This window comes from Arthrobacter sp. cf158 (assembly GCF_900106835.1).
Taxonomy (GTDB): domain Bacteria; phylum Actinomycetota; class Actinomycetes; order Actinomycetales; family Micrococcaceae; genus Arthrobacter.
In genome coordinates this window covers 78,019-410,539 of sequence record NZ_FNNR01000005.1, presented here as the reverse complement: position 1 = coordinate 410,539, position 332,521 = coordinate 78,019, and the positions used below count along the sequence as shown (strand labels likewise).

286 protein-coding genes, 5 tRNA genes, 8 pseudogenes and 1 riboswitch are annotated in these 332,521 nt (G+C 60.2%); of the genes and pseudogenes, 142 read left to right on the top strand and 157 right to left on the bottom strand.

The genetic code is table 11. The features are described from left to right. A partial coding sequence (locus BLW08_RS12895; protein ID WP_139244896.1) for a DUF4192 family protein occupies nucleotides 1–302 on the top strand: 302 nt, incomplete at its 5' end. A gap of 154 nt (nucleotides 303–456) precedes the next feature. Here the strand turns inward: BLW08_RS12895 and BLW08_RS12890 are convergent. Together BLW08_RS12890 and BLW08_RS12885 are read right to left on the bottom strand one after the other, a co-directional pair. Beyond that, complete coding sequence (locus BLW08_RS12890; protein ID WP_302846905.1) at nucleotides 457–1,263, bottom strand: amino acid ABC transporter ATP-binding protein; 807 nt, start codon at nucleotides 1,261–1,263, stop codon at nucleotides 457–459. Next, the gene (locus BLW08_RS12885) at nucleotides 1,263–1,979 is read right to left on the bottom strand and encodes an amino acid ABC transporter permease (protein WP_091325558.1); all 717 of its coding nucleotides are present in this window, start codon (nucleotides 1,977–1,979) and stop codon (nucleotides 1,263–1,265) included. Before BLW08_RS12885 ends, BLW08_RS12890 begins: the two co-directional genes overlap by 1 nt. 274 nt (nucleotides 1,980–2,253) lie before the next feature. Here BLW08_RS12885 and BLW08_RS12880 point away from each other — a divergent pair, with 274 nt between their 5' ends. From BLW08_RS12880 to speB (BLW08_RS12865), 4 genes are all read left to right on the top strand, one after another. Next, the gene (locus BLW08_RS12880; RefSeq protein ID WP_091325557.1) at nucleotides 2,254–3,246 is read left to right on the top strand and encodes an Lrp/AsnC family transcriptional regulator; all 993 of its coding nucleotides are present in this window, start codon (nucleotides 2,254–2,256) and stop codon (nucleotides 3,244–3,246) included. 646 nt (nucleotides 3,247–3,892) lie between these two features. Next, a complete protein-coding gene (locus BLW08_RS12875; protein WP_091325555.1) occupies nucleotides 3,893–4,753 on the top strand; it encodes a transporter substrate-binding domain-containing protein in 861 nt (286 codons plus the stop codon). 49 nt (nucleotides 4,754–4,802) lie between these two features. After that, the gene (locus BLW08_RS12870) at nucleotides 4,803–6,125 is read left to right on the top strand and encodes an aminotransferase family protein (protein WP_091325552.1); all 1,323 of its coding nucleotides are present in this window, start codon (nucleotides 4,803–4,805) and stop codon (nucleotides 6,123–6,125) included. A 2-nt stretch (nucleotides 6,126–6,127) separates the two neighbouring features. Further along, a complete protein-coding gene (speB, locus tag BLW08_RS12865; protein ID WP_091325547.1) occupies nucleotides 6,128–7,219 on the top strand; it encodes an agmatinase in 1,092 nt (363 codons plus the stop codon). A gap of 596 nt (nucleotides 7,220–7,815) precedes the next feature. On the opposite strand, the gene BLW08_RS12860 is transcribed toward speB (BLW08_RS12865), so the two are convergent. From BLW08_RS12860 to BLW08_RS12820, 9 genes are read right to left on the bottom strand one after another with little or no spacing between them, the layout of a single operon-like run. Beyond that, complete coding sequence (locus tag BLW08_RS12860; protein WP_091325545.1) at nucleotides 7,816–8,511, bottom strand: SDR family NAD(P)-dependent oxidoreductase; 696 nt, start codon at nucleotides 8,509–8,511, stop codon at nucleotides 7,816–7,818. Further along, nucleotides 8,501–9,763, bottom strand: coding sequence for a sialidase family protein (locus tag BLW08_RS12855; protein WP_091325541.1), 1,263 nt, complete (start codon nucleotides 9,761–9,763; stop codon nucleotides 8,501–8,503). Before BLW08_RS12855 ends, BLW08_RS12860 begins: the two co-directional genes overlap by 11 nt. Before the next feature lie 4 nt (nucleotides 9,764–9,767). Beyond that, the gene (locus BLW08_RS12850; protein WP_091325540.1) at nucleotides 9,768–10,571 is read right to left on the bottom strand and encodes an HpcH/HpaI aldolase family protein; all 804 of its coding nucleotides are present in this window, start codon (nucleotides 10,569–10,571) and stop codon (nucleotides 9,768–9,770) included. A 43-nt stretch (nucleotides 10,572–10,614) separates the two neighbouring features. Then, on the bottom strand, nucleotides 10,615–11,604 hold the full coding sequence (locus BLW08_RS12845; protein ID WP_091325539.1) for an aldo/keto reductase: 990 nt from the start codon (nucleotides 11,602–11,604) through the stop codon (nucleotides 10,615–10,617). Nucleotides 11,605–11,640: 36 nt separating this feature from the next. Further along, a complete protein-coding gene (locus BLW08_RS12840; RefSeq protein WP_091325538.1) occupies nucleotides 11,641–12,471 on the bottom strand; it encodes an ATP-binding cassette domain-containing protein in 831 nt (276 codons plus the stop codon). Next, the gene (locus tag BLW08_RS12835) at nucleotides 12,464–13,387 is read right to left on the bottom strand and encodes an ABC transporter ATP-binding protein (RefSeq protein ID WP_091325536.1); all 924 of its coding nucleotides are present in this window, start codon (nucleotides 13,385–13,387) and stop codon (nucleotides 12,464–12,466) included. Before BLW08_RS12835 ends, BLW08_RS12840 begins: the two co-directional genes overlap by 8 nt. Nucleotide 13,388: 1 nt before the next feature. Beyond that, nucleotides 13,389–14,327 carry an ABC transporter permease gene (locus BLW08_RS12830; RefSeq protein WP_091325535.1) on the bottom strand — a complete coding sequence of 313 codons (939 nt, stop codon included), beginning with the start codon at nucleotides 14,325–14,327 and terminating at the stop codon, nucleotides 13,389–13,391. Beyond that, nucleotides 14,324–15,259 carry an ABC transporter permease gene (locus BLW08_RS12825; RefSeq protein WP_091325533.1) on the bottom strand — a complete coding sequence of 312 codons (936 nt, stop codon included), beginning with the start codon at nucleotides 15,257–15,259 and terminating at the stop codon, nucleotides 14,324–14,326. The genes BLW08_RS12830 and BLW08_RS12825 overlap by 4 nt, the downstream gene beginning before the upstream one ends. Nucleotides 15,260–15,262: 3 nt before the next feature. Next, a complete protein-coding gene (locus tag BLW08_RS12820; RefSeq protein WP_091325531.1) occupies nucleotides 15,263–16,837 on the bottom strand; it encodes an ABC transporter substrate-binding protein in 1,575 nt (524 codons plus the stop codon). Nucleotides 16,838–17,030: 193 nt separating this feature from the next. Here BLW08_RS12820 and pdxA point away from each other — a divergent pair, with 193 nt between their 5' ends. Both pdxA and BLW08_RS12810 read left to right on the top strand, forming a co-directional pair. Then, complete coding sequence (gene pdxA, locus BLW08_RS12815; protein WP_091325529.1) at nucleotides 17,031–19,412, top strand: 4-hydroxythreonine-4-phosphate dehydrogenase PdxA; 2,382 nt, start codon at nucleotides 17,031–17,033, stop codon at nucleotides 19,410–19,412. 94 nt (nucleotides 19,413–19,506) lie between these two features. Beyond that, on the top strand, nucleotides 19,507–20,298 hold the full coding sequence (locus BLW08_RS12810; protein ID WP_091325524.1) for a DeoR/GlpR family DNA-binding transcription regulator: 792 nt from the start codon (nucleotides 19,507–19,509) through the stop codon (nucleotides 20,296–20,298). A gap of 235 nt (nucleotides 20,299–20,533) precedes the next feature. Here BLW08_RS12810 and BLW08_RS12805 read toward each other — a convergent pair whose 3' ends face one another. From BLW08_RS12805 to BLW08_RS12745, 13 genes are all read right to left on the bottom strand, one after another. Beyond that, nucleotides 20,534–21,310: an amino acid ABC transporter ATP-binding protein gene (locus tag BLW08_RS12805; protein ID WP_091325522.1), complete on the bottom strand. Its 777-nt coding sequence runs from the start codon at nucleotides 21,308–21,310 to the stop codon at nucleotides 20,534–20,536. Continuing rightward, on the bottom strand, nucleotides 21,307–22,053 hold the full coding sequence (locus BLW08_RS12800; protein ID WP_091325518.1) for an amino acid ABC transporter permease: 747 nt from the start codon (nucleotides 22,051–22,053) through the stop codon (nucleotides 21,307–21,309). The genes BLW08_RS12805 and BLW08_RS12800 overlap by 4 nt, the downstream gene beginning before the upstream one ends. Before the next feature lie 55 nt (nucleotides 22,054–22,108). Continuing rightward, nucleotides 22,109–22,942: a transporter substrate-binding domain-containing protein gene (locus BLW08_RS12795; protein ID WP_175538693.1), complete on the bottom strand. Its 834-nt coding sequence runs from the start codon at nucleotides 22,940–22,942 to the stop codon at nucleotides 22,109–22,111. Between the two features lie 501 nt (nucleotides 22,943–23,443). Continuing rightward, on the bottom strand, nucleotides 23,444–24,925 hold the full coding sequence (locus BLW08_RS12790; protein ID WP_091325513.1) for an APC family permease: 1,482 nt from the start codon (nucleotides 24,923–24,925) through the stop codon (nucleotides 23,444–23,446). 811 nt (nucleotides 24,926–25,736) lie between these two features. Beyond that, complete coding sequence (locus BLW08_RS12785) at nucleotides 25,737–26,051, bottom strand: putative quinol monooxygenase (RefSeq protein WP_091325512.1); 315 nt, start codon at nucleotides 26,049–26,051, stop codon at nucleotides 25,737–25,739. A 118-nt stretch (nucleotides 26,052–26,169) separates the two neighbouring features. Continuing rightward, entirely contained in the window at nucleotides 26,170–26,607 is a 438-nt protein-coding gene (locus tag BLW08_RS12780) for a carboxymuconolactone decarboxylase family protein (protein ID WP_091325510.1), read from the bottom strand. A 102-nt stretch (nucleotides 26,608–26,709) separates the two neighbouring features. Then, entirely contained in the window at nucleotides 26,710–27,462 is a 753-nt protein-coding gene (locus BLW08_RS12775; protein WP_091325509.1) for an SDR family oxidoreductase, read from the bottom strand. A gap of 156 nt (nucleotides 27,463–27,618) precedes the next feature. After that, nucleotides 27,619–28,506: an alpha/beta fold hydrolase gene (locus BLW08_RS12770; protein ID WP_091325507.1), complete on the bottom strand. Its 888-nt coding sequence runs from the start codon at nucleotides 28,504–28,506 to the stop codon at nucleotides 27,619–27,621. Further along, entirely contained in the window at nucleotides 28,493–28,876 is a 384-nt protein-coding gene (locus BLW08_RS12765) for a hypothetical protein (protein WP_091325505.1), read from the bottom strand. The genes BLW08_RS12770 and BLW08_RS12765 overlap by 14 nt, the downstream gene beginning before the upstream one ends. A 164-nt stretch (nucleotides 28,877–29,040) precedes the next feature. Then, nucleotides 29,041–29,715, bottom strand: coding sequence for a GntR family transcriptional regulator (locus BLW08_RS12760; protein ID WP_091325503.1), 675 nt, complete (start codon nucleotides 29,713–29,715; stop codon nucleotides 29,041–29,043). 709 nt (nucleotides 29,716–30,424) lie between these two features. Further along, nucleotides 30,425–31,429, bottom strand: a complete 1,005-nt coding sequence (locus BLW08_RS12755; protein ID WP_091325501.1) for an Lrp/AsnC family transcriptional regulator — start codon at nucleotides 31,427–31,429, stop codon at nucleotides 30,425–30,427. A gap of 177 nt (nucleotides 31,430–31,606) precedes the next feature. Further along, nucleotides 31,607–31,972, bottom strand: a complete 366-nt coding sequence (locus tag BLW08_RS12750) for a DMT family transporter (RefSeq protein WP_091325499.1) — start codon at nucleotides 31,970–31,972, stop codon at nucleotides 31,607–31,609. Further along, complete coding sequence (locus BLW08_RS12745; protein ID WP_091325494.1) at nucleotides 31,972–32,286, bottom strand: DMT family transporter; 315 nt, start codon at nucleotides 32,284–32,286, stop codon at nucleotides 31,972–31,974. Before BLW08_RS12745 ends, BLW08_RS12750 begins: the two co-directional genes overlap by 1 nt. A 96-nt stretch (nucleotides 32,287–32,382) precedes the next feature. Here BLW08_RS12745 and BLW08_RS12740 point away from each other — a divergent pair, with 96 nt between their 5' ends. Next, a complete protein-coding gene (locus tag BLW08_RS12740; protein ID WP_091325492.1) occupies nucleotides 32,383–32,967 on the top strand; it encodes a TetR/AcrR family transcriptional regulator in 585 nt (194 codons plus the stop codon). A 30-nt stretch (nucleotides 32,968–32,997) separates the two neighbouring features. On the opposite strand, the gene BLW08_RS23870 is transcribed toward BLW08_RS12740, so the two are convergent. From BLW08_RS23870 to BLW08_RS12700, 9 genes are all read right to left on the bottom strand, one after another. Beyond that, nucleotides 32,998–33,147 (bottom strand): hypothetical protein, encoded by a 150-nt coding sequence (locus BLW08_RS23870; RefSeq protein ID WP_175538692.1) that lies wholly within the window; start codon nucleotides 33,145–33,147, stop codon nucleotides 32,998–33,000. 172 nt (nucleotides 33,148–33,319) lie between these two features. Continuing rightward, complete coding sequence (locus BLW08_RS12735; RefSeq protein WP_091325491.1) at nucleotides 33,320–34,126, bottom strand: maleylpyruvate isomerase family mycothiol-dependent enzyme; 807 nt, start codon at nucleotides 34,124–34,126, stop codon at nucleotides 33,320–33,322. Beyond that, nucleotides 34,123–35,697, bottom strand: coding sequence for a purine-cytosine permease family protein (locus BLW08_RS12730; RefSeq protein WP_091325487.1), 1,575 nt, complete (start codon nucleotides 35,695–35,697; stop codon nucleotides 34,123–34,125). Before BLW08_RS12730 ends, BLW08_RS12735 begins: the two co-directional genes overlap by 4 nt. After that, nucleotides 35,697–36,095 carry a YybH family protein gene (locus tag BLW08_RS12725; RefSeq protein ID WP_091325485.1) on the bottom strand — a complete coding sequence of 133 codons (399 nt, stop codon included), beginning with the start codon at nucleotides 36,093–36,095 and terminating at the stop codon, nucleotides 35,697–35,699. Before BLW08_RS12725 ends, BLW08_RS12730 begins: the two co-directional genes overlap by 1 nt. A 590-nt stretch (nucleotides 36,096–36,685) precedes the next feature. Beyond that, nucleotides 36,686–36,985 (bottom strand): hypothetical protein, encoded by a 300-nt coding sequence (locus BLW08_RS12720; RefSeq protein WP_091325484.1) that lies wholly within the window; start codon nucleotides 36,983–36,985, stop codon nucleotides 36,686–36,688. A gap of 26 nt (nucleotides 36,986–37,011) precedes the next feature. Continuing rightward, a complete protein-coding gene (locus tag BLW08_RS12715; protein ID WP_091325482.1) occupies nucleotides 37,012–38,241 on the bottom strand; it encodes a cytochrome P450 in 1,230 nt (409 codons plus the stop codon). Between the two features lie 19 nt (nucleotides 38,242–38,260). Further along, complete coding sequence (locus tag BLW08_RS12710) at nucleotides 38,261–39,229, bottom strand: PDR/VanB family oxidoreductase (protein ID WP_091325480.1); 969 nt, start codon at nucleotides 39,227–39,229, stop codon at nucleotides 38,261–38,263. 214 nt (nucleotides 39,230–39,443) lie between these two features. Continuing rightward, nucleotides 39,444–40,913 carry an APC family permease gene (locus tag BLW08_RS12705; RefSeq protein ID WP_139244895.1) on the bottom strand — a complete coding sequence of 490 codons (1,470 nt, stop codon included), beginning with the start codon at nucleotides 40,911–40,913 and terminating at the stop codon, nucleotides 39,444–39,446. Nucleotides 40,914–41,002: 89 nt separating this feature from the next. Further along, nucleotides 41,003–41,764, bottom strand: coding sequence for a gamma-glutamyl-gamma-aminobutyrate hydrolase family protein (locus BLW08_RS12700; protein ID WP_175538691.1), 762 nt, complete (start codon nucleotides 41,762–41,764; stop codon nucleotides 41,003–41,005). A 118-nt stretch (nucleotides 41,765–41,882) separates the two neighbouring features. Here BLW08_RS12700 and BLW08_RS12695 point away from each other — a divergent pair, with 118 nt between their 5' ends. The 3 genes from BLW08_RS12695 to BLW08_RS12685 are packed head-to-tail and all read left to right on the top strand — an operon-like array spanning nucleotide 41,883 to nucleotide 45,965. Continuing rightward, nucleotides 41,883–43,178: a glutamine synthetase family protein gene (locus BLW08_RS12695; RefSeq protein WP_175538690.1), complete on the top strand. Its 1,296-nt coding sequence runs from the start codon at nucleotides 41,883–41,885 to the stop codon at nucleotides 43,176–43,178. Nucleotides 43,179–43,187: 9 nt separating this feature from the next. Further along, the gene (locus BLW08_RS12690) at nucleotides 43,188–44,432 is read left to right on the top strand and encodes a cytochrome P450 (protein ID WP_091325476.1); all 1,245 of its coding nucleotides are present in this window, start codon (nucleotides 43,188–43,190) and stop codon (nucleotides 44,430–44,432) included. 30 nt (nucleotides 44,433–44,462) lie between these two features. Beyond that, complete coding sequence (locus tag BLW08_RS12685) at nucleotides 44,463–45,965, top strand: aldehyde dehydrogenase family protein (protein WP_091325474.1); 1,503 nt, start codon at nucleotides 44,463–44,465, stop codon at nucleotides 45,963–45,965. 86 nt (nucleotides 45,966–46,051) lie between these two features. Here BLW08_RS12685 and BLW08_RS12680 read toward each other — a convergent pair whose 3' ends face one another. Further along, on the bottom strand, nucleotides 46,052–46,705 hold the full coding sequence (locus BLW08_RS12680; RefSeq protein ID WP_091325472.1) for a GntR family transcriptional regulator: 654 nt from the start codon (nucleotides 46,703–46,705) through the stop codon (nucleotides 46,052–46,054). 115 nt (nucleotides 46,706–46,820) lie between these two features. Here BLW08_RS12680 and BLW08_RS12675 point away from each other — a divergent pair, with 115 nt between their 5' ends. From BLW08_RS12675 to BLW08_RS12570, 22 genes and pseudogenes are all read left to right on the top strand, one after another. Then, nucleotides 46,821–47,621 carry an SDR family oxidoreductase gene (locus BLW08_RS12675; protein WP_175538689.1) on the top strand — a complete coding sequence of 267 codons (801 nt, stop codon included), beginning with the start codon at nucleotides 46,821–46,823 and terminating at the stop codon, nucleotides 47,619–47,621. A gap of 39 nt (nucleotides 47,622–47,660) precedes the next feature. Continuing rightward, complete coding sequence (locus BLW08_RS12670) at nucleotides 47,661–48,146, top strand: HtaA domain-containing protein (RefSeq protein ID WP_091325468.1); 486 nt, start codon at nucleotides 47,661–47,663, stop codon at nucleotides 48,144–48,146. Next, entirely contained in the window at nucleotides 48,146–49,450 is a 1,305-nt protein-coding gene (locus tag BLW08_RS12665) for an FAD-dependent oxidoreductase (protein WP_091325465.1), read from the top strand. The genes BLW08_RS12670 and BLW08_RS12665 overlap by 1 nt, the downstream gene beginning before the upstream one ends. Next, nucleotides 49,447–49,911, top strand: a complete 465-nt coding sequence (locus tag BLW08_RS12660) for a flavodoxin domain-containing protein (protein WP_091325463.1) — start codon at nucleotides 49,447–49,449, stop codon at nucleotides 49,909–49,911. Before BLW08_RS12665 ends, BLW08_RS12660 begins: the two co-directional genes overlap by 4 nt. Before the next feature lie 94 nt (nucleotides 49,912–50,005). Next, nucleotides 50,006–50,308: a hypothetical protein gene (locus BLW08_RS12655; protein ID WP_091325461.1), complete on the top strand. Its 303-nt coding sequence runs from the start codon at nucleotides 50,006–50,008 to the stop codon at nucleotides 50,306–50,308. Then, nucleotides 50,305–51,564 (top strand): pyridoxal phosphate-dependent aminotransferase, encoded by a 1,260-nt coding sequence (locus BLW08_RS12650; RefSeq protein WP_091325459.1) that lies wholly within the window; start codon nucleotides 50,305–50,307, stop codon nucleotides 51,562–51,564. The genes BLW08_RS12655 and BLW08_RS12650 overlap by 4 nt, the downstream gene beginning before the upstream one ends. A gap of 104 nt (nucleotides 51,565–51,668) precedes the next feature. Continuing rightward, the gene (gene speB / locus BLW08_RS12645; protein ID WP_091325457.1) at nucleotides 51,669–52,670 is read left to right on the top strand and encodes an agmatinase; all 1,002 of its coding nucleotides are present in this window, start codon (nucleotides 51,669–51,671) and stop codon (nucleotides 52,668–52,670) included. A gap of 24 nt (nucleotides 52,671–52,694) precedes the next feature. Then, nucleotides 52,695–53,522 carry an HpcH/HpaI aldolase/citrate lyase family protein gene (locus BLW08_RS12640; RefSeq protein ID WP_175538688.1) on the top strand — a complete coding sequence of 276 codons (828 nt, stop codon included), beginning with the start codon at nucleotides 52,695–52,697 and terminating at the stop codon, nucleotides 53,520–53,522. After that, the gene (locus tag BLW08_RS12635; RefSeq protein WP_091325453.1) at nucleotides 53,519–54,517 is read left to right on the top strand and encodes a hotdog family protein; all 999 of its coding nucleotides are present in this window, start codon (nucleotides 53,519–53,521) and stop codon (nucleotides 54,515–54,517) included. Before BLW08_RS12640 ends, BLW08_RS12635 begins: the two co-directional genes overlap by 4 nt. Continuing rightward, nucleotides 54,514–55,710 carry a CaiB/BaiF CoA transferase family protein gene (locus BLW08_RS12630; RefSeq protein ID WP_175538687.1) on the top strand — a complete coding sequence of 399 codons (1,197 nt, stop codon included), beginning with the start codon at nucleotides 54,514–54,516 and terminating at the stop codon, nucleotides 55,708–55,710. The genes BLW08_RS12635 and BLW08_RS12630 overlap by 4 nt, the downstream gene beginning before the upstream one ends. Further along, nucleotides 55,707–56,516 (top strand): maleylpyruvate isomerase N-terminal domain-containing protein, encoded by an 810-nt coding sequence (locus BLW08_RS12625; RefSeq protein WP_091325450.1) that lies wholly within the window; start codon nucleotides 55,707–55,709, stop codon nucleotides 56,514–56,516. The genes BLW08_RS12630 and BLW08_RS12625 overlap by 4 nt, the downstream gene beginning before the upstream one ends. Nucleotides 56,517–56,548: 32 nt before the next feature. Continuing rightward, on the top strand, nucleotides 56,549–57,346 hold the full coding sequence (locus BLW08_RS12620) for an SDR family oxidoreductase (RefSeq protein ID WP_091325449.1): 798 nt from the start codon (nucleotides 56,549–56,551) through the stop codon (nucleotides 57,344–57,346). Nucleotides 57,347–57,388: 42 nt separating this feature from the next. Further along, nucleotides 57,389–58,834, top strand: coding sequence for an NAD-dependent succinate-semialdehyde dehydrogenase (locus BLW08_RS12615; protein WP_091325446.1), 1,446 nt, complete (start codon nucleotides 57,389–57,391; stop codon nucleotides 58,832–58,834). A gap of 23 nt (nucleotides 58,835–58,857) precedes the next feature. Then, nucleotides 58,858–60,225 carry a 4-aminobutyrate--2-oxoglutarate transaminase gene (gabT, locus tag BLW08_RS12610; RefSeq protein WP_091325444.1) on the top strand — a complete coding sequence of 456 codons (1,368 nt, stop codon included), beginning with the start codon at nucleotides 58,858–58,860 and terminating at the stop codon, nucleotides 60,223–60,225. Further along, a complete protein-coding gene (locus BLW08_RS12605; protein WP_091325441.1) occupies nucleotides 60,222–61,715 on the top strand; it encodes an aldehyde dehydrogenase family protein in 1,494 nt (497 codons plus the stop codon). Before gabT ends, BLW08_RS12605 begins: the two co-directional genes overlap by 4 nt. A 110-nt stretch (nucleotides 61,716–61,825) precedes the next feature. Further along, on the top strand, nucleotides 61,826–62,809 hold the full coding sequence (locus BLW08_RS12600; protein WP_091325439.1) for an Lrp/AsnC family transcriptional regulator: 984 nt from the start codon (nucleotides 61,826–61,828) through the stop codon (nucleotides 62,807–62,809). Between the two features lie 774 nt (nucleotides 62,810–63,583). Next, nucleotides 63,584–65,020, top strand: coding sequence for an APC family permease (locus BLW08_RS12595; RefSeq protein ID WP_254779847.1), 1,437 nt, complete (start codon nucleotides 63,584–63,586; stop codon nucleotides 65,018–65,020). A gap of 579 nt (nucleotides 65,021–65,599) precedes the next feature. Continuing rightward, nucleotides 65,600–66,472 carry an IS110 family transposase gene (locus BLW08_RS12590; RefSeq protein WP_254779846.1) on the top strand — a complete coding sequence of 291 codons (873 nt, stop codon included), beginning with the start codon at nucleotides 65,600–65,602 and terminating at the stop codon, nucleotides 66,470–66,472. Between the two features lie 221 nt (nucleotides 66,473–66,693). After that, nucleotides 66,694–67,962: an MFS transporter gene (locus BLW08_RS12585; RefSeq protein ID WP_091325436.1), complete on the top strand. Its 1,269-nt coding sequence runs from the start codon at nucleotides 66,694–66,696 to the stop codon at nucleotides 67,960–67,962. A 39-nt stretch (nucleotides 67,963–68,001) separates the two neighbouring features. Further along, on the top strand, nucleotides 68,002–70,284 hold the full coding sequence (locus BLW08_RS12580) for an alpha-L-rhamnosidase (RefSeq protein ID WP_091325434.1): 2,283 nt from the start codon (nucleotides 68,002–68,004) through the stop codon (nucleotides 70,282–70,284). A gap of 171 nt (nucleotides 70,285–70,455) precedes the next feature. After that, a complete protein-coding gene (locus BLW08_RS12575) occupies nucleotides 70,456–71,460 on the top strand; it encodes a LacI family DNA-binding transcriptional regulator (RefSeq protein ID WP_175538685.1) in 1,005 nt (334 codons plus the stop codon). 34 nt (nucleotides 71,461–71,494) lie between these two features. After that, a pseudogene (locus BLW08_RS12570) lies at nucleotides 71,495–71,816 on the top strand (L-serine ammonia-lyase, iron-sulfur-dependent, subunit alpha); the annotation flags it as partial. Nucleotides 71,817–73,181: 1,365 nt separating this feature from the next. Here the strand turns inward: BLW08_RS12570 and BLW08_RS12560 are convergent. Beyond that, on the bottom strand, nucleotides 73,182–74,675 hold the full coding sequence (locus BLW08_RS12560; RefSeq protein WP_139244894.1) for an ABC transporter substrate-binding protein: 1,494 nt from the start codon (nucleotides 74,673–74,675) through the stop codon (nucleotides 73,182–73,184). Nucleotides 74,676–75,252: 577 nt separating this feature from the next. Between BLW08_RS12560 and BLW08_RS12555 the strand changes: the two genes are divergently transcribed. After that, nucleotides 75,253–77,481: a N,N-dimethylformamidase beta subunit family domain-containing protein gene (locus tag BLW08_RS12555; protein WP_139244893.1), complete on the top strand. Its 2,229-nt coding sequence runs from the start codon at nucleotides 75,253–75,255 to the stop codon at nucleotides 77,479–77,481. Between the two features lie 129 nt (nucleotides 77,482–77,610). Here BLW08_RS12555 and BLW08_RS12550 read toward each other — a convergent pair whose 3' ends face one another. The 8 genes from BLW08_RS12550 to BLW08_RS12515 all read right to left on the bottom strand — a co-directional run bounded on the left by BLW08_RS12550 (nucleotide 77,611) and on the right by BLW08_RS12515 (nucleotide 86,636). Continuing rightward, on the bottom strand, nucleotides 77,611–78,525 hold the full coding sequence (locus BLW08_RS12550; protein ID WP_091325424.1) for an acyl-CoA thioesterase: 915 nt from the start codon (nucleotides 78,523–78,525) through the stop codon (nucleotides 77,611–77,613). 195 nt (nucleotides 78,526–78,720) lie between these two features. Beyond that, the gene (locus tag BLW08_RS12545) at nucleotides 78,721–79,857 is read right to left on the bottom strand and encodes a serine hydrolase domain-containing protein (RefSeq protein ID WP_091325422.1); all 1,137 of its coding nucleotides are present in this window, start codon (nucleotides 79,855–79,857) and stop codon (nucleotides 78,721–78,723) included. 98 nt (nucleotides 79,858–79,955) lie between these two features. Continuing rightward, the gene (locus BLW08_RS12540) at nucleotides 79,956–80,783 is read right to left on the bottom strand and encodes an ABC transporter ATP-binding protein (RefSeq protein WP_217639236.1); all 828 of its coding nucleotides are present in this window, start codon (nucleotides 80,781–80,783) and stop codon (nucleotides 79,956–79,958) included. Beyond that, on the bottom strand, nucleotides 80,780–81,763 hold the full coding sequence (locus tag BLW08_RS12535; RefSeq protein ID WP_091325420.1) for an ABC transporter ATP-binding protein: 984 nt from the start codon (nucleotides 81,761–81,763) through the stop codon (nucleotides 80,780–80,782). Before BLW08_RS12535 ends, BLW08_RS12540 begins: the two co-directional genes overlap by 4 nt. Then, complete coding sequence (locus tag BLW08_RS12530) at nucleotides 81,760–82,647, bottom strand: ABC transporter permease (RefSeq protein WP_091325418.1); 888 nt, start codon at nucleotides 82,645–82,647, stop codon at nucleotides 81,760–81,762. The genes BLW08_RS12535 and BLW08_RS12530 overlap by 4 nt, the downstream gene beginning before the upstream one ends. Beyond that, nucleotides 82,647–83,597, bottom strand: coding sequence for an ABC transporter permease (locus BLW08_RS12525; RefSeq protein ID WP_091325417.1), 951 nt, complete (start codon nucleotides 83,595–83,597; stop codon nucleotides 82,647–82,649). Before BLW08_RS12525 ends, BLW08_RS12530 begins: the two co-directional genes overlap by 1 nt. 60 nt (nucleotides 83,598–83,657) lie before the next feature. After that, nucleotides 83,658–85,148: an ABC transporter substrate-binding protein gene (locus tag BLW08_RS12520; RefSeq protein ID WP_175538684.1), complete on the bottom strand. Its 1,491-nt coding sequence runs from the start codon at nucleotides 85,146–85,148 to the stop codon at nucleotides 83,658–83,660. A 561-nt stretch (nucleotides 85,149–85,709) separates the two neighbouring features. Continuing rightward, nucleotides 85,710–86,636: a LysR family transcriptional regulator gene (locus BLW08_RS12515; protein ID WP_217639235.1), complete on the bottom strand. Its 927-nt coding sequence runs from the start codon at nucleotides 86,634–86,636 to the stop codon at nucleotides 85,710–85,712. A 248-nt stretch (nucleotides 86,637–86,884) separates the two neighbouring features. Between BLW08_RS12515 and hisD the strand changes: the two genes are divergently transcribed. The 7 genes from hisD to BLW08_RS24275 all read left to right on the top strand — a co-directional run bounded on the left by hisD (nucleotide 86,885) and on the right by BLW08_RS24275 (nucleotide 93,946). Next, nucleotides 86,885–88,204, top strand: coding sequence for a histidinol dehydrogenase (hisD, locus tag BLW08_RS12510; RefSeq protein ID WP_091325411.1), 1,320 nt, complete (start codon nucleotides 86,885–86,887; stop codon nucleotides 88,202–88,204). A 118-nt stretch (nucleotides 88,205–88,322) separates the two neighbouring features. Then, a complete protein-coding gene (locus BLW08_RS12505) occupies nucleotides 88,323–88,574 on the top strand; it encodes a hypothetical protein (RefSeq protein ID WP_091325409.1) in 252 nt (83 codons plus the stop codon). 169 nt (nucleotides 88,575–88,743) lie between these two features. Beyond that, on the top strand, nucleotides 88,744–89,046 hold the full coding sequence (locus tag BLW08_RS12500; protein ID WP_175538683.1) for a hypothetical protein: 303 nt from the start codon (nucleotides 88,744–88,746) through the stop codon (nucleotides 89,044–89,046). 181 nt (nucleotides 89,047–89,227) lie between these two features. Then, nucleotides 89,228–90,907: a thiamine pyrophosphate-dependent enzyme gene (locus tag BLW08_RS12495; RefSeq protein WP_091325408.1), complete on the top strand. Its 1,680-nt coding sequence runs from the start codon at nucleotides 89,228–89,230 to the stop codon at nucleotides 90,905–90,907. A gap of 56 nt (nucleotides 90,908–90,963) precedes the next feature. After that, nucleotides 90,964–92,445, top strand: coding sequence for an NAD-dependent succinate-semialdehyde dehydrogenase (locus BLW08_RS12490; RefSeq protein WP_091325406.1), 1,482 nt, complete (start codon nucleotides 90,964–90,966; stop codon nucleotides 92,443–92,445). 655 nt (nucleotides 92,446–93,100) lie between these two features. Then, entirely contained in the window at nucleotides 93,101–93,415 is a 315-nt protein-coding gene (locus BLW08_RS23675; protein ID WP_139244892.1) for a hypothetical protein, read from the top strand. A gap of 396 nt (nucleotides 93,416–93,811) precedes the next feature. Then, entirely contained in the window at nucleotides 93,812–93,946 is a 135-nt protein-coding gene (locus BLW08_RS24275; protein ID WP_302846904.1) for a hypothetical protein, read from the top strand. On the opposite strand, the gene BLW08_RS24370 is transcribed toward BLW08_RS24275, so the two are convergent. The 4 genes from BLW08_RS24370 to BLW08_RS12480 all read right to left on the bottom strand — a co-directional run bounded on the left by BLW08_RS24370 (nucleotide 93,909) and on the right by BLW08_RS12480 (nucleotide 96,157). After that, a complete protein-coding gene (locus tag BLW08_RS24370) occupies nucleotides 93,909–94,133 on the bottom strand; it encodes an ANTAR domain-containing protein (RefSeq protein ID WP_368086880.1) in 225 nt (74 codons plus the stop codon). The genes BLW08_RS24275 and BLW08_RS24370 overlap by 38 nt on opposite strands. 2 nt (nucleotides 94,134–94,135) lie before the next feature. Beyond that, on the bottom strand, nucleotides 94,136–94,546 hold the full coding sequence (locus BLW08_RS24365; RefSeq protein WP_368086879.1) for a GAF domain-containing protein: 411 nt from the start codon (nucleotides 94,544–94,546) through the stop codon (nucleotides 94,136–94,138). Nucleotides 94,547–94,564: 18 nt separating this feature from the next. Continuing rightward, nucleotides 94,565–94,720: a hypothetical protein gene (locus BLW08_RS24360; protein ID WP_368086878.1), complete on the bottom strand. Its 156-nt coding sequence runs from the start codon at nucleotides 94,718–94,720 to the stop codon at nucleotides 94,565–94,567. Between the two features lie 1,182 nt (nucleotides 94,721–95,902). Next, a complete protein-coding gene (locus BLW08_RS12480; RefSeq protein ID WP_091325405.1) occupies nucleotides 95,903–96,157 on the bottom strand; it encodes a hypothetical protein in 255 nt (84 codons plus the stop codon). 354 nt (nucleotides 96,158–96,511) lie between these two features. On the opposite strand from BLW08_RS12480, the gene BLW08_RS12475 reads away from it, so the two are divergent. Then, a complete protein-coding gene (locus BLW08_RS12475) occupies nucleotides 96,512–97,456 on the top strand; it encodes a hypothetical protein (protein ID WP_091325403.1) in 945 nt (314 codons plus the stop codon). Nucleotides 97,457–97,458: 2 nt separating this feature from the next. Here BLW08_RS12475 and BLW08_RS12470 read toward each other — a convergent pair whose 3' ends face one another. The 6 genes from BLW08_RS12470 to BLW08_RS12445 form a co-directional block, all read right to left on the bottom strand. Further along, the gene (locus tag BLW08_RS12470) at nucleotides 97,459–97,959 is read right to left on the bottom strand and encodes a hypothetical protein (protein ID WP_091325401.1); all 501 of its coding nucleotides are present in this window, start codon (nucleotides 97,957–97,959) and stop codon (nucleotides 97,459–97,461) included. Between the two features lie 582 nt (nucleotides 97,960–98,541). Then, nucleotides 98,542–99,534 carry a hypothetical protein gene (locus BLW08_RS12465; protein WP_091325400.1) on the bottom strand — a complete coding sequence of 331 codons (993 nt, stop codon included), beginning with the start codon at nucleotides 99,532–99,534 and terminating at the stop codon, nucleotides 98,542–98,544. A gap of 914 nt (nucleotides 99,535–100,448) precedes the next feature. Continuing rightward, nucleotides 100,449–101,123, bottom strand: a complete 675-nt coding sequence (locus tag BLW08_RS12460; RefSeq protein WP_091325398.1) for a hypothetical protein — start codon at nucleotides 101,121–101,123, stop codon at nucleotides 100,449–100,451. Nucleotides 101,124–101,258: 135 nt separating this feature from the next. After that, on the bottom strand, nucleotides 101,259–101,840 hold the full coding sequence (locus tag BLW08_RS12455; protein ID WP_091325397.1) for a hypothetical protein: 582 nt from the start codon (nucleotides 101,838–101,840) through the stop codon (nucleotides 101,259–101,261). A gap of 894 nt (nucleotides 101,841–102,734) precedes the next feature. Beyond that, entirely contained in the window at nucleotides 102,735–103,277 is a 543-nt protein-coding gene (locus BLW08_RS12450; RefSeq protein WP_091325395.1) for an SLATT domain-containing protein, read from the bottom strand. Between the two features lie 603 nt (nucleotides 103,278–103,880). Further along, on the bottom strand, nucleotides 103,881–105,047 hold the full coding sequence (locus BLW08_RS12445) for a nucleotidyltransferase domain-containing protein (protein ID WP_091325394.1): 1,167 nt from the start codon (nucleotides 105,045–105,047) through the stop codon (nucleotides 103,881–103,883). A gap of 1,104 nt (nucleotides 105,048–106,151) precedes the next feature. Here BLW08_RS12445 and BLW08_RS12440 point away from each other — a divergent pair. Continuing rightward, the gene (locus tag BLW08_RS12440) at nucleotides 106,152–107,183 is read left to right on the top strand and encodes a DUF4192 domain-containing protein (RefSeq protein ID WP_091325392.1); all 1,032 of its coding nucleotides are present in this window, start codon (nucleotides 106,152–106,154) and stop codon (nucleotides 107,181–107,183) included. A 272-nt stretch (nucleotides 107,184–107,455) separates the two neighbouring features. Here BLW08_RS12440 and BLW08_RS12435 read toward each other — a convergent pair. From BLW08_RS12435 to BLW08_RS12425, 3 genes and pseudogenes are all read right to left on the bottom strand, one after another. Next, nucleotides 107,456–108,966 (bottom strand): annotated as a pseudogene (locus tag BLW08_RS12435) (carboxyl transferase domain-containing protein). Nucleotide 108,967: 1 nt separating this feature from the next. After that, nucleotides 108,968–110,109 (bottom strand): annotated as a pseudogene (locus tag BLW08_RS12430) (CaiB/BaiF CoA transferase family protein). 172 nt (nucleotides 110,110–110,281) lie between these two features. Continuing rightward, entirely contained in the window at nucleotides 110,282–111,160 is an 879-nt protein-coding gene (locus tag BLW08_RS12425; RefSeq protein ID WP_091325390.1) for a fumarylacetoacetate hydrolase family protein, read from the bottom strand. A 77-nt stretch (nucleotides 111,161–111,237) separates the two neighbouring features. On the opposite strand from BLW08_RS12425, the gene BLW08_RS12420 reads away from it, so the two are divergent. The 15 genes and pseudogenes from BLW08_RS12420 to BLW08_RS12350 all read left to right on the top strand — a co-directional run bounded on the left by BLW08_RS12420 (nucleotide 111,238) and on the right by BLW08_RS12350 (nucleotide 128,929). Then, on the top strand, nucleotides 111,238–111,987 hold the full coding sequence (locus BLW08_RS12420; protein ID WP_091325389.1) for a FadR/GntR family transcriptional regulator: 750 nt from the start codon (nucleotides 111,238–111,240) through the stop codon (nucleotides 111,985–111,987). A gap of 31 nt (nucleotides 111,988–112,018) precedes the next feature. Continuing rightward, nucleotides 112,019–113,278 carry a DUF3500 domain-containing protein gene (locus BLW08_RS12415; protein WP_217639234.1) on the top strand — a complete coding sequence of 420 codons (1,260 nt, stop codon included), beginning with the start codon at nucleotides 112,019–112,021 and terminating at the stop codon, nucleotides 113,276–113,278. After that, nucleotides 113,275–113,676 (top strand): nuclear transport factor 2 family protein, encoded by a 402-nt coding sequence (locus BLW08_RS12410; RefSeq protein ID WP_091325385.1) that lies wholly within the window; start codon nucleotides 113,275–113,277, stop codon nucleotides 113,674–113,676. The genes BLW08_RS12415 and BLW08_RS12410 overlap by 4 nt, the downstream gene beginning before the upstream one ends. Nucleotides 113,677–113,704: 28 nt before the next feature. Then, nucleotides 113,705–114,469, top strand: coding sequence for an IclR family transcriptional regulator (locus tag BLW08_RS12405; protein ID WP_091325383.1), 765 nt, complete (start codon nucleotides 113,705–113,707; stop codon nucleotides 114,467–114,469). A gap of 396 nt (nucleotides 114,470–114,865) precedes the next feature. Then, entirely contained in the window at nucleotides 114,866–116,479 is a 1,614-nt protein-coding gene (locus BLW08_RS12400) for a bifunctional 3-(3-hydroxy-phenyl)propionate/3-hydroxycinnamic acid hydroxylase MhpA (RefSeq protein ID WP_091325382.1), read from the top strand. A gap of 960 nt (nucleotides 116,480–117,439) precedes the next feature. Then, nucleotides 117,440–118,387, top strand: coding sequence for a LysR family transcriptional regulator (locus BLW08_RS12390; protein ID WP_175538682.1), 948 nt, complete (start codon nucleotides 117,440–117,442; stop codon nucleotides 118,385–118,387). 184 nt (nucleotides 118,388–118,571) lie between these two features. Further along, nucleotides 118,572–119,450: an EthD domain-containing protein gene (locus BLW08_RS12385; RefSeq protein ID WP_091325379.1), complete on the top strand. Its 879-nt coding sequence runs from the start codon at nucleotides 118,572–118,574 to the stop codon at nucleotides 119,448–119,450. Beyond that, the gene (locus BLW08_RS12380; protein WP_091325377.1) at nucleotides 119,447–121,162 is read left to right on the top strand and encodes a CocE/NonD family hydrolase; all 1,716 of its coding nucleotides are present in this window, start codon (nucleotides 119,447–119,449) and stop codon (nucleotides 121,160–121,162) included. Before BLW08_RS12385 ends, BLW08_RS12380 begins: the two co-directional genes overlap by 4 nt. A gap of 414 nt (nucleotides 121,163–121,576) precedes the next feature. Further along, entirely contained in the window at nucleotides 121,577–122,812 is a 1,236-nt protein-coding gene (locus BLW08_RS12375; protein ID WP_175538681.1) for a substrate-binding domain-containing protein, read from the top strand. A gap of 5 nt (nucleotides 122,813–122,817) precedes the next feature. After that, a complete protein-coding gene (locus BLW08_RS12370) occupies nucleotides 122,818–124,410 on the top strand; it encodes a sugar ABC transporter ATP-binding protein (RefSeq protein WP_091325374.1) in 1,593 nt (530 codons plus the stop codon). Next, nucleotides 124,407–125,384: an ABC transporter permease gene (locus tag BLW08_RS12365; RefSeq protein ID WP_091325372.1), complete on the top strand. Its 978-nt coding sequence runs from the start codon at nucleotides 124,407–124,409 to the stop codon at nucleotides 125,382–125,384. Before BLW08_RS12370 ends, BLW08_RS12365 begins: the two co-directional genes overlap by 4 nt. After that, a complete protein-coding gene (locus tag BLW08_RS12360) occupies nucleotides 125,381–126,403 on the top strand; it encodes an ABC transporter permease (protein ID WP_091325371.1) in 1,023 nt (340 codons plus the stop codon). Before BLW08_RS12365 ends, BLW08_RS12360 begins: the two co-directional genes overlap by 4 nt. Before the next feature lie 153 nt (nucleotides 126,404–126,556). Continuing rightward, nucleotides 126,557–128,080, top strand: coding sequence for a carboxylesterase/lipase family protein (locus tag BLW08_RS12355; protein WP_091325369.1), 1,524 nt, complete (start codon nucleotides 126,557–126,559; stop codon nucleotides 128,078–128,080). 189 nt (nucleotides 128,081–128,269) lie between these two features. Beyond that, nucleotides 128,270–128,545: an aldehyde dehydrogenase family protein gene (locus BLW08_RS24355; protein ID WP_368086882.1), complete on the top strand. Its 276-nt coding sequence runs from the start codon at nucleotides 128,270–128,272 to the stop codon at nucleotides 128,543–128,545. After that, nucleotides 128,490–128,929: pseudogene (locus tag BLW08_RS12350) on the top strand (aldehyde dehydrogenase family protein). The gene BLW08_RS24355 and the pseudogene BLW08_RS12350 overlap by 56 nt, the downstream one beginning before the upstream one ends. A 292-nt stretch (nucleotides 128,930–129,221) precedes the next feature. On the opposite strand, the gene BLW08_RS12345 reads toward BLW08_RS12350, so the two are convergent. The 4 genes from BLW08_RS12345 to BLW08_RS12330 form a co-directional block, all read right to left on the bottom strand. Further along, nucleotides 129,222–129,587, bottom strand: coding sequence for a hypothetical protein (locus BLW08_RS12345; protein WP_091325367.1), 366 nt, complete (start codon nucleotides 129,585–129,587; stop codon nucleotides 129,222–129,224). Next, complete coding sequence (locus tag BLW08_RS12340; RefSeq protein ID WP_091325365.1) at nucleotides 129,584–130,525, bottom strand: DODA-type extradiol aromatic ring-opening family dioxygenase; 942 nt, start codon at nucleotides 130,523–130,525, stop codon at nucleotides 129,584–129,586. Before BLW08_RS12340 ends, BLW08_RS12345 begins: the two co-directional genes overlap by 4 nt. Nucleotides 130,526–130,601: 76 nt before the next feature. Beyond that, entirely contained in the window at nucleotides 130,602–131,432 is an 831-nt protein-coding gene (locus BLW08_RS12335; protein ID WP_091325363.1) for a citryl-CoA lyase, read from the bottom strand. Then, a complete protein-coding gene (locus tag BLW08_RS12330) occupies nucleotides 131,429–132,643 on the bottom strand; it encodes a CaiB/BaiF CoA transferase family protein (protein WP_254779845.1) in 1,215 nt (404 codons plus the stop codon). Before BLW08_RS12330 ends, BLW08_RS12335 begins: the two co-directional genes overlap by 4 nt. Before the next feature lie 128 nt (nucleotides 132,644–132,771). On the opposite strand from BLW08_RS12330, the gene BLW08_RS12325 reads away from it, so the two are divergent. The 5 genes from BLW08_RS12325 (at nucleotide 132,772) to BLW08_RS24350 (ending at nucleotide 136,490) form a co-directional block, all read left to right on the top strand. Beyond that, nucleotides 132,772–133,575, top strand: a complete 804-nt coding sequence (locus BLW08_RS12325) for an IclR family transcriptional regulator domain-containing protein (protein ID WP_090820925.1) — start codon at nucleotides 132,772–132,774, stop codon at nucleotides 133,573–133,575. A 155-nt stretch (nucleotides 133,576–133,730) separates the two neighbouring features. Beyond that, nucleotides 133,731–135,359: a bifunctional 3-(3-hydroxy-phenyl)propionate/3-hydroxycinnamic acid hydroxylase MhpA gene (locus tag BLW08_RS12320; protein WP_091325362.1), complete on the top strand. Its 1,629-nt coding sequence runs from the start codon at nucleotides 133,731–133,733 to the stop codon at nucleotides 135,357–135,359. Next, nucleotides 135,356–135,772: a nuclear transport factor 2 family protein gene (locus tag BLW08_RS12315; RefSeq protein WP_090820921.1), complete on the top strand. Its 417-nt coding sequence runs from the start codon at nucleotides 135,356–135,358 to the stop codon at nucleotides 135,770–135,772. Before BLW08_RS12320 ends, BLW08_RS12315 begins: the two co-directional genes overlap by 4 nt. A 50-nt stretch (nucleotides 135,773–135,822) precedes the next feature. After that, the gene (locus tag BLW08_RS23865; RefSeq protein WP_175538680.1) at nucleotides 135,823–136,038 is read left to right on the top strand and encodes a hypothetical protein; all 216 of its coding nucleotides are present in this window, start codon (nucleotides 135,823–135,825) and stop codon (nucleotides 136,036–136,038) included. After that, the gene (locus BLW08_RS24350) at nucleotides 136,008–136,490 is read left to right on the top strand and encodes an MFS transporter (protein ID WP_175538679.1); all 483 of its coding nucleotides are present in this window, start codon (nucleotides 136,008–136,010) and stop codon (nucleotides 136,488–136,490) included. The genes BLW08_RS23865 and BLW08_RS24350 overlap by 31 nt, the downstream gene beginning before the upstream one ends. A gap of 253 nt (nucleotides 136,491–136,743) precedes the next feature. Here the strand turns inward: BLW08_RS24350 and BLW08_RS12305 are convergent, their stop codons facing one another. The 12 genes from BLW08_RS12305 to BLW08_RS12250 all read right to left on the bottom strand — a co-directional run bounded on the left by BLW08_RS12305 (nucleotide 136,744) and on the right by BLW08_RS12250 (nucleotide 149,890). Then, on the bottom strand, nucleotides 136,744–137,346 hold the full coding sequence (locus tag BLW08_RS12305) for a TetR/AcrR family transcriptional regulator (RefSeq protein ID WP_091325358.1): 603 nt from the start codon (nucleotides 137,344–137,346) through the stop codon (nucleotides 136,744–136,746). A 42-nt stretch (nucleotides 137,347–137,388) separates the two neighbouring features. Beyond that, complete coding sequence (locus BLW08_RS12300; RefSeq protein ID WP_091325356.1) at nucleotides 137,389–139,677, bottom strand: beta-glucosidase family protein; 2,289 nt, start codon at nucleotides 139,675–139,677, stop codon at nucleotides 137,389–137,391. Further along, entirely contained in the window at nucleotides 139,674–140,981 is a 1,308-nt protein-coding gene (locus BLW08_RS12295; RefSeq protein ID WP_090820915.1) for an MFS transporter, read from the bottom strand. The genes BLW08_RS12300 and BLW08_RS12295 overlap by 4 nt, the downstream gene beginning before the upstream one ends. 293 nt (nucleotides 140,982–141,274) lie before the next feature. Further along, a complete protein-coding gene (locus BLW08_RS12290) occupies nucleotides 141,275–141,733 on the bottom strand; it encodes a VOC family protein (protein ID WP_091325354.1) in 459 nt (152 codons plus the stop codon). A 113-nt stretch (nucleotides 141,734–141,846) separates the two neighbouring features. Continuing rightward, on the bottom strand, nucleotides 141,847–142,824 hold the full coding sequence (locus BLW08_RS12285; protein ID WP_175538678.1) for a LacI family DNA-binding transcriptional regulator: 978 nt from the start codon (nucleotides 142,822–142,824) through the stop codon (nucleotides 141,847–141,849). Between the two features lie 70 nt (nucleotides 142,825–142,894). After that, entirely contained in the window at nucleotides 142,895–144,109 is a 1,215-nt protein-coding gene (locus BLW08_RS12280; RefSeq protein ID WP_091325351.1) for a thiolase family protein, read from the bottom strand. 15 nt (nucleotides 144,110–144,124) lie between these two features. Continuing rightward, the gene (gene fabG / locus BLW08_RS12275) at nucleotides 144,125–144,868 is read right to left on the bottom strand and encodes a 3-oxoacyl-ACP reductase FabG (protein ID WP_091325349.1); all 744 of its coding nucleotides are present in this window, start codon (nucleotides 144,866–144,868) and stop codon (nucleotides 144,125–144,127) included. A gap of 28 nt (nucleotides 144,869–144,896) precedes the next feature. Beyond that, nucleotides 144,897–145,901, bottom strand: coding sequence for a cyclase family protein (locus BLW08_RS12270; RefSeq protein ID WP_091325347.1), 1,005 nt, complete (start codon nucleotides 145,899–145,901; stop codon nucleotides 144,897–144,899). Next, nucleotides 145,898–146,968, bottom strand: a complete 1,071-nt coding sequence (locus tag BLW08_RS12265) for a zinc-dependent alcohol dehydrogenase (RefSeq protein ID WP_254779843.1) — start codon at nucleotides 146,966–146,968, stop codon at nucleotides 145,898–145,900. The genes BLW08_RS12270 and BLW08_RS12265 overlap by 4 nt, the downstream gene beginning before the upstream one ends. Then, nucleotides 146,965–148,071, bottom strand: a complete 1,107-nt coding sequence (locus BLW08_RS12260; protein ID WP_091325343.1) for a mandelate racemase/muconate lactonizing enzyme family protein — start codon at nucleotides 148,069–148,071, stop codon at nucleotides 146,965–146,967. The genes BLW08_RS12265 and BLW08_RS12260 overlap by 4 nt, the downstream gene beginning before the upstream one ends. A 23-nt stretch (nucleotides 148,072–148,094) precedes the next feature. After that, complete coding sequence (locus BLW08_RS12255; RefSeq protein ID WP_091325342.1) at nucleotides 148,095–148,874, bottom strand: CoA-transferase subunit beta; 780 nt, start codon at nucleotides 148,872–148,874, stop codon at nucleotides 148,095–148,097. Continuing rightward, complete coding sequence (locus BLW08_RS12250) at nucleotides 148,871–149,890, bottom strand: CoA transferase subunit A (RefSeq protein WP_254779842.1); 1,020 nt, start codon at nucleotides 149,888–149,890, stop codon at nucleotides 148,871–148,873. The genes BLW08_RS12255 and BLW08_RS12250 overlap by 4 nt, the downstream gene beginning before the upstream one ends. Nucleotides 149,891–150,059: 169 nt before the next feature. Between BLW08_RS12250 and BLW08_RS12245 the strand changes: the two genes are divergently transcribed. The 12 genes from BLW08_RS12245 to BLW08_RS12190 all read left to right on the top strand — a co-directional run bounded on the left by BLW08_RS12245 (nucleotide 150,060) and on the right by BLW08_RS12190 (nucleotide 162,638). After that, a complete protein-coding gene (locus BLW08_RS12245) occupies nucleotides 150,060–150,971 on the top strand; it encodes a LysR family transcriptional regulator (RefSeq protein WP_091325340.1) in 912 nt (303 codons plus the stop codon). Nucleotides 150,972–151,087: 116 nt separating this feature from the next. Beyond that, the gene (locus BLW08_RS12240) at nucleotides 151,088–152,671 is read left to right on the top strand and encodes an Nramp family divalent metal transporter (protein ID WP_217639233.1); all 1,584 of its coding nucleotides are present in this window, start codon (nucleotides 151,088–151,090) and stop codon (nucleotides 152,669–152,671) included. A 45-nt stretch (nucleotides 152,672–152,716) separates the two neighbouring features. Further along, entirely contained in the window at nucleotides 152,717–153,598 is an 882-nt protein-coding gene (locus tag BLW08_RS12235; RefSeq protein ID WP_090820893.1) for an NAD(P)-dependent oxidoreductase, read from the top strand. Continuing rightward, nucleotides 153,585–154,397 (top strand): alpha/beta fold hydrolase, encoded by an 813-nt coding sequence (locus BLW08_RS12230; RefSeq protein ID WP_175538677.1) that lies wholly within the window; start codon nucleotides 153,585–153,587, stop codon nucleotides 154,395–154,397. Before BLW08_RS12235 ends, BLW08_RS12230 begins: the two co-directional genes overlap by 14 nt. Before the next feature lie 52 nt (nucleotides 154,398–154,449). Continuing rightward, nucleotides 154,450–155,055, top strand: coding sequence for a cysteine hydrolase family protein (locus BLW08_RS12225; RefSeq protein WP_175538676.1), 606 nt, complete (start codon nucleotides 154,450–154,452; stop codon nucleotides 155,053–155,055). Nucleotides 155,056–155,229: 174 nt separating this feature from the next. Beyond that, nucleotides 155,230–156,018, top strand: a complete 789-nt coding sequence (locus BLW08_RS12220; RefSeq protein ID WP_091325336.1) for an SDR family oxidoreductase — start codon at nucleotides 155,230–155,232, stop codon at nucleotides 156,016–156,018. Between the two features lie 177 nt (nucleotides 156,019–156,195). After that, nucleotides 156,196–157,470, top strand: a complete 1,275-nt coding sequence (locus BLW08_RS12215) for a CaiB/BaiF CoA transferase family protein (protein WP_254779841.1) — start codon at nucleotides 156,196–156,198, stop codon at nucleotides 157,468–157,470. A 33-nt stretch (nucleotides 157,471–157,503) separates the two neighbouring features. After that, nucleotides 157,504–158,721, top strand: coding sequence for an acyl-CoA dehydrogenase family protein (locus BLW08_RS12210; RefSeq protein WP_091325335.1), 1,218 nt, complete (start codon nucleotides 157,504–157,506; stop codon nucleotides 158,719–158,721). A gap of 47 nt (nucleotides 158,722–158,768) precedes the next feature. After that, nucleotides 158,769–159,995: an acetyl-CoA C-acyltransferase gene (locus tag BLW08_RS12205; protein ID WP_091325333.1), complete on the top strand. Its 1,227-nt coding sequence runs from the start codon at nucleotides 158,769–158,771 to the stop codon at nucleotides 159,993–159,995. Further along, the gene (locus BLW08_RS12200; RefSeq protein WP_091325332.1) at nucleotides 159,995–160,798 is read left to right on the top strand and encodes an enoyl-CoA hydratase/isomerase family protein; all 804 of its coding nucleotides are present in this window, start codon (nucleotides 159,995–159,997) and stop codon (nucleotides 160,796–160,798) included. Before BLW08_RS12205 ends, BLW08_RS12200 begins: the two co-directional genes overlap by 1 nt. After that, entirely contained in the window at nucleotides 160,795–161,661 is an 867-nt protein-coding gene (locus BLW08_RS12195; RefSeq protein ID WP_091325330.1) for a 3-hydroxyacyl-CoA dehydrogenase family protein, read from the top strand. The genes BLW08_RS12200 and BLW08_RS12195 overlap by 4 nt, the downstream gene beginning before the upstream one ends. Before the next feature lie 77 nt (nucleotides 161,662–161,738). Beyond that, nucleotides 161,739–162,638: a LysR family transcriptional regulator gene (locus BLW08_RS12190; RefSeq protein WP_090820877.1), complete on the top strand. Its 900-nt coding sequence runs from the start codon at nucleotides 161,739–161,741 to the stop codon at nucleotides 162,636–162,638. Between the two features lie 16 nt (nucleotides 162,639–162,654). Here BLW08_RS12190 and BLW08_RS12185 read toward each other — a convergent pair whose 3' ends face one another. Further along, entirely contained in the window at nucleotides 162,655–164,379 is a 1,725-nt protein-coding gene (locus tag BLW08_RS12185) for a helix-turn-helix domain-containing protein (protein ID WP_091325329.1), read from the bottom strand. Nucleotides 164,380–164,573: 194 nt separating this feature from the next. Here BLW08_RS12185 and BLW08_RS12180 point away from each other — a divergent pair, with 194 nt between their 5' ends. From BLW08_RS12180 to BLW08_RS12165, 4 genes are all read left to right on the top strand, one after another. Then, on the top strand, nucleotides 164,574–166,208 hold the full coding sequence (locus tag BLW08_RS12180; protein ID WP_091325328.1) for a flavin-containing monooxygenase: 1,635 nt from the start codon (nucleotides 164,574–164,576) through the stop codon (nucleotides 166,206–166,208). Nucleotides 166,209–166,279: 71 nt separating this feature from the next. Then, complete coding sequence (locus tag BLW08_RS12175) at nucleotides 166,280–167,650, top strand: NAD-dependent succinate-semialdehyde dehydrogenase (RefSeq protein ID WP_091325326.1); 1,371 nt, start codon at nucleotides 166,280–166,282, stop codon at nucleotides 167,648–167,650. Between the two features lie 25 nt (nucleotides 167,651–167,675). Next, entirely contained in the window at nucleotides 167,676–168,725 is a 1,050-nt protein-coding gene (locus tag BLW08_RS12170) for a 2,3-butanediol dehydrogenase (RefSeq protein WP_090820869.1), read from the top strand. A gap of 88 nt (nucleotides 168,726–168,813) precedes the next feature. Continuing rightward, nucleotides 168,814–169,488: an alpha/beta hydrolase gene (locus BLW08_RS12165; protein ID WP_254779840.1), complete on the top strand. Its 675-nt coding sequence runs from the start codon at nucleotides 168,814–168,816 to the stop codon at nucleotides 169,486–169,488. Nucleotides 169,489–169,577: 89 nt separating this feature from the next. Here the strand turns inward: BLW08_RS12165 and BLW08_RS12160 are convergent, their stop codons facing one another. Continuing rightward, the gene (locus tag BLW08_RS12160; protein WP_091325324.1) at nucleotides 169,578–170,678 is read right to left on the bottom strand and encodes an NAD(P)-dependent alcohol dehydrogenase; all 1,101 of its coding nucleotides are present in this window, start codon (nucleotides 170,676–170,678) and stop codon (nucleotides 169,578–169,580) included. A 44-nt stretch (nucleotides 170,679–170,722) separates the two neighbouring features. Beyond that, nucleotides 170,723–171,022 carry a putative antibiotic biosynthesis monooxygenase gene (locus tag BLW08_RS12155; protein ID WP_217639240.1) on the bottom strand — a complete coding sequence of 100 codons (300 nt, stop codon included), beginning with the start codon at nucleotides 171,020–171,022 and terminating at the stop codon, nucleotides 170,723–170,725. An 84-nt stretch (nucleotides 171,023–171,106) separates the two neighbouring features. Between BLW08_RS12155 and BLW08_RS12150 the strand changes: the two genes are divergently transcribed. Both BLW08_RS12150 and BLW08_RS12145 read left to right on the top strand, forming a co-directional pair. Beyond that, the gene (locus BLW08_RS12150) at nucleotides 171,107–171,676 is read left to right on the top strand and encodes a TetR/AcrR family transcriptional regulator (RefSeq protein WP_091325323.1); all 570 of its coding nucleotides are present in this window, start codon (nucleotides 171,107–171,109) and stop codon (nucleotides 171,674–171,676) included. A gap of 118 nt (nucleotides 171,677–171,794) precedes the next feature. Beyond that, the gene (locus BLW08_RS12145; RefSeq protein ID WP_254779839.1) at nucleotides 171,795–172,478 is read left to right on the top strand and encodes an NADPH-dependent F420 reductase; all 684 of its coding nucleotides are present in this window, start codon (nucleotides 171,795–171,797) and stop codon (nucleotides 172,476–172,478) included. A 95-nt stretch (nucleotides 172,479–172,573) separates the two neighbouring features. Here the strand turns inward: BLW08_RS12145 and BLW08_RS12140 are convergent, their stop codons facing one another. Next, nucleotides 172,574–172,924: an IclR family transcriptional regulator domain-containing protein gene (locus tag BLW08_RS12140; protein ID WP_091325319.1), complete on the bottom strand. Its 351-nt coding sequence runs from the start codon at nucleotides 172,922–172,924 to the stop codon at nucleotides 172,574–172,576. A 588-nt stretch (nucleotides 172,925–173,512) separates the two neighbouring features. Between BLW08_RS12140 and BLW08_RS12130 the strand changes: the two are divergent. From BLW08_RS12130 to BLW08_RS23670, 5 genes and pseudogenes are all read left to right on the top strand, one after another. Beyond that, nucleotides 173,513–173,923 (top strand): annotated as a pseudogene (locus BLW08_RS12130) (urocanate hydratase); the annotation flags it as partial. A gap of 4 nt (nucleotides 173,924–173,927) precedes the next feature. After that, nucleotides 173,928–174,461 carry an aromatic amino acid lyase gene (locus BLW08_RS12125; RefSeq protein WP_091325315.1) on the top strand — a complete coding sequence of 178 codons (534 nt, stop codon included), beginning with the start codon at nucleotides 173,928–173,930 and terminating at the stop codon, nucleotides 174,459–174,461. Between the two features lie 81 nt (nucleotides 174,462–174,542). Next, complete coding sequence (locus BLW08_RS12120) at nucleotides 174,543–175,253, top strand: hypothetical protein (RefSeq protein ID WP_091325313.1); 711 nt, start codon at nucleotides 174,543–174,545, stop codon at nucleotides 175,251–175,253. Nucleotides 175,254–175,444: 191 nt separating this feature from the next. Then, nucleotides 175,445–175,693 carry a hypothetical protein gene (locus BLW08_RS12115; RefSeq protein WP_139244890.1) on the top strand — a complete coding sequence of 83 codons (249 nt, stop codon included), beginning with the start codon at nucleotides 175,445–175,447 and terminating at the stop codon, nucleotides 175,691–175,693. A 446-nt stretch (nucleotides 175,694–176,139) separates the two neighbouring features. Continuing rightward, nucleotides 176,140–177,219, top strand: coding sequence for a hypothetical protein (locus tag BLW08_RS23670; protein ID WP_139244889.1), 1,080 nt, complete (start codon nucleotides 176,140–176,142; stop codon nucleotides 177,217–177,219). Here BLW08_RS23670 and BLW08_RS23665 read toward each other — a convergent pair. Both BLW08_RS23665 and BLW08_RS24345 read right to left on the bottom strand, forming a co-directional pair. Continuing rightward, entirely contained in the window at nucleotides 177,138–178,124 is a 987-nt protein-coding gene (locus tag BLW08_RS23665) for an NAD-glutamate dehydrogenase domain-containing protein (RefSeq protein ID WP_139244888.1), read from the bottom strand. The genes BLW08_RS23670 and BLW08_RS23665 overlap by 82 nt on opposite strands. 246 nt (nucleotides 178,125–178,370) lie before the next feature. Next, a pseudogene (locus BLW08_RS24345) lies at nucleotides 178,371–178,889 on the bottom strand (NAD-glutamate dehydrogenase domain-containing protein); the annotation flags it as partial. 1,178 nt (nucleotides 178,890–180,067) lie between these two features. On the opposite strand from BLW08_RS24345, the pseudogene BLW08_RS24340 reads away from it, so the two are divergent. Beyond that, nucleotides 180,068–180,880 (top strand): annotated as a pseudogene (locus tag BLW08_RS24340) (flavin reductase); the annotation flags it as partial. A gap of 235 nt (nucleotides 180,881–181,115) precedes the next feature. After that, nucleotides 181,116–182,450, top strand: coding sequence for a hypothetical protein (locus BLW08_RS23860; protein WP_217639232.1), 1,335 nt, complete (start codon nucleotides 181,116–181,118; stop codon nucleotides 182,448–182,450). A gap of 534 nt (nucleotides 182,451–182,984) precedes the next feature. Here the strand turns inward: BLW08_RS23860 and BLW08_RS12095 are convergent. The 8 genes from BLW08_RS12095 to BLW08_RS12060 form a co-directional block, all read right to left on the bottom strand. Next, a complete protein-coding gene (locus BLW08_RS12095) occupies nucleotides 182,985–183,878 on the bottom strand; it encodes a triose-phosphate isomerase family protein (RefSeq protein ID WP_254779838.1) in 894 nt (297 codons plus the stop codon). Further along, nucleotides 183,862–184,332, bottom strand: a complete 471-nt coding sequence (locus BLW08_RS12090; RefSeq protein WP_091325305.1) for a ribose-5-phosphate isomerase — start codon at nucleotides 184,330–184,332, stop codon at nucleotides 183,862–183,864. The genes BLW08_RS12095 and BLW08_RS12090 overlap by 17 nt, the downstream gene beginning before the upstream one ends. Beyond that, nucleotides 184,329–186,086, bottom strand: a complete 1,758-nt coding sequence (locus BLW08_RS12085; protein ID WP_091325304.1) for a dihydroxyacetone kinase family protein — start codon at nucleotides 186,084–186,086, stop codon at nucleotides 184,329–184,331. The genes BLW08_RS12090 and BLW08_RS12085 overlap by 4 nt, the downstream gene beginning before the upstream one ends. A 186-nt stretch (nucleotides 186,087–186,272) precedes the next feature. After that, nucleotides 186,273–187,352: a substrate-binding domain-containing protein gene (locus BLW08_RS12080; protein ID WP_091325303.1), complete on the bottom strand. Its 1,080-nt coding sequence runs from the start codon at nucleotides 187,350–187,352 to the stop codon at nucleotides 186,273–186,275. 47 nt (nucleotides 187,353–187,399) lie between these two features. Continuing rightward, nucleotides 187,400–188,326: an ABC transporter permease gene (locus BLW08_RS12075; protein WP_175538674.1), complete on the bottom strand. Its 927-nt coding sequence runs from the start codon at nucleotides 188,324–188,326 to the stop codon at nucleotides 187,400–187,402. An 83-nt stretch (nucleotides 188,327–188,409) separates the two neighbouring features. Further along, the gene (locus tag BLW08_RS12070; protein WP_175538673.1) at nucleotides 188,410–189,867 is read right to left on the bottom strand and encodes a sugar ABC transporter ATP-binding protein; all 1,458 of its coding nucleotides are present in this window, start codon (nucleotides 189,865–189,867) and stop codon (nucleotides 188,410–188,412) included. A 64-nt stretch (nucleotides 189,868–189,931) separates the two neighbouring features. Continuing rightward, nucleotides 189,932–190,939, bottom strand: coding sequence for a Gfo/Idh/MocA family protein (locus BLW08_RS12065; protein WP_091325297.1), 1,008 nt, complete (start codon nucleotides 190,937–190,939; stop codon nucleotides 189,932–189,934). A gap of 189 nt (nucleotides 190,940–191,128) precedes the next feature. Continuing rightward, nucleotides 191,129–191,824, bottom strand: a complete 696-nt coding sequence (locus tag BLW08_RS12060) for an AraC family transcriptional regulator (RefSeq protein WP_175538672.1) — start codon at nucleotides 191,822–191,824, stop codon at nucleotides 191,129–191,131. A gap of 334 nt (nucleotides 191,825–192,158) precedes the next feature. Here BLW08_RS12060 and BLW08_RS24335 point away from each other — a divergent pair. From BLW08_RS24335 to BLW08_RS12040, 5 genes and pseudogenes are all read left to right on the top strand, one after another. After that, nucleotides 192,159–192,323: pseudogene (locus BLW08_RS24335) on the top strand (LacI family DNA-binding transcriptional regulator); the annotation flags it as partial. A 27-nt stretch (nucleotides 192,324–192,350) separates the two neighbouring features. After that, the gene (locus BLW08_RS12055; protein ID WP_254779837.1) at nucleotides 192,351–193,133 is read left to right on the top strand and encodes a substrate-binding domain-containing protein; all 783 of its coding nucleotides are present in this window, start codon (nucleotides 192,351–192,353) and stop codon (nucleotides 193,131–193,133) included. 324 nt (nucleotides 193,134–193,457) lie between these two features. Then, nucleotides 193,458–194,606, top strand: coding sequence for a Gfo/Idh/MocA family protein (locus BLW08_RS12050; protein WP_139244887.1), 1,149 nt, complete (start codon nucleotides 193,458–193,460; stop codon nucleotides 194,604–194,606). Then, a complete protein-coding gene (locus BLW08_RS12045; RefSeq protein ID WP_091325291.1) occupies nucleotides 194,606–195,577 on the top strand; it encodes a sugar phosphate isomerase/epimerase family protein in 972 nt (323 codons plus the stop codon). Before BLW08_RS12050 ends, BLW08_RS12045 begins: the two co-directional genes overlap by 1 nt. A gap of 7 nt (nucleotides 195,578–195,584) precedes the next feature. Further along, nucleotides 195,585–196,700 (top strand): serine hydrolase domain-containing protein, encoded by a 1,116-nt coding sequence (locus BLW08_RS12040; protein WP_139244886.1) that lies wholly within the window; start codon nucleotides 195,585–195,587, stop codon nucleotides 196,698–196,700. A 294-nt stretch (nucleotides 196,701–196,994) separates the two neighbouring features. Here BLW08_RS12040 and BLW08_RS12035 read toward each other — a convergent pair whose 3' ends face one another. The 4 genes from BLW08_RS12035 to BLW08_RS12020 are packed head-to-tail and all read right to left on the bottom strand — an operon-like array spanning nucleotide 196,995 to nucleotide 202,689. Then, nucleotides 196,995–198,239 (bottom strand): fumarylacetoacetate hydrolase family protein, encoded by a 1,245-nt coding sequence (locus tag BLW08_RS12035; protein ID WP_091325288.1) that lies wholly within the window; start codon nucleotides 198,237–198,239, stop codon nucleotides 196,995–196,997. Next, nucleotides 198,236–199,117, bottom strand: a complete 882-nt coding sequence (locus BLW08_RS12030) for a hypothetical protein (RefSeq protein WP_091325286.1) — start codon at nucleotides 199,115–199,117, stop codon at nucleotides 198,236–198,238. The genes BLW08_RS12035 and BLW08_RS12030 overlap by 4 nt, the downstream gene beginning before the upstream one ends. Continuing rightward, the gene (locus BLW08_RS12025; RefSeq protein ID WP_091325284.1) at nucleotides 199,110–200,318 is read right to left on the bottom strand and encodes a homogentisate 1,2-dioxygenase; all 1,209 of its coding nucleotides are present in this window, start codon (nucleotides 200,316–200,318) and stop codon (nucleotides 199,110–199,112) included. Before BLW08_RS12025 ends, BLW08_RS12030 begins: the two co-directional genes overlap by 8 nt. Before the next feature lie 34 nt (nucleotides 200,319–200,352). Further along, nucleotides 200,353–202,689, bottom strand: a complete 2,337-nt coding sequence (locus tag BLW08_RS12020; protein ID WP_091325282.1) for a cytochrome P450/oxidoreductase — start codon at nucleotides 202,687–202,689, stop codon at nucleotides 200,353–200,355. A gap of 174 nt (nucleotides 202,690–202,863) precedes the next feature. On the opposite strand from BLW08_RS12020, the gene BLW08_RS12015 reads away from it, so the two are divergent. The 3 genes from BLW08_RS12015 to BLW08_RS24325 all read left to right on the top strand — a co-directional run bounded on the left by BLW08_RS12015 (nucleotide 202,864) and on the right by BLW08_RS24325 (nucleotide 204,668). After that, nucleotides 202,864–203,538, top strand: a complete 675-nt coding sequence (locus BLW08_RS12015; RefSeq protein WP_091325280.1) for an IclR family transcriptional regulator — start codon at nucleotides 202,864–202,866, stop codon at nucleotides 203,536–203,538. 608 nt (nucleotides 203,539–204,146) lie between these two features. After that, on the top strand, nucleotides 204,147–204,476 hold the full coding sequence (locus BLW08_RS24330) for an alpha/beta hydrolase fold domain-containing protein (protein WP_091325278.1): 330 nt from the start codon (nucleotides 204,147–204,149) through the stop codon (nucleotides 204,474–204,476). A 30-nt stretch (nucleotides 204,477–204,506) separates the two neighbouring features. Further along, nucleotides 204,507–204,668 carry an alpha/beta hydrolase gene (locus BLW08_RS24325; protein WP_175538669.1) on the top strand — a complete coding sequence of 54 codons (162 nt, stop codon included), beginning with the start codon at nucleotides 204,507–204,509 and terminating at the stop codon, nucleotides 204,666–204,668. 81 nt (nucleotides 204,669–204,749) lie between these two features. Here BLW08_RS24325 and BLW08_RS12000 read toward each other — a convergent pair whose 3' ends face one another. The 4 genes from BLW08_RS12000 to BLW08_RS11985 form a co-directional block, all read right to left on the bottom strand. Continuing rightward, nucleotides 204,750–205,850: an NAD(P)-dependent alcohol dehydrogenase gene (locus BLW08_RS12000; protein ID WP_091325275.1), complete on the bottom strand. Its 1,101-nt coding sequence runs from the start codon at nucleotides 205,848–205,850 to the stop codon at nucleotides 204,750–204,752. A gap of 30 nt (nucleotides 205,851–205,880) precedes the next feature. Beyond that, the gene (locus BLW08_RS11995) at nucleotides 205,881–207,332 is read right to left on the bottom strand and encodes an aldehyde dehydrogenase (protein ID WP_091325274.1); all 1,452 of its coding nucleotides are present in this window, start codon (nucleotides 207,330–207,332) and stop codon (nucleotides 205,881–205,883) included. A gap of 80 nt (nucleotides 207,333–207,412) precedes the next feature. Continuing rightward, a complete protein-coding gene (locus tag BLW08_RS11990; RefSeq protein WP_091325272.1) occupies nucleotides 207,413–208,591 on the bottom strand; it encodes an MBL fold metallo-hydrolase in 1,179 nt (392 codons plus the stop codon). A 64-nt stretch (nucleotides 208,592–208,655) separates the two neighbouring features. Then, nucleotides 208,656–210,011 (bottom strand): MFS transporter, encoded by a 1,356-nt coding sequence (locus BLW08_RS11985; RefSeq protein WP_091325271.1) that lies wholly within the window; start codon nucleotides 210,009–210,011, stop codon nucleotides 208,656–208,658. Nucleotides 210,012–210,265: 254 nt separating this feature from the next. On the opposite strand from BLW08_RS11985, the gene BLW08_RS11980 reads away from it, so the two are divergent. The 12 genes from BLW08_RS11980 to BLW08_RS11925 all read left to right on the top strand — a co-directional run bounded on the left by BLW08_RS11980 (nucleotide 210,266) and on the right by BLW08_RS11925 (nucleotide 223,975). Next, nucleotides 210,266–211,114: a PaaX family transcriptional regulator gene (locus tag BLW08_RS11980; RefSeq protein ID WP_091325269.1), complete on the top strand. Its 849-nt coding sequence runs from the start codon at nucleotides 210,266–210,268 to the stop codon at nucleotides 211,112–211,114. A 94-nt stretch (nucleotides 211,115–211,208) separates the two neighbouring features. Then, nucleotides 211,209–212,783: an FAD-dependent monooxygenase gene (locus BLW08_RS11975; protein WP_091325268.1), complete on the top strand. Its 1,575-nt coding sequence runs from the start codon at nucleotides 211,209–211,211 to the stop codon at nucleotides 212,781–212,783. Next, nucleotides 212,776–214,809, top strand: coding sequence for an acetate--CoA ligase family protein (locus BLW08_RS11970; protein WP_091325266.1), 2,034 nt, complete (start codon nucleotides 212,776–212,778; stop codon nucleotides 214,807–214,809). The genes BLW08_RS11975 and BLW08_RS11970 overlap by 8 nt, the downstream gene beginning before the upstream one ends. Next, nucleotides 214,810–216,483 carry a (2,3-dihydroxybenzoyl)adenylate synthase gene (locus BLW08_RS11965; RefSeq protein WP_091325264.1) on the top strand — a complete coding sequence of 558 codons (1,674 nt, stop codon included), beginning with the start codon at nucleotides 214,810–214,812 and terminating at the stop codon, nucleotides 216,481–216,483. 11 nt (nucleotides 216,484–216,494) lie between these two features. Further along, on the top strand, nucleotides 216,495–217,628 hold the full coding sequence (locus BLW08_RS11960; protein ID WP_091325262.1) for a cupin domain-containing protein: 1,134 nt from the start codon (nucleotides 216,495–216,497) through the stop codon (nucleotides 217,626–217,628). Beyond that, nucleotides 217,625–218,467, top strand: a complete 843-nt coding sequence (locus BLW08_RS11955) for a fumarylacetoacetate hydrolase family protein (protein ID WP_091325261.1) — start codon at nucleotides 217,625–217,627, stop codon at nucleotides 218,465–218,467. Before BLW08_RS11960 ends, BLW08_RS11955 begins: the two co-directional genes overlap by 4 nt. Continuing rightward, nucleotides 218,467–219,243 (top strand): maleylpyruvate isomerase family mycothiol-dependent enzyme, encoded by a 777-nt coding sequence (locus BLW08_RS11950; protein WP_091325259.1) that lies wholly within the window; start codon nucleotides 218,467–218,469, stop codon nucleotides 219,241–219,243. The genes BLW08_RS11955 and BLW08_RS11950 overlap by 1 nt, the downstream gene beginning before the upstream one ends. Nucleotides 219,244–219,265: 22 nt before the next feature. Continuing rightward, nucleotides 219,266–219,847 carry an adenylate kinase gene (locus BLW08_RS11945; protein ID WP_175538695.1) on the top strand — a complete coding sequence of 194 codons (582 nt, stop codon included), beginning with the start codon at nucleotides 219,266–219,268 and terminating at the stop codon, nucleotides 219,845–219,847. 253 nt (nucleotides 219,848–220,100) lie between these two features. Continuing rightward, a complete protein-coding gene (locus BLW08_RS11940; protein WP_024820697.1) occupies nucleotides 220,101–220,835 on the top strand; it encodes a DUF5058 family protein in 735 nt (244 codons plus the stop codon). A gap of 23 nt (nucleotides 220,836–220,858) precedes the next feature. After that, nucleotides 220,859–221,608, top strand: a complete 750-nt coding sequence (locus BLW08_RS11935) for a hypothetical protein (protein WP_091325255.1) — start codon at nucleotides 220,859–220,861, stop codon at nucleotides 221,606–221,608. 87 nt (nucleotides 221,609–221,695) lie between these two features. After that, nucleotides 221,696–222,886, top strand: a complete 1,191-nt coding sequence (locus BLW08_RS11930) for an amidohydrolase (protein WP_254779850.1) — start codon at nucleotides 221,696–221,698, stop codon at nucleotides 222,884–222,886. A gap of 90 nt (nucleotides 222,887–222,976) precedes the next feature. Then, nucleotides 222,977–223,975 (top strand): Lrp/AsnC family transcriptional regulator, encoded by a 999-nt coding sequence (locus BLW08_RS11925; RefSeq protein ID WP_091325252.1) that lies wholly within the window; start codon nucleotides 222,977–222,979, stop codon nucleotides 223,973–223,975. A gap of 38 nt (nucleotides 223,976–224,013) precedes the next feature. On the opposite strand, the gene BLW08_RS11920 is transcribed toward BLW08_RS11925, so the two are convergent. From BLW08_RS11920 to BLW08_RS11890, 7 genes are all read right to left on the bottom strand, one after another. Then, nucleotides 224,014–225,180 carry a serine hydrolase domain-containing protein gene (locus BLW08_RS11920; protein WP_254779835.1) on the bottom strand — a complete coding sequence of 389 codons (1,167 nt, stop codon included), beginning with the start codon at nucleotides 225,178–225,180 and terminating at the stop codon, nucleotides 224,014–224,016. Between the two features lie 34 nt (nucleotides 225,181–225,214). After that, nucleotides 225,215–226,186, bottom strand: coding sequence for an alpha/beta hydrolase (locus BLW08_RS11915; protein ID WP_091325250.1), 972 nt, complete (start codon nucleotides 226,184–226,186; stop codon nucleotides 225,215–225,217). Nucleotides 226,187–226,195: 9 nt separating this feature from the next. Continuing rightward, entirely contained in the window at nucleotides 226,196–228,676 is a 2,481-nt protein-coding gene (locus BLW08_RS11910) for a beta-glucosidase family protein (RefSeq protein ID WP_091325249.1), read from the bottom strand. 49 nt (nucleotides 228,677–228,725) lie between these two features. Then, a complete protein-coding gene (locus BLW08_RS11905; protein WP_091325247.1) occupies nucleotides 228,726–229,586 on the bottom strand; it encodes an ATP-binding cassette domain-containing protein in 861 nt (286 codons plus the stop codon). Further along, nucleotides 229,583–231,400, bottom strand: coding sequence for a dipeptide/oligopeptide/nickel ABC transporter permease/ATP-binding protein (locus tag BLW08_RS11900; RefSeq protein ID WP_091325245.1), 1,818 nt, complete (start codon nucleotides 231,398–231,400; stop codon nucleotides 229,583–229,585). Before BLW08_RS11900 ends, BLW08_RS11905 begins: the two co-directional genes overlap by 4 nt. After that, a complete protein-coding gene (locus BLW08_RS11895) occupies nucleotides 231,397–232,338 on the bottom strand; it encodes an ABC transporter permease (RefSeq protein WP_091325244.1) in 942 nt (313 codons plus the stop codon). Before BLW08_RS11895 ends, BLW08_RS11900 begins: the two co-directional genes overlap by 4 nt. A 70-nt stretch (nucleotides 232,339–232,408) precedes the next feature. Then, complete coding sequence (locus BLW08_RS11890; RefSeq protein WP_254779834.1) at nucleotides 232,409–233,908, bottom strand: ABC transporter substrate-binding protein; 1,500 nt, start codon at nucleotides 233,906–233,908, stop codon at nucleotides 232,409–232,411. Between the two features lie 199 nt (nucleotides 233,909–234,107). On the opposite strand from BLW08_RS11890, the gene BLW08_RS11885 reads away from it, so the two are divergent. Then, on the top strand, nucleotides 234,108–234,740 hold the full coding sequence (locus BLW08_RS11885) for a TetR/AcrR family transcriptional regulator (RefSeq protein WP_091325240.1): 633 nt from the start codon (nucleotides 234,108–234,110) through the stop codon (nucleotides 234,738–234,740). 29 nt (nucleotides 234,741–234,769) lie between these two features. Here BLW08_RS11885 and BLW08_RS11880 read toward each other — a convergent pair whose 3' ends face one another. The 3 genes from BLW08_RS11880 to BLW08_RS11870 are packed head-to-tail and all read right to left on the bottom strand — an operon-like array spanning nucleotide 234,770 to nucleotide 237,762. Then, nucleotides 234,770–235,423: a LamG domain-containing protein gene (locus BLW08_RS11880; protein ID WP_091325238.1), complete on the bottom strand. Its 654-nt coding sequence runs from the start codon at nucleotides 235,421–235,423 to the stop codon at nucleotides 234,770–234,772. Continuing rightward, nucleotides 235,416–236,414 (bottom strand): zinc-binding alcohol dehydrogenase family protein, encoded by a 999-nt coding sequence (locus BLW08_RS11875; protein WP_091325237.1) that lies wholly within the window; start codon nucleotides 236,412–236,414, stop codon nucleotides 235,416–235,418. Before BLW08_RS11875 ends, BLW08_RS11880 begins: the two co-directional genes overlap by 8 nt. Next, entirely contained in the window at nucleotides 236,407–237,762 is a 1,356-nt protein-coding gene (locus tag BLW08_RS11870) for an MFS transporter (protein WP_091325235.1), read from the bottom strand. The genes BLW08_RS11875 and BLW08_RS11870 overlap by 8 nt, the downstream gene beginning before the upstream one ends. A gap of 108 nt (nucleotides 237,763–237,870) precedes the next feature. Here BLW08_RS11870 and BLW08_RS11865 point away from each other — a divergent pair, with 108 nt between their 5' ends. From BLW08_RS11865 to BLW08_RS11830, 8 genes are all read left to right on the top strand, one after another. Then, complete coding sequence (locus tag BLW08_RS11865; RefSeq protein ID WP_091325570.1) at nucleotides 237,871–238,401, top strand: PadR family transcriptional regulator; 531 nt, start codon at nucleotides 237,871–237,873, stop codon at nucleotides 238,399–238,401. A 588-nt stretch (nucleotides 238,402–238,989) separates the two neighbouring features. Then, nucleotides 238,990–240,771, top strand: coding sequence for an FAD-dependent monooxygenase (locus BLW08_RS11860; protein WP_091325233.1), 1,782 nt, complete (start codon nucleotides 238,990–238,992; stop codon nucleotides 240,769–240,771). Between the two features lie 113 nt (nucleotides 240,772–240,884). Continuing rightward, nucleotides 240,885–242,012, top strand: coding sequence for an LLM class flavin-dependent oxidoreductase (locus tag BLW08_RS11855; protein WP_217639231.1), 1,128 nt, complete (start codon nucleotides 240,885–240,887; stop codon nucleotides 242,010–242,012). 132 nt (nucleotides 242,013–242,144) lie between these two features. Beyond that, nucleotides 242,145–243,137: a VOC family protein gene (locus tag BLW08_RS11850; RefSeq protein ID WP_091325231.1), complete on the top strand. Its 993-nt coding sequence runs from the start codon at nucleotides 242,145–242,147 to the stop codon at nucleotides 243,135–243,137. Between the two features lie 49 nt (nucleotides 243,138–243,186). Next, the gene (locus tag BLW08_RS11845) at nucleotides 243,187–243,936 is read left to right on the top strand and encodes a 3-oxoacid CoA-transferase subunit A (RefSeq protein ID WP_091325229.1); all 750 of its coding nucleotides are present in this window, start codon (nucleotides 243,187–243,189) and stop codon (nucleotides 243,934–243,936) included. Continuing rightward, nucleotides 243,930–244,571: a 3-oxoacid CoA-transferase subunit B gene (locus BLW08_RS11840; protein ID WP_091325228.1), complete on the top strand. Its 642-nt coding sequence runs from the start codon at nucleotides 243,930–243,932 to the stop codon at nucleotides 244,569–244,571. Before BLW08_RS11845 ends, BLW08_RS11840 begins: the two co-directional genes overlap by 7 nt. A 101-nt stretch (nucleotides 244,572–244,672) precedes the next feature. Next, nucleotides 244,673–245,161 (top strand): NUDIX domain-containing protein, encoded by a 489-nt coding sequence (locus BLW08_RS11835; protein WP_175538668.1) that lies wholly within the window; start codon nucleotides 244,673–244,675, stop codon nucleotides 245,159–245,161. Nucleotides 245,162–245,285: 124 nt separating this feature from the next. Next, nucleotides 245,286–246,209, top strand: coding sequence for a LysR family transcriptional regulator (locus tag BLW08_RS11830; protein ID WP_091325225.1), 924 nt, complete (start codon nucleotides 245,286–245,288; stop codon nucleotides 246,207–246,209). Between the two features lie 25 nt (nucleotides 246,210–246,234). Here BLW08_RS11830 and BLW08_RS11825 read toward each other — a convergent pair whose 3' ends face one another. Further along, the gene (locus BLW08_RS11825) at nucleotides 246,235–247,245 is read right to left on the bottom strand and encodes an NADP-dependent oxidoreductase (protein WP_091325223.1); all 1,011 of its coding nucleotides are present in this window, start codon (nucleotides 247,243–247,245) and stop codon (nucleotides 246,235–246,237) included. A 266-nt stretch (nucleotides 247,246–247,511) separates the two neighbouring features. Between BLW08_RS11825 and BLW08_RS11820 the strand changes: the two genes are divergently transcribed. The 8 genes from BLW08_RS11820 (at nucleotide 247,512) to BLW08_RS11785 (ending at nucleotide 254,334) form a co-directional block, all read left to right on the top strand. Beyond that, nucleotides 247,512–248,057, top strand: a complete 546-nt coding sequence (locus BLW08_RS11820; protein WP_254779833.1) for a flavin reductase family protein — start codon at nucleotides 247,512–247,514, stop codon at nucleotides 248,055–248,057. Between the two features lie 99 nt (nucleotides 248,058–248,156). Then, nucleotides 248,157–249,299 (top strand): LLM class flavin-dependent oxidoreductase, encoded by a 1,143-nt coding sequence (locus BLW08_RS11815; RefSeq protein ID WP_091325222.1) that lies wholly within the window; start codon nucleotides 248,157–248,159, stop codon nucleotides 249,297–249,299. 146 nt (nucleotides 249,300–249,445) lie between these two features. Next, nucleotides 249,446–250,207: an alpha/beta fold hydrolase gene (locus tag BLW08_RS11810; RefSeq protein ID WP_217639230.1), complete on the top strand. Its 762-nt coding sequence runs from the start codon at nucleotides 249,446–249,448 to the stop codon at nucleotides 250,205–250,207. 87 nt (nucleotides 250,208–250,294) lie between these two features. Continuing rightward, on the top strand, nucleotides 250,295–251,098 hold the full coding sequence (locus BLW08_RS11805) for a 2-keto-4-pentenoate hydratase (protein WP_254779832.1): 804 nt from the start codon (nucleotides 250,295–250,297) through the stop codon (nucleotides 251,096–251,098). 9 nt (nucleotides 251,099–251,107) lie between these two features. After that, nucleotides 251,108–252,046: an acetaldehyde dehydrogenase (acetylating) gene (locus BLW08_RS11800; RefSeq protein WP_091325216.1), complete on the top strand. Its 939-nt coding sequence runs from the start codon at nucleotides 251,108–251,110 to the stop codon at nucleotides 252,044–252,046. Nucleotides 252,047–252,048: 2 nt separating this feature from the next. Further along, entirely contained in the window at nucleotides 252,049–253,080 is a 1,032-nt protein-coding gene (gene dmpG / locus BLW08_RS11795) for a 4-hydroxy-2-oxovalerate aldolase (protein ID WP_091325214.1), read from the top strand. Between the two features lie 392 nt (nucleotides 253,081–253,472). After that, complete coding sequence (locus BLW08_RS11790) at nucleotides 253,473–253,874, top strand: SDR family oxidoreductase (RefSeq protein ID WP_175538667.1); 402 nt, start codon at nucleotides 253,473–253,475, stop codon at nucleotides 253,872–253,874. Further along, nucleotides 253,867–254,334 carry an acyl-CoA thioesterase gene (locus BLW08_RS11785; RefSeq protein WP_091325211.1) on the top strand — a complete coding sequence of 156 codons (468 nt, stop codon included), beginning with the start codon at nucleotides 253,867–253,869 and terminating at the stop codon, nucleotides 254,332–254,334. The genes BLW08_RS11790 and BLW08_RS11785 overlap by 8 nt, the downstream gene beginning before the upstream one ends. On the opposite strand, the gene BLW08_RS24320 is transcribed toward BLW08_RS11785, so the two are convergent. Then, on the bottom strand, nucleotides 254,286–254,402 hold the full coding sequence (locus BLW08_RS24320; protein ID WP_175538666.1) for a hypothetical protein: 117 nt from the start codon (nucleotides 254,400–254,402) through the stop codon (nucleotides 254,286–254,288). The two genes, BLW08_RS11785 and BLW08_RS24320, sit on opposite strands and share 49 nt — an antisense overlap. A gap of 1,217 nt (nucleotides 254,403–255,619) precedes the next feature. Between BLW08_RS24320 and mobF the strand changes: the two genes are divergently transcribed. Next, nucleotides 255,620–259,189 (top strand): MobF family relaxase, encoded by a 3,570-nt coding sequence (gene mobF / locus BLW08_RS11775; protein WP_091325210.1) that lies wholly within the window; start codon nucleotides 255,620–255,622, stop codon nucleotides 259,187–259,189. A 988-nt stretch (nucleotides 259,190–260,177) separates the two neighbouring features. On the opposite strand, the gene BLW08_RS11760 is transcribed toward mobF, so the two are convergent. From BLW08_RS11760 to BLW08_RS11720, 9 genes are all read right to left on the bottom strand, one after another. Next, nucleotides 260,178–260,684, bottom strand: coding sequence for a single-stranded DNA-binding protein (locus BLW08_RS11760; protein ID WP_091325206.1), 507 nt, complete (start codon nucleotides 260,682–260,684; stop codon nucleotides 260,178–260,180). A 52-nt stretch (nucleotides 260,685–260,736) separates the two neighbouring features. Continuing rightward, nucleotides 260,737–261,894 carry an ArdC-like ssDNA-binding domain-containing protein gene (locus tag BLW08_RS11755; RefSeq protein ID WP_091325205.1) on the bottom strand — a complete coding sequence of 386 codons (1,158 nt, stop codon included), beginning with the start codon at nucleotides 261,892–261,894 and terminating at the stop codon, nucleotides 260,737–260,739. Nucleotides 261,895–261,979: 85 nt separating this feature from the next. Further along, nucleotides 261,980–262,480, bottom strand: coding sequence for a hypothetical protein (locus tag BLW08_RS11750; RefSeq protein ID WP_139244884.1), 501 nt, complete (start codon nucleotides 262,478–262,480; stop codon nucleotides 261,980–261,982). After that, nucleotides 262,461–264,278, bottom strand: coding sequence for a type IV secretory system conjugative DNA transfer family protein (locus BLW08_RS11745; RefSeq protein WP_091325203.1), 1,818 nt, complete (start codon nucleotides 264,276–264,278; stop codon nucleotides 262,461–262,463). The genes BLW08_RS11750 and BLW08_RS11745 overlap by 20 nt, the downstream gene beginning before the upstream one ends. Continuing rightward, the gene (locus BLW08_RS11740; RefSeq protein ID WP_091325200.1) at nucleotides 264,275–265,735 is read right to left on the bottom strand and encodes a hypothetical protein; all 1,461 of its coding nucleotides are present in this window, start codon (nucleotides 265,733–265,735) and stop codon (nucleotides 264,275–264,277) included. The genes BLW08_RS11745 and BLW08_RS11740 overlap by 4 nt, the downstream gene beginning before the upstream one ends. Next, nucleotides 265,732–267,222: an SCO6880 family protein gene (locus tag BLW08_RS11735; RefSeq protein ID WP_091325199.1), complete on the bottom strand. Its 1,491-nt coding sequence runs from the start codon at nucleotides 267,220–267,222 to the stop codon at nucleotides 265,732–265,734. The genes BLW08_RS11740 and BLW08_RS11735 overlap by 4 nt, the downstream gene beginning before the upstream one ends. After that, nucleotides 267,215–268,630, bottom strand: coding sequence for a type IV secretion system protein (locus BLW08_RS11730; RefSeq protein WP_091325197.1), 1,416 nt, complete (start codon nucleotides 268,628–268,630; stop codon nucleotides 267,215–267,217). The genes BLW08_RS11735 and BLW08_RS11730 overlap by 8 nt, the downstream gene beginning before the upstream one ends. A gap of 12 nt (nucleotides 268,631–268,642) precedes the next feature. Beyond that, nucleotides 268,643–268,957 (bottom strand): hypothetical protein, encoded by a 315-nt coding sequence (locus BLW08_RS11725; protein WP_091551245.1) that lies wholly within the window; start codon nucleotides 268,955–268,957, stop codon nucleotides 268,643–268,645. A 298-nt stretch (nucleotides 268,958–269,255) separates the two neighbouring features. Next, entirely contained in the window at nucleotides 269,256–271,499 is a 2,244-nt protein-coding gene (locus tag BLW08_RS11720) for a KAP family P-loop NTPase fold protein (protein WP_139244883.1), read from the bottom strand. A 131-nt stretch (nucleotides 271,500–271,630) separates the two neighbouring features. Between BLW08_RS11720 and BLW08_RS11715 the strand changes: the two genes are divergently transcribed. From BLW08_RS11715 to BLW08_RS11680, 6 genes are all read left to right on the top strand, one after another. Next, nucleotides 271,631–271,888 carry a hypothetical protein gene (locus BLW08_RS11715; RefSeq protein ID WP_217639229.1) on the top strand — a complete coding sequence of 86 codons (258 nt, stop codon included), beginning with the start codon at nucleotides 271,631–271,633 and terminating at the stop codon, nucleotides 271,886–271,888. 11 nt (nucleotides 271,889–271,899) lie between these two features. Beyond that, nucleotides 271,900–272,997, top strand: coding sequence for a HigA family addiction module antitoxin (locus BLW08_RS11710; RefSeq protein ID WP_091325191.1), 1,098 nt, complete (start codon nucleotides 271,900–271,902; stop codon nucleotides 272,995–272,997). A gap of 793 nt (nucleotides 272,998–273,790) precedes the next feature. Next, nucleotides 273,791–274,444 (top strand): hypothetical protein, encoded by a 654-nt coding sequence (locus BLW08_RS11705; RefSeq protein WP_091325189.1) that lies wholly within the window; start codon nucleotides 273,791–273,793, stop codon nucleotides 274,442–274,444. A 1,170-nt stretch (nucleotides 274,445–275,614) separates the two neighbouring features. Then, complete coding sequence (locus BLW08_RS23645) at nucleotides 275,615–276,034, top strand: hypothetical protein (RefSeq protein WP_139244882.1); 420 nt, start codon at nucleotides 275,615–275,617, stop codon at nucleotides 276,032–276,034. A 165-nt stretch (nucleotides 276,035–276,199) separates the two neighbouring features. Then, nucleotides 276,200–276,904 carry a transglutaminase domain-containing protein gene (locus BLW08_RS11685; RefSeq protein ID WP_368086881.1) on the top strand — a complete coding sequence of 235 codons (705 nt, stop codon included), beginning with the start codon at nucleotides 276,200–276,202 and terminating at the stop codon, nucleotides 276,902–276,904. A 40-nt stretch (nucleotides 276,905–276,944) separates the two neighbouring features. Continuing rightward, on the top strand, nucleotides 276,945–277,202 hold the full coding sequence (locus BLW08_RS11680) for a hypothetical protein (RefSeq protein WP_091325182.1): 258 nt from the start codon (nucleotides 276,945–276,947) through the stop codon (nucleotides 277,200–277,202). A 536-nt stretch (nucleotides 277,203–277,738) separates the two neighbouring features. Here BLW08_RS11680 and BLW08_RS11670 read toward each other — a convergent pair. The 5 genes from BLW08_RS11670 to BLW08_RS11650 all read right to left on the bottom strand — a co-directional run bounded on the left by BLW08_RS11670 (nucleotide 277,739) and on the right by BLW08_RS11650 (nucleotide 284,925). Further along, nucleotides 277,739–278,626 (bottom strand): hypothetical protein, encoded by an 888-nt coding sequence (locus BLW08_RS11670; RefSeq protein WP_091325180.1) that lies wholly within the window; start codon nucleotides 278,624–278,626, stop codon nucleotides 277,739–277,741. Continuing rightward, nucleotides 278,623–281,724: an FtsK/SpoIIIE domain-containing protein gene (locus tag BLW08_RS11665; protein WP_091325178.1), complete on the bottom strand. Its 3,102-nt coding sequence runs from the start codon at nucleotides 281,722–281,724 to the stop codon at nucleotides 278,623–278,625. Before BLW08_RS11665 ends, BLW08_RS11670 begins: the two co-directional genes overlap by 4 nt. Nucleotides 281,725–281,730: 6 nt before the next feature. Next, entirely contained in the window at nucleotides 281,731–282,699 is a 969-nt protein-coding gene (locus BLW08_RS11660) for a protein kinase family protein (RefSeq protein ID WP_139244881.1), read from the bottom strand. A gap of 47 nt (nucleotides 282,700–282,746) precedes the next feature. After that, nucleotides 282,747–283,535, bottom strand: coding sequence for a protein phosphatase 2C domain-containing protein (locus BLW08_RS23855; RefSeq protein ID WP_175538664.1), 789 nt, complete (start codon nucleotides 283,533–283,535; stop codon nucleotides 282,747–282,749). 658 nt (nucleotides 283,536–284,193) lie between these two features. Further along, nucleotides 284,194–284,925: a vWA domain-containing protein gene (locus tag BLW08_RS11650; protein ID WP_175538663.1), complete on the bottom strand. Its 732-nt coding sequence runs from the start codon at nucleotides 284,923–284,925 to the stop codon at nucleotides 284,194–284,196. 893 nt (nucleotides 284,926–285,818) lie between these two features. Between BLW08_RS11650 and BLW08_RS11645 the strand changes: the two genes are divergently transcribed. Beyond that, nucleotides 285,819–286,859, top strand: coding sequence for a hypothetical protein (locus BLW08_RS11645; RefSeq protein ID WP_091325171.1), 1,041 nt, complete (start codon nucleotides 285,819–285,821; stop codon nucleotides 286,857–286,859). Nucleotides 286,860–287,114: 255 nt separating this feature from the next. Then, on the top strand, nucleotides 287,115–287,240 hold the full coding sequence (locus tag BLW08_RS24270) for a hypothetical protein (RefSeq protein ID WP_302846903.1): 126 nt from the start codon (nucleotides 287,115–287,117) through the stop codon (nucleotides 287,238–287,240). Nucleotides 287,241–287,465: 225 nt separating this feature from the next. Here BLW08_RS24270 and BLW08_RS11640 read toward each other — a convergent pair whose 3' ends face one another. Both BLW08_RS11640 and BLW08_RS11635 read right to left on the bottom strand, forming a co-directional pair. Further along, nucleotides 287,466–288,266: a C40 family peptidase gene (locus tag BLW08_RS11640; RefSeq protein ID WP_139244880.1), complete on the bottom strand. Its 801-nt coding sequence runs from the start codon at nucleotides 288,264–288,266 to the stop codon at nucleotides 287,466–287,468. Between the two features lie 1,072 nt (nucleotides 288,267–289,338). Next, nucleotides 289,339–290,238, bottom strand: coding sequence for a sigma factor (locus tag BLW08_RS11635; RefSeq protein ID WP_091325168.1), 900 nt, complete (start codon nucleotides 290,236–290,238; stop codon nucleotides 289,339–289,341). Between the two features lie 182 nt (nucleotides 290,239–290,420). Here BLW08_RS11635 and BLW08_RS11630 point away from each other — a divergent pair, with 182 nt between their 5' ends. Continuing rightward, nucleotides 290,421–290,744, top strand: a complete 324-nt coding sequence (locus tag BLW08_RS11630; RefSeq protein ID WP_091325166.1) for an ArsR/SmtB family transcription factor — start codon at nucleotides 290,421–290,423, stop codon at nucleotides 290,742–290,744. On the opposite strand, the gene BLW08_RS11625 is transcribed toward BLW08_RS11630, so the two are convergent. Next, nucleotides 290,698–291,204, bottom strand: coding sequence for a hypothetical protein (locus tag BLW08_RS11625; RefSeq protein WP_175538662.1), 507 nt, complete (start codon nucleotides 291,202–291,204; stop codon nucleotides 290,698–290,700). The two genes, BLW08_RS11630 and BLW08_RS11625, sit on opposite strands and share 47 nt — an antisense overlap. 174 nt (nucleotides 291,205–291,378) lie before the next feature. On the opposite strand from BLW08_RS11625, the gene BLW08_RS24315 reads away from it, so the two are divergent. Further along, nucleotides 291,379–291,663 carry a winged helix-turn-helix domain-containing protein gene (locus tag BLW08_RS24315; RefSeq protein ID WP_091325164.1) on the top strand — a complete coding sequence of 95 codons (285 nt, stop codon included), beginning with the start codon at nucleotides 291,379–291,381 and terminating at the stop codon, nucleotides 291,661–291,663. Here the strand turns inward: BLW08_RS24315 and BLW08_RS11615 are convergent. The 7 genes from BLW08_RS11615 to BLW08_RS11585 all read right to left on the bottom strand — a co-directional run bounded on the left by BLW08_RS11615 (nucleotide 291,632) and on the right by BLW08_RS11585 (nucleotide 300,991). After that, nucleotides 291,632–292,528, bottom strand: coding sequence for an alpha/beta hydrolase family protein (locus tag BLW08_RS11615; protein ID WP_175538660.1), 897 nt, complete (start codon nucleotides 292,526–292,528; stop codon nucleotides 291,632–291,634). The two genes, BLW08_RS24315 and BLW08_RS11615, sit on opposite strands and share 32 nt — an antisense overlap. A 298-nt stretch (nucleotides 292,529–292,826) precedes the next feature. Next, on the bottom strand, nucleotides 292,827–293,285 hold the full coding sequence (locus BLW08_RS11610; RefSeq protein WP_091325161.1) for a hypothetical protein: 459 nt from the start codon (nucleotides 293,283–293,285) through the stop codon (nucleotides 292,827–292,829). After that, nucleotides 293,282–294,298 (bottom strand): hypothetical protein, encoded by a 1,017-nt coding sequence (locus BLW08_RS11605; RefSeq protein ID WP_091325159.1) that lies wholly within the window; start codon nucleotides 294,296–294,298, stop codon nucleotides 293,282–293,284. Before BLW08_RS11605 ends, BLW08_RS11610 begins: the two co-directional genes overlap by 4 nt. Next, on the bottom strand, nucleotides 294,295–294,786 hold the full coding sequence (locus tag BLW08_RS11600) for a hypothetical protein (RefSeq protein WP_139244879.1): 492 nt from the start codon (nucleotides 294,784–294,786) through the stop codon (nucleotides 294,295–294,297). The genes BLW08_RS11605 and BLW08_RS11600 overlap by 4 nt, the downstream gene beginning before the upstream one ends. Before the next feature lie 722 nt (nucleotides 294,787–295,508). Beyond that, complete coding sequence (locus BLW08_RS11595) at nucleotides 295,509–299,165, bottom strand: YobI family P-loop NTPase (protein ID WP_139244878.1); 3,657 nt, start codon at nucleotides 299,163–299,165, stop codon at nucleotides 295,509–295,511. Nucleotides 299,166–299,692: 527 nt separating this feature from the next. Next, nucleotides 299,693–300,823 (bottom strand): tyrosine-type recombinase/integrase, encoded by a 1,131-nt coding sequence (locus BLW08_RS11590; protein WP_091325153.1) that lies wholly within the window; start codon nucleotides 300,821–300,823, stop codon nucleotides 299,693–299,695. Nucleotides 300,824–300,909: 86 nt separating this feature from the next. After that, a tRNA-Leu gene (locus BLW08_RS11585) sits at nucleotides 300,910–300,991 on the bottom strand. A 198-nt stretch (nucleotides 300,992–301,189) separates the two neighbouring features. Between BLW08_RS11585 and BLW08_RS11580 the strand changes: the two genes are divergently transcribed. Beyond that, complete coding sequence (locus BLW08_RS11580; protein ID WP_011774540.1) at nucleotides 301,190–301,795, top strand: ANTAR domain-containing response regulator; 606 nt, start codon at nucleotides 301,190–301,192, stop codon at nucleotides 301,793–301,795. Nucleotides 301,796–301,922: 127 nt separating this feature from the next. Here the strand turns inward: BLW08_RS11580 and pyk are convergent, their stop codons facing one another. From pyk to hisI, 11 genes are all read right to left on the bottom strand, one after another. Continuing rightward, the gene (pyk, locus tag BLW08_RS11575; RefSeq protein WP_090825322.1) at nucleotides 301,923–303,416 is read right to left on the bottom strand and encodes a pyruvate kinase; all 1,494 of its coding nucleotides are present in this window, start codon (nucleotides 303,414–303,416) and stop codon (nucleotides 301,923–301,925) included. Between the two features lie 54 nt (nucleotides 303,417–303,470). Then, nucleotides 303,471–304,928: a glutamate synthase subunit beta gene (locus BLW08_RS11570; protein WP_090825324.1), complete on the bottom strand. Its 1,458-nt coding sequence runs from the start codon at nucleotides 304,926–304,928 to the stop codon at nucleotides 303,471–303,473. Further along, nucleotides 304,921–309,534: a glutamate synthase large subunit gene (gltB, locus tag BLW08_RS11565; RefSeq protein ID WP_090825326.1), complete on the bottom strand. Its 4,614-nt coding sequence runs from the start codon at nucleotides 309,532–309,534 to the stop codon at nucleotides 304,921–304,923. Before gltB ends, BLW08_RS11570 begins: the two co-directional genes overlap by 8 nt. Nucleotides 309,535–309,793: 259 nt before the next feature. Next, nucleotides 309,794–310,948, bottom strand: coding sequence for a prolipoprotein diacylglyceryl transferase (lgt, locus tag BLW08_RS11560; RefSeq protein ID WP_091325151.1), 1,155 nt, complete (start codon nucleotides 310,946–310,948; stop codon nucleotides 309,794–309,796). A 21-nt stretch (nucleotides 310,949–310,969) separates the two neighbouring features. After that, the gene (trpA, locus tag BLW08_RS11555; protein WP_090825330.1) at nucleotides 310,970–311,782 is read right to left on the bottom strand and encodes a tryptophan synthase subunit alpha; all 813 of its coding nucleotides are present in this window, start codon (nucleotides 311,780–311,782) and stop codon (nucleotides 310,970–310,972) included. Further along, nucleotides 311,782–313,158: a tryptophan synthase subunit beta gene (gene trpB / locus BLW08_RS11550; RefSeq protein WP_091325149.1), complete on the bottom strand. Its 1,377-nt coding sequence runs from the start codon at nucleotides 313,156–313,158 to the stop codon at nucleotides 311,782–311,784. The genes trpA and trpB overlap by 1 nt, the downstream gene beginning before the upstream one ends. Nucleotides 313,159–313,272: 114 nt before the next feature. After that, on the bottom strand, nucleotides 313,273–314,091 hold the full coding sequence (trpC, locus tag BLW08_RS11545; protein WP_175538659.1) for an indole-3-glycerol phosphate synthase TrpC: 819 nt from the start codon (nucleotides 314,089–314,091) through the stop codon (nucleotides 313,273–313,275). Nucleotides 314,092–314,093: 2 nt separating this feature from the next. Then, nucleotides 314,094–314,366 (bottom strand): HGxxPAAW family protein, encoded by a 273-nt coding sequence (locus tag BLW08_RS11540; RefSeq protein ID WP_090825336.1) that lies wholly within the window; start codon nucleotides 314,364–314,366, stop codon nucleotides 314,094–314,096. Nucleotides 314,367–314,499: 133 nt separating this feature from the next. After that, nucleotides 314,500–315,105: a Trp biosynthesis-associated membrane protein gene (locus BLW08_RS11535; protein ID WP_090825338.1), complete on the bottom strand. Its 606-nt coding sequence runs from the start codon at nucleotides 315,103–315,105 to the stop codon at nucleotides 314,500–314,502. Beyond that, a complete protein-coding gene (locus BLW08_RS11530; protein WP_091325147.1) occupies nucleotides 315,102–316,685 on the bottom strand; it encodes an anthranilate synthase component I in 1,584 nt (527 codons plus the stop codon). Before BLW08_RS11530 ends, BLW08_RS11535 begins: the two co-directional genes overlap by 4 nt. 57 nt (nucleotides 316,686–316,742) lie before the next feature. Continuing rightward, nucleotides 316,743–317,159, bottom strand: coding sequence for a phosphoribosyl-AMP cyclohydrolase (hisI, locus tag BLW08_RS11525; RefSeq protein WP_090825342.1), 417 nt, complete (start codon nucleotides 317,157–317,159; stop codon nucleotides 316,743–316,745). 89 nt (nucleotides 317,160–317,248) lie between these two features. On the opposite strand from hisI, the gene BLW08_RS11520 reads away from it, so the two are divergent. After that, on the top strand, nucleotides 317,249–317,893 hold the full coding sequence (locus BLW08_RS11520) for a TIGR03085 family metal-binding protein (protein WP_090825344.1): 645 nt from the start codon (nucleotides 317,249–317,251) through the stop codon (nucleotides 317,891–317,893). Nucleotides 317,894–317,950: 57 nt separating this feature from the next. On the opposite strand, the gene hisF is transcribed toward BLW08_RS11520, so the two are convergent. The 15 genes from hisF to BLW08_RS24135 form a co-directional block, all read right to left on the bottom strand. Further along, on the bottom strand, nucleotides 317,951–318,727 hold the full coding sequence (hisF, locus tag BLW08_RS11515; RefSeq protein WP_090825346.1) for an imidazole glycerol phosphate synthase subunit HisF: 777 nt from the start codon (nucleotides 318,725–318,727) through the stop codon (nucleotides 317,951–317,953). Nucleotides 318,728–318,773: 46 nt separating this feature from the next. Then, nucleotides 318,774–319,634, bottom strand: a complete 861-nt coding sequence (gene hisG, locus BLW08_RS11510) for an ATP phosphoribosyltransferase (protein WP_090825348.1) — start codon at nucleotides 319,632–319,634, stop codon at nucleotides 318,774–318,776. Between the two features lie 85 nt (nucleotides 319,635–319,719). Then, a complete protein-coding gene (locus tag BLW08_RS11505) occupies nucleotides 319,720–319,983 on the bottom strand; it encodes a phosphoribosyl-ATP diphosphatase (RefSeq protein WP_090825350.1) in 264 nt (87 codons plus the stop codon). Between the two features lie 107 nt (nucleotides 319,984–320,090). Next, a complete protein-coding gene (ribH, locus tag BLW08_RS11500) occupies nucleotides 320,091–320,576 on the bottom strand; it encodes a 6,7-dimethyl-8-ribityllumazine synthase (protein ID WP_090825352.1) in 486 nt (161 codons plus the stop codon). A gap of 18 nt (nucleotides 320,577–320,594) precedes the next feature. Then, nucleotides 320,595–321,299, bottom strand: coding sequence for a GTP cyclohydrolase II (ribA, locus tag BLW08_RS11495; protein ID WP_090825354.1), 705 nt, complete (start codon nucleotides 321,297–321,299; stop codon nucleotides 320,595–320,597). Further along, a complete protein-coding gene (gene ribB, locus BLW08_RS11490; protein ID WP_091325145.1) occupies nucleotides 321,296–321,988 on the bottom strand; it encodes a 3,4-dihydroxy-2-butanone-4-phosphate synthase in 693 nt (230 codons plus the stop codon). Before ribB ends, ribA begins: the two co-directional genes overlap by 4 nt. Further along, nucleotides 321,985–322,614: a riboflavin synthase gene (locus BLW08_RS11485; RefSeq protein ID WP_091325143.1), complete on the bottom strand. Its 630-nt coding sequence runs from the start codon at nucleotides 322,612–322,614 to the stop codon at nucleotides 321,985–321,987. The genes ribB and BLW08_RS11485 overlap by 4 nt, the downstream gene beginning before the upstream one ends. After that, entirely contained in the window at nucleotides 322,614–323,729 is a 1,116-nt protein-coding gene (gene ribD, locus BLW08_RS11480) for a bifunctional diaminohydroxyphosphoribosylaminopyrimidine deaminase/5-amino-6-(5-phosphoribosylamino)uracil reductase RibD (protein ID WP_091325142.1), read from the bottom strand. Before ribD ends, BLW08_RS11485 begins: the two co-directional genes overlap by 1 nt. Continuing rightward, nucleotides 323,726–324,433 carry a nicotinamide riboside transporter PnuC gene (pnuC, locus tag BLW08_RS11475; RefSeq protein ID WP_090825362.1) on the bottom strand — a complete coding sequence of 236 codons (708 nt, stop codon included), beginning with the start codon at nucleotides 324,431–324,433 and terminating at the stop codon, nucleotides 323,726–323,728. The genes ribD and pnuC overlap by 4 nt, the downstream gene beginning before the upstream one ends. A gap of 89 nt (nucleotides 324,434–324,522) precedes the next feature. Continuing rightward, a riboswitch (FMN riboswitch) is annotated at nucleotides 324,523–324,677 on the bottom strand. A 77-nt stretch (nucleotides 324,678–324,754) separates the two neighbouring features. Then, nucleotides 324,755–325,429, bottom strand: a complete 675-nt coding sequence (gene rpe / locus BLW08_RS11470) for a ribulose-phosphate 3-epimerase (protein WP_090825364.1) — start codon at nucleotides 325,427–325,429, stop codon at nucleotides 324,755–324,757. Between the two features lie 83 nt (nucleotides 325,430–325,512). Further along, a complete protein-coding gene (locus BLW08_RS11465; RefSeq protein ID WP_091325140.1) occupies nucleotides 325,513–327,081 on the bottom strand; it encodes an RsmB/NOP family class I SAM-dependent RNA methyltransferase in 1,569 nt (522 codons plus the stop codon). Then, nucleotides 327,078–327,998 carry a methionyl-tRNA formyltransferase gene (gene fmt / locus BLW08_RS11460; protein WP_090825368.1) on the bottom strand — a complete coding sequence of 307 codons (921 nt, stop codon included), beginning with the start codon at nucleotides 327,996–327,998 and terminating at the stop codon, nucleotides 327,078–327,080. Before fmt ends, BLW08_RS11465 begins: the two co-directional genes overlap by 4 nt. Continuing rightward, nucleotides 327,995–328,567, bottom strand: a complete 573-nt coding sequence (gene def / locus BLW08_RS11455; protein ID WP_090825370.1) for a peptide deformylase — start codon at nucleotides 328,565–328,567, stop codon at nucleotides 327,995–327,997. The genes fmt and def overlap by 4 nt, the downstream gene beginning before the upstream one ends. Before the next feature lie 50 nt (nucleotides 328,568–328,617). Continuing rightward, nucleotides 328,618–329,520, bottom strand: coding sequence for a cytochrome (locus BLW08_RS11450; protein ID WP_091325138.1), 903 nt, complete (start codon nucleotides 329,518–329,520; stop codon nucleotides 328,618–328,620). Nucleotides 329,521–329,532: 12 nt separating this feature from the next. Next, a complete protein-coding gene (locus BLW08_RS24135) occupies nucleotides 329,533–329,721 on the bottom strand; it encodes a hypothetical protein (protein ID WP_254779831.1) in 189 nt (62 codons plus the stop codon). Nucleotides 329,722–329,866: 145 nt separating this feature from the next. Between BLW08_RS24135 and BLW08_RS11445 the strand changes: the two genes are divergently transcribed. After that, a complete protein-coding gene (locus BLW08_RS11445) occupies nucleotides 329,867–331,633 on the top strand; it encodes an FG-GAP-like repeat-containing protein (protein WP_254779830.1) in 1,767 nt (588 codons plus the stop codon). A gap of 230 nt (nucleotides 331,634–331,863) precedes the next feature. Here BLW08_RS11445 and BLW08_RS11440 read toward each other — a convergent pair. After that, nucleotides 331,864–331,938 (bottom strand) — tRNA-Val (locus tag BLW08_RS11440). A gap of 259 nt (nucleotides 331,939–332,197) precedes the next feature. On the opposite strand from BLW08_RS11440, the gene BLW08_RS11435 reads away from it, so the two are divergent. The 3 genes from BLW08_RS11435 to BLW08_RS11425 all read left to right on the top strand — a co-directional run bounded on the left by BLW08_RS11435 (nucleotide 332,198) and on the right by BLW08_RS11425 (nucleotide 332,501). Further along, nucleotides 332,198–332,270 (top strand) — tRNA-Gly (locus BLW08_RS11435). 46 nt (nucleotides 332,271–332,316) lie between these two features. Next, nucleotides 332,317–332,387, top strand: a tRNA-Cys gene (locus BLW08_RS11430). A gap of 39 nt (nucleotides 332,388–332,426) precedes the next feature. After that, nucleotides 332,427–332,501 (top strand) — tRNA-Val (locus BLW08_RS11425). The last annotated feature ends 20 nt before the right edge of the window (nucleotides 332,502–332,521 follow it).

The window sequence follows — 332,521 nt, the reverse complement described above, 5'->3', positions numbered from 1 at the left end:
TGTTCGCTTTAACCGAAACGGCGCCTCAATGGTCACGGATCGAATGGGCCCAACAACTACTCATCCACGCCTACACCAGAACCAGCCCCCAACACGCAGCACCCATCCTCACCACCATCGGATACATCAACTGGTGGGAAGGCCGAGGATCCAAAGCACACCAATACATGCAACTCGCTCTCGACACAGACCCCGGCTACCGCTTCGCACGCCTAACCGATCAAATGCTCGGAGCCGGAATCATCGCCGGCTGGAACACCAACAAAAACACCGCCTACAAAACCCGACTCGACATGCCATAAGTTACTGTGTCCGAGTCCGGAAAGTTTCAATGACGTTGGCCAGTCGCGCCCAAAGAAGAACTTATTCCCAAAACGGGCCTGGGAAGCAGCTGCAATGGGGCCGTGTCCAGCCATCGTTCGCGACTTTTCCTGCGGACCCCGCGGCGGAACGCGGCTACGAGACGTGGGTGAGGAATTGGCGCGTGCGTTCGTGCTGGGGGTTCTCAAACAGTGACAGTGGGGCGGACTGTTCGAGGATTAGGCCAGCGTCAAAGAAGGCGATTTCATCTGCTACTTTTCTTGCAAAGGCGATCTCGTGTGTAACGATGACCATCGTCATCCCTTCTGCGGCCAGCGATTCCATGACCCTAAGGACTTCGGAAACCAATTCAGGGTCCAACGCCGAAGTTGGTTCGTCGAAGAGCAAAGCACGGGGCTGCTGAACCACTGCTCGGGCTATCGCAACTCTCTGCTGTTGCCCTCCTGAAAGCTCTGACGGGTAGTGGGAGCCGTGGTTTTGCAGGCCAACGCGGGCCAAAGTTTCCATGGCCCTTTCTTCTGCTTCTTTTTTGTGCCTTTTTGTCACTACCACCTGCGCCAGCATCACGTTCTCGAGGGCTGTCAGGTGTGGAAACAGATTGAACTTCTGGAAAACCATACCTACCGGCCGCCTTTGCCGAGACAGAATCCGCTCGGGGGCAGGGCGGCTGGAACCGTTCTGGTGAGCGCGAGCCCCTACGAGGTCGCCATCTAGGTGGATGCTCCCGCCGTCGGCGTGTTCCAGCAGTGCCAGAAGCCGCAGCAGCGTGGATTTGCCCGATCCCGACGGGCCGATAATGGCCTTCACCTGACCCTGGTGGATGTCATAGTCCACTCCACGGAGCACTTCGTCGTGCCCATAGCGTTTGATGATGCCTCTGGCGCTAATGACGGGTAGTTGCATTTTTCCCTCCACTGGGCTCTTGGTTGTCGTCGAGTGCATCACTGGGCCACCTTGATCCGGGCTGCGCGGGCGGGGAGCTTTCTGCTCCATCGGTACTTGATTTCGACGTTACGCTGCACGAACATCAGGATGCTTACAATGATCAGGTAGTAAATCACTGCTGCTGAATACATCTCGGCGTAGCGGAACGTTTGGGCGATTCGAGCTTCGGCCGTTGCCAAAAGCTCAGTTAGAGAAATAACACTGGCCAGGGATGTGAACTTGACCATTCCTATGAACTCGTTGCCTGTGGGTGGGAGCGCCACTCGAATCACCTGCGGCAATGTTACTTTCAGCATGACCTGAGCAGGTGTCATACCTAGCGCCCGGCCGGCAAGCGCCTGACCGGAGTCAACACTGTTGAGAGCAGAGCGCAAGATCTCGGCCATGTAGGCAGCTTCTGTCAGGCTGAGTCCAATGAGTGCAGCTATGAAGGGGGTAAACCATTCACCCCTTAGGGGCGTAATGACTTGTGGGAGAGCGTTCCAGATAACGAGCAGGATGATCAGGGTAGGGATGGCACGAAAAAACCAAACATAGGCGCCGGACAAGGATCGGACCACTGGATGGCTGGACATCCGGACCAAGGCCAATAGGAAGCCGAGCAGGACGGCGAGCAGTTGCGCCAAGATAGCCAGGACAAGGCTGATTCCTGCTCCAGCTGCAAACTCGCTTGAGAAGAGAGCACTAAGGAAAAGATTGAAATCGAAACTCATAATTTGGTTCCTGAGGTGGGAAGTGAGAGGGTTTCGGCGACCGACCCCCGGCCTTGCATGAAGCTATCTGCGGACGGGATTTATTCAAATGCTGCGATCTAGATCACTATAAGTTCATTATCAACAGTCTGGCAACTGTTATTTGCAGAATCGACTGCTCCTCGTAGGCTAGGAGTGCACGGCTAGCGCGACTGAACGGACAGGCTGCGCGCCCGGTATCGTTAGTCAGGCCCAACCTGCGGTGGCGCAGCTTCTCAGATAGGATCTAGCGGCAATGACGCAACTATTAGCCCAGAGCGGCCCCGATGACTTAGATCTCGCTGTCATCAGCGCCCTACAAGAGGACGGTCGCGTCTCCTATGCTGACTTGGCATCCCGGACCGGGGTAACCCCTGACGTGGCAAGAGGCCGAGTCTTGAAGCTAAAGGAGCTCAACGCGTTCCGTGTCATGGGCGTTAGCACGATGGAACGCATGGAGTGGGGCTTCTTCGCAAACATAGGCCTGAACATAAGCGGTCCTGTCGGACCTGTCGCCGACCAGCTCATTGCGCTGCCCCAGATCGCCTTCTTGGTTGAGACGGCTGGTGGCTTCGACCTCATTGCAGAGGTTAACGCACGTGACAGGGCTGACTTCTTGGAACTTCTCGACTCCCAGGTGAGGTCAATTCCGGAGATCACGACCACGGAAACGTTTATCAACCTTACGTTCAGCAAGTTCGAGATCCACAGCCGAAAACCGGCACGCTCTCAACGCAACATTCCAATATCACGTCCAAATTGGGGCGTCACCACGGTTGCGACTCCGCCGATGGTGAGTCCGGGTCGGCTCACCGATGAAGACAACATCATCATTGATGCCCTGACCAATGACGGGCGCATATCATACCGGGACCTGGCAGAGATGGCAGGAATGAGCTACGCAACTGCGCGGCGGCGCGCAATGGCGTTGATAAATTCCGGCGTGGTGGAAATCGTAACCGTCATCAATCGCGAGGCCCTTGGCTTAGGCGTTTTCGCTCATGTCGGGTTGAGATGGGCGGGCAACGCAGCTGAGGCAATTCAACAGCTGTCAGAGTTTCCCGAGGTTGAAATGCTCAGTCATTGCTTGGGCCGTTTTGATGCGATAGCAGTGATCGGATGCCCGGACGTCGATTCCCAACTTGACGTCGTCGGGCGCCGGATCCGTGAGGTCTCCCCGCTCCTCAGCCTAGAGGTGTATCCCTGGCTCAAGATGCTCAAAGTTGGTACGGACGTCCGTTTCGGCTAACCCCTCCAGAAAACACAATGGCCCTGGGCAGCTGGCCCAGCGTTTTGACGTCGTAACAGCAATCGCGGGGCAGGGCTGCGGTCGCAGGCTTGAACCCTGGTCGTGACCTTCAAGGCTGGTATTTAGTCGATCTGTGCAGCCAAGGGCAGCCAGGGCAGCCAAGGTGAACCGATCGCTTGGTCAGAACTGACATGCGCCGTCGCATCACCTGATGGGCCGACGCTCCGGCCCTTGAATGCGCTGCGGCAGTTCGAGAGTTCCCCTCCCTAGCGGGTGTTATCACCGTCTAGGGTCCGGCCGTCCCGCCATGCCGTCGGCCGACACTGCGGCGTGCTCTCTCGGCAGGCTATCGCCTGGCTCAGCGGACCGCGTCTGCTTCAGGAGAAATGGCCGACTCCCGCGCCTTGGCAACTCCCGCAGATCCGAGGTGAGCTGGCCCGCTCCCGGGCGACCTCGCAAAGCCCTCACCATTACGGGCGAGCCGTAGCCAACAGGTCGCTGACACCGGCTTACAGTCAGAGCCTTGACGATTATTCCACGGGCTCTATGCGTTCAAAATGATCATTACCTATTGCCAAACCTCATATTTTGAATGTAAGTTGTCACACACGTTCTGTTTCTGCAGTTTTCTAAAAAGGACTGACTGATGGTACCTGCTTCACGGATTACGGCTTTTACGACTGGCGCCGCCGCTCTGGCGGTGGTTCTTGCGGGTTGTGGCAGCGCATCGACAAGCACTCAGAACACTGCGGGAGCGCCGGAAGGTCTGACAACACCCGGACAGTTGACCGTGTGCTCTGACCTGACCTACCCGCCTATGGATTACTTCGAGAACGGGACGACCGGCAAGGAAATAGGTTTCGACATGGATGCGGCCCGGGCAGTGGCGAAAGAATGGGGAGTTGAGCTCAAAGTGTTGAACACCGCTTTCGCAAGCACCATCCCCGCCATGGAAGCAGGACGGTGCGACGTTGCCTGGAGCGGACTTTTCATAAATGACGACAGGCTGGCAGCAGCTGATGCTGTTCCGTATTTGGCATCTTCGGTATCGATCGCCGTTCCCGCTGGTAACCCAAAAAACATCAAGTCGCTCGACGATTTGGCTGGCCTCCGGGCAGCAGTATCCGCCGGCGGTGCAGTGAGCAAGCAGCTTCGCGCCGCTTCAGAGGACTTGGTCAAAAAGGGGCTAAGTCCGGCCAAGATCAGTGAGTATCCGGGAGGAAGCGAGTACGCAGCGCTCATCTCCGGCAAGGAAGACGTCGCCGTGGACCTTGACATTGCGGTCAGACTCGCAGCTGAGAAGAGCGGGAGTTTGGAAGAGATTTCCGGCGCCTTCCCAGGAACAACAAATTTCGGTGTCTACGTCAAAAAGGGCAGCAGCATGGGACCTGCAATCCTGACGGCCTGGTCCAGCGTCGTTAGTTCCGGTGAGGCGGCCAGGATCGCCAAAAAATACAACATCAGCGAGACCAACGTCGTCACGCCCACAAGCGTCTTGTCCCGCTGATCTTAGAACTCTGGTGAACACCCCAACCATCTGAAAGAACAAGATCACAATGATTCAAGCGAGCCATGAGGCCAACGCCTTCGAAAGCGCTCACTGGCGTCCGTTTTCGCCAATCCTCGGCGGCAGCACCGAAACTGTGATTATCGATCACGCAGACGGTGTGACGGTGACCGACGAAGACGGCCGCAGCTACACCGATGCAACTGCAGGCATCTGGTATGCGCACGTCGGCTTCGGCCGAGCAACCATCGCCGATGCGATGCGGAAGCAATCCGTGAAACTACACGCCTACTCGACCTTCGGTGACTACAGCAACGGACCGATCGAACAACTTTCTGCCGAGCTGGACGAAATTGCACCAGTGCCCGGGTCGAAAATCCTATTCTCGAATGGTGGCAGCGACACAGTGGAAACGGCAATCAAGTTGTCCCGCCGATACTGGTTCGAACACGGTCTGCCGCAAAAACAAGGGATCGTTTCGAGACGCGGCTCCTACCACGGAATGCATGTCACGAGCACCGGAGTTTCGGGAATCGACTCCAACAAGGCTGGTTTTGGAGACTTGGGTCCCGGCTCCCACCAGATCGACAGGGACGATGCCGAGGCCCTGCAAAGGGTCATAGACACCGTGGGCTCGGACCAACTCGCGGCCTTTATCGTGGAGCCCATCGTAGGAGCAGGTGGAGTTCACTTCCCGACACCCGGTTACCTCCAGCGAACAGCTGAAATCTGCGCAGAGAACGACATCCTCTTCATCGCGGACGAAGTGACCACAGGCTTCGGTCGAGCGGGTCACTGGTTCGCCAGTACCCGCTTCGGCGTTGTTCCCGATATCCTCCTTGTTGCCAAGGCCATCACGAGCGGATACTTCCCTCTCGGAGCAGTAATCGCTACACCCAGAGTAGCTGCGCCTTTTTCCAATTCCAGAGAACGGTACCTCGCTCACGGCTACACATTCAGCGGTCACCCGACTGGTGCCGCCGCGGCGCTCGAAAACCTGCGAATTATCCGGGACGAGTCCCTTCTTCTTCGGGGGCAGGAGCTCGAAAGGCTAATGGCCAAGTTCCACTCACTCGAGTCGTGCTCCGTCGTTTCGGCAGTCCGCACGGGCGAGGGCTTCCTCGCGGGAATCCAACTCGACCCGCAGGCCCTGGCTGCAGATAGCCATTTAGGGCAGAAAGCAGTCCGTGCTATCCGAGCCCGAGGCGTCCTTACCCGCGTGAGCGCGGTCGGGTCTCTGCAGATATCGCCAGCGCTGGTATCCACCCCCTCCGATCTGGACACCATCCTCAATGCATTCACTGAGGCTCTTCACACGCTCGAACCTGGACTCCCTACGCACGCAGTCCTCGCCCGGAATAAAGGACGGTAACAATGACCACGAACGAAAATACAGTCAGCAACGGACTCACAGCCACCACCTCAACGGCCCCCGGCGTAACTAACCCACATGCGCTTCCGAGATATGCGGGCTTTGCCACGTTTGCGCGCCTTCCCCGAGCCGAAGACCTGGACCGAGCGCCGGACATTGCCATTGTTGGAGTTCCTTTCGATTCAGGAACCACCTACCGTCCCGGAGCTCGGCTCGGCCCTGCCGCTATCCGTCAGGCAAGCCGAATTCTCCGACCCTACAACCCGCACCAGAACGTTTATCCATGGTCGGACGCAGTTGTAGCCGACGCCGGAGATTTCGGATGTACCCCGTTCAGTACCCAGGAAGCAGTTACACAAATCGAGGCGCAAGCCCGAACCATGATCACGCAATCGACGCGAGTGGTAGCCATCGGCGGAGACCACACGATTGCCCTACCACTTCTGCGGGCCACGGCCGCAGTGCATGGTCCAGTGGCACTCGTACACTTTGACGCTCATCTAGACACCTGGGACGTGATTTTTGGCGAGAGCATCCACCACGGGTCTCCCTTCCGACGGGCTCAGGAAGAGGGGTTACTGCTGAAAGAACCCCTCGTCCACGTCGGCATCCGAAACTCGCTGCAGTCACGTCATGACTTGGACGCGGACCGCGACCTTGGGTTCCGTATTGTTTCTACCGAAGAGATATCGCGGGCGGGTACGCAGGCCATCGTTGACGATCTCCACCTCCGACTGAAGGGCCTGCCGGTTTACCTATCCCTGGATATTGACGTCATTGACCCTTCTCACGCACCCGGGACTGGCACACCGGAACCCGGCGGGCTCTCCTCACGCGAGACTCTCGAAATAATTCGAGGACTGAGCGGGCTCAACATCGTCGGCGCCGACGTCGTCGAGGTCTCTCCCCCCTTTGACCACGCAGAACTCACGTCACTATCCGCCTCCCAGATCGTTTACGAGTTCATCAGCCTCATTGAAAGCCGCAATCGCGATACCCGAAACGACAGCGCTTACGCATCATCGTCGTTGCTCGTAGATGAACAAACAGAGTCAGGCTCCTCAGACGCTAACCGCGGCGCATTCGTCCACTAAGTCCTGCTGGAGAACAAGGGCCTGGTCCTTGCCGGGCTGGGACACCTCCTGGCCATTGACCAGGACATACTCCCGCGTTGGGCCGGGTGAACCCGGCCCAAGGTCAAGGGGTCATCTACCGAACTGCTGGGACCGACCTCCAAGGACCAGCGTTGAGTGGTCGCTTGCCTCTTGGGAAAAATCCCCCCGAAACTCAAAGGGAGGGACAGTGCATCGACGCTATATGCTGCCATGGCCGCATTTAGCGTCGGCGCCTTCTTCTGGAAACAAAGCTTCCTTCAATGAGGCCCGTGTCCAGGAAGACGCCAACTGTGGTGACGAGCCGACCAAGCTCAAGCGCACAGAATGCGCTATCTATCCTCACCGGCACCACATCAACTGTTGGGATGGCCAAGGTTCCAAAGCACACCAATACATGCGACTCGCCCTCGACACACACCTAGTTACGGCTTCGCACGACTCTCTGACCACTTACTCAGAGTCGGCATCATCGCCGCTTGGACAACCAACAAAAGCAGCGACTGCAAACCCGGTTCGATATGCCGTAAGCCCGACTGTCCCTCGCTTGGAAAATGTCGATCACCCCACGACTGTGCCTAGAGCGAGGCACCACCGCAGATCACGTAGTTCTGGCCCGTGATCGACTTGCCATGCGGGCCCAGGAGGAAGGCGGCCAAGGCGGCTACATCCTCCGGGTCTACCAAAGCACCCAACGCGGGCATCCGCACCGGGGTGGCAGCTCGACCGGGGTCGTTCAGCATGGGGGTATCAGTGGGACCCGGAGACAGCACGTTCACTGTGATGCTACGCGGCGCCAGCTCTTGCGCCCACGTCCTGGCCAATCCCATCAGAGCTGCCTTGGTTGCCGCGTACTGGCTCTTTCCCGGTGACCCCGTCGAGGTGCGGCTTCCCAGCAGTACGATCCGACCGCCGTTGGGCATTAAGGGCACCAGTGCATTGGCAAGCACAGAGGCCGCACTCACGTGCACGGCGAACATCCCGGAGAGCGCGGCCGGGTCCAGTTCCCCCAAGGCCGCGGTCCGTTGGAACCCGGCGGCGTGCACCAGGGCTTCCACCGGCCGTAAGTCGCTGACTGCAGAAGCCAACGAATCAGGGTCGGAAAGGTCCGCTTGGAGCCACTCAAACTTTCCCTCCAGCGAGGTCGGGGTCCGGCTCAACCCGGTCACAGACCATCCGTCTGCCAGCAGGCGGCGGGTGATGGCCATGCCGATTCCCGAGCTGCAGCCTGTGACTACCGCGTGCTGCCCGGGCAACACTGGCTCAACCGTCATTGATCGCCCCGTCGTCCAGGCCACCTGGCGTTTGCGTGCCCTCGTAGGCCCATTGCGGGTCTACCCGGACGTATTTGATGGCCTGCCGGAAGTACGTGTACGCGATGTTGAGCGCACCGTCCGGGCCTTGGTGGATGGACGGGTAGGAGTACTCGCGGTTGAGTCCGTCACGGGAGTTGTTGGACAGGCAGTACCCGTCCCCCACGTCCAGGTTGCGGCGGATGGGCCAGGTGCGCCCGGAGTCTTCGGAGATGGCCAGGGTCATGGGAGACCGCGGGGTTCCCCAGAAGGCCTTCCGCGAACCGTCGTCCTCCACTGCAGCAGCGTCCGGCTCGGCGAGTTGGCCCTGTTCCTCGGCCAGGCCGTCGTCGTCGATTTCGTCGTACAGCGACAAGCGCCGCTCGGTGGATGCGCCTGCCCGGCTGTGGTTGTACACCAGGGCCAGGCGGCCGTCCGCGAGGGCTGTGAATTGGATGGAGGAGTTGTTGTTGGGCAGTTCTGTGGGGACTGGCTCGCTCCAGGTGGTCCCGTCGTCGGTGGAACGGGACTCATAGATGGAGTCGGCCCAGCGGCTGCGGAAGAGCGACAGCAGCGAGCCATCCGCCAGGGGTTGGATGTTCATGTGGACGCAGCCCTGGCTCCCGGGCAGGATGCTCTCGGTCCACGTGGTGCCGGCGTCGTCGGAGATCATCACGGCACTGTCGTCGCTGTTGCCTACCCATTTCTCGCCCGGTGTAGTGATGCACCGGAAGATGGGGATGATCAAGCGGCCGGATGGAAGGGCTACGGGCAGCTGGCGAACGAACACTCCGCCGGTTTGATTGGCGGCGAACAGCACTTCAACGGGTCCCCAGGTGCGGCCGCTGTCCGTGGAAATACGACGCCGGACCTCAGCTGTGTCCTGGTTGCCCGCCTTTTGGGCGGTGTACAGCAGCCAGAGCGCACCATCAGTGTTGGTAAACAGGATGGGGTTCTGCTCCGAACGGGTGGAGTCGTCCGAGAGCTGCGCCGGTTGGGACCAGTGGCTGCTGCCCGGTTCCAGGGCGGAGAACCAGATGGAGATATCCGGCACGCCTTCCTGGGTGCCGCCGAACCACACGCAACCCAACCGGCCGTCCGGCAGGGTGAGCAGGTTGGCGGCGTGGCTCTGAACCGTGGGCGCAGGCAGGTAGGCGAAATCGGCGCCGTCGGCCCGCTTGACAGCGCCGTCCGGAGTGACGGTGCTGTACGCGTCGGTGGTGGTGTTCTGCATGGGATTAGCTCTCTTTGGTTCCGGTGGCGCGGGCGGCGTCAGAGCGCGCGGCGTCCAGGTGGGACTTCGCGATTTGTTCCAGGTGCGTCAGGTCCGAGGCGATGGTGGTGAAGGTGTAGCCCTGTGCCAGCCGCTGCGCAGCCACCGTGCCTGCGGGTGTGTGGATACCGGCGGCGATGCCTGCGGAGGCGGCCGCTTCTGCAATGGTCTCCAGTGCGGCGTTGAATTCAGTTTCGACGGCGGGGTCCCCTGGGAAGGCGCCGCCCACGGCGATGGCCAGATCCGACGGTCCAACGTAGATGCCGTCCAGGCCAGGGGTGGCGCAGATTTCCTTGACGTTTGCCAGACCTTCCGGGGTCTCGATCATGGCGAAGACCATGGTGGTTTCGTTTGCTTCGGCGGGCTTGGGGCCGATCCGCAGTGCAGAGCGCATGGGACCGTAGGAGCGGCCACCCAGCGGCGGGTACTTGGCTGCCGCCACGGCGGCAGCGGCGTCTGCGGCGCTGTTGACAAGCGGGACGATGACGCCCACGGCGCCGGCGTCGAGCGCCTTGCCGATCGCTGTGAAGTCGTTGGCTTCCACCCGGACCATACCCACGGCGGTGTGTCCGGCGTCGATGGCCATCAGTCCGTTGAGCACGCCCGAGTAGCCGAGCAAGCCATGCTGCGCGTCCAGAGCCACGTAGTCGTAGCCGAGCCGGCCGATGCGTTCGGTGGCCACGGGCGCGTCCAGCACAGCCCAATAGCCCACCGCCTGCTCACGGGTGCGGATCTTGCGGGCGAATTCGAGGGCCAGTTCGGAAGTCATCAGAGTCCTTCAGTCAGATTCGGTTCAGTAGGTGTGGAGTGAGTCATCGGTTGTAAGCCGGCATGGGGCCGCGCAGCGAGGTTCCCACGGCATCGCAGGCCTCCACGACGTCGGCTGGCAGCGGTCCGTTTGCCACGGCGGCGATGTTGGCGCGGAGCTGCTCTACCTTGGACCCGCCCAACAGCATGGACCCCACGCCCTTGCGGTAGGCAAGCCAGCGCAGCGACAACTCGGCCAACGTGATGCCGGCATCATTGGCGATGCGGGACAGTTCCCCGATCGCATCGAACAGTTGTTTGTCCCAGTACCGCTGCGTGTACATTGCAGCGAGCTTCGAGTCGCCGTAGCGACCCTCAGTGGGCTTGGCGTCGAAGCTGTGCTTACCGGTGAGCAGGCCGCCGCCCAATGGGTTGTAGACCATGGTGTGCACGTTGTGGGTCGCGGCAAATTCGAGGTACTCCTCCTCCAGCCGGCGGGCCACCAGGTTGTACAGCTGCTGTGCGACGACAGGCTGCGGGGCTCCCACTTCGCGTGCCGTGTGGATAACGTCGGCGATCTGCCAGGCGGCGAAGTTGGATACGCCGAGAGCCCCGATTTTGCCCTCGGCAAAGAGCTCGGCCACCGTGGATAGGGTCTCAGATAGTGGCGTGGCCCGGTCCGGCTGGTGCAAGTAGAAGAGGTCAATGCTGTCCACACCCAAACGACGCAAGCTTCCCTCCACGCTGGCCCGCAGCCCAGCAGGCGACAACGGAGTATTGGAGCCATGGTCCCCGTGCGGCATGCCGGCTTTGGAAGCCAGTACGACGTCGTCGCGCTTTCCCTTCAAAAGCCGTGCCAGCATCTCTTCGGTGACGCCCCCAACATAGGCGTTGGCAGTGTCGATGGTGGTGATGCCGGCGGCAAGCGCTTCCTCCACCATCCGCCCGGCGGTGGCTTCATCGACGGTGTCGCCGAATGTCATGGTCCCCAGGACCAGCCGGGAAATGGGAAGTTTCAGGCCATTCACTTGGGTGCCGTAGGGCTGTGTGCTCATGCGTTGATTCCTCATGGTTGCGTCGTTCAAGGGGGTTTAGGCCTGGTTGGACAGGGCCAAGGACCGGACCAGGTGTCGCGGTTTCAGGCCCGTCATGGTGGAGGGGTCCAGGGCGGCGCGGCGAAGCTTGCGCGTGTAGGCCTCCTTCGGGGCGGTCAGGACGGACTCAGTGGAGCCGTGTTCCACCAGCCTGCCCTTCTGCATCACCATGACGCTATCGCTGATCTCCTGAACCACGCCAAGGTTGTGCGAGATGAAAACGTAGGTGATGCCGGTTTCGTCCTGGATGGACTTCAGCAGCCGCAGCACCTGCGCCTGAACGGACACATCCAGGGCGCTGGTGGCCTCGTCGCAGACCAGAAGTTCGGGCTTGGACGCAAGGGCACGGGCGATCCCGATGCGCTGGCGCTGGCCGCCGGAGAATTCGCCCGGGTGTTTGTCCAATGAGCGGACGGGCAGGCCCACTTGGTCGATCAGTTTCGCTGCTGCCTGTTGTCGTTCGGCCCTGGACCGGACACCCTGCAACTTCAGCGGCTCGGCGACGATCTCCTGCGCGGTCATGTGCGGGTCCAGCGAGCCATAGGGGTCCTGGAACACCATCTGGAACCTGGAGCGCATGGGCCGCAACTTCGCCTCACTCATGGACGCGATGTCCGTGCCGTCCAGGTCGATTCGCCCGCTGGTGGGAGCCACCAGGCGCATCAGTGCCTTGGCAATGGTGGACTTGCCGCAGCCGGATTCACCTACGACGGCGATCGTCTTGCCTTTGTCTACGGAGAAGGACACATCATCTACGGCACGGAAGGTCCCACCGGGTACGTGGTAATCCACCACCAGGTTTTCGACGGCGAGGAATGGCTTACTCATGGGTTGCTCCGGTCTGGGTCAGGGCTTGGCTGCTGCCGGCGGAGGCGGCCTGCGTGGGGCGGGATCCGGGGGGTGTCTCGTCCCACGGACCCAGCACGGGCACGGCGGCCAGCAGTTTGCGGGTGTACTCGGTGGCGGGGTGGTCCACGATCTGCTGGACTTCGCCCGACTCCACAAACGCGCCGTCCTTCATCACGTGGATGCGGTCCGAAATCAGCCGGGCCACGCCGAGGTCGTGCGTGATCATCAGGATGCCGATGCCGCGCTGCTCCTGGAGTTCCAGCAGCAGGTCCAGGATGCCTCCCTGCACAGTCACATCCAGGGCCGACGTCGGCTCGTCCGCCACCAGGAGTTGCGGCTCGCTGGCCAGTGCGATGGCGATCAGCACACGCTGCAGCATGCCGCCGGAGAGCTGGTGCGGGTATTTCTTAAGCTGCTTCTCCGGTGTTGGAATGTGCACCTGCTCCAACAGCCGGACGGCGCGGGCCTGCAGCGCACCCTTGTCCTTTGCGGACGCGGCCCCTGAGATCCGGATGGCTTCGAACAGCTGGCTGCCGATCGAATGCACCGGGCTCAGCGCAGTCATGGGGTCCTGCGGGATCAGGGCGAGGGTCTTGCCTCGGACCTTGTTAATCGCCTTGGGGTCGGCGGTGATGTCGACGCCGTCAATCAGCACTGTGCCGGACAGTACGGCCAGGTCCTCGGGCAGCAGGCGGAGGACGCCCATCGCCGTCGTCGACTTCCCGGAGCCTGACTCGCCGATGATGGTGACCGTCTCGCCCCGGTGAATGCTGAAGCTGACGGAGTCCACGGCACGGACGATTCCGGCCTCGGTGATCAGCTCCACCTGGAAATCGCGGACTTCCAGCAGCGGCTGCTCTTTGAACGCGGGCTGCGATGCGGGTTGTGCAGTCATGTCAGGCACCCTTCTTCTTGCGGCGGGGACGGTCGCGAAGGCCGTCACCCAGCAGGTTCACGCCAACCACCATGAGCACGATCACCAGGCCGGGCAGGGTGACCATCCACCAGGAGGTGGTGATGTAGTCCTGGCCATCGGAGATGATGCGGCCCCACGTTGCGAACGGCCGCTGCGGACCGGCGCCGAGGAAGCTGAGGGCTGATTCGAGCAGCACAGCTTGGGCCAGCAGGAGCAGGACCACCAGGGTTGCCTGCTTGATGACATTGGGAATGATGTGCTGGATAAGGATCTGGACCCGATGCAATCCCAGGATCCGGGCCGCCGAGACGTACGGCTTTTCGCGTTCCACCAGCACCATGGAGCGGGTAAGTCGGGCCACTTCCGGCCATTGGGCGATAGCGATCACGAACGTGATGACCGGGATGGAGGGGCCGAACAAGGCAACCACCAGCAACAGCATCATGAGCAGCGGCAACGACATCTGGGCCTCGAGGACACGCGAGACAACCGTGTCCACCCAGCCACCGAAGTAGCCGGCGGCCGCGCCGAGGATGATGCCGATGGCGCCGGAGACCAGCACGGCAAGCACGCCGATTGTCAGCGAGACCTGGCCGCCGTGCAGGACGCGGGAAAGGAGGTCTCGGCCCAGCTGGTCAGTGCCGAACAGGTGCCCGTCCGTGAGCGGCGGGAGGCGCCGTGCGGAGAGGTCCTGGAAGTTGGCGTCAGGCAGCGGGAGCTCCTGGGCCAGAATGATGGGGATCATCACCAGCAGCGTGCAGATGGTTCCCACTATGAGCTTCCACTTGGCAGCGTTGCGACGGCGGGTGGCGCCCGCCTTGGCGATGTCCGCTTTGGTGACTGCGCTGGGACTGGGCTGCCGGGCCGGTTGCCCTGCGGGGCTTCCGGGTCCAGCGGGGGTTGCGGTGTCGAGGCTCATGCTGTTGCCGCCTTTCCAAGACGAACGCGGGGATCAAGAAGCGGGTAGGCGAGGTCAATGAGTAGCTGGACACCGACCGCGAGCAACGCGGTGAGCAGGACCGTGGCCTGGATCAGGGGGTAATCGCGGGTTTCGAGTGCCCGAACGATCAGGGAGCCGACGCCTGGCCAGGCGAACACCACCTCCACCACCACCACGCCGTTGAGCATCGCGGCGAAGCGGGTGCCAAGGGCGGTGAAGACGGGGATAGCGGAGTTGCCCATGGCGTAGCGCCACGTCAGCATCGAGTTCCTGACGCCTCGGGAGCGGGCCACAGTAAGATACGGGGCGGCAAAGTTGGCGGTCATTTCGCGCCGGACCATGCGGGAGATCAGAGCTATCTGCAGGATGGCGATGGTGATGGTGGGCAGGACCAGCCCACCCCAGGTAGCGAAGCCGGAGGCCGGGAAGATGGGGATCAGCACGGCGAAGCCGGTGAGGAGCATGATGCCTGTCCAAAAGTCGGGCATGGATTGCCCGGCGATGGTGAGGACGTTGACGCCGAACTCGCGTCCGGTGTCCGGACGGCGGGACATCCATACGCCCAGTGGGATGGCGACGACGGCGGTGAGGAGGATGGCTGCGGTGGCGAGGGTCAGCGTGTAGGGCATACGCTCGGCCACCACCACCATGGCGGGTGCCTGGAAGGAGTAGGACTGTCCCAGGTTGCCGGTGAACAATTGCTGCAGGAAGATCCAGTACTGCTCCAGCACGGGCTTGTTGAGGCCGAACTGTTCCCGGACGGCGTCGAGCTGTTCGGTGGTGGCCAGCGGTCCGGCATAGGAGACCGCGGGATCGCCCGGGGCCATGCGGATCAGGATGAACACGGTGGACACCGTGAGGAACACTGTCAGCAGGCCCTGTCCCAGGCGTTTCAGGATGTAGTTCGTCATGGCTTATGCCTCCAGCCGTGCATCGACGAGCGGGTAGGAGTTGGTGGGCGCCAGGTTGACGCCGGACACCCGGTCGCGCTGGGCGAGCACGGATTTGGGCACGAAGGCCCAGGCGCAAGGCCACGTGTCCCAGATGGCTTGCTGCGCCTGGGCCAGCAGTTCCTGCCGCTTGGTGGGGTCAACTTCGGAGGAAGCGGCTTGGATCTTGGCCTGCACTTCGGGGAAGACGTAGCCCTGGTACGTATCGCGGGTGGCTTCCTTTTCAGGGGTTCCGGCGTACATGCCCTGCATCATGGTGATGGCCAAGCCCGTGGGGCTGCTGAAGCCGTTGCCCAGCAAGTCCCAGTCACCCTGCTTGCCCTGGCGCCACGCGAGGATATTGCCACCGGGCTCGAACTGTTGCAGCTCCGTCTTCACTCCGATGTTGCCGAACATCTCCACCAGGGCTTCCATCACGGAGGTGTCGGAGGCGAACTCGCCGGTTTCCCAGATGATCTTCAAAGTCAGGTCCTCGACGCCGAGTTCGGCGAGCCGTGCTTTGGCCTTCTCGGGATCGTAGGTGTACGTGCCGGTCTTGTGATAGCCGGTCAGGCTGCCCGGAGTGACGCCTTCGGCCGCGCTGACGGAGTCCACCAGAACATCTTTGACCAGCGCCTCACCGTCAATCGCCCAGCTGAGGGCTTCTCGGACACGGACGTCGGCCAAGGGGTGGCCAGCGGGCTTGCGGAAGTTGTAGAAGATCTGGTTCAGGCGGAGGCTCGATGCTTCCTTGAGCTGGACGCCGGGTAGTCCGGCAAGCTGTTCGCGCGAATCCGGGGTGATGGAATCGATGATGTCCACTTCGCCGCTGCGCAAGGCGATGACGCGGCTGGATTCCTCGGGAAGGAAGCGGACTTCGACGTTCTCAATCCCGGGTTTGGGACCCCAGTAGTTCTCGTTGCGGGCCAGGCTGTAAGTACCGGCGCCACGGTTGAACTTGGTAACAACGTAGGGTCCGGTGCCCACGCCGTCCTGCAGTTCCTCCGGCTTGTTCTGCGCCGCAGGGGTTATCAGGATCATGCTCATGAGCGAGTCCAGGATGGGAACAGGCTTCTTGGACACCATCTTGAAGGTACGCTCATCCACCGGTACCACCTGGGGGAATTCGGGGAAGAATCCGGCCACGAACGAGCCCTGTACCTGCTGGTACATCTTCAGTGCGGTGGCTACGTCCTCAATCTTGACCGGGCTGCCATCCGAGTATCGGATACCCTCCCGGAGGGTGACGGTCCACTCAGTGGGGGCGGTCATCTCGAAGCGCTCGGCCAGGACCAGGATGGGCTCGGTTTCGGGGCCGATCGCGGTGAGGCCCTGGCGGACCGAGCGCTGCACAGTGACGGCGGCGTCGAACTGATTGAGCTTATTGTCCAGGCTGACCAGGGACCGGTTGAGGGCCAATGTCAGGGTACTGGGTCCTGGCAGGCCCGTGGGTCCGGCGCAGCCGGCGAGGCTGCCAGTTCCCAGCAGAAACCCTGCGGCCGCACCGAACTGGATCAGGCGGCGCCGGGAAATCTCACGTCCTTGAGGAAGAACGGTCATCGTTGACCTCTCGGTAGATCGGGGGGACGGCTGCCGGCCTGATGGCTGCGCCGAATGTTGTGTCCATCACTTTGCCACCCATGCGCAATTTGCGCAACCCTTCTAGCGCGATTCGCGCAACCGTGTCAGAATGTTGAAAAGCTTCCCGCTGAACGGCGGGGTTCCAACCGACAAATGACGAGAGAGGAGCAACGTGGCTTCTGTATATGTGCAGGCCGACGATTTCTCCGGCGCCGCCGAGGTTGGCTACTGCTTTGTCCAGCACGGCTTCTCCGCGCAAGTCCTGCTGGGAACATACGACGGCGGTTCCTCCTGCGCTGTGCCCGCCACCGACGTCGTGGTCACCGACACGCACTCCCGCGCACTTCCCGGGCCCACCGCCGAAGCGCTAACCAGGGATGCCTTCTCCAGTCCCGCAGCATCCGGGGCGCAGGTTGCCTTCAAGAAAATCGACTCACTGTGGCGCGGGAACATCCGCGCCGAGGTGGCTGCATTGACTGCCTTGGGTTTCCACGCCGTTATAGCAGGCGCTCTCCCCCAGTTGCAGCGTTCAGTCCAGAACGGAGAACCCCTGGTGGCCGGCGTTGCCTTGGCGGAGACGAACCTGTGGCAGGCCGAGCTCTTGGAACCTCCGGCTGATATTCCCTCGCTGCTCCGTCCGGGCAACCCTGCGTCTGTGCAGGCCCTGGATCTGGCCGCGGTCCGCTCGGGAATGCTGCTCCAGAAAATGTCCGCCGTGCTGGAATCCAGTCAGCCCTCCATAACCGTGGCCGACGGCGAAACGCTCGGCGACCTCCAGAATGTGGTTGATGCGCTACTGCATCTGGGCTTCCAAGCTGGCAACCGCCGCATCGTCCTGGTTGGCACAGGCGGGACCGCCGACGTCCTTGCGCAGAGGTTCGCTACGCAACGATCCGCTGCCCAACATGCGCAGAACGCGCAATCCGAAGCACGAGCGGACCAATTCACCACCCCACCGCAGCAAGGCGCCAGGCCGGTGCTCGCCGTCGTCGGCTCCGCATCCCCAACAGCGCAGGCGCAACTGGCGCAGCTGGAAACGTACAACTTCACCGTCGTGAGGCTGAAGCCGCAGCGGGCCGATGCGCTGGGGGCCTATCAAACGCAGCTCGACGAAGTACAGCACCTCCTGACGGCAGGTGCCAACGTGGCCGTCACCGTAGCAGGAGGGAAAGTGTACCCATCCGCCGCCGCCGGCATTGTCCAGGACCTGTCCACCTTCGCTGCCCAAGCATCGCGAGGAACAACGGCCGACCTGATCCTCACCGGCGGCGAGACGGCCCGGGAAGTCCTGGACGCCGTCGGCCTTCACCGGCTGGTGCCGGTCACGTCCGTGCAGCACGGAGCGGTGCTCAGCTGCGCCGACGACGGAACGCTGGTGGGAACCAAACCCGGCAGCTTCGGCGACGACCATGCCCTCTTACAGCTCTACAACGAAATCAGGGAGCGCCGCGGCCAATCGACGCAGGCTCCCACCACCGCTTCCCCCCGCACGACTTCCGAACCAACTGGAGCAGAAATGACAAGCACCGCAGGTATCAAGACCGAGCAGAACGAACTCCCCTACGTAGCCGTGACCATGGGCGACGGCGCTGGGGTGGGGCCGGAGGTGGTGGTGGCCGCCGTGCTGGATCCACAGAGCAACGCCGAGTGCCGTCCCGTGGTGATCGGCGACGCGCTGCGCCTTCGCCAGGCCGCGGACGTCCTGGGCATCGAGGCGGACATCCAGAGCATCACGAACGTGGAGGACGCGGTGTTCACGCCAGGCCGCGTGAACGTGATAGATCTGGCCCTGCTGCCTGAAGACCTGCCATGGGGGCAGCTCTCCCCCGTGGCCGGGCACGGCGCGTACGAGTACATCCGGGTGGCCAGCGAGCTTGCGATGGCAGGCAAGGTGCAGGCCATCTGCACGGCGCCGCTGAACAAGGAGGCACTCCACTCGGCGGGCCACATCTACCCCGGGCACACTGAACTGCTGGCGCACCTTACCGGGACGGAAGAAGTATCCATGATGCTCTCCACTCCCAAGATCCGGGTGATCCACGTGACCACGCACATCGGTCTGATGGACGCCGTCCGCAAGATCAACCCGGACCTGGTGGAGCGCACCATCCGCCGCGGCCACGAGGCACTGGTCCGGTCCGGAATCCCTAACCCGAAGATAGGCGTCTGCGCCATCAACCCGCACGCCGGCGAGAACGGACTGTTCGGACAGGGCGAGGAAGCGGAGAAGATCGAACCCGGAGTTAAAGCCGCACAAGCGGCCGGCATCAACGCGGTGGGCCCGCTGCCCGCAGACACCCTGTTCTTCCTGGCCGGGCGCGGCGACTACGACCTCGTCGTTGCCATGTACCACGACCAAGGACACGGCCCGGTGAAGGTGCTGGGGATTGAAGCCGGCGTGAACATCACCGTGGGCCTGCCGGTGATCCGCACGTCCGTGGATCACGGCACCGCGTTCGACATCGCCGGCAAGGCCATCGCCGATCCGCGGTCCATGGTGGAGGCGCTGCACCAGGCTGCCGAGATGGCCACCCGCCCCGCCCTGGACGGATAGGTCTTGTAGTGATGGAAGCGGGCGGCGGTGCGGCGGGCACTTGCCCGCGGGCGGAACTAGCATGGTAACCACGGCCACGGGAAGGAGACCGGGAATGCTCAGCGCAAACGCGCGGCGCGAGGAAATCTACCACCTCGCCGTCACCACCGGCCTTGCCTCGGTGGAGGAACTCTCCGCCCGGTTCGAGGTAACTGCCTCAACCATCCGCCGCGACTTGGCGCTCTTGAACGGGCAAGGCCGGCTGGCCCGCACCTACGGCGGCGCCATGGCATTGGGAGCCCACCCCGAGGCGTCGCTACGGCAACGAACCGGCGAGGCCTTTGAGCAGAAGCATGCCATCGCCCGTTGGGCCGCAGCATTGATCATCCCCGGAGAAAGTATCCTCCTCGACGCCGGCTCCACCGTTGGCGCGCTCGCCCATGAACTGCAAAAGTTCGAGAAGCTGTCCGTGACCACACCGGGTCTGAACATCATGCAGGAACTCGCCGAATCCGAAGGCATTGAGGTGGACTGCCTCGGCGGCCGCCTCCGGAATGTGAGCCAGAGCTTCGTAGGCCCACTCGCTGAAGCGGCCTTGGAACGGATGAGCTTCGACCGGGTGTTCCTCGGCGCGGACGCCGTCACCGCCGAGGACGGCATCTGTGAAGCGGACCATGCCCAGACGCGCCTTAAGGAACTCATGGCCCGCCGCGGCAACGACGTCTACGTCCTCGCCGACTCGTCCAAGCTCGGCCTCCGGCCCTTCCACGCGTGGGCACGACTCGCGCTCCCCTGGACCCTGGTCACCGATGACGGCGCCGACCCGGAACAAGTGCGGAAATTTCTCGCAGCCGGCATCAAGGTTGAGCAGGCAAATGCCTCGAACTTTGCGACAACCGGTGACTAGGTGCCAGGCCGGAGCGTTCTAGCCCATAGTGCACATGACCGGACGTCCAACCAGTTCATGTCCGAGCGCGCCCCTGTGACGAACCTTGTAAGTAAATAGGATCCCCTCGTGACTCGCTGGCCACGAGGGGATCGCCATTTTCATGCTGGCGCTTTTTGCAGGTTCTGTTGTTGCGGTGAACCTGGTTGTGCCATTCGACCAATGTGGAGGTACGCCTAGCCTGCACAAAACACTTTCATCGGACGTGGCTGAGGAAGCTTCGCGTCCGCTCGTGCGCGGGTGATCCAAAGAAGGTCTCGGGATCGGCCTGCTCTATGATGCTGCCACGGTCAAACATCAAGACTTCATCCGCGACCCGCTTAGCGAAGCCGATCTCGTGGGTAACGACGATCATTGTCATGCCATCTGCTGCGAGGCTTTCCATCACTTTGAGTACCTCACCGACCAGTTCTACATCCAGCGCTGAAGTTGGTTCGTCAAACAGCAACACCGACGGGTTCAGTACCAAAGCGCGTGCAATCGCTACTCGCTGTTGTTGTCCACCTGAAAGTTCACGCGGATATTTATGGCTCCGGTTCCCGAGACCGACTCGGTTAAGCATCTCCGCAGCGGCTTCCAGCGCCTCGTGTTTCCGCACCTTCTGCACGATGGTCAGCGCGAGGGCCACGTTGTGCAGCGCATCCATATGGGGGAAGAGATTGAATTGTTGGAAGACCATTCCTACGTCGCGACGTTGGTGAGCGAGCTGCCGCTCCGATGCGGCTGTATCCTTTCCCGCACGATCGGCGACTCCGAGGCGGCGGCCAGCTAATACGATCTCCCCACGGTCGGCCCGCTCCAAAAGAGCGATCAGGCGGAGCATAGTGCTCTTCCCAGACCCCGACGCACCGAGGATGGCCTTCACCTCTCCCGCCTTGATCGAGAAGTTGACCCCCTTGAGAATTTCGTTCGCACCATAGCTCTTGGCTAGATCTGAAACACTGAGCAGTGGCTCGATTGTTGAAGGGATCATGCCTTCGTTCCTTTCAAGTCGAGGGTAACGGTCCCTGGTTCGGGCTGCGAAGCGGACGGCAAATCTTTCGACGTCCAAAGGAATTTTCGCTCCAGCTGCGACTGCACGACCGTCACGACCGTCACGATAACCAGGTAGTAGATAGCTGCCGCCGCGTAAAATTCTGCGTAACGGAACGTTGTGGATACACCGCTTTGTGCTGTGGTCAGCAACTCACGCAGTGAGATCACGCTCGCCAGGCTCGTGTACTTAATGGTGTTGATTAGTTCGCTGCCCGTCGGGGGAATAGCTATGCGAATTGCTTGTGGGATCACCACGCGAATCATGGTTTGGACAGGTGTCAGCCCGAGCGCTCTCGCAGCCAAAGGCTGACCCGCGTCCACGCTGAGTAAAGCAGAGCGGATAATTTCTGCCATGTAGGCCGCTTGAACCAAGGTGAGCGAGATTAATGCGGCGACAAACGGGCTGTAGGCTTCCGAGCGGAGGGCCGGAATCAGCTGCGGCGCAGCATTCCATGCCAGTAGCAGAATTAGCAGAGTGGGCAGGCCACGAAAGACCCCCACATAGACGCCGGACAGCGTTACCAGCCAGCGTTTACCAGAGCTACGAGCCAAGGCAATGAGAAAACCGAGTACGGTGCCAAGCACCATGGCGAGAACCGCCAGCAGAATCGCAAGGACCGCGCCACTAACATAATTTAGCGACGTCAGAGCGTTCCAAAAGATGGAAAAGTCAAAGTTCATGCGGGGTATTGCCCTTCTCGTGCGGACGCGGTCGTCATACGGTCACAACCCCTCATTACTTTTTGCTTGACAGGTTGCTGGAGAGGTCGATCTTGTTGGGCTCAAGTCCGTACCGCTCTGCAAGGGCCGCGAGGGTGCCCTTTTCGTGCAGTGCCTTGAGTGCGTCCCGGAAAGAGCCGGTGAGAGCGCCGTCTTTGCGGAGGTATGCGCCGAAGACCTCATCAGGGTCAAATGCACTGGTGACTGCTTCCAAGGTGCCGTTGCTCTTACTCACAAGGGATGCGATGGCGATGTCAGTGTCGATTACCGCGTCCGCCTTTCCCGAGATGACAGCTCCCGCCGCAAGAGGGGTTCCAGGGTATTCGTCAATCTTGATCAGCGGCTTACCCTCGGAAGCCAGCTGCTCGTTCACGGTTTTGAGCTTCGCTACCATCCGGCTTCCCGCCAGTACCGCCACGGTGCGGCTTGAGTAGTCCTCGGGATTTTCCAGGCTATTTTTTCCGCTTTGAATGGCGAATGCGTAGCCGGTCAGCATATAAGGCACGGCGTCCGCTACCTCCCGGCGCGCGTCGCTGACAGACAGGCCGGAGATGACCAAATCACATCGTTGTGCATCCAGCCCCGGAATGAGTCCATCAAAGGCGGTGTTCACAACCTTGGTTTGAACTCCCCAGCTGTCACCAACGGCCCGCGCGAGATCGACGTCGAAGCCCACGATCTCGCCGCCGGTTCCTCCTTCGAAGTATTCCATCGGGTGATACTCGGGGTAGGTGCAAGTAGTTAGGGTGCCCGGTTGAATCAGCCCTTGGGGACCGGCTTCAGTTTTTTCCGAGGCAGTTCCCGCACAGCCGGCGAGTGCTAACGCCAGAGAAGCGATAGCGGTGAGCATGAGTGCGTTGCGCTTTAAGGGGGTCATCATTGACCTTCCTGAGAGATGAGGAGTGGAGAGCGACAGAGAACATTTACCGCCGTGAGGGAAACCGGCGGGGCTCGTTTCAGCAGACGATTTTTCTGCTGGCCGAGGGCTGGGTGTTCATCTGTCGTGGAGAGTGGTGATTACGCCCTTCGACGCTTTGCCGACGCACCGCCCGTGTTATGCCCTTGATATTTGAACCGGAGCGTAGCGGGTCTTTCGCCGGTGAGCAGATAGTCGAACAAGGCAAATGTCATATGCGAAATAGAACTTCGGGACCCATGATCTGAATACCGTAATACGATATTACCGTAGCATGGATCCCGAAGCTGGCGCTATAGCCATTTCTTTTCTTCAAGTCCGGCGCTAACCCTGGCCGAGCTGGCCGGTCTGGTACCTCACACATGCGGTACCTGACGGCGTGCTCCCCCGCACCAAACGACGAATCACCAGCGGCGCTCCGGGGTGAAGAGATAATCAGGAATCAGATGCTGCCCCAGCTGCTGCGCTCTCGGCCGTTTGGGATGCGTGATTGTCTCGGCTACCCGGATCGATGATCGGGAGATTCGCAATCGTCGAGCGCCTGGGAATCCAGACGATGAGGCCGAGTGAAAGCACAGCTACCAGCCCTATGATGACCGAGTAGTTCTGCCACCAATCCAGTTCCGGCGTGCGCGGCCACGCAATGTTAATCAGCTCCAGAACCACCCAAATAGCGGCCAACGGCACGACTACTTTGCCCGCAGTTCCCAGTGAGAAAGGTCCTGGCGTCCAGTAGCTCTTGTGGCGTGTCAATGCGTGCGCTACGAGTGGTAGGGCGAAAGATATAAAGAAACCTGCTGTCGAGAAGCTCACTAAGGTTGCGTATACGGGTCCTGTGGTCGCGGCCACAAGGATGAGCATCGTCAGAATGGCCGTAACCACGATGGCGCTATTAGGGTTCGACGTGCGCGGTGACAGGCGCTTGATCCACTTGGATGCCGGAAAAGCGTTATCTCGAGCGAAAGCCCACATGACCCGCGACGAAGCCATTTGCGTTGCCAGCATGCAGGCCACGAAGCCGATGATGATCAGCAGGAATAGCAGCACGACGGCTTGTTCCCCGAGTGCCGACCCGACGATGTAGGCTGCAGGGTCAACCTCCTCGCCACTGAGTACGCGCCCAAGGTCCGGTATCGCGATGATGAGGGCGAGTGCTGACACAACCACAACAGTTCCAACGCTCAGAATCGCGGCAATGATCGCCTTCGGCACATTGCGCCGCGGATCCTCTACCTCTTCGGCGATGTCTCCAGCACTTTCGAAGCCAACGAAGCCCCAGCCGACGAAGGCCGCAGCCGCCGCGATACCTGCGAAAGTGACGCCCGGCATGGTGACGTCGGCACCCTGGAGGAGGACACTGAAGGGCTGCTCTTGAAAGAAGAGGAAGAGCGTGATTGCCAAGGCGACGCTACCGACGACCTCCGCGATGATGGCCAGGAAAACGACGGCTTTGATTGCTTTCGGACCGATCAGGTTTAGCACCATGATTACTGCCAGCGTGCCCAGCGCGACCAATATCTGTGTGAACAAGTCAAAGGGTTGGAGCCCTAGCACCAGAGGCAGGAACTGTGAAGTGATGAACGAACCACCCGCGCAGGCGATGGCCAGTGTCCACATGTAGATCCAGCCGGTAAACCAGCCATAGTGGTTGCCGACGAGGCGGCGAGCCCATTGATACAGGGACCCTTCAATGGGCCAGCGGGAGGCCAACTCAGCGAACACAAAGGCGACAATGATCTGACCTGCAAACACAATCAGGAAAGACCACCAGCCTGATGGGCCGGCCGCGCCAAGCACCAGCGCGAACACTCCATAGAGCGCCACGATCGGCGACACGAAGACGAAGGAAAACATAAAAGCACTTCGGAAGGTGAATGCCTTCTTAAGTGTGAGTGCGGGACTGTGCGTAGTGGTCATGGGTTCTCACATTTGATCCAGGCCGCCTTGCCGGAGTCAGGCTCCATGCTGGCGACATCGCTTACGGAACACAACCGGAGTCCAGTTATGTGTGTCAAGTCACACCATAATCCGAAAAATACACAACCCGCTAGTCCCTTTGGAGAAAAATCTTTGGATCGATGCTTCTGAATTCGAAAGATATCCACGTAGATTTTGGATTCTTGTAACACTAGGGGAAGGGAGCGGGGGCCGTCGGACTGTGACTCGCTGAAAGCGGCGCTGTGCACCTATCTGCAGTGCGCGGGTGCAGGCCGCCCGGGACACGGCTTAAAGTTTTTCGGGTTGACGAAGGCCTCCCGGTGTGGAGTTGAGCTGTCCAAGAAACAACTCACACCAGAAGGCCTTCTTATTCCACGCGGGGGCCACCGCTACCTGGGCCGGGTGAAGGCGGCAAGAATTCCAGGACCTCCACAGCGCGCAGCGGCTACATCCGCCAGCAAACCCCAAAAAAAGGCGCCACTTAGGTCAGCACTGACGCGGATGCCCGTTGCCACTAGCCTGAAATCCACCACGACGAGTAAGACGCCGGCGCCGACGTCGGAATTTCCGCGAGACGCCTTCTTCTAAAGGCGCCAGACAAACGGAAGATCGAAGGCTTCCCCCGGACAGTCAGCGACGGCTGGGGCCTGCGCGAAGTGCTACGGCAGCCAAAATACGCGCAGAGATGCTCAACCCGGTTAAATCCTCGACTGAAGTCGCACAGGCCCCACCCCGTTCTCGGCAACAGACCACCCATCGACCGGTTAATCCATCTCCCCGGCCAACGCAACTAAGGAGCTTCAGCCGGTTCTACCGGGTTGAGGTAAGTCGAAACAGAACGCGATTCCAGTTCGGGGATGACGTATACAGCGCCAATGTTGAGAAAGTGCGGAGTCTGGCGATGAAGTTCAAAAGCTTCGGCGCTCTGGTAGCTCTCCAGTATGACGATGCTCCTTGAATCTTCAACTCCGCCGAAGAACTCATACGAGAGGTTGCCTGGTTCTTTTCGGGTTTCGGCAGCAATGTTCTGCAGATGTTTGAGGATATTCTCCGTTGTTCCGGGTTTCGTCCGGTATTGGGCAACGACGTTGAAGGTGGTGGCCATGATTTCTCCTTGGGAGTTGTGGGCAAATCCGGAATGGCGGTGAAGCGGCCTTGCGCCAAGTGAGTGTGTACCAACCCTGCGGGCCGCTCAATTGTGACCCTTCGGCCGCTCGGCCTACTTAGTCGGCGCCGTTACCACCCTCATGGACTAAAACGGTGGGTTCCAAGCCGTCGGCGCCGACTGTTTCGCGCCACGCCTCAAGTCCCGCTTGGAATGCGACGATGCCGGCTTCAGGAAGGGAAATTTCAATTGCCTCCAGAATCTCCGCAGGACTTACGCCGAGGTCGAGGGCCACGCGGATATGACTTTGGATGTGGCTCTTTGAGGCTCGCATGACTGTGAGGCTCACGATGAAGATGAGTTCTTTCGTCTTGCGATCCAAAGTCCGCTGGTCCAGGTAGGCGGCCGAAACCAAGTGGTTTGCGGCCTGGAGGACGGGAAAATCATGCATGGCCATCACCTTGTGGTAATCGAGGACGTAGCCTCTCTTCTGTGCCATGTCGTCGATGTACGTCTGGGCTTCAGCGTTCTGTTCCTTGACCGAATCGATTGCCATGAGTAGTACCTTTCTGTTGTGCTGCACGGACTTAGGTGAGCAGCGGGTAAGTTCTGGGTTCTTGATAAAGCTATGAATAAACAGGAGGTGTTTGAGGGGCGTTCACCAAATCGACGTCCCTCCATCAATTGTTAGGACTGAGCCCGTGACGAAGCTTGATTCCTTGGCCGCGAGCCAGACTATGGCTTCAGCGATTTCATTCGGGTCGCCCATGCGGCGCATGGGCGAACGGCTGTTGAGTTCGTTGAGGAGCGTGCCCGGTTCGTCCGATTCCTTAATCATCTTGTCGAAATAAGGTGAGTTCACCGTGCCGGGAGCAACAGCATTCACTCGAATACCTTGATCCACGTGATCCAACGCCATTGCCCGTGTCAGAGCCGAGACGCCCCCCTTAGAGGCCACATAGGCAGCACGATCACGGATACCGACGCTGGCGGTGTAAGAGGACGTGTTAACGATTCGTCCGTCTCCGGTTTTTGCGAGCTCAGGGATGGCATATTTTGAGCAGAGGTAGACGCCCTTGAGGTTTACCGCCATCAGACGATCCCAGTCGTCTTCTTCGATTTCCGGCACATTCCCAGGAGCGCCAAAGCCTGCGTTGTTGCAGAGCACATCCAGATTGCCAAACGTATCGACGACCACGGTGACCATCTTTTGAACCATCCCTGAGTCGCTGACATCAACGACGACCGGTATGGCTGAATGTCCGGCCTCCTCCGCGACTGCCGCTGCTGCAGATTCGTTATTGTCGGCCACGGCCACGTTTGCACCGAGTTCCGCGAACCTGAGCGCGGCCGCGCGGCCAATCCCGCTTCCCGCGCCGGTGACAATGACCGTCTGGTCCTTGAAGTTCATCTTTGATTCCTTGCATTTTGAGACTTAGTACCCTGCCAGGGCCAGGTGACGTTATGAGCAGTTATCTGCTTAGGCAGGAGTGATCTTGAACAGGCTGGATCAAGGGTCATCTTGAAGCCGCAAGGGTCGTCGACCCGGCGGGCTTGGATCTCCTGGTCAAGCCTGGGCGCCTGTTCCCTCGTGCAAACCTGCTTCATTCATGATTTCCCCAAGAACCGGGGTCAGGAATGTGCGGAACAGAGGATAGTTCTCTGCCATGGGAAAGTGCCCGATGCCCTTCATCCGTCCACCCCGGGCTCCGGGGATAACCGCGAGGGCTTCTTCGGTGTCCTCCGGCGTGCAAGCGTGGTCGTACTCGCCGGTCAGAAGGTAGACGGGGCAACGGGCCGTATCTATAGTGGAGGCCGTCTCCCTCAGGTCGAAGTCCTTGGCGTAAAAATAGGTGTCCCCTCTATAGATCCCGGGGCCGCCTTGGCTGTAGATCCACCAGACCTCCCGTCGGGACTCCTCCGGACTGTGGGGAGCCATTAGGCTATGGGTCCATGTGGGAACGACCTGCTGTGCATTAAGGTCAGGGCGCAGGGGCCAGTCGTGGAACCGCCCTTCAACTTTCAGTGCTCCCGATAGCCCGAGAACTGCCCGCCACCGATCCGGACTCCGGCGAGCCAGCTCAATTGCCAGCGAGCCTGCCATTGAGCAACCGATGACGATGGGCGTATCCAAATCAAGGGCCGCGCAGAAGTCCTCGACGACCGATGCATAGGTGTCGGTAGTCAGCAAGTATTCGTCCTTCCACCAGTCGGCTGGTGGAAGGGACTTACCATGCCAGGGAAGGTCAAATACAACGACTCGAAACCTCGAGGTTATCTCCTCATCGGCCAGCATATGGCGGAACTGGCGGGAATCTGCTCCGGCCGTGTGTAGGCCCAGGATCACCGGGCCAGCGCCGGCTTCTTCGTAGTAGACCCTGTACTTTACGTTTCTAGAAGTGAACCTGACGTAACCGCCACGGATTGGTTCAAGGTAAACGTCAGGCTTTGGCATCTTTTTTTCCAATCTCAACGAGGCGGGTAATGACGCGCAGGTGACGCAGGAGAATGTCGTGGCCATCAACTACCTCCAGCCCCTGTGGCGCCTTAAGGAGGGCTAAAAGGTCATGTCGGCGCGGCGCTGCATTTGCATCGGAGAGTTCGGCCCAAGCAGCAGCGCCTCCCGCGATGTGTAATAGGTCTTCCCCCGTGGGGTCGGCGCTTGCGAATGACAGGGTCCCCGCTGCATAAAGGAAATCTGCATGCTCGCCGTCTTCTAGTTCAAAACGGAGCATAAACCGGGACATCCGGCCGATGTGGCGGTTTTCCCTATCCGCGTTGACCGCCAATACCCAGGAAGCGCCCCAAATGTCGGTGATACTCAATGCTGCCTCCTCCGGGCGATGACTCCGATGTCACCGCTCAACTAGAGTTATATTACCGTATTACGGTACGACGATTCAAATGGATATGTAAGTTTCAGTACCCTCATCTCGGCGGGGCGACCATGGTGGCTGATCCGCCCGTTCGATGGCGGAACAGGCGGCCGCTACTTAGCGATAGCGCGCTTCATTTCCCGAAGGGCCGCGTTTGCGGCACTGCGCACATGATCTTCGCAGGCAATTCTCGCCTCGTCCGGGTCGCGGTCAAGCGCAGCGGCGGCCGTGATCCTGGATATCTCGGCTACCGTATGGGGCCCGCGGTTCTCGGAGGAGAGGGAGTACATTCGCAATACCTGAGTGCGAGCGTTTACGAGGTTAAGAAGCTTGGAGATTTCATCGTTGCCAGCACCGTCGAGCAGGACCGCGTAGTACTGATCCTTGACCTCAAGTTTGCGGTCAGGATCATCAGAACCCATCGCCATTTTAACGTCACTCAAGCACTCGACGAGCTTGCTGCACTGTTCTTCTGTTGCGCGCTCAGCGAAGAGACTTCCGGCCAGCGACTCCAGGGCTCGTCGAACTTCGTATAGATTTTCCGCTTCTTTGATGGTCAGCGTTGCAACTTCCGGGCCTCTGTTGGGGACTATTATTACGAGCCCCTCGGCTTCGAGTTGCCTCAACACCTCTCGAATAACCGTCCGGCTGACGGCAAATTTGTCACACAGCACCGACTCCACCAGTCTCTGACCAGGAGCGAACTCGCCGGACACGATGGCGCGACGGAGTGCACCTACCACCTCTTGCCTCAACGGAGCAGCGGTCCTTTTGACGGCGGAATTCATTCTGGATCTCCCTTTTAGGGTTCAAGTCGCGGCAACTGCTGCCCGATTCGGAGCTCGTACTCTAGGTATATTACGGTAGTACCCCCGCCATGCTGGGCACACCATGCACTTACAGCTCAATGACGGCAGCCGCTCACGGATCCGGATGGGAAGCTCGTGACTTACAACTCCGGCAGCAACCCTGGGCAGGCGGGAAGGGGTGCCGCGCCACTGCCAACCGCAGCCAAGACAGCCCGCCCTCCTACGGTTTGAGGACTAATCCTGAACGTCTGGGAAGACTGTATCTTCGAACCTCGGCAGCTTTTCCTGCGTAGTTTCTTTGGGCTGCGGGTCTCGAACGCCTACAACCCGTTCAGCGAAGCTGGCCCTTCTCATCATGGTCATGTCCCAATCTCAATCGCGGTGGTCGCTTTTGGACGGGTCGCCTAGTCATCTGCGGAGCCCTTCAAGCGATAATACATATCATACTCCGTATACCGTATTCCGTACACATGTAAGTTGCATGACCATCCCCACCACGTCGAACGATCCGCGGGTCTACCAGGACGCGATGCTCCATGCACCCCGCGATGTCGGCGGCGGGAATTCGGGTCATGAAAACGGGCAGCTGGAAGATCGCCTATTCGGCCATGACCCAGCTCCCGCGTGGCGCCGGCGAACGAAGGCCAAGCAGGCGCACCTTAACGGATGCAATCTTCGCCCGTTCCAGCTAGTGCATTGCCCCCCAAGAAAACGGGAGCTTTTCGATGTCCAGATAGACGTAGCTCTCACTGGAAACGACGCCTTCCGTGGAACCCAGAGTGTCTTCGACGAACGCCAATAATGCCTGTTTATCCTCGCAGGTGACCTCGATAATCAGATCGTGGGAGCCCGCCGTCAACAGGATCATTCCTACCTCAGGATGCTGCTGCAGCTCGACAGCCACCCGCCCGGGGCGCCCTGTTGTTCTGATCCCGATACTCGCCTGAACGTAACGGTAAGGCGCGGCATCACCCAGCAGTGTATTGATATGCAGTACGCCGGATTCCACGAGCTGGAGCACCTTGCGTCGAGTGCTCGAATAGGGCACTCCGGCCTTCTTCGCGAGCGCTGAGTAGGACGCGCGGCCATCCTCCCGGAGGGCTTCAATGAGCGAATGATCCACCTCGTCCAGCACAACTGGCGCCGCGGCGGCACCTCCGTCGGTACCCGCCTTGACGTCCGAACCTGCCAGGAAGACGCTTTGACGGTATGCGTACTTGGCAACGCTCAGATACATGAATGACTCGCATCGGACAACTCCGGGGATCTCGCGAACTTCGTCGAGCACATCCAGAAGTTCCGCATCATCCCTGCAATCAATCTCCGCCAGGAGGTCAAACTTACCCCCAGTGCAGACAACGAAGCTCGTCGACGGCAACTGAGCAAGCCGTTGAGCGACCGATCGCGCTGCCGCGCCTACGTTCACGCCAACCATCGCCGAACTGCTGTAGCCGAGCAGTTGCGGAGCGACGCTGGCAACGATCCGGACGACGCCGGTCCGCTCCAATCGGGCGACGCGCAGTCGTGTACTCTCCCCCGAGAGGCCGACTGATTCGCTGAGCTCTTGGAAGGTTGCCCGTCCGTCGATTTGAAGGAGCCTGACGAGTTCGTGGTCGATCGGATCCAGGGTCACAACCTTCCTGCCTGTTCCGGGAACGGAAGCAGCGGCGCTCCCGGCGTGGGATCTCGTCATGTCAGGTCCTCGGATTGAAGGGTACTTGGGTCTTCTTTTGACGCCTCTTGGTCAGCGGCACGGTGACGATCCCAGAGTATATGAAGACAGATAACTGCTCTTTTGGGGTTTCCTTCGGGTCCTCTGCATAGCACAGCGGAAACGGTCTGAAGCAATTGCAGGAAGCCCCCAATCATCTTAATCTCGCCGCGCCAGCGCACTTCGGCGAGGTGACTGGGAAGGCTTTGGCGACTTCACGAGTTTCAAACCCACGACGCAGCCGACAATGCCAGCAAGAAAGAGTACCCTGAGAACCGTCAACTCTTCGGCCCCAGTGATCAGGCTCCAGGCCACAGTCAACGCGGCCCCAGCGCCAGTCCAGACCGCGTAAGCAGTGCTGATCGGAATTTGCCGCGCCGCATAACCGAGGCCGAGCATGCTGAGAAGCAAAGCGACGGCGAAAATGGTGGTAGCAGTGGGATCGGTGAATCCCATACTGGCACCCAATGCTGTGGCCCATATGGCCTCCAGGACGGCACTGACAAGCAGGATTACCCACGGCATCAGCTGATCACCTTCAATCCTGCAACACATCCAACGAGACCGACCAACAGGGCCGCGCGCGGCCATGTCAGGACCTCGGAGCCTGTTAGAACTGCTATCAGAACGGTCAGCACCGCGCCAATCCCAACCCACACGGCGTAAGCCGTTCCTACGGGGAGACTGAGCATGGCGTACGCCAAGCCAGCCATGCTGAGCGCCATGGTCACCGCGAAGATGATCGTGGGCTTTCGCCGCTTAAAACCATCTGAAGCACCCAACGCAGTTGCCCATACTGCCTCCAGCACGCCGGACACGAGAAGTACTACCCAAGCCATGTCATCAGTTCCTTATCCGCCGCCACCGCAGCATTTGGTACGACTGTACGGTTTCATTTTTACCACATTTCGCACAGTTGTGCGAGTATGGGGGCTATGGCAAAGAACCTCGATGTGGACAGCCGCCGGCAGCAGGTTTCTGAAGCTGCGTGGCGTGTTTTAGTGGACCAAGGATTAGCGGGATTGTCGGTACGAAACGTGGCCGCCGAAGCGGGCCTACCCCCGAGCTCGCTGCGGTACACCTTCCCAACCCAGACCAGCGTCCGCGTGCACGCTCTTGAATTGGTTCTGTCCAGAACTCTCGAGCGGATTGCCGCAGTCGAAGCCGGGCAGCAGAGCGAAGTTTGGGGCAGATCAATCGTTCATGAATTACTCCCGCTTGATGCGGAACGCCGCATGGAGATGGAAGTCTTTCTGGCACTCGGAACAGCGGCGATGACCGATCCCGATCTCCGGCCCACCCACATGCAAACGCACAACGCCGTGCGGAGGATCTGTGAGACAGTCGTGAGCATTCTGCATCAAGGAACCGCAGAATCTGCCCGTTTTGAGACGGACCGCTTGCATGCCCTGATTGATGGACTTGCCTTGCACATCATTCGGCAGGAACCAAGCTCGGATTTCACTTGGGCCACCAGGACGCTGGATGAGCACTTGGCCGGCATCCAGTCGCGGTCGTAGGCCCAACCCACGGACGGGCGGGTGGATCCGTCAGTCTCCAGGGGCGGACGGTTTCGCGTTTTGTGCAACGGCTCTTTCCGTGAACAGATTCCGGGAGGCGAGGCGCTGCACCATGAACTCAGAAAGATCGGAAAGAGCGTTCATCAAGGCGCCAAGGGCGCGGGCGTATGTTCCTGTCATTTTGATCCTTGCTGGTGGCTGCGACGCATACCGTTTGCTATCTGCCTACTCATAATGAGGGGCCGAGAACTTCAGTGCGGGATTGCGTTTGGAGACTGCTCTTGCGTTACCAGGCATGAAACGGCGCCGGACCTGCAATGCGGTCCGGCGCCGTCGCCTGCGAACCCACGTGCTAGAACACGTGGATTGATTCCACGACTCGCTGGCCCAGTTCACGGTCCCCGCTGAGGGTGACCATGCGGGCACGTTCGGTCTCAGTGGCGCGCTTCGTTCCCCACCTGATGAAGTCGTCGGCATCACTCGTGATGATCGCCGCTGGTTGCACCACGCGGTCATCCGGAGCAACCGCGGGTTTGCCCGGCTCGGGCGAAATGAGCCAGTCCCCTCCCCCGACCCCCGTAAGGCTAAGGCGCACCGGTGCCGTCACCGACACGCCCAGACGCTCCGGCGACATTTGCGGCAGGCCTGCCAGAAGCCACGCCAGCGAAGACTTGACAATATCCTCGTCAGGTTCGACGGTCGCGGCCTCGACCGGCCCATGTGGTGCGATGATGTCGTGCCGCAGGTGACAGTAGTGGTCGAAAACCAGCGAGTCGACGAGCAGGTGAGCCGGGTATACACCGGCATTGTCCATGTCGACCTCGGACTCACTGGCCGGCGGTACTTGGAGTTGTGCGAGTTCATCGATGGTTGAGTCAATCATCGACCGGTACTCTGCAAGAGTTTCTTCTGGGGTCTGACCTCGGAAGGCTGCAACTCCGACGTCGTTCGAAGCTTCGATGTCCCCGGCAACGGGAGCCGGGAGCGAGTCCGGCGAGACTACTTCCCGCAGCGTGCAATTGAGGTGTATGAGGATGTCCTGGACGCTCCATCCAGCGCAAGCGCTCGGACGCGCCCAGTCGTCAAGGGTGAGGGACTGACCGAGGTTTAGTACTTCCTCTCTCAGGGTCTTAATGGCTTGAATACCGTACTGGGTCATTGTGATGCTTTCTGTTGCAGGAGGGTGTCCGAAGTCGGTGTCGCATTGGATTCGGTGGAGGACATGGGTTTTTGTGAAGACGACGGCCCGTTCATGGGGCCGAACACTTCGTATGGCTCAGGGAACGTTTTCAGCACCGTCAGGTACAGAAGACACGCCAGGCCTGCCGCGACCGGGATACTGATGTCGATTCCGGCGACTATTGGGCTCAGCCAGCCCACAAACTGGCCCGGTACATTTACGAACAGCAGCCCGGCAACTGCCGAGACAGCCCAGACAGCAACTGCCCGCCAGTTCCATCCGTCGTTGAACCAGTAGATTCCGCCCTTGAGGCGCCGGTTGAACACTTGGAGGGCGTCCTGGTCATACCACCCTTTCCGCTTGACGAAGCCGATGATCATGATCACCATCCAGGGAGCGGTGCAGGTAACGATGAGGATGGCAAAGGTAGAGATGCTTTGGACGACGTTCAGAACAAACTTTCCGAAGAAGATGAACGCCAAGGACGAAACTCCGATGAGGATGGTCGATTGAATCCTGGACAGGCGGGGCACGATGCTCGCGAAGTCCAAGCCCGTACCATAGAGCAGTCCGGTTCCCGTGGACATGCCCCCGATGATCGCCAGGATGCTGATGGGGATGCAGTACCAGATCGGAGAGACGTTCAGGAGCCCGCCAACGTAATCTCCGGCCTCAAAGAACGGCTGTGCCGACGAGGCGATGATGCTCGTGGTTGCCAGGCCGAAGATGAAGGGAAGCAGCGTGGCCAAATTTGCCAGAATCACCGACACCATGAGCTTGCTGCGTGATGTTTCCTTTGGGATGTACCGCGTCCAGTCCCCCAGGAACGTGGCAAAGGAAACAGGGTTTGACATGACCACCAGGCCCGCGCCGATCGCGGCGGCCCAAAATGCTGGATCAACCGAGGCAACTCCATTGATGCCAAACGCGCCAGAGTATCCAAAGTCGAACTTGTCCCAGAAGGCAAAGATGCCGGCCAGGAACATAGCGGTTGCGCCGATGATCGCCACTTTGTTGACCCAAAGCATGAACCGGAAACCATAAATGCAGACAACGAGCATTAGTACAGCAAGGACGCTGTACACAGCCCCAAGCGCCCATGGACTGCTGGGAACATCGAAGAATTCGTGGGCCGCACCAATGATGACGTCGCCGGAGGTCCAAACGGAGATCGAATAGAACGCAACTGCCACGAGCAAGGCAAGGCAAGACCCGATAATGCGCCCGTGTGCCCCAAAGTGGCCCGACGAGGAGACCGCGTTGTTACTGCCGCTGACGGGGCCGAACAGGGCCATCGGTGCAACGATGAGCGACCCAAGCAGGACGCCGGCAACGGTCACCCACAGCGCATCTACGAAGGACAGGCCAAGCAGGATGGGGACCGACCCCAGAATGACCGTCACGAAGGTGTTCGCCCCACCGAAGATCAGGCGGAATAGATCGAACGGAGTTGCCGTGCGCTCATGGTCGGGAATCGGTTCTACGCCATGATGCTCGACTTCGAGAATCCCGGGGGCGGCCAGAACAGGAGGTGGAGTTGTGTCCTTCATTAGTTCTGTGTCGGATCCAGGGAGAGGTGCTCATGCAGGCAGGAGACCGTGCCATCCTGGTTCTTCGCAAAAACGATTGTTTCCCGCTCGAAGGCCGTGGACAGCGACCCCTTGTCGTCCAGATCCGTTTCCACATCGTGCGTGAGCAGGGCCACCGCCCCATGAATCTGGATCCGGCGGTTGGTGCTCTTGCAGCTGGTGATCCTCAGGCCCTCTTCCATCCAACCTTCCCAGATTGATTGGTATGCCGCCCGTGTTTCCAGTCGACTTCCTTCCCCATGGAAGAGAAATGTCGCGTGCTCGTCGAAACACGCAAAGTAGTCCTCGGTACGGCTGTTCGAGAACGCCTCGACCATCTTGGCTGCCGCTTCGATTACTTCTGCCTCAGTGATTTCCATGTCGTGGTTCCTTGACTCTTAGGGCTGTTGCCTGTTGCTGGGAGTTGTGCGTGACGTGGGCCACAAGCACACACTTAGCGTAGCAGCGAATTATCCAAAAAGTAAACCCTAGAGATGGAAATTAACCACAGGGGTCTTGATTTCGTGGAATATATCCGCGACAGTTGTACCCGGCTAGCACTCGGCCCTGAGGCGTAGCAACCGGACTTAAAAGGAAAGGCCACCACCTTGCCGTGCGGCTCTGGTGGTGGCCTTTCTCAAAGTGTTCAGCCGGTGCGGACTCCTGCATGTCGGGTGCTGCGTAGTGCGCCGGATCCTATGACAGCGCGCGCTGGGAAAGTGCTGCGATGTCGGCGACGACTAGACCAAGCCGCTGCGTGCGGCTGGCGTGTTTTCTGCGCCTCTGACTGCTTTGCACTTGTGGCCTGGGGCGCGGCTCGGCCTTTCGTTCACTGGCGGTCCTGGCGGAGCTTGGCGGCCGCCGGTCATCGGACGAGCCAAGTGGATCGAGGAACAGCGGCATTGAGGTTGCACTGAAGGGCACTGGCTCTGGACGTAACTGATCTGTCTCCAAGGGCGGGCTTCGCTGACTAGTCCTGGCAGTCCGGCCAGAGGACCCGTGAGGCATACGTGAGTGGCGTTTTGTTTTGCATATGCGGAGTCCATGCAGCGTCCTGTGCGAACTTTCCTGTCGGATCCTCTACGGCAAGGCGCCATTGGATGTTTCGGCCGTTGGCACCCGGCATGATGGCGCCCTGCCAGATGTAGCGGGCTGAGAGATCGTGCAGGGGCTCCGGGACCCACCACCCGGTGCGGGGGCAGTGGACTCCGGTGCCCACCGAACTCCGGGCGGCAGCTCTGAGGTCGTTCATGGCTTTGATGCTTTTCATGTCCATCTCCTTTGATGGAAGAGTTTTTAGGCGCGGCCGGTGGTGCAGGGAAGGTGGGCCAGCCCGTTGACGAAATTGGAGTGCAGCCGGACGGGTTCGCCGTTGACCGCTACGTTGGGAAGTGTCTGGAAGAGTTCCTTGAAGAAGATACTGATCTCCAGGCGCGCCAGCTGGGCGCCAAGGCAGAAGTGTGGTCCGCCCCCGCCAAAGGCAACGTGTGGAACTTCAGATTCACGGGAGAAGTCCAGTTTCTCCGCCTCCGGAAACACCGACTCGTCCCGGTTTCCGGAGGTGTACCACAGGAGGACTTTGTCGCCCTTGCGAATCGTTTGGCCGTAGAGCTCGATGTCCCTTGTGGCGGTTCTGCGGAAATGCATGACCGGGGTTACCCAGCGAACGATTTCCTCAACGGCGCGAGGCGCGAGTGCGTCGTAATCTTCCTGCCACGCCTTGCGTTGCTCCGGGTACTGGGACATTGCATAAAAGCCCTGCCCGATGCTTGTTGCCGTCGTTTCAATGCCGGCCGTCAGGAGCAGTGCCAGGAAGATTCCGACCTCTTCGTTGCTAAGGCGCTCGCCGTTGACTTCTGCGTCCACGAGCTTACGAAGCAGGCTGGCATCGTCCGATGCAGCCACTTCGACCCTCGCCGCCAAACCCTTGGCGTATTCGACGATTTGAGTCATGGTTTTGTACGACTCTGCAGTGCCGTTTCCGGCCAGCGCGATGCCGGTGAGACGGATCAGTTCGGGCCTGTCTTCAGCGGGGACACCCATCAGGTCACAGACGATCTGAGCCGGGAAATCCGCGACGAGGTCTTCCATGAAATCGAAGTCCTCCCGGTCCTTGATCCTGGCGATGCAAGTCCGGGCATGCTCAAGGATCTGCGGAGCAAGCTGGGCTAGGGTGCGTGGGGTGAAGACCCTGCTCACGATCGCCCGATGCTTGGCGTGGTCCTCCCCCGTCATGTTCAGCATGCCGCCGTAGGTGCGCACCATCTCGGCCGGCATGTCAATAAGTTCGGTTCCCTGCCCGGATGAGTAGGTGTCCTGGTCCTTGCTTGCCGCGGAGACGTCTTCGTGACGGACAAGGGACCAGAAGCCTCGGCCGCCTTCCGGGAACCATTCACTAGACGGTTCTTCATGCCAGGAAAGGGGGTGGTTTTCCCGAAGGATTCTTAGCTCATCTTCGGCTGGTCCGTTGGTCCACAAGGACGGGTCGGCGAGGGTGAAGCCTGGAGTTTGAAGAGTGCTGTTCATGCTGGCTGTCCTTAGGGAGCTAGATGTCGAGGGTGAGCTTAGGGGTCTTGGAACGGCCGACGCAGATCATCATGGTGTCGTTGCAGGCGCGCTCTTCTTCAGTGAGGAGCTGATCGCGGTGCAAGGGAATGCCGGCAAGGACTCCGGTTTCGCAAGAGCCGCAGTAGCCCTGCTCGCAGGAGAAGGGCACACCCGGAACCACACTTCGTACCACGTCAATCAGTTTTTGGTTCGCTGCCACAGTGAGGGTCTTGCCGGTGGTTGCCAGCTCCACTTCGAATGCGGTGTCACCGTCGGTGTCGGCCGCTACCGCGTTAGGGTCAGCGCCGAAGCGCTCAAAGTGAAAAAACTCATCGCCCAGAATTGCTTTGGTGTTCTCTTCGACAACCCGGAGCATGGGTTCAGGGCCGCAGGTGTAGACGTGGGCGCCGTCAGAGGTTTCGATCGCCCCTTTGATGTCCGGGATTCCTTTGGTGTCGGCAGGAACGAGTTCAACGTCTCCACCTACCAGCTCGGCAATCTCGGGCAGGTAGGCCATGGTCTCCAGGCTCCGGCCACCGTAGATCAATCGCCATTTCAGGCCCGCCGCAGAAACTTTCCGTGCCATCGCCAGCATCGGGGTGATGCCGATCCCTCCTGCGATGAACAGGTATGACTGGTGGTCCCCCAGTGGGAAATGGTTCCGGGGGCCCTTAATGGTCAAGATGGCACCGGCATCCACGGCTTCATGGACCTCGCGGGAGCCTCCCCTGCCCTTTTCATCCAGCAGTACCGAAACCTTGTACGACGAAAGCTGGCTAGGGTCTCCGCAGAGGGAATACTGACGGACGGCGCCTGAGGGCAGGATGAGGTCAACGTGCGCACCAGGCTCCCACTGCGGGAGATCGTTTCCGTCTTCGGAGGCCAGTTCCAGCTCCACGACACCGGCCGCAAGCGTTGTCTTGGCCGCGACCGTGACTTTGTGTTCCTGGGTTTGGGGAAGGTTCATTGCTTTTAGTCCTTCTGGAGTTAAACCCCGTGATCGGGTGATTTAGATAACAATAACTCATGTAGGTTGAGGATGCAATGAAAGAAAATCAAGAATTATTTGGATACTGTGATCATGAGCATTGGAGGCTTGGCCTTGACGCGAACGAAGCGCAGGGCCACCGCTTCGGCATAACTGAAGTGGTGGCCCTGTGGTCACTGACGGGGGTGTATTTTTACTGATCGTTTGGTCGAACGCCTGCGCCTACGGACTCCCAAACCGCTGGCGACGAACGCTTCAGCGTTACCCCGTAAATGACCCCGGCTATGGCTGCCGCGGCAAAGGACAATGGCACAAGGGCAGCCACCATTCCGACGTCAACTCCGAGCAGGAGGGGAAAGTTGACAAGGATCAGGCAAAGGATTCCAGCCAAGCCAAGGAACGCCAGTAGAGGACTCACCACAGCCGTCCACTTGTTCTCAAGGTTCTTTCGGCGCCTGAAGTAGCCCAACACAGCGAGGGAGCAGGCGGCCTGAAGCGCAATGAAGCCGACAGCGGATCCCGCAGCACCCCAAGTAAAGACTCCGAGGTATGGGTCGACAGACGCGAGGGCAAACGCGCCCAATACCGAAGCCGCCACAACTCCGACCAGAATGCTCGCCCGGTATGGGGATTGGGTGCGGTGGTGGGACCGGCCCAGCCAGAAGGGCAGGACCCGCTCGCGGCCGAGGGCGTAAAGATAACGGGACGTCGCGTTGTGGAACGAAACAACAGTAGCCAGGGAGCTGGTGACAACCAGCATCTCCATGATGGTCAAGGCCGTGGAGCCCAGATACTGGCTCGTGGAATCGAATACGAGTGTGCCCGGCGAGCCGCCCGCGATGTCCACGACGGCGTCGGAACCGAAGGCGAGAATGACGATCCACGTAATCCCCGCATAGAACAAGGACGACAGGATGATGGCCGCGAAAGTTGCCCTCCTCACGGAGTGGGGACTTTTGGCTTCTTCGGCGTAAATGGCCGTCTGCTCAAAGCCAATGTACGAAGAGTAAGCGAAAGCCAACCCGACCCCGACACCGGCAATGGCCAGCCCCTGTGGGTTGAAAGCAGAAAATTCGATGCCACGGGCTCCGCCTTGGGCAAGGACCACCACGGCAAGGACCAGGAGAACGGACACTTCAGCGATCAAGAGGATTCCCAGGACTTTCGCGCCAACGGAAATCTCCCGATGCCCAAGGGCCATTGCGGCACCAATGGCCAGAAGGCAGCATCCGTACCACGGTAGGGAAATTCCGATAAGGGTCTCCAGAAGGCCACTCAGTGCGTAGCCAAAAAAGGCGGCCAGTGTTACCAGCGAAGCTATGTACGCCAGTATGGATACGAAGGCTGCTCCGACTCCTGCTGTCGGCCCAAGACCGTTTGCTATGTACGCGTACAGGGCCCCCGGATTTGGAAGGCGCCGCGACATGGCGACGTAGCCGACCGCGAAAAGCAGCAGGATCGCACCGATCAGCAGGTAGATCAGCGGAGCACTGATACCTGCACCGAATCCGATGATCAGCGGGGTTATGGCAATGACGCAGGTAAGGGGCGCGGCAGCGGCGATGACGAAGAAAGTAATTCCTGCCGCACCGACGGATCCTGCGCGGAGGCGATCCGAGGACTCCGGTTTAAGTTCAGCCGGCTCGGGGGTGTGAACGACCATGGTCAGACCCTTCTTGAATTTGTTGGGGGAGGTGTTGGGTGGCCGGACGGCCGCCCAAGGAGTGCTCACCGGAAATGCCGGTGGCCACACTAGGGGGCAGAAGATTCCAGAACGACGGAGCCCTGCGTCCGAAACTGCATGGCGGCATCAACAAGCCATCGAAAAAGTGCAGATCCGTCCTGGGACTTCTCCGGGTGCCACTGCACTCCGATCAGAGGCCATTGACCATCGGAGGATTCGATACCTTCAACGACGCCATCCTCGGCATTGGCGACAACGACGAGTTGCCTGGCCACCCGCGCTAATGATTGATGATGGATCGAATTGACGGTGGTTTCCGTTCCATAGAGGCCGGACAGTAAACGGGACTGATCACTTATGGAAATGCGGTGGTAGGCAACGGGCAGTCCGGCCGCGGCAGGGTCCGGGTCCTGATGCGGCACAGCCGTTGAGGGAATGTCCTGGTTCAACGTGCCACCCAATGCCACGTTGACAATCTGCATCCCCCGGCAGATTGCGAGAGTCGGAATTTCACGCGACCGGGCTGCCGCAGCCAGTGCAAGCTCGAAGGCATCTGCGGCTGGATCTGTGCGACGGCTCAGTCCGTCATTCTGCTCCCCGTATGCAGCTGGGTCCACGTCCTCTCCCCCGACCAGGACAAGTCCATCGGCCAGCTTCAAGAGACGGCCGGCATCCTCGGGGTCGGAGTGTGGCAGGAGGATAGCGTTTCCACCTTCTGCCTGGATGGCGGCTATGTATTCCGCGCCGACACTTTCGAGGGCGAACGTCCCGTAGGGGGCGATACTTACTTTTCGCTTCCAGGTGGAAAATGCAATTGTGGGCTTGCTCACTTGTTGGTCAATGGATAGCATACGGTATACGGTATCCGCACGGTTCGAAGCGGTCAAGCATTTTGAAAGCCTCGACTCCGGGTCAACGAAGACCACCAGACAAGGAATGGATTTACCAATGGCGAACATACAACTTCCCACCGGCACTCACACCGTTGAACTCGTTTTCGCAGACGCCTTCGGCGTTCTACGAGGCAAAAGGGTTCCGGCAAGCCAGTGGGACAAGGTGGCCGAGACAGGAGTGGCAGCATCATCAGCAGCCCTCATTTGGGGCGCTCGATGCGAACTACGAGATGACTCCCCGGCCGGCGGCATGGCCGAAGGCTTTCCCGACATGAAGCTGATCCCCCGGGGAGAGAGTCTCCGCAGGGTGCCATGGAAGCCCGGCGTCGTGCAGATCGGTTGTGACATCTACACCATGGACGGAGCGCGGCACCCACTCTGCGCCCGCAACGCACTTGTGAACGTCGTCCACTCATTTGCTGATCTGGGGTACCAGGTAAAAGCTGCGATAGAAATGGAGTTCTACCTGCTGAACCCCGAAACTGCACACCCTCGCGGAACAGACGTCAATTGCTATGGGATCGCGGACCCCCAAGGTTATGGCCCCGTCCTGGAGGACATCCAGACTCTGGTTGAGGAGTACGGCATAGCCGTGGAGGCTTGGAACTATGAGTATGCACCTGGTCAGTTTGAGGTCAATGTCCGGTACGACGATGCTCTGAAAGCCGCTGAGGACGGGGTTCTGCTCAAGAACGCGGTAAAAGAGATCGCGCTCAAACACGGTCTCGTTGCCACATTTATGGGCAAGCCATTCGGGCATCTCGCCGGAAGCGGGATGCACGTGCATCAGTCACTCTGGAAAGACGGAACCAATGCCTTCGCCAGTGACGACAGCCGGCACCTCAGCGACCTTGGCAGGCACTACCTCGGCGGTCTGCAAAAACATATCCGCGACCTCACCCTGTTCGGCTCCCCTTCTCTTAATGACTTCAAGAGGCGTCAGGAGGGATCATTCTGCCCAACACGAGCAACATGGGGCGATGACAACCGGACCGTTGCCATCCGCGTTATCACCGCAGACTCCTGCCGAATTGAGCAAAGAGACGCCGCCGCCTCAGCCAATCCCTACCTGGTTCTGGCGGCGCAACTGGCCGCGGGCCGGGAAGGAATCGCCAAAGGGATCGAACCTCCGGCCAAGTGCGAGGGCAACTCCTACACAGATGCCCAAGCCGAAATGCTGCCGCAGAGCGCAGTCGAAGCAGCCGACCTGCTCCAGGGTTCCGAATTTGCCCACCGCGCATTCCCGCCCCTGCTGACCGATACCTTCGTCGACACGGCCCGTTGGGAATACCGTCAGCTCGCCGGGCATGTCAGCGACTTCGAACGCGCCCGCTTCGTCGGCGTGATTTAGGAGCACACCATGGGCTACACACACGATGCACTATCCGACCTTGTCTTCGAAGAAGCGGTCCCGTACGAGTACTTTGATACCGCGCGTCGGGATGACCCGGTGCGTTGGGTCGAAGAGGACGGCGGACCCGGCTATTGGTCCGTTACGCGCTACGCTGACGTCCTAGCGGTAACACGGAACTTCAAGGAGTTCTCGTCAGAAGCCGGGGGAACGACCCGGGAGGACATAGCGCCCGCGGACCTGCTCGCCCGTCAGACGTTGATCGACACAGATCCGCCGGCACATACCCGGATGCGCCGCCTCCTGGCACCACGATTTACACCCGGCAGTGTGCACAAAGAATGGCTCGGGTTCGTCGAAACCACCGTCATGACCATGTTGGACCGGGCGTTCGCAAGGAAACAGTTCGACTACGTGGCCGAGGTGGCCTCCACCATACCTATTGCTGTCCTGGGTGAACTGCTCGGTGTTCCTGACGAAGACCGGGCATATCTCATGGGCCTCGGCGATGAAATGATTGCCGGGAGCGACCCGGACCATGCTCCCCGAACAGCCGACTCACCGGAGAACGCAGCGGAATACAGCGCCTATCCGTTCTCCAGCCCCGCAGGCAGGGATCTTTGGGAATACGCGGACGACCTCAGGCAGCGCAGAAAGGACAACCTCGGTCACGACATCTTCTCTCTCCTCATGACAGGAACCATCGGAGACAGAAAACTCAGCACCCGGGAACTGGACAACTTCTTTTCGCTCCTGGTCGTCGCGGGCAACGAGACAACCAGAATGGCCCTGTCCCACGGTTTGCTCGCTTTCGCAGAGCACCCTGAGCAATTCAACCTCCTTCAAAAGGATGCTTCCCTGTTGCCTACCGCCGTTGAAGAAGTCCTTCGCTGGGCTACGCCCATCCATCATTTCCGCAGGACAGCCCTCGTTGACACCGAAATCGCCGGAACAAAAATCAGCGCCGGAGACAAAATCCTTATCTGGTACGCCTCAGCCAACCGCGACGAAACGGTCTTCGAGGACCCGTACTCGTTCGACATAACCCGCAAGCCAAACCCCCACATTGCATTCGGTGGCGGTGGCCCCCATATCTGCCTGGGCAACAGCCTGGCCCGACTTGAACTGCAGATCGTATTCCGCGAACTTGCCAGGCGGGTGCACACGATCGAGATCGATGGGCCTGTTCGACGGCTTCGATCCAACCTGACGCATGGAATCAAAGAACTGCCCGTCAGCCTGACATACGCCTGAACCTTCAAACCACCAACGTCAAGGAAACCCATGTCATCAACAACCACGGCGCAGACTCTACGCTCCGTTTCTCCTGCCACGCAGAAATTCCTGGAAAACACTCAAGGCCTCAGGATCGGTGCCGGCACGGACCGTGAAGCCGAGCAGGGCGCAACGTTTGCTTCCATTGACCCGACGACCGAAACCATCCTGGGATCCATTGCCTCGGGATCAAGCAAAGACGTAGACGCTGCCGTTGCCGCCGCGTCGGCTGCGCTAGGCTCCGCGAGCTGGGGTGGCGCAAGCGCCGCCACACGGGCCAAGTACCTTTTCGACCTCGCCGACGCAGTCGAGGATCACGTCGACCAGCTGTCCGAACTTGAAACCCTCGACATGGGAAAACCCATCTCCCAGTCTCGGGAAGACGTGCTGGCAGTGGCCACCGTGTTCCGGTACTACGGCGGTTGGCCCACCAAACTGGAAGGCTCCGTCAATCCAGTCCGGCAACCTTATCTGGGCCTCACGCAGCTCGAGCCCTTGGGGGTCTGCGGCGCCATCACGCCATGGAACTTCCCGATCGTCATGGCTTCCCACAAGATCGGGCCCGCCCTGGCCGCAGGCAACACGATTGTCCTCAAACCAGCGGAAGTGAGCAGTTATTCGACTCTCTACCTGGCGGACCTTGCCCGTGCAGTTGGCCTGCCAGCCGGCGTCCTCAACATCGTCACGGGTCCGGGCCGGTCTGTCGGGCAAGCCTTGGTAGAGCATCCGGACGTCGCCAAGATCTCGTTCACGGGCTCAACTCCTGTGGGCCGGGGGATCTTGGAGGCCGGGAGTCGCCACATGAAGAAGGTCAATGTGGAGCTCGGCGGCAAAACGGCCAACATCGTATTCCCGGACGCCGACATTGACGCTGTGGTGCGAGGGTCCGCGGAAGCCATGTGGGAAAACGCAGGTCAAGTCTGCGTCGCGCCCACAAGGATGTTCGTTCACGATGACATTTACGACGAAGTCGTTAGGCTTATGGGACAGCAGACCGCTGCGCTACAGATCGGTGACCCGCTGAATCCGGCCACCGATATCGGACCGGTCGTTTCATCCCGTCAGTACGGCTCCGTGAAGGAATACATTGACATCGCCCTCAACGAAGGTGCGAGGCTCACCACTGGAGGCCGACTCCCGGAACGTACGGGGTACTTCGTGGAACCCACTATCTTTGCCGATGTCAATAACAACATGCGCATCGCGCGTGAAGAAGTCTTCGGCCCGGTGCTCTCCATCCTGCCCTTCAATTCCGAGGAAGAAGTTGTACAGATGGCGAACGAATCGGCCTACGACCTGTCCGCGGCCATATGGACCCGAGACATCTCGAGGGCGCTCACGCTAAGCCGCCGGATCCACGCCGGAACCGTTTGGGTGAACACCAGTGGCCGCCTCGATCCCGCCCAAAGCTTCGGCGGCTACAGCAAATCCGGAAACAGCCGGGAGCTTGGTCGCGAAAGCGTGATGTCCTACACCCGTTCTAAGGCCGTGATGCTGGATCTATCCGTCTGAGAACCTGGTCCAGCCTGAATAGTGGCTGGGCTGGCCCGCTTTCCCGCGGGCCAGCCCAGCCCCTCGCCCCCATGGTCACCACGCTTTTAGGCGGGCGCATGAACAGCGTGCAAACTCCGCCCGGCCACAATGTGTTCGTTAGCGACCCGGAAAGCCAAGTCCGGATCCCCCGACTCCGCCGCCTCGACAATGCTCCGGTGGCTCTCGGCGAAGTTGAGCGACTCCCCGCTTTCGAGAATGTCTCCCCACACCCGCCCCGCGATACCCGTCTGCCAGATCATGTCGAACATGCTCAACAGATACTCGTTCTCCAATGCTTCAACTGTGGCACGGTGAATCGCCTTATTGACCAGAAAGACTTCCATTGCCGTCGTCTGTGGCGCCACTGAGAGCTCGTCGAACGTCGTCCGCACATACTTGGACGCGTCCCCGCCACGCCGGGCAACTTCAGCCAAAACAAAAGGCTCAATGGCCGTCCGTGCCGCGTACTGCTTGTCCAGCTCAGCATCCGAAAGCTCGCGGACCACATACCCCCGCCGGCCGTGAGGTTCTATGACGCGTTCCATCTCCAGCCGCAGCAACGCTTCGCGCACGGGGGTCCGGCTGATGCCCAGCCGCTCCGCCAAATCATCCATCAACAAGCGCGTCCCCGGGCCAAGGTCCCCGGTAAGAACGCCCTCGGCGATCTGTGCATAGGCCGCATCCGCGAGTGTCGCGCGCGCCAGTTCGATCTTCTTCATGACTTACCTCCAAGAAGTTAGCCTATCGTCATTTTCGTCGCCCGAATTTGCGTATACGGTATTTGTTAATACTACTCCGCATCTCACAGATCCGCTTCTCACAGAAAGATCCGCCATGCCAGCCAAGTCCCGCACCATTGCCATAACCGGGGGATCCTCCGGAATAGGATCGGCCCTCGCCACCCAGTTGCTGGACGGGGGGGCATCGGTTGTTGTTCTGGACCGAAACCCCCCTAACCGTGACGTGGCGTTCATTCAAATGGACCTCGCCTCAACGGCGTCCATCCACGAAGCTGTTGCGCAGCTGCCATCCGGGCTGCACGCGTTGGTCAACGCCGCGGGAGTCTCCGGGGCAAGTGGGGCAGAGATGGCCCTGGCGGTGAACTTCATCGGACTTCGCCAGTTCACCGAAGCGGCCGCCCCGCGACTTCGTCCGGACTCTTGCATCGCTACAGTGGCGTCAACCGCTGGTTACGAGTGGCGCGACAGGCTGGCCGCAGTGAAAACCCTCCTTGCCTGCAGATCGATAGAGCAAGCATCTGACTCGGTTGCACCCTTCCTCCCCTCCGGGCGGGAAGCCTACGAAGCCTACAACCTCTCCAAGGCTGCCGCTATCGTCTGGAGCGCAACAACGTCCCGTCACTTCGGTCCTGGTATCCGGACAGTGTCAGTAAGCCCCGGCCCGGTGGAAACCCCGCTTCTCGGCGAGTTCTACGCAAGCATGGGCTCTGCCCAATTGGACCCCCTCAAGGAGTTCGCCGGCCGTCACGGCAGGCCCGAGGAGGTGGCTTCTGCGATTTCGTTCCTCATCTCACCTGAAGCCTCCTGGATCTCCGGGACAGATGTGGTGGTTGACGGCGGGGCAGAAGGCGCGTTACTTGGCACCAGCCTCGCGTCGGGCTCCGCAACAACCTAAACCCTTGTTCGGGTTTCGTATTTGGTATACGGTATTCCCATGAAACTTCAGTTTGACCCATCAACGATCGACGCGCTCCAATGGCGCATCGACGATCGGTTTGACCATTACGTCCGCAACCTCACTGGGGACGGCGAAGTCGTTCTGACAGGAGGCGCAGCGGTCGATGATGATGGCCAGTACCTGTTTCCTGCCGTCGCCGGCAAAGGTGGATCGTCCACCGCTTGCTTCTCAGGCTCTGTGGAGTACAAGGCCTATATGGGCGTGCTGAGCCTGCGAATATCGGCTCCGCGAATAACTGTTGGCGAGCATGACCTCAGACTCTCGGTGCAAGATATTGCCTCTCAGGGCGCTGACGTGGAGCTGGCAACAGCCCCTCTTGTCGGCCGCGCTCCCGGCATGGATCCCATCGAATTTCGGCTTACTGAGGCAGGTTCGGAGATGTTCTTCGGTAAGTACCCGCCAGGCTGGCTGCTGGCCCCGGCGAAGCTCAAAGTTCGAAAAAGCAAAGTGGTGGTCCTCTAATGCAACCGAACCCAGCCATCGCAATCGTAGGAAGCGGCCCGGCCGGTTGCTACCTGGCACAGACGCTTCGGCGAAGTATGCCGGACGCTGAGATCACCATGTTCGACCGGCTGGCTTCGCCCTTCGGGCTGGTCCGCTACGGTGTTGCCCCAGACCACCAGGGCACCAAATCAATACAAGCGCAATTTGCCCGGCTTTTTGAACGGGACAATGTCAGGTTTGCCGGCAATGTCGAGGTGGGCTCAAAGCTAAGCCTGGATGCTCTGCGGGATACCCACCATGTGGTTGTCCTCGCCACCGGGCTCGCCCGAGACCGAGCCCTGAGGGTGCCGGGAGAAAGCCTATCGGGGGTTTACGGGGCCGGGCAATTCACCAGGACCATGAACACCCACCCCCATGAAAATCCCACGCTGCCACTGCTTGGAGACACTGTAGCCATCATTGGCGGCGGAAACGTTTCCTTGGACGTTGTCCGGTTGCTGATCAAGTCGCCAGCCGATTTCGACGGGAGCGATGTCAATGACCCCGCAGTTGAAGCGTATGCCGAATCGCCCGTCAGGGAAATCGATTTGATTTGCCGCTCCTCAGCAGACGCCGCCCCCTTCGACCCCAGCATGCTTGCAGAGCTGGGCAGGATCCCTGGTGTGCAGTTCGCCAGCGAAGGTCAAACCTTGTCCGGAGCCAACACCAGCAGCGCAACTCAATCCGCACTGGAAGGCCTCCGCTCATCCGAGCCCGACGGCCCACCACGCGTCCGCGTACGGATCCACTTCAATTCGACTACTACACGCATCGCCGGAAAGGACCGCGTGGAAGGCGTGGAGATACGCCTGCCGGATGGTTCACTGCACGTCATCGAGGCCCGATCGGTGATCACTGCGGTGGGTTTCGACTTCGACCCTTCCGATCCCCTGCTCGGAGAAATGGGCGCCAATAGCGATACAGGCCTCCTTGCGGAAGGCCTGTACCGGACCGGTTGGGCGAAACGCGGCTCACGGGGAACCATTCCCGAGAACCGTCAGTGCGCGAAGGCCGTCGCAGCCGAAATCCTCAAATATCTGGCAGCAACCCAGTCCTCTGCGCCAAAGGCGGGCTACTCCGGGTTGCCCGACGCGACCCTCCGGCACGTGATTGATTTCGAGGGCTGGCTCAGGGTGGACGCCGCTGAACGTGCCGCGGCGCCTCCGAACCGGAGCAGGAAGAAATTTGCGGACCATTCGTGGATGGTCGCTACGGCCCACGAAAACATCGATGGGCAAACAACATCTGCGGCCCAGCGCCGCCACGTAAAGGAGCAATCGTGAAGATTTCAATTCTGTTCGGCACCGAGTCCGGCAACAGCGAAATGGCGGCAGAGGATCTTGCCGCCTCCCTGGCTGATACTTACGAGACCGAAATCCGCGACCTCGCGGAGGTCTCCCCCGAAGACCTCCGCGAGGATGCGCTGTACGTGTTCGTCTGCTCGACATACGGAGAGGGCGAACTGCCTAACTCGGCATTGCCGTTCTACACCGCGCTCAGCCAAACGCGGCCCGATCTGACCGGCGTCCACTACGCCATCTTCGGGCTCGGTGACTCGTTCTATACAGAGACCTTCGGACACGGCTCACTAAAGCTCGACGCCCAGCTTAAAGATCTGGGCGCGCACCGCGCCGGCGATTTCGGACGTCACGACGCATCCACGTGGGAACCCGTCGGCGAAGTCGCCGTCGCTTGGTTCGAGGACGTATTGAGTTCCCTCCAGGTCAATAGCAACGCCGCTTGAACAGAACTCAGGTCAAATTCCGCATTGTTATATATTTTTCAAGATTTTGACGATACTCTTGATCAACAATCATGATCTTGAGAGGATATGAAGCATGGTCGCTCCACTTGAACTTCGGATACCCGCGGCTGCATCGCTCCCGCCAGGCTCCCTTTTGGCCCGCCTAATGCGCGTGGATGAGTGGTCCGCGGCCGTCGGCGGGGAGGTCTACGTAGCCAAGGGTGGGCAAGTCGTAAGGGTGGGTGCACTCGAAATGGTCGCGGCTGACGAGTCTGTAGCGTGGATCGCGCAGTCAGGGGCCGAAGCCCGGCAGATGTTCACGAGGGCCGAGGGGCACGATCTTTGGATTGCACCCTTTCAGCTGCAACAGGGAACGACAGCGGGGTGGCAGCGATGAAGCAGGTCCTTCAGTCAAGCAAACTAGCCGGGATCCGGTATGAGCTGCGGGGAAGGGTGCCCCGCGCAGCAAAGGAGCTCGAATCCCTTGGCCACCGCATCCTGAACATGAACCTCGGCGATCCCGCTCCTTACGGGTTCGCCGTGCCCGAGCCAATCGTTCGTGACGTCATCCACAATCTTGGACGCGCCCAAGGCTACAGCGACTCCAAGGGCCTGTTTTCCGCCCGGACGGCCGTCGCTCAGCATTACCAAAACAGAGGGCTTCTGGATGTCCAGGTGGAAGATGTCTTCATCGGCAACGGGGTCAGCGAACTCATTCCCATGGCCCTGCAGGCTCTGCTGGAAGACGGGGATGAAGTGCTGGTCCCCTCCCCCGATTTTCCTGTATGGACCGCAGCCGTCGGTTTGGCTGACGGCGTAGTCAGGCACTATCTCTGCGATCCGGACAACGACTGGATGCCGAGTCTTGACGATATCCGACGGAAAATCACACCCAGGACACGCGCGGTCGTCGTCATTAACCCCAACAACCCCACGGGAGCGGTCTACCCCGAGGCGATTCTTCGCGGCATTGCAGATCTGGCCCGCCAGCACGGTTTGGTGATTTTTGCCGACGAAATCTACGAGAAGGTCCTGTTTGAGGACTCGCACATTCACACTGCTGCGATCGCTCCAGACCTCTGCTGCATCACCTTCAGCGGGCTGTCCAAGGCCTACCGCGTCCCCGGATACCGCGCCGGCTGGCTGGTGATCACCGGTCCTCGCTCGGCCAGCGCATCATACCGCGAAGGACTGGAACTCCTCGCCTCACTCCGCCTCTGCGCCAACGTACCGGCGCAGCACGCAATCCAAACCGCATTGGGCGGATACCAGAGCATTGACGACCTAGTACGGCCCGGCGGGCGGCTGCGGTTGCAGCGGGACTACGCCCACAAAGTCCTTAACGAAATTCCCGGACTGGAATGCGTCCAGGCTGGCGGCGCACTCTACCTGTTCGTCCGCATCGACACAGACATGTACCCGTTCGCCAGCGATGAAGACTTCTCATACGAGCTCTTGCATGACCAAAAGCTCCTGGTAACCCACGGCAGCGCCTTCAATTGGTTCGGATCCCAGTATTTCCGTTTCGCCTTTCTGCCCTCACTGGCAGAGATCGAGGACGCCGCCATCAGGCTCAGGACTTTCCTGCGCTCGAGGTCATTGTCGCCCCTGCGTGAGCAACCAAAAAAACCCGAACCAATCGACTCAAAATGATCAAAAAGCAAGAAAAATAGTGATGTCTTGACAGATATCCAACCCTTCTGCCTAATATTCGATAACCAAAGTTTTAGTTCGACCCCGCAATGGAGCATCCCCGAATGAGCGAATCTTTTCCAACCGTGCCCCGGATTACAACCGGTAAAGTTGTAGGCCAACCAGACTTCACGCGCCTGCCGCGGTTCTCTGCGCCCACAACGTTTGCTGCACTGCCGACCCCGGGTGAAGTGTCAGATCTCGATGTCGCCATCGTTGGCGTTCCGTACGATTCCGGCGTCAGCTACAGGCCGGGAACCCGCTTCGGACCAGAACACATCCGCAACGCTTCCAAGCTTCTTCGCCCGTATAACCCCGAAGCGGACTCATGGCCGTTCCAGAGCCAGCAGATTGCAGACTTGGGTGACATCGGAGTCAACCCCTACAACATCGACGAGGCCATCACCTCCATTGAACGATCGATGCGCAGCGTGCTGGAACGCGCACCGAAATTGCTCGTCCTTGGTGGGGACCACAGCATCGCCCTCCCTACATTGCGCGCCCTCCACGCCGTTCACGGGCCAATTGCAGTGGTGCATTTCGACGCTCACCTGGACACCTGGGACACATACTTCAACACTCCTGTTCTCCATGGGACCCCGTTCCGCCGGGCCTCAGAAGAAGGACTTCTGGACCAGGAAGCCTGCATGCACATCGGAACCCGTGGCGGCCTCTACGCACCCGGCGACATGGATGATGACAGGGCTTTGGGGTTCGCTACCGTCCGTTGCGAGGAAATCGAATTCGCCGGCCTTCACGGTGCCATCGAGAAGCTCAAAGCTCGCGTCGGCCAACGACCGGTCTATGTCAGCGTGGATATCGACGTCCTCGATCCCGCCTTCGCTCCGGGCACGGGAACCCCCGAATCCGGCGGTATGACCAGCCGGGAGTTGCTCACCATGCTCAGGTCCATGAAGTCCCTGAACGTTGTTGGCGGCGACATCGTCGAAGTTTCCCCTGCGTACGACCACGCCGACATCACCGGCATAGCAGCGGCACATGTCGGCTACGAGATCCTTTCGGCCATTTCACCTGCCGTGGATCTTTCGGCACTGCGCACCCGCTAGCCCCTCAAAAGAAGGAACATGCACATGACCTATGCACGCAGCGTCCTATCGGTGCCCGGATCATCCCAACGCTTCCTCGACAAAGCCGGCAGCTCAGCTGCTGATGTTGTCATGATCGACTGGGAAGACGGCGTCGGGAACGATGACAAGGGTACAGCGAGGGAACTCACGAACGGCTTTCTCCACGCCCAAGACCCGTCCGCCGGACCCGTGTGGGTTCGCGTCAATGCCACCTATACGGAACATTTCGACCACGACGCAGCGGCCGTCAACCAATGGGCCAATCGTCCCAGCGCAGTGGTGCTTCCCATGGCCACGCTCGAATCGGCAAAGACAGCTCTTGCCCGCCTGGACGGGGTGCCGCTGGTCGCCATGATCGAAACGGCCGTAAGTCTTGAGCAGGCCCCCCACATCGCCAGCCTGGACCGCATCGTCGGCCTGATGTTCGGCGAGTACGATTTTCTGGCCACAATGGCGGCCTCCGGCGCCTCTCGGATGAGTGACACCGGATGGGCCAAGTCCCGTATTATCAACGCCGCTGCCGCCGCTGGCCGATGGTCGATCGCCGGACCCAACGCGGACTTCAGTGACGCCGCAGCTCTTCAGGAGCAGTCACGCCGCGAAGCAAGCCTCGGTTTTGCCGGTAAGCTCTGCATCCACCCCAACCAGATCGGCACAGTCAATGAGGAATTCGGGCCGGCACCTGAATATGTGAGCTGGGCCAAGGACCTCCTTGAAGAAATCGAAAGAGGCAATCACGGGGGCGCGTTCCGGTTCCGCGGCCAGATGGTCGACGCACCAGTGATCGATCGTGCGCGGGCCGCCGTGCGCCTGGCAGGAGCAACCCGATGAGCATCCATGAACCTTTTGGAGAAGAACTCGTACTCGGCGTACCGCTGCCCACTGCACCGGCCATCACTCTTACCGGGGGATTGGCCGCTCAGTACCAGGCCATCACCGGCGACCCCCTGCGTTTGCCCCTCAGTGCGCCATTGTCCGAGCAGGTCACCGGAGGAGACCGCCTAGTCAACCCCGCCTTGGTATTGCAGGTCGCCATCGGTCAATCGACTGTGGCTACCCGCCGCGTCATAGCCAACCTTTTCTACCGCAACGTCCGGCTCCTGCGTCAGGTCCCTGTCGGGACAACCCTAGAAACAACTGTCACGCCCAAGGCTGCAAAACTCGCCCGCCCTGGCGCTGGCGGCGAACGTGCCAAGGTACTCCTGGGCATGACCACCCGTGACCAGTCCGGGAATATCGTCGCGGATTTCGAGCGCCTGGCGCTGATTCCCGTGCAGGACCGCAGCGCCATCGATGAAACCGGCGACATCGGTACGGCCGAAGACCGGCTGAGCCTGGGAGACTACCTGCAGCTCGTCCCCGGGGGTTGGGACCTGTCCGGTCTTCCTGCACCGGCTCTGGTTGCCCAAGGGATCGAAGTTAAGGATCCGCTACGGGAACCAGTGACAGAAGCCCAGACTCTTGTTCGGATCACGCAGAACCTTGCTGCAGCACACCGGGACGTTGCCCGCGGTCAACAGGGCCGCAGACTGGTTTACGGTGGCCACACCGTCGGCCTTGCCCAAGCCTCACTGAGCCGCATCGACCCCGGCATCGCCACCGTGCTGGGCTGGCACTCCTGCGACCACCTAGCGCCCGTGTTCGAAGAGGACCTGCTGAGCTTCTCGGCTGTCCTGGAAGACGTGACCCCGCATAAACAAGGAAACGTCACCGCCTACCGCATTACCGCCACGGCCCACCGGCCGGGTTCCGAGCCCGTTGACGTGCTCTCATGGATCCCCGTCGTGTGGACCGCCTCCAAGACCGATCCCGAAGGAAAGCCATGACCGAAACTCCCCGCCTCCTTGAAGGCATCCGCGTTCTGTCGCTGGAGCAATACATCGCTGGCCCTTACTGCACCTCGATCCTCGCCGACGCCGGTGCCGAAGTCATCAAGATTGAACGCCCCGGTTCCGGAGACCCGCGGCGCAGCTACGAACCCCGCAAAGGAAGCGACGACGACTACATCAGCGGAGGTTTTGCCTCCTACAACCGCGGCAAGAAGTCGATCACGCTGAACTTGGACTCCCCTGAGGACAAGGAACAATTCGCCGTATTGCTCAAGACCGCGGACGTCCTGGTATCCAACCTCCGTCCCGGCGCCCTCGCCCGCCAAGGATTCAGCAGCGAGCAACTGCGCGCCCAGTATCCCCGGCTCGTCATCTGCGAAATCACAGGTTTCGGCGCATCCGGGGGTCCATACGCCAAATGGCCTGCCTTCGACTCGGTGATCCAGGCCATGAGTGGACTCAGCAGCCTCATTGGTCCCTCGGCTGATGCTCCTCCCGGCCTGGCACCCATGTCCACCATGGACCTTCTCGCTGGGATTTGGGGTGCGCTGGGCATCCTGACAGGCCTCGCCGGCCGCGCGACCTCCGGTCAAGGCTGCCATGTCGATACTGCAATGTACGACGTCGGAGCCGCTCTCCTCGAGCGCCCCCTGACCTTGCACGAATTCACCGGAGCCGTGCCCACCCGCGGCGCGGACGAGTTCAGCCCGGTCGGGGCCTTCCGTGCCGCGGATGGTGGATGGATCTCTATCGTCATCCCCACCGACGATATGTGGCAGCGGTGCTGCAAAGCCATGGAACGCCCCGAGCTGGCCAGCGATCCGGACCTGGACACCGTCCTAAAGCGTGCCGGAAATATGAAAACCCATATCGTGCCCGCCTTGGAAGCATGGGCTGCGGAGGGCAAACTCTCACGCGAAGAAGCAACCGCAAAACTTCGGGACGCAGGCCAGCCAGCCGGTGCCGTGCAAACCATCGAAGATGTCCGCAACTGCCCGCAGTTAGCGCATCGGAATCTTTTTACCCCACTGGAAGACACCCGCGCTTCCCATCGCGACGGTGCACCGCTGATGCTCCCCCGATCCCCGTTGGTCTTCGACGGCAAATCCGCACGGCCCGGCCCGGTCCCGGACCTGGGGCAGCACAACGGCGAACTGCTGCACTCCCTCGTCAAAGGCGCTCTGACATGAGCACCCAGGCTATCCCGGCCCTGGAACGACTGGGATCCTTCGCCCTGGAAATGGCCGCTCGCCTCAAGAACGAGCACTGGAGCCTGCCCAGCGCATGCCCGGGCTGGTCCGTTCATGATGTCTTCATTCACTTAACATCCACCCTCCGAGAAGTGGTGGAGCCTGAATCGCTGCCTTCTCCGGTCAGTGGCGACCTTGAAGCCACCAATGACAAACACGTCGAACACTTCCGCGCGCAGTCACCGCAGCAGACAGTCATGGACTACAAGGCGTTGCTGCCATTGGCCCTGCCCGCCCTGCGGCATATGCAGACCCCCGCAGCCCGGGACCTCCTGGTTGATTTTGACAACGCCGGTAAGTACCCAGCCCACCTCATCGCAGACTCTCTGGTGTTCGACCACTACTGCCACCTCCGCCACGATCTGATCGAACCCCGCGGTCCCCTGGAAATCCCACAGATCGCCCCCCTCAGAGAATTCCTCGAACCATCCATAAAGTGGCTCATGGCCGGGCTGCCGCAAATGTCCCCCTCCACCTTGGCAAGCCAACTTGCAGAACCCGTCCGGTTGTTCCTCAGCGGGGAGGGTGGCAGCTCGTGGATATTGCGCCGGTCCGCGGACGGAGCTGTCAGCGCCGAGCACACTGATAAACACGAAACCGCAGCGGCCACCATCATTTCCGATGCCGATGCCTTCATCCTTTGGGCTACCGGACGCGTCGGCCTCCCTGAGGCGGCAAACCTGCTGGCCATCCGCGGCAATCGTGAACTCGGCCGCCGAGTACAACAACACATCCACGTCTACTGAACAGCCGACAGGCATCACTCCTAGGAGAAAACATGACTCCCCGCACCGTAGTAATCACCGGAGCATCCTCCGGCATCGGCTTGGCAACCGCTCAGAAATTCCTCGACAACAATGACAACGTCATCGTCCTGGACCGCAACGCCTGTCCGCTGGACGTTCAAACCATCACCGTTAACCTGGCCGATTCGGCTTCAATTGCTGCAGCTGTCGACGCCCTGCCCGACGCCATCGACATCCTGTGCAACGTCGCTGGGGTTGCCGGCACGGCCGGATCCCGCACCGTGTTGTCCGTGAACTTCCTCGGTATCCGTGAACTGATCGAGAAGGCGGCCCCGAAAATCACCCCCGGTGGGTCGGTAGTCAACGTCGCCTCTACCTCCGGGTGGTACTGGCGGGACCACCTCGAAGAAGTAACCTCCCTCATCCAAGCCCCCGACGTCGAATCTGCCCTCAAAGCCCTCAACCTCTCCGAAGATGACGGCTACCTTGCGTACAACCGCGCCAAGGAAGCAGCGGTGGTGTGGACCATTCTGGCAGCGCAAAAATACTTTGGACGCTTCCGGGTCAACTCGGTCAGCCCCGGCCCGGTACAGACACCGCTGCTGGATTCCTTCTACGAATCCATGGGCGCCGAAGAGCTCGACCCGATCGTCCAACGCTCCGGCCGGCCGGGAACGCCCACGGAAATCGCCAACGTCGCCTGGTTCCTGACCACGCCCGAGTCGCACTGGATCAACGGTACCGATCTCGTTGCTGACTTCGGTGCCGAAGCATTCCTGGCAATTCAGGACAAGGCCCCACGTCTGGCGGCCGACCACCAGCCTGTCTAAGCGACAGACCACCCAGATTCCCAGAGCGTAATAGGAAAAACCATGACAGAATCTTTTACCGGCCCCAGCGGCCTGTTCATCGACGGCGGATTCCGCCGCGCCTCCGACGGCGCCGTTTTCCCGGTGGAGGATCCAGCCACCGGCAAAACCATCGTCGACGTCGCAAACGGCTCCATCAGTGACGGCCTCGCAGCCGCAGAAGCGGCGCAGAAGGCGCTAAAACCGTGGGGAGCCTTGACGCCTCGCCAGCGCGCCGAGGTGCTCCGGTCCGCCTTCGAGGTCCTCACAGCTCACCGCGAAGAAATCGCGAGCCTGATCGTCGCCGAAAACGGTAAGGCGCGTGCCGACGCTCTCGCCGAAGCAGACTACGCTGCCGAGTTCTTCCGCTGGTTTAGCGAAGAGGCAGTACGGCTCCCTGGCTCTCTCCGTGAGTCCCCCACCGGAAACCGGCGCATCATGGAGATTTCCCAGCCTGTCGGCGTCGTTCTGGCGATTACCCCGTGGAACCTGCCCGCCGCCATGATCACCCGCAAGGTTGCCCCCGCGTTGGCGGCAGGCTGTACCGTCGTCGTCAAACCCTCCAACCAGACACCCCTGACGGCTCTGAGAATCGCCGAGTTACTGACTCAGGCTGGAGTGCCCAACGGCGCGCTCAACATCGTCCCGACCCGCAGGGACAAGGAAGTCGTTGCAGCTTTGATCGACTCCAGCCCGGTTCAAATGCTCTCCTTCACCGGTTCCACTCAAGTGGGTCGCCAACTGCTTAATCAGGCCAGCGGACGGGTGCTCAACACTGGTATGGAGCTGGGCGGCAACGCGCCCTTCATCATCTTTGAGGACGCCGACGTCGACAAAGCCGTCGAAGCTGCAATGACTGCAAAAATGCGCCACAACGCCGAAGCCTGCACCGCAGCCAACCGCTTCTACGTTCATGACGCCATCCGTGAGGAATTCACCAACAAATTCGTCAAGGCCATGGAAGCCCTGCGCCTTGGCCCGGGCAGCGACGCCTCCACTGAAGTCGGACCTCTCGCCAGCAAGGCCGCCTTGGAAGGCCTGAGAGAAGCCGTGGCGTCTGCCATCGAGGCCGGAGCCGAGCGTGCCACCAGTACAGAGGTGCCGGCCGGCCCCGGCTACTACTTCGCTCCCACCGTGCTGACCAACGTAGCGCCCGACGCCGACATCTTGAACCACGAGCTCTTCGGCCCCGTCGCCCCAGTAGTGGGCTTCTCCGATGAAGACCACGTGGTCACCATGGCCAACGCGACGGACATGGGACTCGGTTCCTACGTCTTCAGCGCCGACCTGGCCAGGGCGCTGCGCGTCGCCGAACGAGTCCATGCCGGCATGGTGGGCGTGAACACCGGCATCTTCTCGGACCCCGCTGCACCCTTCGGCGGTGTAAAGCAAAGCGGCATCGGCCGTGAAGGCGGGCATCACGGAATTCACGAATTCCTCGAAACCAAGTACATCGCCGTCCAGTGGTAACAGAAAACGTCAGGAGAACCCCCATGAACAGCATCACCGGCGGCCCCGCCATCTCGCAGCAACGGATTGTGCGCACCCAGATTCCGGGCCCCAATTCCCTCAAGCTCCAAAACCGACGTGCCGAGGCCGTCACCTCGGCGATCCCCTCCGTGCTGCCCATTTATGTCACAGCAGCTGGTGGCGGAATCCTGGTCGACGCCGATGGGAACCAGCTGATCGATCTGGCCTCAGGGGTGGGAGTGTCCACTGTCGGCAACGCCAACCCCAAAGTCGTCGAGGCGGTCACCCGGCAAATCAACGCATTCACGCACACCGCATTCTTCGTTACTCCCTACGAGGGGTACGTCGAGGTGTGCGAGAAACTCAACAGCATCACACCTGGCACACACGCCAAACGGACTGCCCTGTTCAATTCCGGCTCCGAAGCTGTGGAGAACGCCGTTAAAGTCGCTAGGAAGGCTACTGGCCGGCAAGCAATTGTCGTGCTTGAGCACGCCTACCACGGACGCACCAACCTGACCTTGGCCATGACAGCGAAAGCCGCACCCTTCAAACTTGGTTTCGGGCCCCTCGCCAGCGAAATTTACCGAGTGCCGGCGTCCTACCCTTACCGGGACGGCCTCTCCGGGGAAGAGGCGGCAACCCTGGTCATCAATGCCATAGAATCCCGCATCGGTGCTACCGAAGTGGCGGCAATCGTGGTGGAACCCATCCAAGGCGAGGGCGGATTTATTGTTCCCGCGCCCGGTTACCTCACCGCACTCCAGTCGTACGCGCATACCAACGGCATTCTGATCATCGCCGACGAAGTACAAAGCGGCACCGGCCGCACCGGCGACTGGTTCGCCTCAGAACATGAGCAGATTGTTCCCGACCTCATGGCTATCGGTAAGGGCGTGGGAGGCGGACTACCCCTGTCAGCGGTCACCGGCCGCGCCGAACTCATGGACGCCGTCCAACCTGGCGGCCTCGGCGGAACTTACAGCGGCAATCCAGCAGCCTGCGCCTCGGCTTTGGCGGCAATCGCGGAAATCACCGATAACGGGCTCCTTGAAGCTGCCAGGAAAATCGGTGAGACAGCAATCAGCAGGTTCGCCACGGCGCAAAAGCTCCCCGGTTCGCCCATCGGGGACATCCGCGGACGCGGTGCCATGATAGCCATCGAACTCGTCCTCCCTGGAACAAAGACACCTGCGCCGGACCTGGCCCGGGCGGCGGCACGGCTCTGCCACGAACAAGGCGTTCTCGTCCTCGTCACTGGAACGCACGGCAACGTCATTCGACTGTTGCCGCCCTTGGTGATCGGGCAAGACCTCCTCCAAGACGGGCTGGACGTTCTTATCGAGGCACTTTCCATTGCAACGGCACAGACCCTTGGAGAAAACAAATGACCCACATCACTGACGCGGCGCACCTTGCAGAGTCCGCGTCCAGCCAAGCTATATTCGACTACCCCGTCCAGAGCTTCATCAACGGGGAAACGTATGCATCGACGGGCGGGACTTATCTCAACATCATCGATCCGGGCACCGGGCAAGTCATTGGTGAACTCGCCGATTCGGGTGCCGGCGACGTTGACGCAGCCGTCGCTGCCGCGCGCGCGGCCTTCAAAGACGGCCGTTGGTCCGAAGTCGATCCCGAAGAACGTGAGCGTATTCTCTTCCGGCTTGCCGACCTAGTGGAGCGTGATGCCGAGATCCTCAGTGAAATTGAGGCCCGAGACACCGGAAAGCCCTTGGCCGAAGCACGACTGGACATCGCCGAAGCTGCATCCGTACTGCGCTACTTCGCCGGTTGGTGCACTAAAGCGTCCGGGACCGTTGTCCCCGCACCGCGAGAGTATTTCGCAACCACCACCCGCGAACCACTGGGCGTCTGTGCGGCCATCACCCCATGGAACTACCCACTGCCCATCCTCACCTACAAGGTTGGTCCGGCCTTGGCCTTCGGCAACACGGTAGTCGCCAAACCATCCGAGCTCGCCTCGGCGTCCAGCGTCCTTCTGGCACACCTTGCCTACGAAGCCGGCGTGCCTGCTGGAGTATTCAACGTGGTGACTGGAGGGAGAACGGCCGGAGAAGCTCTCTCCGCCTCCACGGATGTCGACAAGATTGCGTTCACAGGCTCGACCGCAACCGGCAAGGCCATACTCCGGGCAGCTGCAGAGACCCTGACACCTGCAACCGTGGAGCTGGGCGGCAAGAGCGCCCAAGTCATTTTTGAGGACGCTGATCTTGAAGCTGCCGTTGAGGGTGTCGCGGCCGGAATCTGGACCAACGCAGGACAAATCTGCATCGCCGGCAGCCGAGTTCTGGTTCAGGAAAGCATTAAGGAAAAATTCCTCAAAGCCCTGACCGAGCGCACCGGCAAGCTCTCACTCGGACACTCCATGGATCCAGGAGCCGACATCGGGCCAGTGATCTCAGAAGGTCAACTGAAGAAAATCAAATCCTTCCTCACCGAAGCTCAACAAGCGGGCGCATCGGTCTCGACCAGTAGTACGACCGTTCCCGATCACGGCTTCTTCCTGGCTCCGACAATCGTCTCTGGCATCCCCGCAGGTCACCCGCTGGCGAGCCAGGAGGTCTTTGGCCCGGTGCTAGCCATCGATACGTTCACGGATGAGCAGGACGCCGTGGAGAAGGCTAACTCCACAGAATACGGACTCGCAGCTGGGCTGTGGACCAAGGACGTCTCCCGGGTTCACCGCATCACTCGGAAGCTGGAAGCCGGTACCGTCTGGGCCAACACCTACGGCGTCTTCCACCCCACCCTCCCCTTCGGAGGTATGAAGGCATCCGGATTCGGGCGTGAACTCGGTCCCCAAGCCGTGGAGCACTACACCCACTCCAAAACATCAGTCCTTCATTTGGCCCCCTAGGCGCCTACGCGAGTACCAAGCAAGGTGGCATTTGAGAAAATGCCACCTTGCCGGTGCTTAACTTGATATATTTTCAGGAGCACCAGCGCCCAAACTCAAGGAGATGATCGGTGACGACCGAAACAGCCCGAATCGGAGCAGCAGCACAGCATCCATCGGTGACGCTCGACCCCGTTGACCTGGCCTTGATCGATCTGCTTCGTGAGGACGGCCGAGCCACTTTCTCCGATATGGGCAACGAGGTCAGCCTCTCAGGGGAAGCCATTCGGCATCGAATTGACAGGCTTGAACGCGGCGGCGTCATCAAGGTAGTCGGTAGCGTATCTCCAGAGGTTCTCGGTTATAGGACGTTCGCTGGTGTCGCCATTAATGTCAGTACGTCTGCCCGGGAAGTGGCCGAACACCTTGCAGCGTTCCCGGCTACAGACTTTGTCGTCTCCACCGCCGGGGACTTCGATATCCTCGTCGAAGTCGTATGCAAAGACGACGACGAACTGCTGCAGGTCCTCGATGAGATCCGGGCCGTTCACGGCGTTCAAAGCTGCCAGACCTTCCTCTACCTCTCTTTTGAAAAGTACGGATACGACACTTCAGGTGGCTTGGGAGGCGGCCGCAGACTGAACATGAGTTCACAGCAGGAAGCGCTCACACTCGACCAGGCAGACATGTCGATTATTCAGGCCCTTCGAGAGGACGGCCGCGCTTCATACACCGACCTCGCCGCCGTTTCAGGGCTGACCTACCCCAGCGCCCGGCGACGGGTACTACGACTGCTGGACACGGGCGTTCTGCACATCAACACCATGGTGAACCGCCTGCTGTCACAAGGCCAAGTACAAGCGGGGATTGGCGTCACCGTGTCAGGCGACATCCGCGCGGCAGCCAAGGATCTCGCAGAGCACCCCGAAGTGGGCATGATCATCACTACCAGCGGTCGGCACGATCTCATGCTCGAAGTGACCTGCAGGGACAAAGCAGACCTTGCAGACTTTGTCGGATCCCGCCTGCGGTCTATCCAATCAGTAGTAGGAACACACACCTACACCTATCTTCATATCCACAAGCTGCCCTACACCTGGTCCGGCCTTACCTAAGCCGTACGCCCCGCACGAGACCAAACTTGTCAGACAGCTAGATAGCCCCTCCTTCGGGAGCGTTCTCCTGGTTGGCTACCCCCATGCCACACAGTGGCACCAGACTCCGGGATTCGTGTCCGGACGGCAAGCAGGACACTGCCAAAAGGCTGCCAGGGCCTCAGCGAGCCCGAAAGTCGGTCATAGGCAAAGAAGCCGTCATGCTGATTTCAGTGTTGACCTCAGGCTAGATCAGGGCCGTTTGCGCTCAGGATTAGGGCCAGCATTGCCGATACCGCTCATGGCGCGTGTCCAAACGCGCCTCCCGAAGATCGGTATAGCGGGCAATGCGCCGCTCGACCGCGCGCTTGGCATGCCTGTATGCATTCCGGGGATGCGCGCGCGGGCGCTGATACCCATGAAAGTCTATGGCGCTTCCAGGGAGCTGAGCCCCTTCCATCGAGGCACGGATGCCAGCCAGGCTACGGAAGCGCGACCACTAGCTAATCGTAACGATGCGAGCAATCATCAGGCAGACGCAAGCACATATGATCAATAATCCATCTATTTCTTGAGCTTATGAAAAAAACCCTTGTGATTGGTGTCATAACCGAGTACGGTAGCTGAAGCAAGATCCCCTCTGCGCCTCAAATCCGGCTTCCCTTGGAGCGGTCACCGTAGACTGCTGGCCATAGCGGCCTCCGGATACAGAAATACTGAAAGGCCCCCCAAATGTCCCACCCATCACCACGTGCTACCCCGGCTGGAAGCGCAACGCTTAAACGTCAGTTCAGGATGCGCGATGCATTCACCCTGGCATTCGTCTTTATCTCCCCCATCGTTGCCCTCTACGCCGTTTTCGGCTTGGTCATGCAGGCTGCCGGGCCGGCAGGATGGTGGGCGTTCGCCATCGTTCTCGTTCTCCAGCTCCTTATTGCGTTGAGCCTTGGCGTATTGGTTTCCCGGTGGCCGTTCCAAGGTGGCAGTTACCAGTGGGCCCGGCGTCTCGTCGGGGAAAACTACGGTTGGGCGGCGGGCTGGGCCTACATCTGGACTATTGTCATCGTGATAGCGAGCAATGCTTATGCCATTGCGAGTTTCATACCGCCTCTGTTGAGCATCCCTGAGTTCACCCTGCCCGAACACATTCTCGTGGCTCTCGGTATTCTCGTTCTGACGACCGGGCTCAACCTGATAGGTCCGGTCGTATTGAAGATTCTCACTCGGCTCAGCTTGGCCGCTGAAGTTATCGGATCGATCGTTCTGGCAACTGTGCTGCTCATTTGGCACCGCGAGCAACCTTTCGACATCCTCTTCACCTCAGGCGGAGCGGCCGACGGCGACTATCTCTGGGGCGGATTTATCCTTGCGATCGGATTCGTAGGCTTCGGGTTCGCGGGATTTGAGACTGTCTGCAGCATGGCCGAAGAAATCGAGAATCCCGAGAAGAACCTGCCTAAGGCGATTGTCGGCGCCCTTGCCACCATCGGAATCGTCGTTCTTTACTCCTCACTTGCGCTGGTCCTGTCAACCCCTGACTTTGGGGCTGTGATTGCAGGAGCCATCGTCGACCCTGCCGCCAACAACATCACCGAAGCGCTCGGCCCTGGTATCGCCCAACCATTCTTTGCCCTGGTTATCATTGGTTTCGCGGCCTCCATGCTTACCGCCCAAACCAGCATTTCACGCGTTATCTGGTCCTTTTCGCGAGATGGCGTCTTGCCTGCCTCCAAGTTCTTGTCCAAGCTCTCGAACAAGCACCGCACACCGAACCGTGCGATCATCGTGGTTGGCCTGCTCGCTGTTGTGATCACACTCCTGGCCTTCTCCGAGCAGGTCTACGCAACGCTCATCGCAGCCGCGGCCGGCGGCTTCTTCGTAACCATGGGGCTCGTAGTGGTCGCATTGCTTGTACGGATCGTGAGCAAGAAATGGCACCACGGACCGTTCACCTTGGGCGCCTTCACCCTCCCAGTGGTCATCGGCGCAGCGGGTTGGATCATCTTCGAGATCATCAATCTCGCATGGCCTCGCAACCCTGGCGACGAACTGCCCTGGTATGTCTCATGGTCAGTACCGATCGGTCTGGCTGGCATCGCCCTTGTCGGCCTCTTGGTATGGCTCTCAGTCCGGGACAGAATCCGCAACGTCAACCAAGATCTGCACGAACACCATGAGATCGCAGGGGAAGAAGATTCCCAGACCACGGGGTACATCGCAGCCCCCAAGTAGTCATTGCTTTCCAGGCTGTTGAACATTCGATGATGCAACAGTTATAGGAACGACATACGCCAGGCGGGAACGGCGTTCGCAAAGCAGATCGTTCCGGAGGGAAGGGCACTACCCTCCAGAGTGGTCACCGCGTCGGCGGCTCCTCACAGCGGGGCCGCCGACGTACTTTAACTACCCACAGGGTGCTGGCTTGCAGAGTGACTTGCTGCTAAGCCAAATCGAACTCTGGCTAGGCCTATTCTCGAGCCCCAACAAATGTTCCTCAGTTGAAACTGCTGTGTAATCAACCGCCGGGAGGTTGTGGCGGACATGTAGAAGGTCAGATCCAGTAGACCGAGCCGTATCGAACACAGCTGTCATTCTGAGGCGCTTGATGTCGCCAAATCGAGCACCACTCCGCAGCATTGAATGCAGCCGGCGAAGGGGTCTTCTACAAGCCCCTGCCTCAGGATGAGGCGCGGCTGCGTGATCTGTTCACCGGCAGCAGCAGCTAGGCAGGGTGCTCGTGATTGTCGACCAGCCCAACACCATCGCCGCTCTTCCGATAGCCATGGCCAGGGACTGCGGCTGTGCCGGTACATGCCCGGTCTGACGTTACGTAAAGCCGCTGACCTGCCGCAAAAGTCCAAGACGGACGCGCGGGATGCATTCATCATCGCTGCGACGGCTCGTGGACCGCCACACACGCTGCGGGCCGTTGACCGGGACAGCGAGGTGCTCGCAGCGCCGAAGGTGCTCTCCGGATTCGACGCTGATCCTACCTATGAGTGCACCAAGGCGGTCAACCGGCCGTGGTCGCTGCTGCTTCAGCTTTCCCCACCCCGTAATGCGACTTCCCGGGGACAGCCAATGACCCGGTCTTTGATCGTGGAGCCGTTCATCAAATACGCCGGACCGACCGACCTGCGGGCCGCCGGGCGATCCAACGTGTTGCGCAAGGATCCGGTGAGCCTGGTTGATGCCACATTCACGGCGCTGGGCGAGCAGACAGTCACCGTGAATGGCACCGAAGCCGCCGAATTGGTCAGCGCCCGCGTCGCGGGGCAGATCAAGGAGCTCAAACACCAGCCAGCCATTGTGGCCAAGGAAGTCGAGAAGCTTCTCGATGCCTTCCCTCTTTCCCAGGACCTGATGTGCATGCCGGGAGTCTGCATCAAGACCAGAGCGACGATACTCCTGACCATCGGCGATGCCGGCACCTTCACTCCTCCCGGGCATCTCGCCGCATACGCAGCCATCGAGCCCGGCACACGGCGCTCCGGCCCCTCGAACGCCGTGAATTCCCAGCACGTGGTGCAGCAGGTTCATAAACCAACGGAATGTTTCGGGTACTGCCTGCTTCGCGTTCGAGGGTGCAAATGCAATCTACGATGCGCGGGCGGCGACCAGCTCCTTCGAATCGAGACGGGCATACCCACGCCGTCACTGACACAAGGTTATCAGGTCATCTAGCAAGACGCTGCGCTTTAGTGTATCGATACACTAAAAACGATGTTGAAATTTACCTTGATTTAAAGGGTTTTCAGTGCCTACAGTAATCCAAGCGAAGGTGATGAGTGTATCGGTTCACTGAGTATTCAAGTGCCACTGGCCGCAGTACCGACCTCCACTGATAGCTACCTTGTTCGCACCTTGGACGTTTGGCGTCCCGTATATCCACTCGAAGGCGAGTCATGTCACAAAAAGTTCAAATTCCCCGAAGAGTATGGTTCCGCTCTGGCGTAGCGGGCATGGCGTCGTACCTGGACGCTGCAGCAATCGTGTCCACAGGAACCGCGCTCGTTCTTTACCAAGAACCCTTCGGATTGACGCCGGGCGCCATTGGATTGCTCTCGTCGCTCCTCACACTGTCGATTGCCGCCGGAGCACTAGTCGGTGGCAACCTAGGTGACAGATTCGGCCGCCGCAAAGTCTTCACAGCAACAATGATCTTGCTGGTTCTCGGCGCTACTCTCCTGGCAGCGGCTCCGGCTGCGGAGTTCCTGTACGTCGGAGTGGTGGCATTGGGATTTGCCGCTGGCGCCGACTTGCCGGTTTCGCTTGCTCTGATTTCTGAAGAGGCACCGGAGGGTGCTCGTGGAAAGCTCGTGGCGTTCAGTCAAGTCTTCTGGTATCTGGGCTTGATCGCGGCACAGTCGGTCGGAATTCTCGCCGGAGGACTTGGCGAGTTTGGTGCGCGGATCCTCTACGGTCATGTCGTCGTCGTCGGCATCATAGTACTCGTTCTACGCCTCCGGGTTCCTGAATCCCGCCAATGGATGGAAGCAAAAAACCGCGTACGAAAAGACCCGAGCGATGGGGTCAAATTCTCGACATTCAAGCAGCTGTTCAAGAAGCCCCTTCTCATCTCCTTTGTTGCCTTGGCCCTGTTTTACTCGACCATGAACGTTGCGGCCAACACCAAGGGCCAATTCGGCGTTTACATGTATGTGAAGGTCGCCGGAACCACTGTGCAGACTGCCTCCGCTATTATGCTTAGCCTGCTGCTGGTCAGCACTACCTTTGCAATTATCTTCATGCGTCTGGTCGACGGACCCCACCGCATGCGTTGGTTTGCCTTGGGCATTGCGTTTACCGCTGCCCAATTCACTATTCCTGCAGTCTTCGGTATCACCGTCTGGACACTGGCGCTGGGCTACGCCTTCGGGACCATGGGAATGGCATTCGCGTTCGAAGGCATCTTCAAGGTCTGGACTCAGGAGTCATTTCCTACCCTCATGCGCAGCACTGCTCAGGGCGCCATTCTCGCTATCGCACGCGTTATTGCCGCAGCGGTGGCGCTCTGGACTCCTACGCTCCTCGCCGCTGGTCCAAACATACTCTTTGCAACCCTGGCGGTACTTGCCCTGGGTGCTGGCGCGATCGGCGTCTGGATACATCGCCTTCCCAAACCCGGGGCTGAAACGACAGCACCCCGGCCCGCATCAGAATTGACCCGCTAAACCACTTATCAACGTACCTCCAAGAAAGGCACAATCTGGATGAGGACCTCAAATGCCCAGATGATCGCGGCCAAGGACGACTTCGCAGGCGCCCCCCTTTTTCGTAAAGAATTTCGGTTGGTGCAAGGGCACGGCGGCCCAGTTCGGGCTGATCTTCGAGCAACGGCTTTCGGCATCTTCGAGGCCTGGGTTAACGGAAAACCGGCAGGAGAGGACGTCCTCAGTCCGGGTTGGAGCTCCTACGAGTGGCGCCTCAAGTACCGAAGCTACGATGTTCTACCCCTGCTTGAAGAGACCAGCGTCATCGGGGCCTCAATCGGCAATGGCTGGTACCGTGGCCGCCTCGGTATAAATGGTGTAGACAACAACTACGGCGACGAGCTCGGTTTCTGGGCGCACTTAGACATCGAGTACGACGACGGATTCGTCCAAACGGTGACTACCGACGACACGTGGCTTGCTGGGCCCTCGGCTACTCTCTCAAATGACCTCTATGACGGTCAATTAATAGACGCCCGGCGCCAAGACCCTTCCTGGATGCTCCCGGGCTATCAGAACACAAAGTGGACAACAGTACACACACTGGACCTCGACCCAAGCCGGCTCGTGGCACCCTTGGGCCCGTCGACAGTGAGACACGAGGTCCTGCCCCCAATCCATATCTGGCCCAGGCCTCATGGCAAGCACCTCATCGATTTCGGTCAGAATCTGGTGGGCTGGGTGAGATTCCATGTTCGGGGCTCTCGGGGCGACACCATTACTATTCGCTATGCCGAAGAAATCGAACATGGTGAACTCGCAACGCGCCCGCTTCGCAGCGCCAAAGCAACGGACGCCGTGATCCTCTCGGGCGGTGACGATTTTTTCGAGCCAACCCTTACCTTCCATGGGTTCCGCTACATCGAAGTCGAGGGGTGGCCCGGTGAGCTATCCAAGGAATCGCTGGAAGCCGTAGTCGTCCATAGTGCACTTGAACGGACGGGAACGTTCGAATGCTCTAACGAACTCATCAACAAATTGCACCGGAATGTCGTTTGGGGACTCAAAGGGAACTTTCTGGATCTGCCCACTGACTGCCCCCAACGCGACGAACGTCTCGGATGGACAGGAGACATCGCTGTTTTTGGACCCACCGCAGCCTATCTCTATGACGTGAAGGATTTCCTCGGCGATTGGCTCCAAGACCTCGCCAAAGAACAGCAAGCGCAAGGTGGCCTCGTGCCATTCGTAGTACCGGACATCTTCAAATTCGGCCGCCTAAAGATCAGCCTTCCCACGTCCGCGGCTTCCACAGCTGTTTGGAGCGATGCGGCTGTGTGGCTGCCCTGGACTCTTTGGGAAGCCTACGGCGACAAGGGCGTCCTTGTCCGACAGTACGACTCAATGAGTTCCCACACCCGCTACGTCGAACAGTTGTTATCAAGCAACGGACTGTGGGATCAAGGCTTCCAATTCGGCGACTGGCTCGACCCCGACGCGCCGCCGCAGAAACCGGCAGCCGCCAAGGCCGATCCAGGCGTTGTGGCCACCATCTGCCTCTATCGGACAGCTACGCTGATGGCCAAGACTGCAGAGCTGCTCGACCACACAGACGACGCTGCGCATTTCGGTAAACTAGCTGCCCGCACTCAGCAGGCTTTTGCCGAGAACTATCTCGAGTCCGACGGCCGCATTGCCAGCGACAGCACCACCGCATATACCTTGGCGATAACCTTCGACATCCTTCCGGATGACTCGGCACGCCGCTCTGCCGGTGAACGCCTCTCGGAACTTGTTCGGGCAAACAACTACCGAATTTCCACTGGTTTCGCAGGAACCCCCTACATCACCTGGGCGCTATCTGAATCTGGCTTCATCGAGGACGCCTACAAACTGCTGCTCGAAGAGCAATGCCCTTCCTGGCTCTACCCCGTGACCATGGGTGCGACCACGATCTGGGAGCGATGGGATTCAAAACTGCCGGACGGGTCGATCAACCCTGGCACTATGACCAGCTTCAATCACTACGCTTTCGGCTCGGTCGCGGACTGGCTGCACCAAGTCGTTGGTGGAATCAGCCCCGCAGCTCCTGGCTACGCCAAGGTACGCATCGCTCCGAAGCCAGGTCCGGGCATTCAGTACGCAAAGTCTTCCCTGAAAACCCCCAACGGGCCGATAAGCGTCGAATGGAACGTTGCCGACGACCTGATGAAACTATCCCTGGACCTTCCAGCGGATCTGACAGCGGAGGTCGAACTCCCATCATGTCCTTCGTTCACCATCACCGGGGGCCACCATGAGTTCTCTACCGCATTGCCTGCAAAGGCATTGAGTTCCGTCTAAATCCCTAGGCAAATGAGAGTATAGAGAGGTCCGCCCGGTCGCCTGATGATTGTCAGGCAACCGGCGGCCCCTCAGCCAACACGCCTCGGGCGTGCTCAAATAGAAGTGAATTCGAGGAGCCGGCCCGGAAGGCGATATCAGCCCGGCAATCTGAGAAACAATAGGGAGAACATGGGTAAGGTCGCCATAGGGCACGTGGCAGAGGCCGCCGGTGTGTCCAAAACCACAATTTCCAATTATTTCAATGCGCCAGAGAAGATATCGCCGGCAGTTCGTGCGCGAATCGGTGTTGCTATAGAAACTTTGGGCTACGTGAGAAGCGACGCTGCACGTCAACTCCGGGCAGGACGAAGTACGGTGATCGGCTACGTTGTTTTTGAAGTTGGCAATACGTACTTCTCAGACATCGCCCAAGCAGTAGAACAACGTGCGGCCGAGGCCGGTCTTCACGTCCTCATCGCCAACAACGCGGCTGACCGGAAACGCGAACGCGCCTATCTCGACCTATTCGCCGCCCAACAGGTGCGCGGTGTCATAGTTGCCCCGCTGGACAACATCGAACCCCAGCTCGAGACCTTACGGAAAAGGGGGATTCCATCCGTAATGACAGGTCGAAAAGCTGAAACATCATCCCAGCCATCAGTCTCTGTCGACGATGCCTTAGGCGGGTATCTCGCCGCTAAGCACCTCATTGGCAGAGGATGCAAATCGCTGGCGTTCGTTGGTGGACCTCTTGACCTTCAGCAGATCCACGAGCGCCTACAGGGCGCCGCCAAGGCCGTTGGGGAAGCTGAGGACGTTGTACTTGAAATTCACACAGTCGAGGAGAGGACCGTGGCAGCGGGAAGGACAGCTGCTGCCCAACTAGTAAACCGACCCGCTGCGAAGATTCCCGACGGTATTTTCGCAGCCAACGATTTTCTCGGCATTGGCCTTATTGATGGAATCCACAAGTCAACTAGGCTGCGTGTCCCCAACGACATCGCTGTAATCGGCTTTGACGACCTGGATGTGGCCGCCTCTGGAGCGGTTCCGCTCACAACAATGCACACCCCACCTTTCGACTACGGACGAGCCATTGTCGAACTACTGCTCTCCGAACTCGGAGAACTGCCAGCACCAGAAACAAGGCATATCGTCTTTGAGCCCACGCTTATTCAGAGGGCCTCTAGCTGAGTTTCTGCCCCACGGAACCATGCTGCATTTACGGCTCGCCGCCGCAGGCCTCGCTGAATTACTCGGAGGTACCCCCCCAACAAGTCGAAAATGCTGCAGAAATTGCCATGGAACGCAACCTTGGCCTGACCTGCGACCCCATCGGCGGCCTGGTACAAGTCCCCTGCATTGAACTCAACGCCATAGCCGCAAACAAAGCGATCAACGCAGCCCGCATGGCACTCCGCGGTGACGGGCAGCATCACGTCACTCTCGATCAAGTCATCGAAACCATGCGACAAACAGGCATGGATATGAGCGACAAGTATAAGGAAACCGCAATGGGCGGATTGGCCGTAAACGTTCCCCTCTGCTGATGCGGTACCCGCGTCACCCCATGGCTCGCCCCTAAAGAGCTTGGAGGGCGTCACTCTGATGCCGTGACTAAACTTCCGGTGGTGGGACATACTGTCGATCTTTCGAGATCAGCCACGAGTATCGCTTCGACTTGTTACACATCATCTGGACGAGCGGGTTCGCCGCCAGTGCCCAGTCAGTCCAATACGGCGTGGATGAAGGCCTTGCCAGGGTTGTGAATCAGACGTCGGGGTTTAGTTGCGCTGATCTGACCCGAGCGCATCTTCAACTCCTGATGTACAAAGCCGAAATAGCCGGGTTCTTCAATGGCAATGTCTTACTACTGACTCCAACTACTTCCAGCCCTTCCTTCACGACCGGCACGACAACCCCGAAAACGTGAACGGAGTTACGGCCAACTATCTGGACGGGGCTTGGTTCACTAATGCCCTCAACCTCAGTGAACGTCCACCGGTCGCACTCCCCCATGGCTCTACCCCCGCAGGACTGTCCATGCAAATCCAGCTCGTGTTGCAACACGACCCCGAGGTAAGGCTGATCTCCGCCGCTCCCGGACCGAATAATCCTTTGGGATGCCACAGCTTGCAGAAGCATGCAGCCCGCTCCAGGTTAGGAAGCGGACGAGCACGCGGAACCAGCGGGCATAGTCTTTTGGCCCTCCCGCCGCTTCTCGGGCGAGAACATTAGATTAAAGCTGCAGCGGGTGGTTCCGAGCCATCTTCCCGAGAAGCGTTGGAAGCAGGCAAACCAGATACCTAGCGCGCCAAGACGTGCCCTGCCTATATGGGGACGTGCAGGTGTCCGTGCTGAAGAACGTATGCGCCTGTTGATTCCGCCATGCACAAGTACCGACCAGAGAGCGCGCTTTGGCAGCTCGACGGAAGCGCCTACCCTTCCGGGCGGTTGGGTTGCACAGGCACCTCGAACCCTCGAAGATGTCACCGCACACGGTACCGTTGAGTCGCTGGAACCAGCAGAGACCATACTTCTTCTGCCCTGAAGGCTCAACATTTCACGGCGGAACCCGACCCTTCCATGAAGGACACGGAGGGTGACACGTCCGGACTCGCCATTCTGAACCGCTGTTGATCATAGAAAGGGCACGTCCTGGTGCCTTTGGTAGTGTTTCTGCGCGTTACGGGCAAGTTCGTGCGCAAATGGCGCGGTCAGCAAGCCGACCGCGCCATTTCACACCGTTGTAGCCTAGCCTCCTATGCCATGAGCCTCGAGTGAAGTCCGGACTGCGACCTTCGAATCCGGTCAGCTTGGACCCTTGTCGCCACTGAACATGTCGATCTGTCTCGCAATGAAGACCGGGTTCTCGGGGCCATGGTTAGAAGTGGAGACCGTCTATGCCAGCACCGTTACCCTACGATGTAGGCGAATGAAGGGCTGATGTCGAAGATGTTCGAAGGAACACGGCTCGCAGACGAGGACAGGTTGGCTGCAATCGGCACAAGCGAAAGGTCTTGCTCGAACAACGTGTTGATCTGGTCGACCACCTCGGCGCGGGCCTCGTCACGAGTGGTGCCAAGTTGATCGAGCAGTTCATTCATCTTTGGTGACGAGTAGCCGGTGTAGAAGCCCTGGAGGGCCGGGCCGAGCTGGAAGGGAAGAAGTGCGTCAGGGAAGTCGCCGTTTTCATACGTGAAGGCCACGAGAATGTCGAAATCCGCATCATTCGATCGCTGAACCATGGCGGCCGTTTCCATCTTGTTGATGTTCATGGTTATGCCAATTTCCTTGAGGTTCTGCTGGAGAACCACTGCAATGTCGTTCGATGGTTCGTCGGTGGAGTCGACGATGAGCTGCAGTGTGCAGCCCGTCTCGCACTTCGTGCCCGCTAGGTAGCGCTTGGCACTGTCCAATTCGGGTGTCGCTGGGAGGAACGGGCGGCTGTATTGGGAGGACGGGGCAAACAGGCCCAACGCGGGTACGTTCATCCCGGCCCATGCAACCTTGTTGATCTGCTCGCGGTTAATCGCGCGGGCAATGGCTTGGCGGATGTTGACATCGCCGAGCACGCCCAGCTCGTTCAGTGACAGTGTCTGAATCCCGTTCACGCCCACGGTAGTGCGCGCTTCCAAAGGCGCAGAGAGCTGACTAAGCACCTTGGGAGAGACGCCATCTGCGAAGTCGATCTCGCCTCCCTGAACTTGGGCGAGGCGTGCAGCAGAGTCGGCGATTTTCTTGAACGTTATACTCTTCGCTGTGGGCTTCGTGCCGGCGTAATTGGGATTCGCCGTGAGTTTGATTTCACTTGGGTTTACGGTCTCGATGCCAAACTTCCCGGCTGTTGGCACGGGTGTTTCGTAGAGCTTCTCCCCCCTGGCCTCGATCACCTCGGAGGGGATGATCGCGGCCTGCGGAGTAGCGAGAATCCACGGAAGAGAGGGATAGGCCCTCTTGAGGTTGAACATGACGGTGAGGTCATCCTTGGCAGTCACCGACTTGATGGGCGCAAACTTGTAGGCAAAGGCGTTGGTGGCGTCCGCGAGATGGTGTTCGAACGACGCGACGATGTCCGCAGACGTTAGGTCGGTCCCGTCGGAGAACTTCAGGCCGGGACGCAGGGTAATGGTGAAGTCCGTCTCCGTCTCTTTGATCGCATCTGCAAGGCCGTTGGATGTGCCCTTACCGTCGTCGTTGAGAGTAGTCAGCGTGCCCGACGCGAGACCCATGATCGATATGTCTTGTCGAGAGTACGCCTGTCCTGGGTCCAAGACCTGAGGAACCGAGGCCACTCCGACTGTGAGGGAGTCGAAATTTGCCGACGGCTCACTGCCACTACAGCCCACGAGTAAACTCGCCATTCCGGCCACCGCGATCCAACTTGCTATTGTCCGCTTCGTATTCAAGGTATGTCCTTCGTCTTCTTTGATGATTGCTGGCGCACTCGCCGCTCTAGGTGATGTGTCGAAGGTCCCCGGCGTACCCCGCAGTTGCTGTAGCGCTGCTGGCAGCCATACCCTTCAAATCCGACGCCACCTGCACTGCGTTGGCTGGTGCGGTGGTGTCTTACGCATGATGCGCTGGTGGGTGAGCGCTCAAGTATCCAGCAGTCGACAGATCTGCACTGCCCCCATGCCCCCGCCAGTTCAGGTGTGTCGATGATTGGTGTTTCGAGCAGCATACGTCCGGCTTTAGTACGTGCACAACCCTGTACCGCACGTTACTTCTCACAGGATTATCCTGTGGATTTGTGTATCGGTTCTTGGCGTCTTCCGGCGGCTCGTCAGCGCCCGCCCGGAGTCGTTGATAACTTATCCTTTAAGGCTTAGCCAAAGGGTTGCCCTATGCCTCCTGCGGTGATCATAGGGGCTTGTGGACCGAATTGAGCTTGCATAAAGTCGATTCATCCTCCGTGGGCAGACCCAGGCGGGTCCTGCCTGGCCCATCATTATCCGGAACAACAAGTCCAAAGCAAGGAACACTGTGTCACACGCTCTCCGCAGCTATACGAACACCCTCAGCTACCGTGCCGGCGATGCCGTCTCCTTATACTGTGACGGCGAAGCGCAGGACGTGCGGGTATCACTTAAACGACTTGTGCATTCGAGCGATGCCACGACGGACTTGGCAGTCGCGTGGGATGCGGAAGGAACGTATCAAGTTCGCAAGCAAAGGACTTGCCTCGGCTCATTCGCGACTGCGCCTATTGGGACGCTCACTGGAGCTGAGCTCACGGTGGGCCTGTTCTTCTGGTTGGCCTCCGGCCGGTTGGAGGGCACGCGCACGCTATGGAGCATCACATCGCCGGAGGGCGGGACGGCATCCGCGCAACTCAACGGCCAGATGTTGTCGGTCACCGTGGGTGAGAAAACAACAGACCTGGACGTGACTGTGCGCCCCTATGTCTGGTATTTCCTTGGCGTGGTGGTGGAGGACGGCGTGGCATCAATTGAGCTCATCTCGACCGACCTGTTGCGTGGCGACTCAGCCTCATCCACCTTTGCGTCGGGAGCGCCGTTCCATTCCAGCGCCGCGCTGACCGCAACTCTTGCGGGGAGAAACCCGCAAGGCATTGCAATGGATTCGGGCCTGGTACGGGGCCACGCCGTGGACCTCTTTACCGGCAAGATTGGGGGGTTCTTCGTCTCAAGCGCAGCGCTTGACTCCAGTACATTACAGGACATCGCATCTGGAGCTATCGGAGCGTCGGATGCTGGTGGCCCCGATGTGATAGCGCGTTGGGACTTCTCCCCGTTCAGTGCTGGCGACGATCCCAACGTCATCATCGACCGCGCGAGCGGATCATTGGTCCCCCTCGTAAACTTGCCCACGCAAGGCGTTACCGGGCGCTTCTTTGATGGAAGCGAAACTGACTACCGACACAATCCATCGCACTATGCGGCAGTGCACTTCCATTCCTCCGACATGTCGGATGCCGGCTGGGATCCCCTGCTGACCGCGAAGCTCCCTTCCGACCTCCCCAGCGGTGTCTACGCAATAGAGATTGCCGGGCCGACGTCCACCGACCTGATGCCGCTCTTCGTGACCCCGGCGGTCGGGGACATCACCGGCCGCAAAGTGGCCGTGGTGTTACCGACGTTCTGCTACCTCGCCTACGGTAACGAAGGCATGTACGCCTCGGGTGACCCGTCCACGTGGACAAACTCCGGGCTGGTTAAGGTATCGGCGGAGGATGCCGCACGCGTGGGCGACTCCACCTACGGCCTGTCTCTGTACGACTTTCACCCGGACGGAAGCGCCGTAGCCTACTCCTCCACCCGGCGCCCGATCGTGAACATGCGCCGCGGCTACAAGATGTGGCTGTTCGAGGCTGGGCGCGGCTTCTCTGCCGACATGTACCTCGTGGAGTGGCTCGAGAGCCGCGGGATCGAATACGACATCCTCACCGACTATGAGGTACACGCCGGAGGAGCCAGTGCGCTTAAGCCGTACTCCGCGGTGATCTCCGGCATGCACCCCGAATACACCACAGCCGAGCAACTGGATGCCTTCCAGACCTACCGGGATTCCGGCGGTGGATTGATGTATCTCGGCGGTAACGGCTGGTACTGGGTAACAGGTGTCTACTCTTCTGCCGGCCTTACAGTCGAGATCCGACGCGGGCACGCGGGACCGCTCGTCTGGATGGCATCGTACCCCGGCGAAGTCACTCTCATGTCCGGTAAACAGCCTGGTGGCCTTTGGAGGCACCGGGGCAGGGCCCCGCAAAAGATCTTCGGAGTCGGTATGGCTGCGCAGGGATGGAGCAAGTCTTACCCTTACTACCGCAGCACGGCAGCAGCGTCCGACCCCTCGGCCGCCTGGATCCTGGAAGGTGTAGAGGAAGACCCCATCGGCGACTACGGCGCCTTGATGGGCGGCGCGGCCGGTGACGAGATCGATCGCGCCGACTTGTTCCTGGGAACTCCGTATCACGCCACCCTCGTCGCCAGTTCCCGCGGCCACGACAACTACTATCAACGCGTTCCGGAAGAAACCGGCGCTACACAGCCCAGCCCCAACTCGCCGGGTGGCGAGGACGATCCTGAAGTGCACTCAGACATCATCTACTTCCGCACGCCGGGCGGAGGCGAGGTGTTTTCTGCGGGGTCAATGGCCTGGTCCGGTGCCCTCAACCACAACGGAGGAGACAACGGTGTCTCACGGATGACCGAAAATGTCCTACGGCGGTTTCTCGCAAACCGTTCGTAGTCGACCCCATCTCATCGACAACGGCCTGCTCAACAGGTGGGTGGCAGTTGCCGATTGGCCGCAGGGACCAGGTCCGATCGAATCCTGGTCCCTGCGGATCACGCGCTGCTTGCAGTCGTGAATGCGCCTTTAGTGTGTGCTCCCTGAGGCCCGAAGAAGTTCATCGCCAATCTTGGTGAGCTCACTGCGGTGGCTGATAATTTCGCGGGCGTGCGCTGCGAGGCGGCGGTCTTCGGACGTGCGTTCCTCGATCGATGCTGGGCGAGGTTGGTCATTTGGAGCTGAGAAGATCATCATGCATCGGGTGGTGAGCGACGCCTTGTCAGGCGTTCTGGGCGGCGCTGACCGGACAAGGATGCTGATGTGGATGTCCGTTCCGGAGACGAGAATTGCTCTTGCATCGACTTCCACGATGTCGCCAATTCGTATCGGGCGGTGGAAGTGGATGCCGCCCGAGTACCTGGCCCTGACGTGTTCAGCGCCCAGGAGGACGGCGCAGGTAGCGGCCGCTTCGTGGATCCAACGCATAACGGTGCCGCCGTGAGCGTTGCCTGCCCAGTTGGCGGTGTTGTCTCCGGCCACGAAGCGGAGCGTGCTGCGTGGAGCAGTTCCTTGGCCGGAGTAGCGTTCGGCCAACATGGCGTCTTTGATGCGTGTGCGCACGGGGATACGTTCCAGAGCCAGTTTTTGGCGCGCGGCATCGTCGATGCTGCGGGGCTCCCAGGCCCTGACGGGGTGCGGTTTGCCGTGTTCGTCGACGGCCACAAGCACCAGGATGCAGTGCATGGCACGGTTGAATTCAGTGTCATGCAGGCCTCTGGCGTGCACGGAGACAAGGACGTGGACGCTGGAGGTTCCGGTGTGGATCACTTTGGCGCCGACTTCCACGACGGCGCCAGGGCCGATGGTTCCGTCATAGTGGACGTTGCCGACGTATGCAGTGACGCAATAACTGGTGCTCCACGCGGCGGCGCAGGCGTAGCCTGCACGGTCGATCCATTCGAGGACTCTTCCGGCTTGGACGTGTTTTCCCGTGTGGTCCATGTCCTGGGGTGAGGTCAGGAAGCGCAGGGTGAGCCTGTCGTTGGTGAATGCTTGCAGGCTGGGTGGGGTGTTGACGTTGATGGTCCTGTCCGTTCTAGTGCGTGAAGTTAGCGGGGCGGAAGCAGTATGGGTGCGGAAATGCGAAAGCGCTGTTCAGGCAAATTACTCCCGACAGCGCCTTCACATCCGAGTCCTCTACTTTGCAGCGACCGCGGCCATCATCTCGACGAGGGGAGCAAAGAACTCGAGGTCCTCGGCCGTTCTGTCTTCCAGCACGCTGAAATACACGACGGCGGTATCTGTTTCGTGATTCACGAGCAGGTACTGTCCTCCCCAACCGCCGTGGCCAACGAATGTACCGTTCGTGCTCATTTGGCGGTTGTAGCGAATGTATCCGCTGGCTGTCGGCCATGAGGGCCCGCTCGTGTCGCTGCGCGTCTCTGCCATGAATGTGGCATCACCCACCCGGCGGCCATCGACTCCTTCGCCGCCGCGGGCGAACAGCAGCCCATATCGGGCGAGATCGCGGGCGGTGAGCGAGGCCCCGCCCGCGAGCACTGGTACACCTGCCCGGTCGCAGCTGATGTGCAGGCATCCTTCAAGACCTGCGGCTTCCACGATCTCGATGAGCCAGTCCCTCAGGGGCCGGCCACTGACCCGTTCTACAATCCAGGCCAGGACCTCGGTGTTGGCCGATTTATAGTCCAGGTCGCCTGCGTGATTCGTCAGGTCATTTCCCGTGACACCGCAGAGGAAGGAGCGGATCGTGTTTTCTTCCTGGCCTTCGCGCGGAGGGCGCCAGCCGATGGCGGCGTCGAGGTCGAAGACCGAGGCGTTGGGATCGCTCCAGTCCTCGGTGTAGTCGTTGACGACATTCATATTGGCGACATCTTTCACTGTCGCCGTAGCGTAACCGGAGCCGATCTCTGGTAGATAAGTCCCTACCGTCTCATTGAGGTCGACGAGTCCCTCTGCGACCACGCGGCCCAGCATCAGGTTGAGCGTTGTCTTGGTGATTGACTGGATGGAGTGGGGTTTTTCCGGGCCGAAATCCGGAGCGTAGGCCTCGTAGAGGACCCGATCGCCGCGCACTACAGCGAAAGCAGAGAAGTGTGGGACGGCCAGAAACCGTGCAACTCCGGACTGCTCGCCGATGGTCCAGTCTGTTTCTTTTCTCAGAGGCAGGAACCCGGGAGCGCGCAAGGTCATTCCGTAGCGAGTTGTGGTGTGCAGGTTATGCCAACCCTGTCGACGATGGTCGGAAACCTCCCATCGCGGCTTGTCATCGTAGGTGATGGCGAGATCCGGGTTGGGAATAGAGTCGAGTGTCATAAAGACAGGCCTTTCATTGTTTTATCGCGTGAGAGCATGCCCGCGCATCGGCGGTTTCTACTGTCAGCCATTGCTTGAATACGTTGCCGTGCTGCCCCCTAGAGGACCGAGTCGATCAGGCTCCGTGTATATGGGTGGGCCGGGGAATTGAGCAGGCCATCGGTTGCCCCTTGTTCAACGACTTCGCCGTGTCGCATGACAATCGCGGAGTCGGTGAGGTAGCTGACGACATTGAGGTCGTGGGAGATCAGGACCAGGCCGATGCCTTGTTCTTGCCGCAGGTCACTCAACAGGTTGAGAATCTGGGCTTGAACTGAGACGTCAAGGGCAGAGGTTGGCTCGTCAGCGACGATGACCGACGGATTGGCCGCCAGCGCCCGGGCGATCCCCACTCGCTGGCATTGGCCACCGCTCATTTCCCCAGGGCGTTTGTCAATGGCCAGACCGGTCAGTCCCACCCGCTGAAGCATCTCGCGCGCGTGTTCAGATGCTTCAGCCTTTGCCGCTCCGCTGCAGGCCTCGTAGACCTCGGAGACTGTCCTCAAAGCCGTCATCCGGGGATTAAGAGCGGTGTAGGGATTCTGGAACACCATCTGCACCGCGAGGCGGAGCGGGTCGCGTCGGCGGACCGAACTCCACGGCCGTCCGCCCACCGTGATGGTGCCGGTGGTGGGTGTCAACATGCCAACGAGAAGGCTGGCCAGGGTGCTTTTACCTGATCCGCTTTCGCCGACGATTCCGATCGCAGCGCCTTCCGGGACTGCCAAGCTAACGTTTTTGACGACAGCCGGACCGGATCCGTAGGCGAAGGTGACGTCGGATGCGACAAGAACCCCTCCCGCTGCAGGTACCGTGCGATTGATGCTGCCTTCAGGCTCCATCGGATTCACTTCCACCAGGTCTTGGTCACTGATTATATGTTTCATGCTGCTCCAGCACTCTCAAGTGCTCCGATTTCGTGGACGCGGCGGCAAGCGACAAACTGTCCGGAGTCAGTTGCTTCCAGTGTCGGGACTGCTTCGTTGCATGCGGGTTGTGCATATTTGCACCGCGGCGCGAAACGGCATCCGCTCGGCCAGGCATCCGGGCTGGCCGGCGCTCCTGGTATGCCGACCAGCCGACCGGTGCGTCCGATAGTCGGGCGGGCTTCCAGCAATGCTTTCGTGTAGGGATGCCGGGGGTGCTGCAGGATCGTCTCAGTGGGTCCGTGCTCGACGACCATGCCTGAGTACATCACAGCAACGGTCTCCGTGGCGGCTGAGACGACACCGAGGTCATGGCTGACCAAGATCATTGCCATGTCCTCCTCGCGGGTCAGTTGTCCGAGAAGCTCCACGATCTCCTTCTGGACGGAAACATCCAGAGCCGTTGTCGGTTCGTCTGCGATGAGCAATTTCGGCCGACCTGCGATAGCCAGAGCGATCATGACCCGTTGCCGCATTCCTCCTGAGAGTTGATGAGGATACTGCCGCAAGATGCGCTCGGGGTCGCGGAGTCCGACCCGCTCGAGCAGTTGCGCTGCCCGGTTTTTGGGCCCAAGTCCGTCGTCGGCGTCGAGCGCTTTGATGGTCTCGATGAGATGGGCGCCGATGCGCATTAGAGGGTTAAGAGCTGAAAGCGAGTTCTGCGGTACGAGCGATACCGTTCGCCCGTACAGGTCCGCGTAGGCCTTTGGCTTCGTTAGGTCGCGCCCATCGAGCGTCAGAGTGCCATGTGTGATGCTTCCACCGATCGCTGGCAGGGATCCAGCGATGGCCCGACAGGTCAGGCTTTTTCCCGAACCCGTCTCACCCACGATTCCGACGGCGCTGCCTTTGTTAACGGCTAAATCGACGCTCGAAACGAGTTGGCGGCCATCGATCTCTATGGCGACATTCGAGGCTTGTAGAAGAAGTGTTTGGGTCATGTCAAACGTGCCCTTCGCGTATTTGAAATGAGCGAATCAACAACCATCATTACCCCGGTACCAAGAACCAGCACCACGCCGACGGTTGACAAAGAGATCCACCAAGCTTGAGATAGAACGCCCCGGCCTTCGTACATGATGCTGCCCCACTCCGGGGTTGGGGGTTGGATGCCGGCGCCTAGGAAGGGCAGGGCAGCGATGAGTGCCACGATGCCGAGTGTGTCGGCGACAGCGAATGTGGCCGTTGTAGGCGAGACCGATGGCAGAAGGTGCCGTACCACAATGCGTGGACGTGAGTAGCCGAGCAGACCCGTGGCCGCGATAAAGTCCTCCTGCCGCAAGACGTGCGTACGAGCTCGTGCAAGGCGCGCATAGGTGGTCCAATTTACGAGCCAGGTGGCAGCCAGCACCGACGCTGCACCTGGCGGTAACGGTGGAATCTGGGCTTCAGGCCCCAAGATGAGCACGATCAAGAGGACCACGATCATGAAGGGGAAAGCGATCAGGCCGTCCGTGAACCGCATTGCAACAACGTCAAGTGTCCGGCTGCGACTCGCCCCGATAACCGTGCCAATCACAGTTCCCGTGACGAGGGGCACTATCACTCCCAACGCCGCCAAGGCCAGGTCGAGTCGGCCAGCGGTAAACACCCGGATAAAGACATCGCGCCCTACCGTATCCGTGCCGAAGGGATGTTGGGCGGACGGAGGCTGGAGCGGAGCGGCGACAAGCGCGTTCGGGTCCGTAGTGTTCACGATCGGTATCACCACGCACGCGAGAATCACAGCGGCGATCAGTCCGATGCCGACCCGCAACTCGAGTCGTCGTGGGCGGCGGCGGCGGGCAGGGACGAGGCCGGGGGCCTCGGCTGCTACTACGGCCATTAGTGGCTCCTTCTAAGGCGGGGATCGGCAGCGATGTTGGCGAGGTCTGCGAGCAGGTTGAACACGACGATGGATAGCGCTGTGATGAGCGCGATTCCCTGCACGACGGGAAGGTCTCTGGAGCCCATCGCCTCGAGCAGTTTCGCTCCAAGGCCAGGCAGTGCGAAGACGGACTCTACGATCACGGCGCCGCTGACAAGAAATCCAGCGTTGAGACCGACCAGCGGGATGACGGGGAGAATCGCGTTTGGAAGGATGTGACGCAGAACGATACGGGAGCGTGGGACGCCCCTCGTGCGCGCTGCCTGCACAAATGGTTCACCGATTGTGTCCAGCGCGGCCTGCCGCACTGCCCGAGCAATCAGGGAACCGAGGTAGATGGTAAGTGCCAGTGCCGGAAGCCAAATGTATCGAGCATTTCCCGGCCAAGAGCCTGCCCACCCGCCAGCGGGGGCGAGTTTGAGCTGAACGGAGACGACGTAGAGCAGAATCAAGCCTGCCATGAAACCTGGCAGTGCCAGCAGGACAGTCATTACCAACCGGCCGGCGAGATCCGCTTCGGGGCGGCGGACCAACGCAAGCCATAGCCCTACGCCCACGCCGCTAACGATTGAGAAGACGAGGGCTACGGCCGCAAGACTGGCCGTGACCGCTAAGGCAGGAAGGATGAGTGAGAGGACATCCTGGCCGCGGACGGCGAAAGAGGTGCCCAAGTCCCCTTGGAATAATTTGGCCACTGACTCGCCAAGCTGTTGAATCATCGGCAGGTCGAGGCCAAGTTCACCGCGCAGGGCACTGACCGCCTCCGGCGATGCCCGGGAGCCAAGAATGGCCCTTGCTGGGTCGCCAGGAATGAGCCTCACCAGCGCGCCGGTGCCGACCGTTACGAATAACGCGACCAGGACAATCTGAAGGACTCTCCCCAACAGGATACGTAATACGGCAATCATTTTCTTATCTCCACCCCGTGCGAGATCTCAGTGTTGAATCGACGAACGGGTTCGGGTCGGCTATCGAACATGGTAAAAGAGGGTCGAGTCGAGGCCGAAGCGCTCCGAAGGTATCCTGCTGGCGGAGTTGACCATGTAGTCGGCAATCGGGGCCAGTGGCAAATCCTCCTCAAACAAGGTATTGACCTGATCGAGCGTTGAGTCCGCCTCGGACCCACTAGCGGTTTTGAGTTTTTCGAGAAGCTGAGTCATCTCCGGGTTGTTGTAACCCGTGCGCAGTGCTTGGATAGTCGGCCCGAGCGTGAACTGAAGAGAGATAGCTGGATAATCTCCCTGTTCGAAGTTCCCCGTCGCGAGCAGATCGTAATTTCCCTCGTCTGCATTTTTGGACAAGACGGCCGGCTCGACGTTCTCTATGCTTACTTCGATACCGACGGCCTTCAGGTTTTGTTGAACCACCACGGCAATGTCAGCATCGCCAGCGTTCGTAAATCGCAATGAACAACTGTTCTCGCATTTGGTCCCTGCTAGGAGCAACTTTGCGGCTGCGACGTTCGCTTTCTCTTGAAGGAAGGGGCGGTTGTGCGGCGAAGAGCTCGCAAACAGACCCAGTCCGAGCCGATTTCGGTCGGCAAAGACAATTTGGTTGATCTGCTCACGGTCGATCGCCGTCGAGACCGCCTTCCTGATGCGCGGGTCGCTGAGAATACTGTTGTCCCTGTTGTTCATTGCCAGAAACGTCTGCCCATTTGCAGCGAAGGCAGTGCGGGCTTCAACCGGCCCGGATAACTGGGCAAGCTGTTTGGGAGCGATTTCTTCGGCGTAATCGAGCTGACCGCTTTGAACCTGGGCAAGCCGCGACACTGGGTCGGCTACCTTCTGGAATATCAAAGTCTTCGTCTCTGGTTGCTGCGCGGGATAATTTGGATTGGCCTCAAGGATGATCTCGTCCTGGTTGGACGTCTGGATCTTGTATCGTCCTGAGCTCGGCAGCGGTTCCCCCCTGTAGAGGTCAGCTCCCCGCTCCTCTATGTCTTTAGCCGGAACAATGATCGACCCGGGAAGTGAGAGGGCGTACTCCAGCGCAGGATACGGATAATTGAGGTCGAAAGCGACCGTCAAGTCATCAATCGCCGTCACTTTCTCAATCGGGGCATACGTGTAGTCGTAGCCGTTGGTCTTGTCCGCCAAATAGTGTCCGAATGACGCCGCAACGTCAGCCGCAGTTAGCGGGCTTCCGTCGGAGAACTTCAGGCCGGCCCGGAGCTTGACCACATACTGCTCATCGCCGGGAGTCACACTTTCGGCCAACCCCATGCTGACTGCTTTGCCGTCAGAGTTCAGGTTGGTCAAAGTCCCTCCGAAGAGGTTCGTAATGGCCACCTGGCCAATGGAAAAGTTTTGACCTGGGTCAAGGGTGGTCAGGACCGCTGATACACCGATCCGGATGGTGTCGTCGTCGCCGTTGCTGGATGCAGCGTTCGTTGGGCCGCTGCATCCAGTGACCGCCAGCATGCCGCTGAATGCCACGAGCGCCGCGGCCACCTTCACGGGAGACTGCGAGTACTTCCGGCTGGCCCTCTTCCGTGGTTGAAGGCGCATCATTCCGGTCCTTCGGTCGTATTTGCGGGCATGATCGGCTCCTTTGCCTTCACGTTGAGTTGCCTAATGCTTATGAGGATGATCCGCCGCTAGCGGAACCCAGTGGGTGTGGAGTCGCGAGGCGATTCAACAACCACGCGGCCGCTGGCTCCAGGCCAGCAATGCGTGGGCTATCTGGGTGCCGGTCGGGCCGGAGTCTGGTTCGAGAGCCGCTGTGGTTGTTCGGCGCACATGACCTAAGCACAGTCAGGCTGTGAGGAATTCCGGGCGCTGAGCGCCAACGTCGGTAGCAGTCCAGCTTGGGGGCTACAGCGACCGTTGGCGAATATTGCATGTCATTCAGCGTAGAGCGACGAATCACCCCCCACAAGCCCAGTGGATACGATAGAAGCTACAGGTCTTTCCTATGGCTTACTGCAAACAGAATGTCGCGCTGACGACTTCGCGGGCAGTTCCGTCAAGTACTTTTGCGACTGGCACTGCATCGCGGCTCCAGCAGCCGTTCAGTACTTAGTGCGCGGTCGGGATCCTCTGTTCCGGGCGGACTTTCGCCATGAGAGTGCCTTCCGCCAGTTGTGCGATTTTCCGAGTAGCCGGAGAAAGATACGACGATTCGCGTTGCACAAGAGCAAGCGTGTCGTAGAGGGGCTCGGCAAAAGGAACCGTTTTGATGTTCTTCGGAAAGCCAGGGCCCTCAGCTATGGTTCTGCAAACTATCGTCCCCGCAGCTCCTGTGGAGACGAGGCTGAGCGCCGTCTCAACGTGCTCGACTTCGATATCAGGCACAATCTTCAGCCCCCGCAACTGCGCCCGCTCCTGAATCTGCTTCCGCGTAGGGTCGCTCCAGCCCGCGTATGCGTCATAGAGAACGACCTTGGACTCGGCGAATTCCTCGATCGTCATCGGTCCCAGACGCGGACTGCGCGTCGTTGATGCATAAACCACCTCATCCCGGAACAGCGGCTTGACCACCAGGCCGCGGTCCGGGACGGGTAGAACGACCAGGCCGGCCTCGATTTCCCCGTTCAGCACGGACTCTGCAACGAGGGCGGAATTCAAACCAACCAAGCGGACCTTTACCGCAGGGTAGCGCTTGTGGAACCGCTGAACCAGATCCGAAAGGTCATAATATCCGGCGTTGCGCAGCACCCCGAAGGTACAAACCCCGCCGTCCAGGGAGGAGATGGAACGAAGTGCCTGAATTCCGTTATCGAAGGATGTCACAGCTTGCTGCGCGTGCTCGCGTAATTCGACCGCTGCGTTGGTGGGTTGCAGGCGCCTGCCTCCACGCGTGAATAGGCTAAGTCCTACTTCCTGTTCCAACCGGGCGATGAGTTCGGAAACGGACGCCTGGCTGGTATCGAGAAGGTTTGCCGCGGCCGTGAATGATCCGAGGTCGTAGGCGGCTAAAAAGGCTTTGAGCTGGGTAAGAGTCACAGGAATATCCTATGGCTCCAGATAAATATTCGGGTTGGATCCGAGGGTTTTTTTCTGCGGACGCCGAACTTTGCCCTGCCGAACACGTGCGCGTCGAGGACCTGGGTCCGCCGTCGTTGAGCCCGAATTTTCAGGGTTTTTCGCCATCGCTACAGCATCACAACCCGGCCGATCATCGGATGATCCGATGATTTCTATAGCATCTTATCGGGTTGTGCGATGCCTGGCCCATCTCTAGCGTTATTGGTATGCAAATCAACGAAGCCGACAAGGCATTCATCAACGGACACTTCGAAGTCATCAAGGCACCCGAGGTCGGAGGCGTGCCGGCACAGCGGCTTCCGGCTGTGATCGAAACAGTCTCCACGATGTTGACTGACATCGAAAAGAACGGCATCGACGCCGTCATAAAGTACTCACAGAAACTCGATGGCTGGGCTGGGAACGACATCGAAATCAGCCAAGCCCAGCTCGCCAAGACCGGCGATGAACTCACCCCCGAACTGCGCGAAGCTCTTGCCGCAGGCGCTGAGAGGACCCGTCTCTTCGCGGTCGAACAGCGCGAACACCTGACAGACTTCGAAACGGAGATTCTTCCCGGCGTCTTTGCGGGCCAGCGCTACACCCCCGTCCCCCGGGTAGGCGCCTACTTGCCCGCGGGCCAGTTCCCCATCCTCGCCAGCGCCTTCATGACGGTCGGCGTGGCCAAGGCCGCGGGTGTACCGACCGTGATCGCCTGCACGCCCCCAACGAGCCCCACAGGTGGACACCCGGCCGTCCTTCACGCCGCATACCTCTCCGGTGTAGACCGCGCCTTCGCTGTCGGCGGTGTCCAGGCGTTGGCCGCAATGGCTTTCGGCCTTCTCGGTGAGCAGCCCGCAGACATCCTCGTGGGCGCTGGCAACGCGTATGTTACCGAGGCCAAGAGGCAGCTCTTCGGTCGCGTCGGCATTGACCTTCTTGCCGGTCCTTCTGAAGTGGCCGTCATCGCCGACGAGACCGCAGATCCCGAACTGGTCGCAGCTGACCTCTTGGGCCAAGCCGAGCATGGTGTCCTCTCGCCCGCTTCGCTCGTCACCACCAACCGCACATTCGGCGAAGAAGTTATCCGGCACATCGAAAAGCAGCTCGAAACCCTGGCCACGCGGAACATCGCCGGACCGGCTTGGCGTGATTACGGCACCGTGTACGTAGCGGAAGACCGAGAGACCGCTGCCGAAATCATGGACATGTTGGCACCAGAGCACTTGGAAATTCAGACCTCCGATGACGCTTGGTACCACGACAATCTGAAGAACTACGGCTCCATCTTCCTGGGCCCCTGGTCGACTGTGGCCTACTCCGACAAGGGTATTGCCGGTACCAACCACGTCCTCCCGACCGGTCGCGGCGCCAAGTCTTCTGCTGGACTTTCCGTCTCCCGGTTCCTCAAGCCGCTGACCTTCCAGCGCGTCGAAAAGGAAGCAACTCCCCGCCTGGCGAACTACGTGGCCACCATCTCCGCATTCGAAGGCATGGAAGCGCACCGCGCCACAGCCACCCTGCGTCTGGACCGTTTCAACCGCTAGCAACATCCGCCTTCAGACAAGGTTGCCTGTAGGCGAATCTGGGGCTCTGGACAGCGTCCGGAGCCCCAGGCTCACCATTCGACTAAACAGAACCACCACTGACAACAAGGAAGAGACCATGAAGAAGAGGAATCCCGCCAGGGCCGCGGGACTGCACTGGACAAGGAGCAATACTGGTAGCCACTGCCCCAAGACCGGATGGTGGGTTCCGTCCGGCCAGGTGGGAGCAGAGCCACAATTCCTGACGGAAGGCAGCATTATGCCCACCCACGACGGTATTCGGGTCTCATGGGAGACGGACCGGATCCAGGTTGCCAATCGCCAGCGTTACGAACTCTGCGTTCCGGGGGCATACCTTGACTTGCTCTGATGCAAACGGCTCCACCCAGCGGCAATTCCGTTCGAGGCCGCAGCAAGAGTCCGGAGAAAGCTCCACCTGCGAGGACGGCTGCTTCTTCTGCGCAGGACCCGAGACAGACTAGCAGCAACGCCGCGCGCTTCCAGGACCATCCATTCTCCTCCCAGCAAGCTGAAAGCCCATGCATAGATGTGACCACTGGCCGAGCCTGATCGGCTTAAGAATAGAAATCCGGCACCACGGCAACCCCGTCCGGGACGGACTGGTGGAAGCCGCGACCACTGACGCGACCACAGATTCCTCCATACTCTGGCTGCATGCCGAAGGAGTCGATGGACGGACTCTTTACTTGGCCGACGAGGGCTACGAAGCGTGGGTCGAGCCGGCAACCCTCCCCAACGACGTTTATATGCAGTTGATCTGCCACCGCGGATCAGTCGGCGAAGGCCTCGAGAACGATTTGAGCGCCACGTCCGCCCAATAGCAGTTACCCGATGACTCAGAACATCGCGAAACCCAATCAGAACATTCAAGCAGCCCCAAGACGACACGAAGACACAGAGGCCATGACAACGAAGTCTGCTCACCCCACACCTTCCATTTCCAGTGCCGAGGTCACAGACCTTGGGACATCGGAAAGCGGAGGCAGCACACCAACGACGCCTATGGCCGACCTCCGCCGTTCATTCGCTCCGGAAACAGATCCACGTCCGGCAACGGCCTCAGCGGGACATGTCATCGTCCAGTCCTTGGCTTCGCATGGAGTTAAACGCACTTATGTGGTGCCTGGAGAATCCTTCCTGGAAGTACTCGACGGGCTGCACCAATCAGACATCGAAACGATCGTCTGCCGCCATGAAGGCGGCGCAGCCTATATGGCAGAGGCCGATGGAAAGATGACGCAGGTTCCGGGCATCGCCATGGTGACCAGAGGTCCAGGTGCAGCAAATGCCCACGTAGGGCTGCATACAGCTTGGCAGGACTCGACGCCGATGGTCCTTTTCGTGGGTCTTATTCCCTTCACCCACAGGGATAGGGAAGCGTTTCAAGAGTTCGATATCAAGGCTTGGTTTGATACAGGTGCTAAACGGGTCATGGTCCTCGACCACCCTGAAAGAGCATCGGAAATCGTAGCCGAAGCGATGTTTGCCGCTACGAACGGCAGGCCAGGCCCAGTGGTCGTGGGCCTGCCCGAAGACATCATTCGAGAGCACGTCCCCAACACCATTCATCCACCCATCCCTGTTGCGACCGGCGGAATGACCGTGGCCGACTCTGCGGCCATCGCCGAAGCCCTGGCAGCCTCATCGAAACCGCTTTTTGTCACCGGTGGCAACGACTGGACCCAGCATGGCGCCGATCAACTGACGCAATGGCTGGAAAAGCACCACATTCCCGCGGCCGCCGAATGGCGCACAGAAGGCACTGTTCCTTTTGACTCGCCCTCTTATGTTGGACCTATCGGCTACGGCCGTCCACGACCTACGTACGATCTCCTGGACGAAACGGATCTGTTGATCTTTGTCGGGACAGTTCCTGGCGATGTCATCACCGACGGCTTCGTTTGCCGGCAGGACTGGACCAAGAAGAACTTCCTCGTCACCATTGACCCGTCCCTACGTGGCCGCTCCGGTCCGGTCTCCTACCAAATCGTCGCAAAACCAGATGTCTTTGTGCGCGACCTGACCAAGATTGACCTTCCCGTCAAAGAGGAATGGAAGTTCTGGACAGCCCGGATGCGGGGCGAGCAGGAAAAATTCGCAACGCTGCCACCCGCAACGCCGTCGGATGGTAAGGCAAGTATGGACACATTAATGGCCAACCTCGTTCCGGCTCTCGCTGATGACGCCATGGTGACATTCGGCGCGGGTGAACACACCAACTGGGCGCACCGCTACTTCCCCACCCGCCGCTACGCCTCCATGATCAGTGCCCGCAACGGTTCCATGGGCTACTCGATACCGTCAGCTATCGCGGCCTCACTGGCTCATCCAGAGCGTCGCGTTGTCACGATTGCCGGTGACGGCGAGTTCCTGATGAACGGACAAGAACTCGCCACCGCCGCGCAGTACGGCGCCACGCCCTTAGTGGTCGTCATGGATAACCAGGAATACGGCACCATTCGCACCCATCAGGAGCGTCACTACCCTGACCGTGTCTCGGGAACCCAACTCAAGAACCCGGACTTCGCACTCATGGCCCAGGCATTCGGCGGGTATGGAGTAAGAGTTGAACAGGATGCGGATGTGCCGCAAGCCCTTCAGAGCGCTCTGAAGGCCATCGATGAGGACAAAGTCTTCGCGCTGATCCACATCATTGTCGAACAGCGGGTCAAGGCCTACTGACTCTCCGCCCCCGGCGCTCCCGCCGTCGGCATGATGGCCTACGAATGGAAGAATAAATGTCTATCTCCGCTTTGATTGAACTTGAACTACTCGATTCCGTCCCTACCGGCCTGCTGATCAACGGTCAGTGGCGCCCGGCCGGTTCCGGAAAGACCTTTGATGTTGAGGACCCGGCAACGGGCAAAGTCCTCCTCAGCATTTCCGACGCCGGTGCTGAAGACGGCGCTGCCGCCCTCGACGCCGCTGCTGCCGCCCAGGCTGATTGGGCCCGCACCGCGCCGCGCGAACGCGGCGAGATCCTGCGCCGTGCCTTTGAGCTGGTCACCGAGCGCGCCGAAGACTTCGCACTGCTGATGACCCTGGAAATGGGTAAGCCCCTGGCCGAAGCCCGCGGCGAAGTGACCTACGGTGCCGAGTTCCTGCGCTGGTTCTCCGAGGAAGCCGTCCGCGTTTCGGGCCGTTACTCCGCAGCTCCGGATGGCAAGAACCGCCTCCTGGTGCAGAAGAAGCCGGTGGGTCCCTGCCTGCTGATCACCCCGTGGAACTTCCCGCTGGCCATGGCCACCCGTAAGGTAGCCCCCGCCGTCGCCGCCGGTTGCACCATGGTTCTCAAGCCCGCCAAGCTGACCCCGTTGACCAGCCTGCTGTTCGCCCAGGTTATGCAGGAAGCCGGCCTGCCCGCCGGTGTACTGAACGTCATCCAGTCCTCCACCGCGGGCGCCGTGACGGGGCCGTTGATCAAGGATGACCGTCTCCGCAAGATCTCGTTCACCGGTTCCACCCCGGTGGGCCAGGCTCTGATCCGTGAAGCGGCGGGCAAGGTCCTGCGCACCTCCATGGAACTCGGTGGTAACGCCCCGTTCGTGGTCTTCGAAGACGCTGACCTGGACAAGGCTGTTGAGGGCGCCATCGCGGCGAAGATGCGCAACATGGGCGAGGCCTGCACCGCTGCGAACCGCTTCATTGTGCACGAGTCCATCGCTGATTCCTTCGCGGAGAAGTTCGCTGCCAAGATCGGTGCACTGACCACTGCCCGTGGCACGGAGCCGGAGTCCAAGGTTGGGCCGCTGATCGACGGGAAGGCCCGCGATGGCGTGCACGCCTTGGTCACTGAAGCCGTGGAGGGTGGCGCGACCGCCGTTACCGGTGGTGCGCACGTGGATGGCCCCGGCTACTTCTACCAGCCCACCGTGCTGAAGAACGTTGCCGCCGACGCCCGCATTCTGCGGGAAGAAATCTTCGGACCGGTAGCGCCGATAATCACCTTCTCCACGGAAGACGAGGCCGTTCGCCTGGCCAACACCACCGAGTACGGCCTGGTTGCCTACGTCTTCACCAAGGACCTCAACCGTGGCCTGCGCATCAGCGAACGTCTTGAGACCGGCATGCTGGGCCTGAACGCCGGTGTGATCTCCAACGCGGCCGCACCGTTCGGTGGCGTCAAGCAGTCCGGCCTGGGCCGCGAAGGCGGTTCCGAAGGCATCGAAGAGTACCTCTACACCCAGTACGTAGGTATCGCGGACCCATACGCCGACTAGGCGGCAATCAGACCACCAGGGCCTTCCGTCCTCGCAACGCGGAAGGCCCTGGTATCCACATCAAAGGGATTTGCAGGTGAACGAGTCGAATGTTTGACCGAACTCAGGAAACACAAGAATCCCTGCCCCTTTTCTACGACCCCCTTGCCGGATCGAAGCATTCGGCCACGACGAGGGCACGGAAGAACCGAGGACAAAAGAAGAGTGAGTTGCATCGACGGGCAGCCGCTGTGGCGGCCGTATCCCGCGATCTGGAACTACTTGCAACTCGGTCAAGTAAAAGTGGTAGGCAGCACCGATAAACACCTACGTTGGCCAGACATCGCATTCCTTATCCGTTGGCCCCAGCACTGGACCGATGAATGAGACATTGGCCCCGTGCGAACGCGTCAGCTCGACTCCACGTTGATTACGGCCCTTCAGTCACTCCACGTTGGGGCAGAGCACGTGCCAACACCTTCGGCAGAATTCGCCGGAGGCTAGCCGCTTATAGGTATGACCCTTGACACCAGTCAGCATCCTACGACGAAAGCACCCCGCGCACTCGATCCATATGATCGCGATTCCCGCTATCGGCGACTTGACCGGCGCGGATATCCGAACCGCGGACAGCGCAATTGAAGCACACCCCGATCGATCCCTATCAGGAGGACTTGTGTCCCACAATTCGCTTTCTTTGGTAACCAGCGCTGTCTTCTCGATAACGGACAACGACATTTCGCCTCTAGCTTCCCTTGAAGTCACTGTGGAGGAGCCCGGAAGCCGGGACGAAAAGCTCAACCATGCGGTAGACACACTCATGCCCGCCGCTTTGGAACGCAAGCAGGGCATCCTCGTCATACAACGCGATTACGGAAAGTACGTCGTCCGCGTCGATCAAGACGTGCCATGCGGCGTGACTCAGGAGTCCCCGTCATCACGTCTTGCAAACCGAACTCACGAGCAAGACACCTCTGCGCCAACAGTATGAAATACACCTCCAACCTGACGTCAGAGGGGGCACCTGCAAGCGTCAAGTGAAAATTCGGAAAACGATTTGACAACACGCCTTTGCGGAAGCCTCAGATATGAGCCTGACGCATACTGCTCTGGGCCGCGTTGAGTACGCGGAGAGACTCCGGCGACCACCCTGGATACCCACAAGTGCCAATACAGGGGGGCTCAGGGTTGCACTTACCGACCCCCATCGGGTTCGCCGGGTCTGGTCCTCACGAGTGCGATTTGGGATTATCAGGGTGTCTTTTAGAAGCAAGGGCACGACGACTACTAGCGGTGTTGGGCCGCTGGTCAGGGGCAACCCTGCGGAGAATCCTCGCGTGAGAGCGCTTAAGCTGATTCAGCAGCACGTCGTCACCCTAGACGACCTATGGATGCAGTATGGGCCAACGGCGGCAGTGCCATGGAATTCGAGTCGGATGCTTTCCTTAACGGCGCCTTCGAGCTGTGCCCGTTCGACAACACCGTCATCGCTTGGGCGTTGGAGGACCTGAACGTCGCATAGCCCAGGCTGCGTGTGTCCTTTGGGCCAAGCAGGATCTGTCCTGGAAGTGGGCCGTGATGTGCCCGCTGCTACCGGTGCGGGCTTTAATGATGCCGTCAGCGACGTCGTGAACCTTCTGGTTGCGGTGCCGGGAGGCCGTCGTGAGGAATTTGAAGGCCTCTTCCTGGGTGCAGTGGCTTTGCTCCATGATCATTCCGCATGCCAGATCGATCGGCGTCCGGAGCTCCATCGCGGCCTTGAGGTCTTGCGCGAGCAGGTCGGCGGCAATGACACGCAGGCGAGCCGCAAAGCCTGGCCTGCCATGTCGCCGAAGACCACGGCCTCGCCGATGGCCTCTTCGGTGAAGAGTCCTGTCGCGGGGGCGAAGAACTTCAGGGCTGCTGAGGCGTCCTTGCCCAAGTCCAGCGGAAGACCGAGCACGCTGCGGGCACCGGCGGCAGCAAGGGTCCCGGCATACGCCGGCCAGCGAGTGTCCGTGTGGGTGTCCGCCAGCAGCACCGGTTGCAACGTCTCCAGGGATTCCAAGCAGGGCCCGTACCCGAGTGCCTGTTCCACGCCGTCGAGCAGGATCGCTTCGTCGCTGTTGCCGGCAATGGTCACGGCCCGTTTGCGCCGCCATTAAGTCACGGCGCATTCAACGCGTGCTCGAGTGGCACGGCTCAGGGTCGTTGCCGCGTACCGGGTCACGCCGTCCACGAAACCCTTGATATCGGTCGTGCCGGGGATCAGTTGATGAAGCCGCTGGAAGTCTCCGTTCTGCTCATCAGTTTCCACAGCACCATCCTAGGAAGCCCCGTGAGAGAGCAACAGACAGCAACCACCCGAGAACGCCGACGGCAGACACCACCTGCTATACGCCTTCTGGTAAGGCGACATAGCGACCCTCACCGGCAAACTGGTCGGCTCCGATATGCCCGGCCGACTCTCGGCTGAACCAACAAACCTCCATTTGTAGTACCGCTGGAGTACCGCGTGGACTACGCGGCTGAAACCGACCCCACAGCACTCGGTCGGCTTAGCGATCGAGTTCCCACGCGGAGTGGCCCTGCACGTGCAGTGCGCTTCCGAGCCGGCGTCATGTCGCTATGGCCACGCAGATGCAATGAGTAGATATAGGACGAAGGAGGGACAACGCGATGGCTGTGATCAGTCTCGATAAAGGAGATTTAAGTGTGGACACTGTCCACACCCCTTTTGGATGGACAAAGACGGCGAGACGCCGGTCCGTGCCGAGTGCCGGTGAACCGGATCTCGAAAAATCCTCTCAGAATTTTACTGAAAGTCATGTCATCGGCACATGCGAGGACCATGAAGCAGTGAACGGCCAAACAGGGACCGCCACAACACCCAGAAAGGAGGGCTGAATGACCCCACAACCCAACCAGCGGAGCGCTCACCAGCCAGGGCACTGATCCCGCTCCCCACCCAAACTGAACAGGCCGCACCCGGTGGCCAGGCTAAAGCCGGGACTCCCAATCAGAGGGACTTGTCAAGAAATGTACACACATTAAAGCAAAAACCCCCTCTGACGAGGGGGTTTGCCGTGCCCGAGGTGGGACTCGAAAGCGATTCCGGGCCTTGTCATTGCTGGGAAGTGGCGGAAACATGCGGAATCCGGGGCAATCCGGCGGCTGTACGGGCCAGTCCGAGGCCGGAGGTGTGGACATTGTCCACACCTCCTTTTTGCCCCTGTCGGCGGTCGTCGGGTCGCCGTCCATGGCTGAGGAAACGAAATGGAGAACGCAGCAGACGACGGACAATCCTCGGTAGTCCGAAGTGCCTGCGAGCACTGACAAAGACCTGTTCATCCGATTTCCTCCTCCGACACGTTCATGGCGGCTCAACCCAGGCAACGACATGACATGCTCAAGCCCTAACTCCAACCCGTCGCTCGTCGAGCGGCAGAGGTGATGAACGGACTGCCCGGGTTTCGTTGGCCCTCGGGGTTGATAGTTTTTAGGCGGCTGGAAGGCCTGTTTCGATGGTCTCAAACCCTATGGGCGTGCCTGACTTGAGCTGGAAGCGCAGGTTTGCGTTGAACACGGCTGTTGTCAGCGTCTCAACGATGGAGAAGGGCATTGGGACGAACGTGTCAGTTGTGCCCTTGTAGGCCTTTTTGTAGCGCTCGTTGTCGTAAAGCTTGTTGTCTCGGTCCCACTTGTCGTGGAAGTTGGTCTTGGCGTACTTCCACGAGTCGTCAAAGCGCTTCATCGCCTTTTTCAAGTCTTCATCTTCGCTGCTGCTGGTTGCCTTGTGGTTGCTTTTGCTTTTCCGCCTACCACGTGAAGTCTGCAATTGCCCTATCTAGTTACTATCCTGAAGGTAACACAGAGCGAATTGTTTTAAAGCCAATTTTAATCAACAATGCGGCACCGTACCGTCGAGTTCTTCGAGCCTGAAAAACTTCACTGGGCCGTCCAACTTTCCTGGCTAATGCTTCTTGGTTGTAGACTTCTTACTTCGTGACTGCCCTGCCATACCTGCCCCTATTTAGACACAAACAGCAATAGATTAAAAGAGACGTGTTAGGCTTTTCAGCGCTCCCAGCGAATCCCAAGAGGATAAATGCTCGCCCAAATACTGCCCGGCTTCCGTGATTTCCGCACTCCCCTGATGACGGGGGTCCTGTGGCTCACGGCGTTATGGGTCTTTCTCGGAACGCCGATCCCAAAGAAGGACGACAAGGACGGCATCTTTGGCCTCCTTAATCAGGTGTCAGATTACCTATCGCCCACCCTTGTGCTGGGAGTGGTCAGCTTTAGCGCATATGTGCTGGGCGTTCTGCTCATGCCTGACATCCGACGCAAACTGAGGCGTGGCTCTGTCCGAATCCACTGGTTCAAGGCTGGACTCGCGAAGTTCTACGATAAGCGAAAGATCAAGTGGATTCGTCGGTTGATGTGGAGGGGTAATCTCCACCTTCGCCAACCTGAGCACCCTCGACGGGGCGGCCACACCAGGAGAAGCGAGGAGTTGCTGGAGTTCCTCGCTATCGATGCCGTATATACCGCAGGCAAGCAGGGTCACAGCTTGGTTCCTATCCGCAAGCACTACGACTTCCTCGATCCCGAGCGCGAACCTGGTGACGACAACGAGGTCTTGATCGAGCACATCAAAAGAGACCTGTTGGAAGAAGCAACAGATATAGCCGCCGCTCTGCAAGCCGGTAATGAGCGTGTCTTCAACAACTACGACCGAGCTAGATCCGAAGCTGAGTTTAGGTTCTGCATTCACCTCCCCTTGTTCTTCATAGCGGTCGGAACCGCCGTGAACATGTGGAACAGTGACTTCGTGCTTGCCCTTCTAATCGGCATCACTGGCCTTGTCGTAAGCACCGTTCTTTTCGTCAAGGGCATTCACAAGATGAACGAAGCAACAGAAATTGGGGCAGAGGCCATCAAAGCCGGCGTGGTTCCAAGCAAAGCACTGGAGCGCGTACCCGGCTGGAACAAGAAGAATGAGCCTAAGACCGAAGCCAAGGCTCCCGATGCAGTAGCAGCTAGCGGCTAGGACTAGCTTTCAACCGCTAGCCCGTTCTCTTGCTCGTAAGCCAAGAGCGAGAGGTTGTCGAGTGTTTTGCTTGGATTGTTCAAGATTCCAGGACTACGGTCCAGCACCGAAAGTTCAGTGACAGTGAGCTTCCGAACCGAGCAGATAGGTTCGCCTTTGGCATCTTTGTACTTGACGATCAGCCATTCATCCATCTGCAGTGCCACGTTCTCAACATCCTTGACCGACTCCATCAGCTGGTACGCGGTGTTGGCGTTGATCGCACTTATCTCGGCACGCTGCTTATTGACCGTAAAGTCCTTGGCCCACCGATCAGCAATAACCGCTGCTTCTCCCAGCTTGTTCTTGGCTGCCTGCTGAGCAATCTGGCCATCGTCGCCATCTAGCCATGCCTTGAGCCGCAGCCGTAGCGATCCTCTGTCGACGTTTTCTATCTTCGTCCGACCGTAGCCAGCATCAGCCAGGACAACTTCCAGCGCCTGGATAGCTTTGAAAGCAGTCACGGCATCATCAGTGTCTAGGTAGACCCGGACGATAATCGGCTCTGGTGCAGGAGACTTAGTGAAGCCGTGAGCGAGCTGGTTCCTCAGGGCACGCGAGACTCTAGTGGCAGCGCTAAAAGCAGCCGCTTCAATCTGAACAGACTCATTGACGGTTGAACTCGGGTTTCTCTTTGCACCCCTGTCAGTGACGTACCTGCCGGACTTGGCTGACCGCGACACGGATGATCCTAGCAAGAGGGTCTTCGAACATATGTTCTAATTAAAGCTATGAAGGTAAAGGCTGCGAACAACCACGGTGCTGACAGCATCATCGGAGACGATCTCTCCGCTGATGTCCGACGTACGCTTTGATAGGCATCCCATCTTTTTCACCCCCTCCAAGGGTTAGGTGCGAGTGATCACGGGAATATGATCACTTCTGCACCGTATTATGAGGGAATGCTATTTATTGCTAATGGGATAATTGGTAAAATAGGAGGTGAATGAAATAGATTGATCTTATTGCCTACCTAAAGATGTCCACATGTTCTAGTGGCGTCCCTCTATTTTTGTTCGGCAACACCTAAAGTATCTCTCGACTATTTAGGATTCGGCTGGCCAGAAGCGAGGGTGCTTATAGGACCAAGCACACAGCACATTTGGGCGCTGAGGGTCGATGTCATCGGGTGAAAGCTCTGCTGTGACTCTTATAGTTTTCTGTGCATTCAGAACTTCGAATTCAATCTCATAGGTAAATGATTGGCCGGCCTGCAACTTCATGGCGGTCACTTCATCAAATGCTGGGAACTCCAGTTCGAAAGACACCGCCTTTGGTACGTCGAGTGCAACACCGTCCACCACCGGACCCACGAGGTACCGTCCAGAAGCGGGATTAGTAACCAATCCGCGAGCCGGACGAATACGCAGCGGAGAAGTTGACCCATCAGCGATCAGACTTGCGCTCATGCCATGTGAGGGCAGCGTCACCGGCTCACTACTGTTGTGCTCGAAGTAGATTCGAATCTCCCCGCTGGGCTTGAAGTCCACCACTTGCTGCCAGTCTATTGTCGTCTCAACTCTCTGCAGCTTGAATGACGCCTTTAACATCACCGTTGACGGGACGCTAACAGCCGGAATCAACAGGCGCAGCAGTTCATCGCGCTTGGCGCTCCGAGTCCCGGTTCCCTCTCGCATCGGAACTTCAAGTTTGGGACTGTCACCGACCTTGACGACATAGGGTGCTCTATCGGAAGCGAACGCCAATGCCACGACCTGTTCACCATCGGAATTGATGACCACTGGCATATGCCGAATCAACTCCGGTCCGGTCTGATCAAACTGAGGGCCAATCTGATTCCACCAATCCAACACGTCTGTCCCTGAAACATCAAAAATTTGCCCAGAATCTTCGTCGATTCCAATGATGTAGATGACTGGGTCGCCACCAGCGCGGTTGAGGCTACCTGCTAGTTGGCGCGCTTTGTTCTCTTGGGGCCAACTGCGCTTGCATTCTATGAAGTCGTGCTCGACTTGTTGCCCCTTGCGAATTTGCTCAACAGCAGTCAAGACTCTGGTCTCAAGATCGATAGCGCGCATGACTCAACGCTATCGAACACCCCCGACAGAAGCGCACTCAGAGCTTGACCAAGACTGGGGTATGTCATAGGTTTGACGCTTCGTCCAGGAACAGCACTCCCCGGTGCGCGCCAAGTGTCTGCTTTGCCGCCGTCGTAGTCCGCAGCAGGGACCGGCCCATCGGATGTGCGTGCACTACCCGTGCCCTCGTTCCCAGCTCTCACGCCACTAGGAAATCTGGTTGAGTTCTCGAGGAAACGTCTGAGCTGCTCTGCGCAGGGGTTGCACCGATCCAGTGCTCGCTACCAGCGATGCGGAGCTGTGCAACATGAAGACTTCCGAAAAGTCAGGCTTTGTCAACAGTCAGGGGCCATATAGGCCCCTGACCTGCGGCAACACAGTGCCCGAGGTGGGACTCGAAGGGGATTCAAGGCCATGGAAACACTGGGAAGTGGCGGAAACATGCATCCAGGCCAGTCCGGCGGCGGTAGGGCCAGTCCCAGGCGGAAAGTGTGGACATTGTCCACACTTCATTTTGCTCAACCCAGCATCAAAATCGGAGACTTAACGCGTCCCTGCGCACTCATAGTGTGCGCAGGGAAATCTGCACTGCCGTCGATCCTGCAGATTGCATACTGGATGGCATCTCCCGGTCCAAGTGAGGCCACGACCTCCAGGGCTGACCCCTCCGGCCGGCAGAACAACCCAAAACCCGACGGCACTCTGCACTCCAGAACGATGAATAACTCGACACGGTGCGAGCACCTTCTTCATCAAGTGCATGGCCGAGACGGCACCAAAGAACATGACCCAGGCCTACCGGCCAGCCCGACGACAGAACATCCGTAAACGGCGTAAAGACTGCGGGAGTAGACGAGCTGCTAAGACTCCCTGCCAGCTCTTAACCGGCAACGGCCCCTTGAGCGCCTGCGGGGTTAGCGACGCGCTGTTGCGACGCCAGCAGCTTTCTGTCGCATCGCAGTCTTTGTCGTCGTAACGACTAGCCCCGCAAGGTCTTTGGCGGTGGAGAAATAGAGGTCAGCTACTTCACGTCCAAGCGGCGGGCTATCGGGGTTTTGAGAACTGTAGATTCGGATCAGCCGCTGAGCGGCTCTAGCCATATCATCATTGAATATGCCTGCTGCTTCTAGCTCCAGGACAGCTGCGCCATACACATCGTTCGCAGGAAAGCTGCTGTTCACCGGATCGATTCCCAAAGCCTTGGCGCACTCAATGACGGTCTGGATATAGGCGATGAAAGTCCAACTAACGATGCGTTCAGCTGACGCTTCAGGCGCGGACAACAGTTTTTCCACCTTGCTGAAAAAATCGTTGTATTCGATCTCAAGATGAACTTGTGCTTCACGCAATGCGTCATCTTCCACGCTGTCGGCGGGAGGAGAACCCGCCCGATCCTCAGCCCTCTGAACATCGGCTTGGGCCTTGCTCAAATCGACCCGCACCTTCACACCCAAAGCATCCAGTTCCCCATTTGTGAGTCGGCCAAGTACTCCTCTCAGGTGTCCCCGGAAAACGAAGACAATGGTGATCGCCGTGGCCGGCCAGGCGAGAACCTTCAGATACTCGAGAACGAGATGGGCAATTTCCAAGGTGTTGTCCCCTCGACGGCGTCGTGCTACCCAAAGTTGATGGGAGTCAAAACCATCCTAGGCTCATCCCGTCGTACGCTTTGGACCGGAGCCCACGGTAACCACCCTACATGTCTGGTTGGACGCTTTATTTAACTAGCGCTTCCAAAAGAGACTTATCAGCGACCGACCAATGTCCCGAAACACTGAGAAGATGCCCTGAAAAACCGGGACGAAAGTTCGGCCAAGATAGCGAAAACCCTCGAAGAAGACCAGCAGAACGGCTGGAATTGGAGCCATTAAGAGCCTGTCCGAGTCAACGTTGAGAGACTTCCACCACGGGGGCTGCTCGGCATCAGACGCTGGCTCAAGTTTGCCCGCGAACCGCGTCCAGCTGATTCCTTGTGCATCACGAAACGTGGTTCGAAGCGCGACGGGACTAGCAAACTTAGTAAAATCGGTAGACTTCTTTCCGAAAGCTCCTGGCGCAAGAGGTCCGAGCTCATAATCGGCAACCACTTGGCCGCTTTCAGCTTCTACTATTTCCATAACTGTCTTCTCTACAACCTGATTTGTTGAGTTTTTGTAGAACAGCTCGCACCTGCCGGATGCCATATCTATCCAGAACGCCACATTGTTGGCCTGACTCTGCAGCTCGATCCGTTCCGCGGCAATGTCACGCCCACGTTCAAGACGGTAAGCCCGCGCGGCGTAAATGGCGGCGGCCACGGCGGCCACAACTGCACACCATGTCGGGAAATCACCCCAGTCTTGGCCTAACCAAGTGAGTCCATCGGGCCGCGATGCGGTTTGTACGATGATGTTTGGGCCGTCGCAACGAAGAGTTCCGCCCAAGTAAGGGGGTGGCGCCGGAACGCAAGTTAGCATGAGGAATCGATCCTAGATCTTGGGCGGTTACTTGGAGGCGCAACGGCATTAGCTGCAGGCAAGTCCTTCCCCATATCGTCGCGCACAGGAGTAGCCCGGGTCTAATCCAAAGCCAACGCGCTTCTGCCGAGGTCAAAGGTCAGTGGGGCCCGCTGGCAGGATCGAGGTGCATAGGCCTGTCGCAGGCTTCAGTTGTGTGGCGGCTGCTGAAGTTCAAGAGCACCTGACTTGGCGCTGTTTGGACATTGGAAGTACGCAGCCCACATCGGGCAGATAACTTCGGCGGGCCCCTCATTGACAGATCCTCCGTAGCTACAAGTCCAGCCCAGAAGCGCGACGTATGGTCCCCTATCGCCAAACTATTCGGCTTCGAAATGCGAGGACGACGAGCGAGTGAACTCGCAATGCTTCGGCGGACTTGGCAGGGACCGCAACCTGCACCGGGACACTCCCCATTCATTCGTAGTTATGCGACGCCGACCGAGACCTACCCTGTAGCCCTCGGTCGACCGTGGCGACTGACAAGAAGTCCCGCACAGCTGCAGCTGTTGTCACCGTGTGAAACTAGTGCGGGCTATCCGGGAGCCAGGCAAACCCCGGAGCCAGCCAGGGGGTGATGTCCTCCCGGCCACGTCAAGCTTCGGGTGGGCATAGTGCGGACGAAGCTTCGATCAACCGCTATTGATCGGTGCTTGGCCAAAAGGAATCCGGCCAGCGGTTTCGCTCCGTGCAGGTTTCTTGCGGCTAGCGCCGACAGGTGTTCTTGCGAAGGTTTCGGGGCAGGAACTTGTCGATTTCCTCGTCGGAAAACGTGAGATCTTCCTGCTCTTTCAGTGCTCGCTGAGCCAAACGATACGCTTTTGAGCTCGTATCTGGAGCTGTGAAATACACTTCCTGCGCCCGGATACTTAGCTCCTCTCTCCGGAGACTAATCTCCTTGGCACTCAAAGCGTGCCCCTTTACATCCGCTAACAAGTGGACATAGCTGTCGCGGATCCTGAGTAGGGATTTGGCAGCTTCCCGATGCTCCACAGCTTCCTGCCTCGGATTGAAGCTGAGTTGATACAGAGTGTATCCGGCTGTCAGCGTGGCAAACGCCAAGGCCACATACAGAAACGCCCGGTTCTCACTTTGGAGGCTTGTCAGCACTCCGCCGAAAGTTAGGGCGTTGAAGATGATATTAACCCACTGGGAGACAAACGCTTTACGGCTACATTCTTCCCGGGCCTTCTCGTGAGTCTTATGCGTGTAGGCTACTCGTCCAAATTCTTCACGAATCAAGTCCATGTTCGGATCCAGTCTCCTGCCGGAGAAACCTCTACCCACCAAAGTCCACCCAATCCTAAGTAGTACGTTCCCACGCCGGGCCCGGAGAGCATCTCCGAGTAGGAGCGCAAGCTGGGCCCGGCGGGGTTTAGCAACGCAAATGACACTGTTTGACCGTTTAGGCTTTACGCATATTGTTAGGCACAGGGTGCAAGAGCTCTAACTGTGCGTCCTGGGATGCGGCACCCGGCCCGTCCCCGAACCATAACCCCGTGCCTTTCCATATCTCGTAGTGGAACAACCATTCCGAAGCCCAAGGCAAGATCGTGTCCACCAAGTGCATCCTTGAGGTCCATTGTCCCGGCTTATTGAGGCACAGCGAACCGTCGTCCCATATATGGGGAAGTACGCCTTGAGCATTTGGTTCCAGTGGTGGGTCTACTACGTTCACAACAGGGTTATGTCCGACTTTGAGGGAGATCTCGATGATGTATTCACGTGACAACTCTGAAGGCTTCAGTCGTCCCCTCCAAACCAGGCTGTTAGGACCAAGCCACACCGAGCCGTCGGGGTAAATGCTCCTGAGTCCCAACGCTTGTTGGCCGAGGTTCAAACGGCCGGGGCTCACATCCCGCCTCCGTGGAATATGTGCGGCCGGACCGGTCGTGTAGCGGTCGCTGCACCGGCAATTGCCAGTGCTCCTGTGCCACTCTCTGCGCGCAGGAATCCCGATTGGCGAGCATCAACGAGCGGGGTGCTTAGCGCACGGGCTCCGGCCAATGCTGCATTCTCGCCGAGTACCATCCGTACCCCCTTGAGGACATTATCGTTGCCGCTACGAGCAGCGATTGCGTTGACGTCGCGGGAAACCGCTTCTGCCCACTCGAACATCGCGGCAGCGCGCCAGCGCTCGTTGGCCCAGCAGTCCGCGAAATTCTCTTCCGGCATCACGGGATTGGCGACCACGTGCTTTCCATTGATCATTTGAATGTGTTCGACAAAGCTGCCGGAGATGCCTTGCAAGACCTCGAAGAGATTCTCGCCCCTCTGGTAGGCGCGCGCGGCAAGGGTGGTGATGACAATTGACGAAGGCCGCTGTTCCAAGCGGCCGGTGAAGTAGATATCCCGGTGCCGTTTGAGTACTTGCACAGCTAGTTGCAGCGTTGTCTTGCGTGTCCAGGCCGGAACCGCATCTACATCGACACCACGTTTCGCCAGAAGTATTTCCTTCAGCATCACCTCTTCGCGGGTCACTTGCCGAAACCACGAAGCGTAACCGCGGGGATCAGAACGTTGCCAAGCCCTTACGTCGTGATCTGTGATAAGGATGCCGTCGTCCGACCCTCGCTCTGGCGACGTATCAGGAACTGCGGGAAGGATGTCCATGTGCGTGCCGGGGTATTTGAGCGTCCAGCACCGCTCGCTTTCCGCCAGCGAGGCTTTGGGCTGTGACGCCGCAACGAACTTCCGGAGGCCCGCGCCGGTGTCTTCCTTCAGATCGGATTGAGTGGTCGAAGCGGCCTGAATTCCGCGCAGGACGACAAGGTCGATGTCGACGTCGTCATTGCGGTGGAACTTTCGGGTCATGGTGCCGAGGGCGAATGAACCTTGTACGTACACCCGATTGTTGGCAGGTGAATCGGCCCAGTGCTTGTCCAGGATCTCCCCGACGCTTTCATAACGGGAGGTAATCTGAACCCTCTCGTTCTCGGTGATGTCTAGCGTGGAAATGCTGGCACCCAGGACCTCTTCGAGGTCTCGAAACCCTGTTTGTTCAAGTGAAATTGTCATACCACTCCTGAGAGATAGGTGTGACCGCCGACCCTCCTCACGACTCGCCGAACATTTCTTGAGCAAGTCTTGAGGATGTAGGCTCTTCTCATCCCGGTCGCAAGGGAACGAAAACAGCCTCAGTCGGTAGCCCCTAACCTCAAGGTGGGATTACCCTGAGGCTTTTTCGTGCCGCTAGGACACACTTAGACACTACATGTAGTGCAAGCGTCTCGCCGGAACCCCAAGATGATGTATTACAACTATGTCATTCAATCCACCACTCGTCCACAGGGCAGGTTCCTAAAAATGTCCGTAATTCCGCCGAAGTCAGAGATGAAATCCACACCCTGTGGACTACTTAGCCACATTTAATCACCAGCGTGTCGCCGGGATACGGCGCGTCGTGACACGTCGCCGACGGCGCCGTGATGTGGCGGTTGTACTTACTGGCTAAACCGCCGCGCCCCTTGAAGCGTCCCATCGCTTCTTGGCTCCAGGAAGTTCATTCCGCGAAGCTACCCCGCCTCGGGCGCTAGTCCTTCCCGAGTACCGCCATCGTGAATCCGGGCAATGGCACCGACGCCTCGATGCACGGTTGTCGGTGGAGTGTCCGCATGACGCTACCGCCCCAACCGCACGCAGTCGCACACCCAAACATCCGACAGACCGCAACAGCTCTGTGACCGCTCGATCGTACAGAACGGACTCCGGCCGGATATTGCAGAGATAGCCCGCCTTCGCCTGTCGTGCCTGTGCAAAAGGGTCTGAGCTGCGGTCCATGGACTGGCTGAGGTTTAATGGTCCGTCACGGAGGATTCCGATAACGGCGCATATGTCGGGACTGGAAGCACCCCCGGCCGACCCGGTGCTGCGATCCCTCCAAGCGATGGCACACACCGAAGAATATGGCAGCTCACGTCATGGCGCCGCGCATCAGCCTGCCCATGAATAGGCAGAAGCAACAATGCTGTTTGTCATTCTGATATCCCGATCATCGCTGGACGGTACTCCGCCTAGCAAGGGCACTGACGCGGCGGACCCGGTCTCCTGAGTTGCACTTCGGCCCCTATCAGAACGGCCCACAAGACCAAAAACGCAACGCATGTGCAAAGGAAAAGGGCAATGAATGCGCTTACCATCAAAGACCCGGCAGACCTGCTCAGCTTCATCGGGCACACCCTAGGGTTCTGGCCCGAGGAGAGCCTGGTCTGCATCACCCTGGATAAAGGCAAGGTCGGCGCCACCCTGCGCATCGACCTACCCCGCCAACCGGGAACAGAACTCCCCTATGCCAGGACTGTCAGCAGTTATCTCACCAGTGACACCACCGCGACGAGCATCGTCTTCGCCCTCTACACCTCCCAGCACTGCCAAACAGGGCAACCGAAACCGCATGCAGCGACCATCGCCGCACTCACCGGAGTCCTCGCCGAAAACGGCATCACCATCCGCGACGGCATCTTCGTTAGCGACGACACCTACTCCCCCTACGACAGTGAACCCGGACAAGACATCAGCCTGCCCATCAGCACTACCGAGTACAGCCGCGTCAACGCCGAATTCATCTACCGCGGCAGCACCATCCAACCCACCAACCAAATCGTCCTTCCAACGCCGACCCGCGAAGCAGACCACGCCACCGCCGTCGAAAACCGCATGACCACCATCCGCACCCAGACGCCCCATCAAGCTGCCCAACAAGCCAGCCAACTCTGGATGGGCATGCTCGACAGTAACGACTTCCCCACCGACGAAGACTGCACCACCCTCATCGCAAACTTCCAATTCCCCCACATCCGCGACCGACTCATGGCCGACATCCCCGGCATCAACGAACCACCCCAACACATCCTCTTCGCCCAAACTGACACCGCGCCTCAATGGTCACGGATCGAATGGGCCCAACAACTCCTCCTCCACGCCTACACCAGAACCAGCCCCCAACACGCAGCACCCATCCTCACCACCATCGGCTACATCAACTGGTGGGAAGGACGAGGATCCAAAGCACACCAATACATGCAACTCGCCCTCGACACCGACCCCGGCTACCGCTTCGCACGCCTCACCGACCAAATGCTCGGAGCTGGCATCATCGCCGGCTGGAACACCAACAAAAACACCGCCTACAAAACCAGACTCGACATGCCCTAACCGCTCGGGTGCATGCCCGATCAGCTTTATCGAATCTGTTTTGTTAGCGAGTTGCTCGGTGTGACGGGCGCCCGTTGCCAGGCCCTGCTACACCCGCGCCCGGGTACTCCCCACACAGAAGAAGCAACGGGTGTCTTTCTCAGTAACGTGTGAGAACCCGGAGGCCGTGCTGGTGCGGCGGGGGTCGGCGAACACCGATTATGCCCCATCCTCAGCTGCGCGCCAGCGTCCGTCGGCGGCTCATGACGCAGCCAAGGCGGCCCCAATGCCAGTCAGAAAACACCCAGGTTACTGTATTTCCGTCCGCGGGCTGCCACCAGTTTCGAGATGGGGACGCCAGCCACGGACGCGAGCTCGTATTCGATCGCATGCGCCATCCGTGTGCAGAATTCACGGGGTTCCAGTGCAGCGTCGCGTTCGTCCACGATGTGGTCCACCAGGCCGCTGGCGTAGAGGGATGCCACGTTCACGCCCTGTACCTCCGCCATGTCAGGAGCGAAAGCTGTGGTGCGATGTACGATTGCGCTGGCTCCTTCGGGCGGGAGCGGCGAGAGCCAGCTGTGCTGCGCCGCTATTGTGCGGTCCGCAGGCAGCAGCGCTAACGCCCCTCCCCCAGTGCCCTGTCGCAGCAGGACCGAGACGGACGGTGATTCCAGTCCGATCAGGTCATACAGCGACCGCGCGATCTCGCCGGCCAATCCGCCCTCCTCGGCCTCCTGGGACAGTGCGGCGCCGGCGGTGTGGATGACCGTGAGAAGTGGCAGGCGCAGTTCCTCGGCGAGCTTCATGCCGCGCCGCGCCTCCCGGAGGGAGCCTGGGCCCATGCCGGGTGCGTCCTTCCTCAGAGGGCGCGAGTGGCCCAGGACTATGCAGGACTAGGTGCCGAACCGGGCCAAGGCCAGCAGCAGACCGGGGTCCTTCTCCCCTTGCCCGGTTCCACTTAGGGGCAGCGCGTCGGTGGCGCCGTACTTGAGGAGCTGTCGGAGATCGGGCCGCCGCGGCTGGCGGGTGATTCCGATGGAGGTCCAAGCGTCTACCTCGGCGGGGCTGAGGGACAGGGTGGAGGGAGCGGCCAGCGATGGGACGGGGTACCGGTGGGGCATGAGGATGCGCAGTGCCCGGTTCACCAGGTCAGCCAGGGAGGCGGTGTTCACCACGCCATCGATCAGCCCCTTGTTGAACAGGTTCTCTGTAACCTGCACGTTCTGCGGGAACGGTACGGAGTGGAGCGCTTCGTACACGTGGGGGCCAAGAAATCCCAATAGAGCGCCTGGTCGGCAACGTTGATGTGCCCCAGGGATCCCCAAGATCCCATGACGCCCCCTGTGGTGGGGTGACGGAGATAGACAAGGTACGGAAGCCCTGCCTTCCGGTGCGCGCGGACTGCGCCAGTGATCTTCACCATGGAGAGGAACGCGAGCGTCCCTTCCTGCATCCGCGTTCCCCCTGAGGCGGGGCCGGCCAGCAGAGGCAACCCCTCCGCGGTGGCGCGCTCCACGGCGGCAACAATCCTCTGCGCCGCCGCATGGCCGATTGAACCGGCCAGGAAGGAGAATTCACTGACAACCAACGCCACTTGTCGGCCACGGATGAGCCCCGCGCCGGTGATCACAGACTCGTCGACGCCGCTGCGCTCACGCGCCCGGGCCAGGTCGCGGGCATACTCTGCGGATACCACGGGTTGCTCCGGCTCAGTATCCCAAGAGAAGAAGGAGCCCTCGTCCACGACTGCGTCCAGCAGTTCGGCGGCAGTCAGGTGGCACATTTTTTCTGTTGTGGCCATGCTAATTCGCCTCCGACGCCGCGGCGGCAGCCGTATCTACGGGAACGAGGCCCAGCCATTGCCGGATCGCCGGCCCGTCTTCATTGAGCAGCGGTGGCGCGTCGTGTGCGGTCAGGGTGGTTTCGGCAGCGTCTCCGGGTGCGAAGAACCTCAGCGGCGGGCCGGGCAGGCTGACCTTGCCCAGCAACGGGTGAATAACGTCCACCACAAGGCCCTGGGAGGCAACCTGTTCCCAGGCGTACACCTCGTCCAGCGAGCGGACCTTCCCGGCCGGGATCCCGGCGTCGTTAAGCTTTTGGAGGAGTTCCGTGGCGCCGTAGCCGGAAAAGACGCGTTCGACGGCGGCGATCACCCCGGCCCGATTCCGCACCCTTTCGGCGTTGCTGGCAAAGCCGGGCGCGGCGAGCTCTCCAGGTCGAATGCATCCGCGAAGGAGGCCCACAACTTTTCGCTGCCCACACTGATCTGGACGCCGCTGTCCTTGCAGGCGAAGAGGCCGTAGGGCGCGATGGACGGGTGGTGGTTGCCCTGGGCCTGTGGCACTTCGCCCGCCACGGTAGTGCGGGTGCCTTGGAACGCATGGACACCGATCAGTGACGCCAGCAGCGAGGTGCGCACCACCTTGCCCTGGCCGGTCCGGTCCCGTTCCACCAGCGCTGCCAGGACCCCGATGGCCCCGTTCATCCCGGCCAGCAGGTCGGCGATGGGGACGCCGACGCGCTGCGGGTCGTCCGGCCCGGGACCGGTGAGGGACATCAGGCCGGCCTCGCCCTGGAGAATCTGGTCGTAGCCGCTGCGTTGCGATTCCGGCCCGTCGTGGCCGAAGCCGGTGATGGAGAGGATCACCAAGCGCGGATTAAGCGCATGCATGGCTGCCGGGGAGAACCCCAGCCGGCCCATGACGCCTGGACGGAAGTTTTCGATGACAACGTCGGCGCGTTCCAGCAGCCCGCGGAGCACAGCCTTGCCCTCCCCGCTCTTGAGGTCCAGACTGATGGACTCCTTGTTGCGGTTGCAGGACATAAAGTAGGTGGACTGCAAGTCATCCTCGGGGCCCACAAACGGCGGGCCCCAGCCCCGGGTGTCGTCTCCGGTACCCGGGTTCTCCACCTTGATGACCCGGGCGCCCAGATCGGCCAGCATCATGCCGGCGTGCGGTCCGGCCAGGGCCCGGCTCAGATCGATAACCGTGTGGCCGGACAGAGGGTTTAGTGGGTTGTCAGTTCTGTTCATTCCGCGGCACCTTTGCCGATGCGCAGGCTAGAGGCCCGGCCTGACGCAGGGACTGTGACAGACGGCAGGATGAGCCGGACCCTCACTGCAGTACTCCCTGGACCTCGCGGGTGGCGGCGTGGCGGGCTTCGTTGCCAACTATGGAGTTGCGCAACGTGCCCATTTTCTCGACCTCGACTTCGACGGTGTCCCCGGGCTGGAGGAGCCATTGGGGGGTGCGTGCGTAGCCAACACCGGAGGGCGTTCCGGTGGCGAGCAGGTCCCCGGGGCGAAGGGTGAAGGTCTTGGAAATGTGCGCCAGAGTTTCACCTACGGTGTAGACCATCTCAGTAGTATTCGCGTCCTGCACCGTCTCGCCGTTGACACGGGTTTGGACCCGCAGACCGTCGCGCAGGTCACCGACCTCGCCGGCTTGGACCATGGGTCCAACCGGACCGGAAAGGTCAGCGTTTTTCCCCAGGATCCACTGTGAAGTGAGTTTCTGGGCCCGGCGGCCCGTGAGATCGTTGAAGACCGAATAGCCGATAACAGCGTTCAACGCTTCTTCCGGGGAAGCGTCCACGAGCGTCCCACCGACCCAGGCAACGATCTCGCCTTCCCAGTCCAGACCATCCTCCCCGGACGGAACCGGAACTGCGGCACCGTCCACGGTGAGGGACTGCGTCCACCGTGCGAACAAGGTCGGGTGTTCGGGAAGTTCCTGGTCCTTAAAGGAGCCCTCAGCGACGTGCTTGAGGTAGTTCAGGCCTATACAGATCACCCGGGCTCCTGGCAGAACCGGCGGGACGAACTCCACTGAACTTGCCGGTAGGGCCTCCCCCGATGCTTCTGATGCGAGGTGATGGGCAGGTGCGGCCCAGAACTGCTCAAGCCCGGCCAAGACGGAGACGGACTGCCCGTCCCGGGAAAGCGCAGCGACTTCCACCGGACCAGCATTGCGGCGGATACCGACGATTTTCATAAGTATTCCCTTCGTGCTCCGACAGCCATTGGCGGAAAGAGCTAAAACATTCGCACCTTTTGTGCTTCAATAGGAGCATGACACAGAACTCCAGCGCCGTACAGCCCGCCGTTCAGGATTCCGGGACACCTCAGAACGCCGCAGCTTCAGGATTGAATCTGGCCGCACCGCGTTCACGGGCTGAACATCTTGCTGCCGCATTGGAGGAGAGGGTCCGCGCCCAGGGTCTTGAGCCAGGGGCCCTTGTGGGGACCCTGCCGTCGTTGCGTGAAGAAACCGGCTATGCCCGGGCGACGGTCAGCGAAGCGGTCCGGCTTCTGCGGGAGCGCGGAGTGCTGGAGATCCGCCCGGGCCGTACCGGGGGTCTATTCGTGGCCGAAACGAGCCCCGTTGTCCGATTGCGCCGCACGCTCCTGACGGTCGGGGACCAGCCATCTGCCGTGATGGATGCCATTGAACTGCGGGACCACCTCGAAGAGCTCATCGACGTCGGGGCTGCCCGATGCCGTACCGACGCGGACCTCGCCGAGCTGCGCCTTCTCGTGGGCAATATGGAATCCTCGACGGACTGGGACGAGTTCATGCGGGCGAACTGGGCGCTGCACGAAAGAATCGCCGCTATCTGCCCGAACGCAATGGCCCGGGCAGTATACATCGGCACGCTCGGGCATTTATCGTCGTCGGCTTCATCACGCTTCGATGAGGACGAAGCCGCAGCAGCTGCCTACAGAGCTGACCGCCTGAGGGTTCATGCCGAACTTGTGGAAGCGATCGCCAGCGGCGAACTCGCGGCTGTCCGGCAAGCGGTCGCCGACCACAACCACTGACCCGGTTATACGAGCACGAAGGAGTGCGCCCTTGAGCACAGCAGAATTCCGCCAGTTCCTTTTCCCGAAAGGACATCCCCGCATTGAAGACGTGAAGGGCCTTGATGCCTACGCCTACCGCCAGGAGGCCCGCAAGGCCGGAACCTTCACCGGTGGACTGGTTGAGGGCTGGACACCTCTTTATTTGAATGAATTCCGTGGAGTCACCGAGGACGGCACTTTGCGGGAGGGCCTCTACCCGTTTGTACCGGCACTGCCCGGTGAGGAGGCTCCCGTTATCGCCATGGTCGAGGCAGCGGAGGCCCTGCTGGCTGCGGTTTCGGCTGAGGACCGGGACAAGCTCACCTACCCGGTGGATGCCGTGGAGTGGCAAACCTGGGCCAACCCCGAATTCATGCAGTTCGATACGGGCCTCAGGCTCGAGTTCCAGCCCCAGGACGTCCGTGAAATAGCTTTGACGCTTGTAAAGGCATCCCTAAGCCCGGAAGGCTATGAGCTCGCACACGGCATGATGCTGATCAACGGTTTCCTGGGAGAAGTCGTGGGACTCCAAAGTGTCCTGAATGAGTTCAGCTACAATTTCGCCTTGTACGGGACCCCCCACCACAGCGCACCATGGGGCTGGCAGCTATACGGGCACCACTGCGCTGTGAATTGCCTTGTCATTGATGGACGCATGTCCCTCAGCCCGGTCTTCTTCGGAGCAGAGCCAAACGAGATCGACGAAGGACCCCACGCCGGCACTGCCGCTTTCGAAGACCGGATCCAGCTTGGCACCAACCTCATGGCAGCGCTGCCGGCCGACCAACTGGCCGCCGCGACGGTCTACCAGCAGATAGTCGACCCGGCCATGCCGGAGGGACGGGTTCATCCCGGTGACGAAAGGCACCTGGCCGGCGCGTTCCAGGACAACCGGGTCATCCCCTTTGAAGGGATCCGGGTGGCGGACATGCCCGCCGAAGCACAACAAATCGTCCTTTCAATCGTCGAAAAATTCGTCCTCCCCTTACCTGAAGGCCCCCGTGCGGCACGGATGCGCGAGGTCAAAGGACACCTGAACGAAACCTGGTTCTCCTGGATCGGCGGGCACAAGCCCGGCGATGTCTTCTACTACCGGATCCAGTCCCCAGTTGTCATTGCCGAACTTGACCATCACTGCGGAGTGTTTCTCGACTACCGCACGCCCAAGCAATTCCATGTCCACACTGTTCTGCGGACCCCACACGGCAACGACTATGGCCGGTCCTGGGTCCGTCAATGGCAGGCAGCACATTCGGAGGTAGCCCGATGAGCATTCAAGGCGCCGAAGCCAGACACCAAATCGCAAATCTCCTGCACACGTACGTCGCCATCGCAGACCGCAAGGACGTAGACGGTGCGGTGGTCATGTTGGGAAACAGCCACGTCCAGTTTCCCACTGCCACTTCCACGAATGCGGAAGGAGCGCGTGAACTGTTCACACGGTTGTGGAGCAGTCCCGAGGGGCACCGGCACGACGTGAGCAACCTGATCGTCAACCCCGGACCTGAGGAGGGACAGTGGCGTGCCTCTGCCCATTACCTGCGATGGCTACTTACGGGCGGTACACCATTTGTGCACACCCTTGGACAGTACGAGCTCCTGGTGAACAGCGGGGATTGGTCTGTTCGGCACTTGACCGTAAGCCGCATTTGGACAGCCGGATCCTAAGAGGCAATGATGTTCCGGTGATGAAGCCGTGACGACCCTTTCCCGTGTCAGCCTGGTCCTGGACACCCTCGCCGAAAGCCGGGGGCGTCTTAGCCTGTCAGAACTCGCTGCCCGCACAGGCCTTCCCCGATCATCCGTGCACCGGACCATCCAGCACCTGGAGGAAGAGCTTTACGTTGTCCGAACACCAGGCCGCCCCGGATACGCTCTGGGCCCGGGCGTGCTGAAATTCGGCATGGCCGGCCATCTTCACCTGCTAAGCGCCAACCGCGGACAGCTTGTCGCCTTGGCGAGGGCAACAAACGAGAACGCCGAGTTGGCCATCTTCAGTGGCCGCGAAGTTGTCATCGTCGACCAGGTAGCCTCCCCTGAGCGCCTCAAGGGTGTCACCAAGGTCGGCAGGAGCTTCTCACTTCACGCCAGCTGCGTCGGCAAGGCCCTTCTGGCGGCCCTTCCACCGGCCCGGGCCGAGGACCTCCTCCCCCAGGAACTCGAACAATTCACGGACACCACCGTCACTAACAGGCTGGAGCTTCAGAGCGAAGTGCAGCTCGTTCAACGTGTCGGCGTGGCCGTGGACATTGAAGAGCATGATCTGGGCATCTGTGCGCTCGCCACAGCAATGACCGGCCCAACCGGTGCACTGCAGGCCATAGCTGTCGTTATGCCGACAAGCCGCTTCGCGGCCAAAGGCCCCGCAGCCCTGGAGGCCCTGAAGGAACTGAATCCGGTCATTGACCTACCAGGCGCCAGGGAGCATTTGGAGCGCAAGAAGCGGGTCGGACTCGGTTGAGTCCGGCCCGCCAACTTATGGTGTTTCCTCTGGACTTTTTACGAGGGCCACAGGACACCCATGCCCCGTTTTCTGCGACGCAGAGCGGCGGTAGGATCCGCGCGAAGAACGCGAAGAACCTGAGCTGGTCGTAGGCGTGCTGGAGGGGGTTGGGAGCGGCCGCTGAGGCGAACGGGGCCCCGCCTGGACGCATCTCCTTCGTCGGCGTTCCATGGCATTAATGGAGGACCAGAGTGTGAGCTGAACCACACGGCGGCCCTGAAATCAGCAAGGGTGCCGCCTCAGGCAATTACCGTCCCGCGAATTGGGACACTCTGTGAGTCGAATCACTTTGAATTCCTTACGTTGGATGCAGTGATGCCTCGAAGTGGAGGCGCGGGATCGAAAGGTATGTCAATGAACACCATCGGCGGCTCAGACCTGCAGAGTGCAGACGTAACCATCGTCGGTTTCGGGCCAGTGGGGAAACTGCTCGCGCTCCAGCTTGGACGCCGGGGGCACCGGGTGCTGGTCGTCGACCGCAAGGAAACCGGATATCCGCTTCCTCGCGCCGTGACGCATTGCTCGGATTTTGCGCGGATCCTGCAATCCGTCGGGCTCGCCCCCGACAGCATCCCTGAGGTAACCCAGCCCTATGACGACATGTACATCTGGCGGAACGGTCAAGGGCAAACTCTTGTCGAGGTTGATTGGAGCGGGCGCGGAGAATCCGGTTGGTACAACACCTACTTCTTCAACCAGCCTGCGCTGGAGGACCGTCTGGACGCGCTGGTCAAGGAACTGCCCACGGTCACCGTCCTCCGTGGTTGGGAAGCCGGGGACATATCCCAAGACAAGGACAGCGTCCGCGTCAAACTGACCCGGACCAGCGACGGGGAACACGTTACCGCCGTGTCCGGCTGGCTTATAGGTGCCGACGGAGCCAACAGTGCGGTGCGCCAGCATACCGGGATTGAATGGCATGACGAGGGTTTCTTCTACGACTGGCTCGTAGTTGACGTCAAGCCCGGACCTGGCCTCAATTTTCCCCACGTCGCCTCTCAGTTGTGCGATACCTCCCGCCCGGCGACGATGGTACCCGGAGGGCCCGGGCGGCGCCGCTGGGAGTTCATGCGCCTCCCGGGGGAAACCCGGGAAGAACTCAACCGCACGGAGAAGGCCTGGGAACTACTGGCCCCTCACGGCGTCACGGCGGAGAACGCGAAGCTCGAACGGCACTCGGTGTACACCTTCCAGGCATGCTGGGCAACCGAGTGGCGCCGAGGGCGAATTCTCCTTGCCGGCGACGCAGCCCACCTCATGCCCCCATTCGCCGGTCAGGGGCTGGGAGCTGGCGTCCGCGATGCCATGAATCTGGCGTGGAAGCTGGCTGCAGTCGTCGACGGCCTCGCTGACGACTCTTTGCTGGACACATACGGCCCGGAGCGTTCCCAGCACGCCACCGCCTTCGTGAAGTTCTCAATAAGTCTTGGTCAGGTCATTTGCCTTACCGAGCCGGGGGAAGCAGCGGCGCGCGACGGGCGCATGATCGCTGAATGGGAAACCACCCGGAAAGCACCTGCCCCACCCCGCCCCGGGCTAGGTCTTGGCCTGCACACCGGCCCGCACGGTGGAGAACTCGCCATTCAGGGGCGCGTGACCGGGTCCGGCAAGACGAGCATGCTATTGGATGACCTACTGGGCGGCCCAGGCGTACTTCTCACGAAGCGCAGCTCCATGCTCACGGGCATCTCCTTGGAAGACCAGAGGCGCCTCGGGCTCATCGGGATCCGCCTGGCCAGCTTCGAAGCAGACAGTGTTGTCTCTGACGGCGTGGAGATCATCAATGACATCGATGGAACCTACCACCAATGGCTGGACACCCTCAGCACACCCGAGTCCCCCGTCGACGTCGTACTGATCAGGCCGGACTTCCATCTGTACGGGACAGCCACCGGCGCTAGAACCAAGGAGCTCACCTCGGGTTTCCTGGAAGGACTTCGCTCCCGGCATCTCACCGCCGCCTTTTAGGAGTGATGGATGCGCCGCGTACTGTGCTGGAGCGCTCTGCCCTGTATGGGGTGAAAAAGTCGCCAAGACGGGTTCCGCGTCTGCCGGGCGGGGCAGTATGAAGGGCGTCCTGGCCGACGGAAATCGCCACGGCAACTGCCCCGCCGCCACCAGGAATAGTGTGACGCCGTCCTACAGCCTGCCTTACCTGCACTCTGGCTGACCACCCGGATGGGGCGTGCCTCACTGGACGAGCTGCCTGTCGCCGGCGAACGTCACTGCTATGAAGTTCGGGTTAGGCATTGCCTTGGTCCTGCCAGGAACGCCACCCTCTGCCGCGACCCAGGCCCGCCCGCCGAAATAGACGATAGCTTGGCGCAGCAAGAGTTTAGAGGTCCGGTGCCGGCAACGCACGAGATCTCCGCGGAGGTCCTTGCGGGAACGGTCCAGAACCCGCGCGGCTTCCCGGCCCGCTGAGGGAATTCTTACCCCGAGACCTCACCCGTCCAAGGGCAGCGGGCCTGCCTCGTAACGACCCTGACCGGCGAGGGCAGGGAGAGAATCCAGGCACGCATCGCTCCTTGGTCCGGAGTCATCCGGTGCAGATGTTTTTCGCCGGCCGGCGCGTCCAACGCGCAAAGACAACAGGTCGGGCACGGACACCCAAGCCAACGCTTGTACGGTCGAATATGGCTGCACGCTCCGAATTTCCACTGTGGCTCTACCCGTCCACCAAGTGTGGCATGCTCCCCACGCCTTGCTTTGGAATGGAGGTTCCAGCCCCCAAACCCACACTTTCCGGGCCCTTCCGACAGGGGCCATCAGCACCGGAAACTGGATCCGGTCGAGCCCGGATTGGCCGCTCATTACGAAAGGCCGGAGACGAAAATGAAAAAGCAGCCGGCCTGCAGGCCTATAGGTCTGGCGGGCCAGCTCAAATGTTCCTATTCTTAAGAAAAGTTTAACGTTTCAGGAGTGGCCGTGGCTGAACCAAGCACCATCGCCCTGCGTGCTTTTGTCGCAGTGGCGGAGCACCTGCATTTCACGCGTGCGGCGCAGTCACTTCACATGACGACTCCTGCGTTGAGTCAGCAGGTCCATCGATTGGAGTCCCTGCTCGGGGCCCCGCTTTTCGTCAGGTCTTCCCGGCGCGTTGAACTCAGCGTGCAGGGAACTGAACTGTTGCCCCTGGCCAAAGAGGCTATTGACGCAGTCGACCGAATTCAGTACTGGTCCAACAAGCGCCTGGAAAAAGTACTCAGCGTAGGCTTTGTGCACGTGGGAGCACCGGACAGGCTGGCCGGCATCTTCACGGAGGTGCCCGAGCGTTTGGATGGCGCCCGCTTGGAGTTCCGCCATATCGACCGGGACACCATCCTTGGTGCGTTGCGTGACGGCAGCATCGACGTTGCCTTCAGCTGGGGCCCCAACTGGTTTGACGGGGTAACCACAAGGACCCTCTCAACGGCTCCCCGCGCAGTCCTCTTCAGCGCAAACACTTCTCGCGATCTTATCCGGTCAAGCCACGATCAAATTTCCATAACTCAGCTGAGCAGTATGCCGTTCCTCGTTCCGGCCTCCGCAGATGAGCGGTACACCAGTTGGGCCTTGGCGGATCCTCGTCCCGACGGCAGCCGACCTAAGCGCGGACCTCGTGTGCACAATCTGGACGAGGCATTGGCGATGGTGGTCACCGGATTGGGTGTCTGCCTCGTCCCGGAACCTGTGGCTCAGGCTATTCAACACCCTGGGGTGTTCTGGGCAACGGTGAATGACATTCCTGCGGTGACATTCAACGTATGCACCTGGCAGCGCCCCGCCTCCTCGCTGGGGGATCGCTTTGCCAGGCTGGTGAGCGCGGAATTTGCCCAAGACAGTACCGAACCTGATGCCCTCGATGCGGGCTTACCGCGTCCAGCTGCACCCTAGCCAGCAGACGTCTAAGCTCCTGCTCCAGGGCAACATCGGCATGCTCCGGGTAGTCAAACAGGAACTATTAACACGTAGTTAATGATCGCGGCCGATTTCGACATGGACGAAATGTAACTGGTGTCACATGCTTTAGGTAGACCAGAATTCCTGAAGGGCTCTGGGACCACCTAGGTAAGGATCAATGATGATCAACTTTTGGCTTGCTTCCCGCCCAAAGCCGGGTGCGGACCGCGACATGTTCGACTTTGAGTGGGGCGTAATTCATGTCGCCCTCATGCTGACCACCCCGAGCGTGATGGCGGGTTTCACGAAATACTCCCAACACCGTGCCGTCGACGATGTACCGGATAGCTGTTTCCCTTATGGGCGGCATGAAAAGGGCTGGTATTCCATTGCGAACCATGTGATGCCGGATGTTCATGCTTTGGAGGCGATTTTCGGAGGAGAGGACTACCCTCGCCGGATGCAGCCGCACTCGTTCGGTGACAAGGAGTTCGTTATCGAACTTACCTCCGTAGTTTCCGATCAATCATTTGGTCCCGGAATGAAGCCGGGCCATGGGGTGAAAGTCGTCAATTTCGTCGCTCCGGCAGAGGGCATCGATCGTGACACGTTCGAGCGCGTGGGCCGCGGTGAGTACTCGGCGCGTATAGCTGAACTTGCCGGCGAGGGCGAAGACCTCCGCCGTTACGTGCAAAACACTCAGCTGCCCCTAGACGCAGCGATGTTCAAAGGCACCCTGTTTGAAGCGGGTGGTGTGCAGACCTACTCCGGAATCGAAGAGCTTTGGTTTCCCGACCGGGAGGCGGCACGCCGTTTCAGGGAGCGCCGGGAATCGGACCAGAAGTGCAGGGAACTCGAAAGCAGCATTATTGATGCGGGGCGCAGTTTCTCCATGACGGTGGTAGAGCGAGTGGTGTGGGATTACACCGACCCGGATGCTCTCCCGCGCCCTGCGGTGGAGACGCCCGGCAGTGTCGAGGCGGGAACGCTCGCCACGGAGCGCAATTGGGGGCAGTGGAATACAGAGATCTCTGCCCAGGACGGAGTACTGGCATGACAGAAGCAACTACCGCACGCACAGGCCCGGTTTGCTCGGCGGAGGAACAAGCCCAAACAGACGCACGTCTCGGGCGCAGCTACCGCCCGGGCCGGGAGCCCTCCCAGCCTCTGCCCGGCGCCGAGCCTCATCCGGGTTTCGGCTACCGGCGGGAGGAGCACGGCAACATGCTTATCGAACGTGATGTGGCCATTCCAACCCGAAGAGGAACCGTTTACGCCGATGTCTTCCGGCCGCGCAACGCAACCCAGGTTCCGGTGATCGTGGGCTACGCACCTTTCGGTAAGCACCCCCACCTCGACATCGAAACGCTCTGGGCCGGGTCCGGCATCCCGTTCGAGACGCTTTCGGATTTTGTGCCCTGGGAACAGTTTGACCCCGTTCCCTGGACGGAATGGGGCTATGCCATCGCCATCGTCGATGGCGTGGGCAACTGGTACTCCGAGGGGGACGCTACCTACTTCACGCCTGAAGAAGCTTGGGCGGGTCATGACATTGTCGAGTGGCTCGCCCAGTGCGACTGGTCAACGGGCAAGGTGGGCTGGGGTGGAGTGTCGTACTTCGCCATGACAGCCTGGTCTGTCGCGGCAACAAAGCCGCCCCACCTAGCTGCTATTTTGCCCTGGGATGCTGCCAGCGACTGTTACCGTGAGGCCTTCCTGCACGCTGGCATCCCTTCTTTCCCTTTCATCCACGGCTGGATGCAGCTCACCGGCACCGGCCAGCAACGCGTCGAGGACATGGAAGCAGGGATGCGCGACCACCCAACCTTCGATGAGTACTGGCAGTGCAGGGTCGCGGACTGGCAAGCCGTGGACGTACCCACTTACGCCGTGACCGAATTCCCCAACAACCTTCATCTTCGGGGAACAGTCGAGGCTTGGAAAGGCATTAGTTCTCCGGACAAGTTCCTCGAGATACGCGGAGATAAGGAATGGGAGGGCTTTTACCAGCCCGAGTCCGTCCAACGCCAAAGGGAGTTCTTCGACCGCTACCTCAAAAACGTCGACAACGGCGTCAGCGAGTGGCCGCGGGTCCGCATTGGCGTGCGCACCCGCGAGGACCAGTGGACCTTCCGGGACGAAACCGATTGGCCCCTGCCCGACGTCACGTACGAGACCTTGTGGCTGGATGCGGACGCAGGGACATTGAACACCCAACGACCGGAAATAGCCGCCGCCGTATCGTATGCGTCAACTGACGACAGCGGAGCCGCTACATTCGATATCCGTTTCGACGAGCGTGTTGAGATGACCGGCAACGCCAAGCTCAGGCTGTGGATTTCAACTGACCTCAGCAACGACGCCGACCTATTCGTTGGAGTTGAAAAACTCGATCAGCACGGGAAACGGGTACCCTTCACGTTCTCCCAAATGTACGACGACGGGCCGATGGGCTTCGGTTGGCTGCGGGCCTCCCACCGCGCACTGGATGAGGAGCGGTCCACGCCGGAGCGACCCTGGCACTCGCACGCCCGGCGGGACTGGCTTGTCCACGGCAAACCGGTGCCGGTGGACATCGAGATCTGGCCTAACAGCGTCCTTTTCGAACCCGGAGAGAGCCTCCGCGTTATTGTCAAGGGAACGCCCGTACAACGCTACAGCGGAAGGTTCGAAATCGTCTTCGCGCCCCTGCACAACTCCGGCAACCACACAATCCACACAGGCGGAGAGTTCGACAGCCACCTCTACCTCCCCGTCATCAAGCGCTGATCGGCCTTCCATCACCTCCTGGAGGGCGGAGACCGCCGCCCTCCAGGAAAACATACAGAAACATTTGACCGTGATCCTCGCCAACAGGCAGCGGGATATCACCCCAGAACTCCAAAATTCTGTTCCACGACGACAACCCGTCGACCCGCAGACCTTTGACGTGTCTTTCGAACGGAAACACGGCGAATAACCCGCCTCATTCCCGGGTAGTAACCCGAGTGAACCGGCACCCTCGCAGATCTGGTCATCACCAGCATGGGTAGGTCGACGCATCACCCTGTCCGACCAGAGCCACGGAACGCAAGGTCGCCCTCACAGCTTCTATTCAGCCGTCTCAGGAGCGACCCGATATCAGAGAACCAACCGAAGACGTCAGACCCACCCAAAATTATTTTGCGAATCAAAGGAGATTTGATGAATACCACGATCATGAAGCGCAGGGCTGGTACTCCTGCGCTGGTAGGAATACTCACCCTCGGGGCTATTTTGTCGGGCTGCGCGGCCGCAGATCCCGTAGGGCAAGCGCCGTCAGCGATTGAAACGGCCGGCGACGGGCAATGCGGAAGCATCCCGACAACGCCGCTGAATGATCCCGAAGGGCTCATATCAAAGATGGACGCTGCCGCCAAGGCGGCCTACACCGGATTCTCGGGAGCCCTCAAGCCCAGTTTCTGGAGCAACTGGAAGCCGGCCACGCCTCCGCCATATGACGTTGCCATCGTCTACTCGACCGAAGCCGTGCCGTACCAGGCGACCCTTCTGAAGACTGTAAAGGAGGCCCTGGGGAAAGACCCACTCATTGGGAAAGTCACTGTGTCATTTGCCGAGAACAACCTTCCGACGCAGTTGCAGCAGTTCCAGGCGGCCATCCAGGCCGCTCCGGACCTCATCCTCTATCAGCCGCTGGCACCTGATCCTTTCGTGCCACTGAGTGAGCAGGCAGCCGCAGCAGGAATTCCTTCGCTCACCATGCAGTCAGTTGTTCCCTCCGACAAGGTCATCAACATCTCCCCCAACTCGTTCCTTCTCGGAGCCCGGCCAGCGGCGGAAGTAGCAAAACTGATGGGAGGCAAGGGAACCATGCTGGGAGTGCGAGGGGTCAAAGGCGTCTCAATCGAAACGGAGACCTTCGAAGGAATCAAGCAAGTCATCGGACTGTGCCCCGAAATCACCCTCGACGACTCCGTGGTGGGCGCCTACAACCCCACAACCGCAAAGACGGAAGTGCTGAAGTGGCTAAGCACCCATCAGACTGACGTTGGCGGCGTGGTCCACGCAGCCATCATGGGCAACGGAGTCATCAGCGCCTTCGAACAGGCAGGCCGGCCGATGCCGCCCATGGCCGATGCCGCGGCGAGCGAAGGAAGCCTCGCCTACTGGCAGAAAAACGCACCCGAAGGTTATCGGGGGGCTGCAACCGGGCAGGGCCCCCAGGCCATGGGTGGTGTAATCGCTGATATTGCTCTCCGGGTCTTGAATGGAGACGGCGTAAAGGTCAACACCGTCCTGCTTGAGCCGGCTCTTGTCACGGACAAAAACCTGGATGACTGGGCCGTCAGCGGCGCGGAAGTGTCCTCTGGCAAGTCCGCCGAACCGCCGGCCGGCACCTTTCCGCCAGCGGGTTATATTGACCAGTTTTTTGCGAAGTGAACGCAATGATGCTCGCGGGGCCTGACAGGGACAGCAGCATGGGTTTGCAGCCGGTGAGCGAGGAAAACACGCCAGCGACGTCGGTGACCCCGGTACTGCGCGTTGAGAAGGTAGCCAAGTCGTACGGCCATACCCGCGCCCTCACGGCTTGCGACATGGAACTATTTTCCGGCGAAATCCTCGCCGTCATGGGCGAAAACGGCTCGGGGAAAAGCACGCTCGTGAAGATTTTGACCGGAGTTCAAAATCTCGACGAGGGAACACTCTCTATGGACGGCCGACGGCTGCGCCCCTTCTCCAACCCGGTGGACGGGATAAGCGCAGGTATCGTCGCAGTGTTTCAGGAAGTACCCATCATTGAAAACCAGACCGTATTGGACAACATATGGGTTGGTTACGACGGAGTGTTCAGAAACAGGCTTCGAAAGGCTGAGAAGCGTCACATTGCAGACAAGGTGCTCAAGGTACTCTTGGGCCGACAGTTGGACCTTGACCAGCACACCGAATCCCTGTCTTTGTCCGATCAGCAGGCGTGTTGCATTGCCCGCGCACTCGTCAAGAAGCCGAAGATACTCATTCTCGACGAGTCGACATCGGCACTTGATATCGCCACTCGGGATCGTCTTTTCAAGACCTGCAGCGAGCTAACCGGCGAAGGCACCAGCATCATCTTCATTTCTCATCGTATGGACGAAGTAATGGCGATTGCCGACCGGGTCACAGTGCTGAGGTCGGGCAGAACAGTCGGCCACTTCACCCGCGGTGAAGCAACCCCTGAAGTCCTTGTCAGTTCAATGACCGGAAAAACATTTGCCCAGGCCGAAGAATCGGTTGACGTACGAACGCCAGGACTGGATGGAAAAGTCCAGCTGGAGACGCAGGACCTCAAACTGTCGGCAGAGTCAAAAGGCATCAATTTCCATTTGAGGAAGGGCGAAGTCGTCGCCCTGGCGGGGCTCGAGGGCCACGGCCAGGACCACTTCCTCAGGGCCCTCTGGGCCTTGGAACCTGTGGCCGGCGCCGTCGTCGCCTACACCAAGAATCAGGCCCAAAAGATCACTTCGCCCGCAGATGCCGTGAGGGCTTCCATTGTTTACGTTCCTCGCGACCGCCGGACGGAGGGCATCTTTCCCAATCAATCCATTGGAGACAACTTCTCTATAGCAACTATGTCGCAGGACGTGCAGTTTGGTGTAGTAAAGCCGTCTCGGTCCTTAACACGATTGAAGGCCTTCAAAGAGACGCTGAAGATCAAAATGAGCAGCGACCGAGACCCCATAACAACACTCAGCGGAGGCAACCAGCAAAAAGTTGTCCTTGCCCGATGGCTGGCTTCGGAGCCGGACGTAGTTCTTCTCAACGACCCAACCAGAGGAGTTGACCTCGGCGCGAAACGAGACATTTACGCTCTCATGAGGCGAATGACTCAGCAAGGAGTGTCATTCATAGTTCTTTCCACAGAAGTGGATGAAATCCTGGAGATTGCAGATCGCACTTTGGTTTTCAGAGAAAATAACGTCTTCGTAGAGCTTGATCGGACGATGACCACCAGAGAGAAACTGGTTTCGAGTTTCTTCGGACATGAGGATTCCCAGTGACAAGGACCAATAAAATATTGAGGTTATGGCAACGCCCCTACGCCATTGCCGCGATACTGACAATAGCTCTGCTTGCAGCGAATCTCATCGTCAATCCCGCGGCCTTCTCGCCCCAGTACATGCCACAGACCATTGCTGCATTCGCACCCTTTGCCTTGGCTGCCATGGCGTCAACACCTGCCATACTCGGGGGCGGCGGCGGCATAGACATATCCGTGGGCCCAGTCATGTCGCTGGTCAACATAGTCATCGTTACTCTACTGCTGCCAAGCCAATTGCTGGACGGACCAGTTATGGGAGTTACTGCCGCGCTGGTTCTCGGCCTTGGCATAGGGGCGCTTAACGGTGTCCTGGTCGCAGTGCTCAGGTATCAGCCCATCATCGCCACCCTTTGTGCCATGTTGATCCTCATCGGTATCAATATTCGTCTCGCCCCTTCTCCCATGCAGGCCGGTGACAACTGGACAGACGCAGTCAGCAGCTCCTGGGGCCCTGTCCCCGTCGCGGCGGTCCTCATTCTTGCTCCACTTGCGCTTTGGTCGCTCTTGGGCAAGACGGCCTGGATGACAAACCTCTACTCGGTGGGAGGAAGCGACACCGCAGCCTTCACCGCTGGCGTAAATGTCACGGCCGTGCGGGTCGTTGCATACGCGACAGGCGGGCTCTTCGCGGGAATCGGAGGTATAGCGCTGACGGGAATCCTACGCTCGGGCGACAGTACCGTGGGCATGCAGTACACGCTGATCGCAATCACCGCCGTCGTGCTGGGCGGGACTTCCATGACCGGCGGCCGGGGTGGCATGGGAGGTTCCCTCGCGGCGGCAGCGGCCATTTTCCTGTTTCAGATACTGCTCTCCGCCATGCGAGTGCCAACGCCCTGGCTGAACTTAACATACGGAGCAATGCTCATTGGAGCCATCATCGTGACAGTCCGGACCTCAACGGCCAACAAGACCAAAGGAAAAGTGGCATGAGCTCCCCCACCAACGCCGTATCAACGGACACCCCACGGGCGAAGTCCGGAAGGATCCGTGACATTCTTACCCGGGGCAAAGGCCGCGTGCCGATGCTGCAACTCGTTATGCTCACGACGCTGATAATCCTGGGTGCTTCGCTCATACCCGGGTTTACCCGCTTGAACAGCGTCTACTCCATGTTGATAATCGCTAGTTTTCTTGGACTCGCAGCACTGGGACAAACTCTTGTCGTTCTTTTGGGGGGCCTTGACCTTTCAGTGCCAGCGTTCATTGTGCTGAGCGCAATGCTAACTTCCGAACTATACGGCACCTATGGCTGGCCCTTCCCTGCCATTGCGGCATTCATAGTTCTCGTGTCGCTTGTGGTCGGCGGAATCAGTGGCTATATTTCCCACAAGTATCGCGTCCAACCGCTTATTGTCACTCTGGGAGTTGGAACAGTAGTGACCGGGGCGACACTTATTTGGATCGGTGGAAAGCAGCCAGGCTCCGCACCCGCCTTTCTTTCAAATTTTGTATCCCCCGTCGGCACAACCTTTGGTCTCAAAATACCCCCTGCTGTGGTTCTCTGGTGCCTACTTGCAGTAGGCATCGGGTTAATTCTGCGGCACACAAAGTTTGGGAAATCTCTCTACGCGACAGGATCGAGTATCCGGGCTGCAGAATTAGCCCTCGTCCCCACCCGCAGAATCTGGGTGTCAGCATTCTCCCTCAGCGCCCTTTCCGCCGCCGTCGTAGGGGCCCTCCTTGCAGGCTTCAGCGGAAGCGCGGATCTCACAATGGGTGACCCCTACCTGTTCCAGAGCCTGACAGCAGTAATAGTCGGAGGCACTGCCTTTGGCGCCCGGGGAGACTATTGGCATACCTTCATCGGCGCGTTGCTTCTAACGGTACTGTCGACCATTCTCATTGGGGTGGGGTTTTCCAGTTCAGATCAGACGATTATCTACGGGATCCTGATTCTCGTCGTAGTCGCTGGGTACAGCAGGGACCGGGCCCTCCGCGACAGGGTTTAATCGGGCGACAGGGTTTAATCGGCAAGTTCTGATGCCAACCACAACTCTTTCTCCTAGTGCAGACACCACGAGGTAATCACGAACCCCAGACGTCAGACCTTGTCGCCGCTTCGCAGGCCCTTCTTCACGTCATGAAATCATGAAAGAGATGCCATGCTCAACCCAGTTGCAACTCAATTAGGTCCAGTCCAAGGCCGTGAAAATAGCGGCGTCCGCAGTTGGCTTGGCATCCCCTACGCCGCCCCACCTTGGGGCCAGCAACGCTTTACACCGCCCCAGCCACGCACGCCATGGAGCACTGTTCGTGATGCCTGCTCCTACGGGCCCCCGGCACCCCAAGGTTTGCAGCTGCCAGGCTCGGATATCGCGCCGTCGACTGATCCCGCACCAGACTGTCTGACCCTCAACGTGTGGGCCCCAACTCCAACGCCAGAACGGTTGCCGGTCATGGTGTGGTTCCACGGCGGAGCGTACCTCGCAGGTGCAGGGTCAGAAAAGGCCTACAACGGAGCGTCACTGGTCCAAGAAGGCGTCGTCTTGGTCACCGTGAACTACCGCATGGGCGTGGACGGCTTCGGACAGATCGAGGGCACCGTCTCCAACCGCGGGATTCTCGACCAGATCGCGGCCTTGGAATGGGTACGGGACAACATTGCCGGCTTCGGAGGTGATCCGCAAAAGGTCACGATCTTCGGACAATCCGCGGGAGCTGGCTGTGTCCTGGCCATGCTCGCCATGCCATGCGCCCGCGGCCTGTTCCACCGTGCCATCGCCCAAAGTATTCCGCGCATGTTCCTCACCCAAACGCTCGCGCACTCGGTCACCCAGGCCATTGCCGCCGCAGCTGGCATAGAAGGAACAGCAGATTCGAGCTCCCTGGAAAAGTTGAGTCCTCAAGCGCTGGCAGACGCAACGCGGCAGGTCATGAGCACTATGGGAGAACGCGCAGACCAATGGGGACCTCTTGCCCACTCTCCGTCGCCCTTTGGGCCGATCATGGATGGGGACACCTTGCCCGAGGACCCCTGGACGGCGCTGCGAGGTGGGGCCGCCCGTGATATCCCGCTGATCACCGGCCACACCCGCGATGAATACCGTATCTTCACCGCCCAACAGAAGCGGTTTAACATCTCAAGCGATGAAGCGGATACCGCTCTGCACATCTTCGCACCCAACGGAGACGCCGACAGCTACCGCGCCATCATGCCGAAGGCAGAACCCGGGGAGGTATACGAAAAAGTCATCACCGACTACCTGTTCCTTGCCCCAACAATGCAGGCTGCAATCGCCGCCACTGATGCTGGGGGACACGTTTTCGTCTACGAACTGTGCATCGACCCGGTTGGGGGCATTGGCTCACCGCACGCCATCGACTTGCCCTTGACCTTCGATACCCTTGACACCGGATTAGGAGCGCTGATACCTGAGCCAACTGACTCAGTGCTCGAATCAGGCGCCCGAATGCGCAAGGCATGGACCGGCTTCGCCGCAACTGGAAACCCAGGATGGCCACAATGGGGGCCCGAACTGACCACCCAGATTTGGGGTGCAGACAACCCTGTGGCAAGTTACCCCGAATCCGAAAGGCTTGAGCTGTCTCTGAAAGACAGCTGCGGTGCCCTCGAGCTATTTGCCATACCAAAATCTGGGCCGGTGAATCCGGCCCTTTCTCGCTAAACGTCACCTGAGATTCGCTGATTGGACGCCCCAGCCTGCGCTACTGCCGCCGCGGTGAGTGTCACCGGGTGAGTGTCCTGGCTGAACCGGCTTGACCGTGCCGACGTCTCCTGATGCGTGGCCGGCCTGTTAGGGGACAGAATCAATCCTGACTGAAATCCGGGAACCGGCCTTCCGCGCCGGGCAGCCCTGCAAGGTGAGCCAAAAAAGACAAGAAACAATGAAGTCGCCTATGGCGCCGAATTCCTGCGATGGTTCTCCGAAGAAACTGTCCGTGATTACGGCCGCTATCTCGCCGCGCCGAAGGGCAAGAACAAAATTCTGGTCCAGCACAAACCCGCGGGCCCGTGCCTGCTGATCACACCATCGAATTTCCCGCTCGCCATGGCTACCCGCAAGGTAGCCCCTGGTGAGTGCCGCCGTCGGGGCCGGAGCCACCACCGTCACCGGCGGCGCGCCGGTTGACGGTCCCGGCTACTTCTACCAGCCCACCATCCTGGCTAACGTCCCCAACGATGCCGCCATCCTCCGTCAGGAGATCTTCGGCCCCGTCGCCGCGGTCACCACGTTCAGCACCGAAGAGGACGCCATCCGGCTGGCCAACGCCAGCGATTACGGCGCGGCGTCCTACCTTCACAACCGGGACACAACAAGCTGTTGCACGTGGCCGAACAGATCGAGTTCGGCATGGTTGGCTTCAACGCCGGCGTGAACTCCAATGCCGCGGCACCGTTCGGCGGGGTCAAGCAGTCAGGCCTCGGCCGCAAAGGGCGGCTCCAAAGGGGTCGCCGAGTACACCACCACCCAATACATCGGCATCACCGACCCCTACACGAGCTAACGTGCTGAATCGAGGTACCGGCCAACCTGTATGGACCTTGAGACCTCCCCGACCGGGAAGTGCAGGGGCCGCCTACTAATTGCCATGTAGTAGTCGGAACGCGACCTCCGTCGAACTGGCGGGTACGGCCCGAGGGTGGGTTGAAGCGGAGGATAGGTTCCAGTTACGGTCAATGAGGCACCAGGTTCGCCTCGTCACGTCCTAGCCTGGGCCCTTCGCCGCCTGGCGAAGGGCCCATCTTCAGAACCGGTCAGAGTGATCCATATCAAATAGACCACCGGATCGGCATCCACCCGTTCCTTAGAGGGCTACGGACGGGTAGTCCTTACCCAGCCAGTGGTCCAGCTTCCTGGCAAATTCCCTTTGGAAGGAAAGAGGCCCATGTTCTCTGGTGTAGTCCTCTTCAAAGACGGCGACAAAGAGTGTCAGCGAAAGGAAGAAGTGGGCGCCGTTTTCGAACAGCCAAACGTAGTCCTGGTTGATCAGCGCCTGGCGTTCCTCGTCAGTGAAGGACACCCATGAGGTTTTCTCGACATCATTGAGCCATATGCCGACGTCTTTTTCCCAGTCCGCGAGTGCTCTGGCGGGATCTTCCTTGTAGCGTGCTACCCATCGGGGGTCGCGGTCCACCGTGTACAGGAATTTGTTGACGTAGTACTTGCTCACGCTGTGACACCTACTTTGGCAGTGACGGGTCCGGCGGTGCCACCGGATACGGCGGCTGACTGCTCGGCCGCGGCGGCCTGTCTCCCGTTCTTGTTCGGGTACCACGTCATGAACATTTCCCTGGTGTGATACAAATCCAGCTGGTCCACGTAGTCGGCGTTTTCGGGGCCGGCGATACCCATCATCAGGATCAGGTCCATAAAGCCGTGGGTGGCGTTGCCAGCCCCGGACATGGATTCATGCGTGACGTTTTCCAGGATGGCATCAATGTTGCCGGTGGAGAGCCATTCAATGGCCTGGCGGTCAAATTCCGGGTCGGGCCCGTGCTCGCCGAACTGCCGGGGCCCGCCAAGTTCCAGGCTTAGATGGCCGGTTCCGATCGCCGCGATGTTCTTGTCCGTCGGGTATTCATCGATCACCTGGCGGATGGCTCGGCCAAGGTCCCAGAACCGTTTTGGTGAGGGCAGCGGTGGAGCGAAGATATTGGTGTAGATCGGAACCACCGGCAGGTCAGCGTCCGGGCGTACGGTGATGATCGGACAGATGATGGAATGGTCAATTTTTAGTTCGTGGCTGAACGAGAAGTCGAAGCCACGGTCCAGTAGGCCCTGATGCATGAAATTGGAGAAGGCAACATCCCCCTCGAGCACGTACTTCGGGATGCCAAACTCGCGCTCCTCGTTGTAAAAGGTGGCGTCGTATTTATTCTGTTTGCCAATCATGAAGGTCGGGTAATTGTCCAGAAAGAACTGGTGGAAGTGGTCCGCGCCGACCATGACAAGGATGTCCGGTTCGGCCGCGGTGAGCGTTTCCCGGTAGGCCTCGACTTTGCGTTTCCACTCGTCGGCCTGAGGGATGCGTTCTTCCGGGGGCGCGGTGGTGGCTTTGAGGTAGAACGGGTGGTGGGTGCTGGCCAGTACGGCTGTCAGTTCAGCCATTGCATCTCCTTTGATTGCGGCCGGCGTGCTCCGGGAGCGGCCGGGATCGGCTACGGGCCGTGACGGCCCTTTTGGTTTAAATGTCTTCCAGTGCTGCGGGTGACTGCGGGTCGACATAGACGGCGTTCCGGTCCACTGCCATGTAGATCTCGTTTGCTATGGGGTTGCGCCGTTCCTCGGCTATCTGCCCGAGCAACCCTGCAGCGCGGGCGAGGAGGGCGAAACCTCGGAGCAGTTCGGGTGGCAGGCCGAGGTCGGCCAGGGCGGCACCGCAGACGCCAGCGCCGTTGAGCGGCAATGTGCGGCCAAGGGCCTTTTCGCTCATCCGGCCAATGGCTTCGAACAGGCGCAGATGTGGCCCGCGCAGGCCTTCCTCCTCGGCGATGCCGATCAGCACCGGCGTCCGGGGGTCGCCCTCCTTGTGGTTCGGGTGGCCCAGTCCGGGGACGAATTTGCCGGCAGCACGCTGGGCGGTGATGGCACCCAGTGCGAGGTCATCCCAACCCGCATCGGTGTCCGGGAGGTTCTCCTTGTGGGCTGCGAGGGTCGTGGCGAGGAACTGGCCGCAGTCTTCGGTGACACCGAGGAACCGGGAGCCGCCGCCGAGCAGGCCGGCGGCCATGGCTCCCTGGAGGGAATCGGGGGCGCTCAGGTAGGTGAGCCGGGCGGCGATGGCTGTGGGCGTGAAACCGTGGTCGGCAAGTGCCACTAGAACGGATTCAAAGACACGCAGCTCGCCAGTGGTGGGGCGGCGCATGGCGACGAGCCAGAAGGCGAGTTCGCCGAAGCTGGCTTTGCCCATCAGGTCCGCGGCGAGGTCCTGGCCCAAGAGGCGGATTTCTGTGGCGGAAGAGGTTCCCAGTGAAGTCGGGAACTGCAGCTTTTCCTGCTCGAGGGTGGGATTCATGATTCTCCAGGGGTTGAAGCGGTCGGGACGGCGGCGGCAGCAAGCCAGGCACGGATCTCATCGGTGTGTTCGCCTAGCTCCGGCGGTGCCAGATCGTACCGTGCCGGGGTTGCAGAGAACGTAATAGGGTTGCGCACGCCCGGGACGGTTTTGGCGCCGGCGCCCACCTGGACCACGGGCTGCAGCCCGAGATTCTGGGCGTATTCAACGCCTTGTTTGATGGTGTTGATAGGTCCGTTGGGAACGCCGGCTTTGTTCAGCTTCCCGAACCATTCTTCGGCGGTCCGGGTCTTCAGCCGTTCCACCAGCAGGGGGCGGAGTTCTTCGCGGAGCCGTGTACGGTCGGCGTTGTCGGCAAACCGCTCATCGTCGGCGAGTTCGGGCACGTCCAGTACGGCGCAGAGCTTACGGAACTGTGCGTTGTTCCCGGCGGTGATGATCAGGTCATCGTCCTTGGTTGGCAATGCTTCGTAGGGGAACAGGCTCGGGTGGGCGTTGCCCATCCTGAAGGGCGTGACGCCCCCAGCAACATAGGCGGAGGTTTGATTGACAAGCCCGCTCATGGCCGAGGCCATAAGGCTCGTCTCTATATTTTGACCCTCGCCGGTGCGGTCGCGGTGGTGCAGGGCGGCGAGGATGCCGATGGTCGAATGCAGCCCTGCCATGACGTCGAAGACGCTGATGCCGGCGCGGTAGGGTTCCCCATTTGGGTCACCGGTGAGGCTCATGAGCCCGGACATCGCTTGGACGATCAGGTCATAACCAGGAAGGTCGGCGCCTTCGGCCGTGCCAAATCCGCTAATAGAGCAGTAAATGACGGCCTTGTTGCGTTCCCTGACCGAGCCGTAGTCCAGTCCGAACCGTTTAAGTCCGCCGGGCTTGAAATTTTCGATGACGACGTCGGCGCGGGCGGCGAGCTCCTTGGCCGCGGCGAGGTCGTCCGCTTCCTTCAGGTTCAGCACGACGGATTTTTTGTTGCGGTTGATGGCCGAGTAGTAGGTCGACACTCCGTCGGGCCGGACCGGGGGCACCCACGAGCGGGTGTCATCCCCGCCCGGGCTTTCGACTTTGATGACTTCGGCGCCCATGTCAGCCAGGAGCATGGTGGCATAGGGCCCGGCCAGAACGCGGGAGAAGTCGGCGATGATGATCCCGTCCAGGGGGCGGGCCGTCCGGGCTTTGGCGGCCTCCAGATGGGAGTGGCTAGTCACAGTGGTTCCTTTCGGCTTCAAACTCACCGTCCGTCTAGCGGACAACCGTCCGAAGATGTGAGATATTTATAGAATGAGCTTTTGGCGCGGATGTGTCAAGGCTCACCAAAAGCAAAAGGAGGTGCGCGATGGCGCAACGGGGAACAGGTCCAGACTTCATAGAGGCTTTGGCGCGCGGCTTGGATGTCCTGCGGTGCTTTTCAACAGACCAGCCGCATATGAGCCTGAGTCAGGTGGCACAGGCCGCGGACCTGGCACGCCCCACGGCCAGAAGAATCCTTCTCACCCTGGAAGAGCTCGACTATGTCAGGGCAACCAATGGCGCCTTCACCCTGACACCTAAGGTCTTGGAGCTTGGAATGGCCTACATCGGGGCACTCGGGCTCTGGGACATGGCCCGGCCCCATTTGGAAGATCTTGTGGGAAAGACCGGCGAGTCCTCCTCCATGGCTCAGCTCGATGGCTCCGACATCATTTATGTAGCCCGGGTCGCCGTGCCCAAACTGATCGCACTCAGGGTTGACGTAGGGACAAGATTCCCAGCGATGCTGACCTCCCAGGGAAAAATTCTCCTCGCCGCCCTCGCCCCTCAGGACGCACTGCGGGTCTTGTCTCAGCCTTCCCGATCAAGCGTACCGGCACCAAGCCAGCTGGATGAGAAACGCATCCTGCAGATTCTTGCAGACGTCCGCCATCGGGGGTGGGCGCTGGCGGACGAGGAACTGGCCCCGGGTGTCCGCTCCATCTCCGTAGGAGTGCGCGACGGCGAAAATGCGGTTCGCGCATCGATGAACATTACAGTCCAGGCTCAGGAAACGAGCGTGGAAAAGCTGACCTCCGAGTACCTGCCCATGCTGCAGGAGGCGGCCGCAGCCGTCGGGAAGGACTGGGCGCGCTGGCAGTCCCGACCGGCAAAGTCCCTGAAACCCTAAGGCCTGAACCAAATTACTCAGCCCCCACCGCGTGACTCTTGACACGCCTCTTCGCCTTCTGTCACCATCGTTTCAATAAAACGTACACGTGTCCGCCAAGCGGACAGTAAGCCTTTCCTCTGGGAAACAGCGATGGAAGCGGAGAGCAAACACCCATGAGCCACTCACCGGGCAAAGACGCCCAAACTACGGCAGCTCAAGACGAGCACTTCGATGTAGTCATCGTCGGTTACGGACCCGTCGGGCGACTGCTCGCCCTGCAACTGGGCCGTCGCGGTCACCGCGTGGCCGTGATCGAACGCCAGGAAGGGGTCTACCCGCTCCCCCGGGCCGTACACTTCGACGACGAAATCGGCCGCATCTTCCAGTCTGTAGGAGCCGGGCCGGACATCATGGCCGAGGTTGTAGAGCCCTACGACGATTTCTACGAATGGCGCAACGCCAATCAAGAGACACTCTTGCACTTGGACTGGCGCGGAGCCGGTCCCTCCGGCTGGAATGTCAGCAATTTTTTCTACCAGCCCGGAATGGAAAACTTCCTCGACGCCAAGGTCATGGCCCTTCCCTCGGTGACCATTCTGCGCGGATGGGAAGCTATCACCCACACCGAAACTGAAGACAGGGTCCTGCTGCAGATCCGCAACGCCGCCGACGAACGCCGCGAGCTCAACGCCCGTTACGTCGTCGGCGCCGACGGCGCCAACAGTAAGGTCAGGGACTGGATCGGCACACCGATGACCGACCTTGGATACTTCCACGACTGGCTCGTCGTAGACCTCATCCCTCTGACGCCGCTGCAGATCAGCCCTCCCGCGTCCCAATTCTGCGACCCCGATCGGCCCACCACCGTCGTCCCGGGCGGCCCCGGGCGCCGACGCTTTGAATTCATGCGCCTCGAACACGAGACTAAGGACGAACTGAACAACGAAAGACGGGCGTGGGAACTCCTGCGGCCGTGGGGCGTCACCCCCGAGACCGCCAAAATGGAACGCCACACCGTCTACACTTTCCAGGCACGCTGGTGCGACGAGTGGCGCCGCGGCCGCCTGCTCCTGGCCGGAGACTCCGCGCACCTGATGCCACCCTTCGCCGGGCAAGGCATGTGCTCGGGTCTGCGCGATGTTGCCAACCTCGAATGGAAGCTCGACCTGATCCTGCGGGACCTGGCGCCCGATTCACTGCTGGACAGCTACGGCCCGGAACGCTCCGAACATGTCCGCCACTTCATCGACCGGTCCATGCAGCTCGGAGAAGTCATCTGCCTGACCGATCCCGGCGCCGTTGCCACGCGGGACGCAGCGATGGCAAAGGACATCGCCGACGGCGCCTCGATTCCTCCCCGCCCGCTGCCCAAACTCGGTGATGGCCTGCACCGTGCCGACGCCGGCGGTGGCACGCTCTCCATCCAGGCCCCTGTCCAGGCCAGGGCCGGACAGACGCTCTTCGATGACGTCTTCGTTCCCTCCGGAACACTGCTGCTCAAAGATGCCGACGTCCGCGCCCACCTGCCTTCAGATGCCGCCAGCGGACTGACAGGCCTCGGATTCCAGATCATCGAGTTTGGCCAGGAGCCCTCGGATACGACAGCAGTGGACGCTACCGGAGCCTATGGCCAGTGGTTCGATGCCCTCGGCGCCGATGCCGTGCTCGTCCGCCCCGACTTCTACATCTACGGCGTCGCCGGGGTTGATGGTCTTCAGACGCTGGTCCGCGACTTCCTCTCGGATCTGGGCACGCCGATCGAGGCCGTTGAGACGTCCGGTCTCAGCGCTGCCGCACTATGACCACGTTCCCGACCTCCGGCAGCGCCCCGGAGCTGCCGGAGATACGCTACACCATCGAAGAATGCCTGGCCCGCTACACCCGGGCCATAGACAATCAGGACCCGGAAACAGCCGCAACGCTGCTGGCCAACGCCGTACTGCACTTCAAAAACAACCCCCCGTTGCAGGAACGCCGAAAGATCGCAGCATTCTTCGCCACCATGTTTCCAAACCCGTCGCGCACCCGCCACCTGGTCAGCAACCTGACGATCGAGCCGGGTACGAAGCGCATCGAATACAACGCCATTTACCAACGATGGTCCGTGGCTGATCCCACGGCTCCCGTCTGTGAGGCGCTCGGTCACTACGCCGGCAGCTTCACTCCCGTTGCGGCCGGACTTATCTGGTCGGAGCACCGGGTGATCACACGTTAACCCTCCAAGGCACAACGACGTTCCATCCCTTCCTGTTCAAGGACCCCACCATGACAAGTCCAGCAACCGGGCAGCCCCAAACCGGCCGCTCCGCTCGGCCATACCTTTCCAATTCCACCATCGTCCCCCTCTGCATGTTCGTCACGGTCGTGGAAGGCTGCAACCTCATCGTCTTCGGGGCCGTCGTCCCCTCCAGGATCCAGACCTTGGAATCGACGAACAGACCACCGGCACAGTGGGCGGCGTCGTCTATCTCGGTGCATTGACCGGAGTGCTGCTCGGAACCAGCCTCGCTGACCGCTTTGGCCGCCACAAAGTCATGGCCGCTGCCGCCACCGTTTTCTCAATCGGGGCTGTAATGGCCTCCATGGCTCCCAACCCCGAACTCCTCGGACTCGCCCGGTTCATCACCGGCATCGGCGTCGGCGGAGCGATCACCACCGCCATGACGCCGGCCCGCAATCACGCCCCTCACGCCAGGGCCAGCCGTCCCAGAAATTCACCACACTGTTCGAAAACCGCGGCTCAATCCTGGAACTTTTCGTTTCTCCCTCACCGACGCAGCAGTATTCGGCTCATTCATCGCCGCCTGCGCAGCAGATCGGTTCGGATCCGCCGGGGTCACCATCATCTGTGCAACACTGACCCTGACCGGGCTCTTCGGCGTATTGGCCGGACCGAGATCACTTCCCATGGTTCTGCTTTTTGTCGCCCTTAGCTTCGTAAGGGGCCCAACAAGCTCGGCGCACCAGCGCATGAACGCCGATACCGAGCGTTCCGTGGGTTCAACCCAATGCTCCTCCTGTGTCAGCCCGATGTAAAACCTCTTCCCAATAAGCCGGTTCCGGGCCGGGGCTGGCTTCCCCAACAAGTCAATGCCAGCAACCGTGGGAGCCGTAGCCTCCCCAAAGCATGTGTCAGCCATGACAAGGAAGTTCGTCAAGTCCTCACGGGCGACCGTTGAGCCCGCCTTATTCATGCTGCCCAGCCATTTTCGTGGCCAGATCTTGCGCTGCAAGCGTGGCGACCAGCACGATGGCTTTCCTGCGACGGTCAGTACGTCCAGACCCTGCCCCGGCCATCAATAGATCCACCTGCGACAAGACAGCCCCCGCACTGCACAGAGTCAGGATGGTGACAAGCAAGTCAGTGGCGTCATGATCAAGAATACCCGGGAGCGCCCGGCGCATCTCCCTGATGAGTCGGGGTGTTTGTTCCCTGCAAATGGCCTCGCGACCTGCCGGCACCCCCTCTTCCAGGCCTACCCAGAACAAAAGCTTGGCTGTGCCGGGTTCCGCTGCATGGAAGTCAAACAGGCGACCCGCGAAATCGCCCACTGCCGCTACGCCGCTGCCCTCGATACTGAGGCCCATGAAGAATCGGTTCAATTCAGCCGTTATCACCGCACCGTAGAGCGCATCCTTGTTGCCAAAGTATTGGTAGATGCGCTCCTTGCTGATGCCGGCTGCCTTTGCGATGTGGTCCATGCGGGCCCCGGCCAGTCCCTTGGCGCTGAACTCCGAGACGGCGGCGTCCAGCAATTGGGTTTTTGTTCGTTCTGTATCCCACGCCACTTATGATGGATCCCTTTCCTTGAGTCGATACCGCGGGCGGAACTACTGGTTCTGCCGGCTGATGAAATCTTGGAGATCTCCTGGTTCCAGAGGGATGCCCGGGAACTCAACGATGGTCGCAAGGGGCATAGCCAGAACGTTGGCACGGCCTGCTTCTTCGCCGAGAAGGTCACCGATCCTGCCTCGGAAGCCGCCGCGGCTCTCGGCCAATGCCCTGAGCTGCGGCCCGATGACGGCGTGATCCATGAAGTCCCCAAACGTGGACCACTGATTGAGCGGAACCACAATCGCTTTGCCCGGCAAGGCAACGTCCGCGGCCAATTTGAGGTCCCTTGACGATGAACCGATGTGAACCGTAGCCAGTCCGCCCTCGTATGCCCAGCCTCCTACGCCACTGTGCCAGTGCTCCAAATCGGCCCGGCGGACGGGGATCCGAACAACGTCGGAAGCGCCGCCGTCGAGCTTGATTTTCTTCCAGCCCCTCAGCTCACGAGGCGGAGTCTGCACACCACAGCAATGATCCGTCACATAAACCTGTACTACCTCGGAGCCGGAACGGATACCAGTGTTGGTGACCAGCGCCTCCACCTCAAAGGCGACGGGATCTTCGAGCGGGCGGACACTGACAGCAAGGTCTGCATAACTGAAGGTAGTGTAGGAAAGTCCATGGCCAAACGGATAATCCACGGCGAGATCCCTCGCATCGTGATAGCGATAGCCCACGTGAATCCCCTCGCCATAGACGACTTCCCCTGCCTCTCCCGGGAACGAAAGGAAGGACGCAGTGTCTTCAAGGCGCACCGGAATGGTCTCGGCCAGGCGTCCACCGGGCTCGGCATCTCCCAAGAGGACATCCGCAATGCTGTCCCCGTGAGCTTGTCCGGTCAGCCAAAATTCCACGATCGCATTGACTGACGAGCGCCAGGCCGCCGTGGTGACAACGGCGCCGTTGCTGAGGCTGGCAATCTTGGGAACGTCCATGGGCCCCAGACTGCGGAGAAGTTCCAGCTGGTCTTCCGGGAGATCTATCGACGTACGGTCAACGCCCTCGGATTCGTAGGCGCCGGGCAAGCCAAGGAACAACAGAACCACATCGGCGCCGCGGGCCGCATTGACAGCCTCCTGGACCAACTCGGCCGATGCGGCGCCGGCGTCCAAGTGATATCCAGGCACGAAATCTACCACCCAGCCGCCGGACTCCAATCGGCCCGTCAGCGCGTCGAGTGCAGACACTACGCGCGAAGCGTTCACCCGCGAACTGCCGGCACCCTGATATCTGGGCGTGCGGGCGAGTTCGCCGATGATTGCCACCCGCCGCGGCGTTGAGACGTCCAACGGCAGCGTTCCGTCGTTGGTCAGCAAGACAGCGGACTCAGCAGCAGCATGCCTTACAAGCTCGTGATGCGCATCGTGGTCGAGTGCCAGGTTTGGGCTGTCTTGCGTGGTCCGGGCGGCGAGGCGAAGGAGCCGTTCCGCACTTCGCTCAAGCACGACCGGCGGGATCAGGCCGTTCTTCAGGGCGCCGCTGACACGCGCGTCTTCCGGTCTGCCCGGCATGCGGAGCTCCAACCCGGCGTTGACGGCGGCTACAGGATCGTGCACAGCGCCCCAGTCGGACACCACAACTCCGTCATAGCCCCACTCTCCGCGCAGCAGGTCCGTGAGCAGCCAGCGATTCTCCGAGGCATAAACCCCGTTGATGCGGTTGTACGAGCTCATCATGGACCATGGTTGAGACTCCCGCAGGGCTACCTGGAATGCCCTGAGGTAAACCTCGCGAAGGGTACGTTCATCCACCTCGGCACTGATCCGAAGACGGTCAGTTTCCTGGTTGTTTACGGCGAAATGCTTCAGGCAGGCAGCCACATTCTGGCTTTGGAGACCTCGCACTGCCGCAGCTGCAAGGCTGCCGGCCAGGAGCGGATCTTCGGAGTAGTACTCAAAGTTCCTGCCGCACAACGGGCTGCGCTTGATATTTAGTCCGGGACCGAGAACCACATCAACGCCAGCGGCCCTGGCCTCGTGTCCCAAAGCCGCACCGATGGCCTCAACCAGTGCGGGGTCCCAAGATGATGCGAGGGTAACTGCCGGCGGAAAACATGTGGCGGGGGCACTTCGTTCCAGCCCGAGATGATCGGGGTTCTCGTCGTTCTGGACGCGGAGGCCGTGCGGACCGTCCGCAAACCGCAGCGAGCGCAGTCCGATGTCCGGCACTTCCTTGGTGGTCCAGTAATCCGCACCTGTGGTCAGTGCTGCGGCTCGAGCGTGGGAGACGCCCGATGATGACGGGTCGCTCCGGGCAATGGATGCTTGAGGGATTACGTCGGTCATCGGGTGCCTCGAATAAATTGAATGAGAACTGCCCCCGCAAACGCGAGTCCCGCGGCTATGAGGTAGAGGGATGTGTAGTTGCCACTTTTACCGTCAGCGTTGATGAGCAGCAGCGCCGGCGCCAGCACCGGGGCGACAGTTTGGGGGATGGTGCTGGAGAGATTGAATACTCCCATCCCCTTGCCCGCTGCGGTTCCGCTGTCCGGGAGGACCTCCGCAATAAGCGCCAAATCGACGCCGAGATAGAGGCCGTTGCCCAACCCGGCAATGACCATTCCGACGAGGAACATCTCCACGGTGCTTGACATCGCGACGATCACCATGGCGATCACGAACAACAGGGACGCAGCAATGACAAAGGGCTTCCTGCGACCGATACGGTCAGACAACCATCCGCCGCCGATACTGGATACCGCAATGGCAAGGGCCAGCACGAACATGGCAAGCGTCAGTACGGGCGCAACTGTAGCTGTGGTGTACCCCAAATGGTCGATGAGGAAATACGTCTTGTAGGTGGTCAGCAGGTACAGGGCAATCCAAGCGAAGAATCGGCCGAACCAGGCGAAACCGAAATCGGGGTGTTTCAGAGGGTTGATCCAGAAGGAACTGAGCACCGTGCGCGCGGTCTCCCTGACACGCTCTCCCCGGGCTTTGGGGACCTCACGAAGGGTAAGTGCGAAGGGAAGGACCATAAGGGCACCCACTAGCGTGGGCCAGATGAACATGGAAGCGCCGGATGTGCCCACTAACTGGATGAGAAAAGTTCCGCCCACCACTCCCATCTGTCCCGTCATGCCCATGAACCCGGAAACGCGGCCGCGCAGCGCTACCGGAACCCGTTCCGGAAGAACGGACATGATGGCCGCCAGCGCTGCATTGAACGCGCACTGCGCAGCGGCCCAACCTACGGCAACCCACAAGATGGACGGGGCGAAGCCGATCGCCAGGAGTGCCAGCGCACCGCAGGTGAACCCCACAATGAGGAACGGGCGGCGCTGTCCCCAGCGGGACGTCGAACGATCACTCAAGGCACCGAAGATGGGATTGGATATCAGCGCGGCACCCGCACCGACCGCGGAAACAAGGGCAAAGGACCCTGCTTTGCCTTCGGGGTCGATTTGCCCAACCCGCAGGGCGATGGTCACGGAGGCTGGAGTCACCAGCGCCAGGTAGACGCCGATCAGGGCCGCTATATATTTGGCGATGAACCACTTGCCGACCTGTTGGCCAGTAAGCCTGATGTTTCTTTCAGGTGCACCTTCTTCGGCTGATTGAAGAACTGCCCTTGTTTCCGTATGGGTCATTACTACTCCGTTGTAAATATGCCCGGACGGCACGCTCAATGGAAACTCTCGTCCGAGTGGTTGCGCCGGCGTGCGCCGCCCTGTGAACTGAACTGCGCTCGAGCCGGTGTGCTTTCCGTGGGTGTTAGCGGCCTGCGACGGCGAGGGCCATCACGGGTGTCCAGTCAGTAAGCTTCGCACCATTACTGATTCGATTAAGTAAAGCGAAATCAGAAGCCTGCGTGATTCACAGTCCGCTTTTGCCAAAGTCGCCCCACCTGCGCTCCCGTAGCGCAGGTGGGGCAGGGAGCCAACTACTTCTCGGTGTCCTTAACCTGATGGATCTCAATCATGTTTCCGGCCGGATCGGTCAGGAAGATCTGGTGCCAACCCTCCACGGACCAGATTCCCCAGTCATCGAAGGGAATGTTGTGTTCCGTCAGCCGGGCCTTGATCGCCTCAATGTCATCAGTGCGGAAGGCGAAGTGGCCACCTACCAGCGGGTTGACAGTATGCCCTTCCTGGAGAGCAAGGTAAGCCTGACGCCGGGTGGCGTGCACCTGCAGCTCTTCGGGATCGCCGGCCTCGAAGAAGCGTGCCCCCTCTTCCCATTCGGCGTCGCCGTCCGTCTGTCCGGATTCAGCGGCATGGGTAGTCGCGATCATCTTCGGCGATGGCAGCAGGGGAAGGCCGAGGGCATCGCGGTAGAAGTCGCTAAGTGTGTGCATGTCATCCGAGGTGACATTGACGTGATGAAGGCGAAGGTAAGCCATGGGAAATTCCTTTCGAATCGTTCATCCAGTATCTGACCAGCCATGTATCGGCGTCCAATATTTATTCGAGGATGAGTTATGCAAAATCAATATAAAAGCGGGCCGTTCAAAGCCTAGGCAGACTCACGGATTATCATCGAAAGCACGTCCGGCTTGGCGTCGTTGACCATCTCCTCGCCGCCGATGGCGGATGCAACCCGGTCCGCCAGATAGCGTCCGAAGAGGGTGTGGTTCTGCCTGACCGTGGTCAGGGGTGGCTCGGCAAACTGAGCGAACGGTTCATCGTCCACCCCAACAACGGCCAGGTCAAAGGGAACGTTCTTCCCGAGCCGTCGCATACCAGCCAGGACCGCTGCAGCAATCTGATCGTTGTACGTGGCCATTCCGGTGACATAGGCAGCAGTTTCAGACATGCCTTTCAAGGCACTGACAGACCCATCAACGCTGAGGTCAAAGCCCAGCTCCACGGGCTCGCCGAGCTCCAAACGATGGCAGGCATTCCTGAATCCATGCCATCGCTCAGCGCTTAGCGTCCCCAACTTGGGATCCAGAACGCGTGCATAGGCAAGGTGCCTATGACCCCGCCCTGCCAAGTATTCTGCCTGCATCGCACCGATGAGCTCCTGCCTGATCCCAAATTCTGCAGTAGCAGCGGCCACCACCACAGTGCCGGATTCTCTGATGAGCAGCTCATCTCCAGCGTCCATTGCCTCAACAGTCATGAGCGCCGCTGGTGCGAGTTCCCGCCACAGGGAAATCAGGGAGCGTCCGGGGCTGGGTCGCTGAAGCAGCAGGGACAGCCCATGCAGCGCGAGCCCTTCTGTGACCTGCTCGATAACCCTCGACAGCGCGTGGCTTAGCGGCCAATCCGGAAGTACAAACAAGACCGTGTCATTGCGACCTATCCGGAGCGCCCGGGCCGCCGCAAGCGACGTATAGTCCAGTTCGCGGACCGCTTCCAGAACCCGCAGCCGAGTGTGTTCCGGAATCGACTGGTTTGGCGTCTGGTTGAGCACGTAACTCACGGTGGTCTTGGAAACTCCCGCAGCCTTTGCGACGTCGGACGCGGTCACCCTCTGTGCACGTGGCACTTTGCTCCCTCCTGCGGTCATGGTCCATGCCTTTAGAAATCTACTCCCCGCCCCACCTCCGTGCCGACGATTACTGCTCCACGCCGGCGGTGACGTTTTCGAGCACCACGGCCAGGCCTTGGCCCACGCCGATGCAGATCGCTGCCACGCCCCAGCGCTGCCCTGAAGCCTGCAGGGAACGGGCCAGCGTGCCCAGGATGCGGGTACCGGAAGCACCCAGCGGGTGACCCATCGCGATCGCGCCACCGTGCTGGTTCACGATCCCGGGGTCAATCCCCCACGCGTCAAGGCACGCCAGCGACTGCGCGGCGAACGCCTCGTTAAGTTCGACGGCGCCCACCTGGTCCCAGCCGATACCCGCCTTCGCGAGGGCCTTATTCGCGGCCTCCACCGGGGCGAACCCGAAGAACTGGGGATCATTGCCGTGCGCACCGCGGCCCGCGATCCGGGCCAGGGGTTCAAGACCAAGGATGGACGAAGCAGCCTCTGAGCCGATCCACGCCGCCGAAGCACCATCAGACAAAGGCGAGGCATTCCCGGCGGTGACCGTACCGCCGTCGGGCCCTGAGGACTCAGGCCGGAACACGGTCTTCAGACCGGCCAGCTTCTCCGCCGATGATCCGGCACGGATGCCCTCATCACGGACCAGATCGGTGCCCGGAACCGCTGTCACCAGGTTGTCGTAGAAGCCTTCATTCCACGCAGCATCCGCCAAATTGTGCGAATCAGCAGCGAACTGGTCCTGCCGCTCACGGGTGATCCCGTACTTCTCGCGCAGCCGCTCGGTGGCTTCGCCCAGGGAAATGGTCCAGTCCTTGTTCATGGCCGGGTTCACCAAACGCCAGCCCAGGGTGGTGGACGCCAAGGTCATGTCGCCGGCCGGGTAGGGCTTGGAGGTCTTCGGCAGCACCCACGGCGCACGGGACATGGATTCCGCGCCGCCCACCAGCATCAACTCGGCATCACCGGCATTAATCTGGCGCGAAGCGATGATCGCCGCGTCCAACGAGGACCCGCACAGCCGGTTCACCGAGGTGCCGGGAATGGAGACCGGCAGGCCAGCCAGGAGCGTGGCCATGCGGGCCACGTTGCGGTTTTCCTCGCCGGCACCGTTGGCGTTGCCGAACACCACCTCGTCAATCCGCTCAACATCAAGCCCCGGAGCACGCTTAACGGACTCACGGACCACATGGGCGGCAAGGTCATCGGGACGGACAGCGGCAAGGCCGGAGCCGAACTTGCCAAAGGGCGTGCGCACGGCGTCGTACACAAAAGCCTGATTCATGGGTTTTCCTTCGTCCTAGATGTTTCGTCCGCCGGCGATTTCCAGCACCGTACCGGTCAAGTAGCTGGACATGTCACTGGCCAGGAACAGGATCACAGACGCCACTTCTTCCGGTTCGCCAAAACGGCCCAGAGGAACCTCGGCCAACCTGGACTCGAGGACTTCAGGTTTCATGGAGTCGATAAGTGCTGTGCGAATGATGCCCGGCTGCACGGCGTTTACCCTTACTCCGGCAAAACCGACCTCTTTTGCCGCAGATTTGGTCAGGCCAACGATGCCAGCCTTGGCGGCGCTGTAGTTGGTCTGCCCGGGGTTGCCTACTTTGCCGGAAATGGACGAGACGTTGATGATGGAGCCGCCGTCGGGTTGATCCCGCATGATGTTCGCAGCAGCGCGGGTCCCCAACCAAGCCCCTTTCAGGTGGACTGAAATGACGGCGTCGAAATCATCCTCGGACATCTTCCGCATGGTGGCGTCACGCGTAAATCCGGCGTTGTTCACCCACACGTCGAGGCCTCCGAAGGCGTCGCGGGCCTCTGCGGCGAGACGATCGACGTCGTCCGTTGAGGTGACATTGCAACCGATGCCCACGGCGCGGTCGCCAATGCCCAGGCTGGCTGCGGCTTTGGCGGCCTGTTGGGCGTCGAGATCGCCAATAACAACATTGGCGCCTTCCCTGGCGAAAGCGACAGCAGTCGCCAGCCCCAGTCCGTTGGCGCCACCGGTGATGACAGCCGTTCGTTGCTTAAGCAATTCCATGATTTCTTCCTGATCGGGTAGACGATGCCTAGCGGATAGCCATCGCGTTGGAGGGAGAGCCGACGCCTCCGGGCAGTCGCAGCGGGTTTGCCACCACCATGCAGTCGTAGCGCTTGTCGTCGTGGCAGGCCTGCGCCAGCTCATCCAGATACCAGAGTTCACCAATGGCAAGGCCAAGGAGTGGAATAAGAATGCGATGCAGCATGCCGGTATGGGAGGAAGCCGCCAGTTTCCCGTCAATCTCAGCTTGGACGGTCAGTTTGGACCCGGAGGCCGGCCACGCTTCCAGTGCAACATTGTCAGCGGCGGCAAGGGCAACTTGGTGGTCCCAGAGCCATTCAGCTGTGGCGTGGCTGGGTTCCAGCCCGACGGATACCAGCGGAGCACCGTCGTCCAAGGCGTTTAAGCGTTGCTGCTCCAGACGGTGACCGACCCAACCAAAGCGCACCATGAGGATGTCGCCGGACATCAGGCTGACGCCCTGGTGCTCGGCAGTGGCGTCCAAAACGTTGACCGGAATAGCCCGGGGTTGGCTGAAGTCAAGGGGATCGCCTGTGTGTTCCAGATACCGGGCAACGTCCAGTAGGACTCCCCTGCCGGCTATGCCATGCTCGGCAAACCGTTGGATGCCCAGGGTTGGATCCCCAGCGATGAGCTTGTTGGCGTCCGCGTCATTGTAAAAACCGTAGTCAGGGTTTCCAAAGTGCCTCAGCCCGTCAATCTGACTGGTGGCTTGGGGAAAGAGGTTGTCGATGCGGTCGTCCCGATGAAACTCGTTGAGTCCGAAGACATTGTGTTCCAAGGAGCCCCGATGAGAGATCAGTGGCTTTGGGAAAGCATCAAGCGGGAGATCCAGTGAATGCGTATTGCCCGAGGCCACCAATCCGGCAGCTTGTTTCCTAAGCTCCGGGGTCAGGAAGTTCAATGTTCCCAACTCGTCGGCCGCGCCAAAGATGCCCCAACTGCTGCCGGGCGGTGCGTCAGTACGATTGAGCAGCTCGCTGTAACGTGGGAAACTTGCGTCCCGGTTCATAGGGCGGCCTGTTTTTCGTGATCCGGAAGCTCCGGGATCAGCAGCACCTTGCAGGCATCCTGGGAGAGGAGCCCAATGGCTTCATCCATGGCAGACAGCGGAAGCCGATGAGTGACGAACGAAGACAAATCGAGCTTTCCGCCCGCCACAAGCTCAGCAATCTGCTCCCAAGTCCCCCATAGGGAACGCCCGAAACTACCCGTAAATGTAAGGCCCTTCTTGATGAGGTGGGCAGCGACGTCGAGTTCAAGGGACCTGCCTGGAATTCCGACGGCGACGACAGTGGCCTCCTTGCGGACTGCTTCGAAGAGCGACGCCAAAGCTGCCGGAACTCCGGAGGCATCGAAAGCAACATCGAATCCGACCTTCGGTCCGGACAATTCGCGGCAGATCCCGGCGACGTCGTCCGTGGGCGTCACGGACGTGGCTCCCAGGCCATCAATGAGGCCCCTGCGATACTCATTGGGCTCGACAACCACCACTTGGCCGGCACCCAGGGCCTTGGCAATCGCGGCGATGAAGAGTCCTACTGGCCCGCCACCCGTGATGAGGACATCGGCGCCGGACATGTCCACTTTGGAGCGTTGGATCGCGTGCATTGCCACGCCTGCGGGCTCAAGCAGAGCCCCCTGTTCCAGAGGAAAGCCTTCTGGCAATTTGAAGCAGGCCGTGGCAGGCACCACCAACCGCTCGGCGAAGCCCCCGTCCAGGTGCAAGCCCAGAAGCTCCATATTCAGGCAGTTATGGGCATCGCCTGTCTTGCACGGATAGCAGTTCCAACATGCCACATGGGATTCGAGTGCCACAGTGTCACCAACCCGAAGGCTTTCAACACCCGCCCCTACCTCCATGACCGTTCCCGCGCACTCGTGCCCCAAGACCACCGGGATGCTGAGGTTGAATGCTTGGGCCATCGGCGAGAACTCATAGAGCTCCCTGTCCGTGCCGCAGACAGATGCTGCCGCTATGCGTATTTTGACCTGTCCTGCATCGACCGTCGGCTCCGGGTAATCAGTGCGGTATTCGACGCCGCGTCCTGGTTTCGCTTTGAGAATTGCACGCATCATGCACCATCAACGCGGTAGTGGGCCAGTTTATCCTCATCAATCGTGGCTCCGACGCCGGGGCCTTCCGGAACGTCGATGCGGCCATCCCGAATCACCAAGGGTTCAGCCAAGAGGTCATCCGCCATATCCAGGAAGTTGGAGAGCTCACCCGCGCGACGGCTGGTAGCTTCATGGGCAGCCCCAAACACCACAGTGGCGATGGTGCCGATCTGGGTATCAATCTGGTTGCCCATATACACATCAACACCGAGCCCCGTGGACAGCCCAAGAACCTCCTGGGACTCCGTAAATCCTGTCCGTGCTGTCTTGATGCAAATGCCGTTACACCCTCCTGACAGCAATTCCCGCGAAGCATCACCGGCAGTAGGGACGCTTTCGTCGCCAAAAATTGGAATGGTGGATCTCTCCACCAACCGTCGGCGGCCCATGGCTTCCTTGGCATCACAGGGTTCTTCCAAAAAGGCCAAGCCCAGTCCCTCAGTGCGGCGCAGGACGTCGATTGCCTCATTGGCCGTCCAGCCGCGGTTGGCATCCAGGTAGATCTGGACGTCCTCTCCCAGACCCTCACGGAGGACGCGGCAGGCCTCGATATCCAGCGCCAGGGGACGCCGCCCCACCTTGAGTTTGAAGGTGGTAACCCCATACTCGGATCCGAAACGTTGGGCTTCCTCCAACAGGACTTTTGGTTCCTTAAAGCCCAGCATGTGACTGACCCGCATGCTGGGAGCGTACCCACCAAGGAGGCTCCACACGGAAGCGCCCGTGGCATGTCCGATGGCGTCCCAAAGCGCAATGTCCACTGCCCCCTTGGCAGTGTTGTTATGGACGGTGCGGCGCAGGGTCTGCTGGACCGATTGACGGTTAAACGGGTCCATCCCGATCAGTGCAGGCGCAAAGATTCCGTTGATGACGGCCACAATAGAGGCTTGGGTTTCCCCATAGGTATAAGGCCTGGGCGGAATATCGGCCACCCCCATGATGCCGGTGTCCGTGTGGATCCGCAGCAACACGTGGTCCGCAGCAGTGACTTCGCCGCTGGCAAACTTCAAAGGCCTGACGTAGGGGATTTCGTAGGGAATCGCTTCAATGCGTTCAATCTTCATTATGAGACTGTCTTCCTTCGGAGTCAGCGCAGGTAAACCCTGCGGGGGTCAATTTCCGTCCGCAACAAGCGCAATTCTTCAGCGGTAGGCGCCGGCGTCACCCGGAGGTCCTCCGCCACCTTCAAATCCCAGCCGGTATTGGCCAAAACGTGGTCAACGGAAACACCTTCATGCACCGCCGAGAGCTTCAGTTCATCATGAACGCCGGAACGCGTCAGGATGCCAAGCTCGGTAACCACCTTGGTCACACCGGCGCCGCGCACCCGTCCACCTTCAGCCAGCGCACGGTCCGGCCCGGGAGACGTGCAAAAGTCCAGGCTCTCAACAAACGTGCGCGCGTCATGGCGGCGCATAACAACAAAGACTTCCTTGGAGTTCGCGGCCACTTCAACGGCTCCACCCGACCCAGGCAGCCTCACCTTGGGATTCTCCCACGGGCCAATGACGGAGGAGTTGAGGTTTCCCCATCGATCAATCTGAGCAGCGCCGAGGAACCCGACGTCGATGTGGCCGCCCTGCAATACGTAGCCAAAGAGCACGGGCATGGAGAGCACCGCCTCAGCTCCTGTAATGAGCACTGAGTCCGCAATCGTTTCTGGCAGATGGGACGGATGGGCACCGCATACCCCGGATTCGTAGACGATTTCCAGGTTTGGTTCAGTGGTCATACTGGCCAAGGACACGGCCAACGTAGGCAGCCCAATTCCGGCAAAGACGGTGTGCCTGCCGGCCAGCTCCCGGGATGCCACCACAGTAAGCAGCTCCGTGGCAGTGACACCTACGCCTTCTGCTACTGACGTCATTTCGATTCCTTAACGTGGTCATCGGCATCCAGGGCCGGTTCGAGTCGTGTTCCGTAGTTGATTCGCCCGCTTAACGCTTGACCGACGCCGAGGCGGCTCAGTGTTGACGAACCCAGTTTGGCCAAATATTCAGTATGGTCAGCGGTCCCGTAGATCCATTCCTCCATCCAGGCCGACAACAACGTCTTGTCGCCACTGATGCCTGACCACGCACGGTAAAAATCGTTGTCGCGGTCGGAATAGCCCTGGGAAAAGGACGGGTGCGTAGCCCCCGGGCATTCCACCACTGCGTCAACTGCCAACGCGGGAATCACCGTGCGATTGGGATCTGCGCGGATGACGTCATCGTCCACTACTTCTTCGACCACGACGATCGCGCGCTTCGCTGAGAAGACCGCCTCTGCCTGGATACCGGTCAACCCCCACATTTGGACGTTGCCAGAGCGGTCGGCGCGTTGGGCATGGACGATTGCCACATCGGGATTAATGGGCGGTACAACATAGATTTCTTCGAAGGCACCATCGTCATCGGGAAATGGCGAGGTTACTTTACGCATCCCCTGCTGGATTCTCGGGAGGTCAGATCCGAAGTATGACCGCAGCGGATAGAAGGGCAACCGCTGCGCTCCTGCCAGGTAGCGGCAAATCATGCCGTAGTGGCTGTATTCCTGGTAGTCCAGGGGCTCCGGATCTGCCCGTTCTATCCTGCGGCGAATTTCCCCCAGCGAGCCCGCCGATGAGTTTCCTACGAATGAGGAGACCAGTGTGGCGATGCATCCGCCGGCAAGCATCTGATCTGCCACGATGTCAGCTGTCATGCGGACGAGTGTCAGGTTCTTCCTGCGCTGCCGGATAATTTCATGCCCTGCCGCGGTGGGAATGGCATGGGTAAAGCCTTCGATGGCCACCACGTCTCCGTCGTGGACGTATCGGCTGATCGCTTCCTTCATTGAAAGCGTTTTGTCTTTGGTCGTGGGAGCAGCTTTCGGCGGCGTTGCCGAGGCTTGAATGGTCACCGGGAAGCTCCTTTTAATACGCAAGAGGTTACGTTCTGCTGCGTCAACCTTCCCAAAGCAACTATGCTGCGTCCAATACTAATCAAGACCACTCTTATACAATGTATAGATATATACACCGGAGGGATGCGTCGCCCCGCATACCACCATCAAAACGAAGGACGCGCGCATGGAATTCAAGGAACTTGAGGCTTTTGTGGCCGTGGCGGAGGAACTCCACTTCAGCCGCGCTGCGGAGCGCTTGCAGATTGCCCAGCCACCCCTGAGTTACCGCATCCAGCAACTCGAGAAGCAGTTGAAGGTCAAGCTCTTCAACCGGAACACCAGGTCTGTCACCCTGACAGACGCCGGCGAACGATTACTTGGCCCCGCCCGCAAGGTGCTGGCCGACGTCGAGCTTGCACGAGCTGCTGCGCAGTCACTCACCGCAGGTGAGTTCGGGAGGGTGCGGCTGGGTTTTGCCGGAGCGTCCAGCAGCAAGATCCTTCCGCCCTTAGCGCAGGAGGTTCGACGCCGCTATCCCGGGATCGATTTTGTCCTCCAAGGACAAACGTATGCGTATGCAGCACTCGACCAAGTGGTGAACGGTCAGCTGGACCTCGGCTTCGTCCGGCTTCCCATCAACCATCCGGAAGTGGATTTCCGTATTGTCGAGCACGAACGACTCATCTGCGCACTGCCGTCGTCGCACCCCCTCGCAGGCGAGGCGGAAGTGTCCTTGGCCCAGCTGGCCGATGTCCCGTTCATCAGCTTTCCGGCGGAAGGAGGTTCCTCCCTCAGGGCAGCGCTTGTCGAATCCTGCGCCCGCGTGGGAATAACGCCCAGAATCGTTCAGGAAGCTCCCGACTCTTACACCATCCTTGCTCTGGTTGCCGCCGGCGCCGGTGCCACCTTGACCCTGACATCCGTCCAGCACGTCCAGCCAACCGGCGTGGCCTACCTTCCGCTTGCAGGTGATCCCGCCTGGCTCCACGCAGCCATCGCCTGGCGAAAGGACAATAGCTCCCCCGCCCTGGCACGGGTTCTGGAAGTGTTCGACGAAGTGCTGCCGGACACGAGCAGCGAGGCGACTGCAATATAGCGTCTTATCTAATTTTCCATATAAACCATGAGCGATTGGTATTTGTGCTAGATAGGAATTTCTCCTTAGCATTCATGGAGAGCCGCTGTTAGCGGCATCACATTCGAATGTGGCAGTTGACCGGCACCAGCCCGGGATTGCCGTCATCGCCAGCTACGGCCAACGTCGGCCCGCAGCAGAGGCGCACAAGGACACCTAACGAGAATGAGCTCGAGGCCATGACATTGCATGATCCACACACATCCGGCAAGGGGTTGAAAGGCGACGAAGCCTCCGGTTCCGCCGGACGCCAGAAGACAGGCCGACTCCCGGCCCTCCGATGGGCTGAACTGCCCAAACCCGTCGCGCTCCGCAAGATGCTCGGCCCGGGTGTCATCCTGGTCGCTGTCGGCATCGGGTCCGGCGAGTACATCTCCCACCCCTACATCACCAGTCAGGTCGGCCTTACCTTCCTGTGGGCGGCCGCCGTCGGATTGGGACTCCAGTACTTCATCAACACCGAAGTAGCCCGCTACACGTTGGCCACAGGCGAAACCGCAGTTACTGGGTTTACCCGCCTATGGCGCGGATGGGCACCCCTGTTCGTCATCATGACCGTCATTCCTTTCGCCTGGCCGGGCTGGATGAGCAGCGCTGCCACCATGGTGACCTTCACCGCCGGCGGGCAGGGCAATGTCCAATGGATCTCCATCGGGGGCCTCGTACTCATTGGTCTGGTACTGACGCTCTCCCCCATCGTCTACAAAACCGTCGAGCGCCTCGAGTTCCTCAAGGTGATCGCCATCCTCATCTTCGCCGTCGTCATCATCCTTTTCGTCATCGGATGGGAGCCGTGGGCCGCATTGCCCTCCGCCACTGTGCAGGGGGCATTCCGGATGCCCGACGGCATCTCGGCAGCATTCCTGGTCACGGCGATGGTGTTCGCAGGTGGCGGTGGAGCCCTGAACCTTACTGTCAGCAACTACATCAGGGACAAAGGCTGGGGCATGGGAGCTCACGCTCCGCGCATCGTCTCCCCCATCACTGGTCATGAGGAAGCCGGTTCCGGCACGGGAACCCAGTTCAAGATGACCCCGGAGAACACTGCCAACTGGAAGATCTGGTGGAAGAACGCGAAGACCGAGCAGTTCTGGTCGTTCTTCGTGATCGGGTTGTTCACCATCGTGATCTTCTCCCTCCTGGCTTACCGGCTGATTCCCGTGGGCACCTACGAGGGCAAGGGCGACCTTTCCTTCATCCAACTTCAGGCAAGTGTGATTGGCGAGCAATTTGGCGGTGTCCTGCAGACTTTCTACCTGCTTATCGGCACTGTTGCTCTGATGTTCGCCAACCTGGCCGTAGTGGATATCGTCGCCCGCGTGGTGGCAGATGTCCTGGCAGTCAGCTACCTGCGTGAACACAAGTTCTGGACCGAAGCCAAGATCTACTCGGTCTCCGTGTGGACCATGGTCGGTCTAGGCATCGTGATCCTGGGGGCCGGCGTAACCCAGCCGATTACCCTGCTGGCCATGGCCGCAATACTCAACTGCGGCGTCATGGTGGTGTACTGCGCCCTGCTCATCCAGGTCAACCGCAAGCTCCACAAGGTGGTCCGCATCAGCCGGCCACGCATGGTTGCCCTTGGTATCGCCGTGGTCTTCTACGCCGCCGTGGCCATCTTTACCACCATCACCCAGATTCAAGCCATCGCTGCCGCGTAGGCAAACACGAAGCAGCACCCCACCCCTCACCGAAAGGTTGCCACCATGAGCACCCCCAAGATCACGTTTGTTGGCGCTGGCGCCATTGGCCTGCCGATGGCCGTCCGCGCCGCGGCGGCAGGCACCGTCACCGTCGTCGACACCTCGCCTGAGAGGTTGGCCGAAGCACGCTCGCATGAGCTGGAAACGTCCGACTCATTGAGCGCGGCACCGGCCGCGGACGTGGTCTTGGTCATGGTGGCAACGGCGCAGCAGGCCGAGTCAGTCCTCTTTGGTCCGGGCGGCGTGTACGAGACCACCGCACCCACGGCTGTCGTCGCACTCCTTTCCACCATCGGCCCGGCCGCCATGGAGAAGATCGCAAGCAACCGGCCCAGTGATGGACCAACGCTGCTTGATATCCCCGTTACGGGTGGCATCCCTGGGGCGATTGCGGGCACGCTGACCCTCTTCTCCGGCGGTGACACCTCAGCGATCGAGCAGATCCGTCCCGTACTCGAAAGCATGGGCAACGTGGTGCTCGCAGGACCCAATCTGGCTGATGGCCAAGCGTACAAAATCGTGAATCAGCTCCTCGCCACCAGCCAACTCGTGGTGGCTGCCGAAGCATTGGCCTTCGCAGAGAAGCTCGGCTTGGATGCCGCCAAGGTGTTCGAGGCAGTCAAGGGTGGCGCGGGTGGATCGTGGATGCTCAGCCACTATGGCCCGCGGATGCTGACCGAAACCAGGGACATCGCCGCTCGGGTGGACATTTTCCTCAAGGACGCTGCGTTGGTGGGCGAAACGGCAACAGCAGCGGGCTACAAGGGCGAGATGATCGACGCTACCGTCGCAGTCCTGGAGAAGGCGGTGGAACAGGGCCTGGCTTCGGAAGACGCTTCTGCAGTGATCGATGTCTACCGTAAGGGCGCCTATGGACGTGGCTAACTTCTTCCGCACCAACGACGGCGTGAGGCTCGCTTACGACGACGAAGGCACCGGTCCCGCCGTACTGTTGGTGCACGGTTTTTCCTGCCAGGCGGCGCACTGGGCCTTCCAGCGGGACGCCCTTCTCGACGCCGGATACCGGGTGATTGGGATCGACCTGCGTCTTCATGGAAGGTCCGAGACTCCGCCTCACGGACAGCGCATATCGCGCTTCGGCGCAGATCTTCGGGAACTGCTGGAACACCTGGACCTTCAGAACGTTGCGGTGGTGGCGCACTCCATGGGAGTCTCGGTTAGCCTGGCCTACTTCAGCCTCTACGGAACGGACCGCGTCGCAGCCTTCGTGGCGATTGACCAGTCACCAAAGATCGTCAATGACGACTCATGGCATGGTGGACTCCGGTCCGTTGAGTGGAGCAACCTCTGGGACGCCGTCAACTACCGCGTTCCGTGGGGCGATTGGTCACGTGAGCCCGCCATGCCCGCCCATGTGCAGCAACTCATGGCTGAAGCGGGCCCCCTCACGGAGTACCCCGAAGGGGCCGTGCGGCAATTGATGGTGGACCATTTCTCGGCAGACTGGCGGGATGTTCTTCCAGGCGTAGGGGTTCCGGCCTGGGTGGCAACCGGACGTCACTCCCCTGTGTTTCCGGAGGAGGGAATGCGCATGTTTTCGGATGCCTTGCCGAAATCATCCCTCAGCATCTTCGAACACAGCGGCCACTGCCCGCACTGGAACGAACCTGAGGCCTTCAACCGCGAGCTGCTGGCTTTCCTGAATGGTGTTACGGTTAGTTGATATTTCAAGTAATACCTTATCGAGCAGCACGATTCATATCAAGGAGATCTCTGTGGCAGAAGCCTCTATCGACCTGACCAAGACGGCGCTCCTTCTGGTGGACCTCCAGAATGACAACGTCCATGAGAACGGAGCCTTCGCCTCCTTTGGGGCCGCTGATCACGCCAAAGAGCAGAATCTCGTCGCCAATGTCCGCAACGTTGTTCGCTGGGCGCGGGAACAATCCCTGCCGGTGATCCACAATCGGATCGTCTTTTATCCGGGCCACAACTTCGGCGGAACCAATGCTCCCATCTTCCGAATGATCGGACCCGAGTCGCTCAAGGTGGGATCGTGGGGCGCTGATGCACTGGAAGGCCTGGAAGCCCTCCCCAACGAACCGGTCCTGACCCGCAACCGCATGAGCGGCTTCAACGGAACCGGCCTGGACGTCCTCCTCCGGAATGCGGGCGTCGACACCGTCATTGTGGTGGGCGTCTGGACCAACATGGCCGTTGAGCACACCATCCGGGATGCGGCAGATCACGGATTCCGGGCCGTCCTGGTGAAGGACGCCACGTCCAGCATCAACGCCGAATGGCACCAGGCCGCGCTTTCCTATGCTCTGACCAACATTGCCGAGTTCACTACCACCGAAGAGATCACGCAAACGTCCTGACCAACGCGTGAAGGGACTGCCCGCCGGACTTCCGGCGGGCGGTCCCTTTTGCCGTGCCTCGGCCTATTGATGCCTCCAAGTCATCAATAGACGCCGATATAGGTCTTGGACAGTGGGCAAAGGTGCTCAGTAGTGTCGGAGCCATCCCATGAGGCACGAACAAAGGAGTCACCCATGGCAGGACGAGTAGACGGCAAGAGAATCCTCATCACTGGTGCGGGCAGCGGCATGGGCAGGGCTGTGGCCCGTAGCCTGGCGGCCGAGGGCGCATTGCTGACCATCTTCGATCTCAATGCCGAGGCGGCCGAAAAAGCTGCGCAGGAGATTGTGGCGGACGGAGGCAGGGCCATCGCAACTTCAGGCAATGTGGTTGAGCGCAAAGATGTTGCTGCCGCTGTCATGGCAGGAGTCGAAGAATTTGGCGGCCTGGATGTGATGTTCGCCATCGCGGGCATCATTCGCCCCATGCATTTTCTCGACGTGACGGAAGAGAACTGGCGAACCACCCTGGATGTCAATGGTTTAGGGTCCCTGATCTGCCAGCAGGAGGCCGCCAAGCAAATGATCGCGCAAGGAACCGGCGGAAAGTTGATCCTTACGTCCTCCATTGCCGGCCGCCAGGGTTACCCGAACTTCGCGCCGTATTGTGCAAGTAAATTCGCCGTCAATTCCCTCGTGCAGGCCGCAGCAAGGGGACTGGCCGAACACGGCATCACCTGTAACGCCTTCGCCCCCGGCGTGGTGGACACGCCGCTCTGGCGCAAGCTGGACCTGGACATTATGGAACTGGGAGACACGAGTGCACCCGGTCAGGCATTCGAGGAGTTCTCGGGATCCATCCTCGCAGGACGGCCCGGTACGCCGGAGGATGTGACCGGGACGGCCCTCTACCTGGCTTCATCCGACTCCGACTACATGACTGGCCAGGTTGTCATGATCGACGGCGGCATGGTGCTCGTCTAGCCGGACAGTCCCCCTAGAAGATGAAAGCAGCACCCCGGACAACCCGGGGTGCTGCTGTTCGTTGGGCCACCTTTAATTATTACCTAATCTGCATCAATAGGAAAGCGAATAAGTATTGGACCGATGGTAATCCAGCTGGGATGGTTGATGTATCGACAACGATCCCCTAGGAGAGCCGTGACGATCCACACCAGCCCCGGCGTTGCCGGGCCAAAGACGGCCCTGGACGACGCCCCGCAAGAACAGACGTTTCCCGCCGACATGTTCGGACGCATAGGCACCGGCCCGCTGTCGGGAATCCTCATAGCCGACTTCGGCCGGGTTTTGGCCGGTCCCTACTGCACCATGCTGCTGGCCGACATGGGAGCCACAGTGGTCAAGGTTGAAAGTCCCGACGGCGACGAAACCCGCGCCTGGAAGCCACCGGTTCGGGACGGAGAGTCCACGTATTACCTCTCCATCAACCGCAATAAGGGTTCCATCTCCTTGGATCTGCGGGATCCCGAGGACCAGAAAATCGCCTTGGATCTTGCCTGCCGGGCCGACGTCGTGGTGGAAAACTTCAAGCCAGGCGGCCTGGATCGCTTTGGGCTGGACTACCACTCGGTGGCCGCCACCAATCCAAACGTGATCTATGCATCCATCACGGGGTTCGGGACCGCCGGAGGCGCATCCCTCCCCGGATATGACCTTTTGGTGCAAGCGATGTCCGGCTTGATGAGCCTGACGGGATCACCGGACAGCCCGGCGTACCGCTCCGGTGTGGCAGTCTTTGACGTCATCACCGGGCTCCACGCAGCAATTGGTATCCTCGCCGCTCTGCACGAACGAGATCACAGTGGTAAAGGTCAGCGGATTGAAGTCAACCTGATGGCATCGGCATTGTCCGGAATGGTCAATCAGACTGCCGGATATCTCCTGAGTGGGACAGTACCCGCCAGGCTGGGAAATGAACACCCGAGCATCTACCCGTACGAACCACTCATGACGGGCGATGGTGAGATCGTTATTGCCATCGGCAATGATCCCCAGTTCCGGAAGTTATGCCAAGCATTGGGACTTCCCCACGCGGCCGACGACCCCCGGTTCGCCGTAGCTCCGGATCGAAGCCTGAACCGGGAGGAACTCAGGCCCATGCTCCAAGCGGCCCTCGCCCGGAAGTCCTCAACGGAATGGTTCGACATCCTCACCGAATGCGGCCTCCCCTGTGCCCCCATTAATGACGTCCGGCAGGGCATCGACTTCGCGGAAAGAATAGGGCTGGACCCCGTGGTCACCATCGGCCGCGGCCCTGGGTCGATGCCTACAGTCCGCAATCCCATCACGTTCTCAGAGACTCCCGTCAGCTACGACCTGGCTCCGCCAGCCCACGACGCGGACAGGCAATCTGTTCTGTCCTGGCTTGCAGCGACGTCTCCGAAAACCACAGCCCACATTCCCAACGACCGCTGAACAGCTGGCCTGTCCGTCAAGAAAGGCGCGGAAATGACCGCCACCACAGATCGCAGAATATCCGAACGTACCACTGCAACCTCCGACTATTTCCTCCTGGATTCAGATCTGACCGCTGAGGAGATCGCCGTTCGGGACAAGGTCCGTGACTTCGCAGAGAACCGTGTTCTTCCGGTCATCAATGAATATTGGGAAAAAGCAGAGTTTCCGGATGAACTCCTGGAGCCGCTGGCCAAGCTGAACATCATCGGAACCATCATCCAGGGCTATGGCTGCCCGGGCATGAGCCGCAAAGCCGCAGGCATGGTGGCCCGTGAAATGGCTCGCGCCGACGGTAGCCTCAACACGTTCCTTGGCATTCACTCGAACCTGTGCATGGGCGCGCTCAACATTCTGGGCAGCGACGAACAGAAGGAAAAGTGGCTCCCTCCCCTGGCCAGGATCGCCAAGACAGGGGCTTTCGCCCTCACGGAACCGGATCATGGATCGGACTCTGTCGCGTTGGAGACCGAAGCCCGCCGCGATGGCGAGCACTGGGTCATCACCGGGCACAAGCGTTGGATTGGCAACGGCCACTGCGCCGATGTGATTGTGCTGTTCGCCCGGAACGCCGAGGACGGCAATGTCAACGCTTTCGTGGTGGAGAAGGATGCCGACGGCAAATACCCGGCGGGATACTTTCCCACAGTCATCAGCGGAAAAGTCGGCAAACGGGCCATACTCCAAGCCGATATCGAGATACGCCAGATGCGCCTACCCGCCGCCAACCGGCTGGAAGGCTGCCACTCCTTCAAGGATGTCTCCCGGGTCCTGCAGGCGACCCGCGGCGGCGCGGCCTGGGAAGCAGTCGGCCACGCCATGGCGGCCTTCGAAATAGCCGCCGACTACGCACGAACACGGCACCAGTTCGGAAAGCCCATCGGGTCATACCAATTGGTCCAGTCCCGGCTCGCCAACATGCTCAGCGAACTGACCACCATGCAATTGTTGTGCACGCGTATGGCAGAACTCGCCGACCGTGGGCAGTTGACGAACGCCCAAGCTTCCATGGTCAAGATGGCAACGTCCCAAAAGGGCAAATGGATCTGCAATGAAGCCCGGGATCTGCTAGGCGGTAACGGCCTGCTTCTGGAAAATCACGTAGTGCGCCACATGACCGACATGGAAGTCGTCTCCACCTACGAGGGAACAGACTCCATGCAGGCCCTAATAGTTGGACGTGACATCACGGGCATCTCGGCCTTCAACTAGTCCCCACCCTCACACCTTCCACGAATGACGAAAGATAGGAACCAACCATGCCTGAGGCCTTCCTGATAGGTGGCGCCCGCACCCCTGTGGGCCGCTACGGCGGAGCCCTGTCCGCTGTCCGCCCAGACGACCTCGCCGCACTCACCGTGCGCACCGTCGTCGAAAGCGCCGGCCTGGACCCGGCAGTCGTCGATGAAGTGATCCTTGGCAACGCCAACGGGGCTGGTGAGGAGAACCGGAACGTCGCCCGAATGGCGTGGCTGTTGGCGGGCTTCCCGGACAGTGTTCCAGGCATCACCGTCAACCGGCTGTGTGCGTCCGGACTGAGTGCGATCATCATGGCCAGCCACATGGTCAAAGCAGGGGCGGCTGACATTGTGGTTGCCGGAGGTGTGGAGTCCATGAGCCGGGCTCCCTGGGTGATGGAAAAGCCTGATAAGGCCTTCGCCAAGCCAGGAGTGGTGGTGGACACCGCCATTGGTTGGCGCTTCGTCAATCCGGCATTCGTTTCCGGCCCGTTGTCGCGCGAAGGTAAAACTTCCTTTTCCATGCCGGAAACGGCTGAGGAGGTTGCCCGCGTCTTTGGCACCCCACGCGATGACTGCGACGCTTTCGCCGTGCGTTCCCACGCGCGCGCATTGGCCGCCATCGAGGCCGGCCGTTTTGATGACGAGATTATTCCCGTCACCATTACCGGCAGGAAGGGCGTCCAGACAGTGGTCAGCAGGGACGAGGGTCCGCGCCCCGGTACCACCATGGACGTACTCTCGGGCCTGCGGCCAGTAGTAAAGGGCGGTTCCGTCGTTACGGCAGGCAACGCCTCGTCTCTCAACGACGGCGCCTCCGCGATCATCGTTGCATCCGAAGCTGCCATCCAAAAGTACGGCTTGACACCCCGGGCGAGGATTCTCGACGGCGGTTCAGCTGGCGTTGCGCCAGAGATCATGGGAATCGGGCCGGTTCCGGCAACCCGGAAGATCCTGGACCGCACCGGCCTGTCAGTGAGCGATCTCGGTGCAGTGGAACTCAACGAAGCCTTCGCATCGCAGTCACTCGCCGTGATGCGCGAGCTCAAACTCGCTGAGGAAACGGTCAACTCCGACGGCGGTGCGATCGCGTTGGGTCATCCGCTCGGTTCGTCAGGTTCCCGCTTGGTGGTCACCCTCCTGGGACGCATGGAACGAGAGCTCGGGAGCGAGCAACGCAAGCTGGGGCTGGCAACCATGTGCGTCGGAGTCGGCCAGGGAACGGCACTCCTGGTGGAGGGAGTGTGATGACGGCTTCCACATCGACCGCGGAGGTCCAGAACACCTCAGGGTTCACCACATTGAACGTGGAGCAGGGAGACGATCGCTTGCATGTTCGCCTCCACCGCCCCGAAGTGCGCAATGCCATCGATGCGGCAATGGTCGAGGAACTGCATGCGGTATGTGCTGAACTTGAGTCGAACCCCAGGATGCTGATCTTGTCAGGAACCGCTGCCGATCCGTCGAGCGGGACGAAGGCAATATTCGCCTCGGGTGCCGACATCGCCCAACTACGCGCCCGTCGTCGTGATGACGCGTTGGCCGGCATCAACTCCTCACTTTTCAACCGCATTGCAGTCCTTCCCATGCCAGTCATTGCCGCCCTGGACGGCTTCGCTTTGGGCGGCGGCGCCGAACTGGCCTATGCCGCCGATTTTCGAATCGGCACTGCGGGCCTCCGCATGGGCAACCCGGAGACCGGACTGGGGATCCTGGCCGCCGCGGGTGCCACGTGGCGGCTCCGTGAACTGGTGGGAGAACCTCTCGCCAAGGAGATCCTGTTGGCCGGCCGCATCCTCACCGGCGAAGAATGCCTCGATGCCGGACTCATCACCCAAATCGTTGAGCCGGAAGAACTCATCCAGGCCGCCAACGCGCTTGCAGACCGTATAGCGCGTCAGGATGCCCTGGCAGTGCGGCTGACTAAGTCTGTGTTCCACGCCCCCAGGGAGGCCCATCCTCTGATCGATACCCTCGCGCAGGGCATCCTTTTTGAATCCCCTGCAAAATTCGATCTCATGCAACAGTTTTTGGACAGGAAGAAGTCATGACCGGCACAGATTCAATGATTCCGAACAATGTAGGAGTCTTGGGAGGCGGACGCATGGGCGCAGGCATCGCGCATGCGTTCCTCATCAAAGGCGCCACAGTCACTGTGGTGGAACGCGACGCCGACGCCGCTCGGACTGCCAGCGAGCGATTGGCCGCTTCCGTGGACGCGTCGTTCCAACGTGGTGCGTTCAGCGGCTATCGGCAGGAAGTTCTCGGCAGGTTCACTACCACCACGGACCACACTTCCTTTGCTTCCTGTGGACTCGTGGTCGAAGCCGTGCCAGAGGATGCCGGACTCAAGACGTCGGCATTAGTCGAGGTGGAACGCCATCTGTCCAGCGGGGCCTTCCTGGCAACCAATACGTCGTCACTTTCGGTGAGCGGACTCGCAAAGTCGTTAGCCAGGCCAGAGTCGTTCCTTGGCCTTCACTTTTTCAACCCCGTGCCTGCGTCCACTCTTATTGAGGTGGTGGTTGGTGACAAAACAGCGGCTGGCACCGTTGCCGCTGCCCGGGCTTGGGTAGCCGGCTTGGACAAGACGGCCGTAGTGGTCAAAGATGCACCAGGCTTTGCATCGTCCAGGCTCGGTGTCGCGATTGCCTTGGAGGCTATGCGCATGGTGGAAGAAGGCGTGGCAAGCGCTGAGGACATCGACAACGCCATGGTCCTTGGCTATAAACATCCCGTGGGCCCGCTGCGGACCACCGACATTGTTGGTCTCGACGTGCGCCTTGGCATTGCGGAGTACTTGGAGTCCACTTTGGGGCCCAGGTTCGCTCCGCCGAAGATTCTCCGGGAAAAAGTCGCCGCTGGACAGCTGGGCCGGAAGGCAGGGATTGGATTCTACAATTGGACCGCCTAGAGTCATATTATTGCCCACTTCCCTAACCCAACCGGCGCAGTGATACCTTCAATGCAATAATCGGAAGGAAATCCCCTGTGGAAATCAGCCAGCTCCGCGCCTTTCTTGCGGTCGCAGAAGAACTTCACTTTGGTCGGGCCGCGGAGCGGCTGCACATGGCGCAGCCTCCCCTGAGCCGGATCATCAAGCAATTGGAGCGGGAGCTCGGAACCCGCCTGCTGGACCGGACCACCCGATCCGTGAAGCTGACAGCCAGCGGCCAGGCGCTCATAGCACCGGCCTCGGAGGTACTGGAGGCATTGCGCCGCGCCGAAGATGCCGTCCGATCCGCGGACGACGGCGAGTCAGGCCTCGTGCGCATCGCATTCGCAGGTGTATCCACGCACCCGCTTGTTGCGCGGTTGGCACGGCTGGTACGTTCACAGCGGCCGGGTATCCAACTGGAGCTCTCAAGCCAGAACTTTGCCCAACCGGCGATGACCAAGCTCGTGCAAGGCGAGACCGATATCGCTTTTGGGCGCTGGGATGTCATTCCGGCCGACATAGCGTCCAAAGTGGTCATGCGGGATTCCCTGGTGATTGCACTTCCGGACACTCATCCCCTGGCCGGGTCGCGGCGCCTATCCATTTCGCGCTTGGCGACCGAAGGCTTCATCTCCTTGCCGGCATACGAAGGTGCCGTGCTCCCGGACAGGCTCCGCCGCCTTGCCCACGACAACGGCTTCGTACCCACCATTATTCAAGTGGCACCGGATACCCAGACTGCATTGGCTCTTGTCAGCGCCGAGGTCGGTTGTCATTTGACCCTGGGTTCCGTGGCAGGGAACGCCACCGATCCCCACGTGGTGTTTGTTCCGCTCGAAGATTCCACCACGGATGTGGATCTTCGGGCGGCATGGCGGCGGCAGGACCCAAATCCTGCCCTAGGGGCGGTACTGGCCGAAGTCACGAATCTTGAGGACATGACTGCCGCCTAGCCCGCGTGACCAGGCCCTAGATGGATCCTTCGCCGGCATCGAGCCCCAGTTGACGGAGGCGGCGGTACAGCGTGGTCCGCCCTATTCCGAGCAATTCTGCCGCTTCCGACTTGTTCCCGCCGGCTGCTTCCATAGCTCGAATGATGGCATCCCGTTCAGCTGACTCGATCAGGGACAGATGACGCCTCGGAGGGGCCTGCTGCAAGTGCTTTGGAAGATGCTTGCGTTCGATCAGCGAAGCACTGACAGAACCGAGCAATTGAGTGAGCGTCTGCACGAGTTCCGAGACATTGCCGGGCCAGTTCCATTGCACCAGAGACTGCAAGGCGGCCGGCGAGATGCTGTGTCTGGAATGCGGGTCGAGGTCATTGAGGATACGAGTGACCAGCCCCGGAATTCGTTCGGGAGTGTCGCTCAACGCAGCTGTCTTTCTCTGCACACCCAACTCTTCGATGTAGGATGACATCGATGCGGAGGACCCGCTGGCGTGCGTCGTCAGGAACAGGACGCCCGCTGCCGGCGAAACACTGCGTCTGGCTCCATGGCGCGAAACCACTTCCCTTAACGACAGCAATTCGTCGTCGGCCAAGGACTCAATTCGCCGAAGCAGAACGTCACTGCCGGCTTCCAGAAGGCTTTCAACCGAGTTCCACGGTATGCCTTCAGCCGACGGCACAAAAGTTTCCAGAGGGCGTGTCCTGCCCCATTCCGCCCGCAACTCATCCACAGCCGTGGATCTTCCGGACCCCACTGGTCCGTCCACGACAGCCACCGCATCCCGTGGCGTCATGAGGGCCGGCTCGGAATCCAAGCGCTGAGCCTGCAACTGAGGAGCCAACTCCTGGCGGGGTCCGGATGTTGCGATTTCAGCGAAGTGGACGACGAAGTGACCACGGTTCCCGTCCGCGACTCTGCGGGCAGTGATTTCCAGGTGCGTACCCTCAAGCTCGCGTCGGAGAGTTGCACTGGATTGCCAGTTGTGAGAGTTCAGGACTTCCCAGAGCATGACATGGGAAGCCACACTGACGTACGGCAAGCCTGGAGTATTGGCTAGTACGGATTCGTGATCCAGGACAATTGTGGGCCGCTGCGAACTGGTGAATCTCATAAAGGACATGGCCAGGGCCAAATCCTGGGGTCTGGCCGAAGCACGTAACCGTTCAGCGATCTGTTGGCTTATTTCCCGGGCAAGGGAAAGCATGATGGGGTTCGCCGCCTCCACCGGGCCACCCAAGGCAATGGACCCCACCACCAGTCCGGCGGGTGTGTAGATGGGTGCAGCAGCACATGCGTTAGCAGCTAATGCGTCGCTGTAGTGCTGGCTTCCCTTGACGAAAACCGGACGCTTTTCCACCATTGACGTCCCCAAAGCGTTAGTACCAATGGAGTCCTCGGAGTAGTCGAATCCTTCAGCTGCATGCAAGTTGTCCAAACGCCGGCGCTCGCTGCTATCGCTGGCACGCCTGTCAACAATGCTGCCGCCACGGTCACTCAGGAAAAGGGTAGTACCCGTGTCAGCCAACTGATGCTGCCAGCGGTCAAGGACCGGAACCGCCGCACGGCCTAGCAGTGTGTCTGTATCCACTTCCCGAAAGCGCTGCGGCGCAGCGCTTTCGGCGGCACTGCTGATGGAACGGCGCCAACTCCTGACAATGAGGTCAGGAACATCATTGGCCTGGTAATTCCCTGTGAGTCCCACACGGATGAGTTGCTCTCGTGCTGCCCTCACTGGATCTGTCATTTGCGCACCTTTGCGATGTTTGGTCAGTTCGCTCTAAAGTCTCGGATTATTGCGTTTGGGGTATCAAAACCGCCATTTCGAGCTAATTGGAAGTGTTCCATAGTGAAACACCGGCTACGTCTTCGGCCACCAGAGACTGGTAACTACGAAGTGAATTATCTCACACCGCCCTATTAGTCGGAGGAGCACACATCATGGACAACGTCGTCCCCACCAAAGTCCAGGATCTCGACGCATTGGTCGTCGGAGCAGGATTCGGCGGCATTTACATGCTGCACAAGTTGCGTAACGAGCAAGGCCTCAACGCTGTGGCCATCGATCGTGCAGGAGGCGTCGGCGGGACCTGGTTCTGGAACAAGTACCCGGGCGCCCTGTCCGATTCCGAGAGTTTTGTCTACCAGTATTCCTTTGATCGGGAGCTTTACAAGGACACTCCGTGGAAGACTAAGTTCGTTCCACAGCGCGAAATTCTTGCCTACCTTAACGGCGTAGTGGACCGCTATGCGCTCCGGGAGCACATTCAACTCGAAACAGGCATGACCGAAGCAGAGTTTGACGAGTCCACGGGCACGTGGACAGTTCAGACCGACCGCGGAATCACCTACCGGTCCCGGTTCCTGGTCACCGGACTCGGTCTCCTTTCAGCTACCAACCTGCCAAAGTTTGAGGGAATGGACTCCTTCAAAGGCCGCTTGGTACACACCGGAGCATGGCCCGAGGACCTCGACCTCACCGGCAAGCGCGTAGGCGTGATCGGCAACGGTTCCACGGGCAATCAGGTGATAACCGCCACCGCTCCCGTTGCCGCGCACCTGATCTCTTTCCAGCGGACGCCGCAGTACAGCGTCCCCGCAGGCAATCGTGAACTGAGCGAACAGGAACTGCGAAACCACAAGGATAATTTCGACGCCAACTGGGACCAGGTACGGAACTCCAGCGTAGCCATGGGTTTCGTGGAAAGCAGTGTACCTACCTTCAGCGTCTCCCCCGAAGAACGTGAGCGGATCTACCAGCGGGCTTGGGAGGAGGGCGGCGGATTCAGGTTCATGTTTGAAACCTTCTCAGACATCGCTACGGATCCTGCGGCCAACGAAGAAGCCGCCAAGTTCATCCGCGCTAAGATCGCCGAAATCGTCAAGGACCCCGAAACCCGCCGGCACCTGACCCCCACGGATCTCTACGCGCGGCGGCCTCTGTGCGACTCAGGCTTCTACGAGACGTTCAACCGGCCCAATGTCTCGCTGGTCAATGTCAAGGAGAATCCGATCTCACATGTTACGGAGGAAGGAATCGTCACTGCTGATGGAACACTCCACGAGATCGACGTCCTGATCTGCGCGACGGGTTTTGACGCTGTTGACGGTAACTATGTCCGGGTGAACATCCGGGGCCGTGACGGGGAAAGCCTGAAGGAGCACTGGGCCGATGGGCCCACCAGCTACCTCGGCATGGCCACTAGCGGTTTCCCCAACATGTATATGATTCTGGGCCCCAACGGACCCTTCACCAACTTGCCGCCGTCGATCGAGACGCAGGTGGAGTGGATTGGGCAGACCATCAGCCACATATCCAGCTCCAACATCGGCTGGCTCGACGTCAAGCCCGGTACGGAAACTGACTGGACGGACGTCTGCGCTGATATAGCCGATCAAACGCTCTTCCGCAAGGCAGCTTCCTGGATCTTCGGTGCCAATATCCCGGGCAAGAAGCGGACAGTCATGTTCTACCTGGGCGGCCTGAAGCAGTACCGATCCATCCTCGCCGATGAAGCCTCAAGCGACTACCCGAGCTTCTTGACCGCCGCGGAAGCTCTGGAGCCAGCGGCCTGACCAACTTAAATACAGCGCCCAGGGCGGCTCCCCCGCCCCGGGCGCATCCCTCATCACACGAAGGTTTCACCATGAAGAAATATGCAACAGTGGATCCCACGAGCGGTCAGGTGGTGCAGGAATTCGACACCATGACGGACGCGGATGTGGCTGATGCCTTGGCTCGCTCCGCCACAGCTTACCGGCGTTGGCAGTCCCAGGACCTGACCGAGCGCCGCTCGCTGCTTCAGCGGATCGCGGACCTGCACAGGCAGCACTCCGTGGTGCTGGCAAAACTGATGACGCTTGAGATGGGCAAGCCAATTTCACAGGCCAAAGCCGAAGTGGAATTGTCCGCTTCCATCTATGAGTACTACGCCCGCAATGGTGAGGAGTTACTCGCGGATGAGGAGCTCACCATCGCCGGAGCGGGCCGCGCACTGGTGCGCACGGCTTCGATAGGGCCCCTCCTTGGTGTTATGCCGTGGAATTTTCCGTACTACCAGGTTGCGCGATTTGTGGCGCCAAGCCTTCTCCTGGGAAACACCATCTTGCTCAAGCACGCCAGCAACTGCCCGCAGCAGGCGTTAAGTATTGCCGACCTCATTACAGCAGCAGGCGCCCCGGACGGTCTCTACCAGAATCTCTTTGCCACATCGGCGCAGATCGCCGATGTCATTGCCAGCCCCTTGCTCCAAGGGGTGTCGCTGACCGGGTCCGAGAAAGCAGGAAGCGCAATCGGCGCCCTGGCGGGCCAGTACATGAAGAAATGCGTGCTGGAGCTGGGAGGTTCAGATCCATTACTTGTACTGGCCGCAGCTGACATCAAGAAGGCCGCGAGTGCGGCGGCCTCCGGACGTTTCGGGAACGCCGGGCAGGCTTGCACCTCGTCCAAACGACTCATTGTGGAAGAGTCCGTATGGGATCCGTTTGTTGCTGCCTTCCTTGAAAAAGCAGCCGAATGGCAGGCCGGCGACCCCATGAGCATCGATACGCGCCTCGGACCCATGTCCTCCTATCAAGCACGCACGGAGCTGGCTGAGCAAGTGGACGACGCCATCGCAAAGGGGGCTACGATCCACCAAGGCGGCGTTGTCCCTGACGGCCCCGGCGCCTACTACCCCGCTACTGTCCTGTCGGGCGTGACACCGGATATGCGTGCTTACCGCGAAGAGTTGTTCGGTCCCGTTGCTGTCCTGTACCGGGTGGCATCAGTTGACGAAGCCATCGACTTGGCCAACGACTCCCCCTTCGGGCTTGGAAGCGCGGTATTCACCGAGGACCAGGAATTGGCAGCCGATGCGGCCAACCGCCTTGAAGTGGGCATGGTGGGCATCAACACCACCATCAAGAGTGCACCGGATCTCCCATTCGGCGGCGTCAAGACGTCCGGCATTGGACGCGAGCTTGGCAAGTTCGGACTCAACGAGTTCGCGAACAAGAAACTCGTCCGCATTATCTAGTCACCAATCACGAAAAGGAGCACACATGCGTGCCGCCGTGTATTACGGGAAGAACAAGGTTGCCATAGAAGACGTCGCCGAGCCGTCACCAGGGCCGGGCGAAGTGAAAGTCAAAGTGAGCCGCAATGGCATTTGCGGTACGGATCTCCACGAGTACTACGACGGTCCCATCTTCATTCCACCCACTGAGCCCCATCCCCTGACCCATAAATGCTTGCCACTCACCTTGGGCCATGAATTCTCCGGCGTGATCACCGAAGTGGGTGCCGGCGTGACAGATGTGCGGGAGGGTGACCGTGTGACAATCGAACCGATCTACCGCTGTGGCAAATGCCGTCCCTGCCGGACCGGCCATTACAACCTGTGCAACGTCATCGGCTTCCATGGATTGATGGCCGATGGCGGAATGGCCGAGTACACGGTGGTACCCCGTAACCAGATCCATCATCTGCCTGACAGCATTTCCCTGGAGATGGGCGCTCTGGTGGAACCGCTCTCGGTGGCGTATCACGCAGCAGTGATGGGCGAAGTCAATGATCAAAGCCGGGCTCTGATCTATGGTGCCGGCCCCATCGGCATCGGGCTTTGGTTCGCTCTTCGAGGAATGGGACTGACCGAGATCGACGTCGTGGAGCCGTCAGAGACCCGCCGCAAGTCCATCGAGGCCCTTGGGGCACGCACGCTGGATCCCACCTCGGTGGACATTCCCGGCCTCATTGACGAGAGAACCAAAGGTGACGGCGTTGATGCCGCCTTCGACGCAGCTGGAGTAACGCCAGCGGTGGAGTCGGCCCTCGCATGCCTGGGCGAACGCCGCCCTTTGGTGAGCGTCGCGATTTACGACAAGCCCCTACCTACTCCCTTGATCCAGTTGGTACTGCGTGAACGACGGATCCAGGGAACCATTTGCTACACCAAGGATGACTACAAGGCGGTCATCGACCTCATGGCAAAGGGGCATTACGACACCACCGGTTGGGTGGAGGACGTGCCGCTGAGCCGCGTCGTTGAAGATGGCTTTGAGCAACTCAAAGCCGGACAGAAAATGAAGCTCCTGGTGGACCCCAGCAGCTGATCGGCGCTGGAGAGGGAATACTGGCAAAAGGGTGTTTGTTGAAGATTCAACAAACACCCTTTTCGCATCAAGATCATCAGGAGAGCTCATGAACACGCAAGACGTCATGCCAGCACCGGCCGCCGAATCCATGGCCAGCCCACACGTCACTGCCTCAGCGGGCTCAACCGATCCATCCGCACCGCTGGTGGTGCTGCTCCACGGCAGAGGCTCGAATGAGCGCGAAATTCTTGGCCTGGCAGGGCACCTGCCCGAGGGGCCCGCTTATGTAGCGCTCCGGGCGCCCATCGGCGAAGGCGGGGGCTACGCTTGGTTTGCCAACCGGGGCATCGGCCGGCCCATTGCAGGGTCCCTTGCGGCGGGTATGGAATGGTTCCACCGTTGGCTTGAAGAGATTGCACCCGAAGACCGTCCAGTGCTCGTCATCGGTTTCAGCGGCGGTGCCGCTTTCGCTGGCGGACTGGTCCTCGCAGAACCCCGGCGATTCGCCGGGGCAGCCATTCTTTACGGAACGCTACCCTTTGAAGCCGGCGTGCCAGTGACGCCGGAACGGCTGTCCGGGCTCCCAGTCTTCGTGGCCCAAGGCGATCGCGACGGCGTTATCCCGGCAGAGCTGCTCAGCCGCACCTGGAACTATCTGCTGACAGAGTCCGCAGCCAAAACCCGCTCGCGCCGCGACCCGGGTGGACACCAAATCACCGCCGAGACTGTCGCAGAACTTAGTCATTGGATCCAGGAAGTCACAACAGCCGCAACAGCATAGTGGCACGTCGCGCACGAGAAGACCCGGCCGGTGAATACCGGCCGGGTCCTTTTCGCCCAGCTCAAAACCGGCAGCTCAGAACCGGCAGCTCAGAAGACGATCACTGGCTTGATGGTCTTACCACTCTTGGAGTCGGCAAACCCCCGGTTGATGTCCCCCAACGAATAGTCGCCAACGAGCTTTTCAAACGGGAAGCGTCCTTCCTTCCACAGCTGAATCAGCCGCGGGATAAATACCTGCGGGACAGAGCTGCCCTGGACAACCGTCTTGAATGTCCACCCCTTCACCAGAGACGCTCCAATTTCGAAACTGACTTCAGTGCCGGGCTTGGCAGCACCCACCAGCGCCACAGTTCCGCGGACGCCCAGAGCATCGGCAGCCTGGCGAAGCAATGCCGGAATTCCCGTAGTGTCCACCACATAGTCGACACCCTGACCGGCAGTAATCTCCCGCAGACGATCCGCTACGTTTTCCGTGAGTGAATTGATCACATGCGTGGCACCAAGCTCGCGGGCCAGCTCCAGCCGCGAATCATGGATGTCCACGGCAACGATCGTGGCGCAGTCGGCCACCTTGGCCGCCATGACGGCCGCGCATCCTACAGCCCCGGTACCAAAGACCACCAGCGAGGATCCAATGTCGGGTTGGAGCTCATTGAGCACTGTCCCCGCTCCAGTGTTGATGCCGCAGCCCAGCGGCCCCAAGTGCTCCAAGGGGATGTCTTTATCAACCCGAACGATCGATTCCTCAACCACGTTCGCGTACGTCGCAAAGGATGACTGGCCGAAGAAGTGAGACGAGATGACCTCGCCATCCTTACTCAGTGACGTCTGGCCGTCCATCCGCCGCCCACCAAAGTCGGCGGCCATCAGATTTTCGCAGTAAGCCATTTGCCCGTTGCGGCAGCGTTTGCAGTGTCCGCAGTACGCAGCAGCCAGGACCACATGGTCCCCGGGAACGACGGACACAACGGAGTCACCCACAGCTTCGACTACACCGGCCCCCTCGTGCCCGAGGACTGCAGGGAGGGGCGTGGGGTAGACCCCGTCACGAACCAGTACGTCTGTGTGGCATATTCCGGTGGCAACCAAGCGCACCCTGACTTCATTGTGCCGGAGGCCGTCCAGCTCAAGCTGTTCAATGGTGAAGGGCTTGTCATGCTCACGTGCTACGGCTGCAGTTATCTGCACTGCACTCTCCTATGGTGATGGCCGGGATGCTCCCCGGCGGATTATTAGACGCGGCTGCCCCTGCGGCGCCTCGCAGCCCGGGTCATGCGGGCATGGAAGGACAAGAGCCGGGGTACAGCAAAGTAGACCGCCGTGGGGACCACCACAAGGGTCAAAACGAAAGCCCGTAAAACCGGTGGCCAAGCAGGAGCCAGGTCACCGAGCGCACTCATGCCCAGCGCTGCAAGCGGAAATATTGCCAGCCACGTAATGATTGCCCGGACATGGACTGAAGCCAGCCCCGGCGTGCGGTGGTGGTGGGCATCCATCTCGTCCGCTGCCAACGCTTTGCCATCGTGCTCCATGTAATCTCCAAACTTTCACTTGGAATTGATGCTAGACCCACAGAGTCGCAACTGCAAAAAAACGTTTGGAGTTAGGATGGGCACATGGCTTGGGACACGGACGCAACTAAGGCGAAGCTACTGAACGCCGCCATCTCGGAATTCTCAGAGCGGGGATTCTCCGGTGGGCGCGTGCAAGAGATCTCAAAAAAGTCCGGAACCAACCCTGAACGCATCTACTTCTACTTCGGCAACAAGGCCAAGCTCTTCGAAGCGGCCCTCACCCACGAACTGACAACGGCGTTGGAGGACCTGCCGATCAACGGCCAGGGCCCGATCGCCGTCGCGGATTTCGCTGGTCGATATTTCGACTTTGCCGTCAACCACCCAAGCCTGGCCCGCTTGACGTCCTGGGAGGGGCTGGAGCGGAGCTCTCCCGTAGGCGCCAGGGTGCGCGCCCTGCAGGCAGCAAACAAAGTTACAGAAATACAAGCCGCACTCCCCGGCGCGACTGTTACCCAGGCGGAGGATCTCCTCCTTTCGATAGTGACCCTGTGCCACGCCTGGGTTTCCAGCCCCAACATCCACGAGGTAATTACCGGGCAGCTTGATCTGGAACGCAGGCGCCGGACCATCGTGAGGCACACCGAACTCATGGCTGGCGACACGCCTTAGCTGGACCTCAACCCCAGACTTGGGGCCACCCCTCAAAAGAAACTACTTGACGCTTCAACCATAATCATCTATATTTAGTTGTAGCTTCAACCATTGATTCCCAGTAGAGCAGAATCCCATGAAAAATTTCCTCGCCCGCATATTCGGAAAGAAGACTCCCATGACCAACCTCACCATCATCGGAAACGGCAACATGGCACGTGGCATCGCTACCCGCGCCCTTGCAGGCGGCCTCACGGTCGAGATCCTCGGACAAGATGTCCTCAAGGCCCAGGAACTCGCTGCTGATCTGGGCGCAGGCGTCGCCGCTGGCTCTACTGCCACTGCCCCGCAAGGAGCAATCGTCGTTCTTGCCGTTCCGTTCGAGGCAGCCAAGTCGATCGTCACTGCCTATGGCGACGCGCTGGCCGGCAAGACGATCATCGACATCACCAATCCGGTGAACTTCGAAACCTTCGATTCGCTCGTTGTCGAACCCGGCACGTCAGCCGCAGAGGAAATCGCTCAGCTCGCTCCCGTGGGCGCCAACGTCGTCAAGGCCTTCAACACGACCTTTGCCGGCACCCTGATTGCCGGCGAGTCCGGTGGCAAGCCGCTGGACGTCTTCATCGCAGGCGATAACGCAGAAGCCACCACCGCCGTCAGCACCTTCGTCAGCGCCGCCGGCATGCGCCCCTTGGTGGTCGGCCCCCTGAAGCGGGCTCGTGAGCTCGAGGGCTTCCAGTTCGTGCTGATGACCATGCAGGCCAACCCGGAGTTTGAGGACTTCAACTGGGACACCGGACTGCTGGTCACCCAGTAGCACTCAGCGCAAAACAGAAGCGGACGACGGCGGGTAAGCACCCGCCGTCGTCCGCTCTTGTTTGTAAGGAAGTACCTAAGTGCCCGGCAAGGACCTCAGCTCAAGTCAGACAATGCGCTGGCCGTAGCCTGGAGTTCACTAACCAATTCCTTCACACGCCCTTGGGCCAGCCTTTCGCTCGGCGCTGCTACCGCCAAGGCATAGCTTGGCCGCGACTTGGATTCAACCAGGACAGCCACCCCACTGATACCGGGTTCACCCTCACCAAAGTTTGTGGCATAGCCACGCTTGGCCGTCTTTCGCAGGTGAACCTGAAGTTCGTCCCTGGTTGCGATGCTCTTGGCGTTCGCCTGAACCAGTTCTTCTGAAGGATACGTTTCCAGCAGTTTGTCCTCGGGAAGCTGGGCGAGCAGGAGCTTGCCGCCGGGATTGCGGTGGTCCGGCATGCGAGGGCTGAGCGTCGTGGCTGGTCGGTGGGGTGTGTGGGCCTCGCTGGCGTCGTGTTCCCGGAGCTGCTGTGCCTGCAGGATGGTGGGGCTGTCCGTTTTGCTGTGGTGTTCGCTCAGCTGTTCGCGGTTGGTTCGCTGTCCTCTCTGGCGTGTTTCCTTGGGGTGGCGTGGTTGCGTACTGGGGCTGAGGTGGGTCCGGGGTTGTTCACCCCGGGTGTTTGGGTTTTGCTGGCCCGTCTGGTTCAGGTGATGGTTGGTTTGCAGTCGGTGGGCGGTGGGGTGTTCGACTGCGGGGGCTTGCTCTGTGTCGGGGCGCGGGAGGTCGGGTCTCTCTTTGCGTTTGCGTTGGCGGGTTTCGTCCTTGGCTATTTCCTTGCTGTGTTCTGTGGGGGCCTTTGGCTGTTTCGTTTGGTTGGTCTGTCGGGGGCTTCGTTGTTGTTCTTCTTGACTGATGCCGGGTTTCAGGAGGTTTTCGGGGTGCAGGGGCCCCTTCTCCCGTTGCTGGGCGTTGGGGGGGGGCGTGTGTATTTTGCAGGCGTTCGGTCGCGTCTTTGGTGGCTTGGGTAGGGTTTCCGCGCTTGGGCCGGGTTGTTTTTTCCTCCTGTCGTGAAGGTTTGTTTTGTCGAGGCTCTTTTTGTGATCGGTTGTGACCGCCTGTGCTGGGGTTTGGTTGTTTGGTCGTACCGGGGGGGTGAGGTCATGGCGGATTGTTGTGATGCGATTGCTGCTTGGGTTTTTCTCAACGGTGTGATCGACCGGTCCTTGGGTGCTCCGTTGGTGTCCCTCCGTCACGGCGGCGGTGTGTTTCTGGTCTTTTCCCTGCTGGCCTTGGCTGTCTCCGTGTGTGGCGGCGGCGACGTTGGCGTTGATCTTCTTGGCCGGCTGTTTCGGCTCGCCGTCGGTCTGGGGGTTGTTCGCGCCTTCGGCGCTGGCTGCGGCCGCGCTGTCGCGGTCGGCTCCGCTGGTGGTGTTGTCCTCTCTTTGATCGGGGAGTGAGCGCATGGGCCTGGTATTGACGGGTGCTCTGACCTTCGCCCTTGGCTCCTGTGGTGTCCGCCGTTTCGCTGTCGTGGCTGTTTTTTGCCACGGCGGGGTGGTGTGGATCTTCGTGGCTGGGTTGTCTGCTGTTGCCGCGTTTGGTGTGTTCGTTGTCGATCTGGCTACGCGCTCTGTCCGTTCCTCCGTCGTTTCCGCTTGCTTCGGCGTGCTGGTCACTCTGTGGGTCGGTGCCTGGCTCGGCGGGGCGGTGCAGGCGTCGCTGGTCGGCAGGGTTTCTGCCGGTGTTTGCCTGGTCGTTGCGGTGGAGTTGGTCGGCGGCTTCTTTTTCTTCCGTGGCATGTTTCTTGTGTCGGGGCGCCCGGGGGTCCGTCCCGTGGTTTTTCAGGCCGTGGTGTCTGTCCTTGGCGCGGGGTTCGCCGCGTTGGTCGGCGAGTTCGTTTTGCTCGGTTGCTCTGGCGCTCTGGCGGTTTTGTCCCACTTCGCGGTGGTCCTTGTGGGGGCGGGGGCAGCGGGCGGTGCCGGTGGCTCGCTGTAGGTTCTTGTTGGCGTGCCGCTGGTTGCTGAGCTTGTTGCGGAGCAGGGCCTCGTGCCGGTCGCCGTCGTCGCGGAGTAGTGCTTGGCTGTGGTTGGCGGCGTCGGGTTCGTGTTCGGTATGGTGCTGATTGTCCTTGCGGTGGTTCGGTTTTTGCTTTTGGCGGGGGTGGTCAGCGCGGTTGTGCGGTTCGATGTTGTGCTGTGCCCCGCCCCGGTGTTCCTGCCTGCGGTTCCCGTGGGCGTGCTTCTCGCGGCGTTCCGGGCCGGCGGCGTTGGTGGCTTGCTCCTGGTGGTGTCTCCTTCGGCGGTCGTGGCATCGCTGCGGGTCTACGTCGCCGAGGTGGGGGTCGCTTGGTTCCTGCTTTGGTCCCCTCTGGTTGCCGGTGCTGTCGGCGATATCTTGGAGCACGTGGTGCTGGTTGTTTGTGGCGGGGTCGTGTTCGGGGTCGAGTACGCGGTGGTCCTCCTTGGGGGCCGTGTTTTTTGTCTTGGCCAGTTCCATTTGGGTGCCGTGGCCTGCGTCGTGTCGTTCCTGGCCGTTGCCGTGGCTGCCGTGTGCTCCGTGGCCTGGGTCCGGCCGGTTCGCTTGCTGGTGCCGGGCTGTTTGTGGGTCCTTCCGGCGTTCCTCGCCGGCGATGCTGGTGTGGGCTCCTGTTTGGTGCTTTCGCCGTCCGCTCCGGGGGGGCTGTTTTCGTCCTCTGGGGGGTTGTCTGTTTGGGCTTCTTTGTATTCCGTCTCGTTTTCCGCTCTGCCGGCAGTCTCCTTGTTCCTGGGGTTGCCCGCTGTGCGGTAGGTGCGGCAGTCGGTGGTGACTTTGGGCTTGGTGCTTGCCTTTGGGCTTGTTATTTGCGCTTTCTGCATTGCCTTGTGGACGGGGATTTGGGCCGGTGGTTTCTGCCGGGGTGGGGCGTGGCCGGCGGTGTTTGATGTGGTTTGCGCGGTGGTTTGGGGCTCGGGGGGTGTGCGGTTGTTGTCGGCGTCATTGTGGGCGTCTTGCTGGTTGTTTTGGTGGGGGTCGGTCGTGGCGGCTTCCTGGTTCGCCGTCTGGGTTTTTTGCTGGTGTCGGCTCTGGCGCTGCTTTGGTTGTGGTTTTTGTTCGTGCTGGTTTTTTTTTTGTTCGTGAGTCTGGGGGTCGTGGCGGGTGTCGTCGGCCTTTTGGTGTTTGTTGTGTCCCCGCCACTGGTTTTGTGTGGTTGGTGTTTCCTCGTTGCTGCTTTCTCTGGCCAATGGTGAACATCGGGTGTTGGGTTGACGTTCCTTGTCGTGCCGGTGGTGAGTCTTGTGTTGGGGGTGTTCTCCCTTGTCTCCGGTTTTCGCTTGGCCGCCGTTGTTGGTTGGCTGGACGGTGGGTGTGTTCGAGTTGGCCGGGGTCTTGGCTTCCGGTCGTGTGTGGTCCATTTCCGGTATGGGCTCCGTAGTGTGGTTTTTGCAGTTGTGGCCGTGCTTGCCCGCGGTGTGGCCTTCGCTTTTGCTGGTGTTGTGCTTGTTGAGTGTGTGTTGGGCTTGGGTGGCGTTTGCGCATAGGTCCTTGTTGCCATCCAGCGGTGGTCGTTTCCTTCTTTGGGTGGTTTCTTGGTCTGTTGAGGCGTCCTTTTTTTTGTCGTTTCTGCGGGGGTATATGTTGGTTGTCTCCTGGCTGGCGGGCTTCTTGGGTCTTCCTGAAGGGCTTGGATTGTTCGGTGGCGTTGGTGTCGGTGCTTGGTTGGTGGCGCGTCATCAGATTTCCGCGTGTCGCTTTTGCTGTTGCTTTTTGTCTGCTGGTCTTGGGGGCGCTGTTGCTTGTGTCGTTGATCTGGTCTGTCTTGGCCCCGTTCGGTCGTCTTTCGCGTTGTGTGGTCGTTGCTTTTTTCCTTGGGGGCTTCCTGTTTTGTTTTGGCTGCGAGGGCGTCGGCTCCGTCATCTTCTGTGCGGCGTTGGTCTTTGTCGGGTGGGTGTTTGGTGTGTGTTTTGTGTGTGTTGGTCTTGCTTTGGTGGGGGGCGGTTTGATTGGCGCCGTGAGCGGTTTCGTGTGTGGGGTCTTTGGCTTGATTGTGTTTTGGCTGGTGTCGTTGCTGCGGGCTTTTTGTTCTCTTTTTCTGTGGTTGCTCTTTGTGGTTCGTTCCGGGGGCTGGCTGGCCGAGGTTGTTGTCGTGGTGGTGTTCGTGGGTATTGCCTTGTTCCTGTGGTTGGCTCGGGGCTACGTGTTCTGCCGTAGTGCTGTGGTGTCTGCCGATTCGGCGTGGGTGTTGGGCGGTTGCGTGGTGGTGTTTTTCCTCCGTGGTCTTGTGGCGATCCTTTTTAGCCCGGTGATTTCGTTCTCTGCGGTTGCCTCCGCGTGTTTGTGGATTTTTTTCTCGATGGTTGGATTTTTCGGGGTTGGGTTGGTGCCTGGCAGTTCCGAGTGGGGTTTTCTGATTGCGTGTGGCCGTCCCGCGGTGTCTTTGTGGTGGATGTGGTTCTTGGCGTGGGTTGGGTTGATCCTCTTCGGGTGTGCTTTGTATTTTGTGGGCGTTGGGGTGATCGGCTGGTCGCGCCGCTCGTGGGGTTCGGGGCCGGGTTTGTCGCGGTTCTCGTGTGTGGCGTCCGCGGGCTGTTCCGGGTCCGTGAGGGGTCGGATGTCCCGGTCCTTGGTTGCTTCTTGTTCGTTGTGGGTGGTGGCGGGGTGCTGGGCGTTTTCGTGGGTTCCGGCGTTGGGGTGTCATTTCTTTCGCTTCGCGTGGTTGGCGTGTGCTCCCGCGGCTTCTGGCGCGGTGGTGTCTTGCTTGTGGTGGACGGTGTAGGTATTTCCGCCTGTGTTGATCATGTCGTTGGCTCCGTGGGTGGCCAGGTTCTGGGGGCGGTGTTGCTGTGTTGAGAGGTGTTGGTCGACCCTTTCGTGACCCTTGTGTGGCAGGTTGCGGCGGCTGGTTTGGTGGGCGTGAGGATCGTCGGGGCGTCGGCCCGCGGTCTTGTCGTTGGGTCGTTCGATTTTGTCGTAGTCGGCGAGCCCGGGCAGCTCGTGCGTGGTTATTCCTTTCCGTTTTCGGGCGGGGTGGTGTAGTTGGTGGTTGTTGGTTTGGCCTTGGTGGTTCGGGTCTCGTTCTTTGTCGTTTTTGAGCCCGTCCCTGGTCTTTTCGTGGCTGTGGCTCGCTTCCTCGTCGACCTTGTTGTGGGTGTGCCCGCTGACGTTCTGGTTGTGATTTGTTTTCTGGCCCATGCTCTCGGCGTCGTCGTGGAGTTTGTTTCGGATGTGGTTGTGTTGCGTTGGGGGCGTGTTGTCGGCCGGGCTCCTGCGGTGGAGTTCTTTGTTGATGTTCACCTCGTGTTCTGGGCGCTGCTCTTCTGCGGCATTGTGGTTTGCGTGGGTCTTACGCGGTGTTGCGTTGGGCGCGGTTTGGATTCTCCCGCGTTGGGTGATGCTTTGGTTTCGGTCCTGGGGAGTTCTTTGGGTTCGGCTCTGTTTGGTTTTCCGTCGGATGGGGTGGTTGTCTTTGTGTGGTGGGTGGGCGTGGTTCTGGGCGGTCGCCTTTCGGTCGGTGCCTATTCCGCCTTTGTGCTGCGGATCCGGGGGGGCTCTTGGTTGCGGGCGACGATGTTGGGGTGGGCTCCTGGTGCCGTTGGGTTTGGGCTGCGTCCGTTGTTCTCCCCCTGGTGTTTGCGTCTTCTGTTGGGTGCGTTTGCTGGCTTTTTCGGTTCGGGGCCATATTTGGTGAGCCGTTGTGGGTTTTTCCGGGTTTTAGTGTGGCCGGGCTGCGGGGGGGCGTTTGCGGCGTGGTTCGGGTTGTGGGATTGCCTGGGTGGGTTGCGGTGTGGGTTCCGGGGGGATTTGGTGGTGGTCGACTGCGGCGGTTTGGTTTTTGTGGTGGGATTGGCGTCTCGCCTTGCGTCATCCTTCTGGGTTCGTGTCCCGGCTGGTTGGCCGTGTGGACTCGTCTGCCCGTGCTTGGCTTCTTCAGTGACTTGCGTGGTGGCGCTGGGATTGCCTCTTTCCTCGTGCGGTGCTGCCTCTCTGTTTTTGGTTATATGGCGGTGCGGGTCCTGGTGCTGTGTCTTGGGCGGGTTGTGGGCTGTGGTCGGGCGGTTGCTGTTTTGCGATGTCGGCGCCGGCGTTGGTTCCCTTGTTTGCGGGGCGCCTCAGGTGTTGCTGGTCTCCCTCGTGCTGTCCGGGCGGTGGGGTTGCCGGGGGGCGGTTGGTGCTTGCTCGGTGGGGGTCCGGGCTGCGTTTTTGCGTGTCGTTGCGCCGTGTGTGGATGCTCGTGTGGTGGGTTTCCTGGGCTTCTGCTGGCCGTTGCTTGCGGTCCTCTGGTGGCTTGGGGCGTCGTTTGGGGCTGACGCGGCCCTTGGCCCCCGTTGGGCCCCTCACGGCCTTCTTGGCGGTCTGCGCTTTCCCCTTTCCGTGTCTTTGCGTTCGGAGGTCTTGGCGCGTTTGCGGCCGTCGGAGTCGCGCTCTGGCTTTTGGCCTGCACCGCCGGTGCGTGGCTTCCTCGGGTGTCGGCTCGTGCTTGGTTTTCTGTCGGGTGGGGGGCGGCGGCGCTGCCGGTCTGTTGGGCGTGTTGGGTTTGGGATTGGTGCACGGCTTTTTCGGTTAGCGTTTGGTGGGCTGTGTTGGTTTCCGCATGCTCGGGCGGGTCGGGCGGCTCTTGTGTGGGTCCAGGTCTGGGATTTCCTCGGTGGCTGGGGGCAGGCTTGCGTGTGCGGGGTTGATCGGTTGCGTTCGATGTTTGCGTTCGCTTGTGGTTTTTTCGGAGCGGTCGCCGCTTGCGTTGTGCTGGCGTTGGGTTGTGGGTTTGTTGAGTTCTTGGTGCAACTGGTGGGGCTGGTTTGTGTGGGGGTTGCATTTCGTCTGGCGCTCCTCTCGCAGTGGTTGTTTGGTCTTCGGTTTCCTTGGGCTGGTGTGCTGGCTGAGGGCGTCCGGTTTCTTGCTCTCCGGCTTCCTTCGGTGTTTTGCGTTTTGGCGCGTGCTGGCTCCTTGCTTCGTCTGTGTTGCTTGGCGGCTGCCCGCCGCGTGGCCGGGATGGTGGTGCTTGTCTTGCCGCATCGGTGGGCGGCACTGGGCGGTCCTTCGTTGAGCGGTGGCCCGCGGGTCCACCTCTGGCGTTTACTTGAGTCCGCGGTGTTTGGGGCGGGCCTGCTGGTTTTTGGCCCGTTGGGCTTCGCGTGGTCGCTGGTGCCGGTGTTTCCTGTCTGGTTTGTGGCAGCACGGTAGGCTTTGGTTTATGCTGTGTGGCCGGGTGGGATGTGGCCTGCTTCGGGCATTCTGGGTTCGGCCGGGTGTGTGGGGAGGCCTGTAACTGTTTTGCGGTGGGTTTTGCTTCTGGTCGCGGTGTGGTTGCCTCTCCCTTGTTGCGCTGTGCTCTTGCGCGTGCTCTTCTTTACGATCGGCTTTTTGGGTGGGTGTGCTTGGGCGACGCCCCTGGGTGGCTCTCCTTTGTGCGTCGTCCTGGGTCTGGTTGTGCTGCGGCGTGTGGGCAGTGCGTTGATGCCCGGTCGTGGTAGCGGCTCTTGTCCGCGGCTGGAGTTCTGAGGGTTTCGCTCTGTCTGGACTCCCGCCCTGCGTTAGGCCCGTCTGGGTCCGGAGGATTGGTTATCACGGCTGCGCTTTGGCTGATTGGCCTAAGCGTCGCTCTTGCTTGCTGGAGTCCGAGCCGGGTGTTTTCCTCAGTTCTTGCTCGGTGCTGGGGTTGGGTGGCGTGCTGTGCCGGCGGCGTGGTTGTGTTCCCCGTTTCGTTCTGTTTGGCGGATCCGAGTGCGGCCGGAGGTCTGTGGGCGTGTTGTGGCGTTGTTGTGGCTTTCGGTTCTTTCGGTGATGGGCGGGTAGCTGTTCTGCGTCGATGTTGGGCGGTTCATGGTGGGGGTGGGGCTCGCTATCAGGCATACGTTCCTTTCCATGATGTGGTGTTGGCGGGTGCCTCATTGCTTGCCGTCGCTCGTTTCGGGTGTTCCGTCTTCCGGGTCTTTGGCGTGCTGGGTGTGACGTTGCGCTGGGGGATCGGTGTGCGTTGCAGGTCTGTCCTCTGCCGTCCGTCGGTAGTACCGTTGTTTCGTTCTTGTCGGCTCGGCGCAGGCCCGTGGAGCGTTGGCTGGCGTTGGTTCGTTTGCGGCTTGGGGCATTCGGCGTGGGGGGTTTGGATTGTTCCGTGTGAGGCCTTTGGCGCGGCCGTGGGTTTCCCCTGCGCCTCCTTTTACCGCGTCTCCGTCGGTTGCCGTCTGCTTTCTTTCGGTGTCGTTCCTGCTTCTCCGCGTTCTCGGGGTCTTGGCTTGTGCGGGCGCTTCGCTGTGTGCTTTCTTGCGCCCGCTCCTGGTTGGTTGGTGCGTTGTTTTGCGCGGTCGGGCTCGGATCGGTGGGCTGGTCTTTCTTGGGGTCGGCCATTCGTTGGGTGTCCGCTTCTTGCGGGCGGCGTGGTCTGTCTCTGTTGCTCCATTCCTGGTTGGTTGGTCGGTGGTGGTCCTTTTCTTGTTGTGGGGGCTGTGGCGGGACTCCTGCGGGGTGCTTTTGGTCGCGGGTGGGCGGTCTTGTTCTTTGTGGGGCCGTGTGGGTGGTTGCCGGGCGGTGGGTTGCGGGGTGTGTGTTTCCGGTGTGGTCGGGGTGGTCGCGGTTGGGGGTGGCGGCTTTTTTTTCGGCTATGTGTGGGGTGCTGGGTGGCATGCTGTCGGGGATGTCGTCCTTGCCGATCGCTCCGCCGCTCTCATCGGTGTCGTGGCGACTCCCCGTCGCTGGCTGGTGTTGGTCGTTATTTTCGTTGCCGGGCTGGTGGTGGTGTTCGCTTTTTCGGTGGTTTTCGTGTGTGTGGTTGCGGCCGTCGTGGTTGTTGGGTTGCTCGTCGTTGTCGGTCAGTGGTTCGTCCGCTGGTTCGGTCTTGGATTTGGTGTTTTGCTGCTCGTTTGCGGGGGGCTTTCTGGCCGTTGGTGGCATTGTTTTGGGTTCACCATTGGGCTGCTGTGGTTTGGGGGTTGTTGGGTTGTCGGCGGTGTTGGCTTCGCGCTTGAGTTCGTCCTTGTTGCGCGTCTTGGGGATGGTGCTTTCGCGGTCGTTGTCGTCGCGGCTGTTCTTCCCCTCGTTTTTGTTGCTTTTGTCCTTGGGGTTGTGGGTGGGGGTTTTGTTGGGGTGTTCGGCGGGGTTGGCTGCGCGGGTGGTGTTGTTGGGGTGGTTCTGGGGGTGCGCGTCCCGGATTTCCTTTGCTGGTTGTTGGGGTTCTTGGTGGGTGTGTTCTTTGTCGTGGCGTGCCTCGTTGGGCGGGTTGTGTATCTTGCAGGCGCCGGTTTTCACGCGGGTGGGTTGCGGGTTGGTGTGTTGGTTGTCGTTGTGGTCTTGGCCGTCGTTGCCGGGTTCGTGTTTGGTTTGGGTGGCGGCTTCGGCCTGGTCTGGGGTTGCTTTTGGGGTGTCGTCTTCGTTGTTGGCGCTCTCGTTCTGCTGGGCATCTTGTCCGTCGTAGGTATCGGCGTCTTCTTTCTTGTTGTTGCGCTGCAGGTGGTCGTGCGGGTGGCCCGGGTTTGTGCCTGTCTGGGCGGCGTTTTGGCGTTTGGCGTTGTGTTCTGCGTGTTCGTTGTTGTGTTCTATTGTGTGGAGTCTGTTGTTGGCTTTCCTCTGCTGCGGTGCGGTTTTGGTTTCGTTGCGGTGGTGGTTTTCCTGCTCGTCGGTTCTGGCTTTGTCGGCCGTGGGGTCGTGGTCGTGGTTGGTGGTGATGTGGTGGTGTTCGGGGGGTACTTGTTCCTGGGCGTGGGGGTAGTTTTGGTTGTCGGGGTTGTTGTGGGTGGCCTTTTGGCGGTTGTGGTGCTCGCTGCTCGCCTTTTTGTCGGGGTTTGCGCGGGCGGTGCCTTTCCCTGTTTCTTGTTGCTTTTCATTTGTTGTTTGGGACCTCGAGGCTTTGTTGTGTCCTCTGGTTTTGTCGGTGGTTGGTCTCCGGTTGGGGGTGCTGTCGGGGCCGCCCTTGTTCGTTGCTTTGGTTGGTGTGTCTTTGTTTGTGCTGGCTCTTGTCGGGCTTGTTGTGGTGGTGGCGTTGGCGTTTGTGTGGTGGTGTTTCCGTGTGCGTGAGGTTTCCTGGTGCTTGTTTGCGTCTTCTCGTTCGGTCTTTTGTGTGGCTGTTCCGGGGGTGCTGCGTGAGGGCGTCTTTCATGTGCTTGTGTTTTTGCATTCCGGGGTCGGTGTTGGTGGTGTCGGTGCTGCTTGCCTGGTGGGGGCTGTTGGCGCTGTTGAGCCGGTGTCGTCTCCTTTGCGTGGGTCCCTGTTTATGGGTCTGCATTGCGGTGTTTGTCGCGGCTGCCTCACCCTCCGGCCGGCCGTTGGTGGAGGTCTTGTTGGCTTCGTCGTTTTTCGGCGTGTGGGCGGTGCCGTTGCTGCTGGTGGGCCGCGGGTTCGTTCTCAGCGCCTGGGCGATGTGCGGGTGGGTGCTCCGGTGTTCCGTGGGGCTCCCTTTCGTTCGCCGTTTCAGGGTTGTGTGGGGTTCGTCTGCTTTGCGGTGGACTTCGGCGAGCTCGTCGTCGTTCTTGGTTTCCCGGGTCGCGTGGTTGGAGATCTTGCTCCGGTCCACGGGCTTCTCCGGGGCTTTTGGCGGGGGGTGGTGTGTGTTCATGGGGTGTGTTTCCTGGTCCGTGGTTTGTCGGCGTATCGCTTGGTTGGTGTGTGTGTTGTTGCTGCTGATTTTTCCTCTTTCTTCGTGGTGAGGCGTGCGGCGGTTTCGTCCAGGATGGTTTTCAGCGCTGCGGGATCGTGCGCGAAGCGGCCCAGGAACAAGCCCGCGACGGCGGTGTCCAGTTCCGTGATGAGGCCCGGTCCGGCGCTGCCGCCGTAGATGACGCTGCTGTCTTCCTGACCCGGCAACGAACGCAGGTGCTGGTCCAGGCCGCGGACTACGGCGCTGATGTATTCCGGTGTTGCCGGTTCCGGGGCGCCGATGGCCCACTGCGGCTCGTAGGCCACGATGGTCCGGGCTGTGGGGCCGAGCGTTCCGGCGCGGTTGAGGGCGGCATCGATGTCGGCCGTGCAGTGGGCGATTGCTTCCTCGGGGGAGCCGGCATTCAGTTCGCCCACGCACAGCACGGGGGTGAGTCCGTTGCGGTAGGCCGCGGCCGTTTTCAAGCCGATCACCCGGTCGTCTTCTCCGAAGATCCGGCGGCGTTCCGCGTGCCCTACCTCCACATACCGGCCGCCGAGCTCGGCAACGGTTTTGCCGCCGACTTCGCCGGTGTACGCGCCTTCGTCTTCCCAGAAGATGTCCTGCGCTCCGGTTCCAACAGCGGCCGCGCCCAGGATCCGGGCTGCTTCGGGCAGTACCGGGAGGGTGGGGAGCACGAACAGTTCGATGTCGCCGCTCACCACTGCCGGGTGCTTGAAGGCGATGGTGGCGATGTCGCGGCAGTAGTCCACGGAACGCTGGTAGCCGAAGTACATTTTCAGGCTCACACCGATGACCGCGCGTGGTTGTTGGGCTGCCGCGCTGGCGGTCTTAGCAGGAAGAGACACCCTCGTAGTCCTTAATCAGTGTGACTTTCTCGGCCGAGGCAGAGGTTTCGTCGAAGGTGTAGGTGAGCCATTCCTTGGCCAGGCGGCGGGCGAGCTCCAGTCCCACCACACGCTGGCCGAACGTGAGGACCTGGGCGTTGTTGCTCAGGACCGAGCGCTCCACGGAGAAGGAATCGTGGGCGGTGACGGCGCGGATGCCGGGAACCTTGTTCGCGGCGATCGCAACGCCCAGTCCGGTGCCGCAGACCAGGAGTGCCCGGTCCGCCTTGCCGGCGGCGATCAGTTCAGCGGCGGCGATGGCAACAGAGGGGTACGGTGTGTGGCTCGAGGCGTCCACCCCGACGTCGGTCACCGATTCGACCAAGCCGTTCGCTTCCAGATCGGCTTTCAGGGCTTCCTTGTACTCGAATCCGGCATCGTCCGATCCAACGACCAGGCGCAGTTTGGTGCTCATGCTGTTTCCTTTACTGAGATCTTCCCGGCGGTGTTCCCGGCGAGGGTGTTGTGGATGGCCCGGACGATCAGGGCCATGGAGACGGCTCCGGCGTCGGGCGTTCCGAGGCTCTTTTCGGCGTGCGGGCGTGCCCGGCCCATGAGGGGCAGCAGGTTGGCGGTCGCCTCGGCGGACTGTTCAGCGATGGTCGCCGCGGCACCCCATGCTTCCTGAAGTGTTGCTCCGCCCTGAACAGCGGCCGTGAGGGCTTCGCTGAACGGGGCCAGGACATCCACCAAGGTTTTGTCGCCTACCTTTGCCTTGCCGAAGTCCATGATGGAACGCCTCGCTTCGGCTATCCCTGCGGCAACGGCTGCCGCGTTCGGGCGGTCACTGTCACCGACGGATTGGCCGACGGAGCGCAGGGCCATGCCCCACAGCGCACCCGAAGTGCCACCGGCTTTGTCCGCCCAGGCATCGGCAGCAAGATTCAGGACGGTCCCAGCTCCGGCACCGCGTTCGACGGCGCCTGCCGCAGCAGCGACGGCGGCGTGGATACCGCGCTCCATGCCGATGCCGTGGTCACCGTCGCCGGCGATCGCGTCGATCCGGCCCAGCTCCTCCACGTTGGCATCAATCACTGCTTTGGCGGCGGTAAGCGCGGCCAGGATGCCGGGCGCGGCGGCCTTGGATTCTTCGCTGGCGTCCGGGATCACGGCTTGCTGCTCGGCGCCCATGGTGAGTTGCTCGGCGTCGAGCGCTTGAGCGCTTACCGCACCGCGCCGGAAGGCCGGTGCATCGGCGGGGGCCAGCCACAGTTCTTCGAGCTCGGAGTCCAGCCAGAACAGTGTCAGCGAGGTGCCGGCCATGTCGAAGCTGGTGACCAGTTCTCCCACCTGCGGGTCAACGGCCTCGATGCCGGCTTCGGCCAGCAACTGCGCCACCCGGCGGTAGACCACAAAGAGTTCCTCGTACTTGACGCTGCCCAGACCGTTGAGGATCGGGACCACACGGGCGCCCTGGACCTGGACGCCGTCCGGGATCTCGGCGAGGAGGTCCTTGACCAGCAGTTCGGCGAGTTCATTCGCCGTCGGAATGTCTGTCTCGCCGATGCCGGGTTCGCCATGGATGCCCATGCCGACGGCCATGCGGCCTTCGGGAACGGAGAAGAGCGGGTGGTCCGCGCCCGGGAGGGTGCAGCCGGTGAAGGCAACACCGAAGGAACGGGTGCGGTGGTTGGCGCGTTCGGCGATCTCCACCACCGCGTTCATGGAGTAGCCGGCCTCGGAGGCAGCGGCTGCAACTTTGAAGACCGTCAGGTCCCCGGCGATCCCGCGGCGCTTGTGCTTGTCCGCCAGCGGAGCCGACGAGATGTCGTCCGTGACGGCGATGCTTCTGCAGTCGATGCCCTCGGCGCGCAGCTTGTCCTGTGCCTGGGTGAAGTGCAGGACGTCCCCGGCGTAGTTGCCGTAGCCCAGGAGCACACCGCCACCGTTCTCCGCAGCCTTGGCCACGTTGTAGACCTGCTGTGCCGAGGGGGATGCGAACAGGTTGCCCATCGCTGCGCCGTGCGCCAGGCCCTGGCCGACCAGCCCGGCAAAGGCCGGGTAGTGTCCGGAGCCGCCACCGATGACCAGTGCAACGGAACCCGGGGTGCTGCGGGTGCTTCTGGCAACGCCACCGGACACACGACGTACCCAACGGCCGTGCGATGCAACGAAACCTTCGATCATCTCGTCGGCAAAAGCTGCGGGTTCATTGAACAAGCGGGTCATGCGGGGCTCCTGGACCGTTTGGAAGCAAAGCGAACGAAATCGCCTCGGGACAAAGTTGATATGGAGTTTTGATGATGGACAAAAACTGTCCTGGGGACACATTCCTGGCAAAGACCGCATCGCCAACCCGTGTCGACTGTGAGCGGTCGTGAAGTAGGGGGGCCGGCAACGCCCCCCACTTCCCGGCTACTTAGAAGGTGGCATGATTGGAGTTTCCTTGAATGCGTAGCTCTGCCAAAGAGCGTCCATCTCGTCCGGGGTGAAGCGACCTTCGCCGCCATCCTTGGTTACGAGGTCGAAGCCCGTTGCCGTTACAGTGTCGAACTTCGCTCCGTGGCGTACGATCTGGTCCAAAACCTGAGCTCCTTGGTAACCCCAGCCGTAATATTTTTGGCCAACGAGAGCGTGTGCCAGTCCGTTCTTCACCGCATCCATCTCAGGTTGGATGGTGTCGAAGGCTACTACCGTAAGGCCCCCGTTCTTTGTCCGGTCTACAAGAGTCGGCAGGTTCGATGCTTCAACAAGGAATGGCCATGGACCGTCGAAGAAGAAGCCATTTATGCTCTGGTCACCACGAAGAGTCGACTCGACGGCATCTACAGACTTGGGCACATCGTCATTGCCGGGGACCGTCTTCACGATCTCGAAATCGACACCGGCCTTCTTGAGACCTTCCTGGAAGCCTTGGTCACGCTCGGTAAGGTTCTGCGAACCAAGCACTCCGGTAAGAATGGCGATACGCTGCTTACCTTTGCCCTTTACAGCTTCAGCGTAGAGCTTGCCCGCTGCTTCGCCGCCAGCTTTATTATCGGACCCGACGTAGGTGAGTCGCTTGCTGTCGGGGCAATCGGAGTCGAACGTGATGACAGGAATGCCACGCGACATAGCGGAATCGATTGCCTCACACACCGATGGGCCAAGACTGGACACCATCAGTCCGTCTACACCACGTTGTACGTACGACTCGATAAGTTGCACTTGTGCCGCGGCGTCCGGCGCGGACGGTGCAGTCACTTCAACCTTGATGTTCCCGATTTCCTTGGCGCGCTCCTCCATACCCTTTTTCGCTGCGGTAACGCCTGCATTGCCCAGTGCTTTGAAAATGGCGACGAAGGTAAGTTGGTCATTCGGGCCTTTGGACACAGTCGTCCCTGCCTGCTGACCGGAGCTACAACCTGTAAGGCCGAGAGCGAGGGCGACGCCGAGTGCCAGTATGCTTCCACCCAGCTTGCTTACCCACGATTTGGAAGACTGACGTTCTTTCATAGCTATTCTCCTTTGGATAGCGGTGGTATTTTCAGATGTCACAAGAATCAGTGAATAGTTGTTCGTGTTCGTACACGGTCGATGATGACGGCGATCACAATAACCGCACCGATGACAATTTGTTGCCAATAGCTGTCAACACCCAGCAGAGCCATGCCGTTGCGGACGATTCCCAGCAAAGCAGCACCCCAGATGACGCCCGTTACATTTCCGATGCCTCCTGCGAAGCTTGCACCACCAATGACGGCTGCGGCGATGATGTCCAGCTCGTAACCTGTACCAATAGTGGATTCCGCTACACCCAGCCGGGCTGTCAGAAGAATGCCGGCTATCCCGGCAAAGAGGCCTGAAATAACGTAAGCCAAGGCCGTTACGGTCTTTACCTTGACGCCGGACAAACGCGCTGCCTCCTCGTTGCCGCCGATGGCGTAGAGTTGACGTCCAAATACTGTCCTCGTCATTACCCACCACATAACTGCGGCCAGCACAAGCATGATAATAACGGGCATGGGAATTCCCAGGAGAAAGCCTTGACCAAGGCTCTTGATGAACGGATCCAAGCCGGTCACGGGGTAGCCACCCGTAAGAGCAACGTCCGCACCTCTGACGACGTTCAGCATGCCCAGCGTCACCATAAAGGAAACCAACCCGAGCCCGGCAATGAGCGAGCCGTTAAAGAGGCCGACAGCCATGGCTGCGGCAATACCGCCCAGTAGAGCCATCCACGTCGGTAGGCCAGCTCCGGAGATCAAGGCGGTAACGATGCCGGAAAGACCGATGACAGAGCCGGATGAGATATCAATGCCGCGGGTAAGAATAACGACGAACTGCCCGATGGCAGCGATGGCGATGAAGGAAAAGGCCCTGGCAACAAGGCTCAAGTTGTCGAGCGTCAAGAACTGCGGCGTTGCAATGGACAGAAAAGCCGAGACCAACACAACAGATACGACAGCACCGGAAGAAGGCGCCGCCAAGAAGCCACTGGTAAGTTTCTTGGCTCCGGTGCCGGCCCTGGAAACTTTCCGTTCAGTAGGGACCGGCTGGCTCTTTACAATACTCATGAAACACTCTCCAATTGGCTCGCCAGCTTAAAGATGTATGCCTGCGAAACTTCTTCTTTTTCAAGGACGCCTTGAAGTCGTCCTTCTGCCATGACGGCAATTCGATCGCTCATGCCGATGAGCTCCTCCATGTCGGAAGAAATGAGCAGCACCGCAACTCCAGACCGTGCGATTTCATCGATAGCTGTGTAGATCTCCTGTCTGGCGCCCACATCGACGCCACGAGTGGGCTCATCAAGAATTAGTACTCGCCGGGGTACCGCCATCCACTTGGCCAGCACGACCTTCTGCTGGTTTCCGCCGCTCAGGGTCCCAACCGGCTGACGGTAGGACCTGGTACGCACGCGGAACGAACCGATGGCGTCTTCAGCTTTACTCGCAAGTTGGCGTAATGAGAGCACGCCACCTTTACTCCATTTGCCCAAATTCGGGAGCGACAAGTTCATCTCTATGTCCTGGCCGAGAACCAGTCCGTCACGTTTGCGGTCTTCCGGGATAAATCCAAGGCCGTACTTCACAGCATCCCTCGGCCCCCGGATCCTGCACTTCTGCCCGTCTACCCAGATACTTCCGGCCGTAAGGGGATCACATCCGAAAACCAGGCGGGCCAATTCAGTTCGGCCTGCTCCAACCAATCCCCCTAGGCCCAGGATTTCACCTTCGCGGACGACGAGATTGACGTCTTCGACGATTCCGCCGGACATGCCCTCAAGTTCAAGCGCGACGGAACCAACCTCAGTCCTTTTGTCCGGAAAAAGAGTGGTCAGTTCCCTGCCGATGAGGCTGTTCACGATCTCCTCCCTTGAAGTCTTCCCATCATTGGGGTCGTACTCAGCAACTTTGTTGCCATCGCGCATGACGACAATGCGGTCGGCGACCGCAAATGCCTCAGGTATCCGGTGAGTCGTAATGACCACAGCGAGGCCAGCGTCACGGAGACGGTGAATCAGGCTCATGAGGTCCTGTGCCTGTTCTTCGGGAAGCGAGCTAGTTGGCTCGTCCATGAGTAGAACCCGAACCTCGTCCTGCGCGAGTGCCTTCGCAATTTCAACCTGTTGCTGTTGGGCCAGGGAAAGCCTGCCAACAAGCGTCCGAGGATCTACCCGTGAACCGACCTGCTCGAGTGCATCCTTCGCTTGCTTGACGCTGGCTTTGCGATTCACGACCGCCGCGAGGCCGGGGCCTGTTCCGGGTTCCCGACCCAACGCGATGTTTTCTGCAACGGAGAGATTGTCCACCAGGTTCAGTTCTTGATGGACCATGGCAATTCCGTGGGAGCGCGCGTGGCTGACTGAACCGAGGTGGACGGATTCGCCCTCAACAATGACGTTGGCAGTGTCAGGGCTATACACCCCCGCCAAGACCTTCATTAAGGAGGATTTGCCTGCCCCGTTTTCTCCGAGTAGCGCAACCACTTCACCCGGATACAGCTCCAAGTCGACGTCTTTGACCACAGCAACGCCACCAAAGGAAACGCGCACGCCCCTGGCCGACAGTACTGGGGCCTTACCGGCGTCATCAGTCAGCGTCATAGCGAACTCCCACTTGCCCGCGGATCTCGTCCATGATCCGGAGTGTCTTGAGCGTGAGTGCGTGCGGAACCACAGGGCTTTCCAGTTTTCCGGCACTAACGCAGCGACCGACCTCAAGCGCTTCAAAGCGCCAACCCATACCTCCCTCAACTGTGCCCATGAAGTCCTCGACCTTCTCGCCGTGTGCAGGGTTCCCCTCCCCGAACGTGACCACCTTTAGATCCGTCGGAATCATGTAGTTGTACCCGAGCTCGATTCTTCCGAGAGTTCCGTTTACGCTGGCCCGGTTTGAGGATTCCGTAGAAAGTGATGTGCTGATGATGCCGTGTCGTCCTGCAGCGTCGCGCATAACCGCTGAGGTTTCAGCATCCACACCTGTGGTTGTCAGGGTTCCAAAGGCCCTGATCTCCGTGATATCACCAAGCAAACCGGCGACGAGTGACACGGGATAGACGCCGAGGTCCAAGAGGGCTCCGCCGCCCAATGAGCGGTCGTAGAGACGGTGTTCGGGAGAGTTCGGGTCGAAGCGCAAACCGTGGTCGGCAGACACCGAGATGACCTCTCCGATAGCACCGGATTCGATGACTTCCCGGAGCTTGACCATGTGCGGAAGAAACCGCGACCACATGCCTTCCATGACGAAAACTTTTTCCTGCATCGCCAATTCGAACAAAGACTCTGCTTGGTTGGCATTCAAAGCAAAAGGTTTCTCCACCAAGACCGGTTTGCCCGCCCTGACAGCAAGCTCGGCAACACGGGCATGTTCGCTGTGCGGGACAGCAACATAGATGAAGTCAACCTCTGGGTCCGCGATCAGTTCTTCGTAAGATCCGTGGGCCCGCATTGGACCGCGCTCATCAGCGAAGCGCTGTGCCTTTATAAGATCCCGTGAACCCACTGCCGTTACAGTTGCCTCGTCAGTGAATCCCATGTCCCAGGAGAACATCCCGGCAATAAATCCTGCCCCGGCGATGCCCCAGCGATTTTGCGTCATTGCAGCTTCCTTTTCGATGAGTATTTGCCGGGTACCTAGCCCGGCGACCTTGGTTCAATTGTGTTCCCGGTATCGGGCAAATACTTGTGCAGTTGGGACTCGATATTGACTGATTGAGCCACTGACTATTGCCTGATGCCCAAACGTCGCTCGCTAGACGATCAGAACGGCGCGACGACTCGATCCTGCTCAAGCGAATACGCGGCTACCAGTCGAAAGATGGCCGTCAAAGCTCTCCGCATACTGACGTCCGGTGACCCTGAAGCTCCGCGGTGATTCGCCGAACCGTGCTTTGAAGAGACGGCTGAAGTGGGCAGCATCCCGCAAACCCCATTGCGCCGCGATCGAACTTACGGGGAGGTGGCTAAATGCAGGATCTTGCAGATCCTGCCTGCAACGATCCAACCTGCGCTCACGAATCCACATACTAATGCTGGCGCCCTGTGCCCTGAAGGCCCGGTGAAGGGTCCTAGTTGAAACATTCAACCTTGCGGCGAGGGCCTCAGCATCCATCGCGTCATCCCACAGCCGATTTTCGATTATTTCCGTAGAAGCAGTGAAGAGAGCCTGCGTATCGCTCCGCCCCTCTGGCTTCTCCTCGGCGCAAGCCATACGGACAATTACACTGAGCTGGTCACACACGCGGCGATCATGCTCGTGGAAACCGCCATGATCATCTTCGGCCAACCCCCTGAGAATATGGGCGAGGATTCCGGAAGTAGAACCTCGACGGTCATTTATCAGTCGTCCTCCCGCTGATCTTGTTTGCAAGGGAAGGTCTTTAGCGCCGGCGGGCAGCAGGACGGCAATAACTCGCGAATCATCCGGAACCGCTAAGGTCAAAGCTGCCAGGTTTCCAGTGATGAGCATCTGGTGCTCATTCAAGTTCGCAACGTTTGACCCCGCAGATACACGGGCAATTCCCTGATCAGCGAATACAATCCAGATCCCGTCTGGGCTATCTGGCGCCTCCTTGAGCAGCCACTGCCCTCGGCCTAGCCGGTGAATGCTTAGGGTGCCTGGAACTCGTACCATCGCCTACCTCCTCGTAGTATGGTTACAGGTGTAAACATAATTAGATTACACCTGTAACCAATCGTCAAGAGTGTCTGCTTGTCTCTTGGTGACAAGTTGGTGGCGCTCGTTCCCCATCACAGGGATCGGGGGCTAAGTATTCTGATGTGAACGTTCGGTTTGTTGTGATGACGTTAGGAGAACAGTGGCAGGCGCACCCCAGGGACGAAGGCGGGCGACAAGTACTGATGTGGCGCGTGAGTCAGGCGTATCGAGAGCGACCGTCAGCTACGTGCTCAATAACACTCCCAACAAGCACATCTCACCAGCTACGCGGGAGCTCGTAATACGCACCGCACGCCGTCTGGGGCATGTTCCCAACCCTCAGGCGAGGGCGTTGAAAACCGGCAACAGCAACATAGTCCTGTGCTTGGTTCCTGCACTTACATTGGGGTTCGTCTTCGATCATGCTTTGGATGCCCTAACACGGGAGCTGGCGCAACGGGGCTACGTCCTGCTGGTCCACCGCATTTCGGACAAGTTGGATTCCCGAGGCGTGCAAGACATCTGGTCGTATTTGACTCCAACACTGATTGTCACTATAGGCGGACTCCCGCCTTCAGAAACAGCAGTGCTCGAAGGGCATTCTCCCGCTCCTGTGGTTAGTGATTACGGCATTGTCGAACACAGCCGCGTTGGACAAATGCAGGCCGACTACCTTATAGACCGGGGACACAGGACACTCGGTTTCGTCATGCCCAACGATGCGGCCCTACGTGCTTACGCGCTGGACCGTGCTGCCGGCGTAATGCAGGCGTGTGAAAGGGCCTCTCTTTCTCCACCCGTCATCACCGTTGTTGAGGGGTCTCTGAAGAGTTACTCCGAGTGTCTCGACGAATTCGAAGCCACTGGAGTCACCGCGGCCTGCGGGCATAACGACGACGTTGCGCTCATGCTTCTGGAAGCCCTTCGTGCACGTCGGCAATCCGCCCCGGAGAACTTGGCAGTTATAGGGTCAGATGACATCCCGCTGGCCGAACTGGAATTAACTACCATTGCTTTGGATGCCGAAGTGTGCGCCGCAAACATCACCAATAAGGTGCTTACTGCTTTGGGTGCTGAAGTAGATCCTTCAATCGAAAACGAAATGCTGTCCCTGATTCGACGAACGTCGGCCTGAGGAAGCGTTCCTCTGTTGTAACCCCTTCAACGACTGGCTTGATTACGCCTGCCTTCAAGTATCAGAAGATCTGTCAATCCTGCACAAGAAGAGGGCCCGGGCGTACAAGTAGCATCCCGCACAAACGGGAAGTATTGAGTTGTGCCATGGTCGAGAACGGCCTCGAGGAGACAACGACGGTTTGTCTCTGGTTTGCTCCACGAACGTTCCGGCCGACCTATTGAGCAGCGCAGCCGCCGTAGGGTGGCGCGCCACGTGGTGACGGCCAACCGACACCACCGGGTACAGATAACCGTGATCAGTTCAGTTTGGAAGGACAAATTAGTGAAAGAGATTAGGGTCGCGCTTATTGGCGGTGGCGGGTTTATGGGCCGTGCGCATAGTTTGGGATATTCAGTAGCGACTCAGCTCTCTGAAGTCGACTTCCGCGTCAGAAAATCAATCCTGGTCGATGTGGATGGTGACGCAGCAGCGCTGGCAGCCAGCGCACTGGGGTGGGAAGCAAGCTCCGCCGACTGGAGGTCAGTAGTCGCTTCCCCGGACATCGATGCAGTGGACATCGTCACACCGCCTGGACTTCATAAAGAGATCGCACTGGCCGCGATCGCCCATGGCAAACACGTATTCTGCGAAAAACCTATTACCAATGACGTTCCTGGAGCCCTGGAGATGTGGGACGCCGCCCGCGAGGGAGGCGTCACCAATCAAGTCGGTTTCAATTACCGCCACATACCCGCTATCACGCACGCGAAAGAACTTCTCTCACCCGGGAAACTGGGGGCACCGCTTCAGTTCCGTGGAACATACCTCCACGACGCGCTCTTCTTCATTAGCGACTTTGGTTGGCGCGGGAGCAAGGCCACGGGTGGCTCAGGAGCGACCGGCGACATCGGATCGCATCTTATCGACATAGCTGAATACCTTTGCGGTCCCATTGTCCGCGTCTCCGCCCTACAGGTAACCCGCGATCGCTCGCACGCCGACAGTGGATGGCACAAGACGACAGACGCTGAACGGGGAGAGCTCCTTGACGAAGCCGCGACTTGGATCGCCGAGTTCGAAAACGGGACAATCGGCACCTTCTCTGCCGGCTTCTACTCGCCAGGAAAGAAAAACGCCCTTGCGTTCGAAATTGACGCCACCGGCGGCGCGGTAGCCTTTGACTGGAACAATCCAGATCAGCTGATTGTCGACCTGCTGGATGACCAAGCTGCGGTCGCTGGACCGCGGACCGTTGAGGTATCCCAAGGCATCCAGGAAGATGTCTGGTATCCGGTCCCGGGCCTAGGCCAAGGCTACGTCGACGGCATGGCGATCCAGTTGCGCCGATTCCTTCAGGCGATTGCGGATGATCGGCCAGCCACCCCCAATTTTGGCGAGGCAGTCCGAATCCAACAGGTGATCGATGCGATCGAACAGTCAGCCTTCACGAATGCCTGGGTAACCATGCCGGACCGCCCCAAGGGAATTTGATGAGCACCCCGCGAATCAGACTTGGAACAGACCTGATCACATTCTTTGATCTTTCCTATTGGGGCATTGCTGCCGAAACTTCCTACGAGGAGTGGATGCGCATGGTTGAAGCTGACCCTCATCTATATTTCGAAAGGATGTTTGATGGGTGTGTAGAGGCAGGTGTGCAGGGCATCGAATTTGCTCCACCGCCCGGAGGTTTGACGACTGCCTTGGCCGCCTACGGATCAGCTGCCAAGCTCGGGGCGGCTTTGCGCTCACGAGGCCTTTCCGTCAGCTCCAGTTTTACTTTTGGAGCGCCTCTCATCATGGGTGCGCTCGAAAATCCTGCCTACAGGTCCACGGCTGACGACGAAATCCGCAGGCACGCTGACGCCCTCGCCGAATTGGATTGTGGGCTCATTGTGCTCGGGGCAGTACCACGAGCGTCAGTCACGGGCGGGGATCCTAATGGGGTCGTTCCGCGATTGGACTTAGTCCGCATAGCAGAGCAGCTAGACCACTTGGGCGCCGCTGCAGCCCCAGCTGGCGTTCGACTTGCTCTGCACACAGACGCGTATTCAGTCTGTTCTCGCCTGGAAGACGTCTCAGAAGTCCTCTCGCAAACATCTGCAGACACAGTCTCGCTGTGCCTCGACGCGGGACATGTCACCTTGGACGGTGGCGACGCGGTGGAAATGTTACGCACCCACGTTGATCGGGTGCCGATCATGCACTGGAAGGATTGTGTGAGCCCGCTCGATGGAGCCACGCTCACAGGTCCTGTCATGGATCGGCACGCAGTGATGCTCACGCACTTCCGTATTCTCGGAAACGGCGCGGTGGACTGGAAGAGCTGGCAACAGATCCTTAAGGCATCAAACTGGTCCGGCTGGGCCATTGCCGAAATCGATATGTCCCCGGATCCCATTGGCGAACTCCGTGCCGGCATTGAATTCTTTGAGCGCGAACTCGCGCCCATACACCGGTGAGTACGCAATGAACAAGATATTCGTCAAAGGGAGCACGGAAAGCTTTGAAGGCCTCGCAGACGTTTTCGGGCGGCTAGCGGCCCAGCAGTCCAAAGGTGGTGCGGCGGTGACCGTATTTCAGGGTGGTCGGTGTGTAGCGGACCTATCCTTCGGTGACTACTCTACTTCCTCACGTCAGGTGGTCTTCTCTGTTTCCAAACTCATCTTGGCCATCGCCTTACACAGGGTGGCGGAGCGGGGTGCCCTCAACCTGGATGCGCAGCTGTCTGAGGCATGGCCGGGTTTCGGCTCGGCAGGTGGCTCGAACGTGACCGTCCGTGACGTGCTGGCGCACAGAACCTCATTGGCCGCTCTGGATGTCGTCCAGACCTCCCAAGGGGTACTGAGTGGAGGCGATCGCGAGGCTGTTCTTGCGGCCGCTGCCACTGCCCACCGGCTGGACGGCCATGGCTACCATGCAGTGACGTTCGGCACAGTTCTTGGGGCAGTAGTTGAGGAAGCTCTGGGGATTAGCGTTACTGAGCTTATACGCAGAGAGATCGCCGACCCACTCGGTGTGGATCTTGTACTCGGTGGGAGACAGACCGAGATTCATCCCGTACTGTTCTCAGAACCCGCTGAAGCGAGCGTTCCGGGGGCACCCCTACCGCAGCGTGACGGTCTTCTTGAGGCCTTGGTTGCTGATCCGGAGCTTTTCAATTCTGATGCTTTTCTCGAAGCAGGACTACCTTCGATGGGAGTTGTTACCACAGCTTCGTCTCTGGCGAGGATCATGGCATCGACAGTGAGTGAAGTTGACGGCATCCGTCTTTTGGATGCTAACACCGTTGACAGCATGACTCGTCCCTGTTCGTCCGGTCTGGATCTGGTGCTTGGAGTACCTACGAGGTTCGGGTCGGGGACTCAGCTCTCCTTCCCACGGCTCCCTATTGGCCGGCAGTCATTTGGCCACGAAGGAGCGGGAGGGTCTGTCGCCTTCGCAGATCCGGAACTCGCGCTGGGAGTCGGGTTCACCACCAATCTCTTCCCGTCGGCGCCAGGCGCCAGCCCTCTTTTCCTGGGCTTGCTGCCTACAATCCGGCACATCGCTAACGAGCGAATCGCCGTGCTCCGGGAAGCATGAAAGGGCACGTTTCCACTTGAACTGCTCCTCAAAGTCATTGGGCTTTGGGGAGCAGTTTCTTGCCCCAAGAAGGTTTCTCCCGGCAGGACCATAAAAGTCGTTATCGGCTGTTCAAGGCCGTGTAGCCACTCCTGTGATGCCTCATGAGGCTGAGCTCGGGGTCTGTTGACGACTGAGGGCCTGGGCTCGGCTCACCACCGCGCCCAGGCCCTGCCGTCGCTTTTGAAGCTCCTTAGTGCTATTCGCCCACTTGGGACCTGACTGCAGGACCCCTATATGCCAGGTGGGGATCTCCTACGTTGCCGGCACTATACGGCCGGCGACCTCCCCGAAGCAGATGCTGGTACCCGAAGGTCCGGGTGCTGTGGCGCGGATGACAACCTCGGCTCCGTCCTCTAGGAAGCACATTTTCCCGCCATCCGTAAGGGTCAACGGGTCCCTGCCGTTCCACGTAAGTTCGAGGAGGGAACCGCGCTGATCTCTTCCGGGTCCCGACACTGTCCCGGATGCAAAGAAGTCGCCCGGCCGCAGGCTGGCACCGTTAACAGTCATGTGAGCCAGCATTTGCGCTGGAGTCCAATACATCGATGCAAAAGGCGGTCGGGACACGAGTTTGTTGTTAATGGAGATCTCGAGGCTGATATCCAACCCTGACGCGCGGGCCGACCCGTCATCGAGGTATTCAGCAAGATCGGCGTCTCGGGTTGGCGGTTCAATCGATGCGCAGGAAAGCGCAGCCATCGGCACAACCCACGGGGAGATTGAGGTGGCAAAGGACTTGCCCAGGAAGGGTCCGAGAGGCACGTATTCGAAGGCCTGGATGTCCCTGGCGGACCAGTCGTTGACCAGTACTGTGCCGAAAATATGGTTCTCCGTGTCGGCAAGCTTTACTTCGCCCTGCGGGGCAGCTCCTCCGATGACAAAACCAACTTCAGCCTCAATATCCAGCTTCCTGCTGGGTCCAAAAGTTGGACTTCCTTTGGGCTCGGGTCGAAGGCCCTTGGGGCGGACGATCTCCGTACCCGAAGCAACGATGGTTCCTGAACGTCCGTGGTAGCCGATAGGCAAGTATTTCCAGTTGGTTGTAAGCGGACGCTGATCGGGCCGGAAGATACGTCCTACGTTTGTCGCGTGATGTTCGGATGCGTAGAAGTCAACGTAGTCTGCCACCGTAAAGGGCATAAACAACGAAACGTCTCGAAGATCGTGAACTTCCAGAGACGACGCAGCTTCGGCGGATGTGACTTGTTGGGTCAGCATCGCACGCAGCTCGTCCCAGATTGGCCGGCCCGCTTTGAGTAACCCATCGAGATTTTGACCGAGGACAGCGTTGACGAGTGCTTGAGATCTCCTCCCGTCGTACTCCACAGCTGCAGCCACTCCGAGGATCTTGTTTCCAATCCGAACGCCGAGCCGTGGATCTTCTCCGTAGGGCGCAAATGAAGCGTATGGGAGATTCTCAGCACCGAACCCCGGCTGGGCATTCAAGTCCGCGACGCTTCCAGGTTGCGGCCGAAGCTGGACATCAGTTGTAATCATGACTGAATCGCTTTCAGTAGGGACAAGGAAATGGCACTGGCCCCCGCCGGCAGAATGTCCAGCTCCTCCAAGGTCTTAAGAGGCTCCGTGACACTGCAGGTTCCGAAGGAACTGAAACCTTGGCGCCAGCGCGAGGAGTGCGCATTGTACATTTCCGCCAGAACCGCCGGGCGTTGCTCCCGCAAAACGGCAATCAGCGACGCAGTTGGCTCGGCTTCATACGCCAAGGCGGTTGCCATGGCTATATTCAAGAAGCCATGGTGGGTGAAGCCAGTTTCCTGGTCTGTGTAGCGAACCGCACGGTGAAGACCAGCGGTGAGCTTGAAGGGCACTGCAAGTTCAACTGCAGCACCTATGACAAATGCGAGTTGTTCGGCTGTCGGAAAAAGGTCGGCAGTGATTCCGCCCGTACGATACTTCAGCCTGGCACCAGCCTTCACAATAAGTTCTAGGGCATCCTGCCCGATTTGGCTCGCCGTCAATTCCACGTAGACGTCACACTCCCCCGCGAGCGTTGCAGCGCCAAATAGTTCCTTTTTCCAGTCTTCTTGAAGAGGGCCGGTTTTCAGCTCGACAGAAACGATTGTTAGGGGCCCGGGAGCATGGGCGGCCGTAAGCGCCGCCTCCAATTGTCCGGGCGGTACCACAACGCTTACCTCAATGGAGGCACCTTTGAAACCCCAGCCAACTAGTATCTCCTCGGCTTTCGGCATGTCCTGAAGTGGCAAAACAAGAGGTCCGATTGCCACTCCCAGAACGGAGTCTCGGCGGACGACATAGTCCTTTACCGCGACCTCAAGGGGTGCGAGACCAGGCGGAAAGACGGCCGCATCGTCGAAGAATCTGTAGAAGGCGTCTGGCAGTTCGTAGTCAGACATTGTTCCAACGACCGCCTGTCCACGAGCTTGCGTAGCGGCCATCATCCGATTTCATGGCCGCCTCACCAAGTTCAAGAGGCCTGAAGGTATCCACCATTACGGCAAGTTCGTCGAAGTACTCCATACCGAGGCTGGCCTCCACAGCTCCAGGTTGGGGACCGTGCGCGTGACCGCCAGGGTGAATGGAGATCGATCCCTTGTTGATACCTGAACCCTTTCTTGCCTCATAATCACCGTCGACGTAGAACATGATCTCGTCCGAATCAACGTTGGAGTGATAGTAGGGCACGGGGACGGAGTCCGGATGGTAGTCGACTTTCCTCGGCACAAAGTTGCACACGACGAAATTGTTGCCCTCAAACACCTGATGCACGGGTGGTGGCTGGTGGACCTTACCCGTGATAGGCATGAAGCTATTGATGTTGAAGACATACGGGTACAAGCAGCCGTCCCAGCCCACAACATCAAATGGGTGGTAAGGGAGCACGTGTATGCTTCCGGCAAGACCGCTGGGACCGTTGCCGCGATGCTTGATGTAGACCTCGACATCCTGACCTTCAGTCAAAAGTGGCTCGTTGGGACCGCGAAGGTCTCGTTCGCAGTACGGTGCATGCTCCAACAGTTGACCGTGCTTTGAAAGGTACTGCTTCGGTGGTCCAATGTGGCTGTTGGCCTCGATGAAGTAGAGCTTGGCAGCATCACCAGCCGGCATGACCCATCGATGGGTAGTCGCGCGGGGGATGACGATGTAGTCTCCCTTGGCGACGGACAAGGAACCAAAGACCGTCTCGACGACGGCTGTTCCGTCTTCAACATAGACGCACTCGTCGCCTGTCGAGTTTCGGTAAAGGGGAGAAGTCTTGCCAACCCAGGCATAGCTGATGCGCACATCGCCGTTCCCCAAAACGAGGCGCCGTCCCGTTACCGCGTCGACGTTTGTTGCATCTCCCACATCAAACAGACTGTGTAGTCGCAAATGGCGAGGCAGCAGCGGCAAATTTGGGGTTAATGACTGGTCGTTTAGGTCCCAAATTCGAGCACCAACCAGGGCGGAAGGAATATTCCGATGGTAGAGGAGCGAAGAATCAGAGGAGAAGCCCTCCTCCCCCATCAGTTCTTCGTAGTAAATAGCTCCGGAATCAGCACGGAACAGAGTATGCCGCGTTTTGGGGACAACTCCCAGCTGGCGATAGAAAACCATTTCATATTCCTTTGGTTACGGGCCGACAGGCCGGTTAGAGGTCAAGAATCAATCGTTCGCCGCAGGCGCGCGAACAGCACGTGAGCATGAGGTTGCCTTCTGCTCGTTCATCCGGGGTCAGCACGAGGTCCCGATGGTCGATACTGCCGCTGACGACGCCCACCTGACAGGTGCCGCACAACCCCTCTTCACAATCGCTGGGCACCTCGACTTTGGCTGCCCGCAAGGCTTGTAAAACAGTCTCATTGGCGGCGACCCGGACTGTTATGCCGGAGTTGTTCAGCTCCAGATCAAATGCACTCTCGACTGCGGGATCCAGCGTTCCCAAGCTGGATGTAAAGTGCTCAACGTGCAGCGTTCCCTCCCGCCAGTTCTCAGCAATGCTCTGCAGCTCGGCGATCATGCCGGCTGGTCCGCAGCAGTAGACCTGCGCCCCTTGGGACAGGTGGTCCAGGATCGTGGGCATTGATGCCCTTGTGCCTTCATCACTGACCCAAAGGTGCAACCGGTCTCCATGTATTGCGCGGAGCTCGTCGACCATGGCCATGGCCCTCCGGCTGCGGCCTGCATAATGAAGGTCGTACTTCATGCCGCGCCGCTGGGCTTCGGCTGCCATGGCACTGATTGCAGTGATACCTATGCCACCCGCGATGAACACATAAGCGGTAGCCCCGGGGTCAAGCCGGAAATGGTTTCGCGGACCACGAATTTCCAATGCTGTACCCATGGCGGCATTATCGTGGACCCAGGCTGAGCCGCCGCGTCCATCCGGTTCCTGAAGGACAGCGATTTCCAGACCCCTTGGGTCCGTTGCGTCGCCGCAAAGTGAGTATTGACGTGAGTGCCCTGTATCTCCGCAAATTACATCGATGTGGGAGCCTGGACTCCACGCCGGGAACGGTTTCCCGTTGGGTGATTCGAGTCGAAGGCGGACAACCTTGTCAGTGAGCTGCCTTCGTTGCGTGACCACCACGGGACGCGTTATGTGTTTCGTTGCGTTCGGCCCAATGCGAACCTCCGCCTTCGACGCGAGGATGGAAGGGTCGGCTCGTTCGGGATTGAGTTCAGGCTCCCACTCGACCAGAAGGTGTTCCGGTCCCCTGAAGGAAGTATTGCGAACATATGAAAATGTCTGCGCGCTGAGTTCCAATTGGGGAAGCCGTCGCGTTAATTCCTCGAGAATGATCTGGAGTTCCATTCGGGCCAGGTTCTTACCCATGCACTGGTGAGCGCCGTAGCCAAAGGTTAGGTGCTCAGAGGCGCTCACCCTGCGAAGGTCAATCATTTCCGGGTCCTCGAAGTACCGCTCATCGTGGTTTGCCGACGACTGCATCATGAGGATTTTCGCGCCTTTGGGTATGTCGACACCGCCAACTTTCGTGTCCGTCATAGCGATGCGTCGCCACGCAGACACTGAGCCGTCCAAACGCAGACACTCTTCAACCGCATTGGGAATCAAAGCGGGATCGGCGCAGATCTCATCCCAGACCTCACGGTTTTGCAGCAGCAACTTGATGGCATTGGTCGCGGCAATGGCAGTGGTCTCGTGCGCTGCCACAATGCCGGCCATCATCATGGAATGTAGAAACGAGTCCGTCACGATCTCGGGATGGTCGGGCTGCATCCGGATAGCAAACTGCATCCACCCTGAGCCATTTGGATTCCGGCGGATCTTTTCCAAAACCTCGCCAGAGTACTGCCAAAACTTACCAACCGCTTCAGCAACGGCAATCTGCTCCTTGGGATCGGGCCGGCCCCAGATGTTGACTGTATGGGCAACGGAATAGCGTCGCAGTACATCCATGTCGTCTTCCGGGACACCGAGAAAGTGAAGGGCAACTGTCAAGGGCAATTCAAAGAGCATTTCTTCGACCAGGTCCACCGCGCCCTTGTCGATGAAGCGGTCGACGAATTCCTTGGCCAACCTTCGTACCATGGGCTCGTGGTGGGCCAACTGGGCGGGTTCGAACGGCTCAATGAGCAACCGACGACGCGGCATATGCGCCGGTTCGTCTTCGTTGACGAGAGTACGCTTCAGCCCAAAATCGTAGGAGTTAAGGATCTCCTTCGCTGCTTCACCGACGGGCGTTATGTTCTCCAACGCTATGGACGGGCTGAAGGTGACGTTGTCACGGAAGATCTCTTGCACGTCGTGGTAACGAGTGACTACCCAGTATCCAAGCTTAGGGCTGAAGAAGACGGGTTCATCCCGACGGGCCCACGCGACATAACCGGCAGGGTTCTGTTGATACCCGTCCTCGAAGGGGTCAAATTCAGCGGCGGACCCCATGACGGGACATCCACTCGCCTCGGATACGTTCTTTGAGGCCGACCCAGTAACTGGGCAGCTTTGCATCTGCTGGACCACCATTGCTCCATCTGTTACTAATAGTGAACATGTTGTTCCATCTAGTGGACACCTCCAATGTAAGCGGTCCGGTAAACAGCAGTCAAGGTTCGAGTTTCAGATGGACGCGTCATAGTGTTGTCCACGCGTATGGAACAGTTGACGCATCACTCGCTACTGACCAGCAAAGGAATGCCCGTGAGCACCCTACAGACCCTGGACCGCGGTATTCGTGCCTTGGAGGTCGTCGCGGCGAGACCCAGTGGCATCTCCGTGGCGGACCTTTCCGCCGAGATCGGGGTAGCCCGCGCAATCGGTTATCGACTAGTAGCCACACTCGAAGAACACCGACTTCTCATGCGAGACACAGACGGAAAGTTGCATCTCGGGGCTTCAATTCCCGCACTTGCCTCGCAGTATTGGCCGGGACTGCTTTCGCTTGCGACGCCGATCCTGCAAGACCTTGCTGACAAGACGAATGCGACGGCGTTTATGTCGGTCGCAGAGGGCGACGAAGCCGTTGCCGTGCTGTCCTTGGACCCAGCCGTAGCTTCAGTCCTCCGTGTTGGCTACCGGGTGGGAAGTCGGCACCCACTAGCCCTGGCGGCCGCGGGAATCGCCATCCTCGCTGCCCGCGCACCATCCGAAGCTGACACGCCGGAAGTTGTCGAGGCTCGCCGCCAGGGCTATTGCATCACCCGTGGACAACTGCAGGCAGGCGCCGTCGGCGTTGCCGCTCCACTAAGACTCGCCGGCACCCTCCACGGCGGGCCGGAGGCTTCCATTGGGTTGGTCGCCCTTCAGGACTTCGACAGCGAGGCCGCGAGTGACCCAGTTGTGGAAGCGGCACGCAAGATAAGTGCCACCCAGTAATCCGCCACCAGCTACCCACGGACACCAGCGGGCAATCAGCGACAGGACTATGACCCCTGAAAATAGTACGCGAACTTGCCGCCCTCCAGTTCGTGCTAAGGACCATGCGGGCCAATCCGTAGTTTTGAGGACTTCAACTGGGACACCGGACTGCTGGTCACCATGGAGCCACCGGGCCAACGACACCAAACTGCGGGCAGGTGCAGACACCGAAGACTTGGAAACGGGCGGCGGACGTGTGTTCGTCGGTACGCCCTTCCTTCAACAGGTCACCGAAGCCTCGCTCACGTTCTTGCGCGAACGTATGGGATCTGAGTTGAAGACTGGCCTTGATCCAGCCATTCGGGCCATGGAAAAGGAATGGCAGCGACTGGCGACTTCCCGATATTTACCGATGTCGACGGTCCTACTGCCCGCGCAAGGGGGTCCGACTTCGGGACAGCTTCAATCATCGACAGTTCTTCGGCGTCGAGTCGATCGCCGAATCGAAGTTTCCCGTCCCGGCTGGCGACTTCAGAATTCTCATTCAAAACCCCAGGATGCAAGCGATGCCAGCGTTGTGTACTTTCACGGCGAGAGTTGGACTATAGGCGACTTGGACGGGCCGTATCGCTGCCCGCACCGGCGCGCACGTCGTGCAGGTGGATTACAGGTTCGCACCCGAAAAACCCCACCCTGCAAGGGTTGAAGACGCCATCGCCGCGGTCGAGTGGGCAGCCGCGCACATCGATCGCTTCGGCGGGAACCCAGAAAAGCTGGTCGTGGCCGGGACTGCGCTGGTGGAAACCTCGCGGCAATTGCGGCACATCATTGCCGGACACGGACGTCACCCTAGCGGCACAGCTTCTCATCGAGCCAGCCACCGATTTCACCCTGATGGCAGGCACCGTCATGGAACATCAATACCTGGGCCCCGATCCCTTGGTTCCATTGGATGACCCGGCGCAATCCCCTGCTCTCTGCGAGCCTTGCCTGGCTGCCCCACCATTATCGGCGTCGGTGATCACGATTTCCCCTACGACGTCAATCTCCACTTTGCCCAGAGGCTCAAGGACGTAGGAGTGGACGTGACTCTGCGCTGCTATCCCACCCTCAACCACGGCTTCTTCAGTCACGCGAATGTCTCCTAGGCCGCCGACCCAGAAGCGGACGACGGCGGGTAAGCACCCGCCGTCGTCCGCTCTTGTTTGAGGCTAAACCGGCTTGGATCGCTAGAAGACAATGACCGGCTTAATCACGTGCCCCTTGGCGGAGTCCTCGAACCCTTGATTGATCTGGTCCAAGGTGTAGTTCTGCATCAGCTTGTCCATGGGGAACCTGCCTTCCTTCCACAACTCAATGAGCTTGGGGATGAAGACCTGCGGCACGGAGCTTCCCTGAATGATGGTCTTGAAAGTCCACCCCTTGACCAACGAAAGGCCGATCTCGAACGTGACTTCCGTTCCGGGCTTGGCAGCACCTACCAGTGCGAGGGTTCCGCGCAGCGCGATGGCATCCGCCGCTTGGCGAAGCAATTCCGGACGCGCCGTTGTGTCCACCACGTAGTCAGCCCCACGCCCGTCAGTGAGGCGAAGGATCTCCTCAGTCAGGTCCTGCTCAGTGGTGTTGATGACATCCGTCGCGCCAAGTTCCTTGGCGAGATCGAGGCGGGACGTGTGGATGTCCACAGCAATGATCCGAGCACAGCCTGCAACGGATCCGGCCATGATGGCACCGGAACCGACGGCGCCGGTCCCGATGACCACCAGCGTGCTGTTCAGCCGGGGCTTAAGTTCATTCAGAACTGCGCCGGCGCCAGTCTGGATGCCGCAGCCCAGCGGAGCAACAATCTCCAACGGGACATCAGCACCAATCCTGACCACGCTCTCCTCTACGACGTTGGCGTACGTGGCGAAGGAGGACTGGCCGAAGAAATGTGAGGAGATTACTTCTCCATCCTTGCTGAGCGCTGTGGTGCCGTCAGGTCGACGTCCACCGAAATCCGCCGCGAAAAGGTTTTCGCAGTATGCCATCTCTCCAGACCGGCAGCGATCGCATTTGCCGCAATAGGCAGCTGCGAGCAGTACGTGGTCGCCGGGCTGAACGGTGGTTACTGAACTGCCGATCCGCTCAACAACTCCGGCACCCTCATGCCCGAGGACAGCGGGTAACGGAGTGGGGTACACCTGGTCGCGGACAATCGCATCCGTGTGACACACGCCTGATGCCACCATTTTGACCAGGACTTCGTTAGGTCGGAGTTCGTCGAGTTCGAGGTCCTCAATACTGAGCGGCTGGTGCGGCTCTCTGGCCACTGCTGCGGTTACCTGCATGGTCTGTCTTTCTCTACGTTGGGGCTGGCTTTAGAAGGGGTACTGCTGGTCGGACTGCTCCACCGTGATCCATTTGAGTTCTGTGAACTCGTTGATGACTGCCCGTCCATCGAATCGGCCGTAGCCACTGTTCTTCATGCCGCCGTAAGGAGCTTGGGCCTCGTTCTGCACTGTTGCACCGTTGACATGCACGTGACCTGCCTGAATTTGCATGGCAACCTGCAGGGCCCGGGTGCTGTCTTTGCCGAAGACTGCCGCTGCCAGCCCGTACTCGGTGTCGTTGGCAACCTGGACAGCTTCTTCGATGCCGGAGACGCGGACTACCGTAGTGATGGGACCGAAGGTTTCCTGGTCGTAGATGGACATCTCCGGGCTGACCTTGTCCACAATAGTGGCGGGCATGGAGGCGCCGTTGGCGCGCTCCCCCACTACGAGTTCAGCACCCTTTGCCAGTGCGTCGTCAATGAGTCCGTTGATGCGGGTACCAGATTCTTCCCGAATCATGGGGCCAACAATGCAGTTCTCGTCAGTAAGCGGATCTCCGGCGCCCAACTGAGCTGCCCGAGCAGCGAACTTTCCTACGAACTCATCGGCAATCTTCTCATCCACCACGAAACGCTCGGTGGACATACAGATCTGGCCCTGGTACAGGAAAGACCCAAAAACGGCAGCATTGACTGCGCCATCAACATCGGCGTCATCAAGGACCACGAACGGAGCCTTGCCGCCGAGTTCCAGCAGAACCGGCTTCAGGTAGCGGGCAGCCTTCTCAGCGATGATGCGCCCCACCGTGGTGGATCCGGTGAAGTTGATTCGCCGGACTGCCGGATGCGCGATGATTGCTTCCACCACACGATCCGAGTCTTCCGCGGTGCTGGTCAGGAAGTTCAGGACACCGGCCGGAAGCCCCGCTTCATGCAGGACCTCGGCAATGATGGCGTGGGTCTTCGGGCTGGTCTCCGAGGCCCGGAATACTACCGAGTTTCCACAGACGATCGGGTAGGCGATGGCGCGCGCGGCGAGGACACCTGCTCCATTCCACGGTGCCATGCTGAGTACCACGCCTGCGGGCTGACGGACGGTCATGGAGAGGGTTCCGGGCTTATCGGTGGGGAGGGTTTCGCCCTGGATCTGGCTGGCAAGGCCGGCTGCCTCACGGAAAAGCTGGGCTGTCAGGTAGACGTTGAAACCAGCCCAAAGACCAGCGGCGCCAACTTCGGACATCATGGTCTCGATAAACTCGGGCCCGCGACGCTCCATGATTTCGGCGGCTTTCAACATCACCGCACGCCGTTCGCTGGGTCCAGTGGTGGACCAGGAAGTGAATGCTTTCGACGCCGATTCCACGGCATCCAGCGCATCGTCTACGCCGGCAGCAGCGCTTTCCGTCACCAACGCCCCAGTCACCGGGTGCCGCCGTTCAAACGTCTTTCCTTCGCGTCCGTTGCGGGGCTCGTTGTCAATGATGAGTTGCGTTTGCAAGGTATCTCCTTATTTATCCGTTGGTTGAATTGCTGTGTCGTAGCGCTGCCGAAGCGATCTGCCGGGCGCCGGCGTTGGTGTTACCTGCGTCGCTTCCCGATGCCGATTTGCATCAGGTCTTCACCGACAACGAGCCTCCCTGAGAAAGAACGTCCTGCCTCCAACCAGCGGTTTTTGGGGTTGTCCGCCGGCGCTAGGTGCGAGAGCACTAGAGTTTTTACTCCAGCGTTCTCGGCAACGACGCCAACTTCCTCAATGCTTGTGTGAGAGTTGATCAGGTGATGGATCTTCGCCTCCTGGGCAGGTGTAGGCGGTGAAGGGAACAGACTCTCCACCCATCGGGGGTCAATGACTTCGTGCACCAATATGTCCGCGCCTTGGGCCAGGCGTATGAGATTGTCCGAGTAGGCAGTGTCGCCAGAGAAGACGACGGATCCTTCGGCCGCGTCAAAGCGGTAGGCAAGCGCGGGGTAAACCGGGGGGTGCTTGACAAGTGTCGCCGTCACGCGGACATTCTCGTCTTCGTATACATGCAAAGGCTCCATTGGCGGCGCCGGATCGACGTCGGGGTTTACGACCAGCCCAGGCGGAACCACGACCTCAGACACGTTGATCAATGTATGCGGGTCCGGCTTGAGGCTGTCCCTCATGTTGTCATTTAAGTCAGCCGCGTATGCCTGGTAGACATACTCAGTCATATCGGAGATCCCGGGGGTCGGGTTCTCGGGATTTATTACCGGCGGAGTGTCCGTAGCGCTCGGTGATAGTGGCACGAGCTTACCCCTGCTTCCGGGGCCAAACACTTGGACAGGCTTCTTGCGCACGGCAAGACCATCAGTCGAGCCGAAGATTAGGAGTGACGGGTAGTCAATCAGATGGTCTGAGTGCATGTGGGTAATGAACACGCCCTCTAGTCCCTCCAGGCCGGAAAATTCCTTCTGGGTACCCAAGCCTGCTTGAAGGTAACGTCGGGCCCAACCGTCTCCGCAATCAATCAGATATACGGCATCACCCACTGCCAGCGCGGAAGAAATTCCTTGTCGCTCCGTCCCACCCCAAAAGGTCCTTCCAGCAGCAGTACCTAGAAGTGCAAGTCTGGTGTGATAGTCACGGGCGTTGCCCAGATCCTTCTTATAATCCCCGGCCGCAACAGCCGGTGCCGTCATGCTTGAGACCAGGGCCGCTCCCCCAGCGACTCCAGCTAGGCCAAGCAGCGATCTTCTTGAAACACCGGAAAATTGCGAGATCACGTCGCACATAACACGTCAGTCCTTAGTATGAGGTCTCGGGCACGGATGCTCTTGACGGCCGGGCACTGTCGTCTCAATGCGCAACAGGGTTGTCGGATACTGTCGCAGCAGTTCCGCCTGCTTTCGCGTCGGACCCATGCGGAGAACTCCTTGGCACGGCCAGCACGGCCACCACACCTATGGCAGCGGCGATGGCCCAAATGGAGAAGTTGATGAAGTTCCCCAGTGAGGCTGCCACCAGGACGCCGCCACCGGAGATGGCGAGGACAGCGCCAATGCGCCCGATTCCCAAGGTGATGCCCAAAGCAGTGGCCCGGGTGGCGCCGGAGAAATAGGTAGCCACAAATCCGTTGACGAGGATCTGCGCACCAACAGAGCCGAAGCCCACCACTCCCACCAGGAAATACATGACGACGAGCGGCATGATGCCGGTGCCCATAAGGACAAGCGCAACGCCGGAACAAGCAAACGAAATCGCAGTGACGTTCCGCGGCCCGAATTTGTCAGCCAGTCGGGAAGACACGAGAACGCCCACCACGGCCCCGATGTTAACGGTCAGGAGGAAGGACAACGATGAGGCCAGCGAGTAGTTGGCGATGACCATCAGTTGGGGAAGCCAAGTGTTCAGGCCATAGACCAGCGTCTGTCCGCAGATCCCGGCAACGCAGAAGAGGATCATGGCTCCGAGCAACCGGCCCGTTAGAAGTGTGCGGAACCTGCCCTTCGCCGGTGCATCACCGGCAGCACGCTCCGGCGGCAGTTGATCCAGGCCATAATCGGCGATGATCTTTTCGGCCTCACTCCGGCGGCCCTTAGCGGCAAGGAAAGCGGGTGATTCCGGCAGGAGCTTGAAGAGCAATGGAACTACGGCAACCAGCGGGATTCCACCCAGTGCAAGCATGCCCTGGAATCCCAAAGTGGACAGGAAGGCGAGGGAAAGCAGGGCAGCAAGGATGCCACCCACGGCATATCCGGAGAACATCAGTGCGTTGTTGAAGTTGCGCCTGTTCGACTTTGAAAACTCCACTGTCAAGGCGATAGCCGTCGGAATCACACCACCGAGGCCGAGGCCGGCCAGGAAGCGGAAGAGGCCAAACAGTTCGGGAGTTGGAGCCCACGCGGTCAGGAGCATCAAGAGGGAGAAGGAAGCGATGGAGACCATCATGACCTTCCGGCGACCGACAATATCCGTGAGATAGCCGATCAGGATGGCGCCGATAAACATACCTGCCAGCGCATAGCTGCCGATGGCACCTGTTTGCACTGCAGTAAGACCCCACGGCTCGTAGGCCAGGAGTTTCGGAACGATCGCACCGTAAACGACCAGATCATAACCATCAAAAACGATGGCGAGGAAGCAGAGAAAAATGACGACGCCCGCGGATTTGCGGGGGGTAACCGTTGTTGAGGCTGGCGATTGAAAAGCCATTTGGAGCTCCAGGTGAAGTACACGACATTGTGGTGGTTCCAGAGATGGGATGGCGGTCTTCTGTGACCTGACCCACAAACAAATGTAACATTAACTCGTTGCGCGTCAAGAGAACTGTTGCATGTTTCTTCAAGCATCGACCCGGATCTCATCTTGACCAGACACGTAACGCCCAAGTGTTGCTCGTACCTATACTTGTTGCACGTCACTCAGGCCGGCCACCATTGGCGCGGCCCACAGATTTGGAGAGTCCCGTGCAGTGGAAACCCAGAGCAGTGATCCTGGATCTTTTCGGGGATTACCTACGTTATGCCGGCAGTGAAGTGAAGCTCGCAGACATCACCGCATTACTGGCAGTATTCGATATTGAAGCAGCCACGGTGCGCGTCAACCTGTCCCGGCTCCGGAAGGAGGGGTGGTTCACCACCCGGCGCGTCGGCCGCGAGACGGTCTACTCACTCACGCCCCACATGCTGGAGATACTCGACGACGGCCGGGAGCGGATCTTCCGACGCAGGGACGAGGCGTGGGAGGGCCGATGGACCATGGCCATCTACCAGGTTCCGGAATCCGAACGAGCGGTTCGCGAGCAGCTCCGGAAGCAACTCGCATGGCACGGATTCGGCCAGCTCTCACCATCAACCTGGATGAGCCCCCATGACCTCATGGCCGAAGTCCGCCAAATCGGGATCGAAAATCCCTTGGCCAAAGTCGACGCCCTCTGGTGCGGCACAGGGAACATCCAAGAGGACAGGGACCTGGCTACCCGCTGCTGGGACCTGGATCAGCTCGGCCACGACTACGAGCACTTCATTCACTCCTACTGCACGTTGGACAATCAAGCGGTCAACGCCGCAAAGGATGGCAAAACGGCCCTCCTGGAGCGAATGCGCATCATCGGCGACTACCGACGCTTTCTTTTCCGGGACCCCTACCTCCCACGCGACCTCCAGCCCGAGAACTGGCCCAGCGGCGAGGCGTACCGCCTGTTCGGGGCCGTGCACCGACAGTTGGGTCCAGCCGCCACGGACTTCGTCTCCAGCACTCTCGGCCACGAGATCGGCCCCGGCCGCGAGGTTGCGGCAGAGATCGGCGTTCGCTGATATGTAACAAAAGCTTGACGCTCCGCTTAGATTGGTTACATAATTGGTGGTGAGACCTCTCTCACTGAATTCCAATTTTTAGAAGGTGGCATCGATGGCACTTCGCGTAGCCTGCATTGGCGGCGGTCCTGGCGGACTGTTCTTTTCAACCTTATTCAAGCAGACCGTCCCCGACGCTGAGGTAGTACTGTTCGAACGCAACCAGGCAACTGACGCTTTCGGGTTCGGCGTGGTGTTTTCCGACGCCACCCTGAACCGCATCAACGACGCTGACCCCGTAGTCCGCGATGGCCTGCGAGACTATGGCACCCATTGGGAAGACATCGAAGTCTGGCTCAAGGGCGAGCAGAAGTCCTTCGCCGGCAATGGCATGGCCGCCATCTACCGAAAAACCCTCCTCAAGCTCATGCAGGAGCGGGCAGCCGAAGTCGGCGTCGATACACGTTTCGGGCAGTACGTCCCGGATCTCCAGCAGTTGTCCGACTTTGATCTGATTGTCGGCGCCGACGGCGCAAACTCTTCCACCCGCGAACAGCTCGGCGAAAGCCTCGGCCACTCCGCTGAAACAGCCACAGCCAAGTTCATTTGGTTCGGAACCACGTACAAATTCAGCGGCCTGACCTTCGTTCATCGCCAAAGTGAGTTCGGCAATTTCGCCGTCCATGCCTACCCGATCAGCGACGATCTGAGCACGTTCATCGTGGAAACGGATGAAGAAACCTGGCGCAAGGCAGGTCTGGATGAGTTCGATGCCAGCCAGCCTCCAGGCCCTTCGGACCTGAAGACCCAGCGATTCCTGGAAAAGCTCTTCGCCGAGGACATCGCAGGTGAGCCGCTGGTAGCGAACAACTCCCGATGGGCCAATTTCCGCACCCGCCGCACGCGCACCTGGCACAAAGACAACGTCGTGTTGTTGGGCGATGCAGTCCACACTGCGCACTTCTCTGTTGGTTCCGGCACCAAGATGGCCATGGAAGATGCCATCACGCTGGTTCGTGAAGTGGCAGCGCACCAGGATGACCTTGAGCTGGCCTTCACCAACTATGAAGCCGAACGCCAGCCGCAGGTGGCCAAGATCCAGAACCAGGCCCGCGGCGGCCTGAGCTGGTGGGAACACTTTTCGCGCTACTACAACTCCTTTGAACCCACGCAGTTCACGTTCCACTTCTTCTCCCGCAGCATCGACATCGACAAGATCCGTCAACGCGACCCGGGATTGGTGGAATCAGCGGAACAGGACTGGTTTGATCGCCACGGGAATACGCCCCTGGAAACGCCTCTCACGGCAGGCTCCATGCGCTTCAATGGCCGTCTATTGACGCTCACCGAACAGAACGGCGAGTTCGCCTTGAAGCACGACGACGACAACCTTACCTTGGTCACGGACCCGGCGAAAACGAACGCCAACACCGGCCTCCTGCTCACCGCGCCCGACCATGAAGAAGGACTGGCCGCAATGTTCCAGAAACTGCCGGCCGATGCTGCTGCCGTGGTGATCCACGGCGGCAACCCGTTCACCCGCATCCTGCTCTCGGAAGAAGCCCGGCTTGGCCGCGGCCTGACCACCGTAATCGTGGACGACCGGGGTCCGGCATCCAATCTGACTCTGGTCCTCTCCGGACGTGCTGACGCTGTAGCTGCTGTCGCGGAGGGAGCTTCCAATGCATAGTCTCTCCTCTCTTTTCGCACCGCGGGGCATCATCGTCGTCGGCGCCTCGTCCAGCCCGGAAAAGCTCGGCGCCGTCATGGCGCAGTCGCTGTCCACCTACCCGGCTCCTGTGGAACTCGTGAACAGCCGCGGTGAGAACGGCATGCACACCACCATCGCCGACGCCGCGGCAGCCATCCCGGGCGGTCCGGATCTCGCAGTTCTCTGCGTACCGGCTTCCGCCACGGCACAGGCCCTGCGTGACAGCGCCGCCAGCGGCGCCACCGCCGCCCTGGTCTGCGCCGGAGGATTCGCAGAAGCCGGCGGTCCCGGCGTCGAATTCGCCCTGCAAGTTGAGGCCGCTGTCCGGGAAACCGGCATCCGGCTACTTGGGCCTAATACCTCCGGATTCTTTGTCCCACACCGCAACCTTCGGGCCAGCTTCGTCCCCGGCGTCGCTGAACTGGAGCCGGGTTCAGTTGCCGTGGTTGCGGCCAGCGGTGGGGTCAACCACGTTCTGGCATTCCATCTCCAGCGTTCCGGGGCAGGCGTCAGCCTGGCTGCCGGGATAGGTGCCGGCACGGATATCACGGCGCCCGACGTTCTGGACTACCTCTTGACCGACGATCAGACCAAGGCAGTTGCCCTGCACTTGGAAACAGTCTCGGACGGTCCTGCCCTGATAGATGCCGTGTCTCGCCTGAGCGCGGTCAAGCCGGTTGTCGCACTGGTGGTGGGCCGGAACGACGTTTCGGAGTTCGCCCAGTCCCATACAGGTGCTTTGGCCACTTCCTGGCGCACCACACGTTCAGTCCTTAAGCAGGCCGGTGCAGTCATTGTCGAGGATGAGAACCAGTTGGTTGCTGCCGTTACAGCCTTGGCGGGCCAGCGGCTTTCGCCTATGCCGGACCCCGGCGTAGGGCTCATTACGGGACAAGCCGGCCCCGGTCTACTGATAGCTGATGCCCTGCACACTGCCGGCGTAACGCTGCCCCGTCTGTCGCAAAGCAGCCAGGACACTATCGGCGGGCTGCTTCCACCGCTTACCTTCCAGGCCAATCCGGTGGACACCGGACGTCCCGGACCCGGGTACGAGAAAATCGTTGCCGCCGTGGCTCAAGACCCGGCAATCGACGTCGTTGCCGTTTACGGCCTAACTGAACCAGTAGCCGATCTCCCCCTGGCTGTGGCAAACTCCGGGGCTGCACGGACCATGCCGTTCGTGATCGGCGTCGACGGACCGGACGGGGACCTGGAACGTACCCGCAAGTCCGCCCAACAGCATGAGCTTCCCCTGATCACCGGGCCTACGTCGCTTGCCCACGGCATATCCGCCTTGGTGAACGACTCCCGTGGACAATTCCAGCGCGCAGAGGTGCCCGCAAGCTCGCTGGAATGGCCTGACGTCCAGGGCCCATGGGACGAAAACCGCTCCAAGGAACTTCTGGATGCCTTTGGTATTGCCACGCCGGATCGGCGCGTATGCACGACGCGTGCGGCCGCCCAGCAAGCGCTGAAGGTCCTTGGAGGACCTGTGGCCGTCAAGTTGCTGGATGCCGCAGTCCTTCACAAGACCGAAATCGGCGGTGTGCATCTGGGGATCAAGTCCGCGGATGACATGGACCATGCCTTGGAAAAGCTAGAGGCTGCTGGAGCCCGCGAGTACATTGTGGAGGCCATGGCCCCCTCGGGTGTGGACCTCGTTGTGGGCGTTCGACGCGATCCGGTTTTCGGACCGATCGTTGTTCTGGGACTCGGCGGAACCGCGGCTGAGGTGTTCGCGGACATCGCCATACGCTCCGCCCCGCTGGCCAAGCGGGCTGCGGAGGGCATGCCCACTGAACTCTTGGCCCGCGAACTCTTGTACGGCTTCCGTTCGGGGCCGATGCTGGACACATCGGCGCTGGCAGAACTGTTGGTCAGGCTAGGCGACGCGCTGGTTTCCAACCAGGCGATCGCCGAAATCGAAATCAATCCCCTGCGCCTGACGCATAGCGGTCTCATAGCGCTGGACGCAGTAGTTATCAATGTCGAGGAGGACATCTAAATGACCAGCCACACCAGCGAAGGCACCGTCGCCTGGCCTGCAGACCTTACTGCGGAGTTCCGTCGTAAGGGTTACTGGGAAGACCGGACTTTGGGCAGCTACATCCACGAGACCGCAGATCGCCTTCCGGAAAAGATTGCCTTGGTGGACGGTGATGTCCGGATCACGTATTCGGAACTTGCCGACCGCATGGATGCTGCCGCTGAGCGACTCCTCCAACTGGGACTCAAGGCAGACGACCGCATGATGGTCCAGCTGCCCAACGGCTGGCAGTTCACCGTCCTGACGCTTGCTTGCTTCAGGGCTGGAATTGTTCCAGTCATGGCCCTCCCCGCGCACAGGAAGTACGAGCTGTCCTTCCTCACGGAGCTTTCGGAGTCCCGGGCCATCGCTGTGCCCGACGTCATCAAGGACTTTGATCACCAGGCCCTAGCGGAGGAACTCGCATCTTCCGTTCCGTCGCTGGACATGGTGCTTGTTTCAGGCGCGGCAAACCCTCTGAATGCGCGACTGGAAGAGATTCTCGCACTGGGCGCGGACCCCGCCGGCGCCCGTACACGACTGGATGCTTCAGCGCCGTCCCCCGACGCGCCGGCCCTGTTCCTTCTCTCCGGCGGCACCACCGGGCTCCCCAAGCTCATCACCCGCACCCACAACGACTACGCCTACAACATCAAGGCCACCTCCGTTCCAACCAATGTCTCCGAAGACACTGTCTACTTGGGCACGCTTCCGGCCAGCCACAATTTCCCGCTCGCCTGCCCGGGCATCCTGGGAATCCTGTTCGCCGGAGGCCGCGTGGTGATGCTCCCCAGCCCTGAGCCGCGGAAGGCCTTCGCAGCGATCGAACGGGAGGGCGTCACGCTCTCCGCGGCAGTTCCGGCTGTAGCTCAGCGCTGGATTGAGCATCAGGAGGAAACCGGTGGCAACCAATTGGCGAGCCTGGAGGTCATCCAAGTAGGGGGCTCGCGGTTGCCGGATGAAATCGCCCGGAAGGTGAAGCCAGTGTTGGGTGCCACGCTGCAGCAAGTCTTTGGCATGGCTGAGGGGCTCATCAATGTCACCCGCTTGGACGACCCCGAGGACGCAATCTGCACGACGCAGGGACGCCCTGTCTCTGAAGCCGACGAGGTCAGGATCGTGGACGAGGCCGGCAACGACCTTCCCGACGGGGTTCCCGGTTCCATCCTTACCCGGGGCCCCTACACTCCCCGAGGTTACTACCGTGCACCCGAAGCCAATGCCCGGGCATTTACCCCCGACGGCTGGTACGCCAGTGGCGACATCGTGGAACGGCGACCGGACGGGAACTTGATTGTCCAAGGCCGTGATAAGGACATGATCAACCGTGGCGGCGAAAAGATTTCCGCCGAGGAGATCGAAAGCCTGGTGTACCGCATTGAGGACGTCACTATGGCCGCCGCTATCGCGATGCCAGATGAAGTACTCGGTGAAAAGCTGTGCCTCTACATCACCGTGAAGCCGGGAGCGGAAGTGACACTGGAGCAGATCCAGACGCTTCTACGCGATACCGGTGTTGCAGCCTTCAAGATTCCGGAACACCTGGTGGTAGTCGATGAGCTCCCGGCAACCAAGGTGGGCAAGATCAACAAGAAGGAACTGCGCGCCGATATCGCCGAACGGCTGGCTTCTGCCAGCGCCCACTCAAAGTAGAGAGGAAAGCAATGATCGAGAACCCAACTCATGAATCTGTGGCCGCCGCGCATGTTGTGCCGGAGCCCACTGCGGAGGAAGCTGCCCAGTTGGAGCAGCTGTATAAGGACTTCGAGGCGGAGAACCTGATCCCGCTGTGGACGGAGATCGGTGACCTGATGCCGATGGTCCCCACCCCGAAGGCCGTGGCGCATGTGTGGCGCTGGAACGACCTCTACCCGTTGGCTGCCCGTGCCGGGGATCTGGTTCCGGTAGGACGTGGCGGGGAGCGGCGGGCCATTGCCCTGGCGAACCCGGGCCTGGCAGGCACGCCCTATGCGACGCCGACGTTGTGGGCCGCGATCCAGTACCTCGGCCCGCACGAGGTGGCCCCCGAGCACCGCCATTCCCAAAACGCGTTCCGTTTTGTGGTGGAGGGAGAGGGTGTGTGGACCGTGGTGAACGGGGACCCGGTGGCCATGCGACGTGGCGACTTCCTGCTGACCCCGGGCTGGAACTTCCATGGCCACCACAACGACACCGACCAGCCGATGGCCTGGATCGACGGCTTGGACATCCCGTTCGTGCACTACGCGGATGCCGGGTTCTTCGAGTTCGGCACCGAACGCGTCACTGACGAAGCGACCCCGGACATTTCCCGTTCCGAACGGCTTTGGGCCCACCCCGGCCTGCGCCCACTTTCCGGTCTCGATGACACCACCAACTCCCCCATCGCCGCGTACCGCTGGGAACACACCGACGCCGCCCTGCGTGAGCAATTGTTGCTGGAGGATGAGGGCCACCCGGCCACGGTGTCCCAGGGCCACGCCGCTGTCCGGTACTCGAACCCCACCACGGGCGGGGACGTCATGCCCACCATCCGGGCCGAGTTCCATCGTCTCCGCGCCGGCGCCTCCACCGAACCGCTGCGCGAGGTTGGTTCCAGTGTCTGGCAGGTCTTTGAGGGCACGGGCACCGTAGTCCTTAACGGCGAAAACAAACAGCTGGCCAAGGGCGACCTGTTCGTGGTCCCGTCCTGGCAGGAATGGTCCCTCCACGCGGACAACGACCAGCCAGGCTTTGATCTGTTCCGTTTCAGCGACGCCCCCATCTTTGAACGACTGAACTTCAACCGCAGCTACACCGAAGGACGCAAGAACGCATGAGACTCCTGACCCTCCGCACCGAAACCGGCACCGCCACCGGCAAAGGCACCGTTGCCGTCCGTCAGGACGGCGAGACCCTCACTGAGATTCCCGGCTTCGCCGACGTCGGCGCGCTGCTGGCCGACCCCGCCTGGGAACAAAAGGCTAAGGCGGCCAACGGCGCCACGCACGCGCTCGACGGCGCGGACCTCGCCGCCGTCGTGCCCGCGCCGGGAAAGATCATCTGCGTGGGCCACAACTACCGCAACCACATCAAGGAAATGGGCCGGGAGATCCCCGAATACCCCACCCTGTTCGCCAAGTACCAGGAATCGCTGATCGGCCCGAACGATGACCTGGCATTGCCGCAGGAATCAGACACCGTGGACTGGGAAGCAGAACTCGCCGTAATCATCGGCAAGAAGGGCCGCCGCATCCCCGAAGCCAACGCAACCGAGCACATCGCCGGGTACGCGGTCCTGAACGACATCTCCATGCGCGACTACCAGTTCCGCACCATCCAATGGCTCCAGGGCAAGACGTGGGAGAACTCAACCCCGTTCGGCCCGGCCCTGGTCACCCGCGACGAATTCACCGCCGGGCCGCTCATGACCTCCGCGGTGGACGGGGAAGTCCAGCAGTCCACCCCGACCGGCGACCTCGTCTTCACCCCCGAATTCCTGGTCTCCTACATCTCCACCATCATTACCCTGAACCCGGGCGACGTGATCGCGACCGGAACGCCCGGCGGCGTGGGCCACGCCCAGGACCCCAAAAGGTACCTGCAGGAAGGCCAGCTCCTGGTCACCACCATCGAGGGCCTGGGCCAGCTGAACAACCGCGTGGTCAAGGAAGCCTGATGGCAGCCCGCCACGACCTCACCACCGATCCGGGCCTGCAGGAAGACCTCCTGCAGGCCCGGCGGGGCACCGCGTTCTTCGCCCGGAAACTCAACGAACTCACCGATGCCCAGCTCGACGGCGGCACCCTCCTCCCGAACTGGAACCGCCGCCACGTCATCGCACACGTCGGATACAACGCCCGCGCAATAGCGCGCTTGGTCGAATGGGCTGCCACCGGTGTGGAGACGCCCATGTATCCCTCCCCCGAGGCACGGAACCACGAAATCAACTTCGGTGCGACACTCTCCCCGATCGCGTTGCGGAACCTGTTCGACCACTCCGCCGTGCACCTGTCCGTCGAATGGCGCGACCTCCCCGACCCGAACTGGGCCAACGAGGTCCGCACCGCCCAAGGCAGGACCGTCCCGGCCTCGGAAACAGTATGGATGCGCACCCGCGAAGTCTGGGTCCACGCCGTGGACCTGGACAACGGAGCCACCTTCAACGACATCCCAGCCCCGGTCCTCGAACGGCTACTCAAAGACATCACCGGCGCCTGGAAAACCCGCGGCACCGACACCGGACTCCTGATCAACGTTACCGACACTGCCGGGAACGGCACCAACCTCACGTTCGGCGACACCAGCGCCCTGGACCCGACGATCATCACCGGCCCCCTCCCCGCCGTCGTCGAATGGGCCACAGGCCGCGGCACCAACAGCGTCACAGCAACCGGCCAAGGACTTGACGGTGCCTCACGGAACGAAGTCCCGCCCCCACCCAAATGGATCTAAGAGACGAGCACATATGACGAAAATGCTGATCATTGGACCTCCGGGGTCGGGCAAGGGTACGCAGGCTGAGCGGATTTCCGAGCGCCTCGGCGTAGTCGCCATCTCCACCGGCGACATCTTCCGTGCCAACGTCAAGGGCGAAACCCCTTTGGGCATCGAAGCCAAGAAGTACATGGACGCGGGCGACTTCGTTCCGGACGGCGTCACGAACAATATGGTTCGCGATCGCTTGAGCCAGAGCGACGCCGAGAATGGCTTCCTCCTGGATGGCTACCCGCGCACCACCACGCAGGTGGACTACCTGGACCGGGTTCTCGCTGAGGGTGAGCAGGAGCTCGACGTCGTGCTCCAGCTGACTGCCGACGACGAGGAACTGGTAACCCGTCTTCTGGGACGTGCCAAGGAAACCGGCCGCTCCGACGACAACGAGACTGTGATCCGTCACCGTCTTGACCTCTACCACGAGCAGACCGAGGCGGTTGTGGCCAAGTACGCCGAGCGTGGCAGCCTCACGCAGGTTGATGGCATTGGCGGTATCGATGAAGTTACCGACCGTGTCCTCACGGCGATTGCCCTGAGATTAAGACCAACACCAGCTACCTAGCTCTCCTGGACCGCGCGACTGTCCGCGCCACCGATGGGCCCCCTCAAGCAACAGAGGGGGCTCTTCGCATTTAACCGTGCCTCCGGTCAATTAACACTGCAGCCCCACAGTGGATACACAACAGAAACGTGAAAAGTATGTACTTAACGACACATAGTGCTGTAAAAATGAAACAAGCAGTCACTGTAGTCAAACCAATCTAGCCTTTCAGACGTCCAATGGCGGACGCTGTCATTCCTTCAAGGGAGAAAACATGGTTGTTGCAGCTATCGATCCCAGTTCCACAGACATCACCCCCCTCATTCAGCACCCGGTGTTCTGGGTGTGCGCCGCCGGAGTTTTCGCCGTGGTAGTCCTTCAATCGATCATCTATTACAAGGCGATCCGCAAGGCAGCCCCAGCCGCGGATCTCACTCCTGAGCAAGTCACGGTTTCAGTCCGAACCGGGGCCGTAGCAGCCATAGGACCCTCGCTTGCTGTAGCGCTCATTGCCATTTCGTTGCTCCCGCTGTTCGGGACGCCTGCCGTGCTCACCCGCGTAGGTCTGGTGGGGTCGGCGGCCTTTGACGTCGCCGCAGCCGGAATATCCGCCGGCACACAGGGCGCACAGCTCGGTGGCCCCACGTACACACAGAAAATCTTCGCTCTGGCCTTCGCAGCCATGACGATCGGCGGGTTGGCATGGATGCTCTCAGCCCTGGTCCTCACTCCCATCCTGAGTAAGGGCGACGCCTCGCTGCGGAAGGTCAACCCAGCCGTCATGACCGTGGTGCCAACAGCGGCTCTTTTGGGCGCCTTCTTCACACTGGCATTCACAGAGGTGGTTAAATCGCCAGTCCATATGGTCACCATCGCGGTTTCAGCCGCAGCAATGGGTGTCTTCCTGCTGCTGGCACGCAAGCTGCGGCTTCCGTGGCTGCGCGAGTGGGGGCTCGGGCTTGCCATCATCGTGGCCCTCGCGGCTGCCTTCTTCATGACCGCATCCTGAAACCCCCCGAAAGGAGCAACCTGATGTCTACGACAACATCTACTGACAAGTCCGCAGGATTTGCCACGTTCGACCGCACCACCTCCATCTGGGGACCAATCACCTTGGGACTCGGGCTACTCATCTCCCTCGGCGCAGCACTCTACGCTGCCTTTGGCTCCGGCATGGGAATCTCCACTACTGAACTGCTTACCGCAGTGGCTGCCGTCCTCGCGACGTTCGGAGTGATCGCCATCATTGAGCCGATCTCGTACTTCCCGATTCTCGGCCGGTCAGCCATGTACCAGGCGTTCCTCATCGGCAACATCGCCAACAAGCTCCTCCCGGCAGCCGTTGTGGCTCAAGCCAATCTGGCCGAAAGGCCCGGGACGCGCCGGGCCGAGCTCATTGCGGGCAGTGCCATCATCGGAGCGGTGCTGGTCCACATCACCACGTTGGTTCTCTTTGTCGGCGTCCTGGGTACGTGGTTGCTGGGCACTCTGCCCGCTCCACTTATTGCCACCGCCCGCGTCTACATTCTTCCCGCAGTCTTCGGAGCGGTGGTGCTGCAGAGCGTCCTAGCCATGAAAAGCCGCCGCACCACCATCGTGGCGGTCATTGTTGCTGCACTCATGGTCTTCGTCGTAGTGCCGCTGGCCCCGGCCCTGACACACTACGCCACGGCACTGGCAGTGGTCACCACCATAGCCATCGCCTGGTTTGCCAGGGCCAAAACGCCACCACGTGTCGCTGATCCTGTGGTGTCAGGCGATTCCGCCACACAAACCCGCTGAGCCACACACCCACTGAAAGGAAACAGGGAATTGTCCACTACCACTAAGGTCCAACTAACCGCCACAACAGAGGTTCCCGAATCGTTTATCAACGAGTACGTCGAGGTCTACAAGCATCTGCACGCCCATCCTGAACTTTCAGGTCAGGAATTCGAGACAGCGTCGTACATCGAATCGCATCTCACAGGACTGGGGATAGAAAATTTTCGTTGCGGCGTGACGGGAGTCGTCGGCATCCTTGAAAATGGCGACGGACCTGTCGTCGGGTTTCGGGCCGACACAGATGGCTTGCCCATAGCCGAACAGACTCAATTGGACTACGCGAGCATCGACACCGGGAGGCTGCCCGATGGTGCCACTGTTCCCGTGATGCACGGTTGCGGCCACGACACTCACATCACGGCCGCGTTGGCGCTGGCAGCACTCCTCACTGAACGGAGGGGCCTCTGGTCCGGCACGTTGGTTCTCATATTCCAGCCAGGGGAAGAAACAGCCTACGGAGCAAAGGCCATGGTTGACGATGGTTTGTGGGAACGGGCACCAAAGCCCGAAGCCGTCCTCGCACAGCACGTCCTAGCCCTTGAACGGGGGAAGATCCTGATCCGCGGCGGCCACATGGCAAGCCTGGCAGACTCGTGGAAAGTCACAGTCCACGGCAAGCAAGCCCACGGTTCGCAGCCGCAGGAATCGATCGATCCCATCGTGGCCGCCGCCGCCATGGTCCTCCGCCTCCAGACCATCGTCTCCCGGGAGCTCGCGCCCTCGACCCCCGCAGTGGTGACCGTCGGAACGTTTCACGCCGGTCTCAAGGAAAACATTATTCCCGAGTCTGCGGAATTCACTATCAATGTTCGCACCCCGGATGAGGCGACCAGGGACACTGTGCTCACGGCCATCCGCCGGATCATCGCTGCCGAGGCTGCCGCATCGGCCATGCCCGCACCCACCGTAACGGAACTGAACAGCTTTCCACGCTGTTACAACGATCCTCAAGCCGCGCTGCGCGTCATGGACGCGTTCGCCGCGGACTTTGGCCCCGACGCCGTAACGGAAGCTCCCTTGGGCATGGGATCCGAGGACGCAGGATGGCTCAGTGACGCCATAGGCGTTCCAGGGGTGTATTGGGCATTCGGCGCCTACGAACCCGAACTCTTCGCCGATGGAACCTCACCGGCCGGCAACCACTCGCCGTTTTTCGCACCCGACGCCCACACCGCCATCATCGGCGGAACCGGGGCGGCACTCTCCGGAGTGCTAGCCTATCTGGGCCGGGACTGATGGAGAGGGGTGGCCCACGAGCGCGCCACCCCTCCCCCGGCGGCATCTGTTTGACCCAAACGCGGGTGGGCGCCGGCGAAAGGAACCGAATTGGAACAGTTGGACACACTGGACCGGCAAATATTGGCCGCGCTCGTCCGCAACGGTCGGGCACCGTGGAGGCTGATCGCTGAGGTCCTGGGCCAGCAGGAACGGACGGTTGCCCGCCGGGGAAACAAGTTACTGGAGTCCGGCGTTGTTCGCATTAATGCCTTCGTAAATCCTATGGCCGTCAGCACGAAGACCGCCTTTCTGCTCCGCTTGAAGGTAACTCCCAGATATCTGAGAAGTGCCTGTTCCTGGCTTGCCGACCTTGAAGAATCCGCTTGGGTCAGCGGATTGGCCGGGTCGAACGAAGGCGTGGCCGAACTATTTCTTCCCAACGACGGTTTGGCCGAGCTGCTCTATGAACGTCTTGCCGACATCGATGGTGTCCAGTCGTTCACCATGACGCCGCTGTTTGACTACTTCAGGACACCATCCGGCTGGAGGCCCGACGTCTTGGACAGCGAGCAATACGACGCCTTGCACAACGATGAAGATGGCCGGTTGGCGCGGCCCTTGGGCCACCATGGGCCCCTCGACGAGACCAACCTCATGATTGCGCGACACCTCCAGAACAACGGGCGGGCCGCAGTGGACGAGATTGCTTCGGAACTGGGTGTTTCCAAAGCAACCGTCAGCCGGCGCCTTGACACCATGACCGGTTCCGGTGCCCTGTTCATCAGGGCTGTCCTGGATCTGAACCTGTTCGGGTTCCCCCTTGAATCGCTTCTGACCATCAGCTGCGCTGGAGGGGAAACGCAGAAACTGGGCGAGTATCTGGCCGGTCTTTCCGTAACGAGGTGGGCCGCTGCATCCGGCGACCAGCTTCACGCCCAGGTAGCAGCGGCCACGATGGACGACCTGCGCATCCTGGTGAACGAACTCCACGGCCGCGAGGGTGTCGTCTCCGCCCGGTCATCGATGTTCGCGGAAGTCTTTAAGCGAAGCACACTCCGTTACCGCAGCGGATTGCCGGAAGCGCCTACAGCAGCGCTGGCCATGTGAAGGTTACAAACGTGGCGGGCGACTGGAACAGCCGCGCGCTAGAGCTGTCGCACAGCAGTCCTAACGGTCTGCGAGAGCTGCAGTGCCCTGGCATCCGCCCCGCCGGGAAGCTGCATCTGAAGCGGGATGTAACCAAAGCTGACATCATAGAGGGGATCTGCGTACCCGAGTGCTCCCCCGGCCCCATCGTGGCCAAAGGCACGGAAACTGCCAAAATCACTTGAAGGGTGAGGCTTCATAAAAACGATGCCAAAGGCCGCGGGGAAATTCAGCACACGGTCGACTCCCCACACTTGTTGCTGTGCGACTGCTGCCAGGGTGTCAGCATCCAGAAGTGCTTCGCCTGTCAGCCCAATCGCTGCGGCGTAGACCTGGGCCAGACCCCTGGCCGATCCGACTCCGCCGAGCGCGGCCGGTCCAGCCGCTCGTACTTCGCGAAGGTTCGGTGAGTAAGGTCCCGTGAGCAGCGGGAACGTATTGTTGACACTATTGAACATCAACGCTCCCAAACCATCTGAGGGCACCTGGCTTTGTGCCATCAGCGCGAGTTGATCGGCGCTTGGCTGTGCGGGACGCAGCGCTTCGAACCTTTGCTCGTGTGACTCCGGCAAGCCGAGCCAAAAATCGATGTCCCTAGGCCTGCGGATCTTGGCCTCATATAGGTCCTGAAGGGTCCCGCCCGTGATCCGCCGGACTAGTTCCTCCATGAAGGCCCCTACGGTGAGGCCGTGATAACCGAACGCCGTGGATGGATGCCAGAATGGACGCTGCCCCGCGAGCTTGTGGGCGGCGCCACGAGAGTCCAGGATATCCGCCGTTTCCAGCCCGGCATCTACGTTGATGAGTCCCGCCTGATGGGACAAGAGTTCCCGGATAAGGATCTTGTCCTTCCCGTAAGCAGCGAATTCAGGCCAGTAATGGACCACCGTTCTATCCAGATTGAGTTCACCCGATCTGATAAGGGTCGCCAGAGTAATCGCGGCAACGCCTTTTGTGGCCGAAAACGTCCCCGTGAGCGTGTCGTTCCTGAGGCCGTCCCCTCCGGCCAGATCAACCACCAGTTCGTCTTTCCAGTACACGGCTAGTTGGGCGCTGTAATTGGGGTCATCGGCGAGGTACGCATCGAATTCGTCACGGACGTTTTCAAACCCAGGAGCGACCGTCCCCATGGACCGGTTGTGGACGGGTGTCGCGATGGAAGTCATTTATGAAAGCCTTTCTTTCGTAGCATCAAACGATTCAGCTGTTGCTTTGGAGGAGCCACGCGAGCATCCGCTCAACTGATTTTCTGGCAGGTTCTGTGTGAGGGTGGTCCAAGTGACCGTGCATACTGCCGGGTTCCGTGTCCATGCGCACTGACACTCCTGCCGCGTGCAGTTGGTCCACAAAAAGCTCCCCTGATGCACGAAGGGTGTCGGACTCAGCGTTGATGACGTAAACCGGCGGGAAGCCGGTAAGCGGATCTTCACCGGCAAACGCGTAAGGATCTTTGAAGTTGTCTTCGCTGCCCGCGAAGTTGAGGTTAATATCCCTAATGAACCCGGCATCAAAGGCGAGATCTGCGGGAACACCTGTCATCGCCTCCCTGAGTTCCTCGTTGAGCTCGGGTAGCTCTGCATGAACCAACGGATATGCCAGCAGCAATGACGCTGGCAGCACGCCCGCGCCATCCCTCAGCCGAGCCGTGAGCGAGGCCGTTAGAGCGGCTCCGGCGCTTGCTCCCCCGAGATGCAGGCGTGCTTCACAGCTCAATCCCAAGGCTCCGGGATTTTCCGAGGCCCAACTCCAACCAGCAAGCACATCGTTGGAGGGTGCCGGATACTTGACTCCGTGTAGGGCTTTTCGGTAATCCAGCGACAGCACTGAAATGCCTTGGGACGCAAGGTACAAGCTGACCCAATGGGCCTCCGGCATGTCCAGGTGTCCGGCAATGAAAGCGCCTCCGTGGACCCATACAAAACCAGCAAGAGCATCGCCGGCAGGACGATACAGGCGCGCTGGAACCCCTCCATCCGACGTCGGAATTTGAACGTCGGATGTCGATACGGTGTTCAGTTCCGGGTATATGGACACGAGGGACAGATAGTCGGTGTTGGTTCGAGGATCCGTGGGTTGCCCCTGCAGCTCCAACCCACGGATCAACTGACTGGCTATGGATGACGATGTATTCTGCGTGCCTGTCTCGGCCATGTCTTTGGTTTCTTCCTTCATAAGGAGGCTCTAGTCCTCTACCAATACCAGGGTGGATGCCAACGGAAGTTCGCTCACGGAAGTGCCGATCCGGAGGACGTATTCACCCGGCTCGTACCTCCAACCATGGTCCCAATAGGCAAGGAGACGGGTGGGGATATTCAGGACAGTCGTCACGGTTTCACCTGGTTCTGCCCACACCGGAGTGGCGGCCACCAGCCACCGCACGGGACGCTCGACGGCGGAACCCGGCTTCTCTGCGTACACTTGGACGACGTTCTTACCGGCCCGGCCGCCGGTATTCGTCATTGCGATGATGACTGGGTGGGCTGCGTTGGCTGTGGCCTCAGCCGGCGCTTCGACGGAATCGATGCTCCATTGCGTGTAGCCGAGGCCATACCCGAATTCGTAAGCGGGGGTAATGCCGGCTTTGAGCCAGGCACGGTAACCAATGTGGATCCCCTCGGCATAGGTGAGACTGCCGTCGGAATCCGGGGTGACATTGATGACGGGTACGTCCTCTTGGCGATCCGGCCACGTGGTGGGCAGCCTGCCACCTGGTTCAGCCGTACCCGTCATGATGTCTGCAAGGGCATGGCCGAACTCCTGGCCGCCGAAGTAGCCAATCAGGATCGCCGCTACTTCGTTCCGCCACGGCATCAGGACCGGAGAACCGGAGTTTACGACGACCACGGTGCGGGGGTTTGCGGCCGCAACCGCGTGGACTAGACGGTCCTGCAGTCCGGGGAGCTCAAGGGATGCCCGGTCATATCCCTCGGATTCGACGTGCGAGTTGGTGCCCACCACGACCACGGCAATATCGGCCGCCCGGGCAGCCTCCACAGCTTCATGAATCAGCGTTTCAGGATCTTCGTCTGCCGCCTCGATGCCAATGGTGATCCCCAGCGTATTCAACAGAGCACCCGTGGTCCTGGTGTCGATTTCCACCCGTAGGTCCAGCGGCGCGCCCTCCTTCACTTCCAACGGCACCGTAGCTGCCGGAGGAGCCAACAACGCTGCCCCCAGGTCGGTTCCGACGGGTTCCAGGGTTGCTTCGTGGATGAGTTTGTTGTCTACAAAGATCCGGCCACGCCCCAGGGTTGAAAACCCCAATCTCACGGTGCCGTTCTGCGCGGGAGTGTAGATGCAATGGAACTGAATCGATGAGGACGCTGTGATGGGTGCGTCTCCACCGAACCACACCAGAGCGGTGGACTGCCTGTCCTCGGCAAGGAGCTCTTGCCCATCGGAATCCAAAAAGCGAACCTGGATACCCGGTTCCCCAGTGACTGGGTTGCCGATCTGCTCAAGTGGCAGCTCGGCAATACCCTCCTGAACCACCGCCCCCATGCTGTAACTGACTTTGTCCGCACTAAAAGCAGCCCGGATTCCGTCCAGCGGGTTAACAACCTCTTCAGGAACCACGGTCGCTGACCCGCCGCCTTGGGTCCGGGCGTGGAGGGCATTGTGACCGATGACAGCGACCTTTCGAACCGAGGCCGGGCTGATTGGTAGAAGACCGTCATTTTTCACCATGACAGTCCCGGCTGTGGATGCCTCACGGGCGAACGCGATGAGCTCCTCCATGCTCCAGGGCTCGGGGAGGACGGCGTCGAAGCCAGCCAAAGCCCCCACACGCGCAGCGAGCTGGAGAATCCGGAGGACTTTCCGGTCGACCGCTGCCTCAGGGATCTCGCCGGCCGTGACTGCCCTGACCAGCGTTTCGCCCCAGGGGCCCTCTGGACCCGGCATCACAAGGTCTTGGGAAGCCGCAGCACTATTGACGCTGCGAACAGCCGTCCAATCGCTGATGACCACGCCGTTAAAGCCCCACTCGCTGTTCAGGGGAGCTTCCAAGAGTTCATTCTCGGTGACTGTGATTCCGTTGATGGAGTTGTAGGCGCTCATGACCAGCCAGGCCTCAGCCTCAACGATGGCCTTCTCGAAGGCCAGGAGGTAGAGCTCCCGTAGCGGCCGATCTGCCACCTTGACGTTTACCGTAAAGCGGTCAGTTTCAGAATCGTTGGCTACGTAATGCTTAGGGGTAGCACCCACGCCGTTGCGCTGCACACCGGAAACGTAGGCGGCTGCCAGCTCAGCCGTCAGGACCGGATCCTCGCTGAAAGCTTCAAAGTGGCGACCGCCGAGCGGTGATCGGTGCAGGTTGATGGTGGGGCCGAGTACTACATCCACGCCTTTGCGCCGGGCTTCAACAGCCGACGCCACGCCAAGCCGATCTGCAATGACAGGATCCCAGGAGGAGCTGATGGCTGCGGCTGAAGGAAAGTTCAACGACGGACGTCGTTCGTCCCACACTTCACCGCGCACACCTGTGGGGCCGTCTGAAAAAAGCATGCGCCGCAGCCCGATTTTTTCAAGCGGCCGAGTGGTCCAAAAATCGCGGCCGGTCAGAAGGTGGACCTTTTCCTCGAGTGTTAGTTCAGCTACGAGGGACTCCAGCCGCTCGAGGGTGCTGTTGTCATGTTCTGTTGCAGGGGTTAAGAGTTCCATGGTGCTTTCTTGGCAGTACTTGGATGTGACGGGGTTGTTAGGGTGCCGGTCAGGCGAAGCCCGCCTGCACATCCTGCTCGCGTTGGATTCCCAGAAGGCGAAGCCTGTCTGCCCGGTGTTTTGCCTGCCGGTCAGGATCGGGAATCGGGGCTGCCATGAGCAACCGCTGGGTGTAAGGGTGTTCCGGCGCACTGGTGACCTGCCCGCCGTCGCCCCATTCGACGATCTCGCCGTGGTACATCACTGCCACGCGGTGGCTGAGGTGGCGAACGACGGCGAGGTCGTGGGAAATGAACAGGTAGGCGACGCCGGTGCGCTCCTGGATTTCGATAAAGAGCTCCATCACGCGGGCCTGAGTGGAGAGATCCAGGGCAGAAACGGGTTCATCGCAGACGATGAGCTTGGGGTCCAAGGCCAAGGCCCGGGCGATGGCAACACGCTGACGCTGGCCGCCGGAAAACTCTCGGGGCAACCGATGTGCGGCGTCATGGGGTAAGCGGACCTGGTCCAACAGTTCGGCCACGCGTTTGTTGGCCGCCTGGCGTTCCATTTTGCGGACAGTTAGCGGTTCGGTGAGGATCTGTTCGATGGTCATGGACGGATTCAGCGACGTGTAAGGGTCTTGAAAAACCACTTGGATCTCGTGGCTAAGTTCTCTGCGCTGGGCCCGGGTGGCATTGGAGATCTCCTGGCCCCGGTATTTGATGCTGCCGCCGGTGACCGGCGCCAGTCCCAGCACGGAGCGGCCCAGAGTGGTTTTACCGGAACCTGACTCCCCCACCAGCCCCACGGTCTCGCCCGGACGAATGTCCAGGGACACGCCCTTTATCGCCTTGAAGGGTTTCGCACGGAAGCCCTTGGGCGGGTATTCCACAACGACGTCTTTGATATCGAGCAGTGTCTCAGTCATGGTGTCACTCCATTCAGTTCCCTGGGCGTGCCGGCCGTGACGAGCGGACCGCGGGGAGCGGTGTCTTCGAGAATCGCTTCAAGCAGCTTGCGGGTGTACGGGTGCTTCGCATCGTTGAAGATGGCACGGACGGGTCCCGTTTCCACCACCCTGCCGCTCTGCATCACTGTGACGCGGTCACAGAGATCTGCGACTACACCGAAGTTGTGGGTCACCAGGATGACGCCCATCTTCAGCTCTTCCTGAAGTTCCCGGAGCAGGTTCAGAACTTCGGCTTGCACAGTCACGTCCAGGGCGGTGGTAGGTTCGTCGGCGATCAGCAGGTCCGGTTCGCAGGACACGGCGCCTGCGATCAGGACGCGCTGGGCCATACCGCCGGAGATCTGGTGCGGGTAGGAGTTGAAGGTCCGTTCGGGGTGGGGAATTCCTACCTTGGCCAGCAACGCAAGGGCACGTTTGCGCGCCTCGGTCTTGGATATTCCCAGGCAGACCCGCATAGGTTCCATCAGCTGACTGCCGATGGTGAAGGCGGCGTCCAGGTTGGACATTGGTTCCTGCGGGATGTAGGCGATGCGCTTTCCGCGAACCTTGGTCATCTCCTTTTCGGAGAGGTGCGCCAAGTCCCTTCCTTCAAAGAGGATGGAACCGCCGGTGATACGACCGTCCTGGGGCAAGAGCCGGAGGATGGAGAACGCGGTCTGCGTCTTGCCGGAGCCGGATTCCCCCACCAGGCCATGCACCTCGCCTCTCCGGACTGTCAGGTTCACGTGATGCACGACGTCGGTAGTGGATCCATCCGGCTGGTCGTAGCCGACCCCGAGGTCTGTGACTTCCAGCAGCAGCTCGCCGTGATTGCTGCTCGGTTCTTCGGCGTGGACCACCGCCGCGTTCCCTCGCTTCTCCGAGGCATTTTCGGCTCCGGTTGGCGCTGCCTTGCGGCCCTTCTTGACCGGACCGCGGCTGCGTTCGAGTTCGTCACGCATGGCGTTGGCCAGCAACGTCAGGGCAACGCAGACCAGGCCGATGACCAAGGCCGGCCAGAGGACAAGTGTGGGCGCTTTGAAGATGTTGATGAAGCCGTCATTGAGCATGCTGCCCCACGTGGGGATGGTCCTGTCACCCAGGCCTAAAAACTCCAGCCCGGCTTGGATGGCTATTGCAATTCCCAGGACCATGGCAGATTGAATAATGACGGGGGCCCGGACCACCGTGAGTATGTGGCGGCCTATGATCCGGACATCTCCCAGGCCTGAAACGCGCGCAGCATCAACATACAACTCGTTGCGGACCGCGGTGACTGATGCATAAACCAAGCGGAAGAAAGCCGGTGAAAGCAACACGCCGAAGATCACCATGGACAGCCACATGGACTGGCCAACCACGGCGCGGGCCGCCAGCAGGACAACCATGCCGGGCAAAGCCATCAAGAGGCCGGTGAGCCAAGAGGACACAGTGTCGAACCAACCGCCGTGATATCCGGCGATCAACCCTGCCGTCACACCGATGACCAGCGCCACCGTAAGGGCGACCAACGCGCCGGCGAGGCTGAACTGGCCGGCGAAAAGCAGGCGACTGAAGACATCGCGGCCAGCGCTGTCAGCCCCCAACAGAAACTCTGACCCGGCTTTGGCGAGCACATCCTTGAGGCTGGATGCGTTGGGATCGTAAGGTGCCAGCACCGGGGCCAGTATGGAGGCCAAGGCCACCAAAAACAGGACAAGCAGCGAGACAGCACCGGTCGGGTGGATCAGCAGCTTACGAAAAAGGGAAACTTTAGCTGCCGAGGCAGGCAGTGGGAGTGGTGCTCCAGTCATGACAAACGAACTTTCGGATTAAGCCAGCCCTGGGCGAGGTCGATGATGAGGTTGACGATGACAACGATGGCAGCCGTGGCAACCACGACCCCCATCACCACCGGAATGTCACCTTGCCCGGTGGCGGCTACGGTGATTTGCCCCAGACCGGGCAGGGCGAAGATCTGTTCGATGATGACGGCTCCGCCCAGAAGGCCAATGAATTGAACGGCCAGCACCGCCAGGGCGGGACCGCCGGCGTTGCGCAGGACGTGCTTGTAGACCACACGATTGAAAGACAATCCGCGGGCCCTCAGGGTACGGACGTAGTCCTGACGGAGCGCATCGATCAGTGAACCGCGGATCTGTTGGACCACGGCCGCAATACAGCCGATCGATAGCGCGATGATCGGCAAGGTGACGGTCGCCGCCCAACCGCCGAACGACGTCGTCATCGGTACATACCCCGTGGCCTTGAACCACTTGAGGTTGAGGGCAAACAAGGAAACCAGTCCCAGCGCGATCAGGAATCCTGGGATGGCGAAGCCCATGACACCCACGAATTGGACCAGCCGATCCACCCAGCCGCGCCGCACGGCCGCCCAAACGCCAATCACCACGGAGATGAGTGCGGCAATGATAACGGCACCGAGGACCAGTGAGATGGTGACAGAAAGCCGGCTGCTGACCCCGGTGCTGACGAGTTGTCCGTTGAACCACGAACGGCCAAGGTCGCCGGTCAGGGCTTTGGTCAGCCACTCCCAATATTGGATTAGCAGAGGGCGGTCCAAACCGAGTTGGCTGGACTTCATGGCAACCTGAGCATCCGTGGCCGTGGGACCAACGATGCGGCGGGCGATGTCACCACCACCGGCGTAAAGCAGAACGTAGGCCACCGTGGTGATGACGAACAGCAGCAGGACGCCCGAGAGCAGGCGGCGCAGCACGAATCGATACATTCGGATTTCCTTTGGAGGGTCAGCTGAGGCGGTTGGGCCAGGGAACGCTCCCCGGCCCAACCGCTTTCCGCTAGGAGGCGGGGGTGAAAGACCAGAGGTAGGGGTACACGTTGCCCGTTTGAAGTTTCACGTTGGTTTTAGCGTCCGTAACGAAGCTGTTCTGCGGACGGTACCAAGGCGCAAACCACGCTTGTTCAACGATGTACTTATTCAGTTCCTTGGCTGCAGTTTTCTGCTCGTCTTCAGTGCCCACATTGATCTTCCTGATCAAGTCATCAACTTTGGGATCTGCATACTTGTAGGGATTCCAGGCCGCGTTCGGTGCAATCTTCATGTTGATCAGCTGCCAGTCCGACTGCTGCTCCAGAATCATGTAGCTGGCGGCATACTTCGCGGCCAAAAGGTCGGCAATGAAGTTGTTACCGGCGTCGACCGTTTCGACCGTGACTCCGATGTCCTTTAACTGCTGCGTGATCAACGTGAAGATGGAGGCGTTGACGAGTGGAGTGGAAGGCATCTGCAGGGTAAAACCGTTGGCGTATCCCGCCTCAGCCAGAAGCGATTTGGCCTTGCCGGGGTCGTAGGTGTAGCGAGAGTCGAGGCTCGCGTCATAAGCGTCAGACGACGGCGGGAACACTTGTGTGGTGGGCGTGCCCCGTCCTTGGTTGACAGCTTCCAGAAGCGCCTTCGTATCGAAGGCATAGTTCAGCGCCTGCCGCACCCGAACATCCTTGAGGGCCGGATTTGTGGTGCCCGCACGATCGAACAGCATCAGGCCAACCCAGTTCCCTTCGAATGCGTTGTTCTTGTAGCCGGCAGCTTCGGCTTCCTGGACCATTGAAATGTCGATCAGCGAGCCATTAAGTGTGCCGGATTTGACTGCGCTCAGCAGCGACGTTTGTTCCGGGTAGACATTCAGAACCAGATTCTCGTAGTGGACCAGGTCCTTGTTCCAGTAGTCCGGATTCGTTTTGTAAGCGTACGAAGTGCCCGTCACGGTGGCAGCGGTATCCAAAACGTACGGTCCGGACCCAACGGGGTTGGTGGCAATGTCCGCGTTGCCAAAGGAGGCCGGGCTCTGCATGAACGAGGCATCTTTGGACAAGTAACCCAGGAATGCAGGATCAGGCGCCGAGAGGGTGAGTTCGAGAGTAGTTGCATCCACAGCAGTAGCGTTCTTCAGCGCGGCCAGGAACTGTGCGTCTGCCGACGTTCCCGCTTTGAACCGTTCAAGGTTCTGCTTTGCTGCCTCGGCGTTGAAGCCTGTGCCATCCGTAAATTTGACGCCCTCCCGCAGCTTCAGCGTGAGGACAGTTTTGTCGTCGTTGTACTTCCACTCGGTGGCCAGCATGGGCACCAGCGTGCCGTCGGGCTCCATGCGGATCAAAGTGTCGTAGACGGCTTGATAAAACGGCGAAACATTGGCGAAGTCAGAATCTGCAGCGGCGAAGGACTTCGGCGCCATGAGGGTTCCCAAGGTGAGGGTCTGTGACGATTCGTTTGCGGAAGTCTCGCCACCGGCAGCACAGCCGGTGAGGCTCAGGGCAACGGCGGCAACTACGGCGGCCATTCGCGTAGGTCGGAACATCATTGGTCCCTTTCACGGTCTGTGGCGTCCACCATGGACGACCAATGAGAGAGAACCTAACACGAAAACTAACGGTGTGGTAGGTTTTCGTTGTCCGTCAGAAAAATGTTGCGCATTGTGACGGGAACCACATCGGGGCGTTGCAAATTATGGCCATCAGAGAGGTTGTTAGAGTTTCACAATGACGGAAACAGCACTCAGTACTGCCGAAGCGTCCGTTGGACGCGCTCGTGGCAGCTACGCGAAGACGGAGTCGCGCCGCCGCGAGATCCTCGCAGCCGCGATAGACGTCTTCTCCACATCGGGTTATCGCTCAGGATCCATGCAAGAGATTGCGGACAAGATCGGCATCACGAAGGCCGGGCTTCTGCACCACTTCCGCAGCAAGGAAGCCCTTCTCGAAGCTGTGTTGACACTCCGCGACGCGGAATCGTGGGCTACTGCAGGCATTGTTACAGACAACGGCAGGGCTACCCTGGATGGGATCATCCGCCTGGTGCAACACAACGCCAGCGTTCCCGGACTGGTCGCCCTTCACGCCGTCTTGTCCTCGGAGTCAACGGATCCCACACATCCGGCGCACGCATATTTCCAGCAACGCTACAACTGGCTTCGGGACGTCGGATTTCAAGCATTCTCAGACCTGCAACGACAAGGGAAACTGCGCGAGGGTGTAGCTGCCTCGTCGGCAGCGCGCCAACTCATTGCACTCCTGGATGGCCTTCAAGTGCAATGGCTGTTGGACAAAACCTCAGTGGACATGACGGCCGAGGTAAAGACGTACCTCAATGCGCTGACCACGGAGCGGTTCTAACAGTGACGGCAGGGACTCCCGGCTGAGTCCTACTGCGCTGTGACACTTAGCTTGGAGAAGAACGCTTCGGTCCCAATATCGACCCACAGTCCCACCCTCCCGCGAACCGGCGTTGCCTTGGTCTCGTTCACGGAAAGCACCGGCACGCCGTTGACGCTGACACCGAGACGCCGGTCCTGCACTTCGAGCCTCAGGCGGATCCATTCGTCCGGGCCAATGACTGCCCTGGCTTCATAGCGACCGTCCGGGTATTCCTCGCGGAGTCGTCCAAAGTCCCACTCGGGGTAGGCGAAATACTGCAGCCCCCGATTCACCCGGGGACCTGGCGGGTTGAGCTTCGCGCCGTTGAGCGGCCGAACATAGACAGCCTCAAAGCTGTCGGCATTCGCGGTAATGCGATACGCAATGCCGGCAAAGGCCCGCGCATAATCGGGGGCCCCGGGAAGCAAACGGCCCAGCACATCCACTTCGACGACACCGTTCTCGAATTCCAGTGGAAGCAGAACGAACGTGGGTTGGTCAATGTAGTCGACCCCCGGAACACCTCCGGAGGCTTCGTTGGTTAGCGAGACTTGGATTGCCGCCCGACCCGCAATCTCGCAGGGCTGTGAGGTAACAGATTTCAACAAAGCACCGTCAGGCAGCTCATCCAAGGGCAGCGTCACAACGCTTGACTCAGCCATTGATGTTTCCGTCCACGGTGACCACGAGTTTCCCGGTCACCGTGCCGTCTTCCATGTCCTGGTGGGCTTGGGCAATCTGATCGAACGCATAGGTCTTGCCGATGGGGACCGCGACGTGTCCGGCTTCGACTGCCTCGAGGAAGTCCTGCAGAACAGGTGCCGGCAGGTCACTCGCTTCGCCGGAATATGCCGTGAGGCGGACACCGTTGGGAATGAAGTCGATGGGATAGAAGTCCTTGACAGTCCATTCATCGGAGAGCATTCCAGTGAAGCATACGGTTCCGTGGACGGCAGTAGCCTTCAACGTGTCCTGCAATGTAGGTGTGCCTACCAACTCCACTGCACCGCCGACTCCTTCCGGGAAAATCGCCCGCACGTCCTCGGCGATGGAACCTGCATCAACCACCACGTGGTCAACGCCCGCATCGAGGAGGGCCTGGGTCTTGGCGGGACTCCTGGTGGTCGAGACCACGGTCATACCCTGTCGCTTGGCCAGCACTGCCAACGCCAAGCCGATTGATGAGGTACCACCGCGGATAAGCAGGCTGCTTCCCGGGGGCGCGTTCACTCCAATCGCCAGGGATCCGTTGGCGGTTTGCAGCATTTCCGGCACCGCGCCGAGCGTTGCCCAGTCGAGGCTGCTCTTAAACGGAACCACGTTAGCTGCGGGCACCAGGACGTACTCGGCGTAACCGCCGTCGAACGTCCTACCCATGCCGCCCATCAGGGCGGCGGCCTGAGTGCCGGCGTCGAACTCGCCACCGGGCGCTTCCACCACCACTCCGGTGGCCTCGATCCCGGGAATGCGCGGGAAGGATCCGAACGAGCCCAGTCCTCTGCGGAAATGGAACTCGGAGCGGTTGAGGCCGAAGGCATGGACCTTGAGCAGGACCCAACCCGGCGTAGCGACTGGTCGCGGAACGTCCCGGATGTTGAGAGCATCGGGCGCTCCGGGACCGTCGAGGACGATTGCACGCATCAACTCAGGCATGTTTGCTTGCTCCTTCTAGTTCGGTATCGTGATCGGTCACGACGGGCGACATACCCGCCGTCGACGGTGTTTGGTGCCGCCCCGCGGTTTCCGGTCCGCGGCGAATCGCCGGGATCGATGCAAGAGCGACGACGGCAATCAAGACGCCGGGGATCAGCGGCCACCCAGTGGTTTCGCTGAGCGCTTGAACGGCGTAGGGTGCAATGCCACCGAAGATGGTGGTTGCGATGGTTCCGCCGATCGCAAGGGCTGTGAGTCGGCCGCGAACATCGAACTGCTCCGGGATGGCGGAGGCACCGACTGCGCTAAGGCTTCCAGCCAGGCACGCCAGAACCACCACTGCCGCAACGGCCAGGGGTGCCGCGGATTGGCCTGCCGCGGCGAACATCGGAACCGGAAGAACCACAGCCCCTATCGCCAGGATGAGCAACGTCCGGCGCCGCCCGAAGCAGTCTGACAGCCAACCGGCCGCAGGCGATGCAACAACCACGACGGCGGCCGCGAGAGTCGCCAGTGCAAATGCGGACGATTCAGTCCAGCCTTGGAGCGAAACCAAATATGTGGGCAGGTAGATAATGCCGACATAGTAGGCAGCCGAAACGAGACCAGAAATGACGAAGGTGCGAACGATGGCCCGCCACTGGCGCCTGATGACCACAGGCATCGATTCCTTGTCTTTCTGTGCACTGCTCCTAACGAAGAGCGGCGTCTCCGGCAGGCGGGTCCTCAGAGCCAGAATCACTGCTGCGAGCACACCGCCCACCATGAAGGGGACCCGCCATCCCCACTCCTCCATCTGTGGCGAGGGAAGGGCTGCGATGGTGATGGCAGCGACACCAGCGGCCAGCAGCGCGCCAATTTCGCTTGCCGCAGCGGCGAGGGATGTCACCAACCCCCGTCTCTTAGGATGACTGCTTTCCAAGAGGTAGGTCATGACGCCCGTGTATTCGCCGCCCACGGAGAAGGCCATCACACAGCGGAGCACCAGGAGCCATACCGCAGCAGCGTCGCCAACCTGGGCATGGGTGGGCAGGAAAGCCGTGCCGATGGTTGCCAACAACATCAACGCCATGGACGCCAACAGCACGGGTCGCCGCCCCCAGCGGTCCCCCACGTAACCAAATACCAAGCCGCCCACCGGCCGCAGCAGGTAGGAAACAGCGAACGTTCCAAGGGCCATGAGGACGCCTGTAGCGCTATCACCGAAGAACACCCGGGACAGGACGGCGCTCAGATACAGGAACAGCGTGAAGTCGTACCATTCCACAACAGTTGAGAAGACAGCAATGGTGAGCCGTCCGCGGCTTAGGCCAGGCGGCGATGTGGCAGTTGCTGGTGATGTCGGCATGGGGAAGTCCTTCACAGGGAACAGGGATGGGCTTTACCTCGAACCGAGGCACTCTTTCATCGCAACGATACCTCGTTTCGATGTATTCCGTCAGGTAGTATGACGTTTGTGCTTGAACTAATGATCCTGGGATTCCTCACCAAGGGGCCGCTCCACGGCTACGAACTACGTAAGAAGATGCACGAGCTGTACGGCTTCGCCCGGGACATCAGCGACGGCAGTCTCTACCCCGCCATCACCCGGCTCATCAAAGCCGGGCTTGTGGAACGCCACGTGGAGAAGGGGAAAGCGGCACAACGCCACACTTTGGAACTGACCGGCGAAGGCCGTAAGGACCTTCAGTCGCGGCTTCGAAACGCTTCGGGCGGGGACATTACAGACCTTGGCCGCTTTATGGTGATCCTGGCGTTTCTGTCGGAACTCCCCGACGTCGCGGAGCAGCATCAAGTGCTCCAACGGCGACTGGAGTTCCTCGAAGCGCCCGCCAGTTTCTTCTATGAAGATGGACGGCCCATGCGAAAAGCGGAGATTACGGACACTTACCGCCAAGGAATGATTACCATCGGCCGGGCAGCTAGCCGCGCCGAGACCGCGTGGATTAAGGAAACCCTGGCCACATCGGCAACCCCACTCGATTGATGACTGGACCTGCCTTCATTTTAACTGACTGCGATTTCACCCGCCCCGCGCCCGCTTTGGCCGTAGCATCCGGCGCGCCGACGGTATGCACCTGGGCGTTCGCCTTGGTCAGCTGGGGCAAGGCCTGCTCATGAGGCAGACGACGGAACTCTGAGTTCAACCTGAGCGTAGGCATGATTTCGGTGGCAAGAATTCGATGGAACGCGCAGTCTCGGCAAACGTCAGGCCACGTAGCCCGATCTGCGCCATATAACGACTATGGCACAGCACCTCATGGACAGCGAAGATCTTCTCCACCACCTGCTGCGGGCTTCGTACCCCCACCTACATAGCCCCGACATTGGGCCCTCTCGACATCGCCTCACCCCTGACCAGGCAGGCCTCCCTCGTGTGTCGTTAGTCAAGATTATCGGCGCTGGTGATTCCAAAATCTGTGCGCCGGTGATCTGAATTCGCCGTCTAGCCAGCTTTGGGCTGGCATGTGAATCTTCTAACAGTGGCACGAACAGTCACCTCCGGCACGACGAGCCGGAGGCTGTTGTAAGCCGCTCTCTGAGCTTACGCGCACGAAAATTTGGAGTGACTCTGATGCAAGAAATCGATGTTCCTGTCTTGATTGTCGGTGCGGGACCAGCGGGTCTGACCACCGCGCTTGCGCTGCGTCAGTACGGGATCCAGTGCCTACTCGTTGAGAAGTATTCAGGTACGGCTCACACGCCACGCGCGCACATCATCAACCAGAGGACCGTGGAAATCATGCGGCACTTGGGCGTGGATAAGAACCTCATGGCGGTAGCGACACCTCCCGAGCTGATGCGCAACAACTTATGGATCACGACGTTGGCGGACCCTGAAGTCGGACGTCTCGAAGCGTGGGGGACCGGCCATGACCGTGCGGGCGAGTACGCTGCGGCAAGCCCGAGTCCGATGCTCAACTGCCCACAAACCGTCTTCGAGCCACTGCTGATGGACGCGGTACGGGAAGCCGGCTGCGAGGTGAGGATGCGGCACGAATTTGAGTCACATGAGGAAGCAGCGAACGGGGTCGATAGCATTGTCAAAGACCTTGAAACCGGAGAATTCCTCCGAATTCACTCGAAATACTTGGTGGGGGCGGACGGGGCCCGCGCCACGATCCTTTCCCAGGCCGGTCTCAAAGTTACTGGGGAAACGGCCATTGCGCACGCTCTCAACATCTGGTTCCGCGCGGACCTTACGAAGTACCTCGCACATCGACCTGGTGTTCTCGCATGGAACCTGGCTCCCGGACCGCTCCCCACGGGCCGTCTTGGAACACTCATATGCCACCGCCCCTTTACAGAATTTGTACTTGCCATCAACTACGATCCGGAACTCGAAGACATGACGGGATTCGATAACGAAGCAATGACTGCCCGGGTCCGCGCCGTCATAGGCGATAACGATGTCGAGGTTGAGATATTGGGGAGCTCTCCGTGGATCGTGAATGCCCAGGTTGCCCCGACATACTCGACTGACCGTGTCTTCTGCATGGGCGACTCTGTACACCGCCATCCGCCCGCTAATGGGCTAGGACTCAACATGTCCGTGGCAGATGCCTACAACCTGTCGTGGAAGCTGGCGTTGGTCCTGAAGGGCCAGGCCGGACCTGGCGTACTGGCCACGTACTCCGAAGAGCGTCAGCCGATTGGTGCAGCGGGGGTTGCCCGGGCACTGCAGAGCCGAAGGGAGTTCGCAGCCGTGTCCGATGCGCTCGGTTATGAACAGGGGCAAAGCGTCGCGGAGGGACAGCGACGGCTCGATGAACTCACCCAACCCGGAGCGGTCGGTGACCGGCGGCGCAGATTAATCCGCGAAGCCATTGCGCTGACAAACTACCAGTTCAATGCCCACGGCATCGAACTCGGATATCGCTACCGCGCTGGCGCGCTCAGTGATGATGACTACCCTCAGACTCCTCAAGCCGATGTTGATTCGCAACTCTACTATCGGCCCACGACGACGCCGGGAGCCCGTGTGCCCCACGCCCGGTTAGGCGATGGCGGTTCGGAATGTTCAACGCTTGACCTTGTCGAGGGAACGCGCTTTTGCCTGCTTACCGGCTTCGGAGGTGAAGGATGGCGTGAAGCGGCAGAGGCAGCAAGCGCCGCAACCGGCATAGACATCGATGTTCACCTCATCGGCGAGCCGGGGGGATTCCGGGACATTTACGGAGAATGGGCACTGCGGCGCGAAATTGGTGAGAGCGGTTGCGTTCTGGTGCGTCCGGACCGTCATGTTGCGTGGCGTTCTGAAGCGTACGTGCCGGAAGCGTCCCATGTCCTCACACGTGCGCTCGATCAGATACTTGCCAGGACTGCCGTTCCACAACTCATCGTCGGCGCGCACTGAACAAAAGGGCGGCAGCTAAGTCAGGCGACTTGACTGTAGGGTCCCGTGCGTCAAGGCGCACACCCGCCGACTGTAGGACCCAAGCAATACCCACCAAATCAAAGGAGATTGACGTGAAAATTGGACTGTTCTTTGCACCAGCCCACCCGCCGGAGCGGACCCTGGAGGTCGGCGGCTATAAGCGCATGTTCGACTGGGATCTGTCAGTTATCAAGCACGCCGATGTGTTGGGATTTGAAGAAATATGGTACGGAGAGCACTACACCCACATCTGGGAACCAGTCCCTTCGCCAGATCTCATCCTGCAAACGGCCGCGCGTGAAACAACCAACATCAAGCTTGGCGCTGGCACCTTCCTCCCGCCCTTCCATCACCCAGCCGAACTGGCTTCGCGTATCTCCTATCAGGATCAGCTCCTCGAAGGGCGCTATATGGTGGGATTTGGCGCAGGTTCGGTACCAAGCGACCTTAAGATGTTCGGCATCGATGGCTCCACTGGCGAGCATCGGGACATGAACCGCGAGGCGGTTGAAATCATCGTTAAGTACTGGACGGAAAAGGGACCCTGGCGCTACGAAGGCAAGTACTGGACGTGTGAGAAAGTCGCTCCGGATGCTTTCAGCATCGTGCCCGGCACGCTCGGGGATCACCTCCACCCGTTTCAGAGTCCACACCCGCCGATCGCAGTGTCGGGCCTCAGCCCGAACTCCCCATCGCTCGAATGGGCCGGTGAGATGGGGTACCTCCCTATTTCGCTGAACATGAATAACCGCTTTATGGCCGGACACTGGGAGACTGTCGAGCGCGGCGCGACGAAGGCCGGTCGGGTAGCGAATCGGGACGACTGGCGCATCGCACGCGAGGTATTCGTCGCCGACACGGACGAAGAGGCGCTTGAGAATGTGCGCAACGGTTTTTACGGCAGGTTCTACCGTGACCAACTGCTGCCCGTGTTTAAGAACCTCGGAGGATACGCAGACAACTGGAAGCATGACGACTCGGTAACCGATGACGAGTTGACGCTCGACTACCTTATCGAGCACATGTTCATTGTTGGTTCCGTCGAGACGGTAGCCAAGAAGTTGGAGGACATGCAACGGGAGTCCGGCGGATTCGGCACGCTTCTCGTGGAAGCCATGGATTACGAAGATCGGAAGGACGCCTGGTTCCGCTCAATGGAACTCTTGGCCACGGAGGTTCTTCCTCGCGTGAACGCCGCCGAACTGGCAACGGCTCGTTAGATGACCAACCTCGAAGCATCCCGGTGGCTGCACTCAAGGAAGCGAGTGCAGCCACCGGACGCGGTGCTCCGGAACTCCCGTTCACCCCTTCCACCCCCCCCCCGCAGACCTTGTCCAGAATTGAGAAATACCATGACTATCAACTACCAGATCGATGCTGCCTATCCGGAACCCAACTTCGATATCGCACAGCTTGCCAGCGTGGAGATGTTCTCCCCACGAGTGGATGAGAGCGTATGGTTCTTCACAGAACTTCTAGGCATGTCGGTGTCCGGCCGTGACGGTGACTCGGTGTATCTCCGAGCTTACGAGGACTGGTATCACCATTCGCTCAAGATTACGCATCGCCGCGAGCCTGGCATGGGCAGAACAACGTGGCGCAGCAGTTCCCCGCAAGCTCTTGGCCGACGCATTGACGCGCTTGCAACCAGCGGAGTGGCCGTCAACTGGCGAGAGGGCGATCTTGGACAAGGTCCTACCGTCGACTTCACATCGCCATCCGGACATTCCCATTCCATCCTTTGGGAGGTTGACTACTTCAGAGCATCCGAAGACCAAGCCTCACAACTGCTTAGCCGGCCGCAGAAGCGTCCGCTTAAGGGTGTACCCGTTCGACGGCTCGACCACGTCAACCACCTGGTCGACGACGTCACAGAAAACCGCCGATTCCTGCAGGATACGCTCGGCTTTCGTCTTCGTGAAAACATCGTGGTTCACGGACGAGAGGCCGCCGCATGGATGAGCGTCAGCCCCCTGGTGCACGAGATCGCCAACCTCGCCGACCGCACAGGCCAATCGGCTAACGGGCAAGGCGGCCTCCACCACCTCGCGTTCTGGTATGGCTTCCCGCAGCACCTGCTCGACGCTGCAGATATGTTCACCGACCACGGCCTGACGATCGATCTTGGGCCTGGAAAACACGGAGCGACCCAGGCGCAGTTCCTCTACGTATTCGAACCAGGCGGCAACCGAATCGAGCTGTTCGGCGACACGGGCTACCTGATCTTCGACCCCGCCTGGAAGCCACTCACGTGGACAGAGGACAACTTAGATAAATCGCTTATTTGGTATGGGTCACCCCTCGCACGCGAGTTCACCATCTTCAGCGACCCTGTAGCCGGCTGATGCCGCACGCTCAACAGGCGGGACCACCTGCGATCAGGCTGGCTGCGCTGTGATCTCGAAGATCAGGACAAACATACGGGATGCGGTTGCCCATATCCCTGACGGGGCAACCGTCATGATTGGCGGTTTTGGACGCGCCGGGCAGCCCATCGAGCTAATCGACGCACTCATTGAGCACGGCGTCCGTGATCTCACCATTGTGAGCAATAACGCCGGAAGCGGTGACACCGGTATCGCCGCGCTCCTCGCTGCAGGACGGGTGCGCAAAGTTGTCTGCTCGTTCCCGAGGCAGAGCGACTCGTGGGTATTCGACAGGTTGTACCGGGCAGGCGAGGTCGAGCTCGAACTCGTACCCCAAGGCAACCTGGCGGAGCGTATCCGTGCCGCGGGCGCCGGCATCGGCGCGTTCTTCAGCCCGACGGGCGTAGGCACGGAGCTTGCAGCCGGGAAGGAGCACAGGGCGATCGGCGAACGTGAGTACGTGCTGGAATACCCTATCCATGCCGATGCAGCGCTCATCAGTGCATTGCATGCTGACCGTTATGGCAATTTGGTCTACCGCAAGACGGGTCGAAACTTCGGCCCGATCATGGCGACCGCCGCAACCATCACAATCGCCCAGGTGGACACCTGTGTGGAATTGGGCGCGCTGGACCCTGAAAGCATTGTCACCGCCGGGATCTTCGTCGATCACGTTGTGGCTGTCGGCGAGCGGTCCTGGCTCGCGGACGGCCGCTTCGTCGGAGGAACTGACCCAACGGGGATTACCCTGCCGCTGAGCACGAAGGAGATATGTTGAGACGCCTGCCCACCCGCGAGGAACTCGCAGCTCGCATCGCTGAGGACATTCCCGAAGGGGCCGTCGTCAATCTCGGCATAGGGGCGCCCACCCTGGTGGCGAATTTCATCCCTGAGGGTCGGGAAATCATTTTTCATACGGAAAACGGGATGCTCGGCATGGGGCCTGCGCCGTCAGCCCGGCGGCTGGATCCCGACCTTATCAACGCCGGGAAGCAGCCGGTCACCGAGAGAGCCGGTGCAGCCTATTTCCATCATGCCGACTCATTCGCGATGATGCGCGGAGGGCATCTGGATTTATGTGTCCTAGGCGCATTTCAGGTTTCCGAAAACGGCGACCTCGCTAACTGGTCGACAGGGCAGCCCGGCGCTGTACCTGCCGTCGGTGGGGCCATGGACCTGGCTGTGGGCGCGAAAGAGGTCTACGTCATGACTGACCTCTTTGCCAGATCTGGTGAACCGAAGCTCGTCAACACGTGCTCATACCCACTGACGGCCCCACGCTGCGTCAAGCGTATCTATACCGACCACGCCATTTTTGACGTGACGCGGCATGGCTTCCGTGTGCGTGAGATATTCGGGGGGTTAAGCCCACATGACCTTGAAGCCAGGACCGGGCTGAAATTGCACGATTGACAACTCAAGGGCGCGCCTCTAGGGATCAGGAAGACACCTGCGTCCCGACAGATGTGCCGCACTCAATGTCCCGCATGATCCACCCTGGCCAAGGGAACTGCATGAGCAATACTGCGACTACTTCGTGGGATGCGCCGGCCATCCCGCAATCCCGCACCGTCATAGCCGTTGTCGTTGAATGGCGGGGAAAGCTCGCCCTGTTCAAGAGAAGCCACCGACTTGGTCACGACCAAGGCCTTTGGCACTGCATTACCGGGTTCATGGAAGAAGGAGCGTCTCCCCATCAACAAGCTGCGCAGGAACTCCTGGAAGAAACGGGTCTCCAAATGGAAGACTTGCTCGAGTTTCGTCAAGGACAAAAGCTCATTGTTATTGATAATCAGCAATTGCCCTGGATGATTCACACGTTCGTAGCGATCTCAAGCACGCGTCAATTGAGAATTGATTGGGAGCATGACGCCTACCGGTGGACTTCTGTGGGCAAGATCAAACGTTTCGCAAACCGGGTGTACTGGCTTGACTCGGTACTCGGTGCGACGGGGCACGTATCGGACAATGCAACCCGAGGCGCCCAACTACGCTCAAATTGATGGCTGCCTGCTGGCCCATGCAGCATAGGTGCCACTATCTGTGATATATTCCCGCAACGTCTAGGGCCTTGATGATGAGGTCATATCGGTTGCCGATCAGACGTTCATACAGAAGGAATCAAACATGGACCTACGGCAGCTCCGATATGTGATTGCTGTGGCCGAGGAAGGCGGCTTCCGCCCAGCCGCACGCCGGCTCTACACCGCACAACCACCCCTCTCCACTGCTGTCCAGCAGTTGGAGTCCGAGCTGGGCGTGAAGCTTTTCGAACGAAGCACCCGAGGAGTAATTCCGACGCAGGCGGGTTGGGCGTTTGTTGATCGCGCCCGCGAGATTCTGGCACAGGTCGATTCAGTGCGCGACGCCGTGCGGAACAGCGTTGGCGTTCATAAGACAATTCTTAGGGTGGCCGTGTTGAACGGGGAACTTGCTGCCGGTGAGCTCACCTCGCCGATCATTCAAGCCCTTCGCAACGGATTCGAGGGCGCGGAAATCGTCCTTCACGAGACGACGTTTATCGACCAGGTAGAGGCATTGCGCACCGGCGAGGTTGATATTGCTTTCGTCCGTCCCCCAATTTCCGGCACAGAATTTGTGGTTCTCCCCATCGCCCAAGAGCCCCGGTGCCTGATCGTCGGCAGCCAGCACCCGCTGGCTGAGGCCGGGCAATTGACTGCAGACGAGGTGCTGTGCTTACCGATGCTCGGCCTGTCTGCTCCGCCCGAGTGGGCCAAGACATGGCAGCTGGACGACCTAAGGGGCGGTTCGCTTCTCGACGCCTCTACTGGGCCGGTGCGCACGGTGTCAGGCGCCCAACTCGCGCTGACAACCAGCAATGCTGCCATAACTATGTCGAAGTCGACGACACGGCTGTCGCCATCGGCGGGCGTCCGTTCTCTCGAGGTTGAAGGCCTGTCGCCGTCGGTATTCGCCGTCGCCTACCGTCGTTCAGATACCCGGCGGATGACGCAGAATGTGATCGAGGTCGTTGCAGCAGCGGCGGGGCGGCATATACACCTTCTCCCAGAGGGGAAACTCCTGGTCTAGGGATTGCCACTTGGGGCCCACGCGGTTAGTCCGGGAGCCGGATGATCATTTTTCCGGTGTTGCCGCCGGCGTAAAGCAGACTTACCGCCCCCGGGGCACTCTCCAGCCCGTCGAGGACATGTTCGTGGTATCGTATCGCGCCACTGGCCAGAAGAGGGACGAGGCGGGCGAGGACTTCCTCAGACTCATGTGCATGGTCCTGAAGGAGGAATCCAGTCATGCTGGCACCCTTCGTGAGGAGATGCCGGTGAACGCGCGGGCCCAGGGGCCATGAATCCCACGACTCGATGGCTGCCGTTCCGCAGACCACCACACGGGCGCCATGTGCCAGGTGCTGCAAAACCGAATCACTGATAGGCCCGCTCGTGTTGTCGAAAAACACGCCGACGCCATCCCTGCATGCATTTTCAAGCTCCGCTTCGAACTCAGGTGTGCGGTAGTTCAACGCCACGTCGAAGCCGTATTCGTCAACGCAAACATCCACCTTCCGCTGGCTGCCTGTTATGCCGACGGTGCGGCACCCCGCCAGCCGGGCCAGTTGCCCGACGACAGAACCCACCGCCCCGGCCGCCGTAGAGACAACGACGAGTTCACCCGGAAGCGGAAAGCCAACACCAAATAACCCCAGCCACGCGGTGATCCCGTTGGCACCGAGCACACCCAGTGCAAGGGAGGCGGGCACCGAGGTGTTGACCCTGCGCACATCGTCGGTTTCGGAAACGAGCGAGTATTCCTGCCAGCCGAAGCGGCCGACCACTTGGTCACCGGGCTGAAGTCTGGTCTGGTTGCTCGCGACGACGGTGCCGACGGCTGATGCTCGCATCACGCCTCCGATGGGGACAGGTGCCGCGTAATTTTTCTCCATGCTGACCCAGCCACGCATGGCAGGGTCCACAGACAGGTATTGGTTTCTGACGAGGAGTTGGCCCGGCCCTGGATCGCCGATAGTCGACTGCTTAATGGCGAAGTGTTCCGGCCGAGGTATTCCGCTCGGTCGCTTTGCCAGGATGATTTGACGATTTGGTCGGTGCGCCATGATCCACGTCCTTCCACCTTGAATCTGGCCAGCGGCATTGCCAGCCTTAGTTGATTCTCTGGTGGGAGGAAGAGCGCGTCCAATACTTCTATCGGATCAGCCGGGATATCAGAACGGTGGCACCATCGTGATACGCGCGCGGTTGCAGGGCGATACGAAATCGCCGTCTAGTCGACTTTCCTGGCCCATGCGAGCCTGAAGCTGTCGACACGCCCGTCGACGGACGGCCGAGCCTTCCACGGTTGCTGAACTCAAAGGAGAGAACAATGACGATGACTACGTCCAGGACAAAGAAGTCGAAATTGCACACCGGGGATGGTGATCCGATGTTCGTACGCAAGACCTTTGCGCAGTTCCCCTCAGGTGTGGTTGTGCTTGCCACTGAACAGGACGGCCAGAAGCATGCCCTTGTCGCTTCTTCGTTCATGGTGGGGGTCTCACTAGAACCCTGTTTGGTGGCCGTCGCTGTGCAAAAAACGTCCGAGACGTGGACCTGGATCAAGAACAGTCAGTCAGTTGGCGCTTCCGTATTCAGCCAGGGTCAAGGAAGCCTTACGCGTCAGCTCGCAAGCAAGGACAGGGCTGCCCGCTTCGAAGAAGTTGCCGTCGAGGTGGACGACTCCGGCGCGGTGTACATCGAGGACGCTTCGCTTTGGTTCGAATGCGTGCTTTACAACGAACTGGACGCGGGTGACCACTGGATAGCACTCCTCAAAGTTACACAGATGGGGGTGTCGGACAATGAGCCGCTCATCTGGCATGGCGCGGGTTTCAGGGGCCTTGCAAAGCCAGACTCAATCGCCGCGTCGTAGCTTTACCAGCTCACGCCGATTGCTTCCCTGCGGCCTTGAGCGCCGGGCCACCGGCACACCGGACAACAAACCCAGCAGCACCACTCAAAGGAGAGAATCATGAAGCTCGGACTTTTCCTCATGACGGGCCACCGTCCATCACAATCCCAGGCCCCCGGCGGATACAAGAAGGGCTTCGAATGGGACCTTGAGATGATCAAGACGGCTGACCGTTTGGGCTTTTCGGAAGCGTGGGTGGGAGAACACTTCACGAACCTCTGGGAACCGCTTCCGTCGCCCGACCTGTTGATCCAAGCCGCATTGCGTGAGACCAAACAGATTGTGTTGGCGGCTGGGGCCCACGTTCCCGGTTTCCATCACCCCGCAGAACTCGCAGCGCGCATCTCCTACCAGGACCAACTGTTCGAGGGGCGCTACATGGTTGGAATCGGGTCGGGCGGAACTCCTACAGACGCGCAGATGTTCGGCATCGACATGTCCACAGGCGAGCACCGGCGGAAGGCAGCCGAGGGGCTGGAAATCATGCGAAAGTACTGGACTGAGGAGGGACCATGGCGCTTCGAGGGCGAGTTCTGGACCTGTGAGAAGGTCGACGCGGACGCTTTCGCTGCCGTCCCCGGTACGCTCGGCAACCACCTGAAGCCCTACCAGCAACCCCACCCTCCTATCGCTGTCGCAGGCCTGAGTGCAAACTCGGCCACCCTGAAGTGGGCAGGAGAGGAAGGATTGCTCCCGATTTCGCTGGGCATGAACACACGCTTCATGGCCGGCCAGTGGGATACATACAGTGCCGCGGCCGAAAGCCGTGGACGCACAGCAGACCGGAACAACTGGCGTATTGCCCGCGAGGTCGTGGTCGCTGACACCGACGAGGAAGCCCTTGATATGGCTCGCAATGGGTACTTCGGCGAGTTCCTCAACGAATTCCTTCTCCCCATTTTCAAGTTCCTGGGCTACAGCGAGAACTGGAAACACGACGACGCCGTCAATGCCGCTGATATTGACCTCGAGTATCTCCTGCGGCAGCAGTTCCTCATCGGATCGGTCGAAACGGTGACCGAGCAGCTGCTCCGTATGCAGGAGGAAACCGGTGGCTTCGGCACGCTTCTCATGGAAGGCGTCGACTACGAGGAGGACAAGGACCGATGGTTCCGCTCCATGCAGCTGCTGGCTGAGGAAGTGGTGCCCGCTGTAAATGCAGAACTGGCAAAGAAGGCCTCGCCTGTGGGGGCCGTGGCGTGAATCGTGCAGTCATAGATCCCACCACCGCAATTTGCAGAGATGATCAGATGCTTGGAACGGCAACTTCAAACTTTGAGCGAAGCTCAACACAGTACATCACGGTGTCTACGGGAGACATCCGCTACCACGATGTAGGCCAAGGACCAGTGCTCGTGCTTCTACACGGCAGCGGCCCCGGCGCGACGGCATGGAGCAACTTCGGTCCGAACATCATGGCGCTGTCCAGTCAGTTCCGGGTCCTGGCCATCGACATGCCTGGCTGGGGTGAATCCCATCCGATGCGGGTACGCGACCGCGACCATGCAGCCACCCTGGTTGAAATCCTCGACAAACTGAAAATTGAACGTGTCGCCGTCGTCGGGAATTCAATGGGAGCGGTTACCTCACTCGCGTTCGCGGCCCGGTATCCGGAGCGTGTCACCCACGTGGTAACCATGGGGGCCGCAATGGTCGGTCAGCGCATGTTGTTCAGTCCGGCCGATGGCCCCTCTGAGGGCTTAAAAGTCCTCTTCCAGGCCTACCGTGATCCCTCTCCGCAAAACATGGCGCGACTGGTCGACGTCATGACTTTCGATTCGGGCAGCAATTCGCAAGACGTTGCGATCGAACGATCGCGAAATACGCTGAAGTATCCGCATCATCGAGAGAATTTCGTTGCCGACCTCGACGAGCACCTGCCGATCATCCTCAAGCCGGCCAGCCAGGACGAGATCGCGCAGATCAAGGTGCCTGTCCTGTTAATACATGGCAGGGACGATCGCGTCCTGAACATCGAGCACTCGCTACGCCTGGTTGGTGCCATCGAGAATGCCCGGCTGGTGATCATCAACCGGTGCGGCCATTGGGTGCAACTGGAGCACGCCGATGAATTCAACCGAACCGTGGCCTCATTTGTTGCTCAGCCATAGCATCTGCCCTGCGGGGCCGCAGCGCGATTCAGCTGTCTCAATTCGGCGTTCCACAACCCGCAAATCAAAACATGAATGGAGGTTCCTGTGAGTCGCACCGCAAAGACCGTCTTTGAGCGTTTCGCTGACGAACTGCTCCAAGCAACCCAGTCGCTAGTGCCCGTAGCTCCGTTACGGGACCGGTTCGAGGGAATGACGCTGGCCGATGCATACAGCGTCCAGACTGCGCAGCTCGAAAACCACATCGCTACCGGGCGGGTGCTGGCGGGACGGAAGGTGGGTTTGACGTCCTTGGCCATGCAGAAGCAGCTCGGGGTGGACTCCCCGGACTTCGGGTTCTTCTTTGAGGACATGGTGCACCATGATGAAGCTCAAATTCCGGCGGCGCAGTTCATTCAGCCCAAGGTGGAACCGGAACTCGGTTTTGTGCTGAAAGAGTCCCTTCAGGGCCCGGGTATCACGGTGGAGCGGGCCGCGGCCGCCATAGGCGCCCTTTACCCGGCCATCGAAATCATTGACTCCCGGATCAGGGACTGGGACATCAAACTTGTCGACACGATTGCCGACAATGCCTCCTGCGGGGCTATCGCTGTCGGTGCACACCCGCTGGCGCTGGACCCTGCCGATCCCGCAGCCCTTGTGGAGGTCACCTGCTCACTGGTGATCGACGGGGAAGTCACCGGCACCGGCACCGGCACCGATGTCATGGGTCACCCCCTTGCGCCGTTGGCCTGGCTGGCCAATGTGCTGGGCGAGCGGGGCGTGGCCCTTGAGGCTGGCCAGCTGATCCTGCCCGGCTCCTTCACGGTGGCCATGCCGGTCGTAGCCAACAGCACGGCGACCGCGGACTTCGGACCGCTGGGCTCACTGACCATTCACTTCACAGACTAAGGACACCCCATGGCCAAGAAAACAGCAGCCATCGTCGGCTCAGGAAACATCGGTACTGACCTGATGTTCAAAATTATGCGACGCAGCACCAACGTCGAAGTCAAGTACATGATCGGCGTGGACCCAGCCTCCGACGGGCTCGCCAGGGCCGCCCGGCTGGGCATCACTACCTCCGCCGAGGGTGTTGACTGGCTCCTGGCCCAGGATGAGCTCCCTGACTTCGTCTTCGAGTGCACCTCCGCGAAAGCGCACGAGGTCAACGCCCCCAAGTACAAGGCCGCCGGGATCCACGCGATCGACCTGACACCGGCCGCGGTTGGCCCGTACCTCTGCCCGGTGGTGAACCTGGACGCGCTCGAGGACGTTCTGAACGTGAACATGATTACCTGCGCCGGGCAGGCCACCACCCCGATCGTTGCCGCGATCTCGTCCGTGGTACCCGTGGACTACGCCGAGATCGTCGCTTCGATCGCTTCCAAGTCCGCCGGGCCCGGCACCCGGGCCAACGTGGACGAGTTCACCGAAACCACCGCCAAAGCCCTCGAAGAGGTCGGCGGCGCCAAACGCGGCAAGGCTATCATCATAATCAACCCGGTAGAACCACCCATGATCATGCGCAACACCGTCTACGCCGCGATTCCCGCCGACGCCGCCGAACCTGGCGAGCTGCAGGACAAAATCACGGCTGCGATCCACGACGCGGTCACCAAGATTCAGGACTACGTCCCCGGCTACTCCCTGCGCGTGGATCCCCAGTTCGACACCCCCCGGGAGGACTGGAACGGCAACGGCAGGGTCGGTGTCTGGGTCCAGGTCAAGGGCGCTGCTGACTACCTGCCTGAATATGCCGGGAACCTGGACATCATCACCTCCGCCGCGACCCGGACAGCTGACCTGCTCGCACAACGCGTGGACGCCACCAACCTGCCAACACCCGTAGGAGCATAACCATGACCGCGACAAACCACCTGCGCGTCCGCCTGACCGACACCACCCTGCGTGACGGCTCCCACGCCATGAGCCACAAATTCACGGAAGAACATGTCCGTGCGATTGTCCGGGCCCTGGACGAGGCCAAGGTCGAGGTCATTGAAGTCACCCACGGTGACGGGCTGGGCGGGTCCTCCTTTAACTACGGGTTCTCTCTGACCCCGGAACTGGACCTGGTCCGCGCCGCCGTCGATGAAGCGAGGAACGCCAAAATCGCGGTCCTGATGCTCCCGGGTCTGGGCACCATCCACGATTTGAACCAGGCTCACGAGGCCGGCGCGTCCGTGGCCCGCATCGCCACGCACTGCACCGAAGCCGACGTCTCCATCCAGCACTTCCAGAAAGCCCGCAAGCTCGGCATGGAAACCGTGGGTTTCCTCATGCTCTCCCACCGCACGACACCGGAAACCCTGGCCAAGCAGGCACGCATCATGGCCGACGCAGGATGCCAATGCGTCTACGTCGTCGACTCCGCCGGCGCCCTCATCCTCGAGGACGTCTCGGAACGCGTCTCCGCGCTCGTGACCGAACTCGGCGCCGACGCCCAAGTCGGGTTCCACGGCCACCAGAACCTGTCCTTCGGCGTCGCAAACTCCGTCTACGCCGCCCGCGCCGGAGCCCAGCAAATCGACGGGACGCTCCTGGCCCTCGGCGCCGGCGCCGGGAACTCACCCACCGAAGTCCTCGCCGCCGCCTTCGAACGCCTGAACATCCACACAGGTGTCGACGTCCACGGCGTAATGGCCGTTGCCGAAGACTTTGTCAAACGCATCATTACCCGCATGCCCATCATGGATCGCGCGTCCATCATGCAGGGATACGCAGGGGTCTACTCCTCCTTCCTCATCCACGCCGAACGCGCCGCCGAGCGCTACGGCATCCCTGCATGGCAAATCCTCGAAGAAGTGGGCAAAGCCGGCTACGTAGGCGGACAAGAAGACATGATCGTCGACGTCGCCGTCCAACTCGCCTCCGGCGCACGCGTCGCGTAGATGCCCGCATATGACGCAGGACAAACTGGCCTTCGACATCATCAGCCGACCCCAAAGTTTGGCTTTGGTCGCACCGCCTTTGAAGGCATCAAAAAGGCGCTGGCAGATGGAATACCCTACTGGGAGGACGCGTTCTCGCCGTAGGAGCCACCAACCGCACGCAAAACGGGCTTTCGCGCAGCGCAGCGTCCCCGTTTTCAGGATTATGAACACTTTCAACCGATTTGAGGAGCGCATTTCTGTTGCAGGACAGGGCTAATCTGGTCACCCGGGGAGGAGAGGGCATCGGCCTCCGAAGCCCGCACACTCTCGGAGCAAGGCAGCAACATTGTCCGTGCCGACGTGGATGCCGCAGGACTGGAGCGCGCCGCTGCACTCCCGGGAAGGGCGTTGTGACGGTCGTCTATGATGTGAACTCAGCAGAGGATGCCCCCGCTGCGGCAGGTGCCGCCGTCGATACATTCGGGTCCATCATCAACGTCCCGTCCCTCTCGGGCAAGGTCGGCACGACCCGTCAGACTACCTACAGCCGCCGAGAAGGCGGGATCATTGACCTGACCAAGATGGTCGCCGAAGAGCTCGCCTTCGCCGGCATCCGCCTTAATGCCGACCAACCGGACATCATTCGGACCGAGTTGGTCGATTCACTCCGCCCGAACGTGCTGGAAGAGAAGCTCTCCGAGTTCCCACTGACCCGCTTCAACGAGCCTGATGAAGTAGCCAGCGTGGTGCTGTGCCTCACCAGCTATATGACCGGAACGGTCCTGGCAATCACGGGCGGTCGGCATGCCTAAGCGCTTCGAAATACTCATGCCCCTCCGCTGGTCCGACCAGGATGTCAACGGGCACATCAATAACGCCCGCATCGTAACGCTGATGGAGGAGGCGCGTGTGCGGTGGCTCAACATCAAGGCGGCCGCTGACGGACTGGACTCGTTCCGATGCCCCAAGGTGGTGGCTTCGCTGAACGTCGAGTACAAGGTGCCCGTCCACTACGAGGGTGAGCTCAAGCTGATGCTGGACATCTCCAAGGTAGGCAACGGGTCCTTTACGGTCCGCCATACCGGTATACAAGAAGGCGCCACTGTCTTTACGGGCACCACGGTGGTGGTCCCGCTGGACCCAGAATCGAACCGCCCGCGGAGTCTCACCGCTGCTGAAGCGGCCTACCTCGCCCGGTACGCAGAGACGGCGTCAGTGGCAGGTCAGCCCCGCCTGCCGCCGTCAAGCGAGAGCTCTGCGCCCATGACGTAGCCGCCGAAGTCACTGAGCAAGAACATGCTGGCGTCCGCTAATTCATCTTTCCGTACCCGGCGCCCCAACGCGATGTTGGCCAGATGCGCGTCGGTCTCCGCTTAGGTTCCGTAAGGAATTCCCGCGTGGTACGTCCCCGCGCCCGGGTACTAGGTTTTCAGGCAGTACTTGCCGCCGCGAGCGTCTACGAAAGCCCACTAGAAGTTCTAGGATTAGACGAGATTAGGTCCACCACTCCTGTTCTCATTAAGTCGTGTGCCGCTCCGTACAGTCCCCGTGGCAATGAAGCAGACGCCAATCTGACGTCAGATCGATAGTCAAAGAACTGCAGCCTAGGGTGTGGCACTCGCTTCGTAGGTAGGCGCTTCAGAAGCTCTTTGCCCAATCCTAAACTTCCGGGGGCCAGGGTGACATATGGCCCTTATCGGCTTTTGTCTCGTTCATTGAGGTTTTAGTCGGGCGGTGACAGCGAACTGCAAAGCTTTCGGCGCTTTAAACCCCTTTCGCCATCATCTGTTGGTCTAGCTGTCCAGACCAACTCCCATTGCACAAAAGCCACCGAGCCTAATGAAGAAGGAGCCTTTCCGTGGCAATCATCCAGACAGTGTCTGGATGATTGGGCGTAGAGAGAAAGAAACTCATCACTCATAGCTTGGAACTGCCGTCCTATAAATAGGAACGGGCTATAGTCTCTGGCACGTTATGCCCACTACTTGAGCCTCAGCCAACGGCTCCCTCGAAAACAAAACGCGCCTAATGGCAGTTTCCTGGTTCCACAGGCCCCGTTTCTAACAGACAGGCAGCCGCGTCGCCACAATGCAAATACCCACCGGCTATGACGATCTGCCCTCACGAACGTGCGCCGCCACTCTACTCACACCTCTGGCATCCAGGGCCAGCGGGCCGGAAAATCATGCGGAGTGTGCGCGCAGCCCACATGAACTGGTGTGAACAAGCAGTGCCCCGGAAGCCAAACAATCAGCGAGCAATCCGACAGCGGCCAAACCTTAGACCGGCTCCTAACCGAGCTACGATCGCAGTCCTCCGAACTAGAACGCTTGCATGCCATCTACGACGAACTGGAAACCAGAAACGGCCTCCTGCACAACGAAGTCCTCCGCCTAAAGCGTGCCCAACGAACTAATGTTCAAGACCTCGCCCGGTTGGCGGCCGTCTTGCTTCAAGTTTCAAGAGCAAAAGGCGTGGCCCTCGACGCCGCCACGCTCGACATCCTCCGACGGCGAGGCTGGCTGCCCACCAAGAACCGAACCGGAGCAGCACGGCCATGACCATGTCCATCGCCAGGCTCTCAGTCAGATCAGGACTCAAGTACCTCTTCAAATCCACGATGCTGGACGACTTCTCCCCTACTCCCCAAGACACAATCAGCTATTACGTGAAAACCGGAACACCTCAGGGTCGTTGGATGGGCAACGGGCTCAGCGGCGTTGCTCGGACACCTGGAGATAAAGTCAATGAATCTGATGCTCGTTCCATTTTCCAAGACGCGGCCCACCCCGACAGCAATGAACCGCTGGGAAGGCCCCACGGGCAGCCGCCGATCAACCAAGAGGCCAGCAACAAAGAAGCGACGAAGCACGCCGTGGCCGGCTTCGACCTCACCTTCAGCGTCCCGAAATCCGTCTCCACACTGTGGGCCCTCAGCCCAAGACACCTCCAAGAACTAATCCTGCAGACCCATCACGAAGCCGTCGAAGCAACGCTTGCCTGGATGGAAGAGCAAGTCATCAACACGAGATCCGGGCGGAACGGAGTTGCACACGTCGGAACTAGAGGAGTGATCGCAGCATCATTCGACCATTGGGAATCCCGCGCCGGCGACCCTCAGCTCCACACCCACCTTGTCATCGCGAACCGAGTCCAGCGCGTTACGGACGGCGCTTGGGTCACCTTAGATTCTCGGTCCCTATACAAAGCCGTCGTCGCTGCCAGCGAACATTACAATGGACTCCTCTTTGATGCCTTGCACACGAGTCTCGGCGCAGAAACCGACATCCGAACCCCAGCGCAAAACACACACAATCCCAGCCAGCAACTCACTGGCATCGCCGAAGCCCTTGTCCGCGAATTCTCCAACCGATCAAGGCTCATCGACATCGAAACCGATCGCCTAGTCAAGCAGTGGACCACGGACCACGGGGCTCCCCCGACAGCGACGACCATCGTGAAATTGCGCCAGCAATCCACCCTCTCGACCCGCACTCCCAAGAACGCTTCGCCGTCACCACTAAGAACGCTGTCCGCACAATGGCGAGATAGAGCAAAGGCCAAAGGTTTCGATCCCGAGTCCGTCGTAGCCTCCACTATTCGGCGCTCCCGCTCACGTCCGTTCCGCGTCGGCGACTTCGCACCCGACTGGATTGACGCCGTCGGTCTCGTCACCCGACAGCGTGTGGCGGCCAAACGCTCAACCTGGAATCGCTGGAACCTGATCGCCGAGGGTGAGCGTGCGTGCGCTGAGATTCGCTGCGCCTCCCCCGCCGACCGCAACGCGCTGATCGACGCCGTGGCCACCGCGGCAGAGCGTCAATCCGTGCCACTCAACCAGTATCGGTACACCGTCGCCACGGATGCGCCTGATGATCTGCGGTTCGGCGGGCGAAGCGTCTTTGATTTCCACGGGTCGCGCCTCTACACGGATGAGTCGACACTCGCGTTTGAGGACCAAGTCCTGGCGGCGAAGAACGACGACGACGGCCCGGCTGTTTCGGTCGATCTCACCTTCCAGACGCTCACCTCTTACAGAAACGGCGAAGGGTCGCCCCTGCACGATGACCAACTGACGGCAGCGTCGGATGTCCTGCTGAGCTCCAGCCGGCTCGACGCCATCGTCGGGCCGGCCGGGACCGGGAAGACGACGACCCTTGGCGCGGTCAAAGCAGCATGGGAGGCAACGCATGGGATGGGCAGCGTCATCGGCCTGGCGCCTGCTGCTGCGAGCGCCGAAGTTCTCGGCTCGGAACTGCGCATGGTGACTGAGAACGTCGCGAAGTGGTTGCATGAATCCGTAGGGGCTGGTACAGCCCAGCGCGCAGACCGATTTTTCCAGGCGGACGATCGACTACGTAGGGCAGCCGGCCCCCTGGGCCGCCCATTCGTCAACAGGCTTCAACAAGAAGTAGCCTGGCTGGCCGCCGAGCAATCCCAATGGCGATTCCACCCCCAACAGCTCGTGATTATCGATGAAGCCTCCATGGTCTCAACTCTTCAGCTCGCAGCGCTGGTCCGCCAGGCCAGGGAAGCGGGTGCCAAGATCCTCTTGGTTGGGGATCCCGCCCAGCTCGATTCCATCGATGCCGGCGGTGTGCTTGGGTGGCTTGATCGGCATGGCAAGGCAGCCCGGTTGAGTACGATCTGGCGTTTCAAGAATACGTGGGAACGGTCCGCCTCCCTCGGACTACGTGAGGGACATCCGTCTGTGCTCACAGACTATGAGAACCACGATCGCATCAAACATGGCCACTACTCGGACATGGTCGACCGCGCCTACTCCGCATGGCACACGGATATCCTGGCTGGCCGTGTCTCGGTCTTGATAGCTCCTGACAACGAGACCGTCCAAATGCTCAATGAACGGGCCCAAGCCGACCGAGTAAGCCTGGGCGTGGTAGACGCAGAACGTACTTTGGTCCTTCGGGACGGGCTTCGTGCTGGTAGTGGCGACATCGTTATTGCCCGTCGGAATGACAGATCCATTAGCGACGATCGAGGTGAGTTCCTCCGCAATGGGACGCTCCTCGAAGTCAAGGGAGTCGATAGACTTCACGGTGCTCTGCGGGCGATGCGGAAAGACACCGGAGCGGCCCTACTCTTGCCGCGCATCTATGTGGAGACGTCCATAGAGCTGGGCTACGCTACAACTGCCCATCGAAGTCAGGGTCTCACCGTAGACACAGGCCACACGGTTGTAACCCCCGGCCGCCTGACGCGCGAGCTGCTGTACGTAAGCATGACCCGGGGGCGGTACTCGAACACTGCCTATGTGAGCGAGAACGACCCAGACGAGGACGAGATCCTGGATCCGAGTGCCCGTTCGAGCTGGCGGGTGATCCTGGGCGAAGTCCTTGCTGGTGAAGGTGCGGAGCGAACCGCTCACGAGGTACGGGACGCCGAACGGCAGCACGCCGACAGCCTCGAACGTCTGAGCCGCGAGTACGATTACCTGGCTCAAATCGCCGCGGGTTTTGAACTCGCAAAGGCTATAGACGGTCTAATGCCCGGCCGCTCCGAGACGATGAGAGAATCCCCCGCATGGGGCGCCGTCATCTCTGCCTGGCGACGCGCCTGCAATGTCAGTCGCCCCGGAGCCCTACGGGTCTTGCGCGCGAGTTTGAACTCCGAGGCCAGCACCCGGGACCTAAGCGCAGTTGCCCACGCTCGCTTACGCTCATTCTGCTCGACGATGCCCCTATCACCCATAGATCCGTTGACTGAGCAAATGACAATCGACCGACCAGACCTTGAAGCGCTGCTGGACCAAGTACGACAGCGGATTGGGAACCGTACGGAGCACGTCGCCAACGGAGCGCTACTTGATGAGCCTGGATGGGCCGCGGAATTGCGCCAGGACATGGTGGCGGGGGAAGATCCGTTCGAGTTGACCACGTTGATTCGAGAGGTGGCCGTCTACAGGGATCGTTGGGGTGTCGATAGGGCAACACTCCCCCTCGGTCCGACTCCGGCGAACTGGGACTGGGAGCAGCGCGCGCAGTGGGACTACCTGCAGCGAGCAATCGGCCGATTTGTCACAGGACAGCCAGAGCTAAAAGATGTCCGCAACTCGTATGAGTTCGACTCCCTAATAAGCCTGACAAGCGCTGGATGGCAGCTTTAAACTGGGTATTGGAGCAAGTATGCAGATGAATCCAGTCCTCAAGCCGAGAGTAGCGACACCCGCTCTGATTGTTGCGAGCGCAGTGACGGTGGTGCTTGCCGTGATCCTGACGGTTCTATGCCTCACGCTTTCCGGCACGGCCTGGTTGCTAGTCGCTCTCACGACTCCCTGTGTAATAGTGCTGCTTTTCTGGGTCCAACGCCTCCGCGGCCAACGGCACTGGCAGGACGAAACAGCGGAACAATGGAAGCGGTTCGAGAGCCTGAAGGCGGCCGCTGGGACCACAACCGAGGTCACAGTTCTGACGGTAGACGCTCTGGAGCCGACAGGCTCCTGGATCACCATCCAATGGAATAGATTCGACTACATCCAGCCGGCTTGGATCGAAGCACTTCCCGAGCCCATCTGGCCGGGATCTGTTCTGCTGATTCGGCCAGATCCAGCGCAAGTGCAACCGGGAGCTCCATGGCCTTCGACCTACCGCATCAGCGGCGACCAAGTCTTAGCGTGGGCGCCGCTCGTCTAGTCGTTGCGTCCGCGAACTCCGGCGGCGGTTCAACCACTTAGTAGTTCCGGCCATACCCAGTTAAAGCCGATATCAGGAACCTACAGTGGCCGCCCCCTCCACGATTCTGCGTCCACACGCCTAACTTGGCCAGCGGGGAACCACTCAACGTGATACACCCGTCGGTCATCAACCCACTCAACCAGCCCAAAGGTCCTCGTGTATTTGATCGCCCGACCATAGATTTCCCCCACCCGTACCAGCGGCTGACTCCCAAGTTCCAGTTCAATGATCTGGCCGTCGTCAGGTCTGGGGTGGCTATTGTCGGCGTCTATCTGGGCCATCATGCGGGCGAAAGCTATGGAGTCTTGCTTTGGTCTCATACAAACAAGATTAGAACATACATTCGAATAGGCGTCTCGCTCCCACGAAAGAGCCCACGCCTCAACGATCGAGACGTGGGCCAGGAACGGCGAAGACGGATCAAACTGTCATGTCATTCACCGGTGCTCCGCCTAAAGGGGACGTCACCACCGGCGGCTTCGTGGTCACGTTGTACACGGGCCACCCAGTCGCCGTCGTGGCTTGTGGCCCGCTGGCCTCCATGGCAGCCTCGGGTTCGGCGACTGCTCGCGCGGAGCGTTGATAGGTCGCCGTACCAAACCGAAGATCCGGGCCGATGGTGTCAGCGATGATCCGCCGGGCTTCGCGTCGTTCCCCGTCCTTGTCGTAAGAACGGAACTCAAGCTCTCCCGACACCGTCACGGGGTCACCCTTCTTCAGTGAAGTCGAAGCGTTCTCCGCGAGCATCCGGAACGCAGACACGTTGTGGAAGACCGGTTCGCCATCTCGCCAAGTGCCATCTGGGTTCTGAATCCGCTGGTTCACGGCAACGCGGAGCTTCGCGTGCGGAGTACCGGATTCCCCGATGGTCAGTTCGGGATCTGCGACCAGGTTCCCCGCGATAGTGATGGGGATCTTTGTATTCATGATGGATTACCTTCCGTAGTCGACGGGCCTCTCCCGACGGACATCTGCGCGTTCAGGGACCAGCAATTTCGGGACCAGTCAAAGAAGCATTCGGTCCAGGGACACCGGCATACGTCGGATTGTCCGCAATGGACCGGTCAGCACTGGCGCCAGCGAACTTCCCCCCGAACCCAGGAGGATCCGAGACCGCCAGGATCCCCTTGGTAGCCCCGGTCACCCTCCCCAACACCGACTTGGCAATGTCGACGCGCGACGACGGCATCCAACCTTCTGAGGAGTCGTGCTTCAAGTCCTTCTCCGCACGGATCACAGCGTCGGCCCAGCCAGCAAGATAGGACGCCGACTGCGCTCCTCGATCGATGCCGTGCGCCCGCAGGACGGTATAGGCAACCGATTCAGCTTCCACTTCGGCCAAGCCGCGATGGTTTACGCTGCTTCCATACAGTCGCCCCAGACGGTCGTCGGGCCCATGCAACAGAACATGTCCGAGTTCGTGGGCAAGAACCGCTACCCGCTCCTCGTCGTTCATCCAGGCACCAACTTGAATTCGACGAGCATCAAAGTCGGTATAGCCACTGGTGTAGCCGTGTTGAAATCCCGACACCTCAACCCGGAAGCTGTGTTCCTTCGCAACCTCCCGCAGGGAACTCCACAAATCACCCACGTCCGCCCCGCCGTGAGCATCCGGGCGAGGCACCAGCAGCGGCGTGCCCTCCGTTTGAGTAACGTCAAAGACAGCCTGCCCACGCCAACCCGTGATCACGTTCTTCTTGCCCCTGCTGACAGCATCATCAGGTGCAGCCTGATTCGCTGGCAGGAGCTTGCGCTGTCCGTCAGGCAAAATCAGTTCCTGCATCGAGGCCGTCCGGGGCGCGATAACCCAGAGCGCGTGCTCTCCCCGCAGAACCGTTCGCCCATGCCGGGCCCACTCTTTGTAGCCGGCCACCAGCGTCGGCTCTTGTGTACCGCGCTGTGCCATCTGCATCATCAGCAGGGCGACGTTACCTCCGGAGTACCGCCACAGGGTTGCGGACGCGTCGAGCAGAACTTGCCAGCGCATGGGCGAATCAATGGCTTCTTCAAGGGCTGCATGGAGTCCCCTGGTCAGTTCGGCTATGCGTTCCTCGGGTGACAGGCGTACGTTCGACGCCGGTGCGGCGGCTTCCGATGCCCCGCTTGCGTCAGCATTTACTTCAGATGCAGAGGCCACGACAGCCATCCTTCGTGCTTCTAGACGGCCCCCAAGAAGGGATCACCTATTCATGTCGAGTGAACGAAGCAACGGCATGACGAAGTCAGCTGCGGGTCTGATGGGTGTCTAGCTTCCAGTCCTCGAAGTCTGGTGCGGGCGGCAGGATCCTCATGACCGGCTCCTTATGGCTCTGCAGCCCCACGCACCCGGCGGTCCGCGTGTGGGTTCGGAGACGCTCGACGCCGTGTGGCAGCCTCTCGTGGAACGCCAACGGCCCGAATCCCGAGTCATCGGACGTGAAAGAAGCCGCTTCCGCCCGCTGAAGCGCATACAACTCGGCCACAATCTCCGAGTGCCTCCACCAGCAATCCGGCACCACCGACGTCGTCAGCTGATAAGAGGCAACGAACCACCGCACCCAGTCAAAGAGGCTCTGCCACACCACTTCCGCCTGCGCCGACGACATGTCCCGCCAACGATGGGTCAAGCCAGCGTTGCGCGGCGACGGCTGGTACGAGGAACGGAACAGTTCCGCCGTTAGTTCGTCATCTAAGTCGGATACCCGTCCCACCTCGAAGTCAGAGTCATCCGCCTGCGTGCTCATGATCAGCCTCACTGTCTGCTGCCTGCCTACTCAGATGGCCAGCAGCCAACTCTCGCTCGGTCGCCAGCTTCGAACGACCAAGCTCAGCGGCATCCTTACGCTTATGCCAGTCACGCAAGTCCAAGAGAATCGGCCTCGTTCGTCGGCCTAGCATGAGCGCCGTACCAACAGGAAGCCTCCGTATTTCATCCAAGCGAATGACCGGGCTCTCCCTGATCTGCTCGCCGTCCTGACGGCCCTGCGAGGACCATGACCGGGTGTTCAGGATGAGACTCCGCTCCCCCAACAGGCCTGCCAGCGAGCGCAGATCACGCTCATCCGAGCCTCCACCGAAAATCACCTTGATGATCGCCGAATCCCAGATGGTGGCCGCTTCCTCGATCGACCATCCACTCCGCGCCTGCGACAGTGACTGTAGGACCACAAGCGTAGAGATGCCAATACCGCCGCCGTCAGAGAGCACCACGGGCAGACCGGGCCACGGAGACAGATTCGCGATTTCATCGAGGATCAAAGAAAGCGGCGGATCGAGTCGGCCTCCAGATGCGATGAAGGCCAGCTCTCGCGCGGCGTTATCGATGTCGTCGATCAGAGCGGACAAGTAGGGGCCAGCGGCCGCCGCTCCAGAGCGTGTGCCAATAAGGTAGAGCGTCCCCCGCTGCCTGATGAAGCTCTTGGGATCAAACTCCTGAGCCTCGTCCTCTGGGTTCAGCGCCGCCAGCACCCTCGGAGATGAAAGCGGGGCCACTGCGGCTGAGACGCCAATCCAAGAGTTGGAAGTGTTCCGTGGGTCGTCTTCCAAGATCCCCATCAGATCCGCCTGCCACCCCAACGCCGCACCGGACCGCCCCAGAATATCCAGCGCCTCCCTGGCCAACACTGGACTGGACGACCATCGACGGAATGCCGCGATGCCCTCGCCTGACAACGCAGCCGCATGGAGCAGACACTGCAGCACGATCAGCGAGCGCTTTTGCCACGCGGCATTCTCGCCCTTCATCTCGGTGTCCGCGGTGATGACGAGGGCCCGCCGGGTTGCAATGTCCGGGTCACCACACCCACGTACCGGTGACCAGCGCAGAGTCGATGGCAGACCCGACATGCCCTGAGGGTCAAAGACCGTCACTGGCCGGCCCTCAGACATCCGCGCTCGCATCGTGACCACCAGATTGTCCGCTCGCGTGGATGTGGTGACAACAGCACCGGGCGCGTCAAGAATCGCGTTGATGACGACATATAGGCCCTTGCCCGATCGAGGCGCCCCCTGAATGACCATCGACTCTTCCGTGGAAACATGGATGGTCACTCCACGAGATCGCCCAAGTGTCCACGACACATCGTGAATGCTCGGCTTGGTGAGGCCTGGCCGAGTGTATTGCCCACGCTTGCGAACCGCCCTGGCTCCGAAGTCCCGAAGTATCTCCGCCCGGCCAGCTACCCCATCCCTGCTCAGGATGTCCTGCCGCAGCCAGGCGCCGGACTGCTTCCAGGTTCTCCACGCGAAGGCCGCAGCGACTGCGAGCGCCGTTAGCAACGTGAGAACGACGCCCACAATCCACCACACCGCAGCCATGTCTATAGTGCAGTGTCGGGAGGTACCAATAACCCAATCCTGACGGCCGGCAAACAGGCCAACACCTGAAGCGGGGTTGAAGAACGACGGCGGCCTGCCGCCGCAGTGCCCAGCGCCGGCAAGACTAGCGGCCGCTTGGACCAACATGCAGAAGGCCATGTAGCCGGTCAGCGCCCAGAGTCCGGCCGAGACCAGAGGGCTGCTGCTACCCGATCTCGTCCTCACAGGTGCATCCGGTCATCAGTGCCAAAGACTTCCAACTCGTCCGTGGTCACTCTGTTCGCGACGATGAACGAGCGGTTTCCAACCTTCCAGAGCCCGACGCCCTTGGGCAGGTTCTCAACATGCTCGCACTCAGCTTCGGTGAGACCCAAGGCTTCCTTGGTCAGCCGCATGGCATCATGCTTCTGGCGATAGATGATGCGGGTATCCGCTTCCGTCAGCAGGCCTAGCGCCTTCTGACGGTGGCCACTAGTGCTGTCTCCGATCTCATTGAGGTCAGCCACCTTGTGCATGATGAGGAGGTTCGCAATCCCGTAGGTTCGCGCAAGACGCCATTGCTCACTCATTTTGGCCAACATGTAGGGATCGGCGAGCATCCGCCAACCTTCGTCGTACACCACAAGCCGCTTGCCGCCGTCGGGGTTCGTCACAGCCGCCTCCAGCCAGGTGGCACTGCAGGCAGCGGCAAGAGACAACGCCTGCTCGGACGCACCGATGAGTGCGGATGTGTCCATGACCATCATTGGTGCGTCGGCGTCGAAGGCCACCGTGGACGGCGCATCGAACATGCCTTCCAAGTCACCCGAGACTGTGCGCCGCAGCGAGTGACTGACTGAGGCTCCACCGTCCTTGCCAACAAGGGCGAGCGTTTCTGCGGAAGGACTCATTAGGTGGTCAAGCACCATAGGAAGTGTCGGCGTCGAGTTTTCCGCAGTGGTTTCCATGAGGGCCATGTCCAGAGCAGTGTGCTCAACGGGATGCAACGGGGTGCCCTGACGCATAAGCGACACCAGAGCCACTATCAATTGCCGGCGCCGCTGCCGGACGACAGCCTTCCACTGAGTGTCCGATAGCGAGCTCGGCCGTGGACCCGCGTCTAAAGGATTCACCCGCGCCGTGCGCCCAGGACCAACGGAGATGACCTTGCCGCCGACGGCCTTAGCCACCGCCACCCATTCACCCTTGGGGTCAGATGCGACTGCCGCTTTCCGTCCCAGCGTTATGGAGCGGGCAACCAGCGACTTCCCACACATTGACTTACCGGTGCCCACCGTGCCAATCACGACGATCGAAGGACCGCTAATGATTCCCTTGTCGTACAGGATCCACGGATCATAGGAAAAGGCTCCCGAACCAAAGACGTCAGTTCCTATGTAGGTCCCCTCGTGGCCAAGACCTGACTCCGTGATGAAGGGGTAGGCCGCCGCGAAGGTCATGGTCGAGGCGCGGTGAGGTGCCGGCCGGAGTCTATGCGGTCCCCATAGTGACTGCGGTTCCCTGCTCCCCCAATCGCCGACAAGGCGCTCGCGGTCACCGTGCCGTTCCAAGGCTTCATCGATCCGCTGTCCGAGTCGGCGCTTGGGTGGCAATGACTCAGCGGTTGTCGCCTTTCTGAGACTCTTGCGTTCGGCGCGGGTGCCCGACGGCGTATAGGTCACCTCTTTGTTCTTGAGGCTCATCGCAATCCCCTTCCAAGAGGCAGTCCGCCAGCTATGAAGGCTGCCCACTGCTGCCTGGCCAGCAATCGAAGTTCGACGAACGCACCGGCAGCTGCGGACTCAAGTTCGTGGCGGTGTCGGGCGAGATCCTCCAGGGACGCCGCGGTGATCGTCACGAAGGCGGTCGGTCGAACATCTCCATGCCCGGCAACGATCTCTTCCTCCCGTTGCGATACTTCTTCTTCCTCGGCTCGCTGTTCCCGCGTGGTGGGTCGGTCGAACCGGGCATTGATCCTGCGACGGGTTTCATGAGCTTCCTGTGCCGATCGGATGTCCCGCAGCGCCTCCAACGTGGGAACAGCACGAATGACCTGCGTGACCGTGTGTCGGAAGTCGCCGACATAAACCAGCGGGTGCAGGAATCCGGGGTACACCTTTTGCCGCGGCCATTCTGCGACCCAGAAAGTCTGATGGAATCCGGAGTCCGTACGGAGATATGTCCAGTGCTCCTCTACGGCCATCGGGCTCGAACTCAGTCGCCGCTTCCCGGTCAGCTGGTCGTCCTGCGGCTCGCTGTCTTTCTTCACCGACCCTCGGGAGACCGTTTCAGGATCAAAGGAACCCCTGAACACTTCAAGTAGTCGGGACTCCGAAAGCCACTCGTCCACCCGCACTCCATGAGTTGCCAGGGATGTCGTGATTGCCTGCACCTCCAAACGCAGAACACGCTCAAGTCCGGCTATGCCTCCGCCCGATTCCTTGATGCGCCTCCTCGACTTGGCGGTATCTACAACAACGGACAACAGCACGTCGTGGCTCATTGCGGATCCAGCTGCAGCTATCAAGTCCTGGTACGCCACCTCACCCCACGAATCGCCACCGGGTCGGCCACCGTTTTGCACGATGGTGTGGTCATAGAAATCCTGAAGGGCGGACGACGGATACGGAACCGTGTAGTCCTGAACGGCGATTCTTGCGATGTCCGATCGCTGGGCCAATCCGGCCTGCACTCGTGACCAGGCCTGGGCGGCCCACGCTTTGTCATCGTCGTCGAGGAGAGCGAATGACCTGGTGGTACACCGCAAGACGACCGTTACTTCCTTACCGTGCGCGTCGACGATGAAGCACTCTCCACGGCTGGTCATCTGGAGTTTCAGGCTGCCGAGTCCACCTGGCAGCGCAAGCTTCCCCGCTTTCAGTGCCTTTTCGGGACGGGCGAGGTATCGCGTCTGCCCCAGGACCACGCGAACGAAGAACAGCGTGATGAGACTGACCCAAATGGGATACGGGATTCGAGCGTGTTGGAGTACCCCCATGAGCATGAGCAGCAGCCAGATGGGACTCAGTGTCGTCAGTCCGGCCGGGCCTCCCGTTGCAGAGGCAATAATCGCCGTCAGGATACTGAGGGCCAGCAACACGAGCTGATACCACTTCAACCCCATAAAAATGCCGCGGCGCTCGTATCGGGGAAATTTGACGGCCTCAAGGGCGCGGGAATCTTCAGTCATGGGGTTTCTCCGGAGGGAAGTGCCCCTCAGATGCCTTTGGCCTGATGGGCGGCAATTGGGATGTGGTTAGCGCGCTGCCGGGACTTCGCACTTCGGACTGCCGAGGGGTCCTAAGTCGGTTTGCCTTTGGCGGTCCTACGGCCGGGTTCCGGCCTCCCGACGAGGGTGTCGCTGACGATGCTTGCTTGCTCTGCTCGGTGACGACCTCTCCACTCACTACGTCGTTCTGCCTTGCGGCGCCTACGCGGGCAGAGTCTGGCCCGTGGGTTGTCGAAGCGTTTTCACTGGAGGTGAGTATCGGCGTCGTGCTCGTCAGGCTGCGCGGCAGGGGCACTGAAGGTGCCAGTACGCGCGTGGGGATGTCTCTGTGACTTGAGGGAATTGGTCGAGCCAGTGACGATCTGCCCAACATTGATGCAATCGTCATGCCACCGAGTTGTCGACTGAACTGCCTGGAGGCAACGCTGGTGCTGCGAGCAAGAACGTGGCCACCGCCAGCCGTTTGAGCCGCTGCTGCGAGTTCGCCACCCGCAAAGCTCACGAGCCTCAGCGCCATCAATGGCGCTCCGCAGGCAAGAACCATACCGACAGTGCCAGCCGCCAACCCGGCAAAAGACGTCGACTCCGCAAATAGCTTGATCGCCGCCGCAAGAACTGTGGCTGCCAGCGGTTTCGCTAGCAAAAGCGCGACGACGACTTCGCACCACCGTCCGGCCCAAGCCTTTGACTTCTCCCAGGGCATCATCATGAGGGCGACCGGTGCGACGGCCGCCAGGACGGCTAGGGCGAACGTCCTGAAGATCATCGAGCACATGAGGATGAATGCCAGAATCCACACGACGATGACCGCCATTACCGTCACTATCGCGCCGCCGACGGCTCCGCCTTGATTGCCCGGCGCCAGGGAGATGACATTCCATTCGCGCTCGGAGCCTTGGGGAGCTCGTTCGAAGCCGAAGAGTCGCATGAACACGACATAAGGATCTGTCCCGATCGACTCCAAGAGAGCGGTCGAAGCGGAGTCGGTCACTCGGGTGAGCTGCTGGACGAGGTAGACCGCGGCGGCAACCAAGGGAACCGCTGCAGCTCCCCCGACCAGAGCTCTGATCAGCCGGCGAGGTTGCTGGCTGATCAGTCCGGAGAGGAGTTGGAGGATCATCACGACCACAAGCGGAGTCATCATCACGATGACCCACCAATTGGTAAGTCCGCCGATAGCGGTCCATTGGGAATCGTCGACTTCCGAAACGCGGAAGGCCCCGGTGATGAACCCCCACATCCACGATGCAATGTTTTGAAGGAGGTTGGCGAAGATTGAAGTGATGGAACCCTGGACGCCTTCGTTGGCCTGGGAAACCAGTCCACAACCCGGCGGCCACCAACCGTTGAGGTCACACTCGATGGGCATGATCGCGCGCGGTTAGAAGCCCAACGGAAAGGCCGTCTGAGACCAGAGTATGTATCCGTTGATGCCGCCGAGGATCGCCGCGACCGGGCCTGTCCACAACAGGATCACCCCACCGCCTGAGGCGAGTCTCGAGGATTGGCTCAGCTTGCCGGCCAACAGCATTGCGGCTCCAATGATCGCCACGATCGCGATGACGATGAAGGCGCCGACGAGGATGCCGCCGCCGATCTGCTTGAGGGACTCAAGAAAGGGAAAGTTTGCGTTTGGTGTGATCCCAGGATCCACCGCTGCCAGTACCATCTGGTGCTCCATCCAGTCGTCTTCCAATGGAATGAGCTGATTGAGCTCACGACTTCATGGGTGGAGAGTGAGGGGACGACATGACCGCTCGCCCAGCTCGCCTTAGGCGAGCGATCTGTGGCTCCGGCGTCTTTAGACGGCAGTCACGGGCGGTTGGCAATTTCCTCCATGCCAGCAGAATGTCGATGGACCCATGTCTGCGCCCATCTCACTTGCTCGTGTGCCGACGGACCCACCCAAGAGCAGAGTCCCCGCTCACTGTTGGCGAAAGGGGTGGGTCCCTCGCTGTGTCTCCCTGACCATTGAAGGTCAAGATTCCGTGAAGCTAAAGCTCACCGGGGGCCAGACTGGATACTCTCATATCATCCGCCAACTGAAGAACGTCCTCCCGAACGCACGCCGCGCGAACCGCCAAGGAGGGTCGCTCCTCATACCTCGTCAGGACACCAGGAACACCGCTTGGAGATTCCAGTAGCTGCACCGCCGCCACCGTCTCCTCGAAACCCAGCAAGCTATCGATCTTTTCGGCAGACAGGTTGTACCTGTCGATCATCCACTTGCCCTCAGCGTCCTGGCCGATTGGATACAACATGGCGATAAAGGATGCCACGGTCCACCCTCGGTCGCTATTGATGAGTTCCCAAAGGAGGTCCTTAGCGCGCTGGTGGGCAGAAAAGTCTCTCATGGCCCAAATGTTCCTGAGAGCCCGTTCAATCTCCTGGTCTGGTGCCTGAGGCACAAGCTTTCGGAACTGGTCCTCTATGTCGGCAGTCGCCTGATTTTTGGCTTCCTGCAGCCAGTCAGGTGCCGTCCCATTGTGAACTGATTTGCTGAACTCCCTCAAAAGGTCCGCGACGAGGGCAAGACCTGATGACGTTGTGCTGCAAGTTGCCAACAGCGGAAGAGCCACTTCAGCCGTCGCAGCAGCAAACAAATGCCGACCCAGGGTCAGGAGCGCAAACGACGGCGGAGCCGCCAAAATGCCAGCACCCTCACTACCGATCACGTCGTATTGCCGGGCCATCATGAGCGCCAGTGGTCCGAGGGGGAGATCACGGACATCATGTTTCATGATTTTCTGGACGACCATGTTTGCATCCTTGGAGATGAAACTCTCCATTAGGTTCACAGCCGGGCCTTGTCGCCCTTCCCTCATGTGACCCAACGCTTCGGCCACTTTGCCATTCGAGAGATCATCCTGGGGAACGCCGATTTGAGTGTACCTATGGAAATAGTCCTCGTGTCCCACGCCGTTCCGTCGACCCAGGTCCAGACGGGCTTCGTGGCCGGGAGTTGTACCTGTCTGGGCACCTTTCAGGGGCAGGAACAAGTGGGCCAGCAGATTCAAAATCTTTTCTGGATGGCGGACTTTTAGGTCTTCCAGGTACTGGTGCCATCGTCCAATCTTGGCCGTGCCTGTCTCGTCAGTCCACTTGTCGCTAAAGCCCAGCAGCTCCGCTTCGTGTTCCTCAATGAGGGTGAAAACTGACGGCTCAAAGGTGCGAATGAACGTTGTCGCGACGAAATCAGGGAAATCTACTTCCCCGTGCACTTCAGCCCAGGTCGCATCGACCTGTGTGAACAGGCGCTTTACAGCCCTGGGTTGTGACAAGTACGTCCGCATGGATTCGCGCCACATCGTCGAGAGCCGGTTCGACTCAGACGGAACAAGCTCAAGTCCGTGGTTCTTCTGCACCTCACCCAAGACGAGGTTCACAAGCTCAAGCTGCTCCCCCACGCGCATCGTGGGTATATCCAGACGCAATTGGATCATTTTCTCCAAGTACGCCCGGGCACGGCTAGGGTCGTCATCCACGAGTCCGGTGCGGCAAAGCACGTCTATCAAAGTCGCTTCGTCGTAGCAGAGCAAGTAGTAAACGTTCGGTAGCCGACCGAGCATTCGCACGAGTTTGAAAGTCGTCAACAGCTCATCGGGTCCCAGCCTGTCGAGATCATCAATGAGCATCAAGACCGGCTTGTCCAGAGTACGCAAATCCGCTGCGACCTTGGCCCTCAGCTGTTCCGGACTCTCCTCTCCTGCGACGAGATCAGCCACCACCTTGAGGGCCCCGGAAGCATCTACTCCAGCGATTGACCCCAGGCTTCCCATCGGCGCGGCCTTGGAAATCCAGGAACCAATCGTCTTGCGCTTACTTTTTTTCCGGAACTCCTCAGGAAGCGTCGCTGTAAGCTCGGCGAAAAAGCCCGGAATAGCAGCTTCCAAAGAGGAATATGACCACGGGTTGTACCGGGCCGTACGCCACGATCCTCCGTTGCGCAATGCGGCCTCAACAGAATTAAGTACGGTTGACTTTCCGCTGCCCCACGGCCCGACCAGCGCAATCACAGCACTCTCAGTCCGCCGTGTCATCAGATCCAGGGACTTTGTCAGCCGTGAAACCAGTCCACCGCGATCAGCGTCCTGGTCAGTCCCGACTAGCGGGTCGTCTCCATACAATGCAGAAAAGTCGTTCATACCAAGCTTTCGAGTCAAGGTGGATGATTCGCCGAAGTTCCTCGCCGAAGGCAACGCCAAGTGGATCCGGCCGCTAACCGTAGTCATCGTCATGTCACCCCACCGGCCGTCCAACAGGTATCATACTCAAAGTTCCTGCGTTAGACTGTAACGAGATCGGTGACACCTTGGAAGTTATTTATGAAGATTCGAAGTTCAAGAAGCTTTGTACTGACGAACGTGAGATGCGCAGGAAACGCGAAGATGTCGCCGGAAAACTAAAACTGCGAATCAACGCCCTTGAGACAGCCGAGTCCGTCGGGGAACTGGCCAACCACGACCCACTTGGAAAGTGGCACCCCCTTACTGCAAATCTCGATGGATATTGGGCCGGGAAGTTGAGCGCCAACTATCGACTCCTGATTCGCCCTGAGAACGCCGAAGATCCCGAATCAGCCGTGACAGTCACCGCCATCGAGATCTCCAACCACTACGATCACTGAGAGGAGAAGCCATGACCGCGACCAACTACGCCGTTGCTCCGGGCGAATACCTGGAGGAATGGATTGAAGACCAGGGATTGTCCCAGCAACACGTTGCCGACCTCTTGGGATGTAGCCGAAAACAAGTAAACGAGATCGTCAATGGACGCGCGCCCATCACCCATGAAACCGCCATCAGGCTGGAAAGAGTTGTGGGCATCCCGGCTGGATCATGGCTTCGCTACGAATCAGCGTATCGCGCGGATCTCGCACGCTTGGCAGACCAGGAAGACCTCGCAAAACACGCCGAGAAAATCGACGCTAATGCAACGACTTACCTGCGGTCCCTGGGGATCACAACCGCGACGCTTAGATCTCCCGGACAACTGGTGTCGGACTTTCTAGCATTTCACCGCTGTGGAACCTGGGAGGCCTATACGCACCTTCATGAGTCCGCGTCCCAGGGCGACTACGCACTGGCTGCACTCAAGGAGGCAGGCTCCACGATCAACCAGACGCTGCTAACCACTTGGCTACGCGCGGCAGAATTGACCGAAGCATTCGAACTTGGGCGCCGTTTTACATACGACGCCAGCCAACTTCGTCTCGCATTGCCGAATTTGCGCGAGCGGGCTTCCCGCCCCGACGCGACAATGCTTCGGGACATTGCCGACATGCTGGCTGAGGTCGGGGTTCTATTTCTGGTAGTGGAATCTCCCAAGAATTTTCCCCTCTTGGGAATGACTCGTTGGATCGACAAACGCGTTCCGGTTATCCAACAGACAGGTCGATGGGGTAAGGACGGCTTCGTCATCTGGACGCTCTTCCATGAGTTAGGTCACGTCCTCAACGACCCCAGGGGCGAGATGCATCTGGAATACAGCACAGAGAAAAAGCGGAACTCCGCCGCCGAAAAGGCTGCGAACAGCTTCGCCCTTGACGTGCTTTTCGGAACGTCGGGTATAGACGAGTTCCGTGGCTTGACTCGTGATCATGAGATAAAGCGAAAAGCGGCTGAAATTGGCATTTCGCCCGGGGTGGCTGTTCACCAGATGCATCGGCGCAGGTATCTCGACTACAGGTTTGGAAACAGCCTCTGTGTCGATATAACAGGTAACTACACCGCATAGACCTTGCAAAGCCGTCGGCCCAGCCGGCGGCTTTGTGCTTTGTCTTGCACATGACGGACAGCGCCGGAACAGGTTACCAAGTGAACCAAATGCAGGCATCCGGACGGAGACTCGGCGAGTGCGTTCGACACCCGCAAAGCGGAGCTTTGCCGGGATCATCACACGGTAGGTCGTCAGTCCGTGTGCCCAGTCATCGGGTGCGGATTTGTCGCTGGCCCTTTCCCGGAGAGGAGCGCTGACACAGGAACCCTGAAGTGATGAAGCGCTCCAAATTCGAGCAGGCAGAATTGCGGCGACTCAACCAGGAACTGGATCAACTGGGCAGGACCATAGCGCGGACCCTCGTGGTGAAGGGACCGGAGGGGGTCAACACATTGGGCCCTCAAGTGATCCGGTTCCGGGAAACCGAGGCAGAACTGACTGCATGTCCAGTCGCGTCGGGGGCTCGTTTCCGTACTCATACGAAGCTCCGAACTCGTAGCTTTTCGGTCATCGAACGACATCGGCCGGCTGTGAAGCTGGCGCGGGCGGTTGCGAGATTCGACCAAGTTTGTCGTGGCTTCGCTGTGCTTCAGCCGGCGATTCCGAGTCGGGAACCTCCTCGGTTTCAAGCGCGTGACGACCATGGCCGCCGCGACGGCGTCGGCGGTGTCAGGAGGGCAGCTTCGACCGTCTCCAACTCGAATCAGACGTCTTCTCGCTGATTCTCCCGATAGTCTTCCACTAGAAGCGCGCGAGAAGGGCTATACTGCACCGCCGTGTGGAGTTACCTTGGTGAACGGCTGGAGGGATGATGCCAGGAAGATCTCTGTCAGGCTTACCCGTCGATTTCGAATCCGAAGGCCGCCGGTCCTCGGTCGAAGCACTTCTGGACGACCGCCTCGTGGGAACCGTCACCGGCTTCATCGAGGGGCGCTTCAAGAACCACACCTTCGTCACCGGTGGCTTCGGTACCGGAAAGTCGAGAGCAGTGGGCACCGCGGCCCTCGCAGCTGCTGCCAGCGGGAGCCGGGTTGCCCGTCTGGAGCAGGGTCCTCTGGGGATTTCCTCGTTCGACGACTTCCTCGCCGCAGTCGACGCTGCTGTGTCGGTTTCGGACGGTCAGCCGGCGGCGGATGGCAAAGTCCAGCCACTTGGGGACGCGAACGAGCGCTCCCCCTTGGTGATCATCGTGGAGGGCTTGGATCAGCTCGTTCGCCAGATCCGCGCTGCTGACCGCCCGGCCTTCTCTGAACTTCCGGTCGCCCCGGATGGGCCTCTTGTAGTTGGCACCGCTATCCTTGGTGTGCTTCCGGACGAGTTCGCTCCCTCGTTCGAGGTCCTGCAGACCTCACCGGTGGGCACCGTGGCCGAAGGTGTGCAGATAGCCGTTGAGCGCGCTCTCCAGCATCGGGTTTCTCGCGCCCTCCATAGGCCCTGGTCTCTTGCGCATGTCGAGGCAGGTTGAACTCGCTTTTCTCGGGAACCAATTATTTTGGGCGCTCACAGGGCCGCACTTGGCTGCAGGGGATCAGAACCTGCTAGTCCGGGCAGAGGGCGATCTTCGTGCTCTGATGAAGGCGCACTACAGCGCGCTCCTGCTGCGGGTCGCACCGAGCGAGCAACGCGTCCTGCTGGAGATCGCCCGGGGGGGGCGCGCCGCGAACCGTTCAGGAGATAGCTGAAGCCGTCGAGGTGCGGAATCAGGCGGCTGCCAGCGCGATCGCAAGGCTGCACGCTGACGGTTGGGTCATGAATATCCCTGCTCCGGCCGGCGCAGATCGAAGACGAAGCTGGTACGACATCGCCGACCCCCTATTGCGTGTCCACCTTCGACCACAGGGCTGGGGTTCAGTCAGCGATCTAATTCGGTCCGTTGTGGACTCCTGGGAGACTCTTACAGATGTGGAAGTCGCGTCGCCTGGTGTCGAGGACCTAGCCCTGGGAGACGCTGAGGCAGTCCGCCGCGGCGAATCCGGAGAACCGGAGGTCGCCCGTGCCTGGTTTCAGGAAGCATTGCTGCGACGTGCGGAGGCAGAGGGACTCCGGGGTAGATCGACGCTCGAGAACTACCGGGCACTGGCTGTCTGGATGGGTAGCACCCGGGAGCGACAACGGGCACAGCGCATGATGAAGGCAACCATACGTGACTTAGACGATCTGATCGGGGCCGCCTCTCGAGAGGCGATCGAGGCGGGATGCATGCGGCGTTGAATTTGGTAGAGCAGGGCGAGTTCGCAGAAGCCCGGCAGCACTATGCGAAAGCGCTGGAGCTGGCGATCCGCTCAGATGAGGCAGACTTGACCGTCCAGGCACGGCTTCAACTCGCCCGAGCGCTCGGCGAGGAGGCCTGCTTTCAGCAGGCCGTTCAACACATCGCGGCTGCGGTGGAGGACTTGCAGCAAGCGGAAGCGAAGCGTTTAGCGCGGAAGGAGCTGTGGGCGCAGTTGTGCCACGCGGGCCGTGTTCAGGCGTCTTGGTTGGCCCACGGGGGCGACGCGTCCCAGGCAGCGGCGATCCTTGAGGAGCTCCTCGATGACCCGAGGACGGGCGAAGACGAGCGTTGCCGCACCGAACTCGACCGCATCGGCCTCGTGGCGCTCGTGGACCGGCCCGGGCCGTATCCGAGTATCAGCGGGTGGCCCCCGAGATCGAAGCGTCCGGGGTTGACACCAAGCTTTCTGCTGCAGCACGGTCTGCTGCTTTCGACATCGCCGTCGAAGAATGGCCGGGCGAGCCGGAGATGTGGCCCGTCCAGGCTATGGACAGGCAACACCTCGAAGCAGCTGTCATGCGATTGGTCGATGCTGGACAACTGGACCTTCAGGGGCTCGCCACAAAGATCGTGGCGGCTCCGAGACGACTCCCCCGGGGTCAACGTGCCGCACTGGCGCGGACGTTCGTTCCATTCCACCGGCGCACAGGCGAGCAGCGACTTCTTTCAGACCTCGCCTCCGCGCTGGAGAACGAACCCGTGTCCGTAGCGAATTTGCCTGAAGAGTGGCGTCACGTCGTGGCTGGGATGAGGGATCTTGATCTCGATTCGGTAACGCAATGATCTAAACACCGGATCCGCTGTACGATTTCTGGACAAGGCGATCCCTAGCTGTGAGCGAGCGCTTGAGCGGAGGTAGTACGGTTGCAGACGACTCGCACCCAGGACCTTTCTCGGGACGACTCAAAACCGAGGACCAAGACGCTGCTTCTCGACGGCGTCCGTGTCGTGCAAGTCCCGCTCGCCACGCGGCCGGAAGGGGTGGGCCAGACGGAATGGACGGCTGTCTGCCGGATTAACGATGCCATCTTGAAAAGGGTCCGATACGACCACGATCGAGCCCGTTCTGTGTCTCCGCTCGTCCTTCAGTCCCCACAGGAGACGCTGCGGCGTGGGCTGGGAGTCTGCATGGACTACGCGGCGCTCTTCGAGGCCTCCGCGCGACGAGTGGGTATAAGAACGAAATCAGTGATGAGCCAGTCCTTGAACCATGCCTGGAACGCAGTCCATCTTGACGGCGTGTGGTGGAACGTGGATGTGACGTGGAATGCCGGCGGCACGGTCACCAGCGCTGGGGCCCTTCCCGACCAGCTCCGAAATGATGTCGACTTTCGGCGGCGTTACCTGCTCACGACAGCGGCATCGGAGGCGTCCATGCTGAGTTTCGGCCTGACCCAGCAGACGCACCTGACAGACGACGTACGGGAAGTCGATTTCACCAAAACGCTTCAGGCAATGGCGCTGATAGCACGGATCGAAGGGCTCATATCCGGTGGTGATGTGATGACCTGCGCACAGCAGGTGGCTTCTGCCGACGTCGACAAAAGCATCGAGATCTCCGGGCTTTACCAGGAATACCGCCGCTTAGAGGAAGGCTACTCGTTGGCGGTCAAGTTCCGCCTCCGGAAACAGCCGAGGAAGGGTGGATCTTGAGAGGCGTTCCGGACGATATGACTGAACGAGGGAGAACCTGATGGTAAGTGGCAAGCCGACCGAGCTCCGGAGTGCGGCCGCCAAAGCTCGAAGCGCACAAAAGTCGATTGAGTCGGACCTACGTGCTGTGGAGAGTGCGTACAACTCGATGCGCTTCGACGTACCGAATAAGAGCAAGATCGATGACCTTCTGCGTGACGCCAGGCAGAAGGTGAACGCCGCCAAGGTCGGACTCGGCGAATTCGAGAAGCGTCTGAACTCAGTGGCGCAACAGCTTGAGAGCATCAACCGCGGCTAGGGGTGGAACAACCTGAGTGAAAGGCAAGCGAAATGAGGCACGAGGCGCTTGGTGGCTGCCGACCGGCCCGGAGTGCCCGACTCGGTGGAGTTTAGGAAGACTGCGGCCTGCAATTGGATGGACGGTTAGGCCTTGATGAGGCGGGCAGAATTTGGAGCGTCATTAAGATTGGCGGTGTCCTAGAGCTGGGACACAGCTACCGCCGGATCGAAATGTGAAATCATCGGCTCCAACGATGAGAGGATATGAATTCTTATAAGAAGCGGACATAGGACTTGATGTTTTATTGGGCGTCCGGCTCGGAGCTGTCGAGGTGGAGGCCGGCTACTCCAATAAGCGGAGCGCATTCTCGAGAGCCACGTCCAGCTCGGATACTCGGACAGAGAGATTTCGGATCTCAATACGCATCGGGTCGATCACGCGATGGTCGAACTGAGGGCGCGACTCGTCGGTGAAGGTGGGGCGGGTCTGCTCGGACGTCAACTTGAGGTGTTCCCCGATGTAACGGAGATTGTTGGATTGATGGCCGACGACTCTCAAGGGAGACCTCCGACTATTTTTGCGGGCACATACTCCCGTCCAAAGCGGCTTGCGACATAGACCCGATGCCGGCCGTTAGTGATCGCGTAGGTCCCGTCTGGGCGACGCTCAAGCCTGATTGCGTCGCCGCCGAAAAACCCGCTGTAGGTGTCGGAGAGTGACCTTGTCCCGTAGCTGCCGTTGGCCTTGTCGGTCACGGCGAAGGACGACGGGCTCGAACCGTTCGCGAGCCCCGGCAACACCTGACTCGAGAGGAGGTCGAAGGCGTAGTCGAGATCTTCGATGGAGTAGCCCTTGCCGAAGTCCTGGGGACCGCTGATTGGGTTTTCGGTCTGATCGATCTGATCGACCGGAACCATCACAAAGCCGGCGGGGAGGCCCGGAAGCGAGTGGATTCCAAGTCCTGCCGGAGGTACTAAACCAACGGTTATGCTGCCTGGAACGGACACAGAACCTGTACCGCCTGGCCCTCCAGCATTGACAGCGGCCACTTTGTCCAGCTTGAAGGTGAGGTAACGGTGCCCCTGTGCTTGTAAACTCTCTAGCCGCTTCAGTGATGCGCGAGCTTGCAACTCATAGTCAGCAGTGGCTTGAGAAACGAGCCTCCGGGCATTCAGTGCGGCGGCAAGATGGCGTTGCGCTTCGGCTAGGGCCGCCGCCTCAATGGAACAGTCCTCGCGTTCGGAATTCCTGCAGGCTGCAAGAGCGGTTTGGCACTGCTGCACCCTGGCCTGGCGCAACTTTACTGCGGCATCGACTGTGTCCAGTGTCCGTCTCGCTGCGTTCGAGGTGGCACTGTGCTCGGCCTGCACTCTATCTAAGGTCGATTTGAGCGCCAGCTGCAGGGCTCTGAGGGTTTGGGGATCGACGACGAGCCTGCTCATCGGGCAATCCGCGCCCAGGTCTTCGCGTCGAACGGCGCGAATGGCACTGCTTTTGTCTTCTCCCCTGTCTGCTCCCACAGTAGGAGTTCGTCGCCGACAAGTCGCTCGGCTTCGTTTGAGCCGAGCAGTTGGTAGCTGCTGTCGGAATCCAGCCGTGTAAACAGGCGAGCCCCGAACTGAGGCAAAAGGTCGGCGTTGGACAGAATCCGCGAAGCCGCGGTCCCGGTATCGCTGTGCAGCACCACGTGGACCCTTCCGGTGGCGGCAACAGAAAGCAACTCACTGAGCTTATAGGCGATGTCCCCTCCATCGACAAGCTCACGGTTCCGATGGGCGTTCACAAGGAACAAAACCTTCCGAGTCGACGCCTTCGGGCCGCCCTGCCGGGCAAGGGTTAGGGCTTCATCGAGGTAAAGCTCGAACAGGTTTCTTCTCGCAAACCTTCGCTGGGGACCCGAGACTGTCCGCTGAATCTGTCCCAGCGCTATGTCGAACCCTGTCTGCATGTCCCCGAAGTCGACCACATCGAAGGGAACCCTCGCAACAACGCAGGTAGCCAGCATCGCGGACAGTATGCCGAGGTTCGGGCCCGGCGTAGTCCCTCGGCCCGGGCCGGCCACCACGAGGAGATGTCCATCATCGTTGACGGGCAGGCGTGCGTTCACTGACTCTGTGACACCCATTCCGCGGGCGACGAGTAGCTGCAGGCCGACGTTGCTATCCGCCTTCGAGCTCAGTCTGGTCGGGGGGCGCATGCGCGAGAAGTCGAGCACCGTCGGCCGTTGAGTATTGCGAACCTTTGCCGCGAGTGACTTCACTGTCGTATGTGCTGAATCCTTAGTCTCATTGGTGACTTGAATTTCTCTTTTGCGGATGCCGGGTCGTTTGAGGATTGCTTTCCCGCTGCCTTTACCGAGCCTTGCGGCATCGAGATCTTGTGGGCCAAGGAAGATACGCGAGTCATCCTCGCTGACGCGAAGAACTACCTTGGAGCCGATCATGTTTGTCACCGCTGAGGGCAGGTGGCTGATCCCCTGGAGGCTCTGTGTCGCAAGTACAAGGTGGATACCGAATGCGCGTCCTTCGCGGATTGTGCGGTCGAGGAGCCCTGCTGCGCGCATCGAGGTCTCGTCGTCCCCGGTATTCAGGAGCGCCTGAAACTCGTCGATCACGGCGACAATTCGTGGTATTGGACGGGCCCCGGGGGCTGCGAGGTAGTCATCGAGCTTGTCGGGATTGGCTCCGCTCGCTGTTCGAGTGTTGCGGAAAAGTTCTCCTCGCGCCGCGATCTGGTCCATCAGGTCTTCGAGAACGAGGATCGTCGACGCTGGTGGTGCCTTCACGGTGATGACCTTGGCGTGGGGCAGCTTACCGGTTGCGTAAACCGTGAACTCCACCCCCTGCTTGGGATCCAGCAGATAAAGTTCGAGATCCTGAGGCGAATAGTTCCGGGCTAGGTCGCAGATGAGTGCGTGGAGCAGGACAGACTTTCCGGTGCCGGGCTGACCGCCGATGATGAGACCGGGCTCGCTCCCCGCTGATTCGAGGACAACGGTGGCGACATCGCGATCGCCTGTCACGCCGACGTTGGCTTCGACCCCGTGGATGGCCCTCTTCCGCCACCAGGTCGAAGGGTCGTCCGGGTTGGCGTCCCGGCCGCGGCCGGGCATCGACTGTAGACGCTTCGCTGCGGCGGCAGGGGTGATGCTCCGAGGTTTGGCTCCTCTGACGTCACGGTCCAGCCGGACGACCAGGCGCTTTACTTCCGGCGCAGCCGAGGAGGACCAGGCTGACCCAGACCAGAGGACCTTGGGCCGAAGAGAGAGGTAGCGACGCCAGTCCTTGGATCGGATGCCGTCAATTGTGACTTGGCCTGATTGACTACCCAGTGCAGGGAGAGCTCCGCGCATCCCTCTCACCATTTGGTCTGAGGATACCCAGACCGCGTTCTGCAGCACCGGGAGCCCGAACGAGTAGCGGCCCGGCTCGGCCGAGAGGATAAGCGTGAACACCCCACATGTGGGCCCCGCCCTGACGAGCGTTTCGAGCTTGCGCAGCACTTCGTCATCGACCCGGCCCGCCGGGAAGTCCATCAGAACGAGAAGGTGATAGGCCTCGGCGACTTCGCCCGCCGCCCGGTTGTACTCGGCCAGGGAGCCGTGCCGGGAACCCAGGTACTGCTGCGTCACCAGCGCCACATGACGTGTCAGATCGTCCAACAGGGGTTCCAAATCAGCGGCCACTACACGCACATCGGCCACCGCGGATCGAGTGAGATCACCCAAATCGCTGAGGAACTTGAGCGAAGCGCCGACCCTCACCGGGTCGAACAGGCGGACCTTCAACTGGGCCGCCGGCAACAGCGCCAGAAGGCGTACAACCGCAGATTCGACGGTGCTTCGGTGATCGGTTGCAAATCCGCCGTCGCGCACGAAGTCGATCAACACCGGGAACGATTTGGCAGGCGGAAGTGCAGCGACGATCTGACTTGTCAGCCCCGACGAAGTCATGCCGCTCAGGTGTGGAACCCCCACGTCCAGAGACCAGACCGCTTCACCAATTTGGAGGACGAGCGGCCCTTCTCCCGGGTTCACTCGATCCAGCCCATTCGGGCGGTCCGCGATGCCCGGCAGAAGGGCGGGGGGCTGGGTCGCAGGGCTCTGGACTTGAGCCGGACGGCTCCGGCTCCAGGTATTCGCGAACGCCTGAAGTTCTGTGACAAGGGATTTCTCCAACTCGAACAAACGTTGGCTGACCCACATGCTTTCCCTCTGGCGCTGACCATCCTTGCCGGACTGGAACCAGGGCTGGCGACCAGTCCTGAGTCGCTCGACAAGATCTGTCGGAGGGTGAGCCATTGCAATCTGCTGCATGGAGGGCACCGCAACGTTCCACCGGGAGGCGAACGCGTCAACAATCGCTTCGCGCTCGTCGACAATCGAGCTGATCGCGACCGTACAGACGTCGAGTGACCGCGCCACCTTCGTCAGATGGGCTTCGACACCTCTGACAGTGCCAGCCAGGCCCTGACCGACAGCAGCCGCGTAGCCTTCCGGCGTCAGCCTTTTGATCCAGTAAGCCAGAGTTGGAAGCGCCACAGAAACCTACTTCCGGGAGAAAGCGGCAAGGACGTCATGTGCGGTTGGGCGGCTAGCAGGATCGGTGTCGAGCATGCTTCGGAGAAGGCGGGCGCGTTTCGCACCGACCAAACGTTCGATGTTCGAGGTCGCAGTTGCAGAGACGTAGACACTCTGCGTGTCATCCTCATTGGGGTCATGCGGAATATGCAGCAGTCGAAGTGCGAGAAGCCCCATCTTGAAGATGTCGGACTTGGTCGTTTGTCTGTTCGCAGCCGCACGCGCTTTGCTGATTTCAATTTGCGAGGCCCCCGCTGCAAAAAGCTGGTCCCGGAGGACAGCTGCTGCGCGGACCTCTGGCGGGAACCAGTTCGGCGTATGCATTTGCTGGATCGGGGGCACGCCACCCGCAAATCGGAATGCGTCTACGTCTAGGAACTTCGGCGTGAACTTCTTTCCACTGGACGCGACGCCCTTGCCGGGGTTGGTGACAACAAGGTTCTTCGGGCTGAAGTCTCCGATCACCAGTCCATTCCCGTGGAGGAATTCGACAATTTTCAGGACGTCCAAGATGAGATAGAGACGTTCTTTGGCGGTGGCCGAAGGAATGCCTCGCTCCCGTTTCTTGGCTTCCGGCACCATGAGGTACTGGACCTCGAGAAGCGTCCTTTCACTCGGACCGATCCCATTGAACTCGAGATCGAAGAAGAACGGATCCGGAATCAGCTTCATGAGGATGCCCTGGGCTGTGCCGTTCGCGACGACCAATCCTTGCGGCCAGACGGTATGGCGACGGACGAACTTCTGGTCGTCCTCGCTCATGGTGTCCGGATGGAGGACCAACTGCGGCATCGTTGCGGCGAGGGAATGCCCCGACTCTTCAAGGATCGCCGAGTTGTAGCGTTTGAAGACGTACTGGCCTTCGGCACCGGGAATCGGCGGCGGAGAGGACAGTTTGAACACTGTGGCCTGACCGCCCCTGCCGAGCTTGGCCATCGGTCCCAGCGCCGACTTCTGGACAGTGACGTCGGCTGGCGAGCGGCTCATGCAGTTGCCCAAACGATTGCTGCGGTCCTGTCGTCGTCCGCGTTCGTGTTGACGAAAGAGGATGTGAAGAGCAACTGGGTGGTATCCAGCGGATTTTTCCAGGCATCGAAGAGATACCGTCCCACAGGGCGCGCCCCCTCTTCGATGACGTCGCCGAAGCCATCCGTGCAAAGAATGATCGCCTGCCCTGGGCTCAGCTCCCAGCTGTCGACATCCGGGCTATCGCCGCCCAACGGCAACGCGTCCGACACCGAGTTATCGACGGTGCTCGAAGTGGGATTTTTCCCGGCGTCAAGGAGGCCCCAGCCCCGGACCGGGTCGAGGACGTAGAAGCTTCCATCACCAGAGATCCGGATGCGCCAGACGCGAAGCGAACCGTCCTTCCGTGCAGTTGGAACAACGAGCAAGTCGCAGGTAGTCGACATAATCTGCGCGATCGTCCGGTCGGAAATCTCGGGCGCGGAATCAGTCGGACCGAATTGCTGCTGCGCGCGGCGCTGCCCGAGCGCACGGACCGCTTCCTTTGCTTTCCTGCCGACCTCCGGCCAGTGAATGAGGTCGGGAGGCATGGCGGCGAGAGCTCGAAGGGACTCTGTGACAGTGACTCTTGCCGCCTCAGTCGCGGCCACGTGGGACAGTTTGCCCCCTGAGACCCCGTCGGCGACCGCGATCACCACCCAGGAATCATCAGAACCGATAGCATAGGCGTCCTGACGCGGCGTTCCTGACAAGTGGTGGCTTGCTCCCTTGATGCTCACCGCCCCGACGCTCACCGAGTCACTCACGATTCCCGAGTCAACCGTGGAATCGGGTACGTGGGCCCCCGAAAGTCTGCTCCTCACTGACGGGGCGATCCGAAGAATCGCGCCGGCGTCCCCGACCTGCGATCGGCCGCGGTAGATGCCTTCGAGCACGCTCACGTCGTCCGGGGCGGCCGGGAGTGTCCAGCGTGGTTCTCCCGCCCCAGTCGACAATGATGGCGGCGGCCCATCGGGCAAGAGCCGATTAACAGCACCAGCGGCCAGCGGGAGGGGATCATCTGCAGGAGACCTCTCTCCTATGTCGTCATCCTGATCGCAGAGTGGTACCGTGCCGCCGACTCCGGTGCCAGGCGCAGCCTGAAGCGGAGGACCTGGCGGGTAGGGCGGGGGCTCACTTTCCGGTGAGTCGGCGGAACTTGCTGCTGGCCCGCGAACGGGTGGGGGCTGCCGGACCGGTGCAGAGAACTCGAGATCGCCGGGCGGTACTTCAGCTGTCACCGGCGGTGGGTAGTCGGAACTAGCTGTGGTCCAACGAATTGGTTGGGGCTGCCTTACCCCAATCCCTATCGGGAACTCGGGATCGCCGGGCGGTTCTTCATCTGTCTGAGGATTCTGCATGCTCTGGATCCACTTCTTCCATGATGGGCATCGCACCCAGCCCCTCGCCGGGAACCAGCGCAATTTACGACTCGATTTCGAGAAGGAAATCCTCGTCTGCGATCGCGTCATCATCCCATTTGAAGCCGTCATCGGCCTCGGAGGCGTCAGCGCCGCTCACCTTGGCCGTGCTGCTGACGATGCTCTGCATGAGGATCTCGATGAAGCCAGCGAGAGCTTCAGAAGCATCGGATCCATCAGCAGTAATGAAGGCCCGACCTTGGCCTGCTGTGTAGGTCTCGACAACCTCGCGGGGGACTTTGTGACCGAGGCCGAAGACCGACAGGTTGGGACGACGGCTGAAGCTTGAATCGGTCAGCTCGGCGAATGCAGCCGTCGGATCGTCATTGGGCTCCCCGTCCGTAATGAAGAACACAGCGGGACGGTAAACCTTGTATCCGTCGGCCTTGAGCGATGAATAATCATCTTCCAGCTGCGCCCTAAGGAGCTTAAATACCTCGGAGAAGCTCGTTCCGTTGGAAGCTTCGAATGTGTGCTGAGCCAGATTTGCCCCCCGTGCGAGCGGTGATACCACTTGAGCCCGGTCGTTAAACCCTATGACGCAGAAGCGAGCGCGCTCGTCCGCAAGAGGGTTCTTGATACAAGTGCGGATGATCGTGGGGATCAGCGAGTTGGCCGCATCGATCGCGTTATTCTCCTCAGGGGACATCGACCACGAGTGATCCACGGCTACGTAAACGGGGAGGATGTACTTCGCGTCTTCCTCGAGCGCCTCGAGCTGGGTATCAGTGGACACGTGCCTGCCTCCCATTGTGTGACGCCTGACGGCGAGTTGTACGGCAATATTGCTGTGCTCGCTTGACGGATGTCAACAGTTACGGTCAGCATGTTGCACGAGAGCAAAGAGGGGGCGCTGTGAATGGGCACCACGTATATATCGCGGTAGAAGCGGGACACGCGTCGAGTGTGCTCGATTGGGCAGCAGTCCGAAACGAAGTTTCCTCAGGTGGGGGCTACCTGTCGCTGGCGCTTCTCGATGGAACGAAATCGAACTGGGTGGTCCGGCCTACACCCTCGTCCGACCACATTCCTTTGCAAGTCTCGACGTCCGCAGCGGGGACCGCTGCGCCAGGAATAGCAATCGCGGTGGTCGACCAGATTATGGATGCGCAGGGCCTCGTACCGGGGATCAAGGCGACGGAAGTCCGCCTCTACGGTGGACCGCTCGCTGAGTCAGAGCTCAATGACGCTCTCAAAGGCGACGGCACTATCCGCCTGCGGGTCTTCGATAAGGGCAGTCTGAGAAGGGCCCGATCAAGCGGGACTTCGGCTCGTTCTACGGTGGCGACCTCGCGGCCACCTGCATCGAAACCCAGTACGGCAGGCACAGGGGCAGGATCTCCGGGGCCAGCACGGCCGCTTGTATCGAAACCCAGTACGGCGGCCACGGGGGCAGGATCCCCACGGCCTCAACCACGGACCTCTACGGTCGGCGCGAAGACATCGACTGCTCCCGCGGCCCCTTCGCCGGCGACTCCTCGGGCGCTCGGCGGCTCTTTCCGTTCCCGCTATCAGCCAGGGCGGCGGGTCATTGCTGCAGTCCTAACCGCTGCTGCGGTCCTTCTTGGGGTGTTCCCGGGATGGGTCTGGACCCATATCTGGAGCTACTCTTATCCCAGCGACGCTGGGGTGATAGTCGATGTGATCTCGTCGGCACAGTCCCACGCATTCGGACCCTCCCTGCTGTTCGGCTTGCTGGTAGCACTCGTCGGGACGCGAATTCGCAGGCTCTCACTGCTCGGGTTCGGGTATGGTGCGTTGAGTGGGGTTCTCCCAACGCTCATTCCAGAATTCCTCGTCAGGACGCCCCCCGGGCCGCTCTACGGCTTCTTCGTCAACACAAATGGTTTTTGGGGGGAATGGACCGCTTGGGCTCCCCTCATCTACATCGGGATCGGACTCTGCCTCTGCAACGCGGCCACGAAAGCACTTCCGAAGACGCCGCAGCACGTGATCGACGCCCGGAAGCGCCTGTGCCAGTCGTCCAAGGATTTCTTGGGACGTCGGTCGCCGATCGACAAAGCGGTGCTCTCTTGGCTGGTCGGGCTCGCATTGACCGGCGTTGGGCCTTGGCTGCTCGGGCGCTTCGTCCTGCAGGACAACATCATGTACACCGCCTCTTCGGGTGTCTTCAACAGAAGCGCGCGGGAGTTCTGGCCCTACGTACCAACACTGTACGTTGGAGGCGTCGCAGGGTTGCTGTTGGTCGGCGGTATTGCAATGGTCCTCCAGCCTTGGACCGGGCGCGTCGGATCCGGACTCGTGGGTTTGGCGCTGGTCGCGGTATCGTTGCCGGTTGGCTCCTTCGGCACCTCCCTCTGGCAGGCACAGGAGGACGCGACGGCGCAGCGAATCGTGGTGACGCCGTTTCCCTTCGAGGACTCCTATTACACATGCGGCCACGCTGAAGCGAGTTTGCTGGACGCCTCAGGTAAGTCTTGGCTATATCAGGTGTGGAGTGCAAGGATGGCGGGGTCTCAAGTATCCGCCGACGCCTGCAACAGAGTTGTCATATATCAGGGTTGGCAGCGGCTGAGGGCCGACGACCTGCCAAGCGGGCAGACGATAACGGCTCCTCCAGAGTTCGTCAGCGGCCAGACATCCGCGGACGCTATCTTCCAGTATGGAAAGAGCGACGGCAGCAAGGTGCAGGTCAAAGTGGGCCAGTGAACCCGGTGTGGCAGGCGACTCGCGCCGGTGCCCGCATCCGAGAGCATGCACGCTTCCTCTCATCACCGCCGGTCGTGGAGTCGCTGTGCGTGCAGCACCCCTGCTCCCTGTTTCCGGTCGTCCGGCGATGCCGGCAGCACGGGACGCGCCATGCGTACCGGAAAAAGGGCCCCGCCTTCGCCCTTGAAGGTGCGCTGATGACGGAACCTTCTCTACGTGACCTATTCAGCTGTCGCTGTTCAGTTGCCTCCGTCGATGACGCGGATGACTTTGGTCTACACGCTCGCCGACGTACCGAGGGCACCTGGGCGGGTCCTGGGCTGGCTAATTCCGTTGATGGTGTCGATTAACGAGATTCTGGCGAGCGACACATTCTGGTGACAGGCGTAAGCATCCTTAACGGCGTCATAAAACCCGGAGGTCCTCTTACTGCTTCAAATCAGTCCCCGTGTCATCAACCTGCCGGGACAGTGCAACTAGGGCTCGTTACCCACCTCCTGAGTTAACGGTCACTCCGGACACGGCGGTGGGATGCGTGTCGCTTATGTCGCTCGAAGGAAAGAGCACATCGCGCCTGACCTTGAACTGGCACGGTTTCGGCCTAGCCTATTTCACTAAAAGGTCGAAATAGGCCGTACCCGGATTCCAGTCGATCGGATGCAACAAGGTTCCCGCTGAAGGGTTGAGTGCGCTGTACATCATCCCGTCACCCGCGTAGATGCCTACATGCCCCCAGTTGTAGGGACCCTGAGGGTTCTGCACTACAAGGTCCCCGATTTGTGGCCTGCCCGTCATTCGTCCAACCCGCCACTGCTCTACTCGTGGCAATTCGATCCCAACTTGGCGGTAAATCCACTGAACAAACCCCGAACAATCCCATGCCTTGAAAGCCGTACCGCCCCAGACGTAGGCACCACCAACGCCTGCTTGGGTGAAACGCAGAATATCCTGTCGGATTTGAGGCAAGCCTTCTGCAGAGACCGCATCCGTTCGGCCCTTCTCCCCCGCGCTGCACGACGGAACCGTGGTGACGCCCTGAAGCAGATCCACGATGGATGTCGCCTGCGGTTCCCATCGAGCATAGAGCTCTGGGAACGCTGAGACTTGGACGGCTTGGGCAGCTTGCCCTTTGCTCATGGCCGACCAGCCTGGCACATCCAGCAAACCTCGAGGACTACCGTGATTCGGTCCAGACGGCCCTCCATAGAATGCTCGTGCGTTGTAAGAAAGATCCATCAGCTCTGCAACGGTTCCCCATCCGGCCGCTGGCCGCTGCTGTGCCGAGCCTACTGAGTCGTGGTCACTCCCAACCCCGTCATGAGGAAACTGAAATGACGCAGGGACATTCGCGTTGGCCAGCATCCGGAGGGTCGACTCCTGCAGAGACATCATGATGGCGATCACCATCGCCTCCCGAGGAACGCCAAGTTGCTTCCCGACTGAAATGTACCCCTGTGCGATAGCAATCTGCCTTGCGGAGAGTCCAACGGCTTGACCTTCCGGCCGAGATCCACTCTTCTCAAGGACGCTTTGTGTGACAGCGCCGCTGCTTGACGCACACCCGACTGGTGATTTCGGTTCGCCGCCTACCAAGGCTAAAGCGACGGCACTGACGACAACACCCAGGCAAAGTACGATGACGAGAACGACGGCGGTTGCAACCCGCACGAGCGTTCGTCGCCTGAGTAGGGCCATCGCCAAAGCCGGATGCGGCATCAGTAGACGATCCGGCGAGTCGAGGCATAGAAGCCGACCATTTGGCATCGATCAGGCGGGGCGGTCGCTGCCGGCGGGCAATTGGCCATGACACTGACCGGCGCTGTGTATGAATTGCTGCTACTGACTGTCTGGTCAACGACTTTGAGTCGAACCGTGCAGACATGAAGCCCCGCCCATGGTGCAGGGCGTTCGCGAACCTTTACGAGTTCGTTGTCGCAAGCCATGGATTCGAACGTTGCTACCCTGTAGGCACCTTGGCCCGCAAGCGAAGCGAAGGACCCCGCGTTTACGCCCGTTGCCTCAAACTCCTGGATCAGGACCGCCAACGGATTTGATCCGTCAGGGAGGACGAACCACCAACCCCGAATTCGAGCGTACACATCCGAATAGGACGAATTTCGGGTGTCCCAGCTATAGATGGCCACGGCGGCGGCGGAAGCAAGCGCCCGATAATCGGCCGTGACAGGCGGAACGGACGGAGGCATTTTCGAGGACGGAGCTGACCTCGTTGGTCGCGCTGTAGTAGTCGGAGAATTGCTCGGTAGAGCCTTGCGGGTTTGAGACTCTGCCGATGGGACATCCGCCCCTTTCGTAGACGGGGACTCCCGCGGTGCGAACAGAACAAGAATGAGGGCGCCGAGGATAGCCGCCAGTGCTAGGCCAAACACCCACAGACGAATCGTTCGCCCCCGCCAAATGGATTCCATCATGTTTTCCTCCTAGCCTGTTCATGGCTCCGCTCGCCAATGAGCAACATGACTCAAACAGTGGAGTTCATGGAACTGCGAATGACTCGCCATGCCGTTTGATACAGGCGACGGGCAGTACCGATTTGAACTGCCACATATCGATCAGTGACTTTGAACTCCTCGGCAACCGCGGCTATGGCAACCTGCCGTTCGACGCCGTGATGTTCCGGGAGCACGATTGCTTCTGCCACTCCCCGCAGCAGTGGACTCGGCAGACAACCAACGGCGTGCCGACAGAGACCGGGCATGTCATGCACAGCTTCAGGATCTACTTCCAACGCTTGGCTTATTGTCTTTGCAGTCTGCCGAACCGCGGTGACTGCATTCCAGCGGCGACGGTCTTGCGGCGAAGGAGGGGCGTATCGTCGCGGCTCGGTAAGGCTGCCCACTGCGAGGCGCCATACCGGAGCTGACAAAGCGGCCCGAGTCAGCCCCAGAACCATGTGCGCCCACTCTTGATCGATGATCTCCTCAGCATCGCGATAATCACGGGACACGACCAGCACCGTTAGCTGCTGGAGATTGTCCGAGCTCTCACCGTTGCCCGGATCCAAAAGCAGCGGCAACGTCTTGTGGCCGAGTTCCCTGCGGACGTGCGCGGCGCAGACATTCCCGGTGACACCTTGCACCCAGGCTTCGAACGGAACTCCAGGGATCTGCCGGTAGTTTCCGCGTGCCACCCCGTCCCAGACAGCCATCCTGATGTCTTGCATGACATCGTCCACATCGCACGAGCGGCCGATCCGAGCCAAGTGCGAGATGACGTATCGACGCACGCCTTCGACCGCTCCCATCATTTGGTCGACGGGTACAGTCAGCGTCGGCGCCACCGGACTCAGCAGCGAAATATCCACAGGGGATGGGGTTGAGTGCTCTATTTCAGCGTTGCCCGCCAGGCGTTCCAGACTCATGGCTCTCACCGCTTCGACTAACGGATTTGAATATCTTCAGAGTCACCAGATGGGGCGACTCGACGTGGCAGGAACGATCCTGACCACAACACAAGCTTCTAAAAATTATTGTCAAAGATAATTAAAGTATCGTCAAGACCCTAGTTCTTACTTTTTGCATGTTGTTCAGCAAGAATGGAGCCATGCCACGGATCACGCAGCCTCACGACGACGCCTGGTCGCCCGACGTTGAAGACGCTGTGGCGACGTTCGGGAACCGCTCACGGAATGAGATTCTGAGGTTCCTGACGGCAAACGGTCCCGCGTCCAGAGGGGACATTGTCGCAGCGGTCAGCGCCGGCGAGCCCAGCGTCGCCAAACACCTCATCGCGCTTGAGGAAGTCGGCGCCATCGAGGTCGACGTGGAAGCCGGACGACGCCACGGCCGCTCCCCCCGTTACTCAGCCAATCCTGCCCGCATCAAGGAGCTACTTGACGCCCATCTGCGGTATGTCTTGGAGGAGTAGCTGCGGCACGCTCGCCATTCGGGTGCAAGTCGATGTCTTTGTTCAGATACTCAGAGATTGCGCGCAGCGTTTCCGGAGAGACGTCCCCTAGCGTCCTTGCAGCGAAGGACTTCACCCGGGCTGCCCTCAGAGACTTCACAAACTCCAATTGCGAGTCGATGCGTTCGGGAACGTCGCCTTCGACGCCGTTCAGCAGATAGGAGGGATCGACGTGGAACATCTCGCAAATAGCGGCGAGCAGCTCCGGGTCACTAACCAGCCGCCCCGTCCCGTCCTTCATGTAGAACCATCTTGCTCGGGAGATCTTGATTCCTCGATTTCGGAGTCCGGCTTCAATCTCCCTGAAAGTGACGGGCGAACCCCTCTCGGCTACAACGACGTCGAGCAGCAGGTTTAGACGGCGGGCAAGGGTCGCCTGTGGTGACAACTCGCCGTTGCGGCTAGCGTCTCTTGCCGGCATGCTCCACCGCCTCGTTCCAATAGAAATACTGCTGCGTTGCCATCAGTATTCCGCGAGCGCCGTAACTAAACAATCAACCCCACCTTGAATCTAGTCGGCCGCCTACATGAGGCGTATTCTGATGGTGTAGACCCGTCTACAGCAAGCATCCCCCAAACCTGAGCCGTGGTTTGAATGTCGACATCCATCCTGATGAACCGAACACGGAGCCAGATCCTTCGCTTCCTCATCAGAAGTGGGCCATCAACCCCTGGCGTCTTGGCATCAGGAATTCACGCTTCTCGAGCGACGGTTCGGCGTCATCTCCTCGTCCTTGAGTCGGCTGGTTACGTTCAGGCTTTGGCCGACGAGCGTTACTCCGCTCACGCCTCACGCGTCGAGTGTCAGCTCATTGACTTAGCGGCCCAGTACTCAGTGCAAATGCCTCCTACGACTGCACTCCCGCTTGTTCAGGACTAGAGCCAGCCATCGGGTGACCGCGGAACCACTCCTCGACCGATCGCTCCCACTTTTCGGAGTCGACATTCCACTCCAAAGAGTGGCCCTCAGATTCAAACTCCACCAGTGTGACTAGGTCCGGCCTCAAACTGGCAGCCTTCTTGGATGCTTCGAACGGCGTTGTGTCGTCCTTCTCTCCGTGTAGTACGAGGACGGGTATGTCCAGTTCAGTTGCTCGCGCCAGCCAATCAAGGGAATCGAGACATATGGGTTCAGCAAGGCCGGTCACCCAGCGGAGGGTCTTGGATTGAAGAATAATGAAGCCGAGGTGCACAAGTGACCGAGGTAGTCCGGCCGCCTTGGCGTTCGCTGCCAGGGTCGTTCGCCAGTCGAAGACTGGCGCGTCAAGAACCATCCCGGCTACTCGCAAGGAATTCGGCGACAGGGCCGCTGTTTGAAGGGCGATGGCGGCGCCGAGTGACCACCCAAAAAGGACAATGCGTTCAGCTCCATTGGAGATGGCGTAATTGATGCCGGCCTCGACGTCTCGCCACTCGCCTTGGCCGAGGTTGTAGCGGCCATCGTACGACGGCGGTGCGTCGCCGTCGTTGCGGAACGAGACAACCAGCGACGTCAGTCCCAGACGCCTTGCGACCGGTATGCCGCGAAGTGTGCCGGCTCTGTTACCGCCCATGCCATGGATATGGATGGCCCATCCGCCGGGTGCCTTGGCAGCGGCGGGAGGATCGAATATCCAAGCCGGGGCGACACCATTCTCAACGGGAATCAGAACGTCTTGGTACGGCAAGCCGAGTTGCTCCGGTTTCGAGTAAACGTACCCGCTCCAGATACCTGCCGCGGCATGTTTGAGGTTGCCAGAGTCCACTCGCTCAACCGCCCGGATTACTGTCCTTCGGACGGGGTCGGACTCGACCACCGGTCCTAGGCATGCATGGCCGGTCCCCTGCTCAAACCAAAGGCTATACCGTCCCGCCGCTCTAGTTTTTTCTGTAGCGGGAAGTTCGATCTGCAGAGATCCGTCCCCGTCGGTGCGCACGGCCCGTACGTCCAAATCCTCACGACGGCTGTATTTCGGCACAACAACTTGACGAGCGAAGTACGCTGCACCGGCGACGCCTGCAAGCAAAGCCACGGACGCAGCAAGAACTCCAACCTCTAAAGCCCTACGACTGGTTACTGTCGGCATCGCCCGCGGCCTCGGCCCTCTTGCGTTCGTCGATGACTTGGCGGAGCTTCACCAGGGTTTCCGGAGAGATCCCCTGCAACTGACGAGCGGCGAAGTTCCGCACACGTGACTCACGCAAGGTACGAAGAAGTTCCAGCTGAGCGTCTACAAGCTTTGGTATCTCGCCGGCATCGTCCAACAGGTAATCACGGTCCACTCCAAAGAACTCTGCTAGGTTACGAAGCAGCATGGGATCGGTTGCCAGCGAGCTATCTCCGCTTCGCATGTAGGCCCAGCGAGAGCGGGAAAGTGGCGTTCCACGCTGGGTCATGTGCCTGTTGATCTCGGGATAGGTCAATGCTTCCGATCCCTTAGTCTCATAGAGGTCAAGAAGGAGGTTGAGCTTTCGCGCCAATCTGGTCTGTGGGTTTTCGGAGGAAGCGGCATCATCCGTCATATCGCCCGCTCCCCCTTGCGTCGACGCACTGGAACTTGGTGCACGATCGGTCCCGCCAGGTAATTCTCTGCAGCGTTCAGAACATTGAGGTCATGGATGTCCAGGAAGCTGCCTAAACCGGGCTCGACTAACAGTGCGTCCTGTACTTCAACAAGCATTCTATGGAGTCTCTGTGCCCGGTCCTGTTGGCTGATCATTTCGGCGCCTTGCGCGAGCCGAACGTCTTGCCGTTTCTTTGTTGTCTTTTCCCAGATTTTCATGAGGCTGCGGATTAACTCGTCTTCGGTCACGGACTCCCTGTGGCGGAGAACTCGACGCGCCACCGGCGGTATGCCCAGACCTAAACAGAGGAAGAACATGGCAGCAACGACCGTCGCATCATAAACAGGCGAGATCGCCCGCATAGCATCCAGGCGCCCTTGCAGATGCAGAATGTCCATGACCAGTACCAGGATTACAAGGAGAAAGGCAAAGACGCAGCCAACCCCGATGCACGTAAATGCCGTGCGGAAGAAGGGCCTCAACATGTCACCGCGAAAGTGGAAACACGTAAGACCGGTAACGCCAACCACGTAGCCGATGTATACGAACTGGATGGATGAGTAGAGGGCAGCAGCCGATTGGTCACCGTAGTCGACCATGAAACGAGTAGAACTGCCCTGAGTGACGATGGCGCTGAAGCTGGCTGCGAGACCCATGATCACCACGGCCAAGAGAGTTAGACCACCCCGGTCTCGTTTCCCGGCCGTCCCGTCCGGCGTCGCCGCCCGGATGATAGCTCTAGAAAGAAAGTAGATGCCCACAACCATAGATATGTTGGCCAACAGGTCCGCGAGGTTGCGACCGCCCAAGGCAGAATCAATGCCCAAGTAGACCTGATCGATGTTGAGCGTCAGTGAGACTGAAATCGTGATTGCGGCCGTCAGCACGCTGTGATCGCGCCGTCTCCTGATTCCAGGGAGGAGACAGATGACGAGTAGCCAAATCAGAGCTGCGGCCACAATCTGGATCATTCGAAAACCCTCTCGAACGATCTTGGCTCTTTCGCGCTGTTCCTTATTGCTGCTGCAAAGAGATCCGCGAGCGATTCCGCGGCGGCCTCTAAATCATCAGTGAAGCTGCTGCGAGCCAACACCCGGGACACGAGACCCGCCGAGAGGTTCGGAAAGAGAACCTCAATATAGTCGACCGGGACGACCACTTCGTCGTGCCTCAAGACCATGTGCCCAAGCTCGTGGAGCACAAACTGTTGCCGGTGAAGTCCAGAAGGACTGATCGCGTGCAAGATGATTTCGACGTCGTCGGTGGAAAGCCAGAGTCCACAGACAGAGCCACCGTTCAGTGCTCCAGCAGCTTCGATCTGTATGGGGCGACGCCGTACTCCCTCGACTACTCCAACCAGGCGTTCCAGATTGACGTGGGTCGGGAGCGTCAGTCCGTCGAAGGCTCTCGCTGCACGCTCCGCCGCAGATTGTCCAGAGGGATATGGGTGGTTGTTCATGAGCATCCCCAATGATGCGTGTCCCACGGTTCGTGGCGAGTTGATGCCAATCGCCCGTCGTGAACCCTCAATTCAATTGAACTCCTGTGCTATGGACATGTCCAGAGCACAGGAGAGGCTAGGAAAAAGTCATTGGTTACGCGTCATGTACGAATCTGCTTGGGGCTGCATGGAGTGCTGCAGGCATTCATCTTGGATCGGGGAGACATGGAACTCGAATTCTTCGAACCGGCAGAAGCTGCAGCGCTGATGCGCTGTACCGAGGGATGGCTTCGCGATGGAGCAGCGTCGGGTAAGTTCCCTCACGCCTGCTGGGGCAAAGGTAAAATTGTCTTCACATCCGAACACATCACGGAGATAGCTAGGCTCAGCGAAATCCGACCAAGTTCCTGTAGCGCGCCCCATGCGGCTACGGTCACCAACCCCAATAATGGTCGACTTATCGGCACTCGAGCCAGAGGTCGCATGGCATCGTGAGTGAAATCCAAACCTGGCCTCCCGAGCTCTCGGTAGACCAAATGGATCCGCAGACTTAGGCAATAAGAAACTCCAACCCCGTACTTCATGCCTGGCCACGCTGGTTTTCGACCTTTGGAGACCATGATGTCTTCTGGAACTAAAGCGATCATTCGCCTCAACCGACGGTAGGCAAGGAATGATGCGAGCATGCTGAGGCGGCTGGGTAGTGCAGATCATCGGTGTTCGCGCGGAACTACGACATGCTATCTCTCCAATCTGAACAAATTTACCTTCAACTGCGTTCCTGTCTTCTTGTAAGTTGAGACTGTTACACCCTCCAGACGTCCAAGAAGTGCATTGTGATCTTCATCGTCTGGTACGTGAACAGGGCGCCTACCCGGGTCAGCTAGTCGCGCATATGGGTCGCCCATCTGCCGGAGCAAATAGCGCAATTTGTCGAGCGACAGGTCTGACTCGCGGACAATCAACTGAAGGACTTGCGATACTGAAACTCCCCGTTTTAGGAGCGCTTCGATCCGAGAAGCACCAATAGTCCAGTGCCCCTCATTGAGTGCGCGGGCGCACTGCTCAGCCTGAAGGGACGTGGCCCCCTCCAGGTAGTCAGCCAGACTGCTGGCCACAACCCTTTTGATGCTCTTCGTTACCCTGTCACTCCGTAGCAGCTGTGGGAATTCCGATACCGGCAGCGTTTCTGGCGACACGAAGGACTCGAAGTTCCCCGAAACTACGATCGCAGATTCGCGTGTCTTCCAGTCGACCATAAGGGCGCTGGCAAACGTTTCAGCATCATCGCTGACGAGGTCCTTCTCAATGAGTCCGCTGGCAAACTCACCCGTCTCAGGGCTGATGCTCTGCACGGTCAGCACGCCTGGATCCAGCTGAGCCGCCAAATCGAGCCTGACTCTCCCGTTGGGAAGGACATCGGATGCGTTGAGAATCGCTATGGATACATTCCGTCTATCCTCTAGCGGAACGCTGTCTTCATCCCATTTCAATTCATGGTGATTCGAAAGGAAATCAGCCAACTCCTCATCAACTCGACCAAACTCGGCGATGTACAAGTGGACGTTTGTAAAGTTCGCATGTGTACGGCCTTCAACAAGAATCGTCGGCCAGACGGAGACCGGAAGATCGGAGAGTACTGCCACCTCACAGGCTTCGTCTGATTGAGAAACCAGTTGTCGTAGAGCTTCGGCGTTGCCGTGTTTGCTTGCACTTGTCAGAATGGCTACGAAGTTTCGAGGGTCATCGATAGTATGGCTGGCCTCAGCCTCGGAATATGCAGCAAGGTAGTCGCCGAGGTGGTGGACAGCGTGCTTGTACACGCGTTCATCAGCTTCGAGAAGGTCGTCCAATGAGAGGGACTGTGCTCCCGTAAGTTCCAACAGATTGTCTTTTGTAACCGGATACAGCCCTTGCGTGATGACCTGCTCGCGAGCGTCGTGGTTCAGCGGGCTGACGTCCCTAACCATCGCTTGGCAGGATGCGAAGGCGCCTACGACAATTGCAGCCTGTTTAGACGACTTTGGTGCAGTAAGTGAGACGAACTCTGCATAGTGCGCCTCGAGTAAGTCACGTACCTTTTCGTCAGTGGCATATTCCTCGGAATTAGGCAGTGCGCCGAGGACACCATCGACAGCTGATACACGCCTTTCCGATGGCAAAGGGGCACTAACGGCAGCATACTGTAAGGCGGCGGGCCACCACGGAGCCATAGCTGCCAGAAGAAGCTCAGGATCTTCGCCACGTGAGCAATAAGTCGCAACAAATTCAGATTCATGCTCTCCCCATTCACTAAGTCCCTTTGCGACTCTGGCCGCAGCCTGTGGTCGGTTTCGCAGCAAATAGTCCATGATCGAGACGTTTCGTATGCTGGCGTCGTCGAAGAGTGCGGCCGCGTCATCTTGATCTGCGCCCTGCTCGATGAGGAGTTGCCTGACCGATTTGGTGTCGAGCTGAAAGAGACTGTCGGGTTCACCAGGTTCGATGCAACGGCGCACGTACTCGAGGGCGTCGGGGCCGAGGTGCGTTCCGTAATAGGTAGACGTGTAGAGGGCGAAATGCGAGGTAATGAAACCTCGCTGTACTAGTTCCTCAATCAAAGGGGATGGAGCGTTTTCTTGCAGGAGCTGCTCAAAAGTCAGAGGGCCTTGCAGGCCCTGCAGAGTAAATTCGGGACGGAGGCGGAGTTCTTCCCAAGTGTGATGACGAAGGAACCGGATACGTTCCTCACAAACCTCGATTTTGTTTAGGATTTCATCTTGTACAGGCTTACCCCATTCAGCTGGGTCAATCGCTATACCCAGCAGATCCGCTAGCTGGTCGGCATCAAAGTCAAATGAAAGTATGTATCCGCGAGGTGTGCGAGCTTGGAGGCGAATGGATAATCCGGTAGCGATAGATCGCCAAGTACTCCGCATGGCCAACATCGACTCATCGATTTCACCCACAAAACTGAGCGACGTTTGACCACCGTTTCCGCCTTGAAGGCTGGACCGGATAACCTCGGTCTGCGCCAGAAAGCGCTCGGCCCAAAGGCGTGCACGCTCATCCGCGCTATCATCGACTTCTGCAGAAGCCCGAAGCTTGTCCAGTCGGCCTGTCTCAATTTTCAAGTTAGTGCGCACAAGGTCGCGCCATTCCCTGTAAAGGTGATCGAGGGAGCTGTCTTTGTGCCGAATCTTCTCAAAGTCGGCCAGGTGGGCATTTTTGAAGACAATCATCGCAAAGACTAGATCATTATTGATGCCGTACATGTGCTCTTTTGGGACGATGAGACGATTTCGATAAACTTCGAACTCATTCCGAATGTTGTGTATAAGGCGCATATCGGCCGTATGACGGGCTACAACCCGTATGAGTGACTGATCAATTGCAAATCTTGCACTTGTCATCGCCCGACTCATCAAATCCCTGGCATTGTCCGCATTAACAAAGGGCACTACGGGAACTATCACATCGAAGAATTTGGCGCGGCTGGCAACTTGAACGGCTTGTCGTGTGAGGTCTTCACCTGACTTGGATACGCTCTCGATCTGTTCAAAAATACTGTCTCGGATTGCGTATACGAAGACAATTCGGCCGAGCACACTGGAACTATTCAGTAGCACGTTCAGGGCACGCAGGGTGTCGAAAACCTTGACGTCTTCAAATCGGTCGATGTCCTCGATAACGACTACCTTGGTCTTGCTCGCCTGGAAAAAGTAGACGATCTCGTCCAAGTACTCATCAAAGTAGGTATTCGCAGCGCTGGACAGGGTCACGCTCGTAAGGCCGGCACCAACAGAAGCACTCATCGTGGGGCCGCCTGCGATCAGCCTCCGGATAAGCCATGCCACGCACGTCGCTGCTCCCGCGATGACAGAGTAGGCAAGCAAGCGCCGCCCCCAAGGTTCAGGCACAACGACATCAACCACAGGTGGGAGCAATCCAAGGACGAAACCGACGGCGACGGTCAGTAAACCGATACCAGCCGAAACGATCCAATCACGCTTGGTTTGTGGCGCACTGGTCCGGCGGAACCGAGATCGAGGCGTTTTATGGGCCGGTAGCCTATAGAGCAGTTGCTTTACGATTTCTTTTTGAATGAGATTTGTTTGGGTCTTTTCGTCGTCGGTCGTGCTAGACGCCTCTGCATCCCTCTGAGGAGGTGCGATAGTGGAGAGGGATATCTCGATGACGTCCCCTTGACTTTGCCTGCGGAGCTCCTCGAGAACGCTGCTTTTACCAGTACCGTAAGCACCAGTTAGTGCGACGTTACGCACTCCCTCAGCATCGATGGCCCTCTTGAGCAAGTCATAGTAGACGCGGTGATTTGCCTCATCGAATCTGGGCGTGAGGCTGGCGAGCATAACGTCTTTGCCAGCGGTTTCATCCTTGGCCGCTGCGATCCAGTTCATGGGAATTTCTGGCTTGACACTTTTGACACTTTGGCCCAAATCGCGCACATCCTTGTTAGTGGGTTCGCTCAACCCGGTCAGACATATTCGATGCTATCGGTCGAAGATGACATTGCTACGTCACGCCGCAGCGTCCGACGGCGCATGACCATCGTAAACAAGTTACCGGTCGGTCGAGATCGCCCTAGGTTCTCACCCAGAAACTGACCGACGAACTGACACGAGCAACCCAACTTCGGATCTGGATTCGCATTCGGGACGGCAGCTCGAAACTCAACATCATGCTCTATGCATAGAAGTCATGATTTCGTTGACCGCATTCCAGCTGTGAACTGCTGGCGAACTGGCAATAACAGCGCTGCCGAAATTGCTGAAGGCAGATGATCGAGCCACCTCGTGCGGAGACCCGAGTTGCGTGAGTCCCCTTGTCGTTGGGCTAGAAACTAGGGAACTATTTACTCACTCACCAACAAGGCATCGTGACGGCACAACGACCGTAACCCGAGCCGCGGCCTACCAGCGCCGACTCACCGCATAAACGCCGAGACCGACCGCTCCGTGGCGTCCGCCCCAGCCTGCAGAGCCTCCGGCATCAGGTGCCCATACACGCCCTCTGTAGTCCTGGTCGATGCATGCCCCAACCGACGCGAGATCGTGAAGATAGGGACGCCGTCCTGAATTAACCACGAAGCGTGCGTGTGCCGTAGATCGTGAATGCGTGGATTCTTCCTCAGGCCGCGATCCTGCGCTGCCTTGACCGCCGGCATCCAATAGTGGTGCCAGTACAGCTTGTGCACAATCCGCTCACCTTTGGGTGTTGTGAAAAGCAGGTCGCCACCAAGGCGCCCGGCCACCAACGGGATCAGCAAATCCACAAGCGCGGGGTTCAATCCAATGGTCCGTTTGCCGGCGCCCGTCTTCGTCGGCCCGATGTAGAACTGGTTCTGCCCGTCCCGCTTCCATGCCTTGTTGATTCGGGCTGTCGCCGGCTTGCCCAGCAAATCGATGTCCGCAACGTTCAACGCCGTGGCTTCCCCAAAGCGCGTACCCGTCATGACCAGGAAGTTGGTGAAGTCCTTGTACCGCTCCCCCATGCCGTCCATGATCAACCCAAACTCAGCATGCGTGAGAAACATCATTTCGTCTTCAGCCTTCTCGACGCTCGGTAGCTGAACGCCGCGGCAGGGATTGCGTGTGATGTACCCCAGCATCTCTGCGGTATTCATCGACGCCGAGATCAGGCCGTGCACGTTCTTGATCGTCTTCGGTGAGCGTCCCTTGGCCATCATTGACTTCACCCAGTAGGCGATCATCCGGTAATCCAGCTTGTCGACGGGGACGTGGCCAATGGCCGTTTTCACATGGAGATCAAGCATCGTCTGATAAGTCTTGACGGTCCCGCTCGAAGGCCGGATCAGGAGGTCGATGTGCTCCTGGATGACTTCGCCAACCGTAGGTATCTTCGCTCTGTTGTCCAGAAGTGCCTGCTGCGCGATTTCGAAGGATTGACCGTTGGCATCGAGCAACCGCTTGAGCGTTTCAGCCTCATGCGCGGAGTCGACAGTGATGCCCTGCTGCTTCCGGATCTTGGGGTCGCGCCAGACCACCATGAAGGACGAAGAGCCGTCCTTTTTGACGCGTTTCCGGATACTAGCCACATAAAAATGCTAGTTCCGTGTCAACAGATTTGGGGGTTTTGTCAACAGTCAGGGGCCATATAGGCCCCTGACCTGCGACATTGCTGTGCCCGAGGTGGGACTCGAACCCACACACCTTTCGATACTGCATTTTGAGTGCAGCGCGTCTGCCAATTCCGCCACTCGGGCGCGGATTACCGGGAGGTTAAATCTCGCTGACTGCTCTCACTTCTGTGAGCAACGCGATCCTTTCCCAGCACGCGAAATTACTATACATGCAGATAGGCTGATTCAAAGAACCGGGCGCGCTGATGCAACAAAAACCAGCCATCAAAGAGTCCACACTAAGATGGACATGAACCCGCCGAACCTTTTCAAGGAGATCCCGTGACCGAACAGACGGAGTCAACGTCCACAGCCCAGCCGGCCCGACGCGTTGTCGTAGCCGAGGATGAGACTCTCATCCGCTTGGACATTATCGAGATCCTGAAGGGCGAAGGGTATGACGTCGTCGGCGAGGCAGACAACGGCGAGAAAGCTGTGCAGCTGGCTGAGGAACTCAAGCCTGACCTCGTCCTCATGGACGTCAAGATGCCTGTCATGGACGGCATCTCGGCTGCTGAGAAGATCGTCAAGGCCCGCATTGCCCCTGTTGTCCTGCTGACCGCTTTCAGCCAGAAGGAACTGGTGGAGCGGGCACGCGACGCCGGTGCCATGGCTTACGTCGTCAAGCCATTCTCCCCTGCGGACCTGATCCCGGCCATTGAGATTGCTCTCTCCCGCCATGAGGAAATCAAGGCGCTTGAGAACGAGGTTTCCGACCTCCAGGAGCAGTTTGCCACGCGCAAGCTTGTGGAGCGCGCCAAGAGCCTCCTGACCACCAAGATGGGCCTGACGGAGCCGGAGGCGTTCCGCTGGATCCAGAAGACCTCCATGGACCGTCGCCTCAGCATGCGTGAGGTTGCCGAAACCATTATCAACCAGGTCAACTAACAAGAATCAACGCACGACGGCGGCCGCGCACCTCACACGAGGTTCGCGGCCGCCGTTGTACCCACCACAAGCAATAGAAAAGCGGACCCCACCACGTCGGTGGGGTCCGCTTCCTGCAAGCTAAGAACTATGCCTTGGCCTTGGACTTCTTTTCGGGCCACGGGCCAACGGGTTCCTTGCGTGAACCTTCGTCGGTCTTGGAAGTGTCGGCAAGGTCGCCTACCTTGTGGACCTTCAGCGAGTTCGTGGAACCGGCCTGTCCTGGAGGGGAACCGGCAGCGATGACAACCAGGTCGCCTTCGTCCACGAGATCCATTTCCAGGAGGCTCTTGTCCACTTGTGCGGTCATCTCATCGGTGTGGCCCACGGAGGGGACCAGTACCGGCTGGATGCCCCAGGTGAGGGCCAACTGGTTCCACACGTGCTCCACCGGGGTGAAAGCGAAGACCGGCTTGACGGGGCGCAGGCGCGAGAGGCGTCGTGCCGAGTCGCCGGACTGGGTGAAAGTACAGATGTACTTTGCGTCCAACTGGTCAGCGATTTCGACGGCGGCACGGGTGATGGCGCCACCGCGGGTCTTGGGCTTGGTACCCAGCGGGGGGACGCGCTCGAGGCCGTGAACTTCGGTGGACTCGATGATCCGGGCCATGACCTTCACGGTCTCGATGGGGTACTGTCCCACGGAGGTTTCGCCGGAAAGCATGACTGCGTCGGCGCCGTCGAGAACTGCGTTGGCGCAGTCGGAAGCTTCGGCGCGCGTCGGACGCGGGTTGTCGATCATGGATTCGAGGACCTGGGTGGCCACGATGACCGGCTTGGCCCAGCGACGCGCCAGTTCGATGGCGCGCTTCTGGACGATCGGGACCTCTTCGAGCGGCAGCTCGACGCCGAGGTCGCCACGGGCAACCATGATGGCATCGAACGCGTCGATGATTTCGTGGAGCTGCTCCACTGCCTGCGGCTTTTCGATCTTGGCGATCACCGGCACGCGGCGGCCTTCTTCATCCATGATCTCGTGGACGCGCTTGATGTCGGAGGCATCACGCACGAACGAGAGGGCGATCAGGTCAGCACCACGCTTGAGGGCCCAGCGGAGGTCGTCCTCGTCCTTTTCGCTCAGTGCAGGAACGTTGACAGCAACACCGGGCAGGTTGATGCCCTTGTTGTTGGAAACCTTGCCGCCGACTGTCACGGTGGCAACAACCTTGACGTCGTCAACCTCGATGGCGCGCAGCGCCACCTTGCCATCGTCGATCAGCAGGGCGTCGCCCACGTTGACGTCTTCGGTGAGGCTCTTCAGCGTCGTGGAGCAGATGTCCTTGGTGCCGGGAACGTCTTCGGTGGTGATGGTGAAGGTGTCCCCGACCGCGAGGTCATGGGGGCCGTCAACAAAGCGACCCAGACGGATCTTGGGTCCCTGGAGGTCGGCCATGATCGCCACAGGCTTGCCAAGCTGGGCGGCAGCCTTGCGGACGTTCTCGTAGGTGTTGTCGTGCACGGAGTAGTCGCCGTGGCTCATGTTCATGCGAGCAACGTCGACGCCGGCCTCCAGCACCGCGAGGGTGTTGTCGAAGCTGGAGATAGCCGGGCCGAAAGTTGCCACAATTTTCGCGCGTCTCATATACCTACCCTAAGTAGTTCATGCTGATTGAGTAAAAGATTGTTCCTGCCGGCGCTATAAGACCGCTATCGCCCGGTCGGTGGGGGCGACCGGTGCCGGGAGAATGGTGCTTCCCATCAGGAACTTGTCCACTGCGGCCGCACATGCACGGCCTTCCGCAATGGCCCACACAATCAGTGACTGGCCACGTCCGGCGTCGCCGGCAACAAACACGCCCTCGGTATTTGTCATGTAGTAGCCGTCGCGGGCAACGTTGCCCCGACCGTCGAACTCTGCACTGACCTGCTCCGTGATCCCCGCCGGCTCAGCGCCGGTGAAGCCAAGGCTCAGGAAGACAAGGTCAGCTGGGATAATGCGCTCTGTGCCGGCCTTGGGCAGGCGTTTGCCGTCCACGAACTCGGTTTCAGCAACTTTGACGCCGGTGAGCTTGCCGTTTTCTCCAACGAACTCAACGGTGGATGCAAGGTAGGTCCGCTCGCCTCCTTCTTCGTGGGCGCTGGCGACCTCGAAGAGAGTGGGGAACGTCGGCCACGGCTGGTGGGTTGCACGTTCGGCCGGCGGCTGCTTGCCGATGGCGAGCGTGGTCACCGAGGCAGCCTGGTGGCGGTGCGCGGTGCCGATGCAGTCAGCACCGGTATCGCCGCCACCGAGGATGACTACGTGCTTGCCACGGGCGTCGATGTGGTTCTCAGGGTTCTCCCCCGCCACTACACGGTTCGAAGGAACCAGGTAGTCCATGGCGAAGTGCACGCCCTCAAGGTCGCGGCCCGGGATAGGCAGGTCGCGCGGGACGGTAGCCCCGGTGGCCACAACTACGGCGTCGTAACGGCGTCGCAGCTGCTCCCAAGTGACGTCGGTACCGACCGCAACGCCGGTGCGGAAGCGGGTTCCTTCGGCCTTCATCTGCTCCAGGCGGCGGTCAACCTGTTCCTTCTCCATTTTGAAGTCGGGGATGCCGTAGCGGAGCAGGCCGCCGATCTTGTCGTCGCGCTCGTACACGGCAACGGTGTGGCCCACACGGGTCAGTTGCTGTGCCACGGCCAGACCGGCAGGGCCGGAACCGACGACGGCCACGGTCTTGCCGGTGAGGCGGGTCGGAGGAAGCGGCTGGACCCAGTCGTTGTCGAAGGCCTGGTCGATGATGGAGACCTCAACCTGCTTGATGGTCACTGCAGGCTGGTTGATACCCAGCACGCAGGAAGCCTCACAGGGTGCAGGACACAGGCGGCCCGTGAACTCAGGGAAGTTGTTCGTGGCGTGAAGGCGTTCAATCGCTTCTTCACCCTTGTCACGCCACACCAGGTCATTCCATTCCGGAATGAGGTTACCCAACGGGCAGCCCTGGTGGCAGAACGGAACGCCACAGTCCATGCAGCGGCCGGCCTGGCTCTTCAGAACACCCTTTTCCTGGGCTTCGTACACTTCTTTCCAGTCCATGATCCGGACCGGAACGGGACGGCGTGGCTGCGTCTCGCGCTGCCGGACTTTCAAAAATCCGCGTGGATCAGCCACCGGTTACCTCCAGGATTCGAGACCATACTTCTTCGCCATCGGGGTCAAGGCCCTCTTCGATGGCGTCGAGACGGGTTTGCAGGACTGCGGCGTAGTCGCGCGGCAGTACTTTGGTGATACGGGCGGCGGTGTCGTCGAAGTTCTCGAGCAGACGGCCGGCCAGGACGGATTCGGTTTCCTCAACATGCTTGGTGAGCAGTCCGTGGACAATGTCGCGGTCCTCGGCGTCGAGCTCCAGGAGCTGGAGTTCACCGGTATCGAGGGCCATCTTGTTGACGCGCTCGGCCTGAAGGTCCAGCACATAGGCCGTACCGCCGGACATGCCGGCACCAAAGTTACGGCCGGTGCGGCCAATGATCAGCGTCTGGCCGCCGGTCATGTACTCGCACCCGTGATCGCCAATACCTTCGACGACGGCGGTGGCACCGGAGTTACGCACCAGGAAGCGTTCGCCCACCTGTCCACGCAGGAACATCTCGCCGCTGGTGGCCCCATAGCCGATCACATTGCCGGCGATAACGTTGCGTTCTGCCTGGAACACGTTGGTGCGGTCCGGGCGGACGATAATGCGCCCACCGGACAAGCCCTTGCCGACGTAGTCGTTGGAGTCACCGAACATGCGCAGCGTGATTCCGGCAGGCAGGAACGCGCCGAGGGACTGGCCCGCGGTGCCGTTGAGCGTGACGTCGATCGTGTCGGTCGCCAGGACATCGATGCCGAAGGTCTTGGTCACCACGTGGCCCAGCATTGTGCCCACGGAACGGTCCGTGTTGATGACGTCCAGGGTGATCTTGACGGGCATCCGATCGCTGAGCGCTTCCTGCGCCATGGTGATCAGGCGCTGGTCGAAGTGCTTGTCCAGCTCATGGTTCTGGCCGGTCATGTTGCGCAGCGGCACGTCGTCGTCGAACTCCAGCCCGTGGAGGATGGGGTCCAAGTCCAGGCCTTCGGCCTTCCAGTGATCGATTGCCTCACGGGTATCCAGGACCTCGGCGTGGCCGATTGCCTCTTCCAGGCTACGGAAGCCGAGCTCGGCGAGGATTTCACGGACTTCCTCGGCGAGGAACTCAAAGAAGTTGACCACGAACTCGGGCTTGCCATTGAACCGCGAGCGGAGCTCGGGATTCTGGGTGGCAACGCCCACCGGGCAGGTATCCAGGTGGCAAACGCGCATCATGATGCAGCCGGAAACCACCAGCGGAGCGGTTGCGAATCCGTATTCTTCGCCACCCAGCAGGGCAGCAATCACAACGTCGCGGCCGGTCTTGAGCTGGCCATCAACCTGAACCACCACGCGGTCACGGAGACCGTTGAGCATCAGGGTCTGCTGGGTTTCGGCCAGGCCGAGTTCCCAGGGCACACCAGCGTGCTTAAGCGAGTTCAGCGGCGAGGCGCCGGTTCCGCCGTCGTGACCTGATACAAGTACGACGTCGGCCTTCGCCTTGGTGACGCCGGACGCCACCGTGCCGATCCCGACTTCCGAAACCAACTTCACATGGACCCGGGCCGAAGGGTTGGCGCGCTTGGCATCGTAAATGAGCTGCGCGAGGTCTTCGATCGAGTAGATGTCGTGGTGCGGGGGCGGGGAAATAAGTCCGACACCGGGGGTTGAGTGCCGCGTCCGGGCCACCCACGGGTAGACCTTCTGGGCCATCAGCTGGCCACCCTCGCCGGGCTTGGCGCCTTGGGCCATCTTGATCTGGATATCGTCAGCGTTGGTCAAGTAGAGGCTGGTCACGCCAAAACGACCGGACGCGATCTGCTTGATGGCCGAGCGGCGCTCCGGATCCAGCAGACGGTCAACGTCCTCCCCGCCCTCACCGGTGTTGGACTTTGCGCCCAACCGGTTCATGGCGATCGCGAGTGTCTCGTGTGCTTCCTTGGAAATAGAGCCATAGCTCATGGCACCGGTGGAGAAGCGCTTGACAATGCTGGAGACCGGTTCCACTTCCTCCAGCGGAACGGCCGGACGCACGCCGTCCTTGAACTTAAGGAGGCCACGCAGCGTCATCAGGTTCTCGGACTGATCGTCAATGCCCTTGGTGTAGGACTTGAAGATGTCGTACCGGCGTTCGCGGGTAGCGTGCTGCAGGCGGAACACAGTCTCCGGGTTGAAGAGGTGCGGTTCGCCGTCGCGGCGCCACTGGTACTCGCCGCCGCCCAGCAACGGCTGGTGCGGGTGCTCGATGCCGCCTTCCGGGTACGCCATCTGGTGGCGGGCCGAAACTTCGGCTGCAATGACGTCCAGGCCGACGCCGCCCAGCTGGGAGTGCGTGCCGGAGAAGAATTCGTCAACGAGTTCCTGGGACAGGCCCAGTGCTTCGAAGGTCTGGGCGCCCGTGTAGGAAGCCACGGTGGAGATGCCCATCTTGGACATGATCTTCAAGACGCCCTTGCCCAGGCCCTTGATGAGGTTGTAGACGCCGTCTTCGGCAGTCACACCAACAACATCGCCGTTGGAAATCAGCTGTTCCACCGATTCCATGGCCAAGTACGGGTTGACTGCGGAAGCGCCGTAGCCGATCAAAACCGCGACGTGGTGCGTCTCGCGGACGTCGCCGGCCTCAACCACCAGAGCGGTCTTGGTGCGGTTGGCACTGCGGAGCAGGTGGTGGTGAACGGCGCTGACCAGCAGGAGCGAAGGAATTGGAGCCCACTGCGCGTTGGAGTCGCGGTCGGACAGCACAACGTACTGCACACCGCGGTTGATCGCACCGGAGACCTGCTCGCAGATCTCGGTCAGCCGAGCACGAAGTGCAGCTTCCCCACCCTCGGGGCGGTAGAGGCCACGGACCTTCATGGCGATGCGATCGCCGTCGGGCGTTTCGATGTTGGCGATCTTGGCGAGCTGATCGTTGTTGATCACCGGGAACGGCAGGGAGATCTGCGGCTGGCGGACCTGCTTGCCATCAAGGAGGTTGCCGTTCGGGCCAATGGCGCACTTCAGTGAGGTCACCAGCTCTTCGCGGATGGCATCCAACGGTGGGTTGGTGACCTGGGCGAAGGATTGAACGAAGTAGTCGAACAGCAGGCGGGGACGCTTGGAGAGAACGGCTACTGGAGTGTCCGAACCCATGGCACCCAGAGGTTCGGCACCCGTGCGGGACATCGGTCCAAGCAGGATCTTCAGTTCTTCTGTGGTGTAACCGAAGGTGCGCTGACGGATGTTGACCGACGCGGCGGTGTGCACGACGTGCTCGCGCTCGGGGAGCTCGTTGATGTCGATCAGGTTGTCCTTGAGCCATTCCGCCCAAGGGTTGGCAGCGGCGACTTCGGCCTTGACCTCGGCGTCGTCGATGATACGGCCGGCCTCGGTGTCCACCAGGAACATCTTGCCGGGGGCAACACGGCCCTTCTTGACCACGTTGGAGGGTTCAACCTCGATCACGCCAACTTCAGAGGCGAAGATGATCAGTCCGTCTTCGGTGATCCAGTAACGTCCCGGGCGCAGGCCATTGCGGTCCAATGTCGCACCAACCAAATTGCCGTCAGTGAAGGAAACGGCAGCAGGACCGTCCCACGGCTCCATGAGCAGGGAGTGGTACTCGTAGAAGGCACGGCGCGCTGGATCCATGGTGGCATGGTTTTCCCACGCCTCCGGGATCATCATCATGATCGAGTGCGTGATGGGGCGGCCGGACAGCCAGAGGAGTTCGGCTACTTCATCGAAGGAAGCAGAATCCGAGGCACCGGGGGTGCAGATCGGGTACAGCTCTTCCGGGACCGAGCCAAGAAGCGGGCTGGCCAACTGTGACTGCCGTGCACGCATCCAGTTGCGGTTGCCCTTGACCGTGTTGATTTCGCCATTGTGGGCGATGGTGCGGAAGGGCTGCGCCAGGGGCCACGACGGGAACGTGTTGGTGGAGAAGCGCGAGTGCACAATTGCAAGCTTCGTCTTGAAGCGCTGGTCCGAGAGGTCGGGGTAGAACGGCTCCAGCTGCGCGGTGGTCAGCATGCCCTTGTAGACGATGGTGCGCGAGGACAGCGACGGGAAGTACACGCCGAACTTGTTCTGGGCACGCTTGCGGATACGCCAGGCGCGGGAGTCCAGCTCATTGTGCTCAAGCTGCTCACCGGTAGCCGAAGCAAGGAATGGCTGCGAGAAGTACGGCATACACGCACGCGCCATGGCACCTACGAGGTCTGCGACCACCGGAACCTCGCGCCAGCCGAGGACAGTAAGGCCCTCGTCTGCTGCCAGTGCCTCAATGCCGGCCTTCGCCGTCTCTGCCTCGCGGGACTCAGCTGGAAGGAAGGCGGTGCCCACCACGTACTGGCCCGGGGCGGGCAGCTCGAATTCGGTGACGGCCCGGAAGAACTCGTCCGGAACCTGCATGAGCAGTCCCGCACCGTCGCCGGTACCTTCGTCGGCGCCCACGGCGCCGCGGTGTTCGAGATTGCGGAGGGCGGTCAGTGCCGCTTCCACGATGTCGTATCCCGGTTCCCCGCGGAGCGTGGCAATAATCGCCAGTCCGCAGGCGTCCTTCTCCTTATCAGGGTTGTAAAGACCCTGAGCCTCCGGGAGCGCAGCAAAGCGCTTGAACGGAGACATGGCACCCTGAGGTTCGATTTTTTCGGACCAACCGGGGTTATGAAGATGGGTCATGGGAGACGTCCTTCCTCGAGATCGTGCGTATGGAAGGGACAACGTTGGCCCCACCTTGCCTGCCCTGTGACGGGCACAACAAAGCGCTAGTTATTGGAATTGTAGGCCAGCCGATCCAGCGCAACGAACAGTTACGCAGACCTCTGGCCCCGGCTTGACCAGCGAACATCGGTATGCTGCGATCCGGTTTCCGGGGTGCCACGACGCTGTGGACTGGGCCCTACGAGCGGTGACTCTGTTGCCCCTTTACCGAACGCGACTACTTGGTGTCGTCTGCCTTCGGTGTGGATTCGGGGGCCTTCCTCGCGGCAGGTTCAGCTGATGCGGAATCCGTAGAGGACACGCTGTCCTTTTCCGGTTTCCCTGCTTTTTCCCGCGGCTCGTCAACGTGGCCCGAATCGCTTTGGTTATCAGGGAGATTACCACGCGAACCAGTATCTGAGACAGATGCGTCCACATCATGACTGGTGACGCTGGTCACCGAAGCAGGCACCTTTTCTTTGGTTTCTTCCGGCTCGCGCCCCGCCAAATAAGGGGTATCAGGGACCGGGCGGCCCTTCATACCAAGGAGGAAGAAGATGGCCAGGGCTGCGATAAAGACGAAGATGCTGGTCCACACATTGAGTCTTGTGGTGATCCCAAACAGATTGATCTGTTCGGCATCATCGATGCGCAATGCTTCAATCCAGACGCGGCCAAGGGTGTAGTACACGGCGTAGAGCCAGAAGAGCCGGCCCCAGCGGAAGGTGAACTTTTTGTCCAGCAGCAAGAGGATGGCTACGCCTGCGAGGTTCCACAGCATTTCGTAGAGGAATGTCGGGTGGAACAGAGTGCCAGCAGCCATGTCAGGCGGGAAGTTGGCATTGGCTGGATCGATCTCCAGGCCCCAGGGAAGTGTGGTCGGCGCACCGAAGAGTTCCTGGTTGAACCAGTTACCCAAGCGGCCAATTGCCTGTGCCAGCAGGAGCCCGGGAGCAGCTGCATCCAGGAAGGCCGTCAGTTTGACGCCGGCACGGCGGCAACCGATCCACGCGCCGACGGCGCCGAGGATCACCGCACCCCAGATGCCCAGCCCACCGCGCTGGATCTGCGGAATCAGCGAGAGGTCCCCGGTCCCGTCAAAGCCAGGACCGAAGTACGCATCCGGAGAGGAGAACACGTGGTAGAGACGGCCACCGATGATGCCGAAGGGAATCGCCCAAATGGCAATGTCCCAGAGGCTGCCTTCAGGCGCTCCACGTCGCTTCCAACGTGCAGAGGTCAGCCACAGGCCAACAATGATGCCCGCCAGGATGCAGAGGGCGTAAGCGTGAATGCGTAACGTCCCCCACGGCAGCGGAATGTCGAAACCGGACCACGAGGGGCTCGGGATACTCAAGGGGACCATTGCCGCAGCGTGGAGGACGGTCTGCATTCGCTTCGCTGTTTCCTTTTCCTAGGCTTCTGCAGCTGCGCGGCCCAGGCCGGCGCTGAGGTTCTTGGTGAGTTGTCCGACGGCGTCCACGCCGCCATCGCGGAGGGCAGCAACCAGGGCAGTACCGACGATCACGCCGTCCGCGTAGGCAGCGATTTCACGGACGTGGTCCGGATTGGAAACGCCCAAACCTACGCACACACGCTCGGCACCGGCAGCGTGCGCGCGTGCCACCACGGACTCCGCACTGCTGCTGACCGAGGTACGTGTTCCGGTGACACCCATGATGGAGACAGCGTAGACGAATCCACGGCTTGCCTTGACCGTCATGTCCAGCCGTTCGGGCGTGGAAGACGGCGCCACCAGGAACACCCGGTCCAAGCCGTACTTGTTGGAGGCTTCGATCCACTCACGAGCCTCGTCAGGAACCAAGTCAGGGGTAATGAGCCCGGCGCCTCCGGCCTCGGCCAGGCGGCGGGAGAACTCATCCACACCCATGCGCATGACCGGGTTCCAGTAAGTCATGACCAGCACTGCCGCATCCGTGACGGCGGTGATGCCGGCTACCACGTCAAAGACGTTGGCAACGCGGAAGCCGTTGGAAATTGCTTCGGTGGTGGCGGCCTGAATGACGGGGCCGTCCATCACGGGATCGGAGTACGGGATGCCGATTTCGATCAGGTCAGCACCGTTGCGGGCCAGGGCTATACCGGCCTCAATGCTCTCCTGGACCGTGGGGTAGCCCGCGGGAAGGTAGCCCACCAGTGCGGCGCGACCTTCTGCTTTGGCGCGGTCAATGGCGGCAGCGGATTTGCTGGCGAATTCTTCAGTCATCAGTTGTGGTCCTCGTTGACATCCATGGCGGCTTCGGACGTGCGCTCCGCGGGCCCCTTGGGCTTCCGGGTGGAGAGCGTAGTGCCCTTGACATGCCCTTCCTCGTCCAACATGTTGAACCAGGCAGCAGCGGTTTCCACGTCCTTGTCTCCGCGTCCGGACAGGTTGACGATCACAGTAACGTCGGAGGGGTTCTCCTTGCCATCAGTGAGTCGCTTGCCGATCTTGATGGCACCGGCAAGCGCATGCGAGGACTCGATCGCGGGGATGATTCCTTCCGTGCGGCACAAGAGGCTGAAAGCGTCCATTGCCTCGGTATCGGTGACCGCCTCATACGTAACGCGGCCGATGTCGGCCAAGTACGAGTGCTCCGGACCGACGCTGGGGTAGTCCAGTCCTGCAGAGATGGAGTGCGACTCGATGGTCTGTCCGTCTTCGTCCTGCATCAGGTAGGAGCGGGCACCGTGCAGCACGCCCGGACGTCCCAGCGTGATTGCTGCGGCGTGGCGGCCGGTATCCACACCTTCACCGCCGGCCTCAAAGCCGTAGATCTTGACCGAGGCGTCATCCAGGAAGGCGTGGAACAGCCCAATGGCGTTCGAGCCACCACCGATACAAGCCGCAATGGCGTCGGGAAGCTTACCGGTTTGCTCAAGGATCTGGCTGCGGGCTTCCTCGCCGATCACTTCGTGGAAGTAGCGCACCATCGCAGGGAACGGATGGGCACCGGCTGCGGTCCCCAGCAGGTAGTGAGTGTTCTCCACATTGGAGACCCAATCGCGGAGGGCGTCGTTGATAGCGTCCTTAAGCGTCTGGCTGCCGTTGGTCACGGGAACCACAGTGGCACCCAGGAGTTGCATCCGGGCCACGTTCAACGCCTGCCGGCGGCAGTCCTCTGCACCCATGTAGACCACGCATTCGAGGCCCAGGAGGGCTGCGGCCGTGGCACTTGCAACGCCGTGTTGTCCGGCGCCGGTCTCGGCGATAACACGGGTCTTGCCCATGCGCTTGGCGAGTAGTGCCTGGCCCAGGACGTTGTTGATCTTGTGGGACCCGGTGTGGTTGAGGTCCTCGCGCTTGAGGAAGATGCGCGCTCCGCCTGCGTGCTCGGAGAAGCGTTTGGCTTCGGTCAGCAGGGAGGGCCTGCCGGAGTAATTCTTGTTGAGGTCTTTCAGCTGCGCGATGAAGTCGGGATCAGCTTTGGCCTTCTCAAAGGTGTCCTGGACTTCATCCAGGGCGGCGATAAGAGACTCCGGCATCCAGCGTCCGCCATAGTTGCCGAAGTAGGGCCCGGAGGCGTTGCGCAGCGAAGGGCCACCTTGCAGGAATGCGTCGGCCGCATTCTCTTCTGAGCCGGCTGTTGGCGCGTCGACCATCAGTCTCACCGTCCTGTTCCAGTTAGTTCTTTGGGTAGTTCCACCTGCCACAAGGCAGCCGCAGGCTCATGCCCGGGCTGCCTTATGACTGTTCACCGTGATTCAGGGACTGCCTCAGTTCCTCACGGCGATGGCTGCAGCTCCAGCTGCTTTGAATTCGGTAATGCGTTCGCGCGGGGTAGAGTCGCTGACCAGCGCCTCCCCCACCAGGATGGCGTTGGCGCCACCTGCTGCGTAATGCGAAACGTCGTCGGCGCCCCTGACACCTGACTCGGCCACGATGACGGACTCAGCCGGAATTAATCCCGCCAGTGACCCGAAAACCGAGCGGTCGACGTCGAGCGTCTTGAGGTTCCGTACGTTGATGCCAATGATCCTGGCTTCCGCTGCAACGGCACGCTCGATCTCTTCCTCGGTGTGCGTCTCCACCAGCACGTTCATGCCGAGCTGGTGGCTCAACGCGCTGAACTCAGCAAGCTCGGCATCGGACAAAGCCGCAACGATGAGCAGGATGAGGTCCGCACCGTGGGCACGCGCTTCCCAGATCTGGTACTCGTCAACAGTGAAGTCCTTGCGCAGCAAGGGGATGTCGACGGCGGCACGCACGGCGTCGAGGTCCGCGAGGGAACCGCCGAAGCGGCGTTGTTCGGTGAGGACACTGATGACGGAAGCTCCGCCGTCGGCGTACTGCACCGCGAGGGATGCGGGATCGGCGATGGGCGCGAGGTCACCCTTGGAGGGGCTGCGGCGCTTGATTTCCGCGATGACCTTGAGATCGTCACGAACGGTCGACGAGCCACCCAAGGCTGCCCATGCGTCGCGGGCGGGAGCGGCACTTGCAGCCCGATCCTTCAGCTCCGCGAGAGACACGAGCCGACGCCGAGCCTCCATCTCCTCCTTGACGCCAACAATGATGTCATCAAGAACGGTCACGATTAGTGGCCGTTGTTCTGCAGCTTGCTGCCACCAACTCCGTAGCCGGCCTTGCGCATTACCAAGCCCACGATGAGGCCGATGACCATGACAACCAGGCCGCCGACAAAGATCGGGGTGCTGGCAATGACGAAGGCGATCGAGGAAATCAGGGCGCCAACCAGCATCACAATCACGCAGGTCCAGGCAGCCGGGCTATTACCGTGACCGATGGCGTCAGCGTGGCTGGCCATGGTCGATTCAGCTTGGTTTGCGGACACTGTGGTTTTGCTCATGTGAAATCTCCTCAGGATGAATACTGCTTACATTCTGCCATTTATTGACGGCGTCCGGGACATCGCCCGACGTCAGGACAGGCGTGGGCCCCTTTATTGCGCCGAGCCTGTCCAAAAGCCCAAATCCGGCCGCCTACGTGGGGTCTTCGCCCCGGGACAAACGGTCCCAACTGTCGATCTCGTCCACTGGTTCGCCAGCATTCTTCCCAGCACGGGACCCGGCGTCGTATTTGGTCCGTGACGTCCAGTAGCGGCCAGCCACGGGCAGGACGATGGCGCACACGGCCAGCAGGGAACCGGCGACGACGGCCAGAACGGGGAACACAGTGGCTGTCGCATCCGCCTGCCCACCGGAAATACCGGTAGCGGCTGCGATGGCCCCTTGCGCAGCACCCAGCGGATCGAGCAGTACGGTCACCGCTGCCAGGATGATCCCGGCGGCTGACAAAGCAACAAGGACCGCAATGATCCAGCGTGCGATCTTGCCAGCAATGGAAGCAGCGAGGCCTCCGGCCAATGCGACAACTGCCAATGCAGTGACGGCAGTGGCGGCCTTGCTTCCCTGGACGTGGAGGTCGCTGTTGGATGCTCCGGTGGGATCCAGGCGAACCTCGATCCACGTCTGCGTCGTGGCCCCGAAAACCGCCAACGCTATGACCACGGTGGCCAGCACCAGAGTGGACTTACGGGCCCATCGCGGGGCTTTGACTGTTCCGGGAACTGACGATGCTGTTGTCATGAGGCCGGCGTCCCGTCGTCGACGATGTGTGCGTTCCGTACCGTCTCCGCGGAGATGTTGCGCAGGGAACCTGCAGTATGCACGGCCCGCAGGGGCGCCGCCGCCTTGTTCACCGTCTCCAGCGCTTCGGACGGCTTGTGCGAATCTGCCACGATTCCACCGCCTGCCTGCACGTAAGCCCGGCCCTCACGGAGCAACGCGGACCGGATGGCAATGGCCATGTCCATATCACCGGCAAAGTCCAGGTACCCCACGACTCCGCCATAAATGCCGCGCCGGTGTGGTTCGAGTTCGTCGAGCAGGCGCAGCGCGCGCGGCTTCGGCGCGCCGGAGAGGGTACCCGCCGGGAACGTGGCCTTGAGGACGTCGTATGCCTTGGCATGGGGTGCCAACTCCCCCACAACGGTGGAGACGAGGTGCATGATGTGGCTGAACCGCTCCACTTCCATGAACTGGGTGACGTCTACAGTGCCGGCTACGCACACCTTGGAGAGGTCGTTCCGTGAAAGATCCACCAGCATCAGGTGCTCGGCGCGCTCTTTCTGGTCAGCCAACAGTTCGGTCGCCAAGGCCTTGTCCGCCTCCACGGTTTTGCCCCGGGGGCGCGAACCTGCGATGGGGTGCGTAATGACTTCCTCGCCGGTGACCGTGACCAAGGCCTCGGGCGACGAACCAACAATCGAGTACTCCCGGCCCTCTGCATCCTCCAGGCTGAAGAGGTACATATAGGGGCTGGGGTTCGTGTTGCGGAGGACCCGGTAAACGTCGAGGGGGTCAGCCCCGCATTCCATCTCGAAGCGCCGCGAGATCACCACCTGGAAGACCTCGCCGTCCACGATCGCTTCCTTGCCGCGGTCGATTGCGTCCAGGTACTTGGCCTCGTCCCATCGCTCCTGAACGCTGGAAGCGAAGTCCAAGGCGGCCGTTTCCAGAACAGATACCGGCTGGGCAACAGGGGTGCTGATGTGGTCCAGCAAATCTTTCACACGGGCCACTGCATCGTGCCAGGCGTCGTCCACGCGTTCGGAACTGTCATCAAAGTTGATGGCATTGGCGATCAGGAGGACTGTTCCATCCATGTTGTCGTGCACGGCCATGTCCGTCACCAGGTTCAGTGCCATTTCGGGCAGCTGCAGATCATCCTCGGGCGGAGCGGTCAGCCGCTCCCAGTGGCGCACGGCCTCCCAACCGAGGAAGCCGACCAGTCCTGACGTGAACGGAGGGAGGTCGTCAAAGCGGTCCGTCTGGAGTGCCGCAATGGTGTCGCGAACGGCTTCGACCGGATTACCGGAAACCGGCACGCCAACCGGCGGTTCACCGATCCAGTGCGCCTGGCCGTCTTTGGTGGTCAGGGTGGCCCGCGACTTGGAGCCGATGAAAGAGTAACGGGACCATGCCCCGCCTACGGCTGCCGACTCCAGGAGGAATGTTCCGGGCTGACCCTTGGCCAGCTTCCGGTAGAGGCCAATGGGGGTCTCGGCGTCCGCCAAGACCTTGAGTCGGACAGGGATGACACGGCTGTGGACGGCGAGTTCGCGGAACTCTTCCAGGCCCGGGCTGATGATTCCAAGGTCCTGCATGGCTATTTTCTCCGCCTTTTGGTCTGAGGTGGTGCGTCAGTGGAAGTGGTGGGTGCCTTAGTCGCGGTGGCCCGTAACGACAGTGAAGTCGCGACCATCAAAGCAGGTCCGGGTTCCGGTGTGGCAGGCTGCGCCGATCTGGTCCACGCGGATCAGGAGGGCATCGCCGTCGCAGTCCAGGGCGACAGACTTCACGAACTGTACGTGTCCGGAAGTGTCGCCCTTACGCCAGTACTCTTGGCGGGAGCGGGAAAAGAACGTTACCCGGCCGCTCGTCATAGTGCGGTGGAGTGCCTCGTCATCCATCCAGCCGAGCATGAGAACCTCGTTGGTGTCGTGCTGCTGAATGATGGCGGCTACCAAACCGGACGCGTCGCGTTTGAGCGCGCTGGCGATCTCCTGCGGCAAGGGGCCGGCGGGGTCGCTGGAAAGCTCCACGGCAGGAGTTGGGCTGGGGGCATACTGCTCTGACATCAGATCAAGTCTAGTGCCTTCGGCGGCAGGCGGGTTCTGCGGCGGTTCCACTGCGCAAGAGCGCCCCGATCGTGCTAGTTTCACAAGTGATGCATTTCGTCGATCCTTCCCGAGAAGTACTGGCCGAAACCCTCTTGGCGGCCGGACCTGACTCCCCCACGCTCTGCGAAGGGTGGATGACCCGGGATCTTGCCGCGCATTTGTACTTGCGTGAACGGAAAATCGCGGTGGGCCTCGGCCTGCTGATCCCCAGCTTGGGCAAGGCCTCTGAGAAAGCCACGTCCAAACTTGCGGACAAGCTGAAGAGCTCGGACGCCTACGCCGATCTGGTCAAGACGTTCCGCGCAGGCCCGCCGGCGCTGTCCCCTTTGAAGATCAAGGCACTGGATGAGACATCGAATCTCATCGAATACTTCGTTCACACCGAGGACATCCGCCGCGCCGGTGATCGCTGGGCGCCCCGGGCCCTCGATGAAGCGTATTCCGACGCCCTCTGGGATGAGCTGATCAAGCGTGCCGCTTTCCTCTACCGCGGAGTGGACCTCGGAATCGTGCTGGTCCGGCCCACCGGCCCCCGGCATGTCGCCAAGCGCGCTCCGGTCTCTGTAGCCATCGTCGGCGAGCCGGGCGAACTTCTGATGCATGCCCACGGCCGCACCAGCCAAGCACTGGTCACTTTCGAAGGCCAGCCGGACGCCGTCGCGCTATTGCAGTCCGCGGACATAGGCCTCTAGGACGAGCAAGGGAGGGTCACCTACGGGTGACCCTCCCTTGTTGTTTGATCTTTCACGCTAGCGGACGTCGAAGCCAGCCTCACGGATAGCCGTTTTGACCTGGGCAATCATGTCGTCCGGGCCAAAGTGGAACACCGAAGCCGCCAGCACGGCGTCTGCACCGGCCTCAACGGCAGGCGGGAAGTGCGCAGGCACACCGGCGCCGCCCGAGGCGATGATGGGAATGTTCACGGCTGCGCGAACCAGCCGGATGAGTTCGAGGTCGAAGCCATCTTTGGTGCCGTCTGCGTCAATCGAGTTCAGCAGGATCTCCCCGACGCCCCGGTCAGCTGCTTCCTTTGCCCACGCTATGGCGTCGATCCCCGTGCCGGTGCGGCCACCATGGGTGGTGACCTCAAAGCCGGACGACGTCGGAACGTCCCCTTCGCGGGTACGGCGCGCATCCACAGAGAGCACCAGCACCTGCGAACCGAAGTGGCGGGTGATTTCGTCGATGACGTCGGGCCTGGCAACGGCCGCTGTGTTGATGGACGCTTTGTCCGCACCGAAGCGCAGGAGTTTGTCCACCTCTGCCACGCCGCGTACGCCGCCGCCCACTGTCAGCGGAATGAATACTTCCTCGGCGGTGCGGCGAACGACGTCGAACGTGGTTTCACGGTTTCCCGACGACGCCGTGACGTCGAGGAACGTAAGTTCGTCAGCTCCGCCATTGTCGTAGCGGTGTGCCAGCTCTACCGGATCTCCGGCGTCGCGAAGACCCTCGAAGTTAACGCCTTTAACAACGCGACCGGCGTCGACGTCCAGGCAGGGAATGACGCGTACGGCTACAGCCATGTGCTGCTCCTAGATTTACTGGGCTCGGCTTGATCGACGGGTGGGATCAGATCCGGCAGGCGTGAATGCTGCTGACCAGGATGGCACGGGCGCCGAGGTCGTAGAGCTCGTCCATGATGCGGTTGGTTTCCTTCTTGGGAACCATGGACCGGACCGCAACCCACTCGGAATCACGGAGCGGGGACACAGTGGGCGATTCAAGCCCAGGGGTCAGTGCTGCAGCGTCTTCCACCAGGTCCTTGCGGATGTCGTAGTCCATCAGCACATACTGGCGTGCCACGAGAACACCCTGCAGGCGCCGGATGAGGATTTCGATTTCCTTTACCGTGCCGTTGGCAGCGCCACCCGAACCGGAGCGGCGGATCAACACAGCTTCTGATTTCAGGATGGGGTCGCCAAAGATTTCCATGCCGGCAGCCTTGAGGGTGTTGCCGGTTTCCACGACGTCGGCAATCGCGTCAGCGACACCGAGACGCACCGAAGATTCCACGGCTCCGTCCAGGCGGACAACCTTCGCGTTCACGCCTCGATCGGCGAGGTAGTCGCGCAGGAGGCCGTCGTAGCTGGTGGCCAGACGCTTTCCTTCAAGCTGCTCGACGCCGGCGAAGTCACCCACGGGGCCAGCGAAACGGAAAGTTGACGGGGCAAATCCCAAGGGAAGTATTTCCTCGGCTTCGACCTTCGCGTCAAGCAGGAGGTCCCTGCCGGTGATACCGACGTCCAAGGTTCCCTGGCCTACATAGACAGCGATGTCGCGGGGACGGAGGAAGAAGAATTCAATGTCGTTATCGGGATCCACCATGACCAGTTCGCGGGAGTCGCGGCGCTGGCGGTAGCCGGCCTCGGAAAGCATTGCCGAGGCGGCTTCGGACAGGGATCCCTTGTTGGGGACTGCTACACGGAGCATTGGGAGACTTTCTCTTTGGAATGGAGGTTTTCAGGCACGTTGGCCACGCAGCGGCCTCCGCCTGGGGGACGGCGGAGTGGCGTGGCTAGAGATGCTTGTAAACGTCCTCCAGGCTGAGGCCCTTGGCGAGCATGAGGACCTGCAGGTGGTACAGCAACTGGGAAATTTCCTCAGCAGCAGCTTCGTCCGTTTCGTACTCCGCGGCCATCCACACTTCTGCGGCCTCTTCGACCACCTTCTTGCCGATGCCGTGGATTCCGGAGTCCAGTTCGGCAACCGTGCGCGAGCCTGCCGGGCGGGTCGCTGCTTTCTCACTCAGTTCTGCGAACAGCGTCTCGAAATTCTTCACGCCTTCCAGACTACTGGCTCGGGGGCTGCCACCGCTTGTTGGGGCGTTGCATGACGAAGGGGATGTGAGTGAAGACACATGCACATCCCCTTCGTCAGCCGGTGGCCCTAGCTGTACTGCTTGAGGGTCACAGCAGTGGAGAGGGCGGCCGTGACAGCTTCGTGGCCTTTGTCTTCCTGGGAACCCGGCAAGCCTGCCCGGTCGAGCCCCTGCTGTTCGGTGTCGCAGGTGAGAACGCCAAAGCCAACCGGCACACCGGTGCGAACGCTGACATCGGTAAGACCCGACGTCGCGGCCTGGCAGACGTAGTCGAAGTGGGGCGTGCCTCCCCGGATGACCACTCCGAGTGCAACGACGGCGTCAAAGTGCGGCGCGAGCCTCGCAGCGGCAACCGGGAGCTCGAAGCTGCCCGGAACGCGCAACAGGGTGGGTTCTGCAATGCCGGCTTCCTTGGCGGCGCGAAGCGCACCGTCAACCAAGCCGTCCATGATCTGTGTGTGCCAGCTTGCCGCCACGATGGCCAGCTTGAGCTGCGAAGTTTCCTCCGGGTTGAGGGTGGTGAGGTCGATAGTGGGCGCGCCGTGTCCGCTCATGGTGTGGTGTGGGTCCGTTCAGTCTTGGTTGTTGTCAAAGGTGTGGGCAGAAGGGGTCTTGCCATTGCTGACGGGCTCGACATCGAGCGTCAACCGGTGGTCCATCCGGTCCTTCTTTGTCTGCAGGTAACGCAGGTTCTGTTCGCGTGAGGGCACCTCGGTGGGCACCATTTCCACGACGGTAACTCCGGCCTTGTCCAAGCGGTGCTGCTTGTCAGGGTTATTGCTCAGCAGCCGGACTTCGTGGAGTCCCATTTCGGCCAGGATCTGGCCCGCGGCAGTGTACGAGCGGGCATCAACGGGCAGACCCAACTGCTCGTTGGCCTCAACCGTGTCAAAGCCCGCTTCCTGCAAGGCATAGGCCTTGATCTTGTTGGCCAACCCGATGCCACGGCCTTCCTGGCCGCGCAGGTAGAGCAACGTGCCGCCTTCGGCGTGGATGAGCTCCAGGGCGAAGGCGAGCTGCTCGCCGCAATCACAGCGGTAGGAACCGAAAACGTCGCCGGTAAGGCACTCGGAGTGCAACCGGACGAGAGGCGCTTTGCCGTCCTTGGGCGGGTTGGGAGAACTCACGGCGAGGTGTTCCACGCCGGTGACATGGTCCGTCCATGCTTGGGCCACAAAGTCACCGAATGCTGTGGGCAACTGCACGATCGGCCCACCACTGACGGGGTGCGGCGCCGGGCCCGTGTGGTCACTGTTGCGTGTGGTCGATGCGGTCATCGCTTCTCCTCGTCTCCCCGTGAAACATGTGCCGCCTGGGACTCTACCGCTTCCACATACGACACCAGGTCCTCAATGGAGATGAGGGGGCATCCATGCTCGGCGGCAAACCCACGCAGGCTGTCCAAGCGCATCATTTCACCATCGTCATGTACCAACTCTGCGATCACGCCCACCGGGGCCAGCCCGGCAAGCCGACACAGGTCCACGGCAGCTTCCGTATGACCCGGACGTTCACGCACTCCCCCCTTAACGGCCCGCAACGGGAAAATATGCCCGGGACGCGTGATGGACGCCGGCGAACTGCTCGGATCTGCCAAAATCCGTGCCGTCAGGGCTCGATCCGTTGCCGAAATGCCGGTGCTGACTCCAATCGCAGCATCGCAGGACACTGTGTAGGCAGTGCCCTTGGCGTCTTCGTTGATCTCCACCATGGGCGGCAGCACCAGGGCGTCGGCGCGGTCGCCAGCCAGGGGGACGCAGATGACGCCGGATGAATAACGGATGGTCCACCCCATGAGGGCCGGCGTGGCGTGCTGGGCGGCGAAAATGATGTCGCCTTCGTTTTCCCTGTCCTCGTTGTCCACCACTATCACCGCCTTCCCGGCCGCCATGGCAGCGATTGCAGCTTCAACAGGATCAAGACCCGTACGCTGCGCCGACGCCGGCGTCTTGGCGGGGGCGCTCATCGGGCGGTTCCTTGCTGCGGCGCGAAGGACAGCAAGCGCTCGGTGTACTTGGCCAGCACATCTACCTCCAGGTTCACCCGGCCGCCCACTGGCTTTGCTCCCAACCCGGTTTCCTCCAGCGTGGTGGGGATCAGTCCCACTTCAAACCACGGCGCGGTTTCCGCCGCGGCACTGACGGCGGTCACCGTCAGGGAAACACCGTCGACGGCGATCGAACCCTTCTCCGCGATGTAGCGTGCCAGCGGGGCGGGGACCCCGAAGCGAAGGCGGTCCCAGTTGCCCGAAGGTTCACGTTCCAACAGTTCGCCTACGCCGTCCACGTGGCCTTGTACGACGTGGCCGTCCAGGCGGCCGCCTGCGGGAACGCAACGCTCCAGGTTCACGGTGTCGCCGGCCGCGAGTTCGCCGATAGTGGTGCGAATGAGTGTCTCGCCCATGACATCCACACTGAAATCCTGACCGTCAATCTGCGTAGCCGTCAGGCAAACACCATTGACTGCGATGGATCCGCCCAACGCCAGGTCGCCTGTGGTGGTTGGAGCTTTCAAACGCAAGGTGGCACTGGCATCTCCATCATGCTCAATCCCCAGCACGGTGCCTTGCTCGGCGACGATTCCCGTAAACATCAGTGTCCTCCTGTGACATATTCCGCAGCTTCACTGCGCGGAATGGAATTCTTGATATGGCTGGCCCTGGTGGGCCGTAAGTGCAGACGAAGGTCCTTGCCGAGGGTCCGGACTGCCCCGCCGCCTGCTTCGTCCCACGACCATTGCTGGGCGGCGGTCAAGGTGGTGATCCCGAGGTCGTTGAGTGCCGGAGTTCCGGAACCCAGCAGCGTCGGCGCCAGATAGACAATCAGTTCGTCCACCAGTTCCGCCGCCAGGAAGGTGCTCAGGATCGACGAACCTCCTTCGACCATGACATGCCGGACCCCTTGGTCGAACAGCGTGCCCAGGGCCGCGGCCGGGTCCCTTGTGGGCAGGTGGACAAAGCGTCCATCTCTTCCCCGGACTGCCGCATCGTCCGGCACCTTCCGCAGGCCCATGACAGCGCGGATGGGCTGTCGCTGCGAACGTTCGCCGTCCGCGGTTCTGGCCGTCAGCCGCGGGTTGTCGATCAGCACTGTTCCGGTACCTACCAGAATCGCGTCGATGAGTTCACGCAACCCGTGGTTGTCCGCGAGCGATTCCGGGCTGGAAATCCATTGACTGGTGCCGTCCACCGCAGCAATACGGCTGTCCAGCGTCTGGGCGATATGCAGCGTGACGAATGGACGCTTGGCGGTAACGGCGTCGAACCATTCCCGGTTCAAGCCGAACGCCTCCGTTGCGCCCAGCCCGGACTGGACCTCAACCCCGGCGGCGCGAAGGGTTCGGGCGCCGCCCGCTGCGGGGTCATGCGGATCGTCGACGGCGTAAATCACCTTGGCGATTCCGGCATCAATGATTGCCTGCGCGCAAGGACCTGTGCGGCCTTCGTGGTTGCAGGGCTCCAACGTGACAACCATGGAGGTCCCGCTGATGTCGATCCCCTGCTTGCGTGCCTCGGAAATTGCGTCCGCCTCGGCATGGGCCGTTCCGGCTCCGCGGTGGTAACCCGTAGCGAGTTGTTCACCTTGGCGGCTGAGGATCACCGCACCAACCAAGGGATTGGCTCCGCGCGGACCGGCAAGTGCGGCAGTCAGCGCGGCATCCATGGCTGCACTCTCCGCACCCGTGTAACGGTTTTTCCCAGCAATCATTGTGCAGCTCCCACGGTGGGAGCCGGGCTTGCATTCTTGGTGGCAACACGACTGTCCCGTTCACGCTTTTCGGCACGCCACCACACAAAGAAGCCAGTCAGGGTAAAGAAGCCGTAGAACAAGTACATGACCGCACTGGCGTAATAGCCGGCGCTGAAGAGCAGCGGCACGCCAACGATGTCCACGGCCACCCAAATAAGCCAGAATTCCGTCCAGCCCTTGGCCATGCCGTACGTAGCCAGGAGAGATCCCATGAAGGTCCAGGCATCGGCCCAGACCGGTGGGTAGGAGCCCAGGGAATCAAAAACCGGGGTCAGGGCAGCTGTGCCGGCGATCATCGCGCCGATCAGTGCAATGCGGACTTTGTTGCTGGCCCATCCAGGAACAATGGCCCGTCCCTGCGAGCTGGATTGCTGGCCTTGCCGCCAGCGGTACCAGCCGTAAAGCGCAACTGCAATGAACATGATCTGCCGCGCGGCCTGGCCCCACAGCGTGGCGGGCGCAGCCGCGCCAAACACGTTGCCCAGAAAGACCGTGAGCAGGAGGATGTTGCCTAGAATGCCGATTGGCCAAGCCCAGACTTTGCGGCGCATGCCGCCGAGGGCGCTGAGCAGCCCAAAAATGTTACCTAGCACTTCGCGTAAGACAAGAGCAGATCCCCCAACGGGGATCTGTGCTTCGAAGAGCCATCGCAGAAAATCCATGCCGTTCCTTCCCAGTAAGCCGCGATGACTCCGGGGGTGTACGACAGCGCAATGCCGGGCGTCGCTAAAGGACAGCCCACGGCATGACTGTACGTGCTTCTCCCATCCAGACTTTAACTGTCGGTACCGGAATTCCACCGGTTCAACCGTTCGCCATTACATTCCAATCACTCGGAATGCCATGGCTCACGGGTCGCGGACTATAACCGCCGGTTCGGACTTACACCGACCCCGGAGCACGTATGTGTGTTGTTATTCTGCCACAACTACAAAGATGGCCGGGCTATTCCCGGCCATCTTCGTAACATGTGGTGACGGTCGTCAGGCTTTCGCCGAGGCCGCAGCCTGGCCTGCTGCACGAAGCCGATCGATGGCGGCCGCGGGATCCTGGTGACCATAGACGGCCGAACCTGCAACAAAGACATTTGCGCCTGCTTCAGCAGCCCGGATGATGGTCTCCTCGGTGATGCCGCCGTCCACTTGAATGGCGACCCCAATACCCGAGTCCTCTACTGCGGCCCGGGCACGCCTGATCTTAGGCAAGGTGATATCCAGGAATGACTGTCCACCGAAACCAGGCTCCACGGTCATGATCAACAGCATGTCCAGTTCGCTGAGCATGTCCAGGTAGGGCTCCACCGGGGTTGCGGGCCGCAGCGCCATCCCGGCTTTGGAACCACGGGCACGCAGTTCGCGGGCCAACTTGACCGGCGCCATGGCGGCCTCCGCGTGGAACGTCACTGACGCGACACCGGCGTCCGCGTAGGCAGGTGCCCAGCGGTCGGCGTCGGAGATCATCAGGTGTGCGTCCAGCGGAACCGGGCTCACCGCCTGAATCCTCTGGACCACTGGCAAGCCGAGCGTCAGATTGGGCACAAAATGGTTGTCCATAACGTCCACATGGACGGCATCGGCGTTGCTGATCCGCTGCAGTTCGGCCTCAAGATTAACAAAGTCCGCAGACAGGATGCTCGGATTGATACAGCACTCAGACAAGGCAGCCCCTTCGGGTGAGTTGTGGGTCGGAAGACGACTGCCAAGGCCAAGGAAATCCGGCCACGGCAGCCAGGTGTAGGTGACTACGCTTTCTTGCGGATAATCGCCAGGAACATTGCGTCCGTTTGGTGGACGTGCGGCCACAGCTGTGCAGTGAGTTCGTGACCTGCGCCAAGGTTGCCGGTAAGGCTGACATCATCCAGTGCTTTTCCGGCGTCGATCAGTTCAAGGTCCTCGCGCTTGCTGAGCACGTCGCTAACCACCGCGGTGGTTTCCGCTGGGTGCGGAGAGCACGTCACATAGGCCACGACACCGCCAGGTTTCACGGAATCAATCGCAGACTTCAGGAGTTCACGCTGCAGCGGACCGAGGTCTCCAATGTCCTTGGGCGAGCGGCGCCACCGTGACTCCGGGCGTCGGCGCAGCGCCCCCAGACCACTGCACGGAACGTCCACCAGGACGCGATCGAATGCCTCGGGCTGCTCGGTTCCGACGTCACGTCCGTCTCCGGTTCTAACAGTCCACGATTCATCGGGAACTGCGGAAAGAGCCTGCTGAACGAGCTTGGCCCGGTGAGGTGCGGGCTCATTTGCCAGAAGGGTGGCTCCGTCGCGATGAGCCAAGGCGGCGAGCAGCGCGGCTTTGCCACCAGGACCTGCACACAAGTCAAGCCACCGTTCGCCGTGGGCGGGAGACTCTCCCAGCTCGACGCTGGCCAATGCACGCGCCACCAACTGCGATCCGACATCCTGCACGCGCGTGGTGCCGCGCCGGACCGATTCGAATCGTCCGAGGTCTCCGCCTGCGGACAGCGCGGAACCCTCCACCAATTCACCGGCGGTGGCTCCATTCTCAAAGGCCTCCTCCAGGTCTCCCAGACCCGGCAACGCCACAAGGTTGACCACCGGGGCTGCGTTGTCGGCCTCCAGCAGGTCATCTATGTCGGTCTTGGGTCGTCCGTGATTAACCAGCGATTGACGCAATGCGCGGACAATCCACTCCGGGTGGGCGTGGCGCAGGGCGGCGATTTTTGTCTCGTCAGTCTCTTGCTCCAACAAGATGCCCAGCCATTCATCCATGCTGTGGGCAGTGACTTTGCGGAGTACTGCGTTGATGAGGGCTGACGGTCCGGCGCCAATGACGGCACGGGCCAAGCCAACGGTCTGGTCCAGGGCAGCATGGGCGGGAACGCGCATGGACAGGAGCTGATGCGAGCCAATCCGCAGAGCGTCCAGGACTGCCGGATCCAGTTGTTCGAGGGGGCGGTCCACGCAGCGAGCCAGGATGGCATCGTAGGTGCCCTGGCCGCGAAGCGCCCCGTAGCTCAGCTCGGTGGCGAACCCAGCATCACGGCGGTCGAGCCGGTGCTCGCGGATGCGTGCGGGAAGGACAAGGTTGGCATATGCGTCCTCGGCAGCCACAGCACGGAGCACTTCAAAGGCCACCAGTCGCGCAGGATCAGCACGGCGGGTTCGCTGGGACGGAGCATTGTTGGAGAAGCCCTTCTGGGGGCCCCTGTTCCGCTCCCTGCCCTGGGCGTTGCGTCTGCTCTGCCCTCCGGCTCCCCGGTTGCCCTGTGAACCTCGGTTTCCCGCCCCGCCGCCGTCCCGGCTCCCGCTGTTGTTGGGGCCTCGGCGGCCGGACTCGCTCATTCGAATACCACTCTCTCGGGTGCTGCCAGGCCGCGGGCCCAATCAGCCGATGACATCATTTTCTTACCGGCCGGCTGAATCCGGCCAAGTTCCACTGCATGGGACCCGGTACCTACCAGAACGGATTTGCCGTCAATTCTGATGGTTCCTGGCGCGAGGTCCTTGACCTCCGGCCTCAGTTCCACGGGTTCAAGCTTGATCCGCTGGCCTTCCAGCGTGGTCCAGGCTCCGGGTTCAGGGGTAACGCCGCGCGCCCGGCGGTTCAGGGCAAGTGCCGGCTGCTGCCAGTCCATGCGCCCGTCTTCGAGTGTCAGTTTGGGCGCCAGGGAGACCTCTCCGGTTTGCGGCTGCGGAGCCGCCTGTCCCGCGTCGATGGCGGAGAGCGTCTGGCTCAGAAGCACTGCCCCGCTGATGGACAGCCGTTCGAGGAGATCACCGGCGGTGTCTTCCGGACGGACGGTCTCAGTGAGAGTTCCAAACACGGGGCCAGTATCAAGGCCTTCCTCAAGCTGGAACGTCGCGGCGCCGGTGACGTCGTCTCCGGCAATAATGGACCGCTGAACGGGAGCAGCGCCCCTCCACGCTGGCAGAAGGGAGAAATGCAGGTTGACCCAACCGTACGTGGGAACTCCCAGAGCGGCCCTCGGAACAATGCCGCCGTAGGCCACAATGGCGGCGACGTCGGGTGCGAATTCTGCAATGCGTGCCGTGGTATCGGCGTCCACTTTCGCCGCGCGAATGACGTCGATTCCCAATTCCCCGGCACGCGCCGCCACTGGAGAAGGAGTCATCACCCGTTTGCGGCCCAGTGGCGCGTCCGGCCTCGTCAGGACGGCCACCACGTCAAAGCCCGCCTTGAGCAAGGCATCCAACGACGGTACTGCTACGGCAGGAGTTCCTGCGAAGAGTACTCTCACTCGGGAACTCCGAAACTGCCGCCACCGAAACTTGAGCCCACTGTGGTGGCACGCTTGGACGTGGTCTGTTCTGTAATGGCGTGGTAATTGGCGTTTCGGATAGCGCGGAGGGCAGCTTTGCGGTCCTCCCCTTCCAACCGGTCCGTGTACAACACGCCGTCGAGGTGATCCGTCTCGTGCTGGAAGCAGCGGGCAAGCATGCCTTCCGCTTCCACCGTGACCGGGTTGCCGTTCAGATCAACACCTGTTGCCCGCGTAGCGCGGTGACGGCGCACGGGAAAACCGAGACCCGGAATGGAAAGGCATCCTTCCACCTCGTCAGCTTGGAAGTCTTCACTGTTTTCCAAGACCGGGTTGATGATGTGGCCTTCCACTCCCCCGATGCGGTAAGTGAATACACGCTGGCTGACGCCGATTTGGGGCGCGGCCAAGCCTGCACCGTCAACGTCCTCCATGGTTTCGGTCATGTCGGCTACCAGCTTGGCGAGCTCAGGACCAAAATCGGTAACGGGGTCCGCCACGGTGCGCAACACCGGATCCCCGATGATTCGGATACTCAAAATTGCCATGTGCTGTCAGTCCTCACGATCGTCAAACCCGGCTCCGTGCGTTGCTGGGCCTAAGCCAGTTTAGTTGAGGTCATGGCACTGCCGCTGTTCGCAGGCGAAGCACCGGCGGAAGCGAACACGGGAGGGGCAATCGGCAGTAACGCCTGTCCGGCTGCAGTGACGTCTGCAGACATTTCCCATACACGCCGCAGGGCACAGAACTTCCACCAGTGGTGTTTGAGGATTTCCGGGTTGGCTCGTTGTGGACGCACTTCGGTTTCACCAATGGCTACTGCCAGCAGCATGGGGTTGTCCCCGTATTTCCACGGTTCCCATTCGCCGGCGACTGGATCAACCAGGCTTTCTTCTGCCTTCATCCCGGCGGCGAGTTGCATGACCACTTTGTCATCCAGGGCCTTGACTGTGCCGTCCCGCGTAGTTCCCTTCGTCTTGTAGTCGATCAGGCAGATACGGCCATTGATCCTTGCCACAAGGTCCAGTGTTCCGGCGTAGCCTACTGTCTTGTTCCAGACAGTGATCTCCGGGGCCAGTGGCTCAACGCGGTACAGCTCCCACCACTCGTCAAAACGGGCGGCAAAAGCTTGTTCGCCGTTTGCCGCGAGTTCGTCCCGGCATTCCTGCATACGATGGGCGCGTCCCAGGGCCCGCAAAGCCACCTGTTCGCAGTACGTATGAACGCGATCCCCGCGTGCTGCAGCCGCATCCCGGTAAACCTCGGCGGCCTTGGAGGCTTTGTTGATCGCCTGCCGGACTTTTGCGGGACTTCCAAGAATTCCGGAAAGCTCAGGATCTGAAGCCAGGCTGCTGGCGCCCATGTAACTGAACCAACCATCCAAGGAATGGGCCTGTTGGCCGATCACCGTGGTGATGGACGGCACGGAAAAATGCTCAGTTGTGGAGCGGGCGTACATGCGGCCGTAGTCAGTAGCGTGGGCAAGCAGTGGAGCAGTCATATAAAGACTGTGTCACAGAGGACCGACAGAATTCATCCGCGGAAAGATCAGCGCGAGCTGCTCCGGGGAAAGCCTGGCGAGCTTGCCTGCGAGGATGGGGGCGGTCAGGGCCAGCTCCCCAAAAGGCGAAGCAGGGCTCGCGTCAGCCGAGGGCTCTTTCGATTCGTCGTGTTCGTGCATGCTGATGGGTGGCGCGTCCACGGGATTCGTGACGCAAGAGGCATCAGATCGGCGTCCCCCAGGCAGCCAGCCATGTTTCTTTGAGGGCGACCGAGGACAGCCGTGTTTTAGTACATTGAAACTCGTTCCGATCCACATGAAATTCGCCTCCGTAGAGTGCTGCTTTATGAGACGAAAGAGCCTACTGCGCGCCTGCGCCTTATCAGTCCTGACAGCATTCTTGCTAGGGAGTTCAAATATTGCCTTCGCCGCGGATGTGCCGTATCCGGTGTCTGCCACCATCGAGGTCGGAGGAGAAATTCTCGATATGGCGGTGGATGAGACCAGCGGTACCGCTTACATCCTCAAGGCTCAGTCACAACAGATACCGACCACCTATTCACTGGTTGTCATCAACGGCACCACGGTCACGGCCACCATCCCGATTAATGGAACAGCACGCCTCATAGGGGTCGATTCCGGTGACCATACGGTCTACGTCACGACATCGGAAAACAAGGTCTTGGTTATCAAGGGGACATCGGTCACCAATACGGTAAGTGTGGACTGGGGACCAGGTAACGTGGCCGTGGATTCAAGTACCCACACGGCTTACGTGTCACAGATAGACGGGGCCAGCGTAGCCCTCATCAACGACGCAAGTGTCACAAGCACAGTTCGACTTCCCTTTGGGCAGTTTCCGAGTGAGATAGTGGTCGATTCGATGACTCACACCGCTTTTGTTCGGGTCGAGGCAGGCACCGGCAGCAGCGGAGTCGCCTACAACGCGATCCAACACATCGTCAACGGTATCCCTACGAAAGACAGCTGGGGTGAGCTGCCCACGATATCCAGTCTTGCCTTCGATGCAGTCGAAAACCGCCTCCTGTTTTGGAATATGGGTGACTTGGTCGAGTACAAAGACGGCAAAATAACCCAGTTCCCGGACTTCTTCCCCAATAGCGATAGAGCGCGCATGTTGACTTACGACGCCGAAACGCGAACGTTCTTCTTCGCGAAGTCTCTTGGTGGCAGCGTGAGCGGTTATGAGCTGATAGCAGCGAGGGACGGCCGTTTTCAGAGCCTCGGGAGCTTCAACATCGGGCACGGCCGAATGGTCGTGGACCCGGTTCATGACAAAGTCCTGCTGGAGCATTTAGACAAGGTCATCGTTATGGACAGCAGCTGGCCAGACCCCAGGGCTCGTCAGGGACAGGATGCCGACGGTTTCGCGGACATATTGGCTCGCGACAGGGTAGGGAACCTATGGATGTATCCCGGCAACGGAACGGGCGACTGGCTCCCCCAGAGGCAGGTTGGCACGGGCTGGAACGTCATGTCCGAACTGACCGTGCCCGGTGACTTCAACGGCGACGGATTCTCCGACCTACTAGCCCGGGACACGTCCGGCTACTTGTGGATGTATCCCGGCAACGGCAAAGGCGGCTGGTTGCCGCAGGTCCGGGTGGGTTCCGGTTGGAACGTCATGTCTGCGTTGACAGGTCCCGGTGACTTCAACGGCGACGGATTCGCGGATGTCCTTGCCCGGGACACGTCCCGCTACTTGTGGATGTATCCCGGCAACGGCAAAGGCGGCTGGTTGCCGCAGGTCCGGGTGGGCGCAGGATGGAACGCCATGTCCGAACTGACCGGACCCGGTGACTTCAACGGCGACGGATTCGCGGATGTCCTTGCCCGGGACACGTCCGGCTACTTGTGGATGTATCCCGGCAACGGCAAAGGCGGCTGGTTGCCGCAGGTCCGGGTGGGCGCAGGATGGAACGCCATGTCCGAACTGACCGGACCCGGTGACTTCAACGGCGACGGATTCGCGGATGTCCTTGCCCGGGACACGTCCGGCTACTTGTGGATGTATCCCGGCAACGGCAAAGGCGGCTGGTTGTCGCAGGTCCGGGTTGGCTCCGGCTGGAACGGCATGAGCCCCATCCTCTAGGGCACTTCACTCAATTAATAAGGCGACGCCGCGCCCCGTTGGAGGTCCCGGCGTCGCCTTGTGCCTTCTGCAGGAAGCCCCATCAGCGACGCCCAAGTACATGCCTCACGGGAGAATAACCGGCGACCTGTCCAGGACGTGTCCTAACGCATCCTGGCTCGTTGTAGTGAGCACTGTGCAGATGAGCAGCCCGGAAACCCAAAAAGCCCCCGGAAGTCCGGGGGCAATCTTGGTGGGCGATACTGGGTTCGAACCAGTGACCTCTTCGGTGTGAACGAAGCGCGCTACCACTGCGCCAATCGCCCGGTGCATAGAAAACACTAACGGACCATTGCCGGAATGCAAAACGGATCACGGCGTCCGGCACGGCACCGAACTCCTAGCGAACTACTACAGTGGAATTACGGCGATGAAACTTCACCGGAACCGCGTAAATACAAGGATCCAGCCACCTCCACCGTCAAAGGCAGGCTACCGATTTGGAGTTTGCAGCAACCTCCTATAGAGTTTTTACTCGTCGGAAAGCGACGGAATGCCTGAAGGGCTGCCCGCCGAAATGACACTGCGGACGTAGCTCAGCTGGTAGAGCACCACCTTGCCAAGGTGGATGTCGCGAGTTCGAATCTCGTCGTCCGCTCGCAAGGCACTGTCAAGGCAAGAATTCCTCGGAATCCTGCTTACACGGTGGGTTGGCCGAGAGGCGAGGCAGCGGCCTGCAAAGCCGTATACACGGGTTCGAATCCCGTACCCACCTCGGTGAAAACCATGTCTTCCAGCTTTTGGCTGGATGCATGGGCGATTGGCGCAGCGGTAGCGCGCTTCCCTGACACGGAAGAGGTCACTGGTTCGATCCCAGTATCGCCCACCAGAACAAGGCAACTTGTTTGT

Excerpts from the sequence above, each read along its gene's own strand:
- BLW08_RS12890 (WP_302846905.1), bottom strand. The coding sequence starts at position 1,263 with ATGCACTCGACGACAACCAAGAGCCCAGTGGAGGGAAAAATGCAACTA.
- BLW08_RS12885 (WP_091325558.1), bottom strand. The coding sequence starts at position 1,979 with ATGAGTTTCGATTTCAATCTTTTCCTTAGTGCTCTCTTCTCAAGCGAG.
- BLW08_RS12880 (WP_091325557.1), top strand. The coding sequence starts at position 2,254 with ATGACGCAACTATTAGCCCAGAGCGGCCCCGATGACTTAGATCTCGCT.
- BLW08_RS12875 (WP_091325555.1), top strand. The coding sequence starts at position 3,893 with ATGGTACCTGCTTCACGGATTACGGCTTTTACGACTGGCGCCGCCGCT.
- BLW08_RS12870 (WP_091325552.1), top strand. The coding sequence starts at position 4,803 with ATGATTCAAGCGAGCCATGAGGCCAACGCCTTCGAAAGCGCTCACTGG.
- speB (WP_091325547.1), top strand. The coding sequence starts at position 6,128 with ATGACCACGAACGAAAATACAGTCAGCAACGGACTCACAGCCACCACC.
- BLW08_RS12860 (WP_091325545.1), bottom strand. The coding sequence starts at position 8,511 with ATGACGGTTGAGCCAGTGTTGCCCGGGCAGCACGCGGTAGTCACAGGC.
- BLW08_RS12855 (WP_091325541.1), bottom strand. The coding sequence starts at position 9,763 with ATGCAGAACACCACCACCGACGCGTACAGCACCGTCACTCCGGACGGC.
- BLW08_RS12850 (WP_091325540.1), bottom strand. The coding sequence starts at position 10,571 with ATGACTTCCGAACTGGCCCTCGAATTCGCCCGCAAGATCCGCACCCGT.
- BLW08_RS12845 (WP_091325539.1), bottom strand. The coding sequence starts at position 11,604 with ATGAGCACACAGCCCTACGGCACCCAAGTGAATGGCCTGAAACTTCCC.
- BLW08_RS12840 (WP_091325538.1), bottom strand. The coding sequence starts at position 12,471 with ATGAGTAAGCCATTCCTCGCCGTCGAAAACCTGGTGGTGGATTACCAC.
- BLW08_RS12835 (WP_091325536.1), bottom strand. The coding sequence starts at position 13,387 with ATGACTGCACAACCCGCATCGCAGCCCGCGTTCAAAGAGCAGCCGCTG.
- BLW08_RS12830 (WP_091325535.1), bottom strand. The coding sequence starts at position 14,327 with ATGAGCCTCGACACCGCAACCCCCGCTGGACCCGGAAGCCCCGCAGGG.
- BLW08_RS12825 (WP_091325533.1), bottom strand. The coding sequence starts at position 15,259 with ATGACGAACTACATCCTGAAACGCCTGGGACAGGGCCTGCTGACAGTG.
- BLW08_RS12820 (WP_091325531.1), bottom strand. The coding sequence starts at position 16,837 with ATGACCGTTCTTCCTCAAGGACGTGAGATTTCCCGGCGCCGCCTGATC.
- BLW08_RS12810 (WP_091325524.1), top strand. The coding sequence starts at position 19,507 with ATGCTCAGCGCAAACGCGCGGCGCGAGGAAATCTACCACCTCGCCGTC.
- BLW08_RS12805 (WP_091325522.1), bottom strand. The coding sequence starts at position 21,310 with ATGATCCCTTCAACAATCGAGCCACTGCTCAGTGTTTCAGATCTAGCC.
- BLW08_RS12800 (WP_091325518.1), bottom strand. The coding sequence starts at position 22,053 with ATGAACTTTGACTTTTCCATCTTTTGGAACGCTCTGACGTCGCTAAAT.
- BLW08_RS12795 (WP_175538693.1), bottom strand. The coding sequence starts at position 22,942 with ATGCTCACCGCTATCGCTTCTCTGGCGTTAGCACTCGCCGGCTGTGCG.
- BLW08_RS12790 (WP_091325513.1), bottom strand. The coding sequence starts at position 24,925 with ATGACCACTACGCACAGTCCCGCACTCACACTTAAGAAGGCATTCACC.
- BLW08_RS12785 (WP_091325512.1), bottom strand. The coding sequence starts at position 26,051 with ATGGCCACCACCTTCAACGTCGTTGCCCAATACCGGACGAAACCCGGA.
- BLW08_RS12780 (WP_091325510.1), bottom strand. The coding sequence starts at position 26,607 with ATGGCAATCGATTCGGTCAAGGAACAGAACGCTGAAGCCCAGACGTAC.
- BLW08_RS12775 (WP_091325509.1), bottom strand. The coding sequence starts at position 27,462 with ATGAACTTCAAGGACCAGACGGTCATTGTCACCGGCGCGGGAAGCGGG.
- BLW08_RS12770 (WP_091325507.1), bottom strand. The coding sequence starts at position 28,506 with ATGCCAAAGCCTGACGTTTACCTTGAACCAATCCGTGGCGGTTACGTC.
- BLW08_RS12760 (WP_091325503.1), bottom strand. The coding sequence starts at position 29,715 with ATGAATTCCGCCGTCAAAAGGACCGCTGCTCCGTTGAGGCAAGAGGTG.
- BLW08_RS12755 (WP_091325501.1), bottom strand. The coding sequence starts at position 31,429 with ATGACGAGATCCCACGCCGGGAGCGCCGCTGCTTCCGTTCCCGGAACA.
- BLW08_RS12750 (WP_091325499.1), bottom strand. The coding sequence starts at position 31,972 with ATGCCGTGGGTAATCCTGCTTGTCAGTGCCGTCCTGGAGGCCATATGG.
- BLW08_RS12745 (WP_091325494.1), bottom strand. The coding sequence starts at position 32,286 with ATGGCTTGGGTAGTACTTCTCGTGTCCGGCGTGCTGGAGGCAGTATGG.
- BLW08_RS12740 (WP_091325492.1), top strand. The coding sequence starts at position 32,383 with ATGGCAAAGAACCTCGATGTGGACAGCCGCCGGCAGCAGGTTTCTGAA.
- BLW08_RS23870 (WP_175538692.1), bottom strand. The coding sequence starts at position 33,147 with ATGACAGGAACATACGCCCGCGCCCTTGGCGCCTTGATGAACGCTCTT.
- BLW08_RS12735 (WP_091325491.1), bottom strand. The coding sequence starts at position 34,126 with ATGACCCAGTACGGTATTCAAGCCATTAAGACCCTGAGAGAGGAAGTA.
- BLW08_RS12730 (WP_091325487.1), bottom strand. The coding sequence starts at position 35,697 with ATGAAGGACACAACTCCACCTCCTGTTCTGGCCGCCCCCGGGATTCTC.
- BLW08_RS12725 (WP_091325485.1), bottom strand. The coding sequence starts at position 36,095 with ATGGAAATCACTGAGGCAGAAGTAATCGAAGCGGCAGCCAAGATGGTC.
- BLW08_RS12720 (WP_091325484.1), bottom strand. The coding sequence starts at position 36,985 with ATGAAAAGCATCAAAGCCATGAACGACCTCAGAGCTGCCGCCCGGAGT.
- BLW08_RS12715 (WP_091325482.1), bottom strand. The coding sequence starts at position 38,241 with ATGAACAGCACTCTTCAAACTCCAGGCTTCACCCTCGCCGACCCGTCC.
- BLW08_RS12710 (WP_091325480.1), bottom strand. The coding sequence starts at position 39,229 with ATGAACCTTCCCCAAACCCAGGAACACAAAGTCACGGTCGCGGCCAAG.
- BLW08_RS12705 (WP_139244895.1), bottom strand. The coding sequence starts at position 40,913 with ATGGTCGTTCACACCCCCGAGCCGGCTGAACTTAAACCGGAGTCCTCG.
- BLW08_RS12695 (WP_175538690.1), top strand. The coding sequence starts at position 41,883 with ATGGCGAACATACAACTTCCCACCGGCACTCACACCGTTGAACTCGTT.
- BLW08_RS12690 (WP_091325476.1), top strand. The coding sequence starts at position 43,188 with ATGGGCTACACACACGATGCACTATCCGACCTTGTCTTCGAAGAAGCG.
- BLW08_RS12685 (WP_091325474.1), top strand. The coding sequence starts at position 44,463 with ATGTCATCAACAACCACGGCGCAGACTCTACGCTCCGTTTCTCCTGCC.
- BLW08_RS12680 (WP_091325472.1), bottom strand. The coding sequence starts at position 46,705 with ATGAAGAAGATCGAACTGGCGCGCGCGACACTCGCGGATGCGGCCTAT.
- BLW08_RS12675 (WP_175538689.1), top strand. The coding sequence starts at position 46,821 with ATGCCAGCCAAGTCCCGCACCATTGCCATAACCGGGGGATCCTCCGGA.
- BLW08_RS12670 (WP_091325468.1), top strand. The coding sequence starts at position 47,661 with ATGAAACTTCAGTTTGACCCATCAACGATCGACGCGCTCCAATGGCGC.
- BLW08_RS12665 (WP_091325465.1), top strand. The coding sequence starts at position 48,146 with ATGCAACCGAACCCAGCCATCGCAATCGTAGGAAGCGGCCCGGCCGGT.
- BLW08_RS12655 (WP_091325461.1), top strand. The coding sequence starts at position 50,006 with ATGGTCGCTCCACTTGAACTTCGGATACCCGCGGCTGCATCGCTCCCG.
- BLW08_RS12650 (WP_091325459.1), top strand. The coding sequence starts at position 50,305 with ATGAAGCAGGTCCTTCAGTCAAGCAAACTAGCCGGGATCCGGTATGAG.
- speB (WP_091325457.1), top strand. The coding sequence starts at position 51,669 with ATGAGCGAATCTTTTCCAACCGTGCCCCGGATTACAACCGGTAAAGTT.
- BLW08_RS12640 (WP_175538688.1), top strand. The coding sequence starts at position 52,695 with ATGACCTATGCACGCAGCGTCCTATCGGTGCCCGGATCATCCCAACGC.
- BLW08_RS12635 (WP_091325453.1), top strand. The coding sequence starts at position 53,519 with ATGAGCATCCATGAACCTTTTGGAGAAGAACTCGTACTCGGCGTACCG.
- BLW08_RS12630 (WP_175538687.1), top strand. The coding sequence starts at position 54,514 with ATGACCGAAACTCCCCGCCTCCTTGAAGGCATCCGCGTTCTGTCGCTG.
- BLW08_RS12625 (WP_091325450.1), top strand. The coding sequence starts at position 55,707 with ATGAGCACCCAGGCTATCCCGGCCCTGGAACGACTGGGATCCTTCGCC.
- BLW08_RS12620 (WP_091325449.1), top strand. The coding sequence starts at position 56,549 with ATGACTCCCCGCACCGTAGTAATCACCGGAGCATCCTCCGGCATCGGC.
- BLW08_RS12615 (WP_091325446.1), top strand. The coding sequence starts at position 57,389 with ATGACAGAATCTTTTACCGGCCCCAGCGGCCTGTTCATCGACGGCGGA.
- gabT (WP_091325444.1), top strand. The coding sequence starts at position 58,858 with ATGAACAGCATCACCGGCGGCCCCGCCATCTCGCAGCAACGGATTGTG.
- BLW08_RS12605 (WP_091325441.1), top strand. The coding sequence starts at position 60,222 with ATGACCCACATCACTGACGCGGCGCACCTTGCAGAGTCCGCGTCCAGC.
- BLW08_RS12595 (WP_254779847.1), top strand. The coding sequence starts at position 63,584 with ATGCGCGATGCATTCACCCTGGCATTCGTCTTTATCTCCCCCATCGTT.
- BLW08_RS12590 (WP_254779846.1), top strand. The coding sequence starts at position 65,600 with ATGCCCGGTCTGACGTTACGTAAAGCCGCTGACCTGCCGCAAAAGTCC.
- BLW08_RS12585 (WP_091325436.1), top strand. The coding sequence starts at position 66,694 with ATGTCACAAAAAGTTCAAATTCCCCGAAGAGTATGGTTCCGCTCTGGC.
- BLW08_RS12580 (WP_091325434.1), top strand. The coding sequence starts at position 68,002 with ATGAGGACCTCAAATGCCCAGATGATCGCGGCCAAGGACGACTTCGCA.
- BLW08_RS12575 (WP_175538685.1), top strand. The coding sequence starts at position 70,456 with ATGGGTAAGGTCGCCATAGGGCACGTGGCAGAGGCCGCCGGTGTGTCC.
- BLW08_RS12550 (WP_091325424.1), bottom strand. The coding sequence starts at position 78,525 with ATGGACCACACGGGAAAACACGTCCAAGCCGGAAGAGTCCTCGAATGG.
- BLW08_RS12545 (WP_091325422.1), bottom strand. The coding sequence starts at position 79,857 with ATGACACTCGACTCTATTCCCAACCCGGATCTCGCCATCACCTACGAT.
- BLW08_RS12540 (WP_217639236.1), bottom strand. The coding sequence starts at position 80,783 with ATGAAACATATAATCAGTGACCAAGACCTGGTGGAAGTGAATCCGATG.
- BLW08_RS12535 (WP_091325420.1), bottom strand. The coding sequence starts at position 81,763 with ATGACCCAAACACTTCTTCTACAAGCCTCGAATGTCGCCATAGAGATC.
- BLW08_RS12530 (WP_091325418.1), bottom strand. The coding sequence starts at position 82,647 with ATGGCCGTAGTAGCAGCCGAGGCCCCCGGCCTCGTCCCTGCCCGCCGC.
- BLW08_RS12525 (WP_091325417.1), bottom strand. The coding sequence starts at position 83,597 with ATGATTGCCGTATTACGTATCCTGTTGGGGAGAGTCCTTCAGATTGTC.
- hisD (WP_091325411.1), top strand. The coding sequence starts at position 86,885 with ATGCAAATCAACGAAGCCGACAAGGCATTCATCAACGGACACTTCGAA.
- BLW08_RS12505 (WP_091325409.1), top strand. The coding sequence starts at position 88,323 with ATGAAGAAGAGGAATCCCGCCAGGGCCGCGGGACTGCACTGGACAAGG.
- BLW08_RS12500 (WP_175538683.1), top strand. The coding sequence starts at position 88,744 with ATGCATAGATGTGACCACTGGCCGAGCCTGATCGGCTTAAGAATAGAA.
- BLW08_RS12495 (WP_091325408.1), top strand. The coding sequence starts at position 89,228 with ATGGCCGACCTCCGCCGTTCATTCGCTCCGGAAACAGATCCACGTCCG.
- BLW08_RS12490 (WP_091325406.1), top strand. The coding sequence starts at position 90,964 with ATGTCTATCTCCGCTTTGATTGAACTTGAACTACTCGATTCCGTCCCT.
- BLW08_RS24275 (WP_302846904.1), top strand. The coding sequence starts at position 93,812 with ATGGATGCAGTATGGGCCAACGGCGGCAGTGCCATGGAATTCGAGTCG.
- BLW08_RS24370 (WP_368086880.1), bottom strand. The coding sequence starts at position 94,133 with ATGGAGCAAAGCCACTGCACCCAGGAAGAGGCCTTCAAATTCCTCACG.
- BLW08_RS12480 (WP_091325405.1), bottom strand. The coding sequence starts at position 96,157 with ATGAAGCGCTTTGACGACTCGTGGAAGTACGCCAAGACCAACTTCCAC.
- BLW08_RS12475 (WP_091325403.1), top strand. The coding sequence starts at position 96,512 with ATGCTCGCCCAAATACTGCCCGGCTTCCGTGATTTCCGCACTCCCCTG.
- BLW08_RS12465 (WP_091325400.1), bottom strand. The coding sequence starts at position 99,534 with ATGCGCGCTATCGATCTTGAGACCAGAGTCTTGACTGCTGTTGAGCAA.
- BLW08_RS12450 (WP_091325395.1), bottom strand. The coding sequence starts at position 103,277 with ATGGACTTGATTCGTGAAGAATTTGGACGAGTAGCCTACACGCATAAG.
- BLW08_RS12445 (WP_091325394.1), bottom strand. The coding sequence starts at position 105,047 with ATGACAATTTCACTTGAACAAACAGGGTTTCGAGACCTCGAAGAGGTC.
- BLW08_RS12440 (WP_091325392.1), top strand. The coding sequence starts at position 106,152 with ATGAATGCGCTTACCATCAAAGACCCGGCAGACCTGCTCAGCTTCATC.
- BLW08_RS12425 (WP_091325390.1), bottom strand. The coding sequence starts at position 111,160 with ATGAAAATCGTCGGTATCCGCCGCAATGCTGGTCCGGTGGAAGTCGCT.
- BLW08_RS12420 (WP_091325389.1), top strand. The coding sequence starts at position 111,238 with ATGACACAGAACTCCAGCGCCGTACAGCCCGCCGTTCAGGATTCCGGG.
- BLW08_RS12410 (WP_091325385.1), top strand. The coding sequence starts at position 113,275 with ATGAGCATTCAAGGCGCCGAAGCCAGACACCAAATCGCAAATCTCCTG.
- BLW08_RS12400 (WP_091325382.1), top strand. The coding sequence starts at position 114,866 with ATGAACACCATCGGCGGCTCAGACCTGCAGAGTGCAGACGTAACCATC.
- BLW08_RS12385 (WP_091325379.1), top strand. The coding sequence starts at position 118,572 with ATGATGATCAACTTTTGGCTTGCTTCCCGCCCAAAGCCGGGTGCGGAC.
- BLW08_RS12380 (WP_091325377.1), top strand. The coding sequence starts at position 119,447 with ATGACAGAAGCAACTACCGCACGCACAGGCCCGGTTTGCTCGGCGGAG.
- BLW08_RS12375 (WP_175538681.1), top strand. The coding sequence starts at position 121,577 with ATGAATACCACGATCATGAAGCGCAGGGCTGGTACTCCTGCGCTGGTA.
- BLW08_RS12370 (WP_091325374.1), top strand. The coding sequence starts at position 122,818 with ATGATGCTCGCGGGGCCTGACAGGGACAGCAGCATGGGTTTGCAGCCG.
- BLW08_RS12360 (WP_091325371.1), top strand. The coding sequence starts at position 125,381 with ATGAGCTCCCCCACCAACGCCGTATCAACGGACACCCCACGGGCGAAG.
- BLW08_RS12355 (WP_091325369.1), top strand. The coding sequence starts at position 126,557 with ATGCTCAACCCAGTTGCAACTCAATTAGGTCCAGTCCAAGGCCGTGAA.
- BLW08_RS12340 (WP_091325365.1), bottom strand. The coding sequence starts at position 130,525 with ATGGCTGAACTGACAGCCGTACTGGCCAGCACCCACCACCCGTTCTAC.
- BLW08_RS12335 (WP_091325363.1), bottom strand. The coding sequence starts at position 131,432 with ATGAATCCCACCCTCGAGCAGGAAAAGCTGCAGTTCCCGACTTCACTG.
- BLW08_RS12325 (WP_090820925.1), top strand. The coding sequence starts at position 132,772 with ATGGCGCAACGGGGAACAGGTCCAGACTTCATAGAGGCTTTGGCGCGC.
- BLW08_RS12320 (WP_091325362.1), top strand. The coding sequence starts at position 133,731 with ATGAGCCACTCACCGGGCAAAGACGCCCAAACTACGGCAGCTCAAGAC.
- BLW08_RS12315 (WP_090820921.1), top strand. The coding sequence starts at position 135,356 with ATGACCACGTTCCCGACCTCCGGCAGCGCCCCGGAGCTGCCGGAGATA.
- BLW08_RS23865 (WP_175538680.1), top strand. The coding sequence starts at position 135,823 with ATGACAAGTCCAGCAACCGGGCAGCCCCAAACCGGCCGCTCCGCTCGG.
- BLW08_RS12300 (WP_091325356.1), bottom strand. The coding sequence starts at position 139,677 with ATGACCGACGTAATCCCTCAAGCATCCATTGCCCGGAGCGACCCGTCA.
- BLW08_RS12295 (WP_090820915.1), bottom strand. The coding sequence starts at position 140,981 with ATGACCCATACGGAAACAAGGGCAGTTCTTCAATCAGCCGAAGAAGGT.
- BLW08_RS12290 (WP_091325354.1), bottom strand. The coding sequence starts at position 141,733 with ATGGCTTACCTTCGCCTTCATCACGTCAATGTCACCTCGGATGACATG.
- BLW08_RS12280 (WP_091325351.1), bottom strand. The coding sequence starts at position 144,109 with ATGAATCAGGCTTTTGTGTACGACGCCGTGCGCACGCCCTTTGGCAAG.
- fabG (WP_091325349.1), bottom strand. The coding sequence starts at position 144,868 with ATGGAATTGCTTAAGCAACGAACGGCTGTCATCACCGGTGGCGCCAAC.
- BLW08_RS12270 (WP_091325347.1), bottom strand. The coding sequence starts at position 145,901 with ATGAACCGGGACGCAAGTTTCCCACGTTACAGCGAGCTGCTCAATCGT.
- BLW08_RS12265 (WP_254779843.1), bottom strand. The coding sequence starts at position 146,968 with ATGATGCGTGCAATTCTCAAAGCGAAACCAGGACGCGGCGTCGAATAC.
- BLW08_RS12260 (WP_091325343.1), bottom strand. The coding sequence starts at position 148,071 with ATGAAGATTGAACGCATTGAAGCGATTCCCTACGAAATCCCCTACGTC.
- BLW08_RS12255 (WP_091325342.1), bottom strand. The coding sequence starts at position 148,874 with ATGACGTCAGTAGCAGAAGGCGTAGGTGTCACTGCCACGGAGCTGCTT.
- BLW08_RS12245 (WP_091325340.1), top strand. The coding sequence starts at position 150,060 with ATGGAATTCAAGGAACTTGAGGCTTTTGTGGCCGTGGCGGAGGAACTC.
- BLW08_RS12235 (WP_090820893.1), top strand. The coding sequence starts at position 152,717 with ATGAGCACCCCCAAGATCACGTTTGTTGGCGCTGGCGCCATTGGCCTG.
- BLW08_RS12230 (WP_175538677.1), top strand. The coding sequence starts at position 153,585 with ATGGACGTGGCTAACTTCTTCCGCACCAACGACGGCGTGAGGCTCGCT.
- BLW08_RS12220 (WP_091325336.1), top strand. The coding sequence starts at position 155,230 with ATGGCAGGACGAGTAGACGGCAAGAGAATCCTCATCACTGGTGCGGGC.
- BLW08_RS12210 (WP_091325335.1), top strand. The coding sequence starts at position 157,504 with ATGACCGCCACCACAGATCGCAGAATATCCGAACGTACCACTGCAACC.
- BLW08_RS12205 (WP_091325333.1), top strand. The coding sequence starts at position 158,769 with ATGCCTGAGGCCTTCCTGATAGGTGGCGCCCGCACCCCTGTGGGCCGC.
- BLW08_RS12200 (WP_091325332.1), top strand. The coding sequence starts at position 159,995 with ATGACGGCTTCCACATCGACCGCGGAGGTCCAGAACACCTCAGGGTTC.
- BLW08_RS12195 (WP_091325330.1), top strand. The coding sequence starts at position 160,795 with ATGACCGGCACAGATTCAATGATTCCGAACAATGTAGGAGTCTTGGGA.
- BLW08_RS12185 (WP_091325329.1), bottom strand. The coding sequence starts at position 164,379 with ATGACAGATCCAGTGAGGGCAGCACGAGAGCAACTCATCCGTGTGGGA.
- BLW08_RS12180 (WP_091325328.1), top strand. The coding sequence starts at position 164,574 with ATGGACAACGTCGTCCCCACCAAAGTCCAGGATCTCGACGCATTGGTC.
- BLW08_RS12175 (WP_091325326.1), top strand. The coding sequence starts at position 166,280 with ATGAAGAAATATGCAACAGTGGATCCCACGAGCGGTCAGGTGGTGCAG.
- BLW08_RS12170 (WP_090820869.1), top strand. The coding sequence starts at position 167,676 with ATGCGTGCCGCCGTGTATTACGGGAAGAACAAGGTTGCCATAGAAGAC.
- BLW08_RS12165 (WP_254779840.1), top strand. The coding sequence starts at position 168,814 with ATGAACACGCAAGACGTCATGCCAGCACCGGCCGCCGAATCCATGGCC.
- BLW08_RS12155 (WP_217639240.1), bottom strand. The coding sequence starts at position 171,022 with ATGGAGCACGATGGCAAAGCGTTGGCAGCGGACGAGATGGATGCCCAC.
- BLW08_RS12150 (WP_091325323.1), top strand. The coding sequence starts at position 171,107 with ATGGCTTGGGACACGGACGCAACTAAGGCGAAGCTACTGAACGCCGCC.
- BLW08_RS12145 (WP_254779839.1), top strand. The coding sequence starts at position 171,795 with ATGAAAAATTTCCTCGCCCGCATATTCGGAAAGAAGACTCCCATGACC.
- BLW08_RS12140 (WP_091325319.1), bottom strand. The coding sequence starts at position 172,924 with ATGCCGGACCACCGCAATCCCGGCGGCAAGCTCCTGCTCGCCCAGCTT.
- BLW08_RS12125 (WP_091325315.1), top strand. The coding sequence starts at position 173,928 with ATGGGCCTGGTATTGACGGGTGCTCTGACCTTCGCCCTTGGCTCCTGT.
- BLW08_RS12090 (WP_091325305.1), bottom strand. The coding sequence starts at position 184,332 with ATGAGCACCAAACTGCGCCTGGTCGTTGGATCGGACGATGCCGGATTC.
- BLW08_RS12085 (WP_091325304.1), bottom strand. The coding sequence starts at position 186,086 with ATGACCCGCTTGTTCAATGAACCCGCAGCTTTTGCCGACGAGATGATC.
- BLW08_RS12080 (WP_091325303.1), bottom strand. The coding sequence starts at position 187,352 with ATGAAAGAACGTCAGTCTTCCAAATCGTGGGTAAGCAAGCTGGGTGGA.
- BLW08_RS12065 (WP_091325297.1), bottom strand. The coding sequence starts at position 190,939 with ATGACGCAAAATCGCTGGGGCATCGCCGGGGCAGGATTTATTGCCGGG.
- BLW08_RS12045 (WP_091325291.1), top strand. The coding sequence starts at position 194,606 with ATGAGCACCCCGCGAATCAGACTTGGAACAGACCTGATCACATTCTTT.
- BLW08_RS12040 (WP_139244886.1), top strand. The coding sequence starts at position 195,585 with ATGAACAAGATATTCGTCAAAGGGAGCACGGAAAGCTTTGAAGGCCTC.
- BLW08_RS12035 (WP_091325288.1), bottom strand. The coding sequence starts at position 198,239 with ATGATTACAACTGATGTCCAGCTTCGGCCGCAACCTGGAAGCGTCGCG.
- BLW08_RS12030 (WP_091325286.1), bottom strand. The coding sequence starts at position 199,117 with ATGTCTGACTACGAACTGCCAGACGCCTTCTACAGATTCTTCGACGAT.
- BLW08_RS12025 (WP_091325284.1), bottom strand. The coding sequence starts at position 200,318 with ATGGTTTTCTATCGCCAGCTGGGAGTTGTCCCCAAAACGCGGCATACT.
- BLW08_RS12020 (WP_091325282.1), bottom strand. The coding sequence starts at position 202,689 with ATGGTGGTCCAGCAGATGCAAAGCTGCCCAGTTACTGGGTCGGCCTCA.
- BLW08_RS12000 (WP_091325275.1), bottom strand. The coding sequence starts at position 205,850 with ATGCAGGTAACCGCAGCAGTGGCCAGAGAGCCGCACCAGCCGCTCAGT.
- BLW08_RS11990 (WP_091325272.1), bottom strand. The coding sequence starts at position 208,591 with ATGTGCGACGTGATCTCGCAATTTTCCGGTGTTTCAAGAAGATCGCTG.
- BLW08_RS11985 (WP_091325271.1), bottom strand. The coding sequence starts at position 210,011 with ATGGCTTTTCAATCGCCAGCCTCAACAACGGTTACCCCCCGCAAATCC.
- BLW08_RS11975 (WP_091325268.1), top strand. The coding sequence starts at position 211,209 with ATGGCACTTCGCGTAGCCTGCATTGGCGGCGGTCCTGGCGGACTGTTC.
- BLW08_RS11970 (WP_091325266.1), top strand. The coding sequence starts at position 212,776 with ATGCATAGTCTCTCCTCTCTTTTCGCACCGCGGGGCATCATCGTCGTC.
- BLW08_RS11965 (WP_091325264.1), top strand. The coding sequence starts at position 214,810 with ATGACCAGCCACACCAGCGAAGGCACCGTCGCCTGGCCTGCAGACCTT.
- BLW08_RS11960 (WP_091325262.1), top strand. The coding sequence starts at position 216,495 with ATGATCGAGAACCCAACTCATGAATCTGTGGCCGCCGCGCATGTTGTG.
- BLW08_RS11955 (WP_091325261.1), top strand. The coding sequence starts at position 217,625 with ATGAGACTCCTGACCCTCCGCACCGAAACCGGCACCGCCACCGGCAAA.
- BLW08_RS11950 (WP_091325259.1), top strand. The coding sequence starts at position 218,467 with ATGGCAGCCCGCCACGACCTCACCACCGATCCGGGCCTGCAGGAAGAC.
- BLW08_RS11945 (WP_175538695.1), top strand. The coding sequence starts at position 219,266 with ATGCTGATCATTGGACCTCCGGGGTCGGGCAAGGGTACGCAGGCTGAG.
- BLW08_RS11940 (WP_024820697.1), top strand. The coding sequence starts at position 220,101 with ATGGTTGTTGCAGCTATCGATCCCAGTTCCACAGACATCACCCCCCTC.
- BLW08_RS11935 (WP_091325255.1), top strand. The coding sequence starts at position 220,859 with ATGTCTACGACAACATCTACTGACAAGTCCGCAGGATTTGCCACGTTC.
- BLW08_RS11920 (WP_254779835.1), bottom strand. The coding sequence starts at position 225,180 with ATGACTTCCATCGCGACACCCGTCCACAACCGGTCCATGGGGACGGTC.
- BLW08_RS11915 (WP_091325250.1), bottom strand. The coding sequence starts at position 226,186 with ATGAAGGAAGAAACCAAAGACATGGCCGAGACAGGCACGCAGAATACA.
- BLW08_RS11910 (WP_091325249.1), bottom strand. The coding sequence starts at position 228,676 with ATGGAACTCTTAACCCCTGCAACAGAACATGACAACAGCACCCTCGAG.
- BLW08_RS11905 (WP_091325247.1), bottom strand. The coding sequence starts at position 229,586 with ATGACTGAGACACTGCTCGATATCAAAGACGTCGTTGTGGAATACCCG.
- BLW08_RS11900 (WP_091325245.1), bottom strand. The coding sequence starts at position 231,400 with ATGACTGGAGCACCACTCCCACTGCCTGCCTCGGCAGCTAAAGTTTCC.
- BLW08_RS11895 (WP_091325244.1), bottom strand. The coding sequence starts at position 232,338 with ATGTATCGATTCGTGCTGCGCCGCCTGCTCTCGGGCGTCCTGCTGCTG.
- BLW08_RS11890 (WP_254779834.1), bottom strand. The coding sequence starts at position 233,908 with ATGGCCGCCGTAGTTGCCGCCGTTGCCCTGAGCCTCACCGGCTGTGCT.
- BLW08_RS11885 (WP_091325240.1), top strand. The coding sequence starts at position 234,108 with ATGACGGAAACAGCACTCAGTACTGCCGAAGCGTCCGTTGGACGCGCT.
- BLW08_RS11880 (WP_091325238.1), bottom strand. The coding sequence starts at position 235,423 with ATGGCTGAGTCAAGCGTTGTGACGCTGCCCTTGGATGAGCTGCCTGAC.
- BLW08_RS11875 (WP_091325237.1), bottom strand. The coding sequence starts at position 236,414 with ATGCCTGAGTTGATGCGTGCAATCGTCCTCGACGGTCCCGGAGCGCCC.
- BLW08_RS11870 (WP_091325235.1), bottom strand. The coding sequence starts at position 237,762 with ATGCCGACATCACCAGCAACTGCCACATCGCCGCCTGGCCTAAGCCGC.
- BLW08_RS11860 (WP_091325233.1), top strand. The coding sequence starts at position 238,990 with ATGCAAGAAATCGATGTTCCTGTCTTGATTGTCGGTGCGGGACCAGCG.
- BLW08_RS11850 (WP_091325231.1), top strand. The coding sequence starts at position 242,145 with ATGACTATCAACTACCAGATCGATGCTGCCTATCCGGAACCCAACTTC.
- BLW08_RS11840 (WP_091325228.1), top strand. The coding sequence starts at position 243,930 with ATGTTGAGACGCCTGCCCACCCGCGAGGAACTCGCAGCTCGCATCGCT.
- BLW08_RS11835 (WP_175538668.1), top strand. The coding sequence starts at position 244,673 with ATGAGCAATACTGCGACTACTTCGTGGGATGCGCCGGCCATCCCGCAA.
- BLW08_RS11830 (WP_091325225.1), top strand. The coding sequence starts at position 245,286 with ATGGACCTACGGCAGCTCCGATATGTGATTGCTGTGGCCGAGGAAGGC.
- BLW08_RS11825 (WP_091325223.1), bottom strand. The coding sequence starts at position 247,245 with ATGGCGCACCGACCAAATCGTCAAATCATCCTGGCAAAGCGACCGAGC.
- BLW08_RS11820 (WP_254779833.1), top strand. The coding sequence starts at position 247,512 with ATGACGATGACTACGTCCAGGACAAAGAAGTCGAAATTGCACACCGGG.
- BLW08_RS11815 (WP_091325222.1), top strand. The coding sequence starts at position 248,157 with ATGAAGCTCGGACTTTTCCTCATGACGGGCCACCGTCCATCACAATCC.
- BLW08_RS11800 (WP_091325216.1), top strand. The coding sequence starts at position 251,108 with ATGGCCAAGAAAACAGCAGCCATCGTCGGCTCAGGAAACATCGGTACT.
- dmpG (WP_091325214.1), top strand. The coding sequence starts at position 252,049 with ATGACCGCGACAAACCACCTGCGCGTCCGCCTGACCGACACCACCCTG.
- BLW08_RS11785 (WP_091325211.1), top strand. The coding sequence starts at position 253,867 with ATGCCTAAGCGCTTCGAAATACTCATGCCCCTCCGCTGGTCCGACCAG.
- mobF (WP_091325210.1), top strand. The coding sequence starts at position 255,620 with ATGACCATGTCCATCGCCAGGCTCTCAGTCAGATCAGGACTCAAGTAC.
- BLW08_RS11760 (WP_091325206.1), bottom strand. The coding sequence starts at position 260,684 with ATGAATACAAAGATCCCCATCACTATCGCGGGGAACCTGGTCGCAGAT.
- BLW08_RS11750 (WP_139244884.1), bottom strand. The coding sequence starts at position 262,480 with ATGAGCACGCAGGCGGATGACTCTGACTTCGAGGTGGGACGGGTATCC.
- BLW08_RS11740 (WP_091325200.1), bottom strand. The coding sequence starts at position 265,735 with ATGAGCCTCAAGAACAAAGAGGTGACCTATACGCCGTCGGGCACCCGC.
- BLW08_RS11735 (WP_091325199.1), bottom strand. The coding sequence starts at position 267,222 with ATGACTGAAGATTCCCGCGCCCTTGAGGCCGTCAAATTTCCCCGATAC.
- BLW08_RS11730 (WP_091325197.1), bottom strand. The coding sequence starts at position 268,630 with ATGCCCATCGAGTGTGACCTCAACGGTTGGTGGCCGCCGGGTTGTGGA.
- BLW08_RS11720 (WP_139244883.1), bottom strand. The coding sequence starts at position 271,499 with ATGACGATGACTACGGTTAGCGGCCGGATCCACTTGGCGTTGCCTTCG.
- BLW08_RS11715 (WP_217639229.1), top strand. The coding sequence starts at position 271,631 with ATGCGCAGGAAACGCGAAGATGTCGCCGGAAAACTAAAACTGCGAATC.
- BLW08_RS11710 (WP_091325191.1), top strand. The coding sequence starts at position 271,900 with ATGACCGCGACCAACTACGCCGTTGCTCCGGGCGAATACCTGGAGGAA.
- BLW08_RS11705 (WP_091325189.1), top strand. The coding sequence starts at position 273,791 with ATGCCAGGAAGATCTCTGTCAGGCTTACCCGTCGATTTCGAATCCGAA.
- BLW08_RS11680 (WP_091325182.1), top strand. The coding sequence starts at position 276,945 with ATGGTAAGTGGCAAGCCGACCGAGCTCCGGAGTGCGGCCGCCAAAGCT.
- BLW08_RS11670 (WP_091325180.1), bottom strand. The coding sequence starts at position 278,626 with ATGAGCAGGCTCGTCGTCGATCCCCAAACCCTCAGAGCCCTGCAGCTG.
- BLW08_RS11660 (WP_139244881.1), bottom strand. The coding sequence starts at position 282,699 with ATGGCCAAGCTCGGCAGGGGCGGTCAGGCCACAGTGTTCAAACTGTCC.
- BLW08_RS24270 (WP_302846903.1), top strand. The coding sequence starts at position 287,115 with ATGACGCGGATGACTTTGGTCTACACGCTCGCCGACGTACCGAGGGCA.
- BLW08_RS11640 (WP_139244880.1), bottom strand. The coding sequence starts at position 288,266 with ATGGTGATCGCCATCATGATGTCTCTGCAGGAGTCGACCCTCCGGATG.
- BLW08_RS11635 (WP_091325168.1), bottom strand. The coding sequence starts at position 290,238 with ATGAGTCTGGAACGCCTGGCGGGCAACGCTGAAATAGAGCACTCAACC.
- BLW08_RS11630 (WP_091325166.1), top strand. The coding sequence starts at position 290,421 with ATGCCACGGATCACGCAGCCTCACGACGACGCCTGGTCGCCCGACGTT.
- BLW08_RS11625 (WP_175538662.1), bottom strand. The coding sequence starts at position 291,204 with ATGCCGGCAAGAGACGCTAGCCGCAACGGCGAGTTGTCACCACAGGCG.
- BLW08_RS24315 (WP_091325164.1), top strand. The coding sequence starts at position 291,379 with ATGTCGACATCCATCCTGATGAACCGAACACGGAGCCAGATCCTTCGC.
- BLW08_RS11610 (WP_091325161.1), bottom strand. The coding sequence starts at position 293,285 with ATGACGGATGATGCCGCTTCCTCCGAAAACCCACAGACCAGATTGGCG.
- BLW08_RS11605 (WP_091325159.1), bottom strand. The coding sequence starts at position 294,298 with ATGATCCAGATTGTGGCCGCAGCTCTGATTTGGCTACTCGTCATCTGT.
- BLW08_RS11600 (WP_139244879.1), bottom strand. The coding sequence starts at position 294,786 with ATGAACAACCACCCATATCCCTCTGGACAATCTGCGGCGGAGCGTGCA.
- BLW08_RS11595 (WP_139244878.1), bottom strand. The coding sequence starts at position 299,165 with ATGAACTGGATCGCAGCGGCCAAGGATGAAACCGCTGGCAAAGACGTT.
- pyk (WP_090825322.1), bottom strand. The coding sequence starts at position 303,416 with ATGAGACGCGCGAAAATTGTGGCAACTTTCGGCCCGGCTATCTCCAGC.
- gltB (WP_090825326.1), bottom strand. The coding sequence starts at position 309,534 with ATGACCCATCTTCATAACCCCGGTTGGTCCGAAAAAATCGAACCTCAG.
- lgt (WP_091325151.1), bottom strand. The coding sequence starts at position 310,948 with ATGCAGACCGTCCTCCACGCTGCGGCAATGGTCCCCTTGAGTATCCCG.
- trpA (WP_090825330.1), bottom strand. The coding sequence starts at position 311,782 with ATGACTGAAGAATTCGCCAGCAAATCCGCTGCCGCCATTGACCGCGCC.
- trpB (WP_091325149.1), bottom strand. The coding sequence starts at position 313,158 with ATGGTCGACGCGCCAACAGCCGGCTCAGAAGAGAATGCGGCCGACGCA.
- BLW08_RS11540 (WP_090825336.1), bottom strand. The coding sequence starts at position 314,366 with ATGAGCAAAACCACAGTGTCCGCAAACCAAGCTGAATCGACCATGGCC.
- BLW08_RS11535 (WP_090825338.1), bottom strand. The coding sequence starts at position 315,105 with ATGACAACAGCATCGTCAGTTCCCGGAACAGTCAAAGCCCCGCGATGG.
- BLW08_RS11530 (WP_091325147.1), bottom strand. The coding sequence starts at position 316,685 with ATGCAGGACCTTGGAATCATCAGCCCGGGCCTGGAAGAGTTCCGCGAA.
- hisI (WP_090825342.1), bottom strand. The coding sequence starts at position 317,159 with ATGTCAGAGCAGTATGCCCCCAGCCCAACTCCTGCCGTGGAGCTTTCC.
- BLW08_RS11520 (WP_090825344.1), top strand. The coding sequence starts at position 317,249 with ATGCATTTCGTCGATCCTTCCCGAGAAGTACTGGCCGAAACCCTCTTG.
- hisF (WP_090825346.1), bottom strand. The coding sequence starts at position 318,727 with ATGGCTGTAGCCGTACGCGTCATTCCCTGCCTGGACGTCGACGCCGGT.
- hisG (WP_090825348.1), bottom strand. The coding sequence starts at position 319,634 with ATGCTCCGTGTAGCAGTCCCCAACAAGGGATCCCTGTCCGAAGCCGCC.
- ribH (WP_090825352.1), bottom strand. The coding sequence starts at position 320,576 with ATGAGCGGACACGGCGCGCCCACTATCGACCTCACCACCCTCAACCCG.
- ribA (WP_090825354.1), bottom strand. The coding sequence starts at position 321,299 with ATGACCGCATCGACCACACGCAACAGTGACCACACGGGCCCGGCGCCG.
- ribB (WP_091325145.1), bottom strand. The coding sequence starts at position 321,988 with ATGAGCGCCCCCGCCAAGACGCCGGCGTCGGCGCAGCGTACGGGTCTT.
- BLW08_RS11485 (WP_091325143.1), bottom strand. The coding sequence starts at position 322,614 with ATGTTTACGGGAATCGTCGCCGAGCAAGGCACCGTGCTGGGGATTGAG.
- ribD (WP_091325142.1), bottom strand. The coding sequence starts at position 323,729 with ATGATTGCTGGGAAAAACCGTTACACGGGTGCGGAGAGTGCAGCCATG.
- pnuC (WP_090825362.1), bottom strand. The coding sequence starts at position 324,433 with ATGGATTTTCTGCGATGGCTCTTCGAAGCACAGATCCCCGTTGGGGGA.
- BLW08_RS11465 (WP_091325140.1), bottom strand. The coding sequence starts at position 327,081 with ATGAGCGAGTCCGGCCGCCGAGGCCCCAACAACAGCGGGAGCCGGGAC.
- def (WP_090825370.1), bottom strand. The coding sequence starts at position 328,567 with ATGGCAATTTTGAGTATCCGAATCATCGGGGATCCGGTGTTGCGCACC.
- BLW08_RS11450 (WP_091325138.1), bottom strand. The coding sequence starts at position 329,520 with ATGACTGCTCCACTGCTTGCCCACGCTACTGACTACGGCCGCATGTAC.
- BLW08_RS11445 (WP_254779830.1), top strand. The coding sequence starts at position 329,867 with ATGAGACGAAAGAGCCTACTGCGCGCCTGCGCCTTATCAGTCCTGACA.